The organism is Actinomadura luteofluorescens (assembly GCF_013409365.1).
Taxonomy (GTDB): Bacteria; Actinomycetota; Actinomycetes; order Streptosporangiales; family Streptosporangiaceae; genus Spirillospora; species Spirillospora luteofluorescens.
In genome coordinates, this window is sequence record NZ_JACCBA010000001.1 from 4,866,751 (window position 1) to 5,322,218 (window position 455,468).

Consider the following 455,468-nt stretch of genomic DNA (forward strand, 5'->3'; position numbering starts at 1 on the left):
TCCAGGACCACCGCCGCCGAAGTCGACCCCGACCGGCCGCTGGAGGAGTTCGGTCTGGCCTCCAGGGACGCGGTCGCGATCGCGGGCGAACTCGAGCAGATGCTCGGGCGGGCCCTCCCCGCCACCCTCGTCTGGGAACACCCGACGATCAACAAGCTCTCCGTCGCGCTGGCAGGCGGGACCCCCGAGGACGCCCCGGCGCCGGAGCCGGTCGTGACGCGGGCCGCGAGCGACGAGCCGATCGCCGTCGTCGGCGCCGGCCTGCGCTTCCCCGGCGGCGGCCGCGACCTGACCGGCCCGGACGACTACTGGCGCTTCCTGACCGGGCGCGGCGACGCGATCCGCGAGGTGCCGGACGGCCGGTGGGACCCGTTCGACGACGGCTCCCCCGAGGTCGGCGACCTGCTCGGCAACACGACACGGCTCGGCGGCTTCCTGCAGGACGTCGCCGAGTTCGACGCGGCGTTCTTCGGCATCACCCCGCGCGAGGCCGCGGTGATGGACCCGCAGCAGCGGCTCGTCCTCGAAGTGGCGTGGGAGGCGTTCGAGCACGCGGGCATCGGCCCGGCGTCGCTGCGCGGCAGCCGCACGGGCGTCTTCGTCGGCGTGTCCGCGCCGGAGTACGCCGCGTTCACGGCGTCCGACCCGGCGTCTCTCGAACCGTTCACGGCGACGGGCGCGGCGCTCAGCATCATCGCGGGCCGGCTGTCGTACCTGCTCGACCTGCGCGGCCCCAGCATGATCGTCGACACCGCGTGCTCGTCGTCGCTGGTCTCGGCGCATCTCGCCGTGCGGGCGCTGCGCGACGGCGAGGCCGACGTGGCGCTGGCCGGGGGCGTGAACCTGCTGCTGTCGCCGACCGTCACGATGACGTTCGACCTTGCCGACGCGACGGCGGCGGACGGGCACTGCAAGGCGTTCGACGCCTCCGCCGACGGCATGGTCCGCGCGGAGGGCTGCGGCGCCGTCGTCCTGAAGCGGCTGTCGGACGCGGAGCGGGACGGCGACCGGATCCTCGCCGTGATCCGCGGCTCCGGCGTCAACTCCGACGGGCGCTCGAACGGCCTCGTCGCCCCGAACTCCGACGCGCAGCGCGCCCTGCTGCGGGACGTGTACGCGAGCGCGGGCATCGACACGCGGGAGGTCGACTACGTCGAGGCCCACGGGACGGGGACGTTCCTGGGCGACCCCATCGAGGCCAAGGCGGTCGGCGAGGTCCTCGGCGCGGGCCGCGACCTGGACGAGCCGCTGCTGATCGGGTCCGCGAAGTCCAATCTCGGGCACATGGAGTCCGCGGCGGGGATCGCGGGCCTCATCAAGACGGCCCTGGCGCTGCACCACCGGGTCATCCCGCCGAGCGCGCACTACAAGGAGCCCAACCCGCATATCCCGTTCGACGAGCTGCGCCTTGCGGTCGTCGCGGAGGAGACGCCGTGGCCTGACAGGGGACGTCCAGCACGGGCGGGCGTGTCCGGATTCGGCTTCGGCGGAACGAACGCGCACGTCATCTTGGAAGAGGCGCCCGCGCAGGAGGCGACCGTCCATCCGGCCGTCGTCAGGACGTTCCCACTGTCCGACACCAGCGACGACCGCATTCGCGACCATGCGGCCCTCCTGGCTGGGTGGCTCCCGAACCAGGACGTGAAACTCGCCGACGTCGCTCGCACCCTGCACCGGCGCGCCGGACGTGGACGGGCCCGCGCGGCCGTCGCCGCCAGGGACCGCGCAGGGCTGGTCGAAGGGCTGACCGCTCTCGCCGAGGGCCGTCCCCACCCGGGCGTGGTGACGGGTACGGCGCTCGGGGCGCCCGGCCGTCCCGTGTGGGTGTTCTCGGGGTACGGGGCGCAGCGCGCGGGCATGGCGCAGCGGCTCCTGGAGGAGGAGCCCGCGTTCGCCGAGGCCATCGACGACCTGGACGGCCTGTTCGCCGAGGAGGGCGGCCCCGACCTGTGGGCTCTCCTCGAAGAGGGGCGCAAGCCGGACGGCCCGGCCGACACGATGCCGGTGCTGTTCGCGGTCCAGATCGCCCTCGCCCGCATGTGGCGTGCGTACGGCGTCACGCCCGGCGCGGTGGTCGGCCATTCGATGGGCGAGGTCGCGGCGGCCGTCGTCGCGGGCGCGCTCACCGTGGAGGACGGCGTCCGCGTCATCTGCCGCCGGTCCCGCCTGCTGACGCGGCTCGTCGGCGGCGGCGCGATGGCGGTTCTCGGCGCGTCCGCCGCGGAGGTCGCGCGCCTCGGCGAGGGCCTGCCCGAGGTGTACGCGGCCGTGCACTCCTCGCCGAAGCAGACCGTGGTGACCGGCGACGCCGGCCAGGTCGCGGAGATCGTGGAGCGGGCCGAGGCGGAGGGCCGGCTCGCCCGGATGGTGCAGGCCGAGGGCGCCGGTCACTCGCCCCAGGTCGACCCGCTCGTTCCCGAGCTGCGCGAACTCCTCGCCGACGTGGGCGCCGAGCGGGGCGCCCCGCTCGCCGAGGGCATCAGGCTCTACACGACCGCCCTGGACGACCCCCGCGCCTACCTCGACTCCGCGGCCGCCCTCGGCGTCGACCACTGGGCGGCGAACCTGCGGAACGCGGTGCGGCTCACGGACGCGGTCGCCGCCGCCTCCGAGGACGGGTTCCGGACGTTCGTCGAGGTCAACGCGCACCCGATCCTGGCGCACGCGGTCGGCGAGACCCTGGAGGGGACGGGCGCGCTCGTCACCCACACGCTCAAGCGGGCGCCGAAGGGCCAGGAGACCGACGACACGCTGACGTTCCACGCGCAGCTCGCCACCCTGTCCGCGCACGGCCACGTGATCGGCAGGCCTGTGGACGGGCGGATCGTCGACGTCCCGCAGTCGCCGTGGCGGCACCAACGGCACTGGGTCGACCTGTCGGCGCGCAGATCGGCCCGGAGCGACGAGCATCCGCTGCTCGGTGCGCATGTGGAGCTTCCGGGCGAAGACCGGCACGCCTGGCGCGCGGACGTGGGGCTCGCCGCGCAGCCGTGGCTGGGCGCGATGGCCGTCCACGGCCTGCCCGCCCTGCCGGTCGCGGCGTTCGCGGAGATGGCGCTCGCCGCCGGGGCGGCCGCGCTCGGCGTCGAGGACGTCCGTGTCAACAGCCTGTGGATGGAGCGGCCGCTCGCGCTCGCCGACCATACGACCGTGACGACGACGTTCACCGAGGCGGAGCAGCGGGTGGAGATCCACGCCCTGACCCCGGCGGGCACGTGGGCGCGGCTGGCCAGCGCGGACGTCGGCGAGGACCACCGTCCGCCCGCCGCGGCCGGGCCGGGCGCGGCCACCGAGGTCACCGCCGCCGAGCGCGGCAGCCGCCACTACCGGCTGCATCCCGAGGTCTTCGACCGCTGCCTGTCCGTCCTGTCGGACGAGGCGGCGGGCGGCGACGGCGGCGCGTGGCGGGCCGAGACGATCGGCAGCCTCCGCGTGTTCGGGCCGACGCATCGCGGCGGGCACGTCCAGGCGAAGATCGTCCGGGACGGGGAGCACGTGACGGGCTCGGTCGCGCTGCTGGCGGCGGACGGCCGGGTCCTCGCAGAGGCGACCGGCATCGTGCTGCGCCGGGTCGAGCGCCACGACGTCCCCGTCCCGCTCGCCGACAAGCTCGTCGAACTCGTCTGGGACGAGACGCCCCTACCCGAGCGCGCCGAACCGTCCGAAGGCGGCACCTGGCTGGTGCTGGCCGAGGTGGACGACGCGCTGGGCAACGCGACGGCCGCCGGGCTGGAGGAGCGCGGGAAGCGCGTCATCCGGCACCGGCCGACGAACCGGCCGCCGGACGACCATCCGGCCATGGCCGAGCCGGTCGAAGGCGTCGTGCTCGTCCCGTCCGCCGATCTCGTGGACGAAGAACTCGTCCTGGCCGTCGCAGGGGTGAGCCGTTCGCTGCCCGACGGCCCCCGCCTTTTCGTCGCGACCCGCTCTGCCCTGCCCCTGGCGGGCGAAGGCGTGCCCGGCCACGGGTTCGTCAGCGCGCTCACCAGGGTTCTGGCGTTCGAACGCACCGTCCAGCGCGCCACCCATGTGGACGTCGACCGTCCGGCGGATCTCGTCACGGAACTCCTAGCGGGCGACGACGCGCGGGAGGTCACCTGGCGCGCCGGCACCCGGCAGGTGGCGCGCCTCGCGCAGACCGTCCTGCCGGAGACGCCGGCCAAGAAGAAGCGCGTCGTCCGGCGCGGCGGCGCGTACGTCATCACCGGCGGTTACGGCGGGATCGGCCTGGTCACCGCGCGGCTGCTGGCCGAGCGGGGCGCCGGGCGCATCGTCCTGTCCGGGCGCGGCGGGCCCGACGCCGACGCCGAGAAGGTGATCGCCCGCCTCCGCGAGGACGGCGTGGACGTCGGGGTCGTGCTCGGTGACATCGCCCGGCCCGGTACGGCGGAACGCCTGGTCAGGGTCGCCCAGGAGGGCGGGACCAGGCTGTGCGGCGTGGTGCACGGCGCCGGGGCGATCGACGACCGGCTGATCGCCGACCTCGGCCCGGACGATCTCCACAGGGTGTGGACGGCGAAGGTCGAGGGCGCGCGGCGGCTCAGCGAGGCCACCTGGGACCTCGACCTCGACTGGCTCGTCACGCACTCCTCGGCCGCCGCGCTGCTCGGCTCGCCGGGGCAGGCCGCCTACGCCGCCGCGAACGCCGCGATCGACGCGCTCATGGCGTACCGGCGCGCGAACGGGCGCCCCGGGACCACCATCAACTGGGGCACGTGGTCGCGGGTCGGCGGGGCCGCCGAGACGACGGTCACCGTGATCGACCCGATCAGCCCGGCGGAGGGCGCGGAGGCGCTGGAGGCGCTCCTCGTGCACGGCAGGGCGGCGACGGGCGTGCTGCGCTTCGACCCCGCCACCGCGGTCGGGCTGTTCCCCGAGATCCGGAACATGCCGTACTTCGCCGCGCTGACGGCGGCGGCCGACGAGCTCGGCACGGGCGACGCCGGTGACTGGCCCGGCGTCGAGGCGCTCAAGGACCTCGACCCGGCCACCGCCCGCAAGTTGATCGCCACGCAGGTCAGGCACCGGATCGCGGCCGTGCTCGGCTTCGACCCGCAGCGCCTGGACCCGGCCGTCCCGCTGACCGACCTCGGCCTGGACTCCCTCGTCGCGGTCCGGATCAAGAGCGGCGTCGAGCACGACCTCGGGCTGACCGTCCCGGCGTCGGTGCTGCTCCAGGGCGCCAGCGTGAACGTGTTCGAGGAGTGGGCGGCCGGTGAGCTCGGCCTGGCCGGCGCCCCCGCCCCCGCTCCCGCGGCGGTGTCGAACGCCGAGTCCGGGTACGTCATGCCGCGCGACGCCGCCGAGCGCCTCGCCGTCCGCATCTTCGAGGACGTCCTCGGCCTCGACCGCGTCGGCGTCACCGCCGACTTCTTCGCCGACCTCGGCGGGCAGGACCACCATGCCGACCAGGTCGTCGCGATCGTCGCGAGGGAGCTCGGGGGCGAGGTCACCCGCGGGGAGTTGTTCGAGACGCCGACCGCGCAGAACGTTGCCGAGTACCTCAGGGCGGCCGACGAGGAGGCGGCGCGGCAGATCGTCCGCCCGCTGAAGGGGCGCGCGGGGTCGTCCCCCCGCGATGACCGGCCCGCCGGCGACCGGCGGCCGATCTTCATCGCGCATCCGGCGGGCGGCACCACGGCCTGCTACCGCCAGCTCGTCGACCTCCTCGGCGACGACCAGCCGGTGTACGGGCTGGAGCGGTTCGAGGACGCGCCCCCGGTCGAGGAGCGCGCCGCCCGCTACGTCCGCGAACTGCTGGAGGCGCAGCCGGAGGGCGCGTTCCGGCTCGGCGGCTGGTCGTTCGGCGGCGTCCTCGCCTACGAGACGGCCCGGCAGCTGAAGGCGGCGGGACGCGAGGTCGAGTTCGTCGCGCTGTTCGACGCGGGCCTTCCCCTGGCCGTGGACGACGAGTCCGACACGCTCGCCCGCCGCTTCTCCGCGTTCGCCGACTACATCAACGAGACCTACGGCCTGGAGGTCGCCCTCACCTACGAGGAGCTGTCCGGGCTGGACGAGGAGTCGCAGTTCGCGCTGGTCATGGAGCGTGCGGCGCCGCTGGTCGACCACATCCCCCCTGCGGCGCTCACCCACCAGCTCACGTCCCACCAGGACACCCGTTCCCTGGAGGCGTACAACCCGGAGCCCTACGACGGGCACGTCATCCTCTACTACGCGCCCGAGGAGACCCCCTGGGCCGTGCGGGATGCGCGCTATGTGCTCGACGGGACCAACGGTTTCGGCGGGCTCTGCGCCGACCTGGAGATCGTCACGATCCCCGGTGCGCACCATCTCAACCTGCTCGATCCGCCCGGTGTGGGCCTGCTCGCCGCGCACCTGGAGGCCCGGCTCGCGGGACGGCGGGAGAGCGACGCCGTCCCCATGCCGATCACGGCCCGCTGAGGGCCGCCCCCCCGAACCCCGTTCCACGGAGGACACCCCCATGGCCCAGTCCGGCCCGTCCCACGCCCTGCTCGACGCCGTCCGGTCCGGCGCGAGCGGTCCCGAGCTGCAGGAGATCGACCTGCCGACCCGCTTCCGCGCGGCGTTCACCCGCAAGGACGAGGTCGGGATCTTCGAGGGCCAGACCGACAAGGACGTGCGCCGCTCCCTGCACGTCGGCGAGGTCGAGATGCCCGAGCTCGCGCCCGACGAGTGCGTCGTCGCGGTGATGTCCGCCGCGATCAACTTCAACACCGTCTGGTCGGCGATCTTCGAGCCGGTCCCGACGTTCGCGTTCCTGGAGAAGTTCGGCCGGCAGGGCTGGTACGGCGCCCGGCACGACCTGCCGTACCACATCCTCGGCTCGGACGGCTCGGGCGTCGTCGTGCGCACCGGCAGCGGCGTGAAGAGCTGGAAGGTCGGCGACAAGGTCGTGCTGTCCCCGTCCTACGTGGACGAGGAGGACCACGGCTCCTACGACGACGGCATGATGTCGGAGAGCCAGCTCGCGTGGGGATTCGAGACGAACTTCGGGTCGCTCGGCGAGTACTGCATCGTCAAGGCCAACCAGCTGATCCGCAAGCCCGCCCACCTGACCTGGGAGGAGGCCGGGTCGAACACGCTCTGCGCCGCGACCGCCTACCGGATGCTCGTCGGGTCCCACGGCGCCCGCATGAAGCAGGGCGACGTGGTGCTGATCTGGGGCGCGACCGGCGGGCTCGGCTCGTTCGCCACGCAGCTCGTCAAGAACGGAGGTGGCATCCCGGTCGCCGTGGTCTCCTCCGAGGAGAAGGCGGAGATCGTCCGGTCGCAGGGCTGCGAGCACATCATCAACCGCAACGACCTGGAACTCGGCGAGCAGGGCCTGCGGCACCCGAAGGCGGGCAGGATGCTGGGCGAGGCGATCCGCCGGCTCGTCGGCGAGGACCCCGGCATCGTGTTCGAGTACCTCGGCCGCGAGACGTTCGGGGCGTCCGTCTACGTCGCCAAGCGCGGCGGCAAGATCGTCACGTGCGGTTCCTCCACCGGGTACCGGCACGAGTACGACAACCGGTTCCTGTGGATGCGGCTGAAGAGCATCATCGGCTCGCACGGCTTCAACTACCACGAGGCCGTCGAGATCAACCGGCTGATCGGGCTCGGCATGATCCACCCGACGCTGTCGACGGTCTTCCCGCTGGACGAGGCCGGGGACGCGACCCGCGCCGTCCAGACGAACCAGCACATCGGCAAGGTCGCGGTCCTGTGCGGCGCCACCGGCGAGGGCCAGGGCGTCGACGACCCGGCGCTGCGGGAGCGCATCGGCGAGGAGAAGCTCAACCTCTACCGCCGCTGAGGCGTGCCTGCGGGACGGGCCCGGAGCGCGGGGCCCGTCCCTTTCTTCTACGGCTTCTGAAGGCGGGTTGAAAAACGTTTCGTTGACAGTACGAGACGTGGATGGCGATTCTTTTGGACGGTATCAGCGCGCGCTAGCAGACCGCCCCCCGCTCAAAGGAGTCGCGTGATGCAGCGTCGAACCCTGCTCGCCTGCGCCGTTCTCGCCGCCTTTACCGCCATTCCCGCCGCGAGCGTTTCCGCGGCGTCGGCTCCCTCCGCTCCCGACCCGTCCGCCCCTCGAATCGGAAACGTCGAGGGCGCCCGCACATTCGTTCCCGACGCCCGCAACGCCCAGGCCGTGCAGAGGTTTCGCGACCTGCACCGCTCCCGCCTGAACCGCGAGCAGATCCACCACTTCTGGGGCGTCGAGCCCGCCGCGGGTTCCCACGACGGAATGACGGCCACCCACAGCGTCGACACGAGCTACCGGGTGTCCAACAGCGCCGACTTCACCTACACGCCCACCATCAAGGCCGCCGGGTCCTGCATGGAGATCACGACCGTCTACTCGCAGGCCGTCGGGAACGAGATCTGGGCCTGGGACTGGTGCGGCGGCAACGGCCCCGCCAAGGAGGTGAAGATGGACGCGAACTTCCTCCAGACCTACACCAAGAGCGTGAACGGGCACCCCGCCTACAGCGTCCAGCTCGTCAAGACGAACGCCTCCACCAACGCATGGTCGGCCTACCTCTACAACTACACGACGAATTCCTGGAGCCTCTTCTACAGCAAGTCGGGCCGGGACACGAGCTCGCTCGCCTACGGCTGGGACATCTTCGAGATCTACGCGACCCGCAACCCGAGCACCGGCAACGCCTACTACTGCGCGGACGCGAAGAACGTCGTCTTCGAGAGCAGTTCCATCCAGCTTCGCCGGAACGGCGCCTGGAGCCCGGCGACCCCGTCGGACTCGCCCTGGCAGCCGACCGCCACCCCGAACCCCGGCGACTATCTGTGCCCGTCGCTGCGATTCGTCCGCGCCGGCGCGAACGACCACTGGATCGTCGAGCAGTAGCTCAGGTGGGCAGCGGCCGATCGTTCACGACGTGTTTCATCACGAGCGTGGAGTTCAGCCGCTGCACCCCCGGCAACGCCGCGAGGACGTCGTCCTCCAGCTCCTGGTAGGCCTTCAGGTCCGCGGTGACGATGCGCAGCAGGTAGTCGGGGTCGCCGAACAGGCGCTGGGCCTGCACCACCGCGGGCACCTGCGCGACGGCGGCCTCGAAGCCGAGCAGCGTGTCGCGGTCCTCCTGCCGCATGGTGACGAAGACCAGCGCCTGGAAGGTCAGGCCGAGCGCGGCGGCGTCCACGATCGCGCGGTATCCGCGGATCGTGCCGCCGCGCTCCAGCTCCCGCAGCCGCCGGTGGCACGGCGAGACGCTCAACCCGACCCGCGCCGCGAGTTCGGTGACCGTCAACCGCCCGTCCTCCTGGAGCACGGCAAGGATCTGCCGATCGATGGCGTCCACGGAGCAGATTCTTCCACAAAAGGGCTAGAGTGGGCCAAAAGTTAAAACCATTTCCTCTCGTTTCAATCGTATTCTTCCCGTAATGGCCGACCGGGGAGGAATGCGATGGCAACGGGATCGGTGCTCGCGTTCTGGGCGGTGGCGCTGCTGCTCATCGTCGTCCCGGGCGCGGACTGGGCCTTCACCATCGGCGCCGGACTGCGCGGCGGTTCCGTCGTACCCGCCGTGGGCGGTCTGGTCACCGGCTACGCCGCGGTGACCGCGATCGTCGCCGCAGGCGTCGGCGCACTGGTCGCGGGCTCCCCGTCCGTCCTGACAGGCCTCACCACCGTCGGCGGCCTCTACCTCATCTGGCACGGCGCGACGACCTTCGCCCGCCCCGCCGCCCTCGACGTCCGGGCCGGGGCCGGCACCGGCTGGGGCACCTTCCTGCGCGGCGTCGGCGTGAGCGGCCTCAACCCCAAGGGCCTGCTGATCTTCCTGGCCCTCCTGCCCCAGTTCACCGATCCCCGCTACGCCTGGCCCGTCCCCGTGCAACTCGCCGTCCTGGGACTGACCTTCATGACCACCTGCGCCGCGTTCTACCTCTGCCTCGGCACCCTGACCCGCACCGTCCTGGACCCCCGCCCCGCGGCCGCCCGCACGGTCACCCGTCTCTCCGGAGCCGCGATGACCGCCATAGGCGCCTGGCTCCTCCTGGACCACCTCCTACCCTGACCAGCGCCGCAACCGTCTCCGGCGACCAGGCCGGTGACGCGATCGGGCTACCGAGATCCGCCAGCCATGGCCCGTAGGGAGGGAATCGCTCCGTTAGCTCTATGTTGCCGAACGATTACTCTTAGCTTGCATGCATGCCCACCAACAATCACGAGCTGCCGCTGGAGATGGTCCGCAACAGGCCGCAGCTCGTCCCCGAGATGTTGCGGACCGTCTTCGGACTCGACGTGTCCGGCCAAGCCCGCGCCACGCTGGCGTCGGAGTCCTACGCCGACACGAATCCGGCCGAACTGCGCTGCGACGCCACCGTCCTGCTCGGCGACCCGAAGTCTCCCGTCATGGGCATCGTGGTGGAATCCCAGCTGAGGGTCCTCAAGCAGAAGTCCTACAGCTGGCCCGCCTACCTGGCGTCATTACGTGCCCCCGCCCACGCGGACGGCCCGCAGTCGGAAGCCGTCCTCCAAGGCCTGTCCGCCGCCATCGGCTCACTCAGCGGTGACACAGGGAAGCTCTACTATGACTACGTACTGTCGCGGTTCTCTGACGCCGCCCGCAAACTCATGGAGGAAACGGTGAAGCTCGACAACTACGAGTGGCAGTCAGAGTTCGCCATAACCCACCGCGCCGAAGGCCGCGCCGAGGGCCTTGCCGAGGGAGAAGCGAGGGGGGAGGCCAAGGGGAAGGCCAAGGGGGAGGTCAGGGCCCTCCTGCTGATGCTTGAGGCGCGCGGTCTCGACGTTCCCGCGGATGTCCGGGCTCGGGTTCAGGGGTGTACTGATCTCGAGCAGATCGAGCGCTGGATCCAGCGCGCCATCAGCGCCGATTCGGCTGAGGATCTCTTCACCTGAAGTCTCGGCCCGCAGATAGGTCTCGTGTGGGCATCCTGCGATCACCTTTGGGTGCCCCGCCTCTGCTGCTGCGTGCGGTCTTATGGAGGACATGGTGAAGCTCGACAACTACGAGTGGCAGTCAGAGTTCGCCCTCACCCACCGCGCCGAGGGGTTGGTCAACGGACTCCTGCTCTTGCTTAAGGCCCGCGAGCTTGATGTTCCCGCGGATGTGCGGGGTCGAGTGGAGGGGTGTACCGACTCCGAGCAGCTCGAGCGCTGGATACGGCGTGCCGTCACCGCCGACTCGGTGGAGGACATCTTTACCTGACGCCCTGACCAGCAGCGCGGTGGACGATGCGCCTCGGTGCACACAGAAGAACCGGCTCGTGCCCCGAAGGGTACGAGCCGGCCCGTGGTGCTGTGCCGGTCGTGCCGGTCCGCGCCCGAAGGCGCGGACCGACACGATCAGCTTTCGCCGCTCCGCGAACTGCACGGTGCGGCCGGTGTGCGGCCTAGACGAGAACCGCCTCGGCGGTCCGCGCCTCCTCCTGGTCGGCCATGATGGCCTGGTAGAGGAGGACGAACCAGATGACGGCCTGGTAGACATAGGCCTGGTTGAGGTTGCCCAGGGCCAGCCCGTCGGGCCACTGCTCCTCCGAGGACTGCTCCACGCGGTTGAAGCTCGCGAGGAGCTCGCCCATGCGGGACTCGGCACGACGGATCATGCCGAGCTGGAGGAAAACGATCGCCAGCCATCCGGTGATGTTGGTGAAGTTCCCCTCCTCCTCCGTGGAGATGCCGTCGCTGAACTGGTCAGCGTTGTACCGGCGGTGCCCCTTGCCGACCCGGAGACCCTTGATGGGACGCCGGGCGGTGTGGGGCGTGTCGATGGCGAGCGCCGTGGCGCGCACCAGCTTCTCGTCGGTGGACTCGAACATGTCCGGCGCCTGCATGAAGGCGAGGAGGATCGACGAGTCCAGAACGGGCATGTCCGGTGCGGCCACGATGACGCCGTGCTTCACGCAGTTCTTCCGCACCCAGGGCATGACCTCCGCGGCCCGGGCCCTGCACTCCCGGGCCCTGTCCATCATCCCCGCGATCTCGAAGATCTCGGCGAAACGGATCAGGGCCTGGCCGGCCAGGATCTGCACCGAGGCGTAGATCCGCAGCTTCGCGCCGTTCTCCTGGTTCTCCTGGTTCTCCGCGGGGCGGATCTCCCAGACGCCGGAGCACGGCTTGAACAGGGCCGCCATGGTCTGCTCGGCCAGGGCCGCCGTGCGCTCCAGGTCGATCTCGCCCTGGAGCGCCATGAGGTAGTGCACCTCCGCCGCGTACGAGGTCCAGTCGTGCTGCTCCTGGTCGCCCGCGCCGTTGCCGACGCGGTAGATGGAGCCGCGGTAACCGACCCCGGGGATGACGACCTCGCCGAGGCTGGCGACGTTGCCGCCGTCGACCTCGTGCATGATCGACAACCGGTGGCGGATGTCGTGCAGCTTCTTGTACCACTGGTACCGCGCCCGGAGGACCTTCTGGTCCCCCGCGTCGGTCAGGCTGAGAATCGTCAGGACGGCGTCACGCTCCCAGTCCTTCAGGTAGTCCCAGCACCGCACGGCCAGGCCGTGGCGCGGGTCGTCCTCCGGCAGGCTCCGGGTGGCAGCCGCGTAGAACGACCCACCGTCTCCGTAGCCCAGGATCCGCAGGTTGATCGCGGCGCGGACCCCGACCTCGGCGTACTTGCCGGATCGGAACCGCAGGGTCTGGACCCACTTGTGCCAGCCGTCCTCGGTCTCGTCGAAGAGGCGGTTGGCCTCCTCGACGTTCCGCGGCGACAGGCAGTCGTGCCCGCCGACCGAGACGAATGCGCTCTCCCCGGTCTTCAGGGCCATGGTGCCCGTGAGGACCCCTCCGCCTTCGCTCAGGCTGGGTTCGACGTTGGTGGTGAGAAACAGCTTCGTGTTCCCCGCCATCGCCGTGTACTCCCAGTAGCCGCCACCGTGCCGGTTGAGGGTCCACACGACGGACTTCTCGCCCATGTGGCCGTAGCGGAGGCGGATGCGGAACGCGGCGGTGACACGTCCACCCTTGCAGGTGAGCTGGCGGAGCAGCTGGTTGCCGTCGGATCCCGTCGGGGACCCGACCATGACGGTCCTCTCCTCGGCCCGCCCCGTGCGACTCCTCCACCTCGACACCAGGGTGTTCGAGTTGGGCTTGAAGACGGGCTCGCCCGGGCGGCTCACGCCGTCCAGACCGAGCCAGAACGTGGTGTCCTCGGGCCCGTCGTACAGGCCGTTGCAGACCGGCACGCCGTGGCCGAAGGGAACGTTCCACGAGACGATGTCCCCGTAGCGTTCCGTCCGGTCGGTTCGCACGACCGCGATGCGGCCGTGGGCGTTCCCGAGGACGGCGGTGGCGCCGATGTCGGGAGAGGTGTACTTCGGGCCGACGATGCCGTTGGCACCGAGGGCGGCTGCGGCGAGGGCGGCGTCATCGGAGACCCGCCACCGCTTCCGCAGTTCCTTGATGGTGAGCGCGCTACGCATAGCGCTCTCCTCTCTGGGTTGTTGGGTGTGTTGCGCGCGCCACGTGAGGTGGCACACATTCGTGACCGTCCGTGGATGTCAGACGGAGGCAACACACCGGACACACGCAGGACTCGCGGGCGTCACCGTCTTGTCTTTCACGCCGACTCGGTCATTGTTGGGAGGGGTGGGGGCTGGTAGGTTTCCCTGCTTTTCGGCGCGGTGGAGGGCCCGGGCCCGGGACTGTCGCGCGTCGGGTGGACGGCCGCGGCACGGGGAGCCGCCAGGAAGAACGAGGCCCGCGGCGCCGATCATGTGGGGATGCGCGGTCACTGTCCGGAGTGGCGCGGATCGCGTCGTGTACCGGCGTCGCGGGTGTGAGGACGTCAGTTGGCCGCATCCGGCCAACCCGAAGGATTCGGGCTCGAGGCCTCTGCCGGGGGCGGTACGGGCGCGCGCGACGCGCGCGAGCCTCCGGCGCGGGCGGTCAGCCGAGTCTGACGCGGGGGTCGATCACTGCGTAGAGCAGGTCGACGAGCAGGTTGAGCAGGACGATCGAGGCGGACGTGAGCAGGGTGACGCCCAGGACCATGGGGAGGTCGCCGCTCTGGACCGACGTGAGGGCGAGTTGTCCCAGGCCGGGGATGCTGAAGGTGTTCTCGGTCAGCACCGCGCCGCCGATGAGGAGCCCGAGGTCGAGGCCGAAGACCGTGACGATCGGGGTGAGGCACGAACGCAGCGCGTGCCTGGTCACGACGAGTCTCTCCGGGACCCCCTTGGCGCGGGCGGTGCGGATGTAGTCCTCGTCCAGCGTCTCCAGCATGCCGGCCCGGGTGAGGCGCGCGTACATCGCGGCGTAGAGGAACGCGAGCGTCACCCAGGGCAGCACGAGCGCCTGGAACCAGGTCAGGGGAGCGTCGGTGAGGGGACGGTAGCTGCCGCCGCCCGGGAAGATCTTCAGGGTGTAGGAGAACAGCGCGAGGGAGACCAGGCCGGTGAAGTAGATCGGCAGGGAGACGCCGCCCAGCGCGATGATCATGGCGGTGCGGTCCCAGACCGAGCCCGTGCGCAGTGCCGAGAGCACCCCGGTGGCGATGCCGGCGGCCAGCCAGATGATCGCCGCGCCGGAGGCCAGCGAGAGGGTCGCCGGGGCCCGGTCCAGCAGCGTTCCGAGGACCGGCTGGCTGCTGCGGAACGAGTAGCCGAGGCACGGCACCGGGCAGTGGTCGGTGACGGGGCCGGCGTCGTAGTCGGCGCCCGCGACGATCGACTTCAGGTACTCGCCGTACTGCACCACGACCGGCTCGTCGAGGCCGAGCCTCTCCTTGGTCGCCTCGATCGCCTCGGGGGTGGACGCCCGGCCGACGTAGGCGGCGGCGATCTGGTCGGTGCTCTGCCCGGCCAGCTTCGGTAACCAGAAGAAGATGCCGAAGGTCACCAGGGTGATCAGCAGGAGCATGAGGACGGCGCCGATGAGGCGCCGGACGAAGTAGGCCAACACGTGTCTCGGTCCCGTCCGGCCCGGTGCGCTCGCGCCGGGCCTGATCCCAGCGTGCGCGCCCTGGTGATCAGGCCGGTCTCGGTGAAGTCACGGAACCGCTTCCCCCGGTGGCGAAGAGTGTGAATTTTTCTCATGTCACCGGCCGAACCTGGTCGTTCGCCGACCTAGACTTTGCGCCTCGGGCACGTCGCGGGTCATGATTTGCCCCACACAGGTCCCATAAGTAAGTAATTACCCCGTGTGTACGGCGCGCAACGCAGGGGGACGGAGCTGGGAGGTTCTGTGGCGAACGACGGTTCGACCACCAGCGGGCGCCCGTGGGCGGATCTGCCGAGGGAACTGGCGGATCACATGCGACCCCACCTCGACGAGGTGGCGGACGACATGATCCAGGAGATTCAGACGCGCGTCAGGGAGTACGACCGGCCCGGGGACGGCTCCTACTCGGGGACCCTCCGCCTCGCCGTCGAGCGCGTGCTCCACTTCTTCGTCGAGCGGGTGGCCGATCCCGGCCATGATCCCGCTCCGGTGACCGACTTCTTCCGGGCCATCGGCCGCGGCGAGGCGGGCGAGGGACGCAGCCTCGACGCGATGCAGACGGCGATGCGGGTCGGCGGCATGGTGGCGTGGCGCCGGATGACCGAGGGCGCCGAGGCCCTGCAGGTGCCGCCCCGCACGCTCGGCGCCGTCGGCGAGGTCCTGATGCAGTTCCAGGACGAGCTGGCGCACGCGGCCGCCGAGGGGTTCTCGCAGGCCAAGGCGGCCGTCGCGGGCGAGATGCAGCGCCGCCGCAAGCGCCTGCTCGACCTGCTGTTCGCCGATCCGCCGGCCGCGCAGGAGGCGATCGCCGACCTGGCCGCCGCCGCGCACTGGCCCGTCCCGCGGACGGTCGCGGCGGTCGCGCTCGGCCGGCACCACGCCGACACCCGCCAGCCCGCGTTCCCGCCGGACGTGCTGGCCGACCTCACCCGCCGCACCCCCAGCCTGATCATCCCCGACCCGGACGGCCCCGGCCGCGCCAAGCTCGTGGACCGCGCCCTGTCCGGCACGCTCGCCGTCGTCGGCCCGACGGTCCCGCTGATGGAGGCGGCGCGCTCGATCCAGTGGGCGCGCAAGACGCTCTGCCTGGTCCAGCGCGGGGTGATCGAGGCCGACAGCGGCGTGATCCGCAGCGTGGAGCACATGTCCACGCTGATCCTGTTCCAGGACGAGGGGCTCATCACCTCGCTGGCCGACCTGCGGCTCGCGCCGCTGGCGCACCTGCGGGCCAGCCAGCAGGACCGGCTCGCCGAGACCCTGCTGGCGTGGTTGCAGTCGGGGCGCAACGCCAACGAGGTCGCGATGCGGCTGCACGTCCACCCGCAGACCGTCCGGTACCGGCTGCGGCAGCTGGAGGAGCTGTTCGGCGACCAGCTCCTGGACCCGGACCTGCGCTTCGACCTGGAGATCGTGCTGCGCGCCCGGGCGCTGCTGGCCGACAACGCGGGGGAGCGGATCATGCCGCCGGCCCGCGCGGCGGTCGGCGAGTCCGGGGAGGTCGTCAGCCTGCGGCGGGGCTGATCAGGCGTGGTGGGAGGCCCGCAGCCGCTCGGCGGTGGCGACGCGCTCGGCCAGCCGGGTCTGCGCGTCGCACAGCAGCCACAGCTCGCCCTCGTCGGCGGCGACGATCTCCTCGAGGCAGCCGTTGAGGAGCTGGTAGTCCGACAGGGGGGTGAGGCGGGTCGCGCGCAGGCCGGTGCCGGAGCGTTCGCTGTGCCAGCCGGGCATGCACATGGTCGCCGACATGAAGCGGGGCTCCCTCGGTCGGTTCATGGTAGGTCTACCATAGAACCACCAAACACTGACCACAATGCGTTCGCCGCAACCCCAAGAGGGTGCGGGAGCAAGTGGGATCTGTACGGTATGAGGTCAATGCACCGACCAGGAGCAGGATCTGGTATGCCGCGACCCCCCGCGAAGGCACAGGCGATCAGCAACGCGCTCGCCGCTCGTATCGTCGAGGGCGAGCTGGACCCGGCCGCCTGGCTGCCGTCCGAGCGGGAGCTGGCGCGGGTGTACGAGGCCGACCGCTCCACCGTCCGGCGGGCGCTGCGGCTGCTGGCGGAGCAGGGCCTCGTCCAGCTGCGGCACGGCGCGGGCGCGCAGGTGCGGGCGGCCCCGAGGGTGCGGCGCGCGGCGTCCGACATCACGCGGCAGGTCGGTGACTGGCGCGGGTTCCACGTGTCGGCGCGGCGGGACGGGCACACCCCTTTCACCCGCACGACCGTCGCCGAGGTGGAGGCCGACGACCGGCTCGCGTTCCACCTGGACGTCCCGGCCGGGACGCGGGTGCTGGAGCGGGCGCGCCTCCAGGGCGTCGAGGGCGAGCCGCCCGTCCAGACCGCGACGACCTGGGTGATCCTTGAGGTCGTGGAGCGGATCCCGGTGCTGCGCGAGATCGACACGGGCCCGGGCGGCATCTACTCCCGGCTGGAGGAGGCGGGCTACCAGATCACGTTCGAGGAGTCGGTGACGTGCCGCCTGCCCGGCCCGGACGAGCAGGAGGCCCTGTTGATCAAGCCCGACCAGCCCGTCCTGACGCTGTGGCGCCGCGCCCACGACCAGCGCGACCGGGTCGTCGAGGCCACCCACCGGGTGGTGGTCGGCGACCGGCACGAACTCGTCTACCGCTACGGGGCGGGCGTATGAGCGGCGAGGAGCGGCCCGCGGTCCGCCAGGTGGCGTCGCGCGTCGTCTACGAGAACGCGTGGATGGTCGTCCGGGAGGACGAGGTCGAGCGGCTGGACGGCTCGCGCGGCATCTACGGGGTGGTCGACAAGCCCGACTTCGTGCTGGTCATCCCGGTGGAGGGGGACGGGTTCCACCTCGTCGAGGAGTACCGGTACCCGATCGGCAGGCGCACGTGGAACTTCCCGCAGGGCTCGGCCCCGGGCCGGCGCGAGGTCGACCCGGAGGAGCTGGCCCGGCGGGAGCTCGCCGAGGAGACCGGGCTGCGGGCCGGGACGCTGCGGCGCATCGGGTACCTGAACTGCTCGCACGGGACGAGCGGTCAGGGCTTCACCGTCTTCGTCGCGTCCGACCTGGAGGCCGGGGAGGCCGACCGGGAGCCCGAGGAGCAGGACATGCGGCAGAAGTGGGTGTCGCGGGAGGAGTTCAGGGCGCTCGTCCGGGACGGGCGCATCACCGACGACTCGACCCTCGCCGCGTACGCCCTGCTCACCATGGAGCCGGACGGGTAGCGGGGGCCGCGGGGATCACGACGCGGATGCGGCAGCCGGTGGGGGTGTCCATGACGGTGATGTCGCCGCCGTGCAGCTCGGTGGCCCAGTTCGCGATGGCCAGCCCCAGCCCGGTGCCGCCGCCGGGCGTGCCGGAGCCGGGCGCGGACCCGCGGGAGAAGCGCTCGAACACGCGGGCGCGCTCCTCGGGCGGGATGCCGGGGCCCTCGTCGGCCACCTCGATGACCAGCCCGCCGGGCGGGCCCGCGGGACGGGCCGTGACCGTGACGGGGCGGCCGTCCGGGCCGTGCCGGGCGGCGTTGTCGAGCAGGTTCGCGACGACCTGGTGGAGGCGGTCGCGGTCGGCGGCGGCGCGCAGGCCGGGCGTGACGTCCGGTTCGAACACCGCCTCCGGGCGTCCCGCCCGCGCCTCCGCGACGACGTCGGCGACGAACGCGGCGATGTCGATGTCGGCCACGTCGAGCGCCGCCGCGCCGGCCTCGACCCGAGACAGGTCCAGGAGCTGGGTGACGAGGCGTCCGAGCCGCTCGGTCTGGTCGAGGGCCGTCTCCAGGACGTCCGGCGTCGCGGGCGTGACGCCGTCCGCGACGTTCTCCAGCACGGCGTGCAGCGCGCTGATCGGGGTGCGCAGCTCGTGCGAGACGTTCGCGACGAACTCGCGGCGCTGCCGGTCGACCTCGGCGAGGTCGGCGGCCATCCGGTTGAACGCCTGCGCCAGTTCCCCGACCTCGTCGCGCGAGGTGGCGCGCACGCGGCGGCTGTAGTCGCCGCGGGCCATCGCCCGCGCCGCCGCGGTCATCTCGCGCAGCGGCGCGGTCATGCCGTGGGCGAGCAGCTGGGTGACGACCAGCGAGATGAGCACGCCGACCGGCATCGTCTGCCGGGCGCGGAATCCGAACGGGTACCCCCACAGCACGATCAGGACGGCGACGCACGCGGTCACGACGACCACGACGCCGAACTTCACCTTGATCGAGCGGAGCGGGTCCAGCGGGCGGGGCAGCCGCGCCCACAGCCTGCGGGCGAACCGGGCGCCCTCGGCGGTCACGGCGCGGCCTCCAGGCTGTAGCCGACGCCGTGCACGGTGCGGATCAGCTCCTGGCCGAGCTTGCGGCGCAGCGCCTTGACGTGGCTGTCGACGACCCGCGTCCCGGAGGCGTCCGCCCAGTCCCACACCTGCTCCAGCAGGACGGCGCGGGTGAGCACCGTGCCCCGGTTGCGCAGCAGGCACGCCAGCAGGTCGAACTCGGTCGGCGTGAGGTGCACCTCGCGGCCGTCGCGGCGGACCCGGCGGGCCCGCCGGTCGACCTCCAGATCCCCGACGCGCACCGCCCCGTCGCCGGTGTCCATCGCGGGCCGTTCGACGCGGCGCAGCACGGCGCGGATGCGCGCCACCAGCTCGCGCATGCTGAACGGCTTGGTCACGTAGTCGTCGGCGCCGACGCCGAGGCCGACGAGCAGGTCGGTCTCGTCGTCGCGCGCCGTCAGCATCAGCACGGGGACGGGGCGTTCCGCCTGGACGCGGCGGCAGACCTCGAGGCCGTCGAACCCGGGCAGCATCACGTCCAGCACGATGAGGTGGGGCTCGTACGCGCGGGCGCGTTCGACCGCGCAGGGCCCGTCCCCGGCCGTCTCGACGCCGAACCCCTCGGCCGCGAGCCGGTCGGCCACGGCCCGCGCGATCGTCGGCTCGTCCTCCACGATCAGGACGCGCGTCTCGTGTCCGCTCACGCCCCGACTCTAGAAGGCCGGTTCGTGAGGTTGTCGTGTGATGTGTGCGGGAGCTGTGAAGATCTTCGTGTCACCAGGTGTGGACGGGCTCGTTGTCGCGCATGTGCTCGACGTAGGCGCGGGTCATCATGCGCAGGGCGTCGTGGCGGCCGACGCCGTGCTCCTCCTCCAGGGCCCGGACGGTGTCGATCTGCCAGGCGGCCCCGGTCTGGCCGGTGACGCAGCGGCGCTCGATGATGCCGAGGAGGCGGTCGCGGCGGGCGGGGTCGACGCCCCAGCGGTCGAGGCCCTCGTGGGCGAGGGGCAGCAGCTTGCGCAGGATGAGCTCGGCGGCGGGCACCTCGCCCATGCCGGGCCAGTAGAGGGTCGATTCGAGGCCGTCGCGGGCGGCGCGGTGCAGGTTCTCCTCGGCGGTGGCGAAGGACATGCGGGACCAGACGGGGCGGTCCTCCTCGGCCAGCATCCGGACGACGCCGTAGTAGAAGGCGCCGTTGGCGACGACGTCGGCGACGGACGGCCCGGCCGGCAGGACGCGGTTCTCCACGCGCAGGTGGGGGCGGCCCTTCACGACGGCGTAGATCGGACGGTTCCAGCGGTAGATCGTTCCGTTGTGGAGGGAAAGCTCGCCGAGCTCGGGGATGCCGCCCTGGTCGAGCACCTCGCGGGGGTCCTCGTCGTCGCACAGCGGCAGCAGCGCCGGGAAGTACCGGGCGTTCTCCTCGAAGAGGTCGAAGACGGAGGTGATCCAGCGTTCGCCGAACCACACCCGGGGCCGGACGCCCTGCGTCTTCAGCTCGTCCGGGCGGGTGTCGGTGGCCTGCTCGAACAGGGTGATGCGGGTCTCGTGCCAGAGCCGGTGCCCGAACAGGAACGGTGAGTTTGCGCCCATCGCCACCTGCGCGCCCGCGATGGCCTGGGCCGCGTTCCAGTACGCGCCGAACTCGTCCGGGCTCACCTGCAGGTGGAACTGGACGCTGGTGCAGGCCGCCTCGGGGATGATCGTGTCGGTGTGCATGCGCAGCGGCTCGGGACCGTCGATGGCGATGCGCATCTCCTCCCCCCGCGCGGCGAAGATCTGGTCGTTCAGCATCTTGTAGCGGGCGTTGGAGGACAGGGTCTCCTCGCCGATGTCGGTCCGCCGCAGGGTCGGCAGGATGCCGATCATCACGAGCCGGCCGCCGACCTCGCGGGCCCCGGTCGTCGGCGTGCGCGAGATGGTCGCGGACCTCCGTCTCCAGGGCTCCGGTGCCCTCGCCGCCGAGTTCGCGGGGCGGGATGTTGATCTCCAGGTTGAACTGGCCCAGCTCGGTCGCCCACGCCGGGTCCGCGATCGCCTTGAGCACGTCCGCGTTGCGCATCAGCGGGTCGCCGAGCGAGTCGATCAGGTTGAGCTCGATCTCCAGGCCTATGTGGGGGCGCTCGAAGTCGAACTGGGATTCGCCCAGCATCCGGGCCAGTACGTCGAGGCACCTGCGCACCTTGTCGCGATACCGCCGCCGGTCCTCGCCGCTGATGGCGACCGAAGCCACGTCCCTGCCCATGTGTGTCCGTCCCTGTACTCCGGAGGGAATCGTCATAAAACGGGATGTCCCAGGAGGCGAAGGTGAAAACACTGCGTGCAATTTCGGGCTCCCCGTTTCGTGACCGGCCGGTAGCGTGTGTCGTCCTGCCGGGAGACCGGTACGTCGTCATGGAGGGCCCATGCGCATGCGCCCCCGGTCGATCCGGGCCAGGGACACGCTCGTCGCCGCCGTGATCGCCGTACTGGTGCTCGGCGTCACCGCGATCGGCGCGGACGTCGCCGTGCGCAGCGCAGTGAAGGCGGAACTGCTGCGCCGGACGCAGGTGGACGCCCGGCGCGTCAGCGGCGGCGTCCGCGACGGGACGCTGGAGGGCGCGATCCGCGACGACTCCGGCGGCCGCGTCATGATCCAGGTCGTCGAGCCCGGCGGGCGGGTGACGAACGCCACACCGGGCGCTACGGACAGGCCCCCGGTGAGCAGACTCTGGCCGCCGAGCAACATGCGGGTCCAGGACTTCACCCGGTGCCGCGGCCGGTGGCCGGACCGCGAGTGCTTCGTGGCCGAGGCCATCCGCGTGAGCACCGCGCCCGACTCCGTCGTCGTGTACGCGGCCGCGCGGCAGCCGGCCTACCTGGTGAACGGTCTCCTGGAGGGGGTGCTCGGCTCGGGCGTGCTGCTGCTGGCCGCCGTCGCCGCGGGGATCACCTGGCGCGTCGTCGGGCGCACGCTCGGCCCCGTCGAGGCGATCCGCGCCCAGCTCGCGGAGATCAGCGCCACCGACCTCAGCCGCCGGGTGCCGCAGCCGCCGGGCCAGGACGAGATCGCGCAGCTCGCCCGCACCGCCAACGAGACGCTGGACCGGCTGGAGCGGGCCGTCGCGCGGCAGCGGCAGTTCGCCTCCGACGCCTCGCACGAGCTGCGCACCCCGATCGCCGGGCTCCGGGCCAACCTGGAGGACGCCTCCATGCACCCGGAGGACAACGACCTGCGGGGCGTCATCGCGTCGGCGCTGCGCGACACCGACCGGCTGGAGTCGATCGTCACCGACCTGCTGCTGCTCGCCCGCATCGGCACCGGCGGGAGCGCCGCGCAGGAGCCGATCGACCTGGCCGCGCTCGCCGGCGCCGAGGTCGGCCGCCGCTCCTCCGAGCTGGAGATCGTCACGGAGCTGACCCGCGGCGTCGTGGTGCGCGGGGTGCGCATGCAGCTCGTCCGGCTGCTGGGCAACCTGCTCGACAACGCCGAGCGTTACGCCGGGTCGTGCGTGACGGTGCGGGTGGGCAGGCAGGACGACCGGGCGCTGCTCGTCGTCACCGACGACGGCATCGGCGTAGCGCCCGCCGACCGGGAACGCGTCTTCGAGCGCTTCACCCGCCTGGACACCGCGCGCAGCCGCGGCGCCGGCGGCGCCGGGCTCGGCCTCGCGATCGCCCGCGAGATCGCCCGGGCGCACGGCGGGACGCTGCGGATCGAGGACCACCCGTCCGGCGCCCGCTTCGCCCTGCGCCTGCCCCTGGAGTAGCGCCTCGGCCTGCCGGCGGCGCGGTCCTGCCCCTGGAAAGCGGAAAGGCCGCCCGGTTCGGGCGGCCTTTCCGGCAGCGGGGACGCTCAGGCGCGGACGGCCTGGATCTCCAGCTGGATGTCGACCTTGTCGCCGAGCAGGGCCTTGTCGCCCGCCAGCGGGATGTTGAACTCGATGCCCCAGTCCTTGCGGTTGATCGTGGTCGCGGCGGAGAAGCCGGCGCGGGTGCCGCCCCACGGGTCCTCGCCGACGCCGTTGTACTCGACCGTCAGGGTGATGGGACGGGTGACGTCCTTGATCGTCAGCTCGCCGTCCAGGAGGTACTCGCCGTCCTGCGCGCGGACGCCCTTGGTCGTGAACGTCATGGTCGGGTGGTTCTCCACGTCCAGGACGTCCGAGGTCCGCACGTGGGCGTCGCGGTCGGCGTGGCGGGTGTCGATCGAGGCGACCTGGATCTGCGCCGCGGCGGTGGACTCCGACAGCTCCTCGGCGATCTGCACGGACCCGGTGAAGTCGGTGAACGTCCCGCGCACCTTGGTCATCAGGTGCCGGATCACGAAGGTGACCTCGGAGTGGGCGGGGTCGATGTTCCAGGTTCCGACGGTCAGTTCGGGGGCGACGGCGGCGATGCTCATGGGGTCTCCTGTCCAATGCTTGAAACTTCAACGAACTCGTCGAAGGTTAGTTGAGGGTTCAAACAGATGTCAATCCCCGCTTGTTCCCGGCAATGCCTCACCGGCGGAAGACGGTGGCGAAGCACGGATCGCGATTAGTTCCCCACACCGTGCAACCTCTCCGGGCCCTCGCGCGTAGAGAGCGGGCACAGAGACGAGCCGGAGCCCCTCTCCGGCGGGAGCACTTGGAGTCTTCGTGAACGACGAACCACCGCGAGCCGCCGGGCGGACGGCCAGAACGGCCCTGACGGCGGCACCGGCCCTGCTGGTGACGGCCCTGATCGTGACCGGTTGCGGGGGAGGGCACAAGGGGGCGTCCGCCGGCGCGTCCCCTGCCGGCGGCAAGGAGAAGCTGCCCGAGGCCACCACGTACACGACGCTGGACGACCTGCCGCGGGACGAGGCCCCGTCCGCCAAGAGCGACGGGACCGTGGTGCACCCGAACGACGCGGTCCCGGTGTCGGCGAAACCGGGCGCGCCCGCCGTGGCGGAGCTGCCGAGCACCCAGCTCAAGGGCCCCACCTGGGTGCCCGTCGTGGAGAGCCGCCCCGGCTGGCGTCGCGTGCTGCTGCCGAGCCGCCCGAACGGCGTGACGGGCTGGATCCCCGACTCCGGCCTGAAGTCCGCGCGCAGCTCCAGCGCCGTCAAGGTGGACCTCGGCGACAAGAAGCTGACCCTGTCCCAAGGCGGTCGCCAGGTGGGCTCGTGGTCCGTGGCGATCGGCGCGCCGAAGACGCCGACGCCCACCGGACGGACGTTCATGCTCGCCTCCCTCGCCCCCGCGAAGCCCACGTTCAGCCCGCTGGTCCTGCCCGTCGGCGCGCACTCGGCCACCCTCGACACCTTCGGCGGAGGCCCCGGGACGGTCGCGTTCCACGGCTGGCCGTCGAAGTCGGTGTTCGGCAAGGCCGTCACGCACGGCTGCGTACGGGTGCCCGCCGACGCCCTGAACAAGCTCGCCAAGGTCCCGCTCGGGACGCCCGTCCAGATCACGGACTGACGGTCCCGCGTTCCACCCCCGGCCGTACGGCCGGGCCGCACGACCCCCCACCCCATCCCCGCGATCACGAACCCCCCTGAGGAGAGAACCGTGCGTTTGCAGGCACTCACCAAGTGCGCGGCCGTCGCCGGCGCGCTGGCCCTGCCGTTCGCCCTGTCCGCCGCCCCCGCCTCCGCCTCCCCGGGCGGCGCCGGCTCGGCGGTCGCCATCGCCGCCACCGGCACCGTCGTCGTCCCGCCGACGTCCTCGGTGGCCTCCGCGGCGCAGCGGCCCACCAGCAAGAGCGTGGCGGAACTGCCCGCCAACCCGCTCGTCCAGGCGCGGCTGCTGAACGGCTCCGCCTGGGCCGGGCACGGCCGCGCGTCCGTCGCCGACCTGCGGGTCGCCAAGCTCGGCCTGTCCGCCCACGCCGTCTCCGCCAAGTGCGAGAACGGCAACGGGGTCTCCCACGTGGTGGGCGCGACGCTGGGCACCCGGGCGCTGAAGGTCGGCGCGACGCCCAACACCACCGTCACCACCGACCTGAAGGGCCTCGGCAACGTCACGGTCACGCTGAACAAGCAGGTGCGCGGCCAGAACGGGAACCTCACGGTCACGGCCATCGAAGTGTCGGCGACCCTGGCGGGGAAGACGCAGACGATCAGCATCGCGTCCGCCAGCTGCGGAAAGAGCGGTCAGCCGTCCCAGCCCGGCCAGCCCGGCCAGCCCGGTCAGCCGTCCCAGCCCTCCCAGCCGGGCCAGCCCTCGTCGCCCGCGACCCCGCCCGGAGAGGCCCCCGCCCCGACCCCGGTCCCCGGTGACCTCCCGGTGACCGGCTGAGCCGAACCGTCCCTCACATGAGGCCGGGGTCCGCGTGGCGCGCGCGGACCCCGGCCTTTCCTGTGGGCCGTCAGCCGATGGGACGCCCGAAGGTCACGCGGTAGTCCTTCGGGCGCCGCCCGGTGAGCTTGGCGAAGAGGGCGGAGAACGTCCCGGGGTCCCGGTAACCGACCGCGCCGGCGATGGCGGCGACCGTCCTGTCCGTGGTCTCCAGGAGGTGGCGGGCGCGGCGGACGCGCGCCGACTGGAGGTACTCCAGCGGGCTCTGGCCCGTCTCGTGCGCGAAGCGCCGCAGCAGCGTCCGGGTGCTGACGTCGAACGCGTCCGCCAGCCCGGCGAGGTCGTACCGGGCGGCGAGGTTCTGGTCGAGGTGCCGCATGACCCGGCGGGAGAAGTCGTGCCCGGGCCGCGGGAGGAGCCGGGCGTCGACGTACGGGGCCTGGGACGAGCGGGCGTCGTCCACGAGCGCCATCCGCGCGGTCGCCCGGGCCACGCCGGTGCCGCTGTGCCGGCGGACCAGTTCCAGGGCGAAGTCGTACATGGCGCTGAACGCCGCCGTGGTGGTCACCCCCGCGTCGGTGACGACCAGGAGGTCCGGCCGGACGTCGGCGGACGGGCAGCGCCTGGCCAGCTCGTCCGCGAACAACCACGCCGTCGTGGCCCGGCGCCGGTCGAGCAGCCCGGCCGCGGCGAGCAGGAACGCGCCGACGCAGATCGAGACGACCGCGCCTCCCGCGGCGGCGTGCGAGCGGACGGCCGCGAGCTCCGGGGCCAGCCCCGCGAGCTTCGCGTCCACGTCGAGGCCCGCGTGGAGCTCGAACCCCGGCACGACGAGGACGTCGACCTCGCGGAGCGGGGAGGCGGCCAGCGCCACGCCCCCGGAGGCGACGACACGGCGGCGCGGCGACACCACCGACACCTCGTAGCCGGCGCGGTCCGGACCGGCGACGTGCCCGGCCATCGTCAGCAGATCGGGGACGCCGAACACCTCCGACGCGAAACAACCTGGATAGGCCAGCACCCCCACCCGCAACGCACCCATTGCCCGCCTCCCGTCCGCTCGCTGGCGAGATTACCCCTGAACATGGCGATCCGGCCTATCCCGGCGCAGGCCGCCGCCCGGCCACGCTGTCCTCATGAACACTGACAGCGGGCGCCTTGATGATGCGATCGCCGACTTCTCGCGGCGGCAGGTGGACGTGGACGGGGTGGTGAAGACGGTCTACGTCGCGGGCGCCGGCCCGGCCGTCGTGCTGATGCCCGAGATGCCGGGCATCAGCCCGGACGTCCTGCGGCTGGCGCGGTGGGTGCGGGACGCGGGCTTCACCGTCCACCTCCCCTCGCTCTTCGGCCGCGACGGCGCCTATCCCACCGTCGAGGACGGGGAGCGGATCGTTCGCCGGGCGTGCGTGAGCGCCGAGTTCCGGGCCTTCGCCGGGGGCGGCACCAGCCCCGTCACGGCGTGGCTGCGCGGGCTCGCCCGGCAGGCCCACGCCGAGTGCGGCGGGCCGGGGGTCGGTGCGATCGGGCTCTGCTTCACCGGGAACTTCGCCCTGACCATGGCGCTCGAACCGGCGGTCATAGCGCCGGTCGTCAACCACCCGTCACTGCCGCTGGACGACCCCGCCGGCCTGGAACTCGGCGACGACGACGCCCGCGCGCTCAAGGAGCGCGTCACGCGCGACGGCCTGACCGTCCTCGCCTACCGCTTCGACAACGACCGGTGGTGCACGGGTCAGCGGTTCGCCGCCTACCAGGCGCTGCTCGGGGACGCCTTCGACGGACGCGTGCTCCCGGGCGGCGTCGCGAACACCGACCCGCCGCCATTCTTCCGCGACGTGGTCGCGACTCCTCACAGCGTCGTGACCGCGCACCTCGTGGACGAGGACGGCCACCCCACGCTCCAGGCCAGGGACGAGATCCTCACCTACCTGACCGAGCGACTGAAGCCCTAGAGGCCGTTTTCCCGAGAGCGCGACGGAGCGGTCCGGCCGGGCTACCTGCTGGAGATGCTCCACGCGCCTTCGCCGGCCGCGGCGGCGTCGCCGAAGGCGGTCCACGCGGCGTCGTCGACCTTGAAGGCGTCGAGGAGGTAGGCGGAGATCGCGTCGGCGACGAGGACGACGCGGGCGGGGTCCTCGTCGGTGGTCTCGGCGACCGCCTCGCCGGCGACGCCGCCCAGGGTGTGCTCGCCCTCGGTGACGACGAGCAGGCTCTTCGGGGACGGGCTGAGGCGGTAGGCGTCGGTGAACCACTCCGGCCCGCGGGTGGAGAGCCGCGACCGGTCCTCGCCGCCCGCGACGACCAGGGCCGGGGCGGTCATGGTGGAGTAGTCCGGCCTCATGAACGGAAGGTGCTCGGCGGCGAACGGGGTGAGCGAGTCGCCGGTCCCGGTGGCGGCGATCAGCGCGCCGGCCGAGACCGCGGGGTGGGAGAAGTCCTCCCCGGGGACGCCGTCGGCGTCGAGCACGCGCGCGCCGAGGATCGCGCCGGCGGTCTGGGCGCCCCAGGAGTGGCCGACGACCGCGATGCGCTCGCGGTCGACGCGGGCCTCCAGGCCGCCGGCCTGGGCGAGGATGTCGCCGAGGCCGTCGAGGATCGCGTGAAGGTCGGAGATCCGGACGCGCCAGATCGTGGCGAAGCGCGGGTCGTCCCAGCCGATGGCGTTGCGGCGGGAGTCCAGGTGGGTGGGCTGCACCACGAGGAATCCGGCCGCGGCCCACCGGTCGACGAGGGGCTCGTACGCGTCCAGGGACCATGCGTTGCCGTGGGAGAACACGATGACCGGCAGGTTCCGGCCCGACATCGGGGCGGTGACCTTCACCTGCAGGTCGATGCCGCGGCCGGGCGCGGGGACGGTGATGGGCTTGACGGAGACGATCCGCTGGCCGAGCTGACGGTGGGACATGGGAGACCTGCGCTTTCTCCATGGACCGCTCTGCCATACTTTGGCGGAGCGTTGTTCCGCCAAACTAGCGGAACATTGTTCCGCGAGCAAAAGGAGGATCCCGTGCCGGAACCGGCCGGAGTGCGCCGAGCACAGGCGCAGCGCACCCGCAGCGGCGTGCTGGCGGCCGCGGCGGCGGTCTTCGTGGAACAGGGCGTCCAGGCCCCCGTCCGCGACATCGCCGAACGCGCCGGCGTCGGCGTCGGCACGATCTACCGGAACTTCCCGACCCGGGCGGACCTCGTCACCGCCGTCTACCGGCACCAGATCGACACGGCCACCGCACTCGCCCCCCGGCTCCTGGAGGAGTCGGCCTCCCCGTTCACCGCCCTGACCCGCTGGGTGGACGCGTTCGTGGAGTTCCTCGTGACCAAGCACGGCCTCGGAGCCGCCCTGGGGTCCGGTGATCCAGGGCTGGAGAACCTCCACGCCCTGATGCTCGACACCCTGGTCCCGGCCTGCGCGACGTTGCTCGACGCCTGCGCCGCCGCCGGCGAACTCGGCCCCGAGGTCTCCGCCTACACGCTCATGCGCGCCATCGGCAACCTCTGCATCACCGGCCCCGACTACGGCCAGGCCGACGCCAGGCGCATGGTCGCCACCCTCCTCGCCGGATGCCGGCGCGAGGCATGAACCGGGCCCGCCGATCGCTCCGGGCCCGCCGCCGGAGAACGGCCTAGGAGGCGGCGGCCTCGGGACGGGCGCCGCGGAGCGGGTGTGCGCTGCCCTGCAGCAGGACCTTCGCCACGAGGGCGGGGTCGTCGGCCATGGGGACGTGGCCGCAGCCCTCCAGCCAGACGAACCGGGCGTCGGGAAGGCGGCGCTGGGCGCGGATGGCCTGGCTGCGCAGGAGCAGGCGGTCCTTCGTGCCCCAGGCGATGGTCACGGGGACGTCGGCGCAGGAGCCGAGGAACCGGGTGGAGCGGCCAGCGCGGAGGGTGGGTTCGAAGCCCGGGGCGTCGCGCATGGCGCGGGCGTCCCCCGTGAGGGTCTCGATGTCCATCAGGTCGGGACGGCCGTAGATCATGCCGAACATGAGGGTGCGGCGGCGCGGGGAGCGGGCCAGCCGGGTGAGGAACGTCTCGGGGACGCGGGCGCCGAACCGCGACGCGCGCAGCACCGACATGCCGTAGCGGAACTCCAGGTTGTTGAAGAAGCCGGCCGGGGACAGGGCGGTCGCCGAGCTGGCGAGGCCGCGGTCGGCGGCTTCGAGGGCGAAGAGGCCGCCGAGGGAGTTGCCCGCGATGTGCGGGCGGTCCAGGCCGAGGGCGGCGAAGGCGTCCGCGAGGGCGGAGACGGCCGTGTCGAGGGTGTAGGGGGTGCCGCCCGGCAGCGGCGGGGAGTCGCCGAAGCCGGGCAGGTCGACCGCGAAGACCTCGCGTTCGGCGGCGAGCAGGTCCATGACCGGTGCCCACCCCTGGCGGCGGTGGCCGATGCCGTGCAGCAGGACGAGGGGCGGCCCCTCGCCGCGGCGCTCGTAAGCGATGTTCACCCGCGCGTTGTCCACGGGCGAAGGGTAGGCCGGAAGTTACTCAGCGGTCACTAGTGATGCTCGTCACGGCGCACTCGGCGGGACGGCGGTGCTCCAGGGCGGTGCGCAGCTGCGCGCGGCCCCGGTGGATGCGCGAGCGGACGGTGCCGAGCTTGACGTTCAGCGACGCGGCGATCTCCTCGTACGACAGGCCCTCGATGTCGCACAGGACGACCGCGGCGCGGTATTCGGGGGCGAGGCCGTCGAGCGCCTTCTGGATGTCGTGGTCGAGGTGCCGCTCGTCGTAGGCCTGCGCCGGGCCCGGCTCGCGGCCCTGCAGGCGCTCGGCGGCGTCGTCGCCGAGGGAGTCGAACCGGATGCGCTGCTTGCGGCGGGCGCGGTCGAGGAACAGGTTCGTCGTGATCCGGTGCAGCCAGCCCTCGAACGTGCCGGGACTGTAGGAGGACAGGGAGCGGAAGACCCGGATGAAGACGTCCTGGGTCAGGTCCTCGGCGTCGTGGCGGTTGCCCGTCAGCCGGTACGCCAGCCGGAACACCCGGGTCGAGTGCTCGCTGACGATCTGCTCCCACGTCGGCGGGGTCCACGCCATCGCACCTGCGCTCACCACTACCCCCGTCTGATACTCAATCGTTACGGCCAAGCATGCCGGTACCCAGATAAGAGCCGTGTAAGAACCTTGAGCGTGGCCGGATCAGGCACGTGAGATGTGACTCATCTCATTGGACCGGATGTCGACAAGGATTGAGTCGGCGCCGGTCCGCATGGAGGATCGGGGGCAGTCCCCACCCCGACACGCGAGGACGTGGCATGGCGCGAAGCTACAACCTGGCCGACCTGCTCGAGATCCTGGCGGCGGCGGGGCCGGACCGCCCCGCGCTGGTGGCCGGTGCGGAGCGGCGGACGTACCGGCGGCTCAGCGAGCGGGCGAGCCGGGTCGGGCACCATCTCGCGGAGGCCGGGGTGCGGCCGGGCGAGCACGTGGCGATCCTCGCCTACAACCGGGCCGAGTGGATCGAGGCGATGCTGGGCATCTTCAAGATCCGCGCGGTGCCGATCCCGGTGAACTTCCGCTACGTCGCCGCCGAGCTGCGCCACGTCCTGGCCGACTCCGACTCGGTGGCGCTGGTCGGGGAGCGCTCGCTGCTGGCCAAGGTGGAGGAGATCCGCGGCGAGCTGCCCGCGCTGCGGCACGTCGTCGTGCTGGAGGACGGGTCCGAGGCCGAGATCCCCGGCGCGGTCGAGTACGAGAAGGCGCTCGCGGGCGCCGCCTCCGACGACGACTTCCCCGAACGCTCCGGCGACGACCGCTACATCATGTACACGGGCGGGACGACGGGTTATCCGAAGGGCGTCGAGTGGCGCTGCGAGGACATCTTCTTCGGCGCGCTCGGCGGCGGGAACGTCCTCGGCGACCCCATCGGCAGCCCCGAGGAGCTGGCCGCCAACGCCGACCAGCCCGCGATGGCCGTGCTCGACTGCGCGCCCGTCATGCACGGCGCGGGCCAGTGGGTCGCGTTCATGGGGTTGTTCAGCGGCGCCAAGGTCGTCCTTTACACCGACCACGCGTTCGACGCGGACAAGGCCCTGCGGCTGCTCGCCGAGGAGCAGGCGAACGTGATGATGCTCGTCGGGGACGTCATGGCGCGCCCGGTCGCGAAGGCGCTCGCCTCCGGCGACCACGACACGTCCTCGCTGATGGCGATCGCGTCCGGCGGGGCACCGCTGACCGAGGGCGCGAAGGACGCGCTCCGGGAGCACCTGCCGAACATCATGTTCCTCGACAACTACGGCGCGTCGGAGACCGGTGCGTGCGGCCCGTCCGTCGGCGGCAAGGAGGGGACGGCCCGGTTCATGATGAAGCCCGGGATCACCGTCCTCGACGACGACCTGAACGTCGTGCGGCCCGGCGAGATCGGCAGGCTGGCCCGAAGCGGCCACATCCCGCTCGGCTACTACAACGACCCCGCCAAGACGGCGTCGACGTTCTTCACCGCCGCGGACGGGACGCGCTGGTCGGTGCCCGGCGACTTCGCGAGCCTGGAGGAGGACGGGACGATCACGCTGCTCGGCCGCGGCTCCCTGGTGATCAACACGGGCGGCGAGAAGGTGTACCCGGAGGAGGTCGAGGTCGCCCTCAAGGACCATCCCGCCGTGGAGGACGCGGTCGTCGTGGGCCTGCCGGACGAGCGGTTCGGCCAGCGCGTCGCGGCCGTGGTCGCCCCGTGCCCGGGTGCGACGGTGACCCTTGAGGATTTGACCGAATATTGCCGCGAACGTCTTGCCGGCTACAAGCTTCCGCGGCAGATGACCCTGGTCGACGAGGTACAGCGAACCGCCGTCGGGAAGTCCGATTACAAGTGGGCCAGGAGCGTGCTCGCGTAGGGTTTTGGTAAAGTCACCGCGTGTGGGTTATACCACGCCCGGGCACTTTTTCTCCGGCGGCCGCCAGTCAAGAATCAATTGATGGCGAGGGAGCGTGCCTTGGGCGCGTTCCGGCGAATAACCGCCCCATGAGTGGGGATCGGCTGATACCGCTCGCGCGCCGGTATCGCCTGCTCTCTGTCGTCGGCAGAGGCGGCATGGGCACCGTCTGGCGGGCGTACGACGAGATGCTCGACCGGGACGTCGCGGTCAAGGAGGTGCACCTCCCCCCGCGCATCACCGAGAGCGAGCGCAGGGTGATGTGCAGGCGCCTGTTCTCCGAGGCCCGCGCGACCGCGGCCCTGCGCCATCCCGGCGTCGTCGCCGTGCACGATCTCATCATCGAGGACGGCCGCCCCTGGATCGTCATGGAGTTCCTGGAGTCGTGCTCCCTGCACAGGCTCGTCACGGAGGACGGCCCGCTCGGCGTGCGCCGCGCGGCGGAGATCGGCGCGGCGGTCCTGTCGGTGCTCCGCGCGTCGCACGCGGCGGGCATCCTGCACCGCGACGTCAAGCCCAGCAACGTCCTGCTGTGCGACGACGGGCGGGTCCTGCTCAGCGACTTCGGCCTCGCCGTCCACACCGGGAAGGGCGCGCAGCCGGCCGACACCCTGCTCGCCGGGATCGAGGGCTCTCCCGCCTACCTCCCGCCGGAACGGGTGAACGGCCTGCCGAGCGTGGAGGCGTCCGACCTCTGGTCGCTCGGCGCGACGCTTTACACGGCGGTCGAGGGGTTTTCACCTTTCCTGCGCTGCCACGCTCTCGCGTCGATGGTGGCGGTTCTTCTGGGCGACTATGCGCGCCCTGTGCGGGCCGGGCCGCTGGCTTCGGTCATCGAAGGACTGCTGCGGCAGCGGCCGGAGGACAGATTGACGGCCGAGGCCACCGCGGAAATGCTGGAAAAGGTTATCGGAACGGCCCCCGAACCCGGTTTCACCCGCGCGCCGGTGCCGCATCCCCGCCGTTTCTCCGTGCACCGCACCGCCCTTCGGCGCCGCGTTCCGTGGGCGCTCAGCGCCGCCTGGGTGCCGAGGGACGCGCCGAGGGCGCCGGTCCCGCGCGGTCCGCGGGTCCCGTGGACGCTGCGCGGCGGCAGGCCGCCCGGCAAACCGCCGTGCGGTTCGCGGCAGGCGGGGTGGCGCGTCCCGGCGATGCCGTCGCGGCGGCTGCGGCCCGGGACGGTCGTCAGCGTGGCGCTGCTCGCGGCGCTCGCGGCCGGGGCGGGCACCTGGACGGCCCGGTGGACGTCGATCGGCAAGGGCGACGCGGTGGCGCTGCGGCCCGCGGCGGGCGTGTCGGCGAAGACGGCGAAGTATCACGAGGCGGGCGCCTACTCGGTGCGGGTGCCCGTGGGCTGGCAGGCGGAGCGCCGCGGCAGCGTGATGATCTGGAAGGACGCCGGAACGGGACGGGGGCTGCGCATCGCCCCGGCCCCCGGCGACCCGCTGACCGGGCTGCGCGCCGAGGAGCGCGGCGCCGTGGCGGGGCACCGCTATCCCGGCTACCAGCGGCTGCGGCTGGAACCGGTGCCCGAGGTCATCGACGGCGCCGCCGAATGGGAGTTCACCTGGCGGGACGGTGTGCACGACGCCGTCCGGCACGTGCTGTGCGGCCGCGCGGCCGGGTACGAGTTCTGCTTCCACGCGCCCGACCCGGAGTGGACGCCGGGCCAGCGCCTCTACGACCGGATCCTCAGGTCGTTCAGGCCGGAGAACGGCGGCTGAGCCCCGGCCGGATCGCGGGGCCGGTCAGGTCGTCTGCTGGAGGCGCAGGAGGAACTCGGCGTTGGAGGAGGTGCCCTTCATCTTCTCCAGGAGCTGCTCGACGGCCGCCTGCTTGTCCAGGCCCTGGAGGGCGCGGCGCAGGCGCCAGGAGAGGGCGAGCTCCTCGGGGGACATGAGCAGCTCGTCGCGGCGCGTCCCGGACGCCTCGATGTCGACGGCGGGGAAGACGCGGCGGTCGGCGAGGCCCCGGTCGAGCTTCAGCTCCATGTTGCCGGTGCCCTTGTACTCCTCGAAGAAGACGTCGTCCATGCGGGACCCCGTCTCCACCAGCGCGGTGGCGAGGATGGTGAGCGAGCCGCCGTTCTCGATGTTGCGGGCGGCGCCGAAGAACTTCTTCGGCGGGTAGATCGCGGTCGTCGCGACGCCGCCGGCGAGGATGCGGCTGCTGGAGGGCGCCGCGAGGTTGTAGGCGCGGCCGAGCCGGGTGATCGAGTCGAGCAGCATCACGACGTCGTGGCCCTGCTCGACGAGGCGCTTGGCCCGCTCCACGGCGAGCTCGGCGAGCGCGGTGTGGTCGCGCGCGGGCCGGTCGAAGGTCGAGTGGATCACCTCGCCGCGCACGGTCCGCTGCAGGTCGGTGACCTCTTCGGGCCGCTCGTCGATGAGCAGGACCATCAGGTGCACTTCGGGGTTGTTCTGCGCGATCGCGTTCGCGACGGCCTGGAGCACCATGGTCTTGCCGACCTTCGGCGGCGACACGATGAGCCCGCGCTGCCCCTTGCCGATCGGCGCGACCAGGTCGATGACGCGGGTCGCGAGCGGGCCGGTGTCCAGGCGGAGCCGCTCGTCGGGGAACAGCGGGGTCAGCGCGCCGAACTCGGGCCGGTTCGCGGCCTCGGCCACCGGGAGGCCGTTCACCGTCTCGACGCGGGCGAGGGTGGGGGAGTCGCCCCGGCCCTGCTTGGGCGCCCTGGCGAAGCCGGCGACCACGTCGCCGGGACGCAGGTGGTGCGCCCTGACCTGGGTGAGGGAGACGTGCACGTCCTCCGGGCCGGCGAGGTAGCCGGACGTGCGGACGAAGGCGTGCTTGTCCTGGAGGGACAGGAGGCCGTGGAAGGGGACGGTCGGAGCGTCGTCTGCCGGGCGCCGCTGCTGCTGCTGCCGCCCGTCCTTGCGGGCGCTCTGCGCGGACACGGCGTGCGCGCCGCGTGCGGGGGCCTTGCGGCCTGACGCGGGTTCTGTTTCGAGGGTGGGGGCGGACATACGTGTCCCTTCTCAGGCTGGCGCGCGGCGGGCGGCGCCGCCCGGGGTCGAAGTCCGCGTACGGCGGCGGAACCCGCGGCGCGTACGCGAGAGGAATGCGAAGGATGCAGCTCGGTCCACCGGGCTGACGTCGGCTCCCTTGTGCGGTGGCCCCGCACGCCGTGTGCGTGCCGGACCGAAACTCACCGGGCGCTCAGATGGCCCGGGCGGGGAAGAGACGTCCTCGACGCGAGTCGTGATAGTCCAAGGACGTTGCCTCGACAGTACAGCAATCGAGGGCGCTTTCGCATTCCCCCGGTTCGGTGACGGCTTTCACGCGGATGACCCCCTGCGTCCGTCCGGTGCCGCGGCGTCCCCCGACCCGCGTCCCCGGTGCTCCGTGCTCACGGTGGTTATGACTATCGAACCGGCCTCCGGGTTCCGGCGACCCTCCGGCGGCCCCTCCGGCGGCCCCTCCGGCGGCCCCTCCGGCGGTCCGTCGCAGGGCCCCGGGCGGCGGGCGAATACGATGAGCCGCGCTGCGCGGGCGAGGGAGGACGATGGGCGAGGGGCTGCGGTTCGAGGCGTCCGGGGGCGTCGGGACGGTCACGATCGACCGGCCGGCCAAGCGGAACGCCATGTCGGCGGACATGTGGCGGGCGCTGCCCGGCATCCTGGACGGGTTCGCCGCCGATCCGGACGTCCGGGTCGTGGTGCTGACCGGGGCGGGCGGGAACTTCTGCGCGGGCGCCGACATCTCCGAGCTGGACGACATCCACCGCGACGACGACTCGCACCTGTCGACGGTCGCCGAGCGGGCGCTCGCCGCGTTCGGCAAGCCGACGCTCGCCGCGATCGAGGGGTACTGCGTGGGCGGCGGCTGCCAGCTCGCGGCCGCCTGCGACCTGCGCTTCGCGGCGCGGGGCGCGCGGTTCGGGATCACGCCGGCCAGGCTCGGCATCGTCTACCCGGCGGCCGCGACGGCGCGGCTCGTCGGGCTGGTGGGGCCGTCGGCCGCGAAGTACCTGCTCTACTCGGCCGATCTGGTCGACGCCGCGCACGCGCTGCGCATCGGGCTGCTGGACGAGGTCGTCCCCGAGGGCGGCCTGCACGACCGCGTCGCCGGGTTCACCGCGACCCTCGCGTCCCGGTCCCTGCTCACCCAGCAGGCGACCAAGGACATCGTGGACGCCATCGTCGCCGCGGGCCCGGTCGAGGAGAGGACGCGGCGGTGGCTCGCCGAGGTCGCCGCGAGCGGGGAGGTCGAGGAGGGCATCGCCGCGTTCCTCGAACGCCGAGCGCCCGAGTTCCCCTGGAAGGCTCCCCTGCGGTAGCGGCCGCCCGGTGGCGGTCAGGCGTTGAGCGCCGGCCAGGCGGACACGTCGCAGAATCGGCTCTCGGGGAGGCGGTGGAGGCGCCGGGCGGCGGCGTCCGGGTCGCCGAGCAGACCGGCGGCGTCGGGGCGGCGCAGCTCGGCGAGCGGCAGCACCCCGCACACCAGCGACTCCGGCGTCCGCACCATGAGCAGCGGCCCGATCCGCGCGCCGCCCCGGTCGACGTCGCGCAGCGCGCCCAGCAGGGCCCGCGCGGGGCCGGTGGACTCCGCGCAGTGCTCGCGCAGCGCGGCCGCGAGGTCGATGAAGTCCAGTTCCAGGGCGCGCGGGCTGCGTCCGGACAGGTAGTAGCGGTCAGCGTCGGTGAGTTCGACGTGCAGCCCGTGGTGCTCGGCGAACCGCTCGAAGGGGCCGGTCAGCGCCGGGCGCGCCTCGGCCGGCGCGACGGCGAGGCACCCGGTGACCATGTCGGCGGGTTCGGCGCCGAGGGACGCGGCGGCGGCCTGGTCGAGCCGCCGGGCGAGGTGGCCGCGGAGCTCGGCCGTCTCGGCGGCCAGCCGCTCGACGGCCGCCCGCTGCTCCTCGGCGGCCTCCCGCTGCTCGCTCAGCCGGCCGCTCACCTCCGGCACCAGCCGGTCGTTGATCTGCGTGACGAGCGACCGGATCCGGGCGTCGGCCTCGCCGAACGCCGCGCGGTCGCTCTCCTGGTCGGCGGCGAGCCGGTCGAGGCGCTCGCGCTGGGACGCGCGGAACTCCTCCAGCTCGTCCCGGGTCCCCTTGAGGGCGCGCAGCTGCGTGCGGATGTCGGCGACCTCGGGCGCGCCCGGCGTCCGCCCGCGCTCGAACGCCAGGTACAGCTCCCGCCCGGCGATCGCCAGGCACAGCAGAACCAGAACCACCGTCATAGCGCCCTCCCCGGGCCCGCTCGCGGGGCAGACTACGCCACCGCCGCGCCCGGCGGCCCGCGACTCAGCGGTTGAGGTAGGCCAGGACGGCGAGGACGCGGCGGTTGTCGTCGCCGGTCACGGGCAGGTCGAGCTTGGCGAAGATGTTCGCCGTGTGCTTGGTCACCGCGCGCTCGGTGACGACGAGCCTCTCCGCGATCGCCGCGTTGGAGCGCCCCTGCGCCATCAGCTCCAGGACCTCGGTCTCGCGCGGGGTGAGGCGGCCGAGCGGGGTGTCGCGGGTGCCCCGGGCCACGAGCCGGGAGATGACCTCGGGGTCCATCGCGGTGCCGCCCGCGGCGACCCGGCGGACCGCGTCCACGAACTGCGCCGCGTCGAACACCCGGTCCTTGAGCAGGTAGCCGATCGCGCCGGTGCCGTCGGCGAGCAGCTCGCGGGCGTAGAGCTGCTCGACGTACTGCGACAGGACGAGGACGGGCAGCCCCGGGACCTGCCGCCGCGCCTCCAGCGCCGCCTGGAGGCCCTCGTCGGTGAAGGACGGCGGCAGGCGCACGTCGACCACCGCCACGTCCGGGCGATGGTCGAGCAGTGCCTTCAGCAGGGACGGGCCGTTGTCGACGGCCGCCGCGATCTCGAAGTCGTGCGACTCCAGGAGGCTGACGAGACCCTCCCTCAGGAGGGCGAGGTCTTCGGCGAGGACAACGCGCACGGCAGCTCCATGGTCACGATCGTCGGGCCGCCCGCGGGCGAGCTGAGGGCGAGGACGCCGTCGAATGTACCGATCCGGCGCTCGATCCCGCGCAGCCCGGAGCCGCCGTCCAGGGTCGCGCCGCCGCGGCCGTCGTCGGTGACGGTGATCCGCAGCATGCCGTTCTCGTGCCGCATGTCGATCCAGACGCGGGACGCTCCGGAGTGCTTGGCCGCGTTGGTGAGGATCTCCGACACCGCGAAGTAGGCGGCGGACTCCATCGGCGGTTCGGGCCGCGCGGGCAGGTCGGCGGAGACCTCGACGTCCAGCGGGTGGTCGAGCGCGAGGGCCCGGACGGCGTCCGCGACGCCGCGGTCGGCGAGCACCGGCGGGTGGATGCCGCGGACGAGGTCGCGCAGCTCGTGCAGCGCCTTGGCCGAGGACGCGCGGGTCTCGGCGAGCAGGATGCGGGCCTTCTCCGGGTCCCGGTCGAGCAGGTGCTCGATCGCGCCGAGGGTCATCCCCATCGCCACGAGCCGGGCCTGCGCGCCGTCGTGCAGGTCGCGCTCGATGCGGCGCAGCTCGGCGGCGGAGGCGTCCACGGCCTCCGACCGGGTCTCGGTGAGGTGCTGGACGCGCAGTGCCAGCTCCGACTTGCGCGTCGGGCCGAGGATGGCGCGGCCCCAGTGCCCGTAGGCGGTCAGCATCTTCGGGCCGATGGCGTACCCGAGGGCGATGCACGCGGTGGCGACGATCACCGTGGAGACGACCCGTCCGGTGTCGCGGCCGTACCCCGCGGTGACGTGGATGTAGGTGTACCAGTCGCTGCCGCCGTAGTGCCCGATCATGTCGCCGGCGAAGGCGGCGAGCACGTACCCCCACACCCCGTACAGGATCAGCAGCCCGGGCAGTGCCGCGGTGAACACCGAGACGATCGGGTCCGCGAACGCCCACAGGTAGTCGCGCCAGGTGGCCGGGTCGCTGACCAGCGCGATGAACCGCTTGAAAACACCGCTAAGACCGGGCTCGCGCTCCGGCTCGGGCAGGTACGGCCGCGCGATCTGGACGTCGGTCCACCGGTTGATGCGGACCCGGTACGCGTCGAGCCGCTCGCGCAGCAGCATCGTCGCGGACGGGAACAGCAGCACCCCGACGAAGCTCGTGATCATCGAGACGACCGCGATGAACCACAGGCCGACGAGCGTCGCGGGGATGGCGAGCAGCCAGAGGGCCAGGCCCCGCCAGGGCGCCCTCACATGCCGTTGCAGCCGTGTCTCTTCCACCAGTCCACCGTCCACCGGATCCTCCGCGGGTCGCTTGCCTTCTGGAGTCCAGTCTTCCGGCGGCGCCCTCGCAGCACAGTGTGCCCGCAACCCGAGCGTGAGGTGTACCTGAGTACACCCCTGCCCGGGCTCCACCACCCGCGTCCCCTGCGCGGACTACTTCGCCGTCCGGGACCAGGCGCTGCTCGCGCACGCCACGCAGATCGACCCGAACGCGGGTTTCATGGCCCACCCGCGCGACGTCGAACGCGCCGCCTGGCCGACCGAGGACTACCACCTCGCCCGTTCCAGCGTGGAGACGGAACTGCCCGAGAACGACCCCTTCGCGGGTTTGCGCTGACGCTCAGAGGGCGACGAAGGTCAGGCCGCGCTTCTTCATCTTCGGGATGACGGTATCCAGGGCCTTGAGGGTCTGGGAGCGGTCGCCGCCCCCGTCGTGGCACAGCATGATGTTGCCGGCCTTGCCCTTCATGAGCGTGCGGCGGATGTGGCCGACGCCCGGACGGGCCCAGTCGCGCGGGTCGACGGCCCAGTCGATCGGCAGCATGTCGTGCTCGGCCACCGTCTCCAGGATCGACTTCGTCCACGCGCCGCCGGGGGAGCGGAAGAACTGGGGGACGACGCCGGTCACGTCGGCGATCCGGTCGTGCGCCTCCACGATCTCCTTGCGGACCCGCTTCTTCGACATGTTCGCGATGTAGATCGGGTGCGTCTCGGTGTGGTTGCAGATCTGGTGCCCGGCGTCGGTGATGCGGCGGGTGAGCTTGGAGAACTCCTTCACCTGCTCACCGATGACGAAGAACGTCGCGTGGATCTCGTGCTCGGCCAGCAGGTCGAGCACCCGCGGCGTCCACAGCGGGCTGGGGCCGTCGTCGATGGTGAGGGCGATCGACTCGGCGGGCGGCGGGGGAGACAGCTGCGACAGCTCGCGGACGGGCGTCTCCAGCGCGGTGAGCTTCGCCGGCGTCCACGGCGCGGGCCGGGGCGTCGGGGTCGGGGTCGGGGTGGGCGTCGGGGTCGGATGGATGACCGGGCGCGCGCGGGGGGTCGGCGCGGCCCACGCGGGCTCCCCCGACCCGTGCGGCGGGCGCGCGCCGTCCGCGCCGAGCGCGGCGAGACCGGCGGCCGCCCCCATCAACCAGAGTGCTTTGCGGCGAGATGTCCAACCTGAGTCCTCAACCTCCACAAGTCCCACGCTATCGGGGTTTTGGGCGGGTAGGAGGCCGCTCCGGGATCACAATCGGCTCACCCGAGTGGTCCGATTTCGGGCGCGAGCACGGAGCCGCAGGTCGGGCCACTGCCGGCGGTCGAGCGGCCTTCCTCGTCCGACCTGGGACAGGCCGTCCGGAGGGACGCCGCGGCCCGCGCGCGGCGCCGTGCGGACGGCGCCGACGGTGCCGGCGGAGGTGTTACCGTCTTCAGTGCGATTCGGGGGCCGGACGTCCCTGCCCGGGAACGAGGCGGGACGGCCGAGCGAGCACGGCCCGGCGCAGCCGGCGTGCGGTGGCCGTTACCAGGCAGTGCGCCGCGGGGGCCGATCTGTACTGGACGACGCCCACGCCGCTGACCCCGTCGCCGGGTCGATCCGACGAAGACCGCGCGGCCCCGCGGTGTTCACCGGCCCTGGGAACCCGCCCGTCGGCCCGCTCCACCGCAACCCGGTGGCGGCGGCCGGGGTTGGTCCCCCATGTCCTCCGTCTCCGCGCCCGCGATGGGCGAACCCCGCGCCCCCGGCCCCCGGCGGCCCGGCCTCATGCTCGCGGTGCTGCTCGCCGGGCAGTTCATGGTCAACGTCGACATCGCGGTCGTGAACGTCGCCGGCCCGTCCGTCAGGCAGGATCTGCGGCCGTCCGGCGGCGCCCTCGAACTGGTCGTCTCCGGGTACACGCTGGCGTACGCCGTCCTGCTGGTGACCGGCGCCCGGCTCGGGCAGGCCCGCGGCCACCGGCGGATGTTCCTGCTCGGGCTCGGCGCGTTCACGGCGGCCTCGCTCGCGTGCGGGCTGGCCCCCTCCACCGGCGCGCTCGTCGCCGCGCGGCTGGCGCAGGGGGCGGCCGGGGCGCTGATGGTGCCGCAGGTCCTGTCGGGGATCCAGCTCCATTTCACCGGCCCGGCGCGGGCGCGGGCGCAGGGGCTGCTCGCGGTGGCGCTGTCCGGCGGCGCGGTCGCCGGACAGGTGCTCGGCGGCGTGCTGGTCTCGGCCGACGTGGGCGGGCTCGGCTGGCGCCCGGTCTTCCTGGTCAACGTGCCGGCCGGGATCGTGCTGCTCGCGGCCGGCGCCCGGCTGCTGCCGGCGGACGCGCCCGGCCGCGGCGCGCGCCTCGACCTCGGCGGGGCGGCGCTGCTGTCGGCGGCGGCGCTGCTGGCGGTCGTTCCGCTGCTGTTCGGGCGCGAGGCGGGCTGGCCGCCGTGGACGTGGGCGTCGCTCGCGGCGTGCGTACCGGTGGCCGCTCTGTTCGTCAGGCGACAGCGGCGCGTCGAGTCCCCGCTGCTCGCCCTAGGCGTGCTGGGCCGCCCGGTCGTGGCGTGGACGCTCGGCGCCCTCGGCGCGGCCACCGGCACCTTCTACGCGATGATGTTCGTCCTCGCCCTCTACCTCCAGGACGGCCTGGGCCGCAGCGCCCTGTTCTCCGGCCTGGTCCTCGTGCCCTGGGTCGCCGCGTTCGGGATCGCCGGGCCGCTCGTTCCGCGCCTTCCCGCCCGCGCGCCCATCGCCGGCTACCTGCTGCTCGCTTCGGTGTACGCCACGGCGGGGCTGACCCGCGCCGACGGTGCGGCGCTCGCCGCCTTGCTCGGGTTCGGGGGGCTCGGCCTCGGCCTCGGGTTCGCGCCGCAGCTCGGGCGGCTGACGGCACACGTCCCGGACCGGCACGCGGCCGGCCTCAGCGGCCTGGTCAACATGAACTTCCAGCTCGCGGGCGTCGCGGGCGTCGCCGTCTTCGGCACCCTGTACCTCGGCGTCCCCGGCGGCCACGGCACGGCGTTCACCGCCGTGATGCTCGGCTTCGGCGGGACGGCGCTCGCCGCGGCCGCCGCCTCGTTCGCGGGGCACCGCGCGGCGCGGCGCGAGGATCAGGGGAGCAGCCCGGCGCGGCGGGCGGCGGTCACGGCCTCCAACCGGGTGTGACTGTCGAGCTTGCGCATCGCCGACCGCAGGTAGCTCTTCACCGTCTCCGGCAGCAGCCCGAGCCGCTCGGCGGCCTCGGCGTTGGTGCAGCCGATCGCGACGTAGGACAGGACGTCCAGCTCGCGGGGAGACAGGACGGGGCGGGGCGACCCGGACGGCTCGTCCAGCCCGGCCGCCGCGAGGCGCAGCGACGCCTCCCGGAGCCGGTCGCGGGTCGGCAGGTCGCGGACCCGCTCGGCCAGGGCGCGCAGCTCGGCGTGCACCGCCCTGACCTCCTCCCAGCGCGCCGCCGACGTGCCGGGCGGCGTCCGCGCCAGCGCCTCGTCCGCGCGGTCCTGGACGGCGAGGTCCTGTTCGAGGTCGCGGGCCGCCTCCACGGCCGCGCCCACGACACGGTCAGCGAGCGACAGAGGTTCCCGCAGCGCGCCGTAGAGGACGCCGCGGACGCGGCGGCGCACGACGATCGGGACCGCGACGATCGACAGCAGCCCCTCGCGCCCGACCGGCTTGTCGTAGTCGTGGCTGATCGACGCCGAGCACGGGTAGTTGCTGACCCACGCGGGACGTCCCATGGCCATCGCCTTGCCGCCGAGCCCGTTGCCCTGCCGGACCACGAGCCCGGTCAGCGAGTCCGTCGTGTTGCCGACCAGCTCGGTGATCACCAGCCGGTCCTGGCCGCTGAGGGCGCCCCCGAACACCATGGGCAGGCCGGTCGTGCGCTGCAGCGTCAGCACCGCCGACCGGACGGCCCCCACGTCATCGCCCATGCTCCGAGCATGCCCTGCGCGCCCCCCACCCCGAAAGTGGCGGGGCCGACGAACCTAGCCGCGCCGGTCGGTGGTGTCCTCCAGGCCGAGGATGTCCACGGCCTCGGCGCGCATCTGCACCTTGCGGATCTTGCCGGTGACCGTCATCGGGAACTCCTCCACCACGTGCACGTAGCGGGGGATCTTGTAGTGGGCGAGCCTGCCCTCGCAGAACGCGCGCAGCTCCCCGGCGGTCAGGCCCGGTACGCCCTCGCGCAGCCGCACCCAGGCCATCAGCTCCTCGCCGTACTTCTCGTCGGGGACGCCGATGACCTGCGCGTCGACGATGTCGGGGTGGGTGTAGAGGAACTCCTCGATCTCGCGCGGGTAGATGTTCTCCCCGCCGCGGATCACCATGTCCTTGATCCGGCCGGTGATGTTGACGTAGCCCTCCCCGTCCATCACCGCGAGGTCGCCGGTGTGCATCCAGCGGGCCGCGTCGACGGCCTCGGCCGTCTTGTCCGGCTCGTCCCAGTAGCCGAGCATCACCGAGTAGCCGCGCGTGCAGAACTCGCCGGGCACGCCGCGCGGGACGGTCACGCCCGTCTCCGGGTCGACGACCTTGATCTCCAGGTGCGGCAGGACGGTCCCGACCGTGGACACGCGGCGCTCCAGCGAGTCGCCCGCGCGGGTCTGGGTGGACACCGGCGACGTCTCGGTCATGCCGTAGCAGATCGCGACCTCGCTCATCCCGAGCCGCTCGATGACCTGCTTCATCACCTCGACCGGGCACGGCGAACCCGCCATGATCCCGGTGCGCAGGCAGGACAGGTCGAGCCTGGTGAGCGACGGCTCGTTCAGGACGGCGATGAACATCGTCGGCACCCCGTACAGCGAGGTGCAGCGCTCGGCCGCGACCGCCTCCAGCGTCGCCTTAGGGTCGAACGCGGGCGCCGGGATCACGACGCACGCGCCGTGGCTCGTCGCCGCGAGGTTGCCCATGACCATGCCGAAGCAGTGGTAGAAGGGCACCGGCACGCAGATGCGGTCCTCCTCGTCGTAGCCGCACAGCTCGCCGACGAAGTAGCCGTTGTTCAGGATGTTGTGGTGCGACAGCGTCGCGCCCTTGGGGAACCCCGTCGTCCCGGACGTGTACTGGATGTTGATGGGGTCGTCGGCGGTGAGCATCCGCCCGATCTCGTCGAGGACGCCCGGTTCGCCCGTGCGGCCGGCCTCCAGCAGCGCGTCCCACCCGGGCGTGCCGATGAGCACGACGTCGCGCAGGGCGGCGCACTTCGGCCGGACCTGCTCGATCATCGCCGCGTAGTCGGACGTCTTGAACACCGGGGTCGCGACCAGCGTCCGGATCCCGGCCTGGTTGAGGACGAACTCCAGCTCGTGCACCCGGTAGGCGGGGTTGATGTTGACGAGGATCGCCCCGAGCTTGGCCGTCGCGTACTGCACGAGCATCCACTCGGCGCAGTTCGGCGCCCAGATGCCCACCCGGTCGCCCTTGACGACGCCGAGGTCGCGCAGGGCCGAGCGCGACGGCCTCCACGTCGTCGGAGAACTGCTCGTAGGTCCAGCGGCGGCCGGACGCCCGCTCGACGAGCGCGTCGCGCTCCGCGTGCGCCGCGACCGTCCGGTCGAGGTTCGCGCCGATCGTGTCGCCGAGCAGCGGCGTGGCCGAGACGCCCGACGCGTAGGAGAGGTTCACCGCAGGTCCTCCTCCCTGAACTCGCCCGCGGGCCGGTCGTCCCGCCCGGGATGCTTGTCGATCTCGCTGGCCCGCAGCTCGACCCGGCGGATCTTCCCGGAGATCGTCTTCGGCAGCTCGGCGAACTCCAGCAGCCGGATCCGCTTGTAGGGCGACAGCTGCTCCCGGCAGTGAGCGAAGATCGCCTTCGCGGTCTCGGCGTCCGGCGCCCAGCCGCTCGCGAGCGTGACGTAGGCCTTCGGGACGGCCAGCCGCACCGGGTCGGGCGACGGCACCACCGCGGCCTCCGCCACCGCCTCGTGCTCGATCAGCACGCTCTCCAGCTCGAACGGCGAGATCTTGTAGTCGGACGCCTTGAACACGTCGTCGGCGCGCCCGACGTAGGTGATGTACCCGTCCTCGTCGCGGGAGCCGATGTCACCGGTGTGGTAGTAGCCGCCGGCCATCGCCTCCTCGGTGCGCTCCTCGTCGCCGTGGTAGCCGGTCATCAGCCCGAGCGGGCGGTCCTCCAGGTCGAGGCAGATCTCGCCCTCCTCGCCGGGCTCCCCGGTGAGCGGGTCGATCAGCACCACCTCGTAGCCGGGCACGGGACGCCCCATCGACCCGGGCTTGACCGGCTGGCCGGGCGTGTTGGCGATCTGGACGGTCGTCTCGGTCTGCCCGAAGCCGTCCCGGATCGTGCGGTCCCACGCCTGCTTCACCCGCTCGATGACCTCGGGGTTCAGCGGCTCCCCGGCGGCGACGACCTCGCGCGGCGGCCTGCCGAGCCGTCCGAGGTCGGACTGGATCAGCATCCGCCACACGGTCGGCGGCGCGCAGAAGCTCGTCACGCCGCAGCGTTCGAGGGTGTCGAGGAGCCGGTCCGGGTCGAACCGGGTGTAGTTGAAGATGAACACGCACGCCTCGGCGTCCCACGGCGCGAAGATGTTGCTCCAGGCGTGCTTCGCCCACCCCGGCGACGAGATGTTCAGGTGGACGTCGCCCGGCCGCAGCCCGATCCAGTACATCGTCGACAGGTGCCCGGCGGGGTAGGACGCGTGGGTGTGCTCGACCAGCTTCGGCTTGGCCGTCGTCCCGGACGTGAAGTACAGCAGCAGCGTGTCCCGCGACATCGTCAGGCCGTAGGGGGTGAAGGACTCGCCCTCCTCGTAGGCGTCCGCGTACCGCAGCCAGCCCTCCACCGGCTCGCCCACGGCGATCCTCGTGAACTCGCCCTCGACGCCGTCGAACTTCCCGGTCTCGGACGAGGCGGTGACCACGTGCCGGGCCTTCCCGCGCGTCAGCCGGTCCTGGAGGTCGGCCGTGCCGAGCAGCGGCGTGCACGGAATCATGATCGCGCCGAGCTTCATCGCCGCGAGCACGGTCTCCCACAGCTCCACCTGGTTGCCGAGCATCAGGATGATCCGGTCGCCGCGCCGCACCCCCGCCCGGCGGAGCAGGTTCGCGACCTGGTTCGAGCGCCGCGCCATCTGCGAGAACGAGTACTTCGCCTCGGCGCCGTCCTCCTCGACGATCCACAGCGCGGGCGAGTCGTTCCCTTCGGCGATCTTGTCGAACCAGTCCAGCGCCCAGTTGAAACCGGTCAGCACCGGCCAGCGGAACTTCTCGTACGCCGTCGCGTAGTCGTCGCGATGCGCGAGCAGGAAGTCGCGCGCCGCGCGGAACTCGACTGCGGGCATGGTCTTCTCCCTCGTAGCCGCACGGACACCCGGTCAGAAGGATGGTTGGCCATCCGGGTGACCCACGCCACCCCCGAACGGGGGTAGTGGGGTGGTCTTACCCGCCCGTTACGAAGGTTGAGCGCAGCAACAGCGCCATGTGGTCGCCGATTTGGCCGGGAGTCCAGCCGCGGTCGTCGAGCAGCGTTCCGCTCACCTCGTTGGCGATGAGCGCGAGGAGCATGTCGGTGGCGGTGTCGACCGTCCAGCCGGGGGCGAGCACGCCCTCCTCGTCCAGCCGCCGGATCAGCGCGCGGTTCGTCTCGTACCGCCACCGCATGGCGGCCTCCCAGTGCCGGGCCGCGTCCGGGTCGCTGCCCGCCTCCCGCTCCACCGCCCGCGCGACGGCGAGGACGCGCGCCATGAACTCGGCGTGCCGGCGCGCGAACACCTCCAGCGCGGTCACCGCGTCGGGCGCCTCGGCGACGGGCGCGAACCGGCCCCGCAGGTCCTCGACCTCGTTGACGTGGTCGAACAGCTCGCTGATCAGGTCGGCCCGCGACGCGAAGTGCAGGTAGACGGCCCGCCGGGACACTCCGGCGCGCTCGGCGACGGCCGCCATCGTCGTCGCCGCCATCCCGTGCTCCTCGACGAGCTCGCGCGCGGCGCGCAGCAGCGCCGTCCGGGAACGCCGGCTCCTCGCGTTCCGCGGCTCCTCGATCGCCCTCGCCATGGCCCCCATGTTCCCAGCCGCGCGGCCGCCGCCCGTCCGGGGCGAGGTGAGCGGAGTCACTTTCGGGGAGCCGTCACACCTCGCCCGGCTACCGCGTCAACCGGGTGTACCCCTCCACACGGCAAAGGAGATCGCCATGGACGCCCGTTTCAACTACTACGGCACCGCCGCGGCCGGCAGGTTCATGAAGTACCTGCAGTCGGCGGCCAAGGTCGTCACGGACTCGACGCTGCCGTCCGCGACGGTCCACCTGGTGGAGCTGCGGGCGAGCCAGATCAACGGTTGCGCCTTCTGCGTCGACATGCACAGCAAGGACCTCGCCCACGAGGGCGAGACGCCGGTGCGCCTCAACCTGGTCGCGGCCTGGCGGGAGGCCACCGTCTTCACCGACGCCGAGCGCGCCGCCCTGGAGCTGGCCGAGCAGGGCACCCGCCTCGCCGACGGCACCGGCGTCTCCGACGAGGCCTGGGAGAACGCCGCCAAGCACTACGACGAGGAGGAGCTCGCGGCGCTGGTGTCGCTGATCGCCCTCATCAACGCCTGGAACCGCATGAACGTCATCACCCGGCAGCCCGGTGGCGCCTACCAGCCCGGCCAGTTCGGCTGACCGTCCCGGAACGCGGACGTGCCGCCCTCCACCCGGGGTGAAGGGCGACACGCTCGGCGTGCCGTCAGGCGGTGCGGTAGGTGGCGAGTTCCCCGTCGGTGCCGACTCGGCGGAGGCCGGCGTTCTCCAGGACGCGGGCCGACGCGGGGTTGGACAGCTCCACGGTCGCGACGACCCTGTCCACGCCGGGCGCGGCCAGGGCGAACGCCACGATGGCGCGGGCGGCCTCGGTGGCGTACCCGCGGCCCCGGCGGGACGGGACGACGCCGTAGCCGAACTCGACGGCCCCGTCGGCGGGCGGCCAGAACAGGCCGACGGCGCCGGCCACCAGGCCGGTGGACCGTTCGATGATCAGGCGCTGGCCGTGCTCGCCGAGCGCGGACGGGTTCTCGGCGATGAAGCCGGCGATGGCGAGGTCGCCTTCGGCGGGGAAGTCGTCGGCCCAGCCGGCGAGCCTGTCGCCGGACAGGACGGCGGCGATCTCGCCGGGCGTCCACGGCCGAAGGACGAGACGGTCCGTGGTGAGCTCCGCGCCGGCCGGGCCGGAGTCGGCCGGGCCGGAGTCGGGAAGGCCTGAAGTGGTCAGGTCGGAAGAAGTCACGTGTGGCTCCTGGTCGTGCTGGACGACCGGGCCGCGCTCAATCGCGGGCGGCCCGGACAAGGGCATGCTGACGAAGCGCCGCGCGGGCCATATTCATCAACCTCCCCTGTCGCAGGAACGCCGCAGAGCCTACTACGAACGGCTCGCAGTGCCCACGAGCATGCTGGTGCCGGAGCTCGTCAAGGAACCCGGAAGCCGCGGAACGTCACGTGCCTCCGGGTCTTGAAGCCGAGCCGTTCGTAGAGCGCGATCGCCCGGGTGTTCGCTTCGGCCACGTGCAGGAAGGGGCGTTCGTTCCTGGACGTGACGCGAGCCGCGAGCGCGCCGATCAGCCGGGCGGCGTAGCCGCGCCCGCGCGCCTCGGGGGCGGTGCAGACGGTGCTGATCTCCGTCCATCCCGGGGGCCGGAGCCGTTCGCCCGCCATCGCCACCAGGGCGCCGTTGTCGCGGATGCCGACGTAGGCGCCGAGTTCGCGGGTGCGCGGCCAGAACGGCCCCGGCCGCGTCCGCGCGACGAGGTCGAGCATCTCGGGAACGTCCTCCGCCCCCAGTTCCACCACGCCGGTGCCGGTCTCGCCGCCGCCGGGCCAGACCATCTGGAGGCCTTCGAGGACGAAGACCGGCTCCCAGTCCGGCGGCGGGGCCGCGGGGCTGCTGAACATGTCGGCGAGTTCGCCGCGGCCGAGCAGCCGGGCGAGGTCGGCCCACTCCGCCGGGCCCGGGTCGGCGGGCAGCGCGGAGAAGGTCGACACCCCCGGCAGGTAGGTGGCGGCCCGGCCGAGCCGGCGTGCGAGGTGCGCGTGACGGCCGCGGAGCGACTCGCCCACAGGGTCATCGAGCACGACGTCGTCGCGGTCCGCCAAGGTGCAGCCCCTCTCAGGCCGTGAGCGGAATCAGCGTCCCGGATGCCAGGGCCCGGCTCGAAGTGGCCTCGGCCACGCACGCGAACGCGTGACCTGCCCGGTGCAGCGAAGCCGAAGGCGAGCGAAACCGGGCAGATCGCGAAGCGATGCCGCGTTCGCCCAGGCCAGGTCACGTAGCGAGCCGCCAGGCGAGCTACGTGGGCCGGGACTGCGTAAACACTGCGGGGATGTAGGGCGGGGCGACGCCCCAGCCCCAGTGGGGCATGGGGGCTTCGAGGGGCGGCTTCGCGCCCGGCTGGGAGTTGGCGAGAGCGATGCGCGTGCCCCACTCGATGTAGGACGCGAACGCGGCGCGGAACTCCGGGTCGTCGGGGAGGCCGACCTCGTCCGCCGCGTCCATGAGGAGCGAGACCCAGCGGCGGCGCTGCGCCTCGGTGATGGACTTGCCGAGGTGGTGGCGCACCATGTGGTCGTAGCCGCCGCGCTCGCGGCTGTAGCGCTCGGGTCCGCGGAAGACCTCGCCGAGCCACGCCGCGACCCACTTCGGGTGGTCCGGGGCCATGTGCTCGAAGAGGGGACGCAGCAGGTCGTCCTTGAGGACGTTCGTGTAGAAGTGCTCGGTGAGCCGCTCCAGCGCCTCGCTCCCGCCCGCCCAGTCGTACATGGTCGGGACGGACGAGCCGGCGCCGCGCACCGCCGTCCGCTCGTAGTGCCGCATCTCCTCGATCCGCTGGACGTACGGCTTGATCTCGGCGAGGAACGCGGGGAAGTGCTCGCCGCCGCGGAAGCCCCGCATGTGGTCGTCGGTCGACGTCCAGCAGATGCGCAGGATGTACGACGACGGCTCGTCGACGCACCTGGACAGCTCGTAGTCGACGCATTCGGGGGCGGCGGCGAGGGGGACGGAGGCCCGCGCGTAGGCGGCCTCGAAGTCCTCCGCGTCCTGCGGGTCGATGCGGTAGCGGACGTACTCGACGATCATGGCGCCCCCAGGCTGCTTCCGGTCGGATTATCACTGTAATCCTGTAATCATCCGACCGGAAGCGAAACGATCAATCCTGGGCGGACGAGCGGCGGAACCAGGCGACGGCGCCCGCCCCGGCCGCGACGACCAGGGCGATCAGGCCGATCCAGAGCCAGCCCGACGAGTTCCCCTGATCCTCGGTCCCGACGATGGTCTTCCGGACCGGCGACGGGGCGACGGGAGGGACGGCACCGGACGAGCCCTGCACGGTGAACGTGTAAGTGCCCTCGACCGGGTGGCCGTCCGACGCGACGACACGCCAGCCCACGGTGTACGTGCCGTTGGGCAGCGTGCCGTTCACCGCCTGGGTGACCTTGTTGTCGACCGCCCGCGCGGACCCGGCCTGGTACTGCCGTCGCGACCCGTCGGTCACGACCACGCGCGGCAGCCGGACGGGGTCGCCGTACGTCAGGACGATCTGGGACGGGGCCGCGACCGTCGAGTCCTTCTCAGGGCTCGCCGACGTCAGCGCGGTGTGCGCCGACGCGGGCACCGCCGTCGTCGCCAGGACGGCCGCGAGCGCCGCGATGCCGGCGGCCCCGCGCAGCGTCGCCCGGCTCATGCCCGGCTCCTCGCCCGGGTCACGCCGTAGGCGCCGACCGCGACGCCGGCCACGCCGGCGGCGATGCCGATGCCGGCGAGCAGCCGGGCCGTCCCGTCGCCGGACGACGCGGACGACGCCGCGGCGGCGGGCTTCACCTGCGCGGTCAGCCCGGTCGTGGCCGCCGAGCCCTTGGGGAGGAGCTTCAGCACGGGCGAGGGGTGCTCCGGCTCGTTCGCCCCCTCGGCGGGGGGCTCCTCCCACTTGACGACCTCGCCGCCGGAGTAGGTCTGGTCGGCCTTGAACACGAGCCGGTCGGTGTCGGTGGGCAGCGGCCCCATCGAGACGTCGAACTCCTCGAACCGGCCCGGCTCGATCTTGCCGCCGCTCCAGGTGATCTTCGTGACGGCCTCGGTCAGCTCGCCGCCCTCGGTCTTCACCGGCCGCGGAAGCCTGGACTTCTCGACCTTGACCGTCCAGCCGGGCAGCGGCCGGACCGACACCGACGACAGCGGGTGGTCGGTCGGCAGGTTCACCACGAGCTTGGTGGTGGAGGCGTCGTCGCGCTCGTTGGGCACGCGGAACGAGACCTTGGAGTAGGAGCCCTGCTCGGCCGTCTTGGGATTGACGCTGACGTGCGCGGACGCCGCCGCGGCGAGGCCGATCACGGACAGGGCGGCCAGGGACGCGACGGCGCCGGCGCGCCGGGCATGGGGGAGGAAGGGCATTGCGGAACTCCGTTCGAGACGTACGGGAATGGCCGGGCGCCGCGAGCCGGCGTCCGGTGACGTACGGCGCTCAGGCTCAGGAGTGAGCGAGCGCCCTCGAACGCGGAGGGGGACCCCGCCGGACGACCTGGTGCCGCAGGACACGTCCGGTGGCCGTGACGGCTGCCGCAGCGGGCGCCGGCCGGAGGGGGCGGGCCGGAGGCTCGGCCGGTTCCACGGCGAGCAGGGCCAGCAGCAGCCGGATCGGGCGGTCCGCCAGGGCGGCGACCCGCCGGGCGAGCGACCACGCGGCCCGCTCGCCGCGCCGCAGCCACCACGCGGCCACCAGCGCGGCCGTGCAGTGCGCGAGCGTCATCACCAGGCCGTTCCCGCCGTGGGCGGCGGGGACGGCGGCGGGTTCCATGGCGCCCGTCATGGCGGCGTGCGCCTCGGGCGCGTGGTGGGACGGCGCGCAGGCCGCCGTGAACAGCGTGTGCAGGGCGAACTGCCCGCCGAGGAGCCCGCCCAGGATCGTCGCGAGCGAGCGCTCGTGGCCCGCCAGCACCAGCGTCACGCCGAGGACGGCGCCGAAGCCCGCGAGCGCCGCCCAGGCCGGCACCGCCGCGCCGCCCGCCAGGACGTGCCCGAGGGTCGCCAGCGTCGCGCACACGGTGGCGAACACCACCGCGCGTGCGGGCCGGAACAGCGGCTGCGGCGCATGGGGGCTCATGACGGCCCCCATCGTCCCATCCCCCGCGCGCGCTGCCCAGCCGCCCCCGAACATCCGCCGACGCGCCCAACATCTTGGGGTTGTGCGTTGATCGTCGACTAGATGTAGGGTTCAGTCCCGTGCTGGTCCGCCCCCGCCGCTCGCGGCGGGGGCGGCGTGAGAGGGAACCCGGTGGGAATCCGGGACTGCCCCGCAGCGGTGAGCGGGAACGACCGCCGTCATCGAGCACTGGGCCCGGCGGCCTGGGAAGCGACGGCCAGTAGGACGCCTCGGCAGAGGCGGCGCCCGCGAGTCCGAAGACCTGCCAGTGCGCGGGGCCGGGAGACCGGCCCCATCGGGGGTCCGGGTCCCGTCCCGGATCGACACGTCCAGGCCTCGCGGGTGGGCCGGGGACGGAGCGCGGCCGCCGCCGCGCGCCGTTCGCATGCCTCCGCGGGGCGGCATGCGAGGGGAGATGCACGTGACAGAGGTTCTGGCCGCGCCGACGGCGGGGATCGCCGCCGAGGTCGAGGCGGCCTGCGAGGGGGTGCCCGGGGCCGAGGCCGGGCGTGTGCTGGCCGCCGTCCGGTCCGGGGACGGCCTGGACGCGGCGGCCCTGCGGGACCTCGCGATCGGGGAGGCCGCCGCGCTCATCCCCGCCGAGCCGGGCTACTCCAGGGTGGCCGCGCGGCTGCTCGGCGGCCGGATCCGCGACGAGGCCGCCGCCGCCGGCGTCCGGACGTTCGCCGAGTCCGTCGCCGCCGCGCACCGCGAGGGCCTCCTGGCGGACGACCTGGCCGCCTTCGTCGCCGCCAACGCCGGGGCCCTCGACGCCCTCGTCTATAACGGCGCCGATGACCGTTTCGAATACTTCGGGCTCCGGACGGTCTACGACCGGTACCTGCTCAGGCATCCGCGGTCGCGGCTCGTCCTGGAACGGCCCCAGTACTTCTTTCTGCGGGTGTCCTGCGGGCTCGCCGAGAACGTCGAAGAGGCCGCCGAGCTTTACGCGCTGCTCAGCACGCTTTCGTACCTGCCCAGCTCGCCCACCCTGTTCAACTCCGGGGCCCGCCGCCCGCAGCTCTCGTCGTGCTTCCTGCTCGACTCGCCGCGCGACGAGCTGGAGTCCATCTACGACCGGTACGGCCAGGTCGCGCGGCTCAGCAAGTACGCGGGCGGCATCGGCGTCTCCTGGACGCGGGTGCGGTCGCGGGGCTCGCTGATCCGGGGCACGAACGGGCACTCCAACGGGATCGTCCCGTGGCTGCGCACGCTCGACTCGTCCGTCGCCGCCGTCAACCAGGGCGGCCGCCGCAAGGGCGCGGCGTGCGTCTACCTGGAGCCGTGGCACGCCGACGTCGAGGAGTTCCTGGAGCTGCGCGACAACACCGGCGAGGACGCGCGCCGCACCCACAACCTCAACCTGGCCAACTGGATCCCGGACGAGTTCATGCGCCGCGTCGAGGCCGACGCGCAGTGGTCCCTGTTCGACCCCAAGGAGGTCCCCGAGCTGGTCGACCTGTGGGGCGACGAGTTCGACGAGGCCTACCGGGCGGCGGAGCGGGAGGGACGGTTCGTCCGGCAGGTCCCGGCCCGCAAGCTGTACGGGCGCATGATGCGGACGCTCGCCGAGACGGGCAACGGCTGGATGACGTTCAAGGACGCCGCCAACCGCGCCTGCAACCAGACCGCCGAGCGGGGCAGGGTCGTCCACCTGTCGAACCTCTGCACGGAGATCCTGGAGGTGACGGGCGACGGCGAGGCCGCCGTCTGCAACCTCGGATCGGTGAACCTGGCCGCGCACGTGGGGCCGTCCGGCGTCGACTGGGAGCGGCTCCGGTCGACGGTCCGCACCGCCGTCCGGTTCCTGGACCGCACCATCGACCGGGGCTTCTACCCGACGCCCGAGGCGGAGACGGCCAACCGCAAGTGGCGGCCGGTCGGGCTGGGCGTGATGGGCCTCGCGGACGTGTTCTTCACGCTGCGCCTGCCGTTCGACTCCGACGAGGCGCGCGAGCTGTCGACGCGCGTCGCCGAGGAGATCGCGCTGGCCGCCTACAACGCGTCGGCCGACCTCGCCGCCGTGCACGGGCCGCTGCCCGCCTACGCCGCGACGCGCACCGCGCGCGGCCGGCTCCACCTGGACCACTTCCCGGACGCGTCGCCGTCCCGTCCCGCCGACTGGGACGCGCTCCGTGCCCGCGTCGCGGAGGTGGGCCTGCGCAACTCGCTGCTCGTCGCGATCGCGCCGACCGCGACGATCGCCTCCATCGCGGGCTGCTACGAGTGCATCGAGCCGCAGGTGTCCAACCTGTTCAAGCGCGAGACGCTGTCCGGCGAGTTCCTCCAGATCAACCGCTACCTGGTGGAGGACCTGAAGTCGCTCGGGCTGTGGACGCCGGCCGTCCGCGAGGCGGTCAAGAAGGCGAACGGGTCCGTCCAGGGGCTCATCGACCTGCCGGAGGAGATGCTGTCGCTCTACCGGACGGCCTGGGAGCTGCCGCAGAAGGCGCTCATCGACCTCGCCGCCGCCCGCACCCCGTACATCGACCAGTCGCAGTCGCTGAACCTGTTCATGGAGACGCCCACGATCGGCAAGCTCTCCTCGATGTACGCCTACGCGTGGCGGGCCGGGCTCAAGACGACGTACTACCTGCGGTCCCGTCCCGCGACGCGGATCGCGCAGACGACGGTCGCCGCGGCCGTCTGCTCCCTGGAGAACCCCGAGACCTGCGAGGCGTGCCAGTGACCGTGCGGGCGGAAGGGCAGAGGCGAGAGGAAGGACGGGGCATGCTCCTCGACCCCGGCATGGACCTGACGCTGCGGCCCATGCGCTATCCGGACTTCTACGAGCGGTACCGGGCCGCGATCCGCAACACCTGGACGGTCGAGGAGGTCGACCTCGCCTCCGACATGGCGGACCTCGCGCGGCTCACGCCCGCCGAGCTGCACCTCGTCAACCGGCTCGTGGCGTTCTTCGCCACCGGCGACTCGATCGTGGCGAACAACCTCGTGCTCAACCTCTACAAGCACGTGAACGCGCCGGAGGCCCGGCTCTACCTGTCGCGGCAGCTATATGAGGAGGCCGTGCACGTACAGTTCTACCTGACCCTCCTGGACACCTATCTGCCCGATCAGGACGAGCGCGTCAAGGCGTTCGCGGCGATCGAGCACATCCCGTCCATCCGGGCCAAGGCGGAGTTCTGCTTCCGCTGGATCGACTCGCTCGGGTCCCTGGACGAGCTCCGGACGGCCGCCGACCGCAGGGCGTTCCTGCTGAACCTCATCTGCTTCGCGGCCTGCATCGAGGGGCTGTTCTTCTACGGCGCGTTCGCCTACGTGTACTGGCTCCGGTCGCGGGGCCTGCTGAACGGTCTCGCGTCCGGGACGAACTGGGTCTTCCGGGACGAGTCAATGCACATGGAGTTCGCGTTCTCCGTGGTCGACACGGTCCGGGCGGAGGAACCGGGCCTGTTCGACGTGGAGCTGACGGACCAGGTCGGCGCGATGATCGAGGAGGCCGTCGAGGCGGAGCTGGCGTTCGCCCGCGACCTGTGCGGGGACGGCCTGCCCGGCATGAGCGCGGACGACATGCGCGCCTACCTCGAATACGTCGCGGACCAGCGGCTCGTCCGGCTCGGCCTGCCCGCCCGCTACGGCACCGCGAACCCGTTCGCGTTCATGGAGTTGCAGGACGTCCAGGAGCTGTCCAACTTCTTCGAGCGGCGCGTTTCGGCCTACCAGATCGGCGTGGAGGGGACGGTCGCGCTCGACGAGGCGTTCTGAACCTTTCAGAACGGGCAGTCGTTGAACCGTGAAGACAAGGCCGAGGAGGAAGAACATGCCTTCCGTCATCGACCGCATCATGCGGTTCGCCCGGAGCCCGCAGGGCCGCAGAGCGCGTGCCCGGGCGGAGCGGCTCGCCCGGGACCCGCGCACCCAGGCGAAGGTCCGAGGACTGCTGTCGCGCGGGCGCGGCGGCGGACGCCGCCGCTACTGACCCCCACCGAGACCGGACCCGTCCCCGCCCCCGGGGACGGGTCCGTTCCGTGTTGCGCATTGGACGTAACTGCAACTCGTTTGCAATAGTGGCCTCATGGCCGACTACACGCTTCCCGACCTGCCCTACGACTACGCCGCCCTGGAGCCGGCGATCACCGGCGAGATCCTGGAGCTGCACCACTCCAGGCACCACGCCGCCTACGTCAAGGGCGCCAACGACACGCTGGAGAGGCTCGCCGAGGCGCGCGACAAGGAGCAGTACGGCGGGCTGGTCGGCCTGGAGAAGACGTTCGCGTTCAACCTCTCCGGCCACGTCCTGCACTCGATCTTCTGGGACAACCTGTCGCCGGACGGCGGCGACCGCCCGGACGGGGAGCTGGCTGCGGCCATCGACGAGCACTTCGGCGCGTTCGAGGCGTTCCAGAAGCAGCTCACGGCCGCGACCTCGACCGTGCAGGGCTCCGGCTGGGGCGTCCTCGCGTGGGAGCCCCTCGGCGGGCGCCTCGTCGTCGAGCAGGTCTACGACCACCACGGCAACGTCGGCATGAGCACGACGCCGCTGCTGGTGTTCGACGCCTGGGAGCACGCCTACTACCTCCAGTACCGCAACGTCCGCCCGGACTACGTGGAGAAGCTCTGGTCGCTCGTGAACTGGACGGACGTGAAGGCCCGCTTCGACGCGGCCCGCTCCCGCCGCGACGGCGCGGCGTCCTCCCGATAGACGGCGGCGTCCGCGCGGCGCCGCTGAGGGGGCGGCGTTCACCTGGCCGGGATCGTGCTCAGAACCTTTCCTCGCGGCCTGGTGAACGCCGCTTCCGCCTTTCCGGACGCGGGCACCGATGGTTGTGCGGGCGCCCTCCCGCGCCCGGGCGGCACTTTGCGCGGTCACCCTTCCGCCCGGGCGGTGCGCCGCCGCCGCGGCCGCGCCCCTAGTCTGCTCCTTATGACCGGCGAGTACCTGTACTGGGAGAACGTCCCAACGCGGTGGAAGGACAACGACGTCTACGGGCATGTCAACAACGTCGTCCACTACTCGCTGATGGACACCGTCATCAACGAGTGGATGATCCGGACGGCGGGCTTCGACCCCGCCGTCTCCGGCTCGATCGCGCTCTGCGTCGAGTCCCACTGCGAGTACAAGGCCGAGGTGGCGTTCCCCGACACGATCCGCGTCGGGCTCCGCGTCGGCAAGCTCGGCCGCTCCAGCGTCCGCTGGGAGATCGGCATGCTGCGCGGGTCGGACGGAGCCCTCGTCGCCGAGGGCCACTTCGTGCACGTCTTCGTGGACCGGGGCACCCGCCGCCCGGTCGAGATCACCGGAAGGGTCCGCACCGAGATGCAGAAGCTGCTGGCCGCATGACCGCCACCCGCGCCGCCGTCCTCGTCGAGTCGGGACGCCCCGCCCCGTACGCCGCGTCCCGCCCCCTGGAGATCGCCGAGCTGCGCCTCGACCCGCCCGGCCACGGCGAGCTCCTGGTCCGGATCGGCGCCGCCGGCCTCTGCCACTCCGACCTGTCGGTCATCAACGGGTCCCGGCCGCGCCCCCTGCCGATGGCCCTCGGGCACGAGGCCGCGGGCGAGGTCGTGGAGACCGGGCCGGGCACCGAGTTCGCGCCCGGCGACCACGTCGTGCTCGCGTTCGTCCCGGCCTGCGGCCACTGCGAGCGCTGCGTCGCCGGACGCCCCGCCCTCTGCGGGCCGGGCGCACAGGCCAACGGCGCCGGGACCCTGCTCGGCGGCGGCCGGCGGTTCCGCGCCTCCGACGGCACGCGCCCGCACCACCACCTCGGCGTCTCGGCGTTCTCCGAGTACACCGTCGTCTCGTCCCGGTCCGCCGTGAAGATCGACCGCGACCTGCCCTTCGACGTCGCCGCGCTGTTCGGCTGCGCCGTCCTCACCGGCGCCGGCGCCGCCCTCTACAGCGCCGCCGTCGTGCCGGGCGACACCGTCGCCGTCTTCGGCCTCGGCGGCGTCGGCCTGTCCGCCGTCCTCGCCGCGAAGGCCGCCGGAGCCTCCACCGTCCTCGCCGTGGACGTCGTCGACTCCAAGCTGGACCTCGCCGAGCGTCTCGGCGCCCGGCCCGTCGCGGGCGGCCCGGACGCCGTCGAGGCGATCCGCGACCTGACGTCCGGCGGCGCGGAGAAGGTCGTCGACACGACGGGCGTCGTCGCCGTCCTCGAACAGTCCTACGCGGCGACCCGCCCCGGCGGCACGACCGTCACCGTCGGCCTCCCCGCCCCGGGCGCGCCGCTGACCCTGCCCGCCCTCAGCCTCGTCGCCGAGGAGCGGACCCTGCGCGGCAGCTACCTCGGCTCCTGCGTCCCCCGGCGGGACGTCCCCCGCTTCATCGCCCTGTACCGCGACGGCGCCCTCCCCGTGGACGCCCTCCTCAGCGGCCGTCTCCCCCTCGACGAGATCAACGCGGGCTTCGACCGCCTCCACACCGCCGAGGCCGTCCGCCAGCTCATTACATTTCCTTGAACAGACGAAATGTCAGCTAGTTCGGCGAGGCCCCTCGGGCCTGTGTCGAAGTGGCCTCGGCCACGCGCGCGAACGCGTGACCTGGCCGGTGGAGCGAAGCCGGAGGCGAGCGGAGCCGGGCAGATCGCGAAGCGATGCCGCGTTCGCCCAGTGCCGGTCACGTAGCGAGCCGCCAGGCGAGCGAAGTGGGCCGGGACTGTGAAACACGGCCTATGCGAGGACGTGGGTGGTGAGGAGTTGCTCGAAGTCGGCCTCGAAGGCTTCGTAGCGCGCGCGCAGGTCGGGGCCCGGCCAGCCGGCGGGCAGCAGTGACGGGGGGAGGAGCGGGTCGTTCAGGAGGTGGCGCAGGACGGCCGCCGCGTAGGTGAAGCGCTCGGCGATCGCGGTCGCCCCGGCCAGGGCGGTGCGCAGGGCGTCGGCCTTGGCCGTCCAGGCGTCCAGGTCCCAGAGGGACGCGGCCAGGACGGCGGGGTCCTCCTCGGGGCGGCCCGTCAGGAAGGTGCACTGCCGGACGACGGGCTCGGGCCGCGGGCGCGTCAGGTTCGCGGGGCGCAGCCAGGTGCCCTCCCGCAGTTCGGCGAGCCGCAGCGTCGACATGGCCTGGCGCAGCGCGGCGCGGTCGGCGGCGGGACGGCGCTCGGCGGTGATGACGGCGATCTCCCAGGCGCCGTCCCACGGGCGGGTCGGGGGGAGGCGGGCCTCGTCCTGGCGGGCCTGGCGGGCGAGGAGGCGCTCGGTGAGGGTGTACGTCCCGCCGGACTGGACGAGGTCGCCGGCGGCGACCATGCGCGAGAGGGCCACCCGGATCGTCCCCTCCGCGATGCCGAACAGGTCGCCGACGCGGACGAGGTAGCGGGCCGGGAGGCGGGGCGGGTGGACGCCCAGCAGCGTGCTCAGGACGACGGACCGAGCGGTGAGCGGGCGAATCTCCAGGCTGTCCATGGCTGGTGGTGACCCTATCGGGGACCGAGGGTGGCCTCGTCCTCAGATTACAGTCTTTTCGTCGCGTGAGCTGTATGTGTAATGTCGGGTCATGGCCTCTTACCTCATCGAGTCGTTCGACCGGTTGCCGTTCGGGGGCGCGGAGAAGGCCCGCCGCTACGCCACCGAGCGGTACCGGGGCGCGGTCGGCCGCAACTGGTACGACTGTGACCCCACTCTGCGGTTCCTCATGCGGCGGCATCTGGGAGAGGGTTTCGGCTGGGCCGAGCCCCGGCTCAGGGAGATGGGTGCGCTGATGGGCGGGCCGATCGCCGAGCGGGCCGAGGAGACGGACCGCAATCCGCCGCGCCTGGAGAAGTACGACCGGTGGGGACGCGACATCAGCGAGGTCGTCATGCCGCCCTCGTTCGAGGCGGCGCGGCGGGACATCGTGGCGACGTCGTTCACGCGGCCCGACTTCGTGGCCGAGGCCAAGCGCGGCGGCGTCGACCCCGCGCCGATGGGCGTCGCGTGGAGCTACCTCCTCGACCAGGCCGACATCGGCATGGCGTGCGCGCTCGGCACCGGCGGCGACATGGTCGTGGGGCTGGCGGAGCTGTTCGCTCCGGACGACGTCAAGGCGCGGGTGCGGGAGCTGTTCGCGGCCGGGGAGATGTCCGGCGAGGCCGCGCAGATGCTCACCGAGCGGTCGGGCGGCTCGGACCTCGGCGCGCTGGAGTCGACCGCGTCCAGGGAGGGGGACGCCTGGCGCCTCAACGGCTTCAAGTGGTTCGCGTCCAACGCGGGCGGCTCGGCGTTCGTGGTGCTCGCCAAGCCGGAGGGGGCCGTCGACGGCGTGCGGGGCATCGCGCCGTTCCTCGTCCTGCGGGAGCGGCGGGACGGGTCGCGCAACGGCGTCCGGATCCGGCGGCTCAAGGACAAGCTCGGCACGCGGTCGGTGGCGTCGGCCGAGATCGAGTTCACCGACGCGGAGGCGTTCCTGCTGGCCCCGGCGTCGAGCGCGGGAGAGGGCGGGGACGGCAGGGGCCTGGCCCGCATGATGGAGCTGACCAACGGCGCCCGGCTCGGCATCTCCATGATGGGCCTCGGCTGCGCGCGGCGGGCCCTCGTCGAGTCGCTCTGCTACGCGCGGGCGCGTGAGGCGTTCGGCGCGCCGCTCGGCGCGCAGCCGCTCATGCGCCGCAAGCTCGCCGAGCTGATCGTGGAGACCGAGGCCGTGCAGGCGCTCGTCTTCGACGGGTACCTGGGACGTCCCCGGCTGCGCCTGGGGGCCGCGCTCATCAAGCTGCGGGCCGCCAGGCTGGGCGTGACGGCTGCGAGCGACGCCATCGAGATCCACGGCGGGAACGGCTACATCGAGCAGTGGCCGGTCGCGCGGATCCTCCGGGACGCGCAGGTCAACCCCATCTGGGAGGGCGGCGACAACATCCTGTGCCTGGACGTCCGCCGCGCCATCGAGCGGCAGGACGCGCACGAGCCGTTCCTCGAACGGCTCTCCCAGGCCGTCGAGCGGTCGCCCGGCGGGGACGACGAGACGGCCGCGCTGGTCGGGCAGAGCATCGGGCATCTCCGCGAGGCCATACAGAAGTGGCGCGGGCTCGACAGGACCGTGGCCGAAGCGCGCCTCTACCCGCTCGCCCAGTACATGGCAGACGTCTACGCGGCGGCGCTGCTGCTGGAGCAGGCGGGGTGGGAGCGCGCCGATTCCGGCGAGGACCGCAAGGCGCTCGTCGCGCGCCTCTACGCTCGGAGCCACCTCGCCGACCCCGGTCCGCTGCGGGGCATCGACGACCCGGCGGACGACCTCGAACGCTTCGAGGATCTGGCGGACGGCGCGTTCACCGGCGACTAGGAGGCTGCGCGTGGCGGTACGGATCGAGCGGGACGGCCCGGTGACCACGGTGGTGATGTCCCGCCCGGCGACGCGCAACGCCGTGGACGGGCCGACGGCGCGCGAGCTGGCCGCCGCGTTCCGCGAGTTCGACGCGGACGACGGCGCGAGCGTCGCCGTCCTGTGGGGCGAGGGCGGGACGTTCTGCTCCGGCGCCGACCTGTCCTCGGTCGGCACCGACCGGGGTCCGCGCCTCGACCCGCCTCCGGCCGACGGGCCGCTCGGCTGCACGCGGATGCGGCTGTCGAAGCCGGTGATCGCGGCGGTCGCGGGCCACGCCGTCGCCGGGGGCCTGGAGCTGGCGCTGTGGTGCGATCTGCGTGTCGCGGAGGAGACGGCCACCTTCGGGGTCTACTGCCGGCGCTGGGGCGTCCCGCTGGTCGACGGCGGGACGGTCCGGCTCCCGCGGCTCATCGGCGCGAGCCGCGCCATGGACCTGATCCTCACCGGGCGGCCCGTGGACGGGCGGGAGGCGTTCGAGATCGGCCTCGCCAACCGGCTCGTCCCGCTGGGGAAGGCGCGGGAGGAGGCCGAGGGGCTGGCGGCCGGGCTGGCCCGCTTCCCGCAGGCCTGCCTGCGGAACGACCGGCTGTCGGTGCTGGAGGCGGAGGGGCTCGCCGAGGACGAGGCGATCGCCGCCGAGTACCGCCGCGGCCTCGGTTCCCTGGAAGACGCGATCAAGGGCGCCGGACGGTTCGCGGGCGGTCGCGGGCGGCACGGCGACTTCACCGACATCTGAGCCCGCCGACATCACCCCGTGGGTCGTTGACCGAATGTAATTCGGGACCGTAGGTTCCTGAGGGGCGGCCACCGTGACCGAGGAGAGCGAAGCGATGACGCTGACCGTGGAGGAGGCGGGCCTCGCGCTCGCCGACCCCAAGGCCTACGCCGACGACCGGCGGTTCCACGATTCCCTCGCGCTGCTCCGCCGCGAGTCCCCGGTGCACCGGGTGGAGGCCCCCGGCTACACGCCCTTCTGGGGGATCACCAAGCACGAGGACGTCCTGGAGATCGAGCGCAACCACCCGATCTTCCTCAACGCGCCGCGCCCCGTGCTCGGCACCGCCGAGTTCGACGCGCTGAACCGGCAGCGCGCGGAGCAGGGCATCGCGCTGCGCACCCTCGTCCACATGGACGACCCCGACCACCGGGTCATCCGGGCGATCGGCGCCGACTGGTTCCGGCCGCGCGCGATGCGCGCCCTGGAGCCGCGCGTCCGCGAGCTGGCCAGGCGGTACGTCGACCGGATGGTCGACCTCGGCGGCGAGTGCGACTTCGCGCAGGAGATCGCCGTCCACTTCCCGCTGTACGTGATCCTGTCGCTGCTCGGCCTGCCGGAGAGCGACTTCGACCGCATGCTGAAGCTCACGCAGGAGCTGTTCGGCGGCGACGACGACGAGTTCCAGCGGGGCACGACGAACGAGGAGAAGCTCCAGGTCCTGCTGGACTTCTTCGCCTACTTCCAGGGCCTGACGGAGGAGCGCCGCAAGCACCCCACCGACGACCTCGCCTCCGCGATCGCGAACGCGCGCATCGACGGCGAGCCGCTCAACGGCTTCGACACCGCGTCCTACTACGTGATCGTCGCGACGGCCGGGCACGACACCACCAGCGCGACGATCGCGGGCGGCCTGCACGCGCTGATCGAGCACCCCGACCAGATCGAGCGGCTCCGCGCGAAGCCCGAGCTGATGCCGCTCGCCGTGGACGAGATGATCCGCTGGGTCACGCCGGTCAAGGAGTTCATGCGCACCGCCACCGAGGACTACGACCTGCGCGGCGTCACGATCCGCGAGGGCGACGCGGTGCTGCTGTCCTACCCGTCCGCGAACCGCGACGAGGACGTCTTCGACGACCCGTTCCGCTTCGACGTCGGGCGCGACCCGAACCGGCACCTGGCGTTCGGCTTCGGCGTCCACTACTGCCTGGGCGCGGCGCTGGCCCGCATCGAGGTCCGCGCCTTCTTCGAGGAGCTGCTGCCCCGCCTCGGCTCGATCGAGCTCGCCGGGACGCCGGAGAGCATCGCCACCACCTTCGTCGGCGGCCTCAAGCGCCTCCCCGTCCGCTACTCCCTCGCCTAAGGACCCCCTGGTGCAGATCGAAGCCGCGGTGCTGCGCGCCGCAGACGCCCCCTACACGATCGAGTCGCTCGACCTCGCCGACCCCGGGCCCGGCGAGATCCTCGTCAGGGTCGCGGGCGCCGGGATGTGCCACACCGACATGCTCGGCCGCATCCCCGGGGACCTCGTCACGAAGCCGGTCGTCCTCGGGCACGAGGGCTCCGGCGTGGTCGAGGCGGTCGGCCCCGGCGTCACCGGCCCCACCGTCGGCGACCACGTGGTCATGTCGTTCGACTCGTGCGGGGCGTGCACGAACTGCCGCGCCGCCAAGCCCGGCGCGTGCCCGCAGATGACCGCGCTCAACATGCTCGCGATGCCGCTGGACGGGACGCCCCGCGCCACCGGCCGGGGCGGCGAACCCGTCCACACGCGCTGGTTCGGGCAGTCGTCGTTCGCGAGCCACGCCCTCGGGACCGTGCACAACGTCGTCCCGGTCGGCAAGGACGTCCCGCTCGACGTGCTCGGGCCGCTCGGCTGCGGCGTGCAGACCGGCGCCGCCTCCGTGCTGATCTCGCTGGGCGTCCGCGCGGGCGACAGCATCGCGGTCTTCGGCGCGGGCGCCGTCGGGCTGGCCGCCGTCATGGCCGCGCGGATCGCCGGCGCCTCCACGATCGTCGCCGTGGACCTGCACGAGTCCCGGCTCGACCTGGCCCGCGAACTCGGCGCCACCCACGTCCTCGACGGGGCCGGCGACGACATCGCCGGGCAGATCCGGGCGATCTCCGGCGGTGAGGGCGTGCAGTACTCGTTCGACTCCACCGCCGTCCCCGAGGTCGTCTCGACGGCGGTCGCCTCGCTGCGCACCACGGGCGTCTGCGGGCTGGTCGGCGTCGGCGCCGCCGAGTACCGGCTGGACGCGAACCTCCTGCTCATGGGACGGACGGTCAAGGGCATCATCGAGGGCGACGCCGTCCCGCACACGTTCATCCCGCGGATGATCGAGATGTGGCGGCAGGGCCGCTTCCCGTTCGACCGGCTGGTCACGACCTACCCGCTCGCCCAGATCAACGAGGCGGAGGCCGACACGACGTCCGGCAAGGTCGTCAAGCCCGTCCTGATCCCGTGAGCCCTTCGAACCAGGAGGCGCTCTCGGCGTCCGCCGGGTAGTACGACTCGACGGCGACCTCGTCCAGCGTGATGTCCTGGGGCGTGCCGAACGTGGTGATGGTGGAGAACAGCCGCAGCTCCCGTCCCCCGAAGCGGACGATCATCTGGATCATGACGTCGGCGCCCGCCGGCGCGTCCCCGCCGCCGGGTTCGAGCAGTTCCGCGTAGAGGGCGGCGAGCTCGGGGTCGGGCGCGGCGGCGAGCTGGCGCCTGACCCTGGAGCGGAACACCGCGCGCACGTCGGCCAGGTTGACGACCAGGCGGGCGAGCCCGCGCGGGTCCAGGCCGAGCCGCAGCAGGTTGACCGGCGGGCGGAGCAGTTCGGGGTCGACCTCGGCGAGGAACGGATCGACGGCGCGGTTGGTCATGATGATGTTCCAGCGGCGGTCGAACGCCAGAGCCGGATACGGTTCATGCGCGCGGAGCACCCGTTCGACGGCGTTCCGGGCGGCGGACAGCGCGGCGTCGTCGAGCGGCCGTTCGGCGTACCGGGGCGCGAAGCCGGCCGCGAGCAGCAGCCGGTTGCGCTCGCGCAGCGGCACGTCGAGGTGGTCCGCCAGCCGCAGCACCATGGCGGCGCTCGGGTTGGACTTGCCCGTCTCGACGAGGCTGACGTGCCGGGCCGAGACGTCGGCGGCGATCGCGAGATCGAGCTGGCTCAGCCGGCGCCGGTGCCGCCACTGCCGCAGGAGGTCCCCGATCGTGTCCACGGGCGTCGAGAGTACTCATCCTGGAGCGCGACGCCATGAAATGGGACTTCATCGACAAGCCGCGGCGACCGCCGGACCATTGCGGCCATGACGAACAAGGACATCGTTCAGCAGGCACTTTCCGAACTGCTCGCCACGGGCAGCACCGACGGGCTCCGATCTCTGCTCAGTGACGACTTCATGCACCACCGCCCGGACGCCTCCACCACCAAGGACGAATGGCTCGACGCCGTCCAGGCGGCGCTCACCCCCCTCGCCGGGATGCAGGTCGAGATCCGCCACCTCCTGGCCGACGGCGAGCACGTGGTGCTGCACACGCGGCGCCGGCTCCCGGACGGCCCGGAGATAGCGGTCGTCGACATCTGGCGTATCGACGAGGGCCTGATCATCGAAGCCTGGGAGCTCATAGAGCCGGTGGCCCACGCCGCCGCCAACCTCACCTGGTGGGCCCCCGCCGCAGTCTGACCCCCGACTGGACGACGCGCTGGAGAAGGCCGTCGCCGCGTGTGAGACGGCGGCCTTCTCCAGCGGGCCGAGCTGATCGGGCCGGTGAGAGCAGGACAGCCGGGGGCGGCTTCAGCGGCGAGGTCTCCGATCCCCTTATCAGAAGAAGGCGTCTCAAGGAGTGAGATCCGCGGTGGTGGAAGGTCGATGCGCGCGTACGGTTTACCGCAGCTTCGCTTTCTGGTCCTGCGAAGCCAGGCGGTCCGTCGCTCTGCTGGCGGACCTACGCAAAGGAGACACAAGTGGAAGTCAATTCGCCGGGCACCAGGCCCGGTTCGAATAGCGAGTTCCCCTGGGACAACTTCGACCCGGACACGTACCACGGGAACAATTACGGGAAGATGCTCCTCCCGGACCGCAAGATCCTCACGCGAGGAGTCAGCTGGTTCAACCGGGTCGCGCTGTGGCGCTACTCCGAGGGGATGGGGCAGTTCGCCCACGGAGTCGACGTCGGCCCCGGGTCGAACCTCTACCCCACCCTCAGCATGCTCGCGTACTGCCGCAAGATCACGCTCATCGAGTACGGTGCGGCCAACGTCGAGTACCTGAGGAAGGAGATCCAGTACCTCAGCGACTCGTGGCGGCCGTTCTGGGCCGTCATCTCGCGGTTCGCCGGCGGTCGCGACTTCGAGTGGGCCCGGCGCACGCTGCGTGAGCGCGTCACGGTCGTGCAGGGGAACATCTTCACCGATCTCCCCGTCGGAGAGTTCGACATCGGGACGATGCACTTCGTCGCCGAGTCGCTCACCAAGGAACCGAAGGAAGTCCGGTACGGCGTCCGCAACTTCACGAGGTCCCTCCGACGGAAGAGTCCCTTCGCCATGGCCAACATGGCGGGGTCCCGCGGGTACTGGGTCGGGGACGTGTGGTTCCCGGCCGCGCCGGTGACCGCGGAGGACGTGGAGTGGATGCTCGACCTGCTCGCCCTCGAGAAGTGGGTCGAGGAGATCGCGAAGGACGGTCCGTCCGTCCACCTCGACGCCGAGGGGAAGCCCATGGACGACTACTCGGGCTACCTGGTGTCGACGGGCCTGTCCTTCTGAACCCAGCCTCGGCCGGTGAATGAGGCCGGCCGGGGCCCGAGCCGTGGGTCCGCACATCGTGCGGGCCCACTTGGTCCTCGCCAGGCGCCGCCCGCTCGCGTCGCGACTTCCGTCAGACGACGCGATGGAGGAGGCCGTCGCCGCGCGCGAGGCGGCGGCAGTTCTCCGCGGCGACCGCGAAGTAGCGGTCCCACGTCTCGCGCGTCAGCCATGCCACGTGCGGCATGACGACCACGCTGTCGAGGGCCAGCAGCGGGTTCCCCGCGTCCACGGGCTCCTTCTCGAACACGTCCAGCCCCGCGCCGCCGAGGCGCCCCGACGCGAGCGCCTCCACCAGCGCCGCTTCGTCGATCACCGCGCCGCGCGCCGTGTTCACCACGATCGCGCCCTCCGGCAGGAGCGCGAGCCTTTCGGCGTTCAGCAGGTGGCGGGTCTCGTCCGTCAGGGGAATGTGCACCGACACGATGTCGCTCGCACGCAGCAGCTCGTCCAGTTCCCGCCAGGCCGGATCGTCGCGCCGGGGCCGCCTGGTCGTGTAGACGACGGTCGCCCCGATCGCCTCCAGCATGCCGCGCAGCAGGGTCGCGATCTCGCCGCCGCCGAGGAGGCCGACCGTCCGTCCGGCCAGCTCGCCGCCCACCAGGGACCGGTCGGCGGGCCATCCCTCGCCGCGCCGCGTCCGCGCGTCGAACGGCACGACCCGCCGCAGGGCCGCCAGCATCAGCAGCAGCGACGTCTCCGCGACGGCCTGCGCGTTGCGGCCCGGCATGTTCGCGACCGCGATCCCGCGTTCGGCCGCCGCGTCCAGGTCGATGGTGTTCACGCCCGTGCCGAGCTTCTGGATCAGCTTCAGCTTCGGCGCCCGGTCCATGTCGGCGGCCGTCACCGGGCGCAGCACGTGCCAGAGCACCTCCGTGTCCGGCAGCAGCTCGCCGAACCGCGCGTCGTCCTGCTCCGAGCAGCTCACGATGTCGAGCCCGTGCTCCTCGTGATCCATGTCGTAGTGCAGCAGCACTCGCATGCCGACCCCTTCTCTCCCGCCGACCCCGCCGTCACCACCCGGCGTCCCCCGCGATTATGGTGCGAATGATGACCAGGAACCGGACCGAGGTGAGCGCCATGTGGACGGAACTGCCGATCGTGCAGGCCCCGATGGCGGGCGGGCCGTCGACGCCCGAGCTCGCCGCCGCCGTCTCGAACGCGGGCGGTCTCGGCTTCCTCGCCGCCGGCTACAGGACGCCCGATGCCATGCGCGCCGACATCGCCGCCACGCGCGAGCTGACGTCCCGCCCGTTCGGGATGAACGTCTTCATGCCGTCCCTGGACGAGATCGACCCGGCCGCCGTCGCCGCCTACCGCGACCTCCTCGCCCCCGAGGCCGCCCGCCTCGGCGTGGAGCCGGGCACCCCGGGCGCCCGCGACGACGCCTACGACGCGAAGATCGCCGACCTGGTGGCGGATCCGCCGGCGCTCGTCAGCTTCACGTTCGGCTGCCCCGCCCCGGACGTGATACGCGCCCTCAAGGACCGCGGCGCCACCGTCGTCGTCACCGTGACCTCCGCGAACGAGGCCCGCCACGCGTCCGGCGCCGACGCGCTCTGCGTCCAGGGTTCCGAGGCCGGAGGCCACCGGGGCTCGTTCACCAACACCCTCGAGGACTTGCTGCCGCTGCGCGCGCTGCTCCCGGCGGTTCGCAAGGTCACCCGGCAGCCCCTCATCGCCGCCGGGGGCCTGGCCACGGCCGCCGACGTCGCCGAGATCCTCTCCCTCGGCGCCGTCGCCGCCCAGCTCGGCACGGCGTTCCTGCGCTGCCCGGAAAGCGGGGCCAGCGCCGTTCACAAGGCCGCCCTGACCGATCCCCGTTACACCTCCACCGCGGTGACCAGGGTGTTCAGCGGACGCCCCGCGCGCGGCCTGATCAACCGCTTCCTCATCGAGCACTCGGGGGAAGCCCCCGCCGCCTACCCGGACGTCCACTACGTGACGGCACCCCTGCGCCGTGCGTCCGCCGCCCAGGGAGACCCGGACAACGTCAACCTCTGGGCAGGCGAGGCGTTCCGCGAAACGACCGAAGCCCCCGCCGCCGACCTGGTGGCAGCACTGGCCCCCGCCTAAGGCCCGACCCCGCCCGACGTCGCCGCGTCGAAGGACCGCGACGCGGCGCGCCCGCCCGTAATCCAGGTGCCGGACGTCGGAATCCATGCCACGCTCAAGCGACTCCGCCGCCCGAGCCCCCGCGACGGCTTCGACGAGATCCGCATCGTCGGCCACGACGGCGACGGAGGGTTCGTCGTCGCCCGGCCCGAGGAGCCCCTCGATGAAGGATCTTGAAGCGCGGATGCGCGCCCGCGAGTGGTTCCACTCCCTGACCCTGCTCCCCGGCGCCTGGGCCGTCGTCCGCGTGGACGGCCGGTCGTTCTCCCGCCTCACCGAGGCGAACTTCGACAAGCCGTTCGACCAGCGCTTCTCCGACCTCATGGTCGATACCGCGACGACCCTGCTCACCGAGCTCGGCGGACGGTACGCCTACACCCAGAGCGACGAGATCTCCGTCGTCCTCGACCCCGCCTTCGACCTGTTCGGCCGCGAGGTGGAGAAGCTCGTGTCGCTGTCGGCGGGCATCGCCACCGCCGCCTTCACCCACGCCGCCGGGCAGCCCGCCGTCTTCGACGGCCGCGTCTGGATGGGCGCCACCGTCGACGACGTCCACGGCTACATCACCTGGCGCCGGACCAACGCGGCGCACTGCGCACTGAACTCATTGTGCTACTGGACCCTGCGCAAGGAAGGGCTGTCCGCGCGGCGGGCCACCCGGGAGCTGGAGCGGACGTCCGCCGACGACAGGGTGGCGTTGCTCTCCTCGCGCGGAATCGACTTCAACGACGTCCCCACCTGGCAGCGTCACGGCATTGACCTCTGGTGGGAGACGTACGAGAAGACGGGCCACGATCCCATCCGCGACACGTACGTGACCACCACCCGCCGCCGGATCCGCACTGAACGCGACGAATCCATGACGGGCACCTACCACGACCTCATCGACGTGCTCCTGCGGCCGACCACCTGACCACGCCTAGGAGCCCCAGTCCCACAGGGCCTGGAGCACCGGCCCAAGGCGGCGGCCCTGCGGTGTGAGCGTGTACTGCGTGCGCGGCGGCCAGCCCGCCTTTCGCTCCCGTTCGAGGACGCCCGCCTGGACGAGATGGGACAGGCGGTCGGCGAGCACCTTGTCGGACAGGGCGGGGAGGGCCTGCCGCAGCTCGCTGTACGAGCGGTCGCCCCGCAGGAGCTCGCGGATCACCAGCGTCGTCCAGCGCCCGCGCAGCACGTCGAGGGTGATCTCCACAGGGCAGGACGGGGTGGGCTCCGCCGCGTCCGCGCGCGGATCGTCGGGCAGCCCCGGGTGGCTGACCGTTTGGTGAGTCACGAGAGCGCCTCCTAGCGTTTCGCGTCCCGATCCTGTCTACCCGGAAGGACGACGATGCGCCCATTGGCCGAACGCCCCGAGGACGTCCCGCACGTGTTCGCCGACCGCTTCAACGGCGGCGACCCGGCGGCGGTCGCCGCCGTGTACGAGGAGGGGGCGGTGTTCGTCCCCGAACCGGGCACCCCGCTGACCGGCGCCGACGCCCACGCCGCCAACGCCCGCTTCATGGCCCTCGGCCTGCCGATCAAGGTGAGCCCCCGCCACGTCTACTCCGCCGGCGACCTCGCCCTGCTGATCGTCGACTGGGTGATCGAAGGCCCGTCGAGGGAGGGCCCGGTCCGCATCGAGGGCACCGCCACCGACGTCGCCCGCCGAGGCCCGGACGGCCGCTGGCGCTACGCCGTCGACAACCCCTTCGGCACGTCCGCGCCCGGCGGGTAGCCCGGAAACGGACGTGCTGGCTTCCGTGAAACGTTTGGCCAGGTGAACGTGCGCGGCGAAGTCATCGGGAAGAAATTCAGGGGGCGTGTCGATCGCGGCCGTCCTCCGTTCGACCTAGGGATGAGAGGGTCCCGCCGAGGGGCCCGGACGCATACGGAGAAAAAGCCATGAAGTACATGCTGATCATGCGGGCGACCGACGAGGCCTACGCGGGCATGATGGACACGGACCCCGCCGAGATGATCGAGACCGTGGGCCGGTTCAACCAGGAGCTGATCCGGGCCGGCGTGCTGCTCGCCGCGGAGGGCCTCGACGACCCGTCCGAGAGCGTGGTCGTCGACCACTCCTCCGAGCCGCCCGCGGTCACCGACGGTCCGTACGGCGAGACGAAGGAACTGTTCGGCGGGTTCTACATCCTCAACGTGGCCTCGAAGGAGGAGGCCGTCGAGTGGGCGAAGCGGGCGCCGGCCCGTCCCGGCTTCAAGACCGAGATCCGCCGCGTCCCCACCATCGACGAGTTCCCGCAGGACAACGAGTGGATCGAGAAGGAGCGGGCCTGGCGCGAGGCGACCGGCCAGCTGTGATGGGCGACCCCACCGGACGCGAGGCCGTCGCCGCCGTCTGGCGGATCGAGTCGGCGCGGATCGTCGGCGCCCTCGCCCGCTACACCGGCGACTTCGCGCTGGCCGAGGACCTCGCCCAGGAGGCGCTGGCCGAGGCGCTCGTGACGTGGCCGCGCGACGGCGTCCCCCGCAATCCGTCGGGGTGGCTGCTCACCGTGGGGCGGCGGCGCGCGATCGACGCGTTCCGCCGCCGCTCCGCCCTCGACGAACGGTACGCCGCCCTCGCCCACGACCTGGACGAGGGCGGCGCCGCCACCGGACGCCCGCCCGAGAAGGACGACGACGTGCTCTGGGACCCCGACCGGATCGACGACGACGTGCTCGCGCTCATGTTCGTCTCCTGCCACCCGGTCCTGTCGCGGGAGGCGCGGATCGCGCTGACGCTGCGCGTGGTCGGCGGCCTGACGAGCGACGAGATCGCGCGAGCGTTTCTGGTGCCGACCGCGACCGTCCAGGCCCGGATCACCCGCGCGAAGAAGACCCTCGGCGCGGCGCGGGTCCCGTTCGGGGTGCCGCCGGCCGGGGAGCGGGCCGAGCGCCTCCCCTCCGTCCTCAACGTCGTCTACCTGATCTTCACCGAGGGCTCCACGGCCAGCTCGGGCGGCGAGCTGATCAGGTTCGACCTCGCGGGCGAGGCGGCGCGCCTGGCCCGCGTCCTGGCCCGGCTGATGCCGGACGAGCCGGAGGTCCACGGCCTGCTGGCGCTGCTGGAGTTGACCGCCGCGCGCTTCCCCGCCCGCACCGCCCCGGACGGCGGGCCGGTGCTGCTGGAGCACCAGGACCGCACCCGCTGGGACGGCGCCGCGATCCACCGGGGACGCGCCGCCCTGTCCCGCGCGGAGAAGGCGGGCCGCGGCCTCGGCCCCTACGGCCTCCAGGCGGCGATCGCCGAATGCCACGCCCTCGCCCCGTCGGTGGCAGAGACCGACTGGGACCGCATCGTCCTCCTCTACGAGGCCCTGGGCCGCCTGGCGCCGTCCCCGGTCGTCGACCTCAACAGGGCCGTAGCGGTCTCCATGGCGAAGGGCCCTGCCGCCGCGCTCGCCATCGTCGACGACCTGGCGGCCTCAGGCGCCCTCGCGAACTCCCACCTCCTCCCGAGCGTCCGAGGCGAACTCCTCACCCGCCTGGGCCGCCCCGAAGAAGCCCGCACCGAACTGGAGCAAGCCGTCGAACTCGCGGCCAACGACCGCGAGCGCGCCCTCCTCCAACGCAAACTCGCCGCCCTCCCCTGAGACGATGGGTCAGAACAGGCCCGGCATGTAGGGGGCGCCGTTCGCGCGGATTCCGCGCGCCACGGCCGTCGCCCTTGCCTCCCCACGCGGATGCCCGGCCTGCCCGGCCTTGCGGAAGTACTCCTCGGCCCCGGCCATGTCGTTCTTGTGCTCGCAGCGGACACCGAGGTTGAACAGGGAGTCCGGGTCACCCGCAGCCGCGCCCTTCTCCCACCATTCATCGGCCTCCTCGCGCCGGCCCTGGGAGTAGAGATGGTTGGCGAGGGCGCTGAGCGCGCGGCCATTGCCCTTCTCGGCGGCGCGCCGAAGCCATTCCTCGGACTCCTCCGCCCGCCCCATCTCACCGAGCGCCAGACCGAGGTTGGTCATCGAGTCGGTGTGCCCGTCCTCGGCCGCGATACGGAAGTGCTCGGCGGCCCCTTGCCGGTCACCACGGCGGATCAGCAGCATCCCGAGATTGTGCCGAGCGCCGACCTCACCCGCCTCGGCCGCCTTGCGGTACCAGCTCTCGGCCTCCTCGCCCCGGCCCTGGTCCGAACAGAGGATGCCCAGGTTCAGTTGCCCGACCCGATCGCCCGCGTCGGCCGCCGCCCGCCACCACCGCTCGGCCTCGCTCTCGTCCCGCCCCACGACCAGGATGCCGAGATTGAGCATCGCGCTGACGTGCCCCGCCTCGGCGGCCGCCCTGAACAGCCGCTCGGCCTCCCGCACCTGCCCCTGCTCCTGAAGCGCCTTCGCCTCCTGGAACTCGGCCTCTCCACTACCGGTCTCCACACCGTCCCCTTCCGTGATCACCATGTTCGGACCATTCCGGCCCCGGAACGGTTCCCGCCTGCGCCTGGGGTTCCCTATAGGCTGCCGCGGAAGCGACACCCACCGCGCCCCACCCCAGTCGGGACCCTTGCTGTGAACGACGACCAACGCCTCGCGCCGGCTCCCGAACGCGCAGCCGCGCTCATGCACGCGTCCCTGGCGGGCCTGTCGGTCGGGGACGCGTTCGGAGACCAGTTCTTCCTGCACGCCAACCGGCACCTCACCGCGGCGGACGTCCCTTCACCGCCGTGGGAGTGGAGCGACGACACCGAGATGGCCTGCTCGGTCGTCGCCTGCCTGCGCCGTCACGGACGCGTCGACCAGGACGTTCTCGCCGCCTCGTTCGCCGCGCGCATGGACACCGGCCGCCGCTACGGCGCCGGCGCCCTGGAACTCCTCGAACGCATCCGCGACGGACACCCGTGGCGGGCCGCCACGGCCGAGTCCTTCGGAGGCAACGGCTCCTTCGGCAACGGCGCCGCCATGCGTGTCGCCCCCCTCGGCGCCTTCTTCGCCGGCGACCCGGCGCGCGCCGCCGCGGAGGCCGCCCTCCAGGCCGAGATCACCCATGCCCACGCCGAAGGGGTCGCCGGCGCCGTCGCCGTCGCGGTGGCCGCCTCCCTCGCCGCCGCCGGAACCGCCGAGAACCCGATCGAGGCGGCACTCGATCACGTCCCCGGAACCTACGTCCGGCGGGGCCTCCAACGCGCCCGCCGCCTTGGGAAGGCGACACCCGAGCAAGCGGCACGAGCGCTGGGCAACGGATCGCGCATCACCGCCCAGGACACCGTGCCGTTCGCGCTCTGGGCGTCCACCCGCCACCTGGACGATTACCCGAGCGGCATCCGGGCCTGCGTCACGGCCGGCGGCGACATGGACACCACCGCCGCGATCGTCGGCGGCATCATCGCCGCCCGCACCGGAACCGACGGCATCCCACCGGCCTGGCTCGAGCACCGCGAACCCCTCCCCGGCTGGCTGGAGAACTGCCCGGCAGCCTGACACCCGGCGATGGGGGTGGCGGTACGTCGGCCGCACTCGACCTCTACGTGCTCAACCTGTGCGCGGACCCGGACGCCACCAGTTCGCGGTAGCCCACGACGAGCGGATCCGCGCGTCTTGCCGCAGGGACGGCGTCGGCGACCTGGCGGGCCAGGCTGGTCACCATCACGGTGCGCCGCTCGTGCGGCTGGGCCTCGTAAACGGCGTGGGCGTGCCGCACGCCCTCGGTCGCGTCGCCACTACGAACATGCCCGGCAGCGCGCAACAGATTGAGCTGGACGAGGAACCACTGACGGCCGGGGGCGTAACTTCCTGCGCGCGGAAGACGGCGATCGCGGTCGCCGCTCTGAGCGTGTGCCCATGCTTCGGTGTAACGCGGCCGGTCGGGCCCCCTGCGCTCTCGGTTGCGCGGAACCTCACCGATGCATTGCCCGAGAAGGGCAGGACTGACGCTTGTCCGCAAGTCACCTTGAGCCGACGTCCCAGCCACGTGCTTCTGCGATCTGCTCAGCGAGATCGGCCAGTGTCGAGGACGGCCCGCTCGGCCCCCGCCCGGCGCGCAGCACCGACCGGACGGCGGCACGGAGCATCACCTCCGTCCGTGCGGAGACGACCTCCCGCGTGAAGTCGAACACCGTGGCCGTGATCGCCTCTGTCTCTCGCCATGCCTTGGCCAGCGTCAGGGCGAGCTGAAGGTGGACGAGATCGTTGTAGGCGGCCCGGCCCCATTCCCGACCGCGCGCCATGACCGGCCCGGCCTGCGCGTTCGGCATGTACGGGTCGCGTTCAAGGCGACCGTGGGCTGCCTCGTCGAGATAGGGCATCGCGGTTTCGAGGTCGCCGAGCTCCATATGGAGGATGCCGCGATGCCACGCCAGCTCGGAGGAGTCCAGCCACCACGTCCAATGCGGGTCCTTGGGGTGCAGCGACTCCTGCAGGGCGCCGGCGGCCTGGTCGAGGGTCGCGATGGCGCGGGCCCGGTCGCCGCCCTGCGCGAGGGCGCGAGCGGCGCGGAGCTTGAACAGCGCCTCGACGCGCGGGGCGAGCGCGGAGCCCTCGATGCTGTGCTCGGCGATGCTCAGCGCCTCGCGAGAGTGCCGCTGGTGCACGTCGAGCAGCGCGAGGTGAGATAACTCGAACAGTTCCATGGACCGGTCACCGGCGAGGCGGGAAAGCAGCATCGCCTCGTGGACGGTGGCACGGGATTCGCTCAGGCGGTCTGCGTCGTACAAGGTCCATGCGGCGATCTCTCCGGCTTCGCCGGCGGCGGCCTGGAGGTCCTGCTCGTCGGAGTTGTGCAGGCCGGAGGCCAGCGCGGATCGGGCAGTGTGGAACGCGCGGACCGCCAGGTCGGCGATGACGGTTCCGCCGAATCGGGAGTCGAGCATGATCAGGTGCTGGCTGGTGTCACGCACCGTCGCCGCATAGTCGCAGGGCTCTTCACGGTTCCCGGCCAGGACGGGGCCGGGCCGCGTGGCCGTGTCGGCGGCGAAGAGTTCGTCCTCGGATCGGCCGACGACTTGCGCCCACAGGAGCCGGTAGCGGGGCCCCGGAGCGTGCTCTCCGGCCTCGTGACCGCGGATCGTGCGCTCCAGGTCCTTGAGCGCGGGGAGTTGGCGGCGGACACGTAGGGGGGCGAGCTCGCGCCATTGCTCGGCGACGTCGGCGACGGTCAGCCCTGCCGCCTTCCTCGCCGCGCGTAGGCGCGCACCGATGACCGGATTCTCGGACGACATGTTGCGATGCACCTCGGCCGGGATGGTCGCGGACACGGGCCGCGTCCGCGCGTATCCGTGATTATCAGGCTGACGTGCGACGCCCGCCACAGGTTCACTGAACGTGACCGAATCACTCCAGCGAATCGCAGCCAGGGCGGTCCCGTGGACACGAACACGAACGACATCGAGCGGACCAAAGGCCGGCTCCGGGACGAGTTTCCCGAGTGGAACATCATCCATACGCGGGATACGGGGCGGTGGTGGGCGACGTGTGGGCCGCTTCCGCGTGGGGACGTCACCGGGGTCTCCGACGTCGACGCCGACACGGCCGGGGACCTCGCGGCCAAGCTTCGGGCGGTGGCCCGTGACCAGTGAGGCAGTGCCGGGCGACACGGCCGTGATCGATCCCGTTCCGATCCGCGTGCTGGAGGCCCGCCGCATTGAGGCCCGCTACGGCGTGACGGCGGTGTGGTTCGGCTACTTCACGCGGCATTGGTGGGCTCTGGTCGACCTCGCCTGGCTGGTCGAAGGCAAGACCCCCGACCGCCTCGGCGAGGCCATCGTCGCCGCCAGAAGACGCGATCTCCTCCGGGCAGCCGGGGGGACGTGAGCCGGGGTTCGGCGCGGCCGGTCGAGCCGCCCCCCTCGTGCTCCCGGCCGCGTCGAACCCCCCGAACGCCGTCCTCCCGGGCCAATGGCGCGCACCCGGGACCGGCGGCTACCAACCCCTATGCGCGCTGGAGGTGCACATGAGCATCACCGCAGAACAGGCGGTCACCGCCGCCGGAAGTCCACGCGAACTGCTGGACGGCCGACTCTTCGACACGCTTTCCGCGTACGTCGCCCGCCGCCAGGAGGTGACGCTCGCCTACGCCGAGCGCATGGTCGAGCAGATGCTCGTCTGGCTCAAGGCCGTGGCCGACAACCCCGAAGTGCGTCTGGCGATGGACGAGTCCGTCGACCCGGCGTGGCACGCGTTCATCCTGCACAGCCAGGACTACGCCGAGTTCTGCGAGCGGATGTACGGCCGGTACCTGCACCACGTTCCGCCGGGGCTTGACGCGTCCATGAGCCGGGAGGAGGTCGAGCGGACCATGCCGGCACTGCACGCGACCGGCTACCTGGTGGACGCGGAGTTCTGGGTCGGCGCCAAGCCGTGCTGCCCGCCGAATCCGTGCGTCGTGTCGGTCGGTCCGAAGGCATGATCGCCTGGCAGGCTCTTCCGCGGGGCGGTGGCCGCTCGGGGGAGCCTGCCGCCGAAAGGCGAAGACCATGACCACAGGGCACTCCATAGCCCCGGATGCTTCCAAGCGGGACGGCCCGGCGCCGACGCACTTCCACTGCTACCGGTGGTCGGCCGGAGGGCAGGAATGGGAGCGGCTCGGGAAGACCGACACGCTCGACGTGGCCAGCCCGGACCGGCCGCCCGTCCGGACCGTCGACTGGCTCATCAAGTCGGCGCGGTTCGTCGCCGCCGTCCATGCCGAGCCGAAGGACGCCCGTGACTGGCTGATCTCCGAGTGGGAGCAGGCGCGCGAGAAGGCCCTCAACCCCGTCCCGGAGTGGGTGCGCAGCCAGGACCGTGCGGAACGTGCGTTACGGGCGATCGAGACTGCCTGCTGGCCGACCTACAGCCAGTGGCTCACCGGCGGCGTCATCGTCCTCTGGTCCGTCGTCGGCACGGCCGATCACTGCCACTGACCCGTCACGGAAGCCTCGCGCGACGGCCCGGCCGATGTCGGTCATGGTGGGGAGATCACGAGATCTTCGGCAGGCATCCATTTATGGCCGGGGGGATCAGCGGGTGTACGAACTGCCAGCCAGCGGCCGTCGGGTGAGGGCGGAAGTGCCGTGTAGAGCTCGACTCGATCACCGCGGTACTTGTACTTCAATGGACGGTGGCCGTCGGCCGGTTCGTGGTGAACTGGTGACACCGGGGCACTCACGACGGCCCACTGCCGACCGGAGGTCGGCGCAGCCGGTCGGCGGTCAGGCACTGCACCGATATCTTCCGGCTGAGGCGGGTTGAGAGCGCGGCGATAGCAGCGTGAACGGTGCGCGGTGTAGGCGGGCCTCCAAAGCAGCTTGCACCGCTCCTCTCCGGGAGTGCCCGCGTCTACGCCGTAGAACCGCAAGAGGACCACCAGCCTGTCCCAGTGCGGCACGCGCCCCTTGTTCAACCAGCTGCTCAATGTCGCACGTGGTAGGCCGGTCGCTTCTTCGATCTCGCGAAGCGTAGGCCAGCGCCGTTCCCGGCGTAGCCTTTCCAGCTCCCGAAGCAGCCGCTGGATCGAGTCCTGGGGGCGGCTCGTGTCGCGGGACGGTGCGGGTTGGGAACCGCTCATATCTCGATCCCTTCAGACTCCTGTCCCGTGCTTGTCCCGTCCTTTTTATCCTTGACCTCCGGATGTCCGGGAGTGGTTCGGAAAATGTGGCCGACCGATCGACGTCCCGAGAAGCTTCACCTGGCCGCGGGATACGCGGCCAGGAAGGAAAAAGATGATCAAAGGGAGAATGAAGGCCGCGGTCGTTGCGATCACGGCGGTACCGCTCATCAGCGGCGTTGTCTCGATCTCCGCCACTCCGGCGCAAGCGGCCGTCAAGTGCGGGGACAACATCACCACCTATCAGTCCCCGCCGCCGGTCAGCCAGACACTGCAACGGCTGACGTACGTCAACTGCAGTGGCCGGACGCTCCACCGGAAGGCCGACATCGCATGGGCGGCCGACGGCGAGTGCAAGCGGATCGGCCCCTGGGCAACGGTGTCCTTGGCTCGCAACGTCCTCAAGAAGGTGCCCGTTCACATCAAGGGAAGCAAGCGCTGCTAGTCAGGGCTCGCCCACGCTCGCAGTTCTAGTGCGCACTTCGGTGTCCTCGCCACGTATCGCCAGGCGAGGACACCGTTGTGGCTTCGAGGGGGACGGGAATGCGGCCTGGCCGGACGAGTGGCCCGGGCGGCGTGCTCCTGCCATTTTCGCAGGTGGCGGAGCGAGGAGCCTGCAGAACCGCGTCCCGCGCGCCCCACCTCCGATCCCCGACCGGTCATTAACTAATTGACCACGGGTTTCGGGCTCGATCAAATTACCTTTTTGGTCTTTTGTGGTAAGGCTTGCGTGTCTTCCTGAGTGGCGGACGGTTCCAGTTGTGGCGAAGCAAAGCAGGGTTGCCACGAAGCAAACAAGGATGGGGAAACTCATGGAATCGGCATGCGAGGAATCGCGCATCCGACAAGTTGCTCCTCTCTACAGGGGAGGAGACGTACGGTCCGTCCTTCGGACGGATGAGGGACGGGAAGGCTGGGACGCTCTCATGGAGTGCCCCGAGCGTGCCGTCCTGCTGTGGGATCTCAATGGGACGGCTCAGGAGCTCTCCCCGCTCAACGGGATGCCGCGGCTCGACCCCGACGTTCGTCAGGAGATCCCCCGAGTGGGAGAACGGTACGGCGTCAACGGGGTCCTGACGGGATGGCCCTTCTACCAGGTCAGCAACATCGGCCTGGCCGTCCCCTACTGCCACGTCTGGGGGCAGCTCGCCAGCGAGCACTGGGACTGGCAGACGCAGATCCACCGCCAGCTGGTTCCGCCCCCGGCGGGGCTGAGCCGGGTCTACGACAAGGTGCACGAGCTGGTGGAGGAACTCCACCTGAACCCCGAGTGCATCTACTCCAGGTCCCATTCGCTCGTCCTCCGCTATCCGGCGGACGCCTCCGAGGAGGTGGTCGAGCGGCTGGCCGCCGAGATCGGTGAGGTCACCGAGGGCCGCCGGGGACCTGAAGCTGATGAGGGACCGCGGCGTGGTCAAGGTCGCGCCCGCGGGCCTCGACAAGAGGGTCGCGCTCCGGCGGATCCTCAGCGAGTGCGTTCCGTTCGAACCCTCCGTGATCATGAACGCGGGCGACGCGCCCGACAGGGTGATCATGGCCGAGCTCGACGTGGTGCGCCGCGAGGAGGGCATCCCGACCTTCAAGGTGGGCGTCCGCAACCTGGAGGAAGGGGTCGACCTCTTCCTGCCCAGCCCGCCTCGGGGCGTCCTTCCGTTCATGCGAGCGCTGAGGGACGCTCCCGTCCGATAGCGCCGGCTCCGTAGTCGATCCGACTACAGGGCCGTCGCCCCGACCCAGTGGCCCCCGGACATCCGGGGGCCACTGCTTGCTGGAGGAACTCGCGGGCGGACGGGCGTGACGCCTTCGCACGGGCGGTGCCGACGCCAGTGCAAGCGGATCGGCCGCCCGGGCGACCGGCTGGCCCTAGTTGCGCTCGGGCCAGGTGAGGCCCTGGTCGGTCCAGGTGACACCCTTGTTGCGGCAGAGGCAGAAGGGGTGGCCGATGGGGTCGGTGTAGACGCGCCAGCCGTAGCCGTCGGGGCCGATGAAGTCCTGCTGCAGGGACGCGCCGAGAGCCAGGACCCGGGCCTGTTCGGCCTCGATGTCGTCGACTTCGAAGTCGAGGTGGAACTGCTTGGGGTGCTCGCTGTCGGGCCACTGCGGGGCGCGATAGTCCTCCACACGGATGAAGGCCAGCTCGATCTCGCCGAACTGGATACCGGCCCAGTTCTCGTGGCTGCCCTCCTTGACCGGGCGACCCGTCACCTCGGAGTAGAAGGCCGCCAGCTGCATGGTGTCCGGGCAGTCGATGATGAAATCGGTGAGTCGCAGCATTCCGCGATCGTGGCACAAGATCGATGGCCGCCGCCTGCGGGTCGTGGCCCTCCCGGCCGCGGTCGGGCGGGGGTCGGCACTCCGGGCCACTCATCCCCGATGCCGGCTCGGCGGTCCGGAGGGGTCAGCGTGTGCTGCGCAGGCGCAGGATGTAGGCCGCTGTGAGCGCGACGGCGCGGTCCTCGTCCTGCGACAGGTCCGCGAGGGCGCGGGACGCCGTGGTGCCCGGGATGTCCGCGAGTGCCTGGGTCAGGCGGCGGCGGGCGGACGAATCGGCGGCGCCCGGGGCGAGGCGTGCGACGAGGCCGGATGCGATCTCGTCCGCCAGGGTGGGACGGCTCGCGAGGGCGGCCAGTGCGTCGGCCGCGTCGACGTCGTTCGCCTCTTCGGCGACCATGTCGATCAGTGTCGGGACGGCGTCCTCCACGCCCCGTGCGCCGAGAGCGAGAGCCGCATGCCTGCGAACCGCGAGGTCAGGGCTTGTGAGGACGTCCCGCAGCAGCGCGGTCGCCCCGTCGCTCGAAATCTCGGCGACCGACTGGACGGCACGTTTCCGCACCTCGGCGTCCGGTGCGCCGAGGCCCTCCGCCAGCGGCGCCAACGCGCTGTCGCCCGATTGCGCCAGCGCCCATCGGAGGGCTCCGGCGACGTTCGTGTCCGACTCGTTCAGCGCCGCTTCGACCAGGGCGTCCACCGGCACGTCGACCGAGGACAGGGCCGCGCGCTGGCGCTTCCCCGCGCTTTCCGACCCCAGGGCCTGGAGGAGTGCGACGACCTGGAGGACGTCCTCCCAGGCGGCGGGTTCCGCGGCGTCGATCCGGCGGAGGCGCGTGAGCAGCTCCGTCTCGCGTGCGATGCGTTCCCGCGTCTGGCGGATGAGGTCGTCGACGAGCTCCGCGGGCGCGAAGCCGGGATCGTCGAGCGCGCGGCCGACCTCGCGCAGCGACAGGCCCAGCGACCGCAGGCTCTCGATGTGGAAGATCCGCCGGATGTCGTCGCCGGAGTACTCGCGGTAGCCGGCGCCGGTCCGGCCCGTCGGCCGCACCAGGCCGAGCGACTCGTAATGCCTGAGCATGCGGGCGCTGACCCCGGACCGTCGCGCCACGTCCCCGATCAGCAAAACGTCACTCCTCCTGGCCGTTCGCGCCGAGGGCCACGATGCGCTTCGCCTCCTCGATCGCGAACTCGAACGTGGCGTCCGGATCGCGCAGCAGGCGTTCCGTGGCGATCGCGTGCGTGCGCACGCGCGGGTCGGCGCCCGCCTGGGCGGCGCGCAGCACCGGCAGGATCACCTCGCCGAGCGCGATCAGCGCCCGGCTGAGACTCTGCCGCATCGCGCGCTCTCCACGCCCGAACTGGGTCCCGAGCACCGCGGCCAACTCGGGTTCCTCACCGTCGGGGACGAGCACGACCGCCGTCCGCCAGGCGCTCCGCGCCACCTCGTCGTCGGCGTCGGTCAGGAGCTCCCGCGTGATCGCGGGCCAGGCCCGCCGGTCCCCGACCTTGGACAGCGTGTGCAGCGCCTGGCTCCGGGCCTGCGCGCGCTCCGAGCGGAGCTCGCCGATGAGCTTCGGAACCGTCGTCGCCGCGGAATGGCGGGTCAGCGCCCACGTGAGCATGTCGCGGACGAAGAACTCCGGTTCGACCGCGCATCGTTCGATGAGCTTGTCGACGAACTCCGGGTGAGGGGCGGTGCCGACCGCCATCGCCGCACGCAGCCGCACGGACGCGTCGCCGTTCTCCAGCCCCCGGAAAGCCCGGACCGTATCCGGCATGGTCATCGTGACCACCTCCCTGGTCGCAGTGAAGAGCCTGTCACCGTGTCAAGGTCAAGCGCGGTCACGTCGCGGTGGCGCATGGTTTGAGGGCGGGGACGGTGTGAAATAACAGCATCTGATTACTCTCGGGGGGAACTCGTGCGCACGCTGTTGAACGTCCTCTGGCTGGTCCTGGCGGGCTTCTGGATGGCGATGGGCTACGTGGTCGCCGGGGTGATCTGCTGCATCCTCATCATCACCATCCCGTTCGGCATCGCCTCGTTCCGCATCGCGGGCTTCGCGCTGTGGCCGTTCGGCCGGACGACCGTGCCGAGGCGGGACGCGGGCGCGGGCTCGCTCATCGGGAACATCATCTGGATCGTCTTCGCGGGATGGTGGCTGGCCCTCGGCCACCTCGTCACCGGCGTCCTGCTCTGCATCACGATCATCGGGATCCCGTTCGGCATCGCCAACTTCAAACTGATCCCGATCTCGCTCACCCCGCTGGGCCAGGAGATCGTCCCGTCGGACCGCACCGCGACCTTCTGAACGGCCCCTCTTCCCAGGGCTTCACGGGGTCGGACGGGGCGGTTACCCTCTAACTGGCGTCCACGCCGGTCGTATGTGCCTTGCTCTGGGAGAGCCCCGTCCCCACGGGACTTGTACGGCTCCTGCACCGGCTCCTCTGTCCCGCTCAGCTGAGGAGTCGTTCCCCGTGAAGCTCAAGCACGCGCACTTCAAGCACAGACCGTCCGGCCGCGCGGCCGGCGCCGCACTGGCCTCCGCCGCGGTCGCCGCCGTCCTGTCGCTCGGCACTCTGGTCGCGGTGTCGGCGCCGTCGTCGGCCCAGCCCGCGTCCGCGGTCGCCTGCACGTATCCGGCGTGGGCGGAGGGCACCTCGTACAAGGTCGGCGACAAGGTCGTCTACAGCGGCCACGGCTACGAGGCGATCGTCGCCCACACCGCCTACCCGGGCGCCGGCTGGAATCCCGCGTCCACCGCCACGCTGTGGCGCGAGCTGGGCACCTGCGACACGTCCGAGCCGCCCACCACCCCGCCGACGACGCCGCCCACCACGGACCCGCCGACCACCCCGCCGCCGGGCGGGGACGAGACCTGCGCGGTGAAGTCGAAGCCCGCGGGCAAGATCCTCCAGGGCTACTGGGAGAACTGGGACGGCTCGTCCAACGGGGTCCACCCGCCGTTCGGCTGGACGCCGATCGACAACCCCGTGATCAAGCAGCACGGCTACAACGTGATCAACGCGGCGTTCCCCGTCATCCGCTCGGACGGCACCGTCCTGTGGGAGGACGGCATGGACGCGACGGTCAAGGTCTCCACCCCCGCCCAGATGTGCGCGGCGAAGGCGGCGGGCGCGACCATCCTGATGTCGATCGGCGGCGCCGCCGCGGGCATCGACCTCAGCTCCAGCACCGTCGCCGACCGGTTCGTCCAGACGGTCGTGCCGATCCTGAAGCGGTACAACTTCGACGGGATCGACATCGACATCGAGACGGGCCTGTCGGGCAGCGGGAACATCAACCAGCTGTCGGCGTCGCAGTCCAACCTGATCCGCATCATCGACGGCGTCCTCGGCCAGATGCCGTCCGGCTTCGGGCTCACGATGGCGCCCGAGACCGCGTACGTGACCGGCGGCAGCGTCACCTACGGCTCCATCTGGGGCGCCTACCTGCCGATCGTCAAGAAGTACGCGGACAACGGCCGGCTGTGGTGGCTGAACATGCAGTACTACAACGGCAGCATGTACGGCTGCTCGGGCGACTCCTACTCCGCCGGGACGGTCGAGGGCTTCGTGAAGCAGACCGAGTGCCTGAACAACGGCCTGACCGTCCAGGGCACCACCATCAAGGTCCCCTACGACAAGCAGGCCCCGGGGCTTCCCGCGCAGCCGGGCGCGGGCGGCGGCTACATGTCGCCGGGCCTCGTCGGCCAGGCGTGGAACCACTTCAACGGCCAGTTGAAGGGCCTGATGACCTGGTCCATCAACTGGGACGGGTCGAAGAGCTGGACGTTCGGCGACAACGCCCGCGGCCTCCAGGGCCGCTGACGAGGGGGCGGGCCCGGCGGCGCCCGCCGGGCCCGCCCTCCCCCGTCCTCAGGAGGTCCAGGGGGTGCCGGTCAGGCGTTCGTAGACCTCGGTGTAGCGGGCGCGGGTGGCCTCCACGACCTCGTCGGGGATGGCGGGGCCGGGCGGGGTGCGGTCCCAGTCGAGCGTGCTGCTCCAGTCGCGCACGAACTGCTTGTCGAGGGAGTGCTGCGGGCGGCCGGGCACCCACTGGTCGGCGGGCCAGAAGCGGGACGAGTCGGGCGTGAGCACCTCGTCGCCGAGGACGAGGGTGCCGTCGGCGGCGCGCCCGAACTCCAGCTTGGTGTCGGCGATGATGATGCCGCGCTCGGCGGCGAGGGCCGCGCCGCGCTTGTAGATCTCCAGGGTGACGTCCTTGAGGCGCGCGGCGGTGTCGTCGCCGATCTCGCGGACCACGTCGTCGTAGGTGATGAACTCGTCGTGGCCCTCGGTGGCCTTGGTGGTCGGGGTGAAGATCGGCTCCGGCAGCCGGGACGCCTCGACCAGGCCGTCCGGCAGGGGGACGCCCGAGACCGTGCCGGACTTCTGGTACTCCTTCAGGCCGAGCCCGGCGAGGTGCCCGCGCGCGATCCACTCGACGGGCAGCATGGTGAGGCGGCGGCAGCGGATGGCGCGCCCGGCCCACTCCCGCGGCACGTCGGTGGCCGACACGACGTGGTTCGGGATGATGTCGGCGAGCCGCTCGAACCACCAGAGGGACAGCTGCGTGAGGATCTTCCCCTTGTCGGGGATCGGGGTCGGCAGGACGACGTCGTAGACGCTCACCCGGTCGGACGCGACGAGGATCAGTTCGTCGCCGTCCGCGTAGACGTCCCTGACCTTGCCCGAGTGGACCAACTCCATGACGCTCCCCATCCAGCCGCCGTGCCGGTAAAAGTCTTCCACAGCGCCGCCCCGCGACCTGCGGCGGCTCCGGCCCGCCGTGCCGGGCCCCGCCGCCCCGCGCGCCAATTCACCTTCAAGTAACACAAGCCAGGACGTATGGGGCAGCGGTCTCCGGGTACGGCGGCCGTGAACCCGTACAGGGAGATGTGCTTATGAAGGACCGCGTATCGCCCGAGGTGGAGCTGGCGTGGGAGGACTTCCACCGGCTCGTGAACATGACCTCCGACGAACTGCGCACCTGGTTGCTCACGGACGCGTCCGGCGAGGCGGCGTTCCCGGCCGACGGCCCCGGCCCCGGGGTGTCCGAGCTGGGAGCCCGCGTGGTGGACGTGCTGCGCAAGCGGAAGGTCGACCTGACCGAAAGCGACGGGGAGGTGATGCAGGAGGTCGTCGGCTACGTGGAGGACCGCCTGGAGCACCGGCCGCCGAACGCGGAACGGGACGAGGAGTGGCGCCACGCGCTGATGAGCGTGGGGCACGACCCGCTGCGTCCCGGACCGTCCAGCGCCTAGGAGGCGAGAGCATGCCGAACCCGCAGCAGCCCGAGATCCGGCGGTCCGGGAAGACCGCGGTGACGGACGAGCCCGCGCCCGAGGCCACCGACCCGAAGTCGACGAGGGCCAAGGGCCACGCGCACGGCACCGACAAGGGGAACAGGGGCGGCGGCAAGGGCGGCGGCACACCGCCGGCACAGAAGCCGCCGCACCCCGCCTAACAGCAGGTCGGAGGCCGTCCCGGAGAGAGTCCGGGGCGGCCTCCCGTCTGCTGCTGCGCGGGCCGGTTCCGTCCGGCCGGGGCGTGCGGTCGATTGACAACGGAAGAGGGAGGGGTGGTACGAGGGTGTTCGAGTTGTCCCCCGGGCAGGGTTGGGTGGAGATCGGCGAGCTGCTGCTCGCCATGGTGCTGTCGGCCGCGATCGGTCTGGAACGAGGGCTGCGCAACAAGAGCGCGGGGCTGCGCACGCACACCCTCGTCGGCGTCGGCGCGGCCCTGTTCATGCTGGTGAGCAAGTACGGGTTCGAGAACGTCCCCGGGAACGTGTCGCTGGACCCCTCCCGGGTCGCGGCGCAGATCGTGTCCGGCATCGGCTTCATCGGCGGCGGGCTGATCTTCGTCCGCCGGGACGCGGTGCGCGGCCTCACGACCGCCGCCGTCGTGTGGGTGACCGCGGCCGTCGGCATGGCGGCCGGCGGCGGGCTGCCGGTCCTCGCGGTGGCGGTCACCGCGATCCACTTCCTCGTCGTCTACGGGCTGAGCGGGCTGACGAAGAGGCTGCCGCTGGAGCGGTACCGCCGGGCCGGGGTCGCGCGGATGCGGATCGTCTACCGGGACGGGCACGGCGTGCTGCGGCAGGTCCTGATGGAGTCCACGCGGCGCGACTTCGTGATCCTGGAGGTCGACGTCGACCGCGACCACCTGCCGGACGACTCCGACCGCGGCCGGGACGAACGCCGCGACCGGCGCGAACCCGACCGGCGCCGGCCGGGCAACGCCGTGGTGTCGCTCACGCTGGAGGGAACGGGCTCGGTCCCGGACCTCGCCGCGGTCCTGAGCGAACTGGACGACGTCGTCGGCGTCACGGTCGGGGCCGACCGGGACGACAGCGAGTGAGGGGCCGGGAGCCCCGGGCGGGTCAGGGGACCTCGGTCTGCGGGCTGTAGCCGTCGTCCTCCCCGCCCGGGGTCTCGGCCTCGGCGATCGGCGGGTCGGTGGGGCCGGGCGTGTGCTCGGCGCCCACGTCGGCGTCGTCCTCCTGCGGCGCCCCGGCCTCGGCGCGCCGGTCGGCGAGCGGCTTGTCCTCATCGTTCCTGCGGTCGGTCATCGCACCCTCCTCAGGGAAGGGACGGCCCGGCGGGCCGCCCGGGTCGCGCGGGTCAGCCGCGGGCCTTGCCGATGGCGTCGCGGACGCGGTCGGCGACGGCCGCCATCGGGCCGAGCGCGAGGTTCTTGGTGGGCGACTCCGTCCCCTGGTGGGGATGGGTCGGGGCGACCGCCTCGGCGAGCTTGACGGCCGCGGCCATGCCGCGCATCTGCTCGGGCGTGGCCTCGCGGGCGATGCGCGGGAACTCCTCCTTCTCCTCGTGCGAGGCGTGCGCGTCGAGGTCGCGGTGGAACCTGGCGAACGTCTCCTCGAACTCGACGGACTCGGGGTCCATCTTCTCCAGGTCCGACAGGACGCCCTTGGCCTTGTTCTCCTCCTCCAGCCGCTCGTCCACCACCCGGGAGCCGTCGCCGGCGCGCCGGGCGAACGGGTGGACGACCTCCTCTTCGGCGGTCTCGTGCACGGCGAGAAGCCTGCGCAGCCGGTCGAAGGCGTCCTTGCGCACCTTGCCGTGGTTCTTCTCCACGGTCGTGGCGAGGTGGCGGATCTCCTCGTGCTGCGCGAGCAGCAGATCGACGACGTTCTCCTTCGTGGCCTGGTCGGCCATGTCCAACCTCCCGTGAGTGTTCGTCTTCTCGGGCTCGATTCGTGGCGATACCCGAGGTGAGGGCTTCAACCATCCGGGCGGCGCGGCGGGCTGAGTAGGGTGAGCGCATGCTGTTGGGGCGGGACGGGGAACTGGCCGCGATCGACGGACTCCTCGACCGGGCCCGCGCCGGGCGCAGCGGGACCCTCGTGCTGCGCGGCGAGGCCGGGATCGGGAAGTCCGCCCTCCTCGACCACGCCGCCGGCGCCGCGGACGGCATGCGCGTCCTGCGCGGGACGGGCGTCGAGACCGAGAGCGGCATGCCGTACGCGGGCCTGCACCTGCTGCTCGGCCGCCACCTCGACCGGATCGGCGGCCTGCCGTACGCGCAGGCCGAGGCGCTGCGAGCGGCCCTCAACATGGGCGGCCCGGAGGCTGAGAGCGACCGGTTCCTCGTGGGGCTCGCGGTGCTGACCCTGCTGGCCGACCTGGCGGAGGAGCGGCCGCTGCTCTGCCTGGTCGACGACGCGCACTGGATGGACGGCGCGTCCGCGGAGGCGCTGCTGTTCGCCGCCCGCCGCCTCGACGCCGAACCCATCGCGGTCGTGTTCGCGGCACGCGACGCGGTCGGGCCGGAATGCGCCGCCCCCGAGTTCGTCGCGCAGGGGCTGCCAGAGCTGTACCTGCGCGGCCTCGACGGGGACGCGGCGGCCGCGCTGCTGGCCGACCGGGCCCCGGGCCTGCCCGGCCACGTCCGGCGGGAGATCCTCGCCGGGGCGATGGGCAACCCGCTCGCGCTGCTCGAACTGCCGGGCCGGGGCGGGCACGGGTCGGCCTACGAGCGGATCCTGCGGTCGTTCGCCGAGCGGATCGCCGCGCTGCCGGAGCCGGCGCGCAGGCTCGTCCTGCTGGTCGGCGTCGACGACCTCGGCGACGCCGGGGTGGTGGTGAAGGCGGCGGGCCGGTCCGGCGCCGCCGCCTCCATCGACGACCTGGAGCCCGCCGAGCGCGCGGGTCTGCTGCGCACCACGTCCGACGGGCGGCTGGAGGTGCGGCACCCGCTGATCCGCACCGCCGCCGTGCGGGAGGCGACGCTCGGCCTGCGCCTGGCCGCCCACAGGGCGCTGGCGGAGGCGTACCTGGAGCGCGGCGACGTCTGCCACCACGCCTGGCACCTCGCCCGCTCGGTGACGGAACCGGACGAGCACGTCGCGGCCGTGCTGGAGAGGACCGCCGAGACCGAGCGGAACGCGGGCGGCAACGCGGCCGTCGCCGCCATGTACGAGGCCGCCGCCGATCTCACCCCGGACCAGGCCGAGCGCGGCCGGCGGCTGGCCGCGGCGGCGCGGGCGTCGGCCGACGCGGGGCTGCCCGAGCGCGCGGTCGAGCTGGCGGCGCGGGCGGAGGCCGACCTGCCGGACCCGCTGGCGCGGGCGGAGCTGACGCTGATCCGGGCGTCGCTCGCCGACGAGCAGGACCGGGCGGGGGACGCCCACCGGCTGTTCGCCGAGACGGCGGCGTCGGTCACCCGGCTCGATCCCCGCACGTCCGGCTACCTGTACTTCCAGGCCGCGGCCGCCGCCGCCAACGCCGGGGACTTCGCCGCGATGGACGGCATCGCCGCCGAGGGCGTGCGCCTCGGCGTCCCGAACGCGCCGCACCTGCGGGCGCTGAGCCGGGTGTTCGCCGGGCAGAACCCGCTCGCGGACGCCGATCCGGCGGACGGCGTGGCGGCGCTGCGCGAGCTGATGGACGCGATGGGCGCTTGCTACGCGCCGCGCGACCGGATCCGCGCGGGCATGTGGCATCTCATGATCGGCGACGTGCGGGGCGCGGCCGAGGTCGCGGCCGACCTGGAGCGGCGCTTCCGCGACCGGGGCGCGATCGGGCTGCTCGCGCCCGTCCTGATGCTCCGGACCCGGACCGACCTGATGCTCGGCAGGTTCCGCGACGCGCTGACCGGCGCGACGGAGGGCGCGCGGATCGCCACCGACACCGGCCAGCACCGCATCCGCGTCTACCTCGACACCAGCCTGGGCCAGCTCGCCGCGATCCAGGGCGACGAGGAGCGCTGCCTGGAGCTGACAGAGGAGGCGCTGTCACGCGGCCTCCCGCCGAGCAACGTGCACGCCGCCGCCGCGCGCAGCCTGCTCGACCTCGGGCTCGGCCGGTACGAGGCGGCTCTGGAACGTCTCGCCGACGTCGTAGCCGGGCCCACCCGGCAAGGCGCCATCGCCGCTCTGCCCGACATGGTCGAAGCGGCCGTCAGAGCCGGTGTCCCAGAGCGCGCGCGGGACGCCGCTGTCTGGCACGCCGATTGGGCCGCGCAGACTCAGCAGCCCTGGGCGCAGGCCGTCGCGGCACGCTGCGCGGCCCTCCTGGCCACGGACGACCCAGACCCGCTGTACTCGAAGGCCCTCGATCTGCACCGCGAGGGAGGGACGCCGTTCGAGCAGGCGCGCACCGAGCTGCTGTACGGGGAGTTCCTGCGGAGGTCACGCCGCAGGAACGACGCACGAGCGCGGCTGCATGCGGCACTGGAGGCGTTCGAGCGGCTCGGCGCCGCACCCTGGACGGAACGCGCACGGACGGAACTGCGCGCCGCCGGGGAGAGCCTCACCGGCGGCCGCGACGACCCAACCGCCCGGGACGACCTCGCCGCCCGGCTCACCCCGCAGGAACTCCAGGTCACCCGGCTGGCGGCGACGGGCCTGAGCAACCGGGAGATCGGCGCCCAGCTGTTCCTCAGTCCCCGGACCGTCGGCTACCACCTCTACAAGGCCTACCCCAAGCTCGGCGTCACCACGAGAGCGGCCCTGGCCCGCCTCGACCTGGGTTAGTCCGTGTTTTCACCAGTCCCGGCCTAGGCCGCTTCGAGACAGGCCTAGTTCCTCGCGCGCACGAACTCAACGAGCCGATCGGGGTCCTCCCCTTCCAGGACGATTCCGAAGTCCTCGGCCAGCGTTCCCGGTACGTCTTCGGGGGCGAGGGTGCGGGACTCGGCGGTTCCGTCCGGGCGGGTGACGGTCAGCTTCGTCCCGTCCAGGACGCGGAGCGCGTCGGACGAGAACTTCTGCACGAAGGGGCGGGTCGTGAACGGCGAACGCGCGCTGGTCGACACGTAGTAGCTGCCCACCTCGAAGTCGATGCGGAACACCTCGTTCAGCACGAACGTGTGCCGCTGGACCCAGCCGCCCGGGCCGCGCTGGTGCATCTCCCACTCCGCCGTGTGCGGGGTCCAGGTGGTGACGGTGCGGCCTCGCCGGAGCCGGAAGCCCCAGCCGTCCTGGACGGCCTCCTCACCGTCCACGAGCCGCAGCGGCTCCAGCGGGCCGGCGCCGAACCCGACGTCGCACAGCCACGCCGGCTCGTCCCGCGACGCGTCCGGCGGGCGGACGTGCAGCAGCGCGTGCGTGGCGGGCAGGATCTTCGCCGACCCCAGCGTCACCCGCCCCGCCACCGCCGCGACCTCGTACCCGAGCCGCTCCAGCACCGCCGCGAACAGCCGGTTGTGCTCGAAGCAGTAGCCGCCGCGCGGACGCCCGACCAGCTTCGCCTGGACGGCGTCCAGCGACAGCTCGATCGGCCGCCCGAGCATGATCTCCAGGTTCTCGAACGGGATGGACGTGACGTGCGCGCGGTGCAGGGCCCGCAGGGTCGCGGCGGTCGGTGCCAGGCCGCCGTCGTGGCCGACGCGCTTCAGGTAGGCGGGCAGGTCGAGCAGCTCGCCCTGCCATCCGTGGCCGTGGTCCTCGCTCATGTCTTCCCTTCCCCCGGCGACGACGCCTCGCCGTTGATCGCGACAACACCGCGGGCGTCCCGGATCCTCCCGGAGATCCGCTCGACGTCGCGCCGCTCGCCGGGCGGCAGCGCGGCGCCGGCCGCCGCACGGAGCGCGCCCGCCTCGGCGAGCAGCCCGTCCGCGGCCGCGTGGTCGCCCGCCAGGGACCGCGCCCCGGCCAGCCCCTCCAGCGCGAGCGCGATCGCGCGCGGGTCGCCGACGGCGCGGGCGGCGGCGAGCCCCTCGGTGTGCAGGGCCAGCGCGCCGCCGGCGTCGCCGCGCTCCTCGGCGATGAAGCCGAGCTGGGCGTGCGCGAACGCGAGGCCGGCCGTCCCGCCGATGCCGCGCAGCCAGCCGAGCCGGGCGCGCAGGTGCCGCTCGGCGGCGTCGAGGTCGCCGCGGGCGCGGGCGACGAGCCCGAGCCCGACCTCCGCGAACTCCTCGGCCGACCGGGCCATGTGCCGCCGCGCCAGGTCGAGCGCCCGCTCGTGCAGGTCGCGCGCCTCGCCGAGGGCGCCGGTGAGGAGCGCGACGCGGCCGAGGCCCGACATCCGGAACGAGGCCTCCGGCCACATCCGCGACTCCTCGGCCAGCCGGAGCCCGTCGCGCAGCAGCCGCGCGGCCTCGGCGTAGTCGCCGGTGATCTCGGCGCGCCGGACGAGTGCGTCGGACGCCTCCAGCCGCCCCCACGGGTCGCCGAGCTCGGCGAACAGCGCTGCGCTGCGCACCGCGTCCCGCTCCATGGCGGCCAGATCGCCGTGCCCGACGGCCAGCTTGGCCCGGGTCGCGAGCGCGGCGGCCGTGAACCAGCGATCGTCCCGCTCCCGGAACACGGCCAAGGCGCGGTCGACGCGTCGCTCGTTCACGGCCAGATCCCCATACGCCCAATGCACGTGGCTCAGCAGCCACTCGGCCTTGGCCCTGGCGAGCGGATCGTCGTGTTCGGCCAAGGCGGCTTGCCGAAGCTCCTCTGAATCGGTGCCTTCGCCGACCAGCATGGTGAAGGCGGTCAGCCACGTCGCGGCCTCGGTTCTGGCCGGGGACGCCAGCGAATGGGCGGCCAGGGTCTCAGCGAACGCACGGCGGGCCTCCCCGAAGCGCCCCCGCAGGTACCAGTACCAGGCGAGCGCGTTCACGAGCCGGAATCCCGTCTCGTTTCCCAGAGCAGCGCGCAGGTTCGCGGCCTCCTCGTCGAGCAGCTTTAGCCAGTGGCCCTGTTCGGGACCGCGCAACCGTTCCGCCGCTTGTTCGGCCAGGCCGGTGTAGTGCAGGACGTGGCGGTGACGGAACTCGTCCTCCTCGCCCGCCTCCCGCAGGCGTTCCAGGGCGTAGGCGGCGACCGACTCCAGCAGCCGGTACCGGCCTTCCTCCGTCCGGACGACGAGGGAGCGGTCGACCAGCCTGGCGAGCACGTCGACGCCCGCGTCGCAGACCGCCTCCGCCGCGTCCAGCGTGCAACCGCCCGCGTGGACGGCGAGGCGCCGCAGCGCGACCCGCTCGGGCCCGGTGAGCAGCTCCCAGCTCCAGTCGATCATCGCGCGGAGCGTCCGCTGCCGGGCCGGGCCGCCGTGCCTCCCGCCCGCCAGCACCCGGAACCGGTCGTCCAGCCGCGCCGCCAGCTCCCGCACCCCGAGCGCGCGGACGCGGGTCGCCGCCAGCTCCAGCGCGAGCGGCACCCCGTCCAGGCGCCGGCAGATCGCCGCGACCCACGGCGCCGTGCCGGCGTCCAGCTCGAAGCCGGGGGACGCCGCCGCGGCCCGCGCGACGAACAGCCGGACCGAGCCCGACTCGCGCAGCGCTTCAGGGGAGGCGTCGTGACCGGGCGGATCGAGAGGCAGGACGAGTTGCAGCCGTTCCCCGGCGACCCCCAAGGGCTCCCGCGACGTCGCGAGGACGCGCAGCCCGGCCGCGTCGGCGAGCAGCCGCCCGGCCAGCTCGGCGACGGGTTCGAGCACGTGCTCGCAGTTGTCGAGGACGAGCAGCGCCCGCCGCCCCCGCAGCGCGTCGGCGAGGGGGCTCCCGGCGGATTCCTCGCGCAGGCCCAGCGCGCGGGCGACCTGCCCGGGCACGTCGTCGGGCGCGGTCAGCTCCACCATCCACACCCCGTCGGGGTGGTCGGCGATCGACCGCGAGGCGATCTCCACGGCCAGCCGCGTCTTGCCGACGCCTCCCGTGCCGGTGAGCGTCACGAGCCGGTGCTCGGCCAGCAGGGCGCGGCCCCGCTCGACCGCGCCCTCGCGGCCGATCAGCTCGTCGAGCGCGGCGGGCAGCCGGGGCGCCGGCCGCGGCGGCGGGGCGGGGCCCTCCGCGAGCATCGACCGGTGGAGTTCCGCCAGCTCGGGCCCCGGGTCGGCGCCCAGCTCCTCGGCGAGCCGCTCGCGCAGCTCGTGGTAGCCCGCGAACGCCTCGCCCTGCCGCCCGGCCAGGTGCAGGGCGCGCAGGTGGAGGGCGTGCAGCCGCTCGCGCAGCGGGTGGCGGGCCGCCGGCGCGGCCAGCTCGGCCGCCACCGCCGCGTGCTCGCCGAGGTCGAGCCGGGCCTGCGCGTGCCGCTCCAGCGCGACGAGCCGCCCCTCCTCCAGCTCGATGATCGCGCTGCGGGCGAACCCGGCGTCGGCGAAGTCGGCGAAGGCCGGCCCGCGCCACAGCGCGAGCGCGTCGCCGAGGAGCCGCTTGCGGGCGAGGGGATCGGCGGCGTCGCGGCCGAGCGCCGCCGCGAACCGCGCGGCGTCGACCGCCTCCGGACCGGCGTCGATCACGTACCCGGGCGGACGGGCGGCGACGAGGCCCCGGCCGCCCGGCTCGCCGTCCTCCAGCGCCTTCCGGAGCTGCGAGACCCGGGCTTGGAGCGTTCCGACCGGGTTGCGGGGCGGCCGGTCGCCCCACAGCGCGTCGATCAGCCGATCGACCGGGACGGGGCGTCCGGGACGGGTGAGCAGGACGGCGAGCAGCGTGCGGACCTTCGTCTCCGGCACGCGCACGGGCGTCCCGGCGTCCGTCCACACCGCGAGCGGTCCCAGCACCCCGAAGCGCACACCGTCCAGCGTAGCCAGCGCTACGGACAGACCCGCAGCACGTCCGTAGCGCCCAAGACGAGGGTGGAGGAAACACACACCCAGGAGGACAAGTGACATCTCCAGTGACCGTCATCGGTCTCGGGCCCATGGGCGCGACGATGGCCAGGACGTTCCTGAAGAACGGCCACCCGACCACGGTCTGGAACCGGACGGCGTCCAAGGCGGCCTCCTTGGTGGAGGAAGGTGCGACCCTCGCCCCCACCGCCGCCGAGGCCCTCGCGGCCTCCGAACTGGTCGTCGTCAGCCAGACCGACTACAAGGCGATGTACGAGTCGCTCGACGGCGCGGACCTCGAAGGACGCGTCATCGTCAATCTCAGCTCAGGCAGCCCCGGCGAACTGCGCCGTGCGAGCGCATGGGCGTCCGAGCGGGGCGGCGTCCTGCTCACCGGCGGAATCATGGTGCCCCCGCCAGGCATCGGCCAGCCAGGCGCCTACGTCTTCTACAGCGGTCCCGAGCAGACGTTGGACCCCCACCGCGAAGCCCTGGGCGAGCTGGGGGACGTCACGTTCGTCGGCGAGGACCCGGGCCTGGCGATGCTCTACTACCAGTCGCAGCTCTACCTCTTCTGGTCGACCATGACCGCCTACATGCACGCCGTGGCCCTGCTGGGCACCGCGGGCGTCTCCGCCCAGGAGTTCCGTCCGTTCGCCGCGTCCCTGCTGGTCGCCCTGGGCGGCGACGGGCCGATGGGCTTCGTGAAGCACATCACGGAAGAGATCGAGGCCGGCGTCTATTCCGGCGAGGACAACACCCTTCACATGCAGGCCGTCGGCGCCGACCACGTCGTCGAGGCCGCCCGCGAAGCCGGGATCGACGTCGCGAATCCGACCGCCCTGCGGGACCTGTTCTGGCGTGCCGTGGACGCCGGTCACGGCGAGGACGGGCTGTCCGCCGTCATCGAGGCGGTCCGCCGCCGCTGATCAGGGGGAGGCGGAGGACGAACCGGGCGCCCGCGCGGGAGTCGGCGATGCGCAGGGAGCCGCCGTAGATCTCGGCGATCTCGCGGGCGATGGGCAGGCCGAGGCCGGTGCCCTGGGGGTCCCGGACGCGCGACTCGCTGAGCCGGGCGAAGCGCTCGAAGACGCGTTCGCGGGCCTCCTCGGGGATGCCGGAGCCGTCGTCCAGGACCTCCACGACCGCGTCGCCGCCGTCGCGCGCCACGGTCACCTCGATGCGCGACTCGGCGTGCCGCTCGGCGTTGCCCAGCAGGTTCCCGAGCACCCGGCTCAGCCGGACCGGGTTCGCGCGCACGACCACGCCGGGCTCCAGGCGCATCCTGATCGGGACGTCGCCCGCGCGCAGGCCGACCTCCCGCCGGACCAGGGCGGCGAGGTCGACCGGTTCCACGGGCTTGGGGGTGCGGGCGTCGAGCCGGGCCAGTTCCAGGAGGTCGGACACGATGTCGTTCAGGCGCCGCGTGTCGCGGAGCGCGCCGCGGACCATCGGCTTCCAGTCGGCGTCGTCCGGCTCGCCGAGGGCGACCTCCAGCCGCGTCTGGAGGCCGGCGATCGGGTTGCGCAGGTCGTGGGAGGCGTCGGAGACGAAGCGGCGCTCCCGGTTCACCGCCTCCTCCAGCCGGTCGAGGGTGGCGTTGACCGTCTCGGCGAGGCTCTGGATCCCGCCGCCGGCCTCCGGGACGGGCACCCGGTGGTCCAGGCCCCGCGCGTCCAGGTCTGCCATCTCGGAACGGATCACCTCGATCGGGACGAACGCCTGCCCGATCGTGTGCCACGTCCACCACGCGATCAGGCTGAGCAGCGCGACGAGCAGGCCGAACAGGGCGAGCGGCAGGAGCCACACGTTCAGCAGGCCGGGCAGGCGCGCCGCGGCTATGACCATGACGTCCGCGCCCCACGGGGACGTGCGGATGCGGAGGCCGAACGCCCACACGCACGTGTCCAGGGAACCGGGGCAGACCCGCTGGTCGATCAGCAGTTCGCCTCTCGCCAGGTCGGCGGTGGCGAGCGCCGGGCGCCCGCGGATCGCGTCGCTGGCCGCCACGACCTCTCCGCGCGGGTTCACCACCTGCACCATCGGCGCCTCGCCGGGCAGGACGTCGATGACGCCGGGGTTCCTTCCCCGGGACAGGTCGAACGCGATCCGTTCGGCGGTCCGTTCCGTCTGGCGCGCGACCCTGTTCTCCGCCCAGTCCCTCGCCAGCAGCAGCATCAGGATGAGCGCCAGGACCAGGATGACCGCCGACACCGCGACGGTGATGAGAGTCGCGCGCCCCCGCACCGAGAAGAGCAGTTGCCTGCCCCAGAGGCGGGTGGGATCCCGCTTCCCCGCCGTCACAGTGTATTCCCGGAAGGGTGCACACCGTCACTCCAAGTGACTTGGTGTGACGTGCCCGCACCCCGGGCGGCGCCGGAGCAGGCGCCGTGAACAGGACAAGGGTCGCGATCCGTATATCGAGGGTGACGGGCCGCCTTCCGGACGTGAGGGCGGCCGGGACGGGGAGGCGGTGCTGTGGTCGGGACGCGGGACCGTGTGGTGATCGGCGAGATCACGCTGCCGGGCGTGCGGCGGTCGGTCGGAGGCGCACGCGGCTTCGTCCGGAGCGTGGCGGCCGGCCATCCCGCCCTGGACGACATGGTCCTGGTGGCGAGCGAGACGGTCGCGAACGCGATCACGCACACGGCGTCCGGGCTGGAGGGCGGGCAGGTGAGGGTCGCGGTCCTGGCCGGGGACGGGGGATACCGGCTCGAGGTCGCCGACGACGGCGCCGCGGGCGGCCGCCCTCACGTGCGGGTGACGGACGGGACGGGCGCGGAGTCGGGACGCGGGATGCGCATCGTGGAGGCGCTCGCGTCGCGTTGGGGCTTCCGGGCGGACGGCGCCCGGACGGTGGTGTGGGCGGAGTTCCCCGCCCCGGAGGCCCCCGCCCCGGAGGCCCGAGCCCCGGCCGCCGCGGTGGAGCGGGGCCGGGGCCGGGGGACGCCGGTCAGCGGCCCCGGTTGAGCTGCCGGGTCGGCATCTGCCGGGCGTTGCGGCGATTGTTCGCGAAATTCGCCGACCTGGGGTCGGAGTTCTTCCGCTTGCCCTTCTTTCGCGATTTGGAGAAGGGGCCGATGTTCGTCTCATGGTTCATGGCACGCATGAAGAGATCACCTCCGGGCACGTCTGAATTCGGCCGTGAAAGGCCGTGAAAGGTGGAGAAGGGCACACCGCATCGCCGCAGGGCACACGCGTGCCCGTGCGATGGAGGAGCGCCATGGAGAGACGGGAGCGGGCCCGCGGGCAACGCCGGGGGCGGCTCAACCGGAGAAGAATCAAAGCTTCATGGGCAATAGTTAGCCATACCTCCGGGCGACGTGTCAACCATTAATTCCCGGCGGGCGTGAACTCGAAGGCGGGGAAACGGCGATACATGCCGGGAGGCTTCATGAAGCTGCTGGCTTGGGTCGCCGTCGCGGCGGCCGCGGTGATGGTGACGGGCGGCCTGTCCGCGTACGGGTACTACTGGCGGCTGCAGAACGCCGTCCAGCACGAGGACGTCGACCGGCTGATCGGTGGGAACCGTCCCAGGAAGCTCAACAGCGCGATCAACATCCTCGTGCTCGGGTCGGACACGCGCGAGGGCGCCAACGCCCAGTACGGGCGGGGCCTGCGGGACAAGCCGCCCGCGTCCGACACGATGGTGCTGCTGCACCTGTCGCCGGGCGGCGGCCAGGCGATCGCCGTCAGCCTCCCCCGCGACCTGATGATCCCCATCCCGGCGTGCACCCGCAGGGACGGGACGAAGGTACCGGGCAGCGGCGTCGCCATGCTGAACGAGGCGATCGCTCGCGCGGGCCCCACCTGCACGGTCCACACCGTCGAGCAGCTCACGAAAGTCCGCATCGACCACTTCGTGCAGGTGGACTTCGTGGGCTTCAAGCGGATCGCGACGGCGGTCGGCGGCGTGCCCGTGTGCGTGACGGCCGACGTCCACGACAAGGACTCCGGGCTGACCCTCACCAAGGGCCGGCACCGCCTGAAGGGCGAGGACGCCCTGGCCTACGTCCGCAGCCGCAAGGGTTTCGGGAACGGAAGCGACACCGAGCGCATCCGGCGGCAGCAGCACTTCTTCGGCGCGCTCGCCAAGCAGGCGATGGGCGCGGGCGTCCTCACCGATCCGGGACGCCTGAACGCCCTGCTCAGAGCCACGGCCGAGTCGCTGACCACCGACAGGGGGCTGAGCGTCGCGGCGATGCTGAAGATCGCGCAGGGCATGCGCGACCTGGACGCCGGGAAGCTGCGCTTCGTCACCGTGCCGTCCGGGGCGTACCCGCTGAACCGCAACCGGGTGGCGCTCTCCCAGCCCGCCGCGAACGAGTTCTTCGACGCGCTCCGCAACGACGTGGTGGCGCCGGCTCCGGCGAGGGCCCCGGGCGCGCTGCCGGGGAGGGCGCGGGTGTTCAACGCCTCCGGGGTCGAGGGCCGCGCCGCGCAGGTGGCTGCGCAGCTCAAGGACGCCGGCTGGCAGGTCGCCGCCGTCGGCAACCTCGGCTCCCGCCCGCGGGCCACCGTCGTCCGCTACGGGACGGGCGCGGAACCGCAGGCGAGGGCGCTCGCGGGCCTCCTGCCGGGTGCGCGGGTCGCGCCGCGCGCCAAGACGCCGCCCGGCGTCGTCGACCTGGTCATCGGGACGGGCTTCACGCGCGTCCGGACGTCCGGCGGCGTCCCTGTCCAGCGCGGCGAGAGCCGCGCGAGCGACGAGGTCTGCGAGCGGGTGGCGTGATCTGCATCCGGTTGGAACGAACATTCAGCCATACCGGTGATGATCTTCGCTTATCGGCATAATCACCCGAATGGCGATGTCGCTTCCGGTGCGGTTCCGCAGCGATGGGGTGCGGGTGGCGGTGGAGACCGACCCCCTGCACGCCCCGCTGCGCGACTTTCTCATCAACGACCTGGGGGAGGACGTCTCCGCGATAGCGCGCGCCCAGGGGCGGCTGAACGACGGCGCGGCCCGGCCCTGGCAGGAGCAGTACCGCTACCACCGCCTCGACTTCGACGGCACGACCGTGCACGTGCGCGACGTCGCCGGGTGGGCGTCCTGCGACCTCGAACCGGCCGTCCTGCGGCGGTGCCTGGACGAGTACCTCCACCAGGTCGGCGCCCTCAAGAGCCGCCGCAGCCTGGAGCGCGACCTCGGCAGGCCGGGCAACGGCGAGCCGATGGCCGCCTCCCTCGCCCTCGGCTCGGTGTCCCGCCGGACGCAGGGATGGGGCCTCGTCCAAACCCCGCGCGCCGTGCTGGAGGACTTGGCCGGGCTGACGCCGCACCCCGACGCCTGCCTTCCGCACGGCGTCTTGGAGACCGGCTCGGGCGCCTGCTGGGCCGACCTCGCCGTCCTGGACGAGACGGGGAAGCGCCTACGCGGCGGCACCAAGACCTTCATGCCGAAGGGCATCGACCCGGAACGCCTTATGGGCGAGCTGGGTAACGCGCTGACCGAGGCTCGCTTCCTGAACGGGATCCCAGGCGCGTGGTCGGGTGTCGTCGCCGGGGTGCCCGTGCACGGCTACGTCGACCCGGAGGCCGTTCTGCGGCTTCCCTGCCAGCCCATCGAGATCGGCGGCATCGTCCGGCGCGTCAAGGTGTTCTTCCCCGAACTCGCCGACTCCGGTGCCGACCTGGCGACCGCGGCGTCCAGTGCCAGCGCCTTCACGCCGTCGGTGAACGGGCCGCGGCACGTTCTGACGGCGTTCCTGCTCCACGACGTGCAGAGCCACCGCCACCACCTGGAAGTCGTCCGCGCGGCGCGCCCAGGCTGGGAGCACACGGGCAACGCCTGCCACATCCGCATGGACGTCCAGACCGTCCGCCTGGAGCACCTGTGGCTGCCCGGCCACACCTGCGAGGTGCCGACGGGCGAGTTCGCCAGCGTCCTCTACGAATACGAACGCCTGACGGCCATCTGAGTGCCTGGACCTCGGCGGGGTCGATCACCTCGCTGGAGACGAAGTGGACGTTGGCGGACACGGTCTAGGAGAACGCCGCGGCTACCGTGTCGGTGAGGGCCGCGCCGGCCGTGCCGTCCGGGTCGAGTTCCGGGTCGTAGATGGCGATGTGCATGCCCACCGCGCGCGGGCTCGCCACCAGCGTCCGGAGGACGGACGCCAGTTCCTCGAACGACAGGCCGTCCGGGTTGGGGGAGTCGACGGCCGGCATCACGCTCTTGTCGAGGATGTCGGCGTCCAGGTGGATCCAGTACCCCTCGATCGGAGCGGCCTCCAGATGCGCCCGCGCCCCCTCGGCGGCCGCGCCCGCGCCGTGCTCGCGGATGTACTCGATCGGGAAGCGGCGCACGCGCGAGGCCTCGAACGCGTCCAGGTCGAACAGCTCGAAGTCCTCGGGCTCCCGCTGGACGCCGATGTGCGCGACGTGCTCCTCCGCCACGTAGGGGCGCAGCCCCTCGACGTCGGTGAGGGCGGCGGGGCCGTGCCCGGTGACGAGGCCGAGCGCCGACCCGCCCGCCGTCAGCCGTCCCGCGGCCGCCGACGGGTCGCGCCGGGGCGAGTAGTCGTCGTGCCCGTCCAGATGCGCCAGCCCGTACGCGCCGCGGCGGCGCAGCGCGAGCATGGGGCCGAGGAGGATGCCGCAGTCACCGCCGAGCACCATCGGGAACTCGCCCCGGTCCAGCACCTCGCCGACGCGGGCCGCGAGCCGCTCGGTGTAGTCGGCGAGGCCGGGGCCGTTCAGGTAGCCGGTGTCGTGGTCCGGGCCGAACACGTAGGGCGGCGGGTCCACGCGGCCGGCGTCCTCGGCCCGCAGGCGGCCGACGATGTCGTGGCCGCGCAGCGCGCGGGCCAGCCGGCGCACTCCGGGCTCGTGACCCTCCCGCGGCGGGCGGAGCCCCAGGTTGGACGGTGCGTCGAGCACTGCGATCATTCCTGCAATCTAGAACACCGTGGCAACCCGGCATACCACCCGAAAGCCGGAACGTCCGGAAGCTCAGCAGCAGACGGAACGGAAAGGGACGTCCGATGACCGCTCCGGGACGACTCGTCGACCGCCTCCTCGGCCTCCCCGAGCCGGCGTCCCCGCACGCCGAGTCGGCGCGGGACCTGCGGGTGCCCATGCCGGACGGCGTCGTGCTCGTCGCCGACCTGTACCGGCCGCGCGGCGCGGGACCGCTGCCCGTCGTGCTCATGCGCACCCCCTACGGCAAGCGGCAGGCCGTCGTCCGGCTGTTCGCCGGGGTCCTGGCCCGGCGCGGGTTCCAGGTCGTCGTGCAGGACGTGCGCGGCGTCTTCGGGTCGGGCGGCGAGTTCCACGCGTTCCACGACGAGAAGGACGACGGGCTGGCCACGCTCAAGTGGCTCCGCGCGCAGCCCTGGTGCGACGGAAGGGTCGCGATGGTCGGCGCGAGCTACCTCGGGTTCACCGAGTGGGCCGTCGCGCCCTACGCGGACCCGCCGCTCGCCGCGATGGGGCTGGGCATCACCTCGTCCGAGTTCGCCAGCTCCTTCTACCCCGGTGGTGCCCTCGCCCTGCACAACACCCTTGTCTGGTCGTCCTTGATGGGCACGCAGGACGAGAGAAGGCGGCCGTTCCACAACAGACGCGTCCGGCATGCGATGCGGCACCTGCCGGTAGGTGAGGCCGACCTCGCGGCCATCGGACGTCCGGAATCGTTCCTGCGTGAGGTCGCGTCCCACGCCGGGCCGGGCGACGACTTCTGGAAGGGCACCGACCACAGCGCCGCCGTCCCCGCGACCACCACGCCCACCACGATGGTCACGGGCTGGTGGGACCTCTTCTTGCGCGGCCAGCTCAGGGACTTCGCCGCAATGCACGCGGAGGGACGCCAGGTCCGCATCACCATCGGTCCCTGGGGACACGACGCCAAAGCCCTCCGCGCGACGCTCCACGACCAGGTCTCCTGGCTGAACGCCCACCTGAACGGCGACCAGGCCCAACTTCGCAGGGCGCCGGTGAGGCTTCACCTGCAACAGGCCAACACCTGGCTGGACTTCGGCCAGTGGCCCCCTCCCGAGACCAGGCCCACGCCGCTCTACCTGTCCCGCGGCCTCGTCTGGGACGAGGCCGACGCGGACCCCGCCACGTTCACCTACGACCCCTTCGACCCGACCCCCAACGTCGGCGGCCCGCTCCTGTCACCCGGCAAGGGAAAGCAGCGCGACAACGGCCCGCTCGAACGCCGGGACGACGTGGTCGTCCTCACCGGCGCGCCGCTGACCGAGGACCTCGACGTGATCGGGCCCGTCTCGGCGACGATCCACGTGCGCACCAGCACCGGCCGGGGTGACCTGTTCGTCCGCCTCTGCGACGTCGACCGGAGCGGCGTCTCCCGCAACGTCACCGACGGCATCCTGCGCCTCACGTCCACCGGGACCGTTCGCGCCGAGATCGAGATGCACCCGACCGCGTACCGCTTCCGGCGCGGCCACCGCCTGCGCGTCATGCTCGCGGGCGGCGCGTTCCCCCGCTTCGCCCGCAACCACGGCACTCCGGAGCCCGCGGGGCAGGCCGTCGCGGCCCGGCGCACCCGTTTCGAGGTCTTCCGCGACGCCGACCACCCCTCCGCCCTCCACCTCCCCGTCTGGAGACCCTGACCACTCCGCCGGCGCGATCGCGCAGGCCGCCCATCGCGCCCGAACGCGTAGCGTGTTCCGTTCGTCGCACACAGTGGCCCGTTCGCCGACAAGGCCGGGCAAAGCCGCGATGGCCTGGCGAACCCTCGCTACGTTCTTCCCATCCGCTGGACGGTCGGCGCGAGCCGCTTCGGGGGGAGCGGCGGGTTCTGCGTCCGCGCCGAGACCGCGACGGCGGAACGGGGGGAGAGGGGTCACTCGGGGGGAGTGGCCCCTCCGTCCGTTTCCGGGGTCCGGCCAAGGCCGGCGTCCGGCGTGTCGGATGGCGCGGGCGCCGCCGACGCGGTGGCGGGCGCCGCCGCATAAATGGGGATCTCCCCTCACGGGCCTCTCGGCGCGCTGTCCCATTTCTAGGTAAAGGAATCGCCGCACCCATTCCAGTGGCCCCGCGCCTCGGGTCAAGAGGACGGAGATCACGACGTCCTGCGGACTTTTCCGATCTGACGGGAAAAGGCGTTTCAGGGGGCCTGGATCGAAAAATTGACCCCGGGGGAGTCGACTTCGCGGCACGGCTGCGGAATGGTCTCCCGCATGGATTCACGAATTCGAGCCGCGGGCGGGGCGTCCGGCCCCGTCCAGTGGCTGCTGGCCTTTCTCGGCGCCCGCGAGAAGGCGCTGCGCACGCACTCCGGGACCGCCTCCGGGCCCGCGGAGTGGCTGCTGGTCTTCCTGGAGGTCGAACGCGCCGGGCCCGCCGCCCGGCGACGCCCGGCCGCCCTGCCGTCCCGGCGCGGCAGGACCGAGGAGCCACCGTTCGGCCGGCTGTCCGCCCGCAGCGCGTAAAGGAAGGTCATGACCATCGAGATGCTCCTCGCCGCCCTGATCGGCGGCGCGATCGGCCTCGCCGAGCTCGTCGCGCGCTACCGCGACCGGCCCGCCGCGGCCCTGCTCTCCCCGGGCGGGCTGCTGTTCGTCTTCGTCAACGCCAGCGCGTCGATCGTCGCGCTGATCGCGGTGACCGCCTCCGGCTGGACGTTCGGGCTGCCCGCCACCACACCCCCGGCGAGCCTCGTGGTCGTCCGGGTCATCGCCGCCGGCCTCGGCTCCGCGGCCGTGCTGCGCATGTCGTTCGCCCCCGCGCAGGGCCGCGGCGCCGGCACCGGCCCCATCGCCCTCCTCAACGGCATCCTGCGGCTCGCCGACGGCGAGCTGGAACGCAAGCGCGCGCTCAGCAGGCTGTCGCACGACGACCTGGTGGGGCTGTCGTTCGAACGCGACCACGCGGCCCTCGCCGAGCTGTGCTGCCACCTCATGCGCGAGTTCGACCTGGCGGAGGCGCAGCGGCTCGGCGGCCTGGCGGCCGAGCTGAGCGGCCGCGACGACCTCACCGACGCAGACAAGCTGGACTGCTGGGGGCTGGAGCTGACGCGTCTCGTCGGTGAGCGCGCCCTCCGGCAGGCGGCGCGCCGGCTGCGGGACCGGCCCCGCGACGAGGCCCGCCCGGCGGCCGAGCCCGGGCAGCGCCCGGCCGTCCCGGCGCCCGACCACGACTACCTGGTCGAGACCGCGCCGCCGCGCCCCTCCGTCGCCAAGACCTCCCGCCTCGCGCCGAGCGCGAACGGCAGGCCGGAACGCAAATCGTTCAGCGACGCCTGACACCCCGTGAGATACCGGTGCGCCCCTCCGGCGGGGCGCACCGGTATTTTCGCTGGACGGGCACGCGCCGCCGGGACCGGCGGCTATTTCGGCCGGGCGGAGAGGGCCGTCTCGGAGTCGTCCCGCGCCTCCAGCGCCGCCGCGATGCGGTGCAGCGCCTCCGCCATCGAGACGAGCGCCTGCACCTGCGCGGCGGCCATGAGATTTCCCGGCGAGGGATCGGCGGCCTGCGCCTCCGCGGCCGCTTCGCAGGCCTGCTGGTTCCACCAATGCACGTACCGATTCTATTCGGTGGCACGAATGCGGAACATTGCGCCGCGCCGCCCCGCAGCCGGCACGGAAAAGGCTTTGCCGGCACCGGAATTGAAAGGACCCCGCCGTGACCACCGAACCCCGCGCCGCACCGCCCGCAGGACCACCGCACTGGACCGGAAAGCCGGTGCGGCGACTGACCACCGCGGAACTCGCCGAGGCCCTCGCATATCTGGAAAGGCACCGCCCGGACGACGACGTCCTCGGCCGCGCCCTCGCCGGCGAGTTCGCCCGCCGGACGGCCGCCGCGGAGTTCGCCCGCCGCGCCGCCGCCGACCGCCGCGACGCCCGGGAGGGCGGCCCCGGCAGGGACGACGGCCCCGGTGGACGGCGCGCCCCCGGAGAGCCCCGCCCCGCCTCACAGGACCTCGACGGGCCGCGCCGCCCGCCCCTGACGCCGCCGGGACGTCCGCGGACCTCGCAGTGAGCCGTGGGGTGGCGCGTCACTTCCGTGACCCTGGGTATGGACGCGCCATGGAGGTACGGCTGCGCAGGGTGTACGAGTCGCCGACGGACGAGGACGGGAAGCGGATCCTGGTCGACAGGGTGTGGCCACGGGGCCTGTCGAAGGACAAGGCCCACCTGGACGAGTGGGAGAAGGACGTCGCCCCCTCGACCGAGCTCCGCAAGTGGTACGGCCACGACGCCGCCAAGTTCGAGGAGTTCACCCGCCGCTACGACGCCGAACTGGCCGAGCCGGAGCGCGCCGCGGCCCTCGACCACCTGCGTGAGCTCGCCGGGCAGGGCACCGTCACCCTGCTCACCGCGACCAAGGACGTCGACCGTAGCCAGGCCGCGGTCCTCGCCGCCAGGCTCCGCGGGGCCGACGGGCCCTCCCGCGCCTGATCGCAACCCGTTCTGGGGTTTCTGGACGTCGCGCGTCAATTCGCCGTTCACCTGAATGGAACGATCCTTTCCACTGCCGCCTTCAAAGGGCTGGCATTGGACGTTCCATCTCCCCTGATCGCGCCCCGCAAAAGAGGGTCCTTCATCTTTTCGGGTCTCGCGGAGGGAAAGTGAAAAAGCGACGATTGACCCCTCTGAGCAGGTAAGTTTACGCTCCCTTTGCGCAGGTCCCAGCGAGGAGGAATCGCATGCGTAAAGGGATTGCCGTTTCCGCTGCCGCCGCAATTGCCGTGAGCGCCTTCGCCAGCGCACCGGCGTCCGCGGCGCCGCGCCGGGTGCACGGACCGAACGGCGTGACCATCGAGATCGCGACCGTCAACGGGTCGGGCTGCCCGACCGGGACGGCCGCGGTCGCCGTGTCGGAGGACAAGGAGGCCTTCACCGTCACCTACAGCGACTACCTGGCTCAGGCGGGCGGTTCCTCCGGCCCGACCGACTTCCGGAAGAACTGCCAGATCAGCATGAAGGTGCACGTCCCCCAGGGCTTCACCTACGCGATCTCGTCCACCGACTACCGCGGCTTCGCGTCCCTGGAACCGGGCGCCTCCGCCGTCGAGAAGGCGAGCTACTACTTCCAGGGAATGTCGCAGACCTCCGCCATCTCGCACACCCTGAAAGGCCAGTACGCCGACAACTGGCAGTTCTCGGACCGAACGGACGTCTCCGAGCTCGTCTTCAAGCCGTGCGGCGAGGACCGCAACTTCAACATCAACACCGAGCTGCGCGTCTACAAGGGCACCTCGGACGCCGCGAAGACCAGCTTCATGGCCTTCGACTCCACCGACGGGAGCGTCAGGACGACGTACCACTTCGCGTGGAAGAAGTGCCCGGGCTGACCGGCCCGCGCCCGTCCCGCCGGGCCGCGTCCTCTACCAGGGAGGACGCGGCCCGGCCGGCGTCGGGTGAGGGGTCGTCGCGGCGGGGCGTCCCGATGGAGTCCGGAACGGGTTTTAGAGTGAGGGGGTCTCAAGGAAGGATCCTCACCATGCCCCTCGCCTCACGTCTGCCGGCCCCGCCCGAGACCATGGCCGTCTTGGAGGAGACCTACGCGGGGGTGCTGCGCCGCGATCCGGGGGAGGCCGAGTTCCACCAGGCCGTGCACGAGGTGCTGGAATCCCTCGGCCCGGTGCTGGCCGCGCGGCCGGGCCTCGCCACCGCCAAGCTCGTCGAGCGGGTGATCGAGCCGGAGCGCCAGATCATGTTCCGCGTCCCGTGGCAGGACGACGACGGAGAGATCCACGTCAACCGCGGCTTCCGCGTCGAGTACAACGGCGCGCTCGGGCCGTACAAGGGCGGGCTCCGCTTTCATCCCACGGTGAACCTCGGCATCGTCAAGTTCCTCGGCTTCGAGCAGATCTTCAAGAACGCGCTCACCGGCCTCGGCATCGGCGGCGGCAAGGGCGGCAGCGACTTCGACCCGCACGGCCGCTCCGACGCGGAGGTCATGCGCTTCTGCCAGTCGTTCATGACCGAGCTGCACCGCCACGTCGGCGAGCACACCGACGTCCCGGCCGGCGACATCGGCGTCGGCGCCCGCGAGATCGGCTTCCTGTTCGGCCAGTACCGCCGCGTCACGAACCGGTGGGAGGCCGGGATGCTGACCGGCAAGGGCATGCTGTGGGGCGGCTCCGCCGTCCGGACGGAGGCGACCGGCTACGGCAACGTGATGTTCACGGCCGAGATGCTGCGCCGCCGCGGCGAGGACCTGGACGGCCAGCAGATCACCGTCTCCGGCTCCGGCAACGTCGCGATCTACACGATCGAGAAGGCGCAGCAGCTCGGCGCGAACGTCATCACCGTCTCCGACTCCGGCGGCTACGTCGTGGACGAGAAGGGCATCGACCTCGACCTGCTCAAGCAGGTCAAGGAGGTCGACCGGGGCCGCGTCTCCGACTACGCCGACCTGCGCGGCGCCTCCGCGCGGTTCGTCCCGGGCGGCCGGGTGTGGGACGTCCCCGCCGACATCGCGCTGCCGTCGGCGACGCAGAACGAGCTGGACGCCGACGCCGCCGCGATCCTCGTCCGCAACGGCGTGAAGGCCGTGTCCGAGGGCGCCAACATGCCGACCACGCCCGAGGCCGTGCACGTCCTCCAGGACGCGGGCGTCGCCTTCGGGCCGGGTAAGGCCGCCAACGCGGGCGGCGTCGCGGTGAGCGCGCTGGAGATGCGGCAGAACGCGAGCCGCTCCGCCTGGCCCTTCTCCCAGGTGGAGGAGGAGCTGTCGGCGATCATGACGAGCATCCACGACACCTGCTACGAGACCGCCGACCGCTACGGCGCCCCCGGCGACTACGTGGCCGGCGCCAACATCGCCGGCTTCGAGCGCGTGGCCGACGCGATGCTCGCCCAGGGCCTCATCTAGGCTGTGTTTCAAAGTCCCGGCCCACTTCGCTCGCCTGGCGGCTCGCTACGTGACCTGGCCTGGGCGAACGCGGCATCGCTTCGCGATCTGCCCAGTTCCGCTCGCCTCCGGCTTCGCTCCACCGGGCAGGTCACGCGTTCGCGCGCGTGGCCGGGGCCACTTCGAGACAGGCTTTAGAACTCCGTCCACGGCATGTCCGGAGGTGCCCACCGCCTCCGGACATGCTCATGCGGGCTTCGGTCCACCTGAGCCGCCGTACCCCGCCCGGCAACGGGCCATGACCTGCCGCAGGCGGGCCGCCGGGTGCTTTCCGCGCGGCCGGAGGGCTCAGAGAGGACCGTCCTGGGCATGGACGGAGAGTGAACGCGCAATCGCGAAGAGCTCGCGTCCGGCCCCTGGTGCGGGTGGCCGTGCGCACGACGCTGATCACGGTCGCTCTGATCGCCGTCTACTTCACGGCCCCGCTGAACAGGGCGTTCACGCTGGTCACGGGAGTGGTGCTGAGCGCGGCGCTGCTCGCGCTGGGGGTGCTCGTCGCGTGGCAGGCGAGGTCGATCGCGCACTCGCACTCCCCAAGGCTCCGCACCATCGAGGCCCTGGGGACGACCGTCGCGCTGTTCCTGCTGGTGTTCGCCTCCAGCTACCGCCTGATGAGCCACGACACGCCGCCCGGCTTCTCCGAGCCGCTGACGCACATCGACGCCCTGTTCTTCACCATCACGATCTTCACGTCGGTGGGTTTCAGCGACATCGTCCCGATCTCCCAGACGGCCCGCGCGCTGACGGCCGTGCAGATGCTCGGCGACCTGGCCTTCCTCGGCATCGTGGCCAAGGTCTTCCTTGAGGCCATGCGCCAGGGCGTCGAACGCAGGGCCAACGAGCCCCCCGACGATGCCGGAGACCGCTGACCCTGGCGCCCGTCGCCCTTCTGGTGGCCCATGCCACCTGACACCCGGCGGGAAGCTCCTCACCAGGTGGAGGGGAACATGCGGTGTTTGAGGAGCGCGTCGACCTGGTCGGCGGCGCGTTCGGTGTCGTCGCAGGGGGAGAGGTAGCCGCGTCTGCCTCGTCCGGCCTCGTAGAAGGCCCAGTTCCGGCCTGGCGTTGCGCGGACGCTCACCGTGAGCCGGACGTGGTCGTCGGGGCTGAACGCGAGGACCAGCAGCAGTGGACGCCAGGTGGGGAGGTCGTCGGTCTGGTAGTGCTTGACGCACCGGTAGCCCCTGGTCTCGATCGCGGCGGCGAGCAGCTCCAGGTACAGGATCGCCGTGGCGCGCCCGAGCCGGTCCCGCCACCGCAGCAGGTGCCGTCCCGCCCGGACGATCAGCGGGCGCAGCGGGCCCATACGACCTTTCCCTCCTCGTTGAGCGGCCGGACGCCCCAGTCGCGGACGAGCTCGGAGATCAGCGGCAGGCCGCGCCCGCTCACCGCCTCACGGTCCTCGGGCCGGACGACCGGCAGCTCCGCACCCTCGTCCCAGACCTCGATGACGGTCACGGCCTCGTGCGCGTCGGGGAAGACGCGCACCACGATGAGCCCGAACCCCACGTGCCTGTAGGCGTTGGTCACCAACTCGGTAACCACGAGTTGCCCCACGTAGTCGTCGGCGTGGCCCAACTCCCGGAACCGCTCCGCCAGGTAACGGCGCGCCCTCGCGGGCGCGTGCACCGATGGCGCCATCACCAGCCCCGGACTCTCCGGCGCAAGAGCAAGCGTTGACATGGGTGAACCCCCTCAGCCTCGATGGCGTTCCATCCGAACGGGCCCTTCGCGTCAAACCGGAAGATACCCCTCGAATCACTCTGCGTAGTTGAACGACCACCATGAAGTCATGTAACGGAGTAGGATTTCAGGGGAGCAGGGAAGTGCTTTCAAAACGCTTTCATCTGCTGCCGTGGCCATTCCCCCCCCCGGGCTGGAGGCGCCGTGTCGACGCACAAGAGGATCAAGCCCGAGTTCCTGAGTTACGGAGCGGAGGTGAGGCGTCTTCGCAAGGCCGCCGGCCTGAACCAGCAGCAACTCGCCGACCTGGTCAACGTGACGCGCAGCTACGTCACGCAGGTCGAGTCCGGACGGACGCGGTGCCGCCGCGACTTCGCCCTCCGGCTGGACCGGGCCCTCAAGTCGGGCGCGACCCTCGTCGAGGCGTGGGACGAGCTACTAGAATCCATCAAGTCCGACAAGTACCCCGAGTTCTTCGCCAACTTCCCGAAGGCCGAGCAGTCCGCTAGCCTGCTCCGCGCCTTCGAGGAGCGAATAGTTTACGGCCTGTTTCAAAAAGAGGCGTACGCTCGCGCCCTTCTGGACGACGAGGACGCCCTCAAGAACAGGATGAGGCGTCAGGATATTCTGCACCAGAAACCCGGCCCCGCCGTCTCGGTCGTGATGGACGAGACCGTGCTCTATCGTGAAGTAGGCGGGCGGGAGGTGATGAGGGAACAGTTGGAACATCTCATTGAACTGTCGCACAGGGACAGGGTCTGCCTGCAGATAGCCCCGATCTGCTACATAAGAAATGTGTGGACTCCATTTGCGATCGCCACGCTCCCCGACCAGCGGCAGATCGTCTACACCGACAATGCTTACGGTGGCGAGACGACGACCAGTCCGAGGCATGTGGCCCTGGTGAGTGAGACATTCGTCATGCTGCAGGGAGAGGCATTGAACGTGCGGGACACGAGAGAGTTGATCCGAAAGGTGATTGACGAGAGATGGACTTGAGCAAGGCTTTGTGGCGTAAGGCTTCCAAGAGCAAGGAAGATGGTTCAAATTGCGTGGAAGTCGCCTCCGTCTCCTGCAATGTCGCCGTCCGTGACAGCAAAGACCCTGATGGCCCCCCTCTCCTCGTGAGCCGCGGCGACTTCCGGCGCTTCACGGAGATCCTCAAGAACCTCTGAGAACGGCACGCTCGCCGCGTGCGTTGAACTCGGGCCCAGATCTGCGAGGTAGGGCACGTCCTGACCGGCGAGTTGGTCCGTTACTCTGCTGGCCGTGCTGGAGACGCGCCTCGACATCGCCCGGATCCGGGCTGCCCGCCGGATGATCGACCCCGTCTTCCTCGACTCCCCGCTGTACCGCTGCGAGGCGCTGGAGCCCGTCCTCGGATGCGCGGTGAGCGTCAAGCTGGAGACGGCGAACCCGGTGCGCAGCTTCAAGGGGCGCGGCACCGAACTCCTCGCCGGGCTCCTCACCGAGGAAGGCCGGCGCGCGGCGGTGTGCGCCAGCGCGGGCAACCTCGGGCAGGCGCTCGCCTGGTCAGGGCGCGTCCGGGGGCTCGATGTCACCGTCGTGGCCTCCCGCTCCGCGCCCGCGGCCAAGCTCGACCGCATCCGAGCGCTGGGCGCCCGGCTGGAGCTGGTGGACGGCGACTTCGACATGGCGCGCGAGCGGGCGGCCGCCCTCGCGCGGCACGACGGCATCCGGCTGGTCGAGGACAGCCTGGACATCGAGACCTGCGAGGGCGCGGCGACCATCGGCCTGGAACTGGTGGACTCCGCGACGCCGTTCGACGCCGTCCTGATCGCGCTCGGCGGCGGGGCGCTGGCCACCGGGGTGGGGCACGTGCTCAAGACCTTCGCGCCCGGGGTCGAGGTGATCTGCGTCCAGCCGGCGGGCGCGCCCGCGATGACGCGCTCCTGGCGCGGGCGGCGCGTCGTCACCACCGAGACGACCGACACCATCGCCGACGGCGTCGCCGGACGGCGCCCCATCCCGGCCGTCCTGGACGACCTCCTCGTGGTCGCCGACGACGCCGTCTTGGTCGAGGAGGCGTCGATCATCGCCGGCATGCGGATGCTCCTCGACCACGCCGGCCTCGTCGTCGAACCGTCGGCCGCCCTCGGCGTCGCAGCGCTCCTCGAGGACCGCGCCCGCTTCGCCGACCGCCACGTCGTCACCATCGTGTGCGGCGGCAACGTCGACATGGACGCCTACCGCCGCTGGGTCCTCGAACCCTGAGGGCCAGGCGGGCGCCCTGTCCCCGGGGTGAGTGAGCCGTGGCTGGTGCGGGCGGAGAGGCCCGCTTACGGTGGCGGCAGAGTCGTCCGACCAAGGTCGTCCAGGAGAGAAGGCCGCCATGCCCGAGTCCGGTCCGTCCGCCCTCCGGTGGCGCAGGAGCAGCTACAGCCACAACAACTCCCAGCAGCAGTGCGTCGAGGTGGCGGAGGCCGCCCACGTGGTCTGCGTCCGAGACAGCAAGGACCCCGCCGGCCCTCGCCTCACCCTGGGACGGGATGCCTTCCGCGGGCTGGTCGAGAGGGTGAAGGCAGGCGGCCTGGAGTAGCCGGCCGGGCGGGCGGGCCGCGGCCGGGCGGGTCAGCGGCGGATGAGGCGCACGACCGGGTACCGGCGGTCGGACTTGCTCTGGTACTTGGCGTAGCGGGGCTGGGCGGCGGTGATGCGCTCCCAGGCGTCGTCGCGGTCGGCGCCTTCGAGCCGGTACGGCGTCACCGGCACGGCGTCCTCGCCGGGCAGCTCGATCGCCGCGTGCTCGGGACCCGCCATCAGGTTGGCGTACCAGTCCGGGTCCCGGCTCCCGCCGCCGGACGCGACGACCAGCCGGGCGCCGTCCTCGTCGGGGAACCACGACACGGGCGTCTCGCGCGGCCGCCCGCTCCGGCGGCCCGCGGTGTGCAGGATCAGGACGTCCATCCCCATGAACCTCCCGCGGCCGCGGCGGACCTTGCGCATCATGCGGGCGTTCATCGTCCGCTGCATCCACCGCGACACCGCTCCGGGCCCGCCGCTCTCGCGGGCCTTCGCCTGCTGATTCCCTGCCATCGCCTGCCTCCGGTCGGCCGTACTGGTATGCCTTGTCCTCGACGCGAGGCGCGGCCCGGTCAAGGGGGCTTCCCGATTCCTGACCGGTCCGGCGCGACAGGGCGCGGGACGGTTGGCGTGGGGGTTTCCTGGGGCATGCCATGGGCAGGGGGATGTCCGTCGTTATGACGTGTCCTTCGACTACCGGGGGGTTTTCGGAGATGACCGCGGGATGGTACGGGCCAGGGGGAATGGACCCGTTCGAGGAGATGCTCGCCCGCTTCTTCGGGGCGCGGGCGCACCGGCGGCCCATGGAGCGGATCAGCCTCGCGCGGCTGATGAGCGAGCCCGCGCGGGAGCTGGTGCGGGACGCCGCCGCGCAGGCGGCGCAGTGGGGCAGCGACGATCTCGACACCGATCACCTGCTGTGGGCGGCGACGCGGCAGCAGGGGACGCGGCAGTGGATGGCGCGGGCCGGCGCGGACCCGGACAAGATCCGGGAGGAGATCGAGGACCACGCGCGGCGCGGTGAGCCCCGGGACGTCCCGCCCGAGCTGACCCCCTCCGCCAAGCGGGCGCTGCTCGACTCGCACCAGGTCTCGCGGGCGCTCGGATCGTCCTACATCGGGCCCGAGCACCTGCTGTTCGCGCTGGCGCTGGACCGGGGGTCGAGCGCCGGGCGGATCCTCGACCACGAGCACGTGACGCCCGACTCGCTGCAGCAGGCGGCGTCCGGCGGGGGCTCCGGGCAGCCGCCGCCCGGCGGCGGGCAGCCGAGCGGGACGCCCACGCTGGACGAGTTCGGGCGCGACCTGACCGCCCTCGCCCGGGAGGGGCGCATCGACCCGGTGATCGGGCGCGAGGACGAGATCGAGGAGACGGTCGAGGTCCTCTCGCGGCGCACCAAGAACAACCCGGTGCTGATCGGCGACCCGGGGGTCGGCAAGACCGCGATCGCCGAGGGGCTGGCGCAGCGGATCGTGGACGACGAGGTGCCCGAGACGCTGCGCGGCAAGCGCATCGTCCAGATCGACCTGGGCGGTGTCGTCGCGGGCACCCGGTACCGGGGCGACTTCGAGGAGCGGCTGAAGAAGCTCGTCGACGAGATCCGCGACCACGCCGAGGGCCTGGTCGTGTTCATCGATGAGATCCACACGATCGTGGGCGCGGGCAGCGCGGAGGGCGCGATGTCGGCGGGGAACATGCTGAAGCCGCCGCTCGCCCGCGGTGAGCTGCACGTCGTCGGCGCGACCACGATCGACGAGTACCGCCGCAACATCGAGAAGGACGCGGCGCTGGAGCGGCGGTTCCAGCCGATCCTCGTGCCGGAGCCGAGCGCGGACGACAGCATCGAGATCCTGCGCGGCCTCCGCGACCGGTACGAGGCGCACCACCAGGTGCGCTTCACCGACGAGGCGCTCGTCGCGGCCGTCGACCTGTCCAGCCGCTACCTGACCGACCGGTTCCTGCCGGACAAGGCGATCGACCTCATCGACCAGGCGGGCGCCCGCGTCCGGCTGCGCTCCACGCGCGACGGCGGGCGCCGCGAGCTGGAGCAGCGCCTCGACCAGCGGCGCCGCGAGAAGGACCAGGCCGTCGCGGACGAGGACTACGAGCGCGCCTCCGAGCTGCGCGACGAGGTCGCCCGGCTGGAGAAGGACCTCACCGCGACGCGCGAGAACGGCGGGCCGGTCACGGTCCCGGAGGTGACCACGGAGGACATCGCCGAGGTCGTCTCGCGGATCTCCGGCGTCCCCGTCACCCAGCTCACGCAGGCCGAGCGGGAGCGCCTGGCGAACCTGGAGGGGCACCTGCACGAGCGCGTCATCGGGCAGGAGGACGCGGTCGCGGCGGTGGCGCGGGCCGTCCGGCGGTCCCGCGCCGGGATGGGCGACCCGGACCGCCCCATCGGCGGGTTCCTGTTCCTCGGCCCGACCGGCGTCGGTAAGACCGAGCTGGCCAAGGCGCTGGCGGAGGCCCTGTTCGGCAGCCGGGACCGGATGATCCGGTTCGACATGAGCGAGTTCCAGGAGCGGCACACCGTCAGCCGCCTGATGGGCGCGCCGCCCGGGTACGTCGGCTACGAGGAGGCGGGGCAGCTCACCGACGCCGTCCGCCGCCAGCCGTACTCGGTGATCCTGCTGGACGAGATCGAGAAGGCGCACCAGGACGTGTTCAACGTCCTGCTGCAGCTCCTCGACGACGGGCGCCTCACAGACGCGCAGGGCCGCACCGTCGACTTCCGCAACACCGTCGTGATCATGACGAGCAATCTCGGCTCGGAGCTGATCACCGGTACCACCGAGATCGGCTTCGGCACGTCCGGCGACGGCGGCGCCGGGCTGCGCGACCGGATCATGCGGCGGCTGCGCGAGTCGTTCCGGCCCGAGTTCCTCAACCGGATCGACGAGATCATCGTCTTCCGGCGCCTGGAGGAGGGCCAGCTCCGCCAGATCACCGACCTGCTGCTGGACGAGACGCGCCGCCGCCTGCGCGCCCAGGACGTCTCCGTCACCTTCGGCACCGAGGCGGTGGACTGGCTCGCCGAGCGCGGCTACCAGCCCGAGTTCGGGGCCCGGCCGCTGCGCCGCACGATCCAGCGGGAGGTGGACGACCGGCTCTCCGACCTGCTCCTGTCGGGCGACCTGCGGCCCGGCGGGCATGTCGAGGTGTCCGCGGTGAACGGCGGCCTCGAGTTCGACGTCGCCACCGGGTAATGGCTATAGTCCTCTTATAACCCTTACAGAGTGCTCGGGTGCAGGAGGACGCGTGCTCATCCCGATGGCCGACTATGCGGCGGGCGTCGAGGTCGCGAACGACCTCGTCAGCACGTCGCCCACCGTCCGGGGCGCCGAGGCGCTCTCCGGGCCCGCCGACCTGGCCGGCCTGCTCGCGGCGTACGACGTCGCGGCGCCGGTCGCCGATGACGTCGAGAAGGTCCGCTTCCTGCGCGGCGAGGTGCGCGCCGTCATGGAGTCCGGGACCGAGGACGAGGCGGTGGAGCGCCTGGCACTGCTGGCCGGGCACGCCGGGCTCGCGCCCGTGCTGCGCCGCGACCCGTCCGGCCGGTGGCGGTGGTACGTCCCGACGGCCCGGGACGCCGCCCTCGTCGGCGAGGTGGCCGCCCTCGTAGGCGTCGCGCTGCTCGGCCTCGTCCGGGCGCTCGGCCACGATCGTTTCCGCGCCTGCGCCGCCCCCGGCTGCGGGGGCGTGTTCGCCGACGCCAGCCGCGCCGGCCGCCGCCGCTACTGCATGCCGGAACTGTGCGGGAACAGGCAGAACGTCGCCAACCACCGTGCGCGCCGCCGGGCGGTGGCCCGATGACGCTCACCGGCGCGATCCGGCTCCCGGACGGAACCCTGATCCGGGGCCGCGGCCTGCGGAACCCGGCCCCCGACGGCCCCGCCCCCGACTTCGGGCTCTACCTGGGCTCCGGGCGCCTCCGCCGCAGGCACGAGCCGGCGCTGGGCTGGCCGTCCGCCTGGATCGACTGGCCCGACTTCCTGCTGCCCCGCGACCGGGACGAGGCCGTCCGGCAGATCCGCGCCCTGCACGAGCGGGCCCGCTCCGGTGCCACCGCCGAGGTCGCCTGCGGAGGCGGCGTCGGCCGCACCGGAACGGTCATCGCCTGCCTGGCCGTCCTGTCGGGGGTGGCCCCGTCCGAGGCCGTCGCCTGGGCGCGCGAGCACCACCACCCGCGCGCCGTCGAAACCCCCTGGCAACGCCGCTGGGTGACCCGTTTCCCGGCCTGAACCCGGAACGCGGCCCGGGTCCGCTCAGGTCTCCGCGAGGATCAGTTTCGCGGCGTGCTCGCCGATCATCATGCTGGGGGCGTTGGTGTTGCCGCCGATGATGCTCGGCATGATCGACGCGTCCGCCACGCGGAGCGCCTCGATGCCGCGCACGCGCAGCCCGGGGTCGACGACGGCCCGCTCGTCGGCGCCCATCCGGCACGAGCCCACCGGGTGGTAGACGGTCGTGGCGCGGTTCGGCAGCTCCCTGGCCAGGGTCTCGCGGTCCGGATACTTCGGTCCGGGAGACAGCTCCTCCTTGACGTCCCCGGCGATGGCCTGGCTCGCCATCACCTCGCGGACCAGTTCGATGCCGTCCAGCAGCAGCCGGGCGTCGTCGGGCTCGGTGAGGTAGCCGGGGTCGATGACCGGCGCGGCCGACGGGTCCGCCGACCCCAGCCGGAGCGTGCCGCGGCTCTTCGGGTAGATCAGCGTCGGCATGATCGTGAGTGCGGACCGCTTGTCGACGGCGTGCCGCACCGGGGCGTCCTGGTTCGGGAACGGGTACGACCACGGCAACGCGTGCAACTGGATGTCGGGCACGTCGCCCGCCTGCCCGCTGCGGACGAAGCCGACCGCCTCGAACACGCTGCGGGCGACCCACGTCCCGCCCCTCGTCCACTCCTTGGCGACGCCCTTGGCGAAGTAGGGCGCGGTGCCCTTGTGGCGGGCCGTGTCCATGACGAACGTCATCGGCACGAACATGTGGTCGTGCAGGTTGTCGCCCACCGGGAGGTCGACGCGCACCTCGATGCCGTGGTCCTTCAGATGGGCGGCCGGGCCCACGCCGGACAGCATCAGCAGGTGCGGGGAGCCGAACGCCCCCGCCGACAGGACGACCTCCCGGGACGCCCGGATCGTCGCCTTCCCCTTCTTCCCGGCGACCTCGACGCCCGTCGCCCGCCCCTTCTCGATCACGATGCGCCGCACCGTCACGTTCGTCAGGACCGTCAGGTTCGGTAGGCCGTGGTCGTCGAGGTAGCCGACGGACGAGCTGTAGCGCAGGCCGTCCGCGACGCTCTGCTGGAAGATCCCCACGCCCTCCTGCTCGGCGCCGTTGTAGTCGTCGTTGCGCTTGACGCCCGCCGTCTGGACGACCGCCTCGATGAACGCCTCGGAAGCGGGCGTGAGGTCGCGCTGCCGGGTCACCTGGATCGGGCCGCCCGCGCCGCGCAGGTCGGAGGCGCCGTCCTCCCAGTTCTCCATCCGCCGGTAGCTGTCGAGGACGTCGTCGAAGCCCCACCCGGTGCAGCCCTCGGCGGCCCAGTCGTCGTAGTTCCTGCGGTGGCCGCGCACGAACAGCATCCCGTTGATCGACCCCGAACCGCCGAGCACGCGCCCCCGGACCTGCGGGATCCTCCGGTCGAGCGCGCTCTTCTGCGGGGCGCTGTAGAAGCCCCAGTCCAGCCGCTTCTTCAGCTGCGGGACGTTGTGGAAGACGGCGATCAGCCCCGGCTTGCGGACCAGCGGCGTCCGGTCCGGACCGCCCGCCTCCACCAGGACGACGCTCGCCCCGGACTCGGCCAGCCGCCTGGCCAGCACGCAGCCGGCGCTGCCGGCCCCCACCACGACGTAATCAGCGCTCCGGTCCATGTGTTCCTCTCAGCGGACGCCGTGCAGCGAGGCGACCGCTAACGAGGGCCCGCGCCTGGCCCTTGTCGGCGCCGCCGTCCCGGCCGGACGCGGGAGTTCCCGCCGGTCGGGCGACAGAAATGGGTGGCCCGATCGTAGAAGGGCGGGGACGGGTCTCCAAGGGGTGTCCCGGTGACCGGAACCTCCCCCCCGCCTGCGCCCCTTTCCCAGGATCCTCGACGGCCCGTTGGCAGATATCGCCGACGGCGGTGCGCGCGTGCGGGAAATGGTGCCGAATCTCCCGTCCGGAATCAGCTGGTTCGCCTCCCCGCCTGCACTGGTCCGGCCGCGCTGCCGCGGCGCCGTTCCGGCGGTTTCCGGAGGAGTCTTGCCCGCGATCGCGCGCGGGGTTAACGTTCGCTAAATCCGATAGGAAAGTTTCCTATCCGATGGAGTGTTCATGCCCCGCTCCCGCGCCCCGCCCCGTCGACGTGCCGGCTGCTCCCCTCCCGCGGCAGCTCCTGCCGCGACGACGTTCCATGACCACCCCCATCACGCAAGGACCCCCCGCATGAAGACCACCCCCCGCACGAAGCGTTCGCGCAGGATCGCCGCCATCACGGCCGGCGTCGGAATCGCCCCGCTCGTCGCCGTGGTGATCCCGGCGACCTCGGCCTGGGCCCACGGGTACGTCTCGGCGCCGATGAGCCGGCAGGCCCAGTGCGCGCAGCACATCGTCCAGTGCGGCTCCATCCAGTGGGAGCCGCAGAGCGTCGAAGGCCCGAAGGGCCTGCGCAGCTGCAGCGGCGGAAACGCGCAGTTCGCCGAGCTCGACGACGACAGCAAGGGCTGGAGGGCCACGACGGTCGGCCAGACCGTCACCTTCACCTGGACGTTCACCGCCCGGCACCGCACCTCGAACTACGAGTACTACGTCGGCGGCAGGCGCGTCGCCGTGGTCAGCGGCAACAACCAGCAGCCCCCGGCCACCGTCTCGCACTCGGTCAACCTCGGCGGCGTCACCGGGCGGCAGAAGGTGCTGGCGATCTGGAACATCGCCGACACGGCCAACGCCTTCTACGCCTGCGTCGACGTGAACGTCCAGTGATGCCGTTCCGCAAGGCGCGGCGCGCCGCCCTGCGGCTGGCCGGCGCCCTCCTGCTCGCGGCGGGGACGCTGCCGGCCGTCCTGCCGATGGCGCGGGCCTCCGCCGCGGACTGCGCGGCGGCGTGGAGCTCCTCCGCCGTCTACACCGGCGGCGCCGCGGTGTCCTACAACGGGCACAACTGGTCGGCGAAGTGGTGGACGCAGAACGAGACCCCGGGCCGCGCCGACGTGTGGGCCGACCAGGGGACCTGCGGCGGCGGATCGCCCGACCCCGGCGATCCGCCCGGCCAGGGTGGCTTCGCGGTGAGCGAGTCGCAGTTCGCCCAGATGTTCCCGAGCCGCAACTCGTTCTACAGCTACAGCGGCCTGACCGCGGCCATGGCGGCCTTCCCCGCGTTCGCCAACACCGGAAGCGACACGGTGAAGAAGCAGGAGGCGGCCGCCTTCCTGGCCAACGTCAACCACGAGACCGGCGGGCTGGTCTACGTCGTCGAGCAGAACACGGGGAACTACCCGCACTACTGCGACGCGAGCCGGCCCTACGGATGCCCGGCGGGACAGGCGGCCTACTACGGTCGCGGCCCCATCCAGCTGAGCTGGAACTTCAACTACAAGGCGGCGGGCGACGCCCTCGGCCTCGACCTGCTGAACAACCCGTGGCTCGTGGAGCGGGACGCGTCGGTCTCCTGGCGGACCGGGCTCTGGTACTGGATGACCCAGAACGGCCCGGGCACCATGACCGGCCACAGCGCGATGGTCAACGGCCGCGGTTTCGGCGAGACCATCCGCAGCATCAACGGCGCCCTGGAATGCGACGGCCGGAACCCGGCCCAGGTGCAGAGCAGGGTGAACGCCTACCAGCGATTCACCCAGATCCTAGGCGTCCCCGCAGGAAACAACCTGACCTGCTGAAACCCCCACTCCACCGACAATCCACCCCGCCGCGACCCTGCCCCTGACGGCCACTGACCCCTGAGCAATGACGGCCCGCGCCCGGTGATCCCGGGTGCGGGCCGTCCGCCGTTTCCGGTTCCGTCTCCGGGAGGGCCTGTGGGCCGTGCGGTGAAAGAGTTGTTGACGGGCCGAGGAGCGCGTCCGTACGGTCCTGAGAAAGCGCTTTCTGAATGCGCTTTCTGACCGCAGCCGGGGGTGGGCCGGGACCGCCACCCGCGCCCCGCCCCCGGTCGACCACCGAAGGCGGTGACGATGCTTCCGCACGCTCTTTGGGAGCGCTCCCACACGTGCCCGCCGGACGAGTCCGCCCGTGCCGAGTTCCACCGTTTCTTCCAGCGGCACCACCGTGAGCTGGCGCGGCTGGCGTTCCTGCTGCTCGGTGACCAGGACGGCGCCGACGACCTGGCCGCCGAGGCCCTGACGGCCGCCTGGCAGCGCTGGGACCGGGTGCGCGCGGCCGACCAGCCCCTCGCCTACGTGCGCGGGATGGTCGTCAACATGGCGCGGAGCCGGCTCCGCGCCCTCGTGCGCGAGCGCGACAAGGCCGCGCGGTTGAGCGCCCGGATGGACGACCGCGTCCGCGACCCCGACGTCCCGGCGGTCGTCGACGTGCGGGCGGCGCTCCGGACCCTGCCCCAGCGCAAGCGCGCGTGCGTGGTCCTGCGCTTCGGCTTCGACATGTCCGAGAAGGACACCGCCCGCGTCCTGGGCGTCGCGGTCGGCACCGTGAAGAGCCAGACCGCCAAGGCCGTCGCCGAACTGGCCCGCCACTTAGCGGACCCCAGCCCCCGATCACCGACTCCCACGACGCCGGCACCGAAAGGAAGCCCCAGATCTAGCGGCTTGTGAACTTCGGCCACCGAGTTGCGCTTCGTAGCCCGCCGACCGCAGACCGACCGCGTTCCAACCGATGGCAGTTCCCAGGACGGGCGGTTCGAGGTCGGCCTGCCGGGTTGGCGGTTCGTGGACCGCTGGCGGCGGGTCGGCTGTGTCGGCGATTGGCTGCTCCCCGGGGGTGGCTCGGGAGGGGCGCGACTTAAGGGTTGGACGGCAACCTTTCGGGCGTGAGTGGGCGACTAGGGGGAGAAGACCCGCTCTCGGGCGCTCCCCGCCCCGCTCCCAAGGAAGTGGTCTGTGAGACCGAAACCCCGTTACCTCGCCCTGGCCGTCGCCGCGGCCGTGGCCTTTGCCGGCGTGCCGCACGCGGCGCGCGCGGCCGTCGCGCGGCAGGTCGAGGACCTCGACCGCGGCCTGATCAGTGTCCGCTCGGGCGACGGCAACTACGTCGGCTGGCGGCTGCTCGGCACCGATCCGCCCGCCACCGCGTTCGCCCTCTACCGCGGGACGGCCCGCGTCGCCACGGTCACCGGATCGACCAACTACCGGGACCAGGGTGCGCCCGCCGACGCCTCCTACACCGTCCGGCCGATCGTGAACGGCGGCGAGGGGACGTCCTCCGAGCCGTCGCTGCGGTTCGGCGACGGGTACCTGGACGTGCCGATCCAGCCGCCGGGGTCCGGCTACAGCGCCAACGACGCGAGCGTCGCCGACCTCGACGGCGACGGGCGCCTGGAGTTCGTGCTGAAGTGGGACCCGTCCGACTCCAAGGACAACTCGCAGAGCGGCTACACCAGCGACGTCTACGTCGACGCCTACCGGCTGGACGGCGCCCGCCTCTGGCGGATCGACCTCGGCCGCAACATCCGCGCCGGGGCGCACTACACCCAGTTCCAGGCCTACGACTACGACGGTGACGGCCGGGCCGAGGTCGCGATGAAGACCGCGGACGGCACCGTCGACGGCACCGGCAAGGCGATCGGGAACGCGTCGGCCGACTACCGCAACTCCAGCGGATACGTCCTCACCGGGCCCGAGTACCTCACCATGTTCGACGGCCGCACCGGAGCCGCGCTCCAGACCGTCGACTACGTGCCGGCGCGCGGCAGCGTCGCGTCCTGGGGCGACTCCTACGGCAACCGCGTGGACCGCTTCCTCGCGGGCACCGCCTACCTGGACGGCGCCCGCCCCAGCCTGATCATGGCGCGCGGCTACTACACCCGCACCGTGATCGCCGCGTGGGACTGGCGCGACGGGCACTTCACCCGCCGCTGGACGTTCGACACCAACAGCTCCACCAACACCGGCCGCGGCTTCGACGGTCAGGGCTCGCACAGCCTGTCGGTCGGGGACGTCGACCAGGACGGCCGGGACGAGATCGTCTACGGCGCCATGGCGGTCGACGACAACGGCGGCGGCCTGTGGACGACCCGCACCGGCCACGGCGACGCCCAGCACCTCGGCGACTTCGACCCCGCCCGGCCGGGCCTGGAGTACTTCAAGGTCAGCGAGTCGTCGGGCCAGCCGTCCTCGCTCTACGTCGATCCCCGCGACGGGCGGGTCCTGTGGTCGACGTCCGCGTGCTGCGACAACGGCCGGGGCGTCGCAGGGGACATCTGGACGGGACGTCCCGGCGCCGAGTTCTGGTCGGCGGCCGTCTCGGAGCTGCGCAGCGTCACCGGCAACAACGCGGGCCGCAAGCCGTCCTCGGCGAACTTCCTCGTCTGGTGGGACGCCGACCCGGTGCGCGAGCTCCTGGACGGCACGCGCATCGACAAGTACGGCCCGTCCGGTGACACCCGGCTCCTCACCGCTTCGGGCGTGCATTCCAACAACGGCACGAAGGCCATCCCGTCACTGGCGGGCGACCTGTTCGGCGACTGGCGTGAGGAGGTCGTCTGGCCCACCACCGACAACACCCGGCTCCGCGTGTACACGACGCGGGACGTCACCGACCGCAAGCTCTACACGCTCCTGCACGACACCCAGTACCGGGCCGCTCTGGCCTGGCAGAACACCGCCTACAACCAGCCGCCGCACCCGAGCTTCTTCCTCGGGGACGGCATGTCCACCCCACCCCAGCCGCAGATCTACGTGCGGTGACAAGGAGGAATCCCGCCATGAAGACCAGAACCGCGCTCCTCGGGACGCTGGCCGTGGCCGCCGGCGCCGCCGTGACCGCGTCCGGCGTCTCGGGCGCCGCCGTGCCGCCCGGCGACTCCGTCCGGCCCGGGGCCGCCGTCGCGGCCGAGTCGTCGCCGGTCGGGTACGCGAGCATGAACGGCGGCACGACCGGCGGCGCGGGCGGCGCCACGGTCACCGCGACCAACGCGTCCCAGCTCAACACGTACGCGACCGCGAGCGCGCCCTACGTCATCCGGATCACGGGCACCATCGCCGTGTCGGGGATGCAGAAGGTGGCGTCCAACAAGACGGTCATCGGCGTCGGCACGTCCGGCCGGATCACCGGCGGCGGGCTCAACGTCTCCCAGGCCCGCAACGTCATCATCCGCAACCTCACGTTCACCGGGGCGAGCGACGACGCGATCAACGTCCAGTACTCGACGAACGTGTGGATCGACCACAACGACCTGTCCAACGGGTACGACGGCCTGACCGACATCAAGCGCGCGTCCGACTTCGTCACGGTGTCGTGGAACCACTACCACGACCACGACAAGACCGCCCTGCTCGGCCACAGCGACGACAACGCGGGCGAGGACCTCGGTCACCTGCGCGTCACCTACGTGCACAACTGGTTCGACGGCACCAAGCAGCGGCATCCGCGGGTGCGCTTCGCCAACCCCGTGCACGTCTTCAACAACTACTACAGGAGCATCGGAAGCTACGGCGTCGCGTCCACCGAGAACGCCGGCGTCTTCGTCGACCGCAACTACTTCGAGAACGTCGCGAAGCCCACCTCGCTGCAGGAGGGGTCGTCCGACCAGGGCAACATCAAGGCCGAGGGCAACTACCTCGCCAACTCCGGGACGCCCGCCACCCGCAACTCCGGGTCCGTCGCGGCGATCCCCTACTCCTACACGGCCGAGGCCGCCAGTGCGGTGAAGGCGACCGTCACCGCGGGCGCCGGCGTCGGCCACGTCTGACCGGGACGGCGGGCCCGGTCACTCGTAGGGGTCGCTGGGCCTGCCGACCCGCTGGAGGGACCGTCCGCGCAGCGTCTGGACGACCGTCGCCCGCCGTCCGGGCGCGGGCGGCTCCCACACCCCGTCGACCCGCACCCACGTGTCGGCGGGCGGCCGCGGCAGGCCGCGCACGATCACGGGGAACGGGATGGCGTCACCCGCGCAGCACGCGACCTTCAACCGGGTGACGCGCCAGCCGCGCTCGCCCTTCGCCGGCGGGGACACGAAGCCCGTCAGCCGCACCGGGACCCCCTCGAACGATGCGGGGTCGCCCGTCTGCGCCTCGTAGGCGCGTCCGATGAACTCGCCCATGCTCATCGGGACGGGCGCTCCCGTCCTCGGCAGCGGGGCGAAGCCTTCGGCGGGGGACGGCGGGGGCGGCGCGGCGCGGCCGGCGCCGCGTGCGGCGGTGAACGAGCCGAGCGCGGGCGGCGCGATCACGAAGATCGCCAGCACGGGCAGGCAGAGCAGCCACGCGACGCCCGGACCGTGCCCGCCGTGATCGTCGTCGTGGGGGTCGTCGCCGGTGTCCCGCCATTCCCGGCGCAGCCCGGCGGCCCCCAGCCCGACCAGCGCGACCGCCGCGGCGACCAGCGGGTAGCGGAACCCGGGCCGCACGTAGTTGACGTACTCGCCGCTGCCCAGCGTGATCCACAGCATTGCGCCGCCGACCAGGACGAGCAGCAGGTTCTGCGCGGACCTGCTCACGACAGCAGCCCTCCCACCAGCGCGCTGACCCCCACCGCCAGGCAGAACGTCAGCGGGACGAACCGGACCGCGAAGCTCCGGCCGAAGAACCCCGCCTGCAGGGCGATCAGCTTGAGGTCCACCATCGGGCCGACCACCAGGAACGTCAGCCGCGCGGTGGTGGAGAACTGCGACAGGCTGGCCGCCACGAACGCGTCGGCCTCCGAGCAGATGGACATCAGCACGGCCAGCACCGCGAGGAGCAGGACCGACACCACGGCGTCGTCCGCCGCCGACGAGACCCAGTTCGAAGGCACCGCGGCGTTGATGGTGGCGGCCGCCGCCGCGCCGACGACCAGGAACCCTCCGGCGTGCATGATGTCGTGCCGCATGGCCTGCCGGAACGCGTCCAGGCGTCCGGCGGCTCCATGCGCGTGGGGACGGGACGGCACCCTCAGCCATTCGCGCTTGCCCAGCAGCAGCCATGCCCACCCGGCCAGCACCGCCACCAGCAGCGACGCGGCGAACCGTCCGACCACCATCTCCGGTTTGCCCGGGAAGGCGACCGCGGTGGCGACCAGCACCACGGGGTTGATCGCGGGGGCGGCGAGCAGGAACGTGAGCGCGGCGGCGGGCGCCACGCCGCGCGCCATCAGCCCGCCCGCGACCGGCACCGACGCGCACTCGCACCCCGGCAGGACCGCCCCCATCGCGCCCGCGACCGGTACCGCCGCCGCCGGCCGGCGCGGCAGCACGCGCCGCCACACCGACGCGGGCACGAACGCGGTGATCGCGGCCGACAGCGCGACGCCGAAGACGAGGAACGGCAGCGCCTGGACGCACACCGCCACGAAGATCGTCGCCCAGGCGTCCAGGGCCCGCGCGCCGATGTGCGGCGCCGCCCATGTCCGTCCGAGCACGAGCGCCGCCGCCAGCGCGCCGAACGCCCAGGCCGCGCGCGCTCCGGGCGCCGCACCCCGCTCGCGCCCCCAGTCCGCCGGAGGGAGCACCTCCTCCTCGGCCACCCGCGGCCCGGCGCGTTCGATCATGCAGGCCATCGTTCCAGAGCCCGCCCCCGCGCCGCCCGAGATCCGCGCCCCCGCCCGGCGCCCCGCGACCGCCCGGAGACGCGGATGTCAGGACGTCAGGACGGCGGGCGCCCGAAACGTGCGGGCGCCCGGACTCTTCTGTCACGTCCTAGACCCAGGGCCGCCGGCCACCGCCGCCGCCTGGGCTCCACGGTCGCTCGCGGCCCTCGGGCGTGGGCGTCAGCGCATCGCGTGGGACGCGCGGCCGCCGACCCGTTCCTCCATCTCGCCGCGCTGCTGCGGGATCCCGCCGCTCTCCTCGCGCATCTCCTCCAGGCGCATGGCGACGCCGATGGCGAAGAAGGTCGGGGCCCATTCGCCGACGAAGATTCCCCATCGGTCGGCGCGGTCCATGCCCTGCTCCTCCAGCCGGGTGGACAGCGCCCAGGACGCGAGCGCGAGGCCGATCGACCCGAGTCCCGCCGTGTACATGTGGTGCGACCTGATGCCGCGCTTGTGCAGTGTCTTGATCATTTTCCCCCCTTGGTCGGTCGGGCCGTACCCGGGCGTTCACCTGCACAAGCAGGCATTGGCCGGTTTTTGCCCACTCCGGACGTGTCGGTGTCCGGCGGCCTCCCGCGGGCGCGGTCCGAGCGATCGGCGGCGAGTACCCGCCCGCCCGCCGGGTACCGCGAGGTGCGTCACCGACGGGCCGCCATGGCCGAAGAGCAGGGCCGCGGCCCTCACATCCGAGAGGACCCCGATGGAGACGGGCGGACCATTCCTGGCGATCTACCTGAACGATCACCTCGCGGGCGCGGCGGCCGGCGTGGGACGCTCTCGCGCGCTCGCCCAGGCGCACCAGGGCGGGCCGGACGAGGAGCGGCTGCGGCGGCTCGCCGACGAGATCGCCGCCGACCGGGGAGCGCTGCTGGCCGTCATGGCCTCGCTCGGCATCCCCGTCCGGCACTACAAGAGCATCGCGCTGTCCGTGGCCGAGAGGGCGGGGCGGCTCAAGTTCAACGGCAGCCTGAAGGAGCGCTCCCCGCTGACCGATGTCGTGGAGTACGAGTTCCTGCGCCTGGCCGTCGAGGGCAAGGCGGCCGGCTGGCGCACGCTGCGCGCCCTCGCCGATCGGACGCCGGACCTGGACGCGGCCGAGCTGGAGAAGCTGCACGACCGCGCCCAGAGGCAGATCGACGTCCTCGAAGATCTCCGCAGGACCGCCGCCGCGGAGGTCTTCACCTCCGGCTGACCCGCCCGGTCGCCTGCGCCGCCGCGAGGGTGCGGGCGCGGCCCGGGGCGAGACGCCCGTCGGCGACGATCACGGTGATCGCCCGCTCCAGCCGCTCCGGGACGGTCCGCGGCTCGTCCCAGGCCAGCGCGGGCCCGACGCCGGGGTACTCGGCGACGCGGACGAACCAGGGATCGAGCCCGGCGGTCTGGACGAACACCAGGCTCCACGCGTCCGAGGTCAGCGCCAGCCAGGGGGTGACGCTGCCGTGCACGGCCCCTTCACCGGAGGCCTCGCCGGTGAAGACGTCCAGGCCGGTGGAGTCCTTGGGGGCGCGCCAGAAGAAGCCGCCGTATCCGGCGCCGGTGCGGCCCTTGCAGGCCGAGCTTCGCAGGACGAGCGGCCGCCCTGCCCGTCCGGTGAGCGCGAACGCGAAGTCCAGCGCCCACGCCTCCGGCCCGGTCGGCGGTGTCAGGGCCCGCGCCGTCAGGGTCCGCTCCTCGGTGGCGAGGACGGTGCCGTCCGGTCCGGTCCAGTCGAGGTCCTCCGCGTAGCCGCCGTCGACGGGACGGAGCGAGCGGCGCCTCTGCCGCCCGTGGTCGGCGAGCATCCTGGGCCCCTCGCCGCGGACGTAGGTCGAGCCGCCCCAGAAGTTGACCCCGTCGACGTCGGAGATCGCGACGCCGGCCCCGAGGTGGTGGACGTGGTCGTCCGGGCGGCTCTCGGTGACGACCGTCCCGCCGAGGGTCCGGACGGGGTGCAGGTGGGGGCGCGGCGCGTCGGCGGCCTGGAGGTCGCCGCGCTGGACGTAGTCGGCCACCTCACGGTCGCCGACGCGTAGCGCGGTCCGCGGCCAGGGTGCCCGCACGGATCCCAGGCTGCCGGGGAAGCCCAGCTCGGAGAGGGTCTTCAGCTCCGCGGCGGCGCGCACGGCCAGGTCCTCGATGCCGGGCAGGACCAGCCGGGACGGCTCCGCCCGGACGAACCGCCCGTCGATCAGGCGCGGGTCGGGGGCGAGCCGGATCGCGTCGAGCAGCCGGGTGAAGCCGCCCGTGCGCGCGAGCGGCACCAGGAGGCCGGCGCCGTCCCGCACGTGCGCGACGAGGTCGCCGAGCAGGTCGGCCCGGCCGAAGCCGGTGACGGTCCCGCCCATCTCGATCTCGTCGACGGTGTAGAAGAGGCGGGCGGACCGGTCGCGGCCGTGCAGGTGCAGGTAGGGCTCGGTGCGCCGGTCGGAGCAGAGCGAGACGGTGATCGCGATGACCGTCCCGTCCGCGAGCCGGAGCCGGACGCTGGAGGTGTCGTCGGACTCGATCGCGTTGGCCCGGTACAGCTCCAGCTCGACGCCGGCGATCGCCGCGGCCGTGTCCGCGCCGGCGACGGCCAGGGCGGTCGCCACCGCGTGGGCGAAGGGGTTGGTGAGGGCGCCGTCCATGACGTCGGCGCCGTCCAGCCTGCGGCGGCCCGCCCAGGCCGAGCGGGTGTAGTAGCCGAACGGCCGGCTCCACGCCCCGGCGACCCCGATGGCGCGCACCGGGCCGAGCAGCTCCCGGGCGGCGGGGATCGCGTCCGAGCCGAGCGACTGGAAGCCGACCTGGCAGGCCAGCCCGGTCCGGGCCACCGCCTCGGAGATCCGGGAGAACTCCTCGACGGACGGCGCGGGCGGCTTCTCCAGGAGCACGTGCGCCCCGGCTTCGAGCGCCGCCACGGCCAGCGGGGCGTGCGTGTGGATCGGGGTGGCGATCACCGCGATCTCCGCGCCGGTCTCGCGGATCAGGGCGGGCAGGTCCGCCGAGACGGGCACCCCGAGCCCGGACGGCGGCCGCAGGTCGCACACGCCCGCCAGCCTGGCCCGGCCCGCCGCGGCGAGCCGGGCGACGTTGTCCAGGTGATGGCGCCCGTAGCCGTGCACCCCCGCCACCACGACCCGCACCGGCGTCATCGCGCCCACCTCGTCGGGGCGCCCGTCGCGCGCAGCTCCGTCCCGGTGATCTCCACGGGGGACGGGGCGGCGAGCAGGCCGAGGTCGGTGAGCGAGGCGTCCTCGACCAGCTCCACCATCGCGGGATGGTGCAGCGCCAGGGCGAGCTGCCCGGACAGCTCGGTGAGCAGGTGCGGGTAGACGGGCACGCCGAAGACGCGGGCGAGGTCGGCGATGCGCAGGAACGGGGTGATCCCGCCGACGCGCACGGCGTTCGGCTGGACGACGTCGCAGGCGCCGGCGGTCAGCAGGTCGCGGAAGCCGTGCGCCGTGGCGACGTTCTCCCCGACCGCGATCGGCGTGCCGACGTGGCGGCGCAGCTCCGCGTGGGCGGCGACGTCGTCGGCGGGCAGCGGCTCCTCGATCCAGAACAGGTCGAACCGCTCCAGCGCCCGCAGCGCGGTCCGGGCCCGGTGCAGGTCCCACCGCTGGTTGGCGTCGATCATCAGCGCGGTGTCCGGGCCGACGGCCGCGCGGACGGCGGCGACCCGCGCGACGTCCTCGGCGAGCGAGGGGCGGCCCACCTTGACCTTGACGGCGGGGTACCCGGCGGCGGCCCACCGCTCCGCCTGGGCGGTCAGCTCGTCCAGCGTGTAGTGCAGGTTGACGCCGCTGCCGTAGACGGGAACGCTCTCCCGCCGCGCCCCGAGAACCTCTGCCAGCGGACGCTCACCGCACTCCAGATCCCACAGGGCGAGGTCCACCCCGGCCATCGCGAGCGGGACGATCCCGCTCCGGCCCGCCTCGCCGAGGACGGCCGACAGCCGGTCCCAGACGACGCCCGGGTGCGCCGGAAGGCCGATCACCGCGTCCCGGACGTCGTGCTCCAGCAGCGCCTTGATCGCGTGCGCCCCGGCCTGCGGGGTCCAGGAGACGCCGGTGCCCGAGCGCCCGTCGCCGAGCGTGAGCGTGACGACCAGGACGTGGTTGCGGGGCACGTCCGCGCCCCACGGCCGGGCCAGCGGCACCGACCGCGCCGCGACGGACAGATCCTTGATCATGCCGGTACCCGTTCCATGGGCGACCGTCCCTTCGGGACTAGGCGAGCTCGGTGCGCCAGGTGCGCTCGGCGGTCCAGCCGAGCAGCCGCTCGGCCTTGGCGGAGGAGAACGCGGGGGAGGAGCCGGTGAGCGCCCCGGCGGGCCCCTTCGCCTGCGGGACGAAGCGGGGCAGCAGCTCGGCCAGCGGCTCGCGGGCCAGCGCGTCGGCGGCGCCCGCGAAGAACACCTCGCCGTTGCGCTCCAGCCGGGGCAGCCCGGCGAGGAGGGCGTCGACGAAGGCGCCCGCGTCGCGGGCGTCGAGGTAGTTGAACAGGGAGGCGCCGCCGATCTCGGGCCGGTCCAGCCGCTCGCGGATGGTGTGGCCCGACTGGGTGGGGGCGCCGTCCCACTCCTCGGGCGCGACCACGAAGCAGGGACGGAACGCGGCCATCCGCGTGCCCTCCGCCGAGCGGGCGAACGTCTCCACGGTCTGCTCGGCGACCAGCTTGGACAGGCTGTAGACGTTCCACGGCCGGGCCGGGTGCCTCTCGTCCAGCGGAAGGTAGTCGGGCGCCCAGCCGCCGGGCGCGCCGTAGCCCATCACCGTGGGGCTGCTGGCGACGACCAGTCGCTCCACGCCCAGCGCGACCGAGGCCGCGCAGACGTTGAAGGCGAGCTGGGTGTTGACGCGGAACGTCGTGGCGTCCGTCCGGCCGAAGGGGACGGCGATCGCGGCGAGGTGGACGACCGCGTCCGGCCGGAACCGGGTGAGGGCCGAGTGGGCCTCGCCGAGGTCGGTGAGGTCGGCCGGTAGGGTGGCGGCGGCGTCCGGGGGCGTGCCGGGGGCGGTGTCGACGCCGATCACCTCGTGCCCGGCGGCCGCCAGCACGGTCACGACGCTTCGGCCCAGCCGGCCCGCGCTTCCGGTGACGAGCACTCTGCTCACCGCGTCGGCTCCTTCGATCTCCTGCAAACAGTTGCAGTAACGATCGCTCGATCCCCGGCCATACGTCAAGCTTCACCGGTTGACCAGGTGAAACACTCTGATGTGCTGGCCATGACGTGCAAACGGTTGCGTTAGGATGGCCGTCATGGCAGTGACGATCCGGGATGTGGCGCACGCGTCCGGCGTGCATGTGTCGACGGTGTCGCGGACCTTCTCCGCGCCCCACATGGTCAACGCCGAGACGCGGACCCGGGTCCTCGCGGTGGCCGAGAAGCTCGGCTACCGGCCGAACCGGGCGGCCCGCGCGCTCACCACGGGCCGGACCGGCAACCTCGGGCTGATCGTCGCCGACCTCGCCAACCCGTTCTTCCCTCCGCTGATCAAGGCGGCCCAGGCCGCCGCCCGCGGCCAGGACTACCACCTGTTCGTCGCCGACACCGACGAGAACCCCGTGGAGGAGCAGGACCTCGTCCAGGCCTTCTCCAAGCAGGTGGACGGCATCGTGCTGTGCAGCCCGCGCTCGTCCAACAAGGCGCTGGAGAAGCTGGCCGAGACGATCCCGTTCGTGCTGGTCAACCGGCGGATGCGCGGGGTGCCGACCGTCGTGATGGACGTCGCCCAGGGCGCCCGCGCCGCGATGGGGCACCTCGCCGGGCTCGGCCACCGGCGGGTCGCCCTCGTCGCCGGGCCGGCCGGATCCTGGACGAGCGGCGAGATCCGCCGGGCCGTGGCCGAGGTGCCCGGGCTCGACACGCTCGTCATCGGCCCGAACGCCCCCACCGAGGAGGGCGGCGCCGCCGTCGCCGAACGGGTGGCCGAGGCGGGGGTCACCGGAGTGCTGGCCTACAACGACCTCGTCGCCATCGGCCTCATCGAGGCGCTGGAGGAGCGGGGCGTCAGCGTGCCAGGCGACGTCAGCGTGATCGGCGTCGACGACAGCGTCACCGGGCGGCTGCACCGGCCGAAGCTCACGACGGTCGCGATGCCCGCGGCCGACGCCGGGCGCATGGCCGTCGACCTGCTCATCAAGTCGATGAGCGCCGCCACCGTCCTGGAGACGCACCTGGTCGTCCGCGAGTCCACCGCTCCCCCGAAAGGAATCCCATGAGGTTGCACGACGGCGCCACCGGAGCCACGCCCGCGTTCGGTGTCACGCCCGAAGGCGAACGGGTCGAACGGCACGTGCTCGACAACGGGCGGTTGCGCGCCTGCGTCCTGACCTACGGCGCGATCCTCCAGCGCGTCGAGGTCGCGGACGGCGCCAACGTCGTCCTGGGCCTCCCCACGCTGGACGACTACCTGCACCGCAGCCGCTACTTCGGCGCGGTCGTCGGCCGGTACGCCAACCGCATCGCCCGGGGCCGGTTCACGCTCGACGGCAGGGAGCACCGGCTCGCCGCCAATGACGGCGAGCACAGCCTGCACGGCGGCGTCCGCGGCTTCGACAAGCGGGTGTGGCGCGTGGAGTCGGCGGGCCCGGCGGAGCTGGTGCTGAGCCTGGTGAGCCCGGACGGCGAGGAGGGCTACCCCGGCGAGCTGCGCGCCCGCGTCCGGTACGCGCTCGACGGCGACGCGCTGCGGCTGGAGTACCGGGCCACGACCGACGCCCCCACGGTGGTCAACCTGACCAACCACTCCTACTTCGACCTGTCCGGCACGGGCGACGTGCGCGGCCACGTGGTGGCGATGGAGGCCGACCGCTACCTGCCGGTGGACGGGGGGAAGATCCCCACGGGCGGGCCGGTCCCGGTCGCCGGGACGCCGTTCGACTTCACCGTCCCCACCCCCGTGGGCGCGCGGCGCGGCGGCCGCTACGACCACTGCTTCGTGCTCCAGGGCCGGGTGACGGTCGCCGATCCGGCCGGCGGGCGGACGATGGAGGTCACCACCACCGAACCGGGCGTCCAGTTCTACACAGGCCACATGCTGGACGGTGTCGCCACGCCCTACGGCCCGTTCGCCGGGTTGTGCCTGGAGACCCAGCGGTTCCCCGACGCGCCGAACCGGCCCGCGTTCCCGTCCGCGGTCCTGCGGCCCGGCCAGGAGCACGTTTCGGTCACCACCTATCGCTTCGGACATGCCTGAACTGCAATCGGTTGTAGTAAAAGCTCGCAACCTGCAACAATCTGCCGCTCGCACTGCGTGCTCATGACGCCGCTGAACTGGTCATATCTGATTCCGCTTCGGAGGTGATCGTGAGCCAGCTCACTGCAAAGGGTTGACGTCCTCGCGGCCGGAGCGCTAAGAAAGCGCTATCTCGATTCACCTGACTCACCGAAGGGCCAGTGATGACGCTGAGATCCGCGGCGTCCGGAACGGCGGAGACGCCGCAGCCTCCGGCCGCGCCCCCCGCCGGGGCGGGCGCGCCGCGGCGGGCGGGACGCCGGAGGGGCCGGCGCCGCCGCGGCCGCTCCCGCTCGCAGGCGTGGACCGCCCACCTGTTCCTGGCCCCCTGGTTCGTCGGCCTGTTCGCCATCACGCTCGGCCCGATGATCGCCTCGCTGTACCTGTCGTTCACCGACTACAGCCTGCTCAGCGAGGCGCACTGGGTCGGCCTGAAGAACTACGACACGATGTTCACGGCCGACGACCGGTTCACCAACTCCCTCAAGGTCACGACCACCTACGTCGTCGTGTCCGTCCCGCTGCAGCTCGCCTTCGCCCTCGGGCTGGCGATGGCGCTGGACCGGGGACTGCGCGGGCTGTCGTTCTACCGGTCGGTGTTCTACCTGCCCTCGCTGCTCGGCGGCAGCGTGGCGATCTCGATCCTGTGGCGGAAGATCTTCGGGACGGACGGGATCGTCAACACGTTCCTCGGCTGGTTCGGCTACCACGGCCAGGGCTGGGTCACCAGCCCCGACACCGCGCTCTGGACGCTGATCGTCCTGCACGTCTGGACGTTCGGAGCCCCGATGGTGATCTTCCTGGCCGGGCTGCGGCAGATCCCGCGGAGCCTGTACGAGGCGGCCCGGGTGGACGGCGCCGGCCGGCTGCGGCAGTTCCGCTCGATCACGCTGCCGCTGCTCACGCCGATCATCTTCTTCAACGCCGTGCTGGAAGTGATCAAGTCGTTCCAGTCGTTCACGCAGTCGTTCGTCGTCAGCGGCGGCAACGGCGGGCCGGTCGACTCGACCCTCTTCTACACGCTCTACCTCTACATCAAGGGCTTCAAGAACTACGAGATGGGCTACGCGGCCGCCATGGCGTGGGTGCTCCTCCTCATCATCGCGGCCCTGACCGCCGTCAACTTCCTCATGTCTCGATTCTGGGTCTTCTATGGCGACGACAGGTAAGCGCGCGCCGGTGCTGTTCCGGCCCGTCTCCCGGCTGACCAGGCACGTGCTGCTGATCGTGTTCGGGCTGTTCATGCTCTACCCGCTGCTCTGGATGATCTCCAGCTCGCTCAAGCCGGAGGAGCTGATCTTCCGGGAGCCGGGCCTGGTGCCCTCGGAGGTCACCGGCGCGAACTACTCCGGCGGGTGGGGCGCGCTCAAGCACTCCTTCGGGTACTACCTCTGGAACTCCGCGGTCATCACGTCCCTCGCGGTCGTCGGCAACCTGCTGGCCTGCTCGATGGCGGCCTACGCGTTCGCCCGGCTGGAGTTCCCGTTCAAGCGGTTCTGGTTCGCGGTCATGCTGGGCTCGATCATGTTGCCGCACCATGTGACGGTCGTGCCGCAGTACATCATGTTCAACAAGATCGACTGGATCAACACGATCTGGCCGATCGTCGTGCCGAAGTTCCTCGCCACCGACGCGTTCTTCATCTTCCTGATGGTGCAGTTCATCCGCACCCTGCCCCGGGAGCTGGACGAGGCCGCGGCGATCGACGGCGCCGGCTACTGGCGCACGTTCCTGCAGGTGGTGATGCCGCTCTGCGTGCCCGCGCTGGCCACTACGGCGATCTTCACCTTCATCTGGACGTGGAACGACTTCTTCACCCAGAACCTCTACCTCACCAATTCCGACAAGCTCACCGCCCCGGTGGCGCTGCGCCAGTTCATGGACTCCAGCGGCGACTCCTCCTGGGGGCCGATGTTCGCGATGTCGATCGTCTCGCTCGGTCCGATCTTCGGTTTCTTCCTGGCCGGCCAGAAATACCTCGTCCGAGGAATGGCGACCACCGGCCTCAAATAGACCCGCCCGCGGAAGGCCTCCGCCCGCGAGGCTCCCGCCCCCGAACAGGCCCCCGTCCCTCCCCACCCCCGTCCCCGGAGGTACACGACACATGAAGCGCATCCTGGCGGCCACCGCCCTCACCCTGCTCGCGGTGCCGGCCACCGCGTGCGGCAGCGGCGACGGCGATTCCGGCGGCAAGAACAGAATCGTCTTCTCCTACTGGGGCAGCGACTCCCGGCAGAAGCTGACCGAGGCGGCCATCGCCAAGTTCGAGGCGAAGAACCCCGGCATCGACGTCGAGGGCGACTTCTCCGACTGGGACAGCTACTACGAGAAGCTCGCCACCAAGACCGCGGCCGGGGACGCCCCCGACGTCATGTCGATCGAGATCCGCGGGCTGGCGGAGTACGCGGGCCGCGGCACCCTCGCCGACCTCACCGGCAAGGTGAACACCGCCGACCTCGACCAGAGCGTCCTGAAGGCCGGCCAGGTCGACGGCAAGCAGTACGCGATCCCCACCGGCGTCAACGCCTTCCCGATGGTCGTCAACAAGGCGGCCCTGGAGAAGTACGGCCAGAAGGCCCCCGACGACAGGACCTGGACCTGGGACGACTACGTCGCGACCTCCCAGAAGGTGACGGAGAAGAGCGGCGGCAAGGTCTGGGGCACCGAGTACAACGAGAACCCGGCGTTCCTGCAGATCTTCGCCGCGCAGCGCGGCGAGCAGTTCTACGGGGACGGCAAGGTCGCCCTGTCGGAGCAGACCGTCAAGGACTGGTGGGCGCTCCTGAAGAAGATCATCGACACGAAGGCGGGCCCGGCCGCGGCCAAGATGCTGGAGACCGGCACCAAGGTCGACCAGGCGCTGCTCGCGACCAACACCAGCGTGTTCGGCAGCTGGTGGAGCAACCAGCTCGACGCGCTGACGAAGGGCTCCGGGCAGGAGCTGGACCTGCTGCGCATGCCGAAGGCGCCGGGCGCCTCCGCCTCGGGCATGTTCCTCCAGCCGGCGATGTACTACACGATCTCGGCCAAGTCCGAGAAGGCGGAGAACGCCCGCAAGTTCGTCGACTTCCTGGTGAACGACCCGGAAGCCGGCGGGATCCTGCTCAGCGACCGCGGCCTCCCCACCAACGCCAAGGTCATCGCCACGATCAAGAGCAGGCTCACCCCGGCGGACCAGAAGGTGCTGGCCTTCATGGACTCCATCAAGGGCGACCTCAGCCCGGTCGTCGTCCCGCCCAAGGGCGCGATGGAGATGGAGGACATCCTCAAGCGCGCCACCGACTCGGTGCTGTTCGGCAAGGCGCAGCCGGACGCGGCCGCCAAGACCTTCCTCACCGAGGCCGACAACGCGCTGTCCTGATGTCCCGGGCCGGTCCCGCCGCCGCGGTTCCGGCCCCCCCGTGACGTGCCGTGCGGCCCGAGGACGGCCGGGCCGCACGGCGCCCGCCCTCTCCCTGGAGTTCTCCCGCCATGCGATACGCCTTCGTCGGGCTCGGCCACCGGGCGCAGATGTACGTCGACGCGCTGCTCGGGGAATGGAGCGACACCGGCGAGATCGCCGCGCTCTGCGACCCCAACCGGACGCGCCTGCGCTACCACCTCGACCGGATCGGCCGCGAGGTCCCGTGCTTCGCGCCCGAGGAGTTCGGGGCCGTGCTCGACCTCGCCGACGCCGTCGTGGTCACCACCGTCGACGCCGCCCACGCCCGCTACGTGGTCGCGGCCCTCGACGCCGGCAAGGACGTCGTCGTGGAGAAGCCGCTGTGCACCACCGCCGAGGACTGCGCGGCGATCGCCGCGGCGGCCGAGCGCGGCCCGGGCAGGCTCGTCGTCACCTTCAACTACCGGTACTCGCCGCGCAACAGCGCCGTCCGCCGGCTCGTCGCGGAGGGCGCGATCGGCGAGGTCACCTCGGTGCACTTCGACTGGGCGCTCGACACCATCCACGGCGCCGACTACTTCCGCCGCTGGCACCGCGACAGGGCGAACTCGGGCGGGCTGCTGGTGCACAAGTCCACCCACCACTTCGACCTGGTCAACTGGTGGATCGCCGACGCCGCCGCCTCCGTGTACGCCCAGACGTCGCTGCGCTTCTACGGCGCCGCGAACGCCCGCGCCCGCGGCCTCACCGGACGTCCCGCCCGGGCCCGCGACGCGGCGGGCCTCGGCACGGACCCGTTCCTGCTGGACCTGGCCGCCGACCCCCGGCTCAAGAGCCTCTACCTCGACGCCGAGCACGAGGACGGGTACCTGCGCGACCAGGACGTCTTCGGCGAGGGCGTGACCATCGACGACAACATGGCGGTCCTCGTCCGCTACGAGGGCGGCGCGATGCTCACCTACTCCCTCAACGCGCACGCGCCCGCCGAGGGGTACCGGGCCGTCCTCAACGGCACCGCCGGACGGCTCGAACTGGACGTCGTCGAGCGCGCGTGGACGCCGCCGCACGCCGCGATCGACCCGACCGCGTCCGGCAAGGAGCACGCCGCGGGCGCGTCCGAGCGGCTGGTGCTGCACCGGCACTGGCGGGAGCCGGAGGAGATCGTGATCGGGAACGGCGCGGGCGCGCACGGCGGCGGCGACGCCCTCCTGCTCGACGACGTGTTCCGGGGACCGTCGCACGACCCGCTCTGCCGCCAGGCCGGGTACCGCGCGGGCGTCGCGAGCGTGATGATCGGCGTCTCCGCCGGCCTGTCCGCCGCGACCGGCGCCCCCGTCGCCCTCACGGCGGACGGCACCCGCCGGGCGGACTGATGCTCGGGGAACTGGCGGAGATCGCCCGCCGCGACCGCGGGCTGTTCCCGCGACCGGGGCCGGACCTGCCCGAACGCCTCCGGGACGCGCTGGGCGTGCTCGACCTGCGCGCCCGCGACGTCCGCGTCGAGCGCCGCTGGACCGGCGCCGGCCTGGACGGGGAGGAACTGTCCTGGACGGTCGGCTTCGGCCCCCGCACCCGCGCGTATCTGCTCCGTCCGCGGGGCGTCGCCGGTCCGCTGCCCGGCGTGCTGGCGATGCACTGCCACGCGGGCATGAAGTGGGCGGGCAAGGACAAGATCGCGGACGGCCCGGAGCCGCCGGCGCCGGAGATCGCCCGCCTGCGCGACCGGCTCTACGGGGGCCGCGCCTACGCGGGCGAGCTGGCCCGCCGGGGCTTCGCCGTGCTGGTCCACGACGTGTTCGCCTGGGGCGGCCGCCGGTTCCCGCTGGATCCCGGCCCTGGCCCGGACGCGAGCGAACCCGACCGCTACGACCGAGCCGCCCGCGACCACGAGCACGTCCTGGCGAAGACCTGCACGCTGCTGGGCACCTCGTTCACCGGGGTCATCGCCTCCGAGGACCTCGCGGCCGCGGCCTACCTGCGCTCCCGTCCCGACATCGCCGCCGTCGCCGCGATCGGGCTGTCGGGGGGCGGGGTGCGGGCCGCGGTTCTGGGGGCGCTCGACTCCGGTGTGGGGGCCGTGGTGGTGGCCGCGGCCGTCTCCTCCTTCCGGGACCTCCGCGAGGAGCACGTGGCGGCGCACTCCTGGATGCTGTTCCCGCCGGGGCTGACCCGGCTGGCGGACTGGCCCGGTGTGGTGGCCTCCCGCGCACCGGCTCCGCGGATGGTCCTCTACGCCGCCGCGGACCCGCTCTTCCCGGCGACCGGGATGCGCCGGGCCCATCGCCAGATCACGGACGCCTACCGGGACGCGCCGGGCCTCTACGCCGGAATGTTCTTCGACGCCCCGCACCGCTTCGACCGCACCATGCAGGACGCCGCCTTCGCCTGGCTCGCCGAGACGGCCGGAAAGGCTCGTTGATCCGACCGGCGAAGTTTCGGTGCGGCGGCCGTTGGGCGTTCCGGCCGTCAGGTCGGTTGAATGCGTTTTCCGATGCACGTTTCAGGGGTCTGAGTCATGAAACAATTGCAGGATTGTTGACGTAATAGTGGTGCGGATCTAACGTGGAGGAAAGCGCTTTCTGAGGAAGGCCGATGTCCGGCCTTCCGCCCGCTCCCACCCCGATGAGCGGCCCATGGCGATGGCCGCGATCGCGCCAGAAAGGCGTCTTGTCCGTGCTTCTGATTCCTTCGTCGCGGGCCCGTCCGCCCCCACCCTACAGCCCGTCCGCGACAATCTGGAAAGCAGTGGAAGCTGCGTCTGTCCTGGGCGCCGCGCAATTCACGCTTTCACTTCGATCCTGCTCAGGAACTGCTCCGACACTCGACAGGAGAAACGACGATGCAGCTGAGATCCCTCATCGCGTGCGGCGGCCTGGTGGCCGGCGGGCTCGCCGCCCTGCCCGGCACCGCCGCGCACGCCGCCACCACCCGCTACGAGGCCGAGACCTCGCCGGCGGTGTGCACCGGCACCATCGACTCCAACCACAGCGGCTACTCCGGCAGCGGATTCTGCAACGCCACGAACCGGGCCGGCGCCTACGCGCAGTTAACGGTGAACGCCCCGGCGGCGGGCAGCGCGACGCTGCGGGTCCGCTTCGCCAACGGCACCTCCGCCGCGCGGGCCGCGGACGTCGCGGTGAACGGCGCGGCCGTCCCGGCGGTGTCGTTCGAGGGCACCGCCTCGTGGGACGCCTGGGCCACCAAGACGATCACGGTGCCGGTGAACGCGGGCGCCAACACCGTCCGGTTCACCCCGACCGGCGCCGAGGGCCTGCCGAACATCGACTACGTCGAGGCCGACACCGGCGACACCCCGCCACCGACCGGCGGCGACACGCTGTACGTGGCGCCGGGCGGCAGTGACGGCGCGTCCGGGACGCAGGCGGACCCGACGACGCTCACCTCCGCGATCGGGCGCGTCGCCCCCGGCGGGACGATCTACCTGCGCGGCGGGACCTACCGCTACTCGCAGACGGTCGCCATCCCGCAGGGCCGCAACGGAACGCAGGGCGACCGCACGGAGCTGTTCGCCTATCCGGGCGAGACTCCGGTGCTGAACTTCGCCGCCATGAGCGAGGACCCGGCCAACCGCGGCCTCGCCGTGAACGGGTCGTACTGGCACGTCCGCGGCGTCGTCGTCGAGCACGCGGGCGACAACGGGATCTTCGTGGGCGGCAGCGGCAACGTCATCGAGCGCGCGGTGACCCGCTTCAACCGCGACTCCGGACTCCAGATCTCGCGGGTCGCCTCCGACACCCCCCGCGACCAGTGGCCCTCCGGCAACCTCGTGGTGAGCTCGGAGTCGCACGACAACGCCGACTCCGACGGGGAGGACGCCGACGGCTTCGCCGCGAAGCTCACCATCGGCTCCGGCAACGTCTTCCGCTACGACGTCTCCCACAACAACATCGACGACGGCTGGGACCTCTACACCAAGAGCGAGACCGGCGCCATCGGCCCGGTGACCATCGAGGACTCCCTCTCCTACGGCAACGGCACGCTCTCCAACGGCGGCCAGGCCGGGAACGGCGACCGCAACGGCTACAAGCTCGGCGGCGAGGACATCGCGGTCAAGCACGTCGTCCGGCGCAGCATCGCCTACGGCAACGGCCACCACGGGTTCACCTACAACAGGAACCCCGGCCCGATGACCGTGTCGGACAACGTCAGCGTCGACAACGAGGAGCGCAACTTCTCGTTCGACGCCGGCACCTCGGTGTTCCGGAACGACACCTCGTGCCGGTTCGCCGTCGACGGGTCGAACGACAAGGTCGTCGGCGACGCCGACGGGTCCGACCAGTTCTGGTCCGGCTCGAACGGCTCCCGGTGCTCCTCCTACGCGGGCGCGCTCGGCTGGTCCTTCGCGCCGGACGGCCGCCTCGTCGTGACCTTCGGGGGCAGAGCACAGACTCCGTGACGGCATGGATCCGGCCTTCCCCCGGCGTCACGCCCGGGGGAAGGCCGGGGTCTCGCGTCAGGCGCGCTGCCAGAGCGCCGGGACGTTCTCCGGCGTCCAGCCGGGCTGTGCCTGGTGGGACTGGATGCACTTGTAGCCGACGCCGTTGTAGGTCACGACGTCGCCGACCTGGTAGACGGTGCCCGCCGCCCAGCTGCCGCTCGGCGGGTCGTCCGGCGGGTCGTCGGGCGGGTTGGACGTGCCGGTGTAGAGCGTCAGGCCGTAGACCTGGAGCCCCTCGTTGACCGGCTGGAAGAACGTCGTCCCGCCGCTGCGGCAGTCGCCGGAGCCGCCGGACGTCGTGCCCTGCGCCTGGCTGCCGGAGATGAACGAGCCGCCCGAGTCGCCCGGCTCGGCGCACACGTTCGTCTGGGTGACCCCGGAGACGGTGCCCTGCGGGTAGGTGACGCTCGTGTTGAGCTGCTGGACGGTGCCGCAGTGCCAGCCGGTGGTGGATCCGGACCGGCACACCGGGGAGCCGGTCTGCGCCACCGTCGAGCCGGAGACGGCCGGGTCCTGTACGGATCCGTAGCCGTTCACGCGCGCGACCGGCGACCAGTTGCCGTTCGTCGCGACCCAGGCGTAGTCGTTGCCAGGGAACGAGGAGCCCTGGAAACTGCCCTGCTGGACCTGGTTGTACCCGCTGGTGGTCGTGCCCGGCTGGCCGCAGTGCCCCGCGGTGATGAAGCCGGGCGTGCCGCCGCGCCTGACAGAGAACCCGATCGAGCAGCGTCCCGAGCCGTTCATGTAATAGGCGTCGCCGCCCCGCAGGTCGTAGTAGGTGCGCGGCCTGATGGCCGAGCGCTTGACGGTGACCTCGGCGGCGTCGACTCCGGCCGCCTTCGCGAAGGCGCGGGCCTCGGCGGGCGCGGAGCTCAGCACCACGATGCGGTTGGCCTGGACGTCCACGTACCAGACGGGGGAGTGGGACGGGGCTTCGCGCGCGGCGGCGCGGTCCAGTTTCGCCTTGGCGGCGGTGAGGTCGGCCAGGCTGCGGCCGACGACGGTCGCCCGCGCGCCCTGGGCGCTGATCTCGGCCGTCCGGGCGGGGTCGGTGGTGGCGACGTGCAGCGTCTCGGCGGTCCTGCCGCTGACCCAGCTCCCGGCGAAGTCGCCGCCGAGCCTCAGCCGCAGCTTTCCGGCGGTGACACCGGAGTCGAACTGGTTGACCAGCGCCTTCTTCGCCTGCGCCTCGGTGAGGCCGAGGTCGCGCCGCATCGCCTTCAGCATGGCCGGCGGAACGTCCGCGGCCGTCGCCGCGGAGTAGGGAGCCGCCGTGCGGGGGGCCGGACGGGCGGGCCCGGCGGGGCCCGGCTGGGCGACCGCGATGCCCTGCGCGCCGGCCAGACCCAGCGCGCCGGCCGCGAGCACGGCGACGCGCATGCTGCGTCTGTGGGACATGGTCTCTCCTCGGGGGTGGGGGTGCGGCAAACGTAGATGTCCTCTCGCGCGGCGAGAAAGGCTCTCCGCCCCCGCGTTCTGGCGAGTTTTCGCCCGTGTCGGAATTCGCCACTGATCCGCTTGCCGTGCGCGGCGTCCGGAAGGCAAAGTCGAATTGCTTCCGTTCAGTCGCGTAAGGGAGCTCGGCGATGGAAGATGTGCGGCCGGAACTGGCAGCAGGGGAAGTATCTGCGGTTCCCGGCGGCGGTTCGGGCCCGGTGTGTGCGGGGTGCGCGCCGGGCCCGGGCCGAAACGGAGGTTACTTGGAAGTCGCACTCCATCGGCTTCATAATCCCTTTCATGTTTCCCGTGACCGCACCAGGTGAGAATCCATTCGCGGCTCTCGGTGTCACCGCCACGCAGCAGACCCTTTACCTCACGCTGCTGTACAACCCGGGCAGCACGCTGGGCGAGCTGGCGGGGATGTCGGAGGCACCGCGTCCCCGCCTGGCGGCGCTCCTCCTGGAGATGGAGGACCTCGGCATGATCAGCGCGGAGGGCGCGGCCGGGGTCGCGGGCGCGGGCGGGGCGGCCGCCCCGGCGGACCGCGCGTACACGGCCCATCCTCCGGACGCCGTGGTCGAGACGCTCATCCGCAAGCGGGAGACCGAGTTCATCCGCGCGCGGATCGAGGCCAAGCGGATCAACGGCGATCTGCTGGCCGCCGAGCAGCGGTCGAACCCCGAGCGGCTGGTGGAGGTGATCGACGGGCTGGACGCGGTGATCCAGCGCTACGAGCAGGTCCAGCGCGCCGCGGTCAGGCACGTGAAGGCCATCGACAAGCCGCCCTACGCCGTCGACCCGGTCAGCCCGAACGCGATCGAGCGCGAGCGCCTGGCGAACGGCGTGGAGTACCGCGCCATCTACACGCCCGAGGCTCTCGCCATCCCCGCGCGCATGGAGCTGGCCCGCGAGGATTCCGGCTTCGGTGAACGGGCCCGCATCCTGGAGAACCCGCCCGCCAAACTCGTCATCGTGGACGACGAGATGGCGCTGATGCCGCTGCGGGGCGACGATCCCGGCATCACCGCGCTCATCCGCCCGTCGACGCTGCTCGACATTCTCATCGAGGTTTTCGACACCTGCTGGGAGCAGGCGACGCCGCTGCGCTTCGACGACGAGTCCGGCCCGGTCGACGTCTGGCCCCGGTTGTCCGAGGCCGACCGGCATCTGCTCACCCTCCTCGCCGCCGGGCTGAAGGACGAGGCGGTGGCCCGCCACACCGGGATGGGCGCGCGCACGGTCAGCCGGCACGTCGCCCGCCTCCTGCGCACCCTCAACGCCCGCACCAGGTTCCAGGCGGGCGTCCACGCCGCCCGTCGCGGCCTGGTCTGAGACCCCGCGACCGCGCGGGCTCCTTCACACGCGTCCGGCCGAACGGGCCGGCGTGCTCACTCGCCGGACCCGCGGGCGGGGCGTGCGCGCCGGGTGTCGACGTTGGCGGTCAGGGTCGCGAGCAGGCCGGGCAGGTCCGCCACGGTCCGCTCGGGCAGGCCGGTGACGGTCTCCTCCGCCAGGGCGCACCACAGGTCCTTGACCCGCTCGGCCAGGGCTGCGCCGGAGTCGGTGAGCTCCACGATGCTGGCGCGCCTGTCCGAAGGCGCGGGCCTGCGGCGGACATGCCCGGACGCCTCCAGCTTGCGGGTCATGAGCGTGACGCTGGGCGGCTCGCAGCCGAGCGCCTCGCTGAGCTGGGCCTGGATCCTCGGGCCGGTCCGCGCGAGTTCGAGGAGCAGCGCCTCCTGGCCGGGGTGCAGGCCGAGCGGGGCCAGCAGGGCGGCGGCCCGGGCCCGGTGGCGCAGGCTCAGCAGCCGGACGGCCTGGTTGATCGCGTCGGCTCGGTCGAAGTCCACGGCCCCTCCTTGACGGATTAGTTATGCGCATAACATTATGCGCATAACTAATTCTAGCGCGACGTCGAGGAGCCGACATGTCCGTGAAGGTCGCCGTCATCTACTACAGCTCGACGGGCGCCGTGCACGCGCTCGCGCAGGCCGTCGCCGAGGGCGCCGCGTCAGCCGGGGCCGAGGTGAGACTCCGGCGGGTCGCCGAACTGGCGGCCGGCAGCACGATCGACGAGAACCCGCGGTGGCGGCGGCACGTGGACGCCACCGCCTCGATCGCGGAGGCCGCCGTGGAGGACCTGGCGTGGGCCGACGCGTACGCGTTCGGGACGCCGACCCGCTTCGGCGCGCCCGCCGCACAGCTCAAGCAGTTCATCGACCAGAGCGTCGGGCTGTGGCGCGAAGGCGTGCTGGCCGACAAGCCGGTGACCGCGTTCACCTCGGCGTTCAACCGCCACGGCGGCAACGAGGCCACGATCATCTCGCTGGCCAACGTCTTCTACCACTGGGGCGCGCTGATCGTCCCGCCCGGCTACACCGACCCGGCCGTCTACGCCGCCGGAGGCAACCCCTACGGCGCCTCGGCGGTGACCGGCCCGTCCGGCGACGGCCCCGACACGGCGTCCCTCGACGCGGCCCGCCACCAGGGCCGCCGCCTCGCCCGGACCACGGCCCGCCTGCTGGCCGGAACCCGCGCCACCGGCGTGAACGGAGGCGCCGCCGAGGGCGAGCGCGCCGCCGAGACGAACGTCCGGACGCCGGCGTGAGCGGCCGCGTTCCTTCGAACGTGGGAGGTTCCCGTGTCGTCTGAGTTGTCCGCGAAGGCGTCGAGCCGGGAGTCCGCGAAGGCGGGGACCGGGCCCGGGCGCCTCGTGCTGGCGCTGGTGTGCGCGTGCCAGTTCATGGTGATCCTGGACGCGTCCATCGTGAACGTCGCCCTGCCCTCGGTCGACCGGGACCTCGGCTTCGGCGCGGCCGGACTCGCCTGGGTGGTGAACGGCTACCTGCTCACCTTCGCCGGGCTGATGCTGCTGGGCGGGCGCGCCGCCGACCTGGCCGGCCACCGCCGGGCGCTGGCCGCCGGGATGTTCCTGTTCTCCGCCTCCAGCCTGGCCGGCGGCCTGGCGGCCGCGCCGCAGGTCCTGGTCGCGGCGCGCGCCGTCCAGGGCGCGGGAGCCGCGCTGCTGGCCCCGGCGACGCTGGCCGTGATCAACACCGGCTTCACCGGGGGCCGCGAGCGGGCCCGGGCGTTCGGCGCCTGGTCCGCCGCGGGCGGCGTGGGCGGGATGGCGGGCGCGCTCGCGGGCGGGGCCCTCACGACCGGCCTGTCCTGGCGGTGGGTGTTCCTGATCAACGTGCCGATCGGCGCGGTGCTGATCGTGGTGGCCCTGACGTCGCTGCCCGGCGCGCGGACCGGCCGGCGGGAGCCGCTCGACCTCCCCGGCGCCGCCGCCGGGACGGCCGGGGCGGCCGCGCTGATCTACGGGGTCATGCAGAGCGCCGGCCACGGCTGGACGTCCGCGCGGGTCGCCGGCCCGGTCGCGGCCGGCCTGCTCCTGCTCGCCGTCTTCCTCGTGGTGGAGGGGCGCTTCGCCGCCCGGCCGCTGATGCCGCTGCGGCTGTTCAGGATCCGGGGGGGGGGTGGCCGTGGGCGGCGGCATGCTGCTGCTCTTCGGAGGGATCGCCATCGCGATGTGGTATTTCACGTCGCTGTTCCTGCAGAACGTCCTGGGCTACGGCGCGCTCCGGGCCGGGCTCGGGCAGACGCCCGCGGCCGTGGTGTTCATGCTGGTCGCGCGCTTCGCCGCCGGGCTGCTGCCACGGACGGGCGCGCGCCTCCTGGTGCTGGCGGGCTGCGGCTGCTTCCTCGCGGGGTTCGGCTGGCTCTCCCAGGCCGGCGCCGGGAGCGGCTACCTCACCGGCGTGCTCGGACCCACGCTGCTCGTCGCGGTCGGCATCGGGCTGACGTTCCCCACCCTCATGGCCGCGACGACCGCGGGCGTCCCCGAGGGCGACGCGGGCGTCGTCGGCGGGCTGGCCAACACCGCCTCCCAGGCGGGCGGGGCGGTGGGCCTGGCGGTGCTCGCGACGGCCGCCGCCGCGCGCACGCGGGCCGCGTCCGGCGCGCCGGGCACGACCGCCGCCCTCGCCGCCGGCTACGACCGGGTCTTCCTGATCGCGGCCGGTCTGGGCCTGCTCATCGCGGCGGCCGGACTGCTGCTGCCGGGCCGCGGGGACGCGTCCTGACGATCGATGCATCCGCCGGGCCGCCCCGGTACGAAGTGGTCGTGTGGGATTCGTGCGCAGAATGCGGCTCGGCTGGGACGCGCCGGCGCCGCGCCCCCTCGGACTGCTCGGCGCGGGCCTGCTGGCCGCGATGGTGGCGGCCCAGGTCGCGTCCGGGCTGAGGCCCGAGCCGATCCGGCTGACCAGCGTCGTCGTGGTGCTGCTGGCCGCGAGCGCCGTGGCGTTCCTCGCCGACCGGCGGAGCCCCGGCCGCGCGGCCGGGGCCTTCGCCGCGACGGTGGCCATCGGCTACGCGGCCGAATGGGTCGGCATCCGCACGGGCGTGCCGTTCGGGGAGTACTCCTACACCTCGGTGCTGCGCCCGCAGGCCGGGGGCGTGCCGGTCATCGTGGCGGCGGCGTGGGGCGGCATGGGGCTGGCCGCGCACGCCGTCGCGACCGCGATCGCCCCGCGGAACCGGGTCGCGCGGTGGGCGGCGGGGGCCGCGGCGCTGACGGCGTGGGACCTGTTCCTGGACCCGCAGATGCTGCGGCTCGGCCTGTGGACGTGGGCGGACGAGGGCCCCTACCGGGGGGTCCCGCTCAGCAACTTCGCCGGATGGCTGGCGGTGTCGTTCCTGGTCATGCTGGCGATCGACCTGATCGCCGGACGGGAGGACACCGGACGGGAGGACGCCGCACTCCCGTCCTGGCGAAAGGGCCCGTCCCGGGGGCTCGTCACGCTCTACTCGGTGATGGCGGGTATGGAGACGGTGGCGTTCGCGGCGGTGTTCGAGCCCAGGGACCCGCTCGTCGCGGCGGCGGGCGGGGTGGCGATGGGGGCGTTCGCCGTCCCGGCATGGAGGCGCGCATGGCGGAAGTGATCGTGGTCGGCGGCGGGGTCGGCGGGATGACCGCCGCGCTGCGGCTGGCACGCGGCGGCCACGACGTCCGGCTGTACGAGCGGCTGGACCGGCTCGGCGGGAAGCTGGCGGAGTACGAGCGGGACGGGTTCGCGTTCTCGCTCGGCCCGTCCCTGCTGACCATGCCGCGCCTGTTCCAGGAACTCGGGGTGGACGTCCCGCTGGTGGAGCTGGACGAGCTGTGCCGGTACCACTTCGCCGACGGGACGCGTCTGCGCGCGTTCCGCAGCCCCGCCCGGATGGAAGAGGAGGTCGACCGGCTCAGCCCCGGGCAGGGTGCGGCCTGGCGGTCCTTCTACGGCTGGGCGGAGGAGTGCTACGCGGCCTCGGAGCGGACGTTCTTCTCCGGGCCGCTGGGACGCCCCTCCGAGAAGCCCCGGATCGGCGACCTGTTCTCGGTCGCGCCGGGCCGGACGTTGGACGGCCTGGCGCGGCGCTTCTTCGACGACCCGCGCATGCGGCAGTACGTCGGCCGGTACGCGACGTACGCGGGGTCGAGCCCGTACCAGGCGCCGGCGGCCCTCGGCTGCGTCCCGGCCATCGAGCACGGGCACGGCGGCTGGTACGTGACGGGCGGACTGCCGCGCATCGCCGACGCCCTCGCCCGGCTCCTGACCGATGCGGGCGTCGAGGTGCACACCGGGACCGAGGTGGCGGAGGTGGTCGCCGGCCGCTCGGCGGTGTCGGGCGTGGTGCTGGCGTCGGGGGAGCGGGTGGACGCGGACGCCGTGGTGGTCAACGCGGACGCCGCCGCGCTGTACGGCTGGCTGCTGCCCGACCGGCGCCGGCTGCGCAGGCTCGCCGGGCTCGGCCTGTCGTCGTCGGCGTTCCTGCTGCTCGCGGGGGTGGACGGCCGCACGGAGGACCTGCCGCACCATTCCGTCGTCTTCTCGGCGGACTACCGCAAGGAGTTCGACGACATCTTCCGCCGGAACGTGCCGCCGGACGACCCGACCGTCTACATCGGCTGCTCGGCGGTGGACGACCCGGCGCAGGCCCCGTACGGGGCGGAGAACTGGGCGATGCTGGTGAACGTCCCGGCGCGCGATCCCGGCCGCTGGCCGATGTCCCGCGAGTCCTACCGGGACCTGGTCCTGGAGCGTCTGGCGAAGCGCGGGCACGACCTGTCGGGACGGCTCCGCTTCGTGGACATGTTCACGCCCGCCGACCTGCGCGACCGGTACGGCGCCTGGGGCGGAGCCATCTACGGCACCCCCTACCAGGGACGCCTCGCGCCGTTCCGCAGGCCCGGCAACCGCGGGCCGCGGCGCGGCCTCTACCTGGTGGGCGGGTCGGCCCATCCCGGCGGCGGTCTCCCGCTCGTCGCGATGGGCGGACGGATCGTCGCCGCCCTCGTGAACCAGGACTTCGGCGGCGCCCGCGGCACCGCGCCCCGCGAGAGAACGGAGACGCGATGAGGGCGATGACCGTCCTCCAGGCGGCCGCCGCCGGGGTCGTCGCGGCGCGGCTCGCCCGGGGGCGCCACCGTCCCGAACCGCTGAGGCCGGGCGCGGCGGGTCGACCGCCCGAGCGGGTGTCGGTGGTGATCCCCGCGCGCGACGAGGAGTCCCGCATCGGGGCGTGCCTGGCGCCGCTGCTCGCCGACCCCGCCGTGAGCGAGGTCATCGTCGTGGACGACGAGTCGCGCGACGGCACGGCGCGGCTGGCGAAGAGCCTGGGCGCCACCGTCGTCGAGGGCGCGCCGCTGCCGGACGGGTGGGTCGGCAAGCAGTGGGCCCTGCACCAGGGCGTGCGGGCCGCGACCGGCCCGATCGTGGTCCTGCTGGACGCCGACATGCGTCCCAAGCCGGGCCTCTGCGCGGAGCTGGCGGCGCTCCTGAACGCCCACGACCTGGTGAGCGCGGGGCCCCGCTTCATCTGCGACAACGCGGTGGAGCAGGCGCTGCACGCCTCGCTGCTGGCCACGCTCGTCTACCGCTTCGGCCCGATCGGTTCGACGACGGGCCCGGCCGGGCCGGGGGCGTCCGCGGAGCGGCTGCTCATCAACGGCCAGTGCATGGCCTTCCGCAAGGCGCGCATGGACGAGGCCGACGGGTTCGCGCGGGTCCGGCGCCATCTCACCGACGACGTGGCGCTCGGCAGGCTGCTCGCCCGCGACGGCTGGCGGGTCGCGTTCGTGGACGCGGGCCCGCTGCTGGAGGTGGACATGCACACCTCCGCCGCGGACGTGTGGCACGGGTGGGGGCGTTCCATCGCGCTGCGGGACGTCACCCCCGCGGCCCATCTGGCGGGCGACCTGGCCGTGGTGTGGCTGACCGCCGCGCTGCCCGTCCTGCGGCTCGCGGCGGGACGGCCGACGCCGCTCGACCTCGGCCTCCTCGCGCAGCGGCTCCTGCTCGTGACGGCGCTGCGCGGCAGCTACGCGCGTCCCGGGCCCGGGCTCGCGGCGTCCCCGTTCATGGACGTGGCGACGGCCGTCCGGCTCACCTGGTCGGCGCTGCTGCCGGCGCGCACCTGGCGCGGCCGGGACTACGGCCCGGCGACGTTCAGGTCCGCCGTCCGGCCAGCGCCGCCTGCCCGAAGCGCAGCCCGATGAGGCACATCAGCGCCCCGGTCCCGGCGACCTGCTCGACCGGCGCGAAGAACAGCTGGAGCACCGGCAGCGAGAACACCGCGAGGCGGGTGCCCCACGCGAACGAGAAGACGAGGCTGCCCGCGAAGAGCAGGACGAGGCCGAGCGCGAACGCCACCGGGCAGATCACCGCGAACCCGCCCGCGAACGTCAGGATCGAGCGCCCGCCCCGGCGCCCGGCGAACACCGGCCAGGCGTGGCCGGCCATCGCCGCGCCGACCGCCGCGTACACCGGCAGGACGCTCGCCCCGGCCACCGAACCGAACCGGCCCGTCTCGGCGCCGCTCACCAGCAGGCCGACCAGCCCGGCCGCCGTCCCCTTGAGCATGTCGCCGGCGAAGACGGGCACGGAGGCCTTCCGGCCGAGCTGCTCCATGACGTTCCAGAAGCCGGGGTTGCGGTCGCCGACGTCGCGCGGATCGAGGCCGTGGGCGCGCCCGACGAGCACCGCGACGGGCACCGAGCCGAGCAGGTAGCCGCCGACGACCGCCACGAGCATGGGAATCACCGCTGTGAACACGGGACCACCGCCATGAGCACGGACATCATCGCCTCGTTCCACCTCGTCAGGTACGCGGGAGTGGACGCCATGCGGCACATGGCGTTCGACCGTCCGGTGCTGCGCGGCACCGGAGGGCTGCGGTTCTGGCGGCTGCTCGGGACGGGGAGGGGCCGCTCCATGAGCCTCGGCGCCGACCTGCGCCGCTGGGCCCTGTTCGCGGTGTGGGACGGCGAACCGGCGCTGGAGCGCTTCCTCGCGCGCTCGCCGATCGCGGCGCGGTGGCGGGACGAGGCCGAGGAGTCCTGGCATGTGCGGCTCGCGCCGCTGGCGTCCCGGGGCGGCTGGGGAGGGGCGGACCCGCTCGGGGACACGGTGGACCGTCCCGCGCCGCGCGGGCCGGTGGCCGTGCTGACCAGGGCGTCGATCCGTCCGCGACGGCTGGTGGCGTTCTACCGTTCCGTGCCGGACGTGGACCGCCTGCTGGGCGGCCAGGACGGCTGCCTCGCCTCGGTCGGGATCGGGGAGTGGCCCCTCGCCCGGCAGGCGACTTTTTCGCTGTGGCGGGACGAGGCGTCCGTCCACCGCTACGCCTACCAGGGGAGCGCCCACCGCGCCGTCATCAGGCGCGTCCGCCGCGAGGGCTGGTACAGCGAGGAGCTTTTCGCCCGCTTCGTTCCGTTCGGTGCCGAGGGGACCTGGGACGGCCGCGACCCGCTGCGCCCCGGGGAGCGGGACGGAGCCGCCCCCGGCCCCGTGGCTCACTGACCCTCCGCGGCCAGGTCGCGTGCCACCACGCAGGCGCGCGCGACGGCCGCCGCGTTCGACGAGCCGTGCGCGACGACGACCGTCCCGGTCAGGCCCAGCAGGGCGGCGCCCCCGTGGGTGTCGGCCGCGTAGAGCCGCGCGACCGCCTCCAGGGGCCCGGTGTCGGTGACCCCGGCGCGCGCGACGAGGCCGAGCGTCGTGCGGACGCAGCCCTCGATGTTCTTCAGCACGACGTTCCCGGTGAACCCGTCGGTCACGACCACGTCGACGGTTCCGGCCAGGACGTCGTGGCCCTCGACGTTGCCGTGGAAGCGCACCGGCATCCCCGGCAGCAGCACCGCCGCGTCCCGGACGAGCCGGTTGCCCTTGCCCGGCTCCGCTCCGATGGACAGCAGCCCCACCGTGGGGTCGGCCACGCCCAGGACGCTCCGCGCGTACTCGGCGCCGAGCGTCGCGAACTGCGCCACCATCTCCGCCGAGGGGTCGGCGGTGCCGCCCGCGTCGACCAGGACGGTGTGGCCCGACAGGGCGGGCAGCGCCACGGCCAGCGCGGGGCGCAGCACGCCCTCGCGCCGCCCGAAGGCGCGGACCGCGCAGGTCACCACCGCGCCGGTGGACCCGGCCGACACGAACGCGGCCCCCTCGCGGCGGGCCAGCTCGCAGCCCACCATCAGGCTGGACTTCGCCTGGAACGCGGCGTTCGAGCCCCGGTCGGCCATGGGGATCACGTCGTCGGCGTGCTGCACCTCCAGCTCGCCGATGCCGCCGTGCCGCCGCAGCTCCTCGTCGATCTCGTCGGCCCGTCCCACCAGGAGGACGGGCACGCCGTGCTCGCGGTGCGCCGCCAGCGCGCCCGGCACGGTCTCGGCGGGCCCGCGGTCGCCGCCCATCGCGTCGAGCACGACCCGCGCCGTGTCCGCCGCGTACTGGCCGCCCGTCCCGCCCATGTCAGACCGTCCCGGCGGGAACGCGCCGCTCGGCCCGGCCCGCGGCGGACGCCGCCACCAGGTGCCGCGCGTAGATCACGGCGCGGCGGCGGCGGGGCACCCGCGCCCGCCCGGCCAGCACGTCGTGGCCGGACGCCTCGATCTCGTCCAGGATCCCGCCGTACAGCTCGTGCGCCGCGCGGATGCAGGGACGCGAGGACGGCACCAGCAGCTTCACCCCCTCCAGCGCCCGGGCGTAGTGCTCCCGCGCGCGGCCGGCCTCGAAGGCCACCAGCTCGCGGAGGCCGGGCGTGCACGTCCCGGAGGCCAGGTCGTCCTCGGTGACGCCGAACTTCTTCATGTCGTTCGCCGGGAGGTAGACGCGGCCGCGGCCCAGGTCCTCGGCCACGTCGCGCAGGAAGTTGGTCAGCTGGAACGCCCGCCCGAGCTCCCGAGCGGGCTCGCGCGCGGACCGCCCGGCGCCGGGCAGGGTCTCCAGGACGGGCAGCATCATCAGGCCGATGGCGGCGGCCGACCCCTCCATGTAGGCAAGCAGATCGTCGTACGTCGCGTAGCGGGTGACGGTCAGGTCGGCGCGCATCGACTCCAGGAACGCGTCGATGTCCGCACGCTCGACGTCGAACGACCGCACGGTGTGCACCAGCGCGGGCAGCACCGGGTCGCGGACGTGCTCGCCGGCCAGCGCCGCGTCGAGCCGCTCCTTGACCTGGTCCAGTGCCGCGCCCCGGCCCTCCGCGCCGGTGGCCTTGTACTCGTCGACGATGTCGTCCACATGGCGGGCGAACCCGTACAGCGCGTGGACGTGCCGGCGTTTCCACGCGGGCAGCAGCAGCGTCGCCAGATAGAAGGAGCGTCCGTGCCGGGCGTTCAGGCGGCGGCAGTGCTCGTAGCTCGCGGTCAGCGTCATCGGGCGCCCTCCAGGATCCGGGCGGCGGCCAGCCTCCCGGAGATCAGCGCCGGTGGGACCCCCACCCCCGGCGCGGTGTACATCCCGGCGAAGTGCAGTCCCGGGACGCGGCGGCTCCGGCCGGACGGGCGGAACCACGCCGTCTGCCGGAAGCGGTGGTCGAGGGCGAAGGGCGTGCCCGCCGAGTGGCCGAGACGCTCCCACGCCGGTGGGTCGAACGTCTCCCGGGGCGCCGCCGACAGGTCGCCGTACCCGAGGTCGGCCAGGCGGCCCAGCAGGCGGTCTTCCAGGTGCGGGGCGAGACGGTCCCAGTCGGCTCCGCCCGCCAGATTCGGCGCGGGCTCCAGGACGCTCAACGTCGAGTGCTCCGCGGGCGCGGCGGTGTCGTCCGATTCCGGATACGTCACGAGAAGGCTCGGGTCGGGCTGCGGACGTCCGGCCGCCAGGGCGGAGAAGACGCCGCCCCACTCGCGGCCGAAGTGCAGGGTGTGGTGGGACTGCCCGGGCAGCCGCCGGTCCAGCCCGAAATGCATGACCAGGCAGGACGGCGAGTACCGCGGCCTGCGCAGCCGCCAGTCGCCGGCCCCGTCCGGCAGCAGCCCGGCGTGCGCCCGCGGCAGGTCGCAGGCGACGACGACGCTGCTCGCGGGGAGCCGCTCACCGGTGTCCAGCCGGACCGCCGTCACGCCGTCCGCCCCGGTCTCGACCCGTTCGGCGTGGACGCCGTACCTGATCGAGGCGCCGGCCTTCTCCGCGACGGCCGCCAGCGCCTGCGGCACGGCGTGCATGCCGCCCCGGGCGGGGAAGTAGACGCCGCCGACGGTGTCCATGTGCGCGACGACCGCGTAGATCGCCAGCGCCTTGTGCGGGGGCAGCCCCACGTAGAGCGCCTGGAAGGTGTGGGCCCTGACGAGCCGCTCGTCGGTCAGGTGACCGGCCACGAAGCGGTCCAGGCGCCGGAACCCGCCCGCCGCCGCCAGCCTGAGCAGCGCGTAGGGCCGCGCCATGCCGCGCAGCCGGGTCATGTCCGCGTCGATGAACGACGACCACTCCGCCTCGAACATCTCCCCGAGGCGCCGCCGGAACCGCAGGTACCGCGCCGCCTCGGCCGGGCCGCACAGCTCCCGGACGTTCGCGGCCATCCGCTCGGCGCCGCCCACCACGTCCAGCCGGGAGCCGTCGTGGAACGCCAGCCGGTAGAACGGGTCCAGGCGCCGCAGCGGCAGCACGCTCTCCAGGTCGGCGCCCGCCGCGCCGAACGTCTCGGCGAGCACGTCCGGCATGGTCAGCACCGAAGGTCCGGTGTCGAACCGGTACCCGCCGGTGTGGACGGTGCCGCAGCAGCCGCCGGGCACGTCCCTGGCCTCGACCAGCACCACCTCGCGTCCCCGCGCCGCCAGATGGACCGCGGCGGACAGGCCGCCGAGACCCGCTCCGATCACGACGACCGGGCCACGCCCTCCCATCAGCCCCGCCCTCTCATCGGCACGAGTCGGGTTCGCAACTTCTTCTCCATCGCCGTCCCGAGTGGGTTCCGCGCAGTTCTTCGGTTCTGCGTCGTTCTTCAGGTCTGCACAGTTCTTCGGGACGCGAGGCCCGGTCGGTTGCATCCCCCACCTGCGGGGGCCGTGAGCGGCAGGACGTCAGTGGGCCCGCACGGTCGCCCGCGCCTTCGGCTTCTGGCCCTGCTCGGCAGCGCGGACGATGCCCGAGCACATCCCACCGAAGATCACGTCGTGGAACGGACGGAACGCCCACCAGTACGCGTGCCCGGCGAGACCCCGGGGGTGGAACAGGGCCCGCTGCGTGAGGGACGTCCGGGAGCCGTCGCGGCGCACGGAGAACTCCAGCCAGGCCAGCCCCGGCAGCCGCATCTCGGCCCGCAGCCGCAGCAGCCGCCCCGGCTCGATCTCCTCCACGCGCCAGAAGTCCACCGCCTCCCCGATCCGCAGCCGGCGCGGGTCGCGGCGGCCGCGCCGCAGCCCGACCCCGCCCACCAGCCGGTCGAGGACGCCCCGGGCCTGCCAGGCGACGGGGAAGGAGTACCAGCCGCGGTCGCCGCCGATCCCCTCGACCACCTCCCACAGCCGCTCGGGCGGCGCGCCGGTCCAGCGGACCTGCTCGTCGGTGTAGAGGCTGCCGCCCGCCCAGTCCGGGTCCGTCGGCAGCGGGTCGCTGGGCGCGCCGGGCGTGCTCGCCGACGACCAGCGCGTCGCGACGTCCGCCTCCCGGACGCGGCGCAGCGCCAGCTCGACCGAGCGCTCGAACCCGACCGTCCCGCCGGGCGGCGGCGGCACGTACTCGGCGAGGTCGTTCTCCCTGCACACGACCTCGTTGCGCAGCGACTCCACCAGCGGTCGCGCCAGGGCGCCGGGGACGGGGGTGATGACCCCCACCCAGTGGCTCGACAGCCACGGGCTCAGCACGGGGACCGGAAGGATGATCCGCCGCTTGAGCCCCGCCACGCGCGCGTAGCCGCGGATCATGTCGAGGTAGGTGAGCACGTCCGGCCCGCCGATGTCGAACCCCCGGTTCACGTCCGCGGGCAGGTCCGCGGCCGCCACCAGGTAGTACAGGACGTCCCGGATCGCGATCGGCTGGATGCGGCTGCGCACCCAGCGCGGCGTGACCATCGCCGGCAGCCGCTCGGTCAGGTACCGCAGCATCTCGAACGACGCCGAGCCCGAACCGATGATCACGGCGGCGCGCAGCCAGGCGGTCGGCACCCCGCCGTCCAGCAGGATCCGGCCGACCTCGGCGCGGGACCGCAGGTGCGCCGACAGCTCCTCCTCCGGCTCCATGCCGCCGAGGTAGACCAGCCGCCCCACCCCCGCCTCCCGCGCCGCGGCGGAGAACGTGCGCGCCGCCCGCCGGTCGGTCTCGGCGAAGCCGCCGTTGCCGCCGATCGCGTGGATCAGGTAGTAGGCGACGTCCACGCCCTCCAGGGCCCGCCGGGTCGACGCGGGGTCGGTCGCGTCGGCCTCGACGATCTCCACCCGGTCCGCCCACGGCTGGTCGCGCAGCCGCTGGGCCGAGCGCGCCATGCACCGCACCCGGAATCCGGCGTCCAGGAGTTCCGGCACGAGGCGGCCTCCGATGTAGCCGCTGGCTCCCGTGACGAGGCAGAGCCGCCCTTCCCCGGTGTCCATCGGTCTCCCTCGGTCGTCGTCGGCCGGGCGGGCCGGGCCGCCCTCGTCGGGGGTCATCGGTCGTCCGGGTCGATGATCGGCGGCGGGTAGTCCAGTGACCGCCTGCGGTCCTCGTCCAGCGTCCAGGGCCGGTGGACGCGGGCCCCCTCGACGCCGGCGAGCTCGGGGACGTACCTGCGGACGTAGTCGCCGCGCGGGTCGAAGCGCGCCGCCTGCCGGAACGGGTTCATGACCTGGTCGGGCCGGGTGCTGTTCCCCGTACCGGCGACCCACTGCCAGTTCCCCGCGTTGTCGGCGACGTCGCCGTCGACGAGCCACTCGTTGAAGTGGCCGAGGCCCCGCCGCCAGTCGATGCCGAGGTCGCGGGTCAGGAACGAGGCGGTGATGAGCCTGGCGCGGTTGTGCATGAACCCCTCGCGGTGCAGCTGGCGCATCCCCGCGTCCACGATCGGGACGCCGGTCGTCCCGTCGCACCACGCGGCGAAGGCGTCCTCGTCGTCCTTCCACCGCCGGTCGCGCGACCGGTAGTCGCGCCGCGGCAGGTCGGGGAAGGCGGCGGCGACCTGGTGGTGGAAGTCCCGCCACGCCAGCTGGCGCCGGTAGGCGTCCGGCGCGGCCTCCGCCAGTTCGCGCGGCGACACGCAGCCGAACTTCACGTACGGGCTGAGCCGGGACGTGCGGTCGGCGGCGAGATCGTCGCGGACGTCGTCGTACTCGGCGGCGTCGTCGCGCAGCCACGCCGCCATGCGCTCGCGTCCCGCGCGCTCCCCGCCGGGCGCGAGGTCGGGGGACGGGGACCCCGAGGTCAGGTCGGCGAGCCGGGGCAGCGCGCCCGGCCTCACACCGGACGGCAGCCGGACCTTCTCGGGCGCGTCCACGGCCGGGCGCCACCGGGCCGCCTCCCAGGCCCGCCAGTACGGGGTGAACACCTTGTAGTGGTCGCCGCTGACCGGGGTGAGCTCGCCGGGCGTGACCACGGTGATGCCGGGGTGCGCCGTCACGTGCAGGTCGAGGCCGTCGGTGCGCGCGGCCTCCCGGACGCGGTCGAGGCGCCGGGCCGCGTACGCCGTCCGCTCGTCGGCGAGCAGCAGCGAGCGGGCGCCGGTCTCGCGGGCCAGCCGGACGACCTCCCCGGCCGGGTCGCCGCGCCGCACCACCAGGTCGCCGCCCCGGTCCTTGAGCGACTTTCGCAGTTCGTCCAGGCTGTCGAGCAGGAACCGGACACGGTTGGGCGCGGCGAACGGACCGTCCAGGATCGCGTCGTCGAAGACGAAGACCGGGACGATCCGTCCGGCCTCGCAGGCCGCGGCCAGAGCGGGGTTGTCGCGTACCCGGAGGTCGCGGGTGAACAGCATCAGCGAGGTGTCCATCACCTGAGTCTTCGGAGCCGGGGGCGCGAACGGTTGCGGTAGGCGATGTCGCCGTTCAGCGCGGTGGCGAACGCGCACCATGCCGCGTAGGGGAGCAGCGCGGCGGCCGCGGCACGGTCGGCGCGGGCCGTGCGGCGGATCAGTTCGGCGTTGCTGGCGTCCAGCAGCAGCGTGCCCGCGACCCCCGCGCCCGTGCTGCGGCGGCCGAAGAACAGGTGGTTCCAGCCCGCGTTCAGCACCAGGTTGACGCCGAGGCTCGCGGCCAGGGCGCGGCGCCGGCGGCCTCGCGACCTCAGCAGCGCGCGCCCGCCGGCCCAGGCGACGCTCGCGTACAGCGGCGTCCACACGACCCCGAAGGCCCAGGAAGGAGGCTGCCACGGGGGTTTGTCGAGGGCGCGGTACCAGCGGCTGCCGGGATCGACGGCCTTGGCCCCGGCCGCCGCGGTCGCCGTCACCGCCGCCGCGGTGGCCCCGTAGACGGCCCACCGGGTGCTCGTCCGGACGTGATGCCGCTCGCTCGTCGCACTCATGGCCGTGAGCCTTCCCGCTGCGGCGGCATCCGCACGTCCGCGTTCGCTGAGGTCAGGGCGGCCCGGGATGCAACCGGAACGACCGGCTCCGGCGAAGACCAGGGAGACCGTACGACCAGGCGGCCGTGCGACCGGTGGGCTCGTCCGCCCGGGGACGTCGCGGAACCGGAGACGCCGTACGCTGTGCCGTCGGAGCAGCACGGGAGATCGAAACGCATGCGTGGGGAGACGGACCGGGAACCGGGACTGGGCGTGGGCGCGGTGGCGCGGCGCCTGGGCCTGGCGGCCGCCACCCTGCGCACGTGGGACCGCAGGTACGGCATCGGCCCGAGCGGGCGCAGCCCCGGCGGCCACCGCCGCTACACGCCCGGGGACGTGGCACGGCTCGAAGCGATGCAGCGGCTGATCCTCGCGGGCGCCCCGCCGGGCGAGGCGGCCCACGTCGCGCTGCGCGAGCCGCCCGGCGAGCCGCGCCCGCCGCGCGGGCACGGCGCCGGAGGCAACCGCGTGCCCGTCGGGGAGGCGCCCGCCGGAGCGGACACCGCCGAGGTGCGCGGCCTGGCCCGCGCGGCGATGTCCCTGGACGTCCCCGCCATGAACGACGCCGTCCGGACCGCGATCGCGCGGGACGGGGTCGTGCGGGCCTGGGACGGCCTGATGGTCCCGGTCCTGGTCGGCATCGGCCGCAAGCACGCGTCGTCCGGCGGCTGCGTCGAGGTCGAGCACCTGCTGTCCACCGTGGTGCTCGGCGGGCTGGCGGAGGTGCCGCCGCCCGCGCGGCCGGTGAACGTCCGGCCCGTCCTGCTGGCCTGCGCCCCCGAGGAGCAGCACAGCCTGCCGCTGTACGCGCTGGCCGCCGCGCTGGCGCAGGGCGGTGTCGCGGCGAGCCTGCTGGGGGCGCGGGTGCCCGCGGACGCCCTCGCCGCCGCGATCCGGCGTACGGGGCCGGGCACCGTCTTCGTCTGGTCGCAGATCGCCCGCACCGGCGACCCGGACTGGCTGTCCGATCTTCCGGGAACCCGTCCCGCGGTGCGGCTGCTGGCCGGCGGCCCGGGCTGGAGGCGGGACCGGCTGCCGGACGCCGTCCGCTTCGTGACGAGTCTTTCCCAAGCCGTCACCGAGATTTTGGACGGCCCCGCGGCGCCCTGATCCGCCGGGAAAGCCGCACGATCGCATCACCCGTCGCCGTGTCGGGCTCGACGCCGCCCCCGGAATCGACTATGAACAAGTTTTGAAACGATTCCCTCGGGAAAGGCCCAGCTCATGAACCTGGGAGAGCGGCTCGCATGCGGGGACGAGACCGCGCTCGCCGAGTGCTACACCTCGCTCGGCCCGCTCGTCCGCCGCCATGTCGTCCGGCTCGTGCCCCGGCACGCCGTGGACGACGTCGTCCAGCTGGTCTTCCTGGAGGTCTGGAAGTCGCGCCGCCGCTTCGACCCGTCCCGCAACCTGGAGCCCTGGGTCCTCGCCATCGCCCGCAGGCGCGCCATCGACCAGCTCCGCGCCGAGGCCCGCCACTACCGCAGGACGCTGCCCCTGGAGGACCACGCGGAGCTTCCCGCCGCGCGGACCCCCGACGCCTCGCCGTCCGTGGAGACCGCCTGCGACGTCCGGGACGCCCTCGCGGTCCTGCCGCTGCCGCAGCGGCAGGCGATCGTCATGGCCCACTTCGGGCAGCTGACGCAGACGGAGATCGCCGACCGGCTGTCCGTCCCCCTGGGCACCGTCAAGGCGCGCACGGCCCGCGGCCTGCGCCGGATGAGAGAGCTCCTATGACCGCCGCCCCCTACCCGCGTCCCCGGCTCGCGGTGTCGAGCTGCCTGCTCGGCGCCCCGGTCCGCTACAACGCCGGCCACAGCCGCGACCGGTTCCTCACCGACGTCCTGGACCCGCACGTCGACTGGGTCCCGGTCTGCCCGGAGATGGAGATCGGCCTCGGGACGCCGCGTCCCACGCTCCGGCTGCTCACCGACGGGCACCTCGTCACCCATGACGGGTCCGCCGACCACACCGCCGCGATGACCGCGCTGGCCGAGACCCGCGTCCCCCAGCTGGAGGACCTGGACGGCTACGTGCTCAAGTCGCGCTCGCCGTCCTGCGGGCTGTTCCGCCTGCCGCGCTACGCCTCGGGAGGGCCCGGTGAGCGCACCGACGGCCAGCCCGTGGACCGTCAGGGCCGCGGGGTGTTCGCCGAGCTCGTCCGCGAGGCGCTCCCGGACCTGCCCGCCGAGGAGGACGGCCGCCTCCGCGACCCCGTCCTGCGCGAGCACTTCATCGAGCGCATCTTCGCCCACGCCCGGCTCCGCGAGCTGTTCGGCGCCGACTGGCGGCCCCGCGACCTCGTCGCCTTCCACAGCCGCCACAAGCTGCAGATCCTCGCCCACGACCCGTCCGCCTACCAGGCGCTCGGACGGATCGTCGCGCAGGCGGGGACCCGGCCACGGGACGAGCTGGAGACCGACTACCGGCACGCGTTCAGCGCGGCGTTCGCCGTCCGCCCCAAGCGCGGGCGCCACATGAACGCCCTCCAGCACGTCTTCGGGATGCTCAGCGACCACCTCGACGACACCCGCCGCCACGACCTCCTGGCGGCCATCGAGACCTACCGCCAGGGACAGTCGCCCCTCAGCGTCCCCATCGCGCTTCTGCGCCACCACGCCAAGGGCGAGGGCCTCGGCTACCTGACGCAGCAGACCTACCTGGACCCGTACCCCGCCGACCTGGTCCTCCGCCACTACCTGTGAGGCAGAAGCGAACGGGCCGGCGGTGAGAGCGAGTCTCACCGCCGGCCCGTCCGGTGGGCACCTGTCCGTTCAGAGGGCGGCGGGCTCCAGAGCCCGGTCGGCGGCCTGCGCCTCGGCCGCCGGCGGCGCCTCGGGCGCGGCGGCGGCCTTCGCCCGCCCGGGCAGCAGGAACGCGACCCCGACCATCACCAGGGACAGCGCGGCGCTGATGACGAACGCCAGCCGCATCCCGTCGAGCTGGGCGGCCGCGGCGGCGACCCCGTCGGCGATCCGGCCCTCGGCGCGCCCGGTCATCACCGTCACGACCAGCGCCGTGCCGAAGGCCGCGGAGACCTGCTGGAGGGTGCCCAGCATCGAGCTGCCGTGCGAGTAGAGCGGGGCCGGGAGCGCCCCGAGGCCGAGGGTGAACACGGGGGTGAACGCCGCCGCCAGCGACACCATCAGCAGCGAGTGCAGGCCGAGGACCTGCCAGTACGGCATCGTCGCCGAGATCTGCGTGAACCCGGCCAGGGCGAGCACGATGCCCGCCGCCCCCGGGATGATCAGCATCCGCCCGCCGAAGCGGTCGAAGAGCCGTCCGACGACCGGGCCGAGCAGCCCCATCGCGAGCCCGCCGGGCATCATCAGCAGGCCCGTCTCCAGCGGCGTGAGCCCGCGCAGGTTCTGCAGGTAGATCGGCAGCAGGATCATCGATCCCATCATCGCCATGAACCCCAGGGCCATCAGCAGCAGCGAGAGGGCGTAGACGGGGTGCCGCAGGACGCGCAGGTCCAGCAGGGGGACGTCGCGGCGCTGCAACCGGAGCTGGCGGACGGCGAACACCGCGATCGTGACCGCCCCGACCGCGACGATCACCGTGGGGACCACCGCGCTGCCCTGCCCGAACCTGCTCAGCCCGTACACCAGCGAGCCGAACCCGAGGGCGGCGGCCGCGACGCTGAACCAGTCGATGGTGCCGGCCTGCGGCTCCCCGACGTTCTCCAGCCGTCCGAGGCCCCGCCAGGCGACCAGCGCCGCGACCGGCAGCACCGCCGCGAACAGCAGCCGCCACGAGCCGAGCTGCAGGATCAGGCCCGACACCGCCGGGCCCAGCGCCGGCGCGACCGAGATCGCCATGGTCACGTTGCCCATCACGCGGCCGCGGTCCTCCTCGGGCACCACGGTCATCAGCGTCGTCATCAGCAGCGGCATCATCACCGCCGTGCCGGTCGCCTGGACGATCCGCGCGAGCAGCAGCACCTCGAACACCGGCGCGACCGAGGCCAGCGCCGTCCCGGCGAGGAAGACGCCCATCGCGGTGGCGTAGGCGCGGCGGGTGGTGACCCGCTGCAGGAACCACCCCGTCACCGGGATCACCGCGGCCATGGTCAGCATGAACGCGGTCGAGAGCCACTGCGCGGCCTGCTCGGTGACGTCCATGTCCGCCATCAGCCGCGGGATCGCGTTGATCATGATCGTCTCGTTGAGGATCACCACGAAGGTGGCCAGCACCAGCAGCCGGATCACGGCGGGCGTCTTCGAACGGCCGGGCGCGGTCCCCGCCGTCCCGCCGCTTGCGTGCTCTCGCATCGTCGTCATGCCGGGTTAGACCGGCGCCGCCCGAAGAACTCATCGCTCGATTCGAGAATTCTTTCGACTGCCCGGCGGCACCGGCCCGCCACCAGCGAGAACACCCGCGGCGGACGGAACCAGATGATCGCGGACGGCGTCGGACCGGTACGCGGGAACGCCCCTCCGGCCCGCGGACGGGCGCGCACCTCCCGCGAGAGGGGAACACGGTGCCCAGCTATCTGCAGACTCTTCCGCTCCACACGATCACCGAGGTGTACGGCGAGGCCGGACTCCGCGACCGGTTCTCCCGCGAGATCCTGCGGTTCCGCGAGCCGGACTGGCGGCGCCTCAGCACGGCGCTCGCGCTGGCCGGCGACCTGCACCGGCAGGACCGCCGCGTCCGCGAGCCCGTGGTCAACCACCTGCTCCGGGTGACGCTGCGCATCATGTGCCACTACGAGATGGACGACGCGGACCTCCTCGTCGCCGCCCTCATGCACGACTCCGTCGAGGACCACCCGGCCGACCTGGCCGGCGACGGCCACGCCGATCCGGCGGAGGCCGCGCTCGGCGTCCTGTCCGCCGAGTTCGGGCCGCGCGTCGCCGAACTCGTCCGCGCCGTGACCAACCCCGTCTACGACCGCGGCGGGGACGTCCACGCCCAGTACCGCGCCCACGTCGTCGAGAGCCTGGAACGCCACCCGGCCGCCCGCGTCATCAAGGTCTCCGACTTCACCGACAACGGCGTCGGCCTGATCCACACCACCGGCCCCAAGCTCCGCAAGCTGGCCCGCAAGTACCGCCCGCTCGTCCCGGAGCTCAAGGACCTGATCAACCGCCCCGACACGCCGCTCAAGGAGCGGATCAAGCAGCACATCACCGGCCAGCTCGACCGCGCCGACGAGCGCTTCACGGCCATCCTGCAAGGCCACGCCGTCGCCGCCCGGGCGAGCTGACGCCTCTACCGCCTCCTCGCGAGCGCGCCGGCCCGCTGCCTGGCGATGTTCCGTACCTTCCGCGTCCCGCCGCTCTCGGCCAGCAGCTCAAGGACGGGCAGGAAGGCGGTCCTCTCCGCGAGCATGCGCTGCATCCAGGGCGTGGTGCCCGCCAACTCGGCGGACGACGGCGCCCGCCCCTCCTCGACCGCCAGGTAGACCGACCAGTCGTGGACGCGGCGACGCACGAACTCGCGGTGCCCGTCCGCCTCCAGCCTGCGCAGCTCCGGCAGGAGCCCGGCCGCCCACCGCTGGAACCCGCCCGGATCGCCGGCCCTCTTCGCGACCTCGTCGACGAGCTGGACGACCGCCGTCTTGGCCACCGACGAAACGGGATCGCGCAGGATCAGCGCCACGATCCTGCGCCCGGCGTCAGGACGTCCGGACGCGGCGACCGCCGCGACGGCCTCGCAGTACACCCGAACCCGCACATGCTCGTCCTCGACGGCCCCGTCGACGTCCACACCGAGCATCCCGGCATCCGCGACCACCGCAGCCACATCCGCCCGTAGCGCCACCAGCTTCGCCACCCCGTCCAACAAGAGCTCGCCGAACACCGGTTCGGCCAGTTCCAAGGCCAGCCAGAGGGCCTCCAGGCCCAGGCCGGTGCGCGCACCAGGCCCCCGAAGCGGCGTACCCCTCGTGGAAGACAAGGTAGAGAACGGTGAGCACCGAGGTCAGCCGGTCTGGGAACTCGGCGGTGCGCGGCACTTGGTAGGGGATGCCGCCGTTGAAAATCTTCTTCTTTGCTCACACGATCTGCTGAGCGACCGTTGCCTCCGGTGCCAGGTAAGCCCGCGTGATCTGGTCTTTCGGGGCTGTCTCCAGCCCGCCGAGCAGCCGCAGTGTCAGCGTGGTCCGCGCGTGCGGCGAGGGCGCCGGCAGGACGTGGAGATCAAGCGGAGCTGGTCGTCGCGCACTGGTCCCGCCTCTCCGGGCCGGTCGGATCCGTTCAGCAGCGCCTGCGCGTACCGGGCCTAACGGCTGGACTCGCGGCGCAGGCGGTCGATCGCCCGGTTGCGGGCGGTGGTCACGATCCATGTGCCAGTGTTTGGGCGGCGGGGCGTCCCAGGGCCACCGCGGACGCGTCCTGCACGGCCTCGTCGGCCAGATACTCGGCCCGATGGACCCCGCCAGATCCATCCGCGCCCTACCTCCACTACGCCTCTTCGAAACGGCCGCACCTCGATCGGTGCCCTGCACGCCAGCGCGCACTTTGCCCCCGGGTCAGCGCCTAGTCCAGATTCTCGCACTGGATGATCCAGAGCTCCTTGGTCTCGGCGAACGGCCCATCGGCCTTCATAGCGGACGGGCGGCGGGCGGCGACGGGTATAACGATCACGGCCGCGACCACGTGCGTCAGCATCAGCAGTGTCTTCGTGACGACGGTGGCATCCGCGAGCAGATCCGGTGCCAGCGACAGCGCGGTGAGCGCGGCGAATCTGGACCCAGGACGATCTGCCCCGTTTACGCGCGCGGTCTCCGCTGCGTTCTAAGTCCGCTGACCAGATCACACGAGCGGCGATGCGATGTTCGTAGGCGTACGTGACCGTGCCCTGTCCTTGGCCACGACAATCCCTCTATCCACCTCCGGGCCAGAGCAGCCAGCCGCCACCAGGGCCCTCGGTAACCCGGCTGCGCTCAGTGCTTGGTGCTGCGCCCCGAGACGTAACTCAGGATCTCGGAGTGGCCGTCTGGGTGGCCTATACACGGAGCCTTTTTCAGCGGCAGCTTCGGAGGCGCTGGTCACAGCATGATCGCGGACGGCGTGGACGATGCCGGACGTCAAGAAGCCCCTGGTAGGACGGTTGATCTCTCACAACCCCCGTCCCCACCAGAGGCCTCGCATGCTTTTGTACCGTGCTTCGCTGCCTTTGTCGCGTCAGACCCTGACCTACGCCACCGGTGTGGTCCGCCGCCACCGAAGGGCCATCGGCAGCAAGGGCCGGCGCCTACCCCCGGGCATGCAAGCACTGATGACCCTGGTCTACCTGCGTAAGGGCGAGACCTACGCCGAACTGGGCGCCGGATTCGCCGTCTCCACCACCACCGCATGGCGCTACATCAACGAGACCGTCGACGTACTGGCCGCCCACGCGCCCAAACTCGGCGCGGCGCTGGCCAAAGCGGTCAAGGACGGCCTGCCGTACCTGTTGCTGGACGGCACCTTGATCTCGATCGACCGGGTCGCCGCCGACCGGCCCTACTACTCGGGGAAACACCGCCGCCACGGCATGAACCTCCAGGTCATCGCCGCACCGGACGGGAGCCTGCTGTGGGTGTCGGGACCGTTGCGCGGGTCAGTTCACGACCTGGCCGCGGCCAGGATCTGGGGCGTCGTCCGGGCACTGGCCGCCACCGGCCTGCCGGTGCTGGCCGATAAGGCCTACCAGGGCGCCGGCCCGCACATCCTCACGCCCTACAAGGGACGCGACAAGCCCGAACCGCAAAAGGACGCCAACCGTGCACACGCCAGGCTCCGCGGACCCGGCGAACGCGCGAATGCCCAGCTCAAGTCATGGCGCATCCTGCGCAAGCTGCGCTGCTGCCCCCACCGCGCCGGCCGCCTCGCCAAAGCCATCCACACCCTTCAACTCCGCGAGACCGCATCACGTTGAAAAGAGCTCACGGCAAGGTGATCCTTCAGTCCGTCATTGGGGTGAATGTGAACCGGTCCAGCGGGAGCCGGAGATCGGCTTCACAACCTATCAACCTATGTCGGAAAGGGCCTCGACCGCGCCTTCGATGGCTTCCCTAGAAGGTAGATGGACACGGCCGAATTTGTCGGCGGCTGGGAGTGAAAAAGTCTCAAAACAGAAGGGTTCAGGTGCCGCAGCGAGCAGGTCCTCTGGTCGTTCCTTCCGACCCTTGATCCCCGCACGAAACTTCGGATTAACCACATATAGGTTAAGAATGGTACGGCCGAGCCATGCGTCCACGCGAAAGAGGGCGTCGGCGAGGGGGTGGATCCTGACGTCCAGACCAGTAGAACGGAGATTGGCGAGGACATAGATCTCTCGGAGGAATGAATAGAAAGCATTGCCGATCCGCCATTGCATGGCGGCCCTCGCCGTCTGTCCGGTTACGCCAGACCCCGCAACCTCGGCAATCTTCTCCTGGGCAGGCTCCCAGAGCATCGTCCGTGCACGCTGGTCCTCGCTTGCGAATTGCCTGAACTCCTGCCACGTCGGGACATGCCCGAGGCTCTCGAGTGTGAAGTGAAAGACGTGGGTGAAGGCGAAGTCAGGTCGCCAGTCCCTGATGTCAACGATCTGAGCGACATCGCCTCGCTGGATCTCGCCAAGGGCATGTTCCCTATAGTTTGCCGCTGTCTTCCGGCAGACTTCCTCGATGTCTCCGGGGCGGATGCTGTAAGCAGCGAGTGTCTGGTGAGCGCTGACGTGACTCACGACATGCGCTCTGCGGGCAGCCCAGTAGGAGTACTTCTCCTTCGTGGCCGGGGTGACGTTGAAGAGGTCAAGTACGTCGGCGGCGGTGGTGGCCTCGGTGCCCATAGCGACTCCGCGGTCTCGGGAGAGGAGCAAGATCAAAGTAGGATGTCATGGTATGGGCGGCATCTGACATCCGTAGCTCGATGCGGCGTCAGTGGCGGTTTGCGGCCGGAGCTGGACGAAGATCTGCAGAGGGCAGGCGCCTTCGCTAGCCTGCCCTCCGTGTCAGCCTCCCCCGTAGAGCAGCCGCCGCTCTCCTCACCTGAGCCTCCAGACGACCCTGAGCTCCGCGCTGTAGCGGCGGACTTCCTGAAAGCAGACCCGGAAGGCGCGCGGATCGCTCGTGTGCTGCGGCGTACGTACGACATACTGCTCGACGGGCAGCACACCGGCCGTTACAGGTGGGAGCAGCTCCACAAGACCGAGAAGACCCACTTCGGCACGCTGGTTGAGATCAACCTGCAGCGTGAGTTCGACCTCGAAGATGGCGCCACTATGGACTTCGCTATCCGTGGTATTGACGTCGACTGTAAGTTTTCCCAGAAGCTCGGCGACTGGATGATTCCGCCCGAAGCGATCGGGCACCTGTTGCTCGGGCTATGGGCCAGTGATGAAGAGGGCATCTGGTCAGCAGGATTGATTCGCGCTACTGAGGACGTCCTGTCTTCCTCACAGGGCAACCGCGATCGTAAGCGGTGGTTGTCCAAGGAGGGGAAGCGAGCCGTCAACTGGATCTACCAGGACCAGCCTTTGCCGGAGAACGCCTTGCTCCGCATCCCTGCTCACGATCTCGATGTGATTTTCAACTGTTCCGCAGGCGGCCAGAAGCGCGTGGACATGCTTTTCCGGCTAGCTCAGGGACGCCGGATCAGCCGCAACGTCGTCGCTACGGTCGCACAGCAAGACGACTACATGAAGCGAGTCCGCGGCAACGGCGGCTCTCGCAGCACCCTTCAACCCGAAGGGATCGTGATTCTTGGCCAGTACAGGAGCCATCAAGCCATCGCTGAGGCCCTGCGGCTCCCCGTGCCAGGGCCGGGCGAATCAGTCAGCGTGCGGCTAGCCCGCAGGGGTCCGCAGCATGGGGACGTGCCGACGGTCGTGCTTGGGGCTCAGCATTGGGCGGTTGCACTCCCCTCTGACGAGCCTGAGCCAGCCCCGGAACTCCCTGACATCCGCCGCAGGACGCTGCGCACATAGCCTATATCAGGCTTGAACGGGCAAACCTGCAACGGGACGGAGCCCCTCCCTCCAGCCGCCTGCTTTCGTCAGTCGTGCGCTGTACCTTCGAACCTGCGTTCGGCCGCGGTGGGCCCAACAGCCTCGATCACAGCATCAACAGCGGCGGGGAGGGGTTCGTGTTCCCAAAGACGCACGACACACCAGCCCGCTGCCCGCAGGGCAGAGTTCGCGGCCCGGTCTCGCTCCATGTTCCGGCGCAGTTTGGGCGTCCAGTACCACTCGTTTGTAGTGGGCTCCCGGCCGTGCTCAGGGCAGACATGCCAGAAGCAGCCGTCAACGAAGACGGCTACACGGCGCGCTGTGAAGACGATGTCTGGCCGGACGCGCACACCATCAGGAAGATCAAGCCGCAGATCCTTGCGGTATCGATAGCCGAGCGCGTGCAGAGCTTTACGAAGAGCTACCTCTGGCTTGGTGTTGGAACGCCGGTTGGCGCGCATGTTGCGCGATCGCCCCTCGTTCATGGGACGCGGGTACAGGCCCTTGGCCCATGCCCGCTCCCGGGGGTCGCTACCTGGTGTGTCAGACACGATGTCGCCGGGATCTGCTCTCGATTCGCCAACCTGGGGGACTCTTGAGAGAAGATACTGCTCATGACTGCTTCCCCGCTCGGCACTCAGGCATCAGAGGAGGACTCCGTGGCGGAGCAGCTCAAGGTTGTAGAGATCTGCGCTGGAGCGGGCGGTCAGTCACTCGGTCTCGAGCGAGCAGGCTTCGAGCACGCGCTCGCGGTCGAGCTAGACACCAACGCCTGCAATACCCTCCAGCTCAACCGGCCTCAGTGGAAGGTCGCGCAAGGTGACGTCGCTGACTCCGAAGTTTGGAGGCCAGCCGACTACAACGGCATCGACCTGCTTGCCGGAGGCGTCCCGTGCCCTCCCTTCACCATCGCCGGCAAGCAGCTAGGCGCGACTGACGAGCGCGACCTCTTTGCCTGGACCATCAAGCAATGCAAGGTCATACGACCTAGAGCCTTGCTTCTCGAGAACGTCCGCGGTCTCAGCATGAACCGCTTCAACGCCTACCGGCAGGCCGTCCTCGACGAGCTTCACGAGCTGGGATATGTCGGCGACTGGAAGCTCCTGCAAGCAGCTGACTACGGGGTGTCGCAACTGAGGCCACGCTTCGTGCTGGTTGCTATGCGGCCAGAGGACTTTACCTACTTCGAATGGCCCCAGCCTCAGCCTGCTCCTCTCACAGTCGGAGAGCTACTCCACGACCTCATGGCTTCCCGGGGCTGGCCCGGTGCCGACGCCTGGCGCAGCAAGGCGAGCAAGATCGCTCCAACGATCGTCGGCGGCTCCAAGAAGCATGGCGGGGCTGACCTGGGCCCGACACGCGCGAAGGCGGCTTGGGAAGCCATGGGCGTCGACGGGTGGGGAATCGCCAACGAGCCACCCGGGCCAGACGACCCCGTCGACCTTCTGCCAAAGCTGACCTGGAAGATGGTCAGTCATATCCAGGGGTGGGATGACGACCACTACAGGTGGAATTTCTCAGGGCGGAAGACTTCCATATATCGCCAGATCGGAAACGCTTTCCCTCCTCCCGTAGCCGAAGCGATCGGAACGTCGATCCGGGATGCCCTGCTTCATAAGGGCGAGCCACAGCGGATCGTCGAGGAAAGTCCGCGTATTCATGACCCCGTCTACAAGGTTCTTCGCAAATCCACCAGGTTCATGGACGTTGAGCAGATTTCTGCTCTCCTGCCTCATCCAATCGACCAGCCGACGCTTGAACGTCACATCAGCCACCTCAAGCGCGATTTCTTCATCGAGCAAAAGAAACGCGGCAGTACCACAGCCTACCGCCTAGGCGAGTTCAAGGCATTTACCGGCCAGGAAGACCACGCTCGCCACGAAGCCTTCCAACTCCAGCTACCCACGATTAGCTAAGGCTGGTCCAAAGTAGGTGGAGTCGTTCGTCAACGAGGGTGATGCGGAGTTTGGCCGGTTACCAAACCTGACGGTGGCCAGGCGTTGTACCACGCTTGTCTGCTTATACCGGCAAGCGTCGTTTTCCTCAGGCAAGGTACGCTTCTTGGCCCCGTTCGTCAGAAAGTGGCGCCGCGCCGGGATCGGCAGGCTTGGCGGGCACGCTGGAAGAGCCCACCACAATCGGCTTGGGTCGGCCCATACCCTGTCGTATCGGATCTGGTCGACGTACGGGGCACAGTAAGGATCACAACTCGCGACAGCACAATGTCTGGCCATCGTGTGGATGACTGGACTTGAGAAACATAGCGGCTGACACCGGGACGCGGAGCGGGGCTCTGCGTCCCGGTGGCGGTCGGGGACGGAGGTCAGCCGGTGGTGCCGGTCCAGGTGGCGGGGATGTGGGCCAGGCGGACGCGCTGGGGGTGGTCGCCGACGGGGACGGAGGTGATCTTCTGGCCGGTGCCGAAGTCGATGGCGGTGACCTGGTCGGCGCCGCTCTCGGAGATGACGCAGGCGCGGCCGTCGCCGCTGACGGTGGCCCAGTAGGGCTTGGACGCGGTGACCAGGGGGCCTTCCTGGAGGGTGGAGCGGTTGACGACGGTGGCGTAGTCGTCCATGGTCCCGGCGACGCAGAGCCTGCTTCCGTCGGGGCTCATCGACAGCCCGTGGTGGCGGGAGTCGTTGACGAAGGTCTTGCGGTCGTCGCTGGTCGCCGGGTTCTTCGGCAGCGTCCTCACCCGGGTGATCTTGTCGGTGGCCATGTCGTACTCGACGAGGCCGTTGAAGAACGAGACCTGGAAGTACAGCTTCGACTCGTCCGGGGAGAACACCGCGGGCCGGATCGCGTTCGAGAGGTCCTTGCGGCCGAAGGCGTCCAGCCGGGAGCGCATGTCGATGGTCTTGACGACCTTGTAGGTGGAGGCGTCGGCGATCGTGATGTGCCGGTCGCCCTTGGTCCAGTCCTGGGACGGGTCGTCGAAGTCCGTCTCGACGTTCCCGATGGACATGTTCAGGATGTACCGGCCGTCCCTGGTGAAGATGTTCTCGTGGGGCTTGTCGCCGGTGGCGAACGAGCCGAGCTGCCTGCCGGTGGCGATGTCCAGGACGTGGACGACCTTGCCGAGCGAGGCCGACACGGCGACCTTGGTGCCGTCGGGGGAGACCGACATGTGGTCGGCGCGGTAGCCCGAGACGGCGAACCGCCACCGGACCTTCCCGGTGGTGAGGTCGATGGAGACGACGTCGCCGAAGCTGGGCCGCGAGGCGACCAGGGCGGAGCCGTCGGGGGTGGAGTACAGGTCGTCGACGAGCTGGTCGTGACCCTCGCCGGCGGTGGCGCGGATGCCCAGGAAGACGGCCAGGTTGATCGGGTTGAGGTAGATCGCGGTGAGCCGCTGGCTCTTGTCGGGGACGACGTCGATCCGGCCGATCCTGGCGAAGTCGCCGCTGGACTTGATGACGTCGGCGGTGCCCTCCCAGTTGTTGCCGACGAACATCACCTCGCGCAGGGGGGCGGCGTGCGCGGTGGTCGCGGCGACGGCGGGGGCGAGGGCGCCGGCGGCCAGGACGGCCGCGGCGGCGATGCTCCGCAGGCGACGGTGCGGTCTGGGGCGGGCAGGGGTGGTCGCAGCGTGCATGCTTGCTTCTCCCAGGGGGGTGGGGGTCGCCCAGAGGGGGCGGGAGCGCGGAACCTTTCCGCGTCCATGCCGGCGCACGGCGGCCAGGCGGGACCCTCCCGCGCGGGCCGCGGCTCCGGCTGCGCGGTGACGAACGGTCGCGGGCATGGCCGACCCTGGATTCCGCCGGCCTTGTGGGCCGCATGAGAATCCGCCCAAATCCGAACATCACCGTATTCAGACTTTGGTTACTGGATAGTAGGCAGGGGTGCTGTGCGCCGCAAGACCCGTATCGAGGGATTCCGCGCTAGGCGGGGATGATCAGGCCGTAGTGCCCGTCGTAGCGGTGGTAGAGGACGTTGCCCCGCCCGGTCTCGGCGTCGCGGAAGAACACCCAGCGCACGCCGGCCACCTCCAGATGCTCGATCGCCTCCTGGATGGTCAGCTCGGGCGCGGGACGCGGGCTGATCGTCAGGGGGATGGCGCGGGGCGCGCCCGTCCGCTCGCGGGGCGTCGTCTGCGCCAGCCGGTACCCGTGGTCGGCGGGGTAGATGACGCTGTCCTCACCCGTCTCGACGTCGGTGAACAGCAGGAACCCGTAGTCGAGCACCTCCATGTCGAAGGCCGCCTCGTCGGGCGTCTCGGAGGTCAGCGTGAACGACTTGTGCCGGATCAGCTCGCGCTCCTCCGGGGGGCGCGGGTAGTAGTCCGGGCGCTGGGTCGGCTCGGCGCCGTGCCGCCACTCGTGCGGGCCCGTGGCCGGGCTCGTGGGGTACGCGCCTCGGCGGGCCTCCCAGTGCCGGGAGACCCGGTCGAGCCGGTTCAGCAGCCGGTCGTGGAGCCGGTCGACGGCCTCGGTCATGGTCGGCGCGGCCACCTGCGCCCGGACCAGGCGGCCGTTGACGTCCAGGTTGGCCTGGGCCGTCGCCGGGCGCGGCACCGCCGGGTCCGGCGACATGATCAGCTTCACGCGCGCGAACAGCACCGGCTCGGGCGCGTGCGTGAACACCGCGCTCACCTTGGAGCGCGCGTAGTCGGTGGCGCCCTCCGGCACCCTTCCCCGGTGTTCCACGGCCACCTCGGGAGCGGCCCTGGTCGTCGCCCGGTCCATGTCGTCCCCCCGTCGCTCTACCGCTTCGCCCATTCGGCCGGCTGGTGCTCGATGGTGGAGTCCGAGGACGGGAAGAACGTGCTCTCGTGGCCGTCGTCCCACCGCACCAGGTAGGGCGGCTCTCCGTCCCGTCCGTGCACTTCGAGGATCTCGGCCCTGCGCGCCGCCTCGCCCACGTGGTGCCCGTGGACGATCAGCCGGTCGCCTTCGCTGGCTCGCATCGTGTCCCCCTCACGTAACGTCGAGTCCATCGTGCGGCCGGACGGCGGGGCGCCGCCAGGGCCAAAGGTCCATATATGTGCAGGTCAGTCGATATGCGGCTAATCCGGCTATCCGGCCGGGGGAGGGGAAGGACTCCGGGAGAGCGGCCGACGGGAGGACGATGTCCGACAGGAGCACGATGCCGGCCCGGATCGTCGCGGGTACCGCCCATCCGGGGCTGGCGGCCGCCGTCGCGGCCGCGCTGGGCGTCCGGCCGGTGCCCTGTGAGGTCGAGCGGTTCCCGGACGGCGAGCTGCGGCCCGTCGTGTCCGGCGTGCAGGGCGGGGACGTCTACGTCGTGCAGCCCACCGGGCCCGCGGTCAACGACCACCTCGTCGAGGCGCTGCTGCTCCTGGACGCGTGCCGCCGGGGCGGCGCCGAGACGGTCACCGCGGTCCTCCCGTACTTCGGGTATGCCAGGCAGGATCGCCGGGGCAGGGCGGGCCAGGCGGTGGGGGCCAAGGTGGTGCTCGGTGCGCTGGCCTCGGCGGGGGCGGACCGGCTGATCGTGGTGGAGCCGCACACCGTCGCCCTGGAGGCCATGTGCCCGGTTCCGGTGGAGATGCTGACGGCCGTCCCGATCCTGGCCGAGGAGCTGGCGGAGCTGACCTCCGAGACGGCCGTGCTGGTGGCGCCCGACCTCGGCGCGGTCAAGCTCGCCGAGCACTGCGCGCGGCTGCTGCGGCGGCCGGTCGCCGTGGTGCGCAAGACGCGGGTGAGCGGTGCGAGGGTGCACGCCGAGGAGCTGGTCGGCGACGTGCGGGACCGGCCCGCCGTCATCGTGGACGACATGATCAGCACGGGCGGGACGATCGAGGCGGCCGTGCGCGTCCTGCTGGCCCACGGCGCCTCGCCCGACATCACCGTGGCCGCGGCACACGGGCCGCTGGTGGACGCCGCGCGGGACCGGCTCGGCCGGCTCCCGATCCGCTGCCTGCTGGTCACCGACACGCTCCCGGCAGGCGGGGCGCGGGAGCCGCGGACGCGGGTGCGGTCCGTGGCCCCGTTGATCGCCGACGCCATCGGCCGCCTGCACAACGGGCAGTCACTGGACTCCCTGATGGTGCGCGGGTGACGCGCACGGACGCCGAGCGGGCCGGGCCCCGCAGGACCCGGCCCGCTCACCAGCGCTAGTGGCCCGGCCCCAGCGGAATCCCCGGGATCAGGTTGGACGGTGTGGTGTCGCGCAGCTCGTACAGGACGCTGTAGGTGCGTCCCAGCGGCTGCACGATGTTGTTCTCCTCCACCGCCGTCGGCGAGTACACCGCCGTGATGTACCGGACCTGGTGCTCCTCCCTCAGCCACGAGCGCGCCGGCTGGTCCACCGTGCGCATGTCGAGGTAGTACTTCGGGAAGGGCACGCGGTTCAGCACCTGCTCGGCGTTGATCGGCGGCGGCGGGCCCACGGTGAACCTCCGGATGTACCCGGTGTTCTCGTCGAGCGCCGTGAACGTCCCCTTGTAGAAGCTGGCGCCCATGGCCAGGTAGCGGGGCCCGAGGATCTGGCGCAGCCAGGTCCCCTGCCGCTTGAACGTGTGCGGCGGGAACTCACCCAGATACCCGACATGGGCGTTGTGGGCGGAGAGCAGCGTCTTGCTCTTCATGTGGCGGTACCACCACACGGTGTTCAGCGCCATGGCCTCGTCGCGCGGTCCGGAGAAGTCCTCGGCGGCGTGCGTCTTGGCGATCCAGAACGCGACGTTCGCCTGCTGCTCGGCCCATTCGGCGGCCTTCCGGGGAGCCCCCCGGCGCAGGCTCTCGACGATCCGCAGGGCCTGCCACGCCTGCCGCTGCACGCGCTCGCGCTCGCGCATGGGCTTGGCGTCGTACCGCCGCTCCCAGGTGTTGAGGTCGGTGGTGGGGATCAGCCCGTCGTACAGGGCCTTGAGCTTCGGGATGAGGTCGGCGCGGCCGCGCTCGCGGACGTACCGGAAGATCTCCTGGAAGATCACGATGTTGGTGAAGTAGACGTCGTCGCCCATGAACTGCAGGGGACGCTTCGGGTTCCCGGTGTTGTAATGGCGCATCCACCTGATGAGGCGCAGATAGTCCTCGTTGGCGAACAGGCGGTAGTTCTGCTGGAACTCCTGCCGCATGATCGCGGCCGGGTCGCCCTTGCCGTACAGGACGTAGTCGTTCAGCCGGAGCCCGGTGCCCCAGTTCAGTTCCAGCATGAACGTCGTGAATCCCTTTTCCTTGACCAGGTATTCGAAGACGCGTTGCTTGAAGCTGAAGAACTGGTGGGTCCCGTGGGTGGCCTCACCCAGCCCGACCACGGGGGTGTCGCCGATCATCCGTCCGAGTGCGCGCAGGTCGCGCGTGCCGTCGTCCGGCTCGGTGGTCAGCAGGGGATGGGCGCCCCGGTCGAGCGCGCGCACCACCGCCCGCTCGTTGCCGGGGACGGGCTGCTGGGCGTGCGCGGCCGCCGGCGTGAACGAGCACACGCCGAGCGCCAGTGCGGTGACGAATGCCGGGAGTTTACCGGCACGAATCATTAACATATCTGCCGACCTCGCAAAAGGTGGATCGTGTCGACGTGAAAGGACGCGGGCCCCACAGATGCGCGGCCTGTGCTGATCTTTCCATTCGTGATCTCTGGTCATCGCCCGGGAAAGGTAAACCTTGCATCGGGGTCGGTCGAAGGGGACGTCTCTCACTTAGAGTGACAACATGATGACTCTAAGGACATATGGACGTGCCGGGTGTCTCGCCTCCGCCGCCTTGGCGCTCGCCGTCTCGATGAACACCGCCGGTGGTGCGGTGGCGTCCGTCCAGCCGTTGGACGAGGCCGGGGGCGGCAAGTCGGGGAAGGCTCTCCAGGCCGTCCTGGACGAGGCCGTACGGCAAGGCGCTCCGGGTGCGCTCGCCCAATCACGCACGCCGCACCGGGTCCTGAACCTCTCCAGCGGGGTCGCCGACCTCACGACCCGGCGCCCGCCGAGGGCGTACATGAAGTTCCGGGCCGGCAGCATCACCAAGATCTTCGTGGCGACGGTGGTCCTGCAACTCGTCGCCGAGCGGCGGCTGCGCCTGGGTGACACCGTCGACCAGGTGATCCCCGGTGTCGTCGAGGGCAACGGGTACCAGGGCGACAAGATCACGATGCGGATGCTGCTGAACCACACCAGCGGGATCGCCGACTACACCAACAATCCCCGCATCGAGGAGATCGCCGTCACCGACCCGCGGCACGACTTCACCCTGCGGGAGCTGGCGGAGGCGGGCCTGGAGTATCCGCCCGACTTCCCGCCCGGCACCTCGTGGCGCTACTCCGACACCAACTACGTGCTGCTCGGCATGGTCATCCAGCGCGTCACCGGCCGGACGTACGTCCACGAGATCAACAAGCGGCTGATCCGGCCGCTGCGCCTGCGCGGCACCTACTTCCCGGGCACGAACCCGCGGATCCGCGGCCCGCACCTGCACGGGTACACGCCGGTGGCGGACGACCCGGCGGAGCTGAAGGACACCACCGACGTCAACACCACGTTCGCGCGCGCCACGGGTGACCTGATCTCCACCGTCGGCGACCTCGACCGGTTCGACGCCGCCCTGCTCGGCGGACGGCTCCTGCCCGGACGGCTTCTGCGGGCGATGCTGCGTCCCGTCCCCGGCTCGCAGCCCTACCCCGGCAGCGACATGTTCCGCTACGGGCTCGGGGCGGTGATCGCCACACCGCCGTGCGGCGTGAAGGCGTACGGCAACGGCGGGACCCTGGACGGCTGGGAGACCTGGACGGGCAGCACGAAGGGCGGCCGGCACTCGATGTCGTTCGTCTTCACCACCGACGCCGTCAACCAGGTCAGGCTCACCGAGCAGGCGGTGACCGCCGAGTACTGCACCGGCTCCAAGAAGGGGAGCCGCACGAAGAACGCGGATCACCGGCCGTAGCCACCGCCGCCGGGCGTCTCGATGACGAAGACGTCCCCGGCGCCGACGGTGAGCGAGTCGCGGCCCTCCATCGGCGTCACGGAGCCGTCGGCGCGCTGGACCCACTGCCGTCCCAGCGCGCCCGGCCCGCCGCCCGCCATCCCGTACGGCGGGACGCGCCGGTGGCTGCACAGCGTGGTCACCGTCATCGGTTCGAGGAAGCGGATGCGCCGCCGGCCGCCGTCGCCTCCGCGCCACCGTCCCGCTCCGCCGCTCCCGCGCCGGATCTCGAAGTCCTCCAGCAGGACGGGGTAGCGCCACTCCAGCACCTCGGGGTCGGTGAGCCGGGAGTTGGTCATGTGGGTCTGGACGACGTCGGCGCCGTCGAAGCCGTCCCCGGCGCCGGATCCGCTCGCCACCGTCTCGTAGTACTGGTGGCGCTCGTTGCCGAAGGTGACGTTGTTCATCGTGCCGGAGCCCTCGGCCATCACTCCCAGCGCGGCGTACAGGGCGCCGGTCACGGCCTGGGACGTCTCGACGTTGCCCGCCGCCACGGCCGCCGGGTAGCGCGGCGCGAGCATCGAGCCCGGCGGGATCGTGACGTGCAGCGGCGTGAGGCACCCGGAGTTCAGCGGGATGTCCTCGGCCACCAGCGTGCGGAACACGTACAGGACCGCGGCCATCGCCACCGACGACGGCGCGTTGGCGTTACCGGCAGACTGGGGCGAGGTGCCGGTGAAGTCGATCTCCGCCGTGCGGGCGCGGCGGTCGACCCGCACCGCGACTTCGATCACGGAGCCGTCGTCCAGCTCGTAGGCGCAGGAGCCGTCCCGCAGCGCGGTGATCACCTGGCGGACCGCCTCCTCGGCGTTGTCCTGGACGTGGCGCATGTAGGCGTGCACGACGTCCAGGCCGAAGTGGCGGACCATGTCGCGCAGCTCGACGACGCCCTTCTCGTTGGCGGCGATCTGGGCGCGCAGGTCGGCGACGTTGTCGAGCGGGTTGCGGGACGGGTAGGGCGCCGAGGTCAGCAGCTCCACCGTCTCCTCCTCCCGCAGCCGGCCGCCCTCGACCAGCGGCCAGTTGTCGATCAGCACGCCCTCCTCCTCCACCCGCGCGCTGAAGGCCGGCATCGACCCCGGCGTGATGCCGCCGATCTCGGCGTGGTGGCCGCGGGACGCGACGAAGAAGGAGATCTCGGCGGCTCCGTCACCGGCCGCCCCGGACGCGACGTCCTGGAGGAAGACCGGGGTGACGACGGTGACGTCCGGCAGGTGGGTGCCCCCGTGGTAGGGGTCGTTGAGCACGTAGACCTCGCCCGGCCGCATGCCCCCGGAGGCGCGGCGGCGCCGGACGAGCTCCTTGATGGACGCCCCCATCGAGCCGAGGTGGACGGGGATGTGCGGTGCGTTGGCGATGAGCCCGCCGGACGCGTCGAAGATCGCGCAGGAGAAGTCCAGCCGTTCCTTGATGTTGACCGAGTGCGCGGTGCCGCGCAGCCGGACGCCCATCTGCTCGGCGATCGACATGAACAGGTTGTTGAAGATCTCCAGCATGACGGGGTCGGCCCCGGTGCCGACGGCGCGCCCGCCGGACCGGGCCGCCACCCGGTCCAGGAGCAGGTGGCCGAGGTCGTTCACGGCCGCCCGCCAGCCCGGGTCGACGACGGTCGTGGCGTTGGCCTCCACGATGATCGCCGGGCCGGGGACGGCGTCGCCGGGCCGCAGCCCCTCCCGCCGGTACAGGTCGACGTCGCGCCATGCGCCGTCGACGTGCATCGGGACGCGCGCGGCCTCGGCCGGGCCTTCGCCGACGCCCGCGACAGGCGTCTCGGCAGCCCTGTCGTCGCTGCTCACCGCTTCGACCGACACGGCCTCCACGACGATCTGCTTGTCCCGCATGAGGAAGGAGAAGCGGCGCCGGTAGGCCTCCTCGAACTCGGCGACCATCGCCTCCACGGGCCCGGCGCGCACCAGGAGGGCGGTGTCGGTGCCCGCGTAGCGCAGGTGGGCGCGGCGCACGACGTGCCTGGCGTCCATCCCCTCGTCCCGCAGCTCGCCGCGCGCGTCGTCCCCCAGCCTTCCCAAGGTCGCGTCCAGCTCGGGCAGCAGGTCCTCGCTCAGCGGCGCCTCCACCGCGCACTCCCGCATGGCCGTGACGTCGGCCAGTCCCATCCCGTACGCCGACAGCACTCCCGCCAGCGGGTGGACGAGCACCTGCCGCATGCCGAGCGCGTCGGCGACCGCGCAGGCGTGCTGCCCGCCCGCCCCGCCGAAGGTGGCGAGGACGTACCCGGTGACGTCGTAGCCGCGCTGGACGGAGATCTTCTTGATCGCGTTGGCCATGTTCGCCACCGCGATGCGCAGGAACCCGGCGGCGACGTCCTCGGGCGGGCGGCCGTCGCCGATCTCGCCGGCCAGGGCGGCGAAGCGGTCCCGGACGACCGCGGCGTCCAGGGCCCGGTCGCCGTCCGGGCCGAAGACGTGCGGGAAGTGGTCGGGGCGGATCCGTCCGAGCATCACGTTGGCGTCGGTGACGGTGAGCGGGCCGCCGCGCCGGTAGCAGGCGGGCCCGGGGTCGGCGCCGGCGGAGTCGGGGCCGACCCGGTACCGGCCGCCGTCGAAGCGCAGCACCGAGCCGCCGCCGGCCGCGACCGTGTGGATGCTCAGCATCGGCGCCCGCATCCGCACCCCCGCCACCTGCGTCTCGTACTGGCGCTCGAACTCGCCCGCGTAGTGCGAGACGTCGGTGGAGGTGCCGCCCATGTCGAAGCCGATGACCCGGTGGAAGCCCGCCGCCGCCGACGTCCGCGCCATGCCGACGATGCCGCCCGCCGGGCCGGACAGGATCGAGTCCTTGCCGCGGAAGCCGTGCGCCTCGGTGAGGCCGCCGCTGGACTGCATGAACATGATCGGGGCGCCGTCCAACTCTCCCGCGACCCTGTCCACGTACCGGCGCAGGATGGGCGAGAGGTAGGCGTCGACGACGGTGGTGTCGCCGCGCGAGACCAGCCGCATCAGCGGGCTCGTCGCGTGCGACTCCGAGACCTGGGGGAAGCCGATCCGGCGCGCGATCCTCCCGATCGCGATCTCGTGGACGGGGTGCCGGTAGGCGTGCATCGACACGACCGCCACCGAGCGGAACCCGTCGTCGTAGGCCGCGCGCAGCTCGCGCTCGACCGCGCCCTCGTCCAGCGGGACCAGCACCCGCCCGTGCGCGTCGATCCGCTCCCTCGCCTCGATCACCCGCGCGTAGAGCGTCTCGGGCAGCACGATCTCCCGGGCGAAGATGCGCGGCCGGTTCTGGTAGGCGATCCGCAGCGCGTCCCGGAAGCCCTCGGTGACGACCAGGACGGTCGGTTCGCCCGTGCGTTCGAGCAGGGCGTTCGTCGCCACCGTCGTGCCGAGCCGCACGCCCGCGATCAGTTCCGCCGGGATGCGGGCGCCGGGCGCGACCCCGAGGAGGCGCCTGATCCCGGCGACGGCCGCGTCCCGGTAGCGCGCCCTGTCCTCGGAGAGGAGCTTGTCGGTGACGAGCGTGCCGTCCGGCCGCCGGCCGACCACGTCGGTGAACGTGCCGCCGCGATCGATCCAGAACTCCCAGCGCGCCGCCATGGCGACCTCCGAAACCGCTTCTACCTGGGCCGTTTCCGTTCGATGAGGATGGAAACACCCTCGCGGTAGAGGATGGAAACACCCTCGCGGTAGAGGAGGGAGGCGGCCGATGGGCGATCAGAACGAGATGCGCTCCGTCTTTGTCGGCTACGACGGGTCCCCCGCCGCCGAGCAGGCGCTCCAGTGGGGGGCGGCGGAGGCGCGGCTCCGCGGCCTCGCCCTCACCGTCTGCCACGTGTGGCACTGGCCCTATCCGATGCGTCCGCCGGACAAGGACACCCTGGAGATCCTGCGGAGCGAGGGCGCGATCGTGGCAGACGAGGGCGTCCGCAAGGCCCGCGCCTTCGCCGGCGACCTCGAGGTCCGGTGGTGCCTGGAGCAGGGGTCGGCGGCGGCCGCGTTCCTGAAGGCGTCCCGCGGCGCCGTCGTGGTCGTGCTCGGCTCGCGCGGCCACGGCGGGTTCGAGGGGCTCCCGGTGGGCTCCACCGCGGTCCAGGTCGCGTCCCACGCCTCCTGCCCGGTCGTCGTCGTGCGGTCGCCCACGCGGCTGGACGGCGGGCGGATCGTGGTCGGCGTGGACGGCTCGCCGGCGGGCGACGCGGCCCTCGGCTTCGCCGTCGAGGAGGCCGCGCTGCACCACGACCCGGTGACGGCGGTGTGCGGCTGGTGGGATCCGGCCGCGCTGCCCGGACCGGACCGGGTCCCCTTCATCGACACGCAGGCCGTCAGGCACGAGGCGATCGCGCGCTTCGAGCGGGCCGTCGCGCCGTGGCGGACCGAGCGGCCCGAGGTGCTGATCGAGACCAAGTTCATCCTGGACGCGCCGCGGCGGGCCCTGGTGAGCGCCTCCCACGGCGCCGCCCTGCTGGTCGTCGGCGTCCGGGGGATCGGGTCGCTGCCCCAGATGCTCCTGGGGCCGGTGCCCCAGGTCGCGCTGCACGAGGCCCGCTGCCCGGTGGCGGTGGTGCCCGCGCCCGAACCCGGGAGGTGACGATGCTGGACTTCGACGACCGCGCCGACGCCGGACGGCGGCTGGCCGAGCGGCTGGAGGGCCTGCGCGGCCAGGACGCCGTCGTGCTGGGCCTGCCGCGCGGCGGGGTGCCCGTCGCGTTCGAGGTCGCCCGGGAGCTGCGCGCCCCGCTGGACGTGATCGTGGTCCGCAAGCTGGGCGTGCCGTTCCAGCCCGAGCTGGCCATGGGCGCCATCGGCGAGGGCGGCGTGCTGATCGTCAACGACGAGATCATCCGGCACACGGGCGTCGGCGAGGCCGACGTGGTCGACGCGCAACGGCGCGAGCAGGCCGAACTCGACGTCCGCGTCGAGCGCTTCCGCCGCGGCCGTCCGCGTGTCGAGGTGAGCGGCCGCACGGCCGTCATCGTGGACGACGGCGTCGCCACCGGCGCCACCGCGCGGGCCGCCTGCGAGGTCGCCCGCGCCCAGGGCGCCCGGCGCGTCGTCCTGGCGGTCCCCGTCGGCTCGCCCGACACCATCGCCGCCCTGCGCCGCATCGCCGACGACGTGGTGTGCCTGATGGAACCGGAACTCTTCTTCGCCGTCGGGCAGTGGTACCGGGAGTTCGGCCAGACGTCCGACGGCGAGGTCGTCGAGCTTCTGGAACGCGCCGCGACGCCGCCGGCGAGCGCCCGGCACGATGCCGACCCGGCCGCACCGCCCGACCCCGGCACTCCACCCGACCCGGCCCATCCCGGCGGGGCCACCAACCCCGGCGGATCGGCCGATCCCGGCAGGATCGCCAACCTGGGCGGGGGCGCTCATCCGGCGGGGGCCACGAACCCGTCCGAGGCGTCCGGTCCGGCCGCGGACGACCCGCCGGCGGTCGACGAGGAGGTGTGGATCGACGGCGGGTTCGTGGAGCTCACCGGGCATCTCACCGTGCCCGCGCGGGCCACCGGGGTGGTGGCGTTCGCGCACGGCAGCGGGAGCAGCCGGCACAGCCCGCGCAACCGGCTGGTCGCCGCCGGGCTCAACCGGGCGGGCCTCGGCACGCTGCTGTTCGATCTGCTGACCACCGGGGAGGAACTCGACCGCGGCAACGTGTTCGACATCGGGATGCTCGCCGCGCGGCTCGTCGCCGCCACCGGGTGGCTCCGCGACCGGCCGGAGACTGCCGGCGCGCGCATCGGCTACTTCGGGGCGAGCACCGGCGCGGCGGCGGCGCTCTGGGCCGCCGCCGAGCCCGGCGCCGACATCGCCGCCGTCGTGTCCCGCGGCGGGCGTCCCGACCTGGCCGAGCGCCGCCTCGGCGACGTCCGCGCCCCCACCCTGCTCATCGTGGGGGGCGCGGACCGGCAGGTGCTGGGCCTCAACCAGCTGGCACAGGAGCGGATGCGCTGCCCGACCCAGCTGACCGTCGTGCCGGGCGCCACCCACCTGTTCGAGGAGCCGGGCGCTCTTCAGGCCGTGACCGACCACGCCAGGGACTGGTTCCTCACCCACCTGCGCTGACGGCCACGGCCTGTGAACTCAGACGGCCTGTGAGCTCACAGGCCCGCGCTCACATGACGGCCCGGGGCGCCGCCGCGGGGCCGGCCGCGGGACGTGCGGCGGGACGTGCTGCGGCGGGTTCCGGCCCGCCGGCCGGCCGGAAGAGACCGCGCAGCTCCTCGGGCAGCTTCCACAGCGCCTGGTCCACGCCCCCGGGAGCCATCTTGGCGGACACGACCCCGGTGACGATCGCCGCCGTCTTGGGCACGTCGTCGCGTCCGATGCGCGCCTGCTCGGCGAAGTGGACGGTGACCTCGCGCAGGTCGTACTTGCGGGGCACGTGACCTGGGCTCCACCCGTCGTAGTACACCCCGCGCAGCAGTTCGGGCAGCTGCGCGGCCAGATTCGCGGCGGCCTCGACGGTCAGCCGGTCGCGCAGCGTGTGCATCCAGGCCCGGAGCGCCCGGTAGGCGAACCGGCGGTCCTCGGTGCCGAACGCCGCGGCCACATCGGCGATCCACCGGTTGGTGGTGTCGATGCTCCGATCCAGCCCATGTATCCCTGTGAACGTCATCGCAACGGCTCCAGAGCGGTCTCGGCGAACACGGACGATTCCAGCCTGCCGCCGCCCGAGCGCGCGGCGGCAGGGACGAAGGTCCCCAGGTCGGGAGCGTTTCCGCAGGTCCGGGCGGCTGCGAGGGTCAGCGGTGCGCCCGCAGGAAGGCGATCAGCTCGTCCGCGGGCCAGGTGTTGACGATCTCGCCCGGGGCGAGCCAGCCGCGCTGCGCGGTGCCGATCCCGTAGCGCAGGTGCGCCAGGTGCGGGACGGCGTGGGCGTCGGTGTCGACGGCGAACCTGACGCCGTGGCGGCGGGCGCGGCGGATGTGCTCGGCGGGCAGGTCGAGCCGGTCGGGGGACGAGTCGATCTCCAGGACGGTCCCGGTGCGCGCGCAGGCGGCGAACACCTCGTCCCAGTCGGCCTCGACCGGAGGGCGCCGGCCGATCTGCCGGGCGGTGGGATGGCCGAGGACGTCGACGTAGGGGTTCTCGCAGGCGCGCACCAGCCGCCGGGTCATCAGCTCGCTCGGCTGGTCGAAGTGGGAGTGGACCGAGGCGACGCACACGTCGAACCCGGCCAGGAAGCCGCCCGGCCAGTCCACGCCGCCGTCGGGGTCGATGTTGAGCTCGGTGCCGTGCAGCACCCGCATGCCGCCGCACCGGCCGTCCAGCGCGCGGACCTGCTCGCGCTGGGCCAGCGTCTTCTCGTCGGTCATCCGCTGCATGGCCAGGCCCGGCGCGTGGTCGGTGACGGCGTAGTAGGAGTACCCGCGCACCGCGGCGGCGGCGACCATGTCGGGCAGGCTCGCCAGGCCGTCCGACAGGTCGGTGTGGGTGTGCAGGTCGCCCCGGACGTCGGCCTCGGTGACCAGGTCGGGCAGTTCCCCGCGCAGCGCCGCCTCGATCTCCCCGCTGTCCTCGCGCAGCGGCGGCGGGATCCACGGCAGCCCGAGCCTGGCGTACACCTCGTCCTCCGCCGCCGACACGATCTTGGCCCCGGTCTCGACGTCGAACAGCCCGTACTCCGACAGCTTGAGCCCCGCGTGGACGGCGATCTCCCGGGTGCGGATGTTGTGCGCCCGGGACCCGGTGAAGTACTGCAGGGCGGCGCCCCAGTCCTCGGGCGGCACCACCCGCAGGTCCACCTGGAGGCCGGAGCCGGTGCGGATCGAGGTCTTGGTGTCCCCGGCCGCGATGACCTGCTCGACCAGCGGCAGCTCCACGAAGGCCTTCATCAGCGCCGCCGGCCGGTCGGACGTGGCCAGCACGTCGATGTCCCCGACCGTGTCCCTCATGCGCCGCAGGGACCCGGCGAACGCGCAGCTCTCACAGCCGGCGACCGCGGACAGGTCGGCCACGATGGTCTCGGCCAGTTCCATCGCCGTCCCGAGCGGGACGCGCCGCCCCGCCTTGTGCAGGATCTCGATCCCGTGCCGCAGGTTCTCCTCGGTCTTGGCGCCGAACCCGGCCAGGCCGTGCAGGCTGCCGGTGTCGAGGGCCCGTGCCAGCGCCTCCACCGAGTCGATCCCGCGCTCGTGGTAGAGGACCATCGCCTTCTTCGGGCCGAGCGTCGGGATCAGCGTCAGCTGCCGGACGCCCACCGGGATCCGCGCCCGCAGCTCCTCCAGCTCGTGGATGCTCCCGGTGGTCAGGTACTCCTCGATCTTCGCCGCGATCGACCTGCCCACGTTCGGGATGCCGCGCAGGCCCGCGTCGTCCAGGCCCACGAGGTCGGCGGGGTCGCCCGCCACCGAGCGGGCCGCCTTCTGGTAGACGCGCACCTTGAACGCCTCCCCGCCGGTGATCGCCAGCAGGTCGGCGTACTCGTCCAGCAGGGCCCCCACCTCGTCGTTGACGCGCATGACACCCGTCCCCTCACAATCCCGCCGGGCCGCGGCGCTTCAGCCGTGCCGGCGCTTCGGGCATAACGGCGCTTCAGGCATAACGGCACAGGGCTCCGATGCCCTGCGCGGGAAGGTCCGGAGCCCCGGGCTCCAGGACGCGCACCTCCGCTCCGGTGAGCACGGCGGCGCGGACGGCGACGTCCACCAGCCGCCCGTGCTCCACCGGGTCCGCGCCCGTCTCGGCGAGGGACGTCCGCCGGTCGGACACCTGCGTCGGCGCGGGGCCGAACCAGGCCGTCCTCCGGTCGGCGGGGTCGTCGGCGACCAGCAGCGTGTCGACCCGGCCGCGGGCCAGCGCCCGCAGGGTGGCGGCCGCGCCCTCCACCGCCAGGCCGGACGGGCCCCGCCCCTCGTCCAGCCGCTCCAGCAGCCCGCGGGTCTCCTCGTCCGCCCACCGGCTCACCTGCTCCCGGACCTGCGTCTGGCGGCGCCGCCGCGCGCCGTCCCGGTTCCGTCCTCCGGAGACGTGGCCGACGGTCACCTCATGGCGGACGCCGTCGGGAAGGTGCTTGGTCAGGTACTGCATGGCGCGCACGTCGCCGCCGAGGAGCAGCACGTGCGCCCCGGTCGCGGCGAGGTCGTCCGCCAGGGCGTGCGCGACCCGGGTCGCGTTGTGCTCCCAGGAGTCCTCGGCGCGGTGCTGGTGGCGCGACTGGGACCAGCCGCCCGGCGCGTTGCGCACGATCTCGTCGTCGGGGCCGTCGATCGTCCTCGTGGTCGCGGTCCGCGTCCCGCCTCGGCACGTCTCGATGTCGGCGCCCTTGCGGTCGACGAGGGTGAGCACGTACGGCGGGCGTTCCTGGAGCCACGCCAGCAGCGGCAGGAGGCGCGGCACGGGGCCGTGGACGGCGAGGTCGGGCTGCCGGGCGTCCGGCATCTCCACCACCGTGGGCTCGGGGTCGCCGTCGAACGCGAACGCGGCCAGCGCCCCCGATCCCGGCTCCGCCCTCGCGACCAGCCGGTCCAGCGCGTCCACGACGGCGCCGCCGGCTCCCTGCGCGCGGAGCCGCCTGCCCATCCGTTCCCAGCGCAGCGCGGCGTCCTCCTCCCCGGGAGGGGCGGTCAGGTTGAAGTAGACCGATGTCACCGGCCCTCCGGAGCAGAGCCGACGCAGGGTCTCGGTGGCGATCATCTCGTCCGGCCTCATGCCAACAGCCTGTACAGCGGGCCGCCGTCCGATTAGGGACGAAGGTCCGAAGGTCGCCGGACCTTCGTGAGTCCGCCCGTAACGGACCGCGGCGCGCGCCGCCTTCGCCCGCGCCGGGCCGTGCACCACACTGAGCGGGAGTCCAGGTGTCCAGGGGGAGGATCCGCGTGGCTCACGACCGCTCAGAAGCCGGCCGCCACTGGCTGTTCGGGGACCAGCTGGGCCCGCACTTCCTGCGGCCGGACGCGGAGATCGTCATGATCGAGTCGCGGGCGGTGTTCCGGCGGCGCCGCTTCCACCGCGCCAAGGCCCACCTGATGCTGTCCGCGATGCGGCACCGCGCGGCCGAACTCGGCGACCGCGTCCGCTACGTCCGGGCCGAGACCTACCGCGACGGCCTGGAGCAGGCCGTCGGCGACGCGCCCGTGACCGTCCACCACCCCACGTCCCACGCGGCCCTCGGCTTCGTGCGGGGCCTCCGGCAGGTGGAGGTGCTGCCGCCGCGCGGCTTCCTCGTCCAGCCGGACGCGTTCGCCCGCTGGGCGGAGTCCGCCGGCGGCGGGCAACTGCGGATGGAGAGCTTCTACCGGCAGGTGCGCCAGGACCACGACCTGCTGATGGACGGCGACCAGCCCGCCGGCGGGCGGTGGAACCTCGACAAGGACAACCGCGAGCCCCCGCCCAAGGGCGAGGCGACGCTGCCGGTGCCCGCCCCTTACCGGCCGCGCGAAGACGAGATCGACGAGGAGGTGCGGGCCGATCTGGACCGCTGGGAGCGGAGCGGGGACGTCGCGTTCGTCGGCCGGGACGGCCCCAGGCTGTTCCCGGCGGGGCGCGCCGAGGCCCGGCGCGCCCTCCGCGCCTTCGTGGAGAAGCGCCTCCCCACGTTCGGCCGGTGGGAGGACGCGATCCTGGCCGAGGACTGGGCCATGAGCCACAGCCTGCTGTCGGCGTCGCTCAACCTCGGTCTGCTCGACCCGGCCGAGTGCGTCGAGGCCGCCGAGGACGCCTACCGGGCGGGCGACGCGCCGCTCAACTCCGTCGAGGGCTACATCCGGCAGGTCGCCGGGTGGCGCGAGTACATGTGGCACCTCTACTGGCACTTCGGCCCCCGCTACCGCGAGTCCAACGCGTTGGGGCACGACGCGCCGCTGCCCGGCTGGTTCGCGGGCCTGGACGCCGACGCCGTCCAGGCCCGCTGCCTGTCGACGACCCTGGCGCAGGTCCGCGACCGGGGCTGGGTGCACCACATCCCCCGGCTGATGATCCTGGGCAACCACGCCCTCCAGCGCGGCTGGGACCCTGCGGCGGTGACCGACTGGTTCCACCGCTGCTTCGTGGACGGATACGACTGGGTGATGCTCACCAACGTGATCGGCATGTCCCAGTACGCCGACGGCGGCCGCATCACCACCAAGCCGTACGCCTCGGGCGGCGCCTACATCAACACCATGAGCGACCTGTGCGGCCCCTGCGCCTACCGGCCCACCGAGCGCACGGGGGAGCGGGCCTGCCCCTACACCGCCGGGTACTGGGAGTTCGTCCACCGCCATCGCGAGCGGCTCTCCCACAACTACCGCACCGCCCGCGCCGTCAAGCAGCTGGAGCGCCTCAGCGACCTGGACGAGGTGCTCGGCGACGCCCGGAGCCGCGACCCCGACGCCGCGCCCTGACCGGTCAGGTTCCGCCGCCGGCGCCGGGCTCCTGGAGGCGGCCCTCCCGCAGGTGCAGGATCCGGTCGGCGGTTCCGGGCGGCGGCGGTGTGTGGGTGATGAGCAGGACGCCCGTCCCGGACGTGTCACCGAGGACGTCGGCGAGGAGGTCGCGGCCGGTCGCGGGGTCGAGGTGGGCGGTGGGCTCGTCCAGGACCAGCAGCCGCGCGCCGGACAGGAAGGCGCGGGCCAGCGCGATCCGCCGGCGCTGGCCGCCGGACACGCGGACGCCGTGCTCGCCCACGTGGGTGTCCAGCCCGCCGGGGAGGCCGGAGATCCAGTCCCAGACGCGGGCGCGGCGCAGCGCGTCGACGATCTCGGGTTCGGCGGCGTCCGGCCTGGCGAGGGCGACGTTGGCGCGGATCGTGGCGCCGAACAGATGGGCGTGCTGGTCGACCAGGCAGATCGCGCGCCGGACGTCGTCCTGCGCGTAGTCGCGCAGGTCGTGGCCGTCGAGGATGACGGCGCCCTCGTCGGGGTCGCGGAACCGGACGAGCAGGTGCGCCAGGGTGCTCTTGCCCGCGCCGCTCGGGCCGAGCAGCGCGACCCGCTCGCCGGGACGCAGATCGAGGTCGACGCCGTCCAGCACCCAGGGCGAGCCGGCGGCGTAGCGGGCGCGCACGCCGCGGAGCCGGAGCAGGTCGCCGCGCGGCGCGGGCAGCGGGCGGGGCGGGTCGGCGGCGGGCGCCGGAGGGGCGGTCAGCGCGCCGAGGCGGGCGGCGGCGCCGCGGGCGGTGAGCAGGTCGCGCGCCGCGTCCGGCAGCGGCCGGACGGCCTCGAACGCCGCCGTGGCCGCCAGCGCGAGGGCGGCGAGCAGGACGCCGGACAGCGCGCCCCGGTGGACCGCGTCCAGCCCCGCGACCAGGACGGCGAGCGTCGTGGCGGCGGTGAGCAGGGTGACCGAGGCCGAGGTGAACCCGGCGGTGCGGGCGTCGCGGCGCGCGATCCGGGCGAGCGCGGCGTCGGCGGCGCCGATCCGGCGGAGCTGCCCGTCCACCTCCCCGAACGCGACATGATCGGGCGCGCCGTGCAACAACTCCACGGTCTCGGCGCCCCGCACCGCGCGGGCCTCGGTCCGCCGGGACGCGGAGCCGCGCGTGAGCGCGACGGCGGCGGCGGGCAGGACGAGCACGGCCGGCAGCAGCCCCAGCGCCAGCCAGAGCCCGGCGGCGGGCAGCATCCACGCGGCGGCGGCGGCCGTCCCGGCGCCCACGGTCAGCGCGACGAGCGGCGGGCCGAACCCGCGCAGGTACAGGTGCTGGACGGCTTCGACGTCGGCGACGAACCCGCTGAGCAGGTCCCCCGACCGGGCATCCGGCAGCCCGGCCGGGACGAGCGGCTCCAGCCGCCGGAACCACCGAACCCGCAACTCCCGCAGCAGCCGCAGGCTCACGTCGTGGGAGATCACGCGCTCGGCGTAGCGGAACGCGGCCCGCGACAGGCTGAACGCCCGCACCGCCGTGATCGCCAGGGCCAGCGCGACGACCTGCGGCCGGAGCGCGGCGCGCGAGATAAGGTAGCCGGACGTCCCCATCAGCGCGACACCCGACCCGAAGGCGAGCACGCCGCAGAGCGCGGCCCCGGCGAACCGGTGCGCGACGGGCCGCGCGGCCCTGACCAGCTCCCCCAGCGCCCCCACCCTCACGCGAACCCCCGCGCGAGGTTTCGACCGGTCGCTTGGCCCGAGGTCGCGGCGGGTCGTGGGGCGTGCCGGGCGGTCGGCGTGCGCCCGATCATGTGAGGGCTCCCGCGCGGGGTCGGGCCGGGTCGGTCACTTGGTCTGAGGTCGCGGCGGGTCGTGGGGCGTGCCGGGCGGTCGGCGTGCGCCCGATCATGTGAGGGCTCCCGCGCGGGAGCCGGTCAGATCGATCACCTGGTCCGCGCTGGCGGCGAGGCGCGGGTCGTGCGTGGCGACGACGAGCGTCCGGTCGCCGAGGGTCAGCAGGGCGCCGGTCACCCGCCGGGCGGTGGTCTCGTCGAGGTGGGCGGTGGGCTCGTCCAGCAGGAGGAGCGGGGCGGGGCGGGCGAGGGCCCGTGCCAGGGCGACGCGCCTCACCTCCCCGGCGGAGAGCCCGTCGCCCGCCTCGCCCACCGTGCGGTGCACCAGCGAACCGGCGCAGGCGAGTTCGGCCGCGGCGACCGGGCTCAGCCCGCCGGGCTCGGCCGGGGCGATGGCCTCCAGCACGGGACCGGGGCGCAGCCGCGGGCGCTGCGGCAGCCAGGCGACCAGGCGCCGCCACTCGTCCGGGTCGAACGCGGCGAGGTCCGTGCCGTCCACGGTGATGAGCCCGGACGACGGCTCGGCGAAGCGCATGAGCAGCGCCAGCAGGGTGCTCTTGCCCGCGCCGCTGTCCCCGACGAGCGCGGTGAGCTCCCCGGGGCGGATCTCCAGCGACGTCACGGTCAGCACGGGCGGGCCGTCGTAGGCGGCGGTGACGTCCGCCAGCCGGACGGTCCCGAACGCGGCCGGACGCGGGCGCGCCGGGGCCGGCACGGCCGGAGGCAGCGCGAGCAGCGCGGACAGCCTTCGCGACGCGGTCAGCCCGTCGGCGCCCGCGTGGAACTCGGCCGCGAGCCCGCGCAGCGGCCCGTACAGCTCCGGCGCGAGGACGAGGACCGCGAGGCCCGCCTCCAGGCCGATGCCGCCGGTCGTCAGCCGCAGCCCGATGCCCACCGCGACCAGGGCCGTTCCGAGGGTGGCGGCCAGCTCAAGGACGAACGCCGACAGGAAGGCCGTGCGCAGGACGCGCATCGTCTCCCGCCGGTAGCGGTCGCCGGTCGCGGCGATGGCGGCCGCCTGGGCGCGGCCCCGGCGATGGGCGCGCAGGGTCGTCAGCCCGGTCACCACGTCCAGGAAATGCCCGCTCATCACGGCGAGGGCCCTCCACCGCTCCCGGGTCCGCGCGCTGGTCGTCCGGCCGATCAGCGCCCCGAACAGCGGGACGAGCGGCAGCGTCCCGGCCATGACCAGCGCCGACGGGACGTCCCGGAAGGCGACCCACGCGAGGATCGCGGGCGGTGCGAGTGCGGCGGTCGCCAGCTGCGGTAGGAACCGGGCGACGTAGGTCTCCAGCGCCTCGACGCCGTCGGTGGTGACGGTCACCGCCTCGCCGGTCGGCACGCTCCCCGGGCGCGCCCGCACGATCCGGCGCAGCACCCGCCCGCGCAGCTCGGCGACCATCCGGGACGCGGCCGTGCGGGCGCCGGTCTCCGACGTCCAGCCGAGCGCGGCGCGTGCCGCGCCCACCCCCGCGAAGCCGAGCAGCGCGGGCACGACGTCCCGCACGTCGCGGCCCCCGAGGAAACCCGCGACGACGATGTGGGAGAACAGCACGGCCTGCGCGACGGTGAGCGCCGCCGAGCACGCGGCGGCCGCTCCCGCCGCCGCCAGGAACCGGCGGACGCCGGGGACGTCCCGTGGCAGCCAGGGATCGAGCGCCCGCATCGGCGGCCTACTCCCCGTCCCCGGCGGCCGCGCCCCCCGGGGACGACCCGGGCCGCTTCGCCGTGATCATGTGCAGCGGGGTCGGCGGGCGCGCGAAGTCCTCCCGTGAGAGCCGCGCCCGGAACACCCACAGCGCCCAGACCTGGTAGACGAGCACCACGGGCACGAACACGGCGGCGATGATCGTCATCGCCACCAGCGAGTAGTGGTTGGACGCGGTGCCGTAGACCGTCAGGCTGGGCGACCCGGCCGTGGACGACACCATGACCCGCGGGTACAGCCGGGCGAACAGCGCGGCGACCAGCAGCACGGTCGCGGCGGACGTCCCGGCGAACGCGGCCAGCGGACGCTTCAGCAGGGCCAGCGGCCCGGACGCGGCGGCCGCCGGCAGGCTCAGCCCCAGCAGCACGTACACCGGTGTGGGATAGGGCGCCGACGACGACGCCTGCACGGCCGTCCACACCGTGAACACGATCAGCAGCACCGCCGCGACGGGGTAGAGCGCCAGCGCGAAGCCGCGCGCCCGCTCCTCCAGGCCGTCCCGGGTGCGGACGGCGAGGAACAGCGCGCCGTGCAGCGCGAACGCCGCCACGAGCGTGAACCCGGCGAGCACCGAGTAGCCACTGAACAGCACCCCCTGCCCGCCGGTGACGTCGCCGCGCGGGTCCAGCGGCACCCCGCGCGTGATCGTGGCGAACACGACGCCGAGCAGGAACGGGATGGCCGCGCTGGAGATCGGCATCGCGACGTCCCAGCGGCGGCGCCAGGACGCGGAGTCGTGCTTGTTGCGGTACTCGATGGCGACGCCGCGCACGATGAGCGCCAGCAGGATCCCGAAGAACACCAGGTAGAAGCCGGAGAACATGCTCGCGTACCAGCCGGGGAACGCGGCGAAGGTCGCGCCGCCCGCCACGATGATCCAGACCTCGTAGCTGTCCCACACGGGCAGGATCGTGGCGAGCAGCGCGTGCCGCTCCGGGTCGTCGCGGCCGAGGAACGGGTAGAGCATCCCGACGCCGAAGTCGAAGCCGTCCAGGAGGAAGAACCCCGTCCAGAGGATCGCGATCAGCGCGAACCACAGCGTCTGGAGGTCGAAGTGCCCTGCGGTCTCCATGGCGGTGCGCCTCCGATGGCAGGTCAGTGGAGCATGGGCGGCAGCGCGTCCTCGCGGGTCACCTCGGGGGCGGGGCGTTCCGGGCCGGCGCGGACCGCCCGGACCATCAGCCAGCCCATGATCGCGGCGAGTACCCCGTAGACGGCCGCGAAGCCGGCCAGCGTGGTGATCACGTGGCCGGTCCCGACCGTCGGGGAGATCGCGTCGTTCGTCCTCAGCAGCCCGTGCACGATCCACGGCTGGCGTCCCATCTCGGTGACCAGCCAGCCGGCCGTGTTGGCGAGGAACGGCAGCGCGAGGAACGCGTAGGCCGTCCACGCGAGCCGGCGGGACGATGCCCAGCCGCGTCGGTGAATGGTCCACAGCCACGCGGCGCTGTAGAGCAGCACGAGGAACCCGACGGTGATCATCAAGCGCCACGACCAGTAGACGCTGCCGATGATCGGCGTGTAGTCGCCGGGGCCGTACCGCCCCTCGTACTCGCGCTGGATGTCGTTGATCCCGCGGATCTCCCCGTTCCAGTTGTTCGTGGACAGCACCGACAGTCCGTGCGGGATGGCGATGTCGACGTTGTTGCGCTCCGGGTGCTTCTCCCAGGGACCGATGGCCAGCAGGGACAGCGGCGCGGGCGCCTGCGTCTCGTAGAGCGCCTCGGCCGCGGCCATCTTCATCGGCTGGTACCTGACCAGGAGCTGCGCCTGGAAGTGCCCCACGCCGATCACCACGACCGACGCGACCGCCGTCACCCAGAGCGCCCCGTGCGCGGCGGCGCGGAACAGCCTCACGTCCGGATCGTCCGGTCCGGTGCCCTCCCGCCGGGCCCTGCGGAGCCGGTAGGCGGCCACGGCGACGACCAGGAGCCCGGCCGTCACCAGCGAGGCGGCGATCGTGTGGAAGAAGTGGGTGATCTGCAGGGGCTGGAGCAGGACGTCGCCGAGCGACGTCATCTCGGCGCGCCCGCCCTTCATCGCGTAGCCGACCGGATGCTGCATCCAGCTGTTCGCCGCCAGGATGAAGTAGGCGGACGACGAGGTGCCCGCCACGACGAGCCAGATCATCGCGAGGTGCGCGCGCGGGGGCAGCCGGTCCCAGCCGAACAGCCACAGCCCGATGAAGGTGGACTCCAGGAAGAACGCCACCAGGCCCTCGATCGCGAGCGGCGCCCCGAACACCGATCCGACGAACCGGGAGTAGACCGACCAGTTCATGCCGAACTGGAACTCCTGCACGATCCCGGTGACGACCCCCAGCGCGAAGTTGATCAGGAAGAGCTTCCCGAAGAACCGCGTCATCCGCAGGTAGTGCTCCTTGCCGGTGCGGTGCCAGGCGGTCTGCATCCCGGCGACGAACCAGGCCAGGCCGATGGTGAGCGGCACGAACAGGAAGTGGTACACGATGGTGACCGCGAACTGCCACCGGTCCAGGACCGCCGTCGTCCCCACCGCGCTCCCTTCCCGTCGTCGGAGGTCTCGGCGGCAGGGCACCGTCGCGGGCCGCCGCCACCGGGCAGGTTCCCGGCCGTCCGGCTGACGAAAGACAGCCCGCGGTCAATCGTTGATCAAGTCGCGGGCCCGGCTCCGAAGAAGGCCACCTACAAGGTCAGGGCCCGCCGCTAGGAACGACACCGCGAGCGGAGGCGCCCCGAAGGCCCGTCCTTCGGGGGCGCCTCCGCGCCGTCCACACCCTGTGGACGGATGAACCGCTTCTCCCGGGAAAATGCGAGGGAACCCCCCGGTCGTCGCCGCGCTAGGTTGGACCGACTGGTCCAGAGCGCGGAGGTGGGGGCGTGGGGAAGAAGCTGACGGCGAAGGGCGCGGCGACCCGGAACCGGATCATCGAGGGCGCCGCCGAGGTGATGCGGGACAGGGGAGTGGCCTTCGCGACCCTCGAAGACGTCATGACGCGCACCCGGGCCAGCAAGAGCCAGCTGTTCCACTACTTCCCCGCCGGCAAGGACGAGCTGCTGCTCGCCGTCGCGCGGTACGAGGCCGGCCAGGTCCTGGAGGACCAGCAGCCCTACCTGGGGCGCCTGGACTCGTGGGAGGCCTGGCGGCAGTGGCGTGACGTGGTGGTCGATCGCTACGAGACGCAGGGCGACCGGTGCCCGCTCGGCTCGCTGTTCCTCCAGGTCGGCCGGGCCACACCCGGAGCGCGCGCCATCGTGGTCGAGTTGATGGACCGGTGGCAGGCGAGCCTGTCCGCCGGGATCCGCTCCCTGCAGGCGGCCGGGCACCTGCCCGCGGGCGTCGACGCCGACCAGCGGGCGGCCGCGCTGCTGGCGGGCATCCAGGGCGGCGTGGCGATCCTCCAGTCGACCGGCCGGTCCTGCCACCTGCGGGCCGCGCTCGACCAGGCGATCGACGACCTGCGCCGGCTCGCGCCCGGCTGATTGGACTTGCGGGTCCATTTTTTCCCTTGCAGAGTGGCGGTGCCGCTCGGGCTCGGGCGGCACCGGGCGTACCGAGGGGAGCGCGTGATGAGCGGACGGCTGCAGGGCAGGCGGGCGCTGGTGACCGGATCGACCAGCAACATCGGGCGGGCGATCGCCGAGGCGTTCGCCGCCGAGGGCGCGCACGTGGTCGTGTCCGGCCGCAGCGCCGAGCGGGGCCGGGAGGTCGTGGACGGCATCCGCGCGCAGGGCGGCCGCGCCGACTTCGTCCAGGCGGACCTGGACGGCAGCGCCGAGGCCTCCCGGGCCCTGGCGCGGGACGCGGCGTCGGTCCTCGGCGGTGGCATCGACGTCCTGGTCAACAACGCGGGCATCTACCCCGCCGACGCCACGGCGGCCACCGACGAGAAGACCTTCGACCGGGTCTACGCGGTCAACGTGAAGGCGCCGTTCTTCCTGACCGCCGCGGTCGCCCCCGCCATGGCCGAGGCCGGCGACGGCGCGATCATCAACCTGGGGTCGTGGATCGCGCGCCTGGGCGTCCCCGCGGGCGCGCTCTACAGTTCCACCAAGGGCGCGATGGAGACGCTCACGCGGGCGTGGGCCGCGGAGTTCGGCCCGCACGGCGTCCGCGTGAACGCGATCTCTCCCGGTGTGATCCTCGAACCCGCGCCGGGAGAGCCGCACCCGGGCGAGGCCATGATGGCCGGCACCCCGGCCGGAGGCATGGGCAGGCCGGGGGCCATCGCGCACGCCGCCGTCTACCTGGCCGCCGAGGAGGCCGCCTTCGTCCACGGCATCACCCTGGACGTGGACGGCGGCCGCACCACGACGGCCGTCATCGCCGCCTGACCCGCGCCCCGGCGCGTGCCTCACGGCGCGATGGCGAGCTCCTTGGAGTTGGGACGGGACGGGTGGCTGCGGCCCAGCGGCCCCGCGGCCATCGCCCGGACGAGCGTGTCGGTCACCCGCATGGTGAACGCGCGGCCCGCCTCGTCGACCCCGTGGCCGCAGGCCCGTCCCCGCATCGCGCACACCCAGCGCATGGTGCCGGTGGCGAACACCCCCGCCCCGCTGCGGGTGGTGTAGTAGGACGCGTGCGCGACGGCCGTGCCGGTCCCGCAGCTGATCGGGGAGCGTCCGACGATCTCCAGTGTCGGCGGTGTCGGGCCGCCGGGGGCGATCGCGTCGGCCTCCGGGCCGACCATCCCGGGGAACCGGGTCCCCGCGCGCACGCCGGTGCCGCGGAACAGCCAGAAATCGGGCCGGTAGACGGTGAACGCGCCTTCCGCCGGAAAGCACATGTACTGGATGCCGATGATGTCGCTCTCCGGCCGCGGCTTCGGCGGCAGCCGCCAGTCCTGCGTCGACTCGGCCGGATCCGTCCGGGCGACGGGATCGGCGGAGGAGTCCTTGTAGCAGACCACCAGCCGGTCGGCGCCCAGCGGCGTGGCCTCGAACCGGATGTGCCGGTTCACCGCGTTGGCGCCGAGGAAGGCGATGTTGACGCCGTGGTCGCGGGCCTCCGTCGCGCGCTGCCGCATGGCCGACGACCAGTACTCGTCGTGCCCCAGGGTGAGCAGTCCGCGCGCCTTGCTCAGCAGAGCGGGGTCGCTGTGCAGGTCGTTGTCGGTCGCGTACGCCAGCGGCACGCCCGCCTTCTCGGCCAGGGCGATCGCGGGCTGCTCGTAGGTCAGGAACTTGCCCGCGCCCGTCTTGTCGTACGGACGGTCGAAGCTGACCGCGTAGGACCGGTCGTCGTAGCCGGACGGCCCCTCGTACAGGTCGTGGCCGCCCCACATGTTGTACGCCTGCCAGGTGGTGGTCGCGTTCAGCACCACGACCCGGCCGGCGGTGTCCGGCGAGCGGACGGTCACCGGCACGTACCGCTGCGCGCCCGACACGGCGGTCAGCCTGACCAGGTAGCTGCCCGCCGGCCAGCCGGAGGTGGCGACGGTCAGCGACGGCCGCCACGGCGCCGACACGGTGCGCGTCTTCCGGTCGATCCGGGCCGCCGCCTGCCGGACGCCGGCGACCTGGCCCGACCGCCACACGCGCCGCGCGTTCGCGCCTCCGTACCAGCCCATCCGGAACGCCTCGGCGCTGAACCCGGACGTCGTGGTCGAGACGAACAGCCGGAACGACTGGCCCGGCAGCACGCTCACGCGGTCGGCGTACCCCTCGATCTCGTGCTCGGCGCCCTTGCGGCGGACCTGCCAGTCAGCCGTGCCCGGCCTGGCGTTCTCGGGCGTCTCCGCGACCGCCGCGCCCGCGTTGGCCGGCCGCTCGCCGCCGGACGGGCGGCGCGACGTCGAACACGCGCCGGCCAGGACGAGCGCCGAGACCAACGCCAGCGCGACCGGAACCCGGAGCACGCGCGCGAACACACCCTCGCTTGAGGGAATCCCCTTTTCCACGGCGGACCCGCCCTCCCCCTGAATCCCTGTGGGCAACCCGTCCACCGCCACGTACCGGAGATCGTCTTCCCGCCCCGCGACCGCATAACCACCGGTCCGGACCGAGGTCAACGGACCGCATCTGGTTCGGGAGAGTTCATGCCATTATGTCGGCGCGCTCGGCCCCCTACCCGCGACGACCCGCCGGTCGTCGGCGCCGGTCGCCCGTTCTACCCTCGTGTTCCTGACCCCCACGCGCGTGGCCGGCTCGTGCGGCGGTGAGAGAGTGGGGAGCGGTGGAAGCGCAAGGCTTGACGATGGTGGGCCGGGACGGCGAGCGGGAGCTGCTGTCCGCGTTCGTCACGGCGGACACCGGCCGGGCGCTCGTCCTGCGGGGGGAGGCCGGGGTCGGCAAGAGCGCCCTGCTCGACCACGCGGCGAGCGTCGCGGCGTCCCACCGGTACGAGGTGATCCGCGCCGCCGGGGTCGAGGCGGAGGCCGAACTGCCCTTCGCCGGCCTGCACCAGCTCGTCCACCCGCTGCTGACCCACCTGCCCGGGCTGGACGAGGGGTACCGCGCCGTCTTCGACGTCGTCTTCGGGCGGCGCGAGGGGAAGGCGCCGTCGGTCATGTCGCTCGGCATCGCCGTCCTCGACCTGCTGTCCCTGGCGGCCGCGAGGAATCCGCCGCTGCTGCTGATCGACGACGGCCAGTGGATGGACGCCGCCAGCGCCGACGTGTGCGGTTTCGTCGGGCGCCGTCTCGCGGGCGTCCCGGTCAAGATGCTGATCGCCGTACGGGCCGACAGCCCTTCGAGGTTCGACACGGCCGCGCTCCCCGAAACGGCGGTGGCGGCCCTCCCGGACGAGGCCGCCAGGCGGCTCCTGGAACTGCGCTACCCCGACCTCGATGCGAACGCCCGCCGCGTCGTCCTGGAGCACGCCCAGGGCAACCCGCTGGCCCTCCTGGAACTGCCGCCCTACCTGGACGACGAGCGCGCCGGGTACGCGGCCGGAGAACTCCTCGACATCCCCCTTTCGCGTCGGCTCCAGCACCTCTACGGCACGCGGATCGAGCGTCTCGACCCGTCCGAGCGTGCGGAACTTCTGAAGGGCGCCCTGGACGGCGTCGGGGCGGGCACCGCCGCCGTCCAGGGCGCGCGGTACCGCATGCGCCACGTGGACCGGGCGGCCGCGTCCGGTCTCCTCGACGTCGATCCCGCCGCCGGCGCCGTCGTCTTCCGCCACCCGCTGATCCGCTCCGCCGTCGTCCAGTCCGCGACGCCCGGCCTGCGGCGGGCGGCGCACGCGGAACTCGCGGCCCTGCACCGCGGCGACGTCGAACGCCGCGCGCACCACCTCGCGGCGTCGGCGGTCGACCCCGACGAGGAGACGGCCGCCGCGCTGGAGGCCGCCGCGGACTCGGCGACCCGGCGCGGGCACGCGACGGCGGCCGTGACCTGGCTGACCCGCGCCGCCGAGTTGAGCGAGGACCCCGCCGCGCGGTCCAGAAGGCTCGGCGACGCGGCCTTCATCGCCGGGCACTCCGCGCTCCTGGACCGGGCCCAGGCGATCGTCCGCTCCGTCCCGCCGCCGGACGGGTCCGAACCGCCGTCCACGGCCGTCACCGCCGGATACGTCGCCCTCCACGAGGACGGGGACGTCCGTTCCTCGCACCTCCGGGTCGCCGCCGCGATCGAGAGACTCGCGGGACGGGACGCGCGGGAGTCCGGAGAGGCGCTCGACCGGCTCATGATCCTTCTGCTGGCCATCGGACAGTACGCCGGGGACGGCGCCACGTGGACACGCACGAGGCGACTCCTGCGCTCCCTCGCGGACCGCGTCGACCCGAGGGCCGCGATCTACCACGACGCCTGGAGCGACGTCGTCCGTCACGGCGCCGGCCTGCGCGAACGCGTCGAGCGCGCCTTCGCGGACCCGTCCGGCCTGGAGCCGTGGGACGTCTCGCGCCTGGCCATCGCCGCCTCCCAGGTCGACGCGTTGAGCCGGTTCCGTCCCTACTTGCGGCGAGCAGCCGACCGGGAGGTGAAGACCGGTGCCGTGGCCAACGGCATGACCGTGCTGCAACTGCTCATGCTCGACCAGATGGCGGCCGGCGAGTGGGACGACGCCGAGCGGACCGGCCGCCGCGCGCTGGAGCTCACCACGTCCCACGGATACGCGCTGCTCGCCCACCAGAGCCGCGCCCACCTCGGCCTCCTCGCCGCGATGCGCGGCGACCTGGACGGCGCCCGGGAGGCGCAGGCCATCGTGGACGCCTGGGCCCGTCCGCGCGGAGTGGGTTTCCTGACCCAGATCGCCGATGCCATCGGCACCGCCGCGGCCCTCGGCGAGGGGGACTACGAAGGCGCCTACCTGCACGCCATCGGCATCACCGCGCCGGGCTCGTTCGAGGACTGCGCGCACCAGGCGTCCCGGACGCTGCTCGACCTCGTGGAGGCGGCGGTGCAGACCGGCCGCCTGGAGCAGGCCCGCCTGCACGCCGTGGCCGCACGCGACGCGCGCCTGCCCGACATCTCCCCGCGCCTCGCCCTGGTGACGTACGGGGCGCTGGCGATGACCGCGTCCGGCGAGAAGGAGGCGGACGACATGTACGCGCGGGCCGAGTCCCACCCCGAGGCCTCGGGTTTCCCGTTCGAGCTGGCCCGCGTCCGCCTCGCCCGCGGCGTCCGGTTGAGGCACACCCAGGGGCCGAAGGCGGCATGGCCCGTCCTCACCGGTGCCGCCGAGTCCTTCGAACGGCTCGGAGCCTCGGGCTGGGCCGGGCGCGCCCGCGCCGAACTCCGGGCGTGCGGGGCGCCCGCCCGCGCCTCGCTCCCGTCCCTGACGGCCCTGACCTGGCAGGAACGCCGCATCGCCGAGCTCGCCGCCACCGGACTGACGAACAAGGAGATCGGGGAGCGGACGCACCTGTCCCCGCGCACCGTCAGCTCCCACCTCTACCGCGTCTTCCCGAAACTGGGCATCACCTCACGGGCCGCTCTGCGCGACGCCCTGGCCAGGGCCCGGGACACCTGATCCGCAACGACTGACATCGGGTCCCACCGTCAAATGACGGATGTGGCCGCCTCCCCTCCGGAACGAGAGTCGACGGTGCCGGCACAGCGCCGGCACGCATCGGGCACACGGAGGGACCATGATCGACAGAAGAACTTTCGGCAAGGGGCTCGGCCTGGTCGCGGGCGGGGCCGCCGCCTCCGCGGCCGGCCTGCCGGACGCGTCCGCCGCCGCGCCGAGGCCGGCCCCCGGCGGCCGCACGTCCTTCACCACTCTCAGACAGATCAGGGCGGGCCTGCTGGACGTCGGTTACGCGGAGACGGGCCCCGCGCACGGGCCGGTGGTCATCTGCCTGCACGGCTGGCCCTACGACATCCACAGCTTCGTGGACGTCGCCCCGGCGCTGGCGGCGGAGGGCTACCGCGTGATCGTCCCCTACCTGCGGGGGCACGGGACGACGCGCTTCCTGTCCGCCCGGACGTTCCGGAACGCCCAGCAGTCGGTGATCGCCCTCGACGTCATCGCCCTGATGGACGCCCTCGGGATCGAGAAGGCCGTCCTCGCCGGCTTCGACTGGGGCTCCCGGACCGCCGGCATCGTCGCGGCCCTGTGGCCGGAACGCTGCAAGGCCCTCGTCTCGGTCAGCGGGTACCTGGTCACCGACCGCGAGGCCAACCTCCGGCCGCTGCCGCCGAAGGCCGAACACGCATGGTGGTACCAGTACTACTTCGCCACGGAGCGAGGCCGGCTGGCCATGCGGGACGAACGCAAGCGGCACGACCTGGCCCGGCTCGTCTGGGACACCGTCTCCCCGACGTGGGGCTTCGACGACGCCACCTTCGAGCGCACGGCCGCGGCCTTCCGCAACCCCGACTACGCCGCCATCGTCGTCCACAACTACCGCTGGCGGCTGAGCCTCGCCGACGGCGAGCGCCGCTACGACGGCCTGGAGAAGCGGCTCGACGCGCGGCCGGTCATCACCGCCCCGACCATCGTGCTGGACGCCGACCGCGACCCCTTCACGGCCCTGAGCGACGCGTCCTACCGGGACAGGTTCACCGGCGCCTACGAGTACCGCCTGCTCAAGGGCATCGGCCACAACGTCCCGCAGGAGGCTCCCGCGGCCTTCGCCCAGGCCGTCACCGACGCGGACCACTTCTGACCGAGACCACTTTCACCGATAAGGAGGAACGACCCATGGCCAGGACATGGCTGATCACCGGGGCGTCGCGAGGACTCGGACGCCACCTCACCGAGGCCGTCCTGAACGGCGGTGACCGCGTCGTCGCCACCGCGCGGCGCCCGGAGCAACTGGACGACCTGGCGGCCCGGCACGGCGAACGGATCCGGGCGGTCGCGCTCGACGTCACCGACCCCTCCGCGGCCGCCCGCGCGGTGAAGGAGGCCACCGGCGCCTTCGGCCGCCTCGACGTCGTCGTCAACAACGCGGGCTACGCCAACAGCGCCCCGATCGAGGAGATGGCCGAGGACGACTTCCGCGCCCAGATCGAGACCAACCTCTTCGGCGTCGTGAACGTGACGCGGGCGGCGCTGCCCGTCCTGCGCGCGCAGCGCTCCGGGATGTTCGTGCAGATCTCCTCCATCGGCGGACGCGTCGGCGGCACCCCCGGAATGGGCGCCTACCAGGCCGCGAAGTTCGCCGTCGAGGGCTTCTCCGAGGTACTCGCCGCCGAGGTGGCGCCGTTCGGCGTGAAGGTCCTCATCGTCGAGCCGGGCGCGTTCCGCACCGACTGGCAGGGCTCGTCCATGGAACTCCACCCCGTCGGCCCCGACTACGAGGAGACGGTCGGCGCCGTCAACGGCTACCGGCAGGCCAACGACGGCACCCAGCAGGGCGACCCGGCCCGCGCCGCCAGGGCCATCGTCGACGTGGTCGGCGCCGGCGAACCGCCCCGCCGCCTCATCCTCGGCAGCGACGCCCTCGCCCTGGCCCGCAGGTCCGGCGAGGCCCGCGCCGCCGAGGCCGAGCAGTGGGCCGCGGTGACCGGCTCGACCGACTTCCCGCCGGACGACCGCTAGCCGCGGGCGGGCCGCCCTGCTCGATCAGGCGGCCGGGCCGCGGGCGATGTAGAGGTTCATGCCGGTGAAGTCGAGGGTGACGTTGTAGGGCTTGAAGAACGGGTGGAAGAAGGCGCCCAGCGAGTCGAACCCGGAGCGAGGGGGCCTGCTGGTCGGGTTCGCCACGCAGTAGACCTCCCTGGCGACGGCGTCGCCGAGGCGTATCTCCTCCGGATAGCAGGGGTAGGTGACGACCGGGTGGCTGTGCGCGAAAGTCTCCAACGGGCGGTCGTAGTCGGTGCGGATCCGCAGCTGCTTGGCCGTCTCCTCGGGCATTGCCACGGCGCTCTCGCTGGTCCCGCCGATGGACAGGCCCACCACTCGCGTGCCGGAACCGCCGATGCTGCCCCTGCTGTACAGCCCGTGCTCATGGGCCAGCCACAGCGGCAGCGGCCCGGCGCCCGCCCGAGCGGCGTCGCGCCGTGCCCTGCGGGCCGTTTCGGAAGTAGGGCGGCGCAGGATCAGCGACCGGCCCGCGTAGTCGAAGGTGGTCAGCAGGTGGTAGAAGATCCACGTGCCGATGATCCCGTCGCTGGGCCCCCCGGGTGAGGCCTGGTCCGTCTCCGTCCACTCCACGGGGAGGTTGCGCAGTTCGATGCCGCCCAGCTTGAAGGACTCCAGCACCCCGAAGTACTGCCACGCGGTGCCGTCCAGGTAGTCGATCTGCTGCTTCGTTACGGCGGTCAGCCCGGCCTCCCTGGCCACGTCCGCGGACAGGCCCAGCCACGGGGCGCCGGTGTAGAGCATGAAGCGCTTCGGCGGTCCGCCGTTGAGCGACCCCTCGACCTGCGGTGACGGGTCCATCTGCTGCCACGGCAGCCGCGCGGTGTCGCCGTGGACCTGGTACGGCTCGCCGTGAACCGCCCCGAACCATTTGGCGAATACGTCCTTGCCGGCCGCTTGCCAGCACGGCACGGACAGGGAGAGTTTGTCCTGCCGGATGTAGCAGTCGCCCAGGAGCTGGTTGGCGTCCTTGTCGCCGGGCGCTAGTTCGGACGCCATTAGGAGATATTTCTCGGCGACCGGGAACTGGTTCACCAGTAGTGCCACATGGCCGCGCTGCCGGGCCGCGTGCACGTTCGAAGGATCCTTTCTCAGGATCTCCTCATATGCGTGGCCGGCCTGTTCGAACTTTCCGGCCTTGAACAGCGCGTCCGCGTCCGCGTCGTCGGCGTGCGCCGCGCCCGTCCCGCCCAGCAGCGGCGCGGTCGCCGCTGCACCGGCCACCACGGCGGCGCCCCGCAGCAGCGAACGCCGATCCCATTTCCCGTCGTCGGCCACGGCCTTCTCCATTCTTCTCCGGCGATGAAGATGCGCCTCGAACGCTACGAACCGGCACATATCGTCGGCGTATCGAAAACACCCCGGGGCGCGCCTCCCCGCGCCCCGGGGTGCGGTCAAAGGCCCGCGTCGGCCCCGAGAGCCGCCTTTAACAGGACGACGGCATTGACGGGGCTGTCGGCCTCGCACATCCAGAAACCGCCCTGGACGAACCACCAGCGGTCGCCGTCACTCGCGCGACGGCGGCACTCGACCTCCACGCCGCAGGCCTCCGGCTCCTTCGCCACGCGCAGTCGCAGCGCGGAAACGCTCTCCACCGCGAGTTTCTGGCCTCGCAACAGATTCCCGAGCGTGGTCGTGAACTCCACGCCCGTCGGGCCCTCGCCGGGCCCATTTGGATTTGACGGGATCATGCCGCTGCCGCCACTTCCATCTGGTTCCTGATCTGGCGCGCCGCTCCGGCCAGGTCGTTCGCCGGCCCGGTCCACGGGGCGAGAACGTCCGCGAGAAGGACGAGAAAGGTGATCCGCTCGCGTTGCGGGATCACCAGCGCGGGCCCTCGCGTCCGGTTCAGTTCGGGGAGTGGCGGCGGAAGGCGGCGTCCTCGGGAAGTCCGCTCGTGCGCTCCCACGGCGTCACGCTCCGGGCGCCCGGCGGCGGCCGCCCGGGGATCGTCGGTTACTTTTCATGATCGACCTCTTTTTGGTGCGGGGGACAGTTGATCCATTTGATGTGGCGATGCGCGGAACGGGCGCCCTGTCCGGCTCGCCGTGATCGCGGATTCTCGCGATTCACTCCCGTGCTGACTCCGAGTAGAGCACCATGAAAGCAACGTCCGCAAGCAATCGGATCGATTCTCGGCCGGGAATTTTCGCAGGTCAGAGACCTGTTGCGGACCGGGCGAGGGGATGCTTTCATTCCGAGTGAAAGGCGGCCCCGAGATGCGAGATGGAGGTGATCTGAGTGTCGGAAGCAACCACGGGTTCGACCGTCCCCCGGCGGCAACTCGGCCGGTACCTCCGCGAACTTCGGACTAATGCCCGCTTAACCGTCCAAGTCGCGGCGAAAGCGCTTGAATGGTCCGAAGCAAAGATGTGGAGGATCGAGACCGGCCAAACGTCCCTGCGTTCCCACGACGTGGAGACGATGTGCCGCGTGTACGGCGCACCCGAGGAACTGAAGATCGCCCTGATGGGCCTCGCCAAGGAGACCAAGGGAAAGGGATGGTGGCACGCCTACGGCGACGTGATCCCGGAGAGCTTCGATCTCTTCATCGGCCTGGAGGAGGCGGCCAGCAGCCTGGAACTGTATTCGCCGGAACTGGTACCCGGCCTCTTCCAGACTTCTGACTACGCCCGCGCGGTCATCAAGAACAACTCTCGTCTTCAAGAGGAGGAGATCGACCGCCGAGTGCAGTTGAGAATCCAGCGACAGACGCTGGTGACACGCTTCACGGAACCGACCATCCTCCGCGCGGTCCTGAACGAAGCCGTCATTCGCCGGGGCCGTGGGCGGGACGACGGTCATGGCAGCTCAGCTCGCCTGGCTGGCGGAACTGAACGAACGCCCCAACGTCTCGATCCGTCTCGTGCCCTTCTCACTGGGGGCGCATCAGGGGCTTGACAGCGGCTCGTTCATTCTCATGCGGTTCCCAACCGCAGCAGATGGACGAAACCACGAACCGCCAACGGTGTACGTACAAGGCTTCACCGGAGCCCTGTACCTGGATAAACCCCGCGAGATCGACCGCTACGCCGCGGGCTTCGCGGCCATATGGGACGCCGCTCTGCCTCAGGAGGAGAGTTCGGCGTTGTTCCGACAGACGGCAAGGGAGATGATCGAGCCATGAACGCTGACTTCGCAGGAGCCCAGTGGCGCAAGAGCAGTCGCAGCAACTCCGAGCAGGAGTGTGTGGAGGTCGCCCAGTCGTCGATCGCCATCGGTATCCGGGACAGTAAGAACCCCGAGGGTGGCCACCTGGCCCTCGACCGCAGCGCGTTCACCGGGCTTCTCGCTCGCGTGAAGGCCGGCGACCTGGACCTCTGACAACGCTCCCCGCGAGAGGCGTCCCGGTCACCACCTGGGACGCCTCTCCACCCGCATGAAGCCCGGCATTGTCGGGCGGCGGCCGGATTTCTTCAGCGTGCGATGCGGGCACGTCCACCATGCTGTAATCGTCCGATGACCTTCGGTGCTACTCGGGCTTCGGAACGTCGGTGCTGGACGTTCGCGGCCGCGATCGTTCTGGCGGCGGGCATGGTTGCGAGCTGCGGTGACGGCGGCAAGAAGCCTGGTGTTCGCGTCCCGGTTTCAGACGGCTACACGGTGCCGAAACCACTTACCTCCGCCCCACCCGTCGGCGCCCCCCGCCTCGACCAGCTCATGCATCACATGGAGGAGGCGACCGTGAGGGCCGGGGGCGTGGCCGCACCGACCAAGGCACGTTGCGAGACCGACAAGAAACGAATCGGGACGCGCCCCGAGATCTTTGCGTGCACGGTGTCCTACAGAGGCAAGACCGCCGAGTTCCGCGCTAGCGTCTCAGTGCTGTCGAAGCGGCTGACGTCCGAGCCCGGACAGAACTTCCCGAGCGGGACCGAGTACCAGTACAGGCTCACGGCCGTCGCGACGAAGCTCGTGCTCACCCGCGAAGGCGTCCACCGCCAGTGGGGCTACCACCCGTCCGGTGGCGACGATAACGAGTACCGCTGCGACGCCCACATCCCAGAGGCGGCCGTGGTGGCTCCGGGACCGACGCCCTATCGCTGCTACGACCTCTACCGCCTCGGTTACAAAACCAGGGTCGCCGCCTACCGCGTGGTCTTGTCCGCAGAAGACGGCGAACAACCCGACGGAAGCCTCTCCTTCAAACCGGTCCCGACCGAGGAACCCGTGCGCAGGGACCAATGACGCCACGGCAGAGCGCCGCTCAAATGAAGGGCCTGATCCAGGTCTCGAACCGCGCCCCGAACTCGTCCTGGGCCGCTTTGATCAGGTCATTGGGGTCGCTCACCGGAGCCAGGCCGAAGTGCTGCTTCAGCCATGCGACGTAGGACTGGTGCGCCTGGGGGGCGCCTTCACGTTTGCGGTGGTATCCCTCGTACTCCGCGAAGTGGACGTCGTCCCAGTCGATCGACAGCGGCCGGTCGCTCGCGAGCTGGCAGAGCAGATCCCGGAGGTGGCGTGCGGTGAGATGGATTCCTCCCTCGTCACCGAACGCCGCGATCGGCAGGGTGGCGAGGTCCGCGCGGTCGTCCACGCGCCAGAAGGCGTAGAACGAGCCTGAGCCGTTGGCCTGCGCGAAGGGGAGGAACGCCTCGACGAACTCCTCGGCGTCCGACCATGAGTCGTGCTGGGGCTCTCCGAAATCGGTCAGCTCGAACCCGTCCGAGATGAACTCTCCGCCGAGCCGCTCCTGCAGTTCGCTGAGCAGGTTCAGTTCCGGCACGGGCGAGAAGGCACTGTCCATCGGGGCGACGTCCGATCGGCTGGGGGAGAGAGGCGAGATCGTTCGCGAGAACATACCGGTTCCGGCGGCCGCGTTCGTCATCACGAGCCGCCGTAGCGGGCGGCGATCGCGGCGGCGCGGTCGCGCAGCGAGTTGCGCAACCACGGAGGGGCCAGGACTTCCGCGTTCGTGGCGAGCTGCCACAACGCCCACACGGCGTGCCTCGAATCTTGGAAGGTCACCTCCATCCGCAGCAGGCCGTCCGTGTCGTCCTCCTCGGAGAGGACGGCCAGCGCGGTGCCCACCAGGTCTTCCCGGCGCGCCGGGGTCACCCGCAGGAGGACGGCGACCTGGTCGCCGCCGGTCCGAAACCGCGTGCTGCGCTCCTGCCAGGCCCGGTCCAGATCGACCTGCTCCGTCCGCTGTGCGGGTTCGTCGAGCTCCTCCGCGGCCAGGATCCGTGACAGCCGGTACGTGCGGTCCGCGCCGGACCTCGTGGCCAGCAGGTAGCCCTGGCCGCGAACGGTGACGAGGCCGACCGGGTCCACCGTCCGCCACTTCGGGGTCTGGTCCACGGCCGCGTAGTGGATGCGCAGCTTGTGCCCGGCGAACACCGCGCGCCGGACCTCGGCCACGACCGCGTCGGGGACCTCCTCCACGACCTGCCGGCGCGCGAGAAGGTCGGCCTCGGGATCGATGAGCAGCCGCCGGGCCGCGTCGGCCGCGGTGTCCCGGTAGCTCGCGGGCAGCGCGTCGACCACCTTGAGCATGGCCGAAGCGAGCGCCGAGCCGAGACCGAACGCCTGCGCGCCGCGCCGCGATCCGGCGACCAGCAGCGCGAGCGCCTCGTCGTGGTTCAGCCCGGTGAGCTCGGTCCGGAAACCGGGCAGCAACGCGAAACCGCCGTGCCGGCCGCGCTCGGCGTAGACCGGGACGCCCGCCGCCGACAGCGCCTCGACGTCGCGCAGCACGGTCCGGGTGGACACCTCCAGCTCGCGGGCCAGCGCGGTCGCGGACAGCCGACCGTGCTGGCGCAGCAACAGCACCAGCGAGACCAACCGGTCGGCACGCACACGAGGAACCTACCGAAATACACGACACAGGTTGTCGTGATTCGTTGGGAGGCTCTCACCACCACGTCGAAGAGCGGCTGCGAGCCGGCGACGTGCGCACTGTCGACGAATCGAACGGAGCTGAGGCGGCAATGGAACGAACGACGGTCAACCCGTGGACGTGGTCGGTGGACCTGGGCTACGACCAGGGCGAGGTCGTCTCCGGACACACCCGGACCCTGTACTGCTCAGGCCAGACCGCGATGAGCGCGGACGGCGAGCCCCAGCATGCCGGCGACATGGCGGCACAGCTGGCGCTGAGCGTCGACAACCTGGAGGCCGTACTCGCCGAAGCCGGGATGTCCCTGGCGGACCTCGTCCGCCTCAACGTCTACACCACCGACGTCGACCTGCTCTTCCAGCACTACGGCCTCCTGGCCTCCCGCCTGGCCGCCGCCAAAGTGGCCACGAGCACCACAATGCTGGGCGTCACCCGCCTGGCCATCCCCACCCTGATGATCGAACTCGAAGGCACCGCCGTCGCCTGACCCCACCGCACCGCTGCTCGTGCCCCACCAGCACGAGCAGCACGCGACGGCCGTTGCACGGTGTTCCCCTGACGTGGACCGACAATTCCGGGACGCAGCGTCCATCCCGACCGGTTCTCATGCGCCCGGACGCACGCGGTCGGCCTTTCGCCGGCGCTCCTGGGTGATCCACCGCTTGCCTTCGGCGGCGACGCCCTCCAAGACATGAAGGGTGTGACCGAGACCCGCGGAGTCAAGGGTCACCTCCGAGACCTCTCCCAGGGTCTCGTCCACCAGCAGCTCTTCCGTTCCGGAGGTCAATACGTCGACCCGGATCCGCTCTCCGTTGACGAGCGCGAGCTCGAACTTGCGTTCATCGCGCTCTGCTTGGCGCACCAGCACCGCTGCGACCGACTCGTAGCGGTAGTTGGTGCGTTCATGGCCGCGGAAAGCGCCCTCCTCGAAGTCGAGATCGGCCCTGAACTGGCGTATCCCGTCAGATGTGAGGAGGAAAAGCGTCAGGCGATAGCGCGTGTAGCGCCACGGACCGTGCTTCAGTCTCGCGCGTCGGGTCGGGGTGCCGGGCGCTTCGATGAAGGCATGGGCGATCAGGTCGCTCATGGAGAGTTTGTAGTGGCGTAGCGCCTCATCCATCAGCACTTTACGGTCGCAGTCCAACCACGCGGCCATCTCCCGGTCCGAGGGCTTGTCGGCCAGCTTCTCCTTCCAGCGCAGGAAAGCCGCATCGCATGCGGCACGCACCTGCGCGACCTCCGCCTTGTCGGCGGCGTGCCGTCTGCGTTCGAGGACGATGCGCAGCCAGGCGCGGACGGTCAGGAATCCCGCCGCGAGCGCGATGGCCGTAGAACGCGTCGCCCCGAGGGGAGCGACCTGTGCCGCCGCCACCATCGCCTGACAGGCTCCGATCACGCACGTGGCACTTCCGAGAAGTGTCACGGCCTTCGTGGACAGGGGGACCGCGAGTTCCCGGCGGTAGTCCCACAGCGTGTCGTTCTCCCACCGCTTCCTGACATCGCTGACCCGGTACCGGATAAGCCAGGCGATGCGTTCGGCCCCTGCCCGTTGCTCCCGGTAGGCGCCGACCATCTCGTCCCGGATGCTCCGGCGAATGCCGGCCGTACCGTCCAGCCAGGCTGAGCGGCTCGTGTCGCGCGGAACGTACTTGGCGAAGTAGCGGTCGAAATGCTGGTCGACCCTGCTGGCGAAGCCGCCGGAAGGTGGACTGGCCGCGCGAGCGCGAGGCGGCGCGAATTCGGCGTCCTTCGCTCGGCGCCGCTCGACGCGGAAGCGCCACTCCAGGCCACCGCGCGCGGCGAGGTAGCCGCCTCCGACGCCCAGCAGATACACGAGCACCGCGACTAGCTGGAGGTCCCGGGCCAAGAGGTAGCCGATGTGACACGCCGCCGCGGCCAGGACTGCCGTTGCGGCCACCGCCTGTACCCAGAGACTCCGGGGAGTGTTGGGAGGCTGTGGATCAGGGACCCGTGGATCCAAGGGCCGCGGCTGGAAGAATTTCCAGACGCGGTCGGTCCGGTCCTTCGCCTTCTGGTTCTGTTCGGCGCTTTCCAGAGAACGTTTCCACATCTCGTCCTGGAGTGGCCCTTCCAGGAACAGCTCCATGTGTCGCAGGATCATCGGGCGCTGAGGAACGGCGAGCCCGTCGAGATCCTTGAGGAGGAGACGCATGTCCGCGTCCGGCAGCCGTGCGGCCTCCAGCAGACGGCCGATGGTCTTCACCCCGTCGGCCCAGGCGCCTCCACCGGAGACGTGGCACAGACGCGGAGCCTTCCACAACATCTCGGCGTCGTCGGGAGGCATCTCGTGCCGGGTTCGGCCACTGACCAGGGCAAGCCGTAGGTAGAAGCAGGATTCGTTACCTCTGTGGCCGTCCACGACGGCTTCGCGTATGAGCTGCCGCGCCCTGTCTGACATGCCGCCGTCGAGCAGGCGGACACCGGTCTCGAACCGCTCCGCGGGCGAGGCGTTTGCAGAAAGCGCGTAGTGATGGACGTCGCCGTGCACGACCGCAGCCTGGACGCCGATCTGGGCGTTGTCCGCAGCGTAGTTCGTCGCGGTGGCGTGCGGTCCGGTCATGACAGACCCTGGACCAGGGCGATGATCGTCCCGACCTCGGCGGCCAGGATCGCGACGTCCGCGACGAGCCCGCGCACCTTCTTCAGCGCCAGCGTCACGGCGCCCATGTCCTGCGGCGCGGTCGTCAGCAAGGTCTCGCTGGCGGCGGCGAGCTCCGCTTGGGCCGCCTGGTAGGTGTCCTCGTCCAGCTGGCCGGACGTCCGGGCCTGCTGGAGCCGGGCGGCCAGGCCGGCGATCGCTTCGGCCGGGTCGGCCGGTGCGGTTCGCTCGCTGGAAACGTGGATACCGCCGTACACCTGACCTGCCTGCACGCCCACCCGTGCGTTGTCCTTGGCCACGTTGCGGGTCGTTCCGGGCATGTCGGTGCTCCCCTTCGGGTCGTTCGCCTCGGACCGGGCGCGGTCCCGTTCCTCGCCGGCCAGGTTCTCGGCCAGGGCCACGGTGTACGCCGCCGCGTTGGCGACCGCCCGGGCCTGCCACTGTTCGCGGTCGGTGGTCTCCTTGGTGCCGTCGGCGCGATCGCTGATCCCCCGGACCACGACCACCGGCAGCGATCTGTTCAGGTGCGCGGCCTGAGCGACGCCGGCCCCTTCCATCTCGATCGCGAGCGCGTCGTTGAAGTGCTGCCTGATCCAGCGGGCGTACGCCGAGACCTTGGAGTCGAGGACGACCTCGCCTGCCGCGATCGGGCCGAAATGCACCTTGCCGGTGCGGCCATCGTCCGCCCATGCACGGTCGCGCGCGACATGCCGTGCGAGCTGGTCGGCGCCGTGCGACGCCTCCCACACGCGGGGCCGGCTCTTGAAGCCGTCGTCCTCGCTCGTCCCACCGTGGAACGCGTACACGTGGGTGGCGACCACCAGATCCCCCAGGGGGATATGGGTGTGCAGGGCACCCGCCACGCCGACGAAGATCAGCGCGACGGGGGAGAACTCGGTGATGGCGCGTTCGGTCAGCACCGCCGCGGACTGGTTGCCCTTGCCGACGAGCCCTAACGCGATCCGGCATTTGCCGCCCGCGAGCCGCCCCAGCTCGAACCGTGTGCCCTGCGGATGGCGGTGGACTCGTGGAGTGTCCAGCTTCTCGCGGACGGCCTCGTACTCGACGTCGAGCGCGGTAAGGACGACGATCGGTTTGTCGTTCATTCCTCCGGTCCTTTCGTGTTCGATGGTTCGCTGGGCCGGATCATCGGCGGGTACAGGACTTTGCGCGGACCCGCCTTGAACAGCCGTGCCGGTCTCCCGGACGTCACCTTTCGCTCCGGCCCAGCCGCGACGATGAACCCGCTGGTCCTCTGAACCTTCCGGTAGAAATTGCGCGGATCGAGGGAGACCCCCCACACCGCCTCATAGACCCGCTGGAGATCGGTGATGGTGAAGACCGGAGCGCAGAACGCCGTCGCGAGGGCGGAGTGCTCGAGCTTGGCGCGGGCGTTCTCGACACCGTCCTCGACGATCCGCCGGTGGTCGAAGGCGAGCTCCAGTTCCCCGGAGAGGACCTGATCGGCCGGCTGCCACCGGGCGCCGGCCGCGTCCGTGCCCGCGGTCGGTTCCGGGAGCCCCGGCGCGATCGCCAGATAGGCGACGGACACCACGCGGCCGCGCGGGTCGCGCCCCGGAGCGCCGTAGACCCCCAGGTGCTCGAGGTGCAGCGTCGCGGCGTCCATCGCCGCCTCCTCCTCCAGCTCGCGGCGGGCCGCCGCGGTGAGGTCCTCCTCGGCGTCCCGCAGGAACCCGCCGGGAAGCGCCCACGCGCCCTCGTAAGGCTCGACACCGCGCTCGATGAGCAGCACCTTCAGGCTCGACTCGCGCAACGTCAAGATCACTAGATCGACGGCGAGCATGACGGCGGGCGGGGTCCAGCGGTCCTCGGTCACGCAGCGAGGATAGCTTTTTGTCTCTCTGACAAAAAGAGCGGAGGCGTTGGCGTTCTGGTCACTTCCGCGTTACTGGTCGGATAGCTCTGGTCCCGCCAGACGGGGTCCGATGCCCGTGCAATCAGGGTTCCGTGTTCGGGGCGGGGGGCGAGGGGGCGAGGGGGCGGGCGGCGGGCCTGGCTGGGCGAGGACTCGGCCCCTGTAGGTGGAGCAGTGGACACGCGGGCTCGTGGGTGCGGTGGGCTGCGGTGGCCGTTTGAGGTCAGGGGTGGAAACTCTGATCTTGCCAGCAGATACTGGCATTGAATGGTCGTCGTTCTGGGAGGTGCTGTGGATCGAAGCTCGATGAATCCTCCGCTGTCGCGTCGCGCCTTCGGGCTGGGGGGTGCCGCGCTGGTCGGGGCCGCTCTCGCCGGGTCGCCGGGCGGGGGCGCGCACGCCGCCGAGCCGCCGTCGGGGGAGTGGGTCGACGTGCCTGTGCCGCCGTTGGCGGGGCGGAGCCATCTGCTCGGTATCGCCGCGCCGGACCCGTGGCACGTCTTCGCCGGGGGCACGGAGAACGCCTATCAGCCGGACTCGCGTGCCGTCATGCTGCAGCGGACTCCGCGCGGCTGGACGCGCGTCGCGATGCCTGAGGGGTTGGTCGTCGTCAACGACGTCCGCGCACGTCACGCCGCGGATGTGTGGGCCCTCGCCGCAGGACGGAACGCCCAGGAGCGCACCGACCTGCTGCACTGGAACGGGCACCGCTGGACGGCGGTGGCGGGCCCCGAGGGCGAGCTGCTCCAGGCCATCGAGGTCGATCGGACCGGCGGCCTGTGGGCGACCGGGATCAGCGGGGACGCCACGACAGTGTCGGTGCGGCGGCACGGCCAGTGGAAGAACGCACTCACCCTTCCGCAGCCCTCAGGGCTCAACGCCATCGCCGCCGGTAGCGCCTCGGACGTCTGGGCCGGGGGATACGGCGAGTCGCAGATCGGCCCGACACCGCTGTGGCACTTCGACGGCGCGGCCTGGAAGCGCACCCCGTGGGGGTCGGAGTGGGCCCACTGGATCCTGCAGATCGAGTACGTCGCTCCGGACGACGTCTGGTTCTACGCCCTCGAACAGAGTCCCCTGTTCCCGCCGCCGACGCTGCACCACTGGGACGGCTCCGCGTTCACCGCGCATCGTCTTCCGAGCCCGTCTGACCCGGCCGGGGAGGTGCGGCCGAAGTCCGTGATGGGGTTCCTCGGCTCGATCGCAGCCGATGGACGGGGCGGTGTCTGGGCGTCCAGTCCGTACGATCCCGCGCGCCTGCTGCACTTCGACGGCACGTCCTGGATACAGGCGACGCCGCCTCTCGGGGTGACCGCGTACTCGATGACCCGTGTCCCCCACACCGGCATCATCTGGGCCGGTACTCAGGTGGGCACCGTCTGGCGCAAGTCCTGACGCCTGGTCGTTCGCGCTCGCCCGGGGCTGGTTTGCTTGGGCGATGATCTCTGAAGACGGAGCCGTCGACTACGCGGATCTGGCCCGCGAGCTCGCCAACATGGTCCATGGCTATCCCTACGGCGATCCTTTCGCGTTGCTCGGTTGGATCGCCTCCGAGGTGAAGTCCGACCCGGAGTCGCGGCGCGGGCGGGCGATGACGGCCGCGCTCTGGGCGAGCCGCTGGTACGCCAGGTGGCGGGTCACCGACCCCGCGCTCATCGACGACCTGATCGAAGCGGCCGGACATGCCGCGACGGTGCTGGAGGCCGCGGGCTGCACGGCGCCCGGTGCGCACGAGGACCCGCAGGTCGACGAGGACCCCGAAGAAGCGGGCGACGTCGTAGCTCGCATCGGGGATCCGGAGGGGTGGCTCGCCCGCCGCCCGGACGACGAGGACATCGAGGCGTACGCCTGTCCCGGTTTCGTCGCGGGGCTGGCCGCCGAGGCGGAACAGGTCCTCAAGGACGCGCGGGCGGAGCGCTTCAACGCCCCGGACACCGCGCACCTGGACGAGCGCTTCCTGACGGCGGACGGCCATACCGACATCGACGCGTTGATGACCGACGTCGAGCGGCAGAGGGGCAGCAGGCTCGACCCCACGGCCCAATCGGCGGCGCTGTGGGCGGCACGCCGGCTGCTCGGCGACGCGCGTCCCGCAGAGCGGACGTCGCTGGCACTGGCCGTGAGCCACCTGGCACAGCACTGCGCCTGGGGTTCCGCCGCCCCCGGCGTGGTCACCCTCTACCGCGAGGCCCTGCTGACGTTCGATCTCTCGGTCCTCGACCGGCCGTGCCCGCACCCGGAGGCGCATCCGGGGATCAGCCTCCGCGACGTGCCGTCCCTCGCGCGTACTGTCGCGGCGGGCGTGGACGGCGGCGAGGGATGTCCTCACCGCGTCGCCGCGCACGTCCGGAAGATGATCGACTACACGGGCGGTTACCTGGGCGTCGAGGACGCCCCGGCTTGAGCCGGGCGAAGCCCGAGGTCAGGTGTTGGAGGAGGACGTCCGCCGCCGCGGCCTGCGCGAGGGGGCGGCGTGGGAGGTCCCGCGCTGGGAGCGGGTGGCGGCGGGACGCGGCTTGCGGGCCGGGGCCGGGTTCGGGGCGGCGGCCGCGCGGGCCGGCGGGCGGGCGCCGGTGATGCGGGCCAGGTCGGCGTCGCCGGGCCGCACCCGGACGGTACGGGGGGTGATGCCCGCCTTGGACATCATGTCGTCGACCTCGCGGCGCTGCTCCGGCAGGACGAGGGTGACCACGGTCCCGGCGTTGCCGGCGCGGGCGGTGCGTCCGCCGCGGTGGAGGTAGTCCTTGTGGTCGGCGGGCGGATCGACGTTGACGACGAGATCGAGGTCGTCGATGTGGATGCCGCGGGCGGCGACGTTCGTGGCGACCAGCACCGTGACGTCCTTGCTGTGGAAGCCGTTCAGCGCGCGGTTGCGCTGCGACTGCGTCTTGCCGCCGTGCATCGCCGCGGCACTGATCCCGCGGGCGGTCAGCTTGCGGACGAGGCGGTCGGCCTGGTGCTTCTTGCCGACGAACATGATGACGCGGCTCTCGCGGGCCGCGATGTGCACGGTCGTCTCGTGCTTGTCCTCGTCGCTGACGTGCAGCAGGTGGTGCTCCATGGCGGTGACCGCCCCGGCCGGCGGGTCGACCGAGTGGGTGACCGGGTCGCTGAGGAACCGGCGGACGAGCCGGTCGACGCCCCCGTCGAGCGTCGCCGAGAACAGCATCCGCTGCCCGTCCGGCGGCGTCTGCTCCATGAGCCGGGTGACCTGCGGCAGGAAGCCCAGGTCGGTCATCTGGTCGGCCTCGTCCAGCACCGTGGTCCGCACGTCGTCGAGCCGGCAGTCGCCGCGCTCGATCAGGTCGGCGAGCCGCCCGGGCGTGGCGATGAGGACGTCGGCGCCCTGGGCCAGCGCGTTCGCCTGGCGGGCGATCCCCAGGCCGCCGACCACGGTGGTCATCCGCAGGCCCACGGCGTCCGCGTACGGTTCGAGCGCGCCGGTGACCTGCTGGGCGAGCTCCCGGGTGGGCACCAGGACCAGAACGAGAGGACGGCGGGGCCGGGCGCGGTGGCCCGCGGTACGGGCGAGCAGCGCCAGACCGAACGTGAGGGTCTTGCCCGACCCGGTGCGTCCGCGGCCGAGGACGTCCCGGCCCGCGAGGGCGTTCGGGAGGGCGGCGGCCTGGATGGGGAACGGCGCGGTCACGCCCTGGCGGACCAGCGCCTCCTGGAGCGGGGCCGGCAGCGGAAGTTCGGCGAACGACGCCACGGGGGCGGCCGGAGGCGTGGCCTCGGCAGCGGGAGCGGCGGGAGCGGCGGGGCCTGCCGAGCCTCGGCGTCCGTCCGCCGGACGGCGGGCGGGGCGAGACCGGGAGCCTCGGGCGCTCGAACGAGGGGCGCGGGGCATGGTGAAGCCTTCCTTGGGAGCGGTGCGTGTCAGGGAAGTGCTCCGTCAAGCGGGACCGCGGGCTCGGCGGCAGGCCGAGTGGAGAATTCTCAAGAACGAACCGGGAGCGGCCCAGCGGGGGGTTCCGCCGCGGACCGGTAGAGCTCAGGGCGCGGATCAGGCGCCGAAACGGCAGAGCGGTGCGCGGCCCTCAGGACCGCGCACCGCCGGCGCCGCGATGATCAGGCGGGGACGATGTTCTCCGCCTGCAGGCCCTTCTGGCCCTGGGTGACGTCGAACGACACCTTCTGGCCCTCCTGGAGCTCACGGAAGCCCTGGGCCGCGATGTTGGAGTAGTGGGCGAAGACGTCGGCGCCGCCGCCGTCCTGCTCGATGAAGCCGAAGCCCTTTTCCGCGTTGAACCACTTGACGGTGCCGGTGGCCATGATCGTCTCCTTCAGGGGTGGGTCCCGTCCGCACACCGTGCGCGGACGGACGCCGCGATGGCCCATCCGGAAGATCCAGAAAAAACAAAAGTGCGCCTGAGGTCAGATCCAACAGGCGCACGCACATGTCTATGGGAACCGCAACTGCCGTCAACGGTATCACAGGATCCACCGGCCCGATCAGGTGGGCGGTCGCCGCGATAATTTACCAGCAGGTCGGGCGAGAATGCTTCGCCGAACCGCCCGGTACGCGCATAATGAGGTAATGAAACCCACCGGCCCCGCCCGACGGCGACACCTGCCCACCAGCCCCTTCAAACCCCCGCCCGCCGCTCCGCCGGCCAAGGAGTTCACGCTCGACGACCAGGTCACGCACGACAAGTACGGGCTCGGGCGCGTCCTGGAGGTCGAGCCGGGCAACGCCGTCCTGGTCGACTTCGGGACACGGAAAGTGAAGATCCTGTCACCGTTCACGAAGCTTTTCAGGCTCTGAGAAACCGCCGGGGACCCGGCACGGCACGGCCCGCACAGACGGGGCGGGCGAGCGCCGCCGGCCGGGCCCGACAGGCCCGCGCAGGCCGTTCTCCCGGGCGGCAACGGCGCCGCCGCCGCGTCGGACTCAGCCCGACGACTGCGGTCGGAGGGTGGGCTCGGCGACTCCCGGCGGGGCGCTCGGGAGGTGCGCCCCGGCCACCTCGATCACCCGGGCGGCCATGTCGGAGAACAGCAGCATCTGGCGCGCGGTCGCCGGGCTGAACGGCTCCGCGCCGACCCGTCCGAGGACGGCGAGCACTCCCCGGGTGGCCTCCCCCGTCTCCAGCGGCAGGATCAGGATGGGACCAGCGGGAAGGCCGGTGAGCGTCTGATCGGCGGCGATCCGCGCTGACACGGCCCGGCGGGACGTGTACGCGCGGCCGAGCATCGACCTGCCCCGCCGCACCGTCAGCCCGCGGATCCGGTCGCCGCCGGGGCCGTCGGCGACCTCGACCCGCAGCGTGTTGCCGTCCTCGCCGGGCAGGGCGACGAACGCCAGCGGGACGCGCGCCAGTTCCCGGGCGCGCGCCGCCACGAGGGCCAGCATGCCCGGTACCCCGGTCCCGTCCAGGACCACCGCGCTCATCAGGTCGAACGTGGCCTTGAAGCGCCGCCGGTCCGCCTCGCTCGGCGCGGCTCCGGCGGCTCCCCACCCGATCGATCCCGGGTCGCCCGTCATGCCGTCATCCCGTCCTCCCTCTCCGCCGGGGACGGGCCGCGCGCTCAGGCCGCGGCCGATCGGACGCGGGCGGCATCGACGGTGGTGCGGACGGCGAAGACCCGGGACAGGCCGCTGACCCGCAGGAGCCTGGCCATGTGCGGGCGCGGAGCGGCGAGGACGAGGGCGACGCCCTCCGGCTCGGTGAGGCGGCGGGCGCCGGTGAGCAGGGCCAGCCCGGACGCGTCGCAGAACGTCACCCCGGACAGGTCGACGACCACGAGGGGGCCCGCGTCCCGCAGTGCGGTCTCCAGCGGTTCCCGCAGGGACGGCGCGGAGGCGATGTCGAGATCGCCGGTGATGGTGATGACGGTGTGTTCCGCGAAGGCTTCGCGGCGCAGCCCGGCCTCGGGGGAGGCGGTGCCTGCGGTATCCATCTGGGGCTCCGATCAGGAGTGTGAGAGTGGCCGGTACCGCTCAGAGACCCGCGGGCGCCGCACCGCGGCCACGGCGGCCGGGGCGTCCGGCGCCGGGAACGGGCGTCCGTGTTCGAGAGGGACGGTGGAGCGGCGTCATGCGCGCCGGCCTGTCTGGCCTCAGTGAGACCGATCGTCGGAACCAGGGGGACGCCGGCTTGGCCGCCCGCATCGAGAACCCCTAGCACACCGAGAGTCTACGCCCTCCGCCCCGCACCCGCCGGGCTCGGCGGCCAGGTCCCCCCGCGGGCGGACGGCGGCTCGCTGATCAGCGGCGATGCCGGCGGACCGCGCCCGGGCACCCGGGCGAGCGCGAAGCGTACGGGGCCCTCGATCCGGGCAGGGGACGCACATGAGCGAAGTGTGGATCTCCGCCGCCGACGGTGACGACCTGATCCGTGCCGACGCGATCGTGATCCTCCGCATGGACAGGACGGGCCGGCTGACCGTGCAGCTCCGCGACGAGGCGAAGGTCAGCGTGACGCTCCTGGAGGGTTCGCCGGGCGGCGCCCGCCCGCCCGCCGACTTCCACCGGCGGTTGATCAGGCTGATCGCCGAGCTCGCGGACGTCGGCGGGACGCGGCTGATCCGCGCCCGGCACGAGAACGGCGCGTGGCACTGGACGAGCGAGGACCTCTAGGCCTTCCCGGCCGCTGAAGAGAAGCCAGGGTTGTGATCTACGAAACTCTGTAGTGATCGGAGTAGATTTTCGACCCGGGGCCGGGTAGTGTTCCTTCCATCGAAGAGAGACGGGTCCATGAGAAGCGGCAGATGACGAACTGCCGGAACGTATGGATGACGTCGGCCGGGCGTGCCGGGGCCAGCGCAGTGGAAGGGGCCTCGGCAGCCGGTCGGCCCGGTGGCGGACGAGCCGCCGGAAGCAGTGGAGAACAGCAGGAACGCAGTACCCGAACACAACGCAGTACCAGAACACGCAGTACACGCAGTACAGGTAGTACAGGTAGTGATGTCGAGGAAAGGAGAGATCGGCGCCATCGGGATCGCCCGCAGCAGGCTCCAGTCACGCCGCGCGGGTACCGCAGTTCCCCGGATTGGACGGTGGTCTACGGTCACGCATTCGCGATCCCCGCGTCCCCGCTCCCGAAAGGGCGGCCTACGCGGAAGACCGGCTCATCAGGGCCGGTAGATGGTGTTGTACCTCTGGGCCCCGGCGCCGCAGTCTGGCGTCGGGGCCCCTTGCCGTCGGTGCCTGCCGATCCCACGGCATTACGGAAGGTTCTGTGAGAGCACCCCACGCGGCTGAGACCGGCGACCAGCCCGACCCGCAGCGACCAGAGACGGGCGCGGAAGACGACGCGGCCGCTCTGGAAGACAAGTTCGACGACGAGGACTACCCGGCCTACAGCATGGGCCGCGCCGCCGAGATGCTGGGCGTGACCCCGGCGTTCCTGCGCAGCCTTGACACCGCCCGACTGATCGTCCCGCAACGCTCGTCCGGCGGGCATCGGCGCTACTCCCGCTACCAGCTGCGCCTGGCGCAGCGCGCCCGCGATCTGGTCGACGAGGGCACCGCGCTGGAGGCGGCCTGCCGCATCATCATCCTGGAAGACCAGCTCGCCGAGGCCCAGCTCCTCAACGCCCGCCTGCGCCAGGACCGTTCGGCGGGCGAGACGCCGCGCCCGCCGGAGTAGCGGCGGGCTCCTCAGGCACGACCTCCCCTAGATCGGCACGGCTCGTCATTCCACCGGGGCGCTCGCGACCGGCCCCGGTGGAACTCCGGACGGGGGCGTCAGGGGAGGCGGGTGAAGCGGCGGGCGGCGCAGAGCAGGGCCGCGATCGTCAGGGCGGCCATCAGGGCGCATTCGAGGGGGAGCGGCGGGTTCCAGGAGCCCAGGGCCAGCGGTCGGAACAGGTGGTGCGGGGCGCCCGGCAGGTAGGCCGCGATGGTGCGGCGCAGCACGTCGACGGCGTAGGTGAGCGGGTTCGCCAGCGCCAGGCTCTTCATCCAGACGGGCATCGCGCTCAGCGGGAAGAACGCGCCGGACAGGAACACCATCGGCGCCATGATCACGGTCAGTACGGTGCCGAAGGTCTGCGGCCGGCGCAGGACGGTGGACAGCAGGACGCTCAGGACGGTCATGCCCAGCGAGACCAGCACCAGTTCGCCCAGCAGGAGGGCGATCAGGACGCCGTCGAGCGGGACGCCGACCGGGGCGGCGGTGGCGAGGAGGACGGCGGCCTGGCAGCTGGCCACCGTGGTACCGCCCAGGCACTTGCCGATCAGCAGAGACGCGCGGCTGACGGGCCCGGCGAGCATCTCGCGCAGGAAGCCGCCCTGCCGGTCCCACATGATGGAGGTGCCGGTGGCGAGCGCGGGCCCCTGCGCGGCCGTCACCAGCGCGCCCGAGAAGAGGAAGAGCTGGTAGGCGTCGCCGTTCGGGCCGGGCATCAGGTTCGACAGGCCGATGCCGAGGACGAACAGGAAGATCAGCGGCTGCACCAGGGAGATGGCGGCCCCGACGCGGTCGCGCCGGAAGTGGAGCATCTCGCGCCGCCACACCATCCCCATGGCGCGCAGCTCGGCCCGGAACCCGCCGCGGCCCGGCTCGGACGCCGACGGCACCCGCACCGGGGCGGCGGACGGTTCCGGTGCGGCCTCGTCGCGGATCCGGTGCCCGGTGTGGTGCAGGAAGACGTCGTCCAGGCTGGGCGGGGTGACCCGTGCCTCGTACACGGGGACGCCGAGCTCGGTGAGCAGGAGCGGCAGCACCCGCGCCCCGTCGGGGACCTGGAAGCGCAGCCCGCGGCCGTCGCGGGTCACGTCCAGGCCGAGGCGCTCGGCGATCAGCGGCGCCGCGGCCGCGTCGTCGCCGGTGCGCAGCTCCACCCGGTCGGCGCCGAGCACCGACTTCAGCTCGGCGGGGCTGCCCTGCGCGACGATCCGGCCCGCGTCGATGATCGCGATGCGGTCGCACTGCTCGGCCTCTTCGAGGTGGTGGGTGGTGAGGAAGAGGGTGACGGACTCGGTCTCGCACACGTGCCGCAGGTGGCGCCAGACCTGGGCGCGGGCGTTCGGGTCCAGCCCGATCGTCGGCTCGTCCAGGAAGAGGATCTGCGGGCGGTGCAGCAGCGCGCGGGCGATCTCCAGGCGGCGGCGCATGCCGCCGGAGAAGGTGTGCACGACGTGGTCGCGGCAGGCGGTCAGCCCCACCAGCGCGAGCGTCTCCCCGATGCGCGCCTCCACCTGGCCGGGCGGGACGTTGTACAGGTCGGCGTGGAACCTCAGGTTCTCGGCCGCGGTCAGCTGGACGTCCAGGGTGGACTCCTGGAAGATCAGCCCGATGCGGCGGCGCGCCGCGGCGGCGTCGGTGCGCGTGTCGTGGCCGGCGATCTCGATCCGGCCGGACGTGGGCAGCGCCAGCGTGCACAGCATCGCGATCGTGGTCGTCTTGCCCGCCCCGTTCGGCCCGAGGAATCCGAAGCTCTCACCGGGCGGGATCGTCAGGTCGAGCCCGGCCACCGCCTCGACGCCGGGGTACCGCTTGCGCAGCCCGACCGCCCTGATCGCGGGCGTCGCCGCGGCGGGCGCGACGGCGCCGGGTGCGGCGGTGGCGGGACGGGCCGTCACGACCGGCCCGCGATGGCGTCGAGCCAGGTGTCGGGCACGTGGCAGCCGAAGCTCCACCGGTGCCGCGGCGTCGGGTTGACGATGCAGTGCCAGAACAGCCGGTCCGGGTCCTGCTCCACCTTGAAGAACCGCGCCAGCCGGGGACGTTCCCGCAGGGTGACCAGTTCGCCGGTCTCCGGGTGCTGGTACCGGAAGAACGAGGTGTGCTCGGCGTCGGGGAACTCCCCGTCGAAGTCGATCAGGTACATGCGCCAGCCCGGCTGGTCCTCGTTGGTGTGCCACAGCCGGTAGCTGGACGGCGGGTACCACAGGTTGCCCGACAGCCGGACGTCGCCGCCGAAGACCTTCTCCAGCGCGCCGACCAGCCGGATCTTGGCCGCGTAGTAGGCCTCGTAGTCTTCGTGGCCGGTGTGGGAGTCCAGGTTGACGAGGTGGAAGTCGCGCCGTCGCGAGGTGTCCAGCGCCGCGCGCCACCGCTGGTACTCGGCGCCGTCCGGGGCCAGCGACGTGGAGCGCAGGTCGTCCGCGCGGAACTCCTCGTCGAACTCGGCGAGGTCGACCGTGGACGGTTTGATCTTCAGCGCCGGCAGTTCGGCGAGGACGGCGGCGAACCCGGGCAGGTCTTCCATGGCGTACTCGTAGTGGTAGAACGCGGTCGGTTCGGCCGCGGCGGGCGCCGCGGACTCCGGGCCGGACGCCGTCACTCCGGACGCCGTCTTGGGCGCGGCCCCCGGAGAAGTCCGGCGACGACGACGCCGCCGCGAGGTCGCGGGCGTCGAACAGGTAGCCGTGCGTCTGGCCGAGGCGGACCATCTCCGCGACCGCGGTCATGGCCTTCATCTGCTGCCTGATCCCGGTGTCGCGGAGGGCGAACCGCAGGAAGGCCGTGCAGGATTCGACGGACATGGGTGAGATCACTCCTCAGATCGACGCGGGCGGAGGGTCCAGGAGGAGCGCCGAGGGGACCCGCTCCGGATGGGCCAGCCGCAGGAAGTGCATGCCGAACCCGGACATGCCGAGCATCAGCCCAGGGAAGAACCCCGTGGCGGACGCGGGCGGGGCGTCCTCCAGGTTGCGCCACTGCGCCTGCACCTGGACGTTGGCCTCCAGACGGAACGCGGGCTCGTCCGCCAGCAGCGCGAACCGCAGGAACAGCTCGGCGTTGCCGGACCGGCCGTGGCACAGGGAGTCGTTCATCAGGCGCGGGAAGTTGCGCATCGTCGCCGTGAGCGCGCTCCTCGCCTCGGTCAGCACCGCGTCGTCGTCCTTGCCGAGCGCCGCCCAGCTCTGGATGCGGCTCAGCCCGATGCCCGCCGCGCCGTTGCACCAGGCGTTGGCGTAGTGGCGTCCCTCCCAGAGCATCCCGCCGGGGAACTCGCGCAGGTCGTACCAGTCCTGCGCGCTCTGGTCGAAGTGGAGGGACTCGTAGGCGAAGGCCCGCCGCCCCGCCGAGACGTAGTCGGCCCGGTCGGTGAGACGGCCCAGCGTGATCAGCGCCCATCCGACGCCGCCGGCGCCGTGGGACAGCCCGGTCAGGTTCGCCCCGGCGGCGCCGAGGTCGGAGCCGGGCCAGGACAGGGCGTCGCCCTCGGCCTCCGCGCGGCGCAGCAGATGCGCGGCGCAGCGGTGCGCCTGCTCCAGGCCCCGCCCGTCCGCGACGCCGGCCAGGCCGATCATCACCGGGATGAGGCCGGCCGCGCCGTGGAAGACGTCCAGGTGGCGGTCGCCGTCGACGCGTCCGGCCAGCTCGTCGCTCAGCTCCAGGGCGTGGTCGAGCAGGGCGCGCTCGCCCCACAGGCGGTACAGGTGTGTGAGTACGTAGACCATGCCGCCGAGCCCGGTGAAGGCCCCGATGCGCTGCCGCTCCCAGGTGGCGACGGCGTGGTCCAGCGCCCGCCGCGCCGCCGCGCGGAACTCGGGACGCGGGTCGAGGGCGTCGAGGTAGGCCAGGAACAGGGCGATGCCACCCGAACCGTTGTAGAGGTCGCCCTCGATGTCGACCTCGTCCCGCCCGTCGGGGGTGATCACGAAGGACGTCCAGGGGGCGGGCGCGTCCGGTTCGCGGAGCATCGCGCAGAGCTGCTCCCCGAGCGCGGCCGCCCGCTCGACGCACGTCTCGGCGAAGTCGGCGCTCGTGACGTCGCCGCCGGACAGCCCGGCGGCGATGTACTGGCGCTGCTGGGCGCGGTTCCGCGCGGACAGGCCCCTGATCCGGGACGCGGCGTGGTCGAGCGGGCTCGTCTCCAGATCCGCCCCGACCGCGGACGCGTGGTCGTGGACGAGGCCGGTGCCGCTTGCCTCGACGCTGAACAGCGGGACGTCCCGGCGCCACATCGACGCGACCTCCCAGTCGGGCAGGGCCGCGTCCTGGTCCCACTTGCGGGGGAAGGTGCGCACCGTCTCGATCAGCAGGTCGGCCTCCAGCGGCTCCAGCAGGCACCGGGGGTGCAGGGCGGCCGCGAGCAGCTGCGAGTAGACCTGGGTGCTCCAGTTGACGAAGCGCACGCCCGAGCCGGAGAACAGGTCGCGGACGCAGGCGATCGCCTCGTCGGGCCGCTTCCGGAACCACTCGTAGACCCGGTCGAAACCGGACCCGATCGCGTCGACGAACTCCTCGGCGTGCGTGAGCTCCTCGCCGATGAAGATCCGGTTGGAGGCCCCCGGGTCGACGCGCACCCCTTCGCGGTAGCTGACGGACGACGCGAAGGACTGCAGGCGGTCGACCTGCGGCACCGGCATCGGCATCTCGTAACCGCCGCCGCCGGTGTACCCGCTGATCCGCATCTCGCCCTCGGGCGCCGCGCCGCTCCTCGGCCACTCGATCAGGCCGGTCCTGAAGACCGAGTCCATCAGCGTCCCCGACGGGCGCGGCCAGCCCTTGGGCAGGGCCCCGAGCACGGTCTCGCAGTCGCAGATGTAGGCGTGGCCGTCCGCGACGAGGACGTTCTCGAAGTGCAGGTCGCCGCCGCCCAGCACGTAGAAGATCGCCAGGTACCCGCCGAGTTCGGCGTAGACGCGCTCGGCGTCCTCGCGGGTGGCGACCCGGTTGCGCCCCGGCGGGATCAGCGCCTCGAAGCCGTAGCCGTCCTTCGGCAGCACGGCCCGTCCGGCGAAGCCGAGGACGCCGTCGTCGCGCAGCCGCGCCAGCAGCCCCTGGAACCCGGCCTCGCCCTCGAGGCCGCGGGGCTTGTAGACGACGGACTCCCGTGCGCCGTCCGCGAGCTCGACCTCGACGATCGCGACGCTGCGGCCCCCGGCGTGGTGGTCGGAACGGCCGAGCCGCGCGGTGCGCACGGCCACGAGGGGCCGCCCGAAGAGCGCCCCGGACAGTTCGGCGGCGCCGTCGCGGATCCTGCCGATCATCTGGGCGCCGTGCTCGGCGAGCTGCCCGGTCGTCTGGGCGAGCCAGCGGCCCAGCAGGGGGAACTCCAGGTAGAAGCGGTGGTAGGCGGCGGCGTCGGCGAACGTCTTGTCGAGGTAGGCGAGGTAGTCGTCGCGGGTGGCGCTCGCCGGGTCGATGCCGTGCAGCCGGCAGTGCACCTTCGCGTCGGTCTCCACCGCCCAGGCCAGCGCCAGCTCGAACCGGTCGAGCAGGTAGGCCTGGAAGTCGGCCACCAGCCGGGGGTCGACCCGCACCGCGGCCCCGCCGCCGTCGATCTCCCTGGTCAGCCGGCGGCCGAGCTCTACCAGGAAGGGCTCGCAGGCGGTGGCGAGCCGGCCGTGGTAGACGTCGTCCGCGCGCCAGTCCGCCGCGGCGAACGCCTCGCCGCCGGGGTCGAACCCGTCCAGCGTCTCCCGGTAGACCGGCAGCCAGCCCCGGTGGAGGTCGGTCAGCATCCGGCCCAGCCGGCCTTCGGGGTCGGTGAGGCCGAGCTCGTGCGCGCGATAGGCCCGCAGGATCTCGCGCAGCGACTCCTCCGTGTGGCGCTCCGGCCGCGGGCTGGTCTCCGCGCCGAACTTGGCGGCCAGCCTGCCGGCCAGCCGGTCGATCCTCCAGGCGTCGAAGGCCTCCAGCGGGTCCGCGCCGGACGGCGGACCGAGGGCGGACACGATCTGGATCCGCTCGGACAGGTTCGCGGCCCGGGCCGCGAGGTCCACGGGGAAGGTCGGCTTCACTCGGGCGGGCTCCTCGCCTGTGGGACGGTCTCGCCTAGGGGAAGGACGGGGGTGATGGGCCGATGGCTTCGGCCCATCGGTCTCCGCGCGCCCGGCGCGAGGGCCGGCCGCTAACGCGGAGGCGTTACTTGGTGCTTCCGTCGCACGCGAAGGTGAACGGCCCCGAGCTGCACGTGGACGCGCACGCGTAGGCGTCGACGGCGGCGACGCCCTCGGTCCAGTAGCCCAGCGAGGCGGTGTCCGGCTGCGCGACGGCGGCGGGGACGGCGGCGGCGGCGACGCCGAACCGTCCCGCTCCGGCGAGCAGCTCCGTGCGGATGTCGGCGTCAGCGGCGGCGTGCCGCAGAATGGTGCTGGGTGACATTTCTTCCTCCTGGTTCGTTGCTGTTCACTCGACCGTTCGAGGCGTCAGTCCGATGCCGAGCCGGCGCTCGGCCTCCTGAAGCTCCTCGACGGCGATGTCCATGCTCGGCTTGTCGTTCTGCCAGTCGATCAACTCCCTTTCCTCGGGGGAAATGCCGACCCGAGTCCAGAAGAACTCGAGCCAGGTCTTGGTGGCCTGCGGGTGGAGGTCGCGAATCGGCTCGACCCCGTCCGGGAACTCCTCGTTCCGGACGTCGAGCGCGAGCCTGAGCATCTCGCGCGCCTTCCCGTCCGGCGGCAGCACCGAGCACAGGACCATCAGGAACTGGATCTGGCGGACGGTCTCGATGCCCTTGTGCTTCGTCAGGTCGCTGGGCGGCTTCGGGCCAGACCTCACGGCTCACCCTCCTTGCGTTCTCGGCCGCCGGCGCGCCATTCTTCGACGCGATTCGACGGCCCGCGGACGGACATCGGATGAAACTCTGCGTGTGCGTCTCTTTACGCAGAGTGACCATAACAAGGGGTGCCGGGCTGGTCAATGGCGAGAAAGCCGGCCGCACCGACCCGTCGATATCGGAACAACGAAGCAATTCGATGGCCGATTGGATCCTTCTCGCCCGCTTTGTGAGTACCTCGCCTGGCCCCCGGGGTCAGGTTTCAGTACCCCTCGGGCACCCTTCCGCATCCCGGTTCCCGCGCCCGCCGGGACGTCGTGCGGCGACACGGGCCCCCGGTCAGCGCCACCGGAGGGCGTCGTGCGCCGCGCGAGCCGTACGCCCGGCGAAGCCGCTCGCGATCCGGCGGCCCACCTTTGCTTTCAAGGGAGAATGCCAGTTCGTCCCAAGCGATATCCCGGGCTTCGGGAAAGGGGCGGGAACGGTCCCTATGAAAACCTTCTGAAAGCCTTGGGGAAGGTAGTTGAGATCGAAGGCCCTCGGATACGGTCGCCTGATCGACAGTCTTCAGAAAGGCCGACCATGCCGGAGACCCTCTGGGGCCTGCCCGTCCACCCGCTCATCGTCCATCTTGTGGTCTTTCTGGTACCGCTGACCGTGTTGGCCGCCCTGGTGGTGGCTGTTTGGCCCAGGGCGCGTCGGCTGCTGGCCCCATGGGTTCTCGGCGTGGCCACCATCGCCCTCATAACGATTCCTCTGGCCACCGAAAGCGGCGAACATCTGGAAGAACAAGTGAGCCGGTCTTCCCTGGTGGAGGAGCACGCGGAACTGGGAGACACCCTGCTTCCCCTGATGGCCGCGCTCTGGGTGGTCCTCGCAATCATCGTCGCCGTCGACTTCTACGTCCGGCGGAAGACGGATGGGCCGCCGAGTTGGACCAGAGTGGTGATGCCGGTGGCCATGGTCCTCACGGTGGGCGCGTCGGCCGTCACCGGCGTCCAGGTGGTCCGGATCGGGCACAGCGGCGCCAAGGCGGTCTGGAGCGATGTGGGCACCGGTCAGCGCGGCTGATACGCCTTGGGCAGCCGCATGCCGCGGTCGGCCATGATCTGGCGGACGCGGTCGGGGTAATTGGTGATGACGCCGTCGACGCCCATGTCCATGAGGGCCTCGACGGTGGCGGGGTCGTCGCACGTCCAGGGGACGACCTTCAGGCCCCGGGCGTGCGCCCGCGACACCATCGACCGGTCCGGGTAGAAGCGGAAGCCGGGGTCGCCGACCTTGCCGCTCTGCGGAAAGCCGTAGTTGGGCGACAGGGCGGTGACGCCCGGGACGGCGGCGGCCGCCCTCACGAAGTCGCCTCCGTAGTCGTCGACGTCGAGGCCGCCCAGCCAGGGGGAGGCGCCGGGCCGGCCGACCTGGAGGAAGTCGTAGTTCGTCAGCGCGACCAGCGGCCGCCCCGGCGCGAGCCGGTGCATCCGCTCCAGCGCGCCCCAGTCGAAGGACTGGACGGTGACCTGCCGTTCGATCCCCGACGCGCGGATCTCCTCGAAGACCCGGCGGACGAACACCTCGCGCGGCGCGGTCTGCTCCGGCGCGCCCGCCTCGACCTTGGTCTCGATGTTGAGCTTGACCTGCTTGGCGCGGTAGCGCTTGACCAGGTCCAGCACGTCCCTGAGCTCGACCATCCGGAAACCGCGGACGACCTCCTGCTCGGGGAAGCCGGGCAGCTGCTGGTACCCGCAGTCCATGGTCTTGATCTGGGCCAGGGTCAGGTCCTTGATGTACTTGCCGACGTAGGGGTACATCGGGTCGCCGGGCGTGGCCGGCGCGGTGTCGCGGCATTTCTGGGCGCTGATCTGCCGGTCGTGGTTGACGACGACCTTCGCGTCCCTGGTGACGTGCGTGTCCAGCTCCAGGGTGCTGACGCCCAGGCGCATCGCCTTGCCGAAGCCTTCCAGCGACTCCTCGGTCGTCATGCCGATGCCGCCGCGGTGGGCCTGGAGATCGAAGTGGGTCTTCTGGGGCGGGACGCCGGGACCGCCGGCGGTCGCCGCGCGGGCGGACACCGGCGCGGCGACCGTGGACGCGAGAGCCAGACCCGTCAGGACAAGGCGCACGGACATCGAGACCTCCGTCGTTTCCGATCGACTCCCGCGACGCTAGACCGGGGCCCGGCACCCGTGGTTGACGTGGCGTGATGGCGTCATGAACACCCGGAGGCCACGAGCCGGATCACCGGGCGGTGAAGGTCAGGCCGGCGCCGCCGGCGTCGCGGGCGGAGACGAGGAACCCGCCGTCGACCGTGCGGGTGGGGGTCCCGCCGTTCTCGACGAGCGTGCGCGCGGCGGCGACGTCGTCGACCGCGATGGTCATGGCGGCCGGGTAGGACGCGGCCGGGACGGGCTCGCCTGGCAGTGCCCGCTCCGCGTCCGAGGCGCGGACGAATTCGAGGCGGCCCTCCTTCAGCTCCACCACCGTGAGGTGGCCCCGCCGATCCGGCGAGGTCTGCACAATGCCGGCGTACCGTGACACGACCGCGTCGAAGTCGGCGTCGCCGACCACGATCAGCACCGCCTCCAGGGCCCGCGCGCCGTTCGGGTGGCGCAGGTAGCGCGGTTGGTGCACGTACTCGCGGGTGAGGTGCTGGGCGATTCCGACGTATCCCTCGGGCGTCGAGCGCGGGTCGAGGTGCACGGCGCGGGCGCGCATGGTGCGGGTCCCGTCCTCGGTGTCGACGTCGCGTTCCAGGTCCAGGACGCCGGAGGTGCGCAGGCCGGCACCGGTCAGCCGCCGGTCCGCGGCCTCCGCGTCATCGGTGTCGAGGTTCAGCAGCCGGAAACCCTCGTGCCGGTCGACCATCGCCTTGGTGTGCCAGGGGTCGGGCGCGGACTCGTCCACGATGCCCAGCAGTTCGATGTAGGCCCCGCCGAACAGGGCGCACCGGTTGGCCGTGCAGCCGGGCACGGGCGGCTCCCCGGGCCGCTCGTTCAGCAGGTGGCGGGAACGGGGGCTCAGCGTGAAGCCGAGCGAGATGTAGGTGCGCTCCAGCCTGTCGAGATCGCGGACGACGATGCCGGTGTGGTGGAGACCATGGATGTCGTGGGTCATGGCGCCGATGCTGCGGCACCCGTCGGCGCCGCGTCACCGAAGAGCGCTCCGGACGCCGCGATCCGACACCGACGTACGATCTTCTGGTGGATTCGGCCACGCTCGGCGGCACCTCGCTCGGGGAGCTCGACCTGCAGCTGCTGCATGCGCTCCATCTCGACGGGCGCGCCCCGTTCAGCAGGATCGCCGAGGTCCTCGGCGTCTCCGACCGCACGGCCGCCCGCCGCTTCGCGCGTTTGCGCGCCGCCGGCGCCGCCCGGGTCACGGCCGTCCTCGACAGCCGCGGCTCCGGCCACGCCGAGTGGCTCGTCCGGCTCCGCGTGCCACCCCCCGCCGCCGCCGATCTGGCCCGGGAGCTGGCGCGGCGCCCCGACACCGCCTGGGTGACCGTGCTGTCGAGCGGCACCGAGATCGTCTTCATCGTCCGCGCTCCCGCCGGGCGCGCCGCCCCGCTGGCGGGGCTGGCCCGCCACCCGCGCATCCTCGGCGTGGAGGCGCACCGGCTGCTGCGCCACCTGATGGAGCACCGCTGGCCCGGCCGGACGTCGGCGCTCACCGGCGAGCAGGTCGCCGCGCTCCGGCCGGCGCCCGGCGGCGTCGCGGCCCCGATCGCCCTGAACGATCTCGACCGCCGGCTGCTCCCCGTCCTGGCCGCCGACGGCCGGGCCGCCTATCCGAGGCTGGCCGGCCGCGTCGGCTGGTCGGAGTCGGCGGTCCGGCGGCGCCTGGAGGAACTGCGCCGCTCCGGCGCGCTCCGCTTCGACGTCGAGGTCGATCCCGTACTGCTGGGCTTCCCGGCCCAGTGCCTGATCTGGCTGGCCGTCGCTCCGTCCCGGCTCGCCTCCACCGCCCGGGCCCTGGCCGCCGACCCCCAGGCGGCCTTCGTCGGGGCCGTCACCGGGCCGCACAATCTCCTGGTGATCGCCGTCTGCCGGGACGAGGACGCCCTCTACGCCTACCTCAGCGACCGGCTCGGATCGCTGGACGGCGTCGAGCGCGTGGAGACCGCCCCGATCACCTCGTACGCCAAGCGCGTCGCCCCGCCCACCTGACCCGCCGGGACCGGCGGGGTCAGCAGCGGCCGAGGAAGGCGGGGCGCAGCGAGCTGACCGTGTAGCCGAACTGGCCCGTGTTGCCCTTGGCGCCCACGAGCGGCTCGCGGGGGTACTTGCGGCTGTCGCCCTTGAAGCGGGCCTCGGAGTACATGCACCAGGTCTTGCCGGTGCGGTTCCAGAAGGACATGGCGTGGTCGTTGAGGCCGCCGCCGAGTTCGCTGAGGTCGCGCGCGACCTTGGCATAGGAGCCGCGCGAGCCGCGGGCGTTGGGGAGGCGCCAGATGCACATCCGGCCTTGCGGGCAGTCGGTCCAGGAGCGAAGGGTCACCGGGGCGGCCGGGGCGGCCGGGGCGCTCGCCGAGGCGGCGGACGGGGCCTGGACGAGCGCGGCCCCCGCGGCCAGGACCAGGACGGCTGGGGTCATTCGGATCGACGCCATCTGCGATCTGCCTCCCGTGTTCTTTTTGTATCCAATTGACTACCCTCTGTAGTCAGTTGGCAGTGTAACCGGCCCGCGCATGGGCTTCCAGCAGCGGAAACGCCTCCCTCTCTTCCGCGCGGCGTTCCGGCGCGCGTCCCGGCTCCGGGTTCCGGGGCGCTGCGCGGGGTTCCCTCGGCGGACCTTGCCATGGTGCGACGGTTCCGGCGGTTGTAAGATCGCCCGGACTCCGGACGGTGATCTTTAGCGCGGTCGGACGCGGCGCAGGCCAGCGCGGACGCACCGCGGATGGATCCGCGATCCGATCTCCGATGCGGCGGAGGCGATGCAGTGCCCAGTTCCATGGCGTCGGCGACGCCGTCGACACCCGGCCGCCCCCCGGCCGGTTCGGCGAGAACCCCTGTGCCGTGGAGAAGGCCTGCGCTGATGGCCGTCGACATGCGCGGGCCGGGCCCGCACCGCGAAGCCCACGGGACGAAGGAGCGGTCGTGAAGCCGGGGAAGAAGGGCGCCGAGATGATTCGCGCGCGAAGCGGCTGGTGGGCCGCGGCCGTCCTGGCCACCGTCCTGCTGCTGGCCACGCTGATGGGCGGGGGCCGGGTCGGCCTCGCCGTCGCGGCCGCCGACGGCAGCGCCTGGCTGTGGAGCCGGTCGGCGGGCGAGGTCGACCGGGTCAACCCCGACAGCGGCAAGGTGGACCAGCGCCGCGCGGTGACCGACTCCCGCGGCCACCGGGTGCAGGTCACCCAGAACGACAGGTTCCTGCTCATCCACGACCTGGACACCGGCCGCGTGTCGTCGCTCGACCTCAACGGCCTGGGCTTCTCGGGACGCCTGGACATCGGCACCCGCGGCGATCCGCACCTGGCGATGGGCTCCGACGGAGCCGCGCTGGTCGAGCGCACCACCGGTGCCGTGCGCGCGCTGGACCCGGCCACGCTGCGTCCCGTGGGCCCGGTCCTGCAGCTTCCCGGCCCGCTGGTCGGCGGCGAGTTCGACGACGCCGGCCTGCTGTGGGTGGCCGTGCCCCGGCAGGGCACCGTCATCGCCCTGAAGGTCTCCCCTCAGGGAGCCTCCGTCGTCCGCACGGCCGAGGCCGCGCCGCCCGACCACGATCTGACGATGACCGTGCTGGACCAGGGCGCCCTCGTGGTCGACCGCGGCGGGCGGGACCTGGTGGTCGCGACGGGCGACGGCACCCGCCGGGTCACCGCCCCGGTGCCGCTCACCGGCGCGATGGTGCCGGAGCGCACCCACGGCGGTCTCGCCGTGGTCACCGTGCCCGGCGCCGGCTCGGTGGTCACGCTGGGCGACGTGCGCAAGGGCGGCCCGGTCCGGTCGTTCCCGCTGACCGACCCCGTCCAGGAGCCCGCCGTGCCGTTCGCCGGCAAGGTGTACCTGCCCGTGCGGGAGACCGGCCAGGTCCGGGTCTTCGAGCCGGCGGGGCGGCAGACCGGCATGCTGTCCATGCCGGCCGGACGCGGCGACATGGAGCTCCAGGTCCGCGAGGGCAACCTGTTCGTCAACTCGCCGGGCAGCACGGACGCCCTGGTCGTCGGCGGCGACGGCGTGGCCCGCAAGGTCGGCAAGTTCCCGGGCGGGCCGGGGCGGGGCGGAGAGCGCCCGGGCAAGCCCGGCGGCGAGGCGAGCAGCCCGCCCCTGATCCCGGCGCCGCCGGCCGATCCGGTCTTCCCGGACCCGTTCGACCCGATCATTCCTCCCGAGCGCCCCGAGGCGCCCGTGCCCACCACCCCCGAAGCGCCCCCGCCCGGCCGCACGGAAACGCCCCGGCCTCCGGCGAAGCCCGGGTCGCGTACTCCAAAGCCCCGGACGCCTTCACGGACGCCCACGACGGCACCCACGACGCAGTCGCCCCCCAGGCCCACGCCCCCGACCAGGACCACGTCGCCCACGAGCAGGCCGACCACGCCCAGGCCGACCACCCCCAGGCCGACCACCCCCAAGCCGACCACCCCCAAGCCGACCCCGACCAGGCCGAAGCCCACCCCGACCAAGCCCAAGCCCACCCCGACCAAGCCGAAGCCCAAGCCCACCCAGACCCGCAACCCGTACACGCCGGCGCAGGTCTGCAACGCGACCGCGGGCGGCAACTACCAGGTCCAGCGGTCGGCGTCGTTCCCTGGTGGACGGATCTACCAGCTCTACAGCGCGTCCACCAAGAAGAACTGCGCGGTCACGATGAAGACCACGGACATCGGCAAGGGGACCAACGCCTGGATCCGCCTCCAGAGCCAGAAGGGCGGCAAGGTCGCCTCCGACAACGGCACGTTCAAGTACTACGCCGGACCGGTCTTCGTCCTGGCGCCCGGCGACTGCGTCCGGTACTCGGGCGGCGCCTCCGGCGCCAGCGCCTCGTCCGGCTGGGGCAACTGCGGCTAAGAAGGGTTACGAGTGAGCACCACGACCGCGATGCCGGCGCTGCCCGACGAGGAGGCGCTGCTGGCCGCCGCCGCCTTCGAGCGGATGGCCGCCGGCATCCAGGCGGCGGCACGCTGCGATCCCGCCACGGTGCGGCTGATCCTCACCGCGTTCGCCGCGGGCGGGCACGTCCTGCTGGAGGACCTGCCCGGCATGGGCAAGACGACGCTGGCGCGCGCGCTGGCGGCGGTGACCGGCGGGAAGATCGGCCGCGTGCAGTGCACTCCCGACCTGCTGCCCTCCGACGTCACCGGAGTGACGATCTTCAATGAGCGCAGCCGCGAGTTCGAGTTCCACCCGGGTCCGGTGTTCGCCAACGTCGTCATCGTGGACGAGATCAACCGGACCTCGCCGAAGACGCAGTCGGCGCTGCTGGAAGTGATGCAGGAAGGGCGGATCACCGTGGACGGGAAGGCGCACCCGGTGCCGCGCCCGTTCCTGGTGGTGGCCACGCAGAACCCCATCGACCTGGAGGGAACGTTCCCGCTGCCCGAGGCGCAGCTCGACCGCTTCCTGATGCGGCTGTCGCTGGGCTACCCGGGCGAGGAGGCGGAGCTGTCGCTGCTGCGCGGCTCGTCCCTGACCGAACCCGAGGACCTGGCCCCGGTGCTGATCGGCGAGGAGATGGCGCGGCTCGGCGCGGCCGCCGAGCGGGTCGCGGTCGCCGAGTCCGTGAACCAGTACGTCCTGCGGCTGGCCCAGCGCACGCGGCGGGATCCGCGGCTGCGGGCCGGCGTCTCCCTCCGGGGCTCCATCGCGCTGTGCCGGACGGCGCGGATCTACGCGCTCGCCGACGGGCGCGGGTACGTCACCCCGGACGACGTCAAGGCCCTGGCGCGGCCGGTCTGGGCCCACCGGCTGGTGCCGCTCTCGGGCGCCGCGGGCTCGGCGGAGACCGCCGAGCTGCTGGACGGCGTCCTGGCCGAAGTCCCCGTCCCGGCACCGCAGGGGAACGGCTAGACCGTGGCCGGCGGCACCCCCCGCCCCACCGTCCGCGGCTGGGCGCTGCTCGTTTCCGGAGCCGTCCTGTGCGGCGGGGGCCTCGGTCTCGGCTACCTCGCGCCGGGCCTTTTGGGGGCCCTCGCCTTCCCGGCCGTCGCGCTGGCCATGGGCCTCGCCGGCCGGCTCCCGGCCGCCCGGGTCGGCCGCCGGCTCACCGCGTCGCGGGTCCGCGCCGGAGAGTCCGTGACCGTCGTCCTGGAGGTAGCCGCGGACGGTGGCGCCCGGAGCGCCGCCGTCGCCGAGCACGTCACCGGGACCGGAGAGCCGGTCGTCCTGCCCCTGGGCCCCGCCCGCCCCGTGATCCGCTACGAGCTGACCCCGCAGCGGCGCGGTGTGGTGGAGGCGGGACCGCTCCATCTGGTCCGCACCGACCCGCTGGGGCTCGCCCGCGCCGTCCGGGCGGCCGACGACGTGCCCGTCCGGGTGCTGGTGCATCCGCGCCACCACCACCTCGTCCCCGTGCCCGCGGCCGGCGGCGGCGGCCGGGACACCTCCTCGGCGTCGGTCCGGGCCTCCGAGGGGGCCTTCGCGGGCCTGCGCGAGCACGCGCCCGGCGACGACGTGCGCCAGATCCACTGGCGGACGTCGGCGCGCCGCGGGCGCCTGATGGTCCGCGAGCACGCCGACTCCGCCGGCACGGGCATGACCGTGCTGGTCGACGACCGGTACGGCCCGGACGAGCTGGACGTCCTCGTGGAGGCCGCCGCGTCGATCGTGCGGTCTTGCCCGGACGTCCCGGTCGAGTTGCGGACGGCCGGCGGCGCGCGTTCGGCCGCGGCGGCGGGCGTCACCGCGCACCTGGACGTGCTGGCCGAGGCGGCGGCCCGCCCCGGCGCGGACTTCCCGGCCGCCTGCGCCGGGCTGCGCTCCGCCCCGACGGGCCGCGCGATCGTGCTGCTGTCCACGACGGCGGCGGACGAGGACGTCGCCGCGGCCATGCGACCGCTCGCGGCGCGGCACACCGTCTCGCTGGTCGGCCTGATCGGCCCCGGTGACGCCGGAGGCGGGGGCCTCGCGCCGCCCGCCGGGGTGCGGCTCCTGCGCGCGGCCGACGCCGCCGGGTTCGCCGAGCGGTGGAACGAGAGCAGATGGTGGGCGCGGTGACCCGGATCCGGACCGCGCTGTCGTCCGCCGCCGTGGCGCTGGCCGCCGCCGCGCCGGCGCCGCTGCTGTCGGCGGGGTACGACCGGCCCCTTCCCGTGTTCGTCGTGCTGGCGGTCACCGCGGCCCTCGCCACCGGGGTGACGTCGGCGGCGTACCGGATGCTGCGCGGAGGCGGACCCGCCGCGATCCCGGCGGGCCTGCCCGTGGCCGCGCTGTGGCTGGTCGCGCTCGCCGCCTGGGCTCCCGGGCCCGTCAGGGGGCCGGTGCCGGCCGCCGTGGACGCGGTGCTGCACTCCGGCGCCCGCATCCTGACGACCGCGCCGCAGGCTCCGGTGACCGTGGACCTGCTGGCGTTCCCGGTTGCGGCGGTCTGGCTCGCCGCGGCGATCGCGACGGTGCTGTGCCGTGACGGCCGCGTCCTGCCCGCGCTGCTGCCGGGCGTGCTGCTCCTCTGCGGGGCCGCGGCGCTGAACCCGCAGGCGGCCGGGCCCGGCTACTGGTCGGCCGCCCTGGTCGCCGCAGGCGCCGCCGCGCTGCTGGTCGCCGCACCGCGTCCCCGCCCGGACACCGCGAGCGCCGGGTTCACCGTGCGCGTACCGGACCTGGCGGGCACGGGAGCCGCGCCCGCCCGGAGCCGGCCGCGCCCGCGCACCGGTGCGGCGGTCGCGGCGGTGGCCTGCGCCGTGGCCCTGCCCGGCGCCGTCGCCGTGGTCGGCGCGTCCGGCGTGCTGACGGACTGGCCGGTGAAGGCGGCCGACCCCCGCAGGGCCGCCGAAGCCCCCGCGGCACCGACCCAGGAACGCAACCCCCTGTCCTACCTGTCGGCATGGTCCGCCGATCCCGGCGTTCCGCTGATGAACGTGTCGGGTCCGAAGACGGAGCTGCGGTGGGCCGCGCTCTCCGAGTTCACCGGGCCGACCTGGCTGCCCGACAGCACCTACCTTCCCGGCGGGGCGAACCTGCTGCCCCCCGCCGAGACCCCTCCGAGCCCGGTGCGGACGACGGTGCGCGTCTCGGTCGGCAAGCTGCCCGGCGGCTGGGTGCCGGTTCCCGGTGCCCCCGTCCGCGTGGACGGCCTCGCGGTCGAGCAGGACGAGGACTCCGGCACGCTCCTGTCCTCGGACGGCCCGGTGGCCGGGCGGACGTACTCGGCGACGGGGGACGTCCCGGAGTGGAGCGGAGCGCGGACCGCCAAAGCCGTGACGGCCTCCGGCGAGGAGGACCAGCGCTACCTCCGGTTGCCGCCCGGTGCGCCGCCGAAGCTCACGGAGATCGCCGCGAGGGCCGCCGGGGACGGCACCGCGCACCAGCGCGCGTCCCGCCTCGCCGAGTACCTGCGCAAGTCCTACACCTTCAAGCCGGGCGCCCCGGGCGGTCACGGCTACGCCGAACTCGCGAAACTGCTCGTCGCCCCGGGGCGCAAGGGCGGAGGCGCGACGTCGGAGCAGTTCGCCAGCGCGTTCGCGGTGCTGGCGAGGGCTGCCGGGCTGCCGAGCCGGGTGGCGGTCGGGTTCGGGCCGGGAATCGGCGACCGCGACCGCGTGGTCCGCACTGGCGACGCGGTGGCGTGGGGCGAGATCTACTTCCGTGACCTGGGCTGGGTGCCCTACGACCCGAACCCGCGGGCGCGCACGCCGGCGTCCGCGCCGACGCCCTCGGGGACGCAGACCGAAGAAGACGGTTCGCAGTCCGACGGTCCCGACGCCCAAGACCTCGGCGGCCGGGGCAGCGCGGGCGGCGGTGGCCGCCCCGGTTCGGGCTCCCACGAGGAGATCCTGCTCGTCCTCCCGGCGCTGGTCCTGCTGGCCTTCCTGCTCGGGACCCCGATACTGGGCGCGATCCGGTTCCGCCGGCTGCGCAAGGGCACCGCCCCCGACCGGATCCGGAGGGCCTGGATCGAGCTGCTGGTGGCGACGCGCGTCGCGGGCCTGCCCGTTCCCGCGTCCGCCACCCCCGTCGAGATGGCGGAGCGGCTCGCGAGGGAACTGCCGCGCGTCGATCCCGAACGGCTGCGCAGGGTGGGCGGGCTGATGAACGCCGCCCGCTACGGAGGCTCGGTCACCCCGGAGGACGCCGCGTTCACGGTCGCGGAGGTCCGCTCCGCGACCGTCGCGCTGCGCCGCTCCCGGCCGCTCCCGCGCCGCCTGCTGTGGTGGTGGGACCCGCGCGCGCCGCTGTGGGCGGCTCAGCCCGCCCGCTTGCCTCGGTGAGTGCAGACGGGCTTGGCGTAGGCGACCCGGTCGACGTCCAGCACGGCGACGACCGTCAGGCAGTAGTCCACGCCCGGGTTCAGGGCGAGGATCGTGGCCTTCGCCGTCCCCGCCGGCACGTTCGCCATGGTGGACGGCGTGCGCCCCACGGGGCCGCCGACCACGTAGTACGCGGCCTTGCCCCCGGTGGCGTCCTTCCAGCTGATCTCGATCGAGACCCGGCCGTCGACGATCCGCACCTGGCTCGGGCTGTACCTGGTCTCAGGCCGCACCGCCGTCGGGCTGGACGTGGGCGCCGGCGAGCCCGAGCCGGGAGCGGACGAGGCGGGAGCGGGCGAAGCGGGAGCCGACGAGGCCGGGTTCGACGCCGGAGGCGAGTCCGCACCGCGCCGCTCGGCCGACCCTGAGCCCGTCAAGAGGGAGACCGCGCTGAACACGATCGCGGCGAGCACGAGCCCCACGAGGGCCAGCAGCACGATCCTGGAACGGTTGGCCCTCGCGGGCGCCGCCTCCTGCTGCGTGAACGGCCCCTGCGGTTCCGCGAAGTGCAGCTGCTGGTCCGCGAAATCCGTGAGCGGTGCCTGCGGCTCCTCGAAGGGCACGTGCTGGTACGAGGGCTGCGCATGCTGTTCCCCGAAGGGCGCCTGCTGGTTCGTGAACGGCGCCTGAGGTCCCCCGAAGGGGGCCTGGGGCTCCGCGTAAGGCGCTTGGGGCGCCCCGAAGGGAGCCTGGGGCTCCGCGTAGGAGGCCTGCTGGTTCGCGTAGGGCGCCTGGTGGGTCGTGGCCGGTGCCGGAGGTTCCGCGAAGTGCACCTCCTGGTCCACGATGGTCGCCGGCTGTTCCGAGGCGGCGACCGGTGCCGGATCGGGTTCCGGTGCCGACTTGTCCCACGGCGCCGACGGTGCGCCCGCCACTCGGCCGTCCTGCGGAGGGGCGGCGCGGAGGCCCTCCTCCAGCGCTTCGGCGAACTCCCGCGCCGTGGGGTACCGGGCGGCCGGCTCGTTCGCCAGCGCCGTTCCGAGAGCGTTCGCGAGCCACTCCGGCACGTCGTCGCGCGGCACCCGGGGAACCGCTCCGTCCGGGGCGCGCTGCCCGTCGGCGGCGAAGGGGGCGCGCCCTGCGAGCAGGCCCCACAGGGTGGCCCCGAGCCCGTACACGTCGGACTGCGCGGTCTGCGGCTCCTGCCGCAGCGCCTCCGGAGGAGCGAATGCGGGGTTGACGCGTTCCCTGGCGACCGGTTCCAGGACGCCGTGCGCGGCGTGCGCGGCCAGTCCCCGTGCGGTGGCCGCACCGGTGAGCAGCGGCCCCGCCTCACCCCGCAGGATCCGGCCCGGACGGACGTCGCCGTGGACCAGCCCCTCGTCGTGCAGCGCCTGCAGAGCCCAGCCCGTCGAGATCGCGTATCGGACCGCGTCGCCGACCGGCATGGGCTCCGGCGCGGGCGCGCCGCCGGGGCAGTACACGGCCGCCGTGTACAGCTGCCCGGTCGTGGCGCGGCCGCTCTCCAGCACGCTCACCAGGTGATCGCTGCGGGAGGCGCGTTCGAGGGCCGCCAGTTCGTCCATCGGGGTCTCGGAACCGTCGAGGCGCACCCTGACGGCGGCCACGGCGCCGGAGTCCTCCCGCACCGCGCGATAGGTCACCGAGCCGGTGCCGCGATGGAGCATCGACAGCCCGCCGTACCCGGGGATCAGGCTCGACGAGTCATTGGCGCGGGCACCGCCGGCACCGGCGCCGGCGCCGGCGGGAGCTTCGGCGGCGCTGACCCGCAGCTCGGGCGGGGGACCGTCGGACGGCCAGGTGAACGTCGTCCCGGCGGAGGCCGGCGGCGACTCGGGCCGGGCGGCGCCGAGCAGCTCCAGCAGCTCCTTCAGCGTCAGCGGCTTGGCCGTCGCGATCACTTCCGGGGCGAAGACGTCGCCGCGCTCGGTGAAGAAGCCGTGGACGACCACGGTGTGGCCGCTCGCCGCCAGCCTGTCGGCCAGGAAGGGGACGCCGGCGCCGGGAAGGTCCTCGTCGAAGTCGGGAGCGAACAGGAACGCCGCCGGGGCGCGGACCTCGCCGCTCTTGGACAGGTCCCGGAGCCCGCTGGCGGAGGCGGCGTCGAACACGGCGGGGAAGCGCCCGGTGCCGCGCAGCCTGCGCGCGAGGTCCGGGTGCCCCGCCACGATGACGTTCGGCGTGGTGACCATCATCGCGGGCACCGGCCGGGATGGTCGGACGTCGGCACAGAGACCCTCCTCGCTGACCCGTCGATCTTAGTGCCCCATTTCTTCTAGACGTCCGCGCGCGCCGTCATCGCGCAACCCGGCGGGCCCCGATCTGCCGACCGCTCCGCCCTCTCACCAGACGACGGCCGATGCGTCGCTGTCGTCGTCGCCCGTCACGCCCGGGTCGTGGGTCGCTGCGGGCGCGGCGGGCGCGCCCGCGTGCATCTTCTGGATCAGCGCCTCGGCCGCCGCCTTGCCCCGCGCGATGACCTCGCGGTCCTTGCGCTTCCACCAGGGGGTGAGCCACATCTCGACGGGACGGGCGGTGCCGGCGACGACGGCGGCGCGGCCGAACGGCATGGTCCGCAGCTCCTCGGGGCTGAGGATCTGCTTCCCGTCGTGCTTGCCCACGAGGTCGGAGAGGTCGGAGAGGTCCTTGGCCGTACCGGAGCCACCCGAGATGATCTTGACCGTGGCGTTGTCCCAGATGGACGCGGCGCCGTCCGAGCCCCACACCTTGCGAGCCTCCGCCAGCGACGTCAGGTAGACGTGCACGCTGATGGAGTAGCCGCCGGACTCGCCCATGTAGGTGGACAGGCCGCCGAGGGGGCAGATGTCGGCCACCTGGTTCAGTTCGAACGTCAGCGGCGGGTCGAGGCGGCCGCTCGGGTTCTTCATCGCCGTACCGCGCGCGCTGCGGAAGTACTGCTCGATGATGGTCGTGACGATGGGGGCGATGCCACCCCAGTCGCTCTGCTTCTTGGCGACGAAGTACAGGGTGTTCCGGCCCTGGAGGAACTTCTTGAAGTCGAACTCCTCGCCGGGATCCGGCGTGCAGTCCGCCAGCACCTCGGGTTGCGAGAAGCACGACATGACCTGGATGACTCCGGCCCACAGGTCCTGGTTCCGCATGTTGAACTCGAGCGTCCCCGAGTATCCGGCACCGACCCGTCCCTCGCGCTCGCCCTGGCGCAGGATCTCCAGTGCCTCCTCTCCGTTGGCCTCGTAGACCCAGCGCATCACCTCGCGGAAGTTGAGCCTGCCGATCGCGCCGGCGTGCAGCAGGCAGCGGATGATGGTGACGATGCCGCTGAGCAGATGGCCCCCCTCGTGCCCGAGATCGAAACCGCTCGACTGCACGAGCGTCCCCGACCGGACCGCGGCCGCGTTCGGGTCCTCGCATCCCTGCAGCGGCGACCAGCGCATCCGGTTGGGCCAGCCGGTCCAGTTGTACGGGTCGAAGACGTAGACCTCGCCGAACTGCGCCCGCACCATGGCGGTGTTGATGAACGTCTCCCGCCGGCTGGACGTGACGATGCAGGGGCCGGGCGCGTCGATGGTGAACGGCGTGACGAAGTGGACGTCCTTGCCCTGCCGCGGCGCCGCGAGGATGACCGCGGTGTCCTCCAGCGAGGCGTACAGCTTGCGCCGGGACCTGATGTCCCTCCCGATGTAGAACCCGACATCCTCGGGCCTCACCGAGCGCGCGGGGACGTTCTGCGTGGACGGCCGGACCTGCGCGGCCTTGCTCTGGACGGTCCGGGCGCTCAGCAGCTGGCGGACCTCCCAGCCGGAGGCGAATCCCAGCCGCAGCCGGCGGAACGTCCGGTGGCGGCGCCAGTTCATCAGGAGCCGGATCAGGATGTAGGCGCCCACGGCCGTTGACGTGAGCAGCACCGCGAGCAGGGCGAAGAAGATGGGGGCCGACCCCAGGGCCGCCGCGGCCACGGGCGGCCACGCACCGCGCGGATCGGTGGGATGGCGCAGGAGGTTCCAGGTGATGTGCAGGCAGTCCGTCGGGCTGGAGTCCGGCCATCCGCCGCCCGAGAGGACGCCGGACAACTGGCCCGCCAGCCATGTCAGGAAACTGCTCGCCCCGCCCAGCAGGGCGGTCACCAGGCCGATACCTATGAAGACCACGTAGACGTCGTCGTCGTCGTTACCGGCCATGGAGCCTCCTCCTCGATCGTGATGTCCCGATGTGCGGGACGAGCCCTGCGTTCACGCTGGTCATGCCGCTTCCGAGGCGGTCAGGTGGCCGCTTCACGCGGTTCCGACCGCCGACACGCGCCACGGGGCGCTCGGGTCCTTGCGCTTGAGAGTGACGAACGCGGTCGCGTGGACAGGGGCGCCCTTCCACCTGTCCCGGCCGGTGGGGATGACGGTGATCTCCCAGCCCCGGTGAGCCAGCGTGGGCGTGTCGGCGGGGACGTCGCCCTGGGGGCGTTGCGGGGTGAGGCGGACCTTGGCGTAGGCGCGGTGCTCGGTCCACAGTCCTGGAACGCCGCCGCCGGGCTGGGCGGCGACCGACCTCTTGTAGGCCTCGTCCAGAAGGGGGGCCGCCCGCTGGTAGGCATCGCGCTGGCTGTGATCGGTGGTGGAGTCGACGATCCACATCAGGGTGAGCGCCGCCTTGGAGACCGCGGTGGCGTCGTGCTGGTCGAGCCGGGTGAGGTCGGGCAGGCCGCCGGGCGGTGACGGGGACGCGGACGCGGGTGCCGGTGAGGAGATCGCGGCGGTGGGCGCGGCCTTGGCTTCCGGCGTGGCCCGGGGAGACCCGCAGGAGGCGACGGCGCACGTGAGCGCGACGAGGAACACGAGGCGCGGCGGGCGGCCGGGGGCGGCCATGGGCTCCTCCTGGAAGGTGGTGGGCGGGTTCGTGGTGCGGCGCGGTCAGGCCGCCCGCCGGTCAGGCGGCACGCTGGTCGCCCAGCACGGAGATGTGGACGTGGTCGAAGTGGTTGGCCGTCAGGCCGCCGCGGTCCTCCATCTGCCGCCATCCCTCGGCGGCCCGGGTCGGGTTCCAGATGTGCTGGCGGTAGATGATGTAGTCGATGCCGAGGCGTTCGGCGTTGGCCTTGGCCCAGTTGGCGATGTCGTAGCCGAGCTTGACCTCGCCGGAGTCCGGCGCCCCTGAGCTGATCATGAAGTCGCAGGCGCGGCCGAGGGGGTGTTCGCCGCCGCCGGGGATGCCGCCCTCCTTGCGGTAGCAGCCGATCCCGCGGGGGACGCCGAACTGGGTCTTGATCTGGTCGCGGACGCAGGCCATCCGCCTGGTGATGTTGCCCGCGACCATGGCCCCGCCGCTGGGGCAGGCCGATCCGGGCTTCCAGTTGCCGACGTTGTCGAACGAGGTGCACGACGTTCCGGCGTTGTTGGCCCCGCCGAGGGAGAATTTTCCGCCCGCGTACCGCTCGGCCCACGACAGCACCAGGTCCACGTAGTCCCAGGAATGGTTGTAGGCGTAGATCGCCTTCCGGGTGTCGGCGGGCGCGCCGCTGGCGTGCAGGTAGTTCGCTGCGCTGAAGATCGCGTCCGATGGGTCGTAGCGGCTCTTCTTGCCGTCGGGCTTGCCGAGTTCGCCCTGTCCGTCGATAGTCGGGCCGTCGACCGCATAAGCGTTGAAGGTGGCTTGCAGGAACTGCATCGGACCGCCCGCACCGGCGAAATTCTCCCCTGAGGAGACGCCCGGCAGTGTGGACCGGCCGTGGTCGGTCTCGACCTTTCCGATTCCGGCGAGCACGTACCAGGGGATGCCGTACTTGGGCCCCGCGGCCTGGTAGAGCTTGACGTAGTTGGCGGGGATGCTGTTCGCGGGGGGCCTGGGCGGGCGCGGCCACGTTCTGCACGGTTTCGGAATCGAGCGGTCCTTTACCCAGACTGCGGTGATAGGACACCGGAGCCACGGTCGGGCCCCCGGTTCCGGGGCTCGGCTTGGGCGCCGGACTCAGCGGGGCGGGGCCGTCGGGATTCAACGGACTGCACACGTTGGTGATGCCGCCCGAAAGGACGTTCTGGATCGCCACGAACATTACCGCGACCATGAGCGCAAGAATGCCGACCGACCCGAGGCAGCCTGTCCTGAGGATGAACTTTCCCAGGCTGAAAGTCACCATCGAGGGTCATTCCCGGAACAGTTGATGACGTGACCTTCCAAGATCGGCGGTGCCGTCGCCGCTCTCCCCCGCCGGGGGGACGGAGCGCCGAGCCGCCACCGTCGGCGTGCTCTTCGGGCATGTCCCAGCCGCCTGGGACCCACCGACCAAGACAGTGCGGTCAACGTGCGGTGACGCAAGGTGCTTGTTGCGTCCCGCGTGTCCCGGCTCGGGGAGCGAGCGGCGGGGAGTCGGGAACGTGGCGAGTTGACGGATATGACAGCCCACGGACGGTCACGGTAGTACGGTTGATCTTCACTGGCGCAGAGCCGGTGCCGGCGGGCGCAGAGCCGCTCGCGACTTTTCCGGAGGTGGGCACCCGTGATGCAGGCAACTGAGAGCGACGCCCTGCAGCGCGGGGGGAACGGCCCGGAGGCTTCGCCGGGCATGCCGGGCGCATCCGCGTACCCGGTGCAGCATGGGCGGCCCTCAGGCGAGGGATTCGCCGCACAGGCGGTCATACCCGCAGAACAAGGACCCGTGCCGAGGAGCGCGCTCGGGCTGGTCCGCTACAACGGCCGGGCCCCGGGACTCTGGCTCTCCTCGTGCCATGGGGGAGCCGGCGCCTCGACGCTGGCCGCGCTCATCGCCAACAGCGTGAGCGCAGGACGTTACTGGCCGACGCCCGCACCCGCGGGCCGGTCTCAGGTACTGCTGGTCGCCAGGAGCCACGCGGCCGGGCTGTGCGCCGCTCAGACGGCCGTGGCGCAGTGGGCCGCGGGCGTGCTCCCGGGCGTGGAACTGGTGGGTCTGGCAGTGGTGGCCGACGCTCCGGGGAAGCGTCCGAAACCGCTGGCGGACCTTCTCCGACTGATCGCCGGCGGCGTGCCCCAACTCTGGGACCTGCCGTGGGTGGAGGCCTTCCGGCTCGGCGAGCCGCCGGACGGGGTGAGGCTCCCCGCCGCCTACGCGCGTCTGGTCCGCGACATGAGCGGTCTGGTTCCCGCGTGATCGTGTCAGAGTCGCCGTCCCGCGGCGCTTGACGATCACTTCGGCCCCCGGACCGTTCAGTACAAGCACAGAACCGTGCTCGGAAGGTGCCCCGCCGGTCCAGTCGCGATCGGCGCCAAGACCCCTTCCGGGCGGGGCTTATCGATCATTCGGGCGGTGGATGTGCCGCGACCTGCCGGTGAGCCCCGGCCAAGTCGCCCACCGCCTGCGCACGGCCGGTCAGTACCTCGACCCACTCATCTCGGAGGACGCGCATGCTCGACGCGACGATCACGTGGACGGCCCACCTGCTCGACCATGCGGTCGCCCTTGCCAGGGACATCCCGAACCCCGGGCAGGGCGAGGCGCCGCCGTTCGCGAAGAAGCTCGAGAAGCTGCTCGGCTGGGCCGCCTGGGGCGGACTGCTGGCCTGCGTGGCGGGTTTCGTCATCATCGGCGCCCGGATGGGGATCCAGCACAAGAAGGGTGAGGGGGGCAGCCACATAGGAAGCATGTTCATCGTGGGCTTCGGCTGCCTGCTCATCGTCAGCGCGGGATTGATCGTCAGAAACCTCGCTTCTTGATGCCGGCGCCCCGAGACCTCCGCGCAGCGGGCGAGAGGGGCCGCAGGAGCGGGGGGCCCGTGCGCCGCGGGTCCGTCCTGTCCGCCGCGCTCCTCGCGCTGGGCGCGGCCCTGCTCGTGATCGGCCTCCTGCCCGCTCCCGTGCCCGAGGTCGTCCTGAGCGGGCCGCCCGGGACGGAGGCCTTGGAACGCTCTCAGCCGGTGGATCCGTTCGCCGCCGGACGGGTTCGGCTCGCCGTCGACGCCGTCCCGGCCGGCCGGGCTCCGGGCCGGGTGGCGACCGTCGGGCTGGCGGCGCTGGGAGCGCCGGTCGACTGGGACAAGACCGACGACATCGAGACCATCGACACCGACCCCGGCGGCAAGCTCCAGTTCGACCCCGAAACCGGTCGGATCAGGGTGTGCGACCACAACAGCGACGGCCACCTGGCGCGCGGCTACGCCCTCGTCGACGGGAAAGAAGTGGCCAGCGTGCGCGCGGGCGAAAAAGGCAAGTGCGACGAGGCGCAGATTCCCGACTACAAGCGCACCACGGAACCGAAGTACCAGCTCAAGGTCTGCCTTCGCAGGAGCGACTCGGATCCGGACGGGTACTGCAACACCAGTAATACGGCCCAGTGGCCGAAGGAAGACAAGAAGAACGACTCCTGCTGGGACCTGAAGACCGACCAGGCGAAGATCGATTGCGTGGGGGGAGTGGAGGAGTACTGCAATCAGTGGCAGCACACCAGCGGGATGTTCCCGAAGCAGTGCATGAAAGACCATTCTGATAAGAAGACGACGGTACTCAAGCCCCCCGTCGGAAGAAAGCCGGACATCAACGCCCGGCCCGACGCGGCGCTGCCGCGCGGCCACGCCAAAGGAGTGGGCGCGATCACCGAACCGGTGGAGCCCTTGCTCCGCTGGCTGCTCTGGACCGCACTGACGGCCTGCGTGCTGGGCTTCATACTCATCGGCGGCAATATGGCGCTCAAGCACAAGAGGGGCGAGTTCGGAGCACATGCCGCCGGCCTGGGATGGGTGATGATCGCATGCGTCATGGCGGGCTCCGGGCTGGCCATCGCCTTCATCAGTCTTCTGGTCGACCCCTTCTGAGAAGAAAGCCCATCGTGCGTGCGTCGATCGACTTCGTGGTTCCCGCTCCGTGCCGTCCAGGTGGTTCCTGATGGATGATCTGCTCAACGAGGCATGGGCGTGGCTCGTCAAAAAACTGCTGGACTGGGCGCTGTCCACTTTCCAGACGTTCCTCACCTGGTGGATGAGCGACAGCGCCTACAGCGTGCAGTTGACGGGTGAGAAGGGCGGAGTGCTCTTCATGCTCCGCGAGTACACCAACTGGCTGGTCGCCGCGATGGCGTTCGCCGGGTTCCTCGTCGCGGCCTTCAGGATCGCGATCCAGCGCAAGGGCGAACCCTTCCGGCAGGCGATGACCCAGTTCTTCGAACTGGCCGTCATCATCCTGACGCTGGCCACGCTGGTCAACCTGCTGAACATCGCCGGGGACAGGTACTCCCACTGGATCATCGAGGGCATGGGGCCGAAGGGCGACGCCTGGATCGACAACTGGAAGAACGGCCTCGACCTGCTCGGCGGCGACCAGGGCGACACGTCGTTCATCCTGGCCTTCTTCGCCCTCGCCGCCGCGCTCTCGTCGGCGATCCAGTTCGTGCTGATGCTCTTCCGGAGCGGCGCCCTGATCATCCTGGTCGGGATCCTGCCGGCCCTCGCCGCGGCGAGGTTCACCACCTACGGGAACGCCGCCTACCGGCAGTGCGTCGGCCTGCTGGTCTCCTTCGTCGTGGTCAAGCCGGTCATCGCGACGATCGATGGCGGGGCCCTGGCGCTGATGGCGTCCAATTACGAGGCCGACCGCCTCTTCGGCCTGGCCCTCGCCGCCGGGTCGGTGTTCGCCCTGCCGGCGACCATGCGCGCGGTGATGCCCGCGGCCACGGAGGGGCTCAGCTTCTTCGGCATCCGCCAGGTCGGCCACTTCACCTACGGCGGTACCGCGATGACCATGCGCGGACGGGCGGCGGGCTTCGTCACGGGCCTGCTGAGCGGCGGTAGCAGCGGCAGCGCGGCGACTCCGGTGCGCAGCAACCGGACGGGCGGCGGTGGCGGCGGTGGCGGCTGGGGCGGCGGCGGTAATCCGGGCGGCGGTTCAGGTGGCGGCGCACCGACTCCGCCTCCGAACAACGGCCCGGGCGGCGGACCCGGGGGCAATCCGGGCGGCGGCCAGGGTGGCGGCCCCGGGGGACCCGGCGGACCCGGTGGCGGGCCGGGCGGCTCGCCCAGCGGCGCACCCGGCGGTAACACGGGCGGCGGTTCGGGCAACGGTCCGGGCGGTGGTCCGGACTACGGTTCGGGCGGGGATCCACAGGGCCCCTCGGGGGCCGACCCCTCCTCCAGCGCTCCCCCATATGACGTCCCCGCGTACGACGTTCCCGCGTACGACGTCCCTGATCCTGACTTCTCCTCCATCGGGGGCAACGGCAGTGAGGTTCCCAGCTACCGGCCCCCCGACCCCGGCTCCTCCTCGGGCGGACCCTCGGGCGGGAACCCCGGGCGTACACCGCCTTCCGGGAACAGCGGCCCGAGCGGCAGCACCGGTGGCGGGAGGGGTCCAAGTGGCAGTCCGTAGGCCGAAGGAATGAGGTGAACCGACGTGGCGTCCGACTATCGTGAACCCACCTACGGGAACTGGCGGAAGCCGGTCTCCCCGGGGATCGGGCGGCTGGGGCTGGCCGGCACGCTGATCCTCATGATCGGGCTGATCACCATCACCCTGATCGCGACGGTGTCGCTGATGGTGAGCCTGATCGGCGTCGTGCTGCTGGGGCTGGTCATGCTGCCCCTGGTCATCCAGGACGCGCACGGGCGGACCGCCCTCCAGTCGCTCACGGCGCGGGTGACCTGGTGGTCGGGGCGCTCCCAGGGGTGGCACCTCTACCGTTCGGGACCGCTCAGCGTCGTCCCGCACGGCTCGTGCCGGCTTCCGGGGCTGCTCGCGCAGTCCCGGCTGGTGGAGGGCCGCGACTCCTACGGGCGCCCGTTCGCCCTGGTCGTGATCCCCTCGACGAAGCACTACACCGTGGTGTTGGAGTGCAACGCCGAGGGGGCGGCGCTGGTCGACCAGAGCCAGATCGACACGTGGGTCTCCCACTGGGGGCAGTGGATGGCCTCGCTCAGCTACGAGCCGGGCCTCGTCGCCGCGAGCGTGACCATCGAGACGGCCCCCGACACCGGGACGCGCCTCCGGGAGGAGATCTACGCCAACACCGACCCGAACGCGCCCGAGCTGGCCCGGAAGGCCCTGGACGAGATCGTCTGGAACTACCCGGTGGGCAGCGCGCGGGTCTCCACCCGTATCGCGGTCACCTACGCGGCCCTGCCGCACCTCGGAGGCAAGCGCCGCGACCAGGACGCCATGGTGCGGGAGATCGGGATGCGCATCCCCGGGCTGGTCTCCGGGCTGTCGATGACCGGCGCCGGGTCCGCCCGCGCGCTGACCGCGAAGGAGCTCGCCCGCGCCGTCCGGATCGCCTACGACCCGGACGCGCAGACGGTTCTGGAGTCCGCCGAGGACCAGGAGACGCGCTGGGAGGACGCAGGGCCGGTCGCGGCGCAGGAGTCGTGGGACCACTACGTCCACGACAGCGGCTGCTCCATCACCTGGGGCATGTCGGAGGCGCCGCGGGGCGAGGTGCTGTCCAACGTGATGACCGGGCTGGTGGCCCCGCACCACGACATCGCCCGCAAGCGCGTCACCTTCCTCTACCGGCCGCACGATCCGGCCTCCGCGGCCCGGATCGTGGAGCGGGACCGCCGCGACTCGCGGTTCCGTCTCGACGGCGCCTCCAGCGCCGCCCGGAACGAGATCGACGTCATGAAGAGCGACCAGTCGGCCCTGGAGGAGGCCCGGGGAGCGGGGGTCATCCGGTTCACCGTCCTCGTCACCGCCACCGTCCGCTCGGCCGACGAGCTTCCCGTCGCGGCGGCCGCCGTCGACACCCTCACGGGCCCCGCGCGGCTGCGGTTGCGGCAGATGTACGGGTCGCAGGCGTCGGCGTTCGCGGCCGCCCTCCCGCTGGGCATCGTCCTTCCCGACCACCTTCAGGTGCCGGCGCTTGTGAGGGAGTCCCTGTGAGGCGTTCCGCGAAACAGGCCCCCGGCGGCGTGACCGCGGCGCCTCCCGCCGAACAGGACGGCGGGAAGGGGGGCGGGAAGGCGAAGAAGGGCAAGAAGGAGAAGCCCGAGCTCAAGCCGGGGTTCCGGGGGTTCACCCGCCGGGGCGGCGGCCGGGCCTCCTACGTGGAGATGCCTTCGGAATGGCGCGGCACCACGGTCCAGGTGTGCGGACTCTGGCCGTTCGGGGCCGGGTCGGGGACGCCGATGGTGGGGGTGCCGCTCGGCCGGGAGCTCACCACCGGCGCCGCGCTGTGCTGCGATCCGATCTCGTGGTTCCAGCGGGCGAACCTGATCCACAACCCGTCGGCCCTGCTGCTGGGCAAGCCGGGGCTGGGCAAGTCGACGCTGATCCGCCGCATGGTGGTCGGGCTGGTCGGGCAGGGGGTGTTCCCCATGGTCCTCGGCGACCTCAAACCCGACTACGTCGATCTGATCCGGGCGATGGGCGGGCAGATCATCAAGCTCGGCCGCGGGCTGGGCTCGCTGAACGTGCTCGACCCCGGCGCGACGGCCGGCGCGGCGGCCAGGCTCCCCGAGGCGGCGCGCAACAAGCTGATGGCCGACGCGCACGGCCGCCGGCTGAACATGGTCAGCGCGCTGGTCACGCTGCTGCGCGGGGCCCCGATCGCCGACACCGAGCGCACCGTCCTCAATGCGGCCCTGCGGGTACTGGACGAGCGCCACCGCGGCGTGCCCGTCCTGCCCGACCTCATCAAGGTGATCGACGACGGGCCGGAGCGGCTCCGCGCGGTGACCCTGGCGCGCGGGGACGAGGCGCGGTACCGCGCGGCCGTCGACCCGCTGCACGCCTCCCTGCTCGGCGTCCTGGACGGTCCGATGGGCGAGACGTTCGCGCACCAGACGACCACCGCCATCGAGCTGGACAATCCGGGCGGCGTCTGCATCGACATCAGCGGCATCGACGACGCCGACGCCGAGCTGCAGGCGGCCGTCCTGCTGGCGTGCTGGTCGGACGGGTTCGGCTCGATCGAGGCCGCGCACGCGCTGGCCGACGAGGGGCTCGAACCGCAGCGGCACTTCTTCGTCGTGCTCGACGAGCTGTGGCGGGTGCTGCGGTCCGGGCGGGGCCTGGTGGACCGGGTCGACGCCCTCACCCGCCTCAACCGGCAGCGCGGCACGGGTCAGGTGATGATCACGCACACCATGGCCGACCTGCTGTCGCTGAGCGACCGGGCGGACCGGCTCAAGGCCAAGGGCTTCGCCGAGCGCGCGGGCATGGTGATCTGCGGCGGGCTGCCGCAGGCGGAGATGCCGATGGTGAACGAGGTGGTCCGGATGTCCTCGATCGAGGAACGCATGATCGTCGACTGGTCCACGCCGCCGTCGTGGAACCCCGAGCTCGGGCGGGACAGCGAGCCCCCGGGACGGGGGAGGTTCCTGGTCAAGGTCGGCGGCCGGCCCGGCATCCCGTTCAAGGTGGAGCTCACCTCCGTCGAGCGGGACGTCAACGACACCAACAAGCGCTGGACCAACTCGACCACGAGGCCTCCCGCCGGAGCCATCTGACCGGCACGGTCGCCACGGCGCCCGTCCTGCGGCAACGAGCCGCGGGGCGGGCGCCGTCTTTTCGCGCGCCCTCTCGCGCGCGCCCTCTCGCGCGCGCCCTCTCGCGCGCGCCCCTGCGCGCGCTCCTCGTGCTGCGCGCTCGCCTCACCAGATCTTGAACAGATCGTATGGACCTATTGAATATATCCATTAGGTGTTTTAGGTTGATGCGTCACGGAGACGCGTCGACATCGCAGGTCATCGCACCGGTGGTGTCCGGGACGGGCTGAGCCGCCCGCCCGGGGACGCCCGCCCTGGCTCTGCACGAGAGAAGGACCACGCCATGTCCGAGTGGACGATCGACACCACCGTCGGCGAACTGCTGCGCCGCGAGCACGGCCGCGAGGACGGGGCGAGGATCACCGAAGGGTGGCCGGACCTCGACCTCGGCACCGCCTACCGGATCCAGGACGCCCTGCTCGCCCGCAAGGCGAGCGCCGGGCAGACCGTCGTCGGGGTGAAGCTCGGACTGACCTCGGTCGCGAAGCAGCGGCGGATGGGCGTCGACGTCCCGCTGACCGGCTGGCTCACCGACGCGATGGCCCTGACGCCCGGCGAGCCGCTGGCCGTGGGGGACTTCATCCACCCGCGCGTCGAGCCCGAGATCGCCTTCGTCATGGGCGCGCGGCTGAGCGGCCCGGGCGTCACGGCGGAGCAGGCGATGGGCGCGGTCCAGAGCGTGCACGCCGGGTTCGAGGTCATCGACAGCCGCTACCGCGACTTCGACTTCGCCCTGCCGGACGTGGTGGCCGACAACGCCTCCGCCTGCCGTTTCGTCATCTCCGGCCACGCCGTCCCGCCCGGGGGACTCGATCTGGCGGCGGAGTCCTGCCGGCTGGGTGTCGACGGCGACACCGTCGACACCGCGAACGGCGCGGCCGTCCTCGGGCACCCGGCCAACGCTCTCGCGCTCGCCGCCAACGGGCTGGCCGAGCGAGGGCTGGCCATCGAACCCGGCTGGATCGTCCTCACCGGCGGACTCACCGACGCCGTCCCCCTGCATCCCGGCGGCACCGTCTCCGTGGCGTTCGACTCACTCGGAGCCCTGTCACTCACTGGAACCCACTAACGCCCCACCGCGCCCACCGCGCCTTCGCCCAGGAGTACCGACATGTCCTTCTTCCAACGCGGCCGCCGCAGGCGCCTCACACCGCTCATCGCAGGCGCGGCCACCGCCGTGCTGGGGCTGACGGCCCTCACCGGCTGCGGTTCCGGCGCCGACGGCGAGGTCTCCGCCTCCGGCGAGGCGGAGGTGAAGCTCGGCGTCATCCCCATCATCGACATCGCCCCGGTGAAGCTCGGCATCAGCAAGGGCGTGTTCGCCCGCCACAAGCTGAACGTCACCACGCAGGACGCCCAGGGCGGCGCCGCCATCGTCCCCGCCGTGGTCAGCGGCGACTTCCAGTTCGGCTACTCCAACCTCGTCAGCCTGCTCGTCGCCCGCGAGAAGGGCGTGCCGGTGACGATGGTCTCCGTCGGCGCCCGCGCCTCCGACGACCCGGTGAAGGACGGGTCCGGGCAGCTGATGACGGCGAACCCGGGGATCGCCAAGGTGGGCGACCTCAAGGGCAAGAAGATCGCGATCAACACCCTCAAGGGCATCAACGAGGTCGCCGTCGCGTCGGTCCTCAAGAAGAACGGGCTCGCGAAGGCCGACGTGACCCTGGTGGAGGTGCCCATCCCCAACATGCCCGCCGCGCTGAAGTCCGGCCAGGTGGACGCCGCGATGCTCAGCGAACCGTTCATCACGGTCACCAAGGGCCAGGGCGCCAGGCCGCTGCCGGTCAGCTACGCCGCGATGGGTGCGAACCTGCCGTTCGCCGGCTGGTTCACCTCCAAGCAGTACGCGGCCAAGAACCCCGACGTCGTGAAGCGCTTCTCCGCCGCGCTGAAGGAGTCCCTCCAGTACGCCGAGCAGCACCCGGACGAGGCGCGCGCCGCGCTGAACGGCTATCTGAAGCTGGAGCCGGGGCTCAGCGACAAGGCGACCCTGCCCGGCTGGAACCCGGAGGCCGGCAAGTCCGAGATCGCGCCGCTCGCCCAGCTCACCGTCGAGACCGGCCTGATCGGCAGCACCCGTCCGCTGGACGAGCTGTTCGCCCAGTGACATGCCGCGTGACATGACGAGTGACCTGACGAGGACATCATGGTGATCAAGAGTCGGCGGCGCGGAGTCGCCGTGCCCGACCCGCTCCTCGGCCTGCTCGGAGTCGCCGCCTTCGCCGCCCTCCTGGAGGTGCTGCCGCGGACGGGCGTGATCTCACCGGACGAGCTGCCCCCGTTCAGCGCGATCGTCCGGGCACTGGGCGGTGAGGCCGGCAGCTCCGAGTTCTGGGGCGCGCTGCTCGACACGCTCCGGGGCTGGGGGTACGGGCTGGCCATCGCGGTCGCGGCCGGCCTGAGCCTGGGCCTGCTCATCGGCAGCGTCCCGGTCCTGCGCGAGGCGACCGCCTCGACCATCGAGTTCCTGCGCCCGATCCCCTCGGTCGCCCTCGTCCCGCTGGCCGTGCTGCTCTACGGCACGCGGCTCGGCTCGACGCTCCTGCTGGTGGTGTACGCCGCGAGCTGGCCCGTGCTGGTGCAGGCGATCCACGGGGTGCAGGACGTCGACCCCGTCGCCCGGGAGACCGCGGCCGCCTACCGGTTCTCCCGGTGGGGCCGGCTGCGGTACCTGATCTGGCCGACCGCGCTTCCTTACCTGCTGACGGGCGTGCGGCTCGCGGCCTCGGTGGCGCTGGTCCTGGCCGTCGCGGGCGAGCTCATCATCGGGTCCCCCGGTCTCGGCAGCGCGATCGGGCTGGCCCAGGCGAGCAACGCCGTCGCCGAGATGTACGCGCTGATCTTCGTCACCGGCGCGCTCGGCGTCGGCGTGAACCTGCTGACCCGGGCGCTGGAGCGGCGCGTCCTGGCCTGGCACGCGTCGATGCGGACGGAGGTGCCGGCATGAGGACCCTGCTCCGCGGCGCCGGACGGCTCGGCTACCTGCTCGGGCTGCCCGCGGTGCTGCTGACCCTCTGGTGGGTGCTGACCGCTTCGAGCACCGACTTCTACTTCCCCCCGCTGCGGACCATCCTGAGCGCGTTCGGCGAGACGTGGTTCTCCGGTCGCCTCGCCGACGACGTCCTCCCCAGCGTCGCCCGCCTGGCGGCCGGGTACCTCGGCGCGGTGGCGCTCGGCGTGACCCTCGGCGTCCTGCTGGGGTCCAGCCGCCGGGTCAGGCTGCTGGCCGAGCCCGTGCTGGAGTTCTTCCGCGCGGTCCCGCCGCCCGTCCTGATCCCGGTGCTGATGCTGTTCGTCGGCATCGGCGACACCATGAAGATCACCGTCATCGTCATCGGGTCGATGTGGCCGGTGCTGCTCAACACCGCCGAGGGCGTCCGCGCCATCGACGAGGTGCTGGCCGACACCGCCCGCTCCTACGGCCTGACCGGGGCCGCCCGGCTGCGCCGCCTGGTGCTGCCGGCCGCCTCCCCGCAGATCGTCACCGGCATGCGGCAGGCGCTGTCGATCTCGATCATCCTCATGGTGATCAGCGAGATGTTCGCCAGTTCCAGCGGCCTCGGCTACACGATCGTCCAGTTCCAGCGCGGGTTCGAGATCCCCGAGATGTGGAGCGGGATCCTCCTGCTCGGCCTGCTGGGGTTCCTGCTGTCGCTGCTGTTCGGGCGGTTCGAGGCGCGCGCGCTGCGCTGGTACCGGGGATGGCGCCAAGCCCAGAAAGGAAAGTCATGACCGGCACGGATATCGCGTCCCCCGCCGCGGTGGGCACCGGGAGCGGCTCGGTCCTGCTCGACGTGCGGGGGCTGAGGAAGACCTACCAGACGGCCGGCCGCACCGTGGAGGCGGTGCGCGACCTCACCTTCGGGATCCCCGCCGGAGAACTGGCCTGCATCGTGGGGCCGTCGGGGGCCGGCAAGACCACCCTTCTGAAGTGCGTCGCCGGCCTCCTGACTCCGAGCGGCGGAGAGGTGGTGCTGGAGAGCCGCCCCGTGCTGCGGCCGCCGGAGAACATGGCGGTGGTGTTCCAGGAGTACGGGCGGAGCCTGTTCCCGTGGCTGTCCGTCGAGCGGAACATCGAGCTGCCGCTGAAGCAGAAGAAGGTTCCCAAGGGGCGGCGCGGCGAGCTGGTGGCCGAGGCGCTGGAGTCGGTCGGCCTGGCGGACGCGGCGGGCGCCTACCCCTGGCAGCTCTCCGGCGGCATGCAGCAGCGGGTGGCGATCGCCCGCGCCGTCGCCTACGAGCCGGCGGTGCTGATCATGGACGAGCCGTTCGCCGCGGTGGACGCCCAGACCCGCGCGGAGCTGGAGGACCTCACCCGCGAGCTGTGGCGGCGGCTCGGCATGACGGTGCTGTTCGTCACCCACGACATCGAGGAGGCGGTGTACCTGGGCCAGCGCGTCCTGGTGCTCTCCGCCGCCCCCACCGTGATCATGGACGACATCCCGATCGACCTGCCCGCCGAGCGCGAGCAGCTGGCGACCCGCTCCGACCCGCGCTTCGCGGAGCTGCGCGCGCACGTCTACTCGCAGGTGCAGCGGGCCAAGACCTACCACCAGCGCGACCGCGCCCGTCCCGGGGAGGGCCGCGATGGATGACGGCACCCGCGACGTCCTCGACGGCACGCTGGCGGAACTGACCTGGCACGAGGTCGAGGCGGCCGCCCGGTCGGGCGCGGTGCTGCTCTGGGCGTTCGGCGTCATCGAGCAGCACGGCCCGCACCTGCCGACCGGGACGGACGTCTACCTGCCCATGGCCCGGCTGCACGCCGTCCGGGCGCTGCTGGCCGAACGCGGCGTCGAGGCGCTGATCGTGCCGCCCTACTACTGGGGCGTCAACGTGGTCTCGGGGGCGTTCCCCGCGTCCTACGGGGTGCGGCCCGAGCTGATGCGGGAGGTCATGGCCGACCTGCTCGCCGGGATGGCGCGCGACGGCTTCAGGCACGTGTTCTGCTTCTCCGGGCACGGCGACGCGCTGCACAACCGCACCGTCCACGACGGGGTCAGAGCGGCCTGCGAGCGGACGGACGCGGACGCGAGCTTCGTGACCGAACCCGCGCTGGCCCGGCGCATCGGCCTCGCCGCCGACGACCCGTACCTGACGCTCTACGGACCGGACGAGGGCCCGCCGGACGGTCCGGTCGACGTCCACGCCGGGTCCTGGGAGACGTCCCTCATGATGCACACCCACCCGCGGCTGGTGCGCGAGGAGGTCCGCGCGCGGCTGGAGCCGAGCGGCCTCGGCCCCAGCGAACTGGCCGTATGGCGCCAGGGCTACGAGCACGCACGCCGCGTCACCCCGGACGGCTACTTCGGCGACCCGGCCGCGGCCGACGCCGCCGAAGGGCACCGCATCCAGACCACCGCCGCCGAGCAGGCCGCCGACGCGATCGCGTCGCGCCTGGGGCGGACCGCCCCGGCCCACCCTCAGACAGGACGGAGGAACCATGGCTGAGATCAGCGTCGCCATGGCCGCAAGCCACGCTCCCGGCCTCACCGGCTGGTTCGACAAGGCCCCCGAGGCCGATCAGAGGACGGTGCTGGCGGCCTACGCCGAGATCCACGCCGCCCTCGTGGAGTCCCGCACCGACGTGCTCCTGGTCATCGCCAACGACCACATCGCGAACGGGCTGGTCAGCGACTACGCCGACTTCACCTTCGGCACGGCCGAACGGCACACCGGGCCTGACGAGTGGTTCAAGCCCTGGCTGCGCGTCCCGGACTACGAGCTTCCCGGACGTCCCGACGTGGCCGAAGTCCTGTACGAGAGCGTCAAGGACCGGGCGCCGCGCGTCCGCGCGGTCCGCGAGAACCTCCGCTACGACGACAACCTCTCGGTCCCCGTCACCATGGCGGACATCGTCTCGACCGGTGTGGCGGTCGTCCCCGTGCTGCAGAACTGCACGGTGCCGCCCGTCCCGGACGAGCGCGTCTGCTACGCGCTCGGCGAGACGCTCGGCGAGGCCATCCGCACCCGGCTCCCCGCGGGGCTGCGGGTCGGGCTGCTCGGCTCGGGCGGCCTCTCCCACGAGCCGGGCGGGCCCCGCTACATGGAGATCGACGAGAAGTTCGACCGCTGGTGGATGGACCTGCTGGTGGAGGGCGACCACGAGAAGGTCCTCACCGACGCGACGTTCGAGCGGATGGAAGAGGCCGGCTCCGGCGGCACCGCGGAACTGCTGTCCTGGATGGTCGTCATGGGCGCCATCGGCCCGCGCCCGTGCAAGGCCCTGGGGTACGCGGCCGTCGACCAGTGGCGCTGCGGCTTCGGCGCGGTCCGCTGGGACCTTTCATGACCCCTCCGCCTACACGAATGGACGACCCGGAAATGGCACTCGAATACTTCGACCCGCTGCTGCGGACCAACGATCTGGTGCAGGACCTGAAATGGGACCGCGAACTGCGGGCCCGGTTCGAGTCGTCCGAGAAGCAGGTGCTGGACGCCTATCCGCTCACCGCCGAGGAGCGCACGGCGATCCTGGACCGGGACTTCCGGAAGCTGTTCGAACTCGGCCTGCACCCCTACCTGCTCTCCCAGCTCGCACGGCTGATCTACGGCACGGGCGAGACGGCCGGCACCTCCGGCGCCGCGACCGCGCTGCTCAAGTCCCTGCTGGGAGACCGGTACGACTCCTACATGGCCGAGCGTGGTGAGTAGGGCCGTGCCCCACGCAGACGAGGCCGGGCGCGGGCCCCATCCGCCGACGCCGGTCATCGACGTTCACACGCACGCGATGCCGATGCCGCTCCTGCGGCATCTGGAACGCCACGGGCTGGCCGACCTGTCCCGCGCCGCGGAGCGCGTGCTGAACCTCGACCCGGCGATCTGCGGGCTCGCGCCCGGATCGCCGATTCCGCTCGCTCCCGAACAGCACGACATGGAACGCCGCCTGGCCTCCCTCACCGCGATGGGAGTGGACCACCAGGTCGTCGCCGCGCCCCCGTTCCTGTTCGCCTCCGAGTCCGACGACGACCGGCTCACGCTGGAGGTCACGCGCCTGGCCAACGACGCGCTCGCCGAGTTCGCCGCCGGTTCGGGCGGCCGGCTGTCGGCCCTGGCGACCGTGCCGGTGGGGCACCCGGGCGCGGCGGACGAGCTGGCCCGCTGCCTGGACGAGCTCGGCATGGCGGGCGCCACCATGGGCACCTTCGGCGGCGGGCGGGAACTCGACGACCCGGTCAACGAGGAGCTGTGGCGGGCCCTCGCCGCACGGCGCTGCTTCACGCTGCTGCACCCGAGCCGCGTCTCCTCCCGCGACCGGCTGGAGGACTACCACCTGGTCCAGCTGCTCGGCTACCCCATGGAGACCGCGCTGGCGACGTCCCGGCTCGTCTTCGGCGGTGTGCTGGACCGGCACGACCTGGTCCTCTGCCTCGCGCACGGCGGCGGGTGCGTGCCCGCCGTCAGCGGCCGCCTCGACCTCGGCTGGCGGCGCAAGCCGGTCGCGCGGGTGACGAGCCGCACGCCGAGCGACTACCTGCGCCGGCTCCTGTACGACACCGCGGTGTTCGACACCGGGGCCCTCGGCCGGCTGGTCGAGGACATGACGGCCGACCACGTCCTGCTGGGCACCGACACCCCGTTCGACCTGGTCGACCATGACCCCTTGCGGACGGTGCGCGCGCTGGGGGTCGACGCCGGGCAGGAAACCGCCATCCTGGGGGGCAACGCCGCGCGTCTCATCGGACTGCGCGTCGCCCGGCGGGACCCGGACGACCGGGTCGAAGAACCCTCCGCTCCCCCCATCCCAGTCGAAGGACACCCCACATGAGCACCGACAAGGCGGCGACCGAGCTGCCCCGGCTTTCCCTGGCGGAGACCGTTGCCAGGAGGATCGAGGCGCGCATCGCCGAGGACACCCTGGCCGGCGGCCACCGCCTCGGCACCCGGGACAGCCTGCGCCGCGAGTTCGACGTGGCGGCCGGGACGCTCAACGAGGCCGTCCGGCTGCTGACCGCGCGCGGCACGATCTCCGTCCGTCCCGGCCCCAAGGGCGGGATCTTCGTCGCGACCCCGCCCCCGCTGGTGCGCCTCGGCCGCAAGATGCTCGAACTCAGCGGCGACTCGGTCTCGGTCTCCGACTGCCTCGTCATGCGCGAGGCGCTGGAACCGCTGCTCGCGCGGGAGGCGATGCGGCACCGCACCGAAGGCGACGTCGCCGAACTGCGCCGGCTGGCCGAGGCGATGGCCGCGGCCGTGGAGAGCGACTCCGAGGACGGCGTCGGCTACCTCGCCGCCAACTGGGCCCTGCACCGCCGGATCGCCGAGATAACCCCGAACAAGGTCCTCCAGCACACCTATGTCTCCCTGCTGGAGTTCGTGGAGAACCGGTTGCGCGGCGTCACGTCCAACGAGCCGTCCACGAGGTACGTGGACGGGCCGGCCGTCCACAAGGAACTGGTGGAGGCCATCGCGGGCGACGACCCCGAGCGCCTGGACGCCGCCGTCGCGGCGCACGCCGCCCTGACCGCCACCCGCCGGGGCGGCACATGAGCGCCCCGCGGGCGGCCCTGCTCGTCATCGACATGCAGAACGACTACTGCCACCCCGACGGCGTGTTCGCGCAGGCGGGGCTGCGCGTCGCGGGGCTGGACGACCTCGTCGGGCACGTCAACACCCTCACCGCCGCCGCCCGCTCCGCGGGCCGGCCCGTCATCTGGGTGCGGATGGAGTGGGAGGAGGACGCCGACGTCGGGCTGCTGGCCGAGCGGAGCCCGTTCCTGCGCGCGAGCGGGCTGCGGCGCGGGACGTGGGGCGGCGAGCTGCTCGCCGGCCTCGACCGCGCCCCGGGCGACCACGAGATCACCAAGCCGCGGTTCGACGCCTTCCACCGCACGGAGCTGGACGGGCTGCTGCGCGACCTCGGCGTCGGCACGCTCGTGGTCGCCGGCGTGCGCACCGACTTCTGCGTCGAGTCGACCGTCCGCGCCGCCTTCTTCCGCGACCTGCGCGCGGTCGTGGCGAGGGAGGCGGTCGCCGGATACTTCGAGGACCTGCACCTGAACAGCCTGCGGCTGATGGGCACCGTCTTCGCCGAGGTCGTCTCGGTGGACGACGCGGCCGCCGCGCTGGCCCCGGCCCCACGGACCCCGGGAGCCCGCTGATGCCCCTGATCGAGGTGACCCTGGTCGCCGGACGTCCGCCGGAGCAGCTGCGCGCACTGATCAGCCGTCTGACGGAGGCCGCCGAGGCGGCCACCGGGGCGCCCCGGGGCAACATCCGCGTCATCCTCCGCGAGGTGCCCGCCACCCACTGGGCGGCGGGAGACGTGACCATCCAAGAACGCGACGAGGAACAGCCATGAAACTGATCCCCCACATCATCGACGGCCGGGAGACCGAGTCCCCCGGAGGCGCCCGGTTCTCCACGGTCGACCCCTACACCCGGCAGGCCTGGGCGGAGGTGGCGCTCGGCGGCCCGGACGAGGCGGGGCTCGCCGTCACGGCCGCGCGCCGCGCGTTCGACGAGGGCCCCTGGCCGCGCATGGGGTACGCCGAACGGGGCGCGATCCTGCACAGGCTGGCCGACCTGATCGAGGCCAACCTCGACGACCTGGCCATGGCCGACACCACCGACATGGGCAAGCCGATCTCCGACACCCGCGGCAAGGACGTTCCGCGGTCGGCCTACAACTTCCGGTTCTTCGCCGACCACGCGCGGCTGTCGGCGGCCGAGGCCCTGCCGATGGACAGCGGCCACCACGCCTACACCCGCTTCGAACCGGCCGGCGTCGTCGCCGCCATCGCGCCGTGGAACTTCCCCCTCATGCTGGAGACCTGGAAGATCGCACCGGCGCTGGCGTGGGGCAACACGGTGGTGCTCAAGCCCGCCGAGCAGACCCCCGCCTCCGCGGCCCTGCTGGCGAGGCTGGCACTGGAGGCCGGGATGCCGCCGGGCGTGCTGAACGTCGTCCACGGCTACGGGCCCGGCTCCGTCGGCGAGGCGCTGACCAGGGACCCGCGCGTCGACCGCATCACGTTCACGGGCGAGTCCGCCACCGGCCGCGCCATCGCCGGGGCCGCGGCGGCGAACCTGACCCCGGTCAGCTTCGAGCTCGGCGGCAAGGGCGCCAACCTGGTGTTCGCCGACGCCGACCTGGACCTCGCCGCCTCCTGGTCCATCAAGGCCATCTTCAGCAACGCCGGGCAGGTCTGCCTGGCCGGCAGCCGCCTGTTCGTCCAGCGCGAGGTCTACCAGGAGTTCCTGGACCGCTTCGTCGCCGCGGCGGAGGCCCTCGTGCCCGGCGACCCCAAGGACCCTGCGACCCAGCTCGGCCCCCTCGCCTCCGAGGAGCACTACGCGAAGGTGATGGCCTACCTCGACGGGGTGCCCGGCGACGGCGGCAAGATCGTCACCGGTGGTGCGGGCGCCGAGGGCCTGTTCGTCCGGCCGACCGTGGTGCTGGACGCGCCGCCGACCGCGCGCGTGCGCCGGGAGGAGATCTTCGGCCCGGTCGCCGTGGTCACGCCCTTCGACACCGAGAACGAGGCCGTCGCCGCGGCCAACGACACCCCGTACGGCCTGAACGCGATGGTGTTCACGGAGAACCTCTCCAGGGCGCACCGGGTGTCGGCGGCCCTGAAGGCCGGAACGGTGTGGACGAACTGCTTCTTCGTCCGCGACCTGCGCGCCCCGTTCGGCGGGGTCGGCGACTCCGGCCTCGGCCGCGAAGGCGGCACCTACAGCCGCGAGTTCTTCACCGAGCCCAAGGCCGTGGTCATGGCCATCGACCCGAACGGCTGACGGCCCCGCGCCGCGTCAGCGGCGGGTGTGCCGGGCGATGTGCCGGGCGACGGCCTCCGCGAGGACGGGCTCCAGCGGCCGGCCGCTGCCGGGGTCGGTCGAGAGCAGTAGCGGAGTGCCGTCCTCGCCCTTGCCGAAGCAGGCGACGCGACCGGTTTCGACGCCCACCGCCGGGTCGAGGACGTACGGATCCATGCTCGCCCACGTCACCTGCCGGTCGGGCGCAAGGCCCGTCCGGAGCCGCGCCTTGCGCATCTTCTTGTTGAGGCCGGGGAGCTGTGAGAGGGGAAAGTCGGGCACCAGTGGGACCGCGCGGCTCATCGAGTACGCGCGGCCCTCGGCGTCCAGGGCGAGGGGCCCGAGCAGCCAGCGGTGACCGACGACCACGACGCGGCCGGCGAGCTCGAACCCCCAGAGCTGCAACCGCTCGTTGGGCTTGCGCGCCTCCAGCACCGGGACGGGCGGGACGCCGGCGTCCCGGAGGTGGCGCGCCGCGGACGACAGGAGGTCCTGGACGCGGGCGACGACCCGCTGCCACTCGGGCAGGTCGCCGCGCCGCCGGGCGTTCTCGCCCGCGGCGTGCGCCGCCGCCTGCTCGTCGAGCCTGCGCCGCTCCGCCGACACCAGATCATCGAAGTCGGACACGTCGCCGTCCCTCCACGTCGCGGGCCTGGGAGCGCCGCGTGCACGGCGGCCGTCCCCCTGACGATCGCACACACGATCACGGCAGAACATCCCGGGAAATGCCGGGTATGCGGCCGGGGCGGGGTCGAGGATCATGCGGGCATGAAGCTGATCGGCGGGCTGCGCGGGCCCGCGCTGCCGACGACTCCGGCGGGGGTGGAGTTGTGCGCGGTGGCGGTGTTCGCGGGTGTGCGCGTGGTGAACCTGGCGCAGTTCGCCGTCGCGTCGCCGGTCGCCCTGCGGCAGGCGACCTCGCCGGTCCTGCTGCTGGTGGTCCTCGGCGGCTACCTGGCCGAGTCGGCGGCGGTCGGCGCGGTCGTGGCGGGCGCCCGCGCCTACCGCGACCGCCGCTGGGGCTGGGCCGACACGGCGACCGCGGGGGCGGTGCTGCTGGCCCAGCCGCTGTTCACCGCCCCGTCCGACCGGACGGGGAGCTGGACGGCGTGGGGGTTCGCCTGCACGCTGAGCTCCGCCGTGGGAGCGGCGGTCGTCTTCACGCGGCGGCGGCACGTCGCGGTCGCGGTCGCGATCCTCGCCGGGTGCTACCTGGCCGCGACCCTGCCGGGGGCGGCGGACGGCTCGGCGGCGACCGTGCTGGGCAACGCGTTCGCCTATGTCGGGTTCGCGGTGCTGGCCCGGCTGATGATCGGGTACCTGCGGCGGCTGGCGGGCGACGCCGAGCGCGCGCGGGAGGAGGCGGCGCGGGCGGCGGCAGAGGCGGCGCGGCTGAGGGAGCGGGAACGGCAGCGGCTCCTGCTGCACGACAACATCAGCGTGCTGCGGCTGTTCGCCGGGGGAGGCGTCCCCGAAGAGCTGGACGAACCGCTGCGCGCGCGGGCGATGGCGCTGGCCAACCGGGTCCGCGCCTTCCTGGACGACGCGGCGGTTGAGCCGCCGCCTGCGAAGGGTGCGGACGGCCGATCACTGGTCTCGGCGGTGCGGGCCGCCGTCGGCGACTACCGGGACCTGCCCGTCGAAGTCAGCGTAGACCTGGCCGGCGGTGTCCGCCTGCCGGAAGCCGCCGCCGGGGCCGTCCGCGCGGCCGTGGGCACGCTGCTGGCGAACGTGCGGGTGCATGCGGACGCAGCGAGCGTCGTCGTGCACGCCGACGCCGACCCCGCCGAAGGCGAATGGGAGGTGACCGTCACCGACGACGGCCGCGGGTTCGACCCGGCCGTCACACCGCGCGGCTTCGGGCTGCGCGTCCAGGTCGAGCAGGCTCTGGCCGCGCACGGGATCGCCGTGCACGTGCACTCCGTCCCCGGCGACGGCACCCGCGTCACGCTGCGCGGCGCCCTGCCCGGCGAACCCGCCCTGGCCGTCGAGCCGCAGGTCGCGTCATGACGGGCGAGCCGCGGGTGCGGGTCGCGGCGATCGACGACGACACCCTCATCCGGGACGGCCTCCGGGTCCTGGTGCCGGGCCTGGACGTCGTGGCCGCGTACCGGGACGTGGACGGGTTCCTGGCCGTCCGCCCACGCGTGGAGGTCGTCCTGCTCGACCTCACGCTGACCGGTACCGGGACCGATCCCGTCCTTCAGGGGACCGGCGCGGTGGCGGCGCTCGCCGCGGACGGGTGGCGCGTCCTCGTCTACACCAACGAGCGGCGCCGCGCCGTCCTGGTCGCCTGCCTGAACGCGGGGGCGCGCGGCGTCGTGCACAAGGCCGAGCCGCTGCCCGTGCTCGCCGGCGCCGCCGCCGACGTCGCGGCCGGCCGGATCGTCATCACCCAGGCCCTGACCGGGCTGGCGGAGCTGGCCGGACGGCGCGGCCGGCTGCCCGGCCTGTCGCCCCGGGAACGGGAGGTGCTGGCGGCACGGGCCCGCGGCGAATCGTTCCGCGGCATCGCGCGACGCCTGTTCATCACCGAGAAGACCGCGTCCGGATACATGGACCAGGTCAAGCACAAGTTCGCCGCCTACCTGCGCGAGCACTCGCCCGCCGATCTGGAGCGGGCGCTCGGGCTGGAACCCGCCGGGCTCACCGACCGGGATCCGCGCGACCCGCCTCCCTGACCGCTTCGTCATCCGGCTCCCGCACGTTCTCCACCGCCACCTCGTCCACGCGGACCGTGACCTCACAAGGAGCCGAATGCCACCCCTTCTCCGTTCGCTGCCCGGCACCGCCCGCTTCCGCGGTCTCCTCTCCGTGGCGGCGCTCGTGGTCTCGTTCCTGTGCGTCCTCGCACCGGGCGCGCGCGCCGACGCCCCGTCGCTGCACGCCGCCCCCTCGCACCCGACCAACCGCGAGCCCGTCACGATCAGCGGCAGGTTCCCGGGCGCCGCCGCGGGCCTGGACGTCGTGCTGCAACGGGAGGGCGGCATGTTCGGCGGCGAATGGGAGCCCGCCGCGTCGACCACGACGCGAAAGGGCGGCTCGTTCGCCTTCCGCCTCGGCCGCGTCGACGGCGACGAGACGTACCGGGCCGTGCTGGCGGGGGACGGGACGCGCAGGAGGTTCACCAAGGAGTTCGAGCTCGGCGTCCGGTACGAGTCGGTCGACCGGCGCTGGGTCCGCGGCGACGCCACCGGCAACCGCGGGACGTTCCTCGCCTGCTTCGACTCAGGTGGCGACCGGTGCGCGAGCGACGACGACGCGCACACCTCGCCCACCTGGCTCGCCGCCGTCCTGGTGCTGTGCTTCCTCGGCGGCGCCGCGCTGCTCGTGTGGGGCGCGATGGCGCTGCCCAAGAGGATGAGCGCCGCGGCGGCCGTCACGGGCCTGGTCGCCTGGGTTCCGCTGTTCGCCGACCTAGCCTTCGGGTACGCGATCCCCCGCATCGGGCTGGAGCGCAACGCCATCCTCGTCACGTTCCTGTACCCGCTCTACCTGCTCGTGCTGCTGCTCGGCATCGCCGTGACGATCGGCTATCCCTTGCTCATGGTCCGGCTGATGCGGGCGGACGTCCTGCCGCACGGCCGTCCCGGCAGGGCCGGGATGTTCGGCGCCGTGCTCGCCGTCCTGGTGATCTGGGGAGAGATCTACGAGCACGCGCCCGCCGTGGCGGCCGGACCCTTCGCGGTGAGGACGCACTGGCTCAACGACGCGGTGCACACCTGGACGCTGCAGTGGCCGGTGTCCGTGCTGTGGACGGTCCTGGAGTTCTTCGCGACACCGGCGGGCCTGGCCTCGTTCGGCGCCCTCGCCCTCGTGTCCGTGTCGCTGCCCGCTCCCCGGGGCCTGCCGGGCACGTCCGCGCTGACGCTGGCGCACGGCACCGCCGCGAACGTGTCGGCCTTCATCGCGGGCAGTGCCGCGGTCGCCGTCATCTCCATCGTCGCGTTCGCGGTCCTCGTCCTGGCGGCGGTCGCGCTGATGGCCTACGTGATGTTCTACATCCTGGTCGCCTTCATGACCGCGGCGATGCTGGCCTACCTCTTCAAATGAGCGCCGGCCGCCCGCGCTGGAGCTCCACTATGATCTCGCCATGTCGGTCCGGAAAGCGCCAGTATGAGCGGCCGCGAGCTCAGCGGAACCCTGGCACTACGGCGGTACTGGTGCCGGCCGGAGGAGCCCGTCCTACTGTGCCTGTACTGTCACGGCTCCACCCTGCGCTTCGATGTGGACGGCCACGACTGGCGGGGCATCCCGGGCGGCGCCGGACGGGCCGTGCTGAACGCCGTCGGAGCCGGCGTGGACTCGGCGTTCCGCGAAGACAGCCTCAGCCCACCGGCGATGGTGGTCTACGGGCCGGGCGGCGGCATGGCCGCGCGGGTGACGCTTCCCGAGTCCCAGGAGACCCGCTACTGGGTCCTGACCCCGTACCGGATCGGCATCGTCGCGATGGTGCAAGGCGAGGCCGCCGAATCAGCGCAGCCCGAACCGCAGGCTGGCGTGTTGTCACGGGCCCGCAGGATCGCCGCCGGGGCGGCGGAGTTCGGGCGCGCGCTCGCTCGCGACCATCCCTATCCACCGGGCGAACCGGTGCCGCTGTCCCGCGTCGCGGGCCTCGCCGAGATTCCGGCCGCGCAGATCGCGCACGTCGGCCTGGACCGGCGCAAGCTGCCGTCCGGGTTCCGTCCCCGCAAGGTCCCGGTCCTGCGGATCGGGCTCCACGACGGTTCCGGTTTCGACATCACCGCCCCTGACGACGAGGCGGCGGGACGGCTCGCCCGCCTTGCCGCGCAACGTTCCTGACGGGTGACCCCATGGCGCGCAACGAGCAGAAACTGTACGAGATCGCCCGCGCGCACTGGTGCGCGCCCGGCGAGAGGCTGGTCATGGGCGACCACGCGGCCGGGCACATCGGCGCGACCGTGCGGGGGGCGAGCGCCGCGCCGTGCCCGCCCGCCGTCCCGGGCGGTTCGTCGGTCCCGGACCCGTCCTGGCCCCTGCCGACCGATCCGGTCCGGGCGGGCCGCTTCTGGTACGACGAATGGGCCGACGACCCGGTGGTCTGGGGGTGGGCGCACGCGCCCGGACCGGACGCGGCGGCGGCCGCGGTCGCGGGCCACATGTCCGGGTACGCCGACGAGGCGTGGCTGCTGCTCACGGACCGGCGGCTCGCGGTGGCCGTGGAGTCGCGGTTCGCCCGTCCCGCGAGGCCGGGCGGTCTGCGCGGCCGCGTCCGCGGCGCCCGGGGCGACGACGACTCTGCCGCGCCCCTGACGACCTGCTGGGAAATCCCGTTCGCGGCGGTCCGCGGATTGCGGGCGGTGCCGCTCGGCCGCACCCCGCAGCCGGAATGGTTCCTCCGGATCGACTTCACCGACGGTTCGGCGTTCGACTTCCGCCCCCGCCGCGGCGCCAAGGCCCCGGACTACGCCAACTCGGTCAACACGGGCCTGGCCCCCCGCCACTGACCCGAGCGCGAGCGGTCGCCGAGCCGCCCGGCGACGCCGTCCGCCGGGCCGGACGACCCGACGCGGGCCACGGTCAGAGGTTCACGCGGTAGACGGTCGGCGGCCGGCCGGTGCGGCCTTGCTGCTGGCTGCCGATCGGGGTGGCGATCCCGGCTCGTTCCAGGCGCTTGAGCACGCGCCGCGCGGTGCGCTGCTGCACGACCAGATGCTCGGCGACGTCGTGCGCGGTCAGGCCGTCGGGGCGGTCGGTGACCAGTTCGCGCAGCCGGGTCAGCGTCTGCGCGTTGAGGCCGACGCGGCGGGCCAGCAGCGGCAGGCTCTCGGCGCCGCGTTCGGCCGGTGGCTCGTCGCCGTCGGCGGGCTCGATCACGATGTCGACGTCGTCGGCCATCGCGACCACGCCCACCGAGGCGCCGATCGCCTCCGCGCGGCCGAGGGCCCGCTTGGCCAGGGACTCCGCCTCCGCCGCCGTACGGCCGATGCCGAAGCCGACGTGCACGGTCGGGTGCCGGGCGGCGAGCCGGTCGAGCAGCGGCAGCCGGGTGAACTGCTCGGTGGCCTGCTCCAGGAGGCCGCGCGTGGTCACCATCAGGTGGCGCCCGCCGGGCAGCGGCGCAAGGCTGCCGCCCAGCGTCACCACGTCCGCCGCCAGGGTGTCGTCCGGGCCGGGGAGCTCGATCAGGCCCAGCGCGACCTGGGCGTCGCCGACCTGCTGCCCGACCGCGGTCAGGATGAGGGCCTGGATGGTGGACCGGATCGAGAAGCGCGACGGCGCCAGCCGCACGGTGTGCATCAGGGGCTCCAGCACGTGGTACGCGGAGCCCAGGCAGGTGATGGCCACCCGGGTGTCGTGCCGGTCGCGCGCGGTGCGGTGGAACTCGACGATGTCCTCGGAGGTGAGGCCGGCCCTGTAGGGCAGCACCTGGACCTGGTCGGTCGGCAGCTTGGCCTCGGTGAGGGTCTCCAGCACCTCGGCGCGCCGGAGCGTGTCGACCGAGATCCGCGTCACGTCGTGGCCCAGGCGCAGGAGCTCCACCAGTGCCCGCAGCAGTGTCGCGCCGTCGTAGGGGACGTACATCGAGGGCCGCGTCACCACGGCCGCGGCCGTGGTGTACGGGACCACGCCGGTGAACAGGAACGCGTCGACGTCCTCCGGGGCCGAGGCGACGACCTCCGCGGCCTCGCCCTCGTGCCGGTAGGCGAGGCCGGTCATGATGGCACCGCCCATCTCGGTGCCCACCGCGATGACGCGGTGGACCAGGTCTTCGGGACCCACGACCCCGATGGTGATGGGCACTCTCTGCTCCTTCTATTTAGGTCCAGCCCTCAACCGGCTAGGTTAGTGCACCGCTCCTGGGGTTTGTTAACTCCCCCGCTCGCCCTCTTGACGGGCTTCTTCAGGTGACATAACTTTCGGCCCAGACCGTAAAAGGGTGCGGCGCGACGGTGAGGAGAGGCATGGGCACGGACGGCGGACGGTTCCCCGATGTGCTGGCTCCGGGCGGCCGGACGATCGGAGCCGAGGAGCGGCGCGCGGTGCTGCGCGTCCTCGACAGCGCCGTGCTGTGCAGCACGTTCGGCACCGAGACGCGCGCCCTGGAGGCCGAGATGGCCGCGCTGTACGGCCGCCGCGCGGCGGTCGCGTCGAGCTCGGGCACGGCGGCGCTGCACCTCGCCGTCGCGGCGGTACGCCTCGACCCCGGGGACGAGGTCATCACCACTCCCATCTCCGACTTCGGAACCGTCGCGCCGATCCTCGCGCAGAACGGGGTTCCCGTCTTCGCCGACGTCGATCCGGCCACCGGCAACCTGGACCCCGCCGCGGTCGAGGCGGCGGTCACCCCGCGCACCCGGGCGGTCATCGCGGTGCACCTCTTCGGCGCGCCCGCCGACCTCGCCGGGCTCCGCGCGGTCGCCGACCGGCACGGCCTGATCCTCGTCGAGGACTGCGCCCAGGCCTGGCTCGGCACCACCCCCGGGGGCGATCCGCTCGGCACGGTCGGCGACATCGCGTGCTTCAGCCTCCAGCAGTACAAGCACATCACCGCAGGTGACGGCGGTCTGTGCATCACCGATGACGACGAACTGGCCCGCCGCATGCGGCTGTTCATGGACAAGGGCTGGGACCGGACGATCGGGCGGCTGCACCTGTCGCTCGGCCTCAACTACCGCATGACCGAACTCGTGGCCGCGGTGGCCCGCGCCCAGCTCGCCAAGGCCGCCGGAGTCGTCGCCCGCCGCGCCGAGCGCGCCGGGGAACTCCTCTCCTCGCTCGGGGACCTGGCCGGAATCGGCCTCCCCGATCCCGCCGGGCACGCCTGGTGGCTGTTCCCGTTCACGGTGCCGGACGACCCGGGCAACCGCGTCTGGGCGGAGGCGCTCGCCGCGGAGGGCGTCCCGGCGGTCGCCGGGTATCTGGAACGCCCCCTGTACGCCAACCCCGCCCTCGCCGACGAGCCCGTCTACGGTTCCTCGCGCTTCCCGCTGGAGGGCCGCTCGTATCCGACCGGGCTCTGCCCGAACGCGGAGCGGCTGATCGACCGGACACTGGTCGTTCTGCACTGGAACGAGGGCTACACGCCCGGCCACGTGAAGGCCATCGCCCGCGCGGTGCGCGGCGTCCACGCCCGGCTGGCATAGAGGCCGGGGCCGAGGCCGCCGGGCGGCGCGGGCGCGGTCCACACGTTGCCGGCGGGATCGGCCGCCGGTCGCCCGGCCGTCCCGCGGGGAGACGGGTCGCGAGGCGCTCACCGCGCTCCGCACCCCCGTTCCCGCACCGGAGCCGGCTGATCACTGCGCCGCGGTGGCGCGCAGTTCCTCCAGGCAGGCGATCACCCGGTCGCGTTCCGCGCGCGGCAGCGCGGGCCCGTACGGGTCGTGCGCCGCGTCCTCGGGGACGAGCCCTTCCCAGACCGCGGCCCACAGCATGCGCTGCACGTAGCCCTCGATCGGCGCGTAGAACGTCGCCGCCGCGAACCGGTCGAGCCGGTCGGAGGCCTCGACGAACGCCGCGTGGTCGCGTCCGGTCCAGGCCCGCAGCACGCGTGCGCTCAGCGCGGCCTGCGCCGCGGCGATGCCGACGAGCGCGGTGTCGGCGCCCCACATGAACGAGGGACCGAACATGCGGTCCTCGCCGGTGATGGAGAGCCTGCCGGTGCCGCGGCCCGCCCAGATCGCGTCCTGGCAGCCGATGGCGCTGTCGAGCGTCGCGGTCTTGACGCCGAGCATCGCGGGGAGCGCCAGCAGGTCGCGGATCAGCTCGGGCGGGTACGGATAGCCGCCCGCCTCCGCGTGCAGGTAGAACCCGACGAGCGGCAGCCCGCTCTCGGCGGCCACCCGCTGGTGCAGCCGTACGGCCTGGCCGTGCCCGTCGGGCTCCTCGCGGAGCGCGGCCAGCGGGTAGACCATGACGGCGTCCGCACCCAGCTCCGCCGCCCGCACCGCCATCGCCACCGTCGCGTCCGCGGCGGCGGCCAGGGTCGGGGCGGAGACCGACCGCGGCACGCCGACGCCCGCCACGATGGGCGCCGCGGTGGCCTGCCGCCAGGTCGTCAGCACCCTCGCGCGGTCGTCGGCGGCCAGGTGGAGCCCGCGACCGGTGTGGGCCCACACGGCCACGCCGCCGATGTCCTCGGCGGCGATCCGCGCGGCGTACGCCGCGAGGGCGTCGTGGTCCACGACGCCGTGCCGGTCCATCGGGGTCACCACGGCGGGCAGGAGCGTGCCGCGCAACCGGTCGACCAGATCGTGCATCGTCGTGTCTCCGTTCCGGATCACAGGTCGTGGCCGAGGCCGGGAGCGGTCGGGACGTCCACCCATCCGTCGACGGCGGTGAACACCGAGGGCGCCAGCGGTTCCTCCCGGACCAGCAGCGGCCCCACCAGGTCCGGGGGGACGGTGGCGCCCGGCAGCGCGGCGGCCAGGTGGAGCGCGGCCAGCGTCGCCACGCCCAGCTCCGGCATGGAGCCGATCTTGACCGCAAGCCCGGCCGCGTCCGCGATGGCCGCGATCCGCAGGGCGGGGTGCAGCCCGCCCACCTTGAGGATCTTGATGTTGAGCACGTCGGCCGCGCCGCGCCGGACGATCTCCAGCGCGTCCTGCGGCGACTTTATGCTCTCGTCCACCATCACCGGGACGTCCAGGCGCTCGCGGAGCCGGGCCAGGCCCGCCAGGTCCCAGTGCGGCAGCGGCTGCTCCAGCAGGGAGAGCCCGGCGTCGGCCATCCTGGCCAGCGCCGGCAGCGCGGAGAGGTCGTAGCCCTCGTTGGCGTCCAGGCAGAGTTCGGTGCCGGCGGGCAGCACGGCCCGGACGGCGCGCACGAGGTCGAGGTCCGCCCGGGGGTCGTGCCCGCCCTTGATCTTGATGTGCCGGAAGCCGCGCCCGGCGTAGTCCGCGGCCTCCGCCGCCATCTCCTCCGGCGTGCCGAGCCCGACCACCCAGGCGATCGGGACCCGGCTGCGCACCCGGCCGCCGAGCAGCGCGGTGACCGGCCAGCCGGCGAGCCGCCCGGCCAGGTCGTGCAGCGCGATGTCGAGGGCGGCCTTGGCGACGTGCTGGCCGCGCAGCGCGACGTCCATCGCGACGTGCGCGCCGGCCCGGTCGAGCGGGTCGAGGCCGATCAGGGCGGGGGTGAGGTGCTCCTCGACGGCCGCGGCGACGCCCGCCAGCGTCTCGCCGGTGTAGGCGGTCATCGGCGAGGTCTCGCCCACGCCGATCGCCCCGTCCGCCGTCTCCACCTCCGCCACCAGGCTGATCAGCTCCGTGCTGATCCCGCTGCTGATCTGGAACGGGCGGCGGTAGGGGGCCCGGACGACCCGCGTGCGGATCGCGGCGATCGGGCCCGCGGTCGCGGGTGGGCGCTCGCCGGGGCGGGGGAGGGCGACGCTCAAGGCTGACTCCTCTGCTGGGGTCGCAATGAGAGGGCAAATGATTTACGGTCTAGACCGTAAGTAGCGTGCTCGGTTGATGTCAATGCCACCGACGACTGGAGGGCGGCCCCATGCGCCTCGGCCTGTATCTGAACCTGTACGGTGACGCGGCGGACCGCCCGTCCCTGGACGACGCCGTCGAACAGGCGCGGCTCGCCGAGCAGGCCGGCTTCGACTGGGTCGTGCTGGGCGAACGCCACCTGCACCGGCCCGGCTACCACGAGATCCTCACCTCGCTGACCTGGATCGCGGCGCACACCGAACGCATCGGGCTGGCCACCGCCGGGATTGTCGCGCCGCTCTACCACCCGGTCGTGCTGGCCCAGACCCTCGCGCACATCGACGTGCTGTCGGGCGGCCGGCTGACGGCCGGGTTCGTGCTCGGCTACCGCCCCGAGGAGTTCGCCCTCTTCGGGGTCGCCCAGCGGGAGCGGGTCGCCCGGTTCGAGGAGTGCCTGGAGCTCCTCACCCGGCTGTGGACGGAGGACGAGGTGACGTTCGAGGGGAGGTTCACGCAGGTCCAGGAGGCGTTCCTGGCTCCGCGTCCCGTCCGGGCGCCGCGCCCGAGGATCTGGAACGGCGGCCGGGTCCCGGCCGTGCTGGAGCGGACCGCTCGCATGTGCGACGGCTGGACGACGTCGTTCAACGAGCTCGACGCCGACCTCCCCGGGAAGATCGGGGAGTACCGCGCGTACGAGCGGGGCCCCGGCACGCTGGGCGCCGAGGTCATCGTCTGCCGGGAGGGCTACTGCGCGCCGACCTCGCAGGGCGCGCGCGAAGCGCTGGAGGAACCGCTGCGCGATCTGTACGACGCGTACACGGGCTGGAAGCGCACGTCCTCGGACGCGGCACGCTACGCGCAGGGCTGGGACGAGATCGCCGCCCGGAGCGTGATCGGCTCGCCCGGCCAGTGCGCGGAACGGCTGGAGCACTACGCGGCGATGGGCGCCGACGGGGTCGTGCTGCGCGTCCAGCCGCCCGGCATGTCGCAGGCGGACGCCCTCCGCGCCATCGAGGCTTTCGGTCACGTCAATTCCGGCTGAGCCCGGAATTCGCGCCTGACCTTGGCCGCGGCGGCCGCGATGTCGGCCAGCGCGTCGTCGTCGGCCATCAGGAGGTTCTGCCGGAGCCAGACGACCGAGTCCTCGGCGGTCTCGGCCACCGGGCAGGACGCCTCGCCCACGTGCGGTCGGAGGGCGGTCTCCCTGGACAGGGAGCGGTACCCGGCGTCCAGCGGGACCCCCTCGGCCGCCATCGCCGCGATGAAGTCGGCCTTGGACCGCCCGCCGAACTCCGCCGGCGCGTAGCGCACGATGCCGAGGTGCCTGCTGTGCCGCGTCGTCCCCTCCGGCCCGGGCAGCAGGCTCAGCCCGCCGACCGCGGCCAGTTCCCCGGCCAGGTACGCGGCGGCGCGCTCGCGGGCGGCCACCTGGCCGTCGAGCAGGGCGAGCTGGGGAGCCAGCACGGCCGCCTGGAACTCCGTCATGCGCAGGTTCCAGCCGATCTCGGGGTGCTCGTACCAGCCGCCGCCGAGCCGCCGCCCGACGTTGTGCAGCGACCAGAGGCTCTCGTACACCGCCCGGTCGCCGGTCACGACGATGCCGCCCTCCCCGGCGGTCATCGCCTTGCTCGACTGGAAGCTGAAGCAGGCCACGGCGCCGAGCGACCCCGCCGGACGCCCGTGCCGGGCGGCGCCGTGCGCCTGCGCGGCGTCCTCCACGAGCGGGATCCCGAACGCCCGGAGGCTCTCGGTGTCCGTGGGGGCGCCCGCCAGGTGCACGGGCATGATCGCTCTGGTGCGCGGCGTGATCGCGCGTTCCACCGCCGCGGGATCCAGGTGCAGCGTGTCCGGGGTGACGTCGGCGAGCACGGGCCGGGCGCCCGCGAGCACCACCGAGGTCGCGCTGGCCACGAACGTGTAGGCGGGCACGATCACCTCGTCGCCGGGACCGACGCCGAGGGCGCGCAGTGCCAGGAAGAGCCCGACCGTGCCGTTCACCACGCAGACACCGTGCTCCGCGCCGACGGAGGCGGCGAAGGCCGTCGCGAACCCGGCGACCTTGGTCCCGCCCGTCGCTCCCCACGCGCCGCCGTCCAGCACCTCCAGCAGCTGCTCGCGCTGCTCGGGGGTGGCGGGCGGCGGCCAGGCGGGCCAGCCGGAGGTGTGGACGGGGGTGCCGCCGTCGAGGGCCAGCCTCATCGTGCTCCTTCCAGAAGCCGGGTCATCGTGCCGAAGAGGAGCAGGTCGCGGTCGGCCGGGTCGAGCCGTGCCAGCACGACGCGGCCGAGCCCGACGCGCAGGTCGAGGAAGAGCGCGTCCGAGCCGAAGACCATGCGGTCCGCGCCGGCGGCCGCCACCAGGCGGGCCAGGTGCCGGGCGGTCATCCGCGAGCCGCAGATCTCCAGCACCACGTTCGGGCACCGCTTCGCGACGTCCGCCGCGGCGGCGAAGCCGGAGGGCCACAGCCCGGCGTGGCCCATCAGCAGCGGGACGGTCGGATGGCGTCCGGCGACGGTCGCGAAGCGCGCCGGGCCGGACCAGGGCGAGCCGGACTCGCCGTGGGACAGCACGATCGCGCCGGACGCGGCGGCGACGGCGAACGCGGGCTCGTAGCCGGGCCCGTCGAGAGGGTGCCCGTGCGTCTCGGGATGCAGCTTCACCCCGATCACGCCGGGCTCGCCGAGGAGGTCGCGCAGCCGCTCGGGAGCCTGCGGATCGTGCGGGTCGTACACGGCGTACCCGAGGAACCGGCCGGGCCACCGGGCCAGTTCCGCGAGCAGGAGGGCGTTGCCCGCGCGGGCGTCCGGGCCGACGCCGAGCAGGTGCGAGACGCACATCGTGGCCACGCCGCAGCGGTCCATCACCGCGACCAGGCTCTCGGCCGAGGTGTCGGGGATGGCGAAGTTGAACCAGCCGCCGAGGTGGCCGTGGGCGTCGATGACCTTGCCGTGCCAGGCGTCCTGATCGTTCATCGGCCCTCGTGATCGAGTTCGAGCAGGTCGCGCGCGTTGCCGCCGGCGATCAGCGCGACGTCGGCGTCGGGGAGGTCGAGGTGGTCCAGCTGGAAGCGCGGCCCGGCGTCGTCGCTGATCGGCGCGCCCGTGCCGAACCACACGCGGTGCGCACCGTAGCGGCGGACCAGCCACTCGACGTGCCGGTGCCCGTTCAGCGTCGCGGTGTCGACGCCGATCCGGGGGTGGGCGTCCATCAGGTCGGCCAGTTCGCGCAGGCTCCGGTAACCGGTGCCGGTGAGGATGAGGCGCAGCCCGGGGTGCCGCGTCGCGAGCCGGTGGATCCCCTCGAACGTCGCCGACTCCCAGCCCAGCAGCACCGCCGTGCCCTGATCGGCCAGGTCGCCGGCCAGCGCCAGGCAGTGCGGACCGGTGAGCGCGAAACGGTGCTCGGCCGGGCAGAGCCGCACCAGCCGCGCCGCGCTGCCCCCGGTGCCGAGCGGTCCCGGCACCAGGACGGGCACCGGCACCAGCCGATCGGACACCGTCCGCGGCGGAGGGTCGGTCGGGTCGTAGAAGAGCGCGCGGGAACGCACGACGCAGGCGAGGTCGATGCGGTGCCGATCGAGTTCGGCGACCAGGCCCTCCTCGTCCGCGCTCGCCACGTCGTCACCGGGGATCGGACCGAGCACGCGGTCGATGTCGATGATCATGGACCGGTCAGCCCTTGAGCCCCGTCATCGCGATGCTGTCGGTGAGGTAGCGCTGGAGCAGGCCGAAGACCAGGAGGCTCGGCACCACCGTGATGGTCGCGCCCGCCATGATCTGGTTGATCGGCACGTTCTCGCTCTGCAGCGTCGCCAGCCCGACGGTGAGGGTCTGCATCTCGCCGGACTGCCCGATGACCAGCGGCCACAGGAAGTCGTTCCAGTGCCAGAGGAAGACGAAGACGCCCAGGGTGGCGAGTGCGGGACGCACCAGCGGCAGCACGATCGTGGTGAAGATCCGCCACTCCGAGGCGCCGTCCATCTCGGCGGCCTCGAAGAGCTCGTCCGGCAGCTGCACGATGAACTGCCGCATGAGGAAGATCGCCTGCACGTTGGCCAGCGTCGGCACGATCATGCCCCAGTAGGTGTCCACGCCGCCCAGCCGCGAGACCAGGATGTAGGACGGGATGAGCGTCGCCTGGAAGGGCACCATCAGCGTGGCGAGCAGCGCCCAGAAGAGCGCGTCGCGGCCCGGGAAGCGCTTCTTGGCGAACGCGTAGCCCGCCATGGACGCGAACAGCAGGATCAGCACGACCGACACGAACGAGAAGATCAGCGAGTTGAGCGTCCAGCGCGGGACGTCGGAGCTCGACAGCACGTGCTCGAAGTTCGCGAACGTGATCCTGTCGGGGATCAGCGCGTCAGGGAAGGTCTGCCCGCTCTCGGGGGCGAACGCGACGAGCACCATGGCGGCGAACGGGGTGATGGTGACGATCGCGGTGAGCACCAGCAGCACCGGCAGCGTGAGCCGCCCGGTGCGCGAAGCGGCGCGGGATGCGGCCATGGCGTTCAGTCCTCCCTTCCGAGGAACCGGCGCTGGACGAGCGAGACGCCCAGCACGAAGACGAAGATCACCAGCCCGATCGCACTCGCGTAGCCGAAGTCGAAGAACTTGAAGCCCGAGTCGTAGAGCATGTAGACGAGCGAGAAACTGGACCGCACCGGCCCGCCGCCGGTCATGACGTACATCGCGTCGAAGACCTGGAACGCGGTGATGGTCTCGATCACCATCACGAAGAACAGCACCGGCCGCAGCAGCGGCAGCGTGACGTGCCGGAACCGCTGCCACGGCCCGGCGCCGTCGATCATGGCCGCCTCGGTGTAGGACCGCGGGATCGCCTGCAGCCCGGCGAGCAGGATCAGCATCGAGTAGCCGAAGCCCTTCCACGCCGAGGTGAGCGCGATCGAGGGGAGCACCAGCTCGCCGCGGCCGAGGAAGTCGACCGGGCCGAGCGAGGCGAGCCCGAGCAGCCCGTTGACGAGCCCGTCCTCGGCGTCGTAGATCCACTTCCAGATCACGGCGGCCAGGACGATGCTCGTCACGTACGGCAGGAAGAAGATCCCCCGGAACAGCCCGCGCCGCCAGACCACCTGGTGCAGCATCGCCGCGGTGGCGAGCGACATGAGCACGGTCAGCGGCACGAAGATCACCACGTACAGCAGCGTGACCCTGAGGCTGTCCCAGAACAGGTCGTCGCCGCCGAGCCGGGTGTAGTTCTCGAATCCGATGAACGTCCACTCGCCGCTCAGCCGGTAGTCGGTCAGCGACAGCAGGACCGCCCCGAGCACCGGCCCGAACCGGAACACCGCGAACAGCAGGAGCATCGGGGCCGCGAAGAGCAGTCCCACCCGGGCCTGCCGGCGCCGCCGGGCCCGTCTCCGGCCGCCGGGAGGTGACGTGCCGCCCGCCGCCGCCGGGCCCGTCCCGGCGGTGCCGCCGGGTGGGGAGGCGACGGGAGCCGCGCTGGACATGGGCACAGGTGCCTCCTCCAGTCCGTGGCCGGGGCCGCCACGGCCGCCCGCCCGTTCGTTCGCGCTCATCCTCGGTCGGCTACCGCTGCCGCGCCAGCAGGTCGTCCGCCTGCTTCGCGGCGTCCTCCAGGGCCTGCTCCGGCGTCTTCTTGCCGGTGAGCGCGGCCTGGATCTCGGTGCGCAGCAGCGCCATGACCTGCCGGGCCGACGGGTTGGCGTCCCCCGGGTAGGTGTACTGCAGGGCCTCGGCGAACTTGGCGGCGCGCGGGTTGGGCGCCGGAACCTTCACGTCGGTGCGCGGGGACACGAAGCCCGACGCGGTGCCGAGGCTGGTGATCTGCTTCGGGTCGATCATGAACTTGAGGAACTTCTCGGCCGCCCCGGTGTGCTTGGACCTGGCGTTGACGGCCAGCCCGCCGGGAATGCCGAAGCCGACGCGCTTGCGGCCCATCAGCGGCATGCCGACGACGACGTTCTCCTGGCCCCAGGTCTTCGCCGCGATCTCGGCGTCGGCCGGGACGTTCATCAGCCCGGCGGCGACCTGCTGCTTGCCGAGCGCCTGGTCGGCGACCACGTTCTTGTTGGTGAGCGCGCTCTTCGGCACCGCGCCCTCCTTGTAGAGGTCGGTGAGGAACGTGAGCGCCTCCAGCCCCTCGGGGCTGTTGAAGGCCGCCTTCTTGCCGTCCGGGGAGAAGACGCTGCCGCCCGCCTGCCACAGCAGCGGGTAGAAGTTCATGTTGAGCGAGGCCTCGGGGGACGCCGAGTAGTCGAGCGTGGCGTAGCCCTTGGCCTTGAGCTTGGGCGCGGCCGCCCTGATCTCGTCCCAGGTCTGCGGCGGCGTGTCGATGCCCGCCTTCGCCAGCAGCTTCTTGTTGAAGATCATGCTGGTCACGGTGTGGTAGATGGGGACGGCGTAGAGCTTGCCGTCCACGCTGAGCGCGCTGAGCGCGTTGGGGAGGAAGGCGCCCTTGGCCGAGGACACCGCGCCGTCGACCGGCCTGAGCGTGCCGTTGGCGACGTACTGGGGGACCTGGTCGGGGCCGAGCAGCACGACGTCGGGGCCCTTGCCTCCGGACAGCGCGGTCGCGACCTTGGTGTCGCGCCCGTCCCACGGCTGGAGTTCGATCTTGAGGTCGGTGCCGGAGTTGGCGGCCTCGAAGTCCGTCTCGATCTTCTTCCAGTACGCGTTGTTCGCCTGGACGTCGGTGATGACCGGATACATCCAGAGGGTCAGCGACTTGTCGGAGCCGCCGGAGTCGCCGCAGGCGGCGGTGAACCCGGTGGTCAGCGTGAGTAGGGTGATCGACGCCGCGAGGCGGCTGCCACGGATCTTCATCGGGACGGACCCCTTAGTTCGAGGTGACGCGGGGGGGGGCAGGGGGCGGAGCGCGGGCAATAACGGTCTAGGCCGAAAGTAGCCGTGCTGGATTTCGGGTGTCAATGCCTGGGAACGATCCCGGGCATCTCCGCGCCGCCACGAACCCCGTGGTCCGCCCCGCGCACCACGGGCCCGCCACGAGAGGTGATCCACCGGAGGGCGCCGGTGTGCCGCGTGACCGGGGATCGAGCTCGTCGATCTCGATCGCGTCCATGATCGCTTACGGGACGCCACCCGTGGCGAACGAGGTCGCCACGGGTAACGTCTGTGCTGGACGCCGGCTGCCGGACGAGCTCTCGGATGCATGGATCGAGGGCGAAAAGCTCGCCTCGGCGACGCCTCACAGGTTTCGGTCAGGGCCGCTCACGATCGAGTCGGCCGTGAGCTCACCCGGCGCGGCAGCGGCCCACCGCGGCCTGTGCCCACACGCTCCCGCACCTGGCTCACCGGGCCGGTCCGGCCAAGGCGTGGAAACGCGACCTCTACATGGCTCGCGAGTCGGTTCCCGTGCTCCGCGAGAGGGGTGAAGGCAGGCCGAACAGATCGGCGGCGTTGCGCCACGCGACCTGTTCGGCCACCTCCTCGGAAAGGCCGGCGGCCGCGACCGCGCCGAACGCCGAGGCCGGATCGATGAGCGTCGAGTCGGTGCCGAAGAGCAGCTGCCGGGGATCGACGGCCGCGGCCACCTCCGCGAACCGCCCCGCCGGGGCCTGCGACCAGCACGGTTCGAGATAGACCCGGTCGCAGCCGTTCGCCGCCTCGATCGCGTGCCGGTACCCGTCCGCGCCCATATGGCCCGCGATCACCTTCAGGCCCGGGGTCTCCTCGCAGAGCGCGGCGAGGTCGAGCACCGACGTCCCCCACGTGTGCACCAGCGCCGGGCAGCCGAGCGAGCCGAGCAGGGCGAGGGCGTCGCGCATCTGCGGCGAGGTCACCGGCGACCCGGTGTAGTCGGTGTGGATCTTCGCGCCGACGAACCGCCCGGTGGGCAGGTAGGCGTCGAGGTCCCTCTCGGCCTCGGCGAGTCGCCGCGGGTTGACCGTCACATACCCGTAGAGCCGGTCGGTCGCCCCGAGCACCTCCGCCAGCGCGCGGTTGCCGCGCGGCGCGTCGTAGACGACGGCCTCGGTCGCCGACACGATCGCGACGTCGATGCCGTAGCGGTCCATGGTCCGCAGGCTCAGGGCCGTCACGTCCATGGTGAAGAACCAGGGGCCCCAGTGGGCGTGCACGTCGATGATCACGAGGCGGCTCCGGGGTCGAGTCCGAGGAGGCGGCGGGCGGTGCCGCCCGCGACGGCGGCGACGTCGGCGGGGGCGAGCCCGCTCGTGGCCAGGCGCAGCAGCGGCACGGTCGTCTCGGCGTGCGGCGTGCGCGAGCCGAACACCAGCCGGTCCGTGCCCAGGCGGGCGGCCACGGTCTCCAGCGCGTCGGGGGAGTTGAGGAGGCGGGTGGAGGTGTGGAACCCCGGCTCGTCGGCCGCCGCGACCAGGAAGTCGCCCAGGTGGTAGAAGTGCGTGTCGAGGAAGACGACGGTGGCTCCGAGGCCGCCGAACGGGCGCCAGAACCGCCGCACGTCGCCGCCCGTGAGCACGACCAGGCCGTGCCCGGCGGCGCGCTTGGCGACGTGCCGGACGGACGGGAAGCCGGCCTCCACGTTCTGCTCGTCGGGGAACAGCCGTACCGCACGCACCGACGCGGCGGCCAGCCGGTCGACCTCCGCCGCGGCGCCGATCGGGTCGCGCAGGTCGACGGTGCCGACCGGGACCACCTCGGGACGCTCGGCGGCCAGGGCGAGGACCTCGTCATTGCCCGAGACCATGTCGAACAGCGCGGCGCGCAGGCTCGCCACCGCCGCGCCCGCGACGCGGTGCGCGGCGAGGGTGCCGAGGACCGCCTCGGGGGTCCCGGACGGGCCGTCCCGATCCGGATGGGCGCCGACGAGGACGTCGAGATCGAGGGTGACCTCGAGCTCCCCGAGCAGACCTTCCGTCGAGAATGCCGTCATCGAACCACTCTCTCTCTGATATCGGTCAAGACCCTAAGCGGGCGGTCCGCTCGACAGCAAGGGCGAGAACGCATTGACGAGCACCGCGGCATCTGATTACGGTCCAGGCCACAAGTCTATCGAGGAGGTACGGCATGCACTCCAGCCGTTCCCGCCGCCAGGCCCGGGCCGTGATCGTCTCTGCCCTCCTGGCCGCAACCGCCCTCTCACCGGTCACCCCGGCCCTCGCGGCGACCGCCTCACCGGCGTCCTGCTCGGCGCCGGGCTACACGACGTTCGGCCCCGCGTCCCTGACCGGCGCGATCGTCGGGGCCACGGTGCTCGACGGCAAGGCCTACGTCGTCACCCGGGGCCTGAAGCCGCCGCTGCTCGCCGAGATCGACCTCGCCACCAGGAAGGTGGTCCGCGAGGTCAGGCTGCCCGACGCGCCCGCCGCGGGGGAGGCCGAGGGAGCCTGGGCCACCACCGTGTCCGGCGGCAAGATCTACATCGGCACCTACCCGGTGCCCGACCTCTACAGCTTCGACCCGGCGACGGGCGAGGTGAAGCACCTGGGCTCGTTCGGCCGCAACGGCGGTTTCATCTGGAGCCTGACCACCGCCCCCGACGGCACGATCTACGCGGGCACCTACCCCGACGGCAGGGTCCGGGAGTACGTGCCCGCGACCGGCGCCGTGCGCGACTTCGGCGTGCTCGCCGCGGGCGAACGCTACGTCCGCGCGGTCGCGGCGGACGCCGACAACGTCTACGCGGGGCTGCTCGACAAGGGCAAGCTGGTCGCGATCCGGCGGTCGGACGGCGCCGTGCGCGAGCTGGCACAGGGCGCCACCGGGATCGGTGCGGTGGCCGAGCACGGCGACCGCGTGCTCGCCGCGAGCGGCACGACGCTCCTCGACGTCCGCAAGGACGGCACCGACCTGCGCTCGATCGAACTCGGCGGCAACTCCCTCGACACCATCGCCTTCGGCGCCGACGGCACGGCCTACCTGGCGTCCCGGCCCAACGGCACCATCTACCGGTACCGCACCGGCGACACCGCGCCCACCGAGCTCGGCACGCCGCGGCTCGGAGAGGAGACGCGCAGGCTGGTACCGGACGGCGACCGGCTCACCGGTTTCTCCGGCAGCGGCGGCATGTGGTCGATGGACCTCACCACGAAGGCCGTCACCTACACCGACCTCATCGATGCCGGCCTGACGACCGGCTCGGAACGGCCCCAGTCGATCCTGCTCGACCCCGGCCGCCGTGAGCTCTACGTCGGCGGGCACTACTCGGTGACCGTCCGGGACCTGCGCACGGGCGGGAAGCGGCGGCTGTGGGTGCCGGGCGAGCCGAAGGCGATGGTCCGGCGCGGCGGCAAGGTGTACGCCGCGATCTACCCGAGCGGTCAGATCATCGAGCTCGACCCCCGCACCGGCGGGATCCGGAGCCTCGGCTACCTCGGCCAGGGGCAGCAGCGCCCGTGGGACCTGGAGTACGACCCCCGCACCGACAAGCTGCTCGTCGCGACGGCGCCGCTCGGCGCCAACCTCAAGGGCGCGCTGTCGGTGGTCGACCCCGACACCGGCGACAAGCAGGTGTACGTGGACGTCATCCCCGACCAGAGCCTGATGAGCCTCTCGCTCGACTCCGCCGCGGGCATCGTCTACCTGGGCGGCGACGTGCTCGGCGGGGGAGGCACGCCGCCGGTCAGGACGTCCGCGTCGGTCGCCGCGTTCGATCTCGGCACCCGCAAGGTCCTCTGGCAGACCGACCCCGTGCCGGGCTACCGGACGTTCCAGGACGTCAAGGTGCACGACGGCGTGCTGTACGGGGTCTACAAGCGCACCGCGAGCTGGTTCGCGATGGACCTCGCCACCCGGACGATCACACACCAGGGCCCGCTGCCCGGGTACGGCGAGATCGAGGTGCATCGCGGACGGGTGTTCGCCTCCACCTACTTCGGCGGGGGGAACGTCCATGTGCTGGGCACCGAGGCCAAGCTCGTCGCGACCGGCCTCGGCGACGAGTGGTACACCGACCCGCAGCTGGCCTTCGAGCCGGGCTCCTGGAACGCCTGGGCCCTGATCGGCCGCGACCTGGCCCGGATCAGGCTCGACCCCCGGTGCCCCGCACTGACCGTTCCCGCCAAGGTCACCCAGTGATCGCGATGCGGACCAGGTTGCGGCCCTTCACCCCGTAGAGCGCGCGGCGCGAGGGGTCGAGGGCGAGCTTGGGCTCGCCGCCGAACCACTCGCCCGCCAGCCCGCCGGCGATCGTCTCGACGGCGAGGGCGGCCAGGTCGATCTTGTAGACGGCCTGGCCGTCCGTCGTGTACGCGCTGCCGCCCACGATGTGCAGGTCGGAACCGCGCGTGCCGACCTTCACCGTCCGGGTCACCTTCCGGCGGCGCAGGTCGAACTCGAAGAGCACCCCGGTGTCGGTGACGCCGTAGACGGCCCGCTCGGTGTGCGCGATGCCGGGGACGACCTTCGCGCCGGGCACCGGCTCCACCTGCCAGAGCAGCCTGCGGCGCCGCAGGTCGTACGCGGCGAGCCGGGCGGTCGTCGTCACGGGGGGCAGGCCGAGCCCCTCCTGGATGTTGGTGCCGATGTAGGCGACGCCGCGCCGGCACGTCACCGCGTAGAGGCTCTGTCGCTCGACCAGGGGCCGGTGCGTCTCGAACCTTCCGGTGCGCGGCGAGTAGAGCGACAGCGCCCCGTTGACCTGCCCCGGCTCCGGCTGGGTCGTCATCGCGATCAGGTCCGTCGACGGGTCGTAGGCCAGGTCGCGCGGCCGGTCCTGCTGGTTGCCCGTCTTGGCGAGCAGCTTCGCCTCGGCGTCGCCCGGCCGGTGCGAGTAGAGCAGGCCCTGCGTGTAGACGCCGAGGTAGGTGCGATCGCGCACGGTCAGCGCGGTCTTGGGCTCGCCGGGGATGCCCAGCCGCGTGCGGGACCTGGTGGCGATGTCGTGGATGTCGGCCCCGCCCTTGCCGCCCACGTAGACGCGGCGGCCGTCGGAATGCACCGACATCGGCTGCTCCGGCGCGGCCTTGAACCCCCGCTGGACGAGACTGACGTAGGCCAGCGCCTTGGTGGCCGGGTCGAACACCAGAACGGCGCCGTCCTGGACCCCGTACACCTTCCCCTCGTGCGCGAGCAGCCGGTGCGTGGCGGCCTCCGGCGCCCCCATGCCGAGCGTCTCCACCTCGCCGCCGTCGAGCGAGCAGCGGTAGAGCGTGCCCGAGGGGCGTCCGGTGAAGTAGACGAAGCCGTCGTGGAGGAGCACGGACGGGATGTACTTCTCGGACGTGGTGATGACGCGGTGGTCGGCGGGGTCGCTCTTGGACATCACCAGGACCTCGCCGTTGGACGAGATGCCGCCCGCGAGGTGGGTGCCGGAGATGTCGAGGCTGGCCACGAAGTCGCGTTCGGCGAGCGCGGCCGGGAGGATGTCGCGCTTGGCGCCGGTGGCGCGGTCGATCGTCACGAGGTGGGCGTTCGCGCCGACGCCCGCGTAGATCGTCGTCTCGTCGGCGGCGATGCTGCGCACGTACGCCTCGCCCTCGACCGTGACGCCGAGGTCGCGGCTCGCACCGCTCGCCGGGTCGTACTCCACCACGCGGCCCGGCTCGGAGATGGCCAGGAAGACCTTGCCGTCGGGGGACGCGGCGAGGTTCCAGATGAAGTGGTAGGGGTAGGCGCCCACCTTGGCCGCCGAGCCGGTCAGGGTGTCGAGGCGGTAGAGGTCGGACTGGCTGTGCGTGCCCACGTAGACGTCGGTGCCGACCTTGCACATCGCCCAGACGCCGATGCCGGTCGGGATGTCGACGTGGGCGGTCACGGCGTCCTTGGCCAGGTCGTAGGCCCCGACGACGTTGGGGGACAGGCCGCGGGTGCCGGCGTAGAGCACCCCGTTCACGAACTCGCCGTTGCCGAGCGGGGTGCTGACGCTGGCCGGGCCGAGATCGGTGACGGTCCCCTCCACCTCGTGCGGGGCGCGGCCGGAGGCTCTCGCGAGCCCGGGGGACAGGACGGGGGTACCGCTCGCGACGGCGGCCGCCGCGGCCGTCTGGAGGAACTGGCGACGCTGGATCACAGGGAAACCTTTCGGTCAGGACCGGAAGCTCCCTCTCACACTAGCCCCTGCCGTCTTTTCGGTCAGGACCCAAATTCGCGGAGGTTGTGGAGCGGACCTCTCGATCACTCAACGTGACTCTCCCGGGTCGTCATGTGATCGCCGCCCGTCGTCCCCGCCGGACGTGCGAACCCGGCTCGCGTCGAGCCGTACGAAAGGAATCGGGCGGCGCCTGGAATGCGATGCCATTCGACGTGGCCGGTTTCCCGATTGGCATACCGTCGGGCCGGATTGAACGGCCGAAACGGGTGGTCCATTGACCTGGACTTACGCGCGCACCTGATCACGATCTGGTGTGCGGACCGTAAGAGTCTTGTCTGTTTTGTGGCGGTTTTGTATGTTCGCTCCAACCGGGGGAAGTTCGTTGTCCGTCCGTCGCCGATCTTCCCGAGGAGACCCCATGCCCGAGGTCAAACGCCGTGATCTGCTCGCCGGGGTCGCGGCCCTCACCGGGTTCGCGACCGTCGGCCTGCTCCCCGGCACCGCCGCCGCCGCGACCCGGCGGCGCCCCGGCGCCCTCCTGGCCCCCTCCCTCACCGCCGGCGACAAGGCGGTGGTCGCCCGGGTCGACGCCCGCCGCGCGCTGCGGCACCTGAAGGTGCTCAGCGACGAGATCGGCTGGCGCATCGCCGGCACCCCGTCGGAGCACCGCGCCGCCCGCTACATCGCCGGATGCCTGCGCGATCTCGGCTACACGGTCGAACTGCAGCCCTTCCCGGTCGCCGACAAGTACCTGGCGGAGATCCGCTCCCGGGGCGAGCGGGTCTGGCAGTGCAGCGCCTCCCCGCAGGGCGCCGTCGCCTCGGTGGACGGCACGGTGGTGGACGTGGGCCGGGTCACCGAGGTCACCGGAGACGTGCGCGGCAGGCTGGTGCTGTTCGACCGGATCACCGGCATGGAGACCGAGCAGGCCAAAGCCGCCGCGAACGCCGGGGGCCGCGGCGGCGCTCGTCGTCAACGCGCGCTCCGAGACCTATCCCGAGCGCAAGCCCGGCTCCTTCGTCCCGACGCTGAAAGAGACCGTCGCGATCCCGGTGCTGGGCCTGGCCGAGTACCACGGCGAGCGGATCCGCGCGGGCGCCCGGCGACTGTCGTTCGCGGTCACCCACCACTCGGGGCTGACCTCGTACAACGTTCTGGCCGAGCGTAAGGCGACGCTGCCCAACCCCACCGGCAAGGCCGTCATCGTCAGCGCGCACTACGACAGCGTCCCCGGCTCACCGGGCGCCAACGACGACGGCAGCGGAACCGTGCTGTGCCTGGAACTGGCGCGCGTGCTGAAGCGGCTGCCGACCCAGCAGGCGGTCCGCGTCTGCCTGTGGGGCTCGGAGGAGTACGGCCTGGTCGGTGCCCGGCACTACGTGAAGCAGCTCGACGAGGCGGGCGTCGGGCGGATCACCGGCTGCTTCCAGAACGACATGGTCGCCACCAGCCATCCGCCCGCGGGCACGTACTGGCTGCTGTCCGTGGACGGCGCGGACAACACCACCACGGCCGCCGTGAACGCCGCCGCGCACCGGCTCGGCTACACCGACCAGACCAAGGGCCCCACCGCCCGAGGCTCCAGTGACCACGAGGCCTTCTTCGAGCGCGGAATCCCGGCGGGCAACTTCAGTTGGCGCGGCGGTGAGGCGCCCAGCCAGCTGGAGCCCTTCTACCACTCCCCTGAGGACACGATCGCCCAGAACGTCAGCCTGGAGCGGCTGCAAGTGTCCCTCGAACTGATCGGCTGCGCCCTCTACGACGTGGCGCGCCGCAAGTAGCGAGGAAGGGAAGAAGGGCGGGCGAACACTTCGGCCCGGCTCCGGGTCGAAGTGGCACGACACCGTCTCCCCACTTCGAGAGAACGACGGAGGCGCGAACGGGTCTCCTCATGACACCATTACGGTGATTTGAGGAGGCCTGTTGCATCGTCTGGTCGTGTCACTGACCTCCCCCGGGGCGTATCGGACGGTCCTGGAGGCGCTGAAGGCGCCGCTGCCGTCGGGTGCACCGCCTGGGCGGCACATCATGATCGAGCCGGGCTCGTATCCGAACACGGGGTTCCGCAGTACGAGCGACTTCGTCATGACGGCCGTGGAGGGCCTGGGTTCGGTGACGCTGGACGGTCGTACCGTCGGCACGATCGAGGTCACCGGCAAGGTGACGTTGCAGGGGCTGATCGTCCGGAACTGGAGCGACAAGGGCCTGGCTCTGGAGGCCGCGGGAGGCACCGTCGTCGCGGAGCAGTGCGAGTTCATGACCAAGGGCTCCCTCGCCCTCCGGGCGTCGAAGGGCGCCCACCTCACCTTGCGGGACTGCGAGGTCCAGGACGGCGCGGTCGTGTACAGCGCCTCGTCGGGGGTCATGGAGGGCACCTCCGTTATCGGGACGAGCGGCAACTCGGTGGCGCTCCGCAGCGGCAGTACGGTGACCCTCCGGTCGTGCCAGGTCAGGGACGCGGGCGGGGACGGCATCTGGGTAACCGAGGGGTCGCGTCCGCTGATCGAGCAGTGCACGATCAGCGATCCGGCCCGCGCGGGGCTCTGGGTCGACCATCGCGCGGAGGTTGTGCTCCGCGACTGCGAGATCCGGGGCACGCGCAAAACGGCCGTCACCGCGCTGGAAAAGGGCGGCATCGTCGCGGACGACTGCCTGATCGCGGGCTCGGAAGTCGACGCGCTGTGGGTGGCGACCGGCGGCTCGCTGACCGCGCGGCGGGTCAGGATGGAGGCGCCGCGGCGGACCGGCGTGGCCGTCGACAAGGGCACCGTCCACCTGGAGGACTGCGAGGTCGTCAACGCGTCCGACAGCGGCATGTACCTCGCCCAGGATGCGAACGTCACAGTCGCCCGGGGACGGGTCGCCGACTCGGGGCGGGCGGGCGTCGAACTGGCCAACGGCGCGCACGCCCGGCTGGAAGGAATGACGATCACCGGCAGCAAGCTCGCCGGCGTGAGCGTGGGATCGGGGAGCGAACTCGCCGTCCGCGGCTGCACCTTGGCGGGCAACCACGGCCGCGGCATCTTCACCGTCCTTGGCGCGAGCATGGAGATCGAGGATTTGACGAACGTCGGCAACGGGATGCCGGACCTGTTGGATTTCGAGCCCCCTGCCGCGACCGGTCAGGCAGAGAACCAAACGCCGGCCGAGCCCGTCAGCCAGGCGCCCGCCGAGCCCGAGCCCGAGGCGGCGCCGCCCGTGCCGAAGAAGGTCGGCGGGGCGGCGGACGTGCTGCTGGCCGAGTTGGAGGCGATGATCGGCTTGGCGGGGGTCAAGCGTGAGATCCGCATTCTGACGGATCTGCAGAAGGTGGCTGAGCAGCGGCGGTTGGCGGGCCTGCCGCCGGGTTCGGCGATGGGCCGGCACATGGTGTTCGCGGGTCCGCCCGGGACGGGTAAGACGACGGTGGCGCGGCTGTACGGCGGGATCCTCGCGGCTCTCGGGGTGGTGGAGAAGGGCCAGGTGGTCGAGGTCAGCCGGGCCGATCTGGTGTCGGAGAACATCGGTGGGACGGCGCTGCGCACGACCGAGGTGTTCGACCGGGCTCGCGGCGGTGTGCTGTTCATCGACGAGGCCTACACGCTGTCGCGTAAGGCGTCCGGCACCGACTTCGGGCAGGAGGCCATCGACACCCTGGTCAAGCTGATGGAGGACCACCGCGACGAGGTCGTGGTCATCGCTGCCGGATACTCGGCCGAGATGCGCGAGTTCCTCGCCGCCAACCCGGGCCTCAGCTCGCGGTTCTCCCGGACGGTGGAGTTCGAGAACTACAGCCCAGCCGAACTCGTCCAGATCGTCGAGACCCAGGCCGACAAGGACGGCTACCAGCTCGCCGAGGACGCACGCACCGCGCTCCTGGCGCACTTCACCTCCATGAAGCGCGACGCCTCCTTCGGCAACGGCCGCGCCGCACGCCGCGTCTTCGAAGCGGCGGTGGAACGCCAGGCGCAACGCCTGGCCGACATGGAAGAACTGCCCTCCGGCGAGGAGCTGTCCCGGCTGGTCGCCGAAGACCTCGACGTCGACACGGGCCTGGCCGCCCGGTTCGGGGAGGCCCGCGACCCCGACCAGGTCGGCAACCTGCTGGCGCGGCTGGCGGCGATGACCGGACTGGACGAGGTCAAACGCGACATCCGCGACCTGCTCGACCTGATCGCCTCGGCCCGGCGCCGCCGCGCCGCCGGGCTGGAAGCCGAACCCTTCACCGGCCACCTCATCTTCGCCGGGCCCCCCGGCACCGGCAAAACCACCGTCGCACGCCTCTACGGAGAACTCCTCACCGCCCTGGGCGTCCTCGCCCAAGGCCAGGTCGTGGAGGCGGCACGTGTCGACCTGGTCGGACAATACGTCGGACACACCGCACAGAAGACCAGCGAGGTATTCGAACAGGCCCGCGGCGGCGTGCTGTTCATCGACGAGGCCTACACCCTGTCGCGCCAGGCCGGATCAGGAAACGACTTCGGCCAGGAAGCCATCGACACCCTCGTCAAGCTCATGGAGGACCACCGCGACGAGATCATCGTCATCGCGGCCGGATACACCTCAGAAATGGACGGATTCCTGGCCACCAACCCCGGCCTGGCATCCCGCTTCGCCCGCACCCTGACCTTCCGCCCCTACGAGGTCGACGGCCTGGTCTCGATCTTCCTCGGCAAGGCCAAGGCAGCCGACTACCGCATCCCCGACTCGACCCGCCAAGCCCTCACCACCTACCTGGCGGCCAACCGCGACCGGTTCCGGGAAGGCAACGGACGCGAAGTCGACAAACTCTTCCGAGCCGCCGTGACCGCCCACGCCCGCCGCACCGAACAACTCGCCAACACCGGCATCGAACTCACCACCGAACAACTCGCCACCCTCCTCCCCGAAGACATCAGCGGATAGTCCTCCAGGGAGGAGGGGCACCTGAGTCGCTTGTGATCCGGGTGCGGCTGCGTTCAGCCGACCATGTCCGGTAGCTCGTCGGGCGTGACGCTCCACCAGGCGGCCGTGTCGGGTGGGAGGATCGCGTCCTGCCCTTCCGTACGGATCGGCCCGCTGCTCAGCAGGAGCGAGCCGCGGGCCGTGATCTGGACGCTCCGGTCGCCGGTGTTCACCGCGCACAGCATTCCAGGGCCGTCGGAATGGCCACTGCGCTCGAACACCAGACAGTTCGGCGGCCCGTCCAGCCAGCGCAGCTCACCGTCGCCCAATGCCGGATGGTCGCGCCGGATCCGGAGAGCCTCGCGGTAGAGGTTCAGCATGGAAGCGTCGTCGTCCTGCTGCGCCTCCACCGTGAGCGACTTCCACTCGGGCGGCGACGGCAGCCAGCCGCCGCCCGATCCGAATCCGAACGGGGGCTCGTCGCCGGACCACGGCAGCGGGACCCGGCACCCCTCACGGCTGCCCTTGATGCTCTCGAACTGCGGGTCGGTCACCAGCTCGACCGGGATGTCGAGCACCTCGGGCAGGCCGAGCTCCTCACCCTGGTACACGTACGCCGAGCCGGGCAGCGCCAGGGTGAGCAGCGCCGCCGCTCGGGCCCGCCGCCGTCCGAGCTCGCCGTCGCCATAGCGGGTGACATGCCGCTGGACGTCGTGGTTGGACAGCACCCAGGTGGTGGGTGCGCCGACGGAGCCCGTCGAGGCGAGGGACTTCTCGATCACCGAGCGCAGCGCGCCGGCGTCCCAGCCGGTTCGCATGTAGTCGAAGTTGAACACCTGGTGCAGCTCGTCCGGCCGTACGTAGCCGGCCAGCCGTTCGAGCGAGGGCGCCCACGCCTCCGCGACCCCGATCCGCTCTCCGGGGTAGGAGTCGAGCAGCCGCCGCCAGCTCCGATGGATGTCGTGCACCCCGTCCTGGTCGAAGTACGGCACCTTGCCGCGTCCGAGCAGGCGCGACTGGGGCGCGTCACCGACGTCGGGCAGCCCGGCCGCCTTGACCATGCCGTGCGCCACGTCGATGCGGAATCCGTCGGCCCCCAGGTCGAGCCAGAACCGCAGGACGTCGTCGAACTCGGCCCGCACGTCCGGGTGCTCCCAGTTCAGGTCGGGCTGCTGCGGTGCGAACAGGTGCAGGTACCACTGCCCGTCGGGCAGCCGGGTCCAGGCGGGACCGCCGAAGACCGACTCCCAGTCGTTGGGCGGCAGTTCGCCGCCGGCCCCTCGTCCCGGCCGGAAGACGTAGCGCTCCCGCGCCGGACCGGAGATCCCGGCGGCCAGCGCCTCCTGGAACCAGACGTGCTGGTCGGAGGTGTGGTTGGGCACGATGTCGACGATGACGCGCAGCCCCAGTCCGTGCGCGTCGCCGATCAGGCCGGCGGCGTCGGCGAGCGTGCCGAACGTCGGATCCACCGAGCGGTAGTCCGTGACGTCGTAGCCGCCGTCGACCATCGGCGAGGCGTAGAACGGCGTGATCCACAACGCGTCCACGCCGAGCGCGGCCAGGTAGGGGAGCCGGTCGCGGATGCCGCCCAGGTCGCCGATGCCGTCACCGTCGGCGTCGGCGAAACTGCGCACATAGATCTGGTAGATGACCGCGTCACGCCACCAGCGCGTACCACCCGGGCCAGAGGACTCCGCAGGGCTCCCCACTCCGCGCGCCGGTGAAGGAGGCCTCGATGATAGATCCATACGAGGAACCGTCTGGAGATCCATTTGATTCGCACTCGCGGATCCCGATGTCGCGGACGAGACGCCAGAATCGGCTCATGGACGTGCCTGACCTGCTGCGCCGCGCGGCCGATCTCATTCCGGCGCACACCAGGAGCGACGCGGGCCTCGGCGCTGACGACGTCAGGGACTACCTCGCCCAGGACGAGTGGGAGGTCGCCCTGGCCGTGCTCGACGACTTCGACGGCGTCCAGTGGCAGACGGTCCGGTACTGGGACCTGCTCATCGCCGCGGCTCGGCAGCTGTGGCTCGAAAACGACGTCGCCTGGTTCCACTGGCGGCGATCCGAGACACTGCACGGCCTGATCAGAGCGGACCTGCGGCTGGTTCCCCCGGAGGAAGGGGGACGTCGCCTCCCCGTCCCGAACGACGGGAAGCTCCGGCCGTTGTGGTCCATCGGCCGGACGACCGCCGAAGGTCACGACGACCTGAGCGTCGCCGCCATCCGGGTCGAGTCCGCGCCCGAGATCCCGCCGGGCGGATCCGGTCGGATCAGGCTGCTCCCACTCACTCCGCTCCACTGGCGCCACCTCGGACCCGGCGACGTCATCACCATGCACGAGGGGCGGCCCGTGCGCGGAACAGCGACGATCACCCAGATCCAGCCTCCGCATTTCAACGCGGGGCAGCGCCAACAGAGCACAGGGCGCATTCGTTGGACGCCGCCGTTCTCGTCGTGAAGTGGGCTTAGCACTACCCCCATTGGCGTCCTGGCCCTACGGCCCGCGCGGTGCCTCCGGATCGAGCATTGAGGGCATCGGCCGACGGGAAGCGCCCGGCTCCGGCCGCACGAAGGAGTGATGGACACATGAGCGGGTCCAGGACCAGAACCACCGCGCTGTGCGCCGTTCTCGCCCTCGGCGGGACGCTGGCGCCGGTGCCGGCGCACGCCTTCGCCCGGCACCGGCCCGCCGTGCAGAGGATCCGGTCCTCCGGGACCACGGAACTGACCTCCGGCTGGGCGATCCGATCCTCCGCCGACGTCCGCGACACCGGCGCCGAGATCTCCAAGCCGGACTACCCGGCGAAGGGCTGGCTGCCGCTGTCGCGCCCCGAGACGCTGATGGCGGGCCTGCTGGAGAACGGCCGGTATCCGAACATCTTCCACAACGACAACATGGCGAAGGTGCCGGCCAAGCAGTTCGACGTGAACTGGTGGTACCGCGAGCAGATCACCGTCCATCCCCGGAAAGGCGGCCGGACGTCGCTGGTGATGAACGGCGTCTCCGGAAAGGCCGACCTCTGGATCAACGGGAAGAGGCTCGCCGGATCCGCGCAGCTCCAGGGCTCGTACACGCGGCTGGAATACGACATCACGGGCTACGTCCGGGACGGGGCGAACGCCATCGCGCTCGACGTCTCCCGCAACGACGCCGACATCACCAAGTTCGACACGCCCATGCGGTACCTGACCCAGAACCAGGTCGACTGGAACCCGATGGCGCCCGACCAGAACACCGGGCTCCAGTACGCGCCGCAGATCGTCCAGGAGGGGCCGGTCTCGGTCCGGAACGCGCACGTCCTGCAGGACGACGCCCCAGACCTGTCCACCGCCGACCTGACCGTCAAGGCCGACGTCCGCAACAACACGGGCTCTGCCCAGCGGGTGGTCGTGTCGGGGACGGTGACGCGCGGTTCCACCCGCGTCGCCTGCAAGGCCACGGTCACGGTACCCGCGCGGGCGACGCGCACCATTGCCATCACCAAGGCGGAGTGCCCCGGCCTGCACCTGGAGCGCCCGGCCGTGTGGTGGCCGTACCAGATGGGCGACCAGCCGATGTACCACCTCGCGCTGGACGCGTCCGTGGACGGAAAGGTGTCCAGCGCCGCCGCCGAGGACTTCGGCATCCGGACGGTGACGTCGCGGCTCACCAAGCCCGTCCCAGGCAAGACCCACGGCAAGGACGGCTACCGGCAGTTCATCGTCAACGGCAAGCCGCTGGTCATCCGCGGCGCCGGATGGTCGCCGGACCTCTTCCTGCGCTACTCCCCGTCCAACGTCTCCGACCAGATCTCCTACATCCGGAACATGGGCCTGAACGCGGTCCGGTTCGAGGGCAACTTCCCGCCCGACGACATGTTCGCCCAGCTCGACCGGGCGGGCGTCCTCGCCATGCCGGGCTGGCAGTGCTGCGCCCTGTGGGAGGGCAAGTCGTCGACCTGGTCGGACGGCGTCAAGGCCAACGCGTCCAACCAGGCGGGCACGATGGCGGCACGGCTCCGCGACCACCCGAGCGTCTTCACGTTCTTCCAAGGCAGCGACGACGCGCCCGACCCGGAGAAGGAGGCCCTCTACCTGAAGGCGTTCGCGCAGGCCGACTTCCGGCTCCCGCAGGTGGCCGCGGCGGAGTACAAGTCGTCGCCCAAGCTCGGGCCGGCCGGCACCAAGGAGGGCGGCTACAACTACTTCCCGCCCAACGCCCTCTGGAACAACAGGCGGGAGACCGTCAACACCAACGACCCGACACTCAGCATGACCGGCAGCGCCTGGGGGTTCGACACCGAGGTCAGCACCGGCAACACCATCCCGACGCAGGACTCCCTGAACCGCTTCCTCCCCCCGGAGGAGCAGAAGAAGATCTGGGACCCGGCGACCGCCCAGGGCCAGACCGCCGGCCAGGACATGTACCACACGTTCTACTACGCCGACTACACGCGCCTGTCCCGGATGGGCGTCTACAACACCCCGCTGTGGCACCGGTACGGCCCCTGGAAGGACGCCGCCTCGTACCAGAAGACCGTCCAGCTCGGTGAGTACGAGGTCACCCGCGCGCAGTTCGAGTCGTACATCGGCAACTCCACCGACAAGGCGAACCCCAGCACCGGGATCATCTACTGGATGCTGAACAAGGCGTGGCCGTCGCTCCAGTGGAGCATGTACGGCACCGACTTCGACCAGCCGGGCGTCTACTTCGGCGCGAAGAAGGCCAACGAGCCGGTGCACGTCATGTACTCCTACGACGACGGCTCCGTGAAGGTCGCCAACCTGACCGGCGCACGCCAGGACGGCCTGAAGGCCACCGCGCAGATCATCGACCTCGACGGCAGGGTCCGCGCCACCGCCACCGCGCCCGTCGGGGCGCTGGGCAGCCAGGACGTCCGGACCGTCCTGCGCCCGAAGGTCCCGTCCGGCATCTCGAAGACCTACTTCGAGAAGCTCACCCTCACCCGCGGCAGCGAGGTCGTCAGCCGCAACGTGTACTGGCTGTCGACCAAGGCCGACCAGGTCGACTGGCCGAAGACGCACGCGCCCGGCCAGTACACCCCGTCCAACGGGTTCGCGGTCTTCAAGAAGGACGGCTACGCCGACCTGACCGGGCTGCGCGCCCTCAAGCCCGCCGACATCAAGGTCAAGGCCACCACGCACCGTGAGGGCCGGGAGATGGTGACGAGCGTGACCGTCCGCAACGTCGGCCACGGCGGCACCCCGGCCCTGTTCACCCGGGCCGACCTGTTCGCCGGCGGCAACCAGGTGCTGCCGATCCGCTGGAGCGACAACGACGTCACCCTCTGGCCCGGCGAGCAGCAGACCATCACCGCCCGCTACTCCGCCACGTCCGCCAAGCCCGACGTCCGCGTGAACGGCTTCAACGTCCCCGACCAGACCCGCCGCGCGAGCTGAGCCGGCCCGAAGGCCGGACGGGGACCCGCCCCGTCCGGCCTTCGCGCTGTGTTTTCTCAGTCCCGGCCCACTTCGCTCGCCTGGCGGCTCGCTGCGTGACCTGGCCTGGGCGAACGCGGCATCGCTTCGCGATCTGCCCGGTTCCGCTCGCCTTCGGCTTCGCTCCACCGGGCAGGTCACGCGTTCGCGCGTGCGGCCGGAGCCACTTCGAGACGGGCCCTAGGGTGCCGTGGACCGGCCCTGGCAGAGGGCCGTCTGGACGGCGGCCTTCATGTCGTCGCTCTGCGCGTCCGACCCGCCCGGGTCGAGGTTCACCATGACGGTCGCCTGGCCGCCGTCGACCGTTGCGCCGCTCGCGGTCTCGTACCCGAAGATGTCGCCGCCGTGCCCCCAGTACAGGCCGCCGCAGGGCAGCCGCCTGCTCTCCAGGCCCAGGCCGTACGCCCGGCCGTCCGCGGCGCCGGTCGGCCGCGTCCTCATCATCTCCCGCAGCTGGGCCGGGCGCAGCAGCCTCCCGCCGACGAGCGCGCCCAGGAACCGGTCGACATCGGCGCCACTGGAGATCATCCCGCCGGCCGAGCCGGCGACCGAGGGATTGAACGCGGTGAGATCGACGAGCGGCGCGTCCCGGCCCGGCCGCACGTACCCGCGCGGGTGCGGCCCGGGGATCGCCGAGGCATCCTGCGGTGCGGACGTCTCGCGCAGGTCCAGCGGGGTGATGATGCGCCGCCGGACCTCCTCGCCCCAGGTGCGGCCGGTCACCTTCTCGATGAGCATGCCGGCCAGCAGGTAGTTGGTGTTGGAGTAGCCCCAGCCGGTGCCGGGCGCGAAGGCGGGCGGATGGGCGAGCGCGATGTTCACCAGGTCGCGGGTGTCGCGGTGGGCGAGCGGGTCCTGGAGGATGTCCTGCGGATTCAGATAGTCGAGGTAGTCCGGTACGCCGCTGGTGTGCTGCAGCAGCTGGCGGACGGTGATCTTCCGTCTGTGCCCACCGTTCCCGGGGACGACACCAGGCAGATACCGCTCCACCGGCGCGTCGAGCGAGACGCGGTGCTCTCCCACCAGCTGGAGCACGACCGTGGCCACGAACGGCTTGGTCATGCTGCCGATCCGGAACCTGCTGTCGCGGGGGACCGGCGCCTGGCTGGTCACGTCCGCGACGCCGCTGGTCAGCACCGTGCTGCCGCTGCGATCCCGCAGGTGGAGGAGCGCTCCGGGTCCGCCGTCGACCGTGGTCAGCCGGTTGAGGAGCCGGTGCAGCTCAGCCTGGTCGGCGCCGCCGGCGGAGGGGCTGTCGGCCCGCGAGGTGCCGGTGCCGGTCAGTGCGCTCAGCGCGACACCGGCCGCCACGGCCAGGGCGAGTGCGCCGCGCAGCGCACGCCTCTGCTTGATCATGTTTGGTTCCCTGAGTCCGGTGGTGATGGTGGTCGGGTCGGGTCAGGCCGTCGCGGGGGCCTCGGCCCCGCGGTGCGCGGGGGCGGGCCGGCTCTGCTCGCGGCTGTGCGGGAAGAGGGCGAGCCAGATCAGCGCCGCACCCGCCGGCAGGAGGTCCAGGTTGGCCATGATGCCCACGAAGGCGAGGACGAGGAGGACGGCGCTGCCGGCGGCCATGGCGCGCCGGGGGCCGACGACCGCGTACTGGACGAGCAGCGCGGTCAGGCCCAGCATGAAGAGCACCGGCCCGATCTCGTAGAGCGCCTGGGGGAGCACGGCCGGGACGTCCGCGTACCGGTCGGCGAGCGCGCTCTTCTCGGCGGCGTCCGCCGCCCGCAGGCCGACGACGATGTCGATGATCGCGACGCGGACGAAGGTGACCAGTCCGACGGCGGCCGCGGCGGCGAGGGCGCCCGCGGTGATCCGCCGTGCCCTGCCGCGCTCCGCGCCCGGCATGCGCCGCCACAGGCCCGCGATCACCAGGCCGTACAGGAGCAGCGAGCCCAGGAAGAGCAGGTGGCCCACCGTCCAGGCGGGGCCGGGCCCGTGCTGCCCGTCACGGCCGTCGATCAGCCGGACGACGCCGTAGACGAGCATGAGGGCGGGGGCGAGATGGAAGGCGATCCTGGTCATGAGGGGTTCTCCCGGAGGTCGAGGCTTGCGTCCCTGCGTTTTCGATCTTCAGGGAGAGCGGTGGTCCGGGGGATCGCCGTCGCGGGGGGTCTTCGGGCATCGGTGGCGCGGGGGAGAACCGGGGCGCGGCTCCCTCGCGCGAGGGAGCCGCCCCTTCAGGAGGGCTCGATCAGCCGGGTCTCGTACGCGGCGATCACGGCTTGGGTGCGGTCGCGGATGCCGAGCTTGGCCAGCACGTTGCTCACGTGGGTCTTCACGGTGTGCTCGCTGACGACCATGGCCGCCGCGATCTCCGCGTTCGACAGGCCGCGGCCCAGCAGGCGCAGGGTCTCGCGCTCCCGCTCGGTCAGGACCGACAGGCGGTCGGAGACGGCCGCGCCGGCCCGCGGGCGGTTGCGCGTGATGTCGGAGATCAGGCGGCGGGTGACGGTGGGCGCGAGCAGCGACTCTCCCACCGCCACCACCCGGACCGCGTGCACGAGGTCGTCGCGGCGCACGTCCTTGAGCAGGAACCCGCTCGCCCCGGCGTAGAGCGCGTCGTAGACGTAGTCGTCCTGGTCGAACGTGGTCAGCATGATCACGCGCGTCCGGGTCCCGGCGCACACGGCCTTCGCGGCCTCGATGCCGTCCATGCCGGGCATGCGGATGTCGAGCAGCGCGACGTCGGGGTCGTGCTCGTCCACGGCGGCGACCGCGGCGGCGCCGTCCTCGGCCTCGCCCACCACCTCGATGTCGGGCTGCGCGTCCAGGATCATCGCGAAGCCGGTGCGGACGAGCTCCTGGTCGTCGGCGAGCACCACCCGGATCACGCGGCCACCGCCGCGGCGCAGGGCAGGGTCGCCGAGACCCGGAACCCGCCGCCGGGCAGGGGACCGGCCTCGGCCGTGCCGCCGCAGGCGGCGGCGCGTTCCCCGATGCCGATGAGGCCGTCGCCGCCCCGCCGCCAGCCCGGATCGGCTCCGCCGTGGCCCTGCCCGTCGTCGGTCACCGTGATCTCCAGTTCGTGGTCGGTCCAGCGGAGCAGCACCTCGGCCGCCCGCGCGCCGGCGTGCTTCACCGTGTTGGTGAGCGCCTCCTGCACGATGCGGTACGCCGCCAGATCGGCGTCGGCGGGCAGGTCGCGGCGCTCGCCCTCGACGGTGAGCCGCACGTGGACCTGGGTGCGGTTGACGTGCTCGACCAGCCCGGGCAACGCGTCGATGGTCGGCTGCGGCGCGCGCACGCCGTGGTCCTGCTCCTCCTTCAGCACGCCCAGCGTGCGGCGCAGCTGGGCCATCGCGTCCCGGCCGGCGTCGGCGATCGCGTCGAAGACCCGTTCGGCCTGGCCGGGGTCGGTGTGGACGACCACCGGACCGGCCTCGGCCTGAACGACCATGAGGCTGACGGCGTGCGCGAGCACGTCGTGCATGTCGCGGGCGATGCGGGCCCGTTCCTCCGCCGCCGCCCGCGCCGCCTCGGCCTGGCGTTCGCGTTCGAGCGCCTCGCGTTCCCGTTCCAGCTGCGCGGACCGTTCCACCAGCGCGTTCGACCGCTCCCGCGCGGTCCGCGCCAGCGTGCCGAGCAGGAACGCCGTCATGGGCAGCAGCAGCGTGAACATGAACTCGCCCGCGTCGTTGTTCTTCACGAGCAGCGCACCGGGCGGGATCGATGCCACGACCACGCCGATGAACCCCCACCGCTGCCAGCGATGCCGCCCCAGGTCGGCGAGGGTGTAGATCGCCACGAGCGCGCCGTACTGCAGCATCTGGCCGGGCCGGTGGTGCAGCGACACCCCCATGGCGAAGCACGCCACCACCAGTGCGATCGCGAACGGCGCCCGCCGCCGCCACACGAGCGGGACGACCGTGCCGAGGTTGAACACCACGCCGAACGGCGTCACGTCGGGCGCCGTGGCGAACGGGACGAACACCGGGACGGCGACCGCCGCGGCGACCAGCACGTCCACGAGGCGGCCGCCGCCCCCACGCCGCCGCAGCCACGTGAGGGGGCCGAAACCGCTCAACCGATCTGACATCCCCCCAGTATCGGCCGGTCCGCGCCGTGCCCACCTCGCTCGCACGAGGGATCTTCCCCCGGTCACGGCGACTCAGGAGAAGAAAGCTCCGAGCTGAACGAGCTTCAGGCCCGTGCGCATCAGTCGAAGGTGGTGGAGATCTCGTGCCAGCCGCCGGGAACGAAGGTGGCGGCTTCGTCCGGCCCCCAGGAGCCTTTGGCATAGGGGAGGGGCTGGGAGGGGAGGTCGAGGACGGGCTGGATGATGCGCCAGGACTCCTCAGCCAGGTCGAAGCGGACGAATCGGCGGGGGTCGCCGGTCACGGCGTCGGTGAGGATGCGCTGGTAGGCCGCCTCCATCGGGCCCAGGACCTTGGTGAAGTCCACGCTGAGCGGGACTTGCCGGGTGCTGTTGCGTCCGGGGTCTTTCGCGAGCAGGTCGAACGTGACCCCCGCGTCGGGCTGGATGCGGAAGCGGATCAGATTGGGCTCCGGGGCGCCGTCGAAGTAGGTGGTGGGCGGGGTGCGGAGCTGGGCGACCACTTCCAGGTCGGTGGTGCCGAGTGCCTTGCCGGAACGGATGTAGAACGGGACGTCGGCCCAGCGCCAGTTGTTGATGCGCAAGCGCAGCGCCGCGTAGGTCTCGGTGGTCGAACCCTCACGGACGCCCTCGGTGGCGAGGTAGCCGTCGTACTGGCCGCGGACGACATCGTCGGGCGCGACGGTCTCGACCGCGCGCAGCACCCGCCATTTCTCGTCGATGAAGGCGCGTGCGTCGGTCGACGGCGGCGGGTCCATGGCCAGGAGCGCGAGGATCTGCAGAAGGTGGTTCTGAACGACATCGCGGATCGTGCCGTTGGCGTCGTAGAACGAGCCGCGGTCGGCGACGTCGAAGTCCTCGGCCATGGTGATCTGCACGTTGTCGACGTAGTGACGGTTCCAGATCGGCTCCAGGAGCATGTTCTCGAACCGGAACATCAGCAGGTCCTCGATCGGCTCCTTGCCGAGGAAGTGGTCGACGCGCCTCAGATGGTCCTCGTCGAAGAACTTCAGCAGCTCGGCGTTCAACGCCCGCGCCGACTCCAGGTCATTGCCGAACGGCTTCTCGACGACCATCCGGGCGTTCCTGTTCAGGCCGGCCTCGGCCAGGCCCCCCGCGACCGTCGCGAACAGCGAAGGAGGAACCGCCAGGTAGTGGGTCAGGAATTTCGCCTCGCCGACCTCGCGACGGATCGCATCGAAGGTGGCGCCGTCGGCGTAGTCGCCCGCGACGAGCCGCAGGTTCCCTGCGAACTTCTCGAACGCCGCGTCGTCCACCTTGTCGTGCTTGGCCTCGCATGCCTCACGGGCCCGGCTTCGCAGCCCCGCCAGGTCGAGGTCGGTCTTGGCGACCCCCACGATCGGCTGGTCCAGCACCCCGTCCGCCGTCAACCGGTACAACGCCGGCAGCAGCATCTTGTACGCCAGATTCCCGGTGATCCCAAACAGCACCAACGTGTCGGCCCGCTCCATCGCCGGCCTCCTCTCCTCGGCTCACAGCTTGCCGTCCCGGCCATCCGGCGAACAAGCGCCCAGCGGGTCGCATGCTGCTCGATCACGCACCGAGCGACCTCACTCGCGGCGCACGGAGAGTTCTGCCGTCGGACGGACCGTGACCACCAGGGTGTTGCCGGGCGAGACGGTGGAGCAGGTTGGTGCCGCCGGTACTCCGGAGTCGGTCCGGATCTGGCCGTCGCGGATCTCCAGGCGTCGCGGCAGCGCTGCCGCTACCTGGATGGCCATGGGTGATGACCACGATGGCGGTGCCGTCGCGGTTCAGCTCGGCGAGCAGTTAGCGGGCACCGTGCGGATGCTCGGGGTTCACCCAAGTACGATCATGATCGACAGGCCTCAAAAGGGGGCCTGCAAGCACCACAAATCAGAGGAAAGGGCGTTAACGTGTCTGAGATTCCAAGGACACCCGCGGGCTCTGTCCGCCTGGTGGTCGCCTCGCCCGATGACGAGGCCGCCTTCTGCGAGGCGGCCCGGCGCGGGAATGAGCGTCGCCTCTACCCCCTCCGGCCGCTCCGGCCGGACACCTCCGAGGGATTCCGCCGGTGGCTCGGCCATTACGTGGGGCCCAAGGCGTTGCTCCTCGCCTACACGGAGGAGCAGACCCTGGCCGGGTCTGTGACCTTCACACTGCTCAACGAATGGCGGCTGAACGGCGAGATGGCGATCGAAGCCTTCCCGGGCTTCGAGGACCTGAGGCTCATGGAAGAAGCCGTCGCGGCCGCGATTCGCTGGGCTTTCGCACCCAATGACCTCTTCGCGTCTGGACTCCACCGCGTGGTGTCCCTCGTGGAGGAGGAGACGGTCCCCGACACCGAGGCCCTGCTCCGGAATCTCGGGTTCCGGTACGAGGGAGTCTCGCACTCGGAGATCAGGACGGGCGCGGACGAATGGCGCGACAGTCGCCGCTTCACACTGGTTCGAGACGAATCCTGAACATCGTCTGAACCGAACCGCGAAAAGCCGGCCCGCCCCTCCCGGGGGCGGGCCGGTCCTGTCGGCGATCCGTAACCGGTTCGGACGGGTCGCGGTCACCCCTCGGTCCGCTCACCCCCGGTTGAGGGCGCGTGCCGCAGGTTCCCTGCGAACTCTCGAACGCCGCGTCGTCCACCTTGCCGTGCTTGGCCTCGCGTGCCTCACGGGCCCGACCTCGCAGCCCGGCCAGGTCGAGATCGGTCTTGGCGACCCCCACGATCGGCAGGTCCAGCACCCCGTCCGCCGTCAGCCGGTACAGCGCCGGCAGCAGCATCTCGTACGCCAGGTCCCGGTGATCCCGAACAGCACCGTCGCGTCGGCCCGCTCCATCGCAAGCGTCCTCTCCTCGGCGCACAGCTTGCCGTCCCGGCCGTCCGGCGAACAAGCGTCCCGCGGGTACGCATGGTGCTCGGTCATGGTCATGTCGCCTCGTCCTCCATAGATCTTCTGTTCGGTGCGGGCGCGACCTCGGGGCCCACCCCATACGGGGTGCGTTCGACGCCGCGGTGGATGAGGGCAAGGGTCTTCTGTCACTCAGCGAGTTGATTGTGGTTGACAGGAACGTCTTCCATAAATATCGTGCTAAGTGCGTTGCTACGAGTTTTTTGTCGTGTAAGTAACCTTCGATGGCTCCGATCAGTCACCAACTGTCCGTGCCGTGTCGCCAGATCGTCGGCACCGGCTGGGCTGACCGCTGAGCTTCTTGTCCGTTCCTCTTTGGAGCGGTCCAGCCTCGATTCGACGTTGCGCAACCGTACGGAGCCGCCGTGCGCATCCCTTCGCCACCGCCGACCCGGATACCCAGCCCACCCGGAAAACTGCCGGTCATCGGCCACAGCCTGTCCCTGATGCGTGACCCGCTGGCCTTCATGGAGTCACTGCGACCGCACGGAGACGTGGTCCGCGTCTTCATCGGCCGCCTTCCCGTGTACGTGGTGACCTCGTCGTCGCTCGTCCATCACCTTCTCGTGGCGGAGGCGGGCAACGTGGAGAAGGGGAAGCTCTTCGACAGGGTCCGGCCTCTGATCGGCAACGGCGTCTTCACCTCGAACGGCGCCTTCCACATGCGTCAGCGGCGGCTGCTCCAGCCCGCCTTCCACCGCGACCGCATCGCCGGTTACACCCGCATCATGAGCGAGGAGACCGCGCGGCGGGCCGGGGAATGGCAGCCGCGGCAGGTGCTCGACGTCCAGCGAGAACTCTTCGACCTGACGTTGAAGATCATTGCCGCCACGCTGTTCGCCACCGACCACGCCCGCGAGGTCGTCGCGGAGTTCCAGCGGAACTTCCCGCGCATCGTCGCGGGCATCGGCTGGCGCACCGTCGCGCCGACGCCGCTGGTCGAACGGCTTCCCGTGCCGGCCAATCGCCGGTTCGACGAGGCGACGCGGGGACTGCGCCGGGCGGTCCTGGAGACGATCGCGAGGTATCGGGCCGACGGACGCGACCACGGCGACATTCTCTCCATGCTGCTCGCGGCCAAGGACGAGCGCACGGGTGAGGGCATGAGCGACGAAGAGATCCACGACGAGGTCATCGCGTTGCTCGTGGGGGGCACCGAGAGCACCGCGCTGACCCTGTCCTGGCTGTTCTACGAACTCGGACGGCATCCGGAGCTGGAGGCCCGGCTCCACGCGGAGATCCGTACCGTTCTGGGAGACCGGCAGATCGGGTTCGAGGACGTCGGTGAGATGACCTTCGTGCGGGCCCTCATCACCGAGACGCTCCGGCTTCACCATCCCATCTGGATCGTGATGCGCAGAGCGCGGTCGCCGATCGAGCTCGGAGGCGTACGGATTCCCCAGGGGGCGGAGATCGTCTTCAGCCCCCACACGCAGCAGTTGGATCCCGACCTCTTCCCCGAACCTCATCGGTTCGAGCCCGGCCGTTGGCTGTCATCGTCCGCTCCCGTGCCCCGGGAGTCTTTTCTGCCGTTCGGGGCGGGCCGCCGCGTGTGCCTGGGTGATGCGTTCGCCTGGACCGAGATGACGGTGACCGTCACCACCATCGCCGCCCACTGGTCGCTGACCGCTGCCCCGGGGAGCCGCGTGCGTCCACTCGCACTCGCGACCGTGTACCCCCGCGACCTGCGAATGGTCCTCGATCCGCGTCCCTAGTGAGTGGTCTTCCTCATGAGCGATCCTGCCCTGACCGTTGAGATCCCTTCGCTGTACTGTCCGCTGCGCACCCGGATACATCCGATGCTCGCCGAGTTGGAACAGCGCGGGAACGACTGGATGGCCGCCCACGGATTCAACGAGAACGAGCGCCTGTGGCGGCGCGTTCAGGAGAGCAACGCCGCCGAGTTCTTCGCCCGGATCTGCCCGGACGCCGCGCCCGAACGGCTCCAGATGGCCATCGACTGGAGTTACCTCATGTTCGTCTTCGACGATGTTCTGGACGAGGCCCAGGTGACCGGGGCCTCACAGGGATTCGTCGACATCGCGGCGCGCGTCGTACGGACCCTGGCGGATCCGGGCTGCGAGATGATGGCCGGCGACGACCCGTTCCGCGCTCCCGTCCAGGACCTGGCGCACCGCCTCCGCCGATACGCCACCCCCGCCCAGATCGGCCGCCAGCTGGACGCGCACCGCGCCTGGCTGCTCGGGGTCGCGTGGGAGATCAACTGCCGGCTCGGAGGCACCGTGCCCAGTCTCAACGACTACACCGCCATGCGCCCGGTGTTCGCCGCCGCCGATCCGACGCTGGTATGGGCCGAGATCGCGCTCGGCGCGCCCATCTCCGAAGGTGAGATGTCCTCTCGCGAAGTCTCCGCGCTGCAAGAGATGACGGCGACCTACGCCGCCTTCAGCGACGATCTGTACTCGCTCGGCAAGGACCTGTGGTTCGCGCAACGCCAGGGAGGCGGGAATCCGAGCGGGCTGAACCTGGTCAATGTCTTCCTCGCGCACGAGCACTGCACGATTCAGGAGGCCATCACCAAGGCGGTGGACCTGTGCAACCGCATCGCCCGCCGTTTCGTCGACGTGCGCGACAAAGTCGAGCCGCACGCCAGTGACCGGCTCCGGCCCTATGTCGCCAGCCTGGGTCACCTCATGCGCGGCAACATCGAATGGGGCCTGGCAACGCCGCGTTACAGCAATCCCGACGGGGAGCACCCCGGAGCCGTCAAGACCATCTGCACCTGGTCGGACACGCCACCGCCCGGAACGGACCAGCCTCCGAAGATTCCCTCGATCGCCTGGTGGTGGGAGGAGCCTCCCTAGACGAGTAGTTCCGAAGTGATTAGTGGTCGAATGCGATCAGTGATCGGGTGATGGGTTGTCCGGTGTGGTGGTTGTGCCAGATGGCGGCCGCCATGGCCAGGATGCGCTGGGCGACTCGGGTGGCGACGCCCTCGAAGGTCCGGTCGCCGTGTTGTTCCAGGTCGGGCTGGCCTTTGAGGGTGTCGTTGACCGACTCGATCAGCTGACGTAACCGGTCGGGGCCGTACCCCTGACGTGTGGTCCCCGGCCGCCCCCATGGCCGTCGACGCCGAACTGCGGAAGGCGGAGCAGCGCGAAACCGCGCGCGTGGGTTTCACCGACCTGCTGAGCACGGTCACCACCACCCTCGCCACGATCGCAGCCGACGACGATGAGCAGGTCACGCGCGGCATGGAGGACATCGCGCGCTACGTCGGTAGCGTCCGCCGCACCACCCGAACCACCACGGGAACTCGGACGGGTGGAGGAATGCGCGCACCTCGCGCGGCCGGGGGACCGGGGCGCCGTCGCCGACGCTCTCGACACCCTCGTGGGACGAGGCGAGGCGCTTCTGACCTGTGAGCGCCCCCGCCGATCCGCGCGGCCAACCTGGCTAACTCGGGGGCGACCACCGGCAGCGGCGACGGGACAGCACGGACGCTGCGTAACCCCGTAGGCGGGGCGGACGGGTAACGGCCCGTCCGGCACGGCCTCGCACAGCACGGAACATGATCCTCACGACCAGGTGTTCGTCCTGCTCGGCTGGGCATGGGATGTCGCGCTGGCCGCGCGAGCCGCCACCCGGTATCCGGTTACGCATGCGAGGGTCTCAGAGATCGGCGCACTCATCCGCGTCGACCAAGATCACGCGGAGACGGTAGATCTGTCCCACCCGCTCCTGGCCGTTCCGCCTTCCGAAGTGGGGACGCCGATCGTGATCGACGGATGGCACCGGCTCCACAAGGCCCGGCAGACCGGCGTCACGGAGTTGCCGGTCGTCTTCCTGAATGCCGACGACGAGCGCGCATGCCCGCGCGTGCGGTGGCGGGGGCGGCCCCGTGCGGCTCAACGATCAGGCGACATGGTACTCAGTGAATGATGCCGACAGCTGCCTGTGCCGCACTCACAACGGCACTCCATTCGGGTCGGGATATCACTTGAGCGTCTTCGAGTTTGGTGGGCAAGGAGTCCAAGAGAGGATCTAGGACAGCGGTCAGACTTTCGATCGCCGCAGCCTCTGCCTCGTTCTCAAGCGTCACACCGATCTGAGCTCGCGGGTCCTCTGCGACCAAGGTGTCGTCGTAGAGGACGTTGACATTGTGGGTCAGGTCATCATAGAAGCCTGGCTGAGCGTAGGTGCGCTCCACCCAGACGCGACGCTGATACTCCGGATCCGAAAGCGCCCGTAGGGCCTCGATGACAGCACGACGCATGTCAGGGAACCGTACGACCACGAGATCGACCCTAGCAGCCATAACGGAGATCTCCAGCTATCCCATTTCAACCACTCCGACAAGGGGACATGGGCCTGATCCCAGTTCTCCTTGATGGAGCGGTGGAATTGCCTGGCTGAGGTCACCGGGCTTGGCGGAGCCCCATCGCCCGCCGGACTCCCGCTCGGCGCGCCCTTCTGTTAGAGGAAGAGGATGACGTTGAGGGTGGGGACGTGGATCAGGAGGAAGGCGTTCTTCGCCTTCGCCGTCGCCTCCGGCTGGCGTGGGGAGACGGCGGTCGTGACGACCACGTAGCGGTCCTGGGTTCCGACATTGCCGATGCGGGCGCCCCCCGGCGGGTAGACATCGCCGTCCGGAACGAAGCGCAGGTCGGTATGCCGCAGGCGAGGCCGGGCGCCGGCAGCGGAGGCCCGGTCGGGGAACTTGAGAACGTGGCTGCTGACCAGGACGCCGTCCGTGGTTCTGAACGCGATCTCGATCCGTCCCTCGCACCCGGTCCGGCGCAGGACGGCGCGGGCTTGCCCACTGGTCGCTCCCGCCAGACAGCCCTTCTCATCGTCCAGGACCTTGGCGGCCGTGCGCTCGTAGGTCTCGGACCGCCCCCCGAAGCGGTTCTCGAACCGGGTGGCGTCGTCGTAGAAGGTGTCGACCTCGAACGCCGGGCCGCCGATGGCGGATGGCCCGGCGGTCACGAGCACGACGGCGAACGGTGCGGACAGGACGGTCGCCCCCAGAACACCTAAAGTGGAGCCGAGCGCGATGCGCTGCTTGCGTTCGCGTGCCTCCCAGCGGCGCACATGGTCGGGAAGTCCGGTTGGGCTTGGAGACCCGAGCGCCGCCAGCCCGCCGGTCTCCGCGGGCGCCGGGGGAGCCTGGGCCCGGACGACCACCGTCCCGGCGCGCCGGTCGTGCAGGCACTGTCTCAGCCGCTCGTCTTTCCTATATACCCAGGGGTCGCTGATCAGCGGTAGGGACGCGGAGTTCCTCGGGAGGGCATACCGCCGGAAGGACCGCCGCCAGTTCGGGGGCCGTGTTCCGTCCTCCTCGCGCACCACCCGGATCCCGGCGACTCGTTGGCCCAGGGTGCAGCCCCACCGCACGATTCCCCCGACGCGCAGCAGCAGCGGGCCGGCCATGCCGAGGACCACGACTGGGGCGGTCGCCCAGAGGAACGAGGTGGAGGAGCCATCGGACAGCAAGGCGACCCCGTAGACCGGCGACACAGCCACCATGACCACGAAGAAGGCGGCCAGCAGGTCGAGCACGCGGGCCGCGACCCGCTGCCGAGTGCTCGCCAACACCCGCACGACGCGGCCGTCATCGCCCGGTACCCGCTCTGGGGGCGTCCCTGCCGGGACATACAGGGGGGTCGTCACGGGCGTACATGCAAGCACACCCCAACCCCACCCGCGCGGCCGAGTCGACCATGAAGATCCTGAAACCGGAGGCCCAGTTCGGCGACCGCCCCCCGACCCTGCCCGATACGTGTCGCGCAAGCGGTCGACCTGTATGACAACGAGACCCGGTGAACTGATCCCAAAAGCTCGGATGGCAATGAACCCCGGTCCCGTGCTCCTGCACGCCTCCAGGTACATCAATTCTGAGAAATCGCGAAAAATGATGACGCCGTTCCTGCGGGCGGTGGCCAAGGGCCCCCTTCCGCGATGCCCGCGCCGAAGCCGGCCTGTCCGCGGGCGGCGACTGGCCGGTGAGCACCCCGGATCCGCCGCGGGCGTGCACGTCGCGGTCAACCGGGTGGCGCCCGGCGAGAAGGTCGCCTTCGCCGAGGGCGAGCGGGTCCATCCGGCGCCGCCTTGACCGAACGGCGACTCGCCGGTTCCCGGAAAGCCAGCAAACATGAGGAAACCTCATGTATTTTGGCGCTTCCCGGCGCCTGGAGGCCACATTGGGTTCGCGACGTCTCGTGTCAGCGGCCGTGGGTGCCGTTCTGGTACTGGTCGCGGCGGGGGCTCTGATCGATCCAGTCGGGTACTTCGCGTTGCTCGGAATGCCCGGACGGGTGGTACCAGCGGCGCGCTGGCAGATCGTTCCCCTGGTGGTCTACGCTCCGTTGCTGCTGACGGGCACGGCGTGGGTCGTGGCCACCTTCGGGCATCTGGGACGGCGGGCGCGCTTCGCGACGGTCTGGGCAGGGTTCGTGCTGACCGCCGTGGTCGCGAAGGCCGCCATGTGGGTCGCGGCGACGGCACCTGAACTGGGCGTCGCCGACCTGCTGTGGTCGACGAGTTTCACCGTGCCGAAAGCGGCCCTGTACGCGCTGGTCCCGGCGGCGGTCACCCTCCTTGCGCGTACGGGAGAGCGTGAGGACGGCGAGCCCGCCCGCCGGACGCACTGGCCGGTCGCGGCCATTAGCGTCTCGGCGGTGGCGGTGACCGGGATGTGGGTGGCGTCGCACTGGTCGCGGGACCTGCCGGACGGACTGCCATCGGCGTCCCCGCAGGGTGGGGTGGCCGGGCTCCTCGCCGGGCTGGTGACGCTGTTCCTAGCGCTCGCCCGCACCCAGCGAACCTTCGCACGCCGATCCCGCACGCCCTCGGGGGCCTTCCTCGGCGGATGGCTGGCCGCGCTCTGGGCGGGCATCGTCCTCGGCGCCGTCCAAACCGCCGGACTCCTGATCCTGGACGGGCCGGGCGCTCTCCTGCAGACGCCCGCGGCCCTGTGGATCAGGCTCGGAGAGGGCGCGTCCCTCGGCGTCGCCTTCGGCTGGCTGCCCGCACTGCTGGCCTTGCCCGCCACCGGCCGCGCGTTCAGGCGGGCGGCCGGTGGCGCCTCCGCCGCGACGGCCCTGAGCCTCGCGGTCGCGGTGGCGGCGATGGCCGGAGCCGTGGCCCTCGCCGGGCCGGAGCCCGCGCCCGTCGCCCGCAGACCCGCCGCCGCGCCGGAGACGGAGCTGTCACCGTTGCGGGCCGTCCGGGGGAAGCGGCCTCGCATCGTCGACAGTGAGGGCCGGCAGGTCCTGCTGCGCGGAGTGAACGTCAACCAGTTGGTGGACTTCTATGCGCCGCGCCCGGGAGTGCCGACGACACTGCCGCTCGGCGAGGACGATTTCGCGCAGATGGCGGCGCTCGGCCTGAACGTGGTGCGGCTGGGGGTGTCATGGTCACGGGTCGAACCGGGCCCCGGCCGGTACGACGAGGGTTATCTGCGGCAGATCGACCGGGCCGTGGCCTGGGCGAAGCGGCACGGACTGTACATGGTGATCGACATGCATCAGGACGGCTGGAGTGACCTGCCCACCCCGGCCGGAACCTCGTGCCCCTTCGGCACGTCCCCGATGGACGGCTACGACGGCGCACCCGCGTGGGCGACCAAGACCGACGGCGCGCCGCGCTGCCAGTTCACCGGACGCGACATCTCGCCCGCGGGGAACCGCGCGTTCACGAACTTCTACTATGACCGCGACGGTGTCCAGGGCCGCCTGGTGAAGGCGTGGGGCATGCTCGCCGCCCGCTTCGGCGACGACCCCGCGGTGGCCGGGTTCGACCCGCTCAACGAACCGGGCTTCGGTGAGCAGGCGCCGCTGACGTCGACGCTGCTGCTCGGCCGTTTCTACGACCGTGTCCTGCGGGCGATCCGCTCCGCCGAGTCCCGTCCCCATCTGCTGTTCGCCGAGCCGAGCATCTTCTGGTCCGGCACCGGGTTCGACGCGATCCCGCGGGGCTCCTTCCGGTCCGATCCCGACGTCGTCTTCGCGCCCCATCTGTACGCCGAGTCGATCACCATGGACGCCTCGCTCGGGCTGCCCGTCATGACCTCCGTTGAGCACGGCTTCGCCCTCGCGCGGCGGGCCGCCGGCGACATGCCGGTCTGGAGCGGCGAGTGGGGGTTCTGGGGCGATGCCGGGTCGGTGGCCGGCAGGCTGCGCCGCTACGCCCGCCAAGAGGACGACAGCAGGATCGGCGGAGCCTTCTGGGTGTGGAAACAGGCGTGCGGCGATCCGCAGAACGGCGTCGAGCCGACCGGGAACGGGCTCAACAACCTCGACTGCGCGACGGGACGCTTCCTGCGCCGCGACGCGGTGGCCGAACAGGAGATCTCGCGCGCCTACCCGCGCGTGGTCCCGGGCATCCTCACCTCGCTGCGGTCCCTTCCCGGCGGGCGGCCGGGCGGAAAGGCCGCCGGGCCGCAGGAACTCGCGCTCACCGGAAAGACAACGGGTGGCGGCTGTGAACTGGACATCTGGGTGCCGGGAGAAGACCGTCCCGCTCCCGCGGTCACCGGCATCGAGAGGATCGAAGCGAGAAAGGCCGAGGGCGGCTGGCGGGTCACCGGCTGCGCCCGCGGCTCGTACCGGCTGACGATCAGCTGACAGGCGGCCCGTCCACTACTTGGACCACCGGCGATGGATCGAGGTCACGACCACCCCGCCCCGGCGGGCCACCGCCCGCGTGGTCACAGCCCACCTGGACCGATCGCCCGAGGCCGACGCAACGGCCTTCTGTATCGCCCGCATCGGGGAACCCCTGGCGTGATCCACCCTCACGGAATGGGACGAGGCGACCCGGGGAGCCGCGCGGTGGCCAGGTTGAGCCGGGCCTCCCGGGTGCCCGAAGGGGATGGGATCCGCCCGGCCGAGCGGGCGCCACCTGCTGCCCGGCACCGCGAAGGACGCCGAAGTCCTTCACCGGAAGAACCCCAGAAACGCAAAGTGGGACAGATGAGCATCTGCCCCACTTTGTCGTGATGTGTCCGAGGGGGGACTTGAACCCCCATGCCCCGTAAAGGGCACTAGCACCTCAAGCTAGCGCGTCTGCCTATTCCGCCACCCGGACCGGTCGCAGGCCGCAGCGGGGCTGCGGCGGCGGAGTTCACCATACCAAAGGTGGCGAGTCGCGGCGAAGTCGATCGGCGGGGCACCATGGGACGGTACGCGAGCGACACGAGGTGATGATTGTGGTGCGGCAGCCGACCGCCGAGGACGAGGTCGTCCGGCTCTGCCAGGAGCTGATCCGGATCGACACCAGCAACCCGGGCGACCATTCGGGGCCGGGGGAGCGGGCCGCGGCGGAGTACGTCGCGGAGAAGCTGGAGGAGGTCGGGCTGGAGACCCAGATCTTCGAGTCGCATCCGGGACGGGCCAGCCTGGTAGCGCGGATCGAGGGGGAGGATCCGTCCCGGGACGCGCTCCTCCTGCACGGGCATCTCGACGTGGTGCCCGCGCGCAAGGAGGACTGGACGCGCGATCCGTTCGGCGGGGAGATCGCCGACGGGTGCGTCTGGGGGCGCGGGGCCGTGGACATGAAGGACATGGACGCGATGATCCTCGCGGTGGCGCGCCAGCGGCTGCGGGAGGGGCGCAAGCCTCCGCGGGACGTGGTGCTCGCCTTCCTGGCCGACGAGGAGGCCGGGGGGAAGTGGGGCGCGCACTGGCTGGTGCGGGAGCATCCCGAGCTGTTCGAGGGGTGCACCGAGGCCGTGGGGGAGGTCGGCGGGTTCAGCCTGACGGTGCCCGGGGACCGGCGGATGTACCTCATCGAGACGGCGGAGAAGGGCATCGCGTGGATGAACCTGACCGCCGCGGGGACGGCCGGGCACGGGTCGATGGTGCATCCGGACAACGCGGTCACGGCGCTCGCGGCGGCGGTCGCGCGGCTGGGGGCGCACGAGTTCCCGGTGCGGCTGACGAAGTCGGTGCGGGCGTTCCTGGAGCGGGCCTGCATGGCGTACGGCGTCGAATTCGATCCGGAAAGTCCGGAAAAGTGCCTTGAGGAGATCGGGCCGCTCGCGCGAATGATCGGCGCGACGCTGCGGAACACGCTCAATCCCACGCGGCTGGACGCCGGTTACAAGGCGAATGTGATTCCGCAGACCGCCACGGCTCAGGTGGACGGACGATTCCTTCCCGGGCATGAAACGGAATTCTTCGCGACGGTGGACGAACTTCTCGGTCCGGACGTTCAGCGGGATTTCATCCACCACGACATCGCGCTCGAGACGGACTACGAGGGTGCGCTCGTCGCCGCGATGGAAGCGGCGCTGACCTCGGAGGACGAGGGTGCGCTGCCGGTGCCGTACTGCCTGAGCGGCGGGACGGACGCCAAGGCGTTCTCCACGCTGGGCATGCGGTGCTTCGGTTTCGCGCCGCTGAAATTGCCCCCAGAGTTGGACTTTTCCGGAATGTTCCATGGCGTCGACGAGCGCGTTCCCGTGGACGGGCTGCGTTTCGGAGTGAGGGTGCTCGACAAATTCCTTGATCGCTCCTGAATTTGCCATCACCAGAGCTTTCCGTGGTGCTATCGTCACCATTCGTTGAGGACGGATCGGTCGCGGTGGAGGTTGTCCGGTGGCAGGTGGCGCGGTGTGGGTCAGGACGGTCTCCGTCCTGCTGCGCCGCGCCGCCGGCGGACGTTCCCTGCGGCGCCTGCTGGTCCTCGGCGGGCTGCTGATCGCCGGCTGGCTCCTCGGGGGCGCGGCGCAGACCGCGCACGCCGACGAGCCCCCGCCGGCGCCCGTGACGGGGGTAGTCGAGAAGGCGCCCCTGCTGGGCGACGCGGTCCAGACCGTGCGCGAGCACCGGCCGGTGCAGGCGCCCGCTGTCACCGACCCGGTCGAGGTCGTGCACGTGGTGGCGCCGGAACCGCGCGCGGAGAAGGTCGTGCAGGACGTGCCGCCGCCCCGGCCGGAGGTTCGGGGCGAACCGGTGATCAAGCGTTCCCCCCGGTCGGTCGTGACCGAGAACGCCGCCGCGTCTGAGCCGTACCGCCGGCCGTCCGCGCCCGCCGTCTCCAGCCTTTCCCCGGCGCGACCGAGCGCCGGCCATGCGGCGCGTCACGTCGTCGTCCGGCACCACCCGGCGCCCATTCCGTCGCCCGAGAAGCCCGGTACGCATTCGGCGACCGGCGGCTTCATCGTGGCCGGCGTCGCCGCCGGGTTCCCGGCGGCGGGGACGTGGGTCCCCGCACCTCATCGGGCATCGCCGCGCCCCGTCTTCGGCGCGGTCCCGCCGGCCGTCCGCACCGCCGCGGACGAGCCCTCCTTCGCGCCCGACTAGTTCCCGGCCACAGTCTCCGGACGCGTGCCCGTGCGGCTCGGGCGTGCCGATCCGGTCTTCCGCCGTGCCCTCATGTGCGGCCTTCCCCCGAGACACACGTCTCTCTTCTCCACCAACTCTTCTCTAGGAGCATCATGCGAACGTGGGCAAAGGGCACCTCCCGTGCCGTGCTGACCGCGGGCTTCGTCGCCCTCGGCGTGAGCGCCATCCCCGTCAACGCCTTCGCCGACGTCACGACCGGCAGCGGCGGAGTCCTGAGCGGCAACCAGGTGAACGCGCCGATCTCCGCGCCCGTCGACGTGAGCGGCAACGGCGCCGCGCTGGTCGGCGGCAGCCGGGCGGTGTCCCGCGGCGGCGCCAAGGTCGACCAGGGCGGCAGCGGCGGCGGCCAGCGGACGTCCGGCAAGCGCGGCGTCGCCTCCGGGAACCAGGTCAATGCCCCCATCTCGGTGCCGGTGAACGCCTGCGGCAACGCCGTCGCCGTCGTCGGCGGGGCGCAGGCGGGCTGCGAGGGCGGCGCCAAGGTCAAGGGCAGCGGCAACGGCGGCCAGACCACGGACGGCACGGACGGCGTCCTCGCGGGCAACCAGGTGAAGGCCCCGGTCTCCGCGCCGGTCAACGTGTGCGGCAACGCCGTCGCGGTCGTCGGCGGGGCGCTCGCGGGCTGCGACGGGGGCTCGCAGGTCAAGAACGGTGGGAACACCGGATCGAAGCAGCAGACGTCCGGCGTCCGCGCCGTCGGGAGCGGCAACCAGGCCGACGTTCCGATCAGCGTGCCCGTGGACGTCTGCGGCAACGCGGTCGGCAACGCGGTGGCGGCGTGCGAGGGCGGCGCCTCCGTCCGCAACGGCGGCCACGGGACCGGGCGGCAGACCACTTCCGGCGTGCGCGGGATCCTCTCCGGGAACCAGGGCAACGCCCCGATCAGCATCCCGGTGACGGCCTGCGGCAACGCCGCGGCGCTCGTCGGGGAGGCCGGCGCGCTGTGCGAGGGCGGCGCGCACGTGCGCAGCGGCTCCGGGGGCGACCAGCAGACCTCCGGGGTGCGCGGCATCCTGTCCGGGAACCAGGGCAACGCCCCGATCTCCGTTCCCGCCGAGGTCTGTGGCAACGCGGCGGCCGTCGTCGGCCGGGCGGCGGCGGCGTGCGACGGCCAGTCGCTCGTCAAGGGGTCGCACGGCTCCGGCGGCAAGACGTCCGGCGACAAGGGCACCGGCTCAGGGAACCAGGCGAACGCGCCGGTCCAGGTCCCCGCGGAGGTGTGCGGCAACGCCGCCGCCGTGGTCGGGGCGGCCGCCGCGCTGTGCGACGAGCCTGGCAACGGCGGGTACGAGCCCTACTCCCGGACGGCCGGCACCGCGCCGCGCCCCGGCTCGAAGATCGACCCGCCCGCGGTCGGCGGCCTCGACGGCGTTCCCGTCCTGAACGGCGGGACCGGCCTCGCCGGCGCCCTGCCGGCGCGGGGCCGCAACCAGCGCACCGCGCTCGACGGCGACGGGGCGCCGGTGGCGGTCTCGCTCCTGGACACCCGGGCCCTCCCGGGCGGCGCGGACCTCCCCGCGGTGAACGGCCGGAGTGCGTCGGCCGGCACGGGCCTGCCGCAGGTGCCCGGCCTGCCGAAGGTCGGCGTCCTCCCGAACGTGACGGGAGCGTCGCAGGTGCTTCCCGGGACGAAGGTGATTCCCCAGGCCCAGGACCTGGCCGGGAAGAGCGCGCCGGTGAGGGCCGGCGCGCGGCGCGTCCGGCCGGACGCGAAGGCGCCGGGCACGATCTCGGTGCCCGCGAAGCCGGCCCTCCCGGTCGACGTGCACGCCGTGGCGGCCGCCGGGACCGCGCAGGTGCCGGACGGGATCGGCCGGATCAGCCCGGTCGCGTCCACGCAGACGATCACGCCGGGGACCAGGGCGGGCGCGACGCTGCTGGCGGCGGTGTCGGGGCTGCTGGCCGCCGCGGCCGGGACCCTGGCGCTGGCCCGGCGGATCCGGGTGGGCCGCCGCTAGATCCACCAGACCGCGGGTGAGCCGGCCTCGGGCCGGTGTGCGGAGGACCTTCGCCCGTCCCGGAGGCGCGGACCGGGGCGGGCGAAGCCGTATCCGCGGGCGGGCCGGCCGAGGCCGCGGCGGACACAGTAACGTCACGTCAGGGAATCCGTACGCAGTGCTACGCTCCGGACAGGCCGCTGGGAACGGTCAGAACGTACGGACGGCGCGGATGACCTTGCGGCGCAGTTGAATACGACGGCGGCCGTCCGGGTACAGGCGCAAGCGATCGAGTTCCCACCCGCCGTGCTCCGCGTGCTCGGTCATGATCCGCCGGGCGGCGTCACGGGTGGTACCGCGCGGCAGTGACAGGACGAGGTAGGTGTACTCCGCCATTGCGACCATTATTACTTGGTCTACCGGCCGTGCGGCACCGTACCGTGGCCTCCCGGTCCGCGCGGCGTGCGGCGGCATGTCATCCTGTCGGGGGCGTGCGGCGGTGAGAATCCCGCCCCTCCGCGGGGGCGGCACGATGATCGCGAGGCGGCGGCGGGACGGCGCGGGCACAAACACGCCGCCATGCGACGTTGTACGAAGCCGGTAGGAAGAACCTGAGTCAGAGGAACCGAGACAGCGAGGTTGGAGCGACTGTGCCAGCCAAGAACGGCACCGCGAACAGTGGCCGGGGCAACGGGGCGGGAACGCGCCTGGTGATCGTCGAGTCGCCCGCGAAGGCGAAGACGATCGCCGGTTACCTGGGCCGCGGCTACATCGTGGAGTCCAGTATCGGCCATATCCGGGACCTGCCCGGAAGCGCCTCGGAGGTGCCGGCCAAGTACAAGGGCGAGCCGTGGGCGAAGCTCGGCGTGAACGTCGAGCACGAGTTCGAACCCCTCTACGTGGTCAACTCCGACAAGCGCCAGCAGGTCCAGAAGCTCAAGAAGCTGCTCGCCGAGGCCGACGAGCTCTTCCTCGCGACGGACGAGGACCGGGAGGGCGAGGCGATCGCCTGGCACCTCCAGGACGTCCTGAAGCCGAAGGTCCCCGTGCACCGGATGGTCTTCAACGAGATCACCAAGGACGCGATCCAGCGCGCCGCCGCGAACCCGCGCCAGCTGAACATGCGCCTGGTGGACGCGCAGGAGACGCGCCGCATCCTGGACCGCCTCTACGGGTACGAGGTCAGCCCCGTCCTGTGGAAGAAGGTCATGCCGAAGCTGTCGGCGGGCCGCGTGCAGTCGGTGGCGACGCGGCTGGTCGTCGAGCGGGAGCGGGAGCGGATCGCGTTCGTCCCCGCCCACTACTGGGACATCGCGGCCCAGTTCGACACCGGCAAGGACGAGGAGCCGACGGCGTTCAAGGCCGGGCTCGTCTCCGTGGACGGCAGGCGCGTCGCGCAGGGCCGCGACTTCGGCTCCGACGGCGCCCTGAAGACGCGGGACGCGCTGCACCTGGACGAGGCCGCCGCGACGGCCCTCGCCGAGCGCCTCCGCGGCCGCCCGTACGAGGTGAAATCGGTCGAGCGCAAGCCGTACACGCGCCGCCCGTACCCCCCGTTCCGGACGACGACCCTCCAGCAGGAGGCCAGCCGCAAGCTGAACTACTCGGCGAAGTACACGATGTCGGTGGCGCAGAAGCTGTACGAGAACGGCTTCATCACCTACATGCGAACCGACTCGATCACGCTGTCGGAGACGGCGATCACGGCGGCGCGGCGGCAGGCGGCGTCGCTGTTCGGCGGCGAGTACGTCCCTGACAAGCCGCGCGTCTACACGTCCAAGGTGAAGAACGCGCAGGAGGCGCACGAGGCGATCCGCCCGGCGGGCGAGACGTTCCGCACGCCCGCGGAGACGGGCCTGTCCGGCGACCAGTTCCGCCTGTACGAGCTGATCTGGAAGCGCACGATCGCGTCCCAGATGAAGGACGCCGCGGGCCAGTCGGTGTCGATCCGGGTCACCGGGGTGTCGACGCGGAACGAGCGCGCGGAGTTCGGCGCGACCGGCAAGACGATCACGTTCCACGGTTTCCTCAAGGCCTACGTGGAGAGCGCCGACGACCCGTCCACGGACCGCGACGACCAGGAGCGGCGGCTGCCGAACCTGGCCGAGGGCGACCCGCTGACCGCGAGCGCGGTCGACGCCGAGGGCCACTCGACCCGCCCGCCGGCCCGCTACACCGAGGCCAGCCTGGTCAAGGAGCTGGAGGAGCGGGAGATCGGGCGCCCGTCGACCTACGCCTCGATCATCGGGACGATCCTGGCGCGCGAGTACGTGTTCAAGAAGGGCACGGCGCTCGTCCCGTCGTTCCTGGCGTTCGCCGTGGTCAACCTGCTGGAGCAGCACTTCGGAAACCTGGTCGACTACGACTTCACCGCCCACATGGAGGACGGTCTCGACGAGATCGCCCGCGGCGAGGCCGAGCGCGTCCGCTGGCTGACCAGGTTCTACTTCGGCGACACCGGCGAGGAGGGACTGAAGGAGCTGGTCGGCGACATCGGCGACATCGACGCCAAGGGGATCAGCTCGTTCCCGATCAAGGGGACCGACATCATGGTGCGGGTCGGCCGGTACGGGCCGTACCTCGACCGCGACGGCGAGCGCGTCAACATCCCCGAGGACATCGCGCCGGACGAGCTGACCGCGGAGAAGGCCGAGGAGCTGTTCGCGCAGCCGTCGGGCGACCGGGAGCTCGGCACCGACCCGGAGACCGGACACATGATCGTCGCCAAGTCGGGGCGGTTCGGTCCCTACGTCACCGAGATCCTGCCCGAGCCGGCGCCCCCGGCCGACGGCAAGAAGCGGACGAAGAAGGCCGACGCCGCCAAGCCGCGCACGTCGTCGCTGTTCAAGTCGATGTCGCTCGACACGATCACGCTCGACGACGCGCTGAAGCTGCTGTCGCTGCCGCGCACGCTGGGCGAGCTGGACGGCGAGCCGGTGACCGCGCAGAACGGCCGGTTCGGCCCGTACATCAAGCGGGGCTCCGACAGCCGGTCGCTCGGCTCGGAGGACGAGCTGTTCACGGTCACGCTGGAGCGGGCGAAGGAGCTGCTGGCGCAGCCCAAGCAGCGCGGCCGCCGGGCCGCGGCCGCCGCGCCGCTGCGCGAGCTGGGCAAGGACCCGGCGAGCGGGGAGCCGGTCGTGGTGAAGGAGGGCCGGTTCGGCCCGTACGTCACCGACGGCGAGACGAACGCGAGCCTGCGCAAGGGCGACGAGGTCGAGTCGATCACGATCCAGCGCGCGGCGGAGCTGCTCGCGGAGCGCCGGGAGAAGGTCGCCGCGGGCGGCGGGAAGAAGAAGGCGGCACCGCGCCGTCGAACCTCCGCAAAGTCCGGTTCATAGGGACATCTACGCCGATACCCTGACCGACATGACCAGAACGGGCGCACCCCGGCCGCACCCCGCAGCGCCACCGCCGCCGGGTGTTTCGTCGCTTTCGTCGATCGGGCCGTTCCGGCGGCTCCGGATCGCGCTGTCGCTGTCCAGTGCCGCCCAGTGGATCGGCGTGCCCGCGCTGACCGCCATGGCCGCGATGCTGGCGCGCGGCGACGGCGCCGCGGCGCAGGCGCAGGCGATCGGCGGCACGCTGGCGCTGATGTTGCTGCCGGCGGTGGTGCTCCCGCCGGTCGCCGGGCTGCTCGCCGCCCGCGTCGACCGCCGGCTGATGCTGATCATCGCGGACGTGCTGCGGCTGGTGGTCGTGGTGACGGTGCCGCTGGTGCACGCGCTGCCGTGGACGCTGGCCGCCGCGTTCCTCGTCTCGTGCCTGAGCCTGCTGTGGGTTCCGGCGGCGCGCGCGTCCCTGCCCGCGCTGGTCCCGGACGAGGAGCTGCGGCCCGCCGCCCGCCGGGGCGCGACCCGCGTGCTCTACGGCCCGGCGCCCGCCGCCGCGCTGCTGTTCGCCGTCCTCGCGCTGGTCGCGAACGGGACGCTCGGCGCCGGTTCCCGCGCCGACCTCGCCCTGTACGTGACGGCGGGCCTGTTCCTCGTCTCGGCCGCCGTCGTGGCGATGGCCGGCGAGATCCCGGCGACCGAGCCGGTCGCGGCCGTGTCGCCGCTGAAACTGATCTTCCAGGGCCCGGGCTCGGCCGCCGCGCGCGGCGTCGGGCTCGCGATCGCGGCGGCGTCGCTCACGGCGGGCGCGGTCGTGGCGGTGGCCCGCGTCCACGCCGGCGAGCTGGGCGGCGGGGACGCCGGGTACGGCTCCGTCCTGACCGCGCTCACGGTGGGGCTCGGTTTCGGGCTGTTCCTCGGGCCGCGCGTGCTCGTCCCGTTCAGCCGCCGCCGTCTCCTCGGCCTCGCGGTGATCGCCGCCGCGCTCGCGCTGGTCGTGCTCGCCCTCGTCCAGAACCTCGTCGTCGTGGTGTTCGCGACCGCGTTCCTCGGCGTCTTCGCCGGTGCCGCGTGGTCGACCGCGAAGGCGGCGGTGCACGACCCCGAGGCCCCGGAGGACGCCCGCCCGGCGGCGTACCTGCGGTCGGTCGCGCTCGTCACCGTGCTGATCGCGTTCGCCGCCGTCCCGCTGATCGCGGCGGCGGCCGGGTCCCACCGCCTCGACCTCGGCGGCGGCGTCTACGACGCCTACGGAACCGGCATCGCCCTGCTGGTCGCGGCCGTCCTCGCCCTGCCGGCCGGGCTGCTGGCGTACCGGCGGCTGGACGACCGGCGCGGCATCCCGCTCGTCCCCGACCTGCGCGCCGCCCTGCACGGCGAGATCTACACGCCGCCGGAGCAGGCGCCCGCGGCGCCGCAGCCCGTGCACCGCAACCGCGGCGTGTTCATCGCGTTCGAGGGCGGGGAGGGCGCGGGCAAGACGACGCAGGCGCGGCTCGCCGCGATCTGGCTCCGCGACCACGGCTACGACGTGGTGACCACGCACGAGCCGGGCGCCACCAAGATCGGGATGCGGCTGCGCGCGATGCTGCTGGACCGCGACACCACCGGCCTGTCCGACCGCGCCGAGACCCTGCTGTACGCCGCCGACCGCGCCGACCACGTCGCCAACGTGATCAGGCCAGCGGTGGACCGCGGCGTGATCGTGGTCAGCGACCGCTACGTCGACTCGTCCCTGGCCTACCAGGGCTTCGGCCGGGGGTTGCCGGTGGAGGACATCGCCCGCGTCAACGCCTGGGCGACCGGCGGCCTCGTCCCTGACCTGACCGTCCTGCTGGAGATCCCGCCGCAGGCGGGCCTGCGGCGGCTGTCGGCCCCCGCCGACCGCATGGAGTCGGAGTCGCAGGAGTTCCACGAGCGGGTCCGCGAGGGCTTCCACGCCCTCGCCGAGGCCGACCCGGACCGCTACCTGATCCTGGACGCGAGCCGCCCGCAGGGCGAGCTGAGCCGGGAGATCCAGTACCGCATCCGGGAGATCCTGCCCGACCCCGTCCCGCTCGGCACCGAGGACGCCACGAGCACGTTCCCGGTCATCACCGACTACTGAGCCCGCTAGCCTCTGTTCCATGAGCGTGTGGGACGACCTGGTGGGGCAGGAGCCCGTCATCGCGCAGCTGTCTTCGGCGGCCGGCGGGACGGGCGGGCTCGCGCACGCGTGGCTGTTCACCGGGCCGCCCGGGTCCGGGCGCGTGACCGCGGCGCGGGCGTTCGCCGCGGCCCTGCAGTGCACGGAGACGCCGCGCGGGTGCGGGCACTGCGCGTCCTGCCACCAGGTGCTCCAGGGGACGCACGCCGATGTCGAGGTCGTCCGCCCGCAGGGGTTGTCGTTCGGCATCAGGGACGCCCGCGCGCTGGTGCTGCGGGCCTCGTCCTCGCCGAGCGGGAGCGGGCGGCAGATCGTGCTGTTCGAGGACGCCGACCGGGCCACCGAGGGCGCCGCGAACGCGCTGCTGAAGGCGATCGAGGAGCCGCCGCCGCGGACGGTGTGGCTGCTGTGCACGCCGTCGCCGGAGGACCTGCTCGTCACGATCAGGTCGCGCTGCCGGCTGGTGACCCTGCAGACGCCTCCGATCGCGGCGATCGCCGACTTCCTGGTCCAGCGCGACGGCGTCGAGCGCGAGACCGCCGAGGTGGTGGCGCGGGCGGCGCAGGGGCACATCAGCCGGGCGCGCCGGCTCGCCTCGGATCCGCGGATGCGGCGGGTGCGCGAGCAGGTGGTGGCGGTGCCGCGCCGGCTGACGGGGGTGAGCGCGGCGGTCGCGGCGGCGGAGACGCTCGTGAGCGCGGCGAAGGCGGAGCGGGACGCGCAGACCGCCGAGCTGAACGACGCGGAGACCTCCGCCCTGCGCAAGGCGCTCGGCGAGAGCGAGAAGGGGCGGATGCCGCGCGGGACGGCGGGCGCCCTCAAGGAGCTGGAGGACCGGCAGAAGTCGCGGGCGACGCGGATCCTGCGCGACGCCCTGGACCGGACGCTGCTCGACCTCGCGTCCTACTACCGGGACGTGCTGACGCTGCAACTGGGGGCGGGCAGCGAGCTGGTCAACATCGAGCTCGGCCCCGAGCTGCGGTCGGCCGCGGGGGACGGGCGCCCGGAGGACACCCTCCGGCGCCTCGATGCGATCATGGACTGCAGGGAGCGGTTGGCGGCGAACGTCAATCCGCAGCTGGCCTTCGAGGCGCTGACCTTGGCGTTGCGGCACGGGTGATACGGGTGGGGCTTACACAACTTGTCCCCATTCGTTACATTTCCGTACGCGACTCTCAATGAGCGCCCCCGTAACGTTCGCTGGCTGATCGACCGAAATCCGGTTGCTCAACCCCCACAGCCAGGAGGTCTGCCTTGCGGCGAGCCTTGATTTCCGCCGCGTGCGCCGTCACCACCGTGACGGCCCTCGCGTTCCCAGCATCCGCAGCTCCGGGCCCGGCACAGGCGAAGGGCGAGGTCTCGGAGTACGTCGTCCTCTACAAGGAGGGCGCGTCCCTCGGACAGGCTCACCGGGCCGTCTCGGCGGCCGGCGGCAAGGTCGTGCACGAGAACCGCGACGTGGGCGTCGCGACCGTCACGTCCCAGAACCCGGAGTTCATCCACGCCGTGATGAACCAGCGGGCGCTCGACGGCGTCGCGCACAACCGGATCATCGGCGAGGCGCCCAAGGCCAAGAAGAAGGCGCCGAAGGCCGAGAAGCTCAACGGGACCCTCCACGGCGCCGAGAACAAGGCCGCCCCCGCGGGCAAGCCGTCCAAGGACACCGAGCCCCTGGCGGACCTGCAGTGGGACATGAAGCAGATGCACGCCACGGCGGACGGCTCCTACAAGAAGGAGCCGGGTGACCGGCGCGTGCTGGTCGGCGTCCTCGACACCGGCGTGGACGGCGACCACCCGGACATCGCGCCGAACTTCAACCGCAAGCTCAGCCGCAACTTCACCCACGACATCCCGGCCGACGCCAACGGCAACGAGGTCGACGGGCCCTGCGAGTTCACGTCCTGCGTCGACCCCAACGACTGGGACGACAACGACCACGGCACGCACGTCGCGTCCACGATCGCCTCGCCCCGCAACGGCCTCGGCATGGCGGGCGTCGCGCCGAACGTGTCGATCGTGAACCTGCGCGTCGGCCAGGACTCCGGCTACTTCTTCCTCCAGCCGACCGTCGACGGCCTCACCTACGCGGCGAAGAACGGCATCGACGTCGTCAACATGTCGTACTACATCGACCCGTGGCTGTGGAACTGCGGCGACAACCCCGCCGACAGCCCCGAGGACCAGCTGGAGCAGCGCACCATCATCAAGGCGGCGCAGCGCGCCCTGGACTTCGCGCACGACCGCGGCGTCACGCTGATCTCCGCGGCCGGCAACGACCTCGTCGACTACACCAAGACGAACACCGACGACAGCAGCCCCGACTTCCCGTCCACCCCGGGCGAGGAGCCGCACGACCGCACCGTCCCGGCGAGCTGCGTGTCGATGCCGTCCGAGGGCGAGAACGTCATCCCGATCTCGGCCACCGGCCCGAGCGGCCGCAAGTCGTACTACAGCAGCTTCGGCAACGGCTACGTCGCGGTCGCGGCGCCCGGCGGCGACAAGGTCGACAACGCCGACCAGCGTCCGGACGACAAGGGCGGCATCTGGGCGGCCTACCCGGAGCGGCTCGCCAAGGAGCGCGGCGAGCTGAACGCCGACGGCACGCCGAACGTGTCGTACATCATCCGCAGCTGCAAGGGCGACAAGTGCGCCTACTACCAGTCGATTCAGGGCACCTCGATGGCGTCCCCGCACGCGGTCGGCGTCGCGGCGCTCATCGTCAGCAAGTACGGGCACCGGGACCGCAGCGGCGGCCTGACCATGGACCCGCGCCTCGTCGAGCGGGTTCTGCGCGGCACCGCGACCCCCAAGGCATGCCCGAGCCCGGCGACGGTCGAGTACGTCTGGTACACCAAGTCGAACGGCCAGTGGGTGAAGCACACCTCCACCCAGACCTGTGAAGGCTCGAAGGGCCAGAACGGGTTCTTCGGCAGCGGCATCGTGGACGCGCTCAACGCCGTCTCGCGCTGACCCCGCCTGGACCACCCCAGGACGCGACCCCCGGCACCCGCCGGGGGTCGCGTTCTTTTCGCCTCGTCGGCTCGCGAACCCCTCGTGCATGATGGAGGCATGCCGTTCCGAGTCACCTTCGTCTGCACGGGCAACATCTGCCGCTCCCCGATGGCCGAATGGATCCTGCGTCACCACGTCGAGCAGGAGGGCTTGGACGTCGAGGTGGACAGCTCCGGCACCGGCGGCTGGCACGTCGGCGACGGGGCCGACGAGCGGACGGTCGCGGCGCTGGAGCGCGCCGGCTACCGGTCGGCGCACATCGCGCGGCAGTTCGACGCCGCCTGGTTCGACGAGTACGACATGATCATCGCGATGGACGCGGGCCACGAGAAGGCGCTGCGCTCGATGGCGCCGAACTGGCAGGCGCGCGGGAGCATCCGGCGGCTGCGCGAGTTCGACCCGGACGCGGGCGGCGACCTCGACGTCCCCGACCCCTACTACGGCGGCCGTGACGACTTCGACCTCGTTCTGTGGCAGGTGGAGGCGGCGATGCCCGGCCTGCTGAAGGAGATCCGTTCGGTGCTCGATGACGGCTGAGCGACTGCGGCCGCGCCTGGAGAGGCTGCTCGGAACCGGGGTCGAGAAGGTGAAAGACCTCGGTTCCAGCCATTCCTGGACGTTGCACAGGGCCTCCCTGACCGACGGCCGCGATGTGTTCGTGAAGGCGGCGCAGGACCAGGCGGGCGTGTTCGCGGCAGAGGCGGCAGGGCTCCGCTGGCTGGGGGAGGCAGGCCCTGGGACGCCCGTCCCCGACGTCGTCGCGTCCGACGACCGCATGCTCGTCCTGCCGTGGCTGCATTCGGCGCCACCGTCCCGCGAGGCCGCCGAACGTCTCGGACGGGAACTGGCCGCCCTGCACACCGGGAACCGTCCTGACGCCTACGGCGCGCCCTGGGACGGCTTCATCGCCGACCTCCCCTTGGACAACACGCTGGACGACCGCCCCTGGCCCTCCTGGTACGCGGAACGCCGCCTCGAACCGTTCCTTCGCCTCGGGGCCGCGCACCTGTCGTCCGGCGACGTCCGCCTGGTGGAGCGTGTCATGGCGGACATCGAGTCACTTGCCGGACCGCCGGAGCCGCCGTCCCGCGTCCACGGTGACCTGTGGTCGGGGAACGTCCTGTGGACGGGCGAGCGGGCGCTGCTCATCGACCCGGCCGCGCACGGCGGGCACCGCGAGACCGACCTCGCCATGATGGCGCTGTTCGGGACACCGCACCTCGACACCGTCCTCGGCGCCTACGATGAGGTCGCGCCCCTGGCGGACGGATGGCGCTCCCGCGTCCCCCTGCACCAGCTGCACCCGCTGCTCGTCCATGTGGCACTGTTCGGCGGGTCGTACCGGGCGTCCCTGGTCGAGGCGGCCCGTGCGTCCCTCGGCTGAGGCGTCTCACGACTTGGTAACTCCGCCTTCATGGGTTTTTGTCGCGATCCAGATGCGGTAGAAACGACGGGCGATCCGGCAGGAAGGTGAGGTAGGCAACCCCATGAACGACGGCAGGCGCGGGGACCCGAGTACCAGTCTCGGCTCTTGGAAGGGTCTCGTTCCTCTCGGGGTGGCCGCGACCGCCGCGCTGCTCATCGGAGGGGGCGTGGACATGGTCCACCGCCACCAGCGCGCCGCCGACAAGGAGCACGAGGCCAAGCCCGCCGCCAAGGCCGAGAAGACCGAACCGCCGTACGTCGTCGGCGTCACGGCGAAGGGCGCGTCCCTCCTCGTCCGGGAGGTGCGCACCGGGGCGAACGTCGGGCTGCCCATCGCCGCCCCGCAGGGCCGCCGCTTCCACCGCGTCGCCGCACTCAAGGACGGCTCCTACATCGTTGCGACCCCCGGGGCCCGCGACATCACCTTCCAGCGCCTCCGCCTGGACGACGGACGTCCCAAGGACCTCAAGCCCATCCCCAAGGCCGTCGTCCCCGGCGTCTCCACCGCATGGTCGGACCTCGCCGCGAGCCCCGACGGCGCGCAACTCGCCTACGTCACCTACAAGGGTGCGAGCGCCCGCGTGGACGTTGTCACGGCGGAGACCGGCGCCCACAAGGTGTGGGCGACCAAGCTGCGGGCCCGCGTCGGAAGCCTCTCCTGGTCCGGCACCACGCTGTCCTTCGTCTGGAGCCCGGTCGGCTCCGCCAAGCACCAGGTCCGCACGCTCGACACGAACGGCGCCGCAGGCGACCTCCGGACCAGCAAGGCCGTCATGCCGCTGCCCAAGGGCAGCACCAACGCCGTCATGAGCCGGGACGGCACCTCCCTTATCGCGGCCATAGCGAAGAACTCCGAACTGACCCTCCAGACCTTCACGCTGCAGGGGAGCCCCACCAAGACCCTGTGGACCCAGAAGGTGAAGGGCGTCCCCACCGGCCTCGACATCGCCCACACCGGTCACAGCGTCATCGCGACCGCGGGCGACCTCTACGCGCAGGGCGTCCCGGCCGTCCCGGCAGGAGATCTCGCCGACGCCGCCTGGTGAGACCTAGAGTGGGTCGCACGAAACCGGGCGAACGGAGCGAACGTGGGCATGATGATGGCCGTCAGCTTCACCCGTTACGGCCGCCTGTTCTACCTGGATCCGGGCCCGCACAGCCCCCAGGTCGGCGACAAGGTCCTCGTCCCCACCGACTCGGGCCCCGAGGTCGCCGAGTGCGTGTGGGCGCCGCAGTGGGTCTCCGAGGACATCGACGGCCTCCCCGAGTGCGCGGGCCCCGCCACCGACGAGCACCTCGCCCGTGACGAGGCCAACCGCCGCCGCCGCGCCGAGGGCCGCCTCATCGCCAAGCGCCTCATCCGCAAGCACGACCTCCCGATGAAGGTCATCGGCGTCGACTACCTCGACGCCGACAACGTCTTCAAGATCTACTTCACCGCCCCGCACCGCGTCGACTTCCGCGCCCTCGTCCGCGACCTGGCCCGCGGCATCAAGGCCCGCGTCGAGCTGCGCCAGGTCGGCCCCCGCGACGAGGCCCGCCTCCAGGGCGGCATCGGCCCCTGCGGCCGCGACCTGTGCTGCGCCACCTTCCTCAAGGACTTCGAACCCGTCTCCGTCCGCATGGCGAAGGAGCAGGACCTCCCGGTCAACCCCCTCCGCATCGCCGGCGCCTGCGGCCGCCTGATGTGCTGCCTCAAGTACGAGCACCCGCTGTACGTCAAGGCGCACGGCAGCATGCCGGCCCTGGGATCGCGCGTAGAGACGCCGAACGGCCCGGGCCAGGTCGTGGGGCGCAACGTCCCCTCCGACAAGGTCACCGTCCGCCTCAACAGCGGCGGCCGCTGCTCCTGCCCCTCGGCCTCCGTCTGCTCCCCCCGCAAGCAGCACGACGCCCACTACAACCCCACCCCCGACGACACCTGACCGACCTGGACAGGCGGTGTGCGTGGCAGGATCCGCAGCATGAGCGTGCGGGTTTGGCTGAACGAGAGCGACCAGTTCGTCCCCGGCAGCGAGTTGTTTCGTTCGGACAGGTCGTTCACGGTGTGGGCGTACACAGTGAGCCACAGCCAGTTGTTGCTGCGCACGCGGACGACGGAGCGGGACGGGGTCAGGTCGTCGCGGATAGATGTGGTCTTCAAGCCGGTCCGGGCCATGAAGGTCAGGACCGAGTACAGCGACGGCCTCGTCATTCGATGCGCCGATCAAGAGGAAGCCGAGCACATCCATGCGGAGAGCGGCAATGTCGAACCGGGTGCTGGAGCCCACTGCCTGATCCTGGAGACGGGGAACGACCGCGACTACGTCGTGGCGCACGCCGTCGGCTGGGCAGAAGACATGGCAAGCGAGCGGGACCCGAGTGCTCTGGCCGGCTTCGCCCCTGGCAGCGACCCAGCCCGCATCCTGGGCTGACCGGCAGAAGCGACCCATTCGTTCGCAGTGGCCTATGAGGCGGGCTCGCAACGCGCGTGTCTTGCCGTAACCCGGGATTGATCCGGCTCGGGAGACGTTGAGTTTGCCGGGCCGCTGAAGCGGCGGACGGTGGGAGGCGTACCTACAAAGCAGATTCTCTGAAAGGAGCTTCCAGTGGAAGACGTCTACAGGCGTTTCTCGGGAGGCTGGGAACGTCGCGAAGATCTCCTCGCGCGGGCGCAGCAGAAGGGCGCCACCTGGGATGACCTTCGTGCCGCCGAGGCCAAGCGCATCGATCTGGCCCACTACGTCGACGCGCTGGAGGCGGGCGCTTCCCACGAGGACATCCTCGCCGCCGTGGCCGCCGGCATCCTGCCCTGGCTGTTCGTCAGGGCGATGAAGGCGAACGCCACCCCTGCGCAGATCATGGAGGCGCACCGGAAGCAGGTCGCCGCGGACGCTGCCTATGCCTGGGGCATCGGCGGATCCGGCTACATCGACCTGCTGAACAAGGGCGCGACGCACGACGAGCTCATCGTCCTGCACGACAAGGACGTCCACCCGCAGATCACTCAGCGGGCGCTCGAAAGCCGCCTCGGCATCGCCAAGCTGATGGAGGCGTACGACCAGGGTCTCCGCGGAGCCGACCTGCTCTGCTACGTGGAGGCGCAGGAGAACCAGGTGAACCCCGACGAGGTGCTCGCCGCTCATCGGCGGGGGCTTCGCGGGCTCGAACTGTACGGCCACATGAGGGGGCTCGCGCGCCGCTGATCACAGCAAGACGTGATCAGGCCGGGCAGGCGGGCACATCCTCCTCACCCATATCGAGATTCGCCGGCCTTCGTCCCTGGACGGGGGCCGGTTCTCGTTCGCGGCCGAGCGAGCGGATGCCGAGCGCTCTGACCGGTGGGCTCGCTGCTCCTGCCCGTCCCCCCGGGGGACGTCACATTCGTCGCGTCTGAGGGTTCACCTCTGTGAGCCTGACGATGGGATGGTGTGACCGATGGACGAGCACGAAGGGCTGGCCGCCCGCTTCGCTGCTCGTCGTGCTCGACCAGCTCACTCCCGCTGAGCGGTTGGCGTTCGTGCTGCACGACATCGACCGCATCGTCGGTTCGTCGGCGGCCTCGACGGCTTCCACGAACTGCATCGTGTCCTCCTCGCGTGGTTGCACTCGTACTTGTGAGCCCGGAGGACGTGCCGGTGTGACGGGAGTCTGGCGGAGGCCGGCCGCTCCCTACGGGGTGGAGAGAAGCGCGCCCTTTTCGTCGTCCATGCCCGCGGCGAGGAATCGAGTGGTGCCCGGTATGCGGGTGATGGCGCGGGCCTCGAAAAGGCTGAAGCCGGACGCCCGGATTCTGGTGCTGGTCCAGGTGCCCTTGGCGGTCCGGTGGGCGAGGGCCGATTCGTAGGCGTTGACGTCGGTCGAGCCGATGAGCCAGACGCCGCCGTCCGCGTCGATGATCGGTGCGCCGAACGGGCTGAGCCTTCCCGTCTTCTCCATGAGGCTTTCGGAGGTCCAGCGGCGTCCGTCGGCGTCGCCGTGCAGGAGAAGGGACGACAGGTGGAGATCGTTCGGGCCCATCGGCTCGGTGCGGGTCCCGTCCGTCCCGCCGGCCGGGACGCCTCCGGCGCCCTCGGCCGTGATCCAGACGCCGGCGGGAGTGGCGGCGATCGTGCCGAGCCGGTACCTCGTGTCCTGGTGGCCGGCTCTCTTCCCAGATGGCAGGACGTCGTCCAGCGGGACGGGCCTCCAGCCGGCGCCGTCCTGGTGGTACAGCCTGTTCTCGAAGGTGAGCGCCCAGATGTCCCGGGCGGAACGGGCGCTGGTGCGGGCGATCCGGAACGGCAGGCCGGTCTCCGACCATCCGTCCGCCGAACGGGTCCAGGCCGCTCCTGCGGCGCGCGACCCCGTTCCGTAGACCCGGACGTCCTGCGGGGAGAACACGTCCATCGCCGTGACGGTGAACCCCGGGAGCCGGCGGTCGATCGTCCAGCGTTCGCCGTTCCAGTGGAGGACGGTCGAGTCCGACCCGCCGAGGGCGACCGCCCAGACGTCGGACGCCGCGGACGCCCCCGCCGCCTTGACCGCGCCGATCCGTCCGCCCGGAAGGGCGACCTTGGTCCAGTCGTGGCCGTTCCAGTGCCTGGCCGTCGGCCGCCACACCGTGTCGTCCGGGCCGCGGCCGCCGAACGCCCACACGTCCGCCGGTCCCAGCGCGACGAGCTGGGGATCGACGCGCAGCGACGCGTCCGCGACCTCCACTCGCCACCGGGCGACACCGGTCCCCGTCCTCCACGGCGCCGACTCGACGGCCGGCGTCCCGCACCCCGCGAGGGCGAGCAGCGCCACGGCGGCGCCGGTTTTCGGCAAACGAATTCTCATACGCCCTCCATCCTGAAACGGTCGACTCATCCTGCGCCGCCGGGAATCGCGGCGGATGAGCTCCCGTACCTAGATGGCGCGGCCTGCCGTACTCACCGCCGACCTGGGTCTTCGTGGGGTTCGTCGTGAAGTTGATATACGGTCGCGGGCAACCTTGGCACCTTCCTCCCCTTGCCGGAGGCCCCGGGTTTTCGCACCATTCCGGAAAGCCGCCATTCCCCCGCAGGAGGCATTCCGTGAAACTGCGCGTCGCGACCTTGCTCGCGAGCATCGTCGCCGTCCTGGCCGCCGTCAGCCCCGGCGCGTCCGCGGCGCCGAGGGACGTCCGTCCCGTCGCGGCGCCGGGCGCGGAAGGGGGACAGGCGATCTATGGGCCCGGTGTGCGCTGCACCCTCGGGTTCAACGTGCGGCAGAACGGCACGTACTACTTCCTCACCGCGGGCGGTTGCGCTCAGGCCGGCATGGTCCTGTACGCCGATCCGGGGCTGACCGTCCAGCTCGGGACGGTCGTCTCGGTGACGAACCTCGCCGTCGCGCTCGTCCGGTACGTGGAGCCCTCCGTTGAGCGGCCCGGCAGCGTCCACCTCTACCCGGGGTCGCAGGACATCACGACGGCGGGCCGGCCGGTCGTCGGCCAACGCGTCTGCCGCAGCGGGCCCACCACGGGCGTGCGCTGCGGCAGCGTGACGGCCATCAACGCGACCGTGAACTTCCCGGAGGGGACGATCACCGGGCTCGCGAGGACGACCGTGTGCACGGAGCCCGGGGACAGTCCCGGGGCTCCGTACTTCTCGGGCACCACCGCGGTCGGGCTGGGGATCGGCGGAGTGGGGGACTGCGCCAGCGGCGGGTCGTCCTACTTCCAGCCGATCTCTCCGGTGCTCAGTGCCTTCGGCGTCAGCGTGTACTAGCGCTTGGGGAGGAGCTGGGCGAGCGCCGCGGTGACGCCGCAGAAGGCCATGACCGGGAGGAGCGACGCCCGGAAGGCGTCGGCGACCTCGCCCAGCGCGCCGTAGAAGACGATCCCGACGAGCGCGACGCCGAGGGCGTTGCCGACCTGCTGGGCGGTGGACAGGACGCCGGCGGCCGAGGCGGCGTCCCGGTCGGTCACGCCGGACAGGACGAGCGCCGACAGCGGTGCCAGGACGAACCCCATGCCCGCTCCCACGAGGGCCAGGCCCGGGATGAGCCAGCCGATGGCGTGCCCGATCGCGGCGAGCAGGAGGACGCAGCCGGCCGCCTGCACTGCGGCGCCCAGGGCGAGGACCTGCCGTCCCAGGCGGGCGGCGATGGCCGTGGCGCGGGTGGACGCGGCGAAGTAGCCCGCGCCCAGGGCGACGAAGAGCAGGCCCGACTCCAGGGCGCTGAGGCCGCGTCCCTGCTGGAGGTACAGGGCGAGGTAGAGGAAGAAGGACGCCATCGCCAGGGTGTAGACGAGCGCCAGGCCGCTGCCGACGCGGAACGCGGGCTGACGGAAGAGAGCGGGTGCGACGAGCGGTGCGCTGCTGCGGCGCTGGGAGAGGGCGAACGCGGCGAGCAGGACGGCCGACGCGGCGAGTGACGCCCACGTCCAGGCGGGCCAGCCGAGGCGGCGCCCCTCGATCAGGGGCAGGACGAGCGCGATGAGGCCGAGGGTGACCAGGACGGTCCCCGTGACGTCCAGGCGGGTTCCGGTGGTGCGCGGCTGGGACGGGACGGTCCGGCGGACCAGCGCCAGCGTGACGACCCCGACCGGGACATTGATCAGGAAGATGCTGCGCCATCCGGTGCCGAACAGGTTCGCCTGGATCAGCGCACCCCCGATGAGCTGCCCGAACACGCCGCCCAAGCCCATCGCCAGGCCGTAGGCGGTGAACGCCTTGGCGCGGGCCTCCCCGGTGAACACGCCGTTGATGATCCCGAGGACCTGCGGCATCAGGAGCGCCGCCGCGATCCCCTGCACGACTCTGGCGCCGATCAGCGTGGCGGGGGACGGGGCGAGCCCGCACGCGAGCGAGGCGACCGTGAACACCGCGAGACCGAGCGCGTACATCCGGCGGCGTCCGGCCAGGTCGCCGAGGCGGCCGCCGGTGATCAGCCCGCTGCCGAGCGCGAGCCCGAAGCCGGCGACGACCCACTGGATCGCCGTCGCGCCGGCGCCCAGGTCGGTCTGGATGTCGGGGATCGCCACGTTCACGATGAAGAAGTCGAGCGTGGTGATGAAGACGCCGGTGAGCAGGACGAGCAGGGCGCCGATGGACGCGGTGGGCGAGGGCGCGGCCTCGCGCGGGTGCCGTCCCGCCACTGGAGTCGCCGTGTGCGACATGGTTCTCCTCAGGTCGTCGTTATCCGCGCCTCGACGATCTCGCTGGGGAGGTCGTGAAGGCGATGACCTGTGGGGTAATGAGGCGTAATTAGGTTGTGCGGCCGGCGGCGCGCGATCTAGCGTCCCGTCTCATGGACTGGGACAGGCCCGCACGGCGGCTCGGGATCGACGATCTGGCCGCCTGCCAACGGCTCGCTGAAGACCGCGACTGGGGGCGCGAAGACCGCAAGTGGCGGTTCCTGTTCTCGGTCGGCGACGTCTATGGCATCGACGACGGGGAGGGCGAACTCGCCGCGGTGACGGTGTCGACCCCATACGGCAGGGACGTCGCCGCCATCAGCATGGTGCTGGTGGCGAAACGCTACGAACGGCGTGGTCTGGGCGGCCGCATCATGCGGCACGCGATGGACAACACCGAAACGAAGAGCTTCTGCCTGACGGCTACCGAATACGGGCGTCCGCTGTACGAGCGTCTGGGGTATCGCTCCGTCGGGCTCTGCACGACGTATACGGGCACGGGCGAGGGGCCTACGGGGCGGGGCGTATCCGTGCCTGCTGAGGCGGACGACATGCCCGCCGTCCATGCACTCGACACCGAGGTCTTCGGGGCCGACCGTTCACGGCTGGTCGACGGACTGCCGTCGTTCTGCGAGACGTTCCATGTCGTCCGGGACGAGTCCGGCCTCAGGGGTTTCGGGGGCGTGTGGTGGAACGATGACCGGGCCGTGGTCGGCCCGGTCACCGCGCAGGACGGCGAGACGGCGCTCGCGCTCGTCGAAGAGATCGTTCCCGCGGGGCCGATCCGCCTGGACATCGACCACCGGCATCCGGAACTGGTCGACTGGGCGCGGCGGCACGGCCTGGCGCCCGCGTTCACCACCACGGTCATGGAGTACGGCGCGCCCGTCGCGAACGACCCGTCCCGCCTCCACCTTCCCGTGGCGCAGGCCCTCGGCTGACCTCAGCGGGCCTCCGGCCCCGCCGCGGACGGCCTCCCGCCGGGCAGCGCATAGCGGACGATCTTCTTCCAGGTGCCGGTGACCTGCTTCGACAGCGTGCCCGTGTGGTACGGGATGTCGTACTTGTCGCACAGCGCGCGGACGCGCGGGGCGATCTCGCCGTACCGGTTGCTCGGCATGTCCGGAAACAGATGGTGCTCGATCTGGTGGCTGAGGTTGCCGGTCATCAGGTGGAACAGCTCACCGCCGGTGATGTTCGCCGAGCCGCACAGCTGCCGCACGTACCACTCGCCCCTCGTCTCGCCGTCCAGCCGCTCCTCCTCGAACACCTCCACGTCGCCAGGGAAGTGCCCGCAAAAGATGATCATGTGCGCCCAGACGTTCCGGACCGCGTTCGCGGTGGCGTTCGCGGCCAGCGTGGACAGGAACTGCGGGCCGCTGAGCAGCGGGAACGCCAGGTAGTCCTTGCCCCACTGGCGCCGGATCTTGCGGCCGATCGCGCGCAGCTTCTCCCTCGTCACCGCCTCGTCGGCCGTCCCGTCCCGGATCTTGTCGATCTCCAGGTCGTGCAGGGCCACCCCGTACTCGAAGAACAGCGCCAGCAGCAGGTTGTAGAGCGGCTGCGCGAGGTGCGCCGGCGACCACTCCTGCTCGGGGGCGACGCGCAGGATGCCGTAGCCGACGTCGTTGTCCTTGCCGAGCACGTTCGTGAACGTGTGGTGGACGAAATTGTGCGAGTGCTTCCACTGCTCGGCGGGCGAGACGTTGTCCCACTCCCAGGTCGTGGAATGGATCTTCGGGTCGCGCATCCAGTCCCACTGGCCGTGCATGACGTTGTGCCCGATCTCCATGTTCTCCAGGATCTTCGCGACGGCCAGCGTCGCGGTCCCGGCGATCCACGCGGGCGGCAGCGCGGAGGCGAGCAGCATCGCCCGGCCGCCGATCTCCAGCCCGCGCTGCCAGCGGATCACCCGCCGGATGTAGGACGCGTCGCGCTCGCCGAGACCGGACATGATCTCCTCGCGCAGCGCGTCCAGCTCGGCGGCGATGGTCTCGTAGTCCTCGGCCGTCAGATGGTCGGTCATGCCGCTCCCCTCACAGTTCGATCTCCACGGGCCCGGCGGCCGCCGAGACGCAGGTCTGGACGATCTCGCCCTCGTCCCCGTGCACCTCGCCGGTGCGCAGGTCGCGGACCCTGCCGGACGCCAGCCGCCCGACGCAGCCGCGGCAGATGCCCATCCGGCACCCGCTCGGCAGCAGCGCGCCGGCGTCCTCGCCCGCCACCAGGAGAGGCGTGCCCCCGTCCGCGTCGGCCGTGACGCCGCTCCTGGTGAACGTGACGCGCCCGCCCTCGCCTCCGCCGCCGGCAAGGGCGGTGCGGAAGCGCTCGACGCGCAGCCTTTCCCCGATGCCGGCGGCCCGCCAGTGCGCGGCGAGGTCGTCGAGCAGGCCGCCCGGCCCGCACGCCCACGCCTCGCGCTCCGCCCAGTCGGGGCAGATATCGGCTATGTCGGACGGCTTCAGGCGGCCGTCGGGGGTCGTGTGCCGTTCGTGCAGCCGCACCCCCGGCATCCGGCGGAGTTCCTCACCGAAGATGACGTCCCCGGCCGTCCGGTCCGAGTGGACGAGCACGGCGTCGGACGCTCCGTCGAGATGCCGCAGCATCGCCATGACCGGCGTGATCCCGCTCCCGGCCGTCACGAACAGCAGCTTGCGGGGGACGGGCGAGGGCAGCGTGAACCCGCCCTCGGGCGGCGACAGGCGGACGACCGTTCCGGGACGGATCTCGTTGACCAGGTGCGCCGAGACGAACCCGTCGCGTGCCGCCTTGATGGTGATCGTGATGCGGCCGTCCCGGCGCGGCGGCGACGACAGCGAGAACGTCCGCCAGTGCAGGACGCCGTCGACGTCCACCCCGATCCTGACCCACTGACCCGGACGGTGGCCGTTCCATGCCTGCCCCGGCCTGATCACCAGGGTCGCGGCGGACGGGGCCTCGTGCCGGACGGCCTCGACCCGTCCGCGCGGCTCGGCCGTGGACCACAGCGGGTCGACCAGGCCGAGGTAGTCCTCCGGCAGGAGCGGCGTCGTGAGGAGCCGGGCTGCCGCCGCGATCCGCCGTCCCGCGGCGGAGCGGCCTGGGCGGCCTGGGCGGCTCGGTGCGATGGTCAAGGTTTCCTCCCCGAGGGCGCGCTAACTTACGCTCGCGTAACCTACGGTCGCGTAGGAATCGCGGAGGATTCAAGGCCTCGGACACCAAAGCGATAGGCATCACACCATTGCACGATGTTCCATCCGTTGATGTAATGCCCGCTGATAAACGGCGGCGGGAAAACTGTCGGCCGGGTACGATCCTTCGCGCCCGGCCGATGAGGAGCCGACTCGCCCGAACGAGCGGCCCCTCCGCAGAACTTGGTCTTCGGCCGCTCCTGCAGCACCCGCCGACGAGGATGTCGACCTCCTCGGGGGATCGCTTGGCGACTGCGGCGATCTCAAGAGACTGGCCGGGCGGGGGGTGGGGAGTGGCCCCCTGGGGCACCGCTCGGCCGGTGACAGCTGCGCGTTATGGCAAGTCGGCTTGCCGAGACCGCGAACCCTACGCCTCGGGTTGGACGGTCATCTCCTCGTTGATCGCGGCCATCACCACATCGATGGGGACGCACACCGACTCTGGCGTCAGCTCGGGTCGCGGCCCCCGGCCCTTGCGCCAGATGTACGTGACGTCGGCGCCGTCCACCGTGTGGGCGCGAATGGGGTTGTGGTTGGTCTCCAGTGTGGCGACCTCGACGTCCTGATCGAGTTGCGGGATCAGGTGCTCGCGGACGAGGCGGCACAGCACGCGATGCCAGACCTGGCCCGGCAGGTAGCCGCCGCGGCCGGTGAAGCCGATTGCGTCGAGGTGGTCGAGCAGTTCGTCGGGCTTGTCGCCGTCATTGAAGCCCCACTTCGACAGCAGCCCCTCCGAGGCGAGTTCCAGCTCCTTCATGAGGCCACCTTCTCAGCCTTGGCCCTGCACTTCTCCTCGTTTTCGGCGTCCCGCCTGAGCTTCTCCACGAGCAGGTCCCGCACGTCGCTCACCCGGTACAGCGGGTGCCCGGCAGAGTCGCGCCCGTCCGGCCGAGCGCATGGCGGGTCCGGGCACGCCGGCCTCGCGCAGTCCGGCGGCGCGTGTGCGCTCGGATCTCCCACACGCGGCCGAGGTGCGGGACGCTGCCCGCCCACACGCGCTACGGCACTGGTTCGCGACGGCGCTCGGCGATGCCGGGGTGAGCCTGGCGGGCGTGATGGAGTTCCTCGGGCACTCGCGGAAGGGCTCCCGGTCGCCGGTGAAGCTCGGCGTCTACAGCCACGTCACGGAGGAGACGTACGAGGCCGCCCGGAGCGCGGTCGACCGGTCCCTGTTCCGCCTCCGGCCGGTCCAAGATCAAAGCTCGAACGGAACAGAGACGGAACAGGCGGCCTCGCAGTGATCGGCGATCAGGCGAACTTGCTGGTCGGGCGCGGTTGCAGCACCCCGTCCACGAAGATGTCGACCTTCTCGTTGTAGAAGCAGACCAGTCCTGCGACCTTGCGGCTCTCGTCCAGCGGTGTCCGGTACGACCAGGCCAGATCCTGGTGCGAAACGCCGTTCGCCCGCACCGACCAGTACTCCGCGGTGCCCTTGTACGGGCAGTGCGAGACGGTGCCGGTGGGTTCGAGCAGGTCCATGCGGACATGCGGCTTCGGCAGGTAATAGCGCACCGGCAGGCCCGTCTCGAACAGCAGCCGAGGGCTGGACGACTCCGCGACCGTGACCCCGTCCACCTCGACCCGGACGTGCCGCGACGACGCCAGCACGTCCACGCGCGTGTACGGGTCGCGGGGGTGGACGAAGACCTCCTCGTCCTCTTCGAACCAGGCGTCCATCGCACTCCAGTCGAGCCGGACGAAGCCGGGCATCTCGCTGTAGCGGAGCGCGGCGCCCGGAGCCTGCGCGCCGTCCACCTTCACCGTGTAGGCGGTCGCGTCGCCCCTGCTCGGCGAACGCGTGCCCGGACCGTCCTCGACGAGTTCGGCCCGCACGTCCCCCTCGGGAAAGTAGTAGGTCGGGTAGTGGGGGATCTCCCAGACCAGGGACGGTCGTGTCGAGTCGGCCACCAGATGGCCGCCGAGGTATGCCCTGACGCGCTTGCCGCTCTCCTCGATCCGGAGGCCGGTCTTCCGCGATGTGCCCATGTCCTGGGCAACCCGACCGGATCGGGCCCTATTTCATCTAATTCTCACCCTTGCCTCACGAACGCCACATGAGCCCTCACGAGCCTCATCCGCATGAATCGGACACTCCTGGTCAACGGCGCGCTGGGCGTGCTGCTCGTCGCCGGGGCCGGAACCGCCTACCTCGCCCTCGGCGACGGAGACGGCGGCGCCGCCGCGTCCACCCGCCTCTCCCGCGTCGCGCGCGGGACGGTCGTCTCGTCGGTGTCGGCGTCCGGCTCGGTGGAGAGCGCCCGCAGCCGTTCGCTGTCCTTCGGCGCCTCGGGGACGGTCGCCAAGATCTACGTCAGGGCGGGACGGAAGGTGAAGGCGGGCGACGTCCTGGCCCGCCTCGACCAGACCGAGGCGATCGAGAACGTCGACGCGGCCAAGGCGAACCTGGCCGTCGCCGCCGACGGGGACACCTCGTCCGGGAAGGGGTACGCCGGCTACGTCCAGGCGAAGAACTCCTACAACTCCGCTTTGCGGGCGTACCAGGGGACCGTCCTCAAGGCCCCGTTCGCCGGGACGGTGACCGCCGTCAACGGGACGGTGGGCGGTAGTTCGAGCGGTTCGTCCTCATCCTCTTCGGGTGCGGGCTCCGGCGCCGGGTCGTCCTCGTCCTCCACCACCCCCACCTCTTCGTCGTCGTCGGGCTCGGGCTTCATCGAGCTCGCCGACACCGCGCACCTCCAGGTCGAGGGCGAGTTCACCGAGGCCGACACCACCAAGCTGAAGGCGGGCCAGGCCGCCACGGTCACGTTCGACGCGCTCACCGGCACGACCGCCACCGGCAAGATCACCACCATCGGCGCGGTACCGACGACCACCGACAACGTCGTGAAGTTCCCGGCCGTGATCGCGCTGGAGGACGTCCCGTCCGGGGTCCGGCTCGGCCAGACCGCCACGGTGGAGATCACCGTGGCGCGGGCGGAGAACGTCCTGTACGTGCCGAGCGCGGCGGTCAGGACGGCCGGCGGGCAGAGCACGGTCACGGTCGTCCGCGACGGCAGGCAGGTCCCCACCACGGTCGAGACCGGCGTCAAGGGCGACCAGGGCACCGAGATCAGCTCGGGTCTGAAGGAGGGCGACGAGGTCGCCGTGACCTCCACGTCCACCAGCGGGAACACCGGCCGGCGCGGCTTCCCGGGCGGCGGCGGACCCGGGCTCGGCGGCGCCCCGGGCGGCGGAGCGCCGGGCGGCGGTGGTCGTCGATGACGGCGCCGGTACCCGCCCGCGTCCCGCCCGTTCTCGACATCCGGGACGTGACCAAGGTGTACGGGACGGGCGACACGGCCGTCCACGCCCTGCGGGGCGTCTCGCTGACCGTGGAACGCGGCGACTACGTGGCGATCATGGGCGCGTCGGGCTCGGGCAAGTCGACGCTGATGAACATCATCGGCTGCCTGGACGTGCCGAGCGCCGGCCGCTGCCTCCTCGACGGCATCGACGTCGTCGGCCTCGGCGAGCGCGGCCTGGCGACCCTGCGCAACCGCCGCATCGGGTTCGTCTTCCAGTCGTTCAACCTGATCCCGCGGATGACCGCGCAGGCCAACGTCGAACTGCCCCTCGCCTACGGCGGGCTCAAGGGCGCCGACCGGCGGCGCCGTGCCCTCGCCGCCCTCCGCGAGGTGGGCCTTGCCGACCGCATCCGGCACGAGCCGAACGAGCTGTCGGGCGGCCAGCAGCAGCGCGTCGCCGTCGCCCGCGCCCTGGTCACCGCGCCGACGCTGCTCCTCGCGGACGAGCCGACCGGCGCGCTCGACAGCGCCTCCACCGCCGACGTCCTCGGCGTCTTCGACCGGCTCAGCGGCACCGGCCGCACCATCGTCGTGATCACCCACGAGGACGACGTCGCCGCGCACGCCAAGCGGATCGTCCGCCTCGTCGACGGCCGCGTCGTCGAGGACGTCCGCCGGGAGGTGGCCAGGTGAACCTCACCGGCCTTCGATTCGCCCCGTCCCCGAGGGAGGCCGGGTGAGCGCTCTGGAGATCCTGCGCTTCGCCGTCCGCGGCCTGTCGGCCAACAAGCTGCGCAGCTCCCTCACCACGCTGGGCATCCTCATCGGCGTCGGCGCCGTCATCCTGCTCGTCGCGGTCGGCAACGGCTCGTCCGAGCAGATCAAGAAGAGCATCCAGCGGCTCGGCGCCGACTCCCTCACCGTCACGCCGTCCACCACGGGCCGCGGCGGCCCGGGCGGCTTCGGGACGGCGGACCAGGCCTCGGGCCCCCGCACCCAGGCCCGCGACCTCACCGCGGAGGACGCCGAGGCCCTCACCGCCACCGGCCAGGGCCCCGTCGGTCAGGAGCGCCTCACCTGTCGCGACCAGCCAGTCCGTCACCGCGGGGTACGCCGGCACGAGCGCGACCATCGGCCAGTTCGTCGGGACGACCCCGACCTACTTCGCGGCGGCGAACAAGACCCTCGCGTCCGGCACGGCGTTCACCGCCGCCGACGTCGCCGCCGCGCGCAAGACGGTCGTGCTCGGCAGCACGGTGGCGTCCGACCTGTTCGGACGGGTGAACCCGATCGGCAAGAAGATCGACGTGGGCGGGATCCGCTTCACCGTCACGGGCGTCCTCAAGGCGACGGGCTCCTCCTCGTCCACCTTCTCCGACCCGGACAGCATCGCCGTCGCGCCGCTCCCGGCCGTCCAGGAGACCCTCACCGGCTACGGCGCGCTCGACCAGATCATCGTCCAGGCCACCGGCAGCGACACGGTCGGCGCCGCCGAGGCCGAGGTCACCCAGATCCTCGGCCAGCGCCACGACACGGCCTCGTCGGGTACCGCCGACTTCACGGTCTCCAGCCAGGCGAGCGTCCAGTCGGCCGTCAGCGAGTCGAGCCGGACCTTCACCGTCCTCCTCGGCGCCGTCGCGGCGATCAGCCTCCTGGTCGGCGGCATCGGCATCACCAACATCATGCTGGTCACCGTCACCGAACGGACCCGCGAGATCGGCATCCGCAAGGCCATCGGCGCCCCGCGCGGCGCGATCCTCGGCCAGTTCATCGCGGAGGCCACCGTCCTCAGCCTCACCGGCGGCCTCCTCGGCGTCCTCGCCGGCGTCCTCGGCAGCCTCTTCACCATCGCCGGCGTCAAGCCCGTCCTGGTGCCCTCGTCGATCGTCCTGGCCCTGGCCGTCTCCGTGGCGATCGGCCTGTTCTTCGGCAGCTACCCCGCCAACCGCGCCGCCAAGCTCCGCCCCATAGACGCCCTACGCCACAACTGACCAAGGACCCCCATGCACCCCCACCAACCCCCGAACACCAAATGCCCCGCACTCCCCCAAGAGAGAAATCGCCCCCAGCACTCACCCCAATCCACCGCAAGGCGTCCCGCCCTCCCCTGGCCAACCAACCCCCGAGTACGCCGCCGTCCACCCGTCTCGCCCAACCCGCCCTCACGAACGCCCCAAACAAAACAGCCAGCAGCGCCACAAACAGAACACACAGCACAGGCCAGGCATACGGACCAGGCAAGACAGGCAGGACCGCCAGCGCGTGACCGGCGGGACCGGCAGTGCGGGCGGCGCAGCACGGGCGGTGCGGGACGGGCGACGCAGGCCAGACGAGCAGGCCAGACGAGCAGGCCAGGACCGGCAGGCCGGGCTGACCGAGCGGGCTGGGCTGACCGAACGGGTCGGGCTAGCTGGCCGGGCGGGCCAGGCGGACCGAACAAGACAGGCAGGCCGAACAAGACAGGCAGGCCGAACGGGAATGCGGTGTGCGGCGTGAAGGTGCGTTGTGAGTCGGAGGCGGGATATGCCTGAGAAGCCAAGGGGGGATGCGGAGCTGCTGGCGAGCTCACCCTTCGATGATGATCTAGATACCGATCTGGCGGCGCGTCCGTCACAAAGGTCTCGTCCAGGGCCGACGCTCTACCTCGCGGCCGGAGTAGTCCTGGTCACCGGTTTCCTTGGCGGCGTCCAGGCACACAAGTGGTCCTCGGACGGGTCCTCTGGCCCGTCCGCTGGTGGCTTTGCCGGAGGGCAGGAGCGAGGACGCACCCGGACCAACGGTTACGGAGGTCCACCCGGGGCCTCGGCGCCCCAAGGAGGCTACGGCGCGAACGGTGGACCCGGCGGGGCACCGGGCGACGGATCGGGCGGGGCGGCCAACGGCCCGGGGAACGGCCCGGGGAACGGCCCGGGGAACGGCCCGGGGAACGGCCTGGGCAACGGCCCGGGCAACGGCCCGGGCAACGGTGCGGGAACCGCCGGGACGGTGACCAAGGTCGTCGGCAGCACCCTGTACCTGCGCACCGCCTCCGGCGAGACCGTGAAGGTCAAGACCACCGGCACGACCAAGATCCGCATTGTCGAGGACGGCAAGCTGCGCGACCTCGGGGCCGGCGCGACCGTCGTGGTCCAAGGCTCCACGGGCCAGGACGGCGCCCTGACCGCGACCAGCGTGAACGAAGGCTCCGGTCGCTGATCGTCCACCCCCCGCCCCGTCGACAGATCGAAGAGGGAGAAACACCTCAATGGGCAACACACGCGCGTTCCGGATGCTCGGCCTCCTGACCATCGGAGGGGTGGTCCTCCTGAGCACGGCCTGCGGAAACGGTGACAGTGCCGCAGGCCCGGACAAGACCGCCAGGGCCGACCCCATGGCCTCGTTCCGCGCCTGCCTCAAGAAGCAGGGCTTCGATCTCCCGCAGGGCAACGCCCCGGGCGGCGCACCACCATCTGGCCGCCTGTCGAACCGCCCGACCGACGCCCCGACAACCCGTCCAAGCGCCGACCCAGGAGCCGGACGCCCCACAGGCCGACCAGGCGGCCCTCCGGCCGGCGGCCGACCCTCCGGCGCCCCCAGCAACCGCCCCACAAGATCCGCAGCAGAGCAGAAAGCCATGCAAACCTGCGCCTCCCTAGCCCCCCAGCGCGCCCCCGGCCAAGCCCGACCCACACCCCCACACGAGTCCAGCAGCAACTGACAGAGGTGATACGGGCGAGTACCTCCCGCCAAGGCCCGAACCACGCCCCACGCGAGCTGAGCAGGCGAGCACCTCCGGTCGGGCCCGAACTACAGCCCCGCGCCAGCCCAACGGCAACCGGCAGAGGTGGTGCAGGCGAGTACCTCCCGCCAAGGCCCGAACCACGCCCCACGCGAGCTGAGCAGGCGAGCACCTCCGGTCAGGCCCGAACCACAACCGCACACCAGCCCAACGGCCTGACTGAGGTGAGCAGGCGAGCACCTCCCGCCAAGGCCTGATTCGGCCGCTGACTCACCCCACATCCCCGAGGCGGCAGCGAAGCTCCTGACCGCCAGCCGCCTCCGGCGCCTCGACCAACGACCCCACGAGAGCCACGGCAGAGCTCAAGACCATGTAGGCCTGCGCCTCCCCGGCCCCAAAGGGCCCGATCACCTCCAGCCTGGCGGCCGAAGGGTTGATCTTCGCATCCTGTTTCTGCAGGTAAAGGCGACGAGCTCTAGCTGGTCGACCTCAAGGCGGTGTGTTGCGCTCGCTTACTCGAAGGCAGGCTCAGGCTGGGGTGGGTGGGGCTTGTTTTGGTTTACGCGGGACGGTGAAGACGGGAACCAGAGCCACCACCAGAAGCACTGCCGTCCACCAGAAGGTGTTGGTGAAGGCGTTCGCCAGAAGGGACGGTGTTTCCGCTGCGCGGTGTGCAGCCGCCTCGTCCAGGCTGCCGGATGCGCCGGGGATCTCGTTGCGGATCCCGATCTGCAGGATGACCGCCGTCACCGCCGTGCCGAACGAACTGCCGATGCGGATCAGGATGTTCGCGCCGGTGGTCGCGGCCGGCACCGCTTCGCGGGGCAGGCCCTGGTAGGCCATGGCCATCAGGGGCGGCGCGATCATGCCGTGGCCGAGCCCGACGACGAGCATCGCGGCCATGATCGTGGCGCGTCCCGTGTCGGGGGAGAGGGTGGTGAGGGCCACGGTCCCGGCGAGGACGCAGAGGATACCGCCGATCACGAGCCACCGTCCGCCGAAGCGGTCGCCGAGCCGTCCCGATACCGTCATGGTGGCCATCGCGCCGAGCCCCATCGGGGCCAGCAGCCAGCCCGCGTCCAGGGCGGACTCCCCGCGGACGATCCCCGCGAACAGCGGAACGAGGATCATCAGGCCGAACATCGCGGCGCTGTAGAGGAAGAAGCCGCCCGTCGCGGCGATGAAGGCCCGGGTGCTGAGGCGGCGGAGGTCGACGAGGGCGCTGTCGCCCCTGCGGAACGCGTGCGCCGCGAACGCCGCGACGAGGACGCCGCCGGCGATCGCGGTGATGAGGAAGCGTCCGCTGGTCAGCTGCCTCCCGTTGCCGGCCTCCGACAGCGCGTACACCAGAGCCGCCAGGCCGGGGGACAAAAGCAGCATGCCGATGACGTCCAGCCGGGCGTCCGCGCTGCGCTCATCGTCGCGGGGCAGCATGCGCAGGGCGGCGAGCAGCGCGAGTGCGCAGAACGGGACGTTCACGAAGAACATCCACCGCCAGCTCAGGTTGTCGACGATCACGCCGCCGAGCAGCGGGCCCAGGACCGGGGCCAGCATCGCGGGTACCGAGACGATGCTCATCACGCGCCCCATCCGCTCGGGGCCGGCCTCCCGGACGAGCATCGTCTGCCCGACGGGCATCAGCGTGCCGCCGCCGAACCCCTGCAGGACGCGGAACGCGATCAGTGAGGGCACCGACCAGGCGAGCCCGCACAGCAGTGACCCGCCGATGAACAGCCCGAGCGAGACGAGCCACATCGTCCGGGCCCCGAACCGCCGCACCGACCACGCGGTCAGCGGGATCGCCATCGAGAGGGCGAGGGTGTAGCCGGTCACGACCCACTGGATGGTCGAGAGCGAGGTGCCGAAGTCCCGGCCGAGGGCGGTGATCGCGACGTTGACGATCGTGCTGTCGAGGACCGTCATGATCGCGCCGAGAACCACGACTACCGCGAGATTGCGCAGGTGCGGATCGATGGGCGCCTTCTGGACGGGCGGTGCGGTGCCTGCCGTGGTCATCCCGTCTCCTTCGGTTTCCGTACGCCGTATCGGTAACACCATACAGCGTAGCGCCCCATCCGTACATCGTATCGATACGGCGTCTCGCGTACGATCTCTGTTGTGGCGGCAACACCGAGGTCAGGCGATGTGTGGACGCGTCCGCGCGGCGGGCGCCGGCCGAAGCTGACACGCGAGGCGATCGTGGAAGCGGCGATCAAGCTGGCGGACGCGGAGGGCCTGGACGCGGTGTCCATCCGCCGCATCGCGAGCGAACTGGGCGTCCGGGCGATGAGCCTCTACACCCACATCGACGCGAAGGAAGACCTCCTCGACCTCATGTACGACGAGGTCGCCGAAGAGGTGCTGGTCCAGGGAACGCTGCCGGACGACTGGCGCGAGGCGATGATGGAGATCGCCCGAAAGGAGCGCGAGGCAGGGCTCAGGCACCCGTGGATGCTGCAAGTCGCAGGGCGTTCCATACGCATCGGGCCCAACGGCCTGCGCCACATAGAGCAGTCCATGGCAGCCGCCGCTCGACTCACCGACGACCCGGAAGGCATGCTGGCCATCGTCAAGACGGTCGACCACTACATGCTGGGCTTCATCACGATGGAGCGGCAGGCGGCCGACGCCGCCCCGCAGCACGTACAGACGACCCCCTTGGAACAGTCGTACGTACAGCTACTGGTGGAACGAGGCGAGCTTCCCCACCTCAAGCCCTTCTTGGAGACGAGCTTCTACCGCAACGACAGCTTCGACCTCGGGCTCAAGTGGCTGCTGGACGGCATCGAACACGAATACCGAGGGAAGTAGCCCTCGACCATCATGTCGACGTAGCGTAGGCGGCGGCGTACGTGCCGCTACGACGAGACGGGGACCGGGTGCGGGCAGCGAGACTCATCAGCGTGGCTACTGTGCTGGTCCTGGCGACGGCCACCGGCTGCGACAGCGGTGAAAAGGGCACGAGCCAGGCCGCGAGCGTCCCCACGGGCCTCGGGCAGTTCTACGGTCAGAAACCGTCCTGGAAGGGCTGTCGCAGCGGGTTCGAGTGCGCGACCGTACAGGTCCCCTTGGACTACACCAAGCCGTCCGGCGAGAAGGTCGACATCTCGCTCATCCGGCTCCCGGCCGAAGACAAGTCCGAACGGATCGGCTCCCTGCTCACCAACCCTGGGGGGCCCGGCGGTTCCGGAGTCGACTTCGTCCGCCAGGCGGCCCGCACCTTCGGGAACGACCTGCGCCGCCGCTTCGACATCGTCGGCTTCGACCCGCGTGGGGTGGCGTCCAGCGCTCCCGTCAGCTGCAACACCGGACCCCAGCTGGACGAGTTCTTCGCCACCGACGCCTCCCCGGACGACCCGAACGAGACCAACAAGCTGGGCAGCGAAAGCAAGGCCTTCGCACAACGTTGCAAGGCCAAGGCCGACGCGGAGCTGCCCTACGTCGGCACGGTCAACGCCGCCCGCGACATGGACGTCCTACGCGCTGCCTTGGGCGACCAGAAGCTCACCTACTACGGCGCCTCCTACGGCACGTACCTTGGCGCCTTCTACGCCGAGCAGTTCCCCAAAAACGTCCGAGCCCTCGTCCTGGACGGCGCCGTCGACCCGAAGCTGTCGTCCACCGACCTCCTGATCGAGCAGGCGAAGGGCTTCGAGACGGCCCTGCGCGCCTTCGCCGACGACTGCGTGAAATCGGGTGGCTGCCCCTTCGGCAGCACCTCGGACGCAGTCGTCGCCAAGGTCTCCGCCTTCCTCACGTCCACGGACAAGAAGCCCCTCACCAACACGCGCGACTCCCGCAAGGTCACGGAGTCCCTAGCCGTCATGGGCATCGCCCGGGCCCTCTACGTCAAGGAGTACTGGCCCGTCCTGCGCCAGGCCCTCACCCAGGCGATGCAGAAGGGCGACGGCACCCTCCTCATAGCTCTCGCGGACGAGATGGTCGAACGCAAGGCCAACGGCACCTACAGCAACCAGACCGACGCCAACATGGCCGTCAACTGCGTCGACAAGCCCAACCCGCCGAATCTCGCCGCCTACGGCAAGGCCGCCGAGCAGGCCAAGAAGGTCGCCCCCCGCTTCGGACCGTTCGTCGTCTGGGGCGGCCTCCCGTGCGTTTACTGGCCCGCCCAGACCGAACAGGCACCCAAGCCCATCACCGCCGAGGGCGCCGCGCCCATCGTCGTCATCGGAACCATCCGCGACCCCGCCACTCCCTACAAGTGGGCCCAGAACCTTGCCGGCCAGCTCTCCAGCGGCGTCCTCCTCACCTTCGACGGCGACGGCCACACGGCCTACCTCCAGGGGAACTCCTGCATCACCAAGGCCACCGACGACTACCTGATCAACGCCGACCCGCCCAAGAACGGGACCACCTGCCGCTGAATAACCAGTGCACACCCACCCCCCGACACCCGGTAGACTTCATCCCGCCGTGCCCCGCACGGCGCGCCGCCTTAGCTCAGTCGGCAGAGCGATTCACTCGTAATGAATAGGTCATCGGTTCGATTCCGATAGGCGGCTCCACCTCAGAGGCCCATCGCGACCACCCGCGATGGGCCTTCTGCATGATTGCCTGACACATCGCCTGACTAGACGTTCTCGGCAGCCACGGGGAACACGTCGTCCATGGCCTCGGCGCCGGCCAGCAGCGCGGGCCGGATCTGGTGCCGATAGACCGTCTCGGTGACCTCCGTGCTCTTGTGGCCGGCCAGCCGTGAGATGTCCCTGAAGGGGACGCCGGCGTCCGACGGGCCGACACGAAGCTGTTGTGTCATAGCGTCCGTGGCGTTCACTCGTCTGGGGTTCAGGTCCGTCTTCGCCATGACCGCCCGGAAGGACCAAGGGACGTTGTTGGCGTTCCGCTCGGTGCCCACGGTGGAAGCGAAGACCAGGCCGCTCCTGCCCAGGCCGTGTCAGCTGCCTGGCCCTGCTCGGCCTGCGCGAATCGACCGTCCCACCCCGTTTCGCGTTGGGGTGCGGAGGCCAGTTCTGTTCGGTACGTCTTCTCAAAGGGTGGGCTGGCGCTCCGGATGCCGAAGCGCACTGAGCCCGCCGGCGACGGTGTGGCCAGGCCCGACTGTTGAGGCTGGCACCGCACTACTGTTCGGCGGATGCAGAGCTCTTCGGATCAGGTTCCCGCGCTTCTCGATGGCCCAGGCGTCGAGGTGACAGACGGTCGTGAACTTCTCCTCGGATACTTGGACTGGTATCGCGAGGCACTGATGCGCAAGCTCGCTGGGCTGTCCGACGACGAACTCCGCGAGCCGGTCGAGTCGCTGGGGTGGTCGCCACTCGGGTTGGTGCAGCACCTCGGCTGGGTCGAACGCCGCTGGATGCGCTGGGGATTCGCTGCCGAAGACGTTCTCGCCTATCCGCCTGGGGGCGACGAGTCCGAATGGACCGTCTCTGTTGACCGGTCCACTGCGCAGGTCATGGCCGCCTACCGTTCGGAGGTCGCGAGGGCGCGGGCCCTGGTGGCGGACGCCTCGCTGAACGACCGGGCTTGCTTGGGCGGTCGGTTCCGGACGTCCGACCAAGCTCCCTCCCTTGGCAGGATCCTCTTCCACCTGCTCCAGGAGTACGCGCGCCACGTGGGTCACCTCGACATCGCCCGCCAGCTGCTGGACGGGACGACCGGCGAGTAGCCGTCGATGGACACAGCCCGTAGAAGGTGCGCGCTCCGACGCGTCCATGATTGCAATCGGTCAATCGAAAATATGGCCATGAGCCCTGGGGCGGCTGCCCCCACTGACCGGCACGTCCAGTCGCATCGGCTGCGCCCGCCGGACTCGGATCAGTCGGTCAGGTTCTCGGCGAGGATCTTCAGGTGGGTGTCGCGGGCCTCGGCGTGGCAGCGGCGGCCGGAGTCGGTGATCTCCACGAAGACGCCGCGGCGGTCGGCCTCGCAGAGCCCGCGCTGGACGTACCCGTGCTTCTCCAGGCGGGCGACCGTCCGGGACAGAGCGCTCTGGCTGAGGTACATGGCCGCGGCGATGTCCTGCATGCGACGCTTTTCACAGTCCTGATCCACGAGGCGGTCGAGCGTCTCGTACTCGCTCATGCTCAGGCCGTGGACGTCCTGCAGCGCGCGGTCCAGCGCGCACGCGACCGTGTTGTAGCAGGTCGCCAGCTTGCGCCAGCGGTCGACCAGAGCAGACTCCGCCTCCATGCCGCGCATCGTACCATGCACGCACATCAGATGCACGAGCATTAAATTCGTCGGAACTTTGTGCGTGGACATTTGATGCGTGTGCATGTACTGTCCCTCGACGTGACTATCACCGAGACCTCTCTCGACTCCGCCGTCCGCGCGCCGGGTGCCGTGCGCGCGCCGGCCGAGCAGACCTGGACCCCCCGGCTGTGGGGAGTCCTCGCCGTCCTGTGCGCCGTGTTGTTCCTCGACGGACTCGACGTCTCCATGGTGGGCGTCGCGCTGCCGTCGATCGGCGCTGAGCTGGGCCTTTCGACCACGTCACTGCAGTGGATCGTCAACGGCTACGTCCTCGGTTACGGCGGGCTGCTGCTGCTCGGCGGACGCACCGCCGACCTCCTCGGCCGACGCCGCGTGTTCCTCGCCGCCCTCGCCGTGTTCGCCGTTGCGTCGCTGGTGGGCGGTCTCGTCAACGACGGCACGCTGCTGATCGCCACACGGTTCGTGAAGGGGCTGGCGGCCGCGTTCACCGCGCCGACCGCGCTGTCCATCCTGACCACCACCTTCCACGAGGGGCCGGCGCGCAACCGGGCGCTGTCGGTGTTCTCCGTTTTCGGGGCCAGTGGCTACTCGTCCGGTTTGATCCTCGGCGGGCTGCTGACCAGCTTCGGGTGGCGCTGGACGTTCCTGACGCCCGTGCCGCTCGCCGTGCTCGCCCTTGTCGCCGGCATCGCGCTGATCCCGCGGGACCGGTCGGCAGCCGAGGGAGGACACGACATCCTCGGCGCGGTGACGCTCACCGGCGGCATGCTGCTCGCCGTCTACACGGTGGTCTCGGCGCCCGAGCGCGGCTGGCTGGACCCGGTCACCCTGGGCTCCGTCGTGGTCGCGGCGGCTCTGCTGATCGCGTTCTTCGTCACCGAGAACAAGGTGCGCCACCCGCTCATCCGCCTCGGCATCCTGCGGATCGGCTCGATCGTCCGGGCCAACCTGAGCATCGTCGCGCTGTTCGGCTCCTACCTGAGCTTCCAGTTCATGATGACGCTCTACCTGCAGGACGTGCTGCGCTGGTCGCCGCTGAAGATGGCCATGGCCCTGCTGCCGGCCGGGCTTCTCGTGGCCTTCGGCTCACCGTTCGTCGGGCGCCTGATCGACCGGTACGGAACGCCTCGCCTGATCATCAGCTCGATGGCCTCCCTGAGCCTCGGCTACGCCTGGTTCCTCGCCACGGCCGGGAACGCCCCGCACTACGTGTTCACGATCCTGCCCACGATGCTGCTGCTGGGCGGAGGGTTCGCGTTCGGCTTCAGCTCGATCATGGCGCAGGCCACGGACGGGATCGACGACTCCGAGCAGGGCCTGGCCTCCGGCCTCGTCCAGACCTCCGGCCAGGTCGGCGCCGCCCTGGTCCTGGCCGTGGTCACCGCGCTGGTCGCGGGCGGGACGGCCGCCGGCGGCGACGGCTTCGCCGAGTTCCACCCCGGCGTCAACCTGGTCAGCGCCGTCGCCGTGGTCGGGCTGGCGCTGAACCTGATCCCGCTCCTCCGCCGCTACAACCCGAAGCACACCTGACCGTCCCCACACCGCCCCCCGCCAACGTGGGCCGGCTCGCGCCTCCGCCGCGCGGCCGGCCCACGCCCGTGCCACGGGTTCTTCGCCCAGATGGCCGCTCCTCACGCCCAGCCCGCAACCGGACTCCCGTCCCCCGGCGCCATCGGCCCGCATCTTTCCCCCGCCCCCTCGGCCCGCGTCTTTCTGCCGCCCCGTCGGCCTGCATCTTTCTCGCGCCACCGCGGCCCGCATCTTTTTCGCACCACCTCGGACCGCATCCTTCTCCCGCGCCCTTGGCCCGCAGGCGGACTCCTGTTTCCCCCCGGCGCCCTACCTGCGATCGGCCCCCACTACTTCTCGCCTTCTCGGTCTAGGTCGTGGTCGGCGCGACATGGATCAGGGCGGGGGCCTCGCTGGTCCGGTCGAGGGCGATGCGGGTGCCGTCCTTGGAGTGCGTGGTGTCCATGAGTCCCCCAACTGCCGGGCCACGCTTCTGCCAATGCGGTGCGGGAGGGGACCCCCTCGTGCTCCGGGCCCGTCCGCCCATGCTGGGGTTCTCTGCCGTTGGTGCATGCCTTTTTGGTGGTCGCGAGGGGCTTCTCGGCCATCGGAGGAGCTCTTGCTCGCGCCCGGTGGGCTCTGGTTTCTGGCAGGTGCGGGCGGCCGTCGCCGCCTGTCGGGAGCGCCTGTGTCTGACGTTGCCGACATTTGGGACTCCAGAACGCTTTGTTGCATGGCGCCAGAGGGAGCGCGTGGAGTGGCGGGGGCGTCCCGTCTTGGGGACGCCCCCGCCTTGGGCTAGTTGGAGCGTTTCCAGAAGGGGCGGCGGGGTGGGGCCTCGCCGGTGAAGGCGGCGAGGACCTGGAGCGCCTGGGTCCACTGGTCGCTGACGGTGGGCTGGTCGGCGGTGGGTCGGAGGCGGTGCAGGTCGTCGCGCAGGTCGGCGAGGACCTTGGTGTCCAGGGAGAGGGTCTGCATTCGCTGGACGATCGACTCCAGGATGGGGAGGAGTTCGCTCAGCAGGTGCTGGATGCGCTCTTCTCGTGTATCGGGGACCTGGCGGAGGCGGCCCAGGACGTTGGCCAGTTCCTGCTGGAACCCGGCGAGGGGCGAAGGCGCGGGGCGGGACGAGGGCGCGGGGCCTGCCGGCCGGCGGGCGCGGCCGAGGGGGCGGCCTGCGGGACGGGCCGAGGCCGGAGGGGGTGCGCCGTAACCGGGAGGGGCGCCTTGCGGCATCGGGGGTGGGCCGGAGGGGGCGGCCGGCATCGGTGCAGGGGGCATGGGGGCCGAACGTGCCGGCGGGGCCGACCTCTGCAGGTCCATATCCATGTCCAAGTCCTCGTCCATGTCCATGGCGAAGGCCGCCGGGGACACCTGCCGTTCGGCCATCGGCGCGGCGCCTGCCCAGCCTCGGGGCGTCTCCACCGGCTGGACGACCTTGTGGGGCGTCCCGCCCTCGGTCGCGACCCGGCTGTCCACCGCTACGAACGCCGTGAAGCGGCACAGGACGCCGAACCGGAGGGAGGTCGAGATGATGCGCTGTTCCAGGTCGCCGGGGCCGCCGACCGTGTAGCGGTCCTCTAGGTCGCGCAGGTGCGCGCGGGCCCAGATGGATCGGGTGGCCGGGTCCTTGGTGACGATGCCGGTGGCGCGCTGCTCCCAGGCCGTGCCGTCGGATGCCGTCCCCCGGACGGTCAGGGTGCCGGACGGCGCGCCTCGGAAGCGGCCCGCGATCTGGAGCGGTACGCCGGGGAACAGGGCGCCCGGCCGGGTGGGCGCCACGGTGTCGGGGACGATCTCCAGCCCGTCGGCGTGCAGGGCGAGGCCGGTGGCCAGCGGGGCGGCGATCCGGTGGTGGATGTGCTCCATCGCCTCGTCGAGGCGGTCTTCGGACTCCACCAGTTCGCAACGGCCCCCGCCGATCGCGGCGAGGCGGTTCAGGAAGCCGGCGTTGACGGCCTGGTCGATGCCGACCGTGTGCACGCGGACGCCGTGCAGCCGCGGTTCGAGGTGGGCGAGGAGGTGGTCCTCGTTGCCCACCTGGCCGTCGGTGATGAGGACGAGGACCCGGTCGCGGGTGGGGTCGGTGAGCAGGCGGCAGCCCTCGTCGAGCGGGGCGAGCATCTCGGTGCCGCCCCGCGCGCCCAGCGCCGCGAGGTGCTCGACGGCGCGGAACCGGTTGCGGTCGGTGCCGTCGGCCAGTCCGGAGCCGAGGTCGCGCGGGCGCTCGATGACGTTGTCGAAGGACAGGACGGCGAACCGGTCTTCGGCGCGGAAGGTGTCGACGATGCGCGCGGCGGCGCGGCGGGCGGCGACCATCTTCCAGCCGTACATGCTGCCGGAACGGTCGAGGACGAGCACCACGTCGCGCGGGCGGGGCCTCGCTTCTCCCGACGGCAGGACGGTGAGGCTGAACGTCCCCTCCTCGCCGGACTCGTCCGGGACGAGGGCGAGGGCCGCGCTTTCGTGGGGGGCGAAGTCGAGGCGGAGGATGAAGTCGCGGTCGAGGCGCTCGCCCGGTTGCAGGCGCACGGTGGTCCGCTCGCCGTCGCCCTCCTCGGCGACCACATGCAGCGCCGACCGGATCTGGGTGAGCGGAAGCCCGGACGGATCGATGTCGACGGTGACGGCCAGCCGAACCGGGTTGGGGAAGCCGGGCAGCAGGACGGGCGGGCTGATCCGGGACGCGTCCGGCACGGCGTTGGTGTCGTCGGCCACCCCGGAGCCTGCGCGCTCGCCGTCGAGCGGGGCGCCGGGGATGTAGCGGGGGGCGACGACGAGCGGAAAGCGGAACGTCGCGCTGGACGCCGACTCGTGCGGCAGCAGCTGGTCGAGGGAGAGCCTGATCGTGATCCGCTCGCCCGGCAGGATGTTGCCCACCCGCATGGTGAACACGTCCGGGCGGTCCTCTTCCGCGATGGCCGCGCGTTGACCCGCTGCGATGGCGGTGTCGTAGTCCTGCCGCGCCTGCCCGCGCTCTTTCAGCCTCCCTTCGATGACCCTGTCAGCGGCTTCCATGCGCAGTGCGGTGACGGCGGCGCGGTCGGGCAGGGGAAAGACGTAGGTGGCCTCCAGCGGCACGTCGAACGGGTTTCGGAAGCCCTGGACGACCTCGATGCCAGCGGCGAGGCCGGTGATGGACGCGTGCACGTCCACGGAGTCGAGCGGCAGGTTTCCCCTGTCGGTGCTGAGCGCGCCGAGCCCGTGGTCGGGTACCGGTGGCGCGGTCTCGGGTAGTGGCAGGATGCGCACGGTCACTGAATCCTCCGAGGTGGGGCGGCGGGCTGGAAGTCGGGGCTTTCGGCGGGGGTGTCCACGCGGGCGAGCAGGCCGCGGCGGCGCAGTTCGTCGAGCAGTGGACGAGCGGCCGCCTCGATGGCGGCGAGGTCGTCGCCGTTCAGGTTCGGGACCTCAAGGAGCACGGTGAGGCCGGGAGCGAGCCGGACGCCCTGGACGATCGCGGGACGGTCTTCGCCATAGCCGCTGGCATCGACGTTCTGGTGGAACGACACATCGGGTCGCGTGCTCCAGAAGCTCCCTCTCTCGCTGCCCTCCGCACCTTTGGGGGCCGTTGGAGGCCCGCCTTGGCTCTCTGGGCTTGCGGGGGAGTGGCCGTGGGGAGCCTGCTCGGCGTCCCGAGTGGCCTGAGGGCTCGAGCCAGGGGCCCCGGTTGTTCGGCCGTGTGGAGCGCCAGGGGCCGGCAGGCCGCCTGAACGGGTGCCCGGCGGGCCGGGGAGGGCGGCGATGCGGGCGAGGTCCGCGTCGGTCGCGGCGGCGAGCTCGATCTGGATCTCGGAGATGGAGCGGCCCGAGGCCTGGCGCCGCTTCACCGCGACGAGTTGGAGGAGATGGCGGGGCCCGTACAGCGCGGTTCGGCCGCGGCGGCCGAGGGGCGGGTCGATGAGGCCGATGGTGGTGTACCAGCGGATCAGCCGCTCGTTGGGCAGGTCGCGCACCCGGCCGCTGACCTGCGCGGACCCGTCCGCCGCGAGAGCCGCGCCGGCACGGTCCGCCAGTTCGGCGATCGTCCAGGTGTCATCGTCCATGTGGTCGATGATGACACTGTCACGATGACAGTGTCAACTTCTTTCAGGTCGAAGGGCGCTCCCGTCCTGAGCCCCCTGGTCCCCGCGTGGGTATGTGGAGCGCGGGCCGCAGGGGAGCGTCGCCGCTGACCGGCTGATGGCGGGCGCCATGGCCGAATGCCGCCTTGGGCTATGGGGTGCCTGCCTGTGAACGAAGTCGTCGTCGAATTGCCCTTTGAAGCGTCATGGTGACGGTATTCGCTGTCCGGGTGACCGTTTGGTTAGGCCTCTGTGGCCCTCGCGGGAAGTGCGACCTCCCCGAACATGGAATGGTTATCGCCGACTGTCAGTCCGAAATTCCCGCTATATCACTCTTGGTAGTCACTTGATCGCTCAACGGGGCGGCGCGCTGGTCATGTGAACACGGTGAACCTTGCAGTATTACGGTCGAAGCGCCCCAAAGTCCATTAAGTGTGACACAGTCCAAAAAGACCTAATTGAGAGGTAACGATGATGTTCGGTGTCGGAGTGTGATCCCTTGAATTTGCTGGTAAAGAGCGTCGGCAGCCTTTACCTTTTCTGGCATGAGCGACCATCTTCTGGTGGAGACGCTGCGCGAGCGCGACCCCGGCGCCCCGGCCGCGGTCTACGACGCCCATGCCGAGAAGCTCTACGCGTACTGCTGGTTTCAGCTGCGGGGGCGCGACGCGGCGCAGGTCGCCCTGCGTGACACCTTCATCGTGGCCGAGGCGCACATCGGCAAGCTGCGCGAGCCCGACCGGTTCGAGCCATGGCTCTACGCCATCGCCCGGCTGGAGTGCGCCCGCCGCATGCCGCCCAGGCACCTCGTGCCGGACGTGCCGGTCGCCAGCCACGACCAGGAGGACGTCGACCAGCGCATCACGGCGTGGCAGGCCGTGCTGGGGTTGCCGCCCCTCTCCCGGGAGCTCCTGGAACTGCACGTCAGGCGCCGGTTGTCGGTTCCCGACCTCGCCGCCGTGTTCGGGTTGTCGCCGAGGGACGCGCAAACGGCGCTCGACTGCGCGCACGGCGAGCTCGAAGCGGCGCTGACCGCGGAGATGCTCGCGAACAAGGGGCCCTACGGTTGCCCTGAGCGTGCTCACCTGCTGCGTGAGCGGCAGGGCGATTTCACCCACGACCTCAGCAAGCGGCTGGTGGGGCACGCGCGAGAGTGTTCCGCCTGCGGAAGCCTCCGTCCCAGAAGCGTGTCGGCCGCCAAGGTGTACGGGCTGCTGCCCGACGCGGTACCCGCGCCAGAGACGCGGCTCAGAGTGATGAGTTGCTTCCTGGATCCCGAACTCGTTGGCTACAGGCTCTTCGTGGCCACTCGCGTCACGGAGTTCAGGTCCGATGGATTTCCCGTCCAGAGCGCCTCCGGACGCCCCGGGCGGGCAGCCCGTCAGAGCCGGCGCTGGAGGTTCACCCGCCCGCGTAAGGCGGCTAGGGAGGAAAGGGGAGCAGCCAAGCTCTACGCACAGGTCGTTCGTGCTTCTGCCGCGCTCGTGGTTGTGGCGCTTCTGTCAGCGTCCGGGGTCGCCTCCATGTACGTCGTCGGTGCCCAGCGTGAGGACAAGGACGAGCAGGCCGGCCCCCGTCCGACGGCCGTACCCGGCATCTCTCAGAGGCCTGGGCCCGTGCGGAAGTCGCCTGTTCCTCCGCAGGCGCCCGGTGCCCTTAACGCCCTTCCCATGGCCACGTTCCCGCTGGGCGCACAGATCTCGTCCGCGCCGCTGCCCGCTCTCTTAGACACGCCCTCGATGCTTGCCTTCTCTGATGGGGCCGCGATGTCTGTGGCCGCGGGCGTGCTGACGGTCTCCCCCCTCTTCCTGGACCTGGCAGGAGGATCAGACGGCTCCATAGAGTTAAAGGCAGAGGGCGGGCCAGTGACCTGGCAGGCGAAGGGCCAAGACTCCCTCAAAGTCAGTCCGTCCTCCGGAAGCCTTGGCCCTGGGCAGAGCGTGACCGTCCATGTTCACGTCTCGCGGCAGCGAGAGCCCTACGGAGGAACCACGCTCACGTTCCGGCCAGGTGGGACTCAGGTCCACGTCACATGGCGTTCCGATACGGCCGCTCCTACCGCGCCGCCTGAAGCGCACCGGCCAGCTAGTCCTGCGCAGGGGAGCACTGCGTCGAGCCCATCCGGCCCACCACGGGCCGACGGGGATCCTGCTTACTCGTCGCCTGTCCCTGCGGCGACCCCACTTCCGTCGCAGGCGCCCACACCGCCCCCCTCTGGCACCGCGCCGTCCGGCGCCAGTCCGACGCTCAGCGCCTGACACCCGGCGCCTGGCGCGCGACTGTTCGCCCACCTTCATCGCGTGGCGTTTGTACCTGCCATTTCCCGAGTCAACTACGCTTCGTAGCTGATCATTTGCGCTAGGTAGGACCGCGGGCGGGGAGGACGTGATCATGGCACCTGGCGCACCTGAGCTACGTCGCCGTCGCGTGACCCCGTCTCCCGCCAGTAGCAGGGCGCTGCGGCTGGTCGCTCTCACCTCTGGCGTCGCGATCGGCATGAGCGTTCTGGTGCCGGGTGCGTCCGCCCGCCCGTCGGACCCTCCCGGCCCCAGCGCGAAGGACGTCGAACGCAGCGAACGCGACGTCAGGGAGCGGGCGGCCGAAGTCGGGCGGACGAAGGCCATGCTCGCCCAGGCGGACGGCGAACTCGACAGGCTCGCCATCGCCGCAGAGGCCGCCGTGGAGCGCTACAACGGTGAACTGGTGCAGCTGCGGCGGGCGCAAGAGGCGTACAGGGACATTCAAGGAAGGCTTGCCGAGGCGAACCGGAGAGTGGAGGCGGCCCGAGCCGAGTTGGCGTCGTTCGCCGCGCAGGTCTACCGGGACAACACCGGCTACGACCCGATGTCCTCGGCCGTCGCGGGTGAAGGCGGGCCTCAGGGGTTCATGGACCGCGCCGGCATGGTCAAGATGCTCGCCGAACGCCGAGCCGCCATGTTCCGCCGGGTCGAAGCCTCGAAGACGGTCGCGGACGTGTTCCGCCGCCAGGCGAAGACCGCACTGGACGAGCAAGACGCAGCGACGAGGCGAGCCGACGAGGCCAAAGGGCTCGCGCAAGGCGCCGTGGCCACCCAACAAGCAGCCGTCCAGCGCATCGAAACTGACAAGCGCCATCTAGAACGCAAGCTTGGCAAAGCCCAGGCGAGGGCTGCGGAGGTCAAGCGCGCGCGGGAACGTGCGCTGGAGAGGGCGCAGACGCGCAAGTTCCGTTCGGATTTCCCCGTCCCGAAGGAGGTGCCGCCTGACGCACGCGGTGCCATCGCGGTCGAGGCGGCGCTCAAGTGGCTCGGAACGCCCTACTCCTGGGGCGGGGGCGACATGGAGGGGCCGACATACGGCATCGCTCAGGGCGCAGGGACGGTCGGCTTCGACTGCTCAGGCCTGACCATGTACGCGTGGAACAAGGCGGGTGTGCGGCTAGACCATTGGACGGGCACGCAGTGGACGTCCGGACCGCACATCCCCATCAGCAAGCTGCGCCCGGGTGACTTGGTCTTCTTCGCGACCAATCGGTCCGACCCGGCCACGATCCACCACGTCGGCCTCTACCTCAGTGACGGCCGCATGGTGGAGGCGCCCTACACCGGTGCGCACGTGCGTATTGCGAGCATCCACCGACAGGACCTGATCGGTGCCACCCGTCCTGCGGGCTGAAAGAAGTCGTCGTAGAAAGCGAGAACCCTTCTGTAGGAGTCCTACAGAAGGGTTCCCCACGAGTGTCGCGTGGGCGGCGGGGAGCGGGTCGGCGCCGTCTGCGACTCCGAACGGCCCGGCCGGCCGCACGGGCCGGGGACGACTCAGTGGCCGCCCTGGTCGGAGGCGCGCTTGAAGGAACGCTCGATCTCCTGCTCGGCCTCCACGCGTCCCACCCAACTGGCGCCCTCGACGGACTTTCCGGGCTCCAGGTCTTTGTAGACCTCGAAGAAGTGCTGTATCTCCAGCCGGTCGAACTCGGCGACGTGGTGTATGTCGCGCAGGTGCTCCATGCGGGGGTCGGTGGCGGGGACGCACAGGACCTTGTCGTCGCCGCCGGCCTCGTCGGTCATGCGGAACATGCCCACGGCGCGGCAGCGGATGAGGCAGCCGGGGAAGGTCGGCTCCTGGAGCAGGACCAGGGCGTCCAGGGGGTCGCCGTCCTCGCCGAGGGTGTCCTCGACGAACCCGTAGTCGGCCGGGTACTGCGTGGAGGTGAAGAGCATGCGGTCGAGCCGGATGCGGCCGGTCTCGTGGTCCACCTCGTACTTGTTCCGCTGGCCCTTGGGGATCTCAATCGTGACGTCGAAATCCAAGATTTCCTCCGCTCCCTGCGCGCTCGCAGTGAATAGTCTTTCGGGAGCCTGTGGGCGAGGCCGGCACCACAGGTGAGTGTTCCCCTGTATAAGGATGTCGCACGTTGGTGAGTGCTGAGTGGGAGAGGGGCGGTCACGTGCCTGGACGGGGCCGGGCCCTCGCAGTCCTGTCGCTGTCCCTCCTTAACGTTTTCGCCGTCGCCGCGGGTCTGGCAGTGGTGAAACTCACACCGGACCGGCGCCTGTCGCCGCAACCGCCCAGCGTGGCGGCGCGCGACCTGGTGCGGATCGCGCCGTCGTCCGCCGCGATCCCCGCCGCCGATCCCGGGTCGGGCCGTCCGCCCGACCCGTCCGCCCTGGCGGGACGGCTCTCCGCGCTGATCGGGGGACCGCAGGCGAAGATCAACGCGGTGGTCGTCGACGCGGAGTCCCGGCGGCCGCTGTACGAGCTGCGCGCCGGGCAGCCCGCCACCCCGGCCTCGACGACGAAGCTGGCGACGTCGGTGGCGGCGCTGGCCTCGGCCGGCCCGGCCCACCGGATCACCACCCGGGTCGTGCGCGGCACGGGCGACGGGATCATTCTGGTCGGAGGCGGGGATCCTACCTTGACGGCGCTCCCACCGCGCCCTGGAGCCGGCCACCCGCCCTATGCGTCGCTTACCGACCTGGCCCGCCAGACGGCTGCTGCCTTGAAGGCTTCCGGTACGGGCCAGGTGCGTGTGGACTACGACGCGTCCGCCTATCAGGGTCCCCGTACGGCTGCGGGCTGGAAACCCAACTATCTCCCCGACGGCGAACTGGCGCCTGTCAGTGCCTTGACCGTCGACGAGGGACGGGTGGCGCCGTCTGACCCGTCCAGGAGGACAAGGGTCTCGGACCCTCCTTCCGCGGCGGCAAGGGAGTTCGCGCGTCTGTTGGCCAAGAACGGGGTCAGTGCCAGGGCCGGGCGTTCGACGGTCGCGCAGAAGGAGGCCGTGCAACTCGGTGCCGTCCAGTCGCCCCCGCTGTCCGCGCTCGTGGAGCATTTGCTGACCGACAGCGACAACGACGTGGCCGAGGCGGTGGCCCGCCAGGTGGCCATCAAACTGGGGCGTCCCGCCACGTTCGCCGATGCCGCGCAGGCCGTCCGACAGGTTCTCGCCGGGCTGGGTGTGGCCGAGGGGGTCTCGGTCAACGATGGCAGTGGATTGTCGCCGCTCAACCGCATCTCGCCTATCGCGCTCGCCCGTATCGTCTCGCTCGCTGCGGGCGGGGACCATCCGAAGCTGCGCCCGGTCATCACCGGTCTGCCGATCGCAGGTTTCTCCGGGACGTTGAGCGCGCCCCGCTACACCGTCGCGGCCAGCCAGGGGGGTGCGGGAATGGTGCGAGCCAAGACCGGCACCTTGGCGGGAGTCAGCACCCTGGCCGGACTCGCCTACGACGCGGACGGACGTCTGCTCGCCTTCGCGTTCATGGCGGGGGACGGCAAGGGACCGGTCGACCCCGGCAAGCTCGACCAGCTCGCGGCAGCGGTGGCCACCTGCGGATGCGGCTGATCTGAGGCCCGACACCCGACCCGCGGCGCGGGTGTGGGGGAGGCCGTACGGGAGATAACCAAAGCGGTTGTTCGTTGAACGACCATGCAGGGCGCTCCGGCGCCGCGTTCCGAACGTACGGTGGTGACATGAGCGCCTCAATGATCGACTGGAACCTGGCGGTCCAGGCCGGCACCCGGCTCGTCAGGCCCGGGCCGCAGGTCACCCATGCCGAGGCCCGTGAGGTCGTGAAGGAGCTGCGCGCCCTGTCGAAGATCGCCCATGGGCACGTGCGGGACTTCACCGGCATGGCGTCCGAGCTCGATCCGGACCCTGCGACTGTCGTGGACAGGCCTGGCTGGATCCGTGCCAACGTGGACGGTTTCCGGGTCGTGCTGGAGCCGCTCATGGAGCAGATGTCCGAACGGAGCAACGGCGGCCCCCTCGGTGGAGCGGGCAACGTTGTCGTCCAGGCGGTCGGTTCGCGCGTCACGGGCATGCAGGTCGGCGCGATTCTGGCGTATATGGCGAGCCGTGTTCTGGGCCAGTACGAGCTGTTCCTGCCTCCGGACCCGTCCGGGCGTGCGCCGACAGGGCGGCTGACTCTGGTCGCGCCCAACATCGTCCATGTGGAGCAGGAGCTCGGTGTGGAGTCGCGTGACTTCCGCCTCTGGGTCTGCTTGCACGAGGAGACGCACCGGGCCCAGTTCACGGGAGTCCCCTGGCTGCGCGAGTACGTCCAGGACCAGATGACCAAGTTCCTCCTCGCGTCCGACCTCGACCCCGGCATGATGCTGGACCGCATCCGGGACGCTGCCGAGGCCGTCGCCGACGCCGTGCGCGGCGGTGACTCCAACCTCATCGACGCGATCCAGACGCCGGAGCAGCGGGAGATCCTCGACCGCCTCACCGCCGTGATGACGCTCGTCGAAGGACACGGCGACTACGTCATGGACGCGGTGGGCCCCGAGGTCGTGCCGTCCGTCCAGCAGATCCGGTCGCGTTTCCAAGGGCGGCGCTCTGGCGGTTCCAAGCTCGACAAGACGATCCGGCGCCTGCTCGGCATCGACCTGAAGATGAAGCAGTACGCGGAGGGGTCGCGGTTCGTGCGGAGGGTCGTCACGGAGGCCGGCATGAGCGGCTTCAACCAGGTCTGGCAGTCGCCGGAGACGCTCCCGACCCATGACGAGATCAAGGAGCCCAGCCTGTGGATGAGCAGGGTCGTCGGCACACGCGCCATCGACGCCCCGCCCAAGGCCAGCGAGGCCTGAGCCGTAGCGCGCTTGAGCCGGTACCTGCCTTGGCGTGACCTGCCTTGGGCGAACGGCACCGTGTGGTGGTAGACGTTTGCCATGGGCCCTGATCCGGCTGTGGCGGCGGTACGTCTTGCTGTGCGCCGGGTGCTCGCCGGCCTGCCGCAGGGGGGAGTGGTGCTGGCAGCGTGCAGCGGGGGCGCCGATTCGCTGGCGCTGGCTGGGGCGTTGGCCTTCGAAGCGCCCAGGGCAGGGCGTTCGGCCGGAGGCATCACTATCGACCATGGCTTGCAAGACGGCTCGGACCAGCGTGCTGACGCGGTGGTCCGGACAATGGTCGACCTCGGTCTCGACCCAGCTGGTTCCATCGCGGTGACCGTCGACGGGGCCGGCGGCCCCGAGAACGCAGCCCGCGACGCTCGATACGCGGCCCTTGACGGTGCCGCCCATCAAATGGGGGCGACCGCCGTCCTGCTTGGGCACACGCAAGACGACCAGGCCGAAACCGTCCTGCTAGGGCTGGCGCGTGGTTCCGGGGCCCGCTCGTTGTCTGGCATGCCCGCCTCTTTCAGGCGCTCCGAAGGCGTCAGGTACTTGAGGCCCTTGCTGGAGCTGGATCGCGTCACTACGCGCCGCGCCTGCAAGGCCATGGGGCTGGACCCCTGGGACGACCCCCACAACATCGACCCCGCCTACGCGCGCGTGCGCGTCCGGCACGAGGCCCTTCCCGCCCTGGAGAAGGCCCTTGGCCCGGGAGTGGCCCAAGCGCTGGCACGGACGGCCAGGATGCTGCGCGACGACGCCGACGCCCTCGACGAGATGGCTTCCCGCGCCTACTCCGACCTGGAGACCTCCGAAGACGGCTGCAACGTTGCCGTCCGCCTGGATGGGCTCGAAGGGCTGCCCAGAGCCGTCCGTACGAGGGTGCTGCGGATGGCGGCGGTAAAGGCCGGCAGCCCACCGGGTACGCTCGCGGCGGTCCATATCGATGCAGTGGATCGGCTGGTCACGGCCTGGCACGGCCAGCGGCACGTGGATCTGCCAGGGGGGCTGCGCGCCTTCCGGAGGTCTGGGAAGCTGCTGTTCGGCCCGGTTTGACGTCGCGGCGTGTGCGGATCGTCACGTGTCGCGTCCGCCGCGCACTGCCCGAACGGCGCGCGGCGGTGTCCGTCCGACGTCCGTCCCACCGGACGGGCGAGGTCTGAGCTATGAGGTGGGGTTGTGGACGAGAAGGACCTGGGCAACGACCTGGCGAAGGTGCTGATCCCCGAGGACGACCTGCAGGCCAAGGTGCGCGGGCTCGCCGCGCAGATCGACGCCGACTACGCGGGCAGGGACCTGCTGCTCGTCGGGGTCCTCAAGGGCGCCGTCATGATCATGGCCGACCTGGCGCGGTCGCTGCACTCGCCCGCCTCCATGGACTGGATGGCCGTGTCGTCCTACGGTTCGGGCACCAAGTCGTCCGGCGTCGTCCGCATCCTCAAGGACCTCGACACCGACATCCTCGACCGGCACGTCCTGATCGTGGAGGACATCGTCGACTCGGGCCTGACGCTGTCGTGGCTGGTGAGCAACCTGCTCTCCCGCAACCCGGCCTCGCTGGAGATCTGCGCGCTGCTCCGCAAGCCGGAGGCCGTCAAGACCGAGATCGACGTGAAGTACATCGGCTTCGACATCCCCAACGAGTTCGTCATCGGGTACGGGCTCGACTACGCGGAGCGGTACCGGAACCTGCCGTTCGTCGGGACTCTGGCCCCGCACGTGTACGGCGGAGGCGGGGCCTGAGCCGCCCTGGAGGGGCCGGAGGGCCGCGGGGAGGGCCTGATCGCCCCGGACGTGCTCACACTGGTCGGAGGCGCACCAACGCCCCCCAGGGAACAAGGGACCGTGACGAATCGTTGCAAAGGTCGTTGACGGGTATAGGCAAGGGATGCGGGAGAACAGCGTCGGCTGCGGCTCCTGCGCCTGCGGTGTACCGTCGGTGTCCCGGACCTCGGGTTCGGGACGCGATATGAGGGAAGCCGCCACGGTGGGACCGGAGCCCCGGGCGACGGGCCTACCCGTTGGTCGCATTGTTGGTCGCAGTGGCGTCCGTCCCTCGGGACGGGCGAGGATCGCACACAGACTGGTCAGGAGGGACGGGCCCCTACGGGGTAACCGGATAAATGGACGTGAAGCGCTATTTTCGCGGGCCGCTGCTGTGGATCCTGCTGTTCGGCCTCTTGGTCGCCCTCGTCATGTGGGGCGTCAACCCCGGCCGTTCGTTCGAGAAGGTTGACACCTCCAAGGTCGTCCAGGAGATCAACGCGGGCCAGGTGAAGTCCGCGAAGATCATTGACAAGGACCAGCGGATCGAGCTGACGCTCACCAACGGCAAGCAGCAGCAGGCCTCCTGGGTCGAGGGCCAGGGCCTGCAACTCCAGCAGCAACTGCAGAACCAGGCCAACGCCGGCAAGCTGTCCGGCGGCTACAACGTTGATGTCCCGAAGCAGAGCTTCTTCCTGAACCTGCTGTTCAGCCTGCTGCCCATCGTGGTCATCGTGCTGATCTTCCTGTTCATCATGAACCAGATGCAGGGCGGCGGCTCGCGGGTGATGAACTTCGGCAAGTCCAAGGCCAAGCTCATCACCAAGGACACCCCGAAGACCACCTTCGCCGACGTGGCCGGGGCCGACGAGGCCCTGGAGGAGCTCGAAGAGATCAAGGACTTCCTGCAGAACCCTGCGAAGTTCCAGTCCATCGGCGCCAAGATCCCCAAGGGCGTGCTGCTGTACGGCCCGCCCGGCACCGGCAAGACGCTGCTGGCGCGCGCCGTGGCCGGCGAGGCCGGCGTGCCGTTCTACTCGATCTCCGGCTCCGACTTCGTCGAGATGTTCGTCGGCGTGGGCGCGTCCCGGGTCCGCGACCTGTTCGAGCAGGCCAAGACCAACGCCCCCTCGATCATCTTCATCGACGAGATCGACGCCGTCGGCCGGCACCGCGGCGCGGGCCTCGGCGGAGGCCACGACGAGCGCGAGCAGACCCTCAACCAGCTGCTGGTCGAGATGGACGGCTTCGACGTCAAGGGCGGCGTGATCCTGATCGCCGCGACGAACCGTCCCGACATCCTCGACCCGGCGCTGCTGCGCCCCGGCCGCTTCGACCGCCAGGTCACCGTGGACCGCCCCGACCTGGAGGGCCGCAAGGGCATCCTGCGGGTGCACGGGCGCGGCAAGCCGTTCGCGCAGGACGTCGACCTCGACGTGATCGCGCGCCGGACCCCGGGCTTCACCGGCGCCGACCTGGCCAACGTGATCAACGAGGCGGCGCTGCTCACCGCGCGCTTCGACCGCAAGCTGATCGACATGGACACCCTGGAGGAGTCCATCGACCGCGTCATGGCCGGGCCGGAGCGCAAGACCCGGGTGATGTCGGAGAAGGAAAAGAAGATCATCGCCTACCACGAGGGCGGGCACGCTCTGGTGGCGCACGCGCTGCCGAACTCCGACCCGGTGCACAAGGTGACGATCCTTCCGCGCGGGCGGGCTCTGGGCTACACCATGACCCTCCCGATGGAGGACAAGTTCCTCACGACCCGGTCGGAGATGACCGACCAGCTCGCCATGCTGCTGGGCGGGCGCACCGCCGAGGAACTGGTCTTCCACGAGCCGACGACCGGCGCGGCCAACGACATCGAGAAGGCCAGCTCCATCGCCCGCAACATGGTGACCGAGTACGGCATGAGCGAGCGCCTCGGCGCCCGCAAGTTCGGCACCGGGCAGGGCGAGGTCTTCCTCGGCCGCGACATGGGCCATGAGCGCGACTACTCCGAGGACATCGCCTCGGCGATCGACGACGAGGTCCGGCGCTACATCGAGGGCGCGCACGACACCGCGTGGGAGATCCTCGTCGAGTACCGGGACGTCCTGGACGAGCTCGTCGTCAACCTGATGGAGAAGGAGACGCTCTCCAAGAACCAGGTGCTGGAGATCTTCGCGCCGATCCAGAAGCGGCCGCACCAGAACTCCTACACCGGCTACGGCAAGCGCCTCCCCTCCGACCGCCCGCCGGTGCTCACGCCGAAGGAACTGGCTCTGCTCGGCCCTCAGGACGTCACCGACCTGACCAAGAACAACGGCCAGAGCGGCGTCACCTCCGAGGCGGTCGACCCGTCCCCGGGCGAGAGCTGACGGCCTTGGCGATCCCGTACGACGAGGCGCCGATCGACAACGACCCGCCGGGCGAGACACTGCACGGCGGGCGTTTCGACCACGCGCGCATCGAGAAGGCCGTTCGCGAGATCCTGATCGGCATCGGGGAAGACCCTGACCGTGACGGGTTGCGCGACACCCCCGCCAGGGTGGCGCGCGCGTACGCCGAGCAGTTCGCGGGTCTGCGCCAGAAGCCCGAGGACGCGCTGACCACGGTGTTCGACGCCGACCATGAGGAAATGGTCCTGGTGAAGGACATCGAGGTGTACTCCGTCTGCGAGCACCACCTGGTGCCCTTCCACGGGGTCGCGCACGTGGGTTACACGCCCAACAAGAAGGGCCAGATCACCGGTCTGTCGAAGCTGGCCCGGCTCGTGGACGTGTACGCCCGCCGGCCGCAGGTGCAGGAGCGCCTCACGAGCCAGGTGGCCGACGCGATGATGACGGTGCTGGAGCCCCGCGGCGCCATCGTGGTCATCGAGGCGGAGCACCTGTGCATGACGATGCGCGGCGTGCGGAAGCCGGGCGCGAAGACGGTGACGTCGGCGGTGCGCGGCGACTTCCGTGATCATGCCGAGACGCGGTCCGAGGCGATGAGCCTGATTCTCGGCCGCTGACAGGCCGTCGGGTCCCCGGGGCCCGACCGAGCGTCTGAACGGGCCTCAGCGTCAAGCTGAGGCCCGTTCTGCTGTTCCCGGAGAGGGTATGCCGGACGGACGGGGCGGTTGGAGCTCCGCTCCGGCGGGTGGACTCCAAGGCATAGGGTTGGGTGACATGACCAGTGCCGCCGTTCCGGGGCTGCCCGAGCCAGGGCGGTGCCTCGTCATGGGCGTGGTCAACGTGACCCCCGATTCCTTCTCCGACGGTGGCGCCTGGTTCGACCCGGAGAAGGCGGTCCGCCACGGGCTCGATCTCATGGGCGAGGGCGCCGACATCGTGGATGTGGGCGGCGAGTCGACCCGCCCTGGCGCGCAGCGTGTGTCCCAGGAAGAGGAACTGCGCCGCGTGGTTCCCGTCATAGAGGCGCTCGTGGCCGAGAACGTTCCCGTGAGCGTCGACACCATGCGCGCCGAGGTAGCCGAGGCCGCGGTAGGCGCGGGCGCGCGGCTCGTGAACGATGTGAGCGGCGGTCTGGCCGACCCAGACATGCCGCGCGTGGTGGCTGCCGCGGGCGTGCCCTATGTGGTGATGCATTGGCGCGGCCACAGCCACGACATGTACAACCGCGCCGTCTACACGGACGTGGTGCGTGAGGTCCGTGACGAACTGCTGCGCCGAGTCGACGCCGTCCTGGGGGAGGGCGTCGACCCGTCGATGATCGTGCTCGACCCTGGGCTGGGCTTCGCCAAGAACCCGGAGACGGGGCACAACTGGTCGCTGCTCGCCCATCTGGACGCGTTCACAGGTCTCGGTTACCCCGTCCTGGTGGGGGCGTCCCGCAAAGGGTTTCTGACGAGGCTCCTCGCGGAACCGGACGGGACGCGGCGTCCGTTCGGCGAATGCGATGACGCGACCGTGGCCATCACGTCTCTCGTGGCGGCCGCCGGGGCATGGTGCGTAAGGGTGCACAGAGTCCGGCCCAACGCGGACGCGGTACGGGTGGCGGCCGCGATGCGCGCGGCCCGTCCGGTCGACCAGGACAGCGTTACCCAGGAAACCGACGACGACGGGAGTCTCCGCCTATGAGCCGTGCCGTGAACCGCGCCGACGTGGACGAGGTCCATGCCGAGTTCTATGCCGCGTTCGAGGCCGGTGACTTCGACCGCATGTCGGCGGTCTGGGCGGACGGCCCGTACGCCGAGGGCGTTTCCTGCGTCCATCCTGGCTGGACGATGCTGCGGGGACGTGAGGCCGTCCTGCGCTCGTGGGCGCTCATCATGGCCAACACGTCCTACATCCAGTTCGTGCTCACCGACGTGGAAACGGACGTGTACGGCGACCACGCTGTGGTGACGTGCAAGGAGAACATCCTGACCGCCGATGAGGACACCGAAGCAGGGTTCCTCGCCGGAGGAAGCATCGTGGCGACGAACGTGTTCGTACGGACCGGCGGGGAGTGGCGGCTTCTGCTCCACCACGGTTCTCCCGTCCTCAACGTCGTGGATGCAGAGGAAGAATGACTCTCGATCGCATCGAGTTGCGCGGGCTTCGGGCACGGGGACGCCACGGATGCCTGCCCGCCGAGCGTGACCTGGGCCAGGAGTTCGTCGTGGACGCCGTCCTCGGCCTCGACACGCGCCCCGCCGCGGAAGGCGATGACCTTTCGCGTACCGTCGACTACGGAACGCTCGCCGGCCGGCTGGTCGCCGCGGTGGAGGGGGAGCCCCTGAACCTCCTCGAAACGCTGGCCGACCGGTTGGCGAAGATATGTCTGGAAGATCGGACGGTCTCCGAGGTCGAGATCACCGTCCACAAGCCGAGCGCCCCGATCCCGCACCCTTTCGCGGACGTCGCCGTGAAAATCACGAGGAGTCGCCCATGACAGCGTCCGACCGCATGCCCGACCGCACCGCCACCGGGGGGCACATGCTGGTCCAGCACCGTGTCGTGTTCTCGATCGGCAGCAACCTCGGGGACCGCCTGGACAACATCCAGGAGGCGGTCGACGCCCTGTTCGACGCACCGGGGCTGAGCTTCGTGGCGTTCTCCCCCGTCTACGAGACCGCCCCCTTCGCGCCGCCCGGGGAGAGCATCCCCGAGCAAGGCGACTTCCTGAACATCGTGCTCATCGCCGACACGCGCCTGCCACCGGAGAACCTGCTGGAGCGGGTCCTGAACATCGAGACTTCGATGCGCCGCGAGCGCGTGGTCCGCTGGGGCCCCCGCACCCTCGACATCGACATCGTGACTTTCGGGGACATCACGTCCGACGACCCCGATCTGACGCTCCCGCACCCCCGCGCGCACGAGCGCGCGTTCGTCCTCGTCCCGTGGTCCGACATCGAGCCGGACGTCCTGCTGCCCGGGCACGGTCGTGTGGGAGACCTGGCCGAGGCAAGACAGGCGGAGGGCGGCGCGTCGGCCTGCCGCCGGCGTAACGACCTGGCTCTGCAGCAGCCTGCATGAAGCCGTCCCGCCCCCTGTTCCTCGTCGCCCTCGTGGTCGTCATAGGGGTGATCACCTGGGCGGTGCTGCGTTCTGCCTACCTGTCGCTGCCGCCGCTGCCGTGGACGGCGGTGCCGACGCTGCTGCTGCTCGCCCTCGGTGAGGCGTTCACCGGGCTGAACGTGCTGCGCCGCATCCGCCGCAAGCCCTCCAAGGGACGCGCGCCGGACGCCTCCCGCAAGCCGGGGCAGAAACCGCTGGATCCCTTGGCGGTGGCGCGCCTGGCGGCTCTGGGGAAGGCCAGCGCGCATTCCGCGGCGGTCATCGCGGGCGTCTTCGGCGGGTTCGCCGTCAGCCTCGCCCCCTCGCTCGAGAAGTCGACCCCCCGGCACGACTTCTTCGTGAGCGGCGGCACGTTCCTCGCTGCCGTCGTGCTGGTGGCGGCGGCGTTCTTCCTGGAGTACGCGTGCCGGGTGCCCAAGGGACCGGACGACGAGCACCGCGACCACCCTGGCGCGTCCAGAGCCTGAGGGCCCGCCCCGGCCGGGGGCCGATGTCGGGCGACGTGCGGTGCCGGGCTACTTGTCGATGTCGCCGACGACGAAGAACATCGAGCCGAGAATGGCGATCATGTCGGCGACCAGGTTGCCGGGCAGCAGCTCCGCGAGCACCTGGACGTTGTTGTACGACGCGGACCGCAGCTTCATCCGCCATGGGGTCTTCTCGCCGCGCGACACCAGGTAGTAGCCGTTGAGGCCCAGCGGGTTCTCCGTCCAGGCGTAGGTGTGCCCCTCGGGGACCTTCAGGACCTTCGGCAGCCGCTGGTTGATGGGGCCTGGCGGAAGGTCGGCAAGGTGGTCGAGGCAGGCGTCCGCCAGGTCGAGGGACGCGTGCACCTGGTCGAGCAGGCACTCGAACCGGGCCAGGCAGTCGCCCTCAGAACGAGTGACGACGCGCACGTCCAGCTCGCCGTAGGCCAGGTAGGGCTCGTCCCTGCGCAGGTCGAAATCCAAACCCGATGCGCGCGCGATGGGACCGGACACCCCGTACTGCTGGATCTGCTCCTGCGTGAGGACACCGACCCCCCTGGTACGGGCGCGGAAGATTTCGTTGCCCATGATGAGGTCGTCGATGTCGCTCATGCGGGCACGGACCTCGGAGACCGCCGCCCGCGCGCGCGCCGTCCAACCGGCGGGGAGCTCCTCTTTCAGCCCGCCGACACGGTTGAACATGTAGTGCATGCGTCCACCGGAGATCTCCTCCATGACCCGCTGCAGGACCTCGCGCTCTCGGAACGCGTAGAAGATGGGGGTGATGGCACCCACTTCCAGCGGGTAGGAGCCAAGGAACATCAGGTGGTTGAGAACTCGGTTCAGCTCTGCCAGAAGCGTCCTCGCCCACACAGCGCGGACGGGGACCTCCATGCCGAGCATGCGTTCGACAGCGAGGACGACGCCGAGTTCGCTGGAGAACGCCGACAGCCAGTCGTGCCGGTTCGCCAGGACGATGATCTGCCGGAAGTCGCGGACCTCGAACAGCTTCTCCGCTCCCCGGTGCATGTAGCCGACGATGGGCTCGGCCGCCGAGATGCGTTCGCCGTCCAAGGTGAGCTTCAGCCGGAGCACACCGTGCGTGGAGGGGTGCTGGGGGCCGATGTTCAGGGTCATGTCCTCGGTGGCGAGCTCCTTGGCGCCCGCACCGATCCCGACGATCCGTTCGGTGGTCATGGTCGCGCCTCCGCCACTCCGATCACTGCTTCATGGTCCCATGGCGAGCGGTAGTCGTTATCCGATTGACTAGGGGGCAATGAACGCGAGCCACGGCGAACCGCCGTTCGATCCCGCCGCGCATCCTGGACCGCAGGGCGCGGCGCGTCCGCCCGCGCCGTCCGGACCGGGCCACGGCGGTCAGCACCCTGGTCAAGGACAGGTAGGGGCACCCTACCCGCCGCGGCAGGGGCCGCCCGTCTACCAGGCGGATCAGGCCTTCGCGCCTGGGGCCGGCCTTCGCTGGTCGCCCATTTCCAAGCGCCATGCCCTGCACAGGCTTCTCACCGCTGTCCTGTGGGCGATTCCCGTGGGTGGAGTGGGCGCTTTCATCGTCTGGAGGAACGGCACCGTGGTCGCGGCCTCCATGTGGGTCGCCGCTGTTGTGCTCGGGGTCATCCTCACCTGGGTGGTCGCGGAACTGGACCGCAGAGCCTACGGCTATGTCGAGCGTGGCGACGACCTCATCGTGACCCATGGCGTCCTCGTCCGGCGGCTCATCGTGGTTCCGTACGGGCGGATGCAGTTCGTGGACGTCACTGCGGGGCTCCTTGAGCGATGGATGGGTGTCGCCACCGTCCGGATGCACACCGCCGCGGCGGCGACGGACGCGACGATTCCGGGACTGCCCACTGCGGAGGCCGCGCTCCTGCGTGACCGTCTCGCGCAGAAGGGCGAGGAACGGAGCATGGGCCTATGAGCGGTCCCTACGGCCCGTATGGCCCACAGGGACGACCCGGACCGCCCGGGCCGCCAGGTCCGCCCGGACAGCCGGGCCCTTACGGTCGCCCCGCAGGGCCGCCCTACCCGCCGTCGCATCCTGGGTACGGCCCGCCTCGGCCGCCGTATGCGTATGGGCCACCGCAGCCGCAACGTCCGCCCGTCCGGTTTTCCGAGGGCACGCACAGGCTCCACTGGGCGACGGCTCCGCTCCGCGCGTTCGTCTTCCTCATCATCTACTTCGTCCTACTCGGCTTCCCCCTGCTCCTGACGCAGACGGACAGCGGCATCACCTTGGCGCTCACGCCGGAGGTGATCCTGCGGTTCATCCTCGTGACCATCCCCATGGGGCTGGTCGCGGTAGGAACGGGCCTGTGGACTTGGCTCGCAGTGCGTTTCCGAGTCGACAACGACGATCTCGTCGTCGAAACCGGCATCCTGCGTAAGAACGCGCGCCGCATCCCGCTCTCGCGAATCCAGGCGATCGACGTCGTGCGTCCGCTGGTGACGCGGGTGTTCGCGCTTTCCGAAGTTCGCGTGGAACTGGCGGGGGGCGAGCAGAGCGAGATCTCCCTCCGTTACCTGGGACGGCAGTCGGCGCAACAGTTGCGCGCTGAACTCCTCGCCCGCGCTGCCGGGCTCCCGGGCCAGACCCCGGAAGCTCCCGAACGGCACCTGTGGCGCGTCCCGTTCGGCTCTCTGCTCGGGTCGCTCGTCGTGCGGCTCCCCGTCCTGGGGACAGCGCTGCTCTTCCTCGCGTCCCTCATCTTCCTCGTGATGTACGCGGAAGGCGGCATCCTGGCCGTCACCATCCCGGTCCTTCTGGGCCTCATCCGGGCCGTGATCGCGCCGCTGGTCATGTACGCCAACTTCACGGTCGCGATGTCACCGGACGGGATCCGCCTGCGCTACGGCCTCCTGGAGACCCGGATGCAGACGCTGCCGCCGGGCCGCGTCCAGGCCGTCAGCATCGTCGAACCGGTGATCTGGCGCAGCCTGGGCTGGGCCCGCGTCGACGTCACCGTCGCCGGATACGCGGGCGAGCGCCAGGCGCTCTCGTCGACCCTGCTCCCCGTCGCGCCCCGCCACGTCGCCATGCACCTCGTCTCGCAGGTCTTCCCGGGGACGCAGGTGGACGCCGTCACTCTCGTCCCGGCGTCCTCCAAGACCGTGTCGATCGAGCACGCGGAGGGCGCCGGCACCGACGACGTGGTCTTCGTGACCCGGCACGGATGGCCCTGCCGCCGCACGGATGTCATCGCCCACGCGCGCGCGCAGAGCGTCAGGCTGACCGCGAACCCCTTCCAGCGGTTGCTGGGCCTGGCCACCGTCCACGTGGACGCGCCTCCGGGGCCGGTGCAGGTGGCCGCGGCGGATCGCGAACTGGGGGAGGCCCGCGCGATCGTCGAGTCCACCGCCCGCCGAGCCCTCGCCGCCCGCCGCGCGGGCGGCGGCGACCCCACCCACTGGGCCCGCTGACGACTTATCCACAGGTTCGCGTTCTCCTTCCGCGCCCCTCGGCGTCCCTCGACGATGGAACACGTCGGCCCGCCCGAGGGGGGAGGGCGGGCCGACCCCGCCAGGGGACGAACGCGATCAGGTGGAAGGAGGCATCGCCGATGGGGATGTCATGTGGGGCGAGACGATCCTGCCGGGCCAGGGCCCGCGTCACCGCGCAGGTTAGCCGGAGATCTGCGAGCACCTGTGAGGGGTTGAGCCCAGACGCGCGCCGTGGAGGTCCGCCGGCCGGGTTCGACGGCTCGGCTCCGCTCCCGGCCTGCTGCGAGGGGCGCATATCGTCGGGGCATGAGCGACCTGGCCTACGACCCCTGGTCCACCGCGTTCGTGGCGGACCCGTATCCCGTGTTCGAGCGGCTCCGCGCCGAGCGTCCGGTGTTCTTCCACGAGCCCACCGGCCAGTGGGTGATCAGCCGCTACGAGGACGTCGACGCGCTGCTGCGCGACCGGCGCCTCGGGCGGTCCTACCTCCACCTCGCGAGCCACGAGGAATTCGGGCAGGAACCGGAGCCCGACTTCCTCAGACCGTTCTGGGACCTGATCCGTGCCGGGATGCTCGACGTGGAACCGCCCACCCACACGCGGCTGCGACGTCTGGTGTCCAAGGCGTTCACGGCGCGCATGGTGGAGGGCCTGCGCCCGACGATCCGGCGCCTCGCCGAGGAGCTCGCGTCGGGGCTCGCCGACAGGGGCGGCGGCGACCTGCTCGCCGAGATCGCCGAGCCGCTTCCGGTGAACGTGATCGCCGAGATGCTGGGCGTCCCCGTCGAGGACCGGCACCTGCTGCGCCCCTGGTCGGCCGATATCTGCGGCATGTACGAGCTGAACCCGCCCGAGGAGATCCAGCGGGCCGCCGTCCGGGCGGCCGTGGAGTTCTCCGACTACCTGCGGGATCTGGCCCGCGCCCGGCGAGCCGAGCCGGGTGACGACCTCATCACCGCCCTGGCCCATGTCGTGGACGAGGGCGACCGGCTCACCGAGGACGAGCTGATCGGCACCTGCGTCCTGCTCCTCAACGCGGGCCACGAGGCCACGGTGAACGCGACGGGCAACGGCTGGTGGACGCTGTTCCGCCACCCCGGCCAGCTGGAGCGGCTCCGCTCCGACCCGTCGCTCGTCCCCACCGCCGTCGAGGAACTGCTGCGCTACGACACTCCGGCGCCCATGTTCGAACGCTGGGTGCTGGAGGACATCAGGGTCGCCGGCGTCGACATCCCCCGCGGCGCCGAGGTGGCGCTCCAGTTCGCGTCCGCCAACCGCGACCCGGAGGTGTTCGCCGACCCGAACCGGCTCGACCTGTCCCGCGACCCGAACCCCCACATCACCTTCGGTCTCGGCATCCACTACTGCCTGGGCGCGCCCCTGGCCCGCATCGAACTCACCGAGTCGTTCGGCGCACTCCTGCGCGCGGCCCCCGCCCTGCGCCTCACCACCGAACCAGAATGGAAGCCCGGCTACGTCCTACGCGGCCTAACCGCCCTCCAAGTAGAACGCTGACCAACCACTCACCCCGAGGCGTTGATCCGCGTCTTGAAGCGATCCCTCCCCTGCAGGCCCGCCGCAAGCGACCGGGCGGGCATAGAGCCCTGTTCGACCAGTAGTCCCGATTACGGCGTTGATCCGCGCCGTCTTGTGATCTCCGCGCTGCGGGTTGGTCGCGGGCGACCGGGCGGGCAGAGAGCGCTGGGCGGCGTGGTCGTGGGTTGATCGACGCTTTTGGGTGGTCTGGCCGTACTGGCTCTGCGACGAGCGATTAGGACCGTCTGGTGCTTGGTTGGTTGGTCGAACTGCTTGTGGGTTGCTCGTCGTGTTCAGGTGGTGCGTCGTTGCGGGGGTCGCGGTGGCTGGGGGCGGCGTTGTCGTTGGTTGGTTGTCGTGGGGTGGGTTGGCTTTGGGGGTGCGCTTTTTATGGGGGTGCCGTTCAGGCCCGGGGGCTGATGCAGTGGCGGTGGTCGGCTGTGTCGGATGCGCTGGTGCGATCCGTGCAGGCGAGGCCGCTCGGGGGGTTGTTGGGGCTTTAGTTCGTTTGGGTTAGGCAGGTGGGGAGGGGGAGGGCGACGGTTTGGGTCAGCCAGCCGAAGCCGCCCAGGCCTGTGGGGTCGGTCAGTTCGGCGTCCTCGCCCGCGTGGCACAGGGCGGCAACGTAGGCGCGGGGGTCTTGGTGGGCCAGGTCGAGGGGCGGGCGGGTGCCCGAGAGGCCCAGGGCGCGCAGGGCGTCGCGCTGGGTCGTCAGGAGGCTGGACGTCGCACCGGCGCGGCGCCCGGCGACGAGGCAGGCGTCGAGCGCTACGTGGGCGGTGACGTCGCACGACCCGTCCGGGACGGCGGGGACGGTCGCGCCGTCGCGGTAGCCGGTCAGCGTCCCGTACACGGGGCGGGACTCGCGGGAGTGCGAGTAGTCGACGGCGAGCGCGAGGCCGGCGGACAGGCGGCCGATCACGGCGGCCCAGGCGGCGCAGCGTGGATGCCCGATCTCGGCGCGGTCGCCCGGTTCGGACAGCGGCCACCACTGCTCCAGCCAGCCGTGGTCCTCGTCGGACGGCGGCGGCCCCGGCCGCTCGGTGCCGCTGACCGGGTCGACCAGCACGGTCCGGATGCCCTCGGGAGTGCGTTCCACCACGTCCAGCGGCACGTTGTCGAGCCACTCGTTCGCGACGGCGAGGCCGGTGATGGTGGCGGGCAGGTCGGGGCGCCAGGTGATCCGGGACGGGACGTCGGCGGGGCGCGGCGCGAGCTCGACCGCCGTCGGGACGAGCCGGGCGTCCAGGTCGGGCGGCACGCGGGCCAGGATGTTGGCCAGCAGGCGGCCGGACCCGGCGCCGATGTCGACCACGTCCAGCCGGTCGGGGTGGCCGAGCAGGGCGTCGACCTCGACCAGCAGGCGGGCGATGGCGGCGGCGAACCGCGGGGAGGCGTGCACCGAGGTGCGGAAGTGCTCGGCGGGGCGCTCACGCCGGTAGAAACCGTCCTCCCCGTAGAGGGCCCGCTCCATCGCGGTGCGCCACGTCAGCCATCCGGAAACCAGCGACTCCACGACTGCGACGTTACCGTGGGTGGCGGGCCTGGACGGGCCATCCCTGCGGCGGACACGGGTCCGACCTGCGGCTGATCCCGGAGTGACCAGCGGCTACGTACGCTGTCGGCATGGTGGCGAGCGCTTGGGAGTGGCTGCGGGGCAAGAAGCCCCTCGTCGACGCCTTCTTCGCGCTGCCGGTCCTGTTCTTCTCGGTGCCGTCGCTGCTGGCGGGGCCGAGCGGGATCGGTCCGGGGCCCTACGTGCTGCTGACCGTCGCGCTGACCGGGCCGCTGGTGCTGCGCCGGACGTTCCCCCGGACGGTCTTCGCCTTCGTCGCGCTGGTCTCCTGCGTCCAGTGCGTGCTGGGGGAGATCCCGGTCCCGGCGAACGTGGCGGTCCTGATGGGGCTCTACACGGTCGCGGCCGGGTGCACGTTCCGCTGGGGGCTCGCGGCGGTGCTGGTCGGCGAGGTGGGCTCGGTCATGGTGACCTACCGCTACCCGTCCGGGGCCAACGACCGGAAGTTCACGTTCGTCATGATGACGGTGCTGGTGGCGGGTGTGTACGTGCTCGGCCTGCACATGCGCACGCGCCGGGCGTACCTGCGTTCGGTGGAGGAGCGGGCCGAGCGGCTGGAGCGCGAGCGCGACAACGAGGTGAAGGTGGCGATGGCGGCCGAGCGGGCCCGCATCGCCCGCGAGCTGCACGACGTGGTGGCCCACAACGTCAGCGTGATCGTGGTGCAGGCGGACGGCGCGTCCTACGCCATCGACACCGACGTGGGGCGGGCCCGGCAGGCGCTCGACACGATCGCTTCGACGGGGAGGCTGGCGCTGGCGGAGATGCGGCGTCTCCTCGGCGTGCTGCGCGAGAGCGACGACGCCGGGGTGTACGCGCCGCAGCCGGGGGTGGCGCAGCTGGACGAGCTGGTCGAACAGGTCCGCGCGGCCGGGTTGGCGGTGGAGTTCGAGGTGGACGGGACCGCCGCGGCCATGTCGGAGGGACGCCAGCTCACGGTTTACCGGATCGTCCAGGAGGCGCTGACCAACACGCTCAAGCATGGTGGCCCGCGGGTGAGCGTGTCGGTGCGGCTGTGCTATTCGGGCGACGCGCTGGAGATCCGGGTGGTCGACGATGGTCGAGGTGCGGCGGCCCCCGACGACGGCCGCGGCCACGGGCTGGCGGGGATGCGCGAACGCGTCGCCGTCTACGGCGGGACGGTCGTCTCCGGCCCGCGTCCCGGCGGCGGGTTCGAAGTGGCCGCGAGCCTGCCGGTTCGCGAGGAGGTCGCGGCGTGACCGGCCGCGGCGAGCGGGATCAGAACGTGCGGCACCCCTCGCCGGGCGCGTGGGGGCTCGCGGACAGGGAGGTGGCATGACGGACGTGGAGGCGCCCATCCGGGTGGTGCTCGTGGACGATCAGGAGCTGGTGCGGGCCGGGTTCAGGATGGTGCTGGACGCGCAGCCCGACATCGAGGTCGCCGGAGAGGCCGGGGACGGGATCCAGGCGCTGGAGCTCCTGCGGGGCACGCGGGCGGACGTGGTGCTGATGGACGTCCGGATGCCGCGGATGGACGGGATCGAGGCGACGCGGCAGGTGGTGGCGAGGTCCGGGCCGAAGGTCGTCATCCTGACCACGTTCGACCTGGACGAGTACGCGTTCGCCGCGATCAAGGCGGGCGCGGGCGGGTTCCTGCTGAAGGACGCGGGCCCGGCGCAGCTCATCGAGGCGATCAAGGCGGTGCACTCGGGGGACGCGGTGGTGGCGCCGAGCACGACCAAGCGGCTGCTGGACCGGTTCGCGGTGCACCTGCCGGACGCCGAGCAGAAGGCGGTCGGGGCGCTGGAGAGCCTGACCGACCGGGAGAACGAGGTGCTGCGGCTCGTCGCGCGCGGGATGTCGAACGCGGAGATCGCCGGGCGGCTCTACGTCTCGGAGGCCACGGTGAAGACCCATATGGGGCGGATCCTGATGAAGCTCGGGCTGCGCGACCGGGTGCAGGCGGTCGTGTTCGCTTACGAGACGGGTCTGGTGAAAAGCGGTCAAACCGGCTCATCCGCGTAATGCCTTGATCACTCCATGATCGTCATTTGGCGCCATCCTGGGGCGCGCATTCGATCTTCCTTAACGTAGCCGGGTAACTACCGTACGCGACGCCGTCTTAGCGGGCGACGTCGGCACTGTCATCTTCGGGCACTGCTAAGCCCACGTACGGGAGGACTCTCGTGTTCAAGAAGCTTGCCGCCACCGGCATCCTCGGCTTCGCCGTCGCCGGCTCCGCTCTCGCCGCGACGCCCGCGTACGCCGCCGCCCTCGGTGGCGGATGGGACGACCACGGCCACCATGGCAAGGGTCACCATGACAAGGGCCACCACGGCAAGGGTCATGACGAGGACTGGTTCAGCCACAACAGCACCAGCGGGAACTTCGGGATCCTGAACGGGACCCAGGTGATCGCTCCGATCTCGGTGCCGGTGGACGTCTGCGGCAACGCCGTCGCCGTCCTCGGCGGCGCGAGCGCCCACTGCAAGGGCGGCGCGTCCGTCAACTACGGGCACTGACACCGGCACGCGACGGGCCTGCCGCCCGTCGTCGAGGCGCCGGAGACCGCCGATGTCTCCGGCGCCTTCGCATGCCCGGCGCCGGACGGGGGTCGGCGAGCGGGGGGACGGATGCGTACGACTCAGGTCGGACGCGGGCGGGCCGGATAGCCGCGAGAGTGACGCGGAGCGTGGCCGCCGGGTCGATGGCAGGGACGGCGCGGATTCCTAGCGTGGAGCACGTCCATCCACGACCCCCAAGGAGTCACCGTGACCAGCACGTTCGCCGAACCGCCCGGGGGATCCCCCGCCGCCGCGGCACCGCCGGCCGTCCTCGCCGAGGGCGTGTCCAAGGTGTACGGGTCCGGTGACGCGGCCGTCCACGCGCTCCGCGGGGTCGGTGTCGGGTTCGCCCGGGGCGCGTTCACCGCGATCATGGGACCGTCCGGGTCGGGGAAGTCGACGCTGATGCACTGCCTGGCCGGGCTCGACACGGTCACCGGCGGACGGATCGTCCTCGGCGACGCCGAGATCACCGGGATGGGCGACCGGCAGCTGACGATGCTGCGCCGCGACCGCGTCGGGTTCGTGTTCCAGGCGTTCAACCTGCTGCCGACGCTCACCGCCGAGCAGAACATCCTGCTGCCCATGGAACTGGCCGGCCGCCGGCCCGACCGGGGGTGGTTCGAGCGGGTCGTCGACATCCTGGGCCTGCGGGACCGGCTCGGGCACCGGCCGAGCGAGCTGTCGGGCGGTCAGCAGCAGCGGGTGGCGTGCGCCCGCGCGATCGTCGCCCGGCCCGAGGTGATCTTCGCGGACGAGCCGACCGGCAACCTCGACTCCCGTGCGGGCGCCGAGGTCCTGGGGTTCCTGCGCTCCTCGGTCCGCGAGATGGGGCAGACGATCGTGATGGTCACCCACGACCCGGTGGCCGCCTCCTACGCCGACCGGGTGGTCTTCCTGCGGGACGGGGAGATCGTCTCGGAGATCTTCCAGCCGACCCCGGACGCCGTCCTGGACCGGTTGAAGGGCCTGGGGGCGTGATGCTGCGGACGACTCTGGCGGGCCTGCGCGCCCACAAGCTGCGGCTGCTGCTCACGGCGGTGGCCATCACCCTAGGCGTCGGCTTCATCTCGGGGACGTTCGTCCTGACGGACACGCTGGACAAGGGCGTCTCCAAGACGTTCGCCAAGTCCGCCGACAAGGTCGACTACGCGGTGCTGCCCAAGAGCGACGACTCCGACAAGGGCGTCTCGCCGGAACTGCTGGGCAAGGTCAAGGCGCTTCCCGGCGTCTCGGACGTCCAGGGCGTCGTGAAGGGCGACGCCGCTCTCGTGGGCAAGGACGGCAAGGCGGTCGGCGACTTTTCGACGGTCGGGATGTCCGTGCCGTCCGGGCGGCTACTGCGCTACGACGTCGACAAGGGGCGTCCCCCGTCCGGTGGGGGCGAGACCGTCCTCGACACCCAGCTCGCCAAGCGGGAGGGCTACTCCGTCGGAAACACGGTGACGGTCCTGGACCACGGGAACCGGCCGCACCGGTTCAGGGTCGTCGGGCTGGTCGACTTCGGCATCGACCAGGAGGCGAGCTTCCGGGGCGCCGTGGGCTTCGACGCGGCGACCGCGATACGGATGACCGGAGAGAAGACCTACCGCGAGCTCGACATCGCGGGCGGGTCCGGGGACGCCGTCAAGGCCGCCGCCGGCGGCGCCTACCGCGTTTACACGGGCGAGGAGCTCGGCGCGCGGCTGGCCAGGGCGGCGGGCGCCGACACCAAGATCATCAGAACCGGTCTGCTGATCTTCGGGCTGGTCGCGATGCTGGTGTCCGCCCTGGTCATCTACAACACGTTCTCGATCCTGATCGCTCAGCGGATGCGGGAGATGGCGCTGCTGCGCTGCGTCGGCGCGACCCGCCGCCAGGTGTTCGCGAGCGTGGTGGCGGAGTCCGCCGTCGTGGGCCTGGTCGGATCCCTGCTCGGCCTCCTCGCCGGGGTCGGCCTCGGCGAGGGGGCGCTGGTCGTGGTGAACAGGCTGAACGAGCGGGTGGCCGTCGCGGCGCCGTCCCTGGCGGTGCGGACGATCGTGATCGGCCTGATGGTCGGGGTCGTGGTGACGGTCCTGTCCGCGCTGCTGCCCGCCCGCGCCGCCACCCGGGTCGCGCCGGTCGCCGCGCTGCGCGCCGACCTGGAGCCGGGTGCCGGACGGTTCAGGCTCGGCCCGGTGCGCACCGTCCTCGCCGTCCTGCTGGGCGCGGCGGGCCTGGCCATCGGCGGTCTGGGCTCGCTCGGCATGGAGAAGGGCGAGACCGCGATGTACGCGGTCGCGTTCGCCGGCGGCGTGTTCTTCCTCGGCGTGATCGCGGCGATGCCGGCGCTCGTCCGTCCGCTCGGACGCGTCGCGGGCGCGGTCCCGGCGCGGCTCGGCGGCGTCCCGGGGCGGCTCGCCGTGGCGAACGCGCAGCGGGCGCCCCGCCGCACCGCGACCACGACGATCGCGCTGACCGTCGGCGTCGGGCTGATGAGCCTGTTCGCCGTGGTCGCGGCGAGCGGCAAGGCGACCGCGGCGCACAAGCTGGAGGAGCAGTTCCCCGTCCAGTTCCAGATCCGGCCGCAGAGCTTCGACGGAACCCTGCCGCACGCGCTCGCCGAGACGCTGCGGACCCGGCCCGAGGTCACCGGCGTGGTCGAGACCCGCCGCAAGGAGACCCGCGTCGGCGGTGACGACGGCGACATCTCGACGGTCACCCCCTCGGCGCTCGGGAAGATCCTCAAACCGGAGGTCCGGCGGGGATCGCTCGCCGCCGCCCAGAAGCCCGGCACGGCGATGGTGGACGAGGAGACGGCCAAGACGTCCGGCCGGGGCCTGGGGGAGACGTTGCGGGTCCGGACGGCGAACGGCACCGTCCCCGTGAAGATCGCCGCCGTCTACGCGGTGGGCGCGGGCCTCGACGGGATCATCGTCCCGGAGCCGGACTTCACCCGGTACTTCGGCGCCGTGGACCCGGAGGGGATCTATGTCAAGACCCGCGACGACGTGCCCGCCTCCCAGGCGCGCCGGGCCGTGGACGACGCCGCGCGCCCCTACCCGGCCGCGAAGGTCGCCTCGTCCGCCGAGTTCGAGGAGACGCTGACCAAGGCCATCGACATGGTTCTGATGATCTTCGGTGGGCTGCTCGGGCTGGCGATCGTCATCGCGCTGTTCGGCATCGCCAACACGCTGACGCTGTCGGTCGTGGAGCGCGCCCGCGAGTCGGCGCTGCTGCGCGCCCTCGGCCTCACCAAGCGCCAGCTGCGCCGGATGCTCTCGGTGGAGGCGCTGGTCATGGCCGTCATCGGCGCGGCCACCGGGGTCGTGCTCGGGGTGGGCTTCGGCTGGGCCGCGACGAACGCGATGGCGAGCGACTCGATCTTCTCGCTGCCCTACCTGCAGGTCGCCGGGTTCGTGGTCCTCGCGGGCGCGGCGGGGATGGCCGCGGCCGTGCTGCCCGCGCGGCGCGCCGCGAAGACGTCCATCGTGGAGTCCCTCGCGCATGACTGAATGGGGGCGGGGTGACGATCGTCACCCACCGGACCGCGCGGACGGGTCCCGCGGGTAGCCTGGTGCGCGCACGTCCGGTACCTACCTGAGGACTGGAACGAAACCGATGGACCCACAGGTCACCCCTCCTTCCGGCACGCCCGGAAACGGGCCGGTCCCCGATGCGGGGGCGACCCCCCGCGCCTCCAGGAAAAGCGAGTCGGAGGCCCCGGAGGACCGCCCGGCGCGGCTCGCCGTCGGCGTCGTCGGCGCCGGCCGCGTCGGCACGGCGCTCGGCGCCGCGCTGTCGCGCGCAGGGCACCGCGTCGTCGCCGCCACCGCCGTGTCGGAGCGGTCGCGGGCCCGCGTCGAGGAGCGCCTCCCCGGGGCCCTCGTCGCCGACCCGCAGGACGTGGTCGCCGCCGCCGACCTGGTGCTGCTGACCGTCCCGGACGACGAACTGCCCGAACTCGCGGCCGGGCTCGTCTCCGCGGGCGTCCCGGTCACCGGCAAGCTCGTCCTGCACACCAGCGGCCGCTACGGCACCGCCGTCCTGGACCCGCTCACCCGCGCGGGCGCGCTGCCGCTGGCCCTGCACCCCGTGATGACCTTCACCGGACGCCCGGACGACGTGAACCGGCTCACCGGCATCTCCTTCGGCGTCACCTCGCCCGAGCCGCTGCGCCCCGTCGCCGAGGCCCTCGTCCTGGAGATGGGCGGCGAACCCGTCTGGATCACCGAGGGGACGCGACCGCTCTACCACGCGGCGCTCGCCGGAGGCGCGAACCACCTGGTCACCCTGGTCGTGGAGGCCATGGACCTGCTGAGTGCCGCGGGCGTCGCCGAACCCGGCCGGATGCTCGGCCCGCTCCTCGGCGCCGCCCTCGACAACGGGCTGCGGCTCGGCATCGACGGGCTCACCGGCCCCGTCGCGCGCGGGGACGCCGGAACGGTGGCGGGCCACGTCGCGGAGCTGGGCAAGGTCTCGGCGGAGAGCCGCCGCGCCTACATCGCGCTGGCCAGGCTCACCGCCGACCGCGCGCTCGGCGCCGGACTCCTCAAACCTGAGGACGCCGAACGACTCCTCGAAGCACTGGCCGACTGAAAGCACCAGCTGGCAGAACCGACCGGCGGCGCCGGGCGGGCGAACAGGGAGGGAACGGCATTGGTTTCTGGCGTTTCCGGCGAGCGCGGCCGCGGCCGGCGCCCGTCGTCGCGTGAGGGGACGGGCGCGTCGTGACACCGATCGTCGCGCGCACGCGCGAGGAACTGGCGCGGGCCCGGTCGAAGGCCGGGGGCACGCTGGCGCTCGTCCCGACCATGGGCGCCCTGCACGAGGGGCACCTGTCGCTGATGCGGCAGGCCCGCCGCAGCGCGGACGCGGTCGCGGTCAGCGTCTTCGTCAACCCGCTGCAGTTCGGGCCGGGCGAGGACTTCGACCGCTACCCCCGCACGTTCGCCGCCGACCTGGAAGCCTGCGCCGCCGAGGGGGTGGACTTCGTGTTCGCGCCGGCGCGCGAGGTCATGTACCCGGACGAGCCGCAGGTCACGGTCAGGTCGGGACCCATGGGCGAGGTCGTCGAGGGGGCCGCGCGGCCGGGCCACTTCGACGGGATGCTCACCGTCGTGCTGAAGCTGCTCAACCTCGTCCGCCCCGACGTGGCGATCTTCGGGGAGAAGGACGCGCAGCAGCTCGCGATGATCCGGCGGATGGTCGCCGACCTGAACGTCCCCGTGGAGGTGGTCGGCGCGCCGACCGTCCGCGAGCCGGACGGGCTGGCGCTGTCGAGCCGCAACCGCTACCTGTCCGGGCCCGAGCGGCGGACCGCGCTCGCCCTGTCGCGCGCCCTGCGAGCCGGGGCCGACGCCTCCGCCTCCGGCCCCGACGCCGTGCTGGCGGCCGCGCGCACCGTCCTTTCCGAGGCCGAAGCCGCCGACCCGCCCCTCGCCCTGGACTACCTGGTCCTCGTCGACCCGTCGGCCTTCACCGAGATCACCGGGCGGCACGCCGGCCGGGCCGTCCTCGCCGTCGCGGGCCGCGTCGGCGCCACCCACCTCATCGACAACGTTCCCCTCCAGCTCGGCAAGGAGCACTGATGTTCCGGACGATGTTCAAGTCGAAGATCCACCGCGCCACGGTGACCCAGGCGGACCTGCACTACGTCGGCTCGCTGACCATCGACCAGGACCTGATGGACGCCGCGGACCTGCTGCCCGGCGAGCAGGTCGCGATCGTCGACATCGACAACGGCGCCCGCCTGGAGACCTACCTGATCGCCGGCGAGCGCGGCTCCGGCGTCATCGGGATCAACGGCGCCGCCGCCCGCCTCGTGCAGCCCGGCGACCTGGTCATCATCATCAGCTACGCGCAGATGACCGATGCCGAGGCCCGCGAGTTCGTCCCCGCCGTCGTGCACGTCGACCGCTCCAACAAGATCATTTCGCTGGGCTCCGACCCCGCCGAGCCGGTGCCCGGCACCAGCACCACCCGGGGCGATCTGATCCGCGACTGACCCTTCGGCGGGGGCCGGGGGTCCGGCCGGTCCGGGGTTAGGGTCATAATGACGAGAACCGATCCCGGAGGAGGGCTCGTGATCCCTTCCGTTCTGCACGCCCCCGCGCCCGGCTGGACCACCGACGCCGACGTCGTCGTCATCGGGTCCGGCATCGCCGGCCTGGTCGCCGCGCTGCGCTGCCGCCCCCACGGCCGGGTGCTGCTCGTCACCAAGGCCCTTCTGGACGCCGGGTCGACCCGGTGGGCGCAGGGCGGCATCGCCGCCGCGCTCGCGCCCGACGACACCCCCGAGGAGCACCTCGCCGACACCCTCACCGCGGGCGTCGGCGTCTGCGACGAGGACGCCGTCCGGGCGCTCGTCACCGAGGGACCGGACGCCGTCCGCGCCCTGATCGACCTCGGCACGGCCTTCGACCGCTCCGGCGGCGACATCGCGCTCACCCGCGAGGGCGGCCACCACCGGCGCCGCATCGCGCACGCGGGCGGGGACGCCACCGGCGCCGAGATCAGCCGCGCCCTCCTGGCCGAGCTCAAGGACTCGGACGTCGAGGTGATCGAGCACGCGCTGGTCCTCGACCTGCTGAAGGACGCCGCGGGGCGCGCCGCCGGCGTCACCCTGCACGTCATGGGCGAGGGGCAGCCGGGCGGCGTCGGCGCCGTCCGCGCCCGTGCCGTCGTGCTCGCCACCGGCGGGCTCGGCCAGGTGTTCTCCGCCACGACCAACCCCGAGGTCTCGACGGGCGACGGCGTCGCTCTCGCGCTGCGCGCCGGGGCCGAGGTCACCGACCTGGAGTTCGTCCAGTTCCACCCGACCGTGCTGTGGCTCGGCGAGGGCGCGACGGGGCAGCAGCCGCTGATCTCCGAGGCCGTCCGGGGCGAGGGCGCGCACCTGGTGGACCACGCCGGCGTGCGCTTCATGACCGGGCGTCACGAGCTCGCCGAGCTGGCACCCCGCGACGTCGTCACCAAGGGGATCATCAACCGGATGCGGGAGACCGGCGCCTCCCACATGCTGCTCGACGGCCGCCACTTCGGCGCGGCGATGTGGGAGACCCGCTTCCCGACCATCCTGGCCGCGTGCCGCCACCACGGCATCGACCCGGTGACCGAGCCCATCCCCATCGTGCCGGCCGCCCACCATGCCAGCGGAGGCGTCCGCACGGACCTGCACGGCCGCACGTCCGTCCCCGGCCTGTACGCCTGCGGCGAGGTCGCCTGCACGGGCGTCCATGGCGCGAACCGCCTCGCCTCCAACTCCCTCCTGGAAGGCCTGGTCTTCGCCGCCAGAATCGCCGAAGCCCTCTCCACCGACCTTCAACCCACGACCACCCCCACAGACGACCTGCCCGCTTTGACGGGCCGCCCGCCCGAACCCACGAATGCCCTGCCAGAACCCGACGCCTCAGCAGAGCCCACGGGCGGCCTTCCCGGACCTGCGAGCGGCCCGGCTGGGTCCACGGGTGGGCTGCCAGAACCCGACGCCTCAGCAGAGCCCACGGGCGGCCTGCCCGGACTTGCGAGCGGCCCGGCTGGGTCCACGGGTGGGCTGCCAGAACCCGACGCCTCAGCAGAGCCCACGGGCGGCCTGCCCGGACTTGCGAGCGGCCCGGCTGGGTCCACGGGTGGGCTGCCAGAACCCGACGCCTCAGCAGAGCCCACGGGCGGCCTGCCCGGACTTGCGAGCGGCCCGGCTGGGTCCACGGGTGGGCTGCCAGAACCCGACGCCTCGGCAGAGCCCACGGGCGGCCTGCCCGGACTTGCGAGCGGCCCGGCTGGGTCCACGGGTGGGCTGCCAGAACCCGTCGCCTCGGCAGAGCCCACGGGCGGCCTGCCCGGACTTGCGAGCGGCCCGGCTGGGTCCACGGGTGGGCTGCCAGAACCCGTCGCCTCGGCAGAGCCCACGGGCGGCCTGCCCGGACTTGCGAGCGGCCCGGCTGGGTCCACGGGTGGGCTGCCAGAACCCGACGCCTCGGCAGGGCCGACAGGCGGCCTGCCTGGACCTGCGGGCGACTCGGCCGGGCCTGGGAGCGGCCTTCCCGGACTCGCGGGTGGGGCTTTGGAGGCCGGGCAGGGCGCGGCGGGGTTTGGGAGCACCGTGCAGGAGCCCGCGCGCGTCCTGCCTGAGGTTGCGTCGGTGCTGCTGGGGGTCGGGGATGCCGGGCTGCTGGCGCCTGCGGCGCGGGCGGAAGTGCAGCGGATCATGACCTCCTATGTGGGCGTGCTGCGGCGGGCCGAGGGGCTGGAGACCGCGGTGCGGGAACTGGCGGAGCTCGGGCGCGGGGGCGCGGAGCCCGGGGTGGAGGCATGGGAGGCCACCAACCTGTACACCGTCGCGTCCGCGATCGTGGCGGCGGCGCGGCGGCGGGAGGAGACGCGCGGGAGCCACTGGCGGGAGGACTTCCCCGAGCGCGCGGACGGGACGTGGCGCGGCCGCCTCGTCACCCGGCTGGCGGGGAACGTCCTGACGACCACCTACGAATCTCTGGAAGGGAAGCGCTCATGACACCGGAACTCTCGCAGAGGCTGACCAGCGCCGGGCTGGATCCACAGGCTGTGGAAAACCTTGTCCGGACGGCGCTGGCCGAGGACGGGGAGACCGACGTCACCAGCACCCCGATCTTCGCGCCGCAGGACACCGCGAGCGGGGAGTTGAAGGCGCGCGAGGAGGGGGTCGTCGCGGGCGTTCCCGTGGCGTGCGTCGTCTTCGAGACGCTGGACGTCGCCTACGAGGCGAAGGTCGAGGACGGTGACCGGGTCGTCCCGGGGCAGGTCCTCATCGCGGTCAGCGGCTCCACCAGGGCGATCCTGAGGGCGGAGAGGACGGCACTGAACCTCCTCACGCACCTGTCCGGAATCGCGACCGCCACCCGCGGGTGGATGGACGCCATGGCGGGCACCAAGGCGCAGGTCCGTGACACCCGCAAGACCCTCCCCGGCCTGCGCGCCCTGCAGAAGTACGCCGTGCACTGCGGGGGCGGCGTCAACCACCGGATGGGCCTGCACGACGCCGCTCTCATCAAGGACAACCACATCGCCGCGGCCGGCGGCGTCACCAAGGCGTACGAGGCGATCCGCGCCGTTTACCCGTCCCTGCACGTCCAGGTGGAGTGCGACACCCTCGCGCAGGTGGAGGAGGCGCTGGCCGTGGGAGCCACCAGCATCCTGCTCGATAACATGACCGACGCCGAGATGACCGAGGCGGTCCGGCTCGTGGCAGGGCGGGCGGAACTCGAGGCCAGCGGTGGCCTTACCCTGGAGCGGGCCCGAGACGTCGCCGTGACCGGGGTGGACTACCTTGCGGTCGGCGCGCTGACGCACTCGGCGCACGTGTTCGACATCGGCCTTGACTTCACCTGAACAGCGGGGACCTGATGCTGCTGACCATCGACGTCGGTAACACCCAGACCGTTCTCGGTCTCTTCGAAGGCGACGAGGTGATCGAGCACTGGAGGATCAACACCGATCCGCGGCGCACCGCCGACGAGATCGCGGTGGTCCTGCAGGGGCTCGTCCAGCAGAGCCCGCTGCTGGCCGAGACCGACATCAGCGGCATCGCGCTGTGCTCCACGGTCCCGTCCGTCCTGCACGAGATGCGGGAGATGTGCCGCCGCTACTACGGCGACGTGTCCGCGGTGATCGTGGAGCCGGGCGTCAAGACCGGCGTCCCCGTCCGGATGGACAACCCGAAGGAGGTCGGCGCCGACCGCATCGTGAACGCGCTCGCCGCCGTCCACACCCACGGCGGGCCCGCGATCGTGGTCGACTTCGGCACCGCCACCACCTTCGACGCGGTCTCGGCCAGGGGCGAGTACGTGGGCGGCGCGATCGCCCCCGGCATCGAGATCTCGATCGACGCGCTGTCCTCGCGCGGCGCGCAGCTCCACAAGATCGAGCTGGTCCGGCCGCGCAACGTGATCGCCAAGAACACCGTCGAGGCGCTGCAGTCCGGGATCATCTTCGGCTTCGCCGGCCAGGTGGACGGCATCGTCGAGCGCATGTCGGAGGAGCTCGCCGAGGACCCGGAGGAGGTCACGGTCATCGCCACCGGCGGCCTCGCCCCGCTCGTCCTGGAGGAGTCCCGCAGCATCGACGAGTTCGAGCCGTGGCTCACCCTCATCGGCCTGCGGCTCATCTACGAGCGCAACACTCCGTGACGCGCCGGGCGATCGCGGCGAAGTCGTTCGCCCCGCACCGGACGGGCTGGATAGCCTTGCGATGTGAGTGACGAGACCTTCGACGAGCTCCCGGAGCAGATGCGCGTGCGCCGGGAGAAGCTCGACCGGCTCCGCGAGAGCGGGATCGACCCCTACCCGGTGACCTTCCCGCGGACGGCGACGACCGCCGAGATCCGCGCGAAACACGGCGGCCTGGAGCCGGGCACCGAGACGGGCGAGAAGGCCGGCGTCACCGGTCGCGTCATGCTGATCCGCAACACCGGGAAGCTGTGCTTCGCCACCATCCGGGACGCCGGCGGCGACATCCAGGTCATGCTGTCGCTGGCCAAGGTCGGGCAGGAGCAGCTCGACTTCTGGAAGCGCGAGGTGGACCTCGGCGACCACGTCGGCGTCGAGGGCGAGATCATCACCTCCCGCCGCGGCGAGCTGTCGATCATGGCGGACCGGTTCGCGATCACGTCCAAGTGCCTGCGGCCGCTGCCGGAGAAGCACGCCGGCCTGACCGACCCGGAGGCGCGGGTCCGGCAGCGCTACGTCGACCTCATCGTCAACGACGAGGCGCGGCGGATGGCGCGGGTGCGCAGCGCGACGGTCCGCGCGGTCCGCGACTTCTGGCACGAGGAGGGCTATCTCGAAGTCGAGACGCCCATGCTCCAGCCGATCCACGGCGGGGCCGCGGCGCGCCCGTTCAAGACGCACATCAACGCCTACGACATGGACCTCTACCTGCGCATCGCGATCGAGCTGTACCTCAAGCGGCTCGTCGTCGGCGGCATCGAGAAGGTCTTCGAGATCAACCGCAACTTCCGCAACGAGGGCGCGGACTCCACGCACAACCCCGAGTTCACGATGATCGAGGCCTACGGGACCTACCTCGACTACAACGACATGGCCGACCTGACCCAGCGGATGTACAAGAAGGCGGTCGTCGCCGCCCTCGACACCACCGTGGTCGTCCACGACGGCGTCGAGGTCGACCTCGGCCTCCCGGAGTGGCCGCGGATCACCCTGTACGGCGCGGTGTCGGAGGCGCTCGGCGAGGAGGTCACGCCGCACACGCCGATCGAGTCCGTGCGCAAGCTCGCCGACGCCCGCGACATCTCGTGGGACCCGAAGTGGGGGCAGGGCAAGATCGTCCAGGAGATCTTCGAGGAGCTGGTCGAGCACACCCTCGTCCAGCCCACGTTCGTCATGGACTACCCGGTCGAGACGTCCCCGCTGACCCGCCAGCACCGCGAGGAGCCGCTGCTCACCGAGAAGTGGGACCTCATCGGGTTCGGCACGGAACTCGGCACCGCCTACTCCGAGCTGGTCGACCCGATCGAGCAGCGCCGCCGCCTCACCGAGCAGTCGCTGCTCGCCGCGGGCGGCGACCCCGAGGCCATGCAGCTGGACGAGGACTTCCTGCGCGCCCTGGAGTACGCGATGCCCCCGACGGGCGGGATGGGCGCCGGCATCGACCGCATGATCATGGCGTTCACCGGCAAGGGGATCCGCGACACGATCCTGTTCCCGCTGGTCAAGCCCGAATGACGACCGGAAGCTCGCGCAACCCCCGCAACACGAGGTTGTCGCGGTAGACGAGGTCGCCGGCGGCGAGGGCCACGTCGCGCTCGAACAGCTTGCCGAGCGCGACGCGGCCCTCCAGCCGGGCCAGCGGCGCGCCGAGGCAGAAGTGGACGCCGTGCCCGAACGACAGGTGCTTCGGCGTCTCGCGTCCCTCGGAGTAGCGGAGCAGGTCCAGCCGGTCGGGGTCGTCGAAGAACGCCGGGTCGCGGTTGGCGGCGCCCGTCAGTAGAAGGACGAGCTTCCCGCGCTCGATGAGCGTGCCGTTCAGATCGACGTCCTCCAGCGCCGACCGTAGGGTCAGCTGCACCGGTGGGTCGAAGCGCAGCAGCTCCTCCACCGCCGCCTGGACGTTCCCACGCCGCTCCCGAAACAGCCGCAACTGCGCGGGATCGCGGAGCAGCGCCAGCGCGCCGTTCCCGATGAGGTTCACGGTCGTCTCATGGCCCGCGACGAGCAGCAGGATGCAGGTCGCCAGCAGTTCCTGCTCCGACAGGACGTCTCCGCCGTCAGAGACGCCCACAAGGGCGCTCAGGAGGTCGTCGCGCGGCTCGGCCCGGCGCTTGGCGGCCAGCGCCCGGAAGTACTCCGCGAACTCGTCGCGCGCCGCGTCCCGCTGGGCGATCTCCGCCTCCGGCAGCAGGAAGTCGGGGTCCAGGCCGCGCGCGAGGCTGTCCGACCAGCCCTTGAACAGGTCGCGATCCTCGGCGGGCACGCCGAGCATCTCGCTGATCACGATGACGGGCAGCGGGTAGGCCAGCGTCGCGATCAGGTCGACCTCGCCGGAGACGGGCTCCAGGAGCGCGTCGACGAGCTCCTCGACCCGGGGCCGCAGCCGCTCCACGAGGCGCGGCGTGAACGCCTTGCTGACGAGCCGGCGCAGCCGCGTGTGGTCGGGCGGATCCATGGTCAGGAACGACCGGTGCCGCCCCTGCACCTCGCGCCACACGCCGCCTCCCGACGGACGGTGCCCGAACCGAGGGTCGCGCAGGACGCGCTCGCACAGCTCGTAGGACGCGGTGACGCGCAGACCGACGTCCGTGCGGTGCAGGCTCCGCCCGCCCGCTCCGAGCGTCCGGTAGTGGGCGTACGGGTCGGCGCGGAACGCCGGGTCGCCCGGATCGAAGCCGAGTACCGCGGTCGCCCCGGCCCGTACCGCCTGGCCCGTCCTGTCCTCCATGCCTCAAGCGGACCCGAATCTGAGACGGGATGTCAACAGCGCCGGCAGCGGGACGCTAAGCGCTTTCTCGTATCACCAGGTCGGGCCGCTGGACGACCTGGCGGTGCTGGTGGGACTTGCCCTCGCCGATCTCGGCCATCGCCAGCTCGGCGGCCTCCCAGCCGAGCTCGCGGCGCGGCTGGCGGACGGTGGTGAGCGGCACGGCGGCGCTCGCCGCGAGCTCGATGTCGTCGTAGCCGACCACGGCGATGTCCTCGGGGACGCGGACGCCGAGCCGGATCAGCTCGTTGATCAGGCCGATCGCGAGCAGGTCGTTGGCGCAGAACACGCCGTCGGGCACCGGCGACATGGCCATGATCTCGTGTGCCGCGGCCTGCCCCTCCGTGGGGCTCAGGGCCTCCTTGACCAGGACCGGGGGCTTGCCGAGGCCCGCCTCGACGATCGTGCGGGCGGCCCCGTCGCGGCGTTCCACGCAGGGCTGCGGCTCGGGGGTCCCGGTCACGAACGCGATGCGCTCCCGTCCGATGCCGAGCAGGTACGCGGCGGCGGCCTCACCGCCCGCCACATGGTCGACCCGGGCGGAGCACACGTCGGAGGCGTCCCGGTCGATCAGCACCACGCTCATGCCCGCGGCGCGCAGCCGGGAGATGTCGCGGGGACCGATCCCGACCGGGATGACCAGGGCCCCGGCGGCCTGCTGGTCGGCGAGCAGTTCCAGCAGGCGGCGCTCCTTTTCGGCGGAGTGGTCGCTGGACAGCCACAGGGCGTCGTGGCCCGCCGCGTTGAGCGCGGCCTCGGCGCCCCGTGCGACGTCGGTCGCGTACGGGTTGGCGAGGTCTTCGACGAGGACGCCGAACGCCCGGCGCGGCTGGTCGCCGAACTCGCCCGCGGTCCGCTCGGGGCCCGTGCGGAGCCGTCGCGCGGACTCGTTGCGCACGAATCCGAGCTCCTCGATCGCCGCGCGGACACGGTCACGGGTAGCTTCGGCCACGAGATCTGGCCGGTTTAGGACATTCGAAACGGTCCCAACTGAGACTCCAGCACGCCTCGCGACCTCACGAATACTGGTCTGTGGCAACTCGCTCCTCGTCCCGCTCCATGGGCGTTTTCCCAGGTAGTGGAGTTTGGCATGGCGGGGCGCCGAATGCACGGTCACACATGGTGAGCGAACGGGCACGCAGCGCTCTTGACCGGCGCTTGACGGGCCGGATCCGGCCGCCTAGCGTTCCGAGCCGAAGCGTAGCTTGAAACGATTCACGATCTTCGTTCACCGCGAGGACCGGTGGGTTCGGCGAGAAGGGGCGGGCGGATGGCTGGCGATCACATCCCGTCTCCCTCGGCAGGCCAACGAGTGAATCGTCACCCGGAGTTCCCCCGTACACCCCCGCAATCGGCCATGCGGCCACCTCCGGCCAAGCGCGCGAGACAGAAAAGGAACTCGATGATCTAAGTCCGGAAGGGTCCGGACCCGGCAACCCAACGCGCGTACAGATCGAGGCGCCCAACCCGTGCCTGTGCAGCGGACGGCTGCATCCCCGCGGTCATCACCACGGACGAGGGAGGACGGAGTGGAAACAGCCACACTCGCACGTCGTGGCACCGACGATTTCGGGCTGAGCGAGGAAGAGATCCGGCTGCTCGCCCAGATCGCCAGCGGTGTCACCGCCGATGTGGCGGCACGCAAGCTGGAACTGAGCGCTCGGACCTTGCGGCGCCGGCTGCGGACGATCTGCGACCGGCTGGAGGTCAACACCCCTATCGAGGCCGTGGTGTGGGCGGCCCGGAGGCAGCTCATCTAGCGATGCACCCCCGACGCTCGCCAGGGGACGGCGAGCGTCATCCGGAGAAACGGCGGCTCATCCGAATTCCGTCCGACCCCGCAGCGGCGGCGCCCGCGCCCTGGCAGGTAGGTCCCTGCAGAAGGCGTCGCCGCGGACGGCGTTCGGGCCTGACAGGCCCACCCGGCCCGCCCGTTTTCCGGTGATCTTTGCCCCATGACGGCCTCGTCCGGCGGGCCCGGGTCAGCTCATCTCAGCGTGACGGATGGAACGGCGAGATCGGTCAGCATGACGCGTCCGCCGGCCGCCCCGCGGGCAGACCGGCGCATTCCAGCAGCCCAGGGCGGCGCTGTCCGCCTCCGAGACCGCCGACGACCGGCTTGATAGAGCGCGCGTCAGGCGCGGCGACGCAGTGCCTAGGCGACCCGGACGCCGCCGGCGAAGGGGCGTCCGTCCATGGAGGCGATCTTCACGACGTCCCCGGTGTGCGGGGCGTGCAGCATCTTGCCGCCGCCGACGTAGATCCCCATGTGGTGCAGGTCGGAGTAGAAGAAGACGAGATCGCCCGGCTGCAGGTCGCTGCGCGACACGTGCGTTCCGGCGTTCCACTGGCTGCCGGTGTAGTGCGGCAGGTTGATGCCGACCTGCTTGTAGGCCCACATCGTGAGGCCGGAGCAGTCGAACGTGGTCGGACCGGCGGCGCCCCACACGTACGGGCGGCCGATCTTGCTCATCGCGTACCGGAGCGCCTGCGCGGCCTTGCCCGTGCCGATGACGGGGAGCTTGGCCAGCTGGGTGGGGTCCTTGTCGACGAGCTTGCCGCGGATCTTCTCGTAGGCATCGGTGATCTTCGTGCGCTGCGAGTCGAGTTGCGTCTTCAGGTCCTTGACCTGCTTGGCGCGGGTCTCGGCCGACTTGCGGGCCCGCTGGGCGGACTGCATGGCCTGCATCAGCCCGAGCACCTGGGTGCTGTCCTGCTTGGCGAAGTAGTGGAGGGTCGCCGCCTGGTCGAGGATGGACTGCGGGTCCTGGGAGGCGACGAACGAGACCGCGGGGTCGGAGCCGCCCTGCATGTAGCTCGTCGCCGCGAGGGATCCGACCTTCTGGCGGAGCGCCTCCAGCGTCTTCTCCTGGCGCTTGGCGTTCTCCGTGGCGACCTTGGCGGCGCGCTGCGACTGCGCGAGCCTGACCTTCAGCCCGTTGTACTGCTCGGTGAGCTGCTCCAGCTGGTCGGCGAGCTTGAGCGCCTTGGTCCTCAGCTCCTTGGCGGAGGGCTCGGGGTCGGCGTGCGCGACGGCGATCGCCTGCGGGGCGATCGCGTGCGGAGCGGCCGAAACGACGGCGAGCGCGCCGACCACGAAGGCCGCACGCCCACGGAAGCGTGAAAGGGAAGCATGCCGCGATCGCTTCACGAATACTCCTCTCCTCAGCCGCCTACCGGGTTAGCTGACGGGTTGGGGCCGGAGCAGCCCGTCCGCGTCCGCGGGCGAACCGATCGCCCGCGACTGCGGATTCACCCCTCACGGTCGTCGCTCAGGGCGAACCCCCGAAACGCTCCGAAAGTGGGTCCCCGGCTCCTCGGGCAGCTGGTTGCGACCCGTGGGACTCGGCGGAATCGGCCCCCGTCCTGCGGTGGGCCGACGTCAGCGATGGACACTAACGGACCCCGCATTGGATGCCAACCAGAACATGCGAATTCGCAGGTCGCGCGGCGCGGTGAACGAGAGAACGAGGAGGGCGCCGCCTGGCGGGTCGCGGCGTTCGATAATCTCGCCTGTTTGTGGAAGTCGTGATCCGGCGTGCCCGTACCGCCGACGTCCAGGAGATCCGCAGGCTCGTCGACCTGTACGCCGGGTCGGGGCGACGCCTGCTCAAGAAGACGACGGTCAAGCTGTACGAGGACGTCCAGGAGTTCTGGGTCGCCGAGGACATCCAGCACGGGACGCCCGGGCCGGTCATCGGCTGCGGTGCCCTGCACGTCATGTGGGAGGACCTCGCGGAGGTCCGTTCGGTCGCGGTGGACAAGGGATGCGGGGGACGGGGGATCGGGCACCGGATCGTGACCCGCCTCCTGGAGAACGCGCGTGAACTCGGCGTGCGAAGGGTGTTCTGCCTTACCTTCGAGGTGGAGTTCTTCGCCCGCCACGGCTTCGAGCAGATCCTTGGGACTCCGGTGGCGCCAGAGGTGTACGAGGAACTTCTCCGCTCCTACGACGAAGGCGTGGCAGAGTTCTTGGACCTCGACCGGGTCAAGCCGAATACGTTGGGCAACACCCGGATGTTGCTTCGCCTGGAGGACTGACTCAAATGCCCGATTCCCCCCACCGCGGGCGGCCTTACCAGCCCCAGCAGGGGCAGGGTTCCTACGGCCCGCCGCCTCCGTACCAAGGTTCTCAGTGGCAGCAACCACAGCAGCAGTCGTCCCAGCAGCAGTGGGACCAGCAGCCCCAGCAGCAATGGCAGCCGCAACAGCAGCAGTGGGACCAGCAGCCCGCCTACGACGACTACAACAACTCCTACGACGACGGCGGTGACTTGGCCCTGGCGCCGATCCACCGCAGGGCGGGCGCACGAATCGTCGACAACGCGCTCGTCGCGGTCTTCGGGTTCGCTCTCGTCCTGCCGGTGACGATCGGCGCGTTCGGTCTGGGCAAGCCCGGCAGCAAGACGGAGGACGAGGGCGGCGTCTGGAACTGGCCCATCATCTTCACCCTCTTCTGCGTCCTGTCCGTGCTGCCGTTCATCTATGAGGCCGTGCAGCTGTCGATGTGGGGCCGGACGCTGGGGAAGCGCGTTCTGGGCCTGGGCGTCGTTCAGGCGCGGCCTGCGGGCACCCCCATCACCACGACCCAGGCTGTCTGGCGTGCCGGCATCACCCACGTCGGTTACCAGCTCGGCGTTTTCTTCTTCCTCGTCTTGGCGGTGATGGTGTGGGACTACGCCGCGTACGGGATGGTGCTGGTCTGGGCGGGCGCGCTGATGGCCTACCTGTGGGCGATCTGGGACCAGCCTCTGCATCAGTCGCTGCACGATCGCTTCGCCGGCACGCTCGTCATTGACGAGCGGGTCGGATATGACGAGTCCGAGTACTCCGAGTACCCGGGCTAAGGCCACGATGGCGGCATCGCTCGCCGAGCCGGGGCAGAGGCTCCTGGCGCGCGTCGTGGACACGCTCGTCGTCGGCGTCCCCGTCGTCCTCGTCGTCCGCGAACTGGTACCCGGGCACACGGCGGACGTCATGGCTCCGTCCGCCGTGGCCGGATGCATGCTTCTGTACGAGGCGATCCAGCTCGCCCTCTGGGGCCGGACGCTGGGCAAGCGCGTCGCGGGCATCGAGGTGGTCGCGGCGACGCCTCAGGAGGCGCCTGAAGCGGCGCCACGGGGGGCTGGGGGAGCGGGCGGAGCGGGCGAGAACGCCGGGCTCGGCAACGAGTCGGCCTTCCCCGTGTCGGTGCCGGGGTTCGTGCCCGTGGCGGCTCCTGAGCCCGCGAAGGCCCCGGCCCCTGAGGAGGCTGAGGTCGTGGACGCGTCCACGCGGCCGGACGTTCTGCACTGCGTTCTGCGGGCCGCCGTCTATTCGGTGCCGATCGGGCTGCGTCCGATTCCCGTTCTCGGTCTGCTCGCGAGCATCTTCTGGGTCGTGAACGCCGGGGCCATGTTCGAGGGCGTTCGCCGCCAGGCCGTTCATGACAGGCTCGCCGGGACGCTCGTGGTAAAACGCCCGCGGCCCGAATCCTCGGCCTTCTGAGGCCCTCTCCGCCGCACCGGGAGGTGCTCGCGGGGTCCGATAACACCCGTCCGATACCGCGCACTCGCGTGCGCGGCCGGGCGCGTGCCCAGGTCCACTCGCATGTGCCATACATGTTTTCGTCGAGATGGCCGCTGTTTCCGGACGTCCGAGGTGCCGGCGGCATATGCCCGCTCGTTCCGGTTACGGTCCTGAAACCGGTGGGATGTGTCTCGTCCCGGACGTCCCCTCCGCTTTGACAGTTCCCTCCGAAGCTGTTGCTGTGACCGGAACGGACTCGCTTGTTGACCGCCGTGGACTTACTCCGGATGGCACGCTCCCGCACTTGGAACGGACCTTTCGTGCGGCATGCCGGTGGCGGGAGCGCAGCCGGAGGTCGACGGCCCTCCGGGGTCGGGCGCCGTGCCGAAGAACTGGAGTGCGCGGTTGGAATGTGTCCAAATCTCCCGATTTCGCGTGGCGGCGCTCGGGGCGGGCGCATCCACGTCCTGAGCAGGGCGCGGACTTCTCGCGTCCGCCCCCGGCAACAGATTTCGCGGCCGGGGCGCCCGCCGTTATTCGTCCACATCCCCCGGTCCGGGCGTTGATCGAGCGCCGGGGTCGGCCGCGTATTACGACGCGGGCGCGGTTAGTGGCGATACGGGAGGTTAATCGCCGCGCTCCCCGGTGACGCCTGCAAACCCGGACCAATGCGCGTGCACCAGTGCAGGTCAGCACGCTACGCCGTGACGCCGGTCACGCCTGAAAACCCGGGCGCCACGCCGGCGCTTGGAAATTCATGGACGCCGGGCCGGATCCAGGCGCCGCCCGAGGGTCGTGCGCACCCGAAACGGTGAGGCCGATTACAGCCGGTCACGAGCCGGAAGGCGACTTCGCGCGAGTGCCGGTTCACGCGGATGCTGGAATTGTCATCTGCGAAGTTCTAGGTATATCTTTGGCACTCGATTGGAGTTTGCTCAAGCTGAAAGGTCTGTCCCCATGGCACAGAAGGTTCAAGTGCTTCTCGTCGACGACCTCGACGGTGGCGAGGCGGACGAGACCGTAGCGTTCTCGATCGACGGCGCCTCCTACGAGATCGACCTCAGTGGCGCCAACGCGACGAAGCTGCGGGAATCGCTGCAGCCGTTCGTCGAGAAGTCCCGTAAGGCGGGCACGGTCAACCGCCGCCGTCGGCAGCGCGGTGCGTCCAGCCGCGAGCGCAGCGCCGAGATCCGCGCCTGGGCCAAGAACAACGGCATCAAGGTCAATGAGCGCGGCCGCATCCCGGCTCACGTGATCGAGCAGTACGAGGCGGCCAACTGATCCGCCCGGACCGCCCGCGGCCCGTCTCCGTTCGCGGGGCGGGCCGTTCGCCGTTCACGCCGCGAGTCGATCACCGTTCGCTTGTGGCGTAGCGCCTGCGCGGTTCGGCGTGTCCGGCGTGAGGTACACAGGGCGCGCGGGTGGAAACTCCACCCTCATTCGGCACTCTCGGCCCGCGCCCTGACCGACCTGCGGAAAGCCCCTCGTTCGCTTGGGGCGTAGCGGGAACATGACGCACCGATGCGGTAGTTGGATGAGACTGAACAGCGCATAGCTGGGGAACGTCTCCTGGTGGGAGTGCACCGGGCGGCCTCCTCGGGGCGGGCTAGCATGCGGAAGGACAGTTCCGGACGTTCCGGACTCTGGCCAACCGCTCTGTGAGGAGCGACGAGATGTTCGAGAGGTTCACCGACCGCGCGCGGCGGGTTGTTGTTCTGGCTCAGGAAGAGGCCAGGATGCTCAACCACAACTACATCGGTACCGAGCACATCCTCCTGGGTCTGATCCACGAGGGTGAGGGGGTTGCCGCCAAGGCTCTGGAGAGTCTGGGGATCAGTCTTGAGGCTGTGCGTCAGCAGGTCGAGGAGATCATCGGTCAGGGGCAGCAGGCTCCTTCGGGGCATATTCCGTTCACTCCGCGGGCGAAGAAGGTTTTGGAGCTGTCGCTGCGTGAGGCGTTGCAGCTGGGTCACAACTACATCGGTACCGAGCACATCCTGCTGGGGTTGATCCGTGAGGGTGAGGGTGTCGCGGCTCAGGTGCTGGTGAAGTTGGGTGCGGATCTGAACCGGGTGCGTCAGCAGGTGATTCAGTTGCTGCACGGGTACCAGGGGAAGGAGCCGGCGGCTTCTGGTGGTCCGTCGGAGGCGGCTCCGTCGACGTCGCTGGTGCTGGATCAGTTCGGTCGGAATCTGACGCAGGCGGCGCGTGAGGGCAAGCTCGACCCGGTGATCGGCCGGGACAAGGAGATCGAGCGGGTCATGCAGGTGCTGTCGCGGCGTACCAAGAACAATCCGGTGCTGGTGGGTGAGCCGGGTGTGGGTAAGACCGCGGTGGTGGAGGGTCTGGCGCAGAAGATCGTCAAGGGTGAGGTGCCCGAGACGCTCAAGGACAAGCAGCTCTACACCCTGGACCTGGGTGCGCTGGTCGCGGGTTCGCGGTATCGGGGTGATTTCGAGGAGCGTTTGAAGAAGGTCCTCAAGGAGATCCGGACCCGCGGCGACATCATCTTGTTCATCGATGAGCTGCACACGCTGGTGGGTGCGGGCGCCGCGGAGGGCGCGATCGACGCCGCCTCGATCCTGAAGCCGATGCTGGCGCGGGGTGAGTTGCAGACGATCGGTGCGACGACGCTGGATGAGTACCGCAAGCATCTGGAGAAGGACGCGGCGCTGGAGCGGCGGTTCCAGCCGATCCAGGTGGCCGAGCCGTCGCTGTCGCACACGATCGAGATCCTCAAGGGGCTGCGGGACCGTTACGAGGCGCATCACCGGGTGTCGATCACCGATGGTGCGCTGGTCGCGGCGGCGCAGCTGGCCGACCGCTACATCTCGGACCGGTTCCTGCCCGACAAGGCGATCGATCTGATCGATGAGGCGGGGTCGCGGATGCGGATCCGTCGGATGACCGCGCCGCCGGACCTGCGCGAGTACGACGAGAAGATCGCCGATGTGCGTCGTGACAAGGAGTCGGCGATCGACGCGCAGGACTTCGAGAAGGCCGCGGCGCTGCGGGATTCGGAGAAGCAGCTGCTGGGGCAGAAGGCGCAGCGGGAGAAGGAGTGGAAGGCCGGTGACATGGACGTGGTCGCCGAGGTCACCGATGAGCTGATCGCCGAGGTGCTGGCCACCGCGACCGGGATCCCGGTGTTCAAGCTGACCGAGGAGGAGTCGACGCGGCTGCTGCGGATGGAGGACGAGCTCCACAAGCGCGTGATCGGTCAGGAGGACGCGATCAAGGCGCTGTCGCAGTCGATCCGGCGGACCCGGGCGGGGCTCAAGGACCCCAAGCGTCCGGGTGGTTCGTTCATCTTCGCCGGCCCGTCCGGGGTGGGGAAGACCGAGTTGTCCAAGACGCTGGCGGAGTTCTTGTTCGGGGACGAGGACGCGCTGATCCAGCTGGACATGTCGGAGTTCATGGAGAAGCACACGGTGTCGCGGCTGTTCGGATCTCCGCCCGGCTATGTCGGGTATGAGGAGGGCGGTCAGCTGACCGAGAAGGTGCGGCGCAAGCCGTTCTCGGTGGTGCTGTTCGATGAGATCGAGAAGGCCCACCAGGACATCTTCAACTCGCTGCTGCAGATCCTGGAGGACGGTCGGCTGACCGATGCCCAGGGCCGGGTGGTGGACTTCAAGAACACCGTGATCATCATGACGACCAACCTTGGGTCCAAGGACATCTCCAAGGGCGTGTCGATGGGGTTCGCGCGGCAGAACGACGAGCAGGGCTCGTACGAGCGGATGAAGGCCAAGGTGTCCGAAGAGCTCAAGCAGCACTTCCGGCCCGAGTTCCTCAACCGTGTCGATGACACGGTGGTGTTCCACCAGCTCACTCCCAAGGAGATCATCCAGATCGTGGATCTGATGATCGCCAAGGTCGACCAGCGGCTCCACGACCGCGACATGGGCATCGAGCTGCGTCAGGAGGCCAAGGACCTGCTGGCCATCCGCGGCTACGACCCGGTCCTGGGCGCCCGGCCGCTGCGCCGCACCATCCAGCGCGAGATCGAGGACAACCTCTCGGAGAAGATCCTCTACAACGAGCTCAAGCCCGGCCAGATCGTCATCGTCGGCACCGAGGGCTTCGACCCCGACAACACCGACACCGCCGAAAACGCCAAGTTCACCTTCAAGGGCGTGCCGAAGCCGTCGACCGTCCCCGACAGCCCGCCCCCCATCGAGGGCGCGGTGAACTTCAACAAGGACTGAGCAAGGCCCACGACACAGCGCTGCTCCTTCTGACCAAGAAGGAGCAGCGCTGTGTTTGTTTGCATTTCTCTCCTCCTTCGGGCCTTGAAGGCCCTCCATCGTCGAGAAACGCGGGCGATCGTTGGCATCGCTCCGGCTCGCCTGGCGGCTCGCTGCGCGATCAGGTTCTCGCTTCGCTTGAACCTGCCTTCGGACGCGATCGCGGCCATTGAGGTTGTTGCGTGGTTGCGGCGCCGGCTGAGGTGGGTGTTGAAGTGCTCTGCTGCCTCGGGCGCTGAGCGCCCCCTGCCGTCGGCCACCACGGGCGATCGTTGGCATCGCTCCGGCTCGCCTGGCGGCTCGCTGCGCGATCAGGTTCTCGCTTCGCTCGAATCTGCCTTCGGACGTGATCGCGGGTGTTGGGATCGTTGGGTGGTGCGGCGTCGTCGGCTGAGGTGGGCCTTGTAGTGCTCTCCTCCTTCGGACGTTGAGCGCTCTCTGTCGACGGTTCTGAGGCGGTCGCTGGCATCGCTCCGGTTCGCTGCGCGATCTGGTTCTCGCAAGTTCGAAGCTGCCCTCGGACGCGATCGCGGTCCCCAGGCCGCCGCTGCGTGTTGCTGCGGTGGCTGAGTTGGGTGCTGGTGGTCCCAGCATGGCCGCCGTGAAGCACAACGGGTCTCAGGTGTCGTCTTGGTGGGTCTTGTAGCCGGACGTCAAAATTTGGATCTCCCTGGAGGCTGTGGGCCAACCGTTCCGCCTCTTCGAATGGCGGTGGTAACTAGGCTCGTCGTTTCCGGCAGAGTCGCTCTACAAGTCCCGCCTGGCCTGCCGTTGGAGGTCGCAGGTGTAGATGACCTAGCTGGACTTGCAGGTGGCCGGCCTGGCTGCTGCCGTGAAGCGCGGCGAGGGCGCGGGCGTTGTCATGTTGGGCAGGCCCCGCCTTGCCCGCTATTGAGGAAGCCCAGGTGTGGAGCCCCTGGACTTTCGGGGAACGGCTTCGCTGCTGTCGTGGACTCGGTGGGGGCGTGGGTGCCGTTCTGGCTGGGCTTGTGGCCGGACGGCGACGTTCGGGGCCGCCTGGACGTTGTGGGCCGGCCTCTCGCTTCTTCAGGCCCAGACCGGAGGGGCCGATGGGGTTATCCACAGAACGTCGTTCGGCCTCTGATGTCCGCCGTCCTCGCGGACCCTGTAGGTGACTTCAGGGAGGCCCAGCGTGCAAGTGAACCGCCGCATCCGTCACTGTCCGAACATCACGTCCGCCCAACTCGGCGACATCCCGAACTGTCAGAGCCCGGCCCTATCATTCGAACATGCATTCGAATGCGGCGGGCTTCAGGCGGCGTGGCCGGGCCGTCCTCGGCGACGCGCGGGCACGGTCACCGGCCCAGCCTCCGATCTTTCGCTCGCGCCTGCAGGGCGAACTGCTCGCCCGTCTCCTGCTCGGACCCGAGCGCGAGGCCTCGATGCTGGATCTTGCAGTGATGCTTCGGACCGATCTTGCGTCCGTCATGCGCGAGGTGGAGCGGCTGGCCCATGCCGACGTCCTCACCCTGCGCCGCACCCTGGCCGGACGCATCGTGAGCCGCAATGCCGAGAGCCCCCTCTACGAGCCGCTGGCCCGGCTCCTGATGCTCACGTTCGGTCCTGCCGCCGTGGTGGCCGAAGAGTTCGGCCGCCTGCCCGCAGTCCGCGAGCTCTACCTATTCGGCCCCTGGGCGGAACGCTACGAAGGGATCCCCGGCCCCCCACCCGTGGACGTCGAGGTCCTGGTGATCGGGGACCTCCCGCTGGACGCGGCCTTCGACACCGCCCAGGAGGCGGCAGCCCGCCTAGGCCTTCCGGTCCACGCGGTAGTCCGCCCCTTGGCCCAGTGGCGAGACGACACAGACCCCTTCCTGCGAGAGATCTGTGAAGGCGAGGTGCTGATTGGGGTGCTCTGTTAACGGCAGCGCTCCCCTACTTCGGGCCCTGACGGCCCTCCATAATCGAGCCCCGGTGTGATCGCTGGCCTCGTTTAAGCTCGCTTGGCGGCTCGCTGCGCGGTCAGGTTCTCGCGAGCCTGAACCTGCTTTCGGACTTGATCGAGGCCCGGAGGTTGCCGCGTGGTTGGTGCGGGGGCTGAGGTCGCCGGCCTAATGAACACGCCGCGGCCGTTGCGTTGTTCTGCCTCTCTGGCTGCCCAGGCGGCACGTGACTGAGGGCGCTTGCCTCCGCGATCCGCGCTGCTTGATGGCGAGCGGTGGCGGCAGTCGCCGGTGGACGTCCAAGGCTTCTCAGAGTCGCATCTGGGGCCTGACGGGATTCGTCCTATGTGTGGCTTTGGGGTCGTTGTCAGCCCGGCTGGGGCAGTCACGGACGGGCCTCGAAGGCTGGCCCGTGTGGCGTGTGGGCTGAGTGTGTCGACTGTGTGTGGCTTGGTTGGCGGCGATGTTGGTGAGTTAGACAGTGTGGTGGTGGGCTTGGCCTGGTCAGAGGGCGGTGTCTTACATGAGGCCGTTTGGCGGGACGCGGTCAGCCGCGTAGTCGCACGCGAATAACCAGGCGACTTCGGTGGGTGCTCCCGAGATAGTGGTCGCCCATGGATGAGGTCGAGGTCGTCGTCGCCCATTCCGAGCGTGCGACTCTGCGCGTGGGTGACGTGTTCCTGAAGGTGGACGCTGATCAGGCGCGCATCGACGTCGAGGTCGAGGCGATGTCCCTCGCGCCGGTCCCGACGCCGGAGGTGCTGTGGCACAAGCCGCCCGCGCTCGCGATCGCCGCGCTTCCGGGGACGACGCTTGGGCGGCTCGGCGGGCCGTCGACCGGGTCGCCGGCGGCGTGGGCGGCGGCGGGCGCCACCATCCGGAAGCTGCACGACGCGCCGCTGCCGTCCAGGCCCGGCCGGGCGGGACGGAGCATCGCCGCGCTGACTGCGGAACTCGACGAGGAGTGCGAGCTGCTCGTGACCAGCGGCACTTTGCCCGCCGACCTGGTCACCCGCAACCGCCAAGTCGCCGAGGCCGCGCTCCGGCCCTGGACTCCGGCGTTCACGCACGGCGACCTGCAGATCGCGCATGTCTTCGTCGACGGCGACGAGGTCACGGGCATCATCGACTGGTCCGAGGCAGGCCAGGGTGATGCCCTGTACGACCTCGCGACCTTCACGCTCGGACACGAGGAGCACCTCGATGACGTCATCGCCGGCTATGGCATCGATGTCGACCTCGACGTGATCTACGCGTGGTGGTCGTTGCGGAGCCTGCTGGCGGTTCGCTGGCTGATCGAGCACGGGTTCGACCCCTTCGCGCCAGGCTGTGAGGTCGATGTGCTGGAAGCCTGGATGTGAGGCTGAGCGGGGGGGTGACTGCCACGTGTGCGTTTTGACGCCTCGAACGGGCCATTCCCTGGGGCGCTTCTGCCCTTGCCTTCAACAGAGTGCGGTGCGAAGTCGTCGCTCCAGATGACGGTGCAGCCTAGGGTGACGGGCGCGTGGTGGGGTCGTCGCGGATCTCCCAGTGGATACGCAGGCGGCGACCGCCGCGCGGCCACGAACGGCGGCGACAGGTGCCCGTTCTCCGGCTGAGGCGCCGGAAACACCACCGGAAAGCCTCCCTCGGGCTCGCCTAAGGCCGCGGCGGGGTCCTGGCCCGCGTCGCCGCGCTGGCCCGCGTCGCCGCGCGGGCGTGCGGCCTTGGCGGCGGGTGTCGCCGTCGGCGGGTCGCCGTGCGCGGTCGTTGGGACCGCGGCGGTGGCCGTTCGCCGTCGCCCTCTGCTCGGGCTGTGTGCGGTTGTTGTTCAGCGGAGGTGGGGGGCCGCTAGGGGGGTGTTGTGCGCCTTGATGAGCTGCTTGTTGGCGGGGGTGTTTCAGGTCGCCGGGCTACGGCGGTGGGGTTGTTAGCCAGGTTTGGATTGCGTCTTGGAGGGTCTTCTTTGTCTGGGGTGGGGCGAAGGAGGCGGTTACGGCGGCTTGGGCCAGGGCGGCCAGGGTGGGGTCGTCGTAAGCGAAGGTGGTGCGGACGTGGGCGTACTCGGTTGCTAGAGGGGTGTTGATCAGGGCGGGGATGTCGGTGTTGAGGGTGACCAGCAGCCCGGCTTCGCGGAGGCGGGGGAGGGGGTGCGCGTCCAGGGACGGGACGAAGCCCAGCGCGACGTTGGAGGACGGGCAGACCTCCAGGGGGATGCCGCGTTCGCGGACCTCGGCCACCAGGTCGGGGTCGTCCAGGATCCGGATGCCGTGGCCCAGGCGCTCGGTGCGGCCGGGGCCGAGAGCCTGCCGGATGCTGGCCGGGCCCTCGCCCTCGCCTGCGTGGTGGACGATGTGGAGTCCGGCGTCGTGGGCGGCGTCGAAGACCTCGGTGAACGGGTCGCCGGGGTGGGCCTCGTCGCCGGCGAGGCCGACGGCGACCACGCGGTCGTGGCGGCGGGCCAGGTCGAGGGTCCGCCAGGCGCGCTCGACGGAGCGGCGGCGGGAGTGGTCGAGGATCAGGCGGCACTCGATGCCGAAGGCTTCCTGGCCCGCCTCAAGGCCCTCCAGGACGGCCGTCAGGGGCATGTCGAGGTCGCCGAGGCGCTCGCCGTGGGCGGCTGCCGTGAACGAGACCTCGGCGTACCGGACGCCTTGGGCCGACTCGTCCTGGCAGAACTCGTAGGCGATGCGGCGGAAGTCATCGGGCTTCTGAAGGCAGTCGCGGACGAGGCCGTTCTGCGCGAAGAAGGAGGCGAAGTCGCCGAACGCGCCGACGTCGTCGGGGACCTGCACGCCGTTGGCGGCGCCGATCTCGCGGAGGGTGGCTCGGCGAACGGTGCTTTCGAGGTGGACGTGCAGGTGTGCTTTGGGCAGGGTCAGGAGATCGCGCACTGGCGTACGGTACGAGCCCGCGGCCTGAGTTGACGAACGAATTTTCGTTGACCGGTGTGGGGAGATCGGCCCATGATCGGCCCGATGCGCGGTCGTGTCGCACCTGGGTGGGGCGGCGGTCGCTCGGCCGCGCTGGACGAGATTGAGGAGTTCTCGTATTGCTACGGATCCACCGGATCGAGGACGGGCGGCGCATCGAGGGAGTGGCGCGGCCCATCTTCATCCACAACGTCTCGTACCACCTCACGAACCTTCTGGTGTTCGCGGACGGCGCCATCAGCTGCTGGGAGTGGGTCGACCTGGAGGGCCTCCGCGAGAAGCTCGAATGCGGGTGGGTCGTGACGGAGGTACCCGACGGTGGTGAGATCAGCGCGTTCGAGCTGGGCCGGTGGAAGGCCGCCGAGCCGATGTTCGGCCTCACCCCGGAGATGCTGCTGGGGGAGGTGGCCGACGACATCGAGCGGCTGAACGAGCGTCCGGATTCCACCGACCGGTGCCTGGCGCTGCTGGACCGGTACCTGGAGTCGCGGGACGAGGCCGACCGGCTGGCGCTGCGCGAGGCGTACCTGGCGATCCCCGCCCACAAACGCCATTACTCGCTCGGCGACATGGACAACAAAGACCGCCCGCTGGTCTTCCTGTGCACCGATGTCGGGGAGCGCCCGATCGGTGGCTGGTTCGACGATGATGTGGTCACCGAAGCCATGCGGGAATGGGCGCTGGACTACTTCGCCGAGGAGAAGCGCGCTCGCGCGGAATACGAGTCGAAGCGGTCGGCGGACGATCCGCCGGAACCTTCGAGCGGGACGATTCACCTTGGCGGACGCGTGTTTCCGCGAGGGTGGCCGGAGGACCCGGGAATCGACGCGCTGCAGAACGACTACCCGGCCCCGATCGAGGTCGGCGGCGTCCTCTACCCGTCGGTCACGCACGCCTACTGGGCTCTGTCCGCTGAGGATCCCGAGGTCCGGGAGCGGATCCGCGCGTCCGAACGGCCCTACGACGCCCAGAAGATCGCAGAGGAGGCGTCCCGCGTCCAGGGATGGCCGCAGGCCAGGACGGCGGTGATGGCCGGACTCATGCGTGCGAAATACGCGCAGCATCCGGAATTGGCGGAGATCCTGCTCGGTACGGGCGACGCGCCGATCGGGTACGGCGGGATCGACTCCGACCACTGGATCACGCGCGGAGATAGAGGCCGAAACTGGGTGGGGCGCCTGCTGGAGCTCGTCCGTTCTGACATTTGTGCCCAGAGGTCCGGCCTCCCGCTTTCCTGAAGGGGGGTATAGGTGCGCTCCGGTCGGACGGTAGCGTCCGGGGGCCCGCCCCTGTATCTCGTCTATGCGGATATTTGTGTGTTAGAGGGCTGTTGTTTGCGAGGGCAGGCACGGGTGCGATCGGCCTGTGGCTGCGCTCGGTCGTCAGCTCCTCTGAGTCCCTTGGGGGTGGTTCGATCGACCTGTCCATGGGGCCGTCCGGACCGGAGGGTCAGCCCGGGAGGGCGTAGCGGCCGTCTTCCAGGGGGTCGACCAGGCCGTCGGCGATGAGGGCGTCGAGGGCGCGTTCGCGTTGGACGGCGTCCGACCAGACGATGTCGAGGGCCGGTTTTTCGACGGGTTCGTCGGCGTCTCGCAGGACGGCCAGGAGGCGGCCCCGGCACTGCCGGTCGGTGCCGGCGTAGGTCTGGCCCCTTCGCGGTGGCCCGTCGTAGGCGGGTCGGCCGTTCAGTTGCCACGCGCACTTGTCGATGACGGGGCAGTCGACGCAGCGGGGTGAGCGGGCGGTGCAGACCAGCGCGCCCAGTTCCATGACGGCGACGGCCCAGCGGGCGGCGGTCGGCGGGTCGAGCGGGAGGAGGCTCTCGGCGAGCCTGACCTCGGCCTTGGTCTGCGTCTTCGGCGGGTACTCGGCGCCGGAGAGCAGCCGGGCCAGGACGCGGCGGACGTTGGTGTCGAGGACGGCGTGCCGCTGCCGGAACGCGAAGCTGGCGACGGCGGCGGCGGTGTAGGCGCCGATTCCGGGGAGCGCCAGGAGGTCCTCGTGGGAGGAGGGGACGTCGCCGCCGTGCCGTTCGGTGATCGCGCAAGCGGCCTGGTGGAGGCGCAGCGCGCGGCGCGGGTAGCCGAGCCGGCCCCATGCGCGGACGGCCTCGCCGGACGGTTCGGCGGCGAGCGCGGCGGGCGTCGGCCAGCGCGTCGTCCAGACGTCCCAGACGGGCAGGACGCGGGAGACCGGTGTCTGCTGAAGCATGATCTCGCTGACGAGGACGCCCCAGGGGGTCGTGTCCGGCGCCCGCCACGGGAGGTCCCGGGCGTTCGCGTCGTACCAGGCGAGGATCGGTGCGGTGTAGGCGGATTCGGTGTTCATGCGCGCCGCCATTGTGGCATGCGGCGGGTCGCCCGCTCTTCCTGGTTCGCTGAATGCATACTGCCCGCATGGGGGCGAACACTGAGCGCGACCGGGATGGCTCTGGGCTCGATCGATACTGGCGGCGGCGCGTGTGGGCCCTGGGGGGCGTCCTTGGGGCCGTCGGCCTGCTGGCCTGGACATGCCAGGGAGGTGGCGGGGAGGCCGAGCCGCGCCGCGCCGCGGGTGCGGCCGAGGCCACGCGCCCTCCTCCGCCGCCGAGCGCGATGCCGACGGTCACCGTCACCACGACGACCACGCCCGCGCCGGAGCAGGCCGACGGCGGCCCCTGCGACCGCGGTGACCTCGTGGTCAACATGTCCGCCGCGAAGAACGTCTACGCCGGGGCCGAGCGGCCGGAGTTCCGGGTCACGGTGGTCAGCACGGGTGAGGGCTCCTGCGCGTTCGACACGGGGGCGCTGGACGTCCGCATCACTTCCGGCGCGGACCGGGTCTGGTCGTCGACCAAGTGCCGCAGGGGCGACGCGCCCAAGGCGACGCTCCGGCGCGGCATCCCCTACGTCGACGACGTCGTCTGGGACCGCCGGCGCGACTGCAAGGGCGCCGTCCGTGCTCGTCCCGGCACCTACGTGGCGACCCTGAAAGGCGTGAAGGCCAAGAAGCTGGTCTTCAGCCTTCGCTGACGCCTCCCGAGGGCCCGCACAGGGTCAGACGTAGCGCTCCAGGATGGACGATTCGGCCAGGCGGGAGAGGCCCTCGCGGACGCTGCGGGCGCGGGATTCGCCCACGCCGCCGACGGCCTGGAGGTCGTCGATGCTGGCGGCGAGGAGTTTCTGCAGGCCGCCGAAGTGTTCGACGAGGCGCTCGACGACCATGCTCGGCAGCCGGGGGACCTTGGCGAGCAGCCGGAAGCCCTTGGGGCTGACGGGCAGGTCGAGGGCGTCGGGGCCGGCGAAGCCCATCACCTCGGCGACCGTGGACAGGTCGAGCAGCTCGTTGGCCGACAGGGTGTCGAGGGAGGACAGGATGGCGTCCACGCCGCGGGTGCGGGTGTCGTCGGACGGGTAGTCGCGGACGATCAGCTGCCGGTCGACGTCGACGCCGGAGACCAGCTCGTCGAGCTGCAGGGACAGCAGGCGGCCGTCGGTGCCGAGCTCGACGACGTAGCCCTCGATCTCGTCGGCGATGCGGCGCACCATCTCCAGGCGCTGGACGACGGCGCTGACGTCCCGGACGGTGACGAGGTCCTCGATCTCCAGTGCCGACAGCGTGCCGGACACCTCGTCGAGGCGCAGCTTGTAGCGTTCGAGGGTGGCCAGGGCCTGGTTGGCCTTGGAGAGGATGGCCGCCGAGTCTTCCAGGACGTAGCGGATGCCGTCGAGGTAGAGCGCGATGATGTGCATGGACTGGCTCACCGAGATGACCGGCAGGCCGGTCTGGCGGGCGACGCGCTCCGCGGTGCGGTGGCGGGTTCCCGACTCCTCGGTGGGGAGGGTGGAGTCCGGCACGAGGTGGACGGCGGCGCGGACGATGCGGGTGTGGCTGTCGTCGAGGACGATCGCGCCGTCCATCTTGGCGAGCTCGCGCAGCCGGGTGGCGGAGAACTCGACGTCGAGCTCGAAGCCGCCCGTGCACAGCTCCGCGACGGGCTTGTCGTAGCCGAGCACGATCAGGCCGCCGGTGTGGCCCCGCAGGATGCGCTCCAGTCCGTCCCGGATCTGGGTGCCGGGAGCCACCGCTGCCAGTGTGGCGCGGCGTCGTTCGTCATGACCCTTGTCGTGTGATGGCACCTGGCCCCCGGAGGTCGCTGGACGGGCGCCAGTTTACCGAGGCGGGCCGCGCACTGGTTCCTCCCCAGGTCGCAAGCGTGCGTTGTGTGGAGTAATACTCTGGCGGGACGCCCGTCAGGGCGCGGTAAACGCGACCTGCAGCGCTTGCTGGAGGCTGTCGACCTCCATCACTTTCATGCCTTCGTAGCTGCTGAGCTGCGGATCCGCGCGTTTGAGGGGCCCGTCGGCGAGTTCGAGGGAACCGCGTGGGATGACGGCGTACTTGAATCCGAGCCGGGCCGCCTCGGCCAGCCGCCGCTGGACGCCGGGCACGATGCGGACCTCCCCGGCGAGGCCCACCTCGCCGAGCGCGATGAGGCTGGTGGACAGGGCCTGCTCGACGGTGGAGCCCGCGACGGCGAGGCCGAGGGCCAGGTCGACGGAGGTCTCGGCGAGCCGGACGCCGCCGACGGTGGAGACGTACACGTCCTGCTCGTGCATGGAGATCTTGCAGCGCTGCGCGAGGACGGCGAGGACCATCGCGACGCGGGAGGTGTCGAGGCCGGAGGTGGCGCGCCGCGGCGCGGGCAGGTGCGACTTGGCGACGAGCGACTGCACCTCGGCGACGAGGGGGCGGCGCCCTTCGAGGGTGACGGTGACGCAGGTACCGGGGACGGCCTCCTCGCGGCGGGTGAGGAACAGGCCGCTCGGGTCGGGCAGCCCGACGATGCCGACCTCGGACAGGTCGAAGCAGCCGAGCTCGTCGGTGGGGCCGTACCGGTTCTTCATGGCGCGGATCATGCGGAGCCGGGAGTGCCGGTCGCCCTCGAAGTACAGGACGACGTCGACCAGGTGCTCCAGCAGGCGCGGCCCGGCGATCGAGCCTTCCTTGGTGACGTGGCCGACCAGCACGACGGTCATGCCGCGCTCCTTGGCGACCCTGATCAGGTTGGCGGCGACCTCGCGGACCTGGGTGACGCCGCCGGGCGCGCCGTCGGCCTCGGAGGTGCCGATCGTCTGGATGGAGTCGACGACGAGCAGCCCGGGATCGACCGACTCGATGTGGCCGAGGATGGCCGACAGCTCCGTCTCGGCCGCCAGGTACAGCCGGTCGGTGATCGCGCCGACGCGGTCGGCGCGCAGCCGGACCTGCTCGGCCGACTCCTCGCCCGTCACGTACAGGACGTTCCCGCTCGGCGAGCCCTCGGAGCCCGCCGGGCCCCCGGAGCCTTCGGAGCCGCCGGACGCCGTCGAGGCCAGGGCGGCGACCTCCAGCAGCAGCGTCGACTTGCCGATGCCGGGCTCGCCCGCCAGCAGCAGGACGGCCCCGGGCACGATGCCGCCGCCGAGGACGCGGTCGAGCTCGTCGAGGCCGGTGGAACGGGTCTGCGCGGAGCGCACGTCGACCTGCCCGATCGGGCGGGCCGGCGAGCTGACCGGCCCGGCCGACACGACCCGGGCCGGGGTCGCCGACGCGGCCTCGGTGACCGTTCCCCATGTCTGGCACTCACCGCAGCGCCCGACCCACTTGGAGGTCTGCCACCCGCACTCCGAGCACCGGTAGGCGGCCTTGGCCGTCTTCGCCTTCGCCATGCGCGGAAGCGTAGGGCCGGGCACCGACAGTATTCACCCCGCGCCCGGGCGCGGCGGGGGGTCAGCTCTCCTTGCGGGCCCGTTCGATCAGGTCGCCGAGGTGGTCGGACACGACGCCGGGACGTTCGAGCATGGCCATGTGCCCGGCGCCGGGCACGACCTCCAGCCGCCCCGACGGCGCGCAGGAGGCGATCTTCAGGCTGTGCTCGACCGGGGTGAGCAGGTCGTTCTCCGCGCCGATGACCAGGGTGTCGGCGCCGCCGAGGGACGCGCACTCGCTGATCACCTCGGTGGTGATCATGGAGCGGAAGAAGTCGGCGAAGGCGTCCATGCGGGTGTCGGCCATCATCTGCTCGGCGAAGGCGACGGCGGCGGGGCTGGCGTCCGGGCCGAAGGCGACCATGTCCTCGACGAGGGCGGCGGCGTCGCGGCCGAGGTGGCGGACGCGCTCGATGACGCCCGAGCCGGCGCCGAGCGCGCCGAGGGCGGCGGGCACGAGGCGGTGGGTGGTGCGCGCGATGAGCGCGGGCATGCCGAGCGTGACCTCGCCGAGGCCGCCGGACGAGGTGCACAGCAGCCCGGCCGCGAGGATCTTGCGTCCGACCAGGCCGGGGTTCTCGTCGGCGTACCGCATGATGGTCATGCCGCCCATCGAGTGGCCGACCAGGACGACGGGCGTCTCGGCGGGGACGGTCGCCTCGATGACGGCGCCGAGGTCGCGGGCCAGCCGGGGGACGGCGTAGCCGTCGCGGGCGCCGCCGTCGGAGCGGCCGTGGCCGCGGTGGTCCCAGAAGACGAGGCGGCCGAGGCCGCGCAGGGCCTTGCGCTGGAAGTGCCAGGAGTCCTGGGTGAGCGTCCAGCCGTGGCAGAACACGACCGCGAGGTCGGTGCGGTCCTCGCCGTCGATCTCGGCGTAGAGGCGGGTGCCGTCGTCGGCGCGGACGGGCAGGGGGCGGCCGCGCAGCGACCCGAACGGCTCGCCCGCGAACGGGTCGGGACGCAGTTGCAGGCGGCGCATGGCGCGGCGCTGGGCGACCAGCCCGGCGCCGGCGCCGGCCGCGCCGAGGGCGGTGGCGGCGAGGAGACCGCCGAGCGCCCTCCCGGCGGTGGCTCGGCTCGTGGCGGCGGCGCGACCCATGGTGCGTTCCTCCCGGATGGCCAACTGACTGGTAACTCAGGGGCAACGCCACCACAAATTCACGGCATAGTCCACCTCAAGGCCGGGGTGTTCGCGCAGGCAGGCGTCGGCGAGATCGCGGGGGAACTCGATCCGCAGGACGGCGGCCAGGTCGTCGCGGCTCTGGAACGCCCACCGGATCGTCAGCGGCTCCCGGTGGAAGCCGCGCCGCGTCCAGAAACGCTCGACGGCGGCGGGGTCGTACTTCGGCAGGCTCCGCTGGAACCAGCGGCCGAACGTGGAGCGGGTGGCGTCGTTGTCGATGATGAGGATCGCGCCGCCGCGCCGGACGACGCGGTCCAGCTCGGCGAGGCCCGGCTCGCATCCGGGGCCGAAGAAGTAGGCCCACCGCGCGTGGGCGACGTCGATGGACGCGTCCGGGATCGGCAGTGCCTGCGCGGTGCCGGTGCGCACGGTGACGTTGGGAAGGTCCCGCGTCCGGCGCGCGGCGGCGGAGGCGAGCCCGGCGTGCGGCTCCACGCCGATCACGCGCCGCGCGTCCTCGGCGAAGAACGGCAGGTGGAAGCCGGTGCCGCAGCCGACGTCGAGGACGTCGGCGCCGTCCCAGGGACGGATGGCGCGCATCGCGGCGGCCAGCACGCCGTCGGGGTCGACGGCGCGGTTCTCCAGTTCGTAGACCTGGGGGGAGTTCCAGATGTTGGGGCTGGGCACGGCGCCCCGCGCGATCTCGGCCACGGAGACAGAGGGTAGCGGCGGCTCCGGCGGAGCAAGCGAGATCACTCCCGGCGAGTGTCTCATCACGCCCGTCGCGGCATAGGCTCTCTTCTACGACACAGCCGAGCGATCATTCATGGCGAGGAAGCCTTGGCACCGCAGCACAACGGCGCCCCTTCACCGGCGCTCCGCGTACCGGACGCGCCGATCACGCTGTCCACCGCGTCGGTGTACCCGGAGAAGGTCCCGAGCGCCTTCGAGATCGCCTCGCTGCTGGGCTACGACGGCATCGAGGTGATGGTCTCGACGGACGCCTCGTCCCAGGACCTGAACGTCCTGCGCCGGCTGTCGGACTACCACCAGGTCCCCATCAAGTCGATCCACGCGCCGTGCCTGCTGCTCACCCAGCGGGTCTGGGGACGCGACCCTTGGGGCAAGTTGGTGCGCTCCAAGGACGTCGCGGAGGAACTGGGCGCGGAGGTCGTCGTCGTGCACCCGCCGTTCCGCTGGCAGCGCGACTACGCGAAGGAGTTCGTCGAGGGCCTCGCCCGCATGCAGGACGAGACGGACGTGCTGTTCGCGGTGGAGAACATGTTCCCGCTCAAGGCGCGCGGCGCCGAGGCGGGCATGTACCTGCCCGACTGGAATCCCGTCGACCAGGACTACCCGTACGTGACCCTCGACCTGTCGCACACCGCCGTCTCGGGTTCGGACGCCATCGACATGGCGGGGAGCCTGGGCGACCGCCTGCGCCACATCCACCTCGCCGACGGTGTCGGGATCACGAACAAGGACGAGCACCTCGTCCCGGGCCGGGGCAACCAGCCGTGCGGGGCGATGCTGGAGAACCTCGCCGAGGGCGGCTTCAAGGGCCACGTCGTCCTGGAGGTCAACACGCGGCGCGCGTCCAGCCGGATCGAGCGGATGGAGGACCTCGCCGAGGCCCTCGCGTTCGCGCGCCTGCACCTGGCCGCCGCCGCCCACACGTGGGAGGTCACCTCGGCCGGGGAGATCACCCGCCGGGGCGTCCGCCGGTGAGCGAGGCGGGGGCCGGGACGCGCGGCCGGGGCCCGGGCCGCAGGCCGGGCCCGACCGAGACGCGCGAGAAGATCCTGGCCGCCGCGCGGGACCTGTTCGCCGAGAAGGGCTACGACGGCGCGTCGCTGCGCGCCATCGCCCGCGCCGCGCAGGTCGACCCCGCGCTGGTGCACCACTTCTTCGGCAACAAGGAGGGCGTGTTCGTCGAGGCGATGCGCTTCCCGGTGGATCCGAGCGTGCTGCTGCCGCACATCATGTCGTTCCCCCGCGACCGCATCGGCGAGGCGATGGTCCGCACGTTCCTCCAGGTCTGGGGGGACGAGGACCGCCGCGCCCCGATGCTCGCGATGCTCCGCTCGGCGATGACGAACGAGCGGGCGGTGGTGCTGCTGCGCGAGTTCGTCACGTCGGCGCTGTTCGGGCGGGCCTCGCAGGCGACGGAGGCGGCGCCGCTGGCGATCCAGGCGGCCGCCGGCCAGATGATCGGGCTGATGATCCTGCGCTACGTGCTGTGCGTCGAGCCCCTGGCCTCCGCCTCCGAGGACGAGCTGGTCGAGCTGGTGGCCCCCACCCTCCAGCGCTACCTCGCCTCCTGAGCCCGCGCGCTCCGCCGCCCTTCGACGTTCCTTCCGCTCCTGACGGGCCTCTTTGGCGAGCCCCCTTCCGATGGGCCCTTCGGCCTCTTGACCGTGGCCCCGTGTCGGCCTAAATTCAACACATGATGAGTTCTAGTCCGGCGGATGCGTCCGCCCCCGCGGTGGAGGTGCGCGACCTGCGGATCGACCGCGGGGGCCGGGAGGTGCTGCACGGGCTCACCTTCGACGTCCCGCGCGGCTCGATCGTGGGCCTGCTCGGCCCGAGCGGCTGCGGGAAGACGACCCTGATGCGGGCCATCGTCGGCGTCCAGATCGTGCGGAGCGGCGCGGTGACCGTGCTCGGCGAGCCCGCCGGGTCGCCCGGCCTGCGGCGCCGCGTCGGGTACGCGACGCAGACGCCGGCCGTCTACGCCGACCTGACCGTCGCCGAGAACCTGCGCTACTTCGCCTCCGTCCTCCGCGCGCCGCGCTCGGACGTGGCCCGCGTCATCGACGAGGTCGGCCTCGGGCGCAGCCGCGACCAGACGGCGGCGACGCTGTCGGGCGGGCAGCTCAGCCGCGCCAACCTCGCCGTGGCCCTGCTCGGCGCGCCCGAGCTGCTCGTCCTGGACGAGCCGACCGTGGGGCTCGACCCGGTGCTGCGGCAGGAGCTGTGGGAGCTGTTCCGCGAGCTGGCCGAACGGGGCGCCACCCTGGTCGTGTCCAGCCACGTCATGGACGAGGCGGGACGCACCGACCGCCTGCTGCTGATGCGCGAGGGCGACGTCCTCGCCGACGGCACGCCGGACGGCCTGCGCTCGCGCACCGGCGCCCCCGACCTCGAAGGGGCGTTCCTCCACCTGATCCACGAGAAGGCCGGGAGCCCCTCATGAGCGCCGCCGTCACGTTCGCCACGATGCGGCGCATCCTGGCGCAGCTCAAGCACGACCACCGCACGCTCGCCCTGCTCATCGGCGTGCCGACCCTGCTGATGATCCTGCTGCGGTACGTGTTCGACCAGCCGGCGGCCTTCGACCGGATCGGGCCCATGCTGCTCGGCCTGTTCCCGTTCACCGTCATGTTCGTGGTGGCCAGCGTCGCCACCCTCCGCGAGCGCACGAGCGGCACCCTCGAACGGCTGATGACGATGCCGCTCGGCAAGCTCGACCTGCTGCTCGGCTACGCGCTGGCCTTCGGCCTGCTCGCGCTCGTCCAGGTCGCCGTCGTGCTGGCCGTGTCGCTGACCTGGCTCGGCCTCGACCTGAACGGCTCGCTGGCGTCCCTCGTCCTGGTCTCGCTGCTGGACGCGCTGCTCGGCATGGCCCTCGGGCTGTTCGCCAGCGCGTTCGCCCGGACCGAGTTCCAGGCCGTCCAGTTCATGCCCGCGTTCGTCCTGCCGCAGCTGCTGCTCTGCGGCCTGATCATCCCGCGCGGGGAGATGGCGTCCTGGCTCCAGGCGATCGCGGACGTCCTGCCGCTGTCCTACGCGGTCGAGGGCATGCAGGAGATCGGCGCCAGTCCGGACTTCACCGGCACCCTGGCCCTGGACGTCTCCGTGATAGCCGCGTTCGTGGTGGTCGCGCTCCTGCTGGGCGCGGTGACCCTGCGCCGCCGGAGCGGGTGAGCGCCCGGCGAACGACCCGCGAACGGGGGGCCGGGTTTACACGGACGTCCGGTTACGCCGCAACCGGACAGGTGGGCCGAAGTCGGCCATCCCTGCCCGGTGCTGCTGGTAGCTTCGCGCCATGACCTCCCCTGATCTTCACGGCTCCCAGGTGCCGCCGAGGCCCGACGAGGGGGCGCCCGCGCCCGCGGGGCCCGAGGCTCCGGGCGCTCCGGGCGCCCCGGGAGGGGACGCCGACGCCGCGTTCTGGGGCGGCTCGGACGGCGGCGGCGAGACGCGGCGCAAGCGGCGCTGGCCCCGCGTCCTGATCGCCGTGGGGGTGTTCGTGGCGCTGGTCGTGGCCGGTCTCGGCGGGCTGGCGTGGCAGCGGCAGTCGTCCTACAACGGCAACATCGACCGGATCAAGGGCGTGATGCCGGACGACGCCCAGAAGCGTCCGGGCGCCAACGTCGAGGGGACGGAGAACTGGCTGCTCGTCGGCTCGGACTCGCGGGCCGACGCGACGACCGGCGAGGGCAACCAGGTCTGGAAGCCGGGGCAGCAGCGCACCGACACGATCATGCTGCTGCACCTGCCGGCGGACCGGAAGAAGGCCTACATCATCTCGTTCCCGCGCGACTCGTGGGTGGAGATCCCCGGCTACGGGCAGCAGAAGATCAACGCGGCGTTCTCGTTCGGCGGGCCGAAGCTGCTGATCGAGACGTTGGAGAGCCTCACCGGCATCCGCATCGACCACTACGGCGCGATCGACTTCGAGGGCTTCAAGTCGATGACGGACGCGCTCGGCGGCGTCACGGTCAACATCAGGCAGGGCGTGTACGACCCGGCGCGCAAGAAGCGCTGGGAGGCGGGTCGGCAGAAGCTGAACGGCGAGGACGCCCTGCTGTTCGTCCGGCAGCGCTACAACCTGCCGAACGGCGACTTCGACCGGATCAAGCGGCAGCAGGCGTTCCTCGGCGCGCTCGCCAAGCAGGCCGCCGACCGGGGCACGCTCACCAACCCGCTCAAGCTCGACCGGTTCCTGTCGGCGCTCACCAAGTCGATCAGCGTGGACGAGGGGGTGTCGGCGGGCGACCTGCGCTCGCTGGCGCTCGGCATGCGCAGTGTCCGCCCGTCGGACGTGATGTTCATGACGCTGCCGCACAAGGGCACCGGCATGCGCAAGCGGCAGAGCGTCGTGTTCCTGGACGGCGGGAAGGCGAAGGCCCTCTTCGAGGCGGTCAAGACCGCGCGGATGAAGGAGTACGTCCAGCAGTACGGCGCCGGCAACAGCCTCGGCACCGTGTCGTGAGCGCCCGGCCCCGGCGGCATAACCTGGGACGGTAGGCCCAGGGGACGAGGGGTTCGCACAGTGCTTCGTCAGGCATTGCTGGTCGCGTCGCGCAGCGGCGGCGCGCGCAGGGTGGTGGAGACCGCGCCGTTCACCGGTGACGTGGTCCGCCGCTTCGTGGCCGGGGAGACGATCGACGACGCCCTGCGCGTCACCGGCGGGCTGACCGACGAGGGCCTGCTCGTCAGCCTGGACGTCCTGGGCGAGGACACCCACGACGAGGGCCGCGCAGAGGCGAACGCCGCCCACTATGTCGAGCTTCTGGGACGGCTGGGCGCCTCCGGGCTCGGGAGGCGCGCCGAGGTGTCCCTCAAGCTGTCGGCCATCGGCCAGACCTTCGACGAAGACCTCGCTCTGGAGAACGCGCGACGCGTGTGCGCCGCCGCCCGCTCGGCCAGCACGACGGTCACCATCGACATGGAAGAGCACACGACGGTCGACTCGACGCTGGCTACCGTCCACGAACTGCGGCGTGACTACCCGGACGTGGGTGCGGTCGTCCAGGCGTACCTGCGTCGCGCAGAGGAGCACTGCGCGGACCTGGCCTACGAGGGTTCGCGGGTGAGGCTGTGCAAGGGCGCCTATGGGGCGCCTGCGGCGGTCGCCTTCACCGACAAGGAGGAGGTCGACAGGTCGTACGTGCGGTGCATGAAAGTGCTGATGGCAGGCAAGGGCTACCCGATGCTCGCCACGCACGACCCCCGGCTGATAGAGATCGCCGGCGCGCTGTCGGTGCTGAACGAGCGCGACGACGACACCTTCGAGTACCAGATGCTCTACGGGATCCGCCCGCAGGAGCAGCGCCGCCTCGCCGCGGAGGGCGCGCAGGTCCGCGTCTACGTCGCCTACGGGCGCGAGTGGTACCAGTACTTCATGCGCCGGCTCGCCGAGCGGCCCGCCAACCTGCGCTTCTTCATGCGCTCCCTCGTCGGGCGCTCTTAGGGCTCCGAGGGCGGTCCGAGCGCCGGTCGCCGGACGGCGCCGCCCGGCCCGGCCCGGCGATAGGCTGGACGGGTCTTTGGAACCCCACGTCAAGGTATGTCGATGATCGCGATTCTGGGTGCCGGGAAGATGGGCGAGGCGCTGCTGTCCGGGGTGCTCCGGGCCGGCCGCCGTCCGTCCGAGCTGATCGCCACCGCGCGCCGGGAGGAGCGGGGCGCGCTGCTGCGGGAGCGCTACGGCGTGCAGATCGTGTCGAACGCGGAGGCCGCCGCGACCGCCGAGACGCTCGTCCTCGCGGTGAAGCCGCAGGACATGGGGGCCCTGCTGGAGGAGGTCGGCCCGCACGTGCCGGCCGGCCGGCTGGTGATCTCGATGGCGGCGGGCATCACGACGGGGTTCGTCGAGGAGCGGCTGCCGGACGGGGTGCCCGTCGTCCGCGTCATGTCGAACACGCCCGTCCACGTGGACGAGGCGATGAGCGTCATCTCGCCCGGGTCGCACGCCGGCGAGGAGCACCTGAAGCTGGCCGAGGAGCTGCTGTCGCCGGTCGGCAAGGTGCTGCGCATCCCCGAGTCGCTTCAGGACGGCGCCACGGCCCTGTCCGGCAGCGGGCCGGCGTACTTCTACTACCTCGTCGAGGCGATGGTGGACGCGGGCATCCTGCTCGGGATGCCGCGCGCCGCCGCGCTGGAGATGGTCATCCAGTCGGCCGTCGGCGCCGCCGTCATGCTCCGCGACTCCGGGGAGCATCCGGTGCTGCTGCGCGAGGCCGTGACGTCCCCGGGCGGGACGACGATCTCGGCGATCCGCGAGCTGGAGCGGCACGGCGTCAGGGCCGCCGTCCTGGAGGCGATCGAGGCGGCCCGCAACCGGGGGCGCGAGCTCGCGAGCGGCTGACCCGGGACGGGCGCGCCCCGGGGATGTCCGTCTCCGACCATTGAGCCGGGCCGGGGCCGCGTCCGTGTAGTAGGTATGGGACTCATACTCCGCCTGATCGTCGCCGCCGGGCTGGCGGCCGATGCGATCGTGCACTGGAAGTTCGCGCCCGACATGGCCTTCGTGCAGGGCGGCTCCATTGACGGAGACCTGCTGTTCCGCGTCCAGGCCGCGGTCGCCGGGGTGGTCGCGGTGATCGTCCTCACCTACGCGACGCGCTGGGCGTACGCGCTCGCCTTCGTCGTCGCGGCCAGTGCGGCGGGCGCCGTCGTGCTCTACTACTACGTCGACGTGGGCGCGCTCGGCCCGCTGCCGGACATGCACGAACCCGTCTGGTACGCCGAGAAGACGATCAGCCTCGCCGGCGAGGGCGGCGCCGCGCTGGCCGCTCTGGTCGGCCTCTTCGCCGCCGGACGCGGCCGCCGCGCGAGCGACGAGATCCCCGACCCCGAACCCGCCGGCCGCTTCTGACCCGGGCCGCCGCCGGCCCGGCCGGGCCGCTGCGGCGATCATCCGACGGTCCCCTCCCAAGGCGCGGGAGGCGAAACGGCGCGCGGAGCGAAAGCCCGTGGGGTGACGCCCCGCGATGGGGACCGAGCGTGACGAGGTCCGTGCGGGGCGTAGGAGAAGATCACGATTTCGGCGGTGTGACCGGGTCCGCCGGGCTACCATCGAATTGATCTTGGAAGTCTGGGGGCCCCGGATGGAAGAACGGCGCGAGCGTCCGACCGGCATGCCGTTCCCGGCGTCCGCCCTGCACAGGGCGTTGCTCAAGGCGCGGGTCCCGCGGTTCATGGCCGACCACGCGGCCGCCCTTCTGGCCGGGCTTTTGGAGAAACGGACGGATCGCCGGGACTAGGCGGCCTTCGAGCGCTTCCTCGCCCTGGGGTGCTTGCCCGTCCCGCCCGTCACGGTCCGGACGAAGTGGGCGGCGTCGCGCATGGCGGCGTTCGCCTCAGGGAGCACGCGGTTCAGGATCTGGAAGACGTGCATCTGCCCCTTCCAGATCTGCAGGTCGCAGTGGGCCCCGGTGCGGCGCAGGGCGTCGGCGAACGCCTCGGCCTCGGTGCGCAGCACCTCGGCGCCGCCCACCTGGATGAGGATGGGCGGCATGTCGTTCCAGGCGCACGTGAGCAGGGCCAGCCGCGGGTCCTCGAACCCGGTCGGCCCCACGACGAGGCGGGCGATCCGGCGCGCCGAGGACGCGCTGATGTAGGGGTCGCGGGCTCGGCTCTGCGCGTCCATGGACAGCTCGCAGGTCAGGTCGACCCACGGGGAGAACAGCATGAGCCCGGCCGGGCCCGGCAGGCCCTGGCGGCACAGTTCGCCGGTCAGCGCGGCGGACAGGTGCCCGCCCGCCGAGTCGCCCGCGAGGACGATGCCGGACGCCGGAACGCCCCGATCGAGCAGCCAGCGGTAGGCGGCGACGGCGTCCTCCAGCGGGGCCGGGAACGGGTGCTCGGGCGCGAGCCGGTACCGCGGGGCGAGGATCGGCAGGCCCGTGTCGAGCGCGAGCCGCGAGGTGATGGGGCGGTGGGTGCGCGGCGAGCAGAAGACGTAGCCGCCGCCGTGCAGGTAGAGGACGGCGCCGGGGGCGTTCTCCTCGACCGCGTCGCGCGGAACGATCCACTCGCCCCTGACCGGGAGGCCGCCGTCGCCCCCGGGCGCCGGGTCGTTCAGCGACTCGACCCGCACGTGGGGGCTGTGCCGCAGCAGCAGGGACGCGGCGTCCACCGTCGAGCGCGCGGTGCGGATGCTGGTCGCGTGGCCAGGAAGGTAGTGCAGGAACGGACGGACGCCCAGACGGAGCGCGTTGCTGATCGCTCGGCTGCGAACGCTGGGGTCGCCGTCCAATTTGCACCCCCCGTAGGAGATATCTGCCTGACGGATGTATGCCCGTTTCCGGCATGTAACTCACGTCACAAGTGTGTTGCGGGCGGCGGCCTCCGGGCGGGTGCCCCGCCGCGTCCGCGTGCCGGGAGCTGTGGGCCAGGTCACGTGCCCTGCGCGATACCGTGAGGTCATGAGCAGTCCCGATTCGTCCCAGTCCGCCGGTCCCGAGAACTGCGAACTGGAGATCTTCTGGGACGAGCGGCTCATCTCCTACGACTTCGGTCCCGGCCACCCCATGAACCCGGTGCGGGTCGAGCTGACGATGGCGCTCGCCCGCGGGCTCGGCGTCCTGGACCGCCCGAACGTGCGGGTCTCGGCGTTCGAGGCCGCCGGCGACAAGCTGCTCCGGCTCGTCCACGAGGAGTCCTACATCGCGGCGGTCAAGCACTCCGGCGCCACCGGGCTGCCCGAGCCCGGGCACGGCCTCGGTACCCCCGACAACCCGGTCTTCCTCGGCATGCACGAGGCGTCCGCCCTGGTCACGGGGGCGTCGGTGGCCGCCGCCGAGGCGGTGTGGACGGGCCGCGCCGAGCACGCCGCGAACATCTCCGGCGGCCTGCACCACGCGCTGAGCGACGCCGCCAGCGGGTTCTGCGTCTACAACGACCCGGCCGTCGCGATCGCGTGGCTCCTGGAGAACGGCGCCGAGCGCGTCGCCTACGTCGACATCGACGTCCACCACGGCGACGGCGTCCAGGCGGCCTTCTACGACGACCCGCGCGTGCTGACGATCAGCCTGCATGAGTCCCCGCGGACGCTGTTCCCCGGCACCGGCTTCCCGGACGAGACCGGCGCGGACGGCACCTCGGTCAACATCTCGCTGCCGCCCGGCACCGGCGACCGGCCGTGGCTGCGCGCGTTCGAGGCGATCGTCCCGCCGCTGCTGCGCCGGTTCCGCCCGGACGTCCTCGTCACCCAGCAGGGCGCCGACGGCCACGCGCTCGACCCGCTCGCCCACCTGATCCTCAGCGTGGACGGCCAGCGGACGGCGTACGCGTTGCTGCACCGGCTGGCGCACGAGACCGCGGGCGGCCGGTGGGTCCTCACCGGCGGCGGCGGATACGAGCTGGTCCAGGTCGTCCCGCGCGCGTGGACGCACCTGCTCGCCGAGGCGGCGGGCGGCCCCGTCCCGCCGGAAACGGCGACCCCGGACGACTGGCGCGAGTTCGTCCGGCAGCGGACCGAGGAGATCGCCCCGCGCCGCATGACGGACGGGACGGAGACGGTGGAGGTCAGCAGGTGGGGGGACGGCTACGACCCGGGCAGCCCCGTGGACCAGGCGGTGCTGGCGACGCGCCGCGCGGTGTTCCCCGAGCACGGCCTCGACCCGATGACCGACGAGTGAAGCCTCCGGAGACCCCTCGCCCATGAAGACCCGCCCATGAACCAGACGACCCCCGCGTCCGGAGGCCCCGTGCCCACCAGGGACGAGCTGCGCGCCCACCTCGTGCGAACGATGATCGCCGGCGACGTGGCCACGCCGCGGCAGAACAACCTGCTGCACTTCCGGCGCATGGCGGGCGGCGACCCGTACTACCAGTTCGGCCTGGATCTGAAGCCGTCGTGGTCGGAGCGGTCGGTGCTGGAGATGATGGTCGAGCGGTGCGGCGTCGACCCCGATCCGATGCATCTGTACGGGGACGACACCATCGATCCCGAGATCACGCTCGACACGCTGGAGGCGATGGGGGAGCGCATCGGCCTCGCGGCGCGGCGCCGGGAGCGCGTGGTCCTCGCGACCGGGCATCCGTCCACGCTGACGCCGCTGTACCAGGCGGTCGCGGGGGCGCTGCGGGAGGCGGGCTGCCGGGTGCTGACGCCCGCGGCCGGCTGGACCTACGAGGTCGACGCCGGGTACGGCGGCTCGGAGCTGCGCCGCATCGTCTACGCCGCTCCGGGCGTCGCGATGCTGGAGGGCGAGGATCTCCGCACGCACCACACGCACGACCCGCATCCGATGGAGGCCATGCTCAGGGAGCTCGCCGCTAGCGGGTCCGGCGAAAATTCGGAAGCTAAACCAGATATCTGGCCGGATCTGGCCATCGCCGACCACGGGTGGGCCGGAGCCGCCGGGCAGGCGGGCATCGACACCGTGGGGTTCGCGGACTGTAACGACCCGGCGCTGTTCGCCGGGGCCGCCGAGGGCAAGATCGACGTGGTCGTCCCGCTCGACGACGGCGTCTCCGCGCACCACTACGCGCCCCTGACCGCGTACATCCTTGATCGCGCGGGCCTGCGGCCGGCCGGCTGAGAGGCCGGCCGGGCCGCCCGTCCGGAGGCTTACTCCGGGGGGACTCCTGGGTGGCGGCTTCTCGCCTGTCACGCCCTGTGACAGGGCTGCCGTAACGAGGCGCATGAGCGTGCGGAGAGGCGTCTGGCGCAGCGGAACCGCCGGTCATCTCGGGGTTCTGGTTAACAAATGTTCGTCGGGACACGCGCGGTACCGTCGCGTCCACCCTCCGTAGGGAATCAGCACTGTATCCCCACGGTCAGGTCGGATACGGAAATGTGCGGAACTCCCCTCTTGCGACTGCCGGTACGCGATTTACGCTGGAGGAAGTACACGTGCGTGATCAAAGTCACCCGAAGGGCCGGTGCGCGGCACGTGTGGAAGAGGGCGTCCGATGACCTCAGGCGAGCGACCTCTGAGCGAGGTCAGGTTCCTGACCGTCGCCGAAGTGGCGGCGGTGATGCGGGTGTCCAAGATGACCGTCTACCGCCTCGTCCACTCGGGCGAACTGCCCGCGATCCGCGTGGGCCGCTCGTTCCGGGTTCCCGAGCAGGCCGTCCACGATTACCTGCGCGACGCGTACATCGAAGCCGGATAACGGGTAGGGGCGGGGCATGACCCCGCCGCGAACTCAGTACCCGGCCGTGCAGGGGGCGTCGGGAAGGTCCCGAGGGGCCGTCCCGAAGCTGGGGAAGCAGGACGAGGACCGGCAGAACGGTCCGGACACCGGACGGACGGGCGATGGCCGCAGGCCACGCCCGCCCGGAAGGGACGGTGCCCGGCGCCGTGCGACGCGCGGTGCCGGCCGCCGTCCGTGCCGGCCGTCCCCGGGCCGCGGGGCAGGCCGCGGCATGATCTCCACCCACGCAGCGGTACCCTGGGGCCTCGGACCGTGCGCGCTTGCCGAGACTCGCTCTCCAGCGGCACGCCCGTCTCCTGCACATCACCCGAGACTCCGAGCGAGGTTCCGTGGGCTCTGTCATCAAGAAGCGCCGCAAGAGGATGGCCAAGAAGAAGCACCGCAAGCTTCTGAAGAAGACGCGCATCCAGCGCCGCAACAAGAAGTAGCGACCACACCGGCCGTCCAGCCGTGAAGGGGTAGGGCCCAGTGTCGTCCATGCCCGCCGCCGCGGCCCGTGTCGTCCTCGTCACGGGCGTCTCCCGTTTCCTGGGGGCGCGGGTCGCGAACACCCTGCAAGCCGACCCGGGCATCGAGCGTGTCATCGGGGTGGACACGGTGCCGCCGGACGCGTCGCTCGGCCGCACCGAGTTCGTCCGGGTCGACATCCGCACGCCCGGCATCGCGAAGATCATCGCGTCGGCGGCGGTGGACACGGTGGTGCACCTCAACCTGGTGACGTCCTCCTCGGTTCCGCGGGCGAAGGTCAAGGAGCTGAACGTCATCGGGACGATGCAGCTGCTCGCGGCCTGCCAGCGCTCGCCCGACATGCGCAAGCTGGTCGTACGGTCGTCGGCGGCCGTGTACGGCTCCTCCCCGATGGACCCGGCCGTGTTCACCGAGCGGGACGAGCCCGTCGAGGCGCCCAGGTCCGGCTATGCCAAGGACGCCGTCGAGGTCGAGGGATACGTCCGCGGGCTGATGCGGCGGCGCTCCGACCTGGCCGTGTCGGTGCTGCGGTTCGCGAACTTCCTCGGCCCGGGCGTCGACTCGCCCCTCACCCGGTACCTGCGCCTGCCGGTCGTCCCGACCGTGCTCGGGTTCGACCCTCGGTTGCAGTTCGTCCACGAGGACGACGGCGTCGAGGTGCTGCGGCGCATGACGGTCGAGGACCACCCCGGCTGCTACAACGTCGCCGGCGACGGCGTGCTGCTGCTGTCGCAGGCCCTCCGGCGCGCCGGGCGGCCCTACCTGCCCGTCCCGTCGCCGTCCATCTCGGTGCTCGGCGACATGGGGCGCCGCTTCGCGGGCCTGTCGGGGTTCTCGCCGGAGCTGCTGCGCTGGCTGACCTATGGCCGGGTCCTCGACACCACCGCGCTGGAACGCGAGCTGGCGTGGCACCCGAAGTACAGCTCCGAGGCCGCCTTCGCCGACTTCGCCGCCGCCCGGGGCTTCGTCCGCGGCGGCCTGGCGTCCCTGCTGGGACGGGCCTGAGCCGTTTGGACCCGCCTGAGAGGAGAGCCGAGATGATGAACGACGCGCACCCCGGGGACGATGAGGGCGCGCAGGTCATCCGGCTCGCCGCGGTCCGCGAGGACCCTCCGGGCGACGACGCGCCCGGTGACGGCCGTCCGGGCGAGCGCGGCCAGTTCGAACAGACCCTGGCCTCCGGGCTGGCGTTCCTGCGGCGCCGGCTGACGGGCGAGTACGAGGTCGACGAGTTCGGCTTCGACCCCGAGTTCAACTCCACCGTCCTCCTCCCGCTGGCCCGCGCCCTCTACGAGCACTGGTTCCGCGTCGAACTCGACGGCCTGGAGAACATCCCCGAGGGCGGCGCCCTCCTCGTCGCCAACCACTCCGGCACGATCCCGCTCGACGCGCTCATGCTGTCGGTCGCCCTGCACGACCACGCCGACCGGCAGGTCCGCCTGCTCGGCGCCGACCTCGTCTACCAGATCCCCCTGCTCGGGCATCTGTCGCGCAAGGCCGGCCACACGCTCGCCTGCCAGGCCGACGCCGCCCGGCTGCTCGGCAAGGGCGAGCTGGTCGGCGTCTTCCCCGAGGGCTTCAAAGGCGTCGGCAAGCCCTTCTCCGAGCGCTACAAGCTGCAGCGCTTCGGCCGCGGCGGCTTCGTCGGCACCGCGCTGCGCGCCGGCGTGCCGATCGTGCCGTGCGCCATCGTCGGCGCCGAGGAGATCTACCCCAAGATCGCCGACCTGCGCCCGCTGGCCCGCCTCCTCGGCCTCCCCTACTTCCCGGTCACGCCGACGTTCCCGCTGCTCGGCCCCGCCGGGCTCGTCCCGCTGCCGTCCAAGTGGGTGATCCGGTTCGGTGAGCCGATGACGCTGGACGGCTACGACGCGGACGCCGCCGACGACCCCATGACGGTCTTCGAGATCACCGACCACGTGCGCGAGAACGTCCAGCACATGCTCTACGAGACGCTGCTGCGCCGGGGCCCCGCCTTCCTCTGACCGGCCGTGAGCGGCCCTAGAGTGTGCGCCATGGCGCCGCTCCGCACCCCCATGGTCGCTCGCGACCTGGGTGAACCCCACCGCGTCTCCAGCCCCCTGGAGCTGCTGTTCGACCTGACGTTCGTCGCCGCGGTGTCCCAGGTCGCCGGGCGGTTCGCCCACGCCATCGAGGGCGGCCACGTGGAGGGCTCGCTCGCGCCGTTCCTCATGACGTTCTTCGCGATCTGGTGGGCGTGGATGAACTTCACGTGGTTCGCCTCCGCCTACGACACCGACGACGTCCCGTACCGGCTCATGACGTTCGTGCAGATGGCGGGCGTCCTCATCCTCGCGGCCGGGGTGCCCGACGCGTTCGACGGCGACTTCACCACCGTGACGATCGGCTACCTCGTCATGCGCGTCGGCCTGGTCGCCCTCTGGCTGCGGGCGGCCGCCGCGCATCCCGAGGGCCGCGCCACGGCCCTGCGGTACGCGGTCGGGCTGTCGGTCGTCCAGGTGTTCTGGGTGGCGCGGCTCGCCCTGCCGGACCAGGGCCCGATGTGGGTGTTCTTCGTCTGCGCGGCGCTCGACCTGGCCGTCCCGCCGATCGCGGAGCGGCCCGGCATGACGACCTGGCACCCGCACCACATCGCCGAACGATACGGGCTGTTCACGATCATCCTGCTGGGGGAGAGCGTGCTCGCCTCCACGAACGCGGTGCAGGACGCCGTGGAGCACGGGATCGGCGGCGCCCTCGTCACGATCGCCCTCGCCGGGCTCGCCATCCTGTTCGCGCTCTGGTGGATCTACTTCTCCGAGCCGGCGGGCGAGGGCCTGGAGCGCCGCCGCGACCGGTCCTTCCTCTGGGGGTACGGCCACTACTTCGTGTTCGCCGCGCTCGCCGCCATCGGCGCCGGCCTGGAGACGGCGGTGGCCTCCTCCGGCCGCCACATCGAGGCGGGGACGCTGCTGGTGGCCGGCTCCGTCACCGTGCCGGTCGCCGTCGTCCTGGTCATGCTGTGGGTGCTGCACACCCCGATGCGGCGCATGAACGCGTATCCGGGGTTCCTCGTCGCCGCGGCCGTCCTGGTCCTCCTCGCGACCTTCGCCGCCCCCGCCATCGGCATCCCGGGGACCCTCCTCCTCACGGCCGCGCTCCTGGCGCTCCTCCTCACGACCACGCTCACCCGCCCGGCGCCGAGGCCCCGGACCGCCGACCTGCCGCCCGCCTGAGGGCGGACGTCCCGGACGGCTCGTGTCATCCTGGCCAACGGAACACACCCTGTGAGGGGAGGCCGCGTGGAGGACGGGACGGAACGCAGCGAGGCAGGCGGACCGCGGGTGGGCTTCGATCCGTTCGCCGGACCGAGGCCCGCCGGGACGGCCCATGAGCGGATGGACGAGTTACGCGAGACGCATCCGGCGTTCCGCAGCACCGCGGGGCCCGGCTTCTGGGTGCTGACGCGGTACGACGACATCCTCGCCGCCTTCCAGGACCCGGAGACGTTCTCCAGCCGCGCGATCGCCGTCATCGACCCCGACCCGGCGCACCAGTGGATCCCGGTCATGCTCGACCCGCCACTGCACACGACGTGGCGGCGGTTGCTCCGGCCGTTCTTCACCCCCGTGGCCGCCGCCGTCCTCCAGGACCGGGTCACCCGGCACTGCGCCGCCCTGATCGACGGTTTCGCCTCCCGCGGCTCGTGCGACTTCGTCGCCGACTTCGCCCGCCTGTACCCCACCGCCATCTTCCTGGAGCTGGTCGGCCTGCCCACCGAGAGGCTGGAGGAGTTCCTCAGGTGGGAGCGCGCCATCCTGCACTCGCAGCCCTCCACCGGCGGACGGGCCGAGGCCATGGCGGCGCTGACGGCCTGCCTCACCGAACTCATCCGGGACCGCCGCGCCCGTCCGCGCGAAGACCTGGTCAGCGCCGCGACCAGGTTCGCCGTCGACGGGCGGCCCGTCACCGACGACGAGCTGCTCCAGCTGTGCGTCCTGCTCTTCCTCGCCGGTCTCGACACCGTCGCCGCCCAGCTCTCCTACACGTTCTGGCACCTGGCGAGGCAGGACGCCGACCGTGCCCGCATCGCCGCCGACCCCGACGTCATCCCGGACGCGATCGAGGAGTTCCTCCGCGTCTACGCGCCCGTCCTGCCCGCCCGCAAGCTCACCCGCGACGTCGAGCTGCGCGGCTGCCCGATGAAGGCGGGGGAGATGGTGATGCTCCCGACCGCCATGGCGAACCGCGACCCACGGGCCGTCCCCGCCGCCTCCACCGTCGACATCGACCGCCCGCCGGCCCGCCACCTGGCCTTCGGCGCGGGGCCGCACCGCTGCCTCGGCGCGCACCTGGCCCGGCTCGAACTCCAGATCGCGCTCCGCGAATGGCACGCCCGCATCCCGGACTACCGCATCGCCCCCGGCGCCGCGCCCGTGGAGCACGCAAGCCTCGTCCTGGGCCTGGACGCATTGCCCCTGACCTGGTGACTTTCAGGCGCGCGGGCTGGTTGAAGCCGGTGTGAAAGCGGGCTGAAGGCGGGGGCGCGCATGCTTCGGGACATGAACATCGAGGCACGGCAGACGGCCATCAAGGTGGTCGGCCTGCGCAAGGCGTTCGGGGACAAGACCGTCCTGGACGGGATCGACTTCGAGGTGTCGCGCGGCACCGTCTTCTCGCTGCTCGGGCCCAACGGGGCGGGGAAGACGACGGCGGTGCGCATCCTGTCCACGCTGATCCGCGCGGACGGCGGCGAGATCAGCGTCGCGGGGCGGGACCTGCGCGCGGACCCCGACGGGGTGCGCCGGACGATCGGCGTGACCGGGCAGTACTCGGCGGTGGACGGGCTGCTGACCGGGCGGGAGAACCTGATCCTCATGGCGGACCTGCACCGGCTCGGCAAGGCCGCCGGGCGCCGGGCCGCCGACGCGATGCTGGAGCGGTTCGACCTGGTGGAGGCGGCGAGCAAGAAGGCCGCCGACTACTCGGGCGGGATGCGGCGGCGGCTCGACATCGCGATGACGCTGATCGGCGGCCCGCAGATCATCTTCCTGGACGAGCCGACGACCGGGCTCGACCCGCGCAGCCGCCGGACCATGTGGGAGATCATCCGGGGCCTGGTCAGGGACGGTGTGACCATCTTCCTGACGACGCAGTACCTGGAGGAGGCCGACCGGCTCGCCGACCGGATCGCGGTGCTGGACGGCGGCCGGCTGGTCGCCGAGGGCGCCCCGGACGAGCTGAAGCGGCTCGTCCCGGGCGGGCACGTCCGGCTGCGGTTCGCCGACCTGGCGGCGCTCGACGCGGCGGCGCGCACGCTCGGCTCGGTGACGCGGGACGACGACGCGCTCGCCCTCCAGGTGCCCGGGCACGGCGGCGTCGCCTCCCTGCGGACGCTGCTCGGACGGCTGGAGGCGGCGTCGGTCGAGGTCGCCGAGCTGTCGCTGCACACCCCCGATCTGGACGACGTCTTCCTCGCCCTCACCGCCAAGCCCGGCGAGTCCGGCGAGTCCGGCACGACCCACGAGAAGGTGACCTCGCGATGACCACGCTCACGCACGCGGCGGCCGACTCCGCGACGATGCTGCGCCGCAACCTGCGGCACGCGCTGCGCTACCCGTCGCTGACGATGGCCGGGATGATGATGCCGATCATGATCATGCTGCTGTTCGTCGGCGTGTTCGGCAACGCGCTCGGCGACGGCGTCGGCGGCGCGGCCAAGGGCGACTACATCCAGTACGTCGCGCCGGGGATCATCATGATGGCGGTCGCGTCCGGCTGCATGGCGACGTCGGTGTCGGTCTGCGTGGACATGACCGAGGGCATCGTCGACCGGTTCCGGACGATGTCGATCTCACGGTCGTCGCTGCTCACCGGGCACGTCGCGGGCAGCATGATCCAGACGCTGCTGAGCACCGCCGCGGTCGTCGCCGTCGCGGCCGCGATGGGCTTCCGGACGAGCGGCGGCGCGCTGGACTGGCTCGCGGCCGGCGGCCTGCTGGTGCTGCTCACGTTCGCGCTGACCTGGCTCGCGGTCATGCTCGGGCTGCTGGCCAAGAACCCGGAGGGCGCGAGCAACACGCCGATGATCATCCAGTTCCTGCCGTTCGTCGGCAGCACGATCGTGCCGCCGGAGTCGATGCCGGCCGGGGTGCGGTGGTTCGCGCAGTACCAGCCGTTCACCCCGATGATCGAGACGCTGCGGGGGCTGCTGGCCGGGACGCCGAGCGGGCGGGACGCGGCCGTGTCCGTCGCCTGGTGCGTCGGCCTCGCCGTCGTCGGCTACGCGTTCTCCAAGGTGCTGTTCGACCGGAAGGCGCCCCGCTAGCCCCGTCCGAACTCGCGCGCGAGCCCCGCGGCGGCGGCCCGCAGCTCCTCCCGGCCCAGGCCGGCGTACTCCGACACCGCGCCGGAGTACGCCGGCCGGTCGGCGTCCTCGGCGGCGCGGGTGATCGCCGCCGTGGACATGGTCGGCCGGAACGACCGGACGTGGTGGAGGCGCTGCGCCAGCGCGATGGCCCGGGCCGCCCGCGCCCGCACGTCCGGCGCGGCGCCGGGATCGGCGAGGTCGACCATGGCGAGCGCGAGCAGCAGCCCGCCGCCGACGGGCAGGTCCATGTAGAAGGAGGGCATCGGGAACGGCGGGCCGTCGACCAGCGCCGCCAGCTTGGCGGGGAGCCCGGCGACGATGTCCTCGACGAGCGCCGTGCGCCCGTGCCGGGCGTGCGCGACCACGGTGACGCAGTGGGCCTCCACCGTCCACGGATCGAGGCCGGTGAGCGGCATCGGGCCGTCCTCGGTGGCGAGCCGCGCCACCGCCTCCCGCCAGAGGCGCAGGCCGGTGTCGACGTCACCGCGGCCGAGAGCGATCTCCGCGCGCGCTCCGAGGTTGAAGGCGGCCGTGCCGAAGGACTCGTCCGGCCCGTCGACCAGCGACTGGTCGAGCCGCCGCTCGGCCTCGTCGTACTCGCCGACCGCCATGTGGCCCGACGCGAGCGCCCACATCAGCCCGAACATGTCGGGCCACTCGTACCGCTCCAGCAGCTCCAGCGATATCCGCAGGTGGTGCAGGGCCCTCTCGGCCTGGTCGAGCTGCATCAGCAGTTCGCTGAGGCGCGAGTGGGCGAGCAGGCGGCACCACGGGATGTCCGGCGCGCCGGACATCCCGATCATCGCCTCGGTCGCCGCGAGCGCCCCCGCCACGTCGCCGTCGCGCTCGCGCAGGTATCCCGCGGCGCAGTTCGCGATGGCGGCGACGAGCGGCTCGTCCCGGGCGCACATCTCGTCCAGGGCGGAGCCGCCGGGGGCGAGGATCTCCGGCAGGGCGGCCAGCACCGTCGCGATCGCGGGGATGAGACCGTCCGGCGGCGGGGGCGGGAGGCGGCGCAGCGCGACGAGCGTGCGGGTCGCCTGCGGTCCCTTGAACAGGCTCGTGGCGAGCACGCTCACGGTGAGCGCCGTCCGCGTGGTCTCGACGTCCTCGGGGACGGGACGGTAGCGGCTGAGGAGCCCGGCGGTCTCCTCGGCCAGGACGAGCAGCCGGCCGTAGGCCGCCTCCAGCGTCCACACCCCGCCGAGGGCGGCGGTCACCGCAGCGACGGCCGGGCCGTCCCGGCGGGCCAGGCCCTGGCGGAGGGCCTGCTGGAGGTTGTCCTGCTCGACCCGCACGCGCTCCACGGGCCCGAACGGCTCGGCGCCGAACAGCGCCTCGTGGCGCGCCGCGCCGAACTCCCGCGCCCAGGCGAGCATGCCGCCGACCGCGAGGTCCGTCTCGCCTGCGGCCTCCCGGTGGGCCGCGCTGAACTCGCGGACGCTCTCCAGCATCCGGAAGCGGGTCTCGGGGCCGCCCTCCACGGGTTCCAGTAGGGACTGGCCGACGAGGTCCTCCAGGACCTCCAGCGCCCCGCCGCCCGGGAGGCCGCCGCCGAGGACGTGCCGTGCCGCGTCCGCGGTGAAACCCGCAGGGAAGATCGACAGTGACCGCATGGCGGCCCGGCCGGACGGGGAGAGCAGGTTCCAGCTCCAGTCCACGACCGCGTGCATGGTCCGGTGCCGGGACGGCGCGTCGCGGGCGTGGCCGCGCAGCAGGGCGAACCGGTCGTCCAGGCCGCGGGCGATCTCGGCCACGGACATGACGCGGACGCGCGCCGCCGCCAGCTCGATCGCCAGCGGCAGCCCGTCCAGGTGGCGGCACAGCTCCTCCACCGCGCCGGAGGGCAGGGCCGCGCCGGGACGCGCCGCGTGCGCCCGCTGCCGGAACAGCTCCGCCGACGTCGGCGGGTCCAGCGCGGGCAGCGGGTACACCGACTCCGACGACAGCCCGAGCGGCGCGCGGCTCGTGGTCAGGATCCGCAGGTCCCGGGTCATCGACACGAGCGCTCCGGCGAGGCCGGCGGCGCCCTCGACGACGTGCTCGCAGTTGTCCAGGACGAGCAGGCCGGAGCCGGCCCCGAGCACCTCGGCGATCGCCGAGACGAGGTCGGCGGGCCCGCCGGCGCGCCCGCGGACCCGCGGCGACTCGCCGACCCCGAGGACGGACGCGACCTCGCCCGCCACGTCCTCGTCCCGGGCGACGCCGGCGAGGGAGACGTAGTGCACCGCCCGCTGCGGCGCCTCCCGCGCGACGGTGTTCGCCAGCCGCGTCTTGCCCAGCCCGCCCGCACCGACGATCGAGGTGACGCGGGACGCGCGCAGCAGATCCAGGACGGCGGTGAGGTCCCCGGCCCGGCCGAGCAGCGGGTTCGGCTCGTGCGCCACGCCGCGCCGCACGGCGGGAGCCTCGTCCTGGAGCAGCTCCTGCTGGACGCGCTGGAGCGCGCCTCCCGGATCGGTGCCCAGCTCGTCGCGCAGGGAGCGACGGTAGGACTCGTACCGTGCCAGCGCCGCGGACGGCCCGGCCGTCGCGGCCTCGCACCGCAGCAGCTCCGCGAGCACCTCCTCGTCGCGCGGATACCTCCGGGCGACGTCGCTCAGCGCCTCGAAGCCCTCCGTGTGCCGCGCGACGCGCGCCAGGGCCAGGGCACGGGCCCGGCTCAGCGTCCAGTAGGTCGGGGCCCGGTTCGCGCGCAGGACGGGCAGCGGATCGTCCCCGTCGTCCGGCTCGGGCGGCCCGTCCCAGAGCGCCAGCCCGTCCTCGGCGTGGGCGAGCGCACCTGTGTGGTCGCCGTCGCGTGAACTCCGCGCGCTCGCCGACGCGGCGAGCAGCACGGCGGAGGCGTCCACCGCGGACTCGTCCAAGCCGAGGCGGTACCCGGTCGGCATGCTGACGATGACGTCCGTGCCCAGCTGCGACCTCGCCCGGGAGACCACGACCTGGAGCGCCTTCACCGGGTTGTCCGGGCGCTCCTCCGGCCACAGCCCCTCCACCAGCCGGACGACGGAGACGCCCGCCCGCGGCTCGCCCGCGAGGAGCGCGAGCAGCCCGCGCAGGCGCGGGCTGGTGACGTCCCGCCCCCGGCACGCGACCCCGGACAGCAGCCGTAGCTCGACCGAGCCGCTGGGGACGGAGCCGCGGGGGAGGGAGTCAACCACGGGGACAGACTAGGACGCGTTCGACAGAACACGACAGGATGCGTCGGCGGCGCGCCGCCGAGTGAGGCCGTCACCAGGTGGAGGGGAAGAGGCGGTGTTTGAGGAGGCGGTCGATCTGCGCGGCCGCCTTCTTGACGTCGCTGCACAGGCACAGGTAGCCGTGCCGCCCCCGCTGCGCGTCGTGGTAGGCCCAGGTGCCTCCCGGGGTGGCGAGGACGCTCACCACGATGCCGATGTCCTTGGTCCCCCTCGCGTGGATCCACAGCAGCGAAAGCGGGACGGGGAACTCCTCACGCCGGTAGAACCTCACGAACCGCCAGCCCTGCGGAGCCAGGGCCGCGGCCAGCTCTTCCAGGTGCCGCGCGGCCGTCTCCTGGCCCCGGCGGGTGCGCCACCGCAGCAGGTGGCGTTCGGCAAGGGCGGCTACAGCCCGCACTTCGCCCACGTGAGCTTCCCTCCCTCCACCAGCGGCCGGGTCCCCCAGTCGAGTGCGAGAGCGGCCACCATCAGCAGCCCTCGCCCGCCGATGGACGTGAGGTTCTCCTGCCGGAGGACCGGCCGCCCTGCGCCGCCGTCCCAGACCTCGACCGTGGGCAGGCCGTCGCGCTCGTCCCGGAACACCCGCAGGACGATCGGCCCCTCCCCGTGGAGCAGCGCGTTCGTGACCAGCTCGGAGACGATGGTTCGCCCGGTGTGGTCGTCGGCGCAGCCCCAAGCGGCGAAACGCTCGGCGACGAACCGCCGCGCCCTGGCCGGCGCCTGCTCGTCCGGTTCGAGGACGAGCGTCGAAACGTCCTCGCCGCATATCCCTGCGAGGTCCTTTGTGAATGGATGCATACGACGAGCCGCTCCGTCCTGTCCGATTCGCCGGGCAGATTGCGAAAATGCATTCCGCTATGACCGTTTCGCGGGGAACTGTCAAAACGTTCGCGTCGAACATTCCGACCTTCGTTCTCGGTATCCCGTGGCCGAGCATCGCGCAAAGTGCCATGCTGGGAAATGCGAAAAGCAATGCCACAGGGCAACCTCGGACCATGGCCCCCGACCACTGGTCATCGCTGGTCATGGCAGGTCATAGGGAGACCGCAATGCCGCAGCCCCCGAAGCGCCTCACCCCGTCGAACAGCCCCCTCGACCTGTTCGGATCAGAAGTCCGCCGGTACCGCGCGCTCGTGGACCACAGCATCAAGCAGCTCGCGGACAAGATCCCCTACAGCGCGTCCTTCATCGGCGCCGTCGAACGCGCCGAATGCCACTGCGAACGGAACTTCGCCGAACACTGCGACGCCGTCCTCGACACCAAGCAGGCCCTGTCCCACCTCCACGACGGCCTGTTCGGCGACAAGAAGGACGGCTTCCCCGAGTGGTTCCGCAAGTGGCCAGCCGTGGAAGAGCAAGCTGGCACCCTCAAGGTCTACGAGCCCACCGTGATCTATGGCCTGCTTCAGCGGGAGGAGTACGCGAGCAGCCTCCTCTTCGGCGACCGCGAAGCAACCGATGCTCGACTGGCTCGGCAGTCCGTCCTCACTAGGACGGACCCTGTGGCTCCTCGTCTGATCTACGTCCTGCCCGAGCTCGTACTCTGGTACGACGTTGGAGGGCCAGATGTGATGCGAGCCCAACTCCAGCACCTCGTGGACGCCATCGGACCTCGCTTAAGCGTTCAGGTCATACCGAATGGCGTGCCGCATCCTGGCAACGAAGGAGCGTTCGTTTTGGCGACGCTTCCAGATGGTAAGGAGATCGCTCTCGCCGAGACCGCTGCGCGTGGGATCATGATGGACACGCGAGAGGACATCTCCAGACTTAAGGACAGGTTCGATGCGATCTGCACGCAGGCCCTACCTACGAGTATGAGCGCCGACCTGATCACTCGCACCATCGGAGAGAAGTGGAACCATGAACCGAGAACTCGTCTGGCGCAAGTCGAGCCGTAGCGGCAGTTCTGGTGGCAACTGCGTCGAGTTGGCTGGACTGGCAGGTGGCGTGGCCATTCGGGACTCGAAGGAGCCGGAGGGGCCGGTCCTGCTCGTTCCGCGCGCTGTCCTGCGTGCGGCGCTTCGCGGCCTGACCGATCGCTAGTTCCAATCCCGCCGGGGGGGTGATCCAGACCGCGAGAGCGAATCCACTTCACAACCGGGGAGTCGCTTCCGGCGCGTCCATCCGCCTGGCCTCCCGTGCGTTGTCGCCGGTCAGGCGGCTCATCGCCGGTCGGTGCACGGCCGGTGGGCGGGTCCGCCGGCTAGCGCCCGCGCGTGCGGCGGTAGACGATCAAGCCGGCGATCGGGGCCATCACCAGGTAGTACACCCCCCAGAGGGGCAGTTGGGGGCCCGGCCAGCCGACTTCTCGGCGCTCCCCGCGGGGGCCTGCGCAGTACATCGTGTGGTTGGTGCCCTTGTTCACTCGGTCGGCGACGACGAAGAGATCCGAGTAGGGCGCGTCGCAGAGCCACGGGGCCGCCAGTTGGGCCTGAATCGGGAACAGGATGATGCTGATGTACGCGATGAACGCGGTGATCGGCACCATCACGAGGAGTGCGATGAGCACACTGCGCCGAGGCCTCATGCGCGGTTCACCTTCGTGAATCGTCCGTCTGCCGTGAAGGCGACCACGGCGTCCGCGCGGGGACGAGACGGCGACGTTGATCTCGGGGGCGGAGACGCCGCGGGTGACTGTGATCGATTCGACGTAGCCGTCTTCGTAGCGCGTCCTGGCCATGGCCGTGTCGACGAGTTCCTCCACGTCGCGGAGTCCGGCCACCTCCTGGACGGTGAAGGCCGCGGCGGGGTCGTCGGCGCCGACCTTCACGGGCGACGGGTCGCCCAGACCGTCCGCCGTGTAGGTCAGCTCATCGAGCCGGTCGGCCTCCTGGGGCCGCGCACGCGAGCGGTCACACCGGCGTCCCGGGAGTCGAGGGTGAGCTTGACGAAGCTGAGGGTCCTCGTCCGGTAATGGACGGTCATGGCGCCCATCGCGCCCCGGACCAGCGCCGTGGTGAGGCCGCCGCCGCGGTGCCGCATCTCCGAGACGAACTCTTCCCTGGGCGTGGCACCGCAACCGGCGAGCGCGGCGGCCAGTGCCAGCGCTGACGCCGCGCGGGCGACCCGGTGGGCGCGGGTCCGCGGATGATCTAGGTGTGGCACCAGGTGATCGTAGCGATTCCGGCATATCCGACGGACTGGAGGTTCGGCCTGTTGGGGCAGCTCAGTTCGTCCGGTAGTGGCGGCGCAGCGCGATGCCCGCCGCGACGCCGCCCGCGAGGGCCCCGGCGCCCGCGGCGGCGGGCAGCGCGACCATCGTGACCTTGCGGCCCGTGCGGAAGTCGTGGATCGGCCAGCCGTGGTCCCGGGCGTGGGCGCGCAGCTCGGCGTCGGGGTTCACGGCGTGCGGGTGGCCGACGGCGGTCAGCATCGGCAGGTCGTTGATCGAGTCGCTGTAGGCGGAGCAGCGCGCGAGGTCGAGCCCCTCGCGCTGCGCCAGGGCCCGCACGGCCTCCGCCTTCGCCGGCCCGTGCAGCAGGTTCCCGACGAGCCTGCCGGTGTAGACGCCCTCGCGGGTCTCGGCGACCGTGCCGAGCGCGCCGGTGAGGCCGAGCCGGTGCGCGATCGTCCGGGCGACCTCGACGGGCGTGGCGGTGACGAGCCACACCTGCTGCCCGGAGTCGAGGTGCTGGAGGGCGAGGGTGCGGGTGCCGTGCCAGATGCGGTCGGCCATCACCTCGTCGTAGATCTCCTCGCTCAGCTTGACGATCCCGCTGACCTTCTGCCCGGCGACGAACGTGAGCGCGGCCTCCTTGGCGCTGCCGATGTGCTCGGAGTTCTCGCTGCCGCGCAGCCGGAAGGCGGCCTGCCCCCAGGCGAACATGGCGAGGTCGCGCATGGTGAACAGCTTGCGGGCGGCGAGGCCGCGCGCGAAGTAGTAGATGGACGCGCCGCGCATCATCGTGTTGTCGACGTCGAAGAACGCCGCCGCGGCGGGGTCGGGAGCGGGGAGCGGGGCGAACTCGGCCGCCGCGGCGGCGGCCACCTGACCCGCGCTCTTGTGGTCCTCGTCCCTGCCGCGTCCCCAGAAACCGGGCTGCCAGAATCGCCGCATGAGGCGAAGCCTAGTCAACCGCCTCCCCGCGGCCGTCCCCGCGGCCGTGATTGCGACAGTCCTCACTCCTGTCGCTCGCGGCCTCCATCAACCGCTCGCGCAGCACGGCGCGGAACCGCGGGTCCGGTCCCGCGGCGCTCTCCCGCAGCCGGGCCAGCGCGTTCCCCTGCTCTGCGATCTTTTCCCGCCTCGTCAACACCGGGCTCTCACTGGCCGCTCCCTTGCGGACTCGTGGCGCGAACGCTCCTGTCCGCTTGAACGATCGGAAGGTGGGCCGGGTTACGGCCCGAAAGTTCATTAATAAACTATCTAACGGGCCGGAAGCACCGCCCGCCGGTACGGCGGTCCGGGGTTCCAGCAGGTCGGTGGTCCGGCGGATCGGTCAGCCGCGCAGGTCGTCCGGGAGCATACGGGCCAGCGAGCGGACCGCGCGATACTGCAGCGCCTTGATCGCGCCGGGCTTCTTGTCCATGATCAGCGCGGTCTCGGCGACCGACAGCCCGTGCAGGAAGCGCAGCACGACGCACTCCTGCTGTTCGGAGTTCAGCCGCTGGACGGCCCGCAGCAGGGTCCGGTTGGTCATCGCGTCCAGGACGGCCCGCTCCGGCCCCTCCTGCGGGCGGTCCGGCTCGACCAGCTCGGCGGTGCAGACCTCCAGCCGGTAGCGGCCGGACTTGAAGTGGTCGGCGACCAGGTTGCGGGCGATCGTCACCAGCCAGGCGCCGAAGTCCTTGCCCTGCCAGTGGAAGTCGCAAATGCGGCGCAGGGCCCGCAGGAACGTCTCGCTGGTGAGGTCCTCGGTGAGCGCGTGCGTCCCGACGCGGTAGTAGACGTACCGGTAGACGAGCTCGACGTAGTGGTCGTAGAGGGAGCCGAACGCCTCGGCGTCGCCGTCCCGCGCCCGCAGGACCAGGGCCTTGAGCATCTCGGCCCGCTCGGCGGCCTGGTCGGCGGCGCGGTCGGAGGCACGGTCCCCGGCCCGGCCGGCCGGACGCGCGAGAGGGCCGCGGGAATGGCGAGGAAGCGGGATGACCCCGGCATCGAGGGTCAAGCTGCTCATGCAGTTCTCCTCGGGGCTTACGCGACCTCCGGCGTGAAGTGCCACTCTAGATACCGAAAGGTACGCGAGGCAATGGTGCGTTCCTTGGCCGCGGTTACCCGTCAACCCCCCGGATCGGGCACCATGGGTGCGCGATGGTCGATGCTCTTCTCGCGTTGCTGGCGACCCTTGGTGCCCTGGCGGCCACCGGGTTGCTGGTTCAGCGCGCCTACAAGGACCGGCTGCTCTATCTGATCGCCTGGTCGTTCACGCAGGTCGGGCTCACGCTCGCGCTGCTGTCCATGAGCCTCGGCTTCATGATGGGGTTCAACGGCGCGTTCTTTCGCGTCATGGAACTCGGCGCCGCGCTGGTCGGCCCGGTGTGGCTCGCGCTCGGCATGATCGAACTGATCGCGCGGTACGTGCAGGTCCGGTTCGGCGCCTGGCTCTTCACGATCTCCTACACGGTCGTCGCGATCGTGATCCTGATCCTGGACCCGCTCAAGGGCTCGCTCGGCAAGAGCCTGCCGAAGCCGAGCGCCACCTACGACGCGCTGCCGCTGCTGCTGATCGACGGCTCGCACGTCGTCGCCGTGCTCGCGCTGGCCGGGTGCACCGGGGTGACCGCCTGGCTCGCCAGCAAGCGCGACCAGGAGGCCGCCGAGCTGCTCATCCCGGTGGCGCTGGTCGCCCTCGCGGGCGTCCTGGTGGTCAGCGGCACCCGCGGGTTCCTGCCCGCGCCGCTCGCGGTGATCGCGCTCGGCGCCGCCGCCGGGCTGGTCTGGTACGGCGCGATGCGCACGATCCCCGTGTACGACGAGGACGCCGAGGGCTACGACGAGTACGGGGACGAGCCCGCGACCGGGTACGAGGAGCAGGGCTACAGCAAGGCGGCCAAGGCGGCCAAGGCGGCCAAGGCCGAGCCCGTCCCGGCGCCGACCCCGCCGCCCGACCCCCGGCGCGAACTGCGCTTCCCCGAGCCGGCCTCCGAGGAACTGCGTTACCCCGAGAACACCAGCATCCCGGAGCAGCCCGCCTACCCGGCGCACGGCGACCCCGCCGGGCCCACGACGGTGGACGGCCCGCTCGCCGGTCCGCTCGACCGGTCCCCGCTCGACCGGTCCCCGCTCGCCGGGCTCGCCAAGCCGGGCGCGCTCGGCGGCGACCTGGCGAACGCGTGCGGCCAGATCACCGTCTACACGCTGCTGGACGGGCGTGAGGACGCCTTCGACCGGCTCGCCGCCGACCTGGTGAAGGCCGCGCTGGCGACCGAGCCCGAGACGCTGGTCTTCGCCTGCCACGAGGTGGTCGGCGGCCCCACGCAGCGGATCTTCTACCAGCTGTTCCGGGACCAGGCCGCGTTCGCCGCGCACCGCCGCCAGCCGCACCTGCAGCGCTTCCTGGGCGAGTCGCGCACCCACGTGATCGCCACGAACGTGATCGAGCTGAAGCTCGGTCCCGCCAAGGTGCCGCTCCCGGCGCCGGAGTTCCCCGGGAGGTGACATGGCGCGCGACATCATGATCACGCTGCTCGGCAAGCCCGGCTGCCACCTGTGCGAGGACGCCCGCGCGGTGGTCGAGCGCGTCGCCCGCGACCTGGACGTGCCGTGGGAGGAGCGCGACATCACGCGGTCCGAGCAGGACACCGAGCAGTACTGGGAGCAGATCCCCGTCACGCTGATCAACGGCGTCCAGCACGACTTCTGGCGCGTCGACGAGGCCCGCCTGCGCGCGGCGATCGCGAACCTGCGCTAAGCCCCTGCCCCGGGCGCCCGTGCTGGACCGGCCGCCTGCCAGGGCATGTCTGGTCGGTCACACCCGTCCGCTTCGTGGTACTTCGCCCGTATGCTGAAAAGGCCCTGATGGCCGCCCTTTCCGGGGCGCCGTCCGGTGCGCGCGCCGTCCGCCGAACCGGGGGCGACTTTGTGCGCGTATTCACAAGGGCTTAACCTGGGGGACACACCGTCGAGCCGAAGAGCAGGCCGTGACACCTCGACAGAACCGCCACCGCGACCGCGCGGGCCGCGGCATCCCCGAAGCCACCGTGGCGCGGCTCCCGGTCTACCTGCGGGCCCTCACCGGGCTCCAGGAGCGCGACGTCGCGACCGTCTCCTCCGAGGAGCTCGCGGCCGCGGCCGGCGTCAACTCGGCCAAGCTCCGCAAGGACCTGTCCCACCTCGGCTCCTACGGCACCCGCGGCGTCGGCTACGAGGTGGAGTACCTCGTCTACCAGATCTCCCGCGAGCTCGGCCTCACCCAGGACTGGGTCGTCGCCATCATCGGCGTCGGCAACCTCGGCCGGGCCCTGGCCGGCTACGGCGGTTTCGCGTCCCGCGGCTTCCGCGTGGCGGGCCTGCTCGACGCCGACGAGTCCATCGTCGGGCAGGAGATCTCCGGCATGACGGTGGAGCACACCGACCGGCTGGAGGACATGATCGCCGGGCACGGGGTGTCCATCGCCGTGATCGCGACCCCGGCCGGGGCCGCCCAGGGGGTGTGCGACCGCGTGGTCGCCGCCGGCGTGACGAGCGTTCTGAACTTCGCCCCCGTGGTGCTGTCGGTGCCCGACGGGGTGGACGTGCGCAAGGTCGATCTGTCCATCGAGCTGCAGATTCTCGCGTTCCACGAGCAGCGCAAGGCGGGCGGGCCCGACGGCTTCGCCCCGCTGGCGCCCGCGGAGGCGCCGGCCGGCGCTGCGCAGTACGTGGAAACGGTGGAAGCATGAGGGGGACAAATCGGGGGGCGTGGAGGATCGCCCCCTCATCGACACGTCTGAGCGGAGCGGTTCAGGGGGCGGCGGACGGCCCCTTCTCACCAGGAGCTCGCACGGCGCGGGTGGGCGGAGACTCGGAAGATGCTGGAGACGGCGAATGAGCATTCTGGTCGTAGGCCTCAGCCACCGAAGCGCGCCCGTGGCGGTGCTGGAGCGGGCCGCGGTCGCCGGTGACGATCTCGTCAAGTTGTTGCACGCCGTGCACGCCTCCCCGAACGTCGCGGAGGCCGCCATCGTCTCGACCTGCAACCGGGTCGAGATCTACGCGGTCGTCGGCAAGTTCCACGGCGGCGTCTCGGCGATCTCGGAGCTGCTGGCCCTGCACTCCGGCGTCCCGATGGACGACCTGTCGCGGCACCTGTACGTCCACTACGAGGAGCGGGCCGTCCAGCACGCGTTCGCCGTGGCGTGCGGGCTGGAGTCGATGGTCGTCGGCGAGGGGCAGATCCTCGGGCAGATCCGGCAGGCGTTCCGGCTGGCCCAGGAGGAGGGCACGCTCGGCCGCGACCTGTACGACGTCCTGCAGCAGTCGCTGCGGGTCGGCAAGCGCGCCCACCACGAGACGGGGATCGACAAGGCCGGCGCGTCGCTGGTCAGCGTGGGCCTGGACGTCGCCGCCCGGCACCTCGGCCCCCTCGGGGGCGTCCGCGCGCTGGTGGTCGGCGCCGGCTCGATGAGCTCGCTGGCCGCCGCCACCCTGAGCCGCGCCGGGGCGCGCGAGATCGTGGTCGCCAACCGGACCCCCGCGCGGGCCGCGCGCCTCGCCGAGTCGCTGGACGTCCCGTCCCGCGCGATCGAGCTGGCGGAGCTGGACGCGGCCCTCGCCGAGGCCGACCTCGTGGTGTCGTGCACCGGCGCCGCCGGCCTGGTGATCACCGCCGGGCAGCTCGCGGCCCGCGGGATCGGGGCGGACGGGCGGCGCCGCTTCCTGCTCGACCTGGCGCTCCCGCACGACGTGGACCGCTCCGTCCGGGACCTGCCGGGCGTCGAGCTGGCCGGCCTGGACGACCTGCGCACCGCGCAGGAGGCCACGCAGGCCATCGGCCCGGAGGCGGTCGAGGCCGTGCGGCGGATCGTGTGCACGGAGGTCGAGGCGTTCCTCAGCGCCGCCCGCGCCGCCGCGGTCGCGCCCACCGTCGTCGCGCTGCGCAGCAAGGCGGCCGAGGTGGTGGAGGCCGAGCTGACCCGGCTGACCGGGCGGGTTCCGGAGATGGACGTCCGGGCCCGCAAGGAGATCGAGCAGACCGTGCGGCGCGTGGTGGACAAGCTGCTCCACGCGCCGACCGTCAAGGTCAAGGAGCTGGCGGCGGCGCCGGGCGGCGACTCCTACGCCGACGCGCTGCGCGAGCTGTTCGACCTGGACCCGAAGGCCCCCGAGGCGGTGGCCCGGGCGGACATGGGCGACGCCGAGGTCGGCGCCGCCTGGGATCCGAACCCCGACTGCGCGGATGCCGACTGCGTCAGCCCAGCGTCCTTGCCGGGGCAGGAGGCCATGTCAGAGGCGATGTCAGAGGCGATGTCCGACGCCATGTCCGAGCCGCCGGACGGTGTGAACGTCGAGACGGTGAACGCGCAGGCCGCGAGCGTGCGGGCGGTCAGCGCCCGCGACGCCGTCCCGGCGCACGAAGGAGAAGAAGCGTGAGTACCGGGAGCAGGGGCCCGCTCCGGCTGGGCACCCGCAAGAGCCTGATGGCGACGACCCAGTCGCAGGGCGTCGCCGACGCGTTGTCGCGGCTCACGGGGCATGCGGTGGAGCTTGTCGGGGTAACGACGCAGGGTGACGTCTCCAAGGCACTGCTCGCCCAGATCGGCGGCACGGGCGTGTTCGTCAACGCGCTCCGCGACAAGGTGCTGTCCGGCGAGGTGGACTTCGCGGTGCACTCGCTGAAGGACCTGCCGACGTCCGAGACGCCCGGGATCGCCCTCGCCGCCACCCCGGCCCGCGACGACGCCCGCGACGCCCTGTGCGGCCCCGCCAAGCTCGCCGACCTGCCGCGCGGCGCCCGGATCGGCACCGGCTCGCCGCGCCGCGTCGCGCAGCTGCGCGCGCTCCGCCCGGACCTGGAGATCGTCCCGATCCGCGGCAACGCCGACACCCGGCTGCGCAAGGTCACCGACGGCGAGCTGGACGCCGTGGTGCTGGCGCACGCGGGCCTGAAGAGGATCGGCCGGCTGGACGCGGTGAGCGAGGTCTTCGACCCCGACCAGATGCTGCCCGCCCCGGGGCAGGGTTCGCTCGCGCTCGAATGCCGCGCCGACCGGGACGACCTGCGCGCCCTGCTCGGGACGATCGACGACGCCCCGACCCGGCGCGCCGTCACCGCCGAGCGGACGGTCCTGGCGGTGCTGGAGGCGGGCTGCTCCGCGCCCGTGGGAACATACGCTGCCGAAGTAGATGAAAGGCTGCATCTGACGGCGACCGTCGCGGCGTACGACGGCAGCAGGCAGGTGCGGCTGTCCGCAAGCGGCCACCCGGACGCCGCGGAGCAGCTCGGACGCGATCTCGCGGACCGGCTGCTCGCGCAGGGGGCCGACCAGTTGATGGGGGAACGCGAGTGAGCCCCGCCGCGAAGAGCGCCACGGACCAGAGCACCGCCGCCGACCAGAGCACGATCGACCCGGCCGCCTCCGGCGAGGCCGCCGCCGACAAGACCGCCGCCGACAAGACCGCCCAGACCGCGAAGGCCGCGAAGGCCGGCAGGCCCGCGAAGAGCGAGGCTCCGGCCGCACCGCGCCGGACGGCCGGACCGGGGACGGTCGCGATCGTCGGGATGGGGCCGGGCGACCCCGGCCTGCTGACCCTGCGCGCCGCCGCCGAGCTGGAGCGCGCCGACACCGTCGTGGTGAGCCGCGCCCACTGCCCGGCCGAGATCCTGACCCACTGCCGCCCGGACGCCGAGATCCTCGACACGGCGGACGGCGACCCGGTGAAGCTCGCCGCGCGGGCCGCCAAGGCGGGGCGCCGCGTCGTCCGGCTGTTCCGCGGCGACCCGGGGGTGGCCTGCAACTACGCCGCCGAGGGCGGTGCGCTGGCCAAGGCGGGCGTCCCGTTCGAGGTGGTGCCCGGCGTGTCCTCGGTGACCGCCGTGCCCGGGTACGCGGGCATCCCGCTGACCGACGCCGCGAACCGCGAGATCCGCGTCGTCGACGCCTCCGAGGGCGGCGTGGACTGGGAGCGGTTCGCCGCCCCGGACGCCACGCTGGTCGTTCTCGGCGCCGAGGGCGCGGTCGCCGAGGTGTGCAAGGGCCTGGTCGCGGCGGGACGGCCCGACTCCACCCCGGCCGCGATGACGAGCCTCGGCACCACCACCGAGCAGGAGACCGTCGTCTCCACGCTGGCCAGGCTGGCGCCCGACACCAAGGGCATGGAGACGCCCGCCCTGATCATCGTCGGCGACGTCGTGAACTGGCGCGACAAGCTGTCCTGGTTCGAGACCAAGGCGCTGTTCGGCTGGCGGGTCCTCGTGCCGCGCACCAAGGAGCAGGCCGCGTCCCTGTCGGACCAGCTCCGCGGGTACGGGGCCGTCCCGGACGAGGTTCCGACGATCTCCGTCGAGCCGCCGCGCACGCCCCAGCAGATGGAGCGGGCCGTGAAGGGCCTCGTCACGGGCCGCTACGAGTGGGTGGTGTTCACCTCCACGAACGCGGTCAAGGCGATCCGGGAGAAGTTCACCGACTACGGCCTGGACGCCCGCGCGTTCGCCGGGCTGAAGGTCGCCGCCGTCGGCGAGCAGACCGCCGCCGCGCTGGTGGAGTTCGGCGTCCACCCTGACCTGACCCCGTCCGGGGAGCAGTCCGGCGAGGGCCTGGCCCGGGAGTGGCCGCCCTACGACGAGGACCTCGACCCCATCAACCGGGTGCTGCTGCCGCGCGCCGACATCGCCACCGACGTGCTCATCGCCCGGCTCACCGAGCTCGGCTGGGAGTGCGAGGACGTGACCGCCTACCGGACGGTCCGGGCCGCGCCGCCGCCCGCGCCGATCCGCGAGGCGATCAAGGGCGGCGGGTTCGACGCCGTGCTGTTCACCTCGTCCTCCACGGTGAAGAACCTGATCGGGATCGCGGGCAAGCCCCACAACGTCACGGTGATCGCCGTGATCGGGCCGCAGACCGCCAAGACGGCCGAGGAGTACGGGCTGCGCGTCGACGTCATGGCCGACAAGCCGTCGGTGTCGGCCCTCGCGGAGGCGCTCGCGGAGTACGGTGCCAAGCGGAGGGCGGCCCAGATCGAGGCGGGCGACCCGCTCCGCAAGCCCAGCCAGATGCGCCGGGGCGCCCGGCGCCGGAAGTAGACCCGGCAAGCAGAGACACAGAGGGATCATGTCTGCACAGTTCCCCGTCGCACGCCCGCGGCGGTTGCGGCGCACGCCCGCGATGCGCCGGCTCGTCGCCGAGACCCGGCTCAGCCCCGCGGACCTGGTGCTGCCCGTGTTCGTCAAGGAGGGCATCTCCGAGGCGCAGCCGGTCGCGTCCATGCCGGGCGTGTTCCAGCACACCCGCGACAGCCTGCGCAAGGCCGCCCACGAGGCGGCCGAGGCCGGCGTCGGCGGCCTCATCCTGTTCGGCATTCCTGCCGAGAAGGACGGCGCGGGGTCCGCCGCCGACGACCCGGACGGCATCGTCCAGCAGGCGCTGCGCGACCTGAGGTCCGACCTCGGCGACGCGATCGTGGTCATGACCGACCTGTGCCTGGACGAGTACACCGACCACGGGCACTGCGGCATCCTCACCGCGTCGGGCGAGATCGACAACGACGCCACGCTGGAGCGGTACGCCTCGATCGCCCTGGCCCAGGCCGAGGCGGGCGCGGCGGTCGTCGGCCCGTCCGGGATGATGGACGGCCAGGTCGGCGCGATCCGCGAGGCCCTGGACGGCGCCGGCCACTCCGACATCGCGATCATGGGCTACTCGGTGAAGTACGCCTCCGCGTACTACGGCCCGTTCCGCGAGGCCGCCGAGTGCGCCCCGCGGTTCGGCGACCGGGCCACCCACCAGCAGGACCCGGCCAACGCCGACGAGTCGCTCCGCGAGGTCTTCCTCGACCTCGACGAGGGCGCCGACATGGTCATGGTCAAGCCCGCGGGCGCCTACCTCGACATCGTGCGGCGCGTCCGCGACGCCGTCGACGTCCCGGTGGTCGCCTACCAGGTGAGCGGCGAGTACGCGATGATCGAGGCCGCCGCGGAGAAGGGCTGGATCGACCGCGAGCGCACGATCATGGAGTCGCTGGTGTCGATCCGCCGCGCCGGGGCCGACATCGTCCTCACCTACTGGGCCACCGAGGTCGCCCGCCGCCTGGCCTGAGACGCCGTTCGACCATCCCGGCCTCTAGTCACTTAGGGTCGTTTTCCCGGGGTTGCCGTGTCCGGAGTTCATCCCGGCGGGCATCATCGTTAACCAGGAACCCACGTGCGACCTTGGGGTATTGGGGGGCGGAGATGCTGGCGGTCTCGGGGAGCAGACGGCAGCGGGCGGCGCGCGACCGGATGGCCGCGGCGGCCCGGGAGTACGCCGATCTGGGGTGGCCCTGCTATCCCGGAGCCCACCCCCCGGCGGGCGGCGACCGGGCGTGTTCGTGCGACCGGATCGGCTGTCCCGACCCGGGCGCGCATCCGGTGTCGGCCGCCTGGGCGCACCAGGCGAGCGTCGACGCGGGCGCGATCAAACGCTGGTGGGACGAGCGGCCGCAGGCCAACATCATCCTTCCGACGGGCCGGGTGTTCGACGTGTTCGACGTACCGGCCGCGGCCGGGACCATCGCCCTCGACCGGATCGAACGGGACGACATCCCCGTCGGTCCGGTCGCGTCTTTCGGGGGCGAACGGCACCTGTTCTTCGTCGCCACGCGCGGCGCGCCCGTCGACGAGGACGAGTGGTGGTCCTGCCAGCTCGACTGCTCCCCGGAGGACGTCGCGGAGACGCCGGGGATGCGGTGGCACTGCCGCGACAGCTACGTCGTCGCGCCGCCGTCCGTCCTGCCGAACGGCCGCGAGGCGGCCTGGCTGCGCCCGCCGTCCCGCGGCCCGCTGCCCGACCCGCTGCGTCTCCTGGAGGTCCTCTCGGACGCCTGTGAGGACGCTGTTTCATAGTCCCCGCCCACTTCGCTCGCCTGGCGGCTCGCTACGTGACCGGGTCTGGGAGAACGCGGCATCGCTTCGCGATCTGCCGGGTGCGGCTCGCCTCCGGCTTCGCCGCACCCGGGCAGGTCACGCGTTCGCGCGTGGCCGAGGCGACAGGCCCTGGCCACGCATGCGGCTCACCGCGGTCCCCGCGGCTCGCGCGGGGACCGCGGCGACCTCAGCGGGGCGCCTTGATGGGGGCCTTGCGGCCCCAGCCGCTGTAGGAGCCGCGCTGCATCTGGTTGCGGCCCTTCTCGGGCCCGGCGCGCACCCAGAACTTCACGGGACGGTAGGCGGCGTCGAGCTTGACGGCGAACTCGATCTGCTGCGCGCCCGTCGCCTGTGACATCTGCGCGTACAGCGGGCCCACGCCGGGCGCCTGCGCCAATTTCGCGGCGGGCGCCTCACCCTCGTAGACCGCTCCAGACTTGCCGAGCTTCGTCGCCGACCGCAGCAGCGCCGTCAGGTTCGCGACCGAGCCACCCTGGCGCACCTGGTCGCCGGCGGCGGGGTAGCCGCGGCCGCCGAGCGGCGACTGCCGCCACTTCTTGCCGGCGCGGACGTACAGCCGGTCCTGGACGATGACGGCGCGGACCGGCTTGCGGGCGGCGCCCGTCCCGGCCAGCGTCAGGGTGTAGGACGGAGTCCCGCCCTGCACCAGCCCGATCGTCCCCTGGCCGCTGACGGGGAAGCCGCAGCAGCCGGTCTGGCGGTAGCTGAACGCGGCGCCGGGCGTCCTGGCGACGGCCTGGTCGATGCGGGCGACGAGAGGTGCGGGGTCGACGCCGCCGACGGGCAGCGTCGGCTGCGGGCTGCTGCTCTGCGCGGGCGTCGGCTCGGGAGGCTCCTTGTCACCGCCCAGCGTGCCGCCCTTGAGCAGGACCGCCGCGCCCGCCCCGGCGGCGACGAGCACGACGGCGACGGCGGCGACCACCCAGCGCGTCCGGGACCGGCGGCCGCCCTCCGGGCCGGCGACGACCGGGCTGCGGCCGCTGCTGCGGGACGGCCTCGGCTTCGGCCTCGGCTTCGGCGGCTCGGGCTGCTGCGCGGCCTGCGCGGCGAGCTCGGTGAGGCGGCCGCGGCCCTGCGCCTCCCAGGACGGCCCGTAGGCGGAGACGGCCGCGTCCTCCAGCGCGCCGAGGAAGTCGGCGGCGGACTTCGGGCGCTTCTCCGGATCCTTGGCCAGACCCTGGTGGATCAGGTCGCGCAGCGGCCCCGGGACCTCCTCGGCGGGGATCGGCGCCTCGCGGTGCTGCCGCGCCATGTTGCGGCCCGCGTACGGGGGCCGCCCGGTGAGGCACTCGTAGAAGATCGCGGTGGCGGCGTACAGGTCGGTCGCGACCGTGGCGGGCGCGCCGTCCCACAGCTCGGGCGCCGCGTAGGGCGGGCCGTGCTGCGCCTCGGTGCCCTCGGGCGCCGTCGCGAAGTCGGTGAGCCGGGCGTTGCCCTCGGCGTCGACCAGGACGTTCGCCGGCCGCATGGAGCCGTGGACGATGTCGTGGTCGTGCGCCGCGGCGAGGCCGAGGAGCGTCCCTCCCAGCATCGACAGGGCGGCGAGCGGGCCGCTCGGGCCCTGCGCGGCGAGCATCCGCCGCAGGCTCACGCCCTCGACGTGCTGCGTCACGATCGCGGCGCCGTCGGCGGCCTCCACGAAGTCGTACAGGTCGACCACGTTGGGGTCTTCCAGCTGGGACAGGTCCCGTGCCGCCACGCGGTAGCGCGCGAGAAACGCCTCGTCGGCGCCGAGCGCCGTGTCGAGGTATCTGATCGCGACCCGCGTGCCGGTCATGTCGTCGACCGCCAGCACCACCCGGCCCGAGGCTCCGCCGCCCAGTTCGCGTTCATGGGTGAAGCCCGGCACCGTCCAGCCGTTGACCACGGTGAAAGCCATCCCTCCGATGTCGTACTTGGTGGAATATCGGCCCATACGCCACCGGGTCAAGGCAAGTCGCCGAACTGCAACTGAGAGACTGCAACCGTGACTGACTTCGATCGCTCCCGGCAGTTGTTCGACCGTTCCGCCGCCGTTGTCCCAGGTGGCGTCAACTCCCCGGTGCGGGCCTTCGGTGCCGTTGGCGGAACGCCCCGTTTCATGGCGTCCGGGCGTGGTCCGTACCTTACCGACGCCGACGGCAACACCTATGTCGATCTGGTGTGTTCGTGGGGACCGATGATCCTCGGGCACGCGCATCCGGCCGTCGTGGAGGCCGTGCGGGACGCCGCCGGACGCGGCACGTCCTACGGCGCGCCGACCCAGGGCGAGGTGGAACTCGCCGAGGAGATCGTGTCCCGGACGCCGGCGGCGAAGGTCCGCCTGGTCAACTCCGGGACCGAGGCGACGATGTCGGCGATCCGGCTGGCCCGCGGGTTCACCGGCCGCACCAAGATCATGAAGTTCGCGGGCTGCTACCACGGGCACGTGGACTCGCTGCTCGCCGCGGCGGGCTCCGGCGTCGCCACGTTCGGGCTCCCAGACACGCCGGGCGTGACCGGCGCGACCACCGCCGACACGCTGATCCTCCCCTACAACGACGTCGCCGCCGTGGAGACGGCCTTCCACGACCACGGCAACGACATCGCCTGCGTGATCACCGAGGCGGTGCCGTGCAACATGGGCGTGGTCCCCCCGCTGGCCGGGTTCAACGCGCTGCTCAAGCGGCTGTGCGAGCGGTACGGCGCGCTGCTGGTGATCGACGAGGTGCTCACCGGCTTCCGGGCGTCGCGGTCCGGATGGTTCGGGATCGAGGGCGTGGCGGGCGACCTGATGACCTTCGGCAAGGTGATGGGCGGCGGGCTGCCCGCCGCCGCGTTCGGCGGGCGCGCCGACGTCATGGACCACCTCGCCCCCGCCGGGCCCGTCTACCAGGCCGGGACCCTGTCGGGGAACCCGCTGGCCACCGCCGCCGGGCTCGCCACCCTGAACGCCGCCACGGACGAGGTGTACGCCGCGATCGACCGCTCGGCGCAGATCGTGTCGAAGGCCGCCTCCGAGGCGCTGGAGCGCGAGGGCGTCCCGCACTCGCTGCAGAACGCGGGCAACCTGTTCTCGATCTTCTTCACCGACGGCGCGGTGGGCGACTTCGCCGCGGCGCAGCGGCAGGACCCCAAGGCGTACGCGGCCTTCTTCCACGCCGCGCTGGAGCGCGGCGTCTACCTGCCGCCCTCGGCGTACGAGGTGTGGTTCCTGTCGTCCGCGCACGACGACGAGGCTCTGGGACGCGTCCTGGAGGCCCTCCCGCACGCCGCCCGCGCCGCCGCCCGAGCGGTGGCGGCCTAGAACGGCAGCGTCCTAGAACGGCAGGGCGCGGAACGCCTTCAAGGCGGCGACGACCGATTCGAGGTGCGGTGCGTGCAGGGGAGCGCGCACCGCGGGGTCGTCGATCAGCCCCTCGTCGGCCAGGCACGCCTTGAGGACGGCAGGGGACGGCTCGCCGAACAGGGCCTCCGTCATCGGCAGCAAGGCGTTGTGGAACGTCAGCCCCCGCGCCGCGTTCCCCTCCCGTGCGGCTCGCGCCATGGCGGCGTAGGCGGCGGGGGCGAGGCACGCGCACGCGGCGACGCCGCCCGCGGCGCCGAGCTGGAGCATGGGATAGATGTAGGCGTCGTCCCCGGACAGGATCGCCTTGCCGGGGTTGGACCTCAGCAGGGCGAGGGTGTCCTGGTCGATGGCGCCCGCGCAGTGCTTCATGCCGGCGACGCAGTCGAGCGCGAGGATCGCCAGGAGCGCGTCGGCGGACAGGGGCCTCGCCGTCCGGTAGGGGACGTTGTACGGGATCAGCGGGACGTCCACGGCCGCGCCGACGGCGGCGAAGTGGTCGACGACGCCCTCTTCCGACGGACGCAGGTAGTACGGGACGACGACCAGCAGCGCGTCGGCGAGCGGGGCGCGTTCGCGGGCCTGGCGGATCGAGTCCTCGGTGCCCATCGTCCCGGCGCCCACCGTCAGCGGCGTCCCGTACTCGATCGAGACGGCCCGGCACACCTCCAGGACCGTCCGCTGCTCGGCGGCGCTCAGCAGCGGGGCCTCGCCGGTGGTGCCGAGCGCGACCAGGCCGTCCGCGCCGTTCTCCAGGCAGTGGCGGGCAAGGCGTTCGAGGGACTTGGCGTCCACCTCGCCGGAGCCGGTGAAGGGCGTGACGAGCGCCGCGTGGATTCCGTGCATGCATCTCACCTCGTCGGGGCGGCCGGCGCGGCGGGTGCCGGCTCTACGGGAAGGCCTCGGACGCGGGAGCGCGGCCGGACGCTGCCGGCGGCGACCCCCGCGATGATCAGTGCGGCGCCGGCGAGCCGGACCGCGTCCACGTGCTCGCCGAGCAGCAGGGCCGCCGAGACGAGCCCGAACGGCGGGACGAGCAGCGAGTACATGGCGACCGTGCCGACCTCGTACCGGCGGATCAGCCAGGCCCATCCGCCGAAGCAGAACAGCGTGGCGACGTAGGCGATGAACGCCAGCGAGGCCGCCCCGGCGAGCGTGAGGTGGCGCGCCGCCTCCGGCACGGCCCCGGGCCCTTCGAAGATCA

The 455,468-nt window shown here is 71.9% G+C and carries 415 protein-coding genes, 2 tRNA genes, 10 pseudogenes and 2 riboswitches (2 of these 429 only partly in view); of the genes and pseudogenes, 260 read left to right on the plus strand and 167 right to left on the minus strand.

The genetic code is table 11. From position 1 onward, the window contains the following. From BJY14_RS22635 to BJY14_RS22645, 3 genes are all read left to right on the plus strand, one after another. On the plus strand, positions 1-6,402 hold the 3' portion of the coding sequence (locus tag BJY14_RS22635; RefSeq protein WP_179845461.1) for a type I polyketide synthase. 108 nt of this gene lie to the left of the window's left edge; 6,402 of the gene's 6,510 nt are visible here — the last part of the coding sequence; its start codon lies off the left edge, out of view; the stop codon is at positions 6,400-6,402. Between the two features lie 40 nt (positions 6,403-6,442). Beyond that, positions 6,443-7,777, plus strand: a complete 1,335-nt coding sequence (gene ccrA, locus BJY14_RS22640; RefSeq protein WP_179845462.1) for a crotonyl-CoA carboxylase/reductase — start codon at positions 6,443-6,445, stop codon at positions 7,775-7,777. A gap of 168 nt (positions 7,778-7,945) precedes the next feature. Beyond that, positions 7,946-8,833 carry a carbohydrate-binding protein gene (locus tag BJY14_RS22645; protein WP_179845463.1) on the plus strand — a complete coding sequence of 296 codons (888 nt, stop codon included), beginning with the start codon at positions 7,946-7,948 and terminating at the stop codon, positions 8,831-8,833. Position 8,834: 1 nt separating this feature from the next. On the opposite strand, the gene BJY14_RS47305 is transcribed toward BJY14_RS22645, so the two are convergent. Then, the gene (locus BJY14_RS47305; protein WP_179845464.1) at positions 8,835-9,287 is read right to left on the minus strand and encodes an Lrp/AsnC family transcriptional regulator; all 453 of its coding nucleotides are present in this window, start codon (positions 9,285-9,287) and stop codon (positions 8,835-8,837) included. A 105-nt stretch (positions 9,288-9,392) separates the two neighbouring features. Here BJY14_RS47305 and BJY14_RS22655 point away from each other — a divergent pair, with 105 nt between their 5' ends. The 3 genes from BJY14_RS22655 (at position 9,393) to BJY14_RS22665 (ending at position 11,162) form a co-directional block, all read left to right on the plus strand. Beyond that, a complete protein-coding gene (locus BJY14_RS22655; RefSeq protein ID WP_179845465.1) occupies positions 9,393-10,004 on the plus strand; it encodes a LysE family translocator in 612 nt (203 codons plus the stop codon). Positions 10,005-10,138: 134 nt separating this feature from the next. Then, on the plus strand, positions 10,139-10,852 hold the full coding sequence (locus tag BJY14_RS22660) for an RpnC/YadD family protein (RefSeq protein WP_179845466.1): 714 nt from the start codon (positions 10,139-10,141) through the stop codon (positions 10,850-10,852). A 91-nt stretch (positions 10,853-10,943) separates the two neighbouring features. Continuing rightward, the gene (locus BJY14_RS22665; protein WP_179845467.1) at positions 10,944-11,162 is read left to right on the plus strand and encodes a hypothetical protein; all 219 of its coding nucleotides are present in this window, start codon (positions 10,944-10,946) and stop codon (positions 11,160-11,162) included. 184 nt (positions 11,163-11,346) lie between these two features. Here the strand turns inward: BJY14_RS22665 and BJY14_RS22670 are convergent, their stop codons facing one another. Both BJY14_RS22670 and BJY14_RS22675 read right to left on the minus strand, forming a co-directional pair. Then, entirely contained in the window at positions 11,347-13,374 is a 2,028-nt protein-coding gene (locus BJY14_RS22670; protein WP_179845468.1) for a glycoside hydrolase family 15 protein, read from the minus strand. A 466-nt stretch (positions 13,375-13,840) separates the two neighbouring features. Continuing rightward, on the minus strand, positions 13,841-14,854 hold the full coding sequence (locus BJY14_RS22675; RefSeq protein ID WP_179845469.1) for an ABC transporter permease: 1,014 nt from the start codon (positions 14,852-14,854) through the stop codon (positions 13,841-13,843). A 282-nt stretch (positions 14,855-15,136) separates the two neighbouring features. Here BJY14_RS22675 and BJY14_RS22680 point away from each other — a divergent pair, with 282 nt between their 5' ends. Further along, positions 15,137-16,414: a PucR family transcriptional regulator gene (locus tag BJY14_RS22680; protein ID WP_179845470.1), complete on the plus strand. Its 1,278-nt coding sequence runs from the start codon at positions 15,137-15,139 to the stop codon at positions 16,412-16,414. On the opposite strand, the gene BJY14_RS22685 is transcribed toward BJY14_RS22680, so the two are convergent. Further along, complete coding sequence (locus BJY14_RS22685; protein ID WP_179845471.1) at positions 16,415-16,666, minus strand: hypothetical protein; 252 nt, start codon at positions 16,664-16,666, stop codon at positions 16,415-16,417. Positions 16,667-16,792: 126 nt separating this feature from the next. Between BJY14_RS22685 and BJY14_RS22690 the strand changes: the two genes are divergently transcribed. Both BJY14_RS22690 and BJY14_RS22695 read left to right on the plus strand, forming a co-directional pair. Beyond that, a complete protein-coding gene (locus tag BJY14_RS22690; protein ID WP_179845472.1) occupies positions 16,793-17,542 on the plus strand; it encodes a GntR family transcriptional regulator in 750 nt (249 codons plus the stop codon). Beyond that, entirely contained in the window at positions 17,539-18,093 is a 555-nt protein-coding gene (locus BJY14_RS22695; protein ID WP_179845473.1) for an NUDIX domain-containing protein, read from the plus strand. Before BJY14_RS22690 ends, BJY14_RS22695 begins: the two co-directional genes overlap by 4 nt. On the opposite strand, the gene BJY14_RS22700 is transcribed toward BJY14_RS22695, so the two are convergent. From BJY14_RS22700 to BJY14_RS22710, 3 genes are all read right to left on the minus strand, one after another. Then, entirely contained in the window at positions 18,071-19,141 is a 1,071-nt protein-coding gene (locus BJY14_RS22700; protein WP_312879356.1) for a HAMP domain-containing sensor histidine kinase, read from the minus strand. The genes BJY14_RS22695 and BJY14_RS22700 overlap by 23 nt on opposite strands. Further along, complete coding sequence (locus BJY14_RS22705; RefSeq protein ID WP_179845474.1) at positions 19,138-19,824, minus strand: response regulator transcription factor; 687 nt, start codon at positions 19,822-19,824, stop codon at positions 19,138-19,140. Before BJY14_RS22705 ends, BJY14_RS22700 begins: the two co-directional genes overlap by 4 nt. Before the next feature lie 70 nt (positions 19,825-19,894). Beyond that, on the minus strand, positions 19,895-21,040 hold the full coding sequence (locus BJY14_RS22710) for a glutamate-cysteine ligase family protein (RefSeq protein ID WP_512771181.1): 1,146 nt from the start codon (positions 21,038-21,040) through the stop codon (positions 19,895-19,897). Between BJY14_RS22710 and BJY14_RS45475 the strand changes: the two genes are divergently transcribed. Then, positions 20,979-21,431, plus strand: coding sequence for a hypothetical protein (locus tag BJY14_RS45475; RefSeq protein WP_246396047.1), 453 nt, complete (start codon positions 20,979-20,981; stop codon positions 21,429-21,431). The two genes, BJY14_RS22710 and BJY14_RS45475, sit on opposite strands and share 62 nt — an antisense overlap. A gap of 94 nt (positions 21,432-21,525) precedes the next feature. Further along, positions 21,526-22,869 carry a sensor histidine kinase gene (locus tag BJY14_RS22715; protein ID WP_179845475.1) on the plus strand — a complete coding sequence of 448 codons (1,344 nt, stop codon included), beginning with the start codon at positions 21,526-21,528 and terminating at the stop codon, positions 22,867-22,869. 86 nt (positions 22,870-22,955) lie between these two features. Here BJY14_RS22715 and BJY14_RS22720 read toward each other — a convergent pair whose 3' ends face one another. Continuing rightward, a complete protein-coding gene (locus tag BJY14_RS22720; RefSeq protein ID WP_179845476.1) occupies positions 22,956-23,504 on the minus strand; it encodes a YceI family protein in 549 nt (182 codons plus the stop codon). 235 nt (positions 23,505-23,739) lie between these two features. Between BJY14_RS22720 and ldtCP the strand changes: the two genes are divergently transcribed. Together ldtCP and BJY14_RS22730 are read left to right on the plus strand one after the other, a co-directional pair. Continuing rightward, on the plus strand, positions 23,740-24,543 hold the full coding sequence (ldtCP, locus tag BJY14_RS22725; RefSeq protein WP_179845477.1) for a protein-sorting L,D-transpeptidase LdtCP: 804 nt from the start codon (positions 23,740-23,742) through the stop codon (positions 24,541-24,543). A 90-nt stretch (positions 24,544-24,633) separates the two neighbouring features. Then, the gene (locus tag BJY14_RS22730; RefSeq protein ID WP_179845478.1) at positions 24,634-25,362 is read left to right on the plus strand and encodes an APAP(6x)LPVTG-CTERM sorting domain-containing protein; all 729 of its coding nucleotides are present in this window, start codon (positions 24,634-24,636) and stop codon (positions 25,360-25,362) included. A gap of 70 nt (positions 25,363-25,432) precedes the next feature. Here BJY14_RS22730 and BJY14_RS22735 read toward each other — a convergent pair whose 3' ends face one another. Then, positions 25,433-26,404 carry a GlxA family transcriptional regulator gene (locus BJY14_RS22735; protein WP_179845479.1) on the minus strand — a complete coding sequence of 324 codons (972 nt, stop codon included), beginning with the start codon at positions 26,402-26,404 and terminating at the stop codon, positions 25,433-25,435. A 94-nt stretch (positions 26,405-26,498) separates the two neighbouring features. Between BJY14_RS22735 and BJY14_RS22740 the strand changes: the two genes are divergently transcribed. Next, on the plus strand, positions 26,499-27,317 hold the full coding sequence (locus tag BJY14_RS22740) for a dienelactone hydrolase family protein (RefSeq protein WP_179845480.1): 819 nt from the start codon (positions 26,499-26,501) through the stop codon (positions 27,315-27,317). 41 nt (positions 27,318-27,358) lie between these two features. On the opposite strand, the gene BJY14_RS22745 is transcribed toward BJY14_RS22740, so the two are convergent. Beyond that, positions 27,359-28,270 carry an alpha/beta hydrolase family protein gene (locus BJY14_RS22745; protein WP_179845481.1) on the minus strand — a complete coding sequence of 304 codons (912 nt, stop codon included), beginning with the start codon at positions 28,268-28,270 and terminating at the stop codon, positions 27,359-27,361. A 102-nt stretch (positions 28,271-28,372) separates the two neighbouring features. On the opposite strand from BJY14_RS22745, the gene BJY14_RS22750 reads away from it, so the two are divergent. Continuing rightward, positions 28,373-28,942: a TetR/AcrR family transcriptional regulator gene (locus tag BJY14_RS22750; protein ID WP_179845482.1), complete on the plus strand. Its 570-nt coding sequence runs from the start codon at positions 28,373-28,375 to the stop codon at positions 28,940-28,942. Positions 28,943-28,985: 43 nt separating this feature from the next. Here BJY14_RS22750 and BJY14_RS22755 read toward each other — a convergent pair whose 3' ends face one another. Further along, the gene (locus BJY14_RS22755; protein ID WP_312879357.1) at positions 28,986-29,816 is read right to left on the minus strand and encodes an alpha/beta fold hydrolase; all 831 of its coding nucleotides are present in this window, start codon (positions 29,814-29,816) and stop codon (positions 28,986-28,988) included. A 25-nt stretch (positions 29,817-29,841) separates the two neighbouring features. After that, positions 29,842-30,390 (minus strand): RNA polymerase sigma factor SigE, encoded by a 549-nt coding sequence (gene sigE, locus BJY14_RS22760; RefSeq protein WP_179849557.1) that lies wholly within the window; start codon positions 30,388-30,390, stop codon positions 29,842-29,844. A 218-nt stretch (positions 30,391-30,608) separates the two neighbouring features. Here sigE and BJY14_RS22765 point away from each other — a divergent pair, with 218 nt between their 5' ends. Further along, positions 30,609-32,183, plus strand: a complete 1,575-nt coding sequence (locus tag BJY14_RS22765) for an acyl-CoA synthetase (RefSeq protein WP_179845483.1) — start codon at positions 30,609-30,611, stop codon at positions 32,181-32,183. 128 nt (positions 32,184-32,311) lie between these two features. After that, positions 32,312-33,946: a serine/threonine-protein kinase gene (locus tag BJY14_RS22770; RefSeq protein WP_281382122.1), complete on the plus strand. Its 1,635-nt coding sequence runs from the start codon at positions 32,312-32,314 to the stop codon at positions 33,944-33,946. 24 nt (positions 33,947-33,970) lie between these two features. Here BJY14_RS22770 and rho read toward each other — a convergent pair. Further along, positions 33,971-35,122, minus strand: a pseudogene (gene rho, locus BJY14_RS22775) (transcription termination factor Rho); the annotation flags it as partial. Positions 35,123-35,748: 626 nt separating this feature from the next. Here rho and BJY14_RS22780 point away from each other — a divergent pair. Continuing rightward, on the plus strand, positions 35,749-36,522 hold the full coding sequence (locus BJY14_RS22780) for an enoyl-CoA hydratase/isomerase family protein (protein ID WP_179845486.1): 774 nt from the start codon (positions 35,749-35,751) through the stop codon (positions 36,520-36,522). Between the two features lie 17 nt (positions 36,523-36,539). On the opposite strand, the gene BJY14_RS22785 is transcribed toward BJY14_RS22780, so the two are convergent. From BJY14_RS22785 to BJY14_RS22795, 3 genes are all read right to left on the minus strand, one after another. Further along, complete coding sequence (locus tag BJY14_RS22785) at positions 36,540-37,427, minus strand: coiled-coil domain-containing protein (RefSeq protein ID WP_179845487.1); 888 nt, start codon at positions 37,425-37,427, stop codon at positions 36,540-36,542. Positions 37,428-37,491: 64 nt separating this feature from the next. Further along, a complete protein-coding gene (locus tag BJY14_RS22790) occupies positions 37,492-38,136 on the minus strand; it encodes a response regulator (protein WP_179845488.1) in 645 nt (214 codons plus the stop codon). Next, positions 38,100-39,398 carry a sensor histidine kinase gene (locus tag BJY14_RS22795; protein WP_312879358.1) on the minus strand — a complete coding sequence of 433 codons (1,299 nt, stop codon included), beginning with the start codon at positions 39,396-39,398 and terminating at the stop codon, positions 38,100-38,102. The genes BJY14_RS22790 and BJY14_RS22795 overlap by 37 nt, the downstream gene beginning before the upstream one ends. Positions 39,399-39,531: 133 nt before the next feature. On the opposite strand from BJY14_RS22795, the pseudogene BJY14_RS22800 reads away from it, so the two are divergent. Next, a pseudogene (locus BJY14_RS22800) lies at positions 39,532-39,738 on the plus strand (mycothiol conjugate amidase Mca); the annotation flags it as partial. A gap of 3 nt (positions 39,739-39,741) precedes the next feature. On the opposite strand, the gene BJY14_RS22805 reads toward BJY14_RS22800, so the two are convergent. Further along, positions 39,742-40,584, minus strand: a complete 843-nt coding sequence (locus tag BJY14_RS22805; RefSeq protein WP_312879359.1) for a polysaccharide deacetylase family protein — start codon at positions 40,582-40,584, stop codon at positions 39,742-39,744. Between the two features lie 501 nt (positions 40,585-41,085). Between BJY14_RS22805 and BJY14_RS22810 the strand changes: the two genes are divergently transcribed. Further along, positions 41,086-42,525 carry an MFS transporter gene (locus BJY14_RS22810; RefSeq protein WP_218905556.1) on the plus strand — a complete coding sequence of 480 codons (1,440 nt, stop codon included), beginning with the start codon at positions 41,086-41,088 and terminating at the stop codon, positions 42,523-42,525. On the opposite strand, the gene BJY14_RS22815 is transcribed toward BJY14_RS22810, so the two are convergent. From BJY14_RS22815 to BJY14_RS22830, 4 genes and pseudogenes are all read right to left on the minus strand, one after another. Continuing rightward, on the minus strand, positions 42,471-43,292 hold the full coding sequence (locus BJY14_RS22815) for a helix-turn-helix transcriptional regulator (protein ID WP_179845489.1): 822 nt from the start codon (positions 43,290-43,292) through the stop codon (positions 42,471-42,473). The two genes, BJY14_RS22810 and BJY14_RS22815, sit on opposite strands and share 55 nt — an antisense overlap. 54 nt (positions 43,293-43,346) lie before the next feature. Next, positions 43,347-44,988 (minus strand): annotated as a pseudogene (locus BJY14_RS22820) (AMP-binding protein). Then, positions 44,985-46,667, minus strand: coding sequence for an AMP-binding protein (locus BJY14_RS22825; RefSeq protein ID WP_179845490.1), 1,683 nt, complete (start codon positions 46,665-46,667; stop codon positions 44,985-44,987). Before BJY14_RS22825 ends, BJY14_RS22820 begins: the two are co-directional and overlap by 4 nt. Positions 46,668-46,764: 97 nt before the next feature. Next, positions 46,765-47,379: a TetR/AcrR family transcriptional regulator gene (locus BJY14_RS22830; protein WP_179845491.1), complete on the minus strand. Its 615-nt coding sequence runs from the start codon at positions 47,377-47,379 to the stop codon at positions 46,765-46,767. Positions 47,380-47,515: 136 nt separating this feature from the next. On the opposite strand from BJY14_RS22830, the gene BJY14_RS22835 reads away from it, so the two are divergent. Continuing rightward, complete coding sequence (locus BJY14_RS22835) at positions 47,516-47,986, plus strand: carboxymuconolactone decarboxylase family protein (protein ID WP_179845492.1); 471 nt, start codon at positions 47,516-47,518, stop codon at positions 47,984-47,986. Positions 47,987-48,050: 64 nt separating this feature from the next. Here BJY14_RS22835 and BJY14_RS22840 read toward each other — a convergent pair whose 3' ends face one another. The 6 genes from BJY14_RS22840 to BJY14_RS22865 all read right to left on the minus strand — a co-directional run bounded on the left by BJY14_RS22840 (position 48,051) and on the right by BJY14_RS22865 (position 52,452). Continuing rightward, entirely contained in the window at positions 48,051-48,587 is a 537-nt protein-coding gene (locus tag BJY14_RS22840) for a GNAT family N-acetyltransferase (RefSeq protein ID WP_312879361.1), read from the minus strand. A 179-nt stretch (positions 48,588-48,766) separates the two neighbouring features. Next, entirely contained in the window at positions 48,767-49,450 is a 684-nt protein-coding gene (locus BJY14_RS22845; protein WP_179845494.1) for a GNAT family N-acetyltransferase, read from the minus strand. A 193-nt stretch (positions 49,451-49,643) separates the two neighbouring features. Beyond that, positions 49,644-50,432, minus strand: a complete 789-nt coding sequence (locus BJY14_RS22850; RefSeq protein WP_179845495.1) for a group II truncated hemoglobin — start codon at positions 50,430-50,432, stop codon at positions 49,644-49,646. A 70-nt stretch (positions 50,433-50,502) separates the two neighbouring features. Then, positions 50,503-51,036, minus strand: coding sequence for a copper resistance CopC family protein (locus tag BJY14_RS22855; protein ID WP_246396048.1), 534 nt, complete (start codon positions 51,034-51,036; stop codon positions 50,503-50,505). Next, a complete protein-coding gene (locus BJY14_RS22860; RefSeq protein ID WP_179845496.1) occupies positions 51,033-51,743 on the minus strand; it encodes a YcnI family copper-binding membrane protein in 711 nt (236 codons plus the stop codon). Before BJY14_RS22860 ends, BJY14_RS22855 begins: the two co-directional genes overlap by 4 nt. A 76-nt stretch (positions 51,744-51,819) precedes the next feature. After that, positions 51,820-52,452 (minus strand): MFS transporter, encoded by a 633-nt coding sequence (locus tag BJY14_RS22865; protein WP_218905557.1) that lies wholly within the window; start codon positions 52,450-52,452, stop codon positions 51,820-51,822. Positions 52,453-52,558: 106 nt separating this feature from the next. Then, positions 52,559-52,775: riboswitch (cobalamin riboswitch) on the plus strand. 131 nt (positions 52,776-52,906) lie between these two features. On the opposite strand from BJY14_RS22865, the gene BJY14_RS22870 reads away from it, so the two are divergent. From BJY14_RS22870 to BJY14_RS22895, 6 genes are all read left to right on the plus strand, one after another. Next, complete coding sequence (locus BJY14_RS22870; RefSeq protein WP_179845497.1) at positions 52,907-55,180, plus strand: ribonucleoside-diphosphate reductase subunit alpha; 2,274 nt, start codon at positions 52,907-52,909, stop codon at positions 55,178-55,180. Positions 55,181-55,221: 41 nt separating this feature from the next. Next, positions 55,222-56,217 (plus strand): ribonucleotide-diphosphate reductase subunit beta, encoded by a 996-nt coding sequence (locus BJY14_RS22875; RefSeq protein ID WP_179845498.1) that lies wholly within the window; start codon positions 55,222-55,224, stop codon positions 56,215-56,217. 55 nt (positions 56,218-56,272) lie between these two features. Then, the gene (locus tag BJY14_RS22880; RefSeq protein WP_179845499.1) at positions 56,273-56,431 is read left to right on the plus strand and encodes a hypothetical protein; all 159 of its coding nucleotides are present in this window, start codon (positions 56,273-56,275) and stop codon (positions 56,429-56,431) included. A gap of 96 nt (positions 56,432-56,527) precedes the next feature. Then, positions 56,528-57,154: a superoxide dismutase gene (locus BJY14_RS22885; protein ID WP_179845500.1), complete on the plus strand. Its 627-nt coding sequence runs from the start codon at positions 56,528-56,530 to the stop codon at positions 57,152-57,154. 222 nt (positions 57,155-57,376) lie between these two features. Beyond that, positions 57,377-57,793: an acyl-CoA thioesterase gene (locus BJY14_RS22890; protein ID WP_179845501.1), complete on the plus strand. Its 417-nt coding sequence runs from the start codon at positions 57,377-57,379 to the stop codon at positions 57,791-57,793. Further along, positions 57,790-58,914, plus strand: a complete 1,125-nt coding sequence (locus BJY14_RS22895; protein ID WP_179845502.1) for a zinc-dependent alcohol dehydrogenase family protein — start codon at positions 57,790-57,792, stop codon at positions 58,912-58,914. Before BJY14_RS22890 ends, BJY14_RS22895 begins: the two co-directional genes overlap by 4 nt. A gap of 210 nt (positions 58,915-59,124) precedes the next feature. On the opposite strand, the gene BJY14_RS22900 is transcribed toward BJY14_RS22895, so the two are convergent. Continuing rightward, positions 59,125-59,856, minus strand: coding sequence for a PaaX family transcriptional regulator C-terminal domain-containing protein (locus tag BJY14_RS22900; protein WP_179845503.1), 732 nt, complete (start codon positions 59,854-59,856; stop codon positions 59,125-59,127). A gap of 91 nt (positions 59,857-59,947) precedes the next feature. Here BJY14_RS22900 and BJY14_RS22905 point away from each other — a divergent pair, with 91 nt between their 5' ends. The 4 genes from BJY14_RS22905 to BJY14_RS22920 all read left to right on the plus strand — a co-directional run bounded on the left by BJY14_RS22905 (position 59,948) and on the right by BJY14_RS22920 (position 64,933). After that, entirely contained in the window at positions 59,948-61,708 is a 1,761-nt protein-coding gene (locus tag BJY14_RS22905; protein ID WP_179845504.1) for an acyl-CoA dehydrogenase family protein, read from the plus strand. Between the two features lie 10 nt (positions 61,709-61,718). Further along, positions 61,719-62,486, plus strand: coding sequence for a crotonase/enoyl-CoA hydratase family protein (locus BJY14_RS22910; RefSeq protein WP_179845505.1), 768 nt, complete (start codon positions 61,719-61,721; stop codon positions 62,484-62,486). Positions 62,487-62,580: 94 nt separating this feature from the next. Beyond that, complete coding sequence (locus tag BJY14_RS22915) at positions 62,581-63,828, plus strand: cytochrome P450 (protein ID WP_179849563.1); 1,248 nt, start codon at positions 62,581-62,583, stop codon at positions 63,826-63,828. Between the two features lie 10 nt (positions 63,829-63,838). Continuing rightward, positions 63,839-64,933: an NAD(P)-dependent alcohol dehydrogenase gene (locus BJY14_RS22920; protein ID WP_179845506.1), complete on the plus strand. Its 1,095-nt coding sequence runs from the start codon at positions 63,839-63,841 to the stop codon at positions 64,931-64,933. Here BJY14_RS22920 and BJY14_RS22925 read toward each other — a convergent pair. Then, complete coding sequence (locus BJY14_RS22925; protein ID WP_179845507.1) at positions 64,911-65,684, minus strand: helix-turn-helix domain-containing protein; 774 nt, start codon at positions 65,682-65,684, stop codon at positions 64,911-64,913. The genes BJY14_RS22920 and BJY14_RS22925 overlap by 23 nt on opposite strands. Positions 65,685-65,771: 87 nt before the next feature. On the opposite strand from BJY14_RS22925, the gene BJY14_RS22930 reads away from it, so the two are divergent. Together BJY14_RS22930 and BJY14_RS22935 are read left to right on the plus strand one after the other, a co-directional pair. Next, a complete protein-coding gene (locus BJY14_RS22930; RefSeq protein ID WP_179845508.1) occupies positions 65,772-66,149 on the plus strand; it encodes a nuclear transport factor 2 family protein in 378 nt (125 codons plus the stop codon). 281 nt (positions 66,150-66,430) lie between these two features. Continuing rightward, positions 66,431-67,231, plus strand: coding sequence for a class I SAM-dependent methyltransferase (locus tag BJY14_RS22935; protein ID WP_179845509.1), 801 nt, complete (start codon positions 66,431-66,433; stop codon positions 67,229-67,231). Between the two features lie 112 nt (positions 67,232-67,343). Here BJY14_RS22935 and BJY14_RS22940 read toward each other — a convergent pair whose 3' ends face one another. Next, positions 67,344-68,252, minus strand: coding sequence for an NAD(P)-dependent oxidoreductase (locus BJY14_RS22940; protein WP_179845510.1), 909 nt, complete (start codon positions 68,250-68,252; stop codon positions 67,344-67,346). A 68-nt stretch (positions 68,253-68,320) separates the two neighbouring features. Here BJY14_RS22940 and BJY14_RS22945 point away from each other — a divergent pair, with 68 nt between their 5' ends. From BJY14_RS22945 to BJY14_RS22955, 3 genes are all read left to right on the plus strand, one after another. Then, positions 68,321-69,346 carry a nitronate monooxygenase gene (locus tag BJY14_RS22945; protein ID WP_218905558.1) on the plus strand — a complete coding sequence of 342 codons (1,026 nt, stop codon included), beginning with the start codon at positions 68,321-68,323 and terminating at the stop codon, positions 69,344-69,346. Between the two features lie 66 nt (positions 69,347-69,412). Then, positions 69,413-69,562: a hypothetical protein gene (locus BJY14_RS22950; RefSeq protein ID WP_179845511.1), complete on the plus strand. Its 150-nt coding sequence runs from the start codon at positions 69,413-69,415 to the stop codon at positions 69,560-69,562. After that, positions 69,549-70,298: a tRNA(His) guanylyltransferase Thg1 family protein gene (locus BJY14_RS22955; protein WP_179845512.1), complete on the plus strand. Its 750-nt coding sequence runs from the start codon at positions 69,549-69,551 to the stop codon at positions 70,296-70,298. Before BJY14_RS22950 ends, BJY14_RS22955 begins: the two co-directional genes overlap by 14 nt. 6 nt (positions 70,299-70,304) lie before the next feature. On the opposite strand, the gene BJY14_RS22960 is transcribed toward BJY14_RS22955, so the two are convergent. Then, positions 70,305-70,658: a winged helix-turn-helix transcriptional regulator gene (locus BJY14_RS22960; RefSeq protein ID WP_179845513.1), complete on the minus strand. Its 354-nt coding sequence runs from the start codon at positions 70,656-70,658 to the stop codon at positions 70,305-70,307. Positions 70,659-70,712: 54 nt separating this feature from the next. Here BJY14_RS22960 and BJY14_RS22965 point away from each other — a divergent pair, with 54 nt between their 5' ends. The 3 genes from BJY14_RS22965 to BJY14_RS22975 all read left to right on the plus strand — a co-directional run bounded on the left by BJY14_RS22965 (position 70,713) and on the right by BJY14_RS22975 (position 72,957). After that, entirely contained in the window at positions 70,713-71,099 is a 387-nt protein-coding gene (locus BJY14_RS22965; protein WP_179845514.1) for a YybH family protein, read from the plus strand. 167 nt (positions 71,100-71,266) lie between these two features. Beyond that, complete coding sequence (locus BJY14_RS22970) at positions 71,267-71,683, plus strand: YciI family protein (protein ID WP_179845515.1); 417 nt, start codon at positions 71,267-71,269, stop codon at positions 71,681-71,683. Further along, on the plus strand, positions 71,683-72,957 hold the full coding sequence (locus BJY14_RS22975) for an RNA polymerase sigma factor (RefSeq protein WP_179845516.1): 1,275 nt from the start codon (positions 71,683-71,685) through the stop codon (positions 72,955-72,957). The genes BJY14_RS22970 and BJY14_RS22975 overlap by 1 nt, the downstream gene beginning before the upstream one ends. Before the next feature lie 9 nt (positions 72,958-72,966). On the opposite strand, the gene BJY14_RS22980 is transcribed toward BJY14_RS22975, so the two are convergent. Continuing rightward, positions 72,967-73,755 carry a tetratricopeptide repeat protein gene (locus BJY14_RS22980; RefSeq protein WP_179845517.1) on the minus strand — a complete coding sequence of 263 codons (789 nt, stop codon included), beginning with the start codon at positions 73,753-73,755 and terminating at the stop codon, positions 72,967-72,969. Positions 73,756-73,863: 108 nt separating this feature from the next. On the opposite strand from BJY14_RS22980, the gene BJY14_RS22985 reads away from it, so the two are divergent. Further along, positions 73,864-74,772 (plus strand): ADP-ribosylglycohydrolase family protein, encoded by a 909-nt coding sequence (locus BJY14_RS22985; protein WP_312879363.1) that lies wholly within the window; start codon positions 73,864-73,866, stop codon positions 74,770-74,772. A gap of 43 nt (positions 74,773-74,815) precedes the next feature. Here the strand turns inward: BJY14_RS22985 and BJY14_RS22990 are convergent, their stop codons facing one another. Beyond that, positions 74,816-75,037, minus strand: a complete 222-nt coding sequence (locus tag BJY14_RS22990; RefSeq protein ID WP_179845518.1) for a hypothetical protein — start codon at positions 75,035-75,037, stop codon at positions 74,816-74,818. 199 nt (positions 75,038-75,236) lie between these two features. Next, positions 75,237-76,544, minus strand: coding sequence for an NsdA family TPR-like regulatory protein (locus BJY14_RS22995; protein ID WP_179845519.1), 1,308 nt, complete (start codon positions 76,542-76,544; stop codon positions 75,237-75,239). Between the two features lie 108 nt (positions 76,545-76,652). Here BJY14_RS22995 and BJY14_RS23000 point away from each other — a divergent pair, with 108 nt between their 5' ends. The 6 genes from BJY14_RS23000 (at position 76,653) to BJY14_RS23025 (ending at position 80,563) form a co-directional block, all read left to right on the plus strand. Next, positions 76,653-76,865 (plus strand): hypothetical protein, encoded by a 213-nt coding sequence (locus BJY14_RS23000; RefSeq protein ID WP_179845520.1) that lies wholly within the window; start codon positions 76,653-76,655, stop codon positions 76,863-76,865. Continuing rightward, positions 76,855-77,100: a hypothetical protein gene (locus tag BJY14_RS23005; protein WP_179845521.1), complete on the plus strand. Its 246-nt coding sequence runs from the start codon at positions 76,855-76,857 to the stop codon at positions 77,098-77,100. Before BJY14_RS23000 ends, BJY14_RS23005 begins: the two co-directional genes overlap by 11 nt. 139 nt (positions 77,101-77,239) lie before the next feature. Beyond that, a complete protein-coding gene (locus BJY14_RS23010) occupies positions 77,240-77,695 on the plus strand; it encodes a UCP032817 domain-containing protein (protein ID WP_179845522.1) in 456 nt (151 codons plus the stop codon). A gap of 67 nt (positions 77,696-77,762) precedes the next feature. Beyond that, positions 77,763-78,191: a hypothetical protein gene (locus BJY14_RS23015; protein WP_179845523.1), complete on the plus strand. Its 429-nt coding sequence runs from the start codon at positions 77,763-77,765 to the stop codon at positions 78,189-78,191. Between the two features lie 798 nt (positions 78,192-78,989). Continuing rightward, on the plus strand, positions 78,990-79,319 hold the full coding sequence (locus BJY14_RS23020; RefSeq protein ID WP_179845524.1) for a hypothetical protein: 330 nt from the start codon (positions 78,990-78,992) through the stop codon (positions 79,317-79,319). A gap of 914 nt (positions 79,320-80,233) precedes the next feature. Further along, entirely contained in the window at positions 80,234-80,563 is a 330-nt protein-coding gene (locus BJY14_RS23025) for an HAD family hydrolase (protein ID WP_218905559.1), read from the plus strand. 174 nt (positions 80,564-80,737) lie between these two features. Here BJY14_RS23025 and BJY14_RS23030 read toward each other — a convergent pair whose 3' ends face one another. The 3 genes from BJY14_RS23030 to BJY14_RS23040 form a co-directional block, all read right to left on the minus strand. Next, positions 80,738-81,148: a VOC family protein gene (locus BJY14_RS23030; RefSeq protein ID WP_179845526.1), complete on the minus strand. Its 411-nt coding sequence runs from the start codon at positions 81,146-81,148 to the stop codon at positions 80,738-80,740. Between the two features lie 124 nt (positions 81,149-81,272). Beyond that, on the minus strand, positions 81,273-82,268 hold the full coding sequence (locus BJY14_RS23035) for a HEAT repeat domain-containing protein (protein ID WP_179845527.1): 996 nt from the start codon (positions 82,266-82,268) through the stop codon (positions 81,273-81,275). A gap of 4 nt (positions 82,269-82,272) precedes the next feature. Beyond that, entirely contained in the window at positions 82,273-82,929 is a 657-nt protein-coding gene (locus tag BJY14_RS23040; protein ID WP_179845528.1) for a HEAT repeat domain-containing protein, read from the minus strand. 135 nt (positions 82,930-83,064) lie between these two features. On the opposite strand from BJY14_RS23040, the gene BJY14_RS23045 reads away from it, so the two are divergent. After that, the gene (locus tag BJY14_RS23045; protein ID WP_179845529.1) at positions 83,065-83,454 is read left to right on the plus strand and encodes a YccF domain-containing protein; all 390 of its coding nucleotides are present in this window, start codon (positions 83,065-83,067) and stop codon (positions 83,452-83,454) included. A 166-nt stretch (positions 83,455-83,620) separates the two neighbouring features. Then, complete coding sequence (locus BJY14_RS23050; RefSeq protein ID WP_312879365.1) at positions 83,621-84,973, plus strand: carbohydrate-binding protein; 1,353 nt, start codon at positions 83,621-83,623, stop codon at positions 84,971-84,973. Positions 84,974-85,021: 48 nt separating this feature from the next. Here BJY14_RS23050 and BJY14_RS23055 read toward each other — a convergent pair whose 3' ends face one another. Continuing rightward, complete coding sequence (locus BJY14_RS23055; RefSeq protein ID WP_179845530.1) at positions 85,022-85,855, minus strand: phosphoribosylaminoimidazolesuccinocarboxamide synthase; 834 nt, start codon at positions 85,853-85,855, stop codon at positions 85,022-85,024. Between the two features lie 194 nt (positions 85,856-86,049). Here BJY14_RS23055 and BJY14_RS23060 point away from each other — a divergent pair, with 194 nt between their 5' ends. From BJY14_RS23060 to BJY14_RS23070, 3 genes are all read left to right on the plus strand, one after another. Next, complete coding sequence (locus BJY14_RS23060; RefSeq protein WP_179845531.1) at positions 86,050-86,409, plus strand: DUF3140 domain-containing protein; 360 nt, start codon at positions 86,050-86,052, stop codon at positions 86,407-86,409. Between the two features lie 11 nt (positions 86,410-86,420). Further along, positions 86,421-86,612: a hypothetical protein gene (locus BJY14_RS23065; protein WP_179845532.1), complete on the plus strand. Its 192-nt coding sequence runs from the start codon at positions 86,421-86,423 to the stop codon at positions 86,610-86,612. Positions 86,613-86,737: 125 nt separating this feature from the next. Continuing rightward, positions 86,738-87,508: an MgtC/SapB family protein gene (locus BJY14_RS23070; RefSeq protein ID WP_312879366.1), complete on the plus strand. Its 771-nt coding sequence runs from the start codon at positions 86,738-86,740 to the stop codon at positions 87,506-87,508. Positions 87,509-87,530: 22 nt separating this feature from the next. Here the strand turns inward: BJY14_RS23070 and BJY14_RS23075 are convergent, their stop codons facing one another. Both BJY14_RS23075 and BJY14_RS23080 read right to left on the minus strand, forming a co-directional pair. Further along, on the minus strand, positions 87,531-87,719 hold the full coding sequence (locus tag BJY14_RS23075) for a hypothetical protein (protein WP_179838061.1): 189 nt from the start codon (positions 87,717-87,719) through the stop codon (positions 87,531-87,533). 52 nt (positions 87,720-87,771) lie between these two features. Then, positions 87,772-88,326 (minus strand): hemerythrin domain-containing protein, encoded by a 555-nt coding sequence (locus BJY14_RS23080; RefSeq protein WP_179845533.1) that lies wholly within the window; start codon positions 88,324-88,326, stop codon positions 87,772-87,774. A gap of 107 nt (positions 88,327-88,433) precedes the next feature. Here BJY14_RS23080 and BJY14_RS23085 point away from each other — a divergent pair, with 107 nt between their 5' ends. Then, the gene (locus tag BJY14_RS23085) at positions 88,434-91,145 is read left to right on the plus strand and encodes a helix-turn-helix transcriptional regulator (protein WP_179845534.1); all 2,712 of its coding nucleotides are present in this window, start codon (positions 88,434-88,436) and stop codon (positions 91,143-91,145) included. A gap of 44 nt (positions 91,146-91,189) precedes the next feature. Here the strand turns inward: BJY14_RS23085 and BJY14_RS23090 are convergent, their stop codons facing one another. Beyond that, positions 91,190-92,065: an arylamine N-acetyltransferase family protein gene (locus BJY14_RS23090; protein ID WP_179845535.1), complete on the minus strand. Its 876-nt coding sequence runs from the start codon at positions 92,063-92,065 to the stop codon at positions 91,190-91,192. Continuing rightward, positions 92,062-95,118: an AfsR/SARP family transcriptional regulator gene (locus BJY14_RS23095; protein WP_179845536.1), complete on the minus strand. Its 3,057-nt coding sequence runs from the start codon at positions 95,116-95,118 to the stop codon at positions 92,062-92,064. Before BJY14_RS23095 ends, BJY14_RS23090 begins: the two co-directional genes overlap by 4 nt. A gap of 92 nt (positions 95,119-95,210) precedes the next feature. Here BJY14_RS23095 and BJY14_RS23100 point away from each other — a divergent pair, with 92 nt between their 5' ends. Beyond that, positions 95,211-96,083, plus strand: coding sequence for an NAD(P)-dependent oxidoreductase (locus BJY14_RS23100; protein WP_179845537.1), 873 nt, complete (start codon positions 95,211-95,213; stop codon positions 96,081-96,083). On the opposite strand, the gene BJY14_RS23105 is transcribed toward BJY14_RS23100, so the two are convergent. Then, entirely contained in the window at positions 96,058-97,458 is a 1,401-nt protein-coding gene (locus BJY14_RS23105) for a sensor histidine kinase (protein ID WP_312879367.1), read from the minus strand. The genes BJY14_RS23100 and BJY14_RS23105 overlap by 26 nt on opposite strands. 174 nt (positions 97,459-97,632) lie before the next feature. On the opposite strand from BJY14_RS23105, the gene BJY14_RS23110 reads away from it, so the two are divergent. The 3 genes from BJY14_RS23110 (at position 97,633) to BJY14_RS23120 (ending at position 101,072) form a co-directional block, all read left to right on the plus strand. Next, positions 97,633-98,124: an ATP-binding protein gene (locus BJY14_RS23110; RefSeq protein WP_179845538.1), complete on the plus strand. Its 492-nt coding sequence runs from the start codon at positions 97,633-97,635 to the stop codon at positions 98,122-98,124. A gap of 424 nt (positions 98,125-98,548) precedes the next feature. Beyond that, positions 98,549-99,886, plus strand: a complete 1,338-nt coding sequence (locus BJY14_RS23115) for an LCP family protein (protein WP_246396050.1) — start codon at positions 98,549-98,551, stop codon at positions 99,884-99,886. Between the two features lie 70 nt (positions 99,887-99,956). Next, the gene (locus BJY14_RS23120) at positions 99,957-101,072 is read left to right on the plus strand and encodes a hypothetical protein (protein WP_179845540.1); all 1,116 of its coding nucleotides are present in this window, start codon (positions 99,957-99,959) and stop codon (positions 101,070-101,072) included. 64 nt (positions 101,073-101,136) lie between these two features. Here the strand turns inward: BJY14_RS23120 and BJY14_RS23125 are convergent, their stop codons facing one another. Continuing rightward, positions 101,137-102,042, minus strand: coding sequence for an arginase family protein (locus BJY14_RS23125; protein ID WP_179845541.1), 906 nt, complete (start codon positions 102,040-102,042; stop codon positions 101,137-101,139). Between the two features lie 95 nt (positions 102,043-102,137). On the opposite strand from BJY14_RS23125, the gene BJY14_RS23130 reads away from it, so the two are divergent. From BJY14_RS23130 to BJY14_RS23140, 3 genes are all read left to right on the plus strand, one after another. Then, positions 102,138-103,730, plus strand: a complete 1,593-nt coding sequence (locus BJY14_RS23130; RefSeq protein WP_179845542.1) for a CocE/NonD family hydrolase — start codon at positions 102,138-102,140, stop codon at positions 103,728-103,730. A 570-nt stretch (positions 103,731-104,300) separates the two neighbouring features. Beyond that, entirely contained in the window at positions 104,301-104,552 is a 252-nt protein-coding gene (locus BJY14_RS23135; protein ID WP_179845543.1) for a hypothetical protein, read from the plus strand. Between the two features lie 9 nt (positions 104,553-104,561). Then, positions 104,562-105,365: a hypothetical protein gene (locus tag BJY14_RS23140; protein WP_179845544.1), complete on the plus strand. Its 804-nt coding sequence runs from the start codon at positions 104,562-104,564 to the stop codon at positions 105,363-105,365. A gap of 83 nt (positions 105,366-105,448) precedes the next feature. On the opposite strand, the gene BJY14_RS23145 is transcribed toward BJY14_RS23140, so the two are convergent. Next, complete coding sequence (locus BJY14_RS23145; RefSeq protein ID WP_179845545.1) at positions 105,449-105,640, minus strand: hypothetical protein; 192 nt, start codon at positions 105,638-105,640, stop codon at positions 105,449-105,451. Between the two features lie 104 nt (positions 105,641-105,744). Between BJY14_RS23145 and BJY14_RS23150 the strand changes: the two genes are divergently transcribed. The 5 genes from BJY14_RS23150 to BJY14_RS47310 all read left to right on the plus strand — a co-directional run bounded on the left by BJY14_RS23150 (position 105,745) and on the right by BJY14_RS47310 (position 109,853). Next, the gene (locus BJY14_RS23150) at positions 105,745-106,104 is read left to right on the plus strand and encodes a hypothetical protein (protein WP_179845546.1); all 360 of its coding nucleotides are present in this window, start codon (positions 105,745-105,747) and stop codon (positions 106,102-106,104) included. Positions 106,105-106,151: 47 nt separating this feature from the next. Further along, positions 106,152-106,523: a DUF488 domain-containing protein gene (locus BJY14_RS23155; RefSeq protein ID WP_179845547.1), complete on the plus strand. Its 372-nt coding sequence runs from the start codon at positions 106,152-106,154 to the stop codon at positions 106,521-106,523. 248 nt (positions 106,524-106,771) lie between these two features. Next, complete coding sequence (locus BJY14_RS23160) at positions 106,772-107,419, plus strand: DUF4360 domain-containing protein (protein ID WP_179845548.1); 648 nt, start codon at positions 106,772-106,774, stop codon at positions 107,417-107,419. Between the two features lie 188 nt (positions 107,420-107,607). Then, positions 107,608-108,945, plus strand: a complete 1,338-nt coding sequence (gdhA, locus tag BJY14_RS23165) for an NADP-specific glutamate dehydrogenase (RefSeq protein WP_179849569.1) — start codon at positions 107,608-107,610, stop codon at positions 108,943-108,945. Positions 108,946-109,355: 410 nt separating this feature from the next. Further along, positions 109,356-109,853 (plus strand): potassium channel family protein, encoded by a 498-nt coding sequence (locus BJY14_RS47310; protein WP_179845549.1) that lies wholly within the window; start codon positions 109,356-109,358, stop codon positions 109,851-109,853. Positions 109,854-109,912: 59 nt separating this feature from the next. On the opposite strand, the gene BJY14_RS23175 is transcribed toward BJY14_RS47310, so the two are convergent. Further along, entirely contained in the window at positions 109,913-110,290 is a 378-nt protein-coding gene (locus BJY14_RS23175; RefSeq protein ID WP_179845550.1) for a hypothetical protein, read from the minus strand. After that, the gene (locus BJY14_RS23180; protein ID WP_218905561.1) at positions 110,269-110,625 is read right to left on the minus strand and encodes an ATP-binding protein; all 357 of its coding nucleotides are present in this window, start codon (positions 110,623-110,625) and stop codon (positions 110,269-110,271) included. The genes BJY14_RS23175 and BJY14_RS23180 overlap by 22 nt, the downstream gene beginning before the upstream one ends. A 246-nt stretch (positions 110,626-110,871) precedes the next feature. Between BJY14_RS23180 and BJY14_RS23185 the strand changes: the two genes are divergently transcribed. From BJY14_RS23185 to BJY14_RS23200, 4 genes are all read left to right on the plus strand, one after another. After that, positions 110,872-111,666, plus strand: a complete 795-nt coding sequence (locus BJY14_RS23185) for a helix-turn-helix domain-containing protein (protein WP_179845552.1) — start codon at positions 110,872-110,874, stop codon at positions 111,664-111,666. After that, positions 111,657-111,842 (plus strand): DUF397 domain-containing protein, encoded by a 186-nt coding sequence (locus BJY14_RS23190; protein ID WP_179845553.1) that lies wholly within the window; start codon positions 111,657-111,659, stop codon positions 111,840-111,842. The genes BJY14_RS23185 and BJY14_RS23190 overlap by 10 nt, the downstream gene beginning before the upstream one ends. Positions 111,843-111,936: 94 nt before the next feature. After that, on the plus strand, positions 111,937-112,902 hold the full coding sequence (locus tag BJY14_RS23195) for a threonine ammonia-lyase (RefSeq protein ID WP_179845554.1): 966 nt from the start codon (positions 111,937-111,939) through the stop codon (positions 112,900-112,902). Between the two features lie 118 nt (positions 112,903-113,020). Then, a complete protein-coding gene (locus BJY14_RS23200) occupies positions 113,021-113,227 on the plus strand; it encodes a DUF397 domain-containing protein (RefSeq protein ID WP_179845555.1) in 207 nt (68 codons plus the stop codon). Positions 113,228-113,259: 32 nt separating this feature from the next. Here BJY14_RS23200 and BJY14_RS23205 read toward each other — a convergent pair whose 3' ends face one another. Continuing rightward, the gene (locus BJY14_RS23205) at positions 113,260-113,724 is read right to left on the minus strand and encodes a nitroreductase family deazaflavin-dependent oxidoreductase (RefSeq protein WP_179845556.1); all 465 of its coding nucleotides are present in this window, start codon (positions 113,722-113,724) and stop codon (positions 113,260-113,262) included. 200 nt (positions 113,725-113,924) lie between these two features. On the opposite strand from BJY14_RS23205, the gene BJY14_RS23210 reads away from it, so the two are divergent. Genes BJY14_RS23210 through BJY14_RS23220 form a run of 3 tightly spaced genes read left to right on the plus strand, consistent with a single transcriptional unit; the run spans position 113,925 to position 117,455 of the window. Then, a complete protein-coding gene (locus BJY14_RS23210) occupies positions 113,925-116,420 on the plus strand; it encodes an ATP-dependent Clp protease ATP-binding subunit (protein ID WP_179845557.1) in 2,496 nt (831 codons plus the stop codon). Positions 116,421-116,472: 52 nt separating this feature from the next. Further along, positions 116,473-117,027 carry a CGNR zinc finger domain-containing protein gene (locus BJY14_RS23215; RefSeq protein WP_179845558.1) on the plus strand — a complete coding sequence of 185 codons (555 nt, stop codon included), beginning with the start codon at positions 116,473-116,475 and terminating at the stop codon, positions 117,025-117,027. Next, positions 117,024-117,455 carry a protein-tyrosine phosphatase family protein gene (locus BJY14_RS23220; protein WP_179845559.1) on the plus strand — a complete coding sequence of 144 codons (432 nt, stop codon included), beginning with the start codon at positions 117,024-117,026 and terminating at the stop codon, positions 117,453-117,455. Before BJY14_RS23215 ends, BJY14_RS23220 begins: the two co-directional genes overlap by 4 nt. Before the next feature lie 24 nt (positions 117,456-117,479). Here BJY14_RS23220 and BJY14_RS23225 read toward each other — a convergent pair whose 3' ends face one another. Continuing rightward, complete coding sequence (locus BJY14_RS23225; RefSeq protein WP_179845560.1) at positions 117,480-119,087, minus strand: GMC family oxidoreductase; 1,608 nt, start codon at positions 119,085-119,087, stop codon at positions 117,480-117,482. 550 nt (positions 119,088-119,637) lie between these two features. Here BJY14_RS23225 and BJY14_RS23230 point away from each other — a divergent pair. From BJY14_RS23230 to BJY14_RS23250, 5 genes are all read left to right on the plus strand, one after another. After that, positions 119,638-120,174, plus strand: coding sequence for a lytic polysaccharide monooxygenase auxiliary activity family 9 protein (locus BJY14_RS23230; protein ID WP_179845561.1), 537 nt, complete (start codon positions 119,638-119,640; stop codon positions 120,172-120,174). After that, positions 120,174-121,085 carry a glycoside hydrolase family 19 protein gene (locus BJY14_RS23235; protein WP_179845562.1) on the plus strand — a complete coding sequence of 304 codons (912 nt, stop codon included), beginning with the start codon at positions 120,174-120,176 and terminating at the stop codon, positions 121,083-121,085. Before BJY14_RS23230 ends, BJY14_RS23235 begins: the two co-directional genes overlap by 1 nt. 294 nt (positions 121,086-121,379) lie before the next feature. Next, positions 121,380-121,976 (plus strand): SigE family RNA polymerase sigma factor, encoded by a 597-nt coding sequence (locus BJY14_RS23240; protein ID WP_179845563.1) that lies wholly within the window; start codon positions 121,380-121,382, stop codon positions 121,974-121,976. Between the two features lie 285 nt (positions 121,977-122,261). Further along, positions 122,262-124,067 carry a rhamnogalacturonan lyase gene (locus tag BJY14_RS23245; RefSeq protein WP_179845564.1) on the plus strand — a complete coding sequence of 602 codons (1,806 nt, stop codon included), beginning with the start codon at positions 122,262-122,264 and terminating at the stop codon, positions 124,065-124,067. A gap of 17 nt (positions 124,068-124,084) precedes the next feature. Then, positions 124,085-125,071 carry a pectate lyase family protein gene (locus BJY14_RS23250; RefSeq protein ID WP_179845565.1) on the plus strand — a complete coding sequence of 329 codons (987 nt, stop codon included), beginning with the start codon at positions 124,085-124,087 and terminating at the stop codon, positions 125,069-125,071. Positions 125,072-125,089: 18 nt separating this feature from the next. Here the strand turns inward: BJY14_RS23250 and BJY14_RS23255 are convergent, their stop codons facing one another. The 3 genes from BJY14_RS23255 to BJY14_RS23265 all read right to left on the minus strand — a co-directional run bounded on the left by BJY14_RS23255 (position 125,090) and on the right by BJY14_RS23265 (position 127,359). After that, positions 125,090-125,818, minus strand: coding sequence for a TIGR03943 family putative permease subunit (locus tag BJY14_RS23255; protein ID WP_179845566.1), 729 nt, complete (start codon positions 125,816-125,818; stop codon positions 125,090-125,092). Further along, entirely contained in the window at positions 125,815-126,855 is a 1,041-nt protein-coding gene (locus BJY14_RS23260) for a permease (protein WP_179845567.1), read from the minus strand. The genes BJY14_RS23255 and BJY14_RS23260 overlap by 4 nt, the downstream gene beginning before the upstream one ends. Positions 126,856-127,065: 210 nt before the next feature. Further along, the gene (locus tag BJY14_RS23265) at positions 127,066-127,359 is read right to left on the minus strand and encodes a hypothetical protein (RefSeq protein ID WP_246396052.1); all 294 of its coding nucleotides are present in this window, start codon (positions 127,357-127,359) and stop codon (positions 127,066-127,068) included. Between the two features lie 229 nt (positions 127,360-127,588). On the opposite strand from BJY14_RS23265, the gene BJY14_RS23270 reads away from it, so the two are divergent. Continuing rightward, the gene (locus BJY14_RS23270; RefSeq protein WP_179845568.1) at positions 127,589-128,080 is read left to right on the plus strand and encodes a Rossmann-fold NAD(P)-binding domain-containing protein; all 492 of its coding nucleotides are present in this window, start codon (positions 127,589-127,591) and stop codon (positions 128,078-128,080) included. Here BJY14_RS23270 and BJY14_RS23275 read toward each other — a convergent pair. The 3 genes from BJY14_RS23275 to BJY14_RS23285 are packed head-to-tail and all read right to left on the minus strand — an operon-like array spanning position 128,067 to position 131,966. After that, on the minus strand, positions 128,067-130,001 hold the full coding sequence (locus BJY14_RS23275; protein ID WP_179845569.1) for a DUF6807 family protein: 1,935 nt from the start codon (positions 129,999-130,001) through the stop codon (positions 128,067-128,069). The genes BJY14_RS23270 and BJY14_RS23275 overlap by 14 nt on opposite strands. Further along, entirely contained in the window at positions 129,998-131,041 is a 1,044-nt protein-coding gene (locus tag BJY14_RS23280) for a mandelate racemase/muconate lactonizing enzyme family protein (protein WP_179845570.1), read from the minus strand. Before BJY14_RS23280 ends, BJY14_RS23275 begins: the two co-directional genes overlap by 4 nt. A 37-nt stretch (positions 131,042-131,078) precedes the next feature. Continuing rightward, on the minus strand, positions 131,079-131,966 hold the full coding sequence (locus BJY14_RS23285) for an NAD-dependent epimerase/dehydratase family protein (protein ID WP_179845571.1): 888 nt from the start codon (positions 131,964-131,966) through the stop codon (positions 131,079-131,081). Positions 131,967-132,111: 145 nt separating this feature from the next. On the opposite strand from BJY14_RS23285, the gene BJY14_RS23290 reads away from it, so the two are divergent. The 8 genes from BJY14_RS23290 to BJY14_RS23325 all read left to right on the plus strand — a co-directional run bounded on the left by BJY14_RS23290 (position 132,112) and on the right by BJY14_RS23325 (position 141,889). After that, positions 132,112-133,074, plus strand: a complete 963-nt coding sequence (locus BJY14_RS23290; protein WP_179845572.1) for a LacI family DNA-binding transcriptional regulator — start codon at positions 132,112-132,114, stop codon at positions 133,072-133,074. Further along, entirely contained in the window at positions 133,071-134,051 is a 981-nt protein-coding gene (locus tag BJY14_RS23295; RefSeq protein ID WP_179845573.1) for an aldose epimerase family protein, read from the plus strand. The genes BJY14_RS23290 and BJY14_RS23295 overlap by 4 nt, the downstream gene beginning before the upstream one ends. A gap of 203 nt (positions 134,052-134,254) precedes the next feature. Continuing rightward, entirely contained in the window at positions 134,255-135,259 is a 1,005-nt protein-coding gene (locus BJY14_RS23300; protein WP_179845574.1) for a carbohydrate ABC transporter permease, read from the plus strand. After that, positions 135,243-136,103: a carbohydrate ABC transporter permease gene (locus tag BJY14_RS23305; protein WP_179845575.1), complete on the plus strand. Its 861-nt coding sequence runs from the start codon at positions 135,243-135,245 to the stop codon at positions 136,101-136,103. Before BJY14_RS23300 ends, BJY14_RS23305 begins: the two co-directional genes overlap by 17 nt. Before the next feature lie 91 nt (positions 136,104-136,194). Beyond that, complete coding sequence (locus tag BJY14_RS23310) at positions 136,195-137,451, plus strand: ABC transporter substrate-binding protein (RefSeq protein ID WP_179845576.1); 1,257 nt, start codon at positions 136,195-136,197, stop codon at positions 137,449-137,451. 110 nt (positions 137,452-137,561) lie between these two features. Next, positions 137,562-138,845 (plus strand): Gfo/Idh/MocA family protein, encoded by a 1,284-nt coding sequence (locus BJY14_RS23315; RefSeq protein WP_179845577.1) that lies wholly within the window; start codon positions 137,562-137,564, stop codon positions 138,843-138,845. Further along, positions 138,845-139,891, plus strand: coding sequence for a dienelactone hydrolase family protein (locus tag BJY14_RS23320; RefSeq protein ID WP_179845578.1), 1,047 nt, complete (start codon positions 138,845-138,847; stop codon positions 139,889-139,891). The genes BJY14_RS23315 and BJY14_RS23320 overlap by 1 nt, the downstream gene beginning before the upstream one ends. A gap of 420 nt (positions 139,892-140,311) precedes the next feature. After that, on the plus strand, positions 140,312-141,889 hold the full coding sequence (locus tag BJY14_RS23325) for a right-handed parallel beta-helix repeat-containing protein (RefSeq protein ID WP_179845579.1): 1,578 nt from the start codon (positions 140,312-140,314) through the stop codon (positions 141,887-141,889). A 57-nt stretch (positions 141,890-141,946) separates the two neighbouring features. Here the strand turns inward: BJY14_RS23325 and BJY14_RS23330 are convergent, their stop codons facing one another. Beyond that, entirely contained in the window at positions 141,947-143,329 is a 1,383-nt protein-coding gene (locus tag BJY14_RS23330; protein WP_179845580.1) for a carbohydrate-binding protein, read from the minus strand. Positions 143,330-143,677: 348 nt separating this feature from the next. Between BJY14_RS23330 and BJY14_RS47315 the strand changes: the two genes are divergently transcribed. Further along, complete coding sequence (locus BJY14_RS47315; RefSeq protein WP_179845581.1) at positions 143,678-144,703, plus strand: LuxR C-terminal-related transcriptional regulator; 1,026 nt, start codon at positions 143,678-143,680, stop codon at positions 144,701-144,703. 56 nt (positions 144,704-144,759) lie between these two features. Here BJY14_RS47315 and BJY14_RS23340 read toward each other — a convergent pair whose 3' ends face one another. Then, entirely contained in the window at positions 144,760-145,221 is a 462-nt protein-coding gene (locus BJY14_RS23340; RefSeq protein WP_179845582.1) for a MarR family winged helix-turn-helix transcriptional regulator, read from the minus strand. Positions 145,222-145,298: 77 nt separating this feature from the next. Between BJY14_RS23340 and wrbA the strand changes: the two genes are divergently transcribed. From wrbA to BJY14_RS23365, 6 genes and pseudogenes are all read left to right on the plus strand, one after another. After that, entirely contained in the window at positions 145,299-145,979 is a 681-nt protein-coding gene (wrbA, locus tag BJY14_RS23345; RefSeq protein WP_179845583.1) for an NAD(P)H:quinone oxidoreductase, read from the plus strand. 135 nt (positions 145,980-146,114) lie between these two features. Beyond that, positions 146,115-146,717, plus strand: a pseudogene (locus tag BJY14_RS46655) (MFS transporter); the annotation flags it as partial. Between the two features lie 136 nt (positions 146,718-146,853). Beyond that, positions 146,854-147,459 carry an MFS transporter gene (locus BJY14_RS46660; RefSeq protein WP_312879368.1) on the plus strand — a complete coding sequence of 202 codons (606 nt, stop codon included), beginning with the start codon at positions 146,854-146,856 and terminating at the stop codon, positions 147,457-147,459. Between the two features lie 61 nt (positions 147,460-147,520). Then, entirely contained in the window at positions 147,521-148,321 is an 801-nt protein-coding gene (locus BJY14_RS23355) for a carotenoid biosynthesis protein (RefSeq protein WP_246397072.1), read from the plus strand. Then, positions 148,309-149,778: a phytoene desaturase family protein gene (locus BJY14_RS23360; protein ID WP_179845584.1), complete on the plus strand. Its 1,470-nt coding sequence runs from the start codon at positions 148,309-148,311 to the stop codon at positions 149,776-149,778. Before BJY14_RS23355 ends, BJY14_RS23360 begins: the two co-directional genes overlap by 13 nt. After that, on the plus strand, positions 149,775-150,917 hold the full coding sequence (locus BJY14_RS23365) for a glycosyltransferase family 2 protein (RefSeq protein ID WP_246396054.1): 1,143 nt from the start codon (positions 149,775-149,777) through the stop codon (positions 150,915-150,917). The genes BJY14_RS23360 and BJY14_RS23365 overlap by 4 nt, the downstream gene beginning before the upstream one ends. Here the strand turns inward: BJY14_RS23365 and BJY14_RS23370 are convergent. Continuing rightward, positions 150,868-151,473, minus strand: a complete 606-nt coding sequence (locus BJY14_RS23370) for a glycerol-3-phosphate acyltransferase (protein WP_258943934.1) — start codon at positions 151,471-151,473, stop codon at positions 150,868-150,870. The genes BJY14_RS23365 and BJY14_RS23370 overlap by 50 nt on opposite strands. A gap of 12 nt (positions 151,474-151,485) precedes the next feature. On the opposite strand from BJY14_RS23370, the gene BJY14_RS23375 reads away from it, so the two are divergent. After that, a complete protein-coding gene (locus tag BJY14_RS23375) occupies positions 151,486-152,220 on the plus strand; it encodes a spheroidene monooxygenase (protein WP_218905563.1) in 735 nt (244 codons plus the stop codon). Here BJY14_RS23375 and BJY14_RS23380 read toward each other — a convergent pair. From BJY14_RS23380 to BJY14_RS23405, 6 genes are all read right to left on the minus strand, one after another. After that, complete coding sequence (locus BJY14_RS23380; protein ID WP_179845585.1) at positions 152,214-153,167, minus strand: phosphate acyltransferase; 954 nt, start codon at positions 153,165-153,167, stop codon at positions 152,214-152,216. The genes BJY14_RS23375 and BJY14_RS23380 overlap by 7 nt on opposite strands. Position 153,168: 1 nt before the next feature. After that, complete coding sequence (locus tag BJY14_RS23385; protein ID WP_179845586.1) at positions 153,169-154,074, minus strand: phytoene/squalene synthase family protein; 906 nt, start codon at positions 154,072-154,074, stop codon at positions 153,169-153,171. Next, positions 154,071-155,540: a phytoene desaturase family protein gene (locus BJY14_RS23390; protein WP_179845587.1), complete on the minus strand. Its 1,470-nt coding sequence runs from the start codon at positions 155,538-155,540 to the stop codon at positions 154,071-154,073. The genes BJY14_RS23385 and BJY14_RS23390 overlap by 4 nt, the downstream gene beginning before the upstream one ends. Positions 155,541-155,717: 177 nt before the next feature. Beyond that, positions 155,718-157,223: an SDR family oxidoreductase gene (locus tag BJY14_RS23395; RefSeq protein ID WP_179845588.1), complete on the minus strand. Its 1,506-nt coding sequence runs from the start codon at positions 157,221-157,223 to the stop codon at positions 155,718-155,720. A gap of 53 nt (positions 157,224-157,276) precedes the next feature. Next, on the minus strand, positions 157,277-158,593 hold the full coding sequence (locus BJY14_RS23400) for a cryptochrome/photolyase family protein (RefSeq protein WP_179845589.1): 1,317 nt from the start codon (positions 158,591-158,593) through the stop codon (positions 157,277-157,279). After that, positions 158,593-159,123 carry a TspO/MBR family protein gene (locus BJY14_RS23405; RefSeq protein WP_179845590.1) on the minus strand — a complete coding sequence of 177 codons (531 nt, stop codon included), beginning with the start codon at positions 159,121-159,123 and terminating at the stop codon, positions 158,593-158,595. Before BJY14_RS23405 ends, BJY14_RS23400 begins: the two co-directional genes overlap by 1 nt. A gap of 216 nt (positions 159,124-159,339) precedes the next feature. On the opposite strand from BJY14_RS23405, the gene BJY14_RS23410 reads away from it, so the two are divergent. The 3 genes from BJY14_RS23410 to BJY14_RS23420 all read left to right on the plus strand — a co-directional run bounded on the left by BJY14_RS23410 (position 159,340) and on the right by BJY14_RS23420 (position 161,867). After that, positions 159,340-160,272 carry a MerR family transcriptional regulator gene (locus BJY14_RS23410; RefSeq protein WP_179845591.1) on the plus strand — a complete coding sequence of 311 codons (933 nt, stop codon included), beginning with the start codon at positions 159,340-159,342 and terminating at the stop codon, positions 160,270-160,272. Between the two features lie 114 nt (positions 160,273-160,386). Next, the gene (locus BJY14_RS23415; protein ID WP_179845592.1) at positions 160,387-160,899 is read left to right on the plus strand and encodes an RNA polymerase sigma factor; all 513 of its coding nucleotides are present in this window, start codon (positions 160,387-160,389) and stop codon (positions 160,897-160,899) included. Further along, positions 160,896-161,867 (plus strand): YbgA family protein, encoded by a 972-nt coding sequence (locus BJY14_RS23420; RefSeq protein ID WP_179845593.1) that lies wholly within the window; start codon positions 160,896-160,898, stop codon positions 161,865-161,867. The genes BJY14_RS23415 and BJY14_RS23420 overlap by 4 nt, the downstream gene beginning before the upstream one ends. Positions 161,868-161,936: 69 nt before the next feature. Here the strand turns inward: BJY14_RS23420 and BJY14_RS23425 are convergent, their stop codons facing one another. Beyond that, positions 161,937-163,436, minus strand: coding sequence for an MDR family MFS transporter (locus BJY14_RS23425; protein WP_179845594.1), 1,500 nt, complete (start codon positions 163,434-163,436; stop codon positions 161,937-161,939). Positions 163,437-163,645: 209 nt separating this feature from the next. Between BJY14_RS23425 and BJY14_RS23430 the strand changes: the two genes are divergently transcribed. Continuing rightward, positions 163,646-164,374: an HD domain-containing protein gene (locus tag BJY14_RS23430; RefSeq protein ID WP_218905564.1), complete on the plus strand. Its 729-nt coding sequence runs from the start codon at positions 163,646-163,648 to the stop codon at positions 164,372-164,374. A 5-nt stretch (positions 164,375-164,379) separates the two neighbouring features. Here the strand turns inward: BJY14_RS23430 and BJY14_RS23435 are convergent, their stop codons facing one another. Next, complete coding sequence (locus BJY14_RS23435) at positions 164,380-165,066, minus strand: hypothetical protein (protein WP_218905565.1); 687 nt, start codon at positions 165,064-165,066, stop codon at positions 164,380-164,382. A 581-nt stretch (positions 165,067-165,647) separates the two neighbouring features. Continuing rightward, a pseudogene (locus BJY14_RS46665) lies at positions 165,648-165,839 on the minus strand (DUF6069 family protein); the annotation flags it as partial. Positions 165,840-166,260: 421 nt separating this feature from the next. Between BJY14_RS46665 and BJY14_RS23445 the strand changes: the two are divergent. Beyond that, positions 166,261-167,031: a transposase family protein gene (locus tag BJY14_RS23445; RefSeq protein WP_179845595.1), complete on the plus strand. Its 771-nt coding sequence runs from the start codon at positions 166,261-166,263 to the stop codon at positions 167,029-167,031. Positions 167,032-167,121: 90 nt separating this feature from the next. Here BJY14_RS23445 and BJY14_RS23450 read toward each other — a convergent pair whose 3' ends face one another. Further along, positions 167,122-167,928: a hypothetical protein gene (locus tag BJY14_RS23450; protein WP_179845596.1), complete on the minus strand. Its 807-nt coding sequence runs from the start codon at positions 167,926-167,928 to the stop codon at positions 167,122-167,124. Between the two features lie 159 nt (positions 167,929-168,087). On the opposite strand from BJY14_RS23450, the gene BJY14_RS23455 reads away from it, so the two are divergent. Next, on the plus strand, positions 168,088-169,065 hold the full coding sequence (locus tag BJY14_RS23455) for a NaeI family type II restriction endonuclease (protein ID WP_312879369.1): 978 nt from the start codon (positions 168,088-168,090) through the stop codon (positions 169,063-169,065). Positions 169,066-169,133: 68 nt separating this feature from the next. Here the strand turns inward: BJY14_RS23455 and BJY14_RS23460 are convergent, their stop codons facing one another. Continuing rightward, positions 169,134-169,571, minus strand: coding sequence for a very short patch repair endonuclease (locus tag BJY14_RS23460; RefSeq protein WP_179845598.1), 438 nt, complete (start codon positions 169,569-169,571; stop codon positions 169,134-169,136). A 174-nt stretch (positions 169,572-169,745) separates the two neighbouring features. On the opposite strand from BJY14_RS23460, the gene BJY14_RS23465 reads away from it, so the two are divergent. Then, positions 169,746-171,002 carry a DNA cytosine methyltransferase gene (locus BJY14_RS23465; RefSeq protein WP_312879370.1) on the plus strand — a complete coding sequence of 419 codons (1,257 nt, stop codon included), beginning with the start codon at positions 169,746-169,748 and terminating at the stop codon, positions 171,000-171,002. 407 nt (positions 171,003-171,409) lie between these two features. On the opposite strand, the gene BJY14_RS23470 is transcribed toward BJY14_RS23465, so the two are convergent. From BJY14_RS23470 to BJY14_RS23480, 3 genes are all read right to left on the minus strand, one after another. Further along, on the minus strand, positions 171,410-172,681 hold the full coding sequence (locus tag BJY14_RS23470) for a YncE family protein (RefSeq protein ID WP_179845600.1): 1,272 nt from the start codon (positions 172,679-172,681) through the stop codon (positions 171,410-171,412). Between the two features lie 286 nt (positions 172,682-172,967). After that, positions 172,968-173,771, minus strand: a complete 804-nt coding sequence (locus BJY14_RS23475; protein WP_179845601.1) for a sigma 54 modulation/S30EA ribosomal C-terminal domain-containing protein — start codon at positions 173,769-173,771, stop codon at positions 172,968-172,970. Between the two features lie 17 nt (positions 173,772-173,788). Continuing rightward, a complete protein-coding gene (locus BJY14_RS23480) occupies positions 173,789-173,992 on the minus strand; it encodes a DUF1918 domain-containing protein (RefSeq protein ID WP_179845602.1) in 204 nt (67 codons plus the stop codon). 161 nt (positions 173,993-174,153) lie between these two features. Here BJY14_RS23480 and BJY14_RS23485 point away from each other — a divergent pair, with 161 nt between their 5' ends. Continuing rightward, positions 174,154-175,107 carry a ribose-phosphate diphosphokinase gene (locus tag BJY14_RS23485; RefSeq protein ID WP_246396058.1) on the plus strand — a complete coding sequence of 318 codons (954 nt, stop codon included), beginning with the start codon at positions 174,154-174,156 and terminating at the stop codon, positions 175,105-175,107. A 55-nt stretch (positions 175,108-175,162) separates the two neighbouring features. Here BJY14_RS23485 and BJY14_RS23490 read toward each other — a convergent pair whose 3' ends face one another. Continuing rightward, positions 175,163-176,533 (minus strand): erythromycin esterase family protein, encoded by a 1,371-nt coding sequence (locus BJY14_RS23490; RefSeq protein WP_179845603.1) that lies wholly within the window; start codon positions 176,531-176,533, stop codon positions 175,163-175,165. 169 nt (positions 176,534-176,702) lie between these two features. Between BJY14_RS23490 and BJY14_RS23495 the strand changes: the two genes are divergently transcribed. Beyond that, positions 176,703-177,923: a serine hydrolase domain-containing protein gene (locus BJY14_RS23495; RefSeq protein WP_246396059.1), complete on the plus strand. Its 1,221-nt coding sequence runs from the start codon at positions 176,703-176,705 to the stop codon at positions 177,921-177,923. Here BJY14_RS23495 and BJY14_RS23500 read toward each other — a convergent pair. Then, entirely contained in the window at positions 177,911-181,516 is a 3,606-nt protein-coding gene (locus BJY14_RS23500) for a hydantoinase B/oxoprolinase family protein (protein ID WP_179845604.1), read from the minus strand. The genes BJY14_RS23495 and BJY14_RS23500 overlap by 13 nt on opposite strands. Positions 181,517-181,625: 109 nt before the next feature. Here BJY14_RS23500 and BJY14_RS23505 point away from each other — a divergent pair, with 109 nt between their 5' ends. Both BJY14_RS23505 and BJY14_RS45490 read left to right on the plus strand, forming a co-directional pair. Then, positions 181,626-182,507, plus strand: a complete 882-nt coding sequence (locus BJY14_RS23505; RefSeq protein ID WP_179845605.1) for a universal stress protein — start codon at positions 181,626-181,628, stop codon at positions 182,505-182,507. 2 nt (positions 182,508-182,509) lie between these two features. Further along, a complete protein-coding gene (locus tag BJY14_RS45490; protein WP_179845606.1) occupies positions 182,510-183,982 on the plus strand; it encodes a phosphoribosyltransferase in 1,473 nt (490 codons plus the stop codon). A 49-nt stretch (positions 183,983-184,031) separates the two neighbouring features. On the opposite strand, the gene BJY14_RS23515 is transcribed toward BJY14_RS45490, so the two are convergent. The 3 genes from BJY14_RS23515 to BJY14_RS23525 all read right to left on the minus strand — a co-directional run bounded on the left by BJY14_RS23515 (position 184,032) and on the right by BJY14_RS23525 (position 187,570). Next, a complete protein-coding gene (locus tag BJY14_RS23515) occupies positions 184,032-184,535 on the minus strand; it encodes a DUF2267 domain-containing protein (RefSeq protein WP_179845607.1) in 504 nt (167 codons plus the stop codon). Positions 184,536-184,662: 127 nt separating this feature from the next. Beyond that, positions 184,663-186,381 (minus strand): DNA polymerase/3'-5' exonuclease PolX, encoded by a 1,719-nt coding sequence (gene polX / locus BJY14_RS23520; protein ID WP_179845608.1) that lies wholly within the window; start codon positions 186,379-186,381, stop codon positions 184,663-184,665. Between the two features lie 73 nt (positions 186,382-186,454). Further along, entirely contained in the window at positions 186,455-187,570 is a 1,116-nt protein-coding gene (locus BJY14_RS23525) for a baeRF2 domain-containing protein (RefSeq protein WP_179845609.1), read from the minus strand. Between the two features lie 167 nt (positions 187,571-187,737). Here BJY14_RS23525 and BJY14_RS23530 point away from each other — a divergent pair, with 167 nt between their 5' ends. Beyond that, positions 187,738-189,243, plus strand: coding sequence for a cryptochrome/photolyase family protein (locus BJY14_RS23530; protein WP_179845610.1), 1,506 nt, complete (start codon positions 187,738-187,740; stop codon positions 189,241-189,243). Between the two features lie 4 nt (positions 189,244-189,247). On the opposite strand, the gene cydC is transcribed toward BJY14_RS23530, so the two are convergent. The 4 genes from cydC to BJY14_RS23550 form a co-directional block, all read right to left on the minus strand. Continuing rightward, the gene (cydC, locus tag BJY14_RS23535; protein ID WP_179845611.1) at positions 189,248-190,927 is read right to left on the minus strand and encodes a thiol reductant ABC exporter subunit CydC; all 1,680 of its coding nucleotides are present in this window, start codon (positions 190,925-190,927) and stop codon (positions 189,248-189,250) included. Positions 190,928-191,113: 186 nt separating this feature from the next. Further along, on the minus strand, positions 191,114-192,727 hold the full coding sequence (gene cydD, locus BJY14_RS23540) for a thiol reductant ABC exporter subunit CydD (protein WP_179845612.1): 1,614 nt from the start codon (positions 192,725-192,727) through the stop codon (positions 191,114-191,116). A gap of 7 nt (positions 192,728-192,734) precedes the next feature. Beyond that, on the minus strand, positions 192,735-193,841 hold the full coding sequence (cydB, locus tag BJY14_RS23545) for a cytochrome d ubiquinol oxidase subunit II (protein WP_179845613.1): 1,107 nt from the start codon (positions 193,839-193,841) through the stop codon (positions 192,735-192,737). Between the two features lie 23 nt (positions 193,842-193,864). Continuing rightward, positions 193,865-195,283: a cytochrome ubiquinol oxidase subunit I gene (locus BJY14_RS23550; protein ID WP_179845614.1), complete on the minus strand. Its 1,419-nt coding sequence runs from the start codon at positions 195,281-195,283 to the stop codon at positions 193,865-193,867. A 344-nt stretch (positions 195,284-195,627) separates the two neighbouring features. Here BJY14_RS23550 and BJY14_RS23555 point away from each other — a divergent pair, with 344 nt between their 5' ends. Together BJY14_RS23555 and BJY14_RS23560 are read left to right on the plus strand one after the other, a co-directional pair. Beyond that, positions 195,628-196,230, plus strand: coding sequence for a TetR/AcrR family transcriptional regulator (locus BJY14_RS23555; protein WP_179845615.1), 603 nt, complete (start codon positions 195,628-195,630; stop codon positions 196,228-196,230). An 87-nt stretch (positions 196,231-196,317) separates the two neighbouring features. Further along, positions 196,318-197,082 (plus strand): SDR family NAD(P)-dependent oxidoreductase, encoded by a 765-nt coding sequence (locus BJY14_RS23560; protein WP_179845616.1) that lies wholly within the window; start codon positions 196,318-196,320, stop codon positions 197,080-197,082. 20 nt (positions 197,083-197,102) lie between these two features. Here BJY14_RS23560 and BJY14_RS23565 read toward each other — a convergent pair whose 3' ends face one another. After that, positions 197,103-198,605: a N,N-dimethylformamidase beta subunit family domain-containing protein gene (locus BJY14_RS23565; protein ID WP_179845617.1), complete on the minus strand. Its 1,503-nt coding sequence runs from the start codon at positions 198,603-198,605 to the stop codon at positions 197,103-197,105. 338 nt (positions 198,606-198,943) lie between these two features. On the opposite strand from BJY14_RS23565, the gene BJY14_RS23570 reads away from it, so the two are divergent. The 3 genes from BJY14_RS23570 (at position 198,944) to BJY14_RS23580 (ending at position 203,683) form a co-directional block, all read left to right on the plus strand. Continuing rightward, a complete protein-coding gene (locus BJY14_RS23570) occupies positions 198,944-201,664 on the plus strand; it encodes a helix-turn-helix transcriptional regulator (RefSeq protein ID WP_179849578.1) in 2,721 nt (906 codons plus the stop codon). Positions 201,665-201,782: 118 nt separating this feature from the next. Next, positions 201,783-202,805 carry an alpha/beta fold hydrolase gene (locus BJY14_RS23575; RefSeq protein WP_179845618.1) on the plus strand — a complete coding sequence of 341 codons (1,023 nt, stop codon included), beginning with the start codon at positions 201,783-201,785 and terminating at the stop codon, positions 202,803-202,805. A 35-nt stretch (positions 202,806-202,840) separates the two neighbouring features. After that, positions 202,841-203,683 (plus strand): oxidoreductase, encoded by an 843-nt coding sequence (locus BJY14_RS23580; RefSeq protein WP_179845619.1) that lies wholly within the window; start codon positions 202,841-202,843, stop codon positions 203,681-203,683. A 24-nt stretch (positions 203,684-203,707) separates the two neighbouring features. Here the strand turns inward: BJY14_RS23580 and BJY14_RS23585 are convergent, their stop codons facing one another. Together BJY14_RS23585 and BJY14_RS23590 are read right to left on the minus strand one after the other, a co-directional pair. After that, positions 203,708-205,015, minus strand: a complete 1,308-nt coding sequence (locus BJY14_RS23585; protein ID WP_218905568.1) for an aspartyl protease family protein — start codon at positions 205,013-205,015, stop codon at positions 203,708-203,710. Positions 205,016-205,119: 104 nt separating this feature from the next. After that, on the minus strand, positions 205,120-205,371 hold the full coding sequence (locus BJY14_RS23590; protein ID WP_179845621.1) for a hypothetical protein: 252 nt from the start codon (positions 205,369-205,371) through the stop codon (positions 205,120-205,122). A gap of 595 nt (positions 205,372-205,966) precedes the next feature. Here BJY14_RS23590 and BJY14_RS47320 point away from each other — a divergent pair. From BJY14_RS47320 to BJY14_RS23605, 5 genes and pseudogenes are all read left to right on the plus strand, one after another. After that, positions 205,967-206,122, plus strand: a pseudogene (locus BJY14_RS47320) (helix-turn-helix domain-containing protein); the annotation flags it as partial. 27 nt (positions 206,123-206,149) lie between these two features. After that, complete coding sequence (locus tag BJY14_RS46675; RefSeq protein ID WP_512771183.1) at positions 206,150-206,626, plus strand: Scr1 family TA system antitoxin-like transcriptional regulator; 477 nt, start codon at positions 206,150-206,152, stop codon at positions 206,624-206,626. Then, entirely contained in the window at positions 206,529-206,852 is a 324-nt protein-coding gene (locus BJY14_RS46680) for a Scr1 family TA system antitoxin-like transcriptional regulator (protein ID WP_281382127.1), read from the plus strand. The genes BJY14_RS46675 and BJY14_RS46680 overlap by 98 nt, the downstream gene beginning before the upstream one ends. Further along, complete coding sequence (locus BJY14_RS23600; protein ID WP_179845622.1) at positions 206,849-207,049, plus strand: DUF397 domain-containing protein; 201 nt, start codon at positions 206,849-206,851, stop codon at positions 207,047-207,049. The genes BJY14_RS46680 and BJY14_RS23600 overlap by 4 nt, the downstream gene beginning before the upstream one ends. Positions 207,050-207,184: 135 nt before the next feature. Further along, positions 207,185-207,913, plus strand: a complete 729-nt coding sequence (locus BJY14_RS23605) for a hypothetical protein (RefSeq protein ID WP_179845623.1) — start codon at positions 207,185-207,187, stop codon at positions 207,911-207,913. 19 nt (positions 207,914-207,932) lie between these two features. Here BJY14_RS23605 and BJY14_RS23610 read toward each other — a convergent pair whose 3' ends face one another. Together BJY14_RS23610 and BJY14_RS23615 are read right to left on the minus strand one after the other, a co-directional pair. After that, the gene (locus BJY14_RS23610) at positions 207,933-208,472 is read right to left on the minus strand and encodes a hypothetical protein (protein WP_218905569.1); all 540 of its coding nucleotides are present in this window, start codon (positions 208,470-208,472) and stop codon (positions 207,933-207,935) included. An 80-nt stretch (positions 208,473-208,552) separates the two neighbouring features. After that, positions 208,553-209,524, minus strand: coding sequence for a helix-turn-helix transcriptional regulator (locus BJY14_RS23615; RefSeq protein WP_179845625.1), 972 nt, complete (start codon positions 209,522-209,524; stop codon positions 208,553-208,555). 131 nt (positions 209,525-209,655) lie between these two features. Here BJY14_RS23615 and BJY14_RS23620 point away from each other — a divergent pair, with 131 nt between their 5' ends. Beyond that, on the plus strand, positions 209,656-210,051 hold the full coding sequence (locus BJY14_RS23620; protein ID WP_179845626.1) for a RidA family protein: 396 nt from the start codon (positions 209,656-209,658) through the stop codon (positions 210,049-210,051). Positions 210,052-210,168: 117 nt separating this feature from the next. On the opposite strand, the gene BJY14_RS23625 is transcribed toward BJY14_RS23620, so the two are convergent. The 3 genes from BJY14_RS23625 to BJY14_RS23635 are packed head-to-tail and all read right to left on the minus strand — an operon-like array spanning position 210,169 to position 214,021. Beyond that, positions 210,169-212,145, minus strand: coding sequence for a hypothetical protein (locus BJY14_RS23625; RefSeq protein ID WP_179845627.1), 1,977 nt, complete (start codon positions 212,143-212,145; stop codon positions 210,169-210,171). Continuing rightward, positions 212,142-213,290 (minus strand): 5'-methylthioadenosine/S-adenosylhomocysteine nucleosidase, encoded by a 1,149-nt coding sequence (locus tag BJY14_RS23630; RefSeq protein WP_179845628.1) that lies wholly within the window; start codon positions 213,288-213,290, stop codon positions 212,142-212,144. The genes BJY14_RS23625 and BJY14_RS23630 overlap by 4 nt, the downstream gene beginning before the upstream one ends. Next, a complete protein-coding gene (locus BJY14_RS23635; RefSeq protein ID WP_179845629.1) occupies positions 213,287-214,021 on the minus strand; it encodes an NUDIX hydrolase in 735 nt (244 codons plus the stop codon). Before BJY14_RS23635 ends, BJY14_RS23630 begins: the two co-directional genes overlap by 4 nt. Before the next feature lie 345 nt (positions 214,022-214,366). On the opposite strand from BJY14_RS23635, the gene BJY14_RS23640 reads away from it, so the two are divergent. After that, positions 214,367-215,455 carry a hypothetical protein gene (locus tag BJY14_RS23640; RefSeq protein ID WP_179845630.1) on the plus strand — a complete coding sequence of 363 codons (1,089 nt, stop codon included), beginning with the start codon at positions 214,367-214,369 and terminating at the stop codon, positions 215,453-215,455. Positions 215,456-215,498: 43 nt separating this feature from the next. After that, positions 215,499-216,464: a hypothetical protein gene (locus BJY14_RS23645; protein WP_179845631.1), complete on the plus strand. Its 966-nt coding sequence runs from the start codon at positions 215,499-215,501 to the stop codon at positions 216,462-216,464. An 18-nt stretch (positions 216,465-216,482) separates the two neighbouring features. On the opposite strand, the gene BJY14_RS23650 is transcribed toward BJY14_RS23645, so the two are convergent. After that, positions 216,483-217,910, minus strand: coding sequence for a DEAD/DEAH box helicase (locus BJY14_RS23650; RefSeq protein ID WP_179845632.1), 1,428 nt, complete (start codon positions 217,908-217,910; stop codon positions 216,483-216,485). Between the two features lie 221 nt (positions 217,911-218,131). After that, the gene (locus tag BJY14_RS23655) at positions 218,132-218,335 is read right to left on the minus strand and encodes a cold-shock protein (protein WP_067460243.1); all 204 of its coding nucleotides are present in this window, start codon (positions 218,333-218,335) and stop codon (positions 218,132-218,134) included. Positions 218,336-218,600: 265 nt separating this feature from the next. Between BJY14_RS23655 and BJY14_RS23660 the strand changes: the two genes are divergently transcribed. Next, positions 218,601-218,828 carry a hypothetical protein gene (locus BJY14_RS23660; RefSeq protein ID WP_179837973.1) on the plus strand — a complete coding sequence of 76 codons (228 nt, stop codon included), beginning with the start codon at positions 218,601-218,603 and terminating at the stop codon, positions 218,826-218,828. A 126-nt stretch (positions 218,829-218,954) separates the two neighbouring features. Here the strand turns inward: BJY14_RS23660 and BJY14_RS23665 are convergent, their stop codons facing one another. Further along, entirely contained in the window at positions 218,955-219,548 is a 594-nt protein-coding gene (locus tag BJY14_RS23665; RefSeq protein WP_179845633.1) for a GAF domain-containing protein, read from the minus strand. Positions 219,549-219,592: 44 nt separating this feature from the next. Beyond that, positions 219,593-219,964 (minus strand): STAS domain-containing protein, encoded by a 372-nt coding sequence (locus BJY14_RS23670; protein ID WP_179845634.1) that lies wholly within the window; start codon positions 219,962-219,964, stop codon positions 219,593-219,595. 391 nt (positions 219,965-220,355) lie between these two features. Here BJY14_RS23670 and BJY14_RS23675 point away from each other — a divergent pair, with 391 nt between their 5' ends. Both BJY14_RS23675 and BJY14_RS23680 read left to right on the plus strand, forming a co-directional pair. Then, on the plus strand, positions 220,356-220,643 hold the full coding sequence (locus tag BJY14_RS23675) for a hypothetical protein (protein WP_179845635.1): 288 nt from the start codon (positions 220,356-220,358) through the stop codon (positions 220,641-220,643). A 727-nt stretch (positions 220,644-221,370) separates the two neighbouring features. Continuing rightward, on the plus strand, positions 221,371-221,655 hold the full coding sequence (locus BJY14_RS23680) for a MerR family transcriptional regulator (RefSeq protein ID WP_179849579.1): 285 nt from the start codon (positions 221,371-221,373) through the stop codon (positions 221,653-221,655). Between the two features lie 98 nt (positions 221,656-221,753). On the opposite strand, the gene BJY14_RS47325 is transcribed toward BJY14_RS23680, so the two are convergent. The 6 genes and pseudogenes from BJY14_RS47325 to BJY14_RS23710 all read right to left on the minus strand — a co-directional run bounded on the left by BJY14_RS47325 (position 221,754) and on the right by BJY14_RS23710 (position 228,468). Then, complete coding sequence (locus tag BJY14_RS47325) at positions 221,754-223,592, minus strand: ATP-binding cassette domain-containing protein (protein ID WP_312879796.1); 1,839 nt, start codon at positions 223,590-223,592, stop codon at positions 221,754-221,756. Further along, positions 223,589-224,296, minus strand: a complete 708-nt coding sequence (locus BJY14_RS23695; protein WP_246397877.1) for a Nif11-like leader peptide family natural product precursor — start codon at positions 224,294-224,296, stop codon at positions 223,589-223,591. The genes BJY14_RS47325 and BJY14_RS23695 overlap by 4 nt, the downstream gene beginning before the upstream one ends. 118 nt (positions 224,297-224,414) lie before the next feature. Continuing rightward, positions 224,415-224,498: pseudogene (locus tag BJY14_RS45495) on the minus strand (hypothetical protein); the annotation flags it as partial. A gap of 15 nt (positions 224,499-224,513) precedes the next feature. Further along, positions 224,514-227,708 carry a type 2 lanthipeptide synthetase LanM family protein gene (locus tag BJY14_RS23700; RefSeq protein ID WP_179845636.1) on the minus strand — a complete coding sequence of 1,065 codons (3,195 nt, stop codon included), beginning with the start codon at positions 227,706-227,708 and terminating at the stop codon, positions 224,514-224,516. 124 nt (positions 227,709-227,832) lie between these two features. Next, complete coding sequence (locus BJY14_RS23705; RefSeq protein WP_179845637.1) at positions 227,833-228,072, minus strand: cinnamycin family lantibiotic; 240 nt, start codon at positions 228,070-228,072, stop codon at positions 227,833-227,835. A 24-nt stretch (positions 228,073-228,096) separates the two neighbouring features. Beyond that, a complete protein-coding gene (locus tag BJY14_RS23710; RefSeq protein WP_179845638.1) occupies positions 228,097-228,468 on the minus strand; it encodes a DurN family substrate-assisted peptide maturase in 372 nt (123 codons plus the stop codon). A gap of 580 nt (positions 228,469-229,048) precedes the next feature. Here BJY14_RS23710 and BJY14_RS23715 point away from each other — a divergent pair. Continuing rightward, on the plus strand, positions 229,049-229,537 hold the full coding sequence (locus tag BJY14_RS23715; RefSeq protein ID WP_179845639.1) for a DUF2231 domain-containing protein: 489 nt from the start codon (positions 229,049-229,051) through the stop codon (positions 229,535-229,537). Here the strand turns inward: BJY14_RS23715 and BJY14_RS23720 are convergent. Both BJY14_RS23720 and BJY14_RS23725 read right to left on the minus strand, forming a co-directional pair. Next, entirely contained in the window at positions 229,525-230,592 is a 1,068-nt protein-coding gene (locus BJY14_RS23720) for a glycerophosphodiester phosphodiesterase family protein (protein ID WP_179845640.1), read from the minus strand. The two genes, BJY14_RS23715 and BJY14_RS23720, sit on opposite strands and share 13 nt — an antisense overlap. Before the next feature lie 109 nt (positions 230,593-230,701). Beyond that, positions 230,702-231,577 (minus strand): VOC family protein, encoded by an 876-nt coding sequence (locus BJY14_RS23725; protein ID WP_179845641.1) that lies wholly within the window; start codon positions 231,575-231,577, stop codon positions 230,702-230,704. 86 nt (positions 231,578-231,663) lie between these two features. On the opposite strand from BJY14_RS23725, the gene BJY14_RS23730 reads away from it, so the two are divergent. Then, positions 231,664-232,629, plus strand: coding sequence for an AsnC family transcriptional regulator (locus BJY14_RS23730; RefSeq protein ID WP_179845642.1), 966 nt, complete (start codon positions 231,664-231,666; stop codon positions 232,627-232,629). Between the two features lie 19 nt (positions 232,630-232,648). Here BJY14_RS23730 and BJY14_RS23735 read toward each other — a convergent pair whose 3' ends face one another. Next, positions 232,649-233,071, minus strand: a complete 423-nt coding sequence (locus BJY14_RS23735; protein ID WP_218905570.1) for a peptidase inhibitor family I36 protein — start codon at positions 233,069-233,071, stop codon at positions 232,649-232,651. 488 nt (positions 233,072-233,559) lie between these two features. Between BJY14_RS23735 and BJY14_RS23740 the strand changes: the two genes are divergently transcribed. From BJY14_RS23740 to BJY14_RS23755, 4 genes are read left to right on the plus strand one after another with little or no spacing between them, the layout of a single operon-like run. Continuing rightward, positions 233,560-235,470: an NHL repeat-containing protein gene (locus tag BJY14_RS23740; protein WP_179845644.1), complete on the plus strand. Its 1,911-nt coding sequence runs from the start codon at positions 233,560-233,562 to the stop codon at positions 235,468-235,470. A 12-nt stretch (positions 235,471-235,482) separates the two neighbouring features. Next, positions 235,483-236,469, plus strand: a complete 987-nt coding sequence (locus tag BJY14_RS23745; RefSeq protein ID WP_312879373.1) for an AAA family ATPase — start codon at positions 235,483-235,485, stop codon at positions 236,467-236,469. Positions 236,470-236,472: 3 nt separating this feature from the next. Then, the gene (locus BJY14_RS23750) at positions 236,473-237,615 is read left to right on the plus strand and encodes a DUF58 domain-containing protein (RefSeq protein WP_179845645.1); all 1,143 of its coding nucleotides are present in this window, start codon (positions 236,473-236,475) and stop codon (positions 237,613-237,615) included. Next, positions 237,585-239,825 (plus strand): transglutaminase TgpA family protein, encoded by a 2,241-nt coding sequence (locus BJY14_RS23755; RefSeq protein WP_218905571.1) that lies wholly within the window; start codon positions 237,585-237,587, stop codon positions 239,823-239,825. Before BJY14_RS23750 ends, BJY14_RS23755 begins: the two co-directional genes overlap by 31 nt. Here the strand turns inward: BJY14_RS23755 and BJY14_RS23760 are convergent. The 4 genes from BJY14_RS23760 to BJY14_RS45500 all read right to left on the minus strand — a co-directional run bounded on the left by BJY14_RS23760 (position 239,801) and on the right by BJY14_RS45500 (position 245,705). Then, on the minus strand, positions 239,801-242,020 hold the full coding sequence (locus BJY14_RS23760) for a protein kinase domain-containing protein (protein WP_246397091.1): 2,220 nt from the start codon (positions 242,018-242,020) through the stop codon (positions 239,801-239,803). The two genes, BJY14_RS23755 and BJY14_RS23760, sit on opposite strands and share 25 nt — an antisense overlap. A gap of 147 nt (positions 242,021-242,167) precedes the next feature. After that, positions 242,168-243,985: a type IV secretory system conjugative DNA transfer family protein gene (locus BJY14_RS23765; protein ID WP_179845648.1), complete on the minus strand. Its 1,818-nt coding sequence runs from the start codon at positions 243,983-243,985 to the stop codon at positions 242,168-242,170. 93 nt (positions 243,986-244,078) lie between these two features. Further along, positions 244,079-244,663: a hypothetical protein gene (locus BJY14_RS23770; protein ID WP_179845649.1), complete on the minus strand. Its 585-nt coding sequence runs from the start codon at positions 244,661-244,663 to the stop codon at positions 244,079-244,081. Positions 244,664-244,724: 61 nt separating this feature from the next. Beyond that, positions 244,725-245,705 (minus strand): lytic transglycosylase domain-containing protein, encoded by a 981-nt coding sequence (locus BJY14_RS45500; protein ID WP_312879797.1) that lies wholly within the window; start codon positions 245,703-245,705, stop codon positions 244,725-244,727. 745 nt (positions 245,706-246,450) lie between these two features. On the opposite strand from BJY14_RS45500, the gene BJY14_RS23780 reads away from it, so the two are divergent. From BJY14_RS23780 to BJY14_RS23870, 19 genes are all read left to right on the plus strand, one after another. Next, the gene (locus BJY14_RS23780) at positions 246,451-246,921 is read left to right on the plus strand and encodes a DUF6668 family protein (RefSeq protein WP_179845650.1); all 471 of its coding nucleotides are present in this window, start codon (positions 246,451-246,453) and stop codon (positions 246,919-246,921) included. Between the two features lie 254 nt (positions 246,922-247,175). Further along, on the plus strand, positions 247,176-247,484 hold the full coding sequence (locus BJY14_RS23785) for a hypothetical protein (RefSeq protein ID WP_179845651.1): 309 nt from the start codon (positions 247,176-247,178) through the stop codon (positions 247,482-247,484). 59 nt (positions 247,485-247,543) lie between these two features. After that, positions 247,544-248,578: a hypothetical protein gene (locus BJY14_RS23790; protein WP_179845652.1), complete on the plus strand. Its 1,035-nt coding sequence runs from the start codon at positions 247,544-247,546 to the stop codon at positions 248,576-248,578. 70 nt (positions 248,579-248,648) lie between these two features. Next, positions 248,649-250,124 (plus strand): G-protein coupled receptor, encoded by a 1,476-nt coding sequence (locus tag BJY14_RS23795; RefSeq protein ID WP_179845653.1) that lies wholly within the window; start codon positions 248,649-248,651, stop codon positions 250,122-250,124. A gap of 24 nt (positions 250,125-250,148) precedes the next feature. After that, positions 250,149-251,630, plus strand: coding sequence for an SCO6880 family protein (locus BJY14_RS23800; RefSeq protein ID WP_312879374.1), 1,482 nt, complete (start codon positions 250,149-250,151; stop codon positions 251,628-251,630). After that, positions 251,627-253,198 carry a putative type IV secretion/conjugal transfer ATPase gene (locus BJY14_RS23805; protein WP_179845654.1) on the plus strand — a complete coding sequence of 524 codons (1,572 nt, stop codon included), beginning with the start codon at positions 251,627-251,629 and terminating at the stop codon, positions 253,196-253,198. Before BJY14_RS23800 ends, BJY14_RS23805 begins: the two co-directional genes overlap by 4 nt. A 322-nt stretch (positions 253,199-253,520) precedes the next feature. Continuing rightward, the gene (locus BJY14_RS23810) at positions 253,521-254,306 is read left to right on the plus strand and encodes a 2-keto-4-pentenoate hydratase (protein ID WP_179845655.1); all 786 of its coding nucleotides are present in this window, start codon (positions 253,521-253,523) and stop codon (positions 254,304-254,306) included. Positions 254,307-254,348: 42 nt separating this feature from the next. Beyond that, entirely contained in the window at positions 254,349-255,344 is a 996-nt protein-coding gene (locus BJY14_RS23815; RefSeq protein ID WP_179845656.1) for an ABC transporter substrate-binding protein, read from the plus strand. Between the two features lie 39 nt (positions 255,345-255,383). Continuing rightward, positions 255,384-256,184 (plus strand): ABC transporter permease, encoded by an 801-nt coding sequence (locus BJY14_RS23820; protein ID WP_179845657.1) that lies wholly within the window; start codon positions 255,384-255,386, stop codon positions 256,182-256,184. Further along, positions 256,181-256,969, plus strand: coding sequence for an ABC transporter permease (locus tag BJY14_RS23825; protein ID WP_179845658.1), 789 nt, complete (start codon positions 256,181-256,183; stop codon positions 256,967-256,969). Before BJY14_RS23820 ends, BJY14_RS23825 begins: the two co-directional genes overlap by 4 nt. Beyond that, the gene (locus BJY14_RS23830) at positions 256,966-257,832 is read left to right on the plus strand and encodes an ABC transporter ATP-binding protein (RefSeq protein WP_179845659.1); all 867 of its coding nucleotides are present in this window, start codon (positions 256,966-256,968) and stop codon (positions 257,830-257,832) included. The genes BJY14_RS23825 and BJY14_RS23830 overlap by 4 nt, the downstream gene beginning before the upstream one ends. Beyond that, entirely contained in the window at positions 257,825-258,688 is an 864-nt protein-coding gene (locus BJY14_RS23835) for a creatininase family protein (protein WP_179845660.1), read from the plus strand. Before BJY14_RS23830 ends, BJY14_RS23835 begins: the two co-directional genes overlap by 8 nt. After that, positions 258,681-259,529 (plus strand): DODA-type extradiol aromatic ring-opening family dioxygenase, encoded by an 849-nt coding sequence (locus BJY14_RS23840; protein WP_179845661.1) that lies wholly within the window; start codon positions 258,681-258,683, stop codon positions 259,527-259,529. The genes BJY14_RS23835 and BJY14_RS23840 overlap by 8 nt, the downstream gene beginning before the upstream one ends. Positions 259,530-259,546: 17 nt before the next feature. Further along, on the plus strand, positions 259,547-259,891 hold the full coding sequence (locus BJY14_RS23845) for an extradiol ring-cleavage dioxygenase (RefSeq protein ID WP_246396061.1): 345 nt from the start codon (positions 259,547-259,549) through the stop codon (positions 259,889-259,891). 4 nt (positions 259,892-259,895) lie between these two features. Continuing rightward, positions 259,896-261,005 carry an amidohydrolase family protein gene (locus tag BJY14_RS23850; protein ID WP_312879375.1) on the plus strand — a complete coding sequence of 370 codons (1,110 nt, stop codon included), beginning with the start codon at positions 259,896-259,898 and terminating at the stop codon, positions 261,003-261,005. Continuing rightward, on the plus strand, positions 261,002-261,727 hold the full coding sequence (locus BJY14_RS23855; RefSeq protein ID WP_179845662.1) for a FadR/GntR family transcriptional regulator: 726 nt from the start codon (positions 261,002-261,004) through the stop codon (positions 261,725-261,727). Before BJY14_RS23850 ends, BJY14_RS23855 begins: the two co-directional genes overlap by 4 nt. Beyond that, on the plus strand, positions 261,724-262,338 hold the full coding sequence (locus BJY14_RS23860; protein WP_179845663.1) for a cysteine hydrolase family protein: 615 nt from the start codon (positions 261,724-261,726) through the stop codon (positions 262,336-262,338). Before BJY14_RS23855 ends, BJY14_RS23860 begins: the two co-directional genes overlap by 4 nt. After that, positions 262,338-262,538: a 2-hydroxymuconate tautomerase gene (gene thmT / locus BJY14_RS23865; RefSeq protein WP_179845664.1), complete on the plus strand. Its 201-nt coding sequence runs from the start codon at positions 262,338-262,340 to the stop codon at positions 262,536-262,538. Before BJY14_RS23860 ends, thmT begins: the two co-directional genes overlap by 1 nt. Further along, positions 262,535-263,977: an aldehyde dehydrogenase gene (locus BJY14_RS23870; protein WP_179845665.1), complete on the plus strand. Its 1,443-nt coding sequence runs from the start codon at positions 262,535-262,537 to the stop codon at positions 263,975-263,977. Before thmT ends, BJY14_RS23870 begins: the two co-directional genes overlap by 4 nt. A gap of 15 nt (positions 263,978-263,992) precedes the next feature. Here BJY14_RS23870 and BJY14_RS23875 read toward each other — a convergent pair whose 3' ends face one another. Next, positions 263,993-264,622 (minus strand): hypothetical protein, encoded by a 630-nt coding sequence (locus tag BJY14_RS23875; RefSeq protein ID WP_179845666.1) that lies wholly within the window; start codon positions 264,620-264,622, stop codon positions 263,993-263,995. A gap of 141 nt (positions 264,623-264,763) precedes the next feature. Between BJY14_RS23875 and BJY14_RS23880 the strand changes: the two genes are divergently transcribed. The 5 genes from BJY14_RS23880 to BJY14_RS23900 all read left to right on the plus strand — a co-directional run bounded on the left by BJY14_RS23880 (position 264,764) and on the right by BJY14_RS23900 (position 269,463). Then, positions 264,764-266,005 carry an ATP-binding protein gene (locus tag BJY14_RS23880; RefSeq protein ID WP_179845667.1) on the plus strand — a complete coding sequence of 414 codons (1,242 nt, stop codon included), beginning with the start codon at positions 264,764-264,766 and terminating at the stop codon, positions 266,003-266,005. After that, entirely contained in the window at positions 266,002-266,676 is a 675-nt protein-coding gene (locus BJY14_RS23885) for a LuxR C-terminal-related transcriptional regulator (protein ID WP_179845668.1), read from the plus strand. Before BJY14_RS23880 ends, BJY14_RS23885 begins: the two co-directional genes overlap by 4 nt. 76 nt (positions 266,677-266,752) lie before the next feature. Then, the gene (locus BJY14_RS23890) at positions 266,753-268,048 is read left to right on the plus strand and encodes a hypothetical protein (protein WP_179845669.1); all 1,296 of its coding nucleotides are present in this window, start codon (positions 266,753-266,755) and stop codon (positions 268,046-268,048) included. 63 nt (positions 268,049-268,111) lie between these two features. Continuing rightward, positions 268,112-268,798, plus strand: coding sequence for a hypothetical protein (locus BJY14_RS23895; protein WP_179845670.1), 687 nt, complete (start codon positions 268,112-268,114; stop codon positions 268,796-268,798). Between the two features lie 11 nt (positions 268,799-268,809). After that, positions 268,810-269,463: a hypothetical protein gene (locus BJY14_RS23900; protein ID WP_179845671.1), complete on the plus strand. Its 654-nt coding sequence runs from the start codon at positions 268,810-268,812 to the stop codon at positions 269,461-269,463. Positions 269,464-269,536: 73 nt separating this feature from the next. Here the strand turns inward: BJY14_RS23900 and BJY14_RS23905 are convergent, their stop codons facing one another. After that, a complete protein-coding gene (locus tag BJY14_RS23905; protein WP_179845672.1) occupies positions 269,537-270,760 on the minus strand; it encodes a hypothetical protein in 1,224 nt (407 codons plus the stop codon). A 161-nt stretch (positions 270,761-270,921) separates the two neighbouring features. Here BJY14_RS23905 and BJY14_RS23910 point away from each other — a divergent pair, with 161 nt between their 5' ends. Continuing rightward, the gene (locus BJY14_RS23910) at positions 270,922-272,103 is read left to right on the plus strand and encodes a DegT/DnrJ/EryC1/StrS family aminotransferase (protein WP_179845673.1); all 1,182 of its coding nucleotides are present in this window, start codon (positions 270,922-270,924) and stop codon (positions 272,101-272,103) included. A gap of 150 nt (positions 272,104-272,253) precedes the next feature. On the opposite strand, the gene BJY14_RS23915 is transcribed toward BJY14_RS23910, so the two are convergent. Next, complete coding sequence (locus tag BJY14_RS23915) at positions 272,254-273,216, minus strand: dihydrodipicolinate synthase family protein (protein WP_179845674.1); 963 nt, start codon at positions 273,214-273,216, stop codon at positions 272,254-272,256. Between the two features lie 20 nt (positions 273,217-273,236). Then, positions 273,237-274,352 (minus strand): mandelate racemase/muconate lactonizing enzyme family protein, encoded by a 1,116-nt coding sequence (locus BJY14_RS23920; RefSeq protein ID WP_179845675.1) that lies wholly within the window; start codon positions 274,350-274,352, stop codon positions 273,237-273,239. A gap of 110 nt (positions 274,353-274,462) precedes the next feature. On the opposite strand from BJY14_RS23920, the gene BJY14_RS23925 reads away from it, so the two are divergent. Beyond that, entirely contained in the window at positions 274,463-275,434 is a 972-nt protein-coding gene (locus BJY14_RS23925; protein ID WP_179845676.1) for an LLM class flavin-dependent oxidoreductase, read from the plus strand. Here the strand turns inward: BJY14_RS23925 and BJY14_RS23930 are convergent. The 8 genes from BJY14_RS23930 to BJY14_RS23965 all read right to left on the minus strand — a co-directional run bounded on the left by BJY14_RS23930 (position 275,416) and on the right by BJY14_RS23965 (position 283,248). Further along, entirely contained in the window at positions 275,416-276,591 is a 1,176-nt protein-coding gene (locus BJY14_RS23930) for a DegT/DnrJ/EryC1/StrS family aminotransferase (RefSeq protein ID WP_179845677.1), read from the minus strand. The genes BJY14_RS23925 and BJY14_RS23930 overlap by 19 nt on opposite strands. Next, positions 276,588-277,364: an amidohydrolase family protein gene (locus BJY14_RS23935; RefSeq protein WP_179845678.1), complete on the minus strand. Its 777-nt coding sequence runs from the start codon at positions 277,362-277,364 to the stop codon at positions 276,588-276,590. The genes BJY14_RS23930 and BJY14_RS23935 overlap by 4 nt, the downstream gene beginning before the upstream one ends. Next, positions 277,361-278,056, minus strand: a complete 696-nt coding sequence (locus BJY14_RS23940) for an amidohydrolase family protein (RefSeq protein WP_179845679.1) — start codon at positions 278,054-278,056, stop codon at positions 277,361-277,363. Before BJY14_RS23940 ends, BJY14_RS23935 begins: the two co-directional genes overlap by 4 nt. 7 nt (positions 278,057-278,063) lie before the next feature. Beyond that, positions 278,064-278,894 (minus strand): carbohydrate ABC transporter permease, encoded by an 831-nt coding sequence (locus tag BJY14_RS23945; protein WP_179845680.1) that lies wholly within the window; start codon positions 278,892-278,894, stop codon positions 278,064-278,066. Between the two features lie 5 nt (positions 278,895-278,899). Continuing rightward, on the minus strand, positions 278,900-279,862 hold the full coding sequence (locus BJY14_RS23950; protein WP_179849585.1) for a carbohydrate ABC transporter permease: 963 nt from the start codon (positions 279,860-279,862) through the stop codon (positions 278,900-278,902). 79 nt (positions 279,863-279,941) lie between these two features. Further along, positions 279,942-281,198 carry an ABC transporter substrate-binding protein gene (locus tag BJY14_RS23955; protein ID WP_179845681.1) on the minus strand — a complete coding sequence of 419 codons (1,257 nt, stop codon included), beginning with the start codon at positions 281,196-281,198 and terminating at the stop codon, positions 279,942-279,944. A 524-nt stretch (positions 281,199-281,722) separates the two neighbouring features. After that, positions 281,723-282,484 carry an amidohydrolase family protein gene (locus tag BJY14_RS23960; RefSeq protein WP_179845682.1) on the minus strand — a complete coding sequence of 254 codons (762 nt, stop codon included), beginning with the start codon at positions 282,482-282,484 and terminating at the stop codon, positions 281,723-281,725. Further along, positions 282,481-283,248 carry an amidohydrolase family protein gene (locus tag BJY14_RS23965; protein WP_179845683.1) on the minus strand — a complete coding sequence of 256 codons (768 nt, stop codon included), beginning with the start codon at positions 283,246-283,248 and terminating at the stop codon, positions 282,481-282,483. Before BJY14_RS23965 ends, BJY14_RS23960 begins: the two co-directional genes overlap by 4 nt. Positions 283,249-283,382: 134 nt before the next feature. Between BJY14_RS23965 and BJY14_RS23970 the strand changes: the two genes are divergently transcribed. After that, positions 283,383-285,392 carry a PQQ-binding-like beta-propeller repeat protein gene (locus BJY14_RS23970; RefSeq protein ID WP_179845684.1) on the plus strand — a complete coding sequence of 670 codons (2,010 nt, stop codon included), beginning with the start codon at positions 283,383-283,385 and terminating at the stop codon, positions 285,390-285,392. Here BJY14_RS23970 and BJY14_RS23975 read toward each other — a convergent pair. After that, positions 285,382-287,325, minus strand: coding sequence for a WD40 repeat domain-containing protein (locus BJY14_RS23975; protein ID WP_179845685.1), 1,944 nt, complete (start codon positions 287,323-287,325; stop codon positions 285,382-285,384). The two genes, BJY14_RS23970 and BJY14_RS23975, sit on opposite strands and share 11 nt — an antisense overlap. Positions 287,326-287,764: 439 nt before the next feature. On the opposite strand from BJY14_RS23975, the gene BJY14_RS44520 reads away from it, so the two are divergent. The 3 genes from BJY14_RS44520 (at position 287,765) to BJY14_RS23985 (ending at position 292,230) form a co-directional block, all read left to right on the plus strand. Beyond that, a complete protein-coding gene (locus tag BJY14_RS44520; protein WP_218905572.1) occupies positions 287,765-288,514 on the plus strand; it encodes a zinc-binding metallopeptidase family protein in 750 nt (249 codons plus the stop codon). After that, a complete protein-coding gene (locus tag BJY14_RS44525) occupies positions 288,399-289,127 on the plus strand; it encodes a M20/M25/M40 family metallo-hydrolase (protein ID WP_218905573.1) in 729 nt (242 codons plus the stop codon). Before BJY14_RS44520 ends, BJY14_RS44525 begins: the two co-directional genes overlap by 116 nt. A gap of 157 nt (positions 289,128-289,284) precedes the next feature. Then, positions 289,285-292,230, plus strand: coding sequence for a right-handed parallel beta-helix repeat-containing protein (locus BJY14_RS23985; protein ID WP_312879376.1), 2,946 nt, complete (start codon positions 289,285-289,287; stop codon positions 292,228-292,230). A 53-nt stretch (positions 292,231-292,283) separates the two neighbouring features. Here the strand turns inward: BJY14_RS23985 and BJY14_RS23990 are convergent, their stop codons facing one another. Then, the gene (locus BJY14_RS23990; protein ID WP_179845687.1) at positions 292,284-293,957 is read right to left on the minus strand and encodes a glycoside hydrolase family 13 protein; all 1,674 of its coding nucleotides are present in this window, start codon (positions 293,955-293,957) and stop codon (positions 292,284-292,286) included. A gap of 77 nt (positions 293,958-294,034) precedes the next feature. On the opposite strand from BJY14_RS23990, the gene BJY14_RS23995 reads away from it, so the two are divergent. Together BJY14_RS23995 and BJY14_RS24000 are read left to right on the plus strand one after the other, a co-directional pair. Then, positions 294,035-294,676, plus strand: coding sequence for a hypothetical protein (locus tag BJY14_RS23995; protein ID WP_179845688.1), 642 nt, complete (start codon positions 294,035-294,037; stop codon positions 294,674-294,676). Positions 294,677-294,804: 128 nt separating this feature from the next. Beyond that, positions 294,805-297,618, plus strand: a complete 2,814-nt coding sequence (locus BJY14_RS24000) for a glycoside hydrolase family 2 protein (RefSeq protein ID WP_179845689.1) — start codon at positions 294,805-294,807, stop codon at positions 297,616-297,618. Positions 297,619-297,837: 219 nt separating this feature from the next. Here BJY14_RS24000 and BJY14_RS24005 read toward each other — a convergent pair whose 3' ends face one another. The 6 genes from BJY14_RS24005 to BJY14_RS24025 form a co-directional block, all read right to left on the minus strand. Further along, a complete protein-coding gene (locus tag BJY14_RS24005; RefSeq protein ID WP_179845690.1) occupies positions 297,838-299,013 on the minus strand; it encodes a serine hydrolase domain-containing protein in 1,176 nt (391 codons plus the stop codon). A 42-nt stretch (positions 299,014-299,055) separates the two neighbouring features. Next, entirely contained in the window at positions 299,056-299,685 is a 630-nt protein-coding gene (locus tag BJY14_RS24010; RefSeq protein ID WP_179845691.1) for a hypothetical protein, read from the minus strand. 155 nt (positions 299,686-299,840) lie between these two features. Continuing rightward, the gene (locus BJY14_RS44530) at positions 299,841-300,494 is read right to left on the minus strand and encodes a response regulator (RefSeq protein WP_258945112.1); all 654 of its coding nucleotides are present in this window, start codon (positions 300,492-300,494) and stop codon (positions 299,841-299,843) included. After that, the gene (locus BJY14_RS44535; protein ID WP_218905574.1) at positions 300,491-301,699 is read right to left on the minus strand and encodes a sensor histidine kinase; all 1,209 of its coding nucleotides are present in this window, start codon (positions 301,697-301,699) and stop codon (positions 300,491-300,493) included. Before BJY14_RS44535 ends, BJY14_RS44530 begins: the two co-directional genes overlap by 4 nt. Positions 301,700-301,818: 119 nt before the next feature. Continuing rightward, positions 301,819-303,189, minus strand: coding sequence for a glucose-6-phosphate dehydrogenase (gene zwf, locus BJY14_RS24020; RefSeq protein ID WP_179845692.1), 1,371 nt, complete (start codon positions 303,187-303,189; stop codon positions 301,819-301,821). Positions 303,190-303,288: 99 nt separating this feature from the next. Next, on the minus strand, positions 303,289-303,459 hold the full coding sequence (locus BJY14_RS24025) for a hypothetical protein (RefSeq protein WP_179845693.1): 171 nt from the start codon (positions 303,457-303,459) through the stop codon (positions 303,289-303,291). A gap of 198 nt (positions 303,460-303,657) precedes the next feature. Here BJY14_RS24025 and BJY14_RS24030 point away from each other — a divergent pair, with 198 nt between their 5' ends. Beyond that, positions 303,658-304,164 carry a GNAT family N-acetyltransferase gene (locus tag BJY14_RS24030; RefSeq protein WP_179845694.1) on the plus strand — a complete coding sequence of 169 codons (507 nt, stop codon included), beginning with the start codon at positions 303,658-303,660 and terminating at the stop codon, positions 304,162-304,164. On the opposite strand, the gene BJY14_RS24035 is transcribed toward BJY14_RS24030, so the two are convergent. Further along, the gene (locus tag BJY14_RS24035; protein ID WP_179845695.1) at positions 304,139-304,477 is read right to left on the minus strand and encodes a hypothetical protein; all 339 of its coding nucleotides are present in this window, start codon (positions 304,475-304,477) and stop codon (positions 304,139-304,141) included. The two genes, BJY14_RS24030 and BJY14_RS24035, sit on opposite strands and share 26 nt — an antisense overlap. Positions 304,478-304,970: 493 nt before the next feature. Here BJY14_RS24035 and BJY14_RS24040 point away from each other — a divergent pair, with 493 nt between their 5' ends. Together BJY14_RS24040 and BJY14_RS24045 are read left to right on the plus strand one after the other, a co-directional pair. Further along, positions 304,971-306,320 (plus strand): cytochrome P450, encoded by a 1,350-nt coding sequence (locus BJY14_RS24040; RefSeq protein WP_179845696.1) that lies wholly within the window; start codon positions 304,971-304,973, stop codon positions 306,318-306,320. Positions 306,321-306,335: 15 nt separating this feature from the next. Further along, positions 306,336-307,430 carry a terpene synthase family protein gene (locus tag BJY14_RS24045; protein WP_179845697.1) on the plus strand — a complete coding sequence of 365 codons (1,095 nt, stop codon included), beginning with the start codon at positions 306,336-306,338 and terminating at the stop codon, positions 307,428-307,430. A 19-nt stretch (positions 307,431-307,449) separates the two neighbouring features. Here BJY14_RS24045 and BJY14_RS45505 read toward each other — a convergent pair. Then, a pseudogene (locus tag BJY14_RS45505) lies at positions 307,450-307,641 on the minus strand (IS982 family transposase); the annotation flags it as partial. Positions 307,642-308,154: 513 nt separating this feature from the next. Here BJY14_RS45505 and BJY14_RS24050 point away from each other — a divergent pair. Beyond that, complete coding sequence (locus tag BJY14_RS24050) at positions 308,155-308,508, plus strand: hypothetical protein (RefSeq protein ID WP_179845698.1); 354 nt, start codon at positions 308,155-308,157, stop codon at positions 308,506-308,508. On the opposite strand, the gene BJY14_RS24055 is transcribed toward BJY14_RS24050, so the two are convergent. After that, a complete protein-coding gene (locus BJY14_RS24055; RefSeq protein ID WP_179845699.1) occupies positions 308,498-308,863 on the minus strand; it encodes an SCO4402 family protein in 366 nt (121 codons plus the stop codon). The two genes, BJY14_RS24050 and BJY14_RS24055, sit on opposite strands and share 11 nt — an antisense overlap. A 179-nt stretch (positions 308,864-309,042) precedes the next feature. Beyond that, on the minus strand, positions 309,043-310,239 hold the full coding sequence (locus BJY14_RS24060) for an RDD family protein (RefSeq protein WP_179845700.1): 1,197 nt from the start codon (positions 310,237-310,239) through the stop codon (positions 309,043-309,045). A gap of 241 nt (positions 310,240-310,480) precedes the next feature. On the opposite strand from BJY14_RS24060, the gene BJY14_RS24065 reads away from it, so the two are divergent. Together BJY14_RS24065 and BJY14_RS47330 are read left to right on the plus strand one after the other, a co-directional pair. Further along, positions 310,481-310,681 carry a hypothetical protein gene (locus BJY14_RS24065; RefSeq protein ID WP_179845701.1) on the plus strand — a complete coding sequence of 67 codons (201 nt, stop codon included), beginning with the start codon at positions 310,481-310,483 and terminating at the stop codon, positions 310,679-310,681. A gap of 118 nt (positions 310,682-310,799) precedes the next feature. After that, entirely contained in the window at positions 310,800-313,193 is a 2,394-nt protein-coding gene (locus BJY14_RS47330) for a glycoside hydrolase family 5 protein (protein ID WP_179845702.1), read from the plus strand. Positions 313,194-313,570: 377 nt separating this feature from the next. Here BJY14_RS47330 and BJY14_RS24075 read toward each other — a convergent pair. After that, positions 313,571-313,656 (minus strand) — tRNA-Leu (locus BJY14_RS24075). 115 nt (positions 313,657-313,771) lie between these two features. Here BJY14_RS24075 and BJY14_RS24080 point away from each other — a divergent pair. The 3 genes from BJY14_RS24080 to BJY14_RS46685 all read left to right on the plus strand — a co-directional run bounded on the left by BJY14_RS24080 (position 313,772) and on the right by BJY14_RS46685 (position 317,875). After that, positions 313,772-315,088 carry a M20/M25/M40 family metallo-hydrolase gene (locus BJY14_RS24080; protein WP_179849587.1) on the plus strand — a complete coding sequence of 439 codons (1,317 nt, stop codon included), beginning with the start codon at positions 313,772-313,774 and terminating at the stop codon, positions 315,086-315,088. 79 nt (positions 315,089-315,167) lie between these two features. Further along, positions 315,168-315,875 (plus strand): hypothetical protein, encoded by a 708-nt coding sequence (locus tag BJY14_RS24085; RefSeq protein WP_179845703.1) that lies wholly within the window; start codon positions 315,168-315,170, stop codon positions 315,873-315,875. 134 nt (positions 315,876-316,009) lie between these two features. Then, positions 316,010-317,875: a chaplin family protein gene (locus BJY14_RS46685; protein ID WP_179845704.1), complete on the plus strand. Its 1,866-nt coding sequence runs from the start codon at positions 316,010-316,012 to the stop codon at positions 317,873-317,875. Positions 317,876-318,064: 189 nt separating this feature from the next. Here BJY14_RS46685 and BJY14_RS24095 read toward each other — a convergent pair whose 3' ends face one another. Next, positions 318,065-318,250: a DUF5703 family protein gene (locus BJY14_RS24095; RefSeq protein WP_179845705.1), complete on the minus strand. Its 186-nt coding sequence runs from the start codon at positions 318,248-318,250 to the stop codon at positions 318,065-318,067. 254 nt (positions 318,251-318,504) lie between these two features. On the opposite strand from BJY14_RS24095, the gene topA reads away from it, so the two are divergent. The 10 genes from topA to BJY14_RS24145 all read left to right on the plus strand — a co-directional run bounded on the left by topA (position 318,505) and on the right by BJY14_RS24145 (position 330,954). Then, on the plus strand, positions 318,505-321,195 hold the full coding sequence (topA, locus tag BJY14_RS24100; protein ID WP_179845706.1) for a type I DNA topoisomerase: 2,691 nt from the start codon (positions 318,505-318,507) through the stop codon (positions 321,193-321,195). A 28-nt stretch (positions 321,196-321,223) separates the two neighbouring features. After that, entirely contained in the window at positions 321,224-323,293 is a 2,070-nt protein-coding gene (tmk, locus tag BJY14_RS24105; protein WP_179845707.1) for a dTMP kinase, read from the plus strand. 19 nt (positions 323,294-323,312) lie between these two features. Then, positions 323,313-324,452, plus strand: coding sequence for a DNA polymerase III subunit delta' (locus BJY14_RS24110; RefSeq protein WP_179845708.1), 1,140 nt, complete (start codon positions 323,313-323,315; stop codon positions 324,450-324,452). Positions 324,453-324,586: 134 nt separating this feature from the next. Next, positions 324,587-326,302: a S8 family peptidase gene (locus tag BJY14_RS24115; protein WP_179845709.1), complete on the plus strand. Its 1,716-nt coding sequence runs from the start codon at positions 324,587-324,589 to the stop codon at positions 326,300-326,302. A gap of 99 nt (positions 326,303-326,401) precedes the next feature. Beyond that, the gene (locus BJY14_RS24120) at positions 326,402-326,881 is read left to right on the plus strand and encodes a low molecular weight protein-tyrosine-phosphatase (protein WP_179845710.1); all 480 of its coding nucleotides are present in this window, start codon (positions 326,402-326,404) and stop codon (positions 326,879-326,881) included. Next, entirely contained in the window at positions 326,871-327,728 is an 858-nt protein-coding gene (locus BJY14_RS24125; protein WP_179845711.1) for a fructosamine kinase family protein, read from the plus strand. The genes BJY14_RS24120 and BJY14_RS24125 overlap by 11 nt, the downstream gene beginning before the upstream one ends. Positions 327,729-327,900: 172 nt before the next feature. Continuing rightward, the gene (locus tag BJY14_RS24130; protein ID WP_312879378.1) at positions 327,901-328,815 is read left to right on the plus strand and encodes a beta-propeller domain-containing protein; all 915 of its coding nucleotides are present in this window, start codon (positions 327,901-327,903) and stop codon (positions 328,813-328,815) included. A 48-nt stretch (positions 328,816-328,863) separates the two neighbouring features. Further along, positions 328,864-329,694: a PSP1 domain-containing protein gene (locus BJY14_RS24135; RefSeq protein ID WP_179849588.1), complete on the plus strand. Its 831-nt coding sequence runs from the start codon at positions 328,864-328,866 to the stop codon at positions 329,692-329,694. A gap of 39 nt (positions 329,695-329,733) precedes the next feature. Then, positions 329,734-330,183, plus strand: a complete 450-nt coding sequence (locus BJY14_RS24140; protein WP_179845713.1) for a hypothetical protein — start codon at positions 329,734-329,736, stop codon at positions 330,181-330,183. Positions 330,184-330,357: 174 nt separating this feature from the next. Continuing rightward, positions 330,358-330,954, plus strand: coding sequence for a hypothetical protein (locus tag BJY14_RS24145; RefSeq protein ID WP_179845714.1), 597 nt, complete (start codon positions 330,358-330,360; stop codon positions 330,952-330,954). Positions 330,955-331,126: 172 nt separating this feature from the next. On the opposite strand, the gene BJY14_RS24150 is transcribed toward BJY14_RS24145, so the two are convergent. Together BJY14_RS24150 and BJY14_RS24155 are read right to left on the minus strand one after the other, a co-directional pair. Next, positions 331,127-331,333, minus strand: coding sequence for a hypothetical protein (locus BJY14_RS24150; RefSeq protein ID WP_179845715.1), 207 nt, complete (start codon positions 331,331-331,333; stop codon positions 331,127-331,129). A gap of 87 nt (positions 331,334-331,420) precedes the next feature. Further along, a complete protein-coding gene (locus tag BJY14_RS24155; protein ID WP_179845716.1) occupies positions 331,421-332,569 on the minus strand; it encodes a hypothetical protein in 1,149 nt (382 codons plus the stop codon). Positions 332,570-332,805: 236 nt separating this feature from the next. On the opposite strand from BJY14_RS24155, the gene BJY14_RS24160 reads away from it, so the two are divergent. Next, on the plus strand, positions 332,806-333,480 hold the full coding sequence (locus tag BJY14_RS24160; RefSeq protein ID WP_179845717.1) for a S1 family peptidase: 675 nt from the start codon (positions 332,806-332,808) through the stop codon (positions 333,478-333,480). Here BJY14_RS24160 and BJY14_RS24165 read toward each other — a convergent pair. Further along, positions 333,477-334,874 carry an MFS transporter gene (locus BJY14_RS24165; protein ID WP_179845718.1) on the minus strand — a complete coding sequence of 466 codons (1,398 nt, stop codon included), beginning with the start codon at positions 334,872-334,874 and terminating at the stop codon, positions 333,477-333,479. The two genes, BJY14_RS24160 and BJY14_RS24165, sit on opposite strands and share 4 nt — an antisense overlap. 131 nt (positions 334,875-335,005) lie before the next feature. On the opposite strand from BJY14_RS24165, the gene BJY14_RS24170 reads away from it, so the two are divergent. Further along, a complete protein-coding gene (locus tag BJY14_RS24170) occupies positions 335,006-335,833 on the plus strand; it encodes a GNAT family N-acetyltransferase (protein ID WP_179845719.1) in 828 nt (275 codons plus the stop codon). A gap of 2 nt (positions 335,834-335,835) precedes the next feature. On the opposite strand, the gene BJY14_RS24175 is transcribed toward BJY14_RS24170, so the two are convergent. The 3 genes from BJY14_RS24175 to BJY14_RS24185 form a co-directional block, all read right to left on the minus strand. Further along, positions 335,836-336,918: a fatty acid desaturase family protein gene (locus BJY14_RS24175; protein ID WP_179845720.1), complete on the minus strand. Its 1,083-nt coding sequence runs from the start codon at positions 336,916-336,918 to the stop codon at positions 335,836-335,838. A 10-nt stretch (positions 336,919-336,928) separates the two neighbouring features. Then, positions 336,929-338,005, minus strand: a complete 1,077-nt coding sequence (locus BJY14_RS24180) for a ferredoxin reductase (protein ID WP_218905575.1) — start codon at positions 338,003-338,005, stop codon at positions 336,929-336,931. Positions 338,006-338,429: 424 nt separating this feature from the next. Then, complete coding sequence (locus tag BJY14_RS24185; protein WP_179845721.1) at positions 338,430-338,819, minus strand: hypothetical protein; 390 nt, start codon at positions 338,817-338,819, stop codon at positions 338,430-338,432. A gap of 139 nt (positions 338,820-338,958) precedes the next feature. On the opposite strand from BJY14_RS24185, the gene BJY14_RS24190 reads away from it, so the two are divergent. Continuing rightward, positions 338,959-339,303 carry a tyrosine-type recombinase/integrase gene (locus tag BJY14_RS24190; RefSeq protein WP_246396066.1) on the plus strand — a complete coding sequence of 115 codons (345 nt, stop codon included), beginning with the start codon at positions 338,959-338,961 and terminating at the stop codon, positions 339,301-339,303. 7 nt (positions 339,304-339,310) lie between these two features. Here the strand turns inward: BJY14_RS24190 and BJY14_RS24195 are convergent, their stop codons facing one another. Then, on the minus strand, positions 339,311-340,048 hold the full coding sequence (locus tag BJY14_RS24195) for a DUF427 domain-containing protein (RefSeq protein WP_179845723.1): 738 nt from the start codon (positions 340,046-340,048) through the stop codon (positions 339,311-339,313). Between the two features lie 93 nt (positions 340,049-340,141). Between BJY14_RS24195 and BJY14_RS24200 the strand changes: the two genes are divergently transcribed. The 6 genes and pseudogenes from BJY14_RS24200 to BJY14_RS24215 all read left to right on the plus strand — a co-directional run bounded on the left by BJY14_RS24200 (position 340,142) and on the right by BJY14_RS24215 (position 344,502). Further along, entirely contained in the window at positions 340,142-341,284 is a 1,143-nt protein-coding gene (locus BJY14_RS24200; protein WP_179845724.1) for an efflux RND transporter periplasmic adaptor subunit, read from the plus strand. Next, positions 341,281-342,000 carry an ABC transporter ATP-binding protein gene (locus BJY14_RS24205; RefSeq protein ID WP_179845725.1) on the plus strand — a complete coding sequence of 240 codons (720 nt, stop codon included), beginning with the start codon at positions 341,281-341,283 and terminating at the stop codon, positions 341,998-342,000. Before BJY14_RS24200 ends, BJY14_RS24205 begins: the two co-directional genes overlap by 4 nt. A 43-nt stretch (positions 342,001-342,043) precedes the next feature. Further along, positions 342,044-342,271: pseudogene (locus tag BJY14_RS47335) on the plus strand (ABC transporter permease); the annotation flags it as partial. A gap of 142 nt (positions 342,272-342,413) precedes the next feature. Continuing rightward, positions 342,414-342,761, plus strand: a pseudogene (locus BJY14_RS46695) (ABC transporter permease); the annotation flags it as partial. Between the two features lie 228 nt (positions 342,762-342,989). Further along, positions 342,990-343,298 carry an ABC transporter permease gene (locus tag BJY14_RS45525; RefSeq protein WP_246397108.1) on the plus strand — a complete coding sequence of 103 codons (309 nt, stop codon included), beginning with the start codon at positions 342,990-342,992 and terminating at the stop codon, positions 343,296-343,298. 994 nt (positions 343,299-344,292) lie between these two features. Continuing rightward, on the plus strand, positions 344,293-344,502 hold the full coding sequence (locus tag BJY14_RS24215; protein ID WP_179845726.1) for a hypothetical protein: 210 nt from the start codon (positions 344,293-344,295) through the stop codon (positions 344,500-344,502). A 1,051-nt stretch (positions 344,503-345,553) separates the two neighbouring features. Here BJY14_RS24215 and BJY14_RS24220 read toward each other — a convergent pair. Then, complete coding sequence (locus BJY14_RS24220; RefSeq protein ID WP_179845727.1) at positions 345,554-347,041, minus strand: MDR family MFS transporter; 1,488 nt, start codon at positions 347,039-347,041, stop codon at positions 345,554-345,556. Positions 347,042-347,143: 102 nt separating this feature from the next. Between BJY14_RS24220 and BJY14_RS24225 the strand changes: the two genes are divergently transcribed. The 3 genes from BJY14_RS24225 to BJY14_RS24235 all read left to right on the plus strand — a co-directional run bounded on the left by BJY14_RS24225 (position 347,144) and on the right by BJY14_RS24235 (position 349,551). Further along, positions 347,144-347,836, plus strand: a complete 693-nt coding sequence (locus tag BJY14_RS24225; protein WP_179845728.1) for a TetR/AcrR family transcriptional regulator — start codon at positions 347,144-347,146, stop codon at positions 347,834-347,836. 92 nt (positions 347,837-347,928) lie between these two features. Continuing rightward, on the plus strand, positions 347,929-349,410 hold the full coding sequence (locus BJY14_RS24230; protein ID WP_312879379.1) for an alpha/beta hydrolase: 1,482 nt from the start codon (positions 347,929-347,931) through the stop codon (positions 349,408-349,410). A 65-nt stretch (positions 349,411-349,475) separates the two neighbouring features. Then, positions 349,476-349,551, plus strand: a tRNA-Thr gene (locus tag BJY14_RS24235). A gap of 65 nt (positions 349,552-349,616) precedes the next feature. Here the strand turns inward: BJY14_RS24235 and BJY14_RS24240 are convergent. Further along, on the minus strand, positions 349,617-349,901 hold the full coding sequence (locus BJY14_RS24240) for a hypothetical protein (RefSeq protein ID WP_218905576.1): 285 nt from the start codon (positions 349,899-349,901) through the stop codon (positions 349,617-349,619). A 237-nt stretch (positions 349,902-350,138) separates the two neighbouring features. On the opposite strand from BJY14_RS24240, the gene BJY14_RS24245 reads away from it, so the two are divergent. Next, a complete protein-coding gene (locus tag BJY14_RS24245) occupies positions 350,139-350,672 on the plus strand; it encodes a DinB family protein (RefSeq protein ID WP_179845731.1) in 534 nt (177 codons plus the stop codon). Positions 350,673-350,821: 149 nt separating this feature from the next. On the opposite strand, the gene BJY14_RS24250 is transcribed toward BJY14_RS24245, so the two are convergent. Continuing rightward, entirely contained in the window at positions 350,822-351,196 is a 375-nt protein-coding gene (locus tag BJY14_RS24250; protein ID WP_179845732.1) for a MarR family winged helix-turn-helix transcriptional regulator, read from the minus strand. A gap of 102 nt (positions 351,197-351,298) precedes the next feature. Between BJY14_RS24250 and BJY14_RS24255 the strand changes: the two genes are divergently transcribed. Next, entirely contained in the window at positions 351,299-352,750 is a 1,452-nt protein-coding gene (locus tag BJY14_RS24255) for an MFS transporter (RefSeq protein WP_258945082.1), read from the plus strand. Positions 352,751-353,527: 777 nt separating this feature from the next. Here BJY14_RS24255 and BJY14_RS24260 read toward each other — a convergent pair. Both BJY14_RS24260 and BJY14_RS45530 read right to left on the minus strand, forming a co-directional pair. Continuing rightward, complete coding sequence (locus BJY14_RS24260) at positions 353,528-355,987, minus strand: VIT domain-containing protein (protein WP_179845734.1); 2,460 nt, start codon at positions 355,985-355,987, stop codon at positions 353,528-353,530. Then, the gene (locus BJY14_RS45530) at positions 355,984-356,775 is read right to left on the minus strand and encodes a MerR family transcriptional regulator (RefSeq protein WP_179845735.1); all 792 of its coding nucleotides are present in this window, start codon (positions 356,773-356,775) and stop codon (positions 355,984-355,986) included. The genes BJY14_RS24260 and BJY14_RS45530 overlap by 4 nt, the downstream gene beginning before the upstream one ends. 563 nt (positions 356,776-357,338) lie before the next feature. On the opposite strand from BJY14_RS45530, the gene BJY14_RS24270 reads away from it, so the two are divergent. Further along, positions 357,339-359,051: a hypothetical protein gene (locus BJY14_RS24270; RefSeq protein WP_179845736.1), complete on the plus strand. Its 1,713-nt coding sequence runs from the start codon at positions 357,339-357,341 to the stop codon at positions 359,049-359,051. A 238-nt stretch (positions 359,052-359,289) separates the two neighbouring features. Further along, on the plus strand, positions 359,290-360,447 hold the full coding sequence (locus tag BJY14_RS24275) for a C40 family peptidase (RefSeq protein WP_246396068.1): 1,158 nt from the start codon (positions 359,290-359,292) through the stop codon (positions 360,445-360,447). A 143-nt stretch (positions 360,448-360,590) separates the two neighbouring features. Here BJY14_RS24275 and BJY14_RS24280 read toward each other — a convergent pair whose 3' ends face one another. Then, positions 360,591-361,082 (minus strand): inorganic diphosphatase, encoded by a 492-nt coding sequence (locus BJY14_RS24280; RefSeq protein WP_179845738.1) that lies wholly within the window; start codon positions 361,080-361,082, stop codon positions 360,591-360,593. Positions 361,083-361,219: 137 nt separating this feature from the next. Here BJY14_RS24280 and dacB point away from each other — a divergent pair, with 137 nt between their 5' ends. The 11 genes from dacB (at position 361,220) to BJY14_RS24335 (ending at position 371,617) form a co-directional block, all read left to right on the plus strand. Next, complete coding sequence (gene dacB, locus BJY14_RS24285; protein ID WP_312879380.1) at positions 361,220-362,620, plus strand: D-alanyl-D-alanine carboxypeptidase/D-alanyl-D-alanine endopeptidase; 1,401 nt, start codon at positions 361,220-361,222, stop codon at positions 362,618-362,620. A gap of 140 nt (positions 362,621-362,760) precedes the next feature. Further along, positions 362,761-363,870: an Rv3626c family coenzyme F420 biosynthesis-associated protein gene (locus BJY14_RS24290; protein WP_179849591.1), complete on the plus strand. Its 1,110-nt coding sequence runs from the start codon at positions 362,761-362,763 to the stop codon at positions 363,868-363,870. A gap of 81 nt (positions 363,871-363,951) precedes the next feature. After that, on the plus strand, positions 363,952-364,950 hold the full coding sequence (tilS, locus tag BJY14_RS24295; RefSeq protein WP_179845739.1) for a tRNA lysidine(34) synthetase TilS: 999 nt from the start codon (positions 363,952-363,954) through the stop codon (positions 364,948-364,950). Positions 364,951-365,073: 123 nt separating this feature from the next. Then, positions 365,074-365,637, plus strand: coding sequence for a hypoxanthine phosphoribosyltransferase (gene hpt, locus BJY14_RS24300; RefSeq protein ID WP_179845740.1), 564 nt, complete (start codon positions 365,074-365,076; stop codon positions 365,635-365,637). A 380-nt stretch (positions 365,638-366,017) separates the two neighbouring features. After that, positions 366,018-368,021, plus strand: a complete 2,004-nt coding sequence (gene ftsH, locus BJY14_RS24305; protein ID WP_179845741.1) for an ATP-dependent zinc metalloprotease FtsH — start codon at positions 366,018-366,020, stop codon at positions 368,019-368,021. A gap of 32 nt (positions 368,022-368,053) precedes the next feature. Beyond that, the gene (gene folE, locus BJY14_RS24310) at positions 368,054-368,659 is read left to right on the plus strand and encodes a GTP cyclohydrolase I FolE (protein WP_179849592.1); all 606 of its coding nucleotides are present in this window, start codon (positions 368,054-368,056) and stop codon (positions 368,657-368,659) included. A 157-nt stretch (positions 368,660-368,816) separates the two neighbouring features. Further along, positions 368,817-369,728, plus strand: a complete 912-nt coding sequence (folP, locus tag BJY14_RS24315) for a dihydropteroate synthase (protein WP_246396070.1) — start codon at positions 368,817-368,819, stop codon at positions 369,726-369,728. Continuing rightward, positions 369,725-370,162, plus strand: coding sequence for a nuclear transport factor 2 family protein (locus BJY14_RS24320; protein ID WP_179845742.1), 438 nt, complete (start codon positions 369,725-369,727; stop codon positions 370,160-370,162). The genes folP and BJY14_RS24320 overlap by 4 nt, the downstream gene beginning before the upstream one ends. Continuing rightward, positions 370,159-370,524, plus strand: coding sequence for a dihydroneopterin aldolase (folB, locus tag BJY14_RS24325; protein ID WP_179845743.1), 366 nt, complete (start codon positions 370,159-370,161; stop codon positions 370,522-370,524). Before BJY14_RS24320 ends, folB begins: the two co-directional genes overlap by 4 nt. Further along, positions 370,521-371,108: a 2-amino-4-hydroxy-6-hydroxymethyldihydropteridine diphosphokinase gene (gene folK / locus BJY14_RS24330; protein WP_179845744.1), complete on the plus strand. Its 588-nt coding sequence runs from the start codon at positions 370,521-370,523 to the stop codon at positions 371,106-371,108. Before folB ends, folK begins: the two co-directional genes overlap by 4 nt. Then, positions 371,105-371,617, plus strand: coding sequence for a DUF3180 domain-containing protein (locus tag BJY14_RS24335; RefSeq protein ID WP_179845745.1), 513 nt, complete (start codon positions 371,105-371,107; stop codon positions 371,615-371,617). Before folK ends, BJY14_RS24335 begins: the two co-directional genes overlap by 4 nt. 48 nt (positions 371,618-371,665) lie before the next feature. On the opposite strand, the gene BJY14_RS24340 is transcribed toward BJY14_RS24335, so the two are convergent. After that, positions 371,666-372,814, minus strand: a complete 1,149-nt coding sequence (locus BJY14_RS24340) for an NADH-quinone oxidoreductase subunit D (RefSeq protein ID WP_179845746.1) — start codon at positions 372,812-372,814, stop codon at positions 371,666-371,668. A gap of 358 nt (positions 372,815-373,172) precedes the next feature. Between BJY14_RS24340 and BJY14_RS45535 the strand changes: the two genes are divergently transcribed. The 3 genes from BJY14_RS45535 (at position 373,173) to BJY14_RS24355 (ending at position 376,588) form a co-directional block, all read left to right on the plus strand. Further along, positions 373,173-373,553: a PH domain-containing protein gene (locus BJY14_RS45535; RefSeq protein WP_312879382.1), complete on the plus strand. Its 381-nt coding sequence runs from the start codon at positions 373,173-373,175 to the stop codon at positions 373,551-373,553. Positions 373,554-373,867: 314 nt separating this feature from the next. After that, the gene (locus BJY14_RS24350) at positions 373,868-375,052 is read left to right on the plus strand and encodes a PH domain-containing protein (RefSeq protein WP_246396072.1); all 1,185 of its coding nucleotides are present in this window, start codon (positions 373,868-373,870) and stop codon (positions 375,050-375,052) included. Positions 375,053-375,379: 327 nt separating this feature from the next. Next, entirely contained in the window at positions 375,380-376,588 is a 1,209-nt protein-coding gene (locus BJY14_RS24355) for a cytochrome P450 (protein ID WP_179845749.1), read from the plus strand. 520 nt (positions 376,589-377,108) lie between these two features. On the opposite strand, the gene BJY14_RS24360 is transcribed toward BJY14_RS24355, so the two are convergent. Beyond that, positions 377,109-378,125, minus strand: a complete 1,017-nt coding sequence (locus BJY14_RS24360; protein ID WP_308206569.1) for an SAM-dependent methyltransferase — start codon at positions 378,123-378,125, stop codon at positions 377,109-377,111. Between the two features lie 110 nt (positions 378,126-378,235). Here BJY14_RS24360 and BJY14_RS24365 point away from each other — a divergent pair, with 110 nt between their 5' ends. The 12 genes from BJY14_RS24365 (at position 378,236) to lysX (ending at position 392,388) form a co-directional block, all read left to right on the plus strand. After that, on the plus strand, positions 378,236-379,405 hold the full coding sequence (locus BJY14_RS24365; protein WP_179845750.1) for a sensor histidine kinase: 1,170 nt from the start codon (positions 378,236-378,238) through the stop codon (positions 379,403-379,405). Positions 379,406-379,481: 76 nt separating this feature from the next. After that, on the plus strand, positions 379,482-380,171 hold the full coding sequence (locus BJY14_RS24370) for a response regulator (protein ID WP_179845751.1): 690 nt from the start codon (positions 379,482-379,484) through the stop codon (positions 380,169-380,171). A gap of 161 nt (positions 380,172-380,332) precedes the next feature. Then, positions 380,333-380,668, plus strand: coding sequence for a chaplin family protein (locus tag BJY14_RS46700; RefSeq protein ID WP_179845752.1), 336 nt, complete (start codon positions 380,333-380,335; stop codon positions 380,666-380,668). A gap of 249 nt (positions 380,669-380,917) precedes the next feature. Then, positions 380,918-381,691 (plus strand): ABC transporter ATP-binding protein, encoded by a 774-nt coding sequence (locus BJY14_RS24380; protein WP_179845753.1) that lies wholly within the window; start codon positions 380,918-380,920, stop codon positions 381,689-381,691. Continuing rightward, positions 381,691-384,186, plus strand: a complete 2,496-nt coding sequence (locus tag BJY14_RS24385; RefSeq protein ID WP_179845754.1) for an ABC transporter permease — start codon at positions 381,691-381,693, stop codon at positions 384,184-384,186. The genes BJY14_RS24380 and BJY14_RS24385 overlap by 1 nt, the downstream gene beginning before the upstream one ends. 106 nt (positions 384,187-384,292) lie before the next feature. Further along, on the plus strand, positions 384,293-385,270 hold the full coding sequence (locus tag BJY14_RS24390) for a Rossmann-like and DUF2520 domain-containing protein (protein ID WP_179845755.1): 978 nt from the start codon (positions 384,293-384,295) through the stop codon (positions 385,268-385,270). Positions 385,271-385,401: 131 nt separating this feature from the next. Then, positions 385,402-386,262 carry a pantoate--beta-alanine ligase gene (gene panC / locus BJY14_RS24395; protein ID WP_179845756.1) on the plus strand — a complete coding sequence of 287 codons (861 nt, stop codon included), beginning with the start codon at positions 385,402-385,404 and terminating at the stop codon, positions 386,260-386,262. Beyond that, positions 386,262-386,678 carry an aspartate 1-decarboxylase gene (gene panD / locus BJY14_RS24400; protein WP_179845757.1) on the plus strand — a complete coding sequence of 139 codons (417 nt, stop codon included), beginning with the start codon at positions 386,262-386,264 and terminating at the stop codon, positions 386,676-386,678. The genes panC and panD overlap by 1 nt, the downstream gene beginning before the upstream one ends. Before the next feature lie 48 nt (positions 386,679-386,726). Beyond that, positions 386,727-389,183, plus strand: coding sequence for an L-aspartate oxidase (locus tag BJY14_RS45545; protein ID WP_446678447.1), 2,457 nt, complete (start codon positions 386,727-386,729; stop codon positions 389,181-389,183). A gap of 50 nt (positions 389,184-389,233) precedes the next feature. Continuing rightward, positions 389,234-390,037, plus strand: a complete 804-nt coding sequence (nadC, locus tag BJY14_RS24415; protein ID WP_312879384.1) for a carboxylating nicotinate-nucleotide diphosphorylase — start codon at positions 389,234-389,236, stop codon at positions 390,035-390,037. A gap of 14 nt (positions 390,038-390,051) precedes the next feature. Beyond that, complete coding sequence (locus tag BJY14_RS24420; protein ID WP_179845759.1) at positions 390,052-390,834, plus strand: type III pantothenate kinase; 783 nt, start codon at positions 390,052-390,054, stop codon at positions 390,832-390,834. Between the two features lie 99 nt (positions 390,835-390,933). Then, positions 390,934-392,388, plus strand: coding sequence for a bifunctional lysylphosphatidylglycerol synthetase/lysine--tRNA ligase LysX (gene lysX / locus BJY14_RS24425; protein WP_218906786.1), 1,455 nt, complete (start codon positions 390,934-390,936; stop codon positions 392,386-392,388). Here the strand turns inward: lysX and BJY14_RS24430 are convergent. Both BJY14_RS24430 and BJY14_RS24435 read right to left on the minus strand, forming a co-directional pair. Next, positions 392,375-393,601 carry a cytochrome P450 gene (locus BJY14_RS24430; protein WP_179845761.1) on the minus strand — a complete coding sequence of 409 codons (1,227 nt, stop codon included), beginning with the start codon at positions 393,599-393,601 and terminating at the stop codon, positions 392,375-392,377. The genes lysX and BJY14_RS24430 overlap by 14 nt on opposite strands. A 55-nt stretch (positions 393,602-393,656) precedes the next feature. Continuing rightward, positions 393,657-394,679 (minus strand): LacI family DNA-binding transcriptional regulator, encoded by a 1,023-nt coding sequence (locus BJY14_RS24435; protein WP_179845762.1) that lies wholly within the window; start codon positions 394,677-394,679, stop codon positions 393,657-393,659. 490 nt (positions 394,680-395,169) lie between these two features. On the opposite strand from BJY14_RS24435, the gene BJY14_RS24440 reads away from it, so the two are divergent. Next, positions 395,170-395,400, plus strand: coding sequence for a transcriptional regulator (locus tag BJY14_RS24440; protein ID WP_021591725.1), 231 nt, complete (start codon positions 395,170-395,172; stop codon positions 395,398-395,400). 395 nt (positions 395,401-395,795) lie between these two features. Here BJY14_RS24440 and BJY14_RS47340 read toward each other — a convergent pair whose 3' ends face one another. Further along, entirely contained in the window at positions 395,796-396,737 is a 942-nt protein-coding gene (locus BJY14_RS47340) for a C40 family peptidase (RefSeq protein WP_179849596.1), read from the minus strand. 57 nt (positions 396,738-396,794) lie between these two features. Beyond that, a riboswitch (cyclic di-AMP (ydaO/yuaA leader) is annotated at positions 396,795-397,001 on the minus strand. A 158-nt stretch (positions 397,002-397,159) separates the two neighbouring features. Between BJY14_RS47340 and BJY14_RS24450 the strand changes: the two genes are divergently transcribed. The 7 genes from BJY14_RS24450 (at position 397,160) to BJY14_RS24480 (ending at position 406,660) form a co-directional block, all read left to right on the plus strand. Beyond that, the gene (locus BJY14_RS24450; RefSeq protein ID WP_372505519.1) at positions 397,160-397,681 is read left to right on the plus strand and encodes an amino-acid N-acetyltransferase; all 522 of its coding nucleotides are present in this window, start codon (positions 397,160-397,162) and stop codon (positions 397,679-397,681) included. A gap of 5 nt (positions 397,682-397,686) precedes the next feature. Then, the gene (locus BJY14_RS24455; RefSeq protein ID WP_179845763.1) at positions 397,687-398,487 is read left to right on the plus strand and encodes an RDD family protein; all 801 of its coding nucleotides are present in this window, start codon (positions 397,687-397,689) and stop codon (positions 398,485-398,487) included. 7 nt (positions 398,488-398,494) lie between these two features. Continuing rightward, positions 398,495-399,127, plus strand: a complete 633-nt coding sequence (locus tag BJY14_RS45555; RefSeq protein ID WP_246396074.1) for an RDD family protein — start codon at positions 398,495-398,497, stop codon at positions 399,125-399,127. A gap of 978 nt (positions 399,128-400,105) precedes the next feature. After that, positions 400,106-400,429: a histone-like nucleoid-structuring protein Lsr2 gene (locus tag BJY14_RS24465; RefSeq protein WP_089316904.1), complete on the plus strand. Its 324-nt coding sequence runs from the start codon at positions 400,106-400,108 to the stop codon at positions 400,427-400,429. Positions 400,430-400,821: 392 nt separating this feature from the next. Next, positions 400,822-403,356, plus strand: coding sequence for an ATP-dependent Clp protease ATP-binding subunit (locus tag BJY14_RS24470; protein ID WP_179845764.1), 2,535 nt, complete (start codon positions 400,822-400,824; stop codon positions 403,354-403,356). Positions 403,357-404,645: 1,289 nt separating this feature from the next. Further along, on the plus strand, positions 404,646-405,278 hold the full coding sequence (locus BJY14_RS24475; protein ID WP_179845765.1) for an ArsR family transcriptional regulator: 633 nt from the start codon (positions 404,646-404,648) through the stop codon (positions 405,276-405,278). 635 nt (positions 405,279-405,913) lie between these two features. Beyond that, positions 405,914-406,660 carry a phosphotransferase family protein gene (locus BJY14_RS24480; RefSeq protein ID WP_179845766.1) on the plus strand — a complete coding sequence of 249 codons (747 nt, stop codon included), beginning with the start codon at positions 405,914-405,916 and terminating at the stop codon, positions 406,658-406,660. A gap of 531 nt (positions 406,661-407,191) precedes the next feature. On the opposite strand, the gene add is transcribed toward BJY14_RS24480, so the two are convergent. Continuing rightward, positions 407,192-408,172 carry an adenosine deaminase gene (add, locus tag BJY14_RS24485; RefSeq protein WP_179845767.1) on the minus strand — a complete coding sequence of 327 codons (981 nt, stop codon included), beginning with the start codon at positions 408,170-408,172 and terminating at the stop codon, positions 407,192-407,194. A gap of 158 nt (positions 408,173-408,330) precedes the next feature. Here add and BJY14_RS24490 point away from each other — a divergent pair, with 158 nt between their 5' ends. After that, complete coding sequence (locus BJY14_RS24490) at positions 408,331-409,449, plus strand: NADAR family protein (protein ID WP_179845768.1); 1,119 nt, start codon at positions 408,331-408,333, stop codon at positions 409,447-409,449. A gap of 211 nt (positions 409,450-409,660) precedes the next feature. On the opposite strand, the gene BJY14_RS24495 is transcribed toward BJY14_RS24490, so the two are convergent. Continuing rightward, positions 409,661-410,539 carry an HhH-GPD family protein gene (locus BJY14_RS24495; RefSeq protein WP_179845769.1) on the minus strand — a complete coding sequence of 293 codons (879 nt, stop codon included), beginning with the start codon at positions 410,537-410,539 and terminating at the stop codon, positions 409,661-409,663. 131 nt (positions 410,540-410,670) lie between these two features. On the opposite strand from BJY14_RS24495, the gene BJY14_RS24500 reads away from it, so the two are divergent. Further along, complete coding sequence (locus tag BJY14_RS24500; RefSeq protein WP_179845770.1) at positions 410,671-411,222, plus strand: hypothetical protein; 552 nt, start codon at positions 410,671-410,673, stop codon at positions 411,220-411,222. 24 nt (positions 411,223-411,246) lie between these two features. On the opposite strand, the gene disA is transcribed toward BJY14_RS24500, so the two are convergent. The 4 genes from disA to BJY14_RS24520 all read right to left on the minus strand — a co-directional run bounded on the left by disA (position 411,247) and on the right by BJY14_RS24520 (position 415,774). After that, the gene (gene disA / locus BJY14_RS24505; protein WP_179845771.1) at positions 411,247-412,329 is read right to left on the minus strand and encodes a DNA integrity scanning diadenylate cyclase DisA; all 1,083 of its coding nucleotides are present in this window, start codon (positions 412,327-412,329) and stop codon (positions 411,247-411,249) included. 114 nt (positions 412,330-412,443) lie between these two features. Beyond that, positions 412,444-413,901 (minus strand): DNA repair protein RadA, encoded by a 1,458-nt coding sequence (radA, locus tag BJY14_RS24510; RefSeq protein WP_179845772.1) that lies wholly within the window; start codon positions 413,899-413,901, stop codon positions 412,444-412,446. Positions 413,902-413,962: 61 nt separating this feature from the next. Continuing rightward, a complete protein-coding gene (locus BJY14_RS24515) occupies positions 413,963-415,039 on the minus strand; it encodes an alpha/beta fold hydrolase (RefSeq protein WP_179845773.1) in 1,077 nt (358 codons plus the stop codon). A 36-nt stretch (positions 415,040-415,075) separates the two neighbouring features. Continuing rightward, complete coding sequence (locus BJY14_RS24520) at positions 415,076-415,774, minus strand: class I SAM-dependent methyltransferase (RefSeq protein WP_312879386.1); 699 nt, start codon at positions 415,772-415,774, stop codon at positions 415,076-415,078. 129 nt (positions 415,775-415,903) lie between these two features. Between BJY14_RS24520 and BJY14_RS24525 the strand changes: the two genes are divergently transcribed. The 9 genes from BJY14_RS24525 to BJY14_RS44545 all read left to right on the plus strand — a co-directional run bounded on the left by BJY14_RS24525 (position 415,904) and on the right by BJY14_RS44545 (position 423,057). Next, positions 415,904-416,791 carry a sugar phosphate isomerase/epimerase family protein gene (locus BJY14_RS24525; RefSeq protein ID WP_179845775.1) on the plus strand — a complete coding sequence of 296 codons (888 nt, stop codon included), beginning with the start codon at positions 415,904-415,906 and terminating at the stop codon, positions 416,789-416,791. Beyond that, positions 416,788-417,387, plus strand: a complete 600-nt coding sequence (locus BJY14_RS24530; RefSeq protein ID WP_179845776.1) for a TetR/AcrR family transcriptional regulator — start codon at positions 416,788-416,790, stop codon at positions 417,385-417,387. Before BJY14_RS24525 ends, BJY14_RS24530 begins: the two co-directional genes overlap by 4 nt. Positions 417,388-417,509: 122 nt before the next feature. After that, entirely contained in the window at positions 417,510-418,259 is a 750-nt protein-coding gene (locus BJY14_RS24535) for an ABC transporter ATP-binding protein (RefSeq protein ID WP_246396076.1), read from the plus strand. Beyond that, positions 418,256-418,990: an ABC transporter permease gene (locus tag BJY14_RS24540; protein WP_179845777.1), complete on the plus strand. Its 735-nt coding sequence runs from the start codon at positions 418,256-418,258 to the stop codon at positions 418,988-418,990. The genes BJY14_RS24535 and BJY14_RS24540 overlap by 4 nt, the downstream gene beginning before the upstream one ends. A gap of 121 nt (positions 418,991-419,111) precedes the next feature. Then, a complete protein-coding gene (locus BJY14_RS24545; RefSeq protein ID WP_179845778.1) occupies positions 419,112-420,281 on the plus strand; it encodes an LCP family protein in 1,170 nt (389 codons plus the stop codon). Between the two features lie 60 nt (positions 420,282-420,341). Further along, a complete protein-coding gene (locus tag BJY14_RS24550; RefSeq protein ID WP_179845779.1) occupies positions 420,342-421,262 on the plus strand; it encodes a proline dehydrogenase family protein in 921 nt (306 codons plus the stop codon). 102 nt (positions 421,263-421,364) lie between these two features. Next, entirely contained in the window at positions 421,365-422,159 is a 795-nt protein-coding gene (gene proC / locus BJY14_RS24555; RefSeq protein ID WP_179845780.1) for a pyrroline-5-carboxylate reductase, read from the plus strand. 75 nt (positions 422,160-422,234) lie between these two features. After that, the gene (locus BJY14_RS24560; RefSeq protein WP_179845781.1) at positions 422,235-422,669 is read left to right on the plus strand and encodes a hypothetical protein; all 435 of its coding nucleotides are present in this window, start codon (positions 422,235-422,237) and stop codon (positions 422,667-422,669) included. Between the two features lie 232 nt (positions 422,670-422,901). Beyond that, entirely contained in the window at positions 422,902-423,057 is a 156-nt protein-coding gene (locus tag BJY14_RS44545; protein WP_218905579.1) for a hypothetical protein, read from the plus strand. On the opposite strand, the gene BJY14_RS24565 is transcribed toward BJY14_RS44545, so the two are convergent. Beyond that, entirely contained in the window at positions 423,054-424,052 is a 999-nt protein-coding gene (locus BJY14_RS24565; RefSeq protein ID WP_218905580.1) for an alpha/beta hydrolase, read from the minus strand. The two genes, BJY14_RS44545 and BJY14_RS24565, sit on opposite strands and share 4 nt — an antisense overlap. Positions 424,053-424,221: 169 nt before the next feature. On the opposite strand from BJY14_RS24565, the gene BJY14_RS24570 reads away from it, so the two are divergent. From BJY14_RS24570 to BJY14_RS24615, 10 genes are all read left to right on the plus strand, one after another. Further along, a complete protein-coding gene (locus BJY14_RS24570; protein ID WP_179845782.1) occupies positions 424,222-425,436 on the plus strand; it encodes an acetoin utilization protein AcuC in 1,215 nt (404 codons plus the stop codon). A gap of 36 nt (positions 425,437-425,472) precedes the next feature. Continuing rightward, positions 425,473-426,342, plus strand: coding sequence for a phosphatase (locus tag BJY14_RS24575; protein ID WP_179845783.1), 870 nt, complete (start codon positions 425,473-425,475; stop codon positions 426,340-426,342). A 373-nt stretch (positions 426,343-426,715) separates the two neighbouring features. Continuing rightward, entirely contained in the window at positions 426,716-426,919 is a 204-nt protein-coding gene (locus BJY14_RS24580) for a helix-turn-helix domain-containing protein (RefSeq protein ID WP_021591693.1), read from the plus strand. 371 nt (positions 426,920-427,290) lie between these two features. Next, positions 427,291-427,389 (plus strand): 30S ribosomal protein bS22, encoded by a 99-nt coding sequence (locus BJY14_RS24585; RefSeq protein ID WP_018654693.1) that lies wholly within the window; start codon positions 427,291-427,293, stop codon positions 427,387-427,389. 49 nt (positions 427,390-427,438) lie between these two features. After that, positions 427,439-428,434, plus strand: a complete 996-nt coding sequence (locus tag BJY14_RS24590; RefSeq protein ID WP_179845784.1) for an NAD-dependent epimerase/dehydratase family protein — start codon at positions 427,439-427,441, stop codon at positions 428,432-428,434. A gap of 32 nt (positions 428,435-428,466) precedes the next feature. Then, positions 428,467-429,414, plus strand: coding sequence for a lysophospholipid acyltransferase family protein (locus BJY14_RS24595; RefSeq protein WP_179845785.1), 948 nt, complete (start codon positions 428,467-428,469; stop codon positions 429,412-429,414). Positions 429,415-429,444: 30 nt separating this feature from the next. Then, positions 429,445-430,626, plus strand: a complete 1,182-nt coding sequence (locus tag BJY14_RS24600) for a low temperature requirement protein A (protein ID WP_179845786.1) — start codon at positions 429,445-429,447, stop codon at positions 430,624-430,626. 66 nt (positions 430,627-430,692) lie between these two features. After that, positions 430,693-431,880, plus strand: coding sequence for a cytochrome P450 (locus tag BJY14_RS47345; RefSeq protein WP_312879387.1), 1,188 nt, complete (start codon positions 430,693-430,695; stop codon positions 431,878-431,880). Between the two features lie 72 nt (positions 431,881-431,952). Next, entirely contained in the window at positions 431,953-432,936 is a 984-nt protein-coding gene (locus BJY14_RS24610) for an efflux ABC transporter ATPase subunit, DrrA-related (protein ID WP_179845787.1), read from the plus strand. Beyond that, positions 432,933-433,718, plus strand: a complete 786-nt coding sequence (locus tag BJY14_RS24615; protein ID WP_179845788.1) for an ABC transporter permease — start codon at positions 432,933-432,935, stop codon at positions 433,716-433,718. The genes BJY14_RS24610 and BJY14_RS24615 overlap by 4 nt, the downstream gene beginning before the upstream one ends. Here the strand turns inward: BJY14_RS24615 and BJY14_RS24620 are convergent. The 3 genes from BJY14_RS24620 to BJY14_RS24630 all read right to left on the minus strand — a co-directional run bounded on the left by BJY14_RS24620 (position 433,715) and on the right by BJY14_RS24630 (position 437,758). Further along, a complete protein-coding gene (locus BJY14_RS24620) occupies positions 433,715-436,921 on the minus strand; it encodes an ATP-binding protein (protein ID WP_179845789.1) in 3,207 nt (1,068 codons plus the stop codon). The two genes, BJY14_RS24615 and BJY14_RS24620, sit on opposite strands and share 4 nt — an antisense overlap. A gap of 70 nt (positions 436,922-436,991) precedes the next feature. Beyond that, positions 436,992-437,366 (minus strand): hypothetical protein, encoded by a 375-nt coding sequence (locus tag BJY14_RS24625; RefSeq protein WP_179845790.1) that lies wholly within the window; start codon positions 437,364-437,366, stop codon positions 436,992-436,994. Next, positions 437,345-437,758 (minus strand): ATP-binding protein, encoded by a 414-nt coding sequence (locus BJY14_RS24630; RefSeq protein ID WP_179845791.1) that lies wholly within the window; start codon positions 437,756-437,758, stop codon positions 437,345-437,347. The genes BJY14_RS24625 and BJY14_RS24630 overlap by 22 nt, the downstream gene beginning before the upstream one ends. A gap of 197 nt (positions 437,759-437,955) precedes the next feature. Here BJY14_RS24630 and BJY14_RS24635 point away from each other — a divergent pair, with 197 nt between their 5' ends. Both BJY14_RS24635 and BJY14_RS24640 read left to right on the plus strand, forming a co-directional pair. Then, positions 437,956-438,858 carry a helix-turn-helix domain-containing protein gene (locus tag BJY14_RS24635; protein ID WP_179845792.1) on the plus strand — a complete coding sequence of 301 codons (903 nt, stop codon included), beginning with the start codon at positions 437,956-437,958 and terminating at the stop codon, positions 438,856-438,858. Then, the gene (locus tag BJY14_RS24640) at positions 438,821-439,003 is read left to right on the plus strand and encodes a DUF397 domain-containing protein (RefSeq protein ID WP_179845793.1); all 183 of its coding nucleotides are present in this window, start codon (positions 438,821-438,823) and stop codon (positions 439,001-439,003) included. Before BJY14_RS24635 ends, BJY14_RS24640 begins: the two co-directional genes overlap by 38 nt. Before the next feature lie 160 nt (positions 439,004-439,163). Here BJY14_RS24640 and BJY14_RS24645 read toward each other — a convergent pair whose 3' ends face one another. The 4 genes from BJY14_RS24645 to BJY14_RS24660 all read right to left on the minus strand — a co-directional run bounded on the left by BJY14_RS24645 (position 439,164) and on the right by BJY14_RS24660 (position 442,077). Beyond that, positions 439,164-439,730, minus strand: a complete 567-nt coding sequence (locus BJY14_RS24645; protein ID WP_179845794.1) for a hypothetical protein — start codon at positions 439,728-439,730, stop codon at positions 439,164-439,166. 35 nt (positions 439,731-439,765) lie between these two features. After that, positions 439,766-440,065, minus strand: coding sequence for a hypothetical protein (locus BJY14_RS24650; RefSeq protein WP_179845795.1), 300 nt, complete (start codon positions 440,063-440,065; stop codon positions 439,766-439,768). Between the two features lie 61 nt (positions 440,066-440,126). Further along, a complete protein-coding gene (locus BJY14_RS24655; protein ID WP_179845796.1) occupies positions 440,127-441,017 on the minus strand; it encodes an HAD family hydrolase in 891 nt (296 codons plus the stop codon). A 382-nt stretch (positions 441,018-441,399) separates the two neighbouring features. Continuing rightward, positions 441,400-442,077 (minus strand): sigma-70 family RNA polymerase sigma factor, encoded by a 678-nt coding sequence (locus tag BJY14_RS24660; RefSeq protein ID WP_179845797.1) that lies wholly within the window; start codon positions 442,075-442,077, stop codon positions 441,400-441,402. 134 nt (positions 442,078-442,211) lie between these two features. Between BJY14_RS24660 and BJY14_RS24665 the strand changes: the two genes are divergently transcribed. The 8 genes from BJY14_RS24665 (at position 442,212) to BJY14_RS24700 (ending at position 450,918) form a co-directional block, all read left to right on the plus strand. Continuing rightward, positions 442,212-443,558 carry a putative quinol monooxygenase gene (locus BJY14_RS24665; RefSeq protein ID WP_179845798.1) on the plus strand — a complete coding sequence of 449 codons (1,347 nt, stop codon included), beginning with the start codon at positions 442,212-442,214 and terminating at the stop codon, positions 443,556-443,558. 1 nt (position 443,559) lies between these two features. After that, positions 443,560-443,811, plus strand: coding sequence for a glutaredoxin family protein (locus BJY14_RS24670; RefSeq protein WP_179845799.1), 252 nt, complete (start codon positions 443,560-443,562; stop codon positions 443,809-443,811). Between the two features lie 229 nt (positions 443,812-444,040). Further along, positions 444,041-444,781: a redox-sensing transcriptional repressor Rex gene (locus BJY14_RS24675; protein ID WP_179845800.1), complete on the plus strand. Its 741-nt coding sequence runs from the start codon at positions 444,041-444,043 to the stop codon at positions 444,779-444,781. Between the two features lie 145 nt (positions 444,782-444,926). Further along, positions 444,927-446,471: a glutamyl-tRNA reductase gene (locus BJY14_RS24680; protein WP_312879388.1), complete on the plus strand. Its 1,545-nt coding sequence runs from the start codon at positions 444,927-444,929 to the stop codon at positions 446,469-446,471. Beyond that, positions 446,468-447,388, plus strand: a complete 921-nt coding sequence (hemC, locus tag BJY14_RS24685; protein WP_179845801.1) for a hydroxymethylbilane synthase — start codon at positions 446,468-446,470, stop codon at positions 447,386-447,388. Before BJY14_RS24680 ends, hemC begins: the two co-directional genes overlap by 4 nt. Positions 447,389-447,591: 203 nt before the next feature. Then, a complete protein-coding gene (locus BJY14_RS24690; protein WP_312879798.1) occupies positions 447,592-449,121 on the plus strand; it encodes a bifunctional uroporphyrinogen-III C-methyltransferase/uroporphyrinogen-III synthase in 1,530 nt (509 codons plus the stop codon). Between the two features lie 28 nt (positions 449,122-449,149). After that, positions 449,150-450,133, plus strand: a complete 984-nt coding sequence (hemB, locus tag BJY14_RS24695) for a porphobilinogen synthase (RefSeq protein WP_179845802.1) — start codon at positions 449,150-449,152, stop codon at positions 450,131-450,133. A gap of 134 nt (positions 450,134-450,267) precedes the next feature. After that, the gene (locus BJY14_RS24700; RefSeq protein WP_179845803.1) at positions 450,268-450,918 is read left to right on the plus strand and encodes a bifunctional DNA primase/polymerase; all 651 of its coding nucleotides are present in this window, start codon (positions 450,268-450,270) and stop codon (positions 450,916-450,918) included. A gap of 208 nt (positions 450,919-451,126) precedes the next feature. Here the strand turns inward: BJY14_RS24700 and BJY14_RS24705 are convergent, their stop codons facing one another. Continuing rightward, positions 451,127-452,839 (minus strand): serine/threonine-protein kinase, encoded by a 1,713-nt coding sequence (locus tag BJY14_RS24705; protein WP_179845804.1) that lies wholly within the window; start codon positions 452,837-452,839, stop codon positions 451,127-451,129. Between the two features lie 87 nt (positions 452,840-452,926). Between BJY14_RS24705 and hemL the strand changes: the two genes are divergently transcribed. After that, the gene (hemL, locus tag BJY14_RS24710) at positions 452,927-454,225 is read left to right on the plus strand and encodes a glutamate-1-semialdehyde 2,1-aminomutase (RefSeq protein ID WP_179845805.1); all 1,299 of its coding nucleotides are present in this window, start codon (positions 452,927-452,929) and stop codon (positions 454,223-454,225) included. A gap of 12 nt (positions 454,226-454,237) precedes the next feature. On the opposite strand, the gene BJY14_RS24715 is transcribed toward hemL, so the two are convergent. Together BJY14_RS24715 and BJY14_RS24720 are read right to left on the minus strand one after the other, a co-directional pair. Then, positions 454,238-455,110, minus strand: a complete 873-nt coding sequence (locus tag BJY14_RS24715) for a dihydrodipicolinate synthase family protein (RefSeq protein ID WP_179845806.1) — start codon at positions 455,108-455,110, stop codon at positions 454,238-454,240. Between the two features lie 5 nt (positions 455,111-455,115). Beyond that, positions 455,116-455,468 carry the 3' end of an EamA family transporter gene (locus BJY14_RS24720; protein WP_179845807.1) on the minus strand. 580 nt of this gene lie beyond the right edge of the window, so the window shows 353 of its 933 coding nt (coding positions 581-933); its start codon lies beyond the right edge, outside the window — the gene reads right to left on this strand; its stop codon occupies positions 455,116-455,118.

Bases quoted from the DNA above. Each gene is read 5' to 3' on its own strand.
- BJY14_RS24535 (WP_246396076.1), top strand. From the start codon at position 417,510: ATGATGAGTTCTAGTCCGGCGGATGCGTCCGCCCCCGCGGTGGAGGTG.
- folP (WP_246396070.1), top strand. From the start codon at position 368,817: ATGACCAGTGCCGCCGTTCCGGGGCTGCCCGAGCCAGGGCGGTGCCTC.
- BJY14_RS22745 (WP_179845481.1), bottom strand. From the start codon at position 28,270: ATGTCCCACCGTCAGCTCGGCCAGCGGATCGTCTCCGTCAAGCCCATC.
- BJY14_RS23450 (WP_179845596.1), bottom strand. From the start codon at position 167,928: ATGGGCACCGAGGCCACCACCGCCGCCGACGTACTTGACCTCTTCAAC.
- BJY14_RS24705 (WP_179845804.1), bottom strand. From the start codon at position 452,839: ATGGCTTTCACCGTGGTCAACGGCTGGACGGTGCCGGGCTTCACCCAT.
- BJY14_RS24150 (WP_179845715.1), bottom strand. From the start codon at position 331,333: ATGCAGTTCGTGGAAGCCGTCGAGGCCGCCGACGAACCGACGATGCGG.
- BJY14_RS23265 (WP_246396052.1), bottom strand. From the start codon at position 127,359: ATGATCAAGACACTGCACAAGCGCGGCATCAGGTCGCACCACATGTAC.
- BJY14_RS23295 (WP_179845573.1), top strand. From the start codon at position 133,071: ATGAGGTTGCACGACGGCGCCACCGGAGCCACGCCCGCGTTCGGTGTC.
- BJY14_RS23055 (WP_179845530.1), bottom strand. From the start codon at position 85,855: ATGGAGTTGGTCCACTCGGGCAAGGTCAGGGACGTCTACGCGGACGGC.
- BJY14_RS22955 (WP_179845512.1), top strand. From the start codon at position 69,549: ATGAAGGATCTTGAAGCGCGGATGCGCGCCCGCGAGTGGTTCCACTCC.
- BJY14_RS24320 (WP_179845742.1), top strand. From the start codon at position 369,725: ATGAGCCGTGCCGTGAACCGCGCCGACGTGGACGAGGTCCATGCCGAG.
- BJY14_RS23640 (WP_179845630.1), top strand. From the start codon at position 214,367: ATGAATCCTCCGCTGTCGCGTCGCGCCTTCGGGCTGGGGGGTGCCGCG.
- BJY14_RS23060 (WP_179845531.1), top strand. From the start codon at position 86,050: ATGAAGGACCGCGTATCGCCCGAGGTGGAGCTGGCGTGGGAGGACTTC.
- BJY14_RS24355 (WP_179845749.1), top strand. From the start codon at position 375,380: ATGAGCGACCTGGCCTACGACCCCTGGTCCACCGCGTTCGTGGCGGAC.
- BJY14_RS22975 (WP_179845516.1), top strand. From the start codon at position 71,683: ATGGGCGACCCCACCGGACGCGAGGCCGTCGCCGCCGTCTGGCGGATC.
- BJY14_RS24290 (WP_179849591.1), top strand. From the start codon at position 362,761: ATGATCGACTGGAACCTGGCGGTCCAGGCCGGCACCCGGCTCGTCAGG.
- BJY14_RS45525 (WP_246397108.1), top strand. From the start codon at position 342,990: ATGCTGGTCACCGTCACCGAACGGACCCGCGAGATCGGCATCCGCAAG.
- BJY14_RS23130 (WP_179845542.1), top strand. From the start codon at position 102,138: ATGACCGCTCCGGGACGACTCGTCGACCGCCTCCTCGGCCTCCCCGAG.
- BJY14_RS23010 (WP_179845522.1), top strand. From the start codon at position 77,240: ATGAGCATCACCGCAGAACAGGCGGTCACCGCCGCCGGAAGTCCACGC.
- BJY14_RS23135 (WP_179845543.1), top strand. From the start codon at position 104,301: ATGGATTCACGAATTCGAGCCGCGGGCGGGGCGTCCGGCCCCGTCCAG.
- BJY14_RS22900 (WP_179845503.1), bottom strand. From the start codon at position 59,856: ATGGACAGCCTGGAGATTCGCCCGCTCACCGCTCGGTCCGTCGTCCTG.
- BJY14_RS22685 (WP_179845471.1), bottom strand. From the start codon at position 16,666: ATGAACCGACCGAGGGAGCCCCGCTTCATGTCGGCGACCATGTGCATG.
- BJY14_RS22970 (WP_179845515.1), top strand. From the start codon at position 71,267: ATGAAGTACATGCTGATCATGCGGGCGACCGACGAGGCCTACGCGGGC.
- BJY14_RS24140 (WP_179845713.1), top strand. From the start codon at position 329,734: ATGAGCGTGCGGGTTTGGCTGAACGAGAGCGACCAGTTCGTCCCCGGC.
- BJY14_RS24635 (WP_179845792.1), top strand. From the start codon at position 437,956: ATGGCCCCCGACCACTGGTCATCGCTGGTCATGGCAGGTCATAGGGAG.
- BJY14_RS23990 (WP_179845687.1), bottom strand. From the start codon at position 293,957: ATGGATCTATCATCGAGGCCTCCTTCACCGGCGCGCGGAGTGGGGAGC.
- BJY14_RS24475 (WP_179845765.1), top strand. From the start codon at position 404,646: ATGCATTCGAATGCGGCGGGCTTCAGGCGGCGTGGCCGGGCCGTCCTC.
- BJY14_RS23460 (WP_179845598.1), bottom strand. From the start codon at position 169,571: ATGAACGAGGGGCGATCGCGCAACATGCGCGCCAACCGGCGTTCCAAC.
- BJY14_RS23825 (WP_179845658.1), top strand. From the start codon at position 256,181: ATGAGGACCCTGCTCCGCGGCGCCGGACGGCTCGGCTACCTGCTCGGG.
- BJY14_RS23795 (WP_179845653.1), top strand. From the start codon at position 248,649: ATGGATGATCTGCTCAACGAGGCATGGGCGTGGCTCGTCAAAAAACTG.
- BJY14_RS22715 (WP_179845475.1), top strand. From the start codon at position 21,526: ATGCGCATGCGCCCCCGGTCGATCCGGGCCAGGGACACGCTCGTCGCC.
- BJY14_RS22880 (WP_179845499.1), top strand. From the start codon at position 56,273: ATGCCTTCCGTCATCGACCGCATCATGCGGTTCGCCCGGAGCCCGCAG.
- BJY14_RS24630 (WP_179845791.1), bottom strand. From the start codon at position 437,758: ATGCATCCATTCACAAAGGACCTCGCAGGGATATGCGGCGAGGACGTT.
- BJY14_RS23580 (WP_179845619.1), top strand. From the start codon at position 202,841: ATGGCCAGGACATGGCTGATCACCGGGGCGTCGCGAGGACTCGGACGC.
- BJY14_RS24595 (WP_179845785.1), top strand. From the start codon at position 428,467: ATGATGAACGACGCGCACCCCGGGGACGATGAGGGCGCGCAGGTCATC.
- BJY14_RS24170 (WP_179845719.1), top strand. From the start codon at position 335,006: ATGGACTGGGACAGGCCCGCACGGCGGCTCGGGATCGACGATCTGGCC.
- BJY14_RS23480 (WP_179845602.1), bottom strand. From the start codon at position 173,992: ATGCGAGCCAGCGAAGGCGACCGGCTGATCGTCCACGGGCACCACGTG.
- radA (WP_179845772.1), bottom strand. From the start codon at position 413,901: ATGGCGAAGGCGAAGACGGCCAAGGCCGCCTACCGGTGCTCGGAGTGC.
- BJY14_RS22890 (WP_179845501.1), top strand. From the start codon at position 57,377: ATGACCGGCGAGTACCTGTACTGGGAGAACGTCCCAACGCGGTGGAAG.
- BJY14_RS23220 (WP_179845559.1), top strand. From the start codon at position 117,024: ATGACGCTCACCGGCGCGATCCGGCTCCCGGACGGAACCCTGATCCGG.
- BJY14_RS24195 (WP_179845723.1), bottom strand. From the start codon at position 340,048: ATGGGCACATCGCGGAAGACCGGCCTCCGGATCGAGGAGAGCGGCAAG.
- BJY14_RS24025 (WP_179845693.1), bottom strand. From the start codon at position 303,459: ATGGCCATCCAGGTAGCGGCAGCGCTGCCGCGACGCCTGGAGATCCGC.
- BJY14_RS23470 (WP_179845600.1), bottom strand. From the start codon at position 172,681: ATGCACGCTGCGACCACCCCTGCCCGCCCCAGACCGCACCGTCGCCTG.
- BJY14_RS23815 (WP_179845656.1), top strand. From the start codon at position 254,349: ATGTCCTTCTTCCAACGCGGCCGCCGCAGGCGCCTCACACCGCTCATC.
- BJY14_RS23020 (WP_179845524.1), top strand. From the start codon at position 78,990: ATGATCAAAGGGAGAATGAAGGCCGCGGTCGTTGCGATCACGGCGGTA.
- BJY14_RS22875 (WP_179845498.1), top strand. From the start codon at position 55,222: ATGCTCCTCGACCCCGGCATGGACCTGACGCTGCGGCCCATGCGCTAT.
- BJY14_RS24465 (WP_089316904.1), top strand. From the start codon at position 400,106: ATGGCACAGAAGGTTCAAGTGCTTCTCGTCGACGACCTCGACGGTGGC.
- BJY14_RS22830 (WP_179845491.1), bottom strand. From the start codon at position 47,379: ATGGCGAGGGCGATCGAGGAGCCGCGGAACGCGAGGAGCCGGCGTTCC.
- BJY14_RS23585 (WP_218905568.1), bottom strand. From the start codon at position 205,015: ATGGAGAAGGCCGTGGCCGACGACGGGAAATGGGATCGGCGTTCGCTG.
- BJY14_RS24580 (WP_021591693.1), top strand. From the start codon at position 426,716: ATGACCTCAGGCGAGCGACCTCTGAGCGAGGTCAGGTTCCTGACCGTC.
- BJY14_RS23250 (WP_179845565.1), top strand. From the start codon at position 124,085: ATGAAGACCAGAACCGCGCTCCTCGGGACGCTGGCCGTGGCCGCCGGC.
- BJY14_RS22870 (WP_179845497.1), top strand. From the start codon at position 52,907: ATGCACGTGACAGAGGTTCTGGCCGCGCCGACGGCGGGGATCGCCGCC.
- BJY14_RS24600 (WP_179845786.1), top strand. From the start codon at position 429,445: ATGGCGCCGCTCCGCACCCCCATGGTCGCTCGCGACCTGGGTGAACCC.
- BJY14_RS24065 (WP_179845701.1), top strand. From the start codon at position 310,481: ATGATGACGCCGTTCCTGCGGGCGGTGGCCAAGGGCCCCCTTCCGCGA.
- ftsH (WP_179845741.1), top strand. From the start codon at position 366,018: ATGGACGTGAAGCGCTATTTTCGCGGGCCGCTGCTGTGGATCCTGCTG.
- BJY14_RS23155 (WP_179845547.1), top strand. From the start codon at position 106,152: ATGGAGGTACGGCTGCGCAGGGTGTACGAGTCGCCGACGGACGAGGAC.
- BJY14_RS22655 (WP_179845465.1), top strand. From the start codon at position 9,393: ATGGCAACGGGATCGGTGCTCGCGTTCTGGGCGGTGGCGCTGCTGCTC.
- BJY14_RS23645 (WP_179845631.1), top strand. From the start codon at position 215,499: ATGATCTCTGAAGACGGAGCCGTCGACTACGCGGATCTGGCCCGCGAG.
- BJY14_RS23885 (WP_179845668.1), top strand. From the start codon at position 266,002: ATGACGGGCGAGCCGCGGGTGCGGGTCGCGGCGATCGACGACGACACC.
- BJY14_RS22770 (WP_281382122.1), top strand. From the start codon at position 32,312: ATGAGTGGGGATCGGCTGATACCGCTCGCGCGCCGGTATCGCCTGCTC.
- BJY14_RS23395 (WP_179845588.1), bottom strand. From the start codon at position 157,223: ATGGACACCGGGGAAGGGCGGCTCTGCCTCGTCACGGGAGCCAGCGGC.
- cydD (WP_179845612.1), bottom strand. From the start codon at position 192,727: ATGCGGGCGCTCGATCCCTGGCTGCCACGGGACGTCCCCGGCGTCCGC.
- BJY14_RS24175 (WP_179845720.1), bottom strand. From the start codon at position 336,918: ATGACCGACCATCTGACGGCCGAGGACTACGAGACCATCGCCGCCGAG.
- BJY14_RS23030 (WP_179845526.1), bottom strand. From the start codon at position 81,148: ATGCTGCGACTCACCGATTTCATCATCGACTGCCCGGACACCATGCAG.
- BJY14_RS23945 (WP_179845680.1), bottom strand. From the start codon at position 278,894: ATGGCCGCATCCCGCGCCGCTTCGCGCACCGGGCGGCTCACGCTGCCG.
- BJY14_RS24570 (WP_179845782.1), top strand. From the start codon at position 424,222: ATGAGCAGTCCCGATTCGTCCCAGTCCGCCGGTCCCGAGAACTGCGAA.
- BJY14_RS23415 (WP_179845592.1), top strand. From the start codon at position 160,387: ATGAACCTGGGAGAGCGGCTCGCATGCGGGGACGAGACCGCGCTCGCC.
- BJY14_RS24110 (WP_179845708.1), top strand. From the start codon at position 323,313: ATGAGCGTGTGGGACGACCTGGTGGGGCAGGAGCCCGTCATCGCGCAG.
- BJY14_RS24275 (WP_246396068.1), top strand. From the start codon at position 359,290: ATGAGCGTTCTGGTGCCGGGTGCGTCCGCCCGCCCGTCGGACCCTCCC.
- BJY14_RS24660 (WP_179845797.1), bottom strand. From the start codon at position 442,077: ATGAGCAGCTTGACCCTCGATGCCGGGGTCATCCCGCTTCCTCGCCAT.
- BJY14_RS23485 (WP_246396058.1), top strand. From the start codon at position 174,154: ATGTCCGACAGGAGCACGATGCCGGCCCGGATCGTCGCGGGTACCGCC.
- BJY14_RS22930 (WP_179845508.1), top strand. From the start codon at position 65,772: ATGACGAACAAGGACATCGTTCAGCAGGCACTTTCCGAACTGCTCGCC.
- hemB (WP_179845802.1), top strand. From the start codon at position 449,150: ATGTCTGCACAGTTCCCCGTCGCACGCCCGCGGCGGTTGCGGCGCACG.
- BJY14_RS23515 (WP_179845607.1), bottom strand. From the start codon at position 184,535: ATGACGTTCACAGGGATACATGGGCTGGATCGGAGCATCGACACCACC.
- BJY14_RS23575 (WP_179845618.1), top strand. From the start codon at position 201,783: ATGATCGACAGAAGAACTTTCGGCAAGGGGCTCGGCCTGGTCGCGGGC.
- BJY14_RS23085 (WP_179845534.1), top strand. From the start codon at position 88,434: ATGCTGTTGGGGCGGGACGGGGAACTGGCCGCGATCGACGGACTCCTC.
- BJY14_RS22695 (WP_179845473.1), top strand. From the start codon at position 17,539: ATGAGCGGCGAGGAGCGGCCCGCGGTCCGCCAGGTGGCGTCGCGCGTC.
- BJY14_RS23160 (WP_179845548.1), top strand. From the start codon at position 106,772: ATGCGTAAAGGGATTGCCGTTTCCGCTGCCGCCGCAATTGCCGTGAGC.
- BJY14_RS24155 (WP_179845716.1), bottom strand. From the start codon at position 332,569: ATGAGAATTCGTTTGCCGAAAACCGGCGCCGCCGTGGCGCTGCTCGCC.
- BJY14_RS22785 (WP_179845487.1), bottom strand. From the start codon at position 37,427: ATGACGGTGGTTCTGGTTCTGCTGTGCCTGGCGATCGCCGGGCGGGAG.
- BJY14_RS23600 (WP_179845622.1), top strand. From the start codon at position 206,849: ATGAACGCTGACTTCGCAGGAGCCCAGTGGCGCAAGAGCAGTCGCAGC.
- BJY14_RS23965 (WP_179845683.1), bottom strand. From the start codon at position 283,248: ATGACGGCATTCTCGACGGAAGGTCTGCTCGGGGAGCTCGAGGTCACC.
- BJY14_RS24455 (WP_179845763.1), top strand. From the start codon at position 397,687: ATGCCCGATTCCCCCCACCGCGGGCGGCCTTACCAGCCCCAGCAGGGG.
- BJY14_RS23500 (WP_179845604.1), bottom strand. From the start codon at position 181,516: ATGGCGGCGCGCTGGGAGTTCTGGATCGATCGCGGCGGCACGTTCACC.
- BJY14_RS23300 (WP_179845574.1), top strand. From the start codon at position 134,255: ATGACGCTGAGATCCGCGGCGTCCGGAACGGCGGAGACGCCGCAGCCT.
- thmT (WP_179845664.1), top strand. From the start codon at position 262,338: ATGCCCCTGATCGAGGTGACCCTGGTCGCCGGACGTCCGCCGGAGCAG.
- BJY14_RS23735 (WP_218905570.1), bottom strand. From the start codon at position 233,071: ATGGCGTCGATCCGAATGACCCCAGCCGTCCTGGTCCTGGCCGCGGGG.
- BJY14_RS24640 (WP_179845793.1), top strand. From the start codon at position 438,821: ATGAACCGAGAACTCGTCTGGCGCAAGTCGAGCCGTAGCGGCAGTTCT.
- BJY14_RS24545 (WP_179845778.1), top strand. From the start codon at position 419,112: ATGACCTCCCCTGATCTTCACGGCTCCCAGGTGCCGCCGAGGCCCGAC.
- BJY14_RS23855 (WP_179845662.1), top strand. From the start codon at position 261,002: ATGAGCACCGACAAGGCGGCGACCGAGCTGCCCCGGCTTTCCCTGGCG.
- BJY14_RS24430 (WP_179845761.1), bottom strand. From the start codon at position 393,601: ATGGAGGACAGGACGGGCCAGGCGGTACGGGCCGGGGCGACCGCGGTA.
- BJY14_RS24670 (WP_179845799.1), top strand. From the start codon at position 443,560: ATGGCGCGCGACATCATGATCACGCTGCTCGGCAAGCCCGGCTGCCAC.
- BJY14_RS24200 (WP_179845724.1), top strand. From the start codon at position 340,142: ATGAATCGGACACTCCTGGTCAACGGCGCGCTGGGCGTGCTGCTCGTC.
- lysX (WP_218906786.1), top strand. From the start codon at position 390,934: ATGCGCGTGCGCCGGGAGAAGCTCGACCGGCTCCGCGAGAGCGGGATC.
- BJY14_RS23210 (WP_179845557.1), top strand. From the start codon at position 113,925: ATGACCGCGGGATGGTACGGGCCAGGGGGAATGGACCCGTTCGAGGAG.
- BJY14_RS23040 (WP_179845528.1), bottom strand. From the start codon at position 82,929: ATGACCATGCCGGATACGGTCCGGGCTTTCCGGGGGCTGGAGAACGGC.
- BJY14_RS23270 (WP_179845568.1), top strand. From the start codon at position 127,589: ATGGAGACGGGCGGACCATTCCTGGCGATCTACCTGAACGATCACCTC.
- BJY14_RS23400 (WP_179845589.1), bottom strand. From the start codon at position 158,593: ATGGACACCTCGCTGATGCTGTTCACCCGCGACCTCCGGGTACGCGAC.
- BJY14_RS23680 (WP_179849579.1), top strand. From the start codon at position 221,371: ATGGGCCGCGCCGCCGAGATGCTGGGCGTGACCCCGGCGTTCCTGCGC.
- BJY14_RS45530 (WP_179845735.1), bottom strand. From the start codon at position 356,775: ATGGACGATGACACCTGGACGATCGCCGAACTGGCGGACCGTGCCGGC.
- BJY14_RS23475 (WP_179845601.1), bottom strand. From the start codon at position 173,771: ATGGACCGGGCGACGACCAGGGCCGCTCCCGAGGTGGCCGTGGAACAC.
- BJY14_RS23405 (WP_179845590.1), bottom strand. From the start codon at position 159,123: ATGAGTGCGACGAGCGAGCGGCATCACGTCCGGACGAGCACCCGGTGG.
- BJY14_RS46675 (WP_512771183.1), top strand. From the start codon at position 206,150: ATGTGCCGCGTGTACGGCGCACCCGAGGAACTGAAGATCGCCCTGATG.
- BJY14_RS22940 (WP_179845510.1), bottom strand. From the start codon at position 68,252: ATGCGAGTGCTGCTGCACTACGACATGGATCACGAGGAGCACGGGCTC.
- BJY14_RS23830 (WP_179845659.1), top strand. From the start codon at position 256,966: ATGACCGGCACGGATATCGCGTCCCCCGCCGCGGTGGGCACCGGGAGC.
- BJY14_RS23670 (WP_179845634.1), bottom strand. From the start codon at position 219,964: ATGGATACCGCAGGCACCGCCTCCCCCGAGGCCGGGCTGCGCCGCGAA.
- BJY14_RS22945 (WP_218905558.1), top strand. From the start codon at position 68,321: ATGACCAGGAACCGGACCGAGGTGAGCGCCATGTGGACGGAACTGCCG.
- BJY14_RS24420 (WP_179845759.1), top strand. From the start codon at position 390,052: ATGCTGCTGACCATCGACGTCGGTAACACCCAGACCGTTCTCGGTCTC.
- BJY14_RS23655 (WP_067460243.1), bottom strand. From the start codon at position 218,335: ATGGCCACCGGCACCGTCAAGTGGTTCAACGCGGAAAAGGGCTTCGGC.
- BJY14_RS23820 (WP_179845657.1), top strand. From the start codon at position 255,384: ATGGTGATCAAGAGTCGGCGGCGCGGAGTCGCCGTGCCCGACCCGCTC.
- BJY14_RS24095 (WP_179845705.1), bottom strand. From the start codon at position 318,250: ATGGCGGAGTACACCTACCTCGTCCTGTCACTGCCGCGCGGTACCACC.
- BJY14_RS23840 (WP_179845661.1), top strand. From the start codon at position 258,681: ATGGCTGAGATCAGCGTCGCCATGGCCGCAAGCCACGCTCCCGGCCTC.
- BJY14_RS24245 (WP_179845731.1), top strand. From the start codon at position 350,139: ATGCAGAGCTCTTCGGATCAGGTTCCCGCGCTTCTCGATGGCCCAGGC.
- BJY14_RS23240 (WP_179845563.1), top strand. From the start codon at position 121,380: ATGCTTCCGCACGCTCTTTGGGAGCGCTCCCACACGTGCCCGCCGGAC.
- BJY14_RS23115 (WP_246396050.1), top strand. From the start codon at position 98,549: ATGAAGCTGCTGGCTTGGGTCGCCGTCGCGGCGGCCGCGGTGATGGTG.
- BJY14_RS23310 (WP_179845576.1), top strand. From the start codon at position 136,195: ATGAAGCGCATCCTGGCGGCCACCGCCCTCACCCTGCTCGCGGTGCCG.
- BJY14_RS23190 (WP_179845553.1), top strand. From the start codon at position 111,657: ATGGACTTGAGCAAGGCTTTGTGGCGTAAGGCTTCCAAGAGCAAGGAA.
- BJY14_RS23895 (WP_179845670.1), top strand. From the start codon at position 268,112: ATGAGCGGCCGCGAGCTCAGCGGAACCCTGGCACTACGGCGGTACTGG.
- BJY14_RS23230 (WP_179845561.1), top strand. From the start codon at position 119,638: ATGAAGACCACCCCCCGCACGAAGCGTTCGCGCAGGATCGCCGCCATC.
- BJY14_RS23225 (WP_179845560.1), bottom strand. From the start codon at position 119,087: ATGGACCGGAGCGCTGATTACGTCGTGGTGGGGGCCGGCAGCGCCGGC.
- BJY14_RS24470 (WP_179845764.1), top strand. From the start codon at position 400,822: ATGTTCGAGAGGTTCACCGACCGCGCGCGGCGGGTTGTTGTTCTGGCT.
- BJY14_RS24515 (WP_179845773.1), bottom strand. From the start codon at position 415,039: ATGGGTCGCGCCGCCGCCACGAGCCGAGCCACCGCCGGGAGGGCGCTC.
- BJY14_RS23785 (WP_179845651.1), top strand. From the start codon at position 247,176: ATGCTCGACGCGACGATCACGTGGACGGCCCACCTGCTCGACCATGCG.
- BJY14_RS23760 (WP_246397091.1), bottom strand. From the start codon at position 242,020: ATGATGGTCACCACGCCGAACGTCATCGTGGCGGGGCACCCGGACCTC.
- BJY14_RS23425 (WP_179845594.1), bottom strand. From the start codon at position 163,436: ATGCGAGAGCACGCAAGCGGCGGGACGGCGGGGACCGCGCCCGGCCGT.
- BJY14_RS24270 (WP_179845736.1), top strand. From the start codon at position 357,339: ATGAGCGACCATCTTCTGGTGGAGACGCTGCGCGAGCGCGACCCCGGC.
- BJY14_RS23625 (WP_179845627.1), bottom strand. From the start codon at position 212,145: ATGACCGGACCGCACGCCACCGCGACGAACTACGCTGCGGACAACGCC.
- BJY14_RS23015 (WP_179845523.1), top strand. From the start codon at position 77,763: ATGACCACAGGGCACTCCATAGCCCCGGATGCTTCCAAGCGGGACGGC.
- BJY14_RS23940 (WP_179845679.1), bottom strand. From the start codon at position 278,056: ATGATCATCGACATCGACCGCGTGCTCGGTCCGATCCCCGGTGACGAC.
- BJY14_RS24590 (WP_179845784.1), top strand. From the start codon at position 427,439: ATGCCCGCCGCCGCGGCCCGTGTCGTCCTCGTCACGGGCGTCTCCCGT.
- BJY14_RS24135 (WP_179849588.1), top strand. From the start codon at position 328,864: ATGATGATGGCCGTCAGCTTCACCCGTTACGGCCGCCTGTTCTACCTG.
- BJY14_RS23630 (WP_179845628.1), bottom strand. From the start codon at position 213,290: ATGAACGACAAACCGATCGTCGTCCTTACCGCGCTCGACGTCGAGTAC.
- BJY14_RS24610 (WP_179845787.1), top strand. From the start codon at position 431,953: ATGAACATCGAGGCACGGCAGACGGCCATCAAGGTGGTCGGCCTGCGC.
- BJY14_RS23080 (WP_179845533.1), bottom strand. From the start codon at position 88,326: ATGGCCGACCAGGCCACGAAGGAGAACGTCGTCGATCTGCTGCTCGCG.
- BJY14_RS45490 (WP_179845606.1), top strand. From the start codon at position 182,510: ATGCTGGACTTCGACGACCGCGCCGACGCCGGACGGCGGCTGGCCGAG.
- BJY14_RS45545 (WP_446678447.1), top strand. From the start codon at position 386,727: ATGACGAGAACCGATCCCGGAGGAGGGCTCGTGATCCCTTCCGTTCTG.
- BJY14_RS22735 (WP_179845479.1), bottom strand. From the start codon at position 26,404: ATGGGTGCGTTGCGGGTGGGGGTGCTGGCCTATCCAGGTTGTTTCGCG.
- BJY14_RS23665 (WP_179845633.1), bottom strand. From the start codon at position 219,548: ATGACGGGCGACCCGGGATCGATCGGGTGGGGAGCCGCCGGAGCCGCG.
- polX (WP_179845608.1), bottom strand. From the start codon at position 186,381: ATGCGCGTCAACGACGAGGTGGGGGCCCTGCTGGACGAGTACGCCGAC.
- BJY14_RS22780 (WP_179845486.1), top strand. From the start codon at position 35,749: ATGGGCGAGGGGCTGCGGTTCGAGGCGTCCGGGGGCGTCGGGACGGTC.
- BJY14_RS23385 (WP_179845586.1), bottom strand. From the start codon at position 154,074: ATGACGCTGACCGCGAGCTACGAGCACTGCCGCCGCCTGAACGCCCGG.
- BJY14_RS23380 (WP_179845585.1), bottom strand. From the start codon at position 153,167: ATGGGCGGGACGGGCGGCCAGTACGCGGCGGACACGGCGCGGGTCGTG.
- BJY14_RS23950 (WP_179849585.1), bottom strand. From the start codon at position 279,862: ATGTCCAGCGCGGCTCCCGTCGCCTCCCCACCCGGCGGCACCGCCGGG.
- BJY14_RS24000 (WP_179845689.1), top strand. From the start codon at position 294,805: ATGAGCGGGTCCAGGACCAGAACCACCGCGCTGTGCGCCGTTCTCGCC.
- BJY14_RS24165 (WP_179845718.1), bottom strand. From the start codon at position 334,874: ATGTCGCACACGGCGACTCCAGTGGCGGGACGGCACCCGCGCGAGGCC.
- BJY14_RS23235 (WP_179845562.1), top strand. From the start codon at position 120,174: ATGCCGTTCCGCAAGGCGCGGCGCGCCGCCCTGCGGCTGGCCGGCGCC.
- BJY14_RS23715 (WP_179845639.1), top strand. From the start codon at position 229,049: ATGCCGGAGACCCTCTGGGGCCTGCCCGTCCACCCGCTCATCGTCCAT.
- BJY14_RS24005 (WP_179845690.1), bottom strand. From the start codon at position 299,013: ATGATCAAGCAGAGGCGTGCGCTGCGCGGCGCACTCGCCCTGGCCGTG.
- BJY14_RS23275 (WP_179845569.1), bottom strand. From the start codon at position 130,001: ATGACGCCGGTGCGGGTCGTGGTGGCGGGGGTGCACGGCTACGGGCGC.
- BJY14_RS24715 (WP_179845806.1), bottom strand. From the start codon at position 455,110: ATGCACGGAATCCACGCGGCGCTCGTCACGCCCTTCACCGGCTCCGGC.
- BJY14_RS23445 (WP_179845595.1), top strand. From the start codon at position 166,261: ATGCTTTTGTACCGTGCTTCGCTGCCTTTGTCGCGTCAGACCCTGACC.
- BJY14_RS23765 (WP_179845648.1), bottom strand. From the start codon at position 243,985: ATGGCCGGTAACGACGACGACGACGTCTACGTGGTCTTCATAGGTATC.
- ccrA (WP_179845462.1), top strand. From the start codon at position 6,443: ATGGCCCAGTCCGGCCCGTCCCACGCCCTGCTCGACGCCGTCCGGTCC.
- BJY14_RS23375 (WP_218905563.1), top strand. From the start codon at position 151,486: ATGAGCACGGACATCATCGCCTCGTTCCACCTCGTCAGGTACGCGGGA.
- BJY14_RS23320 (WP_179845578.1), top strand. From the start codon at position 138,845: ATGCTCGGGGAACTGGCGGAGATCGCCCGCCGCGACCGCGGGCTGTTC.
- BJY14_RS23890 (WP_179845669.1), top strand. From the start codon at position 266,753: ATGCCACCCCTTCTCCGTTCGCTGCCCGGCACCGCCCGCTTCCGCGGT.
- BJY14_RS24205 (WP_179845725.1), top strand. From the start codon at position 341,281: ATGACGGCGCCGGTACCCGCCCGCGTCCCGCCCGTTCTCGACATCCGG.
- BJY14_RS22810 (WP_218905556.1), top strand. From the start codon at position 41,086: ATGTCCTCCGTCTCCGCGCCCGCGATGGGCGAACCCCGCGCCCCCGGC.
- gdhA (WP_179849569.1), top strand. From the start codon at position 107,608: ATGGCCGTCTTGGAGGAGACCTACGCGGGGGTGCTGCGCCGCGATCCG.
- BJY14_RS24120 (WP_179845710.1), top strand. From the start codon at position 326,402: ATGCCGTTCCGAGTCACCTTCGTCTGCACGGGCAACATCTGCCGCTCC.
- BJY14_RS22670 (WP_179845468.1), bottom strand. From the start codon at position 13,374: ATGCGTAGCGCGCTCACCATCAAGGAACTGCGGAAGCGGTGGCGGGTC.
- BJY14_RS22665 (WP_179845467.1), top strand. From the start codon at position 10,944: ATGGTGAAGCTCGACAACTACGAGTGGCAGTCAGAGTTCGCCCTCACC.
- BJY14_RS23120 (WP_179845540.1), top strand. From the start codon at position 99,957: ATGGCGATGTCGCTTCCGGTGCGGTTCCGCAGCGATGGGGTGCGGGTG.
- BJY14_RS23390 (WP_179845587.1), bottom strand. From the start codon at position 155,540: ATGGGAGGGCGTGGCCCGGTCGTCGTGATCGGAGCGGGTCTCGGCGGC.
- BJY14_RS23650 (WP_179845632.1), bottom strand. From the start codon at position 217,910: ATGCCCCGCGCCCCTCGTTCGAGCGCCCGAGGCTCCCGGTCTCGCCCC.
- BJY14_RS24010 (WP_179845691.1), bottom strand. From the start codon at position 299,685: ATGACCAGGATCGCCTTCCATCTCGCCCCCGCCCTCATGCTCGTCTAC.
- BJY14_RS24190 (WP_246396066.1), top strand. From the start codon at position 338,959: ATGGCGGGTCCGGGCACGCCGGCCTCGCGCAGTCCGGCGGCGCGTGTG.
- BJY14_RS24540 (WP_179845777.1), top strand. From the start codon at position 418,256: ATGAGCGCCGCCGTCACGTTCGCCACGATGCGGCGCATCCTGGCGCAG.
- BJY14_RS24385 (WP_179845754.1), top strand. From the start codon at position 381,691: ATGCTGCGGACGACTCTGGCGGGCCTGCGCGCCCACAAGCTGCGGCTG.
- BJY14_RS23410 (WP_179845591.1), top strand. From the start codon at position 159,340: ATGCGTGGGGAGACGGACCGGGAACCGGGACTGGGCGTGGGCGCGGTG.
- BJY14_RS23560 (WP_179845616.1), top strand. From the start codon at position 196,318: ATGAGCGGACGGCTGCAGGGCAGGCGGGCGCTGGTGACCGGATCGACC.
- BJY14_RS23930 (WP_179845677.1), bottom strand. From the start codon at position 276,591: ATGAGGCTGGCCCTCGACGGCGGCACCCCCGTCCACACCTCCGGCTGG.
- BJY14_RS24390 (WP_179845755.1), top strand. From the start codon at position 384,293: ATGGACCCACAGGTCACCCCTCCTTCCGGCACGCCCGGAAACGGGCCG.
- BJY14_RS24365 (WP_179845750.1), top strand. From the start codon at position 378,236: ATGGTGGCGAGCGCTTGGGAGTGGCTGCGGGGCAAGAAGCCCCTCGTC.
- BJY14_RS23290 (WP_179845572.1), top strand. From the start codon at position 132,112: ATGGCAGTGACGATCCGGGATGTGGCGCACGCGTCCGGCGTGCATGTG.
- BJY14_RS23125 (WP_179845541.1), bottom strand. From the start codon at position 102,042: ATGATCGCAGTGCTCGACGCACCGTCCAACCTGGGGCTCCGCCCGCCG.
- BJY14_RS23495 (WP_246396059.1), top strand. From the start codon at position 176,703: ATGATGACTCTAAGGACATATGGACGTGCCGGGTGTCTCGCCTCCGCC.
- BJY14_RS23140 (WP_179845544.1), top strand. From the start codon at position 104,562: ATGACCATCGAGATGCTCCTCGCCGCCCTGATCGGCGGCGCGATCGGC.
- BJY14_RS24575 (WP_179845783.1), top strand. From the start codon at position 425,473: ATGAACCAGACGACCCCCGCGTCCGGAGGCCCCGTGCCCACCAGGGAC.
- BJY14_RS23660 (WP_179837973.1), top strand. From the start codon at position 218,601: ATGAAACCCACCGGCCCCGCCCGACGGCGACACCTGCCCACCAGCCCC.
- BJY14_RS22740 (WP_179845480.1), top strand. From the start codon at position 26,499: ATGAACACTGACAGCGGGCGCCTTGATGATGCGATCGCCGACTTCTCG.
- BJY14_RS22645 (WP_179845463.1), top strand. From the start codon at position 7,946: ATGCAGCGTCGAACCCTGCTCGCCTGCGCCGTTCTCGCCGCCTTTACC.
- proC (WP_179845780.1), top strand. From the start codon at position 421,365: ATGATCGCGATTCTGGGTGCCGGGAAGATGGGCGAGGCGCTGCTGTCC.
- BJY14_RS23525 (WP_179845609.1), bottom strand. From the start codon at position 187,570: ATGAGGCCGGACGAGATGATCGCCACCGAGACCCTGCGTCGGCTCTGC.
- BJY14_RS23330 (WP_179845580.1), bottom strand. From the start codon at position 143,329: ATGTCCCACAGACGCAGCATGCGCGTCGCCGTGCTCGCGGCCGGCGCG.
- BJY14_RS24220 (WP_179845727.1), bottom strand. From the start codon at position 347,041: ATGACCACGGCAGGCACCGCACCGCCCGTCCAGAAGGCGCCCATCGAT.
- BJY14_RS22860 (WP_179845496.1), bottom strand. From the start codon at position 51,743: ATGCCCTTCCTCCCCCATGCCCGGCGCGCCGGCGCCGTCGCGTCCCTG.
- BJY14_RS23610 (WP_218905569.1), bottom strand. From the start codon at position 208,472: ATGGACAGTGCCTTCTCGCCCGTGCCGGAACTGAACCTGCTCAGCGAA.
- BJY14_RS23570 (WP_179849578.1), top strand. From the start codon at position 198,944: ATGGTGGGCCGGGACGGCGAGCGGGAGCTGCTGTCCGCGTTCGTCACG.
- BJY14_RS24250 (WP_179845732.1), bottom strand. From the start codon at position 351,196: ATGGAGGCGGAGTCTGCTCTGGTCGACCGCTGGCGCAAGCTGGCGACC.
- BJY14_RS23175 (WP_179845550.1), bottom strand. From the start codon at position 110,290: ATGGGCCCGCTGCGCCCGCTGATCGTCCGGGCGGGACGGCACCTGCTG.
- BJY14_RS23315 (WP_179845577.1), top strand. From the start codon at position 137,562: ATGCGATACGCCTTCGTCGGGCTCGGCCACCGGGCGCAGATGTACGTC.
- BJY14_RS24185 (WP_179845721.1), bottom strand. From the start codon at position 338,819: ATGAAGGAGCTGGAACTCGCCTCGGAGGGGCTGCTGTCGAAGTGGGGC.
- BJY14_RS24615 (WP_179845788.1), top strand. From the start codon at position 432,933: ATGACCACGCTCACGCACGCGGCGGCCGACTCCGCGACGATGCTGCGC.
- BJY14_RS23835 (WP_179845660.1), top strand. From the start codon at position 257,825: ATGGATGACGGCACCCGCGACGTCCTCGACGGCACGCTGGCGGAACTG.
- BJY14_RS24335 (WP_179845745.1), top strand. From the start codon at position 371,105: ATGAAGCCGTCCCGCCCCCTGTTCCTCGTCGCCCTCGTGGTCGTCATA.
- BJY14_RS23505 (WP_179845605.1), top strand. From the start codon at position 181,626: ATGGGCGATCAGAACGAGATGCGCTCCGTCTTTGTCGGCTACGACGGG.
- BJY14_RS23620 (WP_179845626.1), top strand. From the start codon at position 209,656: ATGGAACGAACGACGGTCAACCCGTGGACGTGGTCGGTGGACCTGGGC.
- BJY14_RS23180 (WP_218905561.1), bottom strand. From the start codon at position 110,625: ATGGCGCCATCGGTGCACGCGCCCGCGAGGGCGCGCCGTTACCTGGCG.
- BJY14_RS23900 (WP_179845671.1), top strand. From the start codon at position 268,810: ATGGCGCGCAACGAGCAGAAACTGTACGAGATCGCCCGCGCGCACTGG.
- BJY14_RS24045 (WP_179845697.1), top strand. From the start codon at position 306,336: ATGAGCGATCCTGCCCTGACCGTTGAGATCCCTTCGCTGTACTGTCCG.
- BJY14_RS45555 (WP_246396074.1), top strand. From the start codon at position 398,495: ATGGCGGCATCGCTCGCCGAGCCGGGGCAGAGGCTCCTGGCGCGCGTC.
- BJY14_RS23915 (WP_179845674.1), bottom strand. From the start codon at position 273,216: ATGCACGATCTGGTCGACCGGTTGCGCGGCACGCTCCTGCCCGCCGTG.
- BJY14_RS24680 (WP_312879388.1), top strand. From the start codon at position 444,927: ATGAGCATTCTGGTCGTAGGCCTCAGCCACCGAAGCGCGCCCGTGGCG.
- BJY14_RS24080 (WP_179849587.1), top strand. From the start codon at position 313,772: ATGATTGTGGTGCGGCAGCCGACCGCCGAGGACGAGGTCGTCCGGCTC.
- BJY14_RS24125 (WP_179845711.1), top strand. From the start codon at position 326,871: ATGACGGCTGAGCGACTGCGGCCGCGCCTGGAGAGGCTGCTCGGAACC.
- BJY14_RS23675 (WP_179845635.1), top strand. From the start codon at position 220,356: ATGAGCGAAGTGTGGATCTCCGCCGCCGACGGTGACGACCTGATCCGT.
- BJY14_RS23860 (WP_179845663.1), top strand. From the start codon at position 261,724: ATGAGCGCCCCGCGGGCGGCCCTGCTCGTCATCGACATGCAGAACGAC.
- BJY14_RS23935 (WP_179845678.1), bottom strand. From the start codon at position 277,364: ATGAACGATCAGGACGCCTGGCACGGCAAGGTCATCGACGCCCACGGC.
- BJY14_RS24665 (WP_179845798.1), top strand. From the start codon at position 442,212: ATGGTCGATGCTCTTCTCGCGTTGCTGGCGACCCTTGGTGCCCTGGCG.
- BJY14_RS22865 (WP_218905557.1), bottom strand. From the start codon at position 52,452: ATGAGCCCCCATGCGCCGCAGCCGCTGTTCCGGCCCGCACGCGCGGTG.
- BJY14_RS44535 (WP_218905574.1), bottom strand. From the start codon at position 301,699: ATGTCAGATCGGTTGAGCGGTTTCGGCCCCCTCACGTGGCTGCGGCGG.
- BJY14_RS22850 (WP_179845495.1), bottom strand. From the start codon at position 50,432: ATGATCGTCGAGTACGTCCGCTACCGCATCGACCCGCAGGACGCGGAG.
- BJY14_RS23305 (WP_179845575.1), top strand. From the start codon at position 135,243: ATGGCGACGACAGGTAAGCGCGCGCCGGTGCTGTTCCGGCCCGTCTCC.
- BJY14_RS24370 (WP_179845751.1), top strand. From the start codon at position 379,482: ATGACGGACGTGGAGGCGCCCATCCGGGTGGTGCTCGTGGACGATCAG.
- BJY14_RS22720 (WP_179845476.1), bottom strand. From the start codon at position 23,504: ATGAGCATCGCCGCCGTCGCCCCCGAACTGACCGTCGGAACCTGGAAC.
- BJY14_RS23705 (WP_179845637.1), bottom strand. From the start codon at position 228,072: ATGTCACCCAGCACCATTCTGCGGCACGCCGCCGCTGACGCCGACATC.
- BJY14_RS22765 (WP_179845483.1), top strand. From the start codon at position 30,609: ATGGCGCGAAGCTACAACCTGGCCGACCTGCTCGAGATCCTGGCGGCG.
- BJY14_RS22835 (WP_179845492.1), top strand. From the start codon at position 47,516: ATGGACGCCCGTTTCAACTACTACGGCACCGCCGCGGCCGGCAGGTTC.
- BJY14_RS22815 (WP_179845489.1), bottom strand. From the start codon at position 43,292: ATGGGCGATGACGTGGGGGCCGTCCGGTCGGCGGTGCTGACGCTGCAG.
- BJY14_RS23995 (WP_179845688.1), top strand. From the start codon at position 294,035: ATGGACGTGCCTGACCTGCTGCGCCGCGCGGCCGATCTCATTCCGGCG.
- BJY14_RS23090 (WP_179845535.1), bottom strand. From the start codon at position 92,065: ATGAGCGAGGACCACGGCCACGGATGGCAGGGCGAGCTGCTCGACCTG.
- BJY14_RS22965 (WP_179845514.1), top strand. From the start codon at position 70,713: ATGCGCCCATTGGCCGAACGCCCCGAGGACGTCCCGCACGTGTTCGCC.
- BJY14_RS24560 (WP_179845781.1), top strand. From the start codon at position 422,235: ATGGGACTCATACTCCGCCTGATCGTCGCCGCCGGGCTGGCGGCCGAT.
- BJY14_RS23955 (WP_179845681.1), bottom strand. From the start codon at position 281,198: ATGAAGATCCGTGGCAGCCGCCTCGCGGCGTCGATCACCCTACTCACG.
- BJY14_RS24655 (WP_179845796.1), bottom strand. From the start codon at position 441,017: ATGCGGCGATTCTGGCAGCCCGGTTTCTGGGGACGCGGCAGGGACGAG.
- BJY14_RS22825 (WP_179845490.1), bottom strand. From the start codon at position 46,667: ATGCCCGCAGTCGAGTTCCGCGCGGCGCGCGACTTCCTGCTCGCGCAT.
- BJY14_RS23910 (WP_179845673.1), top strand. From the start codon at position 270,922: ATGGGCACGGACGGCGGACGGTTCCCCGATGTGCTGGCTCCGGGCGGC.
- BJY14_RS23325 (WP_179845579.1), top strand. From the start codon at position 140,312: ATGCAGCTGAGATCCCTCATCGCGTGCGGCGGCCTGGTGGCCGGCGGG.
- wrbA (WP_179845583.1), top strand. From the start codon at position 145,299: ATGTCCGTGAAGGTCGCCGTCATCTACTACAGCTCGACGGGCGCCGTG.
- folB (WP_179845743.1), top strand. From the start codon at position 370,159: ATGACTCTCGATCGCATCGAGTTGCGCGGGCTTCGGGCACGGGGACGC.
- folK (WP_179845744.1), top strand. From the start codon at position 370,521: ATGACAGCGTCCGACCGCATGCCCGACCGCACCGCCACCGGGGGGCAC.
- BJY14_RS24480 (WP_179845766.1), top strand. From the start codon at position 405,914: ATGGATGAGGTCGAGGTCGTCGTCGCCCATTCCGAGCGTGCGACTCTG.
- BJY14_RS24035 (WP_179845695.1), bottom strand. From the start codon at position 304,477: ATGCTGCTGCCGGCGCTGTACCGGCTGACGGCGGACGGGGTGCTGGAC.
- BJY14_RS23870 (WP_179845665.1), top strand. From the start codon at position 262,535: ATGAAACTGATCCCCCACATCATCGACGGCCGGGAGACCGAGTCCCCC.
- BJY14_RS23355 (WP_246397072.1), top strand. From the start codon at position 147,521: ATGCGGCTCGGCTGGGACGCGCCGGCGCCGCGCCCCCTCGGACTGCTC.
- BJY14_RS23490 (WP_179845603.1), bottom strand. From the start codon at position 176,533: ATGTTAATGATTCGTGCCGGTAAACTCCCGGCATTCGTCACCGCACTG.
- BJY14_RS22905 (WP_179845504.1), top strand. From the start codon at position 59,948: ATGGCCTCTTACCTCATCGAGTCGTTCGACCGGTTGCCGTTCGGGGGC.
- panD (WP_179845757.1), top strand. From the start codon at position 386,262: ATGTTCCGGACGATGTTCAAGTCGAAGATCCACCGCGCCACGGTGACC.
- BJY14_RS46685 (WP_179845704.1), top strand. From the start codon at position 316,010: ATGCGAACGTGGGCAAAGGGCACCTCCCGTGCCGTGCTGACCGCGGGC.
- BJY14_RS22980 (WP_179845517.1), bottom strand. From the start codon at position 73,755: ATGGTGATCACGGAAGGGGACGGTGTGGAGACCGGTAGTGGAGAGGCC.
- tilS (WP_179845739.1), top strand. From the start codon at position 363,952: ATGGGCCCTGATCCGGCTGTGGCGGCGGTACGTCTTGCTGTGCGCCGG.
- BJY14_RS23365 (WP_246396054.1), top strand. From the start codon at position 149,775: ATGAGGGCGATGACCGTCCTCCAGGCGGCCGCCGCCGGGGTCGTCGCG.
- BJY14_RS23845 (WP_246396061.1), top strand. From the start codon at position 259,547: ATGGACGACCCGGAAATGGCACTCGAATACTTCGACCCGCTGCTGCGG.
- BJY14_RS23725 (WP_179845641.1), bottom strand. From the start codon at position 231,577: ATGACCCACGACATCCATGGTCTCCACCACACCGGCATCGTCGTCCGC.
- BJY14_RS22915 (WP_179849563.1), top strand. From the start codon at position 62,581: ATGACGCTGACCGTGGAGGAGGCGGGCCTCGCGCTCGCCGACCCCAAG.
- BJY14_RS23360 (WP_179845584.1), top strand. From the start codon at position 148,309: ATGGCGGAAGTGATCGTGGTCGGCGGCGGGGTCGGCGGGATGACCGCC.
- BJY14_RS23200 (WP_179845555.1), top strand. From the start codon at position 113,021: ATGCCCGAGTCCGGTCCGTCCGCCCTCCGGTGGCGCAGGAGCAGCTAC.
- BJY14_RS23720 (WP_179845640.1), bottom strand. From the start codon at position 230,592: ATGTCCGTGCGCCTTGTCCTGACGGGTCTGGCTCTCGCGTCCACGGTC.
- BJY14_RS23065 (WP_179845532.1), top strand. From the start codon at position 86,421: ATGCCGAACCCGCAGCAGCCCGAGATCCGGCGGTCCGGGAAGACCGCG.
- BJY14_RS44545 (WP_218905579.1), top strand. From the start codon at position 422,902: ATGGAAGAACGGCGCGAGCGTCCGACCGGCATGCCGTTCCCGGCGTCC.
- BJY14_RS23925 (WP_179845676.1), top strand. From the start codon at position 274,463: ATGCGCCTCGGCCTGTATCTGAACCTGTACGGTGACGCGGCGGACCGC.
- BJY14_RS23260 (WP_179845567.1), bottom strand. From the start codon at position 126,855: ATGGCCTGCATGATCGAACGCGCCGGGCCGCGGGTGGCCGAGGAGGAG.
- BJY14_RS23605 (WP_179845623.1), top strand. From the start codon at position 207,185: ATGACCTTCGGTGCTACTCGGGCTTCGGAACGTCGGTGCTGGACGTTC.
- BJY14_RS23880 (WP_179845667.1), top strand. From the start codon at position 264,764: ATGAAGCTGATCGGCGGGCTGCGCGGGCCCGCGCTGCCGACGACTCCG.
- BJY14_RS23970 (WP_179845684.1), top strand. From the start codon at position 283,383: ATGCACTCCAGCCGTTCCCGCCGCCAGGCCCGGGCCGTGATCGTCTCT.
- BJY14_RS24495 (WP_179845769.1), bottom strand. From the start codon at position 410,539: ATGAACACCGAATCCGCCTACACCGCACCGATCCTCGCCTGGTACGAC.
- BJY14_RS23420 (WP_179845593.1), top strand. From the start codon at position 160,896: ATGACCGCCGCCCCCTACCCGCGTCCCCGGCTCGCGGTGTCGAGCTGC.
- BJY14_RS23770 (WP_179845649.1), bottom strand. From the start codon at position 244,663: ATGGCCGCCCCCGGCCGCCCGCCGCGCCTCGTGTTCCTCGTCGCGCTC.
- BJY14_RS23205 (WP_179845556.1), bottom strand. From the start codon at position 113,724: ATGGCAGGGAATCAGCAGGCGAAGGCCCGCGAGAGCGGCGGGCCCGGA.
- sigE (WP_179849557.1), bottom strand. From the start codon at position 30,390: ATGGCGTGGACCCCGCCGACGTGGGAGCAGATCGTCAGCGAGCACTCG.
- BJY14_RS23075 (WP_179838061.1), bottom strand. From the start codon at position 87,719: ATGACCGACCGCAGGAACGATGAGGACAAGCCGCTCGCCGACCGGCGC.
- BJY14_RS24340 (WP_179845746.1), bottom strand. From the start codon at position 372,814: ATGACCACCGAACGGATCGTCGGGATCGGTGCGGGCGCCAAGGAGCTC.
- BJY14_RS46680 (WP_281382127.1), top strand. From the start codon at position 206,529: ATGGCAGCTCAGCTCGCCTGGCTGGCGGAACTGAACGAACGCCCCAAC.
- BJY14_RS22660 (WP_179845466.1), top strand. From the start codon at position 10,139: ATGCCCACCAACAATCACGAGCTGCCGCTGGAGATGGTCCGCAACAGG.
- cydB (WP_179845613.1), bottom strand. From the start codon at position 193,841: ATGGAGACCGCAGGGCACTTCGACCTCCAGACGCTGTGGTTCGCGCTG.
- BJY14_RS22690 (WP_179845472.1), top strand. From the start codon at position 16,793: ATGCCGCGACCCCCCGCGAAGGCACAGGCGATCAGCAACGCGCTCGCC.
- BJY14_RS22885 (WP_179845500.1), top strand. From the start codon at position 56,528: ATGGCCGACTACACGCTTCCCGACCTGCCCTACGACTACGCCGCCCTG.
- BJY14_RS24700 (WP_179845803.1), top strand. From the start codon at position 450,268: ATGCTGGCGGTCTCGGGGAGCAGACGGCAGCGGGCGGCGCGCGACCGG.
- BJY14_RS44520 (WP_218905572.1), top strand. From the start codon at position 287,765: ATGCCCGAGGTCAAACGCCGTGATCTGCTCGCCGGGGTCGCGGCCCTC.
- tmk (WP_179845707.1), top strand. From the start codon at position 321,224: ATGACCAGAACGGGCGCACCCCGGCCGCACCCCGCAGCGCCACCGCCG.
- zwf (WP_179845692.1), bottom strand. From the start codon at position 303,189: ATGGAGCGGGCCGACACGTTGGTGCTGTTTGGGATCACCGGGAATCTG.
- BJY14_RS23280 (WP_179845570.1), bottom strand. From the start codon at position 131,041: ATGATCAAGGATCTGTCCGTCGCGGCGCGGTCGGTGCCGCTGGCCCGG.
- BJY14_RS23810 (WP_179845655.1), top strand. From the start codon at position 253,521: ATGTCCGAGTGGACGATCGACACCACCGTCGGCGAACTGCTGCGCCGC.
- BJY14_RS45475 (WP_246396047.1), top strand. From the start codon at position 20,979: ATGCCGATCATCACGAGCCGGCCGCCGACCTCGCGGGCCCCGGTCGTC.
- BJY14_RS22895 (WP_179845502.1), top strand. From the start codon at position 57,790: ATGACCGCCACCCGCGCCGCCGTCCTCGTCGAGTCGGGACGCCCCGCC.
- BJY14_RS22855 (WP_246396048.1), bottom strand. From the start codon at position 51,036: ATGAGCCGGGCGACGCTGCGCGGGGCCGCCGGCATCGCGGCGCTCGCG.